Annotated in this window: 421 protein-coding genes, 18 tRNA genes, 1 other RNA gene and 13 pseudogenes (2 of these 453 running past the window's edge); 215 read left to right on the top strand and 238 right to left on the bottom strand. The window is 68.7% G+C overall.

What is annotated here, in order from left to right:
* The 3 genes from OG966_RS21430 to OG966_RS21420 form a co-directional block, all read right to left on the bottom strand.
* Positions 1–714: the 5' portion of a hypothetical protein gene (locus tag OG966_RS21430; protein WP_326651369.1), read on the bottom strand. 93 nt of this gene lie to the left of the window's left edge; the window shows 714 of its 807 coding nt (coding positions 1–714); the start codon lies at positions 712–714; the stop codon falls past the left edge of the window.
* Between the two features lie 743 nt (positions 715–1,457).
* On the bottom strand, positions 1,458–2,768 hold the full coding sequence (locus OG966_RS21425) for a carotenoid oxygenase family protein (RefSeq protein WP_326651368.1): 1,311 nt from the start codon (positions 2,766–2,768) through the stop codon (positions 1,458–1,460).
* Positions 2,765–3,319 (bottom strand): hypothetical protein, encoded by a 555-nt coding sequence (locus OG966_RS21420; RefSeq protein WP_326651367.1) that lies wholly within the window; start codon positions 3,317–3,319, stop codon positions 2,765–2,767. Before OG966_RS21420 ends, OG966_RS21425 begins: the two co-directional genes overlap by 4 nt.
* Before the next feature lie 91 nt (positions 3,320–3,410).
* Between OG966_RS21420 and OG966_RS21415 the strand changes: the two genes are divergently transcribed.
* Positions 3,411–3,923 (top strand): PadR family transcriptional regulator, encoded by a 513-nt coding sequence (locus tag OG966_RS21415; protein WP_326651366.1) that lies wholly within the window; start codon positions 3,411–3,413, stop codon positions 3,921–3,923.
* 27 nt (positions 3,924–3,950) lie between these two features.
* Complete coding sequence (locus OG966_RS21410) at positions 3,951–4,139, top strand: hypothetical protein (protein WP_326651365.1); 189 nt, start codon at positions 3,951–3,953, stop codon at positions 4,137–4,139.
* Positions 4,140–4,465: 326 nt separating this feature from the next.
* On the opposite strand, the gene OG966_RS21405 is transcribed toward OG966_RS21410, so the two are convergent.
* Complete coding sequence (locus OG966_RS21405; protein WP_326651364.1) at positions 4,466–4,708, bottom strand: hypothetical protein; 243 nt, start codon at positions 4,706–4,708, stop codon at positions 4,466–4,468.
* 200 nt (positions 4,709–4,908) lie between these two features.
* Between OG966_RS21405 and OG966_RS21400 the strand changes: the two genes are divergently transcribed.
* A complete protein-coding gene (locus OG966_RS21400; RefSeq protein ID WP_326651363.1) occupies positions 4,909–5,343 on the top strand; it encodes a VOC family protein in 435 nt (144 codons plus the stop codon).
* A gap of 289 nt (positions 5,344–5,632) precedes the next feature.
* Here the strand turns inward: OG966_RS21400 and OG966_RS21395 are convergent, their stop codons facing one another.
* From OG966_RS21395 to OG966_RS21380, 4 genes are all read right to left on the bottom strand, one after another.
* The gene (locus tag OG966_RS21395; protein WP_326651362.1) at positions 5,633–6,025 is read right to left on the bottom strand and encodes a PASTA domain-containing protein; all 393 of its coding nucleotides are present in this window, start codon (positions 6,023–6,025) and stop codon (positions 5,633–5,635) included.
* Between the two features lie 286 nt (positions 6,026–6,311).
* Positions 6,312–6,638: an NIPSNAP family protein gene (locus tag OG966_RS21390; protein WP_326651361.1), complete on the bottom strand. Its 327-nt coding sequence runs from the start codon at positions 6,636–6,638 to the stop codon at positions 6,312–6,314.
* Positions 6,639–7,097: 459 nt separating this feature from the next.
* Entirely contained in the window at positions 7,098–8,468 is a 1,371-nt protein-coding gene (locus OG966_RS21385; protein ID WP_326651359.1) for a HEAT repeat domain-containing protein, read from the bottom strand.
* A 224-nt stretch (positions 8,469–8,692) separates the two neighbouring features.
* On the bottom strand, positions 8,693–9,430 hold the full coding sequence (locus OG966_RS21380; RefSeq protein WP_326651358.1) for an SAM-dependent methyltransferase: 738 nt from the start codon (positions 9,428–9,430) through the stop codon (positions 8,693–8,695).
* A gap of 320 nt (positions 9,431–9,750) precedes the next feature.
* Here OG966_RS21380 and OG966_RS21375 point away from each other — a divergent pair, with 320 nt between their 5' ends.
* Positions 9,751–10,314, top strand: a complete 564-nt coding sequence (locus OG966_RS21375; protein WP_326651357.1) for a DUF421 domain-containing protein — start codon at positions 9,751–9,753, stop codon at positions 10,312–10,314.
* A 217-nt stretch (positions 10,315–10,531) separates the two neighbouring features.
* Here OG966_RS21375 and OG966_RS21370 read toward each other — a convergent pair whose 3' ends face one another.
* The 3 genes from OG966_RS21370 to OG966_RS21360 all read right to left on the bottom strand — a co-directional run bounded on the left by OG966_RS21370 (position 10,532) and on the right by OG966_RS21360 (position 13,051).
* Positions 10,532–11,044 (bottom strand): DUF6584 family protein, encoded by a 513-nt coding sequence (locus tag OG966_RS21370; RefSeq protein ID WP_326651354.1) that lies wholly within the window; start codon positions 11,042–11,044, stop codon positions 10,532–10,534.
* 129 nt (positions 11,045–11,173) lie between these two features.
* Complete coding sequence (locus OG966_RS21365) at positions 11,174–11,782, bottom strand: DJ-1/PfpI family protein (RefSeq protein ID WP_326651353.1); 609 nt, start codon at positions 11,780–11,782, stop codon at positions 11,174–11,176.
* A gap of 429 nt (positions 11,783–12,211) precedes the next feature.
* Positions 12,212–13,051 (bottom strand): enoyl-CoA hydratase/isomerase family protein, encoded by an 840-nt coding sequence (locus OG966_RS21360; protein ID WP_326651352.1) that lies wholly within the window; start codon positions 13,049–13,051, stop codon positions 12,212–12,214.
* Positions 13,052–13,962: 911 nt separating this feature from the next.
* Here OG966_RS21360 and OG966_RS21355 point away from each other — a divergent pair.
* A complete protein-coding gene (locus tag OG966_RS21355) occupies positions 13,963–15,078 on the top strand; it encodes a DUF1152 domain-containing protein (RefSeq protein ID WP_326651351.1) in 1,116 nt (371 codons plus the stop codon).
* A 5-nt stretch (positions 15,079–15,083) separates the two neighbouring features.
* Here OG966_RS21355 and OG966_RS21350 read toward each other — a convergent pair whose 3' ends face one another.
* The 4 genes from OG966_RS21350 to OG966_RS21335 all read right to left on the bottom strand — a co-directional run bounded on the left by OG966_RS21350 (position 15,084) and on the right by OG966_RS21335 (position 17,468).
* On the bottom strand, positions 15,084–15,218 hold the full coding sequence (locus OG966_RS21350; RefSeq protein WP_326651350.1) for a hypothetical protein: 135 nt from the start codon (positions 15,216–15,218) through the stop codon (positions 15,084–15,086).
* A gap of 68 nt (positions 15,219–15,286) precedes the next feature.
* Entirely contained in the window at positions 15,287–16,018 is a 732-nt protein-coding gene (locus tag OG966_RS21345; RefSeq protein WP_326651349.1) for a coenzyme F420-0:L-glutamate ligase, read from the bottom strand.
* Complete coding sequence (locus OG966_RS21340) at positions 16,018–16,605, bottom strand: hypothetical protein (protein WP_326651348.1); 588 nt, start codon at positions 16,603–16,605, stop codon at positions 16,018–16,020. Before OG966_RS21340 ends, OG966_RS21345 begins: the two co-directional genes overlap by 1 nt.
* Positions 16,602–17,468: a sulfatase-like hydrolase/transferase gene (locus OG966_RS21335; RefSeq protein WP_326651347.1), complete on the bottom strand. Its 867-nt coding sequence runs from the start codon at positions 17,466–17,468 to the stop codon at positions 16,602–16,604. Before OG966_RS21335 ends, OG966_RS21340 begins: the two co-directional genes overlap by 4 nt.
* A 794-nt stretch (positions 17,469–18,262) precedes the next feature.
* Here OG966_RS21335 and OG966_RS21330 point away from each other — a divergent pair.
* Positions 18,263–19,060: pseudogene (locus OG966_RS21330) on the top strand (MMPL family transporter); the annotation flags it as partial.
* Between the two features lie 377 nt (positions 19,061–19,437).
* The gene (locus tag OG966_RS21325; RefSeq protein ID WP_326651346.1) at positions 19,438–19,584 is read left to right on the top strand and encodes a hypothetical protein; all 147 of its coding nucleotides are present in this window, start codon (positions 19,438–19,440) and stop codon (positions 19,582–19,584) included.
* 335 nt (positions 19,585–19,919) lie between these two features.
* Here OG966_RS21325 and OG966_RS21320 read toward each other — a convergent pair.
* Positions 19,920–20,237 (bottom strand): annotated as a pseudogene (locus OG966_RS21320) (glycoside hydrolase domain-containing protein); the annotation flags it as partial.
* Positions 20,238–20,786: 549 nt separating this feature from the next.
* On the opposite strand from OG966_RS21320, the gene OG966_RS21315 reads away from it, so the two are divergent.
* Together OG966_RS21315 and OG966_RS21310 are read left to right on the top strand one after the other, a co-directional pair.
* On the top strand, positions 20,787–21,437 hold the full coding sequence (locus OG966_RS21315) for a hypothetical protein (protein WP_326651345.1): 651 nt from the start codon (positions 20,787–20,789) through the stop codon (positions 21,435–21,437).
* 323 nt (positions 21,438–21,760) lie between these two features.
* Positions 21,761–22,150 (top strand): TraR/DksA family transcriptional regulator, encoded by a 390-nt coding sequence (locus tag OG966_RS21310; RefSeq protein WP_326651343.1) that lies wholly within the window; start codon positions 21,761–21,763, stop codon positions 22,148–22,150.
* 226 nt (positions 22,151–22,376) lie between these two features.
* Here the strand turns inward: OG966_RS21310 and OG966_RS21305 are convergent, their stop codons facing one another.
* The 5 genes and pseudogenes from OG966_RS21305 to OG966_RS21290 form a co-directional block, all read right to left on the bottom strand.
* Entirely contained in the window at positions 22,377–22,955 is a 579-nt protein-coding gene (locus tag OG966_RS21305) for an HdeD family acid-resistance protein (protein ID WP_326651342.1), read from the bottom strand.
* Between the two features lie 213 nt (positions 22,956–23,168).
* Positions 23,169–24,014 carry a class I SAM-dependent methyltransferase gene (locus tag OG966_RS21300; RefSeq protein WP_326651341.1) on the bottom strand — a complete coding sequence of 282 codons (846 nt, stop codon included), beginning with the start codon at positions 24,012–24,014 and terminating at the stop codon, positions 23,169–23,171.
* Positions 24,015–24,155 (bottom strand): annotated as a pseudogene (locus OG966_RS40845) (Trm112 family protein); the annotation flags it as partial.
* Positions 24,156–24,559: 404 nt separating this feature from the next.
* The gene (locus OG966_RS21295) at positions 24,560–25,231 is read right to left on the bottom strand and encodes an enoyl-CoA hydratase-related protein (protein ID WP_326651339.1); all 672 of its coding nucleotides are present in this window, start codon (positions 25,229–25,231) and stop codon (positions 24,560–24,562) included.
* Positions 25,232–25,272: 41 nt separating this feature from the next.
* Positions 25,273–25,884: a TetR/AcrR family transcriptional regulator gene (locus OG966_RS21290; protein WP_326651338.1), complete on the bottom strand. Its 612-nt coding sequence runs from the start codon at positions 25,882–25,884 to the stop codon at positions 25,273–25,275.
* Positions 25,885–26,652: 768 nt separating this feature from the next.
* Between OG966_RS21290 and OG966_RS21285 the strand changes: the two genes are divergently transcribed.
* Positions 26,653–27,123 carry a lamin tail domain-containing protein gene (locus OG966_RS21285; protein WP_326651337.1) on the top strand — a complete coding sequence of 157 codons (471 nt, stop codon included), beginning with the start codon at positions 26,653–26,655 and terminating at the stop codon, positions 27,121–27,123.
* A gap of 269 nt (positions 27,124–27,392) precedes the next feature.
* Here the strand turns inward: OG966_RS21285 and OG966_RS21280 are convergent, their stop codons facing one another.
* Positions 27,393–27,707, bottom strand: coding sequence for a hypothetical protein (locus tag OG966_RS21280; protein ID WP_326651336.1), 315 nt, complete (start codon positions 27,705–27,707; stop codon positions 27,393–27,395).
* 118 nt (positions 27,708–27,825) lie between these two features.
* Here OG966_RS21280 and ku point away from each other — a divergent pair, with 118 nt between their 5' ends.
* Both ku and OG966_RS21270 read left to right on the top strand, forming a co-directional pair.
* Complete coding sequence (gene ku / locus OG966_RS21275) at positions 27,826–28,758, top strand: non-homologous end joining protein Ku (protein WP_326651335.1); 933 nt, start codon at positions 27,826–27,828, stop codon at positions 28,756–28,758.
* Between the two features lie 341 nt (positions 28,759–29,099).
* Positions 29,100–29,933, top strand: coding sequence for an SCO2400 family protein (locus OG966_RS21270; RefSeq protein WP_326651334.1), 834 nt, complete (start codon positions 29,100–29,102; stop codon positions 29,931–29,933).
* 174 nt (positions 29,934–30,107) lie between these two features.
* On the opposite strand, the gene OG966_RS21265 is transcribed toward OG966_RS21270, so the two are convergent.
* On the bottom strand, positions 30,108–30,533 hold the full coding sequence (locus tag OG966_RS21265; protein ID WP_326651332.1) for an OsmC family peroxiredoxin: 426 nt from the start codon (positions 30,531–30,533) through the stop codon (positions 30,108–30,110).
* A gap of 316 nt (positions 30,534–30,849) precedes the next feature.
* On the opposite strand from OG966_RS21265, the gene OG966_RS21260 reads away from it, so the two are divergent.
* Positions 30,850–31,344, top strand: coding sequence for an SseB family protein (locus tag OG966_RS21260; RefSeq protein ID WP_326651331.1), 495 nt, complete (start codon positions 30,850–30,852; stop codon positions 31,342–31,344).
* A 70-nt stretch (positions 31,345–31,414) separates the two neighbouring features.
* Here the strand turns inward: OG966_RS21260 and OG966_RS21255 are convergent, their stop codons facing one another.
* The 4 genes from OG966_RS21255 to OG966_RS21240 all read right to left on the bottom strand — a co-directional run bounded on the left by OG966_RS21255 (position 31,415) and on the right by OG966_RS21240 (position 35,492).
* Positions 31,415–32,944 carry an SDR family oxidoreductase gene (locus tag OG966_RS21255; RefSeq protein WP_326651330.1) on the bottom strand — a complete coding sequence of 510 codons (1,530 nt, stop codon included), beginning with the start codon at positions 32,942–32,944 and terminating at the stop codon, positions 31,415–31,417.
* 221 nt (positions 32,945–33,165) lie between these two features.
* Entirely contained in the window at positions 33,166–33,663 is a 498-nt protein-coding gene (locus OG966_RS21250; RefSeq protein WP_326651329.1) for a phospholipase, read from the bottom strand.
* 555 nt (positions 33,664–34,218) lie between these two features.
* Positions 34,219–34,917, bottom strand: a complete 699-nt coding sequence (locus tag OG966_RS21245) for a zf-HC2 domain-containing protein (protein ID WP_326651328.1) — start codon at positions 34,915–34,917, stop codon at positions 34,219–34,221.
* Positions 34,914–35,492 carry an RNA polymerase sigma factor gene (locus tag OG966_RS21240; RefSeq protein WP_326655309.1) on the bottom strand — a complete coding sequence of 193 codons (579 nt, stop codon included), beginning with the start codon at positions 35,490–35,492 and terminating at the stop codon, positions 34,914–34,916. Before OG966_RS21240 ends, OG966_RS21245 begins: the two co-directional genes overlap by 4 nt.
* 171 nt (positions 35,493–35,663) lie before the next feature.
* Here OG966_RS21240 and OG966_RS21235 point away from each other — a divergent pair, with 171 nt between their 5' ends.
* The 6 genes and pseudogenes from OG966_RS21235 to OG966_RS21210 form a co-directional block, all read left to right on the top strand.
* On the top strand, positions 35,664–36,128 hold the full coding sequence (locus OG966_RS21235) for a copper-binding protein (RefSeq protein ID WP_326651327.1): 465 nt from the start codon (positions 35,664–35,666) through the stop codon (positions 36,126–36,128).
* A gap of 323 nt (positions 36,129–36,451) precedes the next feature.
* Positions 36,452–36,808, top strand: a complete 357-nt coding sequence (locus tag OG966_RS21230; protein ID WP_326651326.1) for a YciI family protein — start codon at positions 36,452–36,454, stop codon at positions 36,806–36,808.
* A 985-nt stretch (positions 36,809–37,793) separates the two neighbouring features.
* Positions 37,794–38,777, top strand: coding sequence for a hypothetical protein (locus OG966_RS21225; protein ID WP_326651324.1), 984 nt, complete (start codon positions 37,794–37,796; stop codon positions 38,775–38,777).
* Positions 38,778–38,787: 10 nt separating this feature from the next.
* The gene (locus tag OG966_RS21220; RefSeq protein ID WP_326651323.1) at positions 38,788–40,647 is read left to right on the top strand and encodes a DUF4012 domain-containing protein; all 1,860 of its coding nucleotides are present in this window, start codon (positions 38,788–38,790) and stop codon (positions 40,645–40,647) included.
* A gap of 180 nt (positions 40,648–40,827) precedes the next feature.
* Entirely contained in the window at positions 40,828–41,427 is a 600-nt protein-coding gene (locus OG966_RS21215; RefSeq protein WP_326651322.1) for an arsenate reductase/protein-tyrosine-phosphatase family protein, read from the top strand.
* Positions 41,428–41,450: 23 nt separating this feature from the next.
* A pseudogene (locus OG966_RS21210) lies at positions 41,451–41,569 on the top strand (IS630 family transposase); the annotation flags it as partial.
* A gap of 38 nt (positions 41,570–41,607) precedes the next feature.
* Here the strand turns inward: OG966_RS21210 and OG966_RS21205 are convergent.
* Positions 41,608–42,999, bottom strand: a complete 1,392-nt coding sequence (locus OG966_RS21205; protein WP_326651321.1) for an O-antigen ligase family protein — start codon at positions 42,997–42,999, stop codon at positions 41,608–41,610.
* Positions 43,000–43,518: 519 nt separating this feature from the next.
* On the opposite strand from OG966_RS21205, the gene asnB reads away from it, so the two are divergent.
* From asnB to OG966_RS21190, 3 genes are all read left to right on the top strand, one after another.
* Entirely contained in the window at positions 43,519–45,438 is a 1,920-nt protein-coding gene (gene asnB, locus OG966_RS21200; RefSeq protein WP_326651320.1) for an asparagine synthase (glutamine-hydrolyzing), read from the top strand.
* Positions 45,431–46,747, top strand: coding sequence for a lipopolysaccharide biosynthesis protein (locus OG966_RS21195; RefSeq protein ID WP_326651318.1), 1,317 nt, complete (start codon positions 45,431–45,433; stop codon positions 46,745–46,747). The genes asnB and OG966_RS21195 overlap by 8 nt, the downstream gene beginning before the upstream one ends.
* A gap of 143 nt (positions 46,748–46,890) precedes the next feature.
* Positions 46,891–48,090: a glycosyltransferase gene (locus tag OG966_RS21190; RefSeq protein ID WP_326651317.1), complete on the top strand. Its 1,200-nt coding sequence runs from the start codon at positions 46,891–46,893 to the stop codon at positions 48,088–48,090.
* Between the two features lie 90 nt (positions 48,091–48,180).
* Here OG966_RS21190 and OG966_RS21185 read toward each other — a convergent pair whose 3' ends face one another.
* On the bottom strand, positions 48,181–49,068 hold the full coding sequence (locus OG966_RS21185; protein ID WP_326651316.1) for a class I SAM-dependent methyltransferase: 888 nt from the start codon (positions 49,066–49,068) through the stop codon (positions 48,181–48,183).
* Positions 49,069–49,310: 242 nt separating this feature from the next.
* Here OG966_RS21185 and OG966_RS21180 point away from each other — a divergent pair, with 242 nt between their 5' ends.
* A complete protein-coding gene (locus OG966_RS21180; protein WP_326651315.1) occupies positions 49,311–50,552 on the top strand; it encodes a glycosyltransferase in 1,242 nt (413 codons plus the stop codon).
* Positions 50,549–51,526, top strand: coding sequence for an NAD-dependent epimerase/dehydratase family protein (locus OG966_RS21175; RefSeq protein ID WP_326651314.1), 978 nt, complete (start codon positions 50,549–50,551; stop codon positions 51,524–51,526). Before OG966_RS21180 ends, OG966_RS21175 begins: the two co-directional genes overlap by 4 nt.
* A gap of 43 nt (positions 51,527–51,569) precedes the next feature.
* Here the strand turns inward: OG966_RS21175 and OG966_RS21170 are convergent, their stop codons facing one another.
* Together OG966_RS21170 and OG966_RS21165 are read right to left on the bottom strand one after the other, a co-directional pair.
* Positions 51,570–52,604 carry an MraY family glycosyltransferase gene (locus tag OG966_RS21170; protein ID WP_326651313.1) on the bottom strand — a complete coding sequence of 345 codons (1,035 nt, stop codon included), beginning with the start codon at positions 52,602–52,604 and terminating at the stop codon, positions 51,570–51,572.
* Positions 52,592–53,662 (bottom strand): NAD-dependent epimerase/dehydratase family protein, encoded by a 1,071-nt coding sequence (locus tag OG966_RS21165; RefSeq protein WP_326651312.1) that lies wholly within the window; start codon positions 53,660–53,662, stop codon positions 52,592–52,594. The genes OG966_RS21170 and OG966_RS21165 overlap by 13 nt, the downstream gene beginning before the upstream one ends.
* A 257-nt stretch (positions 53,663–53,919) precedes the next feature.
* Here OG966_RS21165 and OG966_RS21160 point away from each other — a divergent pair, with 257 nt between their 5' ends.
* The 5 genes from OG966_RS21160 (at position 53,920) to OG966_RS21140 (ending at position 59,066) form a co-directional block, all read left to right on the top strand.
* On the top strand, positions 53,920–55,188 hold the full coding sequence (locus OG966_RS21160; protein WP_326651311.1) for a nucleotide sugar dehydrogenase: 1,269 nt from the start codon (positions 53,920–53,922) through the stop codon (positions 55,186–55,188).
* 113 nt (positions 55,189–55,301) lie between these two features.
* Entirely contained in the window at positions 55,302–56,906 is a 1,605-nt protein-coding gene (locus OG966_RS21155) for a polysaccharide biosynthesis tyrosine autokinase (RefSeq protein WP_326651310.1), read from the top strand.
* Positions 56,907–56,960: 54 nt separating this feature from the next.
* Entirely contained in the window at positions 56,961–57,785 is an 825-nt protein-coding gene (locus OG966_RS21150) for a glutaminyl-peptide cyclotransferase (RefSeq protein WP_326651308.1), read from the top strand.
* Between the two features lie 108 nt (positions 57,786–57,893).
* Positions 57,894–58,679, top strand: coding sequence for a DUF72 domain-containing protein (locus tag OG966_RS21145; protein ID WP_326651306.1), 786 nt, complete (start codon positions 57,894–57,896; stop codon positions 58,677–58,679).
* A 90-nt stretch (positions 58,680–58,769) separates the two neighbouring features.
* Positions 58,770–59,066, top strand: a complete 297-nt coding sequence (locus tag OG966_RS21140; protein ID WP_326651305.1) for an antibiotic biosynthesis monooxygenase — start codon at positions 58,770–58,772, stop codon at positions 59,064–59,066.
* A gap of 56 nt (positions 59,067–59,122) precedes the next feature.
* Here the strand turns inward: OG966_RS21140 and OG966_RS21135 are convergent, their stop codons facing one another.
* Entirely contained in the window at positions 59,123–61,075 is a 1,953-nt protein-coding gene (locus tag OG966_RS21135; protein WP_326655307.1) for a sensor histidine kinase, read from the bottom strand.
* A gap of 223 nt (positions 61,076–61,298) precedes the next feature.
* On the opposite strand from OG966_RS21135, the gene OG966_RS21130 reads away from it, so the two are divergent.
* The 5 genes from OG966_RS21130 to OG966_RS21110 all read left to right on the top strand — a co-directional run bounded on the left by OG966_RS21130 (position 61,299) and on the right by OG966_RS21110 (position 64,721).
* Positions 61,299–62,009: a response regulator transcription factor gene (locus OG966_RS21130; protein WP_326651304.1), complete on the top strand. Its 711-nt coding sequence runs from the start codon at positions 61,299–61,301 to the stop codon at positions 62,007–62,009.
* Entirely contained in the window at positions 62,006–63,499 is a 1,494-nt protein-coding gene (locus tag OG966_RS21125; RefSeq protein WP_326651303.1) for a HAMP domain-containing sensor histidine kinase, read from the top strand. The genes OG966_RS21130 and OG966_RS21125 overlap by 4 nt, the downstream gene beginning before the upstream one ends.
* A gap of 55 nt (positions 63,500–63,554) precedes the next feature.
* The gene (locus OG966_RS21120; protein ID WP_326651302.1) at positions 63,555–63,953 is read left to right on the top strand and encodes a hypothetical protein; all 399 of its coding nucleotides are present in this window, start codon (positions 63,555–63,557) and stop codon (positions 63,951–63,953) included.
* On the top strand, positions 63,953–64,204 hold the full coding sequence (locus tag OG966_RS21115) for a hypothetical protein (RefSeq protein ID WP_326651301.1): 252 nt from the start codon (positions 63,953–63,955) through the stop codon (positions 64,202–64,204). The genes OG966_RS21120 and OG966_RS21115 overlap by 1 nt, the downstream gene beginning before the upstream one ends.
* 196 nt (positions 64,205–64,400) lie before the next feature.
* On the top strand, positions 64,401–64,721 hold the full coding sequence (locus tag OG966_RS21110; RefSeq protein ID WP_326651300.1) for a GYD domain-containing protein: 321 nt from the start codon (positions 64,401–64,403) through the stop codon (positions 64,719–64,721).
* Here OG966_RS21110 and OG966_RS21105 read toward each other — a convergent pair.
* Together OG966_RS21105 and OG966_RS21100 are read right to left on the bottom strand one after the other, a co-directional pair.
* The gene (locus OG966_RS21105; RefSeq protein WP_326651299.1) at positions 64,700–65,947 is read right to left on the bottom strand and encodes a PP2C family protein-serine/threonine phosphatase; all 1,248 of its coding nucleotides are present in this window, start codon (positions 65,945–65,947) and stop codon (positions 64,700–64,702) included. The two genes, OG966_RS21110 and OG966_RS21105, sit on opposite strands and share 22 nt — an antisense overlap.
* A 97-nt stretch (positions 65,948–66,044) precedes the next feature.
* Positions 66,045–66,803 (bottom strand): IclR family transcriptional regulator, encoded by a 759-nt coding sequence (locus OG966_RS21100; protein ID WP_326651298.1) that lies wholly within the window; start codon positions 66,801–66,803, stop codon positions 66,045–66,047.
* Between the two features lie 200 nt (positions 66,804–67,003).
* Here OG966_RS21100 and OG966_RS21095 point away from each other — a divergent pair, with 200 nt between their 5' ends.
* Both OG966_RS21095 and OG966_RS21090 read left to right on the top strand, forming a co-directional pair.
* Entirely contained in the window at positions 67,004–67,816 is an 813-nt protein-coding gene (locus OG966_RS21095) for a maleylpyruvate isomerase family mycothiol-dependent enzyme (RefSeq protein WP_442806733.1), read from the top strand.
* A 133-nt stretch (positions 67,817–67,949) separates the two neighbouring features.
* Positions 67,950–68,690, top strand: coding sequence for a PP2C family protein-serine/threonine phosphatase (locus OG966_RS21090; protein WP_326655306.1), 741 nt, complete (start codon positions 67,950–67,952; stop codon positions 68,688–68,690).
* A gap of 222 nt (positions 68,691–68,912) precedes the next feature.
* Here the strand turns inward: OG966_RS21090 and OG966_RS21085 are convergent, their stop codons facing one another.
* Positions 68,913–69,119, bottom strand: a complete 207-nt coding sequence (locus OG966_RS21085) for a hypothetical protein (RefSeq protein ID WP_326651296.1) — start codon at positions 69,117–69,119, stop codon at positions 68,913–68,915.
* 266 nt (positions 69,120–69,385) lie between these two features.
* On the opposite strand from OG966_RS21085, the gene corA reads away from it, so the two are divergent.
* The 3 genes from corA (at position 69,386) to OG966_RS21070 (ending at position 73,270) form a co-directional block, all read left to right on the top strand.
* Positions 69,386–70,468: a magnesium/cobalt transporter CorA gene (gene corA, locus OG966_RS21080; protein ID WP_406733807.1), complete on the top strand. Its 1,083-nt coding sequence runs from the start codon at positions 69,386–69,388 to the stop codon at positions 70,466–70,468.
* Positions 70,469–70,686: 218 nt separating this feature from the next.
* On the top strand, positions 70,687–72,429 hold the full coding sequence (locus tag OG966_RS21075; RefSeq protein ID WP_442806732.1) for an NPCBM/NEW2 domain-containing protein: 1,743 nt from the start codon (positions 70,687–70,689) through the stop codon (positions 72,427–72,429).
* A gap of 169 nt (positions 72,430–72,598) precedes the next feature.
* Positions 72,599–73,270, top strand: a complete 672-nt coding sequence (locus OG966_RS21070) for a histone deacetylase (protein ID WP_442806731.1) — start codon at positions 72,599–72,601, stop codon at positions 73,268–73,270.
* A 16-nt stretch (positions 73,271–73,286) separates the two neighbouring features.
* Here OG966_RS21070 and OG966_RS21065 read toward each other — a convergent pair whose 3' ends face one another.
* Positions 73,287–74,072 (bottom strand): HAD-IIA family hydrolase, encoded by a 786-nt coding sequence (locus OG966_RS21065; RefSeq protein WP_326651294.1) that lies wholly within the window; start codon positions 74,070–74,072, stop codon positions 73,287–73,289.
* Positions 74,073–74,204: 132 nt separating this feature from the next.
* Between OG966_RS21065 and OG966_RS21060 the strand changes: the two genes are divergently transcribed.
* Positions 74,205–75,518, top strand: a complete 1,314-nt coding sequence (locus tag OG966_RS21060; protein ID WP_326651293.1) for a phosphoribosyltransferase family protein — start codon at positions 74,205–74,207, stop codon at positions 75,516–75,518.
* Between the two features lie 92 nt (positions 75,519–75,610).
* Here the strand turns inward: OG966_RS21060 and OG966_RS21055 are convergent, their stop codons facing one another.
* The 5 genes from OG966_RS21055 to OG966_RS21035 all read right to left on the bottom strand — a co-directional run bounded on the left by OG966_RS21055 (position 75,611) and on the right by OG966_RS21035 (position 80,075).
* Positions 75,611–76,267, bottom strand: a complete 657-nt coding sequence (locus OG966_RS21055; RefSeq protein ID WP_326651292.1) for a class I SAM-dependent methyltransferase — start codon at positions 76,265–76,267, stop codon at positions 75,611–75,613.
* Positions 76,268–76,344: 77 nt separating this feature from the next.
* Positions 76,345–76,527, bottom strand: a complete 183-nt coding sequence (locus OG966_RS21050) for a hypothetical protein (RefSeq protein ID WP_326651291.1) — start codon at positions 76,525–76,527, stop codon at positions 76,345–76,347.
* 116 nt (positions 76,528–76,643) lie between these two features.
* Complete coding sequence (locus OG966_RS21045; protein ID WP_326651290.1) at positions 76,644–77,183, bottom strand: PadR family transcriptional regulator; 540 nt, start codon at positions 77,181–77,183, stop codon at positions 76,644–76,646.
* A 31-nt stretch (positions 77,184–77,214) separates the two neighbouring features.
* Positions 77,215–79,242 (bottom strand): NADPH-dependent 2,4-dienoyl-CoA reductase, encoded by a 2,028-nt coding sequence (locus tag OG966_RS21040; protein ID WP_326651289.1) that lies wholly within the window; start codon positions 79,240–79,242, stop codon positions 77,215–77,217.
* 455 nt (positions 79,243–79,697) lie between these two features.
* Complete coding sequence (locus OG966_RS21035) at positions 79,698–80,075, bottom strand: hypothetical protein (protein ID WP_326651288.1); 378 nt, start codon at positions 80,073–80,075, stop codon at positions 79,698–79,700.
* Positions 80,076–80,196: 121 nt separating this feature from the next.
* Between OG966_RS21035 and OG966_RS21030 the strand changes: the two genes are divergently transcribed.
* Positions 80,197–80,982 carry a bestrophin-like domain gene (locus tag OG966_RS21030; protein WP_326651287.1) on the top strand — a complete coding sequence of 262 codons (786 nt, stop codon included), beginning with the start codon at positions 80,197–80,199 and terminating at the stop codon, positions 80,980–80,982.
* A 21-nt stretch (positions 80,983–81,003) separates the two neighbouring features.
* Here the strand turns inward: OG966_RS21030 and OG966_RS21025 are convergent, their stop codons facing one another.
* Entirely contained in the window at positions 81,004–81,132 is a 129-nt protein-coding gene (locus OG966_RS21025; protein WP_326651286.1) for a DUF6126 family protein, read from the bottom strand.
* Between the two features lie 144 nt (positions 81,133–81,276).
* Between OG966_RS21025 and OG966_RS21020 the strand changes: the two genes are divergently transcribed.
* From OG966_RS21020 to OG966_RS21010, 3 genes are read left to right on the top strand one after another with little or no spacing between them, the layout of a single operon-like run.
* Positions 81,277–82,353, top strand: coding sequence for an LLM class flavin-dependent oxidoreductase (locus OG966_RS21020; protein ID WP_326651285.1), 1,077 nt, complete (start codon positions 81,277–81,279; stop codon positions 82,351–82,353).
* Positions 82,354–82,355: 2 nt separating this feature from the next.
* Positions 82,356–82,982 (top strand): FMN reductase, encoded by a 627-nt coding sequence (locus OG966_RS21015; RefSeq protein WP_326651284.1) that lies wholly within the window; start codon positions 82,356–82,358, stop codon positions 82,980–82,982.
* 45 nt (positions 82,983–83,027) lie between these two features.
* Positions 83,028–83,480, top strand: coding sequence for a universal stress protein (locus OG966_RS21010; RefSeq protein WP_326651283.1), 453 nt, complete (start codon positions 83,028–83,030; stop codon positions 83,478–83,480).
* Positions 83,481–83,646: 166 nt separating this feature from the next.
* Here the strand turns inward: OG966_RS21010 and OG966_RS21005 are convergent, their stop codons facing one another.
* Complete coding sequence (locus OG966_RS21005; RefSeq protein WP_326651282.1) at positions 83,647–84,021, bottom strand: hypothetical protein; 375 nt, start codon at positions 84,019–84,021, stop codon at positions 83,647–83,649.
* Positions 84,022–84,247: 226 nt separating this feature from the next.
* Between OG966_RS21005 and OG966_RS21000 the strand changes: the two genes are divergently transcribed.
* A complete protein-coding gene (locus OG966_RS21000; protein WP_326651281.1) occupies positions 84,248–85,075 on the top strand; it encodes a hypothetical protein in 828 nt (275 codons plus the stop codon).
* A gap of 241 nt (positions 85,076–85,316) precedes the next feature.
* Positions 85,317–86,672, top strand: coding sequence for a flavin monoamine oxidase family protein (locus OG966_RS20995; RefSeq protein WP_326651280.1), 1,356 nt, complete (start codon positions 85,317–85,319; stop codon positions 86,670–86,672).
* 227 nt (positions 86,673–86,899) lie between these two features.
* Here the strand turns inward: OG966_RS20995 and OG966_RS20990 are convergent, their stop codons facing one another.
* The 5 genes from OG966_RS20990 to OG966_RS20970 form a co-directional block, all read right to left on the bottom strand.
* The gene (locus OG966_RS20990) at positions 86,900–88,870 is read right to left on the bottom strand and encodes an FUSC family protein (protein WP_326651279.1); all 1,971 of its coding nucleotides are present in this window, start codon (positions 88,868–88,870) and stop codon (positions 86,900–86,902) included.
* A 60-nt stretch (positions 88,871–88,930) separates the two neighbouring features.
* On the bottom strand, positions 88,931–89,176 hold the full coding sequence (locus OG966_RS20985) for a DUF2630 family protein (RefSeq protein ID WP_326651278.1): 246 nt from the start codon (positions 89,174–89,176) through the stop codon (positions 88,931–88,933).
* Between the two features lie 26 nt (positions 89,177–89,202).
* A complete protein-coding gene (locus tag OG966_RS20980; protein ID WP_326651277.1) occupies positions 89,203–90,147 on the bottom strand; it encodes an NADP-dependent oxidoreductase in 945 nt (314 codons plus the stop codon).
* 66 nt (positions 90,148–90,213) lie between these two features.
* Complete coding sequence (locus OG966_RS20975; RefSeq protein WP_406731403.1) at positions 90,214–91,233, bottom strand: endonuclease/exonuclease/phosphatase family protein; 1,020 nt, start codon at positions 91,231–91,233, stop codon at positions 90,214–90,216.
* 114 nt (positions 91,234–91,347) lie between these two features.
* Positions 91,348–92,070, bottom strand: coding sequence for a TetR/AcrR family transcriptional regulator C-terminal domain-containing protein (locus OG966_RS20970; protein WP_326651276.1), 723 nt, complete (start codon positions 92,068–92,070; stop codon positions 91,348–91,350).
* Between the two features lie 127 nt (positions 92,071–92,197).
* On the opposite strand from OG966_RS20970, the gene OG966_RS20965 reads away from it, so the two are divergent.
* Both OG966_RS20965 and OG966_RS20960 read left to right on the top strand, forming a co-directional pair.
* Complete coding sequence (locus OG966_RS20965) at positions 92,198–92,380, top strand: hypothetical protein (RefSeq protein WP_326651275.1); 183 nt, start codon at positions 92,198–92,200, stop codon at positions 92,378–92,380.
* 12 nt (positions 92,381–92,392) lie between these two features.
* Complete coding sequence (locus OG966_RS20960) at positions 92,393–93,202, top strand: MBL fold metallo-hydrolase (RefSeq protein WP_326651274.1); 810 nt, start codon at positions 92,393–92,395, stop codon at positions 93,200–93,202.
* Positions 93,203–93,276: 74 nt separating this feature from the next.
* Here OG966_RS20960 and OG966_RS20955 read toward each other — a convergent pair whose 3' ends face one another.
* Complete coding sequence (locus OG966_RS20955; RefSeq protein ID WP_326651273.1) at positions 93,277–93,672, bottom strand: RNA-binding S4 domain-containing protein; 396 nt, start codon at positions 93,670–93,672, stop codon at positions 93,277–93,279.
* Between the two features lie 258 nt (positions 93,673–93,930).
* On the opposite strand from OG966_RS20955, the gene OG966_RS20950 reads away from it, so the two are divergent.
* Together OG966_RS20950 and OG966_RS20945 are read left to right on the top strand one after the other, a co-directional pair.
* On the top strand, positions 93,931–95,406 hold the full coding sequence (locus OG966_RS20950) for an APC family permease (protein WP_326651272.1): 1,476 nt from the start codon (positions 93,931–93,933) through the stop codon (positions 95,404–95,406).
* Positions 95,407–95,426: 20 nt separating this feature from the next.
* Positions 95,427–96,386, top strand: a complete 960-nt coding sequence (locus tag OG966_RS20945) for a hypothetical protein (protein WP_326651271.1) — start codon at positions 95,427–95,429, stop codon at positions 96,384–96,386.
* Positions 96,387–96,509: 123 nt separating this feature from the next.
* On the opposite strand, the gene OG966_RS20940 is transcribed toward OG966_RS20945, so the two are convergent.
* Positions 96,510–98,585 carry a PhoX family protein gene (locus tag OG966_RS20940; protein WP_326655301.1) on the bottom strand — a complete coding sequence of 692 codons (2,076 nt, stop codon included), beginning with the start codon at positions 98,583–98,585 and terminating at the stop codon, positions 96,510–96,512.
* 362 nt (positions 98,586–98,947) lie between these two features.
* On the opposite strand from OG966_RS20940, the gene OG966_RS20935 reads away from it, so the two are divergent.
* Positions 98,948–100,753: a VWA domain-containing protein gene (locus tag OG966_RS20935; RefSeq protein WP_326651270.1), complete on the top strand. Its 1,806-nt coding sequence runs from the start codon at positions 98,948–98,950 to the stop codon at positions 100,751–100,753.
* On the opposite strand, the gene OG966_RS20930 is transcribed toward OG966_RS20935, so the two are convergent.
* Both OG966_RS20930 and OG966_RS20925 read right to left on the bottom strand, forming a co-directional pair.
* Positions 100,750–101,907, bottom strand: coding sequence for a sensor histidine kinase (locus tag OG966_RS20930; RefSeq protein ID WP_326655300.1), 1,158 nt, complete (start codon positions 101,905–101,907; stop codon positions 100,750–100,752). The genes OG966_RS20935 and OG966_RS20930 overlap by 4 nt on opposite strands.
* A gap of 152 nt (positions 101,908–102,059) precedes the next feature.
* The gene (locus OG966_RS20925; protein ID WP_326651269.1) at positions 102,060–102,713 is read right to left on the bottom strand and encodes a response regulator transcription factor; all 654 of its coding nucleotides are present in this window, start codon (positions 102,711–102,713) and stop codon (positions 102,060–102,062) included.
* Between the two features lie 160 nt (positions 102,714–102,873).
* Here OG966_RS20925 and metG point away from each other — a divergent pair, with 160 nt between their 5' ends.
* The gene (gene metG, locus OG966_RS20920) at positions 102,874–104,490 is read left to right on the top strand and encodes a methionine--tRNA ligase (RefSeq protein WP_326651268.1); all 1,617 of its coding nucleotides are present in this window, start codon (positions 102,874–102,876) and stop codon (positions 104,488–104,490) included.
* A 173-nt stretch (positions 104,491–104,663) separates the two neighbouring features.
* On the opposite strand, the gene OG966_RS20915 is transcribed toward metG, so the two are convergent.
* From OG966_RS20915 to OG966_RS20895, 5 genes are all read right to left on the bottom strand, one after another.
* On the bottom strand, positions 104,664–105,434 hold the full coding sequence (locus OG966_RS20915) for a L,D-transpeptidase family protein (protein WP_326651267.1): 771 nt from the start codon (positions 105,432–105,434) through the stop codon (positions 104,664–104,666).
* A 411-nt stretch (positions 105,435–105,845) separates the two neighbouring features.
* Positions 105,846–107,618, bottom strand: coding sequence for an aspartate--tRNA ligase (aspS, locus tag OG966_RS20910; protein ID WP_326651266.1), 1,773 nt, complete (start codon positions 107,616–107,618; stop codon positions 105,846–105,848).
* Between the two features lie 134 nt (positions 107,619–107,752).
* Positions 107,753–108,826, bottom strand: a complete 1,074-nt coding sequence (locus tag OG966_RS20905; protein WP_326651265.1) for an AI-2E family transporter — start codon at positions 108,824–108,826, stop codon at positions 107,753–107,755.
* 171 nt (positions 108,827–108,997) lie between these two features.
* A complete protein-coding gene (locus OG966_RS20900; RefSeq protein WP_326651264.1) occupies positions 108,998–109,951 on the bottom strand; it encodes a pirin family protein in 954 nt (317 codons plus the stop codon).
* A gap of 129 nt (positions 109,952–110,080) precedes the next feature.
* Positions 110,081–110,530 (bottom strand): SseB family protein, encoded by a 450-nt coding sequence (locus tag OG966_RS20895; RefSeq protein ID WP_326651263.1) that lies wholly within the window; start codon positions 110,528–110,530, stop codon positions 110,081–110,083.
* Positions 110,531–110,862: 332 nt separating this feature from the next.
* Between OG966_RS20895 and OG966_RS20890 the strand changes: the two genes are divergently transcribed.
* From OG966_RS20890 to OG966_RS20875, 4 genes are all read left to right on the top strand, one after another.
* Positions 110,863–112,689: an acyl-CoA dehydrogenase gene (locus OG966_RS20890; RefSeq protein ID WP_326655299.1), complete on the top strand. Its 1,827-nt coding sequence runs from the start codon at positions 110,863–110,865 to the stop codon at positions 112,687–112,689.
* 166 nt (positions 112,690–112,855) lie between these two features.
* Entirely contained in the window at positions 112,856–114,148 is a 1,293-nt protein-coding gene (locus OG966_RS20885; RefSeq protein ID WP_326651262.1) for a M18 family aminopeptidase, read from the top strand.
* A gap of 120 nt (positions 114,149–114,268) precedes the next feature.
* Positions 114,269–115,843, top strand: a complete 1,575-nt coding sequence (locus tag OG966_RS20880; RefSeq protein ID WP_326651261.1) for a hypothetical protein — start codon at positions 114,269–114,271, stop codon at positions 115,841–115,843.
* Positions 115,844–115,915: 72 nt separating this feature from the next.
* On the top strand, positions 115,916–116,287 hold the full coding sequence (locus OG966_RS20875) for a hypothetical protein (protein ID WP_326651260.1): 372 nt from the start codon (positions 115,916–115,918) through the stop codon (positions 116,285–116,287).
* 41 nt (positions 116,288–116,328) lie between these two features.
* Here the strand turns inward: OG966_RS20875 and OG966_RS20870 are convergent, their stop codons facing one another.
* On the bottom strand, positions 116,329–118,122 hold the full coding sequence (locus OG966_RS20870) for an NHL domain-containing thioredoxin family protein (RefSeq protein WP_326651259.1): 1,794 nt from the start codon (positions 118,120–118,122) through the stop codon (positions 116,329–116,331).
* A 41-nt stretch (positions 118,123–118,163) separates the two neighbouring features.
* Between OG966_RS20870 and OG966_RS20865 the strand changes: the two genes are divergently transcribed.
* Positions 118,164–118,664 carry an LURP-one-related/scramblase family protein gene (locus tag OG966_RS20865; protein ID WP_326651258.1) on the top strand — a complete coding sequence of 167 codons (501 nt, stop codon included), beginning with the start codon at positions 118,164–118,166 and terminating at the stop codon, positions 118,662–118,664.
* Positions 118,665–118,701: 37 nt separating this feature from the next.
* On the opposite strand, the gene OG966_RS20860 is transcribed toward OG966_RS20865, so the two are convergent.
* Entirely contained in the window at positions 118,702–119,520 is an 819-nt protein-coding gene (locus OG966_RS20860) for a carbon-nitrogen family hydrolase (protein ID WP_326651257.1), read from the bottom strand.
* 163 nt (positions 119,521–119,683) lie between these two features.
* Here OG966_RS20860 and OG966_RS20855 point away from each other — a divergent pair, with 163 nt between their 5' ends.
* On the top strand, positions 119,684–120,508 hold the full coding sequence (locus tag OG966_RS20855) for a maleylpyruvate isomerase family mycothiol-dependent enzyme (protein ID WP_326651256.1): 825 nt from the start codon (positions 119,684–119,686) through the stop codon (positions 120,506–120,508).
* Between the two features lie 75 nt (positions 120,509–120,583).
* Here OG966_RS20855 and OG966_RS20850 read toward each other — a convergent pair whose 3' ends face one another.
* Positions 120,584–121,885 carry an MFS transporter gene (locus tag OG966_RS20850; RefSeq protein ID WP_326651255.1) on the bottom strand — a complete coding sequence of 434 codons (1,302 nt, stop codon included), beginning with the start codon at positions 121,883–121,885 and terminating at the stop codon, positions 120,584–120,586.
* Positions 121,882–122,523, bottom strand: coding sequence for a GntR family transcriptional regulator (locus OG966_RS20845; protein ID WP_326651254.1), 642 nt, complete (start codon positions 122,521–122,523; stop codon positions 121,882–121,884). Before OG966_RS20845 ends, OG966_RS20850 begins: the two co-directional genes overlap by 4 nt.
* Positions 122,524–122,713: 190 nt before the next feature.
* Between OG966_RS20845 and OG966_RS20840 the strand changes: the two genes are divergently transcribed.
* The gene (locus OG966_RS20840) at positions 122,714–123,649 is read left to right on the top strand and encodes a D-alanyl-D-alanine carboxypeptidase family protein (protein ID WP_326651253.1); all 936 of its coding nucleotides are present in this window, start codon (positions 122,714–122,716) and stop codon (positions 123,647–123,649) included.
* Between the two features lie 75 nt (positions 123,650–123,724).
* Here the strand turns inward: OG966_RS20840 and OG966_RS20835 are convergent, their stop codons facing one another.
* Positions 123,725–124,633 carry a LysR family transcriptional regulator gene (locus OG966_RS20835; protein ID WP_326651252.1) on the bottom strand — a complete coding sequence of 303 codons (909 nt, stop codon included), beginning with the start codon at positions 124,631–124,633 and terminating at the stop codon, positions 123,725–123,727.
* A 101-nt stretch (positions 124,634–124,734) separates the two neighbouring features.
* On the opposite strand from OG966_RS20835, the gene OG966_RS20830 reads away from it, so the two are divergent.
* Positions 124,735–125,436, top strand: coding sequence for an NAD(P)-binding oxidoreductase (locus tag OG966_RS20830; protein ID WP_326651251.1), 702 nt, complete (start codon positions 124,735–124,737; stop codon positions 125,434–125,436).
* Positions 125,433–126,494: a DUF7405 family protein gene (locus OG966_RS20825; RefSeq protein WP_326651250.1), complete on the top strand. Its 1,062-nt coding sequence runs from the start codon at positions 125,433–125,435 to the stop codon at positions 126,492–126,494. The genes OG966_RS20830 and OG966_RS20825 overlap by 4 nt, the downstream gene beginning before the upstream one ends.
* Before the next feature lie 34 nt (positions 126,495–126,528).
* Here the strand turns inward: OG966_RS20825 and OG966_RS20820 are convergent, their stop codons facing one another.
* Genes OG966_RS20820 through OG966_RS20790 form a run of 7 tightly spaced genes read right to left on the bottom strand, consistent with a single transcriptional unit; the run spans position 126,529 to position 131,952 of the window.
* Entirely contained in the window at positions 126,529–127,356 is an 828-nt protein-coding gene (locus OG966_RS20820; protein ID WP_326651249.1) for a carboxymuconolactone decarboxylase family protein, read from the bottom strand.
* A 43-nt stretch (positions 127,357–127,399) separates the two neighbouring features.
* A complete protein-coding gene (locus OG966_RS20815) occupies positions 127,400–127,615 on the bottom strand; it encodes a tautomerase family protein (protein ID WP_326651247.1) in 216 nt (71 codons plus the stop codon).
* Positions 127,616–127,631: 16 nt separating this feature from the next.
* Positions 127,632–128,477 (bottom strand): hypothetical protein, encoded by an 846-nt coding sequence (locus tag OG966_RS20810; RefSeq protein WP_326651246.1) that lies wholly within the window; start codon positions 128,475–128,477, stop codon positions 127,632–127,634.
* Complete coding sequence (locus OG966_RS20805; RefSeq protein ID WP_326651245.1) at positions 128,474–129,706, bottom strand: MFS transporter; 1,233 nt, start codon at positions 129,704–129,706, stop codon at positions 128,474–128,476. Before OG966_RS20805 ends, OG966_RS20810 begins: the two co-directional genes overlap by 4 nt.
* A 15-nt stretch (positions 129,707–129,721) precedes the next feature.
* Positions 129,722–130,534, bottom strand: coding sequence for an SDR family NAD(P)-dependent oxidoreductase (locus tag OG966_RS20800; RefSeq protein WP_326651243.1), 813 nt, complete (start codon positions 130,532–130,534; stop codon positions 129,722–129,724).
* A gap of 12 nt (positions 130,535–130,546) precedes the next feature.
* A complete protein-coding gene (locus OG966_RS20795; RefSeq protein WP_326651242.1) occupies positions 130,547–131,164 on the bottom strand; it encodes a hypothetical protein in 618 nt (205 codons plus the stop codon).
* Between the two features lie 41 nt (positions 131,165–131,205).
* The gene (locus OG966_RS20790; RefSeq protein WP_326651241.1) at positions 131,206–131,952 is read right to left on the bottom strand and encodes an AfsA-related hotdog domain-containing protein; all 747 of its coding nucleotides are present in this window, start codon (positions 131,950–131,952) and stop codon (positions 131,206–131,208) included.
* A 266-nt stretch (positions 131,953–132,218) separates the two neighbouring features.
* Here OG966_RS20790 and OG966_RS20785 point away from each other — a divergent pair, with 266 nt between their 5' ends.
* Together OG966_RS20785 and OG966_RS20780 are read left to right on the top strand one after the other, a co-directional pair.
* The gene (locus tag OG966_RS20785) at positions 132,219–133,250 is read left to right on the top strand and encodes a beta-ketoacyl-ACP synthase III (RefSeq protein ID WP_326651240.1); all 1,032 of its coding nucleotides are present in this window, start codon (positions 132,219–132,221) and stop codon (positions 133,248–133,250) included.
* A gap of 29 nt (positions 133,251–133,279) precedes the next feature.
* On the top strand, positions 133,280–133,534 hold the full coding sequence (locus OG966_RS20780; protein WP_326651239.1) for an acyl carrier protein: 255 nt from the start codon (positions 133,280–133,282) through the stop codon (positions 133,532–133,534).
* 97 nt (positions 133,535–133,631) lie between these two features.
* Here the strand turns inward: OG966_RS20780 and rfbA are convergent, their stop codons facing one another.
* On the bottom strand, positions 133,632–134,498 hold the full coding sequence (gene rfbA, locus OG966_RS20775) for a glucose-1-phosphate thymidylyltransferase RfbA (protein WP_326651238.1): 867 nt from the start codon (positions 134,496–134,498) through the stop codon (positions 133,632–133,634).
* Between the two features lie 7 nt (positions 134,499–134,505).
* Entirely contained in the window at positions 134,506–135,480 is a 975-nt protein-coding gene (rfbB, locus tag OG966_RS20770; RefSeq protein ID WP_326651237.1) for a dTDP-glucose 4,6-dehydratase, read from the bottom strand.
* 175 nt (positions 135,481–135,655) lie between these two features.
* Between rfbB and OG966_RS20765 the strand changes: the two genes are divergently transcribed.
* The 3 genes from OG966_RS20765 to OG966_RS20755 all read left to right on the top strand — a co-directional run bounded on the left by OG966_RS20765 (position 135,656) and on the right by OG966_RS20755 (position 139,298).
* Complete coding sequence (locus OG966_RS20765) at positions 135,656–136,798, top strand: nucleotide disphospho-sugar-binding domain-containing protein (RefSeq protein WP_326651235.1); 1,143 nt, start codon at positions 135,656–135,658, stop codon at positions 136,796–136,798.
* 107 nt (positions 136,799–136,905) lie between these two features.
* Positions 136,906–138,258 (top strand): lipopolysaccharide biosynthesis protein RfbH, encoded by a 1,353-nt coding sequence (rfbH, locus tag OG966_RS20760; RefSeq protein WP_326651233.1) that lies wholly within the window; start codon positions 136,906–136,908, stop codon positions 138,256–138,258.
* Positions 138,259–138,353: 95 nt separating this feature from the next.
* A complete protein-coding gene (locus OG966_RS20755) occupies positions 138,354–139,298 on the top strand; it encodes a Vgb family protein (protein ID WP_326651232.1) in 945 nt (314 codons plus the stop codon).
* A 9-nt stretch (positions 139,299–139,307) separates the two neighbouring features.
* Here the strand turns inward: OG966_RS20755 and OG966_RS20750 are convergent, their stop codons facing one another.
* The 5 genes from OG966_RS20750 to pdhA (OG966_RS20730) all read right to left on the bottom strand — a co-directional run bounded on the left by OG966_RS20750 (position 139,308) and on the right by pdhA (OG966_RS20730) (position 144,765).
* The gene (locus OG966_RS20750) at positions 139,308–140,036 is read right to left on the bottom strand and encodes a helix-turn-helix transcriptional regulator (protein ID WP_326651231.1); all 729 of its coding nucleotides are present in this window, start codon (positions 140,034–140,036) and stop codon (positions 139,308–139,310) included.
* A gap of 252 nt (positions 140,037–140,288) precedes the next feature.
* Positions 140,289–140,981, bottom strand: a complete 693-nt coding sequence (locus OG966_RS20745; RefSeq protein WP_326651230.1) for an HAD family hydrolase — start codon at positions 140,979–140,981, stop codon at positions 140,289–140,291.
* Between the two features lie 198 nt (positions 140,982–141,179).
* Positions 141,180–142,619 (bottom strand): dihydrolipoamide acetyltransferase family protein, encoded by a 1,440-nt coding sequence (locus OG966_RS20740; RefSeq protein ID WP_326651229.1) that lies wholly within the window; start codon positions 142,617–142,619, stop codon positions 141,180–141,182.
* Between the two features lie 14 nt (positions 142,620–142,633).
* Complete coding sequence (locus OG966_RS20735) at positions 142,634–143,614, bottom strand: alpha-ketoacid dehydrogenase subunit beta (RefSeq protein ID WP_326651228.1); 981 nt, start codon at positions 143,612–143,614, stop codon at positions 142,634–142,636.
* Between the two features lie 2 nt (positions 143,615–143,616).
* Positions 143,617–144,765, bottom strand: a complete 1,149-nt coding sequence (pdhA, locus tag OG966_RS20730) for a pyruvate dehydrogenase (acetyl-transferring) E1 component subunit alpha (protein WP_326651227.1) — start codon at positions 144,763–144,765, stop codon at positions 143,617–143,619.
* A 547-nt stretch (positions 144,766–145,312) separates the two neighbouring features.
* Here pdhA (OG966_RS20730) and OG966_RS20725 point away from each other — a divergent pair.
* Entirely contained in the window at positions 145,313–146,320 is a 1,008-nt protein-coding gene (locus OG966_RS20725) for a phosphotransferase (protein WP_326651226.1), read from the top strand.
* Between the two features lie 80 nt (positions 146,321–146,400).
* Here OG966_RS20725 and OG966_RS20720 read toward each other — a convergent pair whose 3' ends face one another.
* The gene (locus OG966_RS20720; protein WP_326651225.1) at positions 146,401–147,954 is read right to left on the bottom strand and encodes a protein kinase domain-containing protein; all 1,554 of its coding nucleotides are present in this window, start codon (positions 147,952–147,954) and stop codon (positions 146,401–146,403) included.
* A gap of 395 nt (positions 147,955–148,349) precedes the next feature.
* Here OG966_RS20720 and OG966_RS20715 point away from each other — a divergent pair, with 395 nt between their 5' ends.
* The 5 genes from OG966_RS20715 to OG966_RS20695 all read left to right on the top strand — a co-directional run bounded on the left by OG966_RS20715 (position 148,350) and on the right by OG966_RS20695 (position 155,911).
* Positions 148,350–149,975, top strand: a complete 1,626-nt coding sequence (locus tag OG966_RS20715) for a protein kinase domain-containing protein (protein WP_326651224.1) — start codon at positions 148,350–148,352, stop codon at positions 149,973–149,975.
* An 848-nt stretch (positions 149,976–150,823) separates the two neighbouring features.
* On the top strand, positions 150,824–151,522 hold the full coding sequence (locus tag OG966_RS20710) for a PadR family transcriptional regulator (protein WP_326651223.1): 699 nt from the start codon (positions 150,824–150,826) through the stop codon (positions 151,520–151,522).
* A gap of 131 nt (positions 151,523–151,653) precedes the next feature.
* Positions 151,654–152,406 carry an ABC transporter ATP-binding protein gene (locus OG966_RS20705; protein ID WP_326651222.1) on the top strand — a complete coding sequence of 251 codons (753 nt, stop codon included), beginning with the start codon at positions 151,654–151,656 and terminating at the stop codon, positions 152,404–152,406.
* Positions 152,403–155,270, top strand: a complete 2,868-nt coding sequence (locus tag OG966_RS20700; RefSeq protein ID WP_326651221.1) for an ABC transporter permease — start codon at positions 152,403–152,405, stop codon at positions 155,268–155,270. The genes OG966_RS20705 and OG966_RS20700 overlap by 4 nt, the downstream gene beginning before the upstream one ends.
* A gap of 98 nt (positions 155,271–155,368) precedes the next feature.
* Entirely contained in the window at positions 155,369–155,911 is a 543-nt protein-coding gene (locus OG966_RS20695) for a bacterial proteasome activator family protein (protein ID WP_326651220.1), read from the top strand.
* A 522-nt stretch (positions 155,912–156,433) separates the two neighbouring features.
* Here OG966_RS20695 and OG966_RS20690 read toward each other — a convergent pair.
* Positions 156,434–157,423, bottom strand: coding sequence for an NAD(P)H-quinone oxidoreductase (locus OG966_RS20690; RefSeq protein WP_326651219.1), 990 nt, complete (start codon positions 157,421–157,423; stop codon positions 156,434–156,436).
* Between the two features lie 26 nt (positions 157,424–157,449).
* A pseudogene (locus tag OG966_RS20685) lies at positions 157,450–158,127 on the bottom strand (potassium channel family protein); the annotation flags it as partial.
* A gap of 250 nt (positions 158,128–158,377) precedes the next feature.
* Here OG966_RS20685 and OG966_RS20680 point away from each other — a divergent pair.
* The gene (locus OG966_RS20680) at positions 158,378–158,791 is read left to right on the top strand and encodes a hypothetical protein (RefSeq protein WP_326651218.1); all 414 of its coding nucleotides are present in this window, start codon (positions 158,378–158,380) and stop codon (positions 158,789–158,791) included.
* Between the two features lie 359 nt (positions 158,792–159,150).
* On the opposite strand, the gene OG966_RS20675 is transcribed toward OG966_RS20680, so the two are convergent.
* Complete coding sequence (locus OG966_RS20675; protein ID WP_326651217.1) at positions 159,151–159,942, bottom strand: hypothetical protein; 792 nt, start codon at positions 159,940–159,942, stop codon at positions 159,151–159,153.
* A 296-nt stretch (positions 159,943–160,238) separates the two neighbouring features.
* Between OG966_RS20675 and OG966_RS20670 the strand changes: the two genes are divergently transcribed.
* On the top strand, positions 160,239–160,553 hold the full coding sequence (locus OG966_RS20670; RefSeq protein ID WP_326651216.1) for a hypothetical protein: 315 nt from the start codon (positions 160,239–160,241) through the stop codon (positions 160,551–160,553).
* 88 nt (positions 160,554–160,641) lie between these two features.
* Here the strand turns inward: OG966_RS20670 and OG966_RS20665 are convergent, their stop codons facing one another.
* Positions 160,642–161,184: a DUF4262 domain-containing protein gene (locus OG966_RS20665; protein WP_326651215.1), complete on the bottom strand. Its 543-nt coding sequence runs from the start codon at positions 161,182–161,184 to the stop codon at positions 160,642–160,644.
* 1,098 nt (positions 161,185–162,282) lie between these two features.
* Positions 162,283–162,489, bottom strand: a complete 207-nt coding sequence (locus OG966_RS20660) for a hypothetical protein (RefSeq protein WP_326651214.1) — start codon at positions 162,487–162,489, stop codon at positions 162,283–162,285.
* Positions 162,490–163,451: 962 nt separating this feature from the next.
* Between OG966_RS20660 and OG966_RS20655 the strand changes: the two genes are divergently transcribed.
* Complete coding sequence (locus OG966_RS20655; RefSeq protein WP_442806730.1) at positions 163,452–164,426, top strand: potassium channel family protein; 975 nt, start codon at positions 163,452–163,454, stop codon at positions 164,424–164,426.
* 39 nt (positions 164,427–164,465) lie between these two features.
* On the opposite strand, the pseudogene OG966_RS20650 reads toward OG966_RS20655, so the two are convergent.
* The 6 genes and pseudogenes from OG966_RS20650 to pdhA (OG966_RS20625) all read right to left on the bottom strand — a co-directional run.
* A pseudogene (locus tag OG966_RS20650) lies at positions 164,466–164,852 on the bottom strand (potassium channel family protein); the annotation flags it as partial.
* Between the two features lie 20 nt (positions 164,853–164,872).
* On the bottom strand, positions 164,873–166,246 hold the full coding sequence (locus OG966_RS20645; RefSeq protein WP_442806729.1) for a molybdopterin molybdotransferase MoeA: 1,374 nt from the start codon (positions 166,244–166,246) through the stop codon (positions 164,873–164,875).
* Positions 166,243–167,157, bottom strand: coding sequence for an NTP transferase domain-containing protein (locus OG966_RS20640; RefSeq protein WP_326651212.1), 915 nt, complete (start codon positions 167,155–167,157; stop codon positions 166,243–166,245). Before OG966_RS20640 ends, OG966_RS20645 begins: the two co-directional genes overlap by 4 nt.
* 87 nt (positions 167,158–167,244) lie before the next feature.
* Complete coding sequence (locus OG966_RS20635; protein ID WP_326651211.1) at positions 167,245–168,630, bottom strand: dihydrolipoamide acetyltransferase family protein; 1,386 nt, start codon at positions 168,628–168,630, stop codon at positions 167,245–167,247.
* Complete coding sequence (locus OG966_RS20630) at positions 168,630–169,634, bottom strand: alpha-ketoacid dehydrogenase subunit beta (protein WP_326651210.1); 1,005 nt, start codon at positions 169,632–169,634, stop codon at positions 168,630–168,632. The genes OG966_RS20635 and OG966_RS20630 overlap by 1 nt, the downstream gene beginning before the upstream one ends.
* Complete coding sequence (gene pdhA, locus OG966_RS20625) at positions 169,631–170,770, bottom strand: pyruvate dehydrogenase (acetyl-transferring) E1 component subunit alpha (protein WP_326655298.1); 1,140 nt, start codon at positions 170,768–170,770, stop codon at positions 169,631–169,633. Before pdhA (OG966_RS20625) ends, OG966_RS20630 begins: the two co-directional genes overlap by 4 nt.
* 227 nt (positions 170,771–170,997) lie before the next feature.
* Here pdhA (OG966_RS20625) and OG966_RS20620 point away from each other — a divergent pair, with 227 nt between their 5' ends.
* Complete coding sequence (locus OG966_RS20620; RefSeq protein ID WP_406733811.1) at positions 170,998–171,525, top strand: Lrp/AsnC family transcriptional regulator; 528 nt, start codon at positions 170,998–171,000, stop codon at positions 171,523–171,525.
* Positions 171,526–171,608: 83 nt separating this feature from the next.
* Here OG966_RS20620 and OG966_RS20615 read toward each other — a convergent pair whose 3' ends face one another.
* Together OG966_RS20615 and OG966_RS20610 are read right to left on the bottom strand one after the other, a co-directional pair.
* The gene (locus tag OG966_RS20615; protein ID WP_326651208.1) at positions 171,609–172,202 is read right to left on the bottom strand and encodes a TetR/AcrR family transcriptional regulator; all 594 of its coding nucleotides are present in this window, start codon (positions 172,200–172,202) and stop codon (positions 171,609–171,611) included.
* A complete protein-coding gene (locus OG966_RS20610; protein WP_326655297.1) occupies positions 172,199–173,710 on the bottom strand; it encodes a 3-hydroxyacyl-CoA dehydrogenase in 1,512 nt (503 codons plus the stop codon). The genes OG966_RS20615 and OG966_RS20610 overlap by 4 nt, the downstream gene beginning before the upstream one ends.
* A gap of 141 nt (positions 173,711–173,851) precedes the next feature.
* Between OG966_RS20610 and paaN the strand changes: the two genes are divergently transcribed.
* The gene (gene paaN / locus OG966_RS20605) at positions 173,852–175,513 is read left to right on the top strand and encodes a phenylacetic acid degradation protein PaaN (protein WP_326651207.1); all 1,662 of its coding nucleotides are present in this window, start codon (positions 173,852–173,854) and stop codon (positions 175,511–175,513) included.
* 80 nt (positions 175,514–175,593) lie between these two features.
* Here paaN and OG966_RS20600 read toward each other — a convergent pair whose 3' ends face one another.
* The 3 genes from OG966_RS20600 to OG966_RS20590 are packed head-to-tail and all read right to left on the bottom strand — an operon-like array spanning position 175,594 to position 178,114.
* Positions 175,594–176,271: a TrmH family RNA methyltransferase gene (locus tag OG966_RS20600; protein ID WP_442806728.1), complete on the bottom strand. Its 678-nt coding sequence runs from the start codon at positions 176,269–176,271 to the stop codon at positions 175,594–175,596.
* A complete protein-coding gene (locus OG966_RS20595) occupies positions 176,268–177,464 on the bottom strand; it encodes an HTTM domain-containing protein (protein WP_326651206.1) in 1,197 nt (398 codons plus the stop codon). The genes OG966_RS20600 and OG966_RS20595 overlap by 4 nt, the downstream gene beginning before the upstream one ends.
* Positions 177,461–178,114, bottom strand: coding sequence for a DUF5819 family protein (locus OG966_RS20590; protein ID WP_406731421.1), 654 nt, complete (start codon positions 178,112–178,114; stop codon positions 177,461–177,463). The genes OG966_RS20595 and OG966_RS20590 overlap by 4 nt, the downstream gene beginning before the upstream one ends.
* A gap of 329 nt (positions 178,115–178,443) precedes the next feature.
* On the opposite strand from OG966_RS20590, the gene paaA reads away from it, so the two are divergent.
* From paaA to OG966_RS20560, 6 genes are all read left to right on the top strand, one after another.
* Positions 178,444–179,409, top strand: a complete 966-nt coding sequence (paaA, locus tag OG966_RS20585; RefSeq protein WP_326651203.1) for a 1,2-phenylacetyl-CoA epoxidase subunit PaaA — start codon at positions 178,444–178,446, stop codon at positions 179,407–179,409.
* Positions 179,406–179,696, top strand: coding sequence for a 1,2-phenylacetyl-CoA epoxidase subunit PaaB (paaB, locus tag OG966_RS20580; protein ID WP_326651202.1), 291 nt, complete (start codon positions 179,406–179,408; stop codon positions 179,694–179,696). Before paaA ends, paaB begins: the two co-directional genes overlap by 4 nt.
* The gene (gene paaC / locus OG966_RS20575; RefSeq protein ID WP_326651201.1) at positions 179,693–180,409 is read left to right on the top strand and encodes a 1,2-phenylacetyl-CoA epoxidase subunit PaaC; all 717 of its coding nucleotides are present in this window, start codon (positions 179,693–179,695) and stop codon (positions 180,407–180,409) included. The genes paaB and paaC overlap by 4 nt, the downstream gene beginning before the upstream one ends.
* Before the next feature lie 8 nt (positions 180,410–180,417).
* A complete protein-coding gene (paaD, locus tag OG966_RS20570; protein WP_326655295.1) occupies positions 180,418–180,966 on the top strand; it encodes a 1,2-phenylacetyl-CoA epoxidase subunit PaaD in 549 nt (182 codons plus the stop codon).
* A complete protein-coding gene (locus OG966_RS20565) occupies positions 180,967–182,022 on the top strand; it encodes a 2Fe-2S iron-sulfur cluster-binding protein (protein ID WP_326651200.1) in 1,056 nt (351 codons plus the stop codon).
* A gap of 152 nt (positions 182,023–182,174) precedes the next feature.
* Positions 182,175–183,332: an acyl-CoA dehydrogenase family protein gene (locus OG966_RS20560; RefSeq protein WP_326651199.1), complete on the top strand. Its 1,158-nt coding sequence runs from the start codon at positions 182,175–182,177 to the stop codon at positions 183,330–183,332.
* A 29-nt stretch (positions 183,333–183,361) separates the two neighbouring features.
* Here OG966_RS20560 and OG966_RS20555 read toward each other — a convergent pair whose 3' ends face one another.
* The 4 genes and pseudogenes from OG966_RS20555 to OG966_RS20540 all read right to left on the bottom strand — a co-directional run.
* The gene (locus OG966_RS20555; RefSeq protein WP_326651198.1) at positions 183,362–183,706 is read right to left on the bottom strand and encodes a rhodanese-like domain-containing protein; all 345 of its coding nucleotides are present in this window, start codon (positions 183,704–183,706) and stop codon (positions 183,362–183,364) included.
* Positions 183,707–183,771: 65 nt separating this feature from the next.
* Positions 183,772–184,605 (bottom strand): J domain-containing protein, encoded by an 834-nt coding sequence (locus OG966_RS20550; protein WP_326651197.1) that lies wholly within the window; start codon positions 184,603–184,605, stop codon positions 183,772–183,774.
* A gap of 33 nt (positions 184,606–184,638) precedes the next feature.
* Complete coding sequence (locus OG966_RS20545) at positions 184,639–186,120, bottom strand: DUF2252 domain-containing protein (protein WP_326651196.1); 1,482 nt, start codon at positions 186,118–186,120, stop codon at positions 184,639–184,641.
* A gap of 117 nt (positions 186,121–186,237) precedes the next feature.
* A pseudogene (locus OG966_RS20540) lies at positions 186,238–186,519 on the bottom strand (winged helix-turn-helix transcriptional regulator); the annotation flags it as partial.
* Positions 186,520–186,579: 60 nt separating this feature from the next.
* Between OG966_RS20540 and OG966_RS20535 the strand changes: the two are divergent.
* Positions 186,580–187,194, top strand: a complete 615-nt coding sequence (locus OG966_RS20535) for an FMN-dependent NADH-azoreductase (RefSeq protein ID WP_326651195.1) — start codon at positions 186,580–186,582, stop codon at positions 187,192–187,194.
* Between the two features lie 176 nt (positions 187,195–187,370).
* Here OG966_RS20535 and OG966_RS20530 read toward each other — a convergent pair whose 3' ends face one another.
* The 6 genes from OG966_RS20530 to OG966_RS20505 form a co-directional block, all read right to left on the bottom strand.
* Positions 187,371–188,030: a response regulator transcription factor gene (locus OG966_RS20530; protein ID WP_326655293.1), complete on the bottom strand. Its 660-nt coding sequence runs from the start codon at positions 188,028–188,030 to the stop codon at positions 187,371–187,373.
* A 35-nt stretch (positions 188,031–188,065) separates the two neighbouring features.
* Positions 188,066–189,754: a sensor histidine kinase gene (locus tag OG966_RS20525; protein WP_326651194.1), complete on the bottom strand. Its 1,689-nt coding sequence runs from the start codon at positions 189,752–189,754 to the stop codon at positions 188,066–188,068.
* Positions 189,755–189,845: 91 nt separating this feature from the next.
* Complete coding sequence (locus OG966_RS20520) at positions 189,846–191,882, bottom strand: APC family permease (protein WP_326651193.1); 2,037 nt, start codon at positions 191,880–191,882, stop codon at positions 189,846–189,848.
* 165 nt (positions 191,883–192,047) lie between these two features.
* Complete coding sequence (locus OG966_RS20515) at positions 192,048–193,034, bottom strand: D-cysteine desulfhydrase family protein (RefSeq protein WP_326651192.1); 987 nt, start codon at positions 193,032–193,034, stop codon at positions 192,048–192,050.
* Positions 193,035–193,208: 174 nt separating this feature from the next.
* Entirely contained in the window at positions 193,209–193,514 is a 306-nt protein-coding gene (locus OG966_RS20510; protein WP_326651191.1) for a hypothetical protein, read from the bottom strand.
* Between the two features lie 348 nt (positions 193,515–193,862).
* Entirely contained in the window at positions 193,863–196,679 is a 2,817-nt protein-coding gene (locus tag OG966_RS20505; protein ID WP_326651190.1) for a Pls/PosA family non-ribosomal peptide synthetase, read from the bottom strand.
* A gap of 1,347 nt (positions 196,680–198,026) precedes the next feature.
* Between OG966_RS20505 and OG966_RS20500 the strand changes: the two genes are divergently transcribed.
* The 3 genes from OG966_RS20500 (at position 198,027) to OG966_RS20490 (ending at position 199,448) form a co-directional block, all read left to right on the top strand.
* Entirely contained in the window at positions 198,027–198,464 is a 438-nt protein-coding gene (locus OG966_RS20500; RefSeq protein WP_326651189.1) for a hypothetical protein, read from the top strand.
* 405 nt (positions 198,465–198,869) lie between these two features.
* Complete coding sequence (locus OG966_RS20495; RefSeq protein WP_326651188.1) at positions 198,870–199,022, top strand: hypothetical protein; 153 nt, start codon at positions 198,870–198,872, stop codon at positions 199,020–199,022.
* A 54-nt stretch (positions 199,023–199,076) separates the two neighbouring features.
* Entirely contained in the window at positions 199,077–199,448 is a 372-nt protein-coding gene (locus OG966_RS20490) for an ArsR/SmtB family transcription factor (RefSeq protein ID WP_326651187.1), read from the top strand.
* Positions 199,449–199,544: 96 nt separating this feature from the next.
* Here OG966_RS20490 and OG966_RS20485 read toward each other — a convergent pair.
* From OG966_RS20485 to OG966_RS20475, 3 genes and pseudogenes are all read right to left on the bottom strand, one after another.
* Positions 199,545–199,715 (bottom strand): annotated as a pseudogene (locus OG966_RS20485) (thioredoxin-disulfide reductase); the annotation flags it as partial.
* A 65-nt stretch (positions 199,716–199,780) separates the two neighbouring features.
* Positions 199,781–200,203 (bottom strand): arsenate reductase ArsC, encoded by a 423-nt coding sequence (locus OG966_RS20480; protein ID WP_326651186.1) that lies wholly within the window; start codon positions 200,201–200,203, stop codon positions 199,781–199,783.
* Positions 200,204–200,252: 49 nt separating this feature from the next.
* Complete coding sequence (locus OG966_RS20475; RefSeq protein ID WP_326651185.1) at positions 200,253–200,414, bottom strand: hypothetical protein; 162 nt, start codon at positions 200,412–200,414, stop codon at positions 200,253–200,255.
* Between the two features lie 74 nt (positions 200,415–200,488).
* On the opposite strand from OG966_RS20475, the gene OG966_RS20470 reads away from it, so the two are divergent.
* The 3 genes and pseudogenes from OG966_RS20470 to OG966_RS20460 all read left to right on the top strand — a co-directional run.
* Positions 200,489–200,803: an ArsR/SmtB family transcription factor gene (locus tag OG966_RS20470; RefSeq protein ID WP_326651184.1), complete on the top strand. Its 315-nt coding sequence runs from the start codon at positions 200,489–200,491 to the stop codon at positions 200,801–200,803.
* 48 nt (positions 200,804–200,851) lie between these two features.
* Positions 200,852–201,640 carry an MIP/aquaporin family protein gene (locus OG966_RS20465; protein WP_326651183.1) on the top strand — a complete coding sequence of 263 codons (789 nt, stop codon included), beginning with the start codon at positions 200,852–200,854 and terminating at the stop codon, positions 201,638–201,640.
* Positions 201,637–201,827: pseudogene (locus OG966_RS20460) on the top strand (NAD(P)-binding protein); the annotation flags it as partial. The gene OG966_RS20465 and the pseudogene OG966_RS20460, both read left to right, overlap by 4 nt.
* A gap of 51 nt (positions 201,828–201,878) precedes the next feature.
* On the opposite strand, the gene pstS reads toward OG966_RS20460, so the two are convergent.
* Complete coding sequence (gene pstS / locus OG966_RS20455; RefSeq protein WP_326651182.1) at positions 201,879–203,000, bottom strand: phosphate ABC transporter substrate-binding protein PstS; 1,122 nt, start codon at positions 202,998–203,000, stop codon at positions 201,879–201,881.
* Positions 203,001–203,217: 217 nt separating this feature from the next.
* Between pstS and OG966_RS20450 the strand changes: the two genes are divergently transcribed.
* Entirely contained in the window at positions 203,218–204,771 is a 1,554-nt protein-coding gene (locus tag OG966_RS20450; RefSeq protein ID WP_326651181.1) for an FAD-dependent monooxygenase, read from the top strand.
* Between the two features lie 23 nt (positions 204,772–204,794).
* Here OG966_RS20450 and OG966_RS20445 read toward each other — a convergent pair whose 3' ends face one another.
* Positions 204,795–204,944, bottom strand: coding sequence for a hypothetical protein (locus tag OG966_RS20445; RefSeq protein ID WP_326651180.1), 150 nt, complete (start codon positions 204,942–204,944; stop codon positions 204,795–204,797).
* 63 nt (positions 204,945–205,007) lie between these two features.
* On the opposite strand from OG966_RS20445, the gene OG966_RS20440 reads away from it, so the two are divergent.
* Positions 205,008–205,526, top strand: coding sequence for a hypothetical protein (locus tag OG966_RS20440; protein ID WP_326651179.1), 519 nt, complete (start codon positions 205,008–205,010; stop codon positions 205,524–205,526).
* Positions 205,527–205,669: 143 nt separating this feature from the next.
* Here OG966_RS20440 and OG966_RS20435 read toward each other — a convergent pair.
* A tRNA-Leu gene (locus tag OG966_RS20435) sits at positions 205,670–205,753 on the bottom strand.
* 317 nt (positions 205,754–206,070) lie between these two features.
* Here OG966_RS20435 and OG966_RS20430 point away from each other — a divergent pair.
* The 7 genes from OG966_RS20430 (at position 206,071) to OG966_RS20400 (ending at position 215,364) form a co-directional block, all read left to right on the top strand.
* Positions 206,071–206,919 carry a DUF3662 and FHA domain-containing protein gene (locus OG966_RS20430; RefSeq protein WP_326651178.1) on the top strand — a complete coding sequence of 283 codons (849 nt, stop codon included), beginning with the start codon at positions 206,071–206,073 and terminating at the stop codon, positions 206,917–206,919.
* A gap of 10 nt (positions 206,920–206,929) precedes the next feature.
* Positions 206,930–207,448 carry an FHA domain-containing protein FhaB/FipA gene (locus OG966_RS20425; RefSeq protein WP_326651177.1) on the top strand — a complete coding sequence of 173 codons (519 nt, stop codon included), beginning with the start codon at positions 206,930–206,932 and terminating at the stop codon, positions 207,446–207,448.
* A gap of 129 nt (positions 207,449–207,577) precedes the next feature.
* Positions 207,578–209,074, top strand: a complete 1,497-nt coding sequence (locus OG966_RS20420; protein ID WP_326651176.1) for a PP2C family protein-serine/threonine phosphatase — start codon at positions 207,578–207,580, stop codon at positions 209,072–209,074.
* 25 nt (positions 209,075–209,099) lie between these two features.
* Complete coding sequence (locus tag OG966_RS20415) at positions 209,100–210,509, top strand: FtsW/RodA/SpoVE family cell cycle protein (protein WP_326651175.1); 1,410 nt, start codon at positions 209,100–209,102, stop codon at positions 210,507–210,509.
* Complete coding sequence (locus OG966_RS20410) at positions 210,506–211,975, top strand: peptidoglycan D,D-transpeptidase FtsI family protein (RefSeq protein ID WP_326651174.1); 1,470 nt, start codon at positions 210,506–210,508, stop codon at positions 211,973–211,975. The genes OG966_RS20415 and OG966_RS20410 overlap by 4 nt, the downstream gene beginning before the upstream one ends.
* A 168-nt stretch (positions 211,976–212,143) precedes the next feature.
* Complete coding sequence (gene pknB, locus OG966_RS20405) at positions 212,144–214,108, top strand: Stk1 family PASTA domain-containing Ser/Thr kinase (RefSeq protein WP_326651173.1); 1,965 nt, start codon at positions 212,144–212,146, stop codon at positions 214,106–214,108.
* 320 nt (positions 214,109–214,428) lie between these two features.
* Positions 214,429–215,364: a restriction endonuclease gene (locus OG966_RS20400; RefSeq protein ID WP_326651172.1), complete on the top strand. Its 936-nt coding sequence runs from the start codon at positions 214,429–214,431 to the stop codon at positions 215,362–215,364.
* Between the two features lie 95 nt (positions 215,365–215,459).
* On the opposite strand, the gene OG966_RS20395 is transcribed toward OG966_RS20400, so the two are convergent.
* Genes OG966_RS20395 through OG966_RS20370 form a run of 6 tightly spaced genes read right to left on the bottom strand, consistent with a single transcriptional unit; the run spans position 215,460 to position 219,681 of the window.
* Positions 215,460–216,134 carry a class E sortase gene (locus OG966_RS20395; protein WP_326651171.1) on the bottom strand — a complete coding sequence of 225 codons (675 nt, stop codon included), beginning with the start codon at positions 216,132–216,134 and terminating at the stop codon, positions 215,460–215,462.
* 33 nt (positions 216,135–216,167) lie between these two features.
* On the bottom strand, positions 216,168–217,355 hold the full coding sequence (locus OG966_RS20390) for a class E sortase (protein WP_326651170.1): 1,188 nt from the start codon (positions 217,353–217,355) through the stop codon (positions 216,168–216,170).
* A complete protein-coding gene (locus tag OG966_RS20385) occupies positions 217,352–217,990 on the bottom strand; it encodes an aminodeoxychorismate/anthranilate synthase component II (RefSeq protein ID WP_326651169.1) in 639 nt (212 codons plus the stop codon). Before OG966_RS20385 ends, OG966_RS20390 begins: the two co-directional genes overlap by 4 nt.
* Complete coding sequence (locus tag OG966_RS20380; RefSeq protein ID WP_307662312.1) at positions 217,987–218,160, bottom strand: hypothetical protein; 174 nt, start codon at positions 218,158–218,160, stop codon at positions 217,987–217,989. Before OG966_RS20380 ends, OG966_RS20385 begins: the two co-directional genes overlap by 4 nt.
* 56 nt (positions 218,161–218,216) lie before the next feature.
* Positions 218,217–218,903 (bottom strand): class E sortase, encoded by a 687-nt coding sequence (locus OG966_RS20375; protein ID WP_326651168.1) that lies wholly within the window; start codon positions 218,901–218,903, stop codon positions 218,217–218,219.
* A gap of 34 nt (positions 218,904–218,937) precedes the next feature.
* Positions 218,938–219,681: a DUF881 domain-containing protein gene (locus OG966_RS20370; protein ID WP_406731500.1), complete on the bottom strand. Its 744-nt coding sequence runs from the start codon at positions 219,679–219,681 to the stop codon at positions 218,938–218,940.
* A 211-nt stretch (positions 219,682–219,892) separates the two neighbouring features.
* On the opposite strand from OG966_RS20370, the gene crgA reads away from it, so the two are divergent.
* Positions 219,893–220,150 (top strand): cell division protein CrgA, encoded by a 258-nt coding sequence (crgA, locus tag OG966_RS20365; RefSeq protein ID WP_326651166.1) that lies wholly within the window; start codon positions 219,893–219,895, stop codon positions 220,148–220,150.
* Between the two features lie 257 nt (positions 220,151–220,407).
* On the opposite strand, the gene OG966_RS20360 is transcribed toward crgA, so the two are convergent.
* Together OG966_RS20360 and OG966_RS20355 are read right to left on the bottom strand one after the other, a co-directional pair.
* Entirely contained in the window at positions 220,408–221,304 is an 897-nt protein-coding gene (locus OG966_RS20360; protein WP_326651165.1) for a rhomboid family intramembrane serine protease, read from the bottom strand.
* A 167-nt stretch (positions 221,305–221,471) separates the two neighbouring features.
* Complete coding sequence (locus OG966_RS20355; protein WP_326651164.1) at positions 221,472–222,005, bottom strand: peptidylprolyl isomerase; 534 nt, start codon at positions 222,003–222,005, stop codon at positions 221,472–221,474.
* 273 nt (positions 222,006–222,278) lie between these two features.
* Between OG966_RS20355 and OG966_RS20350 the strand changes: the two genes are divergently transcribed.
* A complete protein-coding gene (locus tag OG966_RS20350) occupies positions 222,279–222,959 on the top strand; it encodes a DUF5324 family protein (protein WP_326651163.1) in 681 nt (226 codons plus the stop codon).
* Positions 222,960–223,014: 55 nt separating this feature from the next.
* Here the strand turns inward: OG966_RS20350 and OG966_RS20345 are convergent, their stop codons facing one another.
* Positions 223,015–223,431, bottom strand: a complete 417-nt coding sequence (locus tag OG966_RS20345; protein WP_326651162.1) for a DUF6344 domain-containing protein — start codon at positions 223,429–223,431, stop codon at positions 223,015–223,017.
* 215 nt (positions 223,432–223,646) lie between these two features.
* A tRNA-Ala gene (locus OG966_RS20340) sits at positions 223,647–223,719 on the bottom strand.
* 181 nt (positions 223,720–223,900) lie between these two features.
* Here OG966_RS20340 and OG966_RS20335 point away from each other — a divergent pair.
* Both OG966_RS20335 and OG966_RS20330 read left to right on the top strand, forming a co-directional pair.
* Positions 223,901–224,449, top strand: a complete 549-nt coding sequence (locus OG966_RS20335) for a helix-turn-helix domain-containing protein (protein ID WP_326651161.1) — start codon at positions 223,901–223,903, stop codon at positions 224,447–224,449.
* Between the two features lie 45 nt (positions 224,450–224,494).
* Positions 224,495–225,862 carry a serine/threonine-protein kinase gene (locus OG966_RS20330; RefSeq protein ID WP_326651160.1) on the top strand — a complete coding sequence of 456 codons (1,368 nt, stop codon included), beginning with the start codon at positions 224,495–224,497 and terminating at the stop codon, positions 225,860–225,862.
* 29 nt (positions 225,863–225,891) lie between these two features.
* On the opposite strand, the gene OG966_RS20325 is transcribed toward OG966_RS20330, so the two are convergent.
* The 13 genes from OG966_RS20325 to dnaA form a co-directional block, all read right to left on the bottom strand.
* Positions 225,892–227,322: a hypothetical protein gene (locus tag OG966_RS20325; protein ID WP_326651159.1), complete on the bottom strand. Its 1,431-nt coding sequence runs from the start codon at positions 227,320–227,322 to the stop codon at positions 225,892–225,894.
* Positions 227,319–229,313, bottom strand: coding sequence for a vWA domain-containing protein (locus OG966_RS20320; protein ID WP_326651158.1), 1,995 nt, complete (start codon positions 229,311–229,313; stop codon positions 227,319–227,321). The genes OG966_RS20325 and OG966_RS20320 overlap by 4 nt, the downstream gene beginning before the upstream one ends.
* Positions 229,314–229,487: 174 nt before the next feature.
* Positions 229,488–229,622, bottom strand: a complete 135-nt coding sequence (locus tag OG966_RS20315; RefSeq protein WP_003958712.1) for a DLW-39 family protein — start codon at positions 229,620–229,622, stop codon at positions 229,488–229,490.
* A gap of 500 nt (positions 229,623–230,122) precedes the next feature.
* Positions 230,123–230,593: a hypothetical protein gene (locus tag OG966_RS20310; RefSeq protein ID WP_326651157.1), complete on the bottom strand. Its 471-nt coding sequence runs from the start codon at positions 230,591–230,593 to the stop codon at positions 230,123–230,125.
* Between the two features lie 334 nt (positions 230,594–230,927).
* Positions 230,928–231,004: transfer RNA gene (locus OG966_RS20305), tRNA-Ile, on the bottom strand.
* Positions 231,005–231,063: 59 nt separating this feature from the next.
* Positions 231,064–231,696 (bottom strand): DUF3566 domain-containing protein, encoded by a 633-nt coding sequence (locus tag OG966_RS20300; RefSeq protein WP_326651156.1) that lies wholly within the window; start codon positions 231,694–231,696, stop codon positions 231,064–231,066.
* A 3-nt stretch (positions 231,697–231,699) separates the two neighbouring features.
* On the bottom strand, positions 231,700–234,291 hold the full coding sequence (gyrA, locus tag OG966_RS20295; RefSeq protein WP_326651155.1) for a DNA gyrase subunit A: 2,592 nt from the start codon (positions 234,289–234,291) through the stop codon (positions 231,700–231,702).
* A 41-nt stretch (positions 234,292–234,332) separates the two neighbouring features.
* Positions 234,333–236,399: a DNA topoisomerase (ATP-hydrolyzing) subunit B gene (gene gyrB, locus OG966_RS20290; protein ID WP_326651154.1), complete on the bottom strand. Its 2,067-nt coding sequence runs from the start codon at positions 236,397–236,399 to the stop codon at positions 234,333–234,335.
* Positions 236,400–237,196: 797 nt separating this feature from the next.
* The gene (locus OG966_RS20285; protein ID WP_326651153.1) at positions 237,197–237,751 is read right to left on the bottom strand and encodes a DUF721 domain-containing protein; all 555 of its coding nucleotides are present in this window, start codon (positions 237,749–237,751) and stop codon (positions 237,197–237,199) included.
* The gene (gene recF, locus OG966_RS20280; protein WP_326651152.1) at positions 237,748–238,881 is read right to left on the bottom strand and encodes a DNA replication/repair protein RecF; all 1,134 of its coding nucleotides are present in this window, start codon (positions 238,879–238,881) and stop codon (positions 237,748–237,750) included. Before recF ends, OG966_RS20285 begins: the two co-directional genes overlap by 4 nt.
* Positions 238,882–238,911: 30 nt before the next feature.
* Positions 238,912–239,787, bottom strand: a complete 876-nt coding sequence (gnd, locus tag OG966_RS20275; protein WP_326651151.1) for a phosphogluconate dehydrogenase (NAD(+)-dependent, decarboxylating) — start codon at positions 239,785–239,787, stop codon at positions 238,912–238,914.
* A 137-nt stretch (positions 239,788–239,924) separates the two neighbouring features.
* Positions 239,925–241,055 carry a DNA polymerase III subunit beta gene (dnaN, locus tag OG966_RS20270; protein WP_326651150.1) on the bottom strand — a complete coding sequence of 377 codons (1,131 nt, stop codon included), beginning with the start codon at positions 241,053–241,055 and terminating at the stop codon, positions 239,925–239,927.
* Between the two features lie 838 nt (positions 241,056–241,893).
* Positions 241,894–243,693, bottom strand: coding sequence for a chromosomal replication initiator protein DnaA (dnaA, locus tag OG966_RS20265; protein ID WP_326651149.1), 1,800 nt, complete (start codon positions 243,691–243,693; stop codon positions 241,894–241,896).
* 365 nt (positions 243,694–244,058) lie between these two features.
* Between dnaA and rpmH the strand changes: the two genes are divergently transcribed.
* The 9 genes from rpmH (at position 244,059) to OG966_RS20220 (ending at position 250,931) form a co-directional block, all read left to right on the top strand.
* Complete coding sequence (gene rpmH / locus OG966_RS20260) at positions 244,059–244,196, top strand: 50S ribosomal protein L34 (RefSeq protein WP_006381191.1); 138 nt, start codon at positions 244,059–244,061, stop codon at positions 244,194–244,196.
* Between the two features lie 18 nt (positions 244,197–244,214).
* Positions 244,215–244,586 carry a ribonuclease P protein component gene (rnpA, locus tag OG966_RS20255; RefSeq protein ID WP_326651147.1) on the top strand — a complete coding sequence of 124 codons (372 nt, stop codon included), beginning with the start codon at positions 244,215–244,217 and terminating at the stop codon, positions 244,584–244,586.
* Complete coding sequence (gene yidD / locus OG966_RS20250) at positions 244,583–244,942, top strand: membrane protein insertion efficiency factor YidD (protein ID WP_326651146.1); 360 nt, start codon at positions 244,583–244,585, stop codon at positions 244,940–244,942. The genes rnpA and yidD overlap by 4 nt, the downstream gene beginning before the upstream one ends.
* Positions 244,943–244,945: 3 nt before the next feature.
* Complete coding sequence (gene yidC / locus OG966_RS20245; RefSeq protein WP_326651145.1) at positions 244,946–246,211, top strand: membrane protein insertase YidC; 1,266 nt, start codon at positions 244,946–244,948, stop codon at positions 246,209–246,211.
* An 18-nt stretch (positions 246,212–246,229) separates the two neighbouring features.
* Positions 246,230–246,742: a Jag family protein gene (locus OG966_RS20240; protein WP_326651144.1), complete on the top strand. Its 513-nt coding sequence runs from the start codon at positions 246,230–246,232 to the stop codon at positions 246,740–246,742.
* Between the two features lie 113 nt (positions 246,743–246,855).
* Positions 246,856–247,572, top strand: coding sequence for a 16S rRNA (guanine(527)-N(7))-methyltransferase RsmG (gene rsmG / locus OG966_RS20235; RefSeq protein WP_326651143.1), 717 nt, complete (start codon positions 246,856–246,858; stop codon positions 247,570–247,572).
* Between the two features lie 265 nt (positions 247,573–247,837).
* A complete protein-coding gene (locus tag OG966_RS20230; RefSeq protein ID WP_326651142.1) occupies positions 247,838–248,914 on the top strand; it encodes a ParA family protein in 1,077 nt (358 codons plus the stop codon).
* Complete coding sequence (locus OG966_RS20225) at positions 248,911–250,008, top strand: ParB/RepB/Spo0J family partition protein (RefSeq protein WP_326651141.1); 1,098 nt, start codon at positions 248,911–248,913, stop codon at positions 250,006–250,008. Before OG966_RS20230 ends, OG966_RS20225 begins: the two co-directional genes overlap by 4 nt.
* A gap of 305 nt (positions 250,009–250,313) precedes the next feature.
* Positions 250,314–250,931 carry a GNAT family N-acetyltransferase gene (locus tag OG966_RS20220; protein WP_326651139.1) on the top strand — a complete coding sequence of 206 codons (618 nt, stop codon included), beginning with the start codon at positions 250,314–250,316 and terminating at the stop codon, positions 250,929–250,931.
* Between the two features lie 75 nt (positions 250,932–251,006).
* Here OG966_RS20220 and trxA read toward each other — a convergent pair whose 3' ends face one another.
* From trxA to OG966_RS20185, 7 genes are all read right to left on the bottom strand, one after another.
* Positions 251,007–251,339, bottom strand: coding sequence for a thioredoxin (gene trxA / locus OG966_RS20215; RefSeq protein ID WP_326651138.1), 333 nt, complete (start codon positions 251,337–251,339; stop codon positions 251,007–251,009).
* 55 nt (positions 251,340–251,394) lie between these two features.
* On the bottom strand, positions 251,395–252,369 hold the full coding sequence (gene trxB, locus OG966_RS20210) for a thioredoxin-disulfide reductase (RefSeq protein WP_326651137.1): 975 nt from the start codon (positions 252,367–252,369) through the stop codon (positions 251,395–251,397).
* Positions 252,370–252,495: 126 nt separating this feature from the next.
* The gene (locus OG966_RS20205; RefSeq protein WP_326651136.1) at positions 252,496–253,401 is read right to left on the bottom strand and encodes an anti-sigma factor; all 906 of its coding nucleotides are present in this window, start codon (positions 253,399–253,401) and stop codon (positions 252,496–252,498) included.
* The gene (gene sigM, locus OG966_RS20200) at positions 253,398–254,102 is read right to left on the bottom strand and encodes an RNA polymerase sigma factor SigM (protein ID WP_326651135.1); all 705 of its coding nucleotides are present in this window, start codon (positions 254,100–254,102) and stop codon (positions 253,398–253,400) included. Before sigM ends, OG966_RS20205 begins: the two co-directional genes overlap by 4 nt.
* Positions 254,103–254,127: 25 nt before the next feature.
* Entirely contained in the window at positions 254,128–255,828 is a 1,701-nt protein-coding gene (locus tag OG966_RS20195) for a protein kinase family protein (protein ID WP_326651134.1), read from the bottom strand.
* 118 nt (positions 255,829–255,946) lie between these two features.
* Positions 255,947–258,100: a murein biosynthesis integral membrane protein MurJ gene (gene murJ / locus OG966_RS20190; protein WP_326651133.1), complete on the bottom strand. Its 2,154-nt coding sequence runs from the start codon at positions 258,098–258,100 to the stop codon at positions 255,947–255,949.
* Between the two features lie 45 nt (positions 258,101–258,145).
* Complete coding sequence (locus OG966_RS20185) at positions 258,146–260,482, bottom strand: DUF6049 family protein (protein ID WP_326651132.1); 2,337 nt, start codon at positions 260,480–260,482, stop codon at positions 258,146–258,148.
* A gap of 181 nt (positions 260,483–260,663) precedes the next feature.
* Between OG966_RS20185 and OG966_RS20180 the strand changes: the two genes are divergently transcribed.
* Positions 260,664–262,121 carry a CCA tRNA nucleotidyltransferase gene (locus tag OG966_RS20180; protein ID WP_326651130.1) on the top strand — a complete coding sequence of 486 codons (1,458 nt, stop codon included), beginning with the start codon at positions 260,664–260,666 and terminating at the stop codon, positions 262,119–262,121.
* A 91-nt stretch (positions 262,122–262,212) separates the two neighbouring features.
* Here OG966_RS20180 and OG966_RS20175 read toward each other — a convergent pair whose 3' ends face one another.
* The 5 genes from OG966_RS20175 to OG966_RS20155 form a co-directional block, all read right to left on the bottom strand.
* Complete coding sequence (locus OG966_RS20175) at positions 262,213–262,782, bottom strand: LppU/SCO3897 family protein (protein WP_326651129.1); 570 nt, start codon at positions 262,780–262,782, stop codon at positions 262,213–262,215.
* Positions 262,783–262,832: 50 nt separating this feature from the next.
* Entirely contained in the window at positions 262,833–264,101 is a 1,269-nt protein-coding gene (locus OG966_RS20170; protein WP_326651128.1) for an MFS transporter, read from the bottom strand.
* Positions 264,102–264,178: 77 nt separating this feature from the next.
* Complete coding sequence (locus tag OG966_RS20165; protein WP_326651126.1) at positions 264,179–265,261, bottom strand: inositol-3-phosphate synthase; 1,083 nt, start codon at positions 265,259–265,261, stop codon at positions 264,179–264,181.
* 58 nt (positions 265,262–265,319) lie between these two features.
* Positions 265,320–266,036: a PadR family transcriptional regulator gene (locus tag OG966_RS20160; protein WP_326651125.1), complete on the bottom strand. Its 717-nt coding sequence runs from the start codon at positions 266,034–266,036 to the stop codon at positions 265,320–265,322.
* A gap of 474 nt (positions 266,037–266,510) precedes the next feature.
* Complete coding sequence (locus tag OG966_RS20155) at positions 266,511–266,693, bottom strand: hypothetical protein (protein WP_326651124.1); 183 nt, start codon at positions 266,691–266,693, stop codon at positions 266,511–266,513.
* Positions 266,694–266,732: 39 nt separating this feature from the next.
* On the opposite strand from OG966_RS20155, the gene OG966_RS20150 reads away from it, so the two are divergent.
* Positions 266,733–269,102, top strand: coding sequence for a transglycosylase domain-containing protein (locus OG966_RS20150; protein ID WP_326651123.1), 2,370 nt, complete (start codon positions 266,733–266,735; stop codon positions 269,100–269,102).
* 123 nt (positions 269,103–269,225) lie between these two features.
* Positions 269,226–270,740 carry a glycosyltransferase family 87 protein gene (locus tag OG966_RS20145; protein WP_326651121.1) on the top strand — a complete coding sequence of 505 codons (1,515 nt, stop codon included), beginning with the start codon at positions 269,226–269,228 and terminating at the stop codon, positions 270,738–270,740.
* Between the two features lie 36 nt (positions 270,741–270,776).
* Here the strand turns inward: OG966_RS20145 and OG966_RS20140 are convergent, their stop codons facing one another.
* The 3 genes from OG966_RS20140 to OG966_RS20130 all read right to left on the bottom strand — a co-directional run bounded on the left by OG966_RS20140 (position 270,777) and on the right by OG966_RS20130 (position 273,495).
* Positions 270,777–271,808, bottom strand: a complete 1,032-nt coding sequence (locus OG966_RS20140) for an alanine racemase (protein ID WP_326651119.1) — start codon at positions 271,806–271,808, stop codon at positions 270,777–270,779.
* A 109-nt stretch (positions 271,809–271,917) separates the two neighbouring features.
* Positions 271,918–273,036 (bottom strand): lipid II:glycine glycyltransferase FemX, encoded by a 1,119-nt coding sequence (locus OG966_RS20135; protein ID WP_326651118.1) that lies wholly within the window; start codon positions 273,034–273,036, stop codon positions 271,918–271,920.
* 147 nt (positions 273,037–273,183) lie between these two features.
* On the bottom strand, positions 273,184–273,495 hold the full coding sequence (locus OG966_RS20130) for a hypothetical protein (RefSeq protein WP_326651117.1): 312 nt from the start codon (positions 273,493–273,495) through the stop codon (positions 273,184–273,186).
* A gap of 260 nt (positions 273,496–273,755) precedes the next feature.
* Between OG966_RS20130 and rpsF the strand changes: the two genes are divergently transcribed.
* The 4 genes from rpsF (at position 273,756) to rplI (ending at position 275,464) form a co-directional block, all read left to right on the top strand.
* On the top strand, positions 273,756–274,046 hold the full coding sequence (gene rpsF / locus OG966_RS20125) for a 30S ribosomal protein S6 (protein ID WP_004950685.1): 291 nt from the start codon (positions 273,756–273,758) through the stop codon (positions 274,044–274,046).
* Positions 274,047–274,120: 74 nt separating this feature from the next.
* A complete protein-coding gene (locus tag OG966_RS20120; protein ID WP_326651116.1) occupies positions 274,121–274,720 on the top strand; it encodes a single-stranded DNA-binding protein in 600 nt (199 codons plus the stop codon).
* Positions 274,721–274,762: 42 nt separating this feature from the next.
* Positions 274,763–274,999, top strand: coding sequence for a 30S ribosomal protein S18 (gene rpsR, locus OG966_RS20115; RefSeq protein ID WP_003956534.1), 237 nt, complete (start codon positions 274,763–274,765; stop codon positions 274,997–274,999).
* A gap of 18 nt (positions 275,000–275,017) precedes the next feature.
* On the top strand, positions 275,018–275,464 hold the full coding sequence (gene rplI / locus OG966_RS20110; RefSeq protein WP_326651115.1) for a 50S ribosomal protein L9: 447 nt from the start codon (positions 275,018–275,020) through the stop codon (positions 275,462–275,464).
* 148 nt (positions 275,465–275,612) lie between these two features.
* Here rplI and OG966_RS20105 read toward each other — a convergent pair whose 3' ends face one another.
* Complete coding sequence (locus tag OG966_RS20105) at positions 275,613–276,950, bottom strand: MATE family efflux transporter (RefSeq protein ID WP_326651114.1); 1,338 nt, start codon at positions 276,948–276,950, stop codon at positions 275,613–275,615.
* A 441-nt stretch (positions 276,951–277,391) separates the two neighbouring features.
* On the opposite strand from OG966_RS20105, the gene dnaB reads away from it, so the two are divergent.
* Both dnaB and OG966_RS20095 read left to right on the top strand, forming a co-directional pair.
* On the top strand, positions 277,392–278,855 hold the full coding sequence (dnaB, locus tag OG966_RS20100) for a replicative DNA helicase (protein WP_326655292.1): 1,464 nt from the start codon (positions 277,392–277,394) through the stop codon (positions 278,853–278,855).
* Between the two features lie 525 nt (positions 278,856–279,380).
* Positions 279,381–280,763: a serine hydrolase domain-containing protein gene (locus OG966_RS20095; RefSeq protein WP_326651113.1), complete on the top strand. Its 1,383-nt coding sequence runs from the start codon at positions 279,381–279,383 to the stop codon at positions 280,761–280,763.
* A 70-nt stretch (positions 280,764–280,833) separates the two neighbouring features.
* On the opposite strand, the gene OG966_RS20090 is transcribed toward OG966_RS20095, so the two are convergent.
* From OG966_RS20090 to OG966_RS20080, 3 genes are read right to left on the bottom strand one after another with little or no spacing between them, the layout of a single operon-like run.
* Positions 280,834–281,994, bottom strand: coding sequence for a winged helix DNA-binding domain-containing protein (locus OG966_RS20090; protein ID WP_326651112.1), 1,161 nt, complete (start codon positions 281,992–281,994; stop codon positions 280,834–280,836).
* 15 nt (positions 281,995–282,009) lie between these two features.
* Positions 282,010–282,462 (bottom strand): GNAT family N-acetyltransferase, encoded by a 453-nt coding sequence (locus OG966_RS20085; protein WP_326651111.1) that lies wholly within the window; start codon positions 282,460–282,462, stop codon positions 282,010–282,012.
* A gap of 10 nt (positions 282,463–282,472) precedes the next feature.
* Positions 282,473–282,931 (bottom strand): MarR family winged helix-turn-helix transcriptional regulator, encoded by a 459-nt coding sequence (locus OG966_RS20080; RefSeq protein ID WP_326651110.1) that lies wholly within the window; start codon positions 282,929–282,931, stop codon positions 282,473–282,475.
* Positions 282,932–283,073: 142 nt separating this feature from the next.
* Between OG966_RS20080 and OG966_RS20075 the strand changes: the two genes are divergently transcribed.
* Positions 283,074–284,306 (top strand): MFS transporter, encoded by a 1,233-nt coding sequence (locus tag OG966_RS20075; RefSeq protein ID WP_326651109.1) that lies wholly within the window; start codon positions 283,074–283,076, stop codon positions 284,304–284,306.
* Positions 284,307–284,326: 20 nt separating this feature from the next.
* On the opposite strand, the gene OG966_RS20070 is transcribed toward OG966_RS20075, so the two are convergent.
* Together OG966_RS20070 and OG966_RS20065 are read right to left on the bottom strand one after the other, a co-directional pair.
* The gene (locus tag OG966_RS20070; protein ID WP_326651108.1) at positions 284,327–285,181 is read right to left on the bottom strand and encodes a GNAT family N-acetyltransferase; all 855 of its coding nucleotides are present in this window, start codon (positions 285,179–285,181) and stop codon (positions 284,327–284,329) included.
* A gap of 5 nt (positions 285,182–285,186) precedes the next feature.
* Positions 285,187–285,732: a DUF2269 domain-containing protein gene (locus OG966_RS20065; RefSeq protein ID WP_326651107.1), complete on the bottom strand. Its 546-nt coding sequence runs from the start codon at positions 285,730–285,732 to the stop codon at positions 285,187–285,189.
* Between the two features lie 76 nt (positions 285,733–285,808).
* Here OG966_RS20065 and OG966_RS20060 point away from each other — a divergent pair, with 76 nt between their 5' ends.
* Complete coding sequence (locus OG966_RS20060) at positions 285,809–286,450, top strand: HAD family hydrolase (RefSeq protein WP_326651106.1); 642 nt, start codon at positions 285,809–285,811, stop codon at positions 286,448–286,450.
* Positions 286,451–286,755: 305 nt separating this feature from the next.
* Entirely contained in the window at positions 286,756–288,342 is a 1,587-nt protein-coding gene (locus OG966_RS20055) for a globin domain-containing protein (protein WP_326651105.1), read from the top strand.
* Between the two features lie 32 nt (positions 288,343–288,374).
* On the opposite strand, the gene OG966_RS20050 is transcribed toward OG966_RS20055, so the two are convergent.
* The 5 genes from OG966_RS20050 to OG966_RS20030 form a co-directional block, all read right to left on the bottom strand.
* Entirely contained in the window at positions 288,375–288,854 is a 480-nt protein-coding gene (locus tag OG966_RS20050) for an NUDIX hydrolase (protein ID WP_326651104.1), read from the bottom strand.
* A 52-nt stretch (positions 288,855–288,906) separates the two neighbouring features.
* On the bottom strand, positions 288,907–289,797 hold the full coding sequence (locus OG966_RS20045) for a LysR family transcriptional regulator (RefSeq protein ID WP_326651103.1): 891 nt from the start codon (positions 289,795–289,797) through the stop codon (positions 288,907–288,909).
* 278 nt (positions 289,798–290,075) lie between these two features.
* Positions 290,076–291,233: a cystathionine gamma-lyase gene (locus OG966_RS20040; protein ID WP_326651102.1), complete on the bottom strand. Its 1,158-nt coding sequence runs from the start codon at positions 291,231–291,233 to the stop codon at positions 290,076–290,078.
* Positions 291,230–291,670: a low molecular weight protein-tyrosine-phosphatase gene (locus OG966_RS20035; RefSeq protein WP_406733825.1), complete on the bottom strand. Its 441-nt coding sequence runs from the start codon at positions 291,668–291,670 to the stop codon at positions 291,230–291,232. Before OG966_RS20035 ends, OG966_RS20040 begins: the two co-directional genes overlap by 4 nt.
* Positions 291,671–291,734: 64 nt before the next feature.
* Positions 291,735–292,112, bottom strand: a complete 378-nt coding sequence (locus OG966_RS20030; protein WP_326651098.1) for a phage holin family protein — start codon at positions 292,110–292,112, stop codon at positions 291,735–291,737.
* A 50-nt stretch (positions 292,113–292,162) separates the two neighbouring features.
* Between OG966_RS20030 and OG966_RS20025 the strand changes: the two genes are divergently transcribed.
* The 3 genes from OG966_RS20025 to OG966_RS20010 all read left to right on the top strand — a co-directional run bounded on the left by OG966_RS20025 (position 292,163) and on the right by OG966_RS20010 (position 293,761).
* Positions 292,163–292,480 (top strand): cupin domain-containing protein, encoded by a 318-nt coding sequence (locus tag OG966_RS20025; RefSeq protein WP_326651097.1) that lies wholly within the window; start codon positions 292,163–292,165, stop codon positions 292,478–292,480.
* 127 nt (positions 292,481–292,607) lie between these two features.
* Entirely contained in the window at positions 292,608–292,820 is a 213-nt protein-coding gene (locus OG966_RS20020) for a DUF5326 family protein (protein ID WP_326655291.1), read from the top strand.
* A gap of 506 nt (positions 292,821–293,326) precedes the next feature.
* On the top strand, positions 293,327–293,761 hold the full coding sequence (locus OG966_RS20010; protein WP_326651096.1) for an SsgA family sporulation/cell division regulator: 435 nt from the start codon (positions 293,327–293,329) through the stop codon (positions 293,759–293,761).
* A gap of 24 nt (positions 293,762–293,785) precedes the next feature.
* On the opposite strand, the gene OG966_RS20005 is transcribed toward OG966_RS20010, so the two are convergent.
* On the bottom strand, positions 293,786–295,129 hold the full coding sequence (locus OG966_RS20005; protein ID WP_326651095.1) for a YibE/F family protein: 1,344 nt from the start codon (positions 295,127–295,129) through the stop codon (positions 293,786–293,788).
* A 208-nt stretch (positions 295,130–295,337) separates the two neighbouring features.
* Here OG966_RS20005 and thiC point away from each other — a divergent pair, with 208 nt between their 5' ends.
* The gene (thiC, locus tag OG966_RS20000) at positions 295,338–297,104 is read left to right on the top strand and encodes a phosphomethylpyrimidine synthase ThiC (protein ID WP_326651093.1); all 1,767 of its coding nucleotides are present in this window, start codon (positions 295,338–295,340) and stop codon (positions 297,102–297,104) included.
* A 27-nt stretch (positions 297,105–297,131) separates the two neighbouring features.
* On the opposite strand, the gene OG966_RS19995 is transcribed toward thiC, so the two are convergent.
* The 3 genes from OG966_RS19995 to OG966_RS19985 all read right to left on the bottom strand — a co-directional run bounded on the left by OG966_RS19995 (position 297,132) and on the right by OG966_RS19985 (position 300,663).
* The gene (locus OG966_RS19995; RefSeq protein WP_326651092.1) at positions 297,132–297,956 is read right to left on the bottom strand and encodes a hypothetical protein; all 825 of its coding nucleotides are present in this window, start codon (positions 297,954–297,956) and stop codon (positions 297,132–297,134) included.
* Between the two features lie 148 nt (positions 297,957–298,104).
* Positions 298,105–299,376: a metallophosphoesterase gene (locus tag OG966_RS19990; protein WP_326651090.1), complete on the bottom strand. Its 1,272-nt coding sequence runs from the start codon at positions 299,374–299,376 to the stop codon at positions 298,105–298,107.
* 174 nt (positions 299,377–299,550) lie between these two features.
* A complete protein-coding gene (locus OG966_RS19985; protein WP_326651088.1) occupies positions 299,551–300,663 on the bottom strand; it encodes a LacI family DNA-binding transcriptional regulator in 1,113 nt (370 codons plus the stop codon).
* Between the two features lie 380 nt (positions 300,664–301,043).
* Between OG966_RS19985 and hisC the strand changes: the two genes are divergently transcribed.
* From hisC to OG966_RS19960, 5 genes are all read left to right on the top strand, one after another.
* A complete protein-coding gene (gene hisC / locus OG966_RS19980) occupies positions 301,044–302,129 on the top strand; it encodes a histidinol-phosphate transaminase (protein ID WP_326651086.1) in 1,086 nt (361 codons plus the stop codon).
* Positions 302,130–302,562: 433 nt separating this feature from the next.
* Positions 302,563–304,071, top strand: a complete 1,509-nt coding sequence (locus OG966_RS19975; protein ID WP_326651084.1) for a cytochrome ubiquinol oxidase subunit I — start codon at positions 302,563–302,565, stop codon at positions 304,069–304,071.
* A gap of 22 nt (positions 304,072–304,093) precedes the next feature.
* A complete protein-coding gene (gene cydB / locus OG966_RS19970) occupies positions 304,094–305,095 on the top strand; it encodes a cytochrome d ubiquinol oxidase subunit II (RefSeq protein ID WP_326651082.1) in 1,002 nt (333 codons plus the stop codon).
* Between the two features lie 15 nt (positions 305,096–305,110).
* Positions 305,111–308,677, top strand: a complete 3,567-nt coding sequence (cydD, locus tag OG966_RS19965) for a thiol reductant ABC exporter subunit CydD (protein ID WP_326651081.1) — start codon at positions 305,111–305,113, stop codon at positions 308,675–308,677.
* Between the two features lie 192 nt (positions 308,678–308,869).
* Positions 308,870–309,916 carry a M23 family metallopeptidase gene (locus tag OG966_RS19960; protein ID WP_326651080.1) on the top strand — a complete coding sequence of 349 codons (1,047 nt, stop codon included), beginning with the start codon at positions 308,870–308,872 and terminating at the stop codon, positions 309,914–309,916.
* A gap of 53 nt (positions 309,917–309,969) precedes the next feature.
* On the opposite strand, the gene OG966_RS19955 is transcribed toward OG966_RS19960, so the two are convergent.
* Positions 309,970–310,839: a Cof-type HAD-IIB family hydrolase gene (locus tag OG966_RS19955; protein WP_326651079.1), complete on the bottom strand. Its 870-nt coding sequence runs from the start codon at positions 310,837–310,839 to the stop codon at positions 309,970–309,972.
* Between the two features lie 94 nt (positions 310,840–310,933).
* Here OG966_RS19955 and OG966_RS19950 point away from each other — a divergent pair, with 94 nt between their 5' ends.
* A complete protein-coding gene (locus OG966_RS19950) occupies positions 310,934–311,833 on the top strand; it encodes an LLM class flavin-dependent oxidoreductase (protein ID WP_326651078.1) in 900 nt (299 codons plus the stop codon).
* 36 nt (positions 311,834–311,869) lie between these two features.
* Here OG966_RS19950 and OG966_RS19945 read toward each other — a convergent pair whose 3' ends face one another.
* From OG966_RS19945 to OG966_RS19920, 6 genes are all read right to left on the bottom strand, one after another.
* The gene (locus OG966_RS19945; RefSeq protein WP_326651077.1) at positions 311,870–312,445 is read right to left on the bottom strand and encodes an RNA 2'-phosphotransferase; all 576 of its coding nucleotides are present in this window, start codon (positions 312,443–312,445) and stop codon (positions 311,870–311,872) included.
* Positions 312,446–312,590: 145 nt separating this feature from the next.
* Positions 312,591–313,544, bottom strand: a complete 954-nt coding sequence (locus tag OG966_RS19940; protein ID WP_326651076.1) for a MerR family transcriptional regulator — start codon at positions 313,542–313,544, stop codon at positions 312,591–312,593.
* Between the two features lie 25 nt (positions 313,545–313,569).
* Positions 313,570–314,487: a metal-dependent hydrolase gene (locus tag OG966_RS19935; protein WP_326651075.1), complete on the bottom strand. Its 918-nt coding sequence runs from the start codon at positions 314,485–314,487 to the stop codon at positions 313,570–313,572.
* Complete coding sequence (locus OG966_RS19930) at positions 314,484–316,265, bottom strand: SDR family oxidoreductase (protein WP_326651074.1); 1,782 nt, start codon at positions 316,263–316,265, stop codon at positions 314,484–314,486. Before OG966_RS19930 ends, OG966_RS19935 begins: the two co-directional genes overlap by 4 nt.
* Entirely contained in the window at positions 316,262–316,387 is a 126-nt protein-coding gene (locus tag OG966_RS19925) for a hypothetical protein (protein WP_326651073.1), read from the bottom strand. The genes OG966_RS19930 and OG966_RS19925 overlap by 4 nt, the downstream gene beginning before the upstream one ends.
* A complete protein-coding gene (locus tag OG966_RS19920; protein ID WP_326651072.1) occupies positions 316,384–317,232 on the bottom strand; it encodes a M24 family metallopeptidase in 849 nt (282 codons plus the stop codon). Before OG966_RS19920 ends, OG966_RS19925 begins: the two co-directional genes overlap by 4 nt.
* 251 nt (positions 317,233–317,483) lie before the next feature.
* Here OG966_RS19920 and OG966_RS19915 point away from each other — a divergent pair, with 251 nt between their 5' ends.
* The 7 genes from OG966_RS19915 to OG966_RS19885 all read left to right on the top strand — a co-directional run bounded on the left by OG966_RS19915 (position 317,484) and on the right by OG966_RS19885 (position 322,359).
* Entirely contained in the window at positions 317,484–318,461 is a 978-nt protein-coding gene (locus tag OG966_RS19915; RefSeq protein ID WP_326655290.1) for an ABC transporter ATP-binding protein, read from the top strand.
* Positions 318,458–319,363 carry an ABC transporter permease gene (locus OG966_RS19910; protein WP_326651070.1) on the top strand — a complete coding sequence of 302 codons (906 nt, stop codon included), beginning with the start codon at positions 318,458–318,460 and terminating at the stop codon, positions 319,361–319,363. Before OG966_RS19915 ends, OG966_RS19910 begins: the two co-directional genes overlap by 4 nt.
* Positions 319,360–320,271 carry an ABC transporter ATP-binding protein gene (locus OG966_RS19905; RefSeq protein WP_326651068.1) on the top strand — a complete coding sequence of 304 codons (912 nt, stop codon included), beginning with the start codon at positions 319,360–319,362 and terminating at the stop codon, positions 320,269–320,271. Before OG966_RS19910 ends, OG966_RS19905 begins: the two co-directional genes overlap by 4 nt.
* A 17-nt stretch (positions 320,272–320,288) precedes the next feature.
* Positions 320,289–321,008, top strand: coding sequence for an ABC transporter permease (locus OG966_RS19900; RefSeq protein WP_326651067.1), 720 nt, complete (start codon positions 320,289–320,291; stop codon positions 321,006–321,008).
* 196 nt (positions 321,009–321,204) lie between these two features.
* Complete coding sequence (locus OG966_RS19895; RefSeq protein ID WP_326651066.1) at positions 321,205–321,867, top strand: rhomboid-like protein; 663 nt, start codon at positions 321,205–321,207, stop codon at positions 321,865–321,867.
* 246 nt (positions 321,868–322,113) lie between these two features.
* Positions 322,114–322,201, top strand: a tRNA-Ser gene (locus OG966_RS19890).
* 66 nt (positions 322,202–322,267) lie between these two features.
* Positions 322,268–322,359: transfer RNA gene (locus OG966_RS19885), tRNA-Ser, on the top strand.
* A gap of 2 nt (positions 322,360–322,361) precedes the next feature.
* Here the strand turns inward: OG966_RS19885 and OG966_RS19880 are convergent.
* From OG966_RS19880 to OG966_RS19840, 9 genes are all read right to left on the bottom strand, one after another.
* Positions 322,362–323,171, bottom strand: a complete 810-nt coding sequence (locus OG966_RS19880) for an HAD family hydrolase (protein ID WP_326651065.1) — start codon at positions 323,169–323,171, stop codon at positions 322,362–322,364.
* The gene (serS, locus tag OG966_RS19875; RefSeq protein ID WP_326651064.1) at positions 323,168–324,445 is read right to left on the bottom strand and encodes a serine--tRNA ligase; all 1,278 of its coding nucleotides are present in this window, start codon (positions 324,443–324,445) and stop codon (positions 323,168–323,170) included. The genes OG966_RS19880 and serS overlap by 4 nt, the downstream gene beginning before the upstream one ends.
* Before the next feature lie 656 nt (positions 324,446–325,101).
* Positions 325,102–326,037 carry a prephenate dehydratase gene (gene pheA / locus OG966_RS19870; RefSeq protein ID WP_326651063.1) on the bottom strand — a complete coding sequence of 312 codons (936 nt, stop codon included), beginning with the start codon at positions 326,035–326,037 and terminating at the stop codon, positions 325,102–325,104.
* A 43-nt stretch (positions 326,038–326,080) separates the two neighbouring features.
* Positions 326,081–327,334: an iron uptake transporter deferrochelatase/peroxidase subunit gene (gene efeB / locus OG966_RS19865; RefSeq protein WP_406731510.1), complete on the bottom strand. Its 1,254-nt coding sequence runs from the start codon at positions 327,332–327,334 to the stop codon at positions 326,081–326,083.
* A gap of 7 nt (positions 327,335–327,341) precedes the next feature.
* Positions 327,342–329,312, bottom strand: a complete 1,971-nt coding sequence (locus tag OG966_RS19860; protein ID WP_326651062.1) for a copper resistance CopC/CopD family protein — start codon at positions 329,310–329,312, stop codon at positions 327,342–327,344.
* 15 nt (positions 329,313–329,327) lie between these two features.
* A complete protein-coding gene (locus OG966_RS19855; RefSeq protein ID WP_326651061.1) occupies positions 329,328–329,783 on the bottom strand; it encodes a copper chaperone PCu(A)C in 456 nt (151 codons plus the stop codon).
* On the bottom strand, positions 329,780–330,433 hold the full coding sequence (locus OG966_RS19850) for an SCO family protein (protein WP_326651060.1): 654 nt from the start codon (positions 330,431–330,433) through the stop codon (positions 329,780–329,782). The genes OG966_RS19855 and OG966_RS19850 overlap by 4 nt, the downstream gene beginning before the upstream one ends.
* A 44-nt stretch (positions 330,434–330,477) precedes the next feature.
* Positions 330,478–331,215: a YcnI family copper-binding membrane protein gene (locus OG966_RS19845; RefSeq protein WP_326651059.1), complete on the bottom strand. Its 738-nt coding sequence runs from the start codon at positions 331,213–331,215 to the stop codon at positions 330,478–330,480.
* Positions 331,216–331,307: 92 nt separating this feature from the next.
* The gene (locus OG966_RS19840; protein WP_326651058.1) at positions 331,308–332,096 is read right to left on the bottom strand and encodes a hypothetical protein; all 789 of its coding nucleotides are present in this window, start codon (positions 332,094–332,096) and stop codon (positions 331,308–331,310) included.
* Between the two features lie 192 nt (positions 332,097–332,288).
* On the opposite strand from OG966_RS19840, the gene OG966_RS19835 reads away from it, so the two are divergent.
* The gene (locus OG966_RS19835) at positions 332,289–332,750 is read left to right on the top strand and encodes an ATP-binding protein (RefSeq protein WP_326651057.1); all 462 of its coding nucleotides are present in this window, start codon (positions 332,289–332,291) and stop codon (positions 332,748–332,750) included.
* Between the two features lie 31 nt (positions 332,751–332,781).
* On the opposite strand, the gene OG966_RS19830 is transcribed toward OG966_RS19835, so the two are convergent.
* Both OG966_RS19830 and OG966_RS19825 read right to left on the bottom strand, forming a co-directional pair.
* On the bottom strand, positions 332,782–334,239 hold the full coding sequence (locus OG966_RS19830; protein ID WP_326651056.1) for an aminopeptidase P family protein: 1,458 nt from the start codon (positions 334,237–334,239) through the stop codon (positions 332,782–332,784).
* 89 nt (positions 334,240–334,328) lie between these two features.
* The gene (locus tag OG966_RS19825; protein WP_326651054.1) at positions 334,329–335,879 is read right to left on the bottom strand and encodes a PP2C family protein-serine/threonine phosphatase; all 1,551 of its coding nucleotides are present in this window, start codon (positions 335,877–335,879) and stop codon (positions 334,329–334,331) included.
* A gap of 455 nt (positions 335,880–336,334) precedes the next feature.
* Between OG966_RS19825 and OG966_RS19820 the strand changes: the two genes are divergently transcribed.
* A complete protein-coding gene (locus OG966_RS19820; protein WP_326651053.1) occupies positions 336,335–337,018 on the top strand; it encodes a bifunctional DNA primase/polymerase in 684 nt (227 codons plus the stop codon).
* A gap of 967 nt (positions 337,019–337,985) precedes the next feature.
* On the opposite strand, the gene OG966_RS19815 is transcribed toward OG966_RS19820, so the two are convergent.
* The 3 genes from OG966_RS19815 to OG966_RS19805 form a co-directional block, all read right to left on the bottom strand.
* Positions 337,986–338,954 carry a DUF5926 family protein gene (locus OG966_RS19815; RefSeq protein WP_326651052.1) on the bottom strand — a complete coding sequence of 323 codons (969 nt, stop codon included), beginning with the start codon at positions 338,952–338,954 and terminating at the stop codon, positions 337,986–337,988.
* A 102-nt stretch (positions 338,955–339,056) separates the two neighbouring features.
* Positions 339,057–339,656, bottom strand: a complete 600-nt coding sequence (locus OG966_RS19810; RefSeq protein ID WP_326651050.1) for an ATP-binding protein — start codon at positions 339,654–339,656, stop codon at positions 339,057–339,059.
* A 53-nt stretch (positions 339,657–339,709) separates the two neighbouring features.
* Complete coding sequence (locus OG966_RS19805; protein WP_326651049.1) at positions 339,710–340,519, bottom strand: glycerophosphodiester phosphodiesterase; 810 nt, start codon at positions 340,517–340,519, stop codon at positions 339,710–339,712.
* A 272-nt stretch (positions 340,520–340,791) separates the two neighbouring features.
* Here OG966_RS19805 and OG966_RS19800 point away from each other — a divergent pair, with 272 nt between their 5' ends.
* From OG966_RS19800 to OG966_RS19790, 3 genes are all read left to right on the top strand, one after another.
* Complete coding sequence (locus OG966_RS19800) at positions 340,792–342,336, top strand: S1C family serine protease (RefSeq protein ID WP_326651048.1); 1,545 nt, start codon at positions 340,792–340,794, stop codon at positions 342,334–342,336.
* 126 nt (positions 342,337–342,462) lie between these two features.
* Positions 342,463–342,549, top strand: a tRNA-Ser gene (locus tag OG966_RS19795).
* A gap of 190 nt (positions 342,550–342,739) precedes the next feature.
* The gene (locus tag OG966_RS19790; protein ID WP_326651047.1) at positions 342,740–343,135 is read left to right on the top strand and encodes a DUF5958 family protein; all 396 of its coding nucleotides are present in this window, start codon (positions 342,740–342,742) and stop codon (positions 343,133–343,135) included.
* 398 nt (positions 343,136–343,533) lie between these two features.
* Here the strand turns inward: OG966_RS19790 and OG966_RS19785 are convergent, their stop codons facing one another.
* Positions 343,534–343,914 carry a winged helix-turn-helix transcriptional regulator gene (locus OG966_RS19785; protein WP_326651045.1) on the bottom strand — a complete coding sequence of 127 codons (381 nt, stop codon included), beginning with the start codon at positions 343,912–343,914 and terminating at the stop codon, positions 343,534–343,536.
* Positions 343,915–344,023: 109 nt separating this feature from the next.
* Between OG966_RS19785 and OG966_RS19780 the strand changes: the two genes are divergently transcribed.
* Entirely contained in the window at positions 344,024–344,431 is a 408-nt protein-coding gene (locus OG966_RS19780; protein WP_326651044.1) for a RidA family protein, read from the top strand.
* A gap of 42 nt (positions 344,432–344,473) precedes the next feature.
* On the opposite strand, the gene OG966_RS19775 is transcribed toward OG966_RS19780, so the two are convergent.
* Both OG966_RS19775 and OG966_RS19770 read right to left on the bottom strand, forming a co-directional pair.
* Complete coding sequence (locus tag OG966_RS19775) at positions 344,474–344,662, bottom strand: bleomycin resistance protein (protein WP_326651043.1); 189 nt, start codon at positions 344,660–344,662, stop codon at positions 344,474–344,476.
* A gap of 27 nt (positions 344,663–344,689) precedes the next feature.
* Positions 344,690–345,178 (bottom strand): VOC family protein, encoded by a 489-nt coding sequence (locus OG966_RS19770; RefSeq protein ID WP_326651042.1) that lies wholly within the window; start codon positions 345,176–345,178, stop codon positions 344,690–344,692.
* 307 nt (positions 345,179–345,485) lie between these two features.
* Here OG966_RS19770 and OG966_RS19765 point away from each other — a divergent pair.
* Positions 345,486–345,563 (top strand) — tRNA-Ser (locus tag OG966_RS19765).
* Between the two features lie 113 nt (positions 345,564–345,676).
* Here OG966_RS19765 and OG966_RS19760 read toward each other — a convergent pair.
* Together OG966_RS19760 and OG966_RS19755 are read right to left on the bottom strand one after the other, a co-directional pair.
* A complete protein-coding gene (locus OG966_RS19760) occupies positions 345,677–346,486 on the bottom strand; it encodes an MBL fold metallo-hydrolase (protein ID WP_326651041.1) in 810 nt (269 codons plus the stop codon).
* A gap of 161 nt (positions 346,487–346,647) precedes the next feature.
* Positions 346,648–347,532: a bifunctional DNA primase/polymerase gene (locus tag OG966_RS19755; protein WP_326651040.1), complete on the bottom strand. Its 885-nt coding sequence runs from the start codon at positions 347,530–347,532 to the stop codon at positions 346,648–346,650.
* Positions 347,533–347,899: 367 nt separating this feature from the next.
* Here OG966_RS19755 and OG966_RS19750 point away from each other — a divergent pair, with 367 nt between their 5' ends.
* The 8 genes from OG966_RS19750 to OG966_RS19715 all read left to right on the top strand — a co-directional run bounded on the left by OG966_RS19750 (position 347,900) and on the right by OG966_RS19715 (position 355,632).
* Complete coding sequence (locus tag OG966_RS19750; RefSeq protein WP_326651039.1) at positions 347,900–348,205, top strand: hypothetical protein; 306 nt, start codon at positions 347,900–347,902, stop codon at positions 348,203–348,205.
* A 184-nt stretch (positions 348,206–348,389) separates the two neighbouring features.
* Positions 348,390–349,580: an acyl-CoA dehydrogenase family protein gene (locus OG966_RS19745; protein WP_326651038.1), complete on the top strand. Its 1,191-nt coding sequence runs from the start codon at positions 348,390–348,392 to the stop codon at positions 349,578–349,580.
* Positions 349,577–350,500, top strand: a complete 924-nt coding sequence (locus OG966_RS19740; RefSeq protein WP_326651037.1) for a bifunctional MaoC family dehydratase N-terminal/OB-fold nucleic acid binding domain-containing protein — start codon at positions 349,577–349,579, stop codon at positions 350,498–350,500. Before OG966_RS19745 ends, OG966_RS19740 begins: the two co-directional genes overlap by 4 nt.
* Complete coding sequence (locus OG966_RS19735) at positions 350,500–351,525, top strand: acyl-CoA dehydrogenase family protein (RefSeq protein ID WP_326651036.1); 1,026 nt, start codon at positions 350,500–350,502, stop codon at positions 351,523–351,525. The genes OG966_RS19740 and OG966_RS19735 overlap by 1 nt, the downstream gene beginning before the upstream one ends.
* Positions 351,522–351,926 carry a MaoC family dehydratase gene (locus tag OG966_RS19730; RefSeq protein ID WP_326651034.1) on the top strand — a complete coding sequence of 135 codons (405 nt, stop codon included), beginning with the start codon at positions 351,522–351,524 and terminating at the stop codon, positions 351,924–351,926. The genes OG966_RS19735 and OG966_RS19730 overlap by 4 nt, the downstream gene beginning before the upstream one ends.
* Entirely contained in the window at positions 351,923–353,089 is a 1,167-nt protein-coding gene (locus OG966_RS19725) for a lipid-transfer protein (protein WP_326651033.1), read from the top strand. The genes OG966_RS19730 and OG966_RS19725 overlap by 4 nt, the downstream gene beginning before the upstream one ends.
* Before the next feature lie 166 nt (positions 353,090–353,255).
* Positions 353,256–353,810, top strand: coding sequence for a SigE family RNA polymerase sigma factor (locus OG966_RS19720; protein ID WP_326651031.1), 555 nt, complete (start codon positions 353,256–353,258; stop codon positions 353,808–353,810).
* 175 nt (positions 353,811–353,985) lie between these two features.
* Complete coding sequence (locus tag OG966_RS19715; protein WP_326651029.1) at positions 353,986–355,632, top strand: long-chain fatty acid--CoA ligase; 1,647 nt, start codon at positions 353,986–353,988, stop codon at positions 355,630–355,632.
* Positions 355,633–355,712: 80 nt separating this feature from the next.
* Here OG966_RS19715 and OG966_RS19710 read toward each other — a convergent pair whose 3' ends face one another.
* Positions 355,713–359,567 carry a PAS domain-containing protein gene (locus tag OG966_RS19710; RefSeq protein WP_326651027.1) on the bottom strand — a complete coding sequence of 1,285 codons (3,855 nt, stop codon included), beginning with the start codon at positions 359,565–359,567 and terminating at the stop codon, positions 355,713–355,715.
* 170 nt (positions 359,568–359,737) lie between these two features.
* Positions 359,738–360,166: an SSI family serine proteinase inhibitor gene (locus tag OG966_RS19705; protein WP_326651025.1), complete on the bottom strand. Its 429-nt coding sequence runs from the start codon at positions 360,164–360,166 to the stop codon at positions 359,738–359,740.
* Between the two features lie 281 nt (positions 360,167–360,447).
* Between OG966_RS19705 and OG966_RS19700 the strand changes: the two genes are divergently transcribed.
* Positions 360,448–360,538, top strand: a tRNA-Ser gene (locus tag OG966_RS19700).
* A 184-nt stretch (positions 360,539–360,722) separates the two neighbouring features.
* Positions 360,723–360,795, top strand: a tRNA-Arg gene (locus OG966_RS19695).
* A 405-nt stretch (positions 360,796–361,200) separates the two neighbouring features.
* Here the strand turns inward: OG966_RS19695 and OG966_RS19690 are convergent.
* Positions 361,201–361,833: a MerR family transcriptional regulator gene (locus tag OG966_RS19690; RefSeq protein WP_326651023.1), complete on the bottom strand. Its 633-nt coding sequence runs from the start codon at positions 361,831–361,833 to the stop codon at positions 361,201–361,203.
* A gap of 86 nt (positions 361,834–361,919) precedes the next feature.
* Here OG966_RS19690 and OG966_RS19685 point away from each other — a divergent pair, with 86 nt between their 5' ends.
* The 10 genes from OG966_RS19685 to OG966_RS19640 all read left to right on the top strand — a co-directional run bounded on the left by OG966_RS19685 (position 361,920) and on the right by OG966_RS19640 (position 373,364).
* Positions 361,920–362,327, top strand: coding sequence for a DUF3291 domain-containing protein (locus OG966_RS19685; protein WP_326651020.1), 408 nt, complete (start codon positions 361,920–361,922; stop codon positions 362,325–362,327).
* Between the two features lie 174 nt (positions 362,328–362,501).
* Positions 362,502–363,371 (top strand): DUF2797 domain-containing protein, encoded by an 870-nt coding sequence (locus OG966_RS19680; protein WP_326651018.1) that lies wholly within the window; start codon positions 362,502–362,504, stop codon positions 363,369–363,371.
* Positions 363,372–363,479: 108 nt separating this feature from the next.
* Positions 363,480–363,815, top strand: a complete 336-nt coding sequence (locus OG966_RS19675; RefSeq protein ID WP_326651017.1) for an antibiotic biosynthesis monooxygenase family protein — start codon at positions 363,480–363,482, stop codon at positions 363,813–363,815.
* 28 nt (positions 363,816–363,843) lie between these two features.
* On the top strand, positions 363,844–364,767 hold the full coding sequence (locus OG966_RS19670) for an amidohydrolase family protein (RefSeq protein ID WP_406731518.1): 924 nt from the start codon (positions 363,844–363,846) through the stop codon (positions 364,765–364,767).
* A 66-nt stretch (positions 364,768–364,833) separates the two neighbouring features.
* Positions 364,834–365,571 carry a response regulator transcription factor gene (locus OG966_RS19665; protein WP_326651015.1) on the top strand — a complete coding sequence of 246 codons (738 nt, stop codon included), beginning with the start codon at positions 364,834–364,836 and terminating at the stop codon, positions 365,569–365,571.
* The gene (locus OG966_RS19660; RefSeq protein ID WP_406731519.1) at positions 365,564–367,081 is read left to right on the top strand and encodes a sensor histidine kinase; all 1,518 of its coding nucleotides are present in this window, start codon (positions 365,564–365,566) and stop codon (positions 367,079–367,081) included. Before OG966_RS19665 ends, OG966_RS19660 begins: the two co-directional genes overlap by 8 nt.
* A 25-nt stretch (positions 367,082–367,106) precedes the next feature.
* Positions 367,107–368,588, top strand: a complete 1,482-nt coding sequence (locus OG966_RS19655; RefSeq protein WP_326651014.1) for a bifunctional glycosyltransferase family 2/GtrA family protein — start codon at positions 367,107–367,109, stop codon at positions 368,586–368,588.
* The gene (locus OG966_RS19650; protein WP_326651013.1) at positions 368,585–370,900 is read left to right on the top strand and encodes an ArnT family glycosyltransferase; all 2,316 of its coding nucleotides are present in this window, start codon (positions 368,585–368,587) and stop codon (positions 370,898–370,900) included. Before OG966_RS19655 ends, OG966_RS19650 begins: the two co-directional genes overlap by 4 nt.
* Before the next feature lie 120 nt (positions 370,901–371,020).
* Positions 371,021–372,526, top strand: a complete 1,506-nt coding sequence (locus tag OG966_RS19645; RefSeq protein WP_326651012.1) for an MFS transporter — start codon at positions 371,021–371,023, stop codon at positions 372,524–372,526.
* Positions 372,527–372,596: 70 nt separating this feature from the next.
* Complete coding sequence (locus OG966_RS19640; RefSeq protein ID WP_326651010.1) at positions 372,597–373,364, top strand: TetR/AcrR family transcriptional regulator; 768 nt, start codon at positions 372,597–372,599, stop codon at positions 373,362–373,364.
* A 174-nt stretch (positions 373,365–373,538) separates the two neighbouring features.
* Here the strand turns inward: OG966_RS19640 and OG966_RS19635 are convergent, their stop codons facing one another.
* The 4 genes from OG966_RS19635 to OG966_RS19620 all read right to left on the bottom strand — a co-directional run bounded on the left by OG966_RS19635 (position 373,539) and on the right by OG966_RS19620 (position 377,992).
* Positions 373,539–374,009 (bottom strand): PPOX class F420-dependent oxidoreductase, encoded by a 471-nt coding sequence (locus OG966_RS19635; protein WP_326651009.1) that lies wholly within the window; start codon positions 374,007–374,009, stop codon positions 373,539–373,541.
* A gap of 17 nt (positions 374,010–374,026) precedes the next feature.
* Positions 374,027–374,845, bottom strand: coding sequence for a YceI family protein (locus OG966_RS19630; RefSeq protein WP_326651008.1), 819 nt, complete (start codon positions 374,843–374,845; stop codon positions 374,027–374,029).
* 164 nt (positions 374,846–375,009) lie between these two features.
* Positions 375,010–377,472, bottom strand: coding sequence for an MFS transporter (locus OG966_RS19625; RefSeq protein WP_326651007.1), 2,463 nt, complete (start codon positions 377,470–377,472; stop codon positions 375,010–375,012).
* A 31-nt stretch (positions 377,473–377,503) separates the two neighbouring features.
* Complete coding sequence (locus tag OG966_RS19620) at positions 377,504–377,992, bottom strand: MarR family winged helix-turn-helix transcriptional regulator (protein ID WP_326651006.1); 489 nt, start codon at positions 377,990–377,992, stop codon at positions 377,504–377,506.
* A 199-nt stretch (positions 377,993–378,191) separates the two neighbouring features.
* On the opposite strand from OG966_RS19620, the gene OG966_RS19615 reads away from it, so the two are divergent.
* Positions 378,192–378,410, top strand: a complete 219-nt coding sequence (locus tag OG966_RS19615; RefSeq protein WP_326651005.1) for a hypothetical protein — start codon at positions 378,192–378,194, stop codon at positions 378,408–378,410.
* Positions 378,411–378,438: 28 nt separating this feature from the next.
* On the opposite strand, the gene OG966_RS19610 is transcribed toward OG966_RS19615, so the two are convergent.
* The 9 genes from OG966_RS19610 to OG966_RS19570 form a co-directional block, all read right to left on the bottom strand.
* Positions 378,439–379,218, bottom strand: coding sequence for a hypothetical protein (locus OG966_RS19610; protein WP_326651004.1), 780 nt, complete (start codon positions 379,216–379,218; stop codon positions 378,439–378,441).
* Positions 379,219–379,279: 61 nt separating this feature from the next.
* Positions 379,280–380,134, bottom strand: a complete 855-nt coding sequence (locus OG966_RS19605) for an RNA polymerase sigma factor SigF (RefSeq protein WP_326651003.1) — start codon at positions 380,132–380,134, stop codon at positions 379,280–379,282.
* A 234-nt stretch (positions 380,135–380,368) separates the two neighbouring features.
* Positions 380,369–381,211, bottom strand: coding sequence for an RNA polymerase sigma factor SigF (locus OG966_RS19600; protein ID WP_326651002.1), 843 nt, complete (start codon positions 381,209–381,211; stop codon positions 380,369–380,371).
* 178 nt (positions 381,212–381,389) lie between these two features.
* Entirely contained in the window at positions 381,390–381,683 is a 294-nt protein-coding gene (locus OG966_RS19595) for a Dabb family protein (protein ID WP_326651001.1), read from the bottom strand.
* Between the two features lie 9 nt (positions 381,684–381,692).
* A complete protein-coding gene (locus OG966_RS19590) occupies positions 381,693–381,857 on the bottom strand; it encodes a hypothetical protein (RefSeq protein ID WP_326651000.1) in 165 nt (54 codons plus the stop codon).
* A 339-nt stretch (positions 381,858–382,196) separates the two neighbouring features.
* Positions 382,197–382,281, bottom strand: a tRNA-Ser gene (locus tag OG966_RS19585).
* Between the two features lie 58 nt (positions 382,282–382,339).
* Entirely contained in the window at positions 382,340–382,822 is a 483-nt protein-coding gene (locus OG966_RS19580; RefSeq protein WP_326655286.1) for a nucleoside deaminase, read from the bottom strand.
* A gap of 62 nt (positions 382,823–382,884) precedes the next feature.
* On the bottom strand, positions 382,885–383,424 hold the full coding sequence (locus tag OG966_RS19575; RefSeq protein WP_326650999.1) for a tRNA adenosine deaminase-associated protein: 540 nt from the start codon (positions 383,422–383,424) through the stop codon (positions 382,885–382,887).
* Between the two features lie 139 nt (positions 383,425–383,563).
* Positions 383,564–383,749 carry a hypothetical protein gene (locus tag OG966_RS19570; RefSeq protein ID WP_326650998.1) on the bottom strand — a complete coding sequence of 62 codons (186 nt, stop codon included), beginning with the start codon at positions 383,747–383,749 and terminating at the stop codon, positions 383,564–383,566.
* A gap of 116 nt (positions 383,750–383,865) precedes the next feature.
* Between OG966_RS19570 and upp the strand changes: the two genes are divergently transcribed.
* A complete protein-coding gene (gene upp, locus OG966_RS19565) occupies positions 383,866–384,501 on the top strand; it encodes a uracil phosphoribosyltransferase (RefSeq protein WP_326650997.1) in 636 nt (211 codons plus the stop codon).
* A gap of 7 nt (positions 384,502–384,508) precedes the next feature.
* On the opposite strand, the gene OG966_RS19560 is transcribed toward upp, so the two are convergent.
* Both OG966_RS19560 and OG966_RS19555 read right to left on the bottom strand, forming a co-directional pair.
* Positions 384,509–385,129 carry a LytR C-terminal domain-containing protein gene (locus OG966_RS19560; RefSeq protein WP_326650996.1) on the bottom strand — a complete coding sequence of 207 codons (621 nt, stop codon included), beginning with the start codon at positions 385,127–385,129 and terminating at the stop codon, positions 384,509–384,511.
* A 119-nt stretch (positions 385,130–385,248) separates the two neighbouring features.
* Positions 385,249–385,545: a type II toxin-antitoxin system VapB family antitoxin gene (locus tag OG966_RS19555; RefSeq protein ID WP_003955420.1), complete on the bottom strand. Its 297-nt coding sequence runs from the start codon at positions 385,543–385,545 to the stop codon at positions 385,249–385,251.
* 95 nt (positions 385,546–385,640) lie between these two features.
* On the opposite strand from OG966_RS19555, the pseudogene OG966_RS19550 reads away from it, so the two are divergent.
* A pseudogene (locus OG966_RS19550) lies at positions 385,641–387,294 on the top strand (helicase HerA-like domain-containing protein).
* 122 nt (positions 387,295–387,416) lie between these two features.
* Here the strand turns inward: OG966_RS19550 and OG966_RS19545 are convergent.
* Both OG966_RS19545 and OG966_RS19540 read right to left on the bottom strand, forming a co-directional pair.
* Positions 387,417–388,988: a M28 family metallopeptidase gene (locus OG966_RS19545; protein ID WP_326650995.1), complete on the bottom strand. Its 1,572-nt coding sequence runs from the start codon at positions 388,986–388,988 to the stop codon at positions 387,417–387,419.
* 124 nt (positions 388,989–389,112) lie between these two features.
* Entirely contained in the window at positions 389,113–389,697 is a 585-nt protein-coding gene (locus tag OG966_RS19540; protein WP_326650994.1) for an HhH-GPD-type base excision DNA repair protein, read from the bottom strand.
* A 254-nt stretch (positions 389,698–389,951) separates the two neighbouring features.
* Here OG966_RS19540 and OG966_RS19535 point away from each other — a divergent pair, with 254 nt between their 5' ends.
* The gene (locus tag OG966_RS19535; RefSeq protein ID WP_326650993.1) at positions 389,952–391,589 is read left to right on the top strand and encodes a helix-turn-helix transcriptional regulator; all 1,638 of its coding nucleotides are present in this window, start codon (positions 389,952–389,954) and stop codon (positions 391,587–391,589) included.
* Positions 391,590–391,784: 195 nt separating this feature from the next.
* Positions 391,785–393,002: an NAD(P)/FAD-dependent oxidoreductase gene (locus OG966_RS19530; protein ID WP_326650992.1), complete on the top strand. Its 1,218-nt coding sequence runs from the start codon at positions 391,785–391,787 to the stop codon at positions 393,000–393,002.
* 8 nt (positions 393,003–393,010) lie between these two features.
* Here the strand turns inward: OG966_RS19530 and OG966_RS19525 are convergent, their stop codons facing one another.
* Entirely contained in the window at positions 393,011–393,115 is a 105-nt protein-coding gene (locus OG966_RS19525; protein WP_442806810.1) for a CGNR zinc finger domain-containing protein, read from the bottom strand.
* On the opposite strand from OG966_RS19525, the gene OG966_RS19520 reads away from it, so the two are divergent.
* Positions 393,101–393,400: a zinc-binding dehydrogenase gene (locus OG966_RS19520; RefSeq protein WP_326650991.1), complete on the top strand. Its 300-nt coding sequence runs from the start codon at positions 393,101–393,103 to the stop codon at positions 393,398–393,400. The genes OG966_RS19525 and OG966_RS19520 overlap by 15 nt on opposite strands.
* 120 nt (positions 393,401–393,520) lie before the next feature.
* Here the strand turns inward: OG966_RS19520 and OG966_RS19515 are convergent, their stop codons facing one another.
* The 8 genes from OG966_RS19515 to OG966_RS19480 form a co-directional block, all read right to left on the bottom strand.
* Positions 393,521–393,997 carry a DUF5994 family protein gene (locus OG966_RS19515; protein WP_326650990.1) on the bottom strand — a complete coding sequence of 159 codons (477 nt, stop codon included), beginning with the start codon at positions 393,995–393,997 and terminating at the stop codon, positions 393,521–393,523.
* Positions 393,998–394,050: 53 nt separating this feature from the next.
* On the bottom strand, positions 394,051–394,311 hold the full coding sequence (locus OG966_RS19510) for a hypothetical protein (RefSeq protein ID WP_326650989.1): 261 nt from the start codon (positions 394,309–394,311) through the stop codon (positions 394,051–394,053).
* A gap of 5 nt (positions 394,312–394,316) precedes the next feature.
* Positions 394,317–394,910, bottom strand: coding sequence for a DUF5994 family protein (locus tag OG966_RS19505; protein ID WP_326650987.1), 594 nt, complete (start codon positions 394,908–394,910; stop codon positions 394,317–394,319).
* Positions 394,911–395,066: 156 nt separating this feature from the next.
* Positions 395,067–395,237 carry a hypothetical protein gene (locus OG966_RS19500; protein WP_326650986.1) on the bottom strand — a complete coding sequence of 57 codons (171 nt, stop codon included), beginning with the start codon at positions 395,235–395,237 and terminating at the stop codon, positions 395,067–395,069.
* Between the two features lie 71 nt (positions 395,238–395,308).
* On the bottom strand, positions 395,309–395,665 hold the full coding sequence (locus OG966_RS19495; RefSeq protein ID WP_326650985.1) for a PRC-barrel domain-containing protein: 357 nt from the start codon (positions 395,663–395,665) through the stop codon (positions 395,309–395,311).
* A 399-nt stretch (positions 395,666–396,064) separates the two neighbouring features.
* Complete coding sequence (locus OG966_RS19490) at positions 396,065–396,337, bottom strand: hypothetical protein (RefSeq protein WP_326650984.1); 273 nt, start codon at positions 396,335–396,337, stop codon at positions 396,065–396,067.
* Positions 396,338–396,453: 116 nt separating this feature from the next.
* Positions 396,454–396,723 (bottom strand): hypothetical protein, encoded by a 270-nt coding sequence (locus OG966_RS19485; RefSeq protein WP_326650982.1) that lies wholly within the window; start codon positions 396,721–396,723, stop codon positions 396,454–396,456.
* Between the two features lie 382 nt (positions 396,724–397,105).
* Entirely contained in the window at positions 397,106–398,344 is a 1,239-nt protein-coding gene (locus OG966_RS19480) for a PP2C family protein-serine/threonine phosphatase (RefSeq protein WP_326650981.1), read from the bottom strand.
* A gap of 776 nt (positions 398,345–399,120) precedes the next feature.
* On the opposite strand from OG966_RS19480, the gene OG966_RS19475 reads away from it, so the two are divergent.
* The 4 genes from OG966_RS19475 to OG966_RS19460 all read left to right on the top strand — a co-directional run bounded on the left by OG966_RS19475 (position 399,121) and on the right by OG966_RS19460 (position 402,814).
* Complete coding sequence (locus OG966_RS19475) at positions 399,121–399,339, top strand: hypothetical protein (RefSeq protein WP_326650979.1); 219 nt, start codon at positions 399,121–399,123, stop codon at positions 399,337–399,339.
* A gap of 75 nt (positions 399,340–399,414) precedes the next feature.
* A complete protein-coding gene (locus OG966_RS19470; protein ID WP_326650978.1) occupies positions 399,415–399,726 on the top strand; it encodes a hypothetical protein in 312 nt (103 codons plus the stop codon).
* A gap of 1,351 nt (positions 399,727–401,077) precedes the next feature.
* Positions 401,078–401,200: a hypothetical protein gene (locus OG966_RS19465; RefSeq protein WP_326650977.1), complete on the top strand. Its 123-nt coding sequence runs from the start codon at positions 401,078–401,080 to the stop codon at positions 401,198–401,200.
* A 318-nt stretch (positions 401,201–401,518) separates the two neighbouring features.
* Positions 401,519–402,814, top strand: coding sequence for a helix-turn-helix transcriptional regulator (locus OG966_RS19460; protein ID WP_326650975.1), 1,296 nt, complete (start codon positions 401,519–401,521; stop codon positions 402,812–402,814).
* A 532-nt stretch (positions 402,815–403,346) separates the two neighbouring features.
* Here OG966_RS19460 and OG966_RS19455 read toward each other — a convergent pair.
* On the bottom strand, positions 403,347–404,834 hold the full coding sequence (locus tag OG966_RS19455) for a hypothetical protein (protein WP_326650973.1): 1,488 nt from the start codon (positions 404,832–404,834) through the stop codon (positions 403,347–403,349).
* A gap of 362 nt (positions 404,835–405,196) precedes the next feature.
* Here OG966_RS19455 and OG966_RS19450 point away from each other — a divergent pair, with 362 nt between their 5' ends.
* Positions 405,197–406,192 carry a DUF6414 family protein gene (locus OG966_RS19450; protein WP_326650972.1) on the top strand — a complete coding sequence of 332 codons (996 nt, stop codon included), beginning with the start codon at positions 405,197–405,199 and terminating at the stop codon, positions 406,190–406,192.
* A 235-nt stretch (positions 406,193–406,427) separates the two neighbouring features.
* On the opposite strand, the gene OG966_RS19445 is transcribed toward OG966_RS19450, so the two are convergent.
* Together OG966_RS19445 and OG966_RS19440 are read right to left on the bottom strand one after the other, a co-directional pair.
* The gene (locus tag OG966_RS19445; RefSeq protein ID WP_326650971.1) at positions 406,428–406,601 is read right to left on the bottom strand and encodes a hypothetical protein; all 174 of its coding nucleotides are present in this window, start codon (positions 406,599–406,601) and stop codon (positions 406,428–406,430) included.
* A gap of 429 nt (positions 406,602–407,030) precedes the next feature.
* Entirely contained in the window at positions 407,031–407,528 is a 498-nt protein-coding gene (locus OG966_RS19440) for an NUDIX hydrolase (RefSeq protein ID WP_326650970.1), read from the bottom strand.
* 17 nt (positions 407,529–407,545) lie between these two features.
* On the opposite strand from OG966_RS19440, the gene OG966_RS19435 reads away from it, so the two are divergent.
* The 15 genes from OG966_RS19435 to OG966_RS19365 all read left to right on the top strand — a co-directional run bounded on the left by OG966_RS19435 (position 407,546) and on the right by OG966_RS19365 (position 419,738).
* Positions 407,546–408,325 carry a GntR family transcriptional regulator gene (locus tag OG966_RS19435; RefSeq protein WP_326650969.1) on the top strand — a complete coding sequence of 260 codons (780 nt, stop codon included), beginning with the start codon at positions 407,546–407,548 and terminating at the stop codon, positions 408,323–408,325.
* 484 nt (positions 408,326–408,809) lie between these two features.
* Positions 408,810–409,106, top strand: a complete 297-nt coding sequence (locus OG966_RS19430; RefSeq protein WP_326650968.1) for a hypothetical protein — start codon at positions 408,810–408,812, stop codon at positions 409,104–409,106.
* A complete protein-coding gene (locus OG966_RS19425) occupies positions 409,103–409,465 on the top strand; it encodes a hypothetical protein (RefSeq protein WP_326650967.1) in 363 nt (120 codons plus the stop codon). Before OG966_RS19430 ends, OG966_RS19425 begins: the two co-directional genes overlap by 4 nt.
* On the top strand, positions 409,462–410,316 hold the full coding sequence (locus tag OG966_RS19420) for a hypothetical protein (RefSeq protein WP_326650966.1): 855 nt from the start codon (positions 409,462–409,464) through the stop codon (positions 410,314–410,316). Before OG966_RS19425 ends, OG966_RS19420 begins: the two co-directional genes overlap by 4 nt.
* The gene (locus OG966_RS19415; protein WP_326650965.1) at positions 410,316–410,702 is read left to right on the top strand and encodes an RRQRL motif-containing zinc-binding protein; all 387 of its coding nucleotides are present in this window, start codon (positions 410,316–410,318) and stop codon (positions 410,700–410,702) included. Before OG966_RS19420 ends, OG966_RS19415 begins: the two co-directional genes overlap by 1 nt.
* 28 nt (positions 410,703–410,730) lie before the next feature.
* Complete coding sequence (locus tag OG966_RS19410; protein WP_326650964.1) at positions 410,731–410,958, top strand: hypothetical protein; 228 nt, start codon at positions 410,731–410,733, stop codon at positions 410,956–410,958.
* A gap of 114 nt (positions 410,959–411,072) precedes the next feature.
* The gene (locus OG966_RS19405; protein ID WP_326650963.1) at positions 411,073–412,632 is read left to right on the top strand and encodes a hypothetical protein; all 1,560 of its coding nucleotides are present in this window, start codon (positions 411,073–411,075) and stop codon (positions 412,630–412,632) included.
* Between the two features lie 2 nt (positions 412,633–412,634).
* Positions 412,635–414,722, top strand: a complete 2,088-nt coding sequence (locus OG966_RS19400) for a hypothetical protein (RefSeq protein ID WP_326650962.1) — start codon at positions 412,635–412,637, stop codon at positions 414,720–414,722.
* A gap of 246 nt (positions 414,723–414,968) precedes the next feature.
* Positions 414,969–415,286 carry a hypothetical protein gene (locus tag OG966_RS19395; protein ID WP_326650961.1) on the top strand — a complete coding sequence of 106 codons (318 nt, stop codon included), beginning with the start codon at positions 414,969–414,971 and terminating at the stop codon, positions 415,284–415,286.
* A 14-nt stretch (positions 415,287–415,300) separates the two neighbouring features.
* A complete protein-coding gene (locus OG966_RS19390) occupies positions 415,301–415,435 on the top strand; it encodes a hypothetical protein (protein WP_326650960.1) in 135 nt (44 codons plus the stop codon).
* 87 nt (positions 415,436–415,522) lie between these two features.
* Entirely contained in the window at positions 415,523–416,428 is a 906-nt protein-coding gene (locus OG966_RS19385; RefSeq protein WP_326650958.1) for a bifunctional DNA primase/polymerase, read from the top strand.
* Entirely contained in the window at positions 416,425–416,781 is a 357-nt protein-coding gene (locus OG966_RS19380) for a hypothetical protein (protein ID WP_326650957.1), read from the top strand. Before OG966_RS19385 ends, OG966_RS19380 begins: the two co-directional genes overlap by 4 nt.
* A complete protein-coding gene (locus OG966_RS19375) occupies positions 416,778–418,025 on the top strand; it encodes a DUF3631 domain-containing protein (protein WP_326650956.1) in 1,248 nt (415 codons plus the stop codon). The genes OG966_RS19380 and OG966_RS19375 overlap by 4 nt, the downstream gene beginning before the upstream one ends.
* Positions 418,026–418,202: 177 nt before the next feature.
* Positions 418,203–418,469: a helix-turn-helix domain-containing protein gene (locus tag OG966_RS19370; RefSeq protein WP_326650954.1), complete on the top strand. Its 267-nt coding sequence runs from the start codon at positions 418,203–418,205 to the stop codon at positions 418,467–418,469.
* Between the two features lie 9 nt (positions 418,470–418,478).
* Positions 418,479–419,738, top strand: coding sequence for a tyrosine-type recombinase/integrase (locus OG966_RS19365; RefSeq protein ID WP_326650952.1), 1,260 nt, complete (start codon positions 418,479–418,481; stop codon positions 419,736–419,738).
* 80 nt (positions 419,739–419,818) lie between these two features.
* Here OG966_RS19365 and OG966_RS19360 read toward each other — a convergent pair.
* Positions 419,819–419,906: transfer RNA gene (locus OG966_RS19360), tRNA-Ser, on the bottom strand.
* A gap of 72 nt (positions 419,907–419,978) precedes the next feature.
* Between OG966_RS19360 and ffs the strand changes: the two genes are divergently transcribed.
* The 6 genes from ffs (at position 419,979) to OG966_RS19330 (ending at position 428,157) form a co-directional block, all read left to right on the top strand.
* An RNA gene (gene ffs / locus OG966_RS19355) (signal recognition particle sRNA small type) lies at positions 419,979–420,077 on the top strand.
* Between the two features lie 91 nt (positions 420,078–420,168).
* The gene (locus OG966_RS19350) at positions 420,169–422,325 is read left to right on the top strand and encodes a DNA polymerase III subunit gamma and tau (RefSeq protein WP_326650951.1); all 2,157 of its coding nucleotides are present in this window, start codon (positions 420,169–420,171) and stop codon (positions 422,323–422,325) included.
* Positions 422,326–422,385: 60 nt separating this feature from the next.
* Positions 422,386–423,636 (top strand): phosphoribosylamine--glycine ligase, encoded by a 1,251-nt coding sequence (gene purD / locus OG966_RS19345; RefSeq protein WP_326650950.1) that lies wholly within the window; start codon positions 422,386–422,388, stop codon positions 423,634–423,636.
* A 211-nt stretch (positions 423,637–423,847) separates the two neighbouring features.
* Positions 423,848–425,479: a hypothetical protein gene (locus OG966_RS19340; RefSeq protein WP_326650949.1), complete on the top strand. Its 1,632-nt coding sequence runs from the start codon at positions 423,848–423,850 to the stop codon at positions 425,477–425,479.
* 180 nt (positions 425,480–425,659) lie between these two features.
* Positions 425,660–427,120 carry a N,N-dimethylformamidase beta subunit family domain-containing protein gene (locus tag OG966_RS19335; RefSeq protein ID WP_326650948.1) on the top strand — a complete coding sequence of 487 codons (1,461 nt, stop codon included), beginning with the start codon at positions 425,660–425,662 and terminating at the stop codon, positions 427,118–427,120.
* Between the two features lie 137 nt (positions 427,121–427,257).
* Complete coding sequence (locus OG966_RS19330) at positions 427,258–428,157, top strand: phosphoribosylaminoimidazolesuccinocarboxamide synthase (protein WP_326650947.1); 900 nt, start codon at positions 427,258–427,260, stop codon at positions 428,155–428,157.
* 48 nt (positions 428,158–428,205) lie between these two features.
* Here OG966_RS19330 and OG966_RS19325 read toward each other — a convergent pair.
* From OG966_RS19325 to OG966_RS19290, 8 genes and pseudogenes are all read right to left on the bottom strand, one after another.
* Positions 428,206–428,278: transfer RNA gene (locus tag OG966_RS19325), tRNA-Gly, on the bottom strand.
* Positions 428,279–428,300: 22 nt separating this feature from the next.
* Positions 428,301–428,898, bottom strand: a pseudogene (locus tag OG966_RS19320) (response regulator).
* Positions 428,899–428,914: 16 nt separating this feature from the next.
* Positions 428,915–429,256 (bottom strand): ATP-binding protein, encoded by a 342-nt coding sequence (locus OG966_RS19315; protein WP_326650946.1) that lies wholly within the window; start codon positions 429,254–429,256, stop codon positions 428,915–428,917.
* 32 nt (positions 429,257–429,288) lie between these two features.
* Positions 429,289–429,681 carry a hypothetical protein gene (locus OG966_RS19310; protein WP_326655575.1) on the bottom strand — a complete coding sequence of 131 codons (393 nt, stop codon included), beginning with the start codon at positions 429,679–429,681 and terminating at the stop codon, positions 429,289–429,291.
* Positions 429,675–430,087: pseudogene (locus OG966_RS19305) on the bottom strand (ATP-binding cassette domain-containing protein); the annotation flags it as partial. The gene OG966_RS19310 and the pseudogene OG966_RS19305, both read right to left, overlap by 7 nt.
* A gap of 260 nt (positions 430,088–430,347) precedes the next feature.
* Positions 430,348–430,420 (bottom strand) — tRNA-Gly (locus OG966_RS19300).
* 80 nt (positions 430,421–430,500) lie between these two features.
* Positions 430,501–430,572, bottom strand: a tRNA-Gly gene (locus tag OG966_RS19295).
* A gap of 100 nt (positions 430,573–430,672) precedes the next feature.
* Positions 430,673–431,008, bottom strand: coding sequence for a histone-like nucleoid-structuring protein Lsr2 (locus OG966_RS19290; RefSeq protein ID WP_326650945.1), 336 nt, complete (start codon positions 431,006–431,008; stop codon positions 430,673–430,675).
* A 278-nt stretch (positions 431,009–431,286) separates the two neighbouring features.
* Here OG966_RS19290 and purS point away from each other — a divergent pair, with 278 nt between their 5' ends.
* From purS to purM, 8 genes are all read left to right on the top strand, one after another.
* Positions 431,287–431,532 (top strand): phosphoribosylformylglycinamidine synthase subunit PurS, encoded by a 246-nt coding sequence (gene purS, locus OG966_RS19285; protein ID WP_266379892.1) that lies wholly within the window; start codon positions 431,287–431,289, stop codon positions 431,530–431,532.
* Positions 431,529–432,209, top strand: a complete 681-nt coding sequence (purQ, locus tag OG966_RS19280) for a phosphoribosylformylglycinamidine synthase subunit PurQ (protein WP_326650943.1) — start codon at positions 431,529–431,531, stop codon at positions 432,207–432,209. The genes purS and purQ overlap by 4 nt, the downstream gene beginning before the upstream one ends.
* Positions 432,206–434,455: a phosphoribosylformylglycinamidine synthase subunit PurL gene (gene purL / locus OG966_RS19275; protein ID WP_326650942.1), complete on the top strand. Its 2,250-nt coding sequence runs from the start codon at positions 432,206–432,208 to the stop codon at positions 434,453–434,455. The genes purQ and purL overlap by 4 nt, the downstream gene beginning before the upstream one ends.
* 265 nt (positions 434,456–434,720) lie before the next feature.
* Positions 434,721–436,064 carry a hypothetical protein gene (locus OG966_RS19270; RefSeq protein ID WP_326650941.1) on the top strand — a complete coding sequence of 448 codons (1,344 nt, stop codon included), beginning with the start codon at positions 434,721–434,723 and terminating at the stop codon, positions 436,062–436,064.
* A 42-nt stretch (positions 436,065–436,106) separates the two neighbouring features.
* Positions 436,107–436,898, top strand: coding sequence for a maleylpyruvate isomerase family mycothiol-dependent enzyme (locus tag OG966_RS19265; RefSeq protein WP_326650940.1), 792 nt, complete (start codon positions 436,107–436,109; stop codon positions 436,896–436,898).
* 136 nt (positions 436,899–437,034) lie between these two features.
* Complete coding sequence (locus tag OG966_RS19260) at positions 437,035–437,835, top strand: META domain-containing protein (protein ID WP_326650939.1); 801 nt, start codon at positions 437,035–437,037, stop codon at positions 437,833–437,835.
* A 203-nt stretch (positions 437,836–438,038) separates the two neighbouring features.
* Positions 438,039–439,556 (top strand): amidophosphoribosyltransferase, encoded by a 1,518-nt coding sequence (purF, locus tag OG966_RS19255; RefSeq protein ID WP_326650938.1) that lies wholly within the window; start codon positions 438,039–438,041, stop codon positions 439,554–439,556.
* A gap of 33 nt (positions 439,557–439,589) precedes the next feature.
* Complete coding sequence (purM, locus tag OG966_RS19250) at positions 439,590–440,684, top strand: phosphoribosylformylglycinamidine cyclo-ligase (RefSeq protein ID WP_326650937.1); 1,095 nt, start codon at positions 439,590–439,592, stop codon at positions 440,682–440,684.
* Between the two features lie 83 nt (positions 440,685–440,767).
* On the opposite strand, the gene OG966_RS19245 is transcribed toward purM, so the two are convergent.
* Together OG966_RS19245 and OG966_RS19240 are read right to left on the bottom strand one after the other, a co-directional pair.
* The gene (locus OG966_RS19245; RefSeq protein ID WP_307662491.1) at positions 440,768–441,019 is read right to left on the bottom strand and encodes a DUF3073 domain-containing protein; all 252 of its coding nucleotides are present in this window, start codon (positions 441,017–441,019) and stop codon (positions 440,768–440,770) included.
* A gap of 277 nt (positions 441,020–441,296) precedes the next feature.
* The gene (locus OG966_RS19240) at positions 441,297–442,391 is read right to left on the bottom strand and encodes a Leu/Phe/Val dehydrogenase (RefSeq protein WP_326650936.1); all 1,095 of its coding nucleotides are present in this window, start codon (positions 442,389–442,391) and stop codon (positions 441,297–441,299) included.
* A 155-nt stretch (positions 442,392–442,546) separates the two neighbouring features.
* On the opposite strand from OG966_RS19240, the gene OG966_RS19235 reads away from it, so the two are divergent.
* Positions 442,547–443,386, top strand: a complete 840-nt coding sequence (locus OG966_RS19235) for a hypothetical protein (protein ID WP_326650935.1) — start codon at positions 442,547–442,549, stop codon at positions 443,384–443,386.
* Between the two features lie 476 nt (positions 443,387–443,862).
* Positions 443,863–444,069 carry a developmental transcriptional regulator BldC gene (gene bldC / locus OG966_RS19230; protein WP_003949541.1) on the top strand — a complete coding sequence of 69 codons (207 nt, stop codon included), beginning with the start codon at positions 443,863–443,865 and terminating at the stop codon, positions 444,067–444,069.
* A 367-nt stretch (positions 444,070–444,436) separates the two neighbouring features.
* Here the strand turns inward: bldC and OG966_RS19225 are convergent, their stop codons facing one another.
* The 7 genes from OG966_RS19225 to OG966_RS19195 all read right to left on the bottom strand — a co-directional run bounded on the left by OG966_RS19225 (position 444,437) and on the right by OG966_RS19195 (position 451,106).
* Positions 444,437–444,631: a DUF6274 family protein gene (locus tag OG966_RS19225; protein WP_406731530.1), complete on the bottom strand. Its 195-nt coding sequence runs from the start codon at positions 444,629–444,631 to the stop codon at positions 444,437–444,439.
* 145 nt (positions 444,632–444,776) lie between these two features.
* Positions 444,777–444,851 (bottom strand) — tRNA-Asp (locus OG966_RS19220).
* A 92-nt stretch (positions 444,852–444,943) separates the two neighbouring features.
* Positions 444,944–448,879 (bottom strand): ATP-dependent RNA helicase HrpA, encoded by a 3,936-nt coding sequence (gene hrpA / locus OG966_RS19215; protein ID WP_326650934.1) that lies wholly within the window; start codon positions 448,877–448,879, stop codon positions 444,944–444,946.
* Between the two features lie 230 nt (positions 448,880–449,109).
* A tRNA-Phe gene (locus OG966_RS19210) sits at positions 449,110–449,183 on the bottom strand.
* Between the two features lie 22 nt (positions 449,184–449,205).
* Positions 449,206–449,280 (bottom strand) — tRNA-Asp (locus tag OG966_RS19205).
* 39 nt (positions 449,281–449,319) lie between these two features.
* Positions 449,320–449,392 (bottom strand) — tRNA-Glu (locus OG966_RS19200).
* A 64-nt stretch (positions 449,393–449,456) separates the two neighbouring features.
* Positions 449,457–451,106 (bottom strand): metallophosphoesterase family protein, encoded by a 1,650-nt coding sequence (locus OG966_RS19195; protein ID WP_326650933.1) that lies wholly within the window; start codon positions 451,104–451,106, stop codon positions 449,457–449,459.
* 79 nt (positions 451,107–451,185) lie between these two features.
* Between OG966_RS19195 and OG966_RS19190 the strand changes: the two genes are divergently transcribed.
* The 5 genes and pseudogenes from OG966_RS19190 to OG966_RS19170 all read left to right on the top strand — a co-directional run.
* Positions 451,186–451,536, top strand: a complete 351-nt coding sequence (locus tag OG966_RS19190; RefSeq protein ID WP_326655284.1) for a metallopeptidase family protein — start codon at positions 451,186–451,188, stop codon at positions 451,534–451,536.
* Positions 451,533–452,048 (top strand): annotated as a pseudogene (locus OG966_RS19185) (fluoride efflux transporter FluC); the annotation flags it as partial. The gene OG966_RS19190 and the pseudogene OG966_RS19185, both read left to right, overlap by 4 nt.
* Positions 452,049–452,061: 13 nt before the next feature.
* Positions 452,062–452,424 carry a fluoride efflux transporter FluC gene (locus tag OG966_RS19180; RefSeq protein ID WP_326650932.1) on the top strand — a complete coding sequence of 121 codons (363 nt, stop codon included), beginning with the start codon at positions 452,062–452,064 and terminating at the stop codon, positions 452,422–452,424.
* 82 nt (positions 452,425–452,506) lie between these two features.
* Entirely contained in the window at positions 452,507–453,061 is a 555-nt protein-coding gene (locus OG966_RS19175) for a hypothetical protein (protein WP_326650931.1), read from the top strand.
* A 207-nt stretch (positions 453,062–453,268) separates the two neighbouring features.
* A protein-coding gene (locus tag OG966_RS19170) for a DEAD/DEAH box helicase (RefSeq protein ID WP_326650930.1) crosses the window boundary here: on the top strand, positions 453,269–454,446 show its 5' portion. 1,087 nt of this gene lie beyond the right edge of the window; only the first 1,178 of its 2,265 coding nucleotides appear in the window; its start codon is at positions 453,269–453,271; the stop codon falls past the right edge of the window.

Genomic DNA, 454,446 nt, shown 5'->3' with positions numbered 1-454,446 from the left:
GGCCGGCACTGCCGCGTCCCTCTCCACGCTGCGCAGCATGTCCAGGACGGCGGGGACGCCGAGATTATCGGCGAGCGCGGCATGAGCCTGTCGCAGCAGGTCGGCAGGGATCGGCCTGGATGGCTCCTGCGCCCAGTCGGCCACCAGTTGCCGCCAGTGCCGCAGTGTCCGCCGGGCCTCGACGAGCGCGGCACCGGTGACCATGACGGGCGTGCGGTAGGCATGGCCGAGCATCAGCATCCTGACAGCCAGCGGATCGGTTCCTTCTGCGGCGGCTGCGACCGGGGAGCCTGGGCCACCCTCGCCCGGGGGTGCAGTGCCGACCTGGCCCACGTCGATCCGTACCCCGTCGACGCTGTCTTGCTGGTCGGTGCCGCGCGCGAGCACGTGCACGTCGGCAAGAGCGCTCGGTGTCTGACTCGGATCGTGAGCACGGACGGTGGCGGGCGGGTGGATGCCGAGTACGGCCATGACCCGGTCGAGCGCCTGAACTTGCTCCTGCGGCAGGTCCGGTGCGGTGAGCACCGTCAGGGTCTGCAGGCCGTGCAGCTCAGCGGTGCGCGCGAGTACGTCGCCGAGCAGCAGCACGCGCAGGTGCACCGCGCCGATCCCGTTGTCGATGACCGGTAGATGGACGCAGATGCGCAGGAGGTGGCGGTGCGCGGAGGGAATCTCCACGAGGTGGCCGGTGCGGGCGTCGGCGATACGCAGCATGCTGCGGAGGCTAGTCGTGGAAACCTCCGGTACGGAGGAAGCTGGCAGATGAAGCCTCGGCCCATAGAAACCCGAGTTCGGTCGGTGCGGCCTCATCGCAGCCGCTCGCGGCCGGCCCTGCAGCCGAACCCGACGCACCCCACGTGCCACTACGTGCCATTCGTAGCGGTAAACAGGGGTCACTACGGGCACCGTCCGGCCGCTACCCAGCCGTACACCTGTGCAGCGTTTCCGCTGGTCAGGAACATGTCTGGCGATCAAGTGCTGGTTGATTCCCAAGCTCAGAGCGCGGGTTCGATTCTCGTCACCCGCTCCACAACGAAGGCCCAGGTCGCAGACCCGGGTCCTGTTTGTTGTCTGGACCAATTTCTGACCCTCCAGACCTCCACCAGCGGTCGGCGCCACCAGTGATGGACGACAAGGGATGCGCGGAGCGCGCCCCATACGAGCTGGGCGTGCCGGCTGCGCTCCGGGAAGCGGTGCAGTGCGGCTGGTTGACTCAAGAGGCCCCGAAAGTAGAGGTCAGGACGTCTCCGATTCCTCCTGCAGCGGCGGTCCGCGCGCCCGGCCGGGGATCGAACCGCTCCCCGGCATTGCGGCTGAACTTGCGGCGGTCGAGCGGATCCTGACGGTGGCTCATGAGGTCTTCCTGCGGCTCAAGACCACGTCCAGCCCGGTGCTTGTCCTTGCCTGTCGGATATCCGGGCCCAGCTGAGCAGCCTGGCCCGTCCGGGCTTGGTTGCTCAATCCGCAAGCCAGTTGCCGTGGAAGCCGTACGGCACGCGGGTCGGCAGGTGAATGATTGCGACCGGGTCGGCGGCGAGGTCGCCCGCGTCCAGGATGACCAGGTCGCTGCGGTCGGTGCCGGCGTCGTAGACATACGTCATGAGCCAGCCGGGGCCGCCCGCCGCGTCACCGGCCGGGGCGAAGGCAGCCTCGCCGGGCGTGCGGCGGGGCCCGAAGTCGTGCTCCGTCGCCGCGCCGCTGCCCAGCTCGTACCGCACCAATGCATTGCCACAGGTCACGTGCCCGTAGGTGGCGTCGAGCCCGGTCAGCCGGTCATCGACCCGAGGGAACTCGCCGGGACGGTCGTCGCACTGCTCCTCGCGGACCGTCCCGGTGGCGGGGTCGATCGTCCACTTCCAGAGCACGGCCTCCTGCCTGCGGTCGATGACGTCGCCGGTCCGCCGCCACAACTCCGGGTAGCGCATGACGTGCAGCACGATGGTGCCGTCCGGCGCGTCGTAAGCGTTGAGCGAGTGGAACACGTAGCACGGGTCGATGCCGAACCAGCGCACCTCGCCATACGGGTCGTTGCGGCGCAGCACCCCCAGCCGGGCGCCGTAGCCGTCGTCCCAGCGGTAGGGCATGGTCCCGGCCATGGCCAAGTCCCGGTCGAAGACGACGGGCAGGTCCATGAAGACGACGTGCTCCGCGGTGAGGTTGAAGTCGTGCATCATCGTCGGCCCGGGCACCTCGACAGACCTGCTGATCACCAGCTCGCCCGAGGCATCCGCCCGGTGGTAGGTGAGGTAGGGGGCCTCCAGCATCCCGTAGCCGAAGAAGTGCAGCTCCCCGGTGACCGGGCACGCCTTCGTGTGCGCGGTCACCGCGGTGCCCAGCTTCCCGCCGAAGTCGTACGCGCCGACCGTGTCCAGGCCGCAGGTGAGCTCGTACGGCAGGGCCGTCTCGACCAGGGCGAGGGTCCGGCCCGCGTGCCGGATGACGTGAGTGTTGGCCTGGCCCGCGGTGAGGTCGCGGTGGCCTTGGTCGTCGTAGGTCCGGGCCCCGTCGGTGAAGCTGCGGGTACGCACCCAGCGGTTGCGGTACGAGGTGGCCCGGCCGCCCTCCAGCCGGACGCCGTGGATCATGCCGTCGCCGAAGAACCGGTGTCCGGAGGCGGCGTCGGCCGGGTTCGGCCCGTTGTGGAGGTACCAGCCGGCCAGTTCGGCCGGGATCCGCCCGGTCACCGGCAGGTCGTACGCGGTGAGTTCTTCGCCGACCGGGGCGTAGTTGCCCGCCAGGTGGGGCCGGGCCCGGTGCGCGGAGATCATCGGACACCGGCCTTGGCCTGGACGTGAGCGATGTAGCGGACGGTGAACATCATCGGGATCACGAAACCGGCGACCTGGATGAGCGTGGCGAGGGTCGAGTGGGCGTTCCCTTCGTGCGCCACGAAGGCGAGCACGACAGCAGTCAGGGCAAAGGCCGCGGTCCAGACGGCGGTGATGATGACGTTGGTCTGGATGAACGGCTTGAGCCCCCAGACCTCGCGCGGGGTGGTGCGCTTGGCGATGCCCGACGTGAAGGGCTTGCCGATGGCCAGCGAGACCCCGGCGATGACCGCCAGTGTGCCCGACGACAGCGCCGCCGAGTAGTCGTGCACGCCCGAGTCCGGGTTGGCGAAAGCGATGACGGCCAGCACGGCGAAGAAGACCGCGGAGCCGAGCTCGATGATCAGCGCGTCGAATCCGGCACCCGCCCGTACCTGCTGGACGATCACCGCCACCGCGACCACCAGGGCTGCCAGCGACGCCCACTGCCAGTTCCCCGAGGGCAGCACGGCGAAGACGATCCACGGGAGGAAGGTGCGCAGGTAGGACATGAGGTCTCCGCTTCAGTGTTTCCGTTTCTGACATGTCAAAACTAGAAGGTCTAATATGGACATGTCAATAGTGGAATGTAGACTGCGGAACATGAGCCTTCGACACGCACTGCTCGGGCTCCTCTCCGAGCGCCCCGCCAGCGGCTATGACCTGCTGAAACTGTTCGAGACGTCGCTGGCCACCGCCTGGCCGGCAACTCAGAGCCAGATCTACACCGAGCTGACCAAGCTGGCGGACACAGGGCTGATCATGGTGGCGGCCGAGGGGCCGCGAGGCCGCAAGGAGTACGCCCTCACCGACGAGGGACTGGCCGAGCTGCGGCACTGGCTGACCGAGACCAAACCGCAGCGGAACACCCGCAGCGACATTCTCCTACGGGTGTTCTTTCTCGGGGTGCTGACGCCCGAGCAGGCGCGCGGCTACCTCACCGAGCTCATCGAGCTGTCCGATCAGGGGTACCAGAGTCTGCGCCGACTGGAGAAGTCCGTCGACTGGGATGACGACAATCTTTCGGTCTACGGCCGGATCGCCCTGGAGTACGGCCTGCGGTTCAACACCATGCGCCGCGAGTGGGCCGAGTGGGCAGCCAGCCAGATCACCTGACGGCTGGTGGACCGACGGGAGCGCCGCGTGGACCAGGACTTCCCCGTGGAACCGCCCCCCGATGACGGCGTCGAGCGCATCGGTCATGGACCACTAACTGAGCTTGTAGTCCACTTCGACGGGAGTGAGTTCCTGGAGGCCGCGTGTGAGTTCACGGGCTTCGTAGAGGTGGACACGAGCGGTGGGGCCCAGGGTGATCGCGTGCGGGCCGAGTGATCGCCATCGTTCAGCGATCGCTCCCGCTTCTTCGCGAGTTCACGGCGTGCGCGCAGCCGAGACCGCGCAGAGCGACCGTCGCACGCACCCACACGCGCTCCGGGGTCCCATCCCTCCGTGCCCACAGCGTGCCCTTCAGAGCGGACAACCACGGTCAACAGCGGTGCGATCCGACCCGCAAGGCCCCCGGGGAGAGGGTATCTACGCAGGTCAGAAGCCGCGTCACCGCACAAGCCTCGTTACTTCCCAAGCTCAGAGCGCGGGTTCGATTCCCGTCACCCGCTCCATGGAAAAGCCCCAGGCCAGCAGCCCGGGGCTTTCTCCTGTCACGCAGAGTGGCGTTCCTCTGGTGAATTTCCCCCACCCGTCATGGGACTCATTTCGTCGATTTCTTGCGGGGTCTCTTCTCCCGGGGGGTGGTCAAGCCCCGCTTGAAGCGCGCGCCGTACTTCGTGCCAAGCACGGATAATCGCCGGAAGCTTGGACAGCACCTCGGCGATCTGCGTGAGCAGCAACGTTGCGCAGCCGAAACTTGCCAGGATGATCAGCGTCGCATTGTCCCAGCTCATGAGGACCGCCCTCGCGTCCGCTGGAGAGTTGCTCGTCGTCCATGCATGGCGCGGTGCAGTCACAGAGGATGGCCCCTTACGCCGGTCCGCGAATCGGGCTGGCTCCTCGCCTGCCCGCCAAGAGTCGGCCGCATGCGCCACAACCTAGCCAGGGGCGGGCCCGTGGAGACGACGAAAGACCCCGCCTCTATGGTGGACCGATGGCGTCGATCAAGAAGTTCCAAGTCACCTTCGACTGCGCAGAACCTGAGCGCGTCGCTCGTTTCTGGTGCGAGGTGTTGGGGTACGTCGTACCGCCGCCACCGGAGGGGTTTGCTACTTGGGACGATTTCGATCGCGCACTGCCGCCTGAGCGTCAGGGTTCGGCGTTCGCATGCATTGATCCCTCAGGTGTGGGCCCGCGACTGTTCTTCCAGCGCGTTCCCGAAGGCAAGGTCGTCAAGAATCGGCTGCATCTTGACGTGCGGGTCGGCACAGGGCTCGTGGGTGAAGAGCGCCTGGCCGCACTTGAGGCCGAGTGCACACGACTGGTCGCGCTCGGCGCCGTACGCGTGCGACTACTGCTTGCTGATGGAGTCAACGAGTCGTGCCTCGTGATGCAGGACATCGAGGGCAACGAGTTCTGTCTCGACTGAGTGGCCGCGAACGTGGCACCTTCGCGAGTCGACTGGTGCAGTTCGCCATCACGAGGGTCGCCGTCCCGCGGCGCGCCAACGGTCCTGATCCAGAACAACCTCAGCCACGGATCGCGACCGCTCTCGGCCGCCAGAGGCCCTAACGCGGCCGTAATAGCCGTAGACGACCGATCTCTTGGATCAGGAGTTCCCCGTTCCACAACCGCGCCGGATCGAGCGGGGAGCCACGGGGAACCGCGGCTGCCGGCAGATGCCCCGCCTCCGAGGCGGGGCGTCCTGCACCCAGGCGCTACGGGCAGGTCTCGCTCAGCTTCACCGTGCCGAAGTCGAGTTCGGTGCTGGCCGGGATGGTCTTGCCTGCCGCGTAATTCTGGTCGCAGACCTTCCAGTTACGGTCGAAGACCTGCATGCGCCCGGCCCCAGTGTTGTCGTGGGACGTGAGCAGGAAGAAGCCCTCTACCTGCGCCGCGTCTTGAGCCTCTTGCAGCCCCATGCCGACGAAGTCCGGAACAGCAACGGTTTCCTCGGCCGGCGCATCGGCCTTGTCGTCGGCGCCGTCGGCCGCCGGGGCCTGCGTAACCGTCTTCGTGGCGGCCGGGGTGGACGTGGCGGTGTCCTGGCATGCAGTGAGCGTCAGGCAGGCGGCTGCCAAGAGGAGCGGAGCGAAGCAGCGAGTGTTCATGGTGCCCCCAAGGTGTGCGAAGAGGGAGTGACCATAGCGCCGGATGTGGGGCAAGGCAGGCAGAGTTGCAGAACCTCGACAAACGGGCTGTTGGAGACTGTCCGCGAACGATCGCGATCAACACAGCTAGGGCGCACCTGCACCACGACGTTGAACACGACAAGGCCTGGTCACGAGCGATGTACGCACCGAGAGCGATGGGCCACCGCTTATGGGCAGGAACGCGGCCGTCTACTTAGGTGTGCGGCCCGGTGCAGCAACTGGGGCCCTGCAGGCAACGAAGCATCTACCGCGAGGCCTGCGGATCCGAGGGGAGGAGCGGCCGCATGAAGGTGCGTTCGTAACGCAGGACGCACGAACTGTCGTCGCGCACGGTATCGGCGGCGATGAATTCCGGGTCCTGGCCAAATAGCATCCTGTATCGCTCGTAGGATGCGAGGTCAGGGAAGCTGAACAGGGCGAGTGCCTTGTCGCTGGCGCCTTCGGCAGGCAGATAGTAACCGTGGTGTGTTCCGCCGTGCCGGTTCACCAGATTGATCCAGCGGTGCGCGAACTCTTCGAACGCGCTGATCTTCGAGGGGTCGATGGTGTAGTCGATGACGCAGGTGATCATCGGGTTCCTTCCTGGGTCTGGCCGGAGATCGTCCAGCCCGCACTCGACCAGCTGGCGTGGATGCCCATTCTCGCGCTTGGGCAGGTCGGAGTCCCGGCGCGGTAGTCGGGTTCTCCGGGGGCCTTCGGGTCGTGGGCGGACAGGGGGCTGCCGGTCAGCTGGCGGGTCGGGGCCAGTGCGGCGAGGCGGTGGAAGGGCTTGGGCGCGGGCCGAGCGAGATCGAGCGCAAGGCAGAGGCCTCCGAAACGCCTGCGATCGAACTGTTCTTTGGCCTGCTCGACCAGTACCGAGCTGAGCGTCGCCGAGCAGCGCGGTAGAACTTTCTCTCAAGTGCTCGCTGCACACCCGGCTTGGCGCCGGGCGACGCTCCTGTCTCCGCCCCGCTCCGCCCGGCCGCCGGACGCGCGCGGCGCGAGAAGCGCGGCGAAGTCGTCAGAGTCCATGACCAGGGCGGCGCGGTTATGGTTCGGCAGGGGCCGAAGAGTGTGCCCGCCGGCGCTGTTCGTAGTGCCAGACGGACAAGGGCCGGTGGTCGATGTCGAACGCCGGATCGAGCGGGCCGATCCGCGCCAGCCCCTCCACACAGCGGGGGTCGTCCCGTTGGGCAAGCCCGTACACGGCCTCCAGGCGGATCAGCAGATCCTCGTCGTCGAGGAGTCCGGCCAAGGCCTCCGTCACGGCGGGGGACCGGTCCGGGCATGCGGCAAGTGCGGTCGCGGCACTGCCCCGTACTTCCGGGTCCTGAAGCAGGGCGAGCAGCGTCCCGGTGACCCCGGGGCCGAGGTCGTGCCACTGGCCGAGCACGGCGCACGCCGCGGCGCGCACCCCGGGGTGGGGGTCCCGCGCGAGGGTGAGCAGCGCGACCCTGGCCGTCGGTGTGAGCGGGACGTCGTAGGCGCAGAGCAGGTAGGGCACTTCCTGGCGTACGCGCGGCTCCGGATGGCAGGTGTACCGATGCCCGACGGCCTCCTGGCCGGGGTGGGTGTATCCGGCGAAGAGTTCGAGGATCTTCACGAGGACGTCGGTGTCGGTCTCTTCGGGCGCCCATGTGGCGAGCAGCCGGCACGTGTCCTGATCGTTCGCGTCGCTGCTTTCGTGCGGGAGGATCCCACGGCTCCAGAGGAACCCGAGGGCGAACCGGCGGTGGAGGGGGTCGGGGTGGTGGCGGTACGCCGTCACCGCCTGCCAGGTCTCCCTGCTGGGCCGCTGACTGAGGACGTGACAGGCCGACCACCAGTCCGCATGGTCCTCGTCGCGATGTCGGACGCCACGCGCCACCAGCTCGTCGACGGGCGTCAGGACGCGGAAGGCCCACTCCAGATCGGTGAGGATGGAGCCGTGCCCGGCCCGGACGGTGAGTCCGCCGAGCGTGATCTGCTCGACGTGGTGGTACTCACCGTCAGGCACTCGGACCGTCTCGGCCGGGCCCCGCGCTCCCGTCCGGCGCCGCAGCTCTTCGGCCGCGCCCCTCTCGTACCAGCCACGGGCCAGGCCGAGAAGCCGCTCCCGGTCGGGCTCCGGGAGCCGCAGCCGCGGTTCCCTGCCCAGCACGGCCATGAAGACCGCCGGGGAGCCGAGATCGACGGCACGCAGCAGCGGTGTGGTCTCGTCGGGGAGCCGCAGATCCGGGTCGGCGCCGCCGTCTTCCAGAGCCTCGGCGACCGGCACGTCGAACGCCGCCACGGCCGCGCAGAGCACCGGGAGGCCGTCCTTGCCGCGCGTGTCCGGATCGGCCCCCTCCGCGAGCAGCGCCCGCACAACCTCGGCGTCGCCCGACCGGACCGCCGCCATCAGCCGTCCGCCGAGTCCTTCGGGTTCTTCGCAGCCCATGACTCCCCCACCCCCGTCCCGTAGCGCAGCTCGTCCTGCACCGCCGGCCCGTCCCGTAGCGCAGCTCGTCCTGCACCGCCGGCCCGTCCAGCAGTGCCCGCTTCGAACGCGGCCACCTCGTCGAACGCCCCGAGTCCCTCGCTGCCTGAGGGGCCGAACCCACGAGACACCGGCCGAGGAGTGCTGCGATCTGCCTGGGCAGGGCTTGGGCTGCCCCGGGTCCGTCAGCCGGACGTCTGACGCAGGACCAGGGAGACGAACCCCCAAGTGTCCCGGTAGACGCGCAGCCATTCGGAGCGCCGGGTGTTGGCTGTCGAGAGCACTTGCGAGCTGTCCGGATCGGCAGGGTGGTCCAGGGCCCATGAGGCCAGTGACCCCCAGCAGGCCCATTCATAGTCGTCCAGTTCGCGGCGCGTGCTGACGTGCCCGTCGACAGGAGTCCAACCGTCAGCGACGACACGGTCCACGGTGGTCGCCAGGTCGGTGAAGTCTCCGAGCATCTCGACGGCCTCCTGGGAAGGGTCGCGGTCCCAGAACCCCTCACCGATCAGGACGCGGCCGCCGGGAGCCAGGTGCTTGCGTGCCGCTGCGAGGGTGGGGAGCAGACCGCCGAAGGCATGCGTGGCCCCGACACTGAGCACCAGGTCGAACGACTGCGAGGAGACGAAATCCGCGGCCTCATGATGGTGGAGGACAAGGCGCTCCCGGACCCCGAGGTGGCTCGCTGCCTGGCTGGCCTGCGCCAAGGCGTCCTCGGAGATGTCGACGCCCTCGGCGTGCAGTTGCGGGCGCGTGGCCAGGGCGCGCAGTAGCCATTCCCCACCGCCGCAACCAAGGTCGAGCACACGCTCGTCGCCACGCGGGACGCCGCGTTCCAGAAGCCGGCGCACCGAGTCGTCGTCGAGCGGAGACTTTATCGGGTGATCAGCATGGGCGATCCCGGAGATCTGTTCACGGTTCACCGGCGCAGCTTGTCAGCGCCAGAGGCCGCCCGCACCTCGTTTTCGGTCGCGGGCTGGAGTCCTCCGGGGCAGCCGTCGATCCACAGGTCTTGACAATTACTCAAGCGACGCTGAAGGCGTGGCGAAGCGATGCCATACGGGGCGGCACCCTGATGCTGATACAGGCTCCGGCGCAGCCTGCCGGTCCGCCACCGCGGCGGCGGTTCCGGCTCCACGACCGACTCCCGGACCGACCCGTGGGCCGCCCGTGCGCGCCGCGAGGGCACGAAACCCTGCCCGCCGGCCACCCCAGCCGACCGACCGAACCACCTGGAGCCTCCATGTGGCACGACATGCTGGCGCTTCCGGTGCCGATCCTGGAGAAGGTCCTACGGACTGCGTTCGTCTATGCCCTGGTGATCCTGATCTTCCGATTCACCGGCAAACGCGGCATGGCAGCCATGAACACCTTCGACTTCGTGGTGCTTTTCCTACTGTCGAACGTCGTGCAGAACGCCGTCATCGGCCCCGACGACAGCGTCACGGGCGGCGCAATCGGGGCCATCACGCTCATCGCGATGAACGCCGCCCTCACGCGCTGGCTCGCCACCGACGACCGCGCCGCCCGCCTGCTGGAAGGCACCAGTAGTCCGATCGTCGAAGACGGCCGCCTCATCCCAGGAACCTTGCGACGTCTGTCGATCCGGCGCGAGGAGATGGCGAACGCGGTCCGCCTGCACGACGGCGACAGCATCGACGAGGTGCAGACGGCCCGGCTGGAACCGAGCGGACAGCTCCTCATCGTGCTCAAACCCGCAGCCCGCGGCGCCACCAAAGGCGAACTGGATCAGATCGGGGAACGCCTGGCTGCCATCGAACAACTACTCAGCCGGCGTCCGTCGTAGCGGGGCGATGCAGTGACCTCGACGGCACGTCGGCTTGACTCCGAACATCAGGAGGCATCAAGCGTGGGCACGACGACGGCCGCTGCCGGGGCACCAGCGAAAAGACCCCAGTCGATCAAGGCTGGGGGTCATTGACATCCGGATCTGACCGTGAGGATGTCGATGGCGGTCACTCACGGCCGGGTCGCCTCTTGAGCAGCCAGTCACCCGGCGGTGTTCACAACCAGCTGATCACGGTGCTGATGCCGATGCCCATGAGCGCGAGGCAGACGATCAAGCCCACCATGCATCCCAGTCCGAAGAGCACGTCATGGACGGATCCCGGCTCGGTGGGTTCGTCAGCCCCGGAGCCCACCTGGTCCCAGTCCATCGATTTCCCCGCTGACTGCGATGCGGCGAGGCGCATCGCAGCCAGTTGCGCACGAGCGAAGGGAGTCTCCGCTGCCGCATCCGAGCCACGCCAAGCCAGTGCCCGCATACGGTCGACCGGGTGTCGGTAACGGGCTTCGAAGGCCGCCACCTCCTCGGGAGAGCGCCCGGCGTCGAGGTAGCTCCAGCGGCCGGCTTGCACCGACTCCCCGAACAGGCCATAGACGTCCGCGAGCCTGACGCGAAGGGAGAGGTCTGCGGGGAAAGAGGACACCAGCCCACGCAAACGCTGCCGCGCCAGAGGAAGGCGACCCGCCGCGAGGTCGGTGTCCACCTTGGCCAAGGTGTTCTCGACAGTCACGATTGGCCATGATCGCTTCCGGCCATGGCGCGCGCCAGCGGTTTCCCGTGCAGGTCTCGCGATGGCGGTACAGCAGCGGAGTACAGCAACCACGGTGACCGTAGTCGAAAAAAGGCTGATCGCGGGGGGTCAGTGCAGTGCAACCTCACCCGCGTGGACGGCACGCATGGCGCGCTCGACAGTCTCCTGGTTTTCGCCGACCGGAGCCACGTAGCCGATGACGTCGCGCGCGGGATCCTCCCCGAGCATCCGGGTGATCACCCACGTGGCAAGGTACTGGGACGCCAGGCAACCGCCCGCCGTAGCGATGTTCCCCTCGGCGTGGAACGGCGCGTCCAGCACGGTGACGCCGCAGGCTTCTGCAAAGGGCCGGGTCTTCATGTCCGTGCAAGCCGGCATGCCGTCCAGCAACCCCAGCCGGGCGAGCACCAGCGCGCCGGAGCACTGGGCACCGATCAGCTGTCGCGAAGGGTCGAGCCGCAGCCTGGAAATCAGCCGGTCGTCGGCGACCACTTCTCGCGCCTTCACGCCACTACCGATCAGCACGACCTCGGCTTCGGCAACGAACTCCATCGGGCGCTGCCCTGTCACCTCGACGCCGTTCATCGACGTGACCACCGGCGTCGGCGTCGTAATGAAGGCTTCCAAGCCGTCCTTACGGCATCGGTTGATCAGCGCGGAAGCGATGAAGCTGTCGAGCTCGTTGAACCCGTCGAAGGTGACCACTGCTACCTGCATCACAACTCCTTCAAGTACGGCGCCAGCTCTGCAGTCTCCCTGGCGCGCCGTTCCGGGGCGAGGGCCAATCAGCGGCCGGTGGCATGCCTACCAGCGCCTTGCATTCCGAGCTCCGAGCTCCGAACTCCGAGCTCCGAGCTCCGAGCTCCGAGCCGGAGCATCGACTCACTGGCTGCTTCTCTGGACTACTCGGGTCCCGGACCCTGCCTGGCGGGACTGTCGAGCCGTGCCGTTCCCAAGAGCGGCAGTTGGGTGTCCAGCTGCGTGACAACGCCGCCGTACAGCGGCGGACAACCGCTCACATGCGGGCCATCGCAGCAGGTGAGACGCATAGCAGCCCAGGTCGAACGCCCAGCCAAGTCGCTTCGGGACAATGTGGCGGCATGGCGCGCTGCCGCCCGGCGTCGATGGACGCAGCGTTCTTCTTCATCAGTCGACGGCCTTCAAGTCGCCCAAGACGGCTCCGAGGCCCAGTTCGGTGGCACCACGGGTCTGGAAGCCCTGCTTGAACAGCTCAGCCGTGCGCTGCTGTACTCCCTCGCCTCGGACGAGTTGCTGGAACAGCGCGGCGTCCGCGCGTACTTCGGCAGGAGTCGGCAGGCTGATGGCGTTGACGGCCGACTTGGCTGCGATCAGCGCATCGCGGGGGAAGCCGCTCATGCGCGCGGCGATGCCTGCTACGAACTCGTCCAGTTCGGCGTCAGGGACCGCACGGTTGACCCATCCGTAGCGTTCGGCGAGGTCTGCGTCGAAGTCCGACGACGTCAGTACGGCTTCGAGTGCTCGGCCCCGGCCCAGCAGACGGGTGAGATGCTGAATCGCGCCCGCGCCGGGGGGAGCTCCGATTCCCACTTCGGGCTGGCCCAGGATGGCGTTCTGCCGGGAGGCGAAGCGCATGTCGCAGGCAAGGAGAAACTCACTGCCCGCTCCCCGGGCGCGGCCGCGCAGCTTGGCGATGGTGACGGCAGGGAGCCGGCTCAGCTTGCGAAACAGCATTCCCAGGGAGGCATCGCCGGGGCCTCCGGCCTTCGCGGCCTCAGCGGTGTACTCGGGGACTTTCGTCATGTCGACGTGCGGGAAGAAGAAGTCGGCGTCCGCGCTGTCGAAGATCACCACGCGTGGGGCGGTCCGTTGTGACAGTTCCTCGAGCAATGCGACCAGGTCCCGCACGACCTCGGGACCGATGAGATTCATCGGCGGCGCGTTGAACGTGGCGGACAGGACGTTGCCGTCCAGCCTGGTCTTGATGGTTTCGTACGAGGCGGTCATCCCGGTCTTCCTTTCGTCGCACAGCCCCGTACTTGGCGTGGACGCGGTGCAGGGTGATGTCGTGGGATTCGGCGGCTGCGACGACCTGGCACGGGGATGGTGACCAGGCCGGAGCTGATGGCGTCGCGCCAGATCGCTCGGGGCATGACAGTGACCCTTTCATGCAGGTTTGCCATGTTATGCCGTCCCTGGCCAAGGGGTCCCCTGTGTGGTTCCGACCCACCTGGAATCGAACACGGGCCCGAACGGACGTCAGGGCAGACTGATCGAACTCCTCAAGCAGTGGCCACCGGCCGTGCTCGATGCGTGCCCGCCGAGGCGGAGAACCACGGCCAATGGCTGGTGCTGGGCCACGCAGCCAGGTTGGATCCAGTGCCCATTGAGCCTGGCCAGGAGCCATACCCGGTCACAGAAGCACGGTAACTCCCAAGCTCAGAGAAAACGGGTTCGATCCCGTCACCCGCTCCACAGGAAAGCCCCAGGCCGGCGGCCGGGGGCTTCTTTGCTGTCCAGACCGGTTCAGGCGTCGCGCACCAGATCTGTGCCAGATGCCTCATCGCCAAGGGCGGACGAGCGCATTCGCAGGCTTGACAGCGCATCCCGACCCTCAGATTGATGGACGGCTCCGAAACGCCTGACAACAATGCGACGGATTGGGAACGGGTGGGTTCCGCGGTCACAGGCATCATCGGCATCGTAGGCGTGATCTTCACGTGGCCAGCCGGAGCCCAGGGCCGGAAGCACGCTGAGCACATGGTCGCCCGAGCCCATGCGGCCGAAAATCAGGAGGCTTGTCGGCGAGAACGCCGTGAGGCATATTTCTGCGCACTACGGGCACAAACTGGGTTACCGCCTGCGGTGCGGACATTGTGGGCGAGATGGGTCGGCCCTGCAGCCCGTACGGTGGGAAGGTGACGCGCCTGATCGTGGCAGCAGGAGGAGGAGGCGACGCAGTCGCCGCCGCAATGCTCGATGCCGTCCTCTACGGCGGCCGGAGTCCGGCGGTGATCCTCACGTACGCGTGGGACCGCCTCTTGATCGATCCTGTACCGGGCCCACGGGGGCCGGCCAACTTCACCGGTCTCCGCCCACTCACCAGAAGCGTTCAGGCTGTCCCCGCCGACGCGAAGCCGGTAGCCCCCGCAGGGTCCACACTCCCCCGGCTCGCTGCCGAGCTCCCGCACACCTTCGCGCTGATCGACCCGCACCACGGTGCCGAGGGCATCATCCGCCAGCTCGAAGAACTCACCGAGCACCTGGCCCCCGAGTCCATCGATCTCCTGGACGTCGGAGGCGACATCCTCGCCAAGGGGGACGAACCAACCCTTCTCAGCCCGCTCGCCGACGCCCTCACGCTCGCAGCATGCTGCCAAGTCAACGCCCCCGTAAGGCTCCTGGTCGCCGGTCCCGGCCTGGACGGAGAGCTATCGGCCGACGACCTGCGCGACCGCATGGGACCATCCGTCCAGACACTCACGGCCGAGCACGTCGAGCCGGTCAGTTCTGTTCTGGAATGGCACCCGTCCGAAGCCACGGCCATGCTCGCGGCCACCGCCCGAGGAGTCCGCGGCCTGTGCGAAGTCAGGGACGCCGGCCTGCCGGTCCCGCTCACCGACGAGGGCCCCACCGTTCACGAAGCCGACCTGGACGACGCCCTCAACCGCAACCAGCTCGCCCGAGCCATCCGCGAGACCGAAACCCTCGACGAAGCCGAGCAGCACAGCCGCGAAATCTGCGGCTACTCGGAGATCGACTACGAGCGCAACAAAGCCACTTGGCTCGGAACCCAGCAAGAACAGAAGCTCGACCCTGACGCCGCGCTCAGCCAACTCGACCGGTTTGAGGCCGAAGCACGCACCCGCGGCATCACCCACACCACATTCCGCCGCATCACCGAGGCCCTCGGCCTCAACGGCAAACAGCGCCAGGACCTGAGAGCTCTCCTGATCAACAGCCGTCCAGAGCAGTACGCATCCCCGCTCTGGCGCATCTCATCTCAGGGACCGCCGACTCGGGTCGGGACCTGAGCCGGTCATCCGAGCGCGTGCGTTGCCGCGCGAATGGCGCTGGGGTGGTGGTTGAGGAGGTCGGTGCCATCGGCCCACTGGTCCACGCCTCCCACCAGGAGATCCTGCTCGAGCAGCGAGCTCTTCTCGCCGCGACCCACACGCAGTCTGAGCAGGCGCAGCAACTTCTGACCTGCAGAAGCCCTTTCAGTCCGGCCTGCCCCGTTCATCATCCGTCGAGAAGAAACCGGCTCTCCCGCGCGGCATCGAGGAATCCCCCGTACCGGAATTCACCGATGCGCGCCCTGCGACGGCTTCTCAGCGACTCCGGTCGGACGATCGTGAAAGGGTGTCGGGGGCGAGCGTTGCGAACGATCTCCGCCCCGGACGCACAGCGTTGGGCATGCAACAAGGAAAGACCGGCTGTGGCTCCGATGGGTGTGGCAAGGAATGTCGGGCAGCCTATGAGTGCCTCCCCCTTGGAGACACCTGCCGCGCTGTCACTGATCACCACATCGACACGGATGCCGACCCTCTCGGACAGCCTCGCGGCGAGCTCGCTTGCGGCACGGTTGGGATCGGTCGGCCCGAGGATGTACTCAGAATCCGCCGCTCCGCGATCCAGCATGACGACGTCCCGCACACCGGCGTCAGGAAACTCCGCGCACAAGGTCGCACGGAGTTCTTCGCGCCGTGCTGCGGTCCCGATATCGGGCGCCGCAGCCAACCGCACAACCCGCCGCTGCTCCAGGGAGACGACCTTTGACGCCACCACGACGATGTCACCATCCTCGCCGGCCGCCACCTCGGCTACGACGTCCGGCGCGAGGATGTCGTCCCCGGAACGGATGGGCGGAGATTCGACCGGCACCATGACGTGAGTGACGCCGCTGCCTGACCCCAAAGCCGCGGCCAGGCCTTTCAGGCACTGCCCGATCATCTCGAGATCGCTACGCTCCACTAGGTCAGCCCCCGGCTTTGTATGTCGACACTGTCACTCGAAAACGGCCGGTCCGTGATGGATCGCGTCGTGTAGTCCTGTGAGGTGAAGTGACACCGGGTACCGGATTTCTCGTCGTACGCCGAAAGATGCAGCACGAGATGGGCACCTGGAAATCGGGCCAGCAGTTGCTCGAGAGGGATCGGCGGATCCTGGTTCAGACACTCGCGGACAGCGTCGGGCAGGCCGCGCACCTGGAGCGGATCGATACCATCGGTTTTGATGGTGATCACGCGAGATCTTCCGGGAGCCAGTCTCGGCAGTGGAACATCCAGCGTTCTGAGGGTGGCCAGTTTGGTATTCCCGTTGGAACCCGCATCGGGCAATTTCAACATGCATACCGCACTGAAATCCACGGCAGCGCGACGGCCCGTATTCATGATCTTCACCCGGTATTTAACCGGCCCTCCAGGGAGCCGCGCTTTACTTATGGCCGAGGACCAGACAACCTTCGGCGCCAGGCCCTTGGTGAGCCAGATCCAGAACAGGTACGACGATGCAATGCCGGTGACGACAGCAAGGAGCGAGGAGATGGCAATTTCGCTCATTTCGTCCCACTGTATCGGCCCTGCCACAAAGGAACACTGAATACTTCGGGAGCAGAGTGCACGTGTCCCCAGAGCCCCTGCTCCCCGAAGGACTCTCCGTGGTCGGCGGTGACTATGAAGTCGAACGGACCCGGAAGCAGCCCGAACAGAACGCGCAGCTTGGCATCCACGAGGGCTACAGCGTCCACCTGACACTCCGACAGTTGGGCCATGAGCCGCTCGAACCGAGTGTCCTGCCGAATCGGTTCCTTGGCGTTTCTGGCATGCGCATAGAGGCGCTGCTGCCGCAGAATCGAATCAGGAGCCGAGTATGGGGCGTGCGTCTCCGCCGCATTGACAAAGAGAAGCCATGGCTCCGGCTGTCCGGGCAGGACCGCCGCGATTTCCTGCGGATGAGAGAGAGCAAAATGCGGCGCTTCCCAGGCCGGCAGGTCGACATCATCCGGACAATAGGTGGGCCCCCAGTAGAGGAACTCATCAAATCCCTCACGTAACTGAGGGCCTGTGAACCAGCGCACGCCGCCCGCGCCAACCGTACGATAGCCACGCCGGCGGAGGCCGTCGATCATGTTCACGCCCGCCGAGAAGCCACGTCCGCGGCTCTTCAACAGACCAGGTCTCCGAGCCGTTGGTAATTTCCGTAGCGCGATGGGTGACTCAAGACCGCGCACACGGTCCGCCAGCGGAAAGTAACCCGAGAACATAGCCGTATGCGCGGGCAGGGTGAAGGTTGCATGCGCAAGTGCCGGTTCGAGGACGGCCAGGGCATCAAGAAATGGAGTATCGGCATGCAATGCACTGTCGTACCTGCAACTGTCCAGCGTGACAATCAGAAGCGAATGGGCCCCGTCGTACTCCGACATTTGCCCCCCTTGGCAGCGATCCACCCCTGTCCGGGACAGCTGGCCAGGCTGAGCGTAGCGGCTGCTCGTGAGCGTGTCCGCCCATCGGTCAGAGTAAACGTGCGCGCGCCATCCCTCGAGAACATGCAGGGAATGGATCTGCGATCCTTGTCTCGCAATGAGTGCAAGCGCTCACCGGGCTTGCGAGCGAAGGCGAAGCATTCGGCGGCCTCGGGAGAGCCGGTCCGAACACTACGGACTTTCAGGGGCCATCGCCGCAGCTCAGAGGGCGCCGACCGGTCTCCGAACCTCATTCCAATTACTTGGGTACGAAGAGGCCGGCCTGCGTCGGTCCAGACAGCGGCAGCTTGATCACACAACCGTTCCGTTCACACCCGGGCCGCCGCCTGGATGCGTCCTGCACGACACCTCTGGCACGGGCCACCTGGCAAGCGCACCCATGAGGGCCAGACCAACCATTCACGCACCTCAGACCTCAAGTGACGCCAAAACGCCGGTGATTCCCAAGCTCGGAGCGCGGGTTCGATTCCCGTCACCCGCTCCGCGCAAAAGCCCCGGGCCGGCGGCCCGGGGCTTCTTTGTCGTACAGGCCGACTCACCGCCCAGCGAATGGCCGTTCGCACCCTCCCGGCCCTGTGACGGAGCACTGGCAGGGCACAACCTCGCCGCCCTGCCTGAGTACGGAGTTCAAAGCGATTCGAGCAGTCCGAGCCGGTCCGCAACGTATCGGTGGAACTGCCACAGCGGGCGCTCGCGGCCATCGCTGGGCCCGTCTGGTCACCCGTCGACCGCTCACCGTCCTGCTGACCGTGATCCCCAGCAGCGCCCCGGACAGCACGGCCACCGGCAGGCTCGTCTCCGCCATCCGCGACCTGTCGCCCCCTGCGGGGGCCACGGTCTCCGTCACCGGCCGTACGGCCATCAACCTCGACATGTCGACCAAGCTCGGCAAGGCGCTCGTCCCCTATCTCGCGCTGATCGTCGGCCTCGCGTTTCTCCTGCTCGTTCTCGCTTTCCGCTCGATCCTGGTCCCCCTCAAAGCGGCCCTGGGCTTTCTGCTCACCCGCGGGGCCACCTTCGGATCCGTCGTCGCGGTCTTCCAGTGGGGCTGGCTGAGCGCTGCGCTCGGGGTTCAGACGACTGGACCCATCGTCAGCGTGATGCCGGTCTTCCTGGTCGGGGTCCTCTTCGGTCTCGCCATGGACTACCAGGTCTTCCTCGCGACCCGGGTCCGCGAGGAGTTCGTCCACGGGGCCCCGCCCACTCAGGCCGTCGTCGCCGGCGTCGGCCATGGCGCCCGGGTCGTGACCGCCGCCGCGATCATCATGATCAGCGTGTTCGCGGGGTTCGTCCCGTCGACCGACCCCATGATCAAGATGATGGGCTTCGCCCTGGCGGTCGGAGTGGCCCTGGACGCGTTCGTCGTCCGGATGGCCGTCATACCCGCTCTGCTCGCCCTGCTCGGCCGCAGCGCCTGGCGGCTGCCCCGGTGGATCGACCGGGTGCTGCCCGATGTGGACATCGAGGGTGCACGGCTCGTCACTCATGCACCGGCCACCGACGCTCCACCGGCCGAACTCGTCCGCAACTGACCGCACCGGGGTCCCGGCCGCATCGGCCGGGACCCACGGCGCGCTGTCGGCCCCGGGAACGGCATAGCGCCTGCCAGCGGTGGTTTGTTAGGCCACGAGACGCGCCGGTGCAGTCGGAGTACGGCCGGGTGCTCTCACTCGAGGACGCCGTCGGCACCAAGGTTCGCGCGCCGGCCGACCGGGGCCCGGCGCGCGATCCGGCCGACGACAGGGACTCCGTGGCGCGGCCATTTGCTCTGTGAACGTCGGGGCATCCAGGTTAGGAGGACACTGGGCGTATGGCCCTACCCAAATCGCATCTTTGCTCGGCGTGCTCTGACGGCACCGCGCGGGACACAGTCCTTCATCAAGACCTCGTCGTCGGAGCACCTCTGTCCATGGAAGATCTCACCGACGCACAGCGCCTTGACCGGTTCGCCCGCAAGTACGCCCACGACGGTTGCCAGGTCACAGAGGTCCTGCGGGTCCCGCACGACAGCTTGAGCGGCTACGCCTGGTCCGTCCGCTTCACCGAGAGTCCGTGACGAGTTGATCATCGGACAGAGGCTCAACGGTGGCGCAACACCAAGGCCCGCCACCCCGACCTGGCCGCCCAACACCGAGAACGTGCCCGCATCCGGAGCCAGTGGGCATCCACTGCGGCGGACACCCGCTCAAAGCCGTGCGACCGGCCGCCGGCAATCGGCGCCAGTTCCCGGATGACCGATCACCGCCAAGAACTCCGGGCGAGCCGGCACCGGACGCGAACTCACCTTGCTTCCGCTCAGTCCTGCTTGGCGGACGAGCACACCCTGGGCCGTGCCGCGGTCCAGGAGTACCTGGACCACAACGAGAAGGGGGCTCGCCATTCGGGTGTCTACAGCGGGATGAGCCTCCAGCCCATGCTGCTGACCGACTTCACCCAGGAGGCCGTGAGGTTGGGCTGGCTGCAGCCGCGGTTCTTGCCGCCGACGTAGACGGCGGCCGCGCCGTAGGAACCGGTGTTCCATGCCTTCATCGCGGACAGCGAAGGCGCGGTGCAGGTGTCGAAGGCGTTGCCGGTGAACGTCTTCTGGGCGGGCCACGTCGTGGCCGCCATGGAGGTCTGCGCCGCGATCCCGCCTCCGGCGACCACGGCGGCGCCTGCTACGGCCCAGGCGATGTAACGGCGCCTCTTAGACATCCGATGTCTGGACATCCCACCCCATTCATGACACACAAGCACGCCTCGGGACGTGCTGACCAAAGATGAATCGGACCCCGTAGTAGCCCTTGATTCGGCGCACGTCCGGCACAGCGACGAACGCGTGCTCGGCCCCCGGCGCCGGGAGCGGATCGCACCGTAACCGACGCCGGCACTGCACTCGGGAAACCCCTTACCTCAATCGCCACAAGATTCCCTCAAGGCACAGCAAAGACTCCTGCCGACCGGCGAACGACCCATGAGAGGACCGAAATTGTGCGATCCCCGGACCTGTGGGTCAGCTGTGCGCTAAGGGCGCGTCCCGGCCGCTGCGCCTGCGTCGGAGTGCAGGACCACAAGGTCGCCGTCCGCCTCGGGGTGCTCTGATCATGACCACATGACGTTCTGTTCCTATCCGATCTAGGCTTCAACCATGGGTGTGAAGGGGTGGCCAACACCGCGGGAGTGATGGAGATGTTCGACCTGTCTTCCAAGTTGTCGGACGTCCCGGCGATACCGGGTCGGCCACCTTGGCCCCATCATGAATACGTCAAGGGTTGGGGTGTGTTCGGGCTTCCCTTCGACTCCGGACACGTACTCGCGCTGCGCGTCTTCCCGGAGAACTCCTTCGGCCCTTACCGCACTCTGTGGCATCGCGACCCGAGCGGCAGCTGGTCGATCCACGTCGACGGTGCGCGGCTCGACACAGCGTGCCCCAGGTACTACGGCGCGGCCTGCGACCGCACGGGATACGCCCACATCGGGCTCACCTGGACGGGCCCGGCCTCCCTGCGAGTCACGATGGATTCTCCGCCTCTGGACTGGACCCTCACCGCCTCCTCGACCCGGCTCCTCACCATCCTCAACAGCATCAGCGCGGCACTACCGCTCGCCACCTGGCGCCCTCGATCTCTGGTTCGGACTCGGGAGCGATTGGCCCGCGCGCTGGGGATGGGGCATCTGCAGCTGTACGGCGTGATGCCGAGCGGCCACACCGGAACGCTCATGCCACAGCAGATGTACTTCGTCGACGACTCACGAGCCACGCTCGACGGCGTCGATCTCGGACTCCCCGTCCAGCTGCAGGACAATCCGCGGATCGGTGAGGTGCCCTTGCCGGCCCGCGGCGTCCTCGCCATCGGCCAGGCAGCCTGGCAGATCCTGGACCAGGCCGAATACGAACGCACCCGGTCCGAGACCGCCCGGCAGACCTAGAAAGCGTCCAGGATGCGTCGGCAGGCGGTGCCGCCGCGGTGGGCTGTACGGCCGGCGCACCTCCGTCCGGGGAGACCTCGGCGACGTTGCGGCGAGTGCCCCAGCCGGTCTTGACGCAGGTGACGATGCCGTACCAGCACAGTCGGCGGAACCAGGTCCACGCCATGGTGATCGCCAGTGGCATCAGCAGCCAGGCCAGGGCCCGGCCCGGGGGCGGCCCCGCTCATCGGTGCGGATGATGCCGAGGCCCGTGGGACAGGGGTTCTGTACCCAAGGCGCGGGTCGCGCGGAATGCGAACCCGAGTGCTGAGGTTGTCGTGTTGGTGAGCGATTCGTCCTCTGATGCCGTTTTCCACCCGCTCGATCGGGAGTCCGTCCGCGAGCGGCTGGCGGCCGAACGTGCCGGCACGAACGCGCAGATCGCGGCGTTGAGCCGTGACTTCGACGGGATCGTCGAGGCGAATGCCCTGGTGGCGGTCGACGACGAGCACGACCCGGAGGGGTCGAGCACCGCCTTCGAGCGGGCCCATGTCGCCTCATTGCTGGCACAGGCACGCGGCCACCTGGCCGATCTGGATCGAGCGCTGGAACGGCTGGAGCGAGGCGCATACGGACGGTGCGAGGGGTGCGGCGAGTGGATCCCGGCGGAACGCCTGGAGGTGCGCCCGGCGGCGAGCACCTGCGTGCGCTGTGCCGCGGCCCGCCCCCGCTGACCTCTGTCACCGAACCGGATCGAGGACCGCTCGGACGAACTCAGCCGGCGGCAGGTGGCGTTGCGCGTGGACGTAGGTGCCCCGCCTTCCAGGAGCTGCACGGCGTGCCGCGGCTCGCCGACCTCAGGCACCAGCGACGGGCTCGAGCCGATTCGGGCAGCTGATACGCGGCGGGTGCAAGGTCATACACCCGATCGGTACCGGCTCTGCCGACGCCGCGTCCACGTCAGGCGGTCTGGTCCGCCAGGGATCTCACGCGGAAGGCGTGGACCACCTCAACCACACCGAGGATGATCAGCCACAGGCCGGCGACCAGGGTGAGGGCGGCGAGCGAGCCGAACGGGGAGACGATCAGCACGATGCCCGCCAAGATGGTGATGACGCCGAAGAACAGCTGCCAGCCTCTGGCGGGCAGCCCTTCGGTGGAAGCCGCCACGGCCACCAGCATGATCCCGCGCAGCAGCCAGCCGAATCCGATCCACAGGGCCAGCAGAAACAACGACTGCGTCGCTCCGCGGAAGCAGATCAGCCCGAGCAGCACGCTCAGCGCTCCGGTGACGAAATGCAGCACTCTCATGCCGCCGGGCACGTGCGAGCCGAAGGCGCCCGCCAACTGAAAGACGCCGTTGGCCAGCAGGTAGATACCGAACAGGACGCCGACCACCGCCAGCGTCGCGCCCGGCCAGACGAGTACGCAGACGCCCAGAGCGATCGCGGCAATTCCGGCGGTGAGAAGGACCTGCCAGGCGGCCTTGGCGAGGGCGCCGAGGGCGCCTCCTGACGCTTCACCGAAGGGGTCGGTCATGGCACCCGCCTTTCGCGGACAGGCATGGAGACGTGTGACGCAACCATCTTCTGTCGCTTCGGACACCCCCGCACGGCAGGAGCCGCTGGCCGAGTGCGACCGTCCGGTACCGATCGGACCCGCCGCTACCGGTCGGACGGTGGCCCCGCAGGCAGCCGCCGGTCATTGCGGAGACCAGCAAATCCCAGGTGGGCCGATGCCCTGCCCGGCGTTCTATTTGGTTCCGCGGACGACATAGAGCCCGCGAATGCGCTCGACCGTGAATTCGCTCAGGCCGAGGTCCCTGCACCAGCGCTCGAGCCGGCGCCGCGGCTGTGGTCGCTCGAATTGAGGCGAGAGCCAGTCGAAGGTGTCCAGTACCGACCAGGTCCGCAAGGTTTCGGTGTCGGTCAGCCCGATGTGGCGGTGATTGGCGACCGGGACCAGCCGGGTCAGGTAGTTGCCCACCCGCGGCACTGAGCCGAGGAGCATGGAAACCGGCAGCAATCGCGGCGTGATGGATTGGACAACGCTATAGAGCCTGTTGGGAGGAATGCGCTTGGTGACGGGCCGCAGGACTTGCCGGAGATGCGGATAGGCGACGATCGCCGCGTACACGTCGATGCAGAATTTTCCACCGGGCCGCAGGTAACGGAAGATCGTCTTGAAGGTCCGCTCAACGTCAGGCGTGTGCTGGATGACCCCGAGGCAGACGAGGTAGTCGAACGACTCATCCACCAGGGGAAGGTCGTAAATGCTGGCCTGAAGCAGCCTCAGGTCGGCGAATCGGCCATTGGATGCGGCGTTGGCGTCCACCGCGCTGGAGATGTCGAAGGAGGTTACGGCAGCGCCGGTCTGGCACAGGACCTCGGTGAAGCGTCCGGCGCCGCTTCCGCACTCAAGAACCTCGCGGCCCTGAAGTTCGTCGGCGGTCCAGCCGCTCTCCCGGAGCAGGCGGTCCCTGGACACGGGGAGCCCCACGTACGAGTCGAGCTGGGTAAGCCGATGCAAATTCCATTGATACCCGAACGAATTCCCGTAATTGTCCTCGGGAACGAACCGCGGGATCCCGTCACGCACCGGATAGGTCCGTCTGCACCTTTCACAGGTCAGCGTGCTCTTTCCGTGAAGCCGCGCACGGCAGTTCGGACAACGAAGCGTCTCGAACCAGCAACAGTCTCGGTTCTTCTCCGCGAGGCCGTCAGCCAATCTCCTGTGCATGCAGGACACGCTAACTGATCGTTCGCTTTTAGCGGGCAAGGATCCGCGTGTCGTTTTCTTGGCCGCTTATTGCGCGACGAGTCAGGCATGCAGCCGACTTGGCCAAGGCAGGTCGCAACTCAGGAAGAAGTGGGCGCCGGTGCCCGCTCGTTGGAAATCCGAATTGCACGTCCATCGGCGTGCGCAGGACGAACTCACCGGAGCCGGCGATGGTGTGAACGCCGGTCAGATGGGCGTCGACCCAGCCCTCGCCGGTCTTTTCCTCCTCAAGGCAGCCCTGCGCCTACCGGTTGGGGTCCGCTCCGGCGCGCGGCACCCGCCGAGCACCGGAGCGTGCGGGGCTCGCCCGACCGCGGTGGCGCAGGTCCGCTGCGCAGGACCGGCGGCCGGGCACACCGTCGACGTCAGCCGAGGGGGTTGGTCTTGTCGCGCAGGGCGTCCAGAGCGGGCGCGTACATGCGGGCCTTGATGGTGCCGAGGGTGGGGCCGGCCTTGCCCACCTGGGCCTGGGCGATCTCCACCGCGGTCCGGCGCACGGCGTCCTCCTCCACCGCACGGTCGACGACGGCGGCGGCCAGGGCGTCGTTGCCGCCGAAGCGGCGGGCGGTGGTCATGGCCTCGTGTGCTGTCTGCGGGGTCAGTCGGCCCTGGATCAGGGCGGACATGCCCGGGGTGAAGGGGATGTTGATGTCGGCTTCGGGCAGGCACCAGTAGCCGCGGTCGGCGCGCATCACCCGGAAGTCGTGGGTCAGGGAGAGCATGGCGCCCGCGGCGAAGGTGTGGCCCTGCAGGGCGGCCACGGTGACCACCGGCAGGGACAGCATCCGTGCCAGGAGCTCGTGGACGGTTATGACGTAGTCCTGGTGCTGGTCGGCGTGGGCGAACAGCCAGTCGAGGTCAAGGCCGTTGGAGAAGAACTTCCCCGTCGCGGCGGTCACCAGGGCGCGGGGCCCCTCCGCCTTCTCCACCTCGTCCAGGGCTGCGTTGACGGAGGCGATCCAGTCGGGGTGGAAGCGGTTCTCGTCGTCCCCGAGGTCGAGGATGAAGACATTGTCCTGGCGGTCGAGTATCGGCACGGTGGCTCCCTCAAGCTGGGCGTGGTCGGGGTGGTGACAGGTCAAGGCCCTGGCTCGTGACCGGTATCGGGCCGGTCGCGCAGGGCGTGGACCAGCAGGTCGTGGATTTCGCCGGCGGCCGCTTCCAGCGGAGCGGCGCTCCGCTCTGCCCGGCACATGATCACCGCGCCTTCGACCGCGGCGATGATGAAGGCGGCCAGCCTCATGCTCCGCTCCTCAGGCAGGCCGTGCCGGATGAACAGGGCAGCGAGCGCTTCCTTCCAGCGGGCGAAGACGGCGGCTACTGAGCGGGCGAGCTGCGGGGCGTCGTCGTTGGTCTCCACGGCCACCGCCACGATGGGGCAGCCGGCCCGGAAGTCGCTGTCGACGAGCCGGTCGCGCCACAGCGCGAAGAAGGCGTCGGTCGCCTTCAGGGGGTCATCGGCCTGGGCGGCGTTCTCGATCAGACCGGCGATGAAGTCACCGGCGTGCGCCACCGCCTCGTCGATCAGCTGCGACCGCCCGCCAGGAAAGTGGTGGTAGACCGAGCCACGGGGGGCACCGCTGTGCGCGAGCACGCGGTCGATGCTCGTGGCGCCGGCCCCGTGCTGGCGCAGCAGCTCGGCGGCACTGAGAACCATCCGCTCACGACTGTCGCTCTTCCGCGGGCTCACGCGCCCGCCGCCTCGGAGGCTGCCGGGCGTATAGCTGCGCCAGCGGCGATTGAGCCGTCGACCATGCCGGTGTGCCTCCTCATGTCGGTGAGCGGAGTTCGGACCTGGGCTACCGGTCGGTAACTTATGGTGCATGACATAGAACATGCAAGAGGTCGGGCATACCGGCTGTCCGCTGAAGGCACGGTCGACTTCTCACCCCGGGTATCGGGTTCCGTGCCCGGGGTGCCGTCATCGATCGCGCGGAGTTCAGCGGGGGCGTACCACCTGGACGGGTGAACGCCGTGTCCGCCGGCTGCGTGCGGAGGTTGACGGCCGCGGCGGTGGCCGGTGGGCCGGCGCAGGTCCCGCCGTGCGTCCCCGGTCCTGGCGGGGCCCCTTCTCCGCCCGGCCGCCTGTACGGCACTGCGTCGCGTGTGCGAAGAAACGTGCAGAACGGCCGTTACCGAAATCCTGTCCGCCGTCCGGATGATGCGCCGGGCGGCGCGACCGGTGGTGCGCCGGAGCACGCAAGGGCTTGCTGTTGATCATTGAACGGATCGGTGTAGCAGTCAGTGAATGTCAGGGCCACGCTCGCCGCACATGCGTGACCGATACAGACGCCTGTTACGGAAATGTCCGTAAACGGTAACGCACACCGATTGGGCTGCCGCCGGCCCCGGCAGCGCCCCAGAGTGTGGGTCCTCGGCCCAGCACGGACCGGGAACCCACACCGCACCACCAGCTCTTATCGGCCGGTGGAGCACCGTTCTTGAGGAGACGTCACCCATGTCCGCATCCCGCACCGCCCGCCGTATCGCCGCCACCGCCCTCGCAGCCGGCGCCGTCCTCTCCGCCGTCGCCCTCCCCGCCTCGGCCCACGACCGCGACCACCACCAGCAGCAGTCCCGGGTCGAGATCAGCGACGTACAGGCCGACAGCCCCGGACGCGACAACGGCACCAACCGGTCCCTCAACGCCGAATGGGTCGAGATCACCAACAACAGCCGCCGCGGCGTGGACCTGGACGGCTGGACCCTGCGCGACTCGGACGGCAACCGCTACCGCTTCGACGACGTCCGCCTCGCCGGCCGCGCCACCGTCCGCATCCACACCGGCTTCGGCCGCGACACCCGCACCGACCTCTACCAGGGCCGCCGCGACTACGTGTGGGGCAACCGCTCCGACACCGCAACCCTGCGCGACGCCCGCGGCCACGTCATCGACACCGAGTCCTGGGGCCGCGGCCACCGCCACTGACCCAGCCGGCCAGGGCCGTCCACCCGCCGGCACCGGACGACCCACCCCCTCATGAACCGTGTGCCCCGGGCAGCCTGACCTGCCCGGGGCACACACAACGCCCAGCCGCCGAAGTGGCGGGAGCGCCGGCCTCGGCCGGTCCGGGTGATGACACTCCCGCCTGTTCCATTCGGCGGAGCCGGCACGCCACCGACGAGATGCTCGACAGGCCGGCGCGCCAACCGGTCCCGCGGATCGTGGGCCCCTCCCCGCACCCCTCCCGTACTCGGCTATCCGGTCGCTGACGCACCGCGGGAGTGCCCGGCTGCCGCTCGGTGAGGTGATCGACCATGAATCTCCCCTTCCTCCCGTGAGCGCACCTGTTCCTCCCGTGAGCGCACCTGGCGGCGCAGCTCCACCCGGGCCGCCGGCGATCCGCCCCGCCCGGTGTCCCAGTACGGGTGCCAGAAGAGCACGGAGGACAACCGCAGCAGTCGGCGGCGCAGCTCCGTGTATGGGCCCTGGCCTTCGGCAAGCTCCGCATAGGTGCGGTACCAGTCGCGCTGTGCCTGCACCAGGTCGGACGGGAAAGAGGTGTGGGCCATGCCCGCAATTCAATCATGTGTTCGATTTAGTGCGCAGGGGAGATGACCGGCCCCCTTGGACATGCTGAAGCTTTTGGGGCGTTCTAGGCTGGCACTCCGGCGGTGGAGGAGGTGCCTCATGCCGAGGCCCGTGTGGAGTGGTGCGATCTCGTTCGGCCTGGTCACGATCCCTGTCAAGGTGCTGCCGGCCACCGAGAACCGCTCGATCAGCTTCCACCAGTACCACCTGGAGGACGAGGGCCGGATCCGCACCCGCAAGGTGTGCGAGATCGACGGCAAGCAGCTGCGGAGCGACGAGATCGGCAAGGGCTACGAGGTCTCCAAGGACACCATCGTCCAGGTCACCGACGAAGACCTCGACAGCATCCCGCTGCCCACCGCGAAGGCCATCGAGATCGTCGCGTTCGTGCCCGCCGACAGCATCGACCCGGTGCGCATCGGCGACTCCTACTACCTCGCTGCCGACGGGGCCGTCGCCGCCAAGCCCTACGTGCTGCTGCGCAAGGCCCTGGAGCGCAGCGCGAAGGTCGCCGTCGCCAAGTTCGCATGGCACAACCGGGAGCGCCTCGGACTCCTGCGCATCAAGGAGAACGCGATCGTCCTGCACTCCATGAGGTGGCCCGACGAGATCCGCGACCCGGCCGAGCTCACACCCAAGCCGGTCGAACTGGACGACTCCGAGATCGACGCCGCGATCCAGCTCATGGAAACCATGGCTGCCGACGACATCTCCGGCTACACGGACCACTACCGCGAAGCCCTCGAAGAAGTCATCGTCGCCAAGGCCGCGGGCAGGACCCCGCCCCAGGCGGAGAGCGGGCAGGAGCCCGCGGGGCAGGTCGTCGACCTGATGTCCGCCCTGAACGCCTCCGTCGCGGCAGCAAAGGAATCCCGCGGCGAGAGTGGCGGACACGCCACCGTCCACGACATGCCCAAGAAGGGCGCCGCGAAGAAGACAGCGGCCAAGAAGAGCACGGCGGCCGCCAAGAAGACCGCGTCCAAGAAGGCGCCCGCCAAGAAGGCCACCGGCAGGAAACCGAAGAGCGCCTAGAGGCCCATGGACTGCGCAGGCTGCACACCGGACCCCTTGCGCCCCTTGCGCCCTTCGCGCCGCGGGGCGGTGGCACGCGGACCGCACGAGCCTTGTGGTGACCCCGCCGGAGGACCGCACGAAAGACACGCCGCGAAGTCCAGGCTCGCATCCCCGCATTCATGACGACATGTCCGTGAGTGCGAGGTGCCACCGCCAGCAGATCTTTGCAGCAGCGTCACAAGGGCTGCGCATCACCTTCGGCGGGTGCCAGTAGCGTTAGAGCCCACTCGATCCCGCGTGCGAACTCGAAGCAGGTCGCCGGCGTCCCTGGCGGCGCAGTCAGCACAGAAAGATCGCAGATGGACTACTGCTCCTCGTGCCGCCGGAATCTCAATGGGGCGCTCGTGTGTCCGGGGTGCGGCGCATACGCTCCCGACATCGCCCCGCCGCCGGCCCATCGCCACCACGGCACGGTCGCCTCCACACCGGCGAGGCAGGCATGGCGCGAGGATGTCCCGGCCCCTGGGTCCTACCCCGGCACCCATCACTCCGATGCCGCACCGGTCGGCAGCGGAGCATCCGAGGGCGCGACGACGGATGCGGCGGGCACGGGCCGGGCCGCTCGGCGCCGGCAGCTGGCACGTTGGAAGAAGAACCGCCGTCGGGCCGTGGCCGCGACGGCCGTTGCCCTTGTCGGCGGCGGCCTGACTGTTGCCGCGCTGCCGACCACCAAGTCTTCCACCAGCCAGGCAGCCTCACCGCCGGAGCCGGTGACCGCGGCCACGCCCCGGACAGCGACCACCGAGTCGGCAACCGACTCGGCATCGGAGCAGCCCGACACCGTGGCTCCCCGGCATCCCAGCACCCGCCCACCGGCAACCAGCCGGCAGCGGAGCGCCACCGTCGCCCTGCCTCCCACCGCGACGACGGGCGGACAGCCGAAGACCGCCGCCACGGCCCGGCCCACCGCCGCCCCGAGCGCAAGGCTGCACACCACACCGGAGCCGGCCAAGGGGACGCACGTCGGCAGCGCCGACGCCCCGGCCCCACCCGCCGCGACCACCGCGCCCGCCGCTGCTTCCACCGAACGCCCCAGTGCGGGCACATCGACTGTGAACGTTCTGCCGACAACGTCGGCGGGAGATCCGGCCTCACCGACGCAGCTGTGCCTGGTCGTCGTGTGCATCGGCTGATCCCTGCGCCGGAGTCAGGGACGGTCACTTCGACGTTTCGTGCGGCCCGGGCAACCTGTACCGCACCGTGCCGCAACCACGACGACCGCGGCTGACCGACACGGGCGCGTTCGATGCCCTCGGCGATGTCGCCGCCGCCCGGACCGGCGGCTGACGGCGCCACGCGCCCGTGGGTCAGGACAGGGCGGCGGTGAGCCCGATCGTCGTGCCCGTGAGGGCTTTGCTCACCGGACAGTTGATCTTCGCGTCCTCGGCCGCCGCCTTGAAGGCAGCCTCGTCGACACCCGGCACCTGGCCCTGCACCGTGAGGTGGATTCCGGTGATGCCGGTGCCCGGCTCGAAGGTGACCGCGACCTTGGTCGTGAGCTGCGTCGGTGGTGTTCCGGCCTTGGTGAGCGTGTTCGACAGAGCCATGGAGAAGCAGCTGGAGTGGGCGGCGGCGATCAGCTCCTCGGGGCTGGTCTTCCCTTGAGGTTCCTCGGCGCGAGAAGCCCAGGTCACCGGGAAGTGGCCGACTCCCGAGGAGTCGAGCGTGACCTCTCCCAAGCCCTTGAGCAGGTCGCCTTCCCACTCGGTGTGTGCGTTGCGCGTGGTGGCCACGACAGATCCCTCCTGCTGTACGGATGACATCTCGACGATCGTCGCCCTACGACGGGCCGAACCCGGCTCCGACGCGCCGTACCGCACGACTCGCCGGTCCCTCCGCCCGCGAGGGGCGTACGAGAGGACCGGCCTCGATCACCACCCATGCCGTGATCGAGAAGGTGGCACAGAACGCCGGGCGGCATAGCCTTGATGGGATTGCCACGCTTGCCCCGGCCCCGTGCCGCTGGGCGGCATCCGGCGGCGACTGCGGCAACCCGTGCCCACCCGTTCGAGCGGGTGGCCAGTAGCAACGCCGACGAGAGGACACGTCATGGGCACCTCGAGCCCCGACGAACACGCGCCCCCGACCGAGGCACCGTCCACCGGCGGAGCCCAGTCCGCAGCGGAGGCCGCGGACACCCGGGCCGCCCTGGTCGATCTGGCGAACAGCGTGGCCCTGTTGCCACAGGCACCGCCGGCCGAGGGCGAGGACGAGCGTCCCGAGGGCTCCATCGCCCTGCCGGTGATCGAACAGGACGGCACTCGGTACATCCCGGTCTTCACGACCGAGGACGCGCTGCTCGCGGCCGGGGTGGACCCCGGTACCGCGCTCCGCATCCCCGTCGTCGAGCTGGCCGCGAATTGGCCGGCGGACGACCTGTGGCTGGCGGTCAACCCGTCCACCGAGGAGGGGCTCGCCCTTCCCCCCGACCTGGTGCGGGCGCTGCCCGTCGTCAGCCGGGGCAATGAACAGGCCGCCCGGGTGGACGAGGCCGGTGCGGAGGGAGGTGGCGCCGGAGAGCCGGGTGAGACCCCGGCCGGATGACCTGCCCCCGTCCACCGTGCACCCCGTCCCCTCCAAGCTGCCGGAACCCGCCGGGTCATGACGGACGGCGTCAGCCCGGAGTCGCCGCTCCCTGGCCGTCATGGGAGGCGTCCGCCTGGAGTGCGGCCTTCGCGATGTTGCGGGCCATGCCGCCGAACACGACCGCATGGAACGGCGACACGCTCCACCAGTAGACATGCCCGAGCAGACCGTGCGGGTGGAACAGCGCCCGCTGCCGATAGCGGGTCCGGCCCTGCCCGTCCCGGTCGGAGCGCATCTCCAGCCAGGCGAGCCCCGGCAGGCGCATCTCGGCACGCAACCGCAGCAGCCGGCCCTGTTCGATCTCCTCCACGCGCCAGAAGTCCAGCGAGTCGCCCACCCGCAGCCGCGCGGCGTCCCGGCGGCCGCGGCGGAGTCCGGTGCCTCCGACCAGCCGGTCGAGCCAGCCCCGTACGGCCCAGGCGAGCGGGAAGGAGTACCAGCCGTTGTCACCGCCGATCCCCTCGATGACCTGCCACAGTGCCTTCGGTGACGCGTCGACGGCGAGCACGCGCCGGTCGGTGTAGAGGCTGCCCCCGGCCCAGTCCGGGTCCGAGGGCAGGGGATCGCTCGGAGCGCCGGGCAGCGAGGCGGAGGACCAGCGGGTGGTGACCTGAGCGTCACGTACGCGCCGAAGGGCCAGGGTCAGGGCCTGGTCGAAGCCGATCGGTGCACCGGGCGGGTCCGGTACGTACTCGGCGATGTCGTGCTCGCGGCAGACGACCTCGTGACGCAGCGACTCGGCCAGCGGCCGGGCGAGGGAGGCGGGAACGGGAGTGATCAGGCCGATCCACAGGCCGGAGAGACGGGGTGTGAGCATCGGTACGCGCAGGATGAGGCGGTGGGGCAGGCGGGCCACCACCGCGTACCGCCGCATCATCTTCTCGTATGTCACGACGTCGGGCCCGCCGATGTCGAACGCGCGGTTCACCTCGTCGGGCATCCCCGCGCTGCCCACCAGATACCGCAGCACGTCCCGGACGGCGATCGGCTGGATGCGGGTGCCGACCCATCTCGGGGTGACCATGGCCGGTAGCCGTTCGGTGAGGTAGCGCAGCATCTCGAAGGACGCCGAACCCGATCCGATGATGACCGCGGCGCGGAGCACGGTCGCCGGCACAGCCGCGCGGAGGAAGGTCTCGCCGACCTCGGCCCGGGACCGCAGATGGGGTGACAGTTCGCGTTCCGGCACACCGGCCGGGGTCAGCCCGCCCAGGTAGACGATGCGGCGTACGCCCGCGGCCTGGGCCCGCTCGGCGAACAGCCGGGCTGCCTTCCGGTCGGCTTCCTCGAAGTCGTCCCCGGCCCGCAGGGCGTGCACGAGGTAGTAGGCGACGTCGATACCGCGCAGAGCGTCACCGACCGAATCCGGATCGCTCACATCCCCGCGTACCACCTCGGCTCGTCCTGCCCAGGGGTGGTCGCGCAGCTTGTCGGGAGACCGGGCCATGCACCGTACGCGGTATCCGGCGTCCAGCAATTCGGGCACCAGCCGGCCTCCGATGTACCCCGTGGCGCCTGTCACCAGACACTGCGGGCTCTGTGTGTCCCGGCCGCTCATGGAAGCCTCCGATCCGCGGGAGTACGCCAATGCCACTCTCGCCCCTGTCGACGGATCCCGCTCATGGGGCGTCCGTGCGGTGAGCACGGTCGGGGTGGCAACGGTGGTCGCCGGATGATCGGTGCGAGCCGGGTCCGGCCACCGGCACACCGAGTCCGGGCGCACCGGCGCCCGGACTCGGTGACGCGGCATCAGTTGTCAGGCTGGGGAGAGGGTGCCCATCAGGCGGCCTGCTTCAGCTTGTCGGCGCCTGCCTCGGCCGCCGAGTAACCGAAGATGTCGACCGCGTGGTAGTACGTCCAGGCAGTGCCGTTGCACGCCGAGCGGGTGGCGCCCGAGTAGTTGGCGCAGACGCGCTTGAGGTCCTCGTAGAACGCGGAGTCGACACGGGCCTTGTTGGCGGAGAAGGTGCCGGCCGCCTTGTAGTTGCGGTAGCCGAAGTCGTGGCGGGCGCAGGCCGTTTGGAAGGGGAAGCCGAACGGGTTGTCGGGCGAGGAGCTGCAGTAGTCCGTCGACCAGTCGAAGCCGTATGCGGCCCAGGCGCCCTGGTTCTGGCGGGCGGCGTTCCAGGCGTTGTAGCTCGAGGCGCTCGTCTGGGTCCAGGAGCTGAGGACTTGGGGCTTGTCCGCGGGGGCCGCCGAGGCGGACGCGGCCGGGATCAGGGCGATGGGCACCGTCAGAACGGCGGCACCGACGGGTAAGACGAAACGACGACGCATGCGTGACCTCCGTGGGTGGGGGGCCGTGCACCCCGTGGGCTCTCACGAGGCGGCTCAAGCGTGCCGTCATGTCCCTGTCATGCATAGCCCAAAAAGGACACGCATAAGTGGATTCTTCAAACATTCGACCCTCGTTCACGCCGGAAGGGCGCGCCGGTAAAGCGGCCTCCGAAGGCGCCGTGAACAAAACTGACTGATCGTCAGGCGGGCTCCCTGATGGCGCCTTTCAGATCCCGCCCATGGCGAATGCGGACGGTGGCGTCAACTCCGGCCGTGGTGGGCTGTTCCGGGTAATCGATGACGCGGTTCACCTCGCTGCGCCGCCCCGCGCGTGGGGTGCCGGGCTCCGGGTGGCAGCCGTGGATCTGGTGTCGAAGCGCCTTACGGTATGACCGAGTTGCTCACACACTCCGCCGCCGCCGCCGGTGCGTACACCCCGCGTGAGGTGGAGCTTTCCCATCAGGTGCTGAACCGCTTCGGGACGGCTGAGCCCGTCTCCGGCTCCGGCACAGGAACGCCGGGGCCCGGGGGCCGACCGTCGTCGTTCCCCGTTACCTAGCGGTTCTGCGGCGGGAAGTGCGCGATGGCGAGGACGGAACCGTCGGAGGCCAGCAGCCGGGCGCCGGACGCCGTCGCGGGGTCCACGGCGACCGGGGCGCCCCAGTAGCCGTAGCCGCCCTTGAGGGAGAACGAGCCGATGGGAACCGTGGTGCCGTCGGAGCGTACGAGCCGGCAGTGGACCGTTCCATCGGCCCCCTCGAGGTCGACGGACATGTACACCCAGCCCGGCGAACCCGGATAGGCGAATATCCGGCCCACTTCGTGGTGGCCGGCGAGGAGGGGTGCCCGCAGGAGAGCGTGGTTCTCCTGGGCCGCTTTCGCGGAGATGGCGGGAGCCTGGTCGACGGCCGTGCCGACGGCCCAGCCGCCGAAGCCGGAGCCGAAGGCGATCGCCAGGGCGCCGGCGGCGGCCGCGATGCGCGGACGCAACCGCAGGCGCCGGCGCCGGCGCGGCGCCGCCCAGGATGGGCTCAGCCGGCTCGCGACGCGGGTCTCGAAGCCGACCGGCGGCTCGGAGCCCGGAAGGAGACCGAGCAGGCCGTCTCCCACCAGGGTCAGCTGCTCGACGTGTTCCCGGCAGCCGGGACAGCGGTCCAGGTGGGCGACCGCCTGGGCGCGCTCCTGGGCCGGGAGAACGCCCAGCGCCAGCTCGGCGGCGAGCTCCTTCAGCCGATCACAGGTCAGGTAGCTCATGGCCGACGCTCCTCGGCCTCCAGGGCCGCCCGCAGTTTGCCCATCGCAGACCTGATCCGGCTCTTCGCCGTGCCCAGCGGAATCCGCTCGAATACGGCAATCTGCTGGCCGGTCATCCCATAGATTCCCGCCATCACCAGGGCGCGGGCCTGGTCCCGTGGCAGATCCGCCACGGCGGTCCGTATCCGGACCGCCGTCTCGTCGGCGATCGCCCGCTGCTCGGGGGTGTCGGTCACGATGTCGAGAAGCGCGTCCAGATCCTCCGGCGCGACAGGACGGCTTCTGCGCGCCCGCACCGCGTCGATCGCCAGGTTGTGCGCGATGGTCGTCAGCCAGGTCTTCACGGACCCGCGGCGGGAATCGTAGATCTGGGCGTGCCGCCACGCCCGCTCGAAAGTCTGCTGCGCGATGTCCTCGGCGAGCTGGGAATCGCCGATGACCGCGATGGCGACGCCGAAAACCACACGCTGAAAGCGGCGCACGAACGCAACGGCGATCTCCGGATCGCCTGTAGCCAGCCCGGACAGCAGTGCCTCGTCCGATGCGCGTCCGAGAGGGAGGCCCATTCTCTGCATATCAGTGAATACGGTCGGCCTCCCCGAAGGGATTGCTCCGTCTCCACGGGAAGTCACTCTCCTATTTTCCACCCGCCGCCCGCCGAAGGCGCCCACAGCCAAACCGGCCAATCCCTCGGCGCGGTTCATCCGTAAGAACTGCACAACGGAGCTTCTACCGAGGGCTGAGCCATGACAAGGACACTCACCCGAAACCGCGTGGTGCTGGGGCTGGCAGCCGGAGCGCTGGCGGGCGTGCTCGCGGGCTGCGGAGGTGGGAACGGAGGCGGCTCGACCACTTCCACGCCCCCGAAGAAGAGCGTCGAACCGGGAGTGACGCAGGTGAACGCCGACCTGACCGACTTCCACATCGCACTGTCGCAGAAAACGTTCAAGCCGGGCTCCTACACCTTCGTCGCCAGGAACAGCGGCCACCACGACCACGCCCTGGAAATCGAAGGCCCCGCCGGGGAGCACCGCACCAAGACCCTCGCCCCCGGGGCCTCCGGGACGCTCGAGGTGACCTTGAAGTCCGGCACCTACGAGATCTACTGCCCCGTGGACGGGCACAAGGACCTGGGCATGAAGACGAAGATCACCGTGGGTGGAAGCAGTGCGCCTGTGAACAGGACCCCGCAGAACAGCAACGGCTACTGAGCGTGCGGGCCCGAAACCCGCTCCTGAGCGCGGCAGGGACGCCCGGGACAGGCGACGGCCCCGAGGTGGGCTTCACCGCGGTTTCACTGCGGCTTCAGGCGGTACGAGGGCCGCGAACCGGACCGGCAAGGCCGTCCGCCCCGCTCCTCCGCGGCCGGACGGCCTTGCTCCGCGATCACCGGCGGCCGGGACCGGACCACTGCGGTGGCCGTGCCGGAAAGTTCTCAGAAGAATTCCTGGAGAGCTGTCGATCCCGCCGATTCCCGTTCGACACAGGGGCGAGAGCCAGGGAAAGCCCCTGTCCTCCCGACCGAGGAGTCACCATGCCGCGTTTCCTGACGATGATCCGTATCGACGAGGAGAATGCTCCCGCCGGCGACCCCGGCCCCGAGTTCGCGGAGCGCATGGGCGCGCTGTTCGAGGAGATCACCAAGGCTGGGGTCATGCTGGACACGGCCGGGCTCACCCCGACCTCCGAGGGCACCAGGGTCACCTGGTCCGGCGGCAAGTTCCGCTACACCGACGGCCCCTTCACCGAGAGCAAGGAAGTCATCGGCGGGTACGCCATCCTGCAGGCCAAGGACAAGGCCGAGGCCATCGAGTGGACCAAGCGGTTCCTGCAGATCCACCCGGAGCACTGGACGGTCACCTCCGAGGTCCGCGAGATCGCCGAGGGCTGATCCCGGCGGCATCCGGTAGCCGCGCGGGAGCAGTGGCCCGAGCCAGGCGTCCCGGACAAGCCGGGCGCCTGGCTCGCGCATGACGCCGGTCTGTTGCCTGTCCGGCGACCGGGAGGTGCCGCTTCCGGCGGCCGGGAGGGGTGCCGCTTCCGGCGGCCGATACGACCGCCCGCGGGTCGGCGTACGCACGAGGAAAGCAGTGCGGGCATGTTGAGCGGTGGTCAGCAGCCGCAGCGGGGCGATGGACAGCCTGCCGAGCGCGTCGTCGAGGTGGCCGTCCACCGCTGGAATCCGGTCACGGGCACCCGCGAACCGTGGACAGGGATTCGGGTGCGACGCGGCGCAGGTAATTCTGCCGCCCGTCCGAGGTCTCTCGCTTCGCGACAGTGCCTCACCAGAATCAGGCCGCGGCCGCGAACGCTGAGGGCCACATGAGTGCAACCACTGCGCCGTCCTGTGGAGCACATGGTGAGCCTGTTTTGCCGGAGCCACCCACGTCTATGGATCCTGTTGCTTGATTTCGGTCAATGGCCTTGCCGGCCGATGAGTCCTGGCCCGGAAGTCGTCCGAGTCCTGCATTCGGCGGTGGCAGAGACCGGTGGCAGTGCCGATTGAGGCAAGGGAGTGATCAGCGCGATGCTGGAAGAGGTGGTGAAGAAGGCGGAACTGTTCACCCACGCCATTGTGCGCCCTTGGAGTGCGCGAACACGGACCGATTCGATTTCGCACCGGGGCCGCCATAAAGCGCCGAAGACCGGCGGGAGTTGCCGCCAGGCACTTTCAGAGGCGGCCGCCACCAACAAGATCGCGGCGAGTACGGCGCGGTCGTCGGGCCGCCGCACCTCACGCTGTGGCCGTATAGCCGGCCACGGAGCCACGGCCTGAAACACCCCCCACGGCCTCTCCGGCACCGATCGCTCGAATCTCCCGTCCCGACAACAACGAACGATCACTCATCAAGCGCCTTCCGAAGGAGCCCGAACCGATGCCCAGACGTTCTGGACGGCGTGTCGCCATGGCCGTCGCCACCGCATGCCTGATTGCCGCTGCTCCGCTGGTGGCCGCCGAACCGGCGTTCGCGCAGTACCCACCAGCTCCCGGTCTTGTTATCGACGACAACACCGTGTCCTCCGGTGATGCGATCAACCACACGGGGACCGGCTTCCAGCCGGGCGAGCAGGTTGTCGCCCGCCTCGTCCCCAACGCCGGTGCTGCCGCCGCCGGTGGGGCCGCGGCTACCACCGCGCTGAGGGCAATGCCCAAGTATCCAAAGCCCACTGGGTCCGCGTCAGCGTCCGCGTCAGCGTCCGCGACCTCGACCACGACTGCCACACCCAAGGGCCACCATGACGGGGGAGACTGCGAAGGTGAGGGAAGCGGGGGCATCGTGGTGCTCGGCACCTTCACCGCCGACGCCAACGGGACTGTGACGGGACGGATCACCATCCCCGCAGGCGTCCGAGCGGGCAGCTACCAGTACCAACTCGTCGGCCAGACATCCGGACTTACGCTGTCCGCTCAGGTGACCGTTTCCTGTGACCCCGGTGACGGTAACGGGACCCAACCGCCCAGCGACGATCCCGGACGACCCGGCGACGGAAACGGAGGCCGACCCGGCGACGGAAACGGCGACGGCCACGGTGACGGTGACGGCAACGGCAACGGCAACGGCAACGGCAACGGTGACGGCCACGGCGACGGTGACGGTGACGGCCACGGCGACGGTGACGGCCACGGGAACGGCGACGGGAACGGACGACCCGGGCACGGGGGCGAGAACGGACACTCCTCCGACTCGGGTTATGGCAACGGTTCCTCCGGTCACGACAACGAGTCCTCGGGCCTCGCGGACACCGGTTCCAGGGATGCAACGGTGGCGCTGCTCAGCGCGGCGGGTGGCCTGGTGCTTCTCGGTGGAGGGTCGCTGGTGATCGCCAGGCGTCGGCGTACTGACGCTGAGCGCGGCTGAGAGACCAACGATGCCGTGGATCATCCACAAACTCTCGGACAGCTCCGTTCTGTCCCGCTTCACCGGCCTGGTGCGACGGAGCCACCGTCGCACCAGGCCGGTGATGTGGGTGGCGGCAGGTTTCCTCCTCGCCGGTTCGTGCTGGGTGCTCGTCACGGGCCTGTACGCCCGTAGCGAGCTGCTCGCGGCCCGGATCGACCTGGAGACACTGCGGAACACCGTGACGGCTCCCCCCTCGCCGGCCTCGGCGGCGAGGGGCGCCACGGACCGCAGGGCACGCACCGACGCAGCGGCTCGATCCGCTGCGGCGCACGCTGCTCGGGCGCACCGGCTCACCGGCGGACCCGCATGGTCCGTGGCCGCGCATGTGCCCCTCGCCGGAGGCCCTCTCGAGACCGTCCGGGGCACGGCCAAGGCCGTCGACCGGCTGACCGGCCAGGTACTGCCTGCCCTTGTAAGCGCCGCCGGCAACCTCGCCAACATCGCGGGCGCCGGTGGCGGCCACCTGAACCTCGCCGAACTGAGCAAAGCCGCCCCGGCTCTCGAACAGGCCTCACGGCAGATGGCCACGGCTCGTACGGAGACCCGCGGCTTGCCCAGCCGCACCTGGCTGCCCGCCGTGGACCGGGTCCGAGACCAACTCCTCAGCCGGCTGGACCGGATTGGGCCCGCCGTGGAGGACGCCGCCACCGGCGCCCGACTCCTGCCGCTGATGCTGGGTGCGGACGGTCCGCGGCGTTACTTCGTGGTGTTCCAGAACCCCGCGGAGGCGCGTGGCACCGGTGGAATGCCCGGTGCCTACGCCACGATGACCGCCGACAGGGGCAAGCTCACGCTGACGGAGTTCGGACACGACGGCGCGATGGTGAGCGCTCGCCCCAAGGTGGACCTCGGTGCCGAGTTCACCACCATGTACGGACACAACGACGCGGTGAACACGTGGCCCAACTCCAATCTGAGCCCGCACTTCCCCTACGCCGCGCGCATCTGGTCGGCCGCCTGGCTCGACAAGAGCGGCGAGCATGTCGATGGCGTACTCGCACTGGATCCGGGCGCGCTGGCCCGGCTGCTCGCAGCTTCCGGGCAGGCACGCACGACCGACGGCACAGTCGTCTCCGCGGACAACGTGGTGGATATCAGTGAGCGCACCAACTACATGTCGTACGCGGACCCGCTCAAACGCAAGGCCTTCCTGCTGGACGTGGCCCGCGCCGCCGCCGGGCGCCTGCTGACCGCCGCCGACGATCCCCAGCTGCGGCCCGCGCTGCTCCTCGGCCTCTACGACGTGCTGGGCAACGGGCAGATGACCGTCTGGAGCGCCCACCCGAATGAACAGCGGGAGCTCGAATCCCGTCCGGTCGGCGGCTCCTTGCCGCAGAGTCCGGAGCCCTACGCCGGGCTGGTGGTCAACAACGGCGCCGGCACGAAGCTGGACTACTACCTCGACCGCACTCTGGAGTGGTATCCCGGCCGCTGTACCGCCGCGGGCCGCGAGGTCACCGTCAAAGCGGTCCTCGCCAACCACGCACCGCCCTCCGGACTTCCCACATACGTCACCACCCGCATGGACAAGCCCGCCTACGCGACGCGTGCGGGTGACAATCGCCTGCTGGTCTCCTACTACGCGACCGCCGGGGCGAGTCTGAACAGGGCGACCATTGACGGGCAGACGGCTCGTATGTCGCCGGGCGTCGAGCGCGGACATCCGGTGTACACGTTCGACGTCGAGCTACCCGCGGGCAGCAGCCGCACGGTGGTGCTGCACCTGCTGGAGCCCCCCGCCGACCGGGCGCCCACCGTGCTGCACCAACGACTGCCGCGCCCGCTGCGGGCCACGGTGCGCCCGTCCTCGGGCTGCCGGGGAGACTGAGCGGGGATCCCGCCGGTCAACATCCCTCACGGCCTCAGCCGTACACCACGTCCGTGGGCGTGACCGCAGGGGCCCCGCCGCACACAGCGGTGACGATCACCGCGACGGTTACGGCCGGCGCGCAGATGCCCTCGCCGCGTTCCGGCCGTCAAGCGGGTGTTCTGAGGTGATACTGGCGTCATGCCCGATTCCGGCTCCTTCTCCGCCGCCTCGCGCCTGGCCCGATTTCGGGTACTCACGGTGTGTACCGGCAACCTCTATCGGTCACCCATCGCCGAGTGCCTTCTGAGACAGCGGCTGGCCACACCACCGGAGAGCATTCATGTGAGCAGCGCAGGCACGGAGGCCGTCCCGGGTACACCGGTGGCAGCCACGGCTGCGTCGCTGGTCGTCGGACGCGGCGTGGACCCGTCCGGGATGGTCACTCGCCGATTGACGGCCAGGCTGGTCGAGAGCGCGGATCTGGTGCTCGGCGCCGCGACGGAGCATCGCGAGGCAGCCGTACGGCTCTCCCCGGTGCGGGCACTGTCCCGAGCCTTCACCCTGCGCGAGTTCGCCCGGCTGGTGAGGGCCGAGGACGCGGCGGGTCTGGTGGACCCGGCCGCCCGGTTCGCCGCGCTCGTGGAAGGTGCCGCGACTCGACGCGGTGCGGTCGGGGCGGCCGGGGCTGATGACGACGTGTCCGATCCCCTCGGTGCGAGTCCCGCGGAGGCTCGGGAGTGCGTGACGCGTATCGAAGAGTCGGTGAAACGGATCGCCGCCGCGATGCGGGTGCACTGAGGCGTACGGCCCGACTCATTTGATGGCGGCGGGCGCAGACGGTGCTGCTGTCCGCGCAAGGCATGGCCGCGGCGGAGATCGCCGAGGTCACTCTCACAAGCGGGACCGAGTCCTGGACGTGATCCACAACCTCAGAGCCGACTCAGCGGCTCCTGGCGGTGGATATGCATTCCTCGTTGATCAGCTGTCCCCATCGTTGCCAGTTCCAGCCGAAGGCGACACGCCGGCCCTGACTGATCTCGGCCTCACAGTCCGGCATTGAGCTTCCCCCAATGCGGGGGAGGTGACGAACGAAGACGTCGGCCGGCTACGAGTGGAATGCGCGAGGAGGCAGCCCAGGGAAACCCAGAAAGGAGCAGTCACGAGCAGGGTGCTCAGGGTGTTGGCGAACAGCAACCCCACCGAGTAGGCCACTCCGAGCGATCGGAGAATCGCTTGGTCTGCAGTGCACCGTCGGCCGAGGCCGAGCCACAGCAAAGCCACGAAGAGCGCGAGCGTGCCCAATCCGGCCTCAGCCGCCAGGCGCAGGTAGTCGTTGTGGGTGTTGATGTAGATGCCGAGGGCAGACGGGGACTGGGCGTACCCAGGGAACACCCCGTACCCGATGCCGCGGACCGGGTGGTCGAGCGCCACCCGCGCCGCCAACAGGGCAACCTGCTTCCGCACGTCGCTGTTCGTGGACAGTTCGGTTGATGTCCGATGTCCCGTCAAGTTGCCTTCCACCGCGTCGAGCGTGCCCGGGAGAGCCGTAGCCACGGCAAGGATCGTCAGCGCGATGACTACCTTGTGCCGCAGCGGACGGCCGACGAGCAGAACGCAGGCCAGCCCTGCCGCGACCATCAGAAAGGCGCCCCGCGATCGGGTCTCCAGGATCGCGGCAGCGCACGGCAGCGCGGGCAGCAGCCACACCCAGGAGCGATTGAGCCGCGCCAGACCGACTGCCGCGACCAGTGCGAGTGCCAGCATGGCGCCCAGATAGTTGGGGTTCAGGCCCAGGCCCGTCAGACGGTCGTCGACGTACTCTCCCCCGACGAGGAGATACCCGGCGACACCGGCGCCCGAGCCGGCGACGAGACGCCCGACGGACCGAGGGTCCGGAGGCGCAACTGCGGACGCTGCAAGCAAGCCAAGGCCCACCAGCAGGGAAGCCATCTCGCTCCACGACCGATCCATCAGCAGCGTCACCTGAGGCAGCAGGAAACTCCAGGTGACCGCGAAGGCGGTGACCGCAATCAGAGCAAGATGGACGCGCAGACGGAAGCCTCTCAGCGTGACACGGAAGAGGACGAGACCGACTCCCGCAGCAACCAGCGGCAGTGCCACACCACCTGAATCGACGACGGCGGCTACTGGGACGATCCCAAGCAGTAGAAGCAACGCCAGGTCGGGGCGCGGCACGGCCAACAGGGCGAGGCACACCACAACACCGGCGGCGGCGATCGCCGTGCCGTGATTCAGCAGCATGTACGTCGCGACTGGAACCGCGGCCACAAGGCATCCCCAGCCGATGACGGTGGCAGCGAGAGGTCTCATTGCCCGCCCACCAGATTGACCATCACTCACTTCTTTCATGGAGTCACGGAGAACTCCGCGAATCAAGTAGCCCATCATTACCGGAGAAACAACTTGAGGAAGCCTGACCTGGCCGGGCGCGCTGATCCGAACGACCCGATGAGGCGCACTGCTTGTGGAACCAATCAGCATCCCGACGGAGGGGAGATGGTCGGGCCGCTGTGGCGCGGGTTGTTGGCGGATTTCAAGCACCGATGCCGGTGGCTGCGGGCCCCACCGGCGACCCAGGTGGCCGCCCACGTGCAGACCCCAGTCAGGGCTCGGCGACCATAACGCGCCGGTCGGGCCTGACCGCGACGCTGACGGTGCCGAACGGAAGAGATCACCGGATCACAGAACCAGTGATATCTACCGAAAAAGAAAGAATGGTCGTCACGCCGGCAGGACCGGCGAAATGTCCACATCTGTGTGGTATGTATCAGGCTTTGGCGGTCAGCCCGGGAAGCGGTGCACCGGCAAGCAGGGGCCGGCGATGTCGACCGACCAGTCATCTGACGGTGCATCACGTTGGGAGCGTTTATGTGCGGTGTAGCCGGAATCGTGTCCACCAGCCCTCCCGACCCCGGCCACGTAAGGGAGATGTGCCGCCTCATCGCCCATCGGGGACCCGACGGAGAGGGTTACCACGTCGACGCCCACGCCGCGCTGGGAATGCGCCGGCTCGCCATCATCGATGTGGCCGGCGGCGACCAGCCGGTCTACAACGAGGAAGGCACCGTCGCGGCGGTCTTCAACGGCGAGATCTACAACTTCGTTGAGCTGCGTGACCGGTTGATCGCGCGCGGACACCGCTTCACCACCGGCAGCGACACCGAAGTGCTGGTCCACCTCTACGAGGACCACGGCGAGGACCTGGTCGAGCACCTGCGCGGCATGTTCGCCTTCGCCATCTGGGACGCGGCACGACGACGGCTGCTCCTCGCACGGGACCGGGTGGGCAAGAAGCCTCTGTACTACCGGCAGGCCGGGGCCTCACTGGCGTTCGCCTCGGAGCTGAAAGCTCTGGTGGCCGATCCGTCGGTGTCCCGGGAGCTGGATCCGGTGGCCCTGCATCACTATCTGACCTACCAGTACGTGCCGGCTCCGTGGTCGATCTACCGCGGCATCCGCAAGCTGCCACCGGGTCACCTGCTGGTGTGGCAGGACGGCGAGGCCCGCCTGCGGCGCTACTGGAAGCTGGACTTCACTCCGCGACCGGTGGGCAGCGAGCGGGAGGCGGCCGAGCGAGCACGGCAGTTGCTGCTGGATGCCACACGGGTCCGCATGGTCAGTGAGCGTCCGCTGGGGGCATTCCTGTCCGGCGGCATCGACTCCTCCGCGGTCGTGGCCGCGATGGCCCGGCTCAGTGACCGGCCCGTGAAGACCTTCTGCATCGGATTCGACGATCAGCGGTACGACGAGCGGTCCTACGCGGCGTCCGTGGCCCGGCGCTACGGAACCGACCACCACGAGTTCGTGGTCGTCGGGTCGTCCGCCCTGGAAGTACTGCCCACCGTGGCCCGGCATTTCGACGAGCCGTTCGCGGACTCATCCGCCATTCCCTCCTTCTTCGTGGCCGAGCTGAGCCGTCGGCACGTGACGGTCGTGCTCAACGGCGACGGAGGGGACGAATGCTTCGGGGGCTACCGGCGCTACGCGTTCATGAAAAGAGTGGGGCGGATGCAGCCCCCGAAACGGCTGCGCGGCCTGCTGGACCGTATCGGTTCCGCCCTGGCGCAGGCGGATACCACCCCCCGGCTGCGCAGGGTCGGCCGAGGGATCCGGCTGCTGGGTGAGACACCTCAGCACCGCTACGCCAGCCTCATGTCCCACTTCTCCGGCGAGGGCAAGAACGCTCTGTACACCGAGGCGCAGCACGAGCAGGTCGCCGGCATCGACAGCAACGACCTGATCAGGCACGCGTTCGACACTTCCGCTGCCGACGAGGACGTCAACCGGTTGATGGACGTCGACGTCAACACGTACTTGCCGGGGGACCTGCTCGTGAAGGTGGACATCACCACCATGGCTCACTCGCTGGAGGCCCGTTCCCCGTTCCTGGACCATCATCTGATGGAGTGGGCCGCGGGCCTGCCGGGCGGGTGGAAGGTCGACGGCCAGGTGACCAAGGCGCTGCTGAAGAAGGCCATGGTGCCGTGGCTGCCGTCCGAGCTCCTCCACCGGCCCAAAGCCGGCTTCGGGGTGCCGCTGGCGGACTGGCTTCGCTGCGAACTGCGGCCGCTGGCCTACGATCTGCTGACCGACCACACCGCTCGCGCCCGCGGACTGTTCCGGCCCGATGTCGTCCGAGGACTGCTGCAGGACCATTCCGAGGGACGCGACCGTTCCAATCTGCTGTGGTCCCTGCTCCAGTTCGAGCTGTGGCAACGTACGTGCGCCGAACAGTCCTGGGACACCGCGTGCGCTGTTTCCCAACCCGCCCAGGGGCACTGTGGCTGACACCGCGCGGCAGGTGCTCGGCATACTGGGCAGCCGGGCCGCGTGCCTGGTGATGTCCGTGCTCACCAGTGCTGTCATCGCCCGGTCGCTGCAGCCGGAGGGCCGCGGGATCTACTACATGGCGGTCACCGTGGCCACCACAGCCACCATGCTGGGGCACCTGTCGGGCGAGCAGGCGCAGAGCGCGCTGTGGACGGATGCCGGGCGGCGGGATGCGCTCGCCGGTAACTGCGTGCCGCTCGGGCTCGCGCTCGGGACGCTCAGCGGGCTTGCGGGGGTGACCGTGGTGGCCGTGATCGGCCCCGAAACCCTGCACCTGCCGGGGCTCTACCTGGTCATCGTGGCCTGCCTGAGCGTTCCGCTCGGCATCGCGTCGAACTACGCGGGCAACGTGGCGCTGCTGCGGGGGCGCGTGCAGGTGGCGAACTGGTCGATGCTGACCGCCGCGGTCGTCCAATGCGCCGCTGTGGTCGCCCTGGTGGCCGTTGAGCGGTTCAGCGTCGTGGCGGCGCTGGCCGTCTGGATCGCCGCCGGGAGTGTCCCGCTGGTGGTGTTCAGCGCGGCGGGCGCGATCGCGGGCCGCCGCCGGGATGTGGAACTGGCGCGTACGACGGTGGCCACCGGTGCCCGGTATCACCTGGGACCTGCCTCGGTGTTCCTTCTGATGAACGCGGACATCTACTTGCTCGGCGCCTTCGCGGGCGCACGCGAGGTGGGCATCTATTCGCTGGCGGTCGGCCTCGCCGGGTACAGCCGCATGCTGGCGGATGTCGTGTCCCAGGTGATGCTGAAACGCCAGTTCAACTCCAGCGACACCGAGTCGGCCGACATCACGGTGCGGATCACCCGGTACGCGGTCCTGCTGGGGCTGGCCGCGGCGCTGGTGCTGACGCTGGCCGCGCCGGTGCTGGTTCTCGCCGTGTACGGCGCGGCGTACACGGATGCGGTGCCGCTCGTGATGCTGCTGGCTCCCGGCGTCATGGCTCTGGGGGCGAGTCGTCTGCCGAGCACCTACTTGCTGCGGTTGCGCCGCGCGAAGCTGGTTGTCGTCCCGTCCGTGATCGCCCTGTCGGTCAACATCGCACTGAACCTGATGCTGATTCCCGTGTGGGGGGCGGCCGGCTGTGCCGTGGCCTCCTCGCTGGCATACGTACTGTTGGGTGCTCTTCAGACGCGGCTGTTCACCGGGGTGACGGGCATCCGCGCCAGAAGTCTGCTCCCCGCGGCCGCGGATCTGCTCGTGCTCCTCGCCGCCGTGCGTCGGTGCGTGCCCGGCAAGCAGGCTGCGGCCTCCGTGCCGCCCGGATAGCCGCCCTCGGCCTGGTTGCCGTGCCATCACCCGTCCGACGCGCGTCGCGGTTGATAGCGACGCAAATAGTGCTGAGAGCCTGGACAAGAAAGAAGGCACGCTCGTGTCGTGCCTGAACCGCCGGCTGGATGGAGCTGATATCAGTGACTGGATGCCGCGACGCCAGAGCCGTACCGGACGCCGGCGATACCGCCGCCGATACCAAGCTTTCCCGAGTCTGTCTGATGATCGGGCAATTGGGGCTGGGTGGTGCGGAAAAACAGATCGTGATGCTGGCACGGGGTCTGGCTGACCGAGGCATCGAGACCTCACTGCTGCTGCTGTCCGAACGTGGCCCGCGGATGGCAGAGCTGTCCGGTTCCGGGGTGAATGTGATCGGCCTGGGATGCCGCGGAATCGCCCGGCCATGGGTCGATCTCCGGGGTGCCGTGGAAGGGACCGTGGCGGACGTGAAGGCGTACGCCAGGCTCGTGGCACACCTGCGACGCACGCGGCCGCAGGTCCTGCACGCCTACTTGTTCCACTGCTACATCGCGGCGGCTCCCGCAGCTCGCATCGCACGGGTCCCGGTGTGCGTGGCGGGGCGGCGCAGTCTGGGCACGTTCAAGGAGGGACGCCGTGGAATGCTGGCCGTGGAGCGGGTCGCCACCGGGATGACCGACTTCGTCGTGGCCAATGCACACGCCGTGGCCGAGGACGCCCGGCGGCAGGAGGGCCTGTCACAGGACCGGATCGGCGTCATTCACAACGGGATGGAAGCGCGGGATTTTCGGACGGTCGCCCCGGCTGACCTGACATCGGACCTGCCGGTCGTGCTGTGCGTGGCCAACCTGCGCAAGTACAAGGGCCACCAGTATCTGCTCGATGCCGTAGGCCGGCTGCGGCAGCGGGGGCAGCTCTGCACCCTCGTGCTGATCGGTGAAGGACCCGAGCGGATCCCTCTGCAACAGCAGGCCGACCGGCTGGGCATCGACGTGCGTTTTCTGAGCCATCGCACGGATGTGCCCGCCTTCCTCGCCCGGGCGGACGTCGTCGTGCTGCCCTCTCTGGAGGAGGGCCTGAGCAACGCGGTCATGGAGGCCATGGCGGTCGGCCGACCCGTAGTTGCCACCGCCGTCGGCGGAACACCGGAGTTGCTGCGGGACCGAGGTGTGCTGGTGCCCCCCGCAGACACCGAAGCCCTGGCGCAGGGTCTGCACTGGATGCTCACCGACGGCGCTGCCGCCACACGACTCGGGAACGCTGCCCGGCAGTGGGCCCTTGAGCACTTGAGCGCGGACACCATGGTGGAGCGGCACATCAGCCTGTACCGCAAACTGCTGGAGCGCAGATCCGCGAGGTGAGGGCGGGGGAACAGCCGTCCCGGCACCAACGGCGGTGCCGGGACGGACGGCCGCAGGCCTTCCGCGAAGGCCGGCGGTCCGGACGTACGGTCAGGCCACCGCCGTCGCACTGCGGACCGCCGACGACGTCTGCGCCGGGTCCAGGTCGGCACACGAGGCGAAGACGTACTCGTTGCAGCCCAGGCCCCCTCCGCAGGTCTTGAGATGACGCAGTTCCATCCCATGGCGCCGGCCCACACGGAACACCTCTTCCGGAGCGGCGACTTCGAAGGGATAGCCCCCGACCCAGTCGATGAGGTCGTATCGGGCGGACATGCCGCGAGCGCGCCGGGCCTGGCCGCCGGCGGGACGCCGTCCCGACCTGGCCAGCTTCAGCAGGGCGACCGCGCGTCCAGGTGCCGTCAGATACATCCGGCTGCCGGCCACCAGCAAGCGCCGCGTCGCCGGGCCGGAGGCGTTGTACGTGCGCTTGACATGTGTCCACGCGCGGCTGCGCAGACCCTGGTCGTTGTAGATCGACACATACAGCAGCCCACCGGGGGCAACCAGTCGGCAGGCGGCGTCCAGGGCATCCCAGAGAGCACCCGTGTGGTGCAGCACTCCCCAGGAGTAGACGATGTCGAACTGTCCGAGGCGGGAAATCAGGGAGGAGTCCAGCACCGAACCCTGTTCCACCCGCCAGTCACTGTCGAGCGCGTAACGGTCGCGCAGCCGCCCGGTGGTCGCCACCGCGTCGGGATCGTAGTCGAAGGAGTGCACCCTCGCGCCGAGTTGGAGTGCGGCCAGCGAGAACAGCCCGCTGCCGCAGCCGATGTCCAGGAACGAGCGGCCTGCGAGATCGCTGGTCCCCAAGGCCGCCACGATGGACTCCCGGGCGCCGGCGATACGGTCCTCGTCGACCAGCTGGCTGAACTCCTGCCAGTTGCGGCCGAAGGCGAAACGCTTGCCCTGCTCTACCTCGCTGGAGCAGTCGATCACCTCATGGTCTCCTTCCTCCTGGGAGCATTCACTGCAGAAGCCGGCACCCCGTGCTCAACCCGGCAGAAAACATACGTACTGACGCGGTATATCAGAACCCGGCCGAGAACAGCTTCGACGCTACGGCGAGGGATACGAGAATCGACCCAATACCGGGCTGACGGTGGCCATTGCGCGACCGCTCGCAATATTTCCGGGCTGGTTGCCCAAAGCAGCGGGCACATACTTCGCGCCCTTGCCGGATGCCGGAGTGTGTTCGGCTTAATATCTGGCACATGTCGACCGCTACGTACCAAAGCACGGGTTTCGGCATCCCACGCCTGCGCGTGATGAGAGTCATCACGCGAATGAATATCGGTGGTCCGGCCGTCCAGGTCTCGGCCCTCATGCGAGGTCTGGACAGCGAGCGATTCGACCATCGTCTGATTGCCGGACTTGTGGGTGCGGGTGAGGCGGACTATCTGGATCAGCGGGCACCCGACCTGCCGGTCCAGCGTCTCGACGGCCTGGGAAGGGCTGTGCGGCCCACGGATGATGTGCGCTGCCTGCTCGAACTGGCGGCAGCCATGCGCCGGTTCCGGCCCCATATCGTCCACACGCACACGGCGAAAGCCGGCGCACTGGGGCGGGCGGCCGCCGTGCTGGCGCGTGTCCCCTCAAGAGTGCACACCTTTCACGGCCATCTCCTGCACGGCTATTTCTCCCCGGCGAAGACTCGCGTCGTCGTGCAGGCCGAGCGCAGACTGGCAGCCCTCTCCGACAAGTTGGTTGCCGTGGGCAGCCGGGTGCGGGACGACCTCGTCGCCGCCGGCATCGGAAAGGCGAACCAATTCACGGTCGTGCCGCCCGGAACCAGGCTTGCGAGCGCACCGGAGCCCGCGGAAGCCCGGCGACTGCTCGGACTCCCACAGGGCTGTCCCGTGGTCGCCTATGTGGGGCGAATTACCGGAATCAAGCGGCCCGACCGCTTTCTCGCCGTGGCCCGCGAAGTGCGCCATGCAGTGCCCGGGGTGCATTTCGTCGTGTGTGGATCGGGCGACTTCCAGCCGGATCCGGAAGTAATCACCGACCTCGGCGACTCGCTCCATCTGCTGGGCTGGCGCGCAGACGTGGAGACTGTGTACGCGGCGGCCGACCTGGTGTTGCTGACCTCGGACAACGAAGGCATGCCGGTCAGTCTGATCGAGGCCGGCCTGGCTGGACTGCCGGCGGTGGCCACGAACGTCGGCAGCGTCGCGGAGGTCGTACAGGACGGAACGACGGGGCTCCTGGCAGGACTGTCGTCCGGCGAACTCGCCCGCCACACCGTGACCCTTCTGCGCGACGGTGAACTGCGCCGCGAGATGGGAACACAGGCGCGGATGTTCACCACCCAGCGCTTCGGCGAGGAACGTCTGGTGGCCGACACGCAGGCTCTCTACACCTCCATCGCCGTCGCCCGCGGCTGGTGGCCCGCACCCCGTTCGAAAGGTGAGCACTGTTGAACGTCCTAGTTACCGGAGGCGCAGGCTTCATCGGCGCCAACCTTTGCCGAGAGCTCGCGTCGCGTCCGGATGCGGGCAAGGTCATCGCTCTGGACGACCTGAGCACAGGTTCCGCAGCCAACCTGGCGGGAGTCGACGCGAAACTGATCGAGGGCAGCATTCTCGATCCTGACATCCTCGAGAGCGTCGTTGCCGGCATGGACGCCGTCGTCCACCTCGCGGCCCGCCCGTCCGTGCCGCGCTCCCTGGCGGACCCGGTCGCCAGTCATCACGTCAACGCGACCGGGACGGTGTACGTCCTCGAGGCCTGCCGACGCGCACGCATCCCGGTGGTCGCCGCCTCGTCCTCCTCGGTCTACGGTGCCGTTCCCGTGCTTCCGAAACACGAGGCGCTGCCTACCCGGCCGATGAGCCCCTACGCCGCGAGCAAGCTCGCCACCGAGGCCTATGTCCTCGCCTACGGCGCCTCGTTCGACCTCCGGGCCCTGGCGTTCCGGTTCTTCAACGTCTACGGGCCGCTGCAGTCGGCCGGCCATGCCTATGCCGCCGTGATCCCGGCTTTCATCGACGCCTTGCTGCGCGGCACGCCCATGAGGGTCTTCGGCGACGGACTGCAGACGCGAGACTTCACCTATGTCGGAACCGTCGTCCGGGTGCTGGCCGACGCGGTCCTGCGCAAGGTCGCGTACCCCGATCCTGTGAACCTGGCCTTCGGTACGCGGGTGCCCCTCATCGATCTCGCCCAGCAGCTCGCGGAAATCGTCGGGTCGCCGGCCGACATCCGGCACGAGGCTGCGAGGGTGGGAGACGTCCGCCATTCCCAGGCGGCCGATGGTCTGCTGCGCGGGCTCTTCCCCGATGTCGACCAAGTGCCGCTGCCCCGCGGACTGGCCGAGACCGTGCGCTGGTTCCGTACCCTGCCCGAGTACGCGGCGCTGCCACCGGCCAAGTCGCTCACGGTGGAAGTGGGCTGACGACAGAGTTGAGGGGAGCCACGGCGCGTCGCCGTGGCTCCCCTCAGCTCTGCCCTTCCCCTCTTACCGCGTAAACAGGGACTCTCAGAAGCAGGCCCCAGGCCACGAGGGTCACCGTGACAACCGTGAACAGCACGGTGTTCTGCGGGAGGACCTTGAACATGACGAGTACTGCTGTCAGGCACGTCATGGCCGCGAAACTCCCGATGACAACGGCAACTTGACGAACAGTCAGCCCGAGGCGCCGGAGCCGGTGGGCGATGTGATCCCTGCCGCCCTGCAGCACGGGCCTGCCCTCCCTGCGCCGCGCGACCATGACCAGGCCGGTGTCCGCGGTGACGACCAAGGTGATGAGGAACAGACTGGTGTACCCGGAAAGAGCGGCGTTGTCCCTGTGCAGGGTCACTGTGGCGGACGACACCAGAAAACCCACGAAAAGCGAGCCGGCGTCACCGAGAAAGATCCGCGCCGGATGCCAGTTGTGGAAGAGGAATCCTGCGCAGGCCCCTGCCAGGGCGGCCATGACCGAGGCGGTGCCCACCAGACCGCCGGAGAGAGCGGCGCAGCAGAGGAATCCCGCGGTGACCACGGTCACCGTGGACACCACCCCGTCCATGTTGTCCAGCAGGTTGAACGCGTTGGTGGTGAAGAGGATCCAGGCGACCGAGATCACCACGTCGAGCCATGTACCGAAGAGCACCGGATGGCCGCACCACACCACCACCACCAGGGCTGCCGCCGCCTCGACACAGACACGAGAACGGATGCTGAGCTGACGCAGGTCGTCGGTGAGGCCCAGAACGGCGATGAGCGCGGCGCAGGTGAGCACGACGCCAACCGTGGCGTCATGCTCATTCGCGGCGAGTGTCGCCGCACCCGCGGAGCCCACGGTGGCGAACGCAACCGCGATGCCGCCGAGATAAGGCGTGGGCCGGACATGGACTCTGCGTGCGTCCGGCTGGTCGGTGTATCCGCGTCGCATGGCCAGGCGCCGCAGTGGCTCGGTCAGCAGGGCAGCGATGAAGAGAGCTCCCAGCCCCGCGATTGCCGACACCAGCCACGGGCTCAGACCGGACATGGACCCGCCAACACGGCCTGACCGGTGGAATTGCCCGTGTCCCCCCTGGACTGACCGTCGGCGACAAGCCCGAGCACCTGTCGCTTCACCTCACTTCGGGCATCCTCGACGGCGTCCGCGAGCACGTCGTCGAGGTTGCGTTGCGGCTGCCAGCGGGTGAAGGCCCGCAGCTTCGTGGTGTCGGGGACGCGACGCTCCATGTCCTCGAACTCCGGTCCGTAGGCCTCGCTGTACGAGAGACGCCGCACGGACGAAGTGCTCTTGGCGCGGGCGATGATCCGCTCCGCCAGATCCAGGATGCTGGTCTCCTCGTCGCTACCGATGTTGAAGGTCTCACCCACGGAATCCGGCAGGTCGATCAGCGACAGGAGCGCCTCGACCACATCCGCGACATGGAGGAAGCAGCGGCTCTGCTGCCCGGTGCCGTAGACGGTGAGGGGTTCTCCGCGGACTGCCTGACGGGCGAATCTCGGGATGACCATGCCGTAGGCGGGGCTCTGCCGAGGACCGACGGTGTTGAAGAACCGCACGATGGTGGAACGCAGTCCGTACTCCCGGCGGTACAGCTCGGCGAGGATCTCGTCCACCGCCTTGGCGGTGCTGTAGGACCACCGTGGAATAGAGGGACTGCCCAGGATGCGGTCGGAGGTCTCGCTCAGTGGTCCGGAGGAGTTCTTGCCGTAGATCTCCGAGGTACTGGCAAGGATTACTCTCCGGTCATAGCGGTGAGCGGAACCGATGACCGTCTCGGTGCCTTTGGTGTTGATGGTGAAGGAATTCAGCGGCTGTTCGACGATGAGTTTCACACCTACGGCCGCTGCCAGGTGCACTACACAATCACAGTCCCGCACCAAATCGTCGACGAGTGACGCATCCAGTACGGAGCCCTGGACGAATTGGAAGTTGTCCTGCCCGCGCGCACGCGCAAGGTTCTCCAGGCGTCCTGTGCTGAGGTCATCGAGTACGACGACCGGCTCACCACGTGCCAGCAGTGCATCGACGAGATGGGAGCCGATGAAGCCGGCTCCTCCGGTGACCAGGTACTTCGGATGTTCCATCACGCCGTCACTCCATGTTTGCGGGTGGGGCATTGCCGGAGGCATGTGCACCGGCGACGCATGGCCACGATAACCGGGGATAACGCAAATAGAATGAATGGAATCCCGAATTAGCCCATTCGTGCCCCCTTGACGGCCGACATGACTCCATTCGCCTGACGAGTGTCACTCAAGAGATGGACGGGAAGCCGCGTCGAGCGAGTGTCAGGCATATTCCTCCGAAACATTCTGCTTGGCAAGCAGAGAGGAGTCTCACCGTGTCGGTGGCAACAAAGAAGGTAGTGGTGGTCGGCCAGGGGTACGTCGGCCTTCCACTCGCCATTCGTGTGGCGGAAGCCGGGCACAATGTCGTGGGTCTCGATGTGGACGAGATGCGCGTCAAGCGACTCGCCGCCGGCGAGTCGTTCGCCGAGGACGTGACGTCCCTTCGCCTACTGGCAGCCCTGAACTCGGGCCGCTATTCCCTGAGCACCGATTACGCCGATGCAGTGGACTTCGATGTCTGCGTCATCACGGTGCCCACTCCCCTGAAGGACGGCGTCCCCGACCTGAGTTTCGTGGAGAACGCCGCACAGGCAGTCGCCCAGCACCTGAGGCCGAACGCCACGGTGATCCTCGAGTCCACCACGTATCCATGCACGACCGAGCACGTGGTATCCCCGATCCTGGAGGCGGGCAGCGGGCTCCGGGCGGGCGAGGACTTCTTCCTCGGATACAGTCCGGAACGAATTGACCCGGGAAATCCGACCTGGCGGCTGGAGAACACCCCCAAAGTGATCTCCGGCATGAACGACGTCTCCCTGCGGCATGTCGAGCAGTTCTACGCCGACATCGTGGAACGTACTGTCCCGGTGAGCTCGCCACGCACGGCCGAACTGACCAAGCTCCTGGAGAACACGTTCCGCCATGTCAACATCGCCCTCGTCAACGAGCTCGCGATGTTCTGCAAACCACTCGGCATCGACATCTGGGAAGTAATCGACGCGGCGGCGACCAAGCCCTTCGGCTTCATGCGCTTTCTGCCCGGGCCCGGCGTCGGAGGACACTGCCTGCCCATTGATCCCTCCTATCTGTCGTGGCAGGTCAAGCAGACGCTTCGGCACGACTTCCGCTTCGTGACACTGGCCAACGACATCAACAGCCATATGCCCGACCATGTGGTGCTGCGCGTTGCCAGAGGGCTCAACGCCCGCCGCAAGCCGGTCAATGGCAGCCAGGTCCTGGTCCTCGGGCTCGCCTACAAGCGGAATACCGGTGACATCCGGGAGTCCCCTTCCGTGGCCGTCGCTCTCGGACTCCGGCAACTGGGCGCGCATGTCCTCGCGGTGGAACCGCATGTGGACTCACTTCGGCTGCCCCAGGACATCCTGTGCGTCGAACTCACGGAGGAACAAGTCGCGGCAGCCGATGCCGTGGTCATCGCCACCGACCATGACGTCTTCGATTACGCAATGGTGGAACGCACGGCCGACTACGTGTTCGACGCCTGCAATCGCTGCCGTTCGGAGACCGTTGAGCGCCTCTGAAGGGTGCCACTGCACTCCGTTGGGGGTAAGAAAAGGCGGGCGTGCATGCCATGTGCCGCAATTCCCTCAGCGTGGTCCTAGCGTAACTGTTCACTCACTCGCTCCGATCGGGGATGGCCTTGGATTTGCGCGACTACCTACGAGTCCTTTCCCGCCGTTGGCGTGTCATCGCCGTTGTGGCTCTGCTGGGGACGGGGACAGGCATTCTGACAAGTGCCGTCGCCACTCCTGAGTACCGGGCGACGACCACGCTGTTCGCTTCCCTCCAGGCAGATACCGATACAAACCAGCTCAATCAGGGGAACGCGTTCACTCAGGCGAGAGTCCAGTCCTACACCGACGTGGCGGGCAGCCCGAAGGTGACCGGACCGGTCGTGAAATCCCTGCGGCTCGATATGACGCCGACCCAGCTGGCTGAACGGATCACGGCCGAGGCGCCCCTCAACACGGTGCTGGTCCGTCTGACCGTCACCGACACCCAGGCGCTACGAGCTGCCCGGATGAGCAACGCGGTCGCTGCTCGCTTCGCGCAGGTGATCAGGGCGCTGGAGCGTCCGGAGAAAAGCAAGTCCCCGTCCCCGGTGCGACTCACCGTCACCCAGCCCGCCACCGTGCCGTCCGCGCCCTCGTCCCCGAACACCGCTCTCAATGTCGCGCTCGGTCTGGCGCTGGGCCTGGTTCTCGGGCTGGGGCTGGGTGTCGCACTGGAGACAGTGGACACCTCGATGCGCGATCCCAAAGCCCTCGCCGAGTGCCTCGCAGCGGCTGGGGGGCCTCCCGTGCTCTCCAGCATCGTGCAGGACCCGCGAGCGGTACGGGCGCCGATCTCCCTGCGCGACGACAAACACGGTCCTCGCGCGGAGGGATTCCGGAAGCTTCGCGTCAATCTGCAGTTCGCGGAGGTGCTCCAGCGGCCGAAGGTGATCGCCGTCACCAGCCCGCTGCCCCGTGAGGGCAAGAGCAGCGTGTCGGTCAACCTGGCTGCCACGCTGGCCGAAGAAGGGGCAAGGGTATGCCTGATCGACTGCGACCTGCGCCGGCCTTCGATCGCTCCAGCCCTTGGCCTGGTCAGGGACGCGGGGCTCACCACAGCTCTGGTGGGCCAGGCCGAAGTGCATCAGGTACTGCAGTCGGCCGGGTCCTTCTCCGTGCTCACCAGTGGGACGATCCCTCCCAACCCGACCCAGCTGCTCGGAAGCAGCCACTTCGCCTCCCTGCTGCGCACCCTTGCCGAGCAGTTCGACCATGTCGTGGTGGACACCCCTCCGGTGCTCCCCTTTGCCGACACCGCGGCGATGGCACCCGCCATTGACGGCTACCTGCTCGTGGCGCGCGCCGGCCGGACGAGCCGGAGCCAGGTCGTCGACGCCCTGCGCATCCTCGAACGCGTCAATGTCCCTGTGCTGGGGGCGGTCATGAATGGCGCTCCGGCACGAGGAGAGGCCGACGCATACGGCTACTCGTACAAGTACCGGCCGAAGCAGAAAGCGACAGCCCGGCTCGCCGAGCTCGTGTCGTCGCGCCTGGCCGCGGTTCTTCCCAGCCGACGGCCGGCTGCCAGGGGGCACGGGGCGCATATTCCGGCCAGGCCGCGACCGTACAGCCAGGCGGCCCGGCCGGTGTTCGTGGACGGGTTGTCCCATGCGGTCAGCACCTCGCCCCCGGGCGGCGGCGAGCCGGCGCCGGGACAACTCCGCCTGGGGAGCGAGCGTCTGTGAACCGGTCGGGCGGGACGAAGGCGCTCTTGTCGGCCACTGTGCCGGTGTGACCTCATGCGTCTCTCGCTGGTGGTACCCGTCGCGGCAGCGGCCCTGGTCAGTGGGACGCTCCTCCACTCGTGCGGGACAGACGCCGGAGCCGGGGACCGCGGCCCGGCCACGCAGGGGCGGGCCGCGGCAGCGGTCGAGCAGCTGAGGGTCGAGGTCGTCGAGGTCCTGCCCCATGACCCGAAGGCCTTCACCCAGGGCCTGGAGATGGCCGGCGGCAAGCTGTACGAGAGCACGGGAGTGTCCGGACAGTCATCGGTCCGGGCAGGGCCGCCCGGCAGGTCTCCCGCGGTCCGCGCCGATCTGCCCGCGCCGCTGTTCGGCGAGGGAATCACCGTCATGGGGCCCACTCTGTGGCAGCTCACCTGGCAGAACGGCATCGCGGTCGAACGGGACGCGAGGACGCTGGCCGAGTTGCGCCGGGTCCCTTACGGGGACGAAGGCTGGGGAGTGTGCCACCAGCGGCAGCGCGACCGGCTGGTGACGAGCAACGGCTCCTCCCGGCTCGTTTTCCGGGACCCCAGAACGCTGGCGAAGACAGGGGAGGTTACGGTCTCCGACCGTGGGCGGCCCGTGAAGCTGCTGAATGAGCTGGAGTGTGTGGGCGACACCGTGTACGCCAACGTCTGGGCCGCCGACCGGATTGTGCGTATCGACGCCGACACCGGCACGGTGACTGCGGACATCGACGCTCCGGCCCTGCTGAGCGCGGCCGAGAAACGACGCGCGGACGTCCTCAACGGTATTGCGGCCGTTCCCGGGACCGGCCAGTTCCTGCTCACCGGCAAGTGGTGGCCCAAGATGTTCCGGGTCGCCTTCGTTCCCAAGTGACTCGGCACGATCCGCCCGAGGCCCGGGCGGGACGGCATCGGACTGTCTGAGGCCGGGAGAGGCACGTGTGTCGCGATATTTCTCGGCCACATGGACAGGGATCTGATCATGCCCATGCTCGTGGGAACCTCGGGATGGCAGTACAAGGACTGGCGCGGCGTTCTCTATCCGCCGGGGCAACCGCAGCGGCTGTGGCTTCAGGAGTACGCCCGGCACTTCGCCACCGTGGAGAACAACAACGCCTTCTACCGGCTTCCCAGTACGGAGGTCTTCGCCTCCTGGCGGGAGCGGACCCCGGAGGGCTTCGTCATGGCGGTCAAGGCCAGTCGCTATCTGACGCATCTGAAGCGGCTGCGCGACCCCGAGGAGCCGGTGCGCCGGCTGATGGAGCGGACCGAGGGCCTGGGCGACCGGCTGGGGCCCGTACTGCTGCAGCTGCCGCCCAACTTCGCGGCGGACATCGGGGCCCTGGACGCCTGCCTGAGCTGCTTTCCCGGCACGGTCCGGGTGGCCGTCGAATTCCGCCACACCTCGTGGTGGGAGGCGGAAAGGGAGCTCCGGGCGGTTCTGGAGCGGCATGGCAGCGCACTGTGCTGGGCGGATCGGGGGTCCCGCCCGATGACGCCGCTGTGGCGTACAGCCTCCTGGGGGTACGTGCGGTTTCACGGCGGCATCGCCGAGCCGGCGCCGCGTTACGGCCGCCAAGCGCTGAAGTCCTGGGCCCGGCGCATCTGCGACGCCTGGCCGGACGAGGACGATGTGTATGTGTACTTCAACAACGACCTGGGCGGTGCGGCCGTCGTGGACGCCGCCAAGTTCGCCCGGGCGGCGACCGCTTCGGGCCGGACGGTGAGCCGTACGCCGGTGGCCCCGGCGCCGGGTTCCACGTCCTGAGCGGGCCACAGCCCGAGCGGGCGCGAGCGGTGCCACGGACCTACGATGAGAGCACCGTCGAGTCGAACCGGCGTTCCAGAGGAGGCTGCGATGGAGGAGCATTTCGTCTGGGTGACGACGCGCCGCATCAAGCCGGGCGCGTTGGAGGAGTTCGAGAGGGCCTGGCGCCCGGCCCCTTCCCCGCAAGGCCTGCGCCGCGCCTACGCGTACTGGTCCGAGGACGGCCAGGAGATCACCGGGGTGTCGTTCTGGGACACCGGAGCAGCGTGCGACGCCTGGCGGGCCTCCGATGCGGAGTCGCGGCGGCGTGAGGCCATGGCGCCTTACGTCGTAGAGGAGCGGGAAGGCTTCTACCGCGGCCGCGAACTCGGCGTCGGCTCCGCCTGAGACCACCGGCGCTCTGCCGCCGCGACGTCTGTCTGCCTCCCGCTCTCCCACCGGGCTCAGCCGGCCGCCGCCGGCTGCGTCTCCTGCACGTCGACGAGAGTGGTCGGCAGGGCAAGGTACGCCGTGACTCCACAGGCACCGTCCTGCCCCTGGGTGGGACGCAGTTCGACCTGCGCGCCGAGCCGGGCCGCGAGGGTCCCGACGACGTAGTGGCCGAGGAAGCGGGTGGGGGCGACCAGGAAGGACTCCCGCCCGGCGAGCCGGGCGTTGGAGCGGACCAGGTCCTCGGCGGTCATGCCGGAGCCCCGGTCGACGACTGCGAGGCAGTACTCGCCGCCGTCGCGCCAGCCGTAGATCTCGACGGGGAGCGTGGGCGGTGAGAAGAGCAGGGCGTTCTCGATGAGTTCGGCCAGCAGATGGGAGAGCTCGGCGACGGCCCGGCCACGGACGCGGCCGTGCTGTACGTCGACCACGACCACGCGCTGGTACTGCTCGACCTCGGAGATCGCCGACTGCACCACCTCGGCCGCCGAGACCAGTCCGGACCAGGTACGCGGCGGCAGCTCCTCCCCCGCGAGTACAAGCAGCGACTCGGCATTACGGCGCATGCGGGTGGCCAGGTGGTCGAGTTCGAAGAGCTCGCCGAGTGCGTCCGGATCGATCTCCTGACTCTCCAGCGTGGTGATCAGGCCGAGCTGGCGGGAGAGCAGTGCCTGATTGCGGCGGCCGAGCGAGGCAAGCGACTCGGCGCTGTTGCGGCGCAGCACGGTCTGCTCGGTCGCAAGACCTATCGCGGTGTGCTCGACGTTGTGCAGGGCGGTGGCGAGCCGGGTGATCTCGCGGGCGCTGTCGGGCACCCGGCGGGACGGCCCGGAGACGAGTTCGTCGCCCGCCTCGGCCTCCTGGATCCGGGCGACCGCGGCGGGCAGCCCGGTACGGGCGACCGAGTCGGCCTCATCGGCGAGTGCGACGAGCGGCCGGGTGATCGAGCGGGCGGAGAGCACGGCGAGTGCGGCGGCGACCGCGAGGATCAGCACACCGAGGCCGATGAAACCGCCCAGCTGGCCGGTGGCGTCCTCCCCAATCCGGTCCGCGCGGCGCCGTACCTCGGCGCCGATCTGCCGCTGAACGCCGTGAAGCTGGTCGACGAGCGCGGTCATCGACGACCACCAGCGGCCGGGGTCCACGGCGAGCCGGCCGCCATCGGCTCCGTCCTCGGCCCGCTTCTCGTAGCCGATGGCGCGCCGGGCGTCCGTGGTGGCGAAGGCGGCGTCGAGCGCGGACTGCTGGGCGGGTGTGGCGAGTTCGGCGTACTGGGTCAGGAAGGCCAGCCGGGCCGCCCGTACCTCGGTGAAGTCGAGGAACTCGCTGCCCTTGAAACGCCCTTCCGCGAACACTCCGTTGAGGGAGCCGCGCTCGAGGGCGACCGCCTCGGTGGCTCGGACGAGGGCCTGCCAGGCGCCCATCGCCTCGGCGAGGGCTCGGTCACCTCGAGCCGGTTCCGCGGCTGCGGCGTCGATCAGTTTGTCGATCGCCCCGGTGTACGCGGCCAGGGTCGGGGCGCGCTGCACCGTGCCGTCGTCGACCCGGCGGCGCACGGTGTCCAGGGCCGAGACCCGGGCGAGCGCCTCACGTAAGGCGTCGGCGGTGTCGGCTCCCGCGCTGCCCGCCCCGAGCAGGGTCTCGAATCCGGCACGGGCGGTTTCGGTGCTTGCGCGCTGGACCCCGACGTCGTCGCGGTACTCCTTGGCGCCGCCCAGCAGGCCATTGGTGAGGCCGCGTTCACGCTGCAGCTCGCGCACCAGTTCCTGGGCCTTGAGGAGGAGCTCGACCCGGCCTGCGGTCTCCCGCGCCGCGGACCAGTCGGCGGCCCGGTCGGCGACGCCGAGGCCGGTCACGACCAGCAGCAGACAGGTGGGAACGGCGAGCACGATGGCTACACGGCCGCGGATCGTTCCCCAGCCGGGCAGAGCGGGCAGTTGCGACAGCAGGCGTCGTTGGGTGCGCATCACATCGGACGACGCTACGAACCGGCGTGCCCGGCGCGGTTTCCCGACGGTAAGGGACTGGTTGCCACGGGTTCACAGGCAGCCGGACAGCGGCATGCACCGTACGTCACCTTCCCGTAACGCAACGTCCGGCCTCTCGGGACGGGCGCGGACCCTGCCGTTGCTGGTACACGATGGGGTGGGCGCCGGCGTGGTGCGGGGAGCGGAAAGGCGGGGTGGTCTGATGGGCGGTGACGTCGGCCGGGGACGGGTGCTGGTAGTGGACGACGATCCGGCGATCCGGCGGTCGCTGGAGCGGGGACTGCGGCTGGCCGGTTTCGCGGTGGCGCTGGCCGAGGGCGGGCGGCCCGCCCTGGTCCATGTGCGCCGGGAGCCGACCGATGTGGTCGTGCTCGACATCTCCATGCCCGGTCTCGACGGAATCCAGGTGTGCCGGGCCCTGCGCGACGACGGCAACGACGTTCCCGTACTGATGCTGTCGGCACTGGACGAGACGGCGGACCGCATCGCGGGGCTACAGGCGGGTGGCGACGACTACCTGGTCAAGCCGTTCGCGTTGCAGGAGCTGGTGCTGCGGCTCGAGGCGCTGCTGCGCCGGCGGCCGCCGAGGGACACGGACACGGTCCGCATCGGGCCTCTGGTGCTGGATCCGGCGGCCCGCGAGGCGAGGCTCGACGGCGAGTTGCTGGTGCTGACCCGGCGGGAGTTCGAGCTGTTGGAGGTCCTGGCGCGCAATGTGGGGATCGTGCTCACCCGGGACCAGTTGCTGGAGCGGGTCTGGGGGTACGACTTCGAGGTGCGCACGGATGCCGTCGACACCTTCGTCAGCTATCTGCGGCGCAAGCTGGAGAGCGGTGGCCGGGCACGGATCATCCATACCGTGCGGGGCGTCGGTTTCGTCCTGCGCCCGGACAACGGGAGCCAGAGCGCGTGAAACTGTCGACGCGGATCGCACTCGCCATTGGCGTCACCGTGCCGGTGCTGGTGCTGGCGGCGGGATGGTTGCTGCTCCAGCTGGTCGCCCGTGATCTGCACGCCGAGCAGGACGCGCATCTGCGCGAGCGCGCGGCGGTGGCCGCGGGGGACGCCCGCCGGCTGCTGCGGGCCACCGCCGCCGACCGTCCCGCAGCGGTCGAGCAAGCTCGTGAGCGGCAGTTGTACGCCTCCGGTCTGGATGTCGGCATCCGGCTGACCGGGCCGAAGGGCACCGTTTCCGGCGGCCCCCAGCCCGATGCCTCCGTACCCCTTCCGCAGAGCGCACGGATGCCGGTCACCGTCGAGGAGGGGTCCAGGAGCTGGCGGGTGCTGGCAGTACGTGTGCAGGGCTCGCGCTCCGGTGTCGACGGCACACTGTGGCTGTTCTCCCCGGATACCGCGAGCGAGGACCAACTGGCTCTCGTACGCCGCCGCGTGGTGATGGTGGCGCTGCTGGCCGCCCCGTTGGCCGGTCTGCTGGCTCTGGCCGTCGCCTCGCGGGCCGGCCGCCCGCTGCGCCGGCTGCAACAGCGCACCAGCGGCCTCGACCCGAGGGTGGATGCGGCAAGACTCGACCACAGCCGGACCGGGGTCACCGAGGTCGACGACCTCGCCCGGACGCTGCAGACCGTACTGGCCCGCTATGACGAACAGGCCGCGCGGACCACGGGTGCCCTGACCACCGCTCGGTCGTTCGCCTCCGCCGCGGCGCATGAACTGCGCACCCCGCTGATGAGCATGCAGACGAATCTGGAGATCCTGTCCCAGCATCCCGGCCTCGCACCGGTGGACCGGGATGAGGTCCTGAGGGATCTCCGGACCGAACACGCCCGGCTGCTGAGCCTGCTGGTGATGCTCAGGGAACTCGGCCGTGGCGACCTGATCGAGGCCGATGCCTTCGGTCCGGTGGACCTCACCGAAGTAATCGACGCCTCCGTCGCCGACGCCGGGCGCAGGCATCCCACGGCGCAGATCAATCTGCCGGTGATGCCGCGCCTCAGCGTGCACGCATGGGAGCCCGGGGTACGAACAATCGTCGACAACCTCCTGGCCAATGCGCTGATTCACGGTAGGGGCAGCGACGGACGGGCCCGGATCGAGCTGGGCCTGAGAGCGGGCGGACACCCCAGAGGCTCAGTCGCCGTACTGACGGTGGACGACCACGGTCCCGGCATCCCGCCCCCACGCCGTGCCGCGGTCTTCCATCGCTTCGAGCGCGGACCGGACAGCCCCGGATCGGGGCTCGGATTGACCCTCGTCGCGCAGCAGACCGCCCTGCACGGCGGCCGAGTCGAGGTCCAGGACCGTCCTGGAGCCGGTGGCACGCGGATCGAGGTACGACTCCCGGTGCGAGAGAGCAGGCAGACCGAGATCCTCTTGCCGGCCGAGCGGGACTGGCTGACCGGAACTGCCGAGCACCCACAAGGTTTCCACAAGGACGGCTCCTAACTTCTGGGCAGGCGCAGGCATATGGGCCTCGCCCCGTTCCGAAGGAGAAACCGTCATGAGGACTGTCAAGACCGCCGCCCTCGCTCTCACCGCCGCCGCCGCGCTGCTCGCCGCGGCGGGCACGGCCTCGGCCGGCGGAGGGACACCGTCGCCGGACACCGCGCCCACCGGCGACGGTGCCCAGGCTCTCTGCAAGCGGGTACCGAAGATCGAGAAGCGCCTCGGCCGAGCCCTTGACCGCCTCGACGGGGACGCGACGCGGCACGGTTCCATCGCCCGGCTGGCGAAGCGGGTCGAAAACGCCAAGGCAGCCGGTCACACCGAGATCGAGACGTACCTCAACGACAAGCTCACCTTCCGCCGCTCCCTTGTTCCCACCCTCGAGAAGCGCCGGAAGGACCTGACCGCGGTCAAGACCTGGTGCGAGGCGAACAACAACGGGAGCGAGAAGTGATGTCCCGCCGGCCGGAGTCCCGCCGGCGCACCGCCACCGCCGTCGCGGCCGCCCTCCTGTTCCTCGCGGCCCTCACCGGCTGCGGGCAGGACAACGGCGGGAAAGCCGGCGGAACGGCCGACAGCCCGGTCACCACCGGCCCCGGGACCACCGGCCCCGCGGAGGTCACCGACATGAAGAGCCTCGTGGATGCCGCCGAATCGGCCGCTGCCGCAGCGGAGTCCGCGGCGGCGGAAGACGGGCAGGACTGATCCGGCAAGGGGGCGCCGGGGACGGCCCCGGCGGCCCGTCCGGATGCAGTCGCGCCGGGCCAGGGCGACGATGGACGTACCCGGGATCATTGTCTTCGACCTTCAGGAGCCGTTCCGGATCCCGTCAATGGCCGGTAACCGAAGGACGATTCGAGCAAAGGGCCAGCACCAGGACGGATGTGAAAGGCGGAGGCCGATGTCGAAATACCTCGTCAGAGCCAAGTTGACCACGGAGGGACTGAAAGGTCTGCTCAGGGAAGGCGGCACAGCGCGCCGTGAGGTCGTCGAACGCATGGTCCAGAGCGTGGGGGGCCAGCTCGAATCAATGCACTGGGCATTCGGTGACGAGGACGTCTATGTCACGGCGGACCTGCCGAACAACGCCTCCGCCGCGGCCCTGGGTCTCGTTGTGTCCGCGGCCGGCGGCGTGCGCACGAGCATCGTCGTACTGCTGACGCCCGAGGAGATCGACGAGGCGGTCCGCCAGAAGGTGGACTACCGCGCGCCCGGCGCCTGAGGCGCCATGGCGGCTGTGGACGCACCCCTCGTGGACGCCGCCGAGCCGGCAACGGCCGGTTTCCGGAGCAGAAGCAGTGCCGCGTCGTCGTGGAGGCGGCCGCCCACGTGCTCCAGCAGCTCGTTGTGCAGCGCGGCGACGGTACGGGACGGCTCGTCCGACAGGTGCCGTGCCACCCCCTCGATGAGCGGGTAGAACTCACGACTGTGGTTGCGGGCCTCGGTCACCCCGTCGGTGTAGAGGAGCAACTGGTCGCCGTCGGTGAAAGACAGCACCTGAAGGTTCGGGGCCTCGCCGGTGAGGGCACTCAGCCCGAGAGGCGGAGTCGGATGCGTCGGTTCGACAGCCCTGACGTCGCTGCCCCGCACCAGCAGCGGAGGGGCGTGTCCACAGTTGACTATCTCCATGCGCTCGCCCCCGGCGTACCCGGCGACGACGGCGGTGACGAAGTCGTCGGGACCCAGGTTCCGCGCGAGGCTCCGCTCGATCCTGCCGACGACATCCAGAAGGTCCGGCTCGTCATAGGCGGCTTCACGGAAGACACCGAGCACCAGAGCGGCGGTGCTCACCGCGGGCAGCCCCTTGCCCCGCACATCACCGACGATCAGCCTGATCCCGTACGGGGTGGGAACGAGGGCGTAGAGGTCCCCGCCGATACGGGCCTCCGCCGCGGCGGCGCTGTAGCGGACAGCCACCTGGAACTGACCGACAGTGGCAGGCACGGGCCTGAGAAGGGCGTGCTGGGCGGCTTCGGCGACCGAGCGGACGGCCTCCAGCACCCTTTCGCGACGCCCGCGCAGCGCGCTGGCCAGGCTGCTCGCGAGGGTGACGGCGACCAGTGCGGACAGCACGATTGCCTGCTCACGCCCCGGCGCACCGCCACGGACGCCGAACACCGCGCCCAGCGCCACGGCGATGAAGCCGATACGGAGGACTCCCCCCGGCCTGCTGGTGGCGGCGGCCAGCGTGGGTCCGACGGCGAGCAGCGGCAACCAGGTCGCCCCGGTTCCGCTGAGGAGGGCGAGGAGCGCCACCGCAAAGACGATCAGTGCGGGCGCGCCGGCGAGGAGTGCGGCGGTGCGCGGCTGGTCCAGCTGTGTCGCCCCGGCGGCCAGGGCCGCTCCCGGCCCCTCGTCCGGCCTGGCCGGCGTGCCGGAGCCGGCCGTCCGCTTCTTGAGCTTCCAGATCCGTGGGCGGTCGCGCTGATCGTCTCGGGTCTGAATCATGTTCGCGTCCGCAACTCCCTGGTCCGTCAATGAGGGCCGAAGTGCCCGTTTTGTCCAGGAAACAGGGAGGAGCGGGTGAGCCACAAGGACAGGATTTTCAGATAGTGAGCGAAAGGCCCCTGGTCACGCGATTCGCTGCCGGGATCAGCTGCGCGAGGACTTGATCGATTCGGGAGAGCCGGTCCGCCCCGACGGAGACACCGAGCGAGCCGAGCGTCTGACCGCTGTATACGGGCACGGCGACGCAGACCGTACCGAGGGAGTACTCCTCCACGTCCATGACGGCCGGGGTGGCGGGTGACGATTCGAGTCGTCGGAGCAGTTCGGGACGGTGGGTAATGGTCCGCGGCGTGAGATCGGCGAGCTGGTGCCGGGAGAGGTAGTCGCTTCGGGAGTCTTGGTCCAGCTCACGCAGAACGCACTTACCCAGCGCCGTGGCGTGCCCGGCGTCCTCGAATCCCACCCAGAGGTCGACCCGTGGCGCCCGCGGGCTGTCGACGATCTCGGCGACCCGGATCTCGCCGTCCTCGTAGAAGGTCAGGTAGGCGGCGGCCGACGTTTCGTCCCGCAGGGCGGCGAGCGTGGGACGGATACGGGTGAGCAGCGCCTGCCCACTGCTTCCGACGTGCAGCATGTGCAGCTTGTCCCCGATGACGAACCCGCCGTCGTCCAGCTTCCGCAGGTACCCGTCGTGGACCAGGGTTCGCAGCAGGTGGTACGCGGTGGCCAGCGGCAGCCCGGCCTCGCGTGCCAGCTGCTTCGCCGGTACGCCGCCCTCGTGTGCCCCCACAGCTTCCATCAAGCGGAAGGCTCGCTGCACGGAAGTGATGAGCGTTGGGCCGTCCTGGGCACCCATACCACCAGATTGCGCCCGGTGTGTCGCGTTAGCAAGGTCGCGAGCCGGGACGCCGATGTCCAGGCCGACCGCCAATGCCCAGGCCGACCGCGCAGCCTCTTGTCGCAGCTCCCTTTGCCTGATTGTCTACCGCGGGCGATCCCGGACAGATTTGCACGCGCTCCGGGTACGCAGCAGATGATGGGAGAAACGTGGCACCAGTGGCTGGGCAGGAAGTACGAGGCACTCTGCCCGAGGGGCTCGGTGACGCGATACGCGACACCGCCGAGGACATCGCCGCGCTGCTGCGCGGAGTTGCCGACACGGGTGTTCCGGTACCCGGGTCCGAGTGGAGCGTCGGGGCGGCGGCAGCGCATCTGGCGCAGGCCAATGAGCTGATGGCCGATATCGCGGCAGGGCAGGAGCGCGGCTACGGGGACGGCACCCCGCAGAGCCTGGCCGCGGCCAATGAGCGCGCGCTGGCCGAGTTCGACGAGCGCGGGGCCGATCCGCTGGCCGAGATGATCGTGGCGCAGGCCGCCGCATTCCTCAAGGCGGTGGACCAGCACGCGATCGAGGGGACTGTGGTCACCCCCCTCGGCCCGATGAGCCGGGCCGAACTGGGCTCGTACCTGCTGGCGCACATGCTCGGGCACGGCTACGACCTCGCCCGCGCGCTCGGCCGTCCGCACATGATCGACCGCGGCCGGGTCGAACTGACCCTGCCCTTCCTGATCACGGCCATGCCACGGGTGGTCGACACCGCCGCCGCCGCTGGGCTGACCGCCCGCTACACGATCCGTCTGTGGGGCGGCGCCCGCTTCGGCGTCACGCTCACGGACGGCGCCGTCGCCGTGAGCGCGCAGCCATCGAGCCGCCCGGACTGCACCATCCTCACCGAGCCGGTCACCTTCCTGCTCATGGCGCTCGGCCGCTGCGACCCGTGGGGAGCAATCGCCCGGGGCCGCGTGCTCACCTGGGGCCGCAAGCCCTGGCTCGCTCCCCGCTTCCCGACACTTTTCACGGCGCCCTGAAGTCCGGCCGGCGGTGCGGGGTGAGCGTCCCGCACCATTTCCGCGAGGACCCGGCACGCCGGCCACCCCTCTCGCGGCGTCACAATGGTGGTGAGGGACACGCCTGCCGTTTACGGAAGGGCGGAAAATGCCAGTGCCGTACATAGCGGTGACCGCCTTGAGCCATGACGGGCTGATCCGGGATCACAACGAGGACAGCCTCGTGGTCGGACCGTGGACGCTGTGCGGCACCGTGACCGAGAATCCTCAGACGCTCCTGTTCCCCTTCGGCACACCGCTCGTCGTCGCGGTCGCCGACGGGCTCGGCGGGCAGCCGGCCGGCGAAGTGGCGAGTGCACTGGTCGTCCGGCAACTCGCCGCTCTGGGGCCTACGTTGGACGGCGAGGAGGCCGTCCGTGACGTGCTGGACCTCTGCAATCACGCGGTGTATGCGGCGACCGGCGGGTTTCCCGAGCGGGTCACCATGGGAACCACGGTCGCGGGTGCCGTCGTGCTGGCGGATTCGCTGCTGGCGTTCAATGTCGGCGACAGCAAGGTGTTCGAGGTGACTGACGACGGACTTCGCCAGGTGAGCGTGGACGACAGCCCGCCGCCGGCACCCGGGCGGCGCACCACGTCAGCCGTCACGCAGACGCTCGGCGGCAGCCCCACATTCACCGCCATCACGGCGCACACGGCCGCCGCCCCGGTGTCCGCGGGCCTTCGCTACCTGATCTGCACCGACGGGCTGACCGACCCGGTGCCGGACGATGTGATCGACGGCCTGCTACGGGTGCACGACGACGGCCGGGCCGCCTACGAGTTGTGGAAGGCCGCCATCGAGGCCGGAGGGCCTGACAACATCACGCTCGCTCTGGTGCGTATCGGCGAGTAGGGCCTCTCACTGCCGCAGCCCGGAGCCCCGGGCAGGCGGCCCGGGGCTTTGGCTTGATGGGCCGGGATCAGGGCGTCTTCACGCAGGTGCCGACCACGTAGCCGGTGACACCGTGCCGGGTGACCTTGATGCAGCGCGTACTGGTGATTCCGCACTTCGTGTACGACCCGCCGCAGTGGGCCTGACACGGCGAAAGGGCGCTCTCTCGCTGCAGCCCGCGCTTCACCGGGAGGACTGGATCCACAAGGGAGCAAAATCGGCGATGCGTTCGGCGTCGGCGAGGACGTCGATCGCGGTGATCTCTCCGTGCGTGATCGTGAAGCCGAAGACGACGCGCGGCCGTCCGCCCGGGGCCCGGACCAGTCCTGCGGCACCGTTGACGATCGCCGGCTGTGCGGCCTTGGCACGGCCCGCGAAGGTGCCGGCCACGGGGGCCGCGCCGCGCCCGCGCCCGGCAGCGCGGCCGCGGTGTCCGTACGGCGTACGACGTCCGGGGCGAGCAGCGCGAGCAGCGCGTCGAAGTCGCCGCCGCGTGAGGCGGCGGGGACGCCGGGTGCCTCGCCGAACCGGACGGCCCCGGCGAAGGGTGCACCCACCAGAGCGGCGCCGATGCCTGCCCGGGCAAGGGCCGCGGCCGGCCCTGGGGCGGCCGGTGGCACACTGTCGGTTGTTGTCCGAAGGAGTCAGCCGTGCCCGTGATCAGCAATCTCCGCCGTGCGGTGCGCCGCGCCGCCCGCAGGACAGTGGACCTGAGCCATCCGGCCCGCTCCCCGCTCGGCAGCACGGTCGTCAACTGCGTGATCTACGAGGACGGCGTGCGGCAGCCCGAGACCTGTCCGGTCGACGAGGCCGTACGGCGGGTCCGCAAGACCGGGCGCGGCTTTGTGTGGATCGGGCTGCACGAACCCTCCGAGACGGAGTTCGCCGGGGTCGCCGAGCTGTTCGGTCTGCATCCGCTGGCCGTCGAGGACGCGGTGAACGCGCATCAGCGGCCCAAGGTGGAACGGTACGAGGAGACGCTGTTCGCCGTCTTCAAGACGTGCCGCTACGTCGAGCACGAGGAACTCACCGCCACCAGCGAAGTGGTGGACACCGGGGAGCTCATGATCTTCACCGGTACCGACTTCGTGATCACCGTCCGGCACGGCAGGCACGGTTCACTCGGCCCGCTCCGGGAGGCCCTGGAGGCCATGCCCGAGCAGCTGGCCAAGGGCCCTGCCGCCGTGCTCCACGCCATAGCCGACCATGTGGTCGACGACTATCTCGCCGTGGCGGACGCCGTGCAGAGCGACATCGACGCTGCCGAGTCCGCCGTCTTCAGCGAGCGGGCGGGCAGTGGCGACGCCGGCCGGATCTATCAGCTCAAGCGCGAGCTGCTGGAGCTCAAGCGCGCGGTGGCGCCGCTGGACCGGCCGCTGCACGCCCTGGCCACCCAGCCGCTGCCGCCGGTCGGCCAGGACATCCAGCCGTACTTCCGTGATGTCGCCGACCATCTGGCCCGCGTCACGGAGCAGATCACGTCGTTCGACGCGCTGCTCGACTCGGTCCTCCAGGCCCATCTCGCGCAGGTGACCGTCGCCCAGAACGAGGACATGCGCAAGATCACCGCGTGGGCGGCGATCATCGCCGTACCGACCATGGTCTGCGGGGTGTACGGCATGAACTTCGACCACATGCCGGAGCTGCACTGGACCTACGGCTACCCGCTCGTCCTCGTCGTCATGGTCGCCGTCTGCTTCGTCGTCCACCGCAGCTTCCGCCGTAACGGCTGGCTCTGACGGCTTCCGCCGTAACGGCCGGCTCTGACCCGTCGGCGGGATCCGGTCTGCGGGTTTCACCTCCAGCGCGCCTACGGCTGCGCGCCGGCGTCCCGTGGCTCCCTGCCGGGCAGTTGGCGCCCGATCTATTGACATGTGCCTGACTCGGCGCTGAGATGTGGTCGCTTTCGTTCGTCCCCGTTTGTTTGTGCGCCATTCACCCCCCTCCGGAGCCGAATATGCACACCGAACGACACATCTTCAGAGAGCGTCTGGCCGCCGTCGCCGCCGCGCTCGCGTTGCTCACCGGCGGCGGGGTGCTCATCGCCGTCCCGGCCGCCGCAGCCGGCACGACCGCCATCGCCGGCAAGGCCGCCACGGCTGTCGCGACACCCACGACTCCCACGACTGCCACGACACCGGCCGTCGACAACGGCCTGGCGCGTACGCCTCAGATGGGCTTCAACAACTGGAACTCCACCCACTGCCGGGCCGAGTTCAACGAGGCGATGGTCAAGGGCATCGCGGACACCTTCGTCTCGCAGGGCCTCAAGAACGCCGGGTACACCTACGTCAATATCGACGACTGCTGGGCGCTCCCCTCGCGCGACGCCGCCGGGAATCTCGTCCCCGACCCGGTGCGCTTCCCGGGCGGCATCAAGGCAGTCGCCGACTATGTGCATTCCAAGGGACTGAAGTTCGGAATCTACTCGAGTGCCGGCACCAAGACCTGTGACGTACAGGGGTTTCCCGGCGGTCTCGGCCACGAGCAGCAGGATGCCGACCTGTGGGCGTCCTGGGGCGTGGACTACCTCAAGTACGACAACTGCAACAACACGGGTGCCGACGCCAGGCAGCGCTACACGGCGATGGCCAACGCGCTGAAGGCGACCGGCCGGCCCATCCTCTACAGCATCTGCGAGTGGGGAGAGAACCAGCCCTGGAACTGGGCGCCGGACATCGGCAACTCCTGGCGCACCACCGGGGACATCAGCGATTCCTGGTCCAGCATGATCGGCATCGCGCACCGGAACCAGGGGCTGGCGCCGTATGCCAAGCCCGGCGCCTGGAACGACCCGGACATGCTCGAGGTCGGCAACGGCGGGATGAGCGACACCGAGTACCGCACCCACTTCAGTCTCTGGGCGCAGATGGCCGCACCGCTGCTGATCGGCAGTGATCTGCGCAGCGCCTCCGCCGCCACCCTCGCGATCCTGAAGAACACCGACGTCATCGCGGTCGACCAGGACAGCCTGGGCAAGCAGGCCACCGTGGTGGCAAGCTCCGGCGGCCTGGTGGTGATGTCCAAACCCCTGGCGGACGGCGGCCGTTCGGTGACTCTCACGAATGAGACCACGTCCACGAAGACGGTCTCGACGACCGTCGGGGCGATCGGGATCGGTGGCGCGTCCTCGTACGCCCTCAAGGATCTCTGGTCCCGGCAGACCAGCACCACCACGGGCACCATCAGCGCTTCGGTGCCCGCCCACGGCACGGTCATGTACCGCGTGACGCCGGGCGCCCCGGTGCCGCCGCCGGCCGGGGTCAACCAGCTCAGCGACCTGTCATGGACGTCGGCGGTCAACGGCTGGGGCCCCGTCGAACGCGACCGCAGCAACGGCGAACAGGCCGCCGGAGACGGCAGGACCCTCACCGTCAACGGCACCACCTACGCCAAGGGCCTGGGCACCCACGCGGGGTCCACGGTCACGTACTACCTCGGCGGCAGCTGCACGACACTCACCACCGGCGTCGGTGTCGACGACGAGTCGGGCGGTGCGAACGGGTCGGTGGTCTTCCAGATCTACCGGGACGGCACCAAGGTCGCCGACAGCGGCCGGCTCACCGGAGCCGACGCGTCCGGAGAGCTCACCGCGGATCTCACCGGCGGCCTGGAACTCAGGCTGGTGATCACCGACAGCGGCGACGGCATCAACTACGACCACGCGGATTGGGCGGCACCCAGGCTCACCTGCATCTGAGTGGCCGCAGCTGCGCGGCATCCGCCGCCCTCCTGCGACGTGGTGGCGCCGGGCCCGTTGAAGAGCCCGGCGCCGGGCGGCCTCGCGCACGCCCGGGCAACGTCCCGCAGTCGCGGTACCCGTGGATAGTGGAGGGGCACGGCATGCAACGTCCCTGCGGAGTGAGCACGTGATCAGAGCCCGACGGCCCGAAACAGTCACCGGGGCCCGCGACGGATACCGCGCAGACGTCCCTCTCGTCTGGTACGCGGCGTACGGCTCCAATATGGATCTTGAACGGCTGAACCGCTACCTCGCCGGCTGCCGGGACTCCCGCCCGCCCGCGCGTTCGGTGGCGGTCATGCTGCCGGGGATGCTGTACTTCGCCACCGAGTCGCAGGTGTGGACCGGCGGCCGAGCGTTCTACGACCCTGACGGCGGCGGCGAACTGCCGGCCCGTGCCCACTTGCTGACGGCCACGCAGTTCTCCGACATCGCCGCGCAGGAGATGTACCGCGAGCCGGGCCCGGACCTCGATCTGACGGAGGTTCTCAGCCGTGGGCGCGCGGAGACGGGCCCCGGGCGGTACGAGACGCTGGTGTGCGCCGGCCTGCTGGACGGTCGTCCCGTGCTGACGTTCACGGCCCCCTGGCGCGTCTCGGACGTCGCGGTGAAACCGCCCGCCGCGGCCTACCTGCGGCATCTGGTGGCGGGGGTCGTCGCGGCACACGGCTGGAGTGCGCTGCGGGCTGCCGAGTATCTGGCGGGCTGCCCGGGGGCCGAGGGGCGGTGGACGGCCGCGGAGATCGCGGCACTGATCCCCGACGGGAACGGGAGCGGGAACGGGAGCGCTTCGGAGTGATCGCGGGCCGAGCGTTTCAGAGTTCCAGCAGGTCAGGCAGGTCGGCGAAAGAGTCGAGAACATGCTCCGGTGTGCCGTCGGCCGCCTCGTGCGTCTCGGGCAGGTACTTGCCGGTCTTCACCAGCACGCCGGTGATCGCGCTGCGCTGAGCCGCCAGTACATCGGATTCGATGTCGTCGCCCACCATCACCGTTTCCGACGCGTCCGCGCCGAGATGCGCCAGGGCGGTGGCGAAGAACGCCTCGGCCGGCTTGCCGGTGATCTCCGCCTCGACCCGGGCGGCCCGCTCCAGCCCCAGAAGGAACGCCCCGGTGTCGAGCTCGAGCCCGTCCGAGGTACGCCAGTACAGATTCCGGTGCATCGCGACGAGCGGCGCACCGCGCTGCAGCTCACGGAAAGCACGGTTGAGGACCGGATACGTGAAGTCGTCGCCCGCACCGCCGAAGACCACCACGTCAGGGGCTGTGTCATCACCTTCGTCGAGGAGTGACACGCCCGCGAGATCGTCCCGTACGTCACCGGTGTTGATCAGCAGGCAGCGGGCGTCCGGATAGTGCTCGCGCAGGTACGCGGCGGTGACGGCGGGTGCCGTGAGGATGTCCTCCACGCCGACCGGAAAGCCCACAGCCGACAGCTTCGCCGCGATCGCGGCGCGGGTCCGTGAGGTGTTGTTGGTGACCAGCGCCAGTGGGAGCCCCGCGGCGCGCAGGCGTTCCATGGCGGCTACGGCGCCGGGCAGCGGCTTCCAGGACACCGTGAGCACGCCGTCGATATCGATCAGGACCGCGCGGATTCGCTCCATACTCACGACCGTAGCCCCACGCGCGACCGTAGCCCCCGGACCTCGCCAACCTCCTCAGCGGCGGCAAATGGGGTTATTTTGAAAGAGGTGCGGGAGTGGTTCCTGTCTCCCCTGGGTTGGGGGTGAACCACTGTGCTGTTCACCGATCGCACGGACGCGGGACGGCGCCTGGCGGAAGCGCTACGGCACCTCCAGGAGGAGAAGCCCGTCGTCCTGGGCCTGCCCCGGGGCGGAGTCCCGGTGGCCTATCAAGTGGCGCGGGCGCTCGGCGCCCCGCTCGATGTGATCGTGGTCCGCAAGCTCGGTGTCCCGTACCACCGTGAGCTGGCGTTCGGTGCCATCGGCGAAGGCGGAGTGCGGGTCATCAGCGACGACATCGTCCGCCGAGGCAGGATCCGGCGCGAGGAACTCACATCGGTCGAGCACGCCGAGGAGGCGGAACTCGCACGGCAGGCCCGGCGGTTCCGCGAGGACCGGCCGCGCGTGGCACTCGAGGGCCGGACGGCGATCATCGTGGACGACGGGATCGCCACCGGTGCCACGGCGGCGGCTGCCTGCGAGGTCGTACGGGCGCAGGGAGCGGGCCGTGTGGTGCTGGCCGTTCCGGTGGCGCCGCCGGATGCTGCCGCCTGGCTGCGCACCAAGGCGGACGAGGTGGTCTGCCTCTCCACGCCGGCCATGTTCTCCGCCGTCGGCGAGTGGTACCAGGACTTCTCCCAGACCCCCGACGAAGAAGTCGTCTCGCTGCTCGCACAGGCCGCGGACGTCGGGTCCACGAAGGCCGAGGTCACCGCGGTCGAGGTGGACGCCGGCGGGGTCCCGCTGACCGGGGACCTCACCCTCCCCGACGGTGCCGGAGCGATCGTGATGTTCGCCCACGGCTCCGGCAGCAGCCGCCACAGCCCGCGCAACCGGCACGTGGCGACGACCCTGAACCGTGCGGGTCTGGGGACCTTGCTCTTCGACCTGCTCACACCGGCGGAGGAAGCCGACCGGGCGAACGTCTTCGACATCGAAACCCTGGCCCGGCGGCTGGCGGACGCCACCCGCTGGCTGCGGAGCCGCGAGTCCTTCCCGATCGGCTACTTCGGAGCGAGCACCGGAGCCGCGGCGGCGCTGCGGGCCGCGGCGCCCGCCGACTCCTCGGCCGGCCCGGCCATCGGTGCCGTGGTCTCCCGCGGCGGCCGGCCCGACCTCGCCGGACCGCGGCTCGGCGAGGTACGGGCGCCCACACTGCTCATCGTGGGCGGCCACGACACATTGGTGCTCGATCTCAACCGGCACGCGCAGGCGGAGCTGCGCTGCGAGAACCGGCTCGAGATCGTCCCCGGCGCCACGCATCTCTTCGAGGAACCCGGGGCCCTGGACCAGGTCGCGGACCTCGCCCGCTCCTGGTTCGTCAGGCACTTGAGCGGTTCCCGGCCGATCCCTGACCCACCGTCATAGGGGGCAGTACTCCCGCTGATGGAGCACGCCCCCGGCGTGACGGCGTGCGGCTCGGCTACCAGGATGCGCCCTCGAGCTGCATGCCGTGCCCGTCAGATCTCGGCGATCAGCGCGTACCGTTCGTCGGTCACCGGGCCGCCCCACAAGTACGGGTCGCCGCTGAGCGGTTCGACGCGCAGGTCCGCCACGAGCGGGCGTACGGCGGCGGCCAGTTCCGCCGCGCCGATTCCGCCGTTCCACGGCAGGGACGCTGCTTCCGGCACATAGGGCACTCCCTTCTGTCCGGCCTCGCGCCACCGGCCCTCGACCAGCACCAGACGGCCGCCCGGTCGCAGACGGGTGACCCACTCGTGCAACGCGGCCTCGGGGTCGGGCAGCGTCCACACCAGGTGCCGGGAGAGGAGGACGTCGAAGCGCCGGTCGCCCGTCGGCGGTATCGCCGCGTCCCCGACCAGGAAACGGGCCGCATGGCCGACGGCCGCGAGCTTCGTACGCGCCTGTTCGACCATGCGCGGCGCCAGGTCGACGCCGGTCACCCGGTGTCCGGCCTCGGCGAGCAGCAGGGAGAGGGATCCGGTGCCGCAGCCGGCATCCAGAACGTCCACCGGGTGCGACGGCAGCCAGGAGCCCAGCAGCCGGGCCCATGCGGCACGTGTCGGTCCGGCGCGGAGTCCGTGGTCCGGCTCGTCGTCGAAGGCGGACGCGGCGGCGTCCCAGTAGTCGGTGATCGAAGCGGCGGGGTCGGTCATGACACCGAGCCTCTCAGCAGCCACTGACAACGGCCGCCGGCACCGGCCGCCGGGGGGTGCACACGTCTGCCGTGACCTCACGCCAGGATGATGAGCAGGCCGAGTGTCACCACGGCGACCACAGCGCCGTACACCGCGAGCGTCACGGAACGCGCCTCGGCCGACGGGTCGCTGCCACCGGCGCGGGCGAGACCGAGAACAGAGGTCAGGAGCAGCGCGAACACGGCCGCGCAGCAGGCGGCGATCAGGGAATCAGTCATCTGGCGACAATCTCACGGGTCGTCAGGTACCGCATGTCGGCGATCGGCCGGTCCGGTGAGGCGGCACCTGTCACGGCGACAGTCGCGGCGCCCGGCGGCCTCCGCCATCGCGACCGTCACGGCGTCCGCCCGAACTCCTCCAGCGCGTCGGTCAGCCACTTCGTCCAGAACGTCTCCAGCTCGATACCCCCGCGCAGCACCATGTGCCGCAGCCTGTCCTGCTCACTCGACAGCCGCTCCGGCGGAAAGTCGCGCGCCTCGATCTCCGAGTACTCGGCCAACTGCCTCCGGTGCATCGCGAGGTGACGCTCCAGCTCCTCCTCGAGCCCCCCGCTGCCGACCACACCCGCCGCACGCAGCCGCAGCAGCAGCGGGTCGCGGACGGGCTTCGGGTCCTCGGACCTGGCGACCCACGCCGTCAGCTCCTCACGGCCCGCGGGCAGGACCTCGTACTCCTTCTTCTGCCCGCGGGTCGGCTGCGCCGACGGCAGTGCGCGGATATGGCCCGCCTGCTCCAGTTTTCCCAGCTCGCGGTAGATCTGCTGATGCGTGGCCGACCAGAAGTAGCCGATCGACTTGTCGAAGCGGCGGGTCAGCTCCAGCCCCGACGAGGGCTTTTCGAGCAGGGCCGTGAGGATCGCGTGCGGGAGGGACATGGCTCGATCCTAGGTATCCGGCGCCGGCGTCTCAGAGCGTCGCCGCCAGCCGTGTGCCCTGGTCGATGGCGCGCTTCGCGTCGAGCTCGGCCGCCACGTCCGCCCCGCCGATGAGGTGCACGGAGTGGCCCGCGCCGCTCAGCTCCTCGTACAGCGCGCGCTGCGGCTCCTGTCCCGCGCACAGCACGACCGTGTCGACGGGGACGACCCTGGCCGCGCCGTCGACGCTGACATGCAGGCCCTCGTCGTCGATCCGCTCGTACGTCGCCCCGGCGGTCATCTGGACCCCCCGGTGCTTGAGCTCCGTGCGGTGGATCCAGCCCGTCGTCTTGCCGAGACCCGCGCCGACCTTGCCGGCCTTGCGCTGGAGGAGGTGGACCGAGCGCGGCGGCGCCGACCGCTCGGGAGCGGTCAGCCCGCCCGGCGCGCTGTAGTCGGTGTCCACACCCCACTGGCGGAAGTACGTCGCGGCGTCCAGGCTCGCGCCCTCGCCGCCGTCGGTGAGGAACTCCGCCACGTCGAAGCCGATTCCGCCGGCGCCGATGACCGCGACGCGCTCGCCGACGGGCGCGCCGTCGCGCAGGACGTCGAGGTAGCTGAGGACGCTCGGGTGGTCGACGCCCGGGATCTCGGGGGTCCTCGGCGTGACTCCGGTGGCGACGACGATCTCGTCGTACGCGGCCGGCGCGAGGTCGTCCGCGGTGACGCGGGTGCCCAGCCGGACCTCCACGCCGTGGAGTTCGAGCTGCGTACGGAAGTACCGCAGCGTCTCGTTGAACTCTTCCTTGCCCGGGATCCGCTTGGCGATGTTCAGCTGTCCGCCGATCTCGTCCGCCGCGTCGAAGAGGGTCACCTCGTGTCCGCGCTCGGCCGTCGAGACGGCGCAGGCGAGCCCGGCCGGGCCGGCGCCGATCACGGCGACGCGCTTGCGCAGCCGGGTCGGCGAGAGGACGAGTTCGGTCTCGTGGCAGGCACGCGGGTTGACCAGGCAGGATGTGATCTTCCCGCTGAAGGTGTGGTCCAGACAGGCCTGGTTGCAGCCGATGCAGGTGTTGATGGCCTCCGCGCGGTCCGCCTTCGCCTTGGCGACGAATTCGGGGTCGGCGAGGAACGGCCGGGCCAGCGACACCATGTCCGCACGCCCCTCGGCGAGCAACTGCTCGGCGATCTCCGGGGTGTTGATGCGGTTGCTGGTGATCAGCGGGACGGAGACGGACCCCATCAGCTTCTTGGTCACCCAGGTGTAGGCGCCGCGCGGCACCGAGGTCGCGATGGTCGGGATACGGGCCTCGTGCCAGCCGATCCCCGTGTTGATGATCGTCACTCCGGCCGCCTCGATCTCCTTGGCGAGCGTGATCACCTCCTGCAGCGAGGAGCCGCCGGGCACCAGGTCCAGCATGGAGAGCCGGTAGATCAGGATGAAGTCCGGGCCGACGCGCTCACGGGTGCGGCGGACGATCTCCAGCGGAAGCCGTATCCGGTTCTCGTACGAGCCGCCCCAGCGGTCGGTGCGGTGGTTGGTGGCGCTCGCGATGAACTCGTTGATGAAGTAGCCCTCGGAGCCCATGATCTCGACGCCGTCGTACCCGGCGGACTTCGCCAGCTCTGCCGCCCGTGCGAAGTCCTCGATGGTCTCCTCGACCTCGGCGTCGGTCAGGGCGTGCGGGACGAACGGGCTGATGGGGGCCTGGATAGCGCTCGGCGCGACCAGGTCGGCGTGGTACGCGTACCGGCCGAAGTGCAGGATCTGCATCGCGATCCGGCCGCCCTCGGCATGCACGGCGGCTGTGACGGCCCGGTGCTGCTCCGCCTCGGCCTCGGTGGTGAGCTTGGCGCCGCCCTCGTACGGACGGCCCCGGTCGTTCGGGGCGATGCCGCCCGTGACGATGAGGCCGACGCCGCCGCGGGCGCGGGCGGCGTAGAAGGCGGCCATCCGCTCGAAGCCGCGCTCGGCCTCCTCGAGGCCGATGTGCATCGAGCCCATGAGCACCCGGTTGGGCAGGGTCGTGAACCCCAGGTCGAGGGGGCTCAGCAGATGCGGGTACGGGGTCGGGCTCATCGGGGCGCCTCCTCGCGCAGGGGTCGTCCATCCCAGTTCTAGCTGGCCGAGAGCGATTGTGCAACAAAGTGCAAAAGAATCTTCCGGCGATGCCGCGGAGGGCCGCCGCGCCGCCCGTACCGCGTCGGCGGGGCACTGGAGGAGGGCAGGCCCGGCGTAGGCGTCCGAGCGTTCCGTCGCCTCACGCACCGAGCGGCCGACGGGCCGTCGATTGCCTGACGGTCCGACAAATGTGCTGATCAGTCGTACGAGTGAAACGGGATGCCGGTCCGGTCCGAACGGACATAACGTGCCCGTGTGGCGGGATATGGGCAGTTGAGCGCACTGGGGATCGCGGCGATTCTCGGCTCGCAGGGGGTCGGGGCCGGTGTCGCCGACGTTGTGTCAGGTGTTGCCGATGTGTCGGTGTGCCTGTCGGTATCGGTGTCCTCATCGGTTTCCTTATCGGCATCGATCTACTTGGGCGACTGCACGCCGCCCCCGACACCGGCCCCCACCGTGCCGCCGACGCCCGTACCGTCCGGAACTCCACCGACCAGCGCCCCACCGACCAGCACGCCGCCGCCCGAACCGGAGCCGCCCACGCCCGGCCCGACCGCGACGCCTCCGGTCGTGCCCCCGCCGCCCGTGGCGCCAGCAGTGGCACCGCCACCGCCACCGACGCCGCGGCCCACGGAGCCCGCGCCCAGGACGTCTTCCGCGCCCCCGCGCGCTCCCGTCGCCCGTACAGGTCCCGAGCGGCCCCGCGTCCTCGCCGTACGCAACCACCGCCGGGCGGCCGGGAAGCCGTTCGTCGCCGGGACGCCCCTGGTGATCATGATGCTGGTGATCACCACACCGGCCGTGCTCGCGGCAGCGGTGCTACGGCCCCGCTCACGGTCCGCCGCATCCCGGCGCGGCGGCGCCTGACACACGCACCGCCTCACCCCCCACACCCCGATACGGAGAACCCTCATGTCGGAATGGCTGGCCCTGACCGGCGCGATGGCCGCCGCCTGCGCCGTCGTCCTTGTCATCACGGTGCTCAGGCAGCGCAGGCTCAGCAAAGCCGGGGCCACGGGGGAGGACGACCCCACCGAAACCCCCGACGTCCTCGAGTACATGACGATGATGGTCGGCGTCGTGTACGCGATCGTGCTCGGTCTGGCCATCGCGGGCGTCTGGGAGGCGCGTGGCGCCGCGCAGGACGATGTACGCCGCGAGGCACAGGCGCTGCACGAGATCACCCAGCGGGCCCAGGTCTATCCGGCCGCCGTACAGGACAAGCTCCGCAATGACATCGACCGCTACGTCTCCCATGTCGTAGACGAGGAGTGGCCGCGGATGATCGACAACGACGAGCTCTCCGGCCGGGGCGCGGAGCTGCTCGGCGTCGTACGCGCGGACATCACCGAGCGGAAACCGGCCGACGAGCTCGAGGCGCAGGCGTACCAGCCGCTCGTCGACCAGATCGCCGTCGCCGACGACGCGCGCAACGCCCGCGTGCAGAACGCCGGAGAGACACTGCCGGGCGTCGTGTGGTTCGGCCTGATCACGGGCGCGCTGGTGACGGTCGGCCTGATCTTCACGCTGCAGATCGGCCGCACACCCCGGGAGCTGCTGCTGGCCGGGCTGTTCAGCGCCCTGATCGCCTTCCTTCTCTTCCTGGTCTGGGACTTCGACGCCCCGTTCGGGAGGTCGGGCCAGGACTCCGCGGGCGCCTTCCAGCAGCTGTTCACGAGCGCCGCGGGGCCGGGCTGACAGCTTCCGCACTGCCGCCGATCACTTCTGCGCGTGCCCTCCCACGTAGAAGAGGATCCACACGAAGCCGGCGAAGAGGTGAGTGGCGAAGACATAGACGAAGACACGCAGGGCGACGCCCCGCTCCTTCCAGCTCTCGCTCTCGCTCACCGCAGTCCTCCAGCCGGTCCGGCACGTCGAGTGTCCCCGCACCAGGGTACGAGCAGGAATAGGGGGACGGGGGTCACCGTTACAGGGTTTGGTTCGATATTCAACCAACGGTCGCGGAGACCGAGAACCCGAAAGGTGACCTCCATGCAGTTCGGCATCTTCACGGTCGGCGATGTCACGACCGACCCGACCACCGGCCGTACGCCGAGCGAGCACGAGCGGATCAAGGCGACGGTCGCCATCGCGCGCAAGGCCGAGGAGGTCGGCCTGGACGTCTTCGCGACCGGCGAGCACCACAACCCGCCGTTCGTGCCGTCCTCGCCGACGACGCTCCTCGGGCACATCGCGGCGCAGACCGAGCGGATCATCCTCTCCACCTCGACCACGCTGATCACCACCAACGACCCGGTCAAGATCGCCGAGGACTACGCGGTGCTCCAGCACCTGGCCGAGGGCCGCGTCGACCTGATGATGGGGCGCGGCAACACCGGCCCCGTCTACCCGTGGTTCGGACAGGACATCCGGCAGGGCATCCCGCTCGCCGTCGAGAACTACGCGCTGCTGCACCGGCTGTGGCGCGAGGACGTCGTGGACTGGGAGGGCAGGTTCCGTACGCCGCTGCAGAGCTTCACCTCGACGCCGCGGCCACTGGACGGAGTCCCGCCGTTCGTCTGGCACGGCTCGATCCGCTCTCCGGAGATCGCCGAGCAGGCCGCGTACTACGGCGACGGATTCTTCGCCAACAACATCTTCTGGCCCAAGGAGCACTTCCAGAAGCTGGTGAACCTCTACCGCGACCGCTACGCGCACTACGGGCACGGGACGCCGGAACAGGCGATCGTCGGGCTCGGCGGACAGGTCTTCATGCGGAAGAACTCGCAGGAAGCGATTGCGGAGTTCCGGCCGTACTTCGACAACGCGCCGGTGTACGGACACGGGCCTTCGCTGGAGGACTTCACCGAGCAGACCCCGCTGACCGTGGGCTCGCCGCAGGAGGTCGTCGAGAAGACGCTGACCTTCCGCGAGACCTTCGGCGACTACCAGCGCCAGCTCTTCCTGATGGACCACGCGGGGCTGCCGCTGAAAACGGTGCTGGAGCAGCTCGACCTGCTGGGCGAGGAGGTCGTACCCGTACTGCGCAAGGAGTTCGCGAACCTGCGGCCGGCCGGCGTGCCCCGGACCGCGCCGCTGCACCCGGCACTGCTCACGAAGGAGGCGTAACCGTGGAGACGTTGAAGCTGGTCGCGGTGTCGGCCGGGCTGAGCGTGCCGTCCTCGACCCGGCTGCTGGCCGACCGGCTGACGGAGTCCGTACGAAGCGGGCTCGGCGAGCGCGACGTGGACGTGGAGGTGCGCGTCGTCGAACTGCGCGAGCTGGCCGTCGCCATCGCCAACAACCTGGTCACCGGGTTTCCGGCACCGGCGCTCGCCGATGCGGTCGAGGCGGTGACGGGGGCGGACGGCCTGATCGCCGTGACGCCCGTCTTCACCGCCTCGTACAGCGGCCTGTTCAAGTCGTTCTTCGATCTGATCGACCCCGACGCGCTGAGCGGGAAGCCGGTACTGATCGCCGCGACGGGCGGCACCGCCCGGCACTCGCTGGTGCTGGAGCACGCGCTGCGGCCGCTCTTCGCCCATCTGCGGGCACTGGTCACGCCGACGGCGGTGTACGCGGCGTCGGAGGACTGGGGCGGCACGGGGGACGCCCTGACGGACACGCTGCCGGAACGGATCGCGCGCGCGGGCCGCGAGCTCGCCGGGCTGATGACCGCGGGTTCACCTGCGCGCGCGGCTGTCGGCGTGCCCGCCGGTGCGCCGGCCGGCTCCTCACCGGTGACCCAGTTTGTCTGATTTTGCGTAGGCTTTGCATAGGGCTACGCACCGGAGGTGGCAGGTATGGCAGACGCAGGCAGGATCGTCGTGGGCGTGGACGGCTCCGCGCCGTCGATCAGGGCGCTGCGCTGGGCCGTACGGCAGTCCGAACTGACCGGCGACCCGGTCGAGGCCGTGATCAGCTGGGAGTACCCGGCGGCGGGCTGGGCGTCGATGGTGCCGGGCGTGCCCCCGGACTTCGACCCGGAGGCCCTGGCGGCCCAGATCCTCGCCGACTCCCTGAAGGAGACCCTCGGCGCGGAGGGGGCCGCCGCGATCACCCGGACGGTCATGATCGGGAACGTCGCACAGGCCCTGATCGACCGGGCCGACGGCGCCTCGCTGCTGGTGGTCGGCAACCGCGGCTACAGCGGCTTCAAGTCGACGCTGCTCGGCTCGGTCGGCCTGCACGTCACCCAGCACGCGCCGTGCCCGGTGGTCGTGGTGCGGGGCAAGCCGGACTCCGGGACGGATTGAGGCCGGGAGCCGTCGCAAGGGCCGGGGTCCCGGCTTCGCGCAGCGCCGCCGCGCCTCCCTCTTCGTGTCTCCGGTCCCCACCCACAGAGCGTGGGACGGCGCCGCGCGGCCGCCGGATCCGGTCCGGCGGCCGCGCGGCGCATGAAGGAACGGGTCGCGCCCGGCCCTACTCCCGCTCGTAGAAGATGTAGAAGGTGGCGAGGCCCATCCCCGCACCGGTCGCCAGCGCGATGGCCGCCGACCTGAGCACACTCCCCCCGGCCAGGCTGATCAGGTAGCCCATCGATGCGGCGCACAGCGCCCCGTACGCTGCCGCGCGCAGCTCGCGCGGCATTGACTGCTGGAACCGGCCCAGCGTGTACGCGAGTGCCGCGAAAACCACGCCGGCGACCACGCCGAGCAGGACGTCACCACCCGTGATGGCCCCGCCGTCGCGCTCGACGAACGCCGCGTAGAAGCCGTAGACCACGCCCAGGGCGGCGGGCATCGCCCAGCCGAGAGAACCGTGGTGCCGTGCAGGCACCGCTGCATGTGCGGCCATGGCGGACTCCTTCCCTCTCGTCCCCCGCGTCCTCCTCTCAGGGCACACCCGCGCCCGTCGCCCGGCAAGTCAGAGGACAGCCCCGGATTCGGCGGGCCGATTCGGCGAACCGTTTCGACGGCCGGCCCGGAAGGCGCCCGATCTCCGGCCCCCGGTCGGCGGCGCACCGCTCGCGCCCGCGGCTCCGCCCGCGTTCCCTTGAGGAGTGCGGAGCTTCCTCTCAACGGTGTCAGCGCTGCTGATCGTCCTGGTGGCCGTCCTGACTCCGCTGAGCGCGCTCGCCGTCTGGGTCGACCAGGAGATCGGCGACACCGACAACTATGTCGCCACGATGGAGCCGCTCGCCTCGGACTCCCGCGTGCAGAACGCCGTCGCCGTCCGGATCTCCGACGAGGTCAGGAAGAGGACGGACGCAGGCCCGTTCCAGGAGGGCGTCCAGAGCCTGGTGCGGGAAGCCGTGCTTTCCTTCGCCGGCACCGCCGCCTTCAAAGGCGTCTGGAACACCGTCAACCGCGCCGCCCACACCGCCGTCGAAGACGCTCTGGCCGAGGGCGGCGACAGTGCGGTCAGCATCGATCTGGCGCCCGTCACCCAGCGGGTGAAGCAGCAACTCTCCGACGAAGGCGTGCCGTTCGTGGACCAGATCCCCGTCGAGCACACCCGGATCACGATCCTGGAGTCCGGCAAGCTCGGCACGGTCCGCGACGTCTTCCACGGGCTGGGGATCGCCGGACTGTGGCTGCCGGTGGCGACGGCACTGATCGCGGCGGCCGGGGTTCTTCTCGCCGTACGCAGAGTGCGGGCGCTGGTCGGACTCGGCCTCGCGCTCGCGGTGGGCGCGGTGCTGCTGGGCGTCGCGGTCGCGGTCTGGCGCGGGGTCTGTCTCGACGATCTGCCGCCGGACGTGGACCGGCCGGCGGCGGGCGCGGTGTACGACGCGCTGACGGCGACGCTCCGCACGACGGCGTGGTGGGTCCTGGCGGCCGGGCTCGCGCTGGCGCTGGCCGCCTGGCTGGTGGACCGCCGCCGCGGCCGAGTGGCGCGAGCGGGCTGAGCGGCCTGAACGGCCTGAGTGAACCGGGCTCATCGGGCCTCGCCGGGCCCGAGCCCGCCCGGTCCCGGGGCCGGCCACACGCTCGAAGTGGCCGATGAAGCGTCGTTTCCGGTCACAGCATTCGGGGCGGGGCCACCTGGATCCGATGGACCGTCGGACGGGTCCCGAATCCTCCTCGGATGGGTGTCCCCGCCGGGCGCTACAGGCGGCGGGCGGGAAAACTGCACCGTGGAGGTGAGCCATGGAACGCCTGGAAGCGGACGTCTGCGTGGTAGGTGCGGGTTTCGCGGGTCTGGCCGCCGCGCGGGAGCTGACACAGGCCGGCCGCGACGTGGTGGTGCTCGAGGCCAGGGACCGGGTCGGTGGGCGCGTGTGGAACCGGGAGATGCCGGACGGCACGGTCGTCTCGGCGGGCGGCACCTGGCTGGGCAAGGGCCAGGACCGGATGTTCCAGCTCTGCCGGGAGCTGGGCATGGACGTGTACCCCCAGTACGAGCAGGGAGACCAGGTCCTGCTCCTGGACGGCGTCAGCCAACGCTACCGGGGGTTGATCCCCAGGATCGGACCGGTGGCGGTCGCCTCCCTGGGCCTCGCGTTCATGCGCCTGAACCGGATGGCGCGGCGGCTTCCGGCCGACGCCCCCTGGCAGGCCCGGGGCGCCCGCACGCTGGACGCCCGCACGCTCGGGGAGTGGATCTCCCAGCCGCACAACGTGCCGTCGGAGAAGGCCCGCACCCTTCTCACGTCAGCGATGACCCTGCTGTTCTGCGCCGATCCGGCGGAAGTTTCGCTGCTGGGGGCGCTGGTCCTGGCCCGCGGCGGCGGCAGCTTCAACTACTACACCGACACCCGGAAGACCGAGACCCACCTGGTGGACGGCGGGGCGCCGGAGCTGGCCCGGCGGATCGCCGAGCGGCTGGGTGAGGCGGTGCACCTGTCGTCCCCGGTCCGGCAGATCACGTACAACGGCACCGATGTGCAGGTCCACTCCGACGCGCTCACCGTACGGGCGCGGCGGGTGATCGTGGCGACCCCGCCCGTGCTGGCCGGCCGGATCGCCTTCGACCCGCCGCTGCCCCCCGACCACAGCCATCTGCGGCAGCGGCTGGTGCCCGGCGCGATCCTCCGGGTGCTCACGACATACCCGGAGCCGTTCTGGCGGGAGCAGCACCTGTCGGGACAGACGCTGGCACCCCAGTCACCGGTCGGGATCACCATCGACCAGACACCGCGCTCGGGTCGGCCGGGAGTGCTCAGCAGCTACGCGTTCGGACCCGGCGCCGTGCAGTTGGGCCGCCTGGAGCCCAAGGAGCGGCGGGACGTGTGGCTGAACGCGCTCGCCGAGCGGTTCGGCCCGCAGGCTCACACCCCCAGTGGCTACTTGGAAACCGACTGGTCCGCCGAGCCGTGGTCGCTGGGCGGGATGGTGGGCCACTTCCCCACGGGCGTGCTCACCAACTACGGCCCGGCGCTACGCCGGCCGGTGGGCCGGATCCACTGGGCGGGCACGGAGACGGCAACGGTGATGCACGGGCTGATGGAGGGGGCAGTGCGCTCGGGCGAGCGGGCGGCCGGCGAGGTGCTGGCGGCCCTCTGATCGCGCGCCCGGCGCCGGGCTTGTCGGCGCCGGTGCCGGGACTGCCGAGCGGGATGATGTCGTCCCACCGGTGATACCGCCGTCGTGTCGGGCCGCCACGCTCCACGAGGACCGGGCACGGGCCGGCCGCGGTGTCGGACGACCGGGTCCGCTGCACCGGCCGGACCCGGCAGGAGGGTGCCGGTGACGCTCAAGGTGCCGGCCTCAGGCCCGGCCCCGGCCTCGGGTCAGGCGGGCCGCTCGGGTGAGGCGATCGCCCTCGCCGCCTTCACCTCCTGACGCAGCGGCGCCAGCACCCCCTGCTCGTCGCCCTCCAGTTCCGTCCGCACCTTCACCAGGACCACGTTCGACCGCAGCCCCTCCGCCAGCTCCCGCAGCTGACGCTCGATGTCCGTCACCTCGGCCGGCGCCGGCGGCTCGGCCCCATGGTCCACCCGGACCCGCGCCGCCGTCGTCGCGTCCACGATCCGTTCGACCGCGACGACCAGCGGCCACCACGCTGCCGCCCGCGCCCCCACCGGCGGCGGTTCGGTCAGGGCCCGCTGGAACTCCGACCGCACGGACGAGAGATCACGGTAGATATGGCGGCGCCTGCGCACCCTCTCCCCCTGGTCCTCATCCGCCCCGAGCGCGTGCCCCACATAGCCCGCCGTCTCCGCCACCGCCGCCGCCAGCCGGTCGCCGATACGGGTGTGCCAGCTCTCCGGCCAGAGCAGATAGCCCGCCACCAGCGCGATCGCGCAGCCGATGAGGCTGTCCACCAGACGCGGCACGACCAGGTTGAAGCCCTGGTGGTTGAGGACGTCGGAGAGCAGCAGGATCACGGGTGTGACGGCCGCCGTCTGAAAGGCGTACCCCTTCGCGGAGAAGGCGGGGATGAGCGCCGCGAGCACCATCATCACCGGTACGTCCCACCAGCCGCGCGGCACCTGCGAGAGCACCGCCGCCGCGACGAGCAGGCCCGCCGCCGTGCCGAGCGCGCGCAGCACCGCGCGGGAGAAGACCGAGCCGAAGTCCGGCTTCATGACGAAGGTGACGGTGAGCGCCACCCAGTACGAGCGGGTCACGGGCACCAAGGACACCAGGGACTGGGCCAGACCTATGCAGAGCGCGAGCCGGAGCCCGTACCGCCAGGACCCCTCGGAAAGCATCACGTCGCGGGACACGCGCCGGACTCGCACGCGCAGCGCCGCGGGCCGGCCGAGCCGGTCGTCCACGTTGTACGGGTCGGGGTCGGTCTTGTGCACGACGGTGGCCGCGTACCGCAGAGCGGTGTCGACGGCGCGGTCGGCCGGGCCCTCCGGCTCGGGGAGCGCCAGCTCGGGCGGCTCGCTGCGGCCCTCTGCGACCGCGTCCGCCAAGTCCCGTACGGCAGCGGCGATTTCGGGGCGGCGGGAGGCCCGGCCGTAGCGATGCGCCGCCGCGGCGCCCTCGACGAGCGGGATGAGCACATTGAGCTGGGCGAGCAGCCGGACCATCGGGCTGCTGCGCCCGTGGTCGTGGGCCCGGCGGGCGAGGATCAGGTCGTAGGAGGTGTTGAGGGACTGGGTGACGGCCTGGCGCTTTTCGTCGTACGCCGCGGTGCCCGCCGACGCGAAGAGTTCGGCGACGCTTGCGTAGGCCGCGGCAACCGCTGCCCGTTCCGGCTCCCGGCCGCGCAACGGCCAGGCCAGCAGCGACAGTACGAGAACGAAGAGCCCGCCGAGGCTGAGCAGCAGCGGGGGCTTCCACCATGGCTCCGGCATCGGCAGCCCGGCGCCCACCACCGTGTTGAGCAGAAGCAGCAGCCCGGACACGGACGCCACCGCGCCGATCGACGAGATCATCCCGGAGACCAGCGCGACGACGGTCACCGCGACGACCGCCTGCCAGCCCTCCCCGTACACGAGGGTTCCGAGGGTGACGCCGACCGCGCCGAAGAGCTGCGGGACGGCGATGTTGAAGATGCGCATCCGGTAGGAGTCGGCGGTGTCGCCGATGACGCCCGAGAGCGCGCCCATCGACACCAGTGCGCCATACATGGGCTTCCCGGCGGCGAGCCCGATCGCGAGAGGCGCGGACAGCGCGACGGCGGCGCGGGCGACGGCGGCCCAGGGGATGGGGGCGGTCTGCGGAAGCAGGCCTTTCACCAGCCAGTCCGGCGGCGTCAGCCGTCCCGCCCGCGTCCCTGTCCCGCCCTTGTCTTCGCCCATGGTCATCAAAAGACCCCGAAGAAGCCGTCCGGCGCAACTCCTGCGCACGGGGCCCGGGCCGGACGGTCAGCCGCGGTAGTCCTCCACCTCGTCGGCGGGCCGGACCTCGGCCGTGTCCGGGTCGTCGCCGAACTCCGATTTGGCGCGGCGCCGGCGCAACAGGTCCCAGCACTGGTCGAGCTGTACCTCGACGGAGTGCAGCCGGGCCTGTTCGTCGGCGTCGAGACCGAGCTGCCGGCCGGAGCGCTCGCGCAGGGAGCGTTCCTCCGCGACGAGTGCGGTGATGTTGCCGAGTATCTGGTCGTTGTCCATGACACCTGCTCTCGGAGGGACGAGTCTCAGAGGACGAGGACGGTCTTGCCGCGCGCGCCGCCCGCACGGCTCTGCGCGAGCGCGTCCGGAGCCTTCTCGAGCGGGAATTCGGCGTCGACCGGTGCCTTCAGTGAACCGTCGGCGGCCGCGGCGGCGAGGATGTCGAGCAGCGCCGGCGAGGCGTTCAGCCGGAAGTCGACACCCTCGACGCCGGCCGGGAGCCACGCGGTTCCGGCGGCGAAACGAGTGGTGAGCGCCCGGCCTCCTGGACGTACGAGCGCGGCGTTCGCGGAGAAGGAGGCCGGGTCCACGGAGACCAGATCGACCAGGGCGTCGACGCCGTCCGGGCCCGCGTCCCGTACGGCGGCCGCCAGATCGTGCGCGGTGGTGTCGACGGTGACGGTGGCACCGAGCGCGGTCATCCGCCGCTGTTCGTCGCCGCGCACAGCCGCGAGCACCCGTACGCCGCGCGCGGCGGCCAGTTGCGTCAGAAAGCTGCCGACGCCGCCCGCCGCGCCGATGACCAGCAGGCTCTGCCCGGCCCGTACGCCCGCCGCCTCAAGGATCTGCGCGGCGGTCATCCCGGAGGTGGGCAGCAGTGCCGAGGTCTTCAGCGGCAGCCCGTCCGGTACGAAGGCGATGGGGCCGTCCTGCGGCATGGTCACGTAGTCCGCGTACGTCCCGGTCCCGACCGGCGGGCGCGCGGCCTGCCCGAAGACGGCGTCGCCCACCCGGAAGCGGCTGTCGCCCGGACCCACGACATCCACCCTGCCGGCGAAGTCCACGCCCATGACCAGCGGGAACACATGCGGTGCCAGGCCCTCGAGTATTCCGTCTGCCCAGTCCCGGTCGGACGGATTGAGCGCCGCGTACTCGACCTTCACCAGCACCTCGCCCACGCCGGGCTCCGGTTTCGGCACCTGGATCAGTTCGGGTTCGGCCTTGAACGCCTTGACGGCGACAGCGCGCATCCGGAACGCCTCCTGATGTACGGCCCCCCGGTCTCACCACGTCCCCACTCTTACCCGGGCGGCCGGTCAGCGCACGTCGTGCAGTTCGAGCTGGACGAGCAACGCCCGGTGGTCGGTGTTCGCCAGGTCCAGAAAGCGGGCTTTGCGTACCGAGAAGTCCTCGCTGACCAGCACATGGTCGATCTGGGCGCCGAGCGGTCTGCGGACGGCGGACGGCCAGGACGGGATGCGGGCCGCGCCCACCAGGGTGGCGCTGTCGCGAAGATCTCCGGCGTCGAGGATCCGGCGGAAGGCATCGTGGTCCTGGGTGGCGTTGAAGTCGCCGGCGACGAGGGCCGGCCGTCCCTCCACCCCGGCGGCGTACGTACGCAGCATGCCGAGCTCACGCCGCCAGTCGGCGACGGCGCCGGGGATGGGCGGCAGCGGGTGGGCGAGCTGGAGGTTCACGGTCCGGCCGCCGACGACGGCGACCGAGCCCGGCATGGCGAGCGTGCCGTCGATGCCCGCGGCGGCGCGCAGCGGGAGTTTGCTGAGGATGGCCGAGCCGCTGGCCGCACGGCCCTCGACGACGGTGCGGTGCGGATAGTCGCCGCGGGAGACCTGTGCCGCGAGCGCGTCCGCGCATCTGGGGTCGCATTCCTGGACGAACACCAGGTCGGGCTGTTCGCGGCGGATGGCGGCCAGCAGTCCCTCGGTGGCGTTGCCGAACTCGACGTTGGACGTGAGCACTTCGAGCCGGGCGACGACGGGCCCCGGCGGATCGTCGGTCAGCCCGGTGTCGTACGGCCTGACGAACCAGCCGATGACGGCGAGCACCGCGACCGCCCAGACCATGCCGGTGCGCCACCGCGCGAGGAGGGCCAGCAGCAGGGCGGCCCCGGCCGGCAGCAGCAGCCAGGGCAGGAAGGCGAGCAGCTGCGGCACCGGGGTGACGCCGTCGGTGTCCGCGACGCGGCAGCCGGCCACCACACTCGCGGCGATCAGCAGCAGGGTCGCCGACCAGGCGGCGGCGCTGCGCACGCGCGAGGGGTGGAAGGGGGCATCCGGCCCGGCGGCAGGGGCCGCCGTCGAGAGGGCGCTGTCCAATCCGGCCTCCGGGCGCGGGATGCTGAGACGGTCGAGTCACTCCACAGTAAGGACGTCGGTAGCAAGGACGTCAGTCTCGGCGACTTCGTTGCGGCTGTCGCGATGCGCCGCAACTCACCGGGAGGGCCCGGCGTCCTCGGACTGCCCGGGGGCGTACCGGCGCAGCGCGTTGATCAGCAGCTCGAGCCCGAAGGTGAACTCCGCCTCGTGGTCGATCACCGCCAGCTTCGACGCGAGCTTCGCCACCGCCGGGAATCCCGAGTCCTCGAGATGCGCCGCGCGCTCCCGTACGGCCGACTCCTCCTCCCCCTTGAAGCAGGGCGAATGGAACTCCCGCAGCAGTGAGCCGACCTGGAAGGCGATGAGCAGCCGCAGGGCATGCACGGCGGCTGCCTCGTCGAAACCGTGGTCGAGCAGGACGGAGAGAGAGCAGTTGATGGTCGGGAGTGCTCCGGGGGAGGAGAGCTGGCGGGTGAGAACCAGCTCGCAGGCGCGCGGGTGACGCAGTGACGAGCGCCTGAATGCGTACGCGACCGAGCGGATGCCGTCCTCCCAGCCACCGCCGGACCGCCGGGACAGCTGCATGTCCGTGGTGATGTACTCCGTGACCCCGTCGAGAACGTCCTCCTTGCCGCCCACGTGGTTGTAGAGCGACATCGCCTGGACGCCGAGGGTGGCGGCGATCCGGCGCATGGAGAGCGCGTCCACGCCCTCGTTGTCGATGATCTGGAGCGCGGCGCCGACGATCCGCTCACGGCACAACGGCTCGCGGGCCGGCGGCCGGTGAGCCGATGTGCCGCGCTCCGTGGGTGGTTGACGGGGTCTTCCGTCAGACATCGGGTGGCTCCTGGGGGGGTTTCGCGGACTCTTGCTGTCCTCCTTGACGGCTTACAGCGTAAGTGCTTCTCTCGGTCCCGTACTTACGGCGTAAGTACGGGAGCAACCGGCCTGGAGGGCCCGCAAAATGACGAAGGAAACGCGTGAGGCTCTCGTCCTCGTCCCACCCGCCGGACGCGCCTCCCGCTGCCTGACGCCGGCGGTGTTCCTCTTCGAGGACGAGCAACCGGTCTGCGAGCGCGTCTACTTCGACACCGCGACGATCCTCACCCAGCTCGGCCTCGCGTCGTCCCTTCCCTTCCCCGCGTAGCCGGAGCCTCGCATGTCTCTGCCCGTCGTCCACCACCTCGACTGCGCCCCGATGCACCCGGTCGGCGGCGCCCCACTGGTCGCCCACTGCCTGCTGGTGGTGACGGGCAGCGGCCTCGTCCTGGTCGACACGGGTCTGGGCGCCGCTGATATCTCGGACCCGCGGCGGCTCGGGCCGTTCTTCCGGCGGACCATGCGGCCGACACTGGATCTCTCCCGTACGGCGGTCCATCAGATCCGGGCGCTGGGTTACGACCCGTACGACGTACAGGACATCATCGTCACCCATCTCGACCAGGACCACGCCGGCGGTCTCGCGGACTTCCCCGACGCGCGGGTCCATGTGATGGCCGACGAGTACCGGGCGGCGATGCGACGCGAGTCGCGTCAGGACTCCAGTCGCTATGTCCCGGCCCAGTGGGCGCACGGTCCGCGGTGGGTCGTCCACGACACGGCGGACTCCAGCTGGCACGGCTTCGCGGCGGCACGGGTGCTGCGCTCACCGGACATCCTGATGGTGCCACTGCCGGGGCACTCCCGGGGGCACTGCGGGGTGGCCGTGCAGGAGCCGGAGCGGTGGTTGCTGCACGCCGGCGACGCGTACTTCTTCCACGGCGAGATCGACACCCGCCGACCGCGCTGCCCGCGCCCGGTGGCACTGCACCAGCGGCTGGTCGCGGAGAACCACGGTGAGCGGCTGACGCAGCTGGAGCGGCTGCGGGAGCTGCGGCGTGCGGACCCGAGGCTGATCCGGATCTTCTCGTCGCACGACGCGCACGAGTTCGCGCTGTTCGGCGCGGAAAGGCTCGGTCGCGTGCACTGACGCGGGCCCGGGTCCGGAGCCCACGCACGGGATCCCGCACCACGGGGCGGGGCACAGGCGCCCGCCCGGGTCTCCTATGCCTTCGGGAGCCCGCCCTGGAGGCGTTCCATTTCGCGGCGGTCGCGCTTTGTCGGGCGGCCCGCTCCCCTCTCCCGTACCGCCACGGGTGCCACGAATTCCCTCGGCGGTGGCGGCGGGCTGTTGTCCACGTAGCACTGGGCCGCCACCGGCGGGCCCACGCGCTTCCGGACGATCTTCGAGACGACCACCAGCCGCTCCCGCCCCGCGTGGAAGAGGCGCACCTTGTCCCCCGACCGCACGGTATGCGCCGGCTTCACCCGTTCATCGTTCACCCGGACATGGCCTGCCCGGCAGGCGGACGCCGCCTGGGAGCGGGTCTTCGTGAGCCGGACCGACCAGATCCACGCGTCGATCCTTACGGTGCCCTCGTCCGAAACCTCTGCAGCCATGTACCGACTCTACGATTTTGCCCCCGCCGGCCGCACGGGCAATGACTACGGAGCACGAGGGAACCGGCCCATGACGTCATCCAGCCTGTTGTGGGCGGGGGAAGCCCCACCCCCTCACCTCACCGCGCACATCCGACTACGATGCGCACGTTCTCCCTTTACGGAGGCCTTCACTCCGGAGCGGGCGTTCGTTTCTTACATGCCGACATATGTCGTGCGGCACAAGGGCATTCGTCCCATGGGCATTCGGAGAATTCCATGCGCAGCAGCTCCGGCAGAGGGCTTCAGCCCAACGTCCTCAACACGTTCGACACCATCGTGATGGCCGTCGCGGGCAGCGCCCCCGCCTACTCGATCGCCGCCACCAGCGCCGTACTCTTCGCCTCCGTCGGTCTCGCCGGACCGGCCGCACTGCTGTACTGCGCCATACCGATGCTCGGCATCGTCCTGGCCTTCCGCAGGCTCGGCCGGATCGACATCAACGCGGGCGCCAGCTACTCCTGGGTGGGCCGCACCCTCCATCCCTTCCTCGGGTTCCTGTCCGGCTGGGCGCTCGTCGTCTCCGCGACGATATTCATGGTGGCCGGTTCGCTGCCGGCCGGCGCGATGACGCTCGCGCTCTTCGATCCGTCCCTCGCCGAGAGCACCGTCCTCGCGACAGCGGTCGGCGCGGCCTGGTTCCTGGCGATGCTGCTGGTCGTCCTGGGCGGCGCCCGGCTGACCGTACGTGCGCAGCTGCTGATGTCCGGTGTCGAGCTGGCGATCCTGCTGTTCTTCATCCTCGCCGCGCTGCTGCACCACGGGGCCGCGGCCGCCTTCGACTGGTCCTGGCTCGGCTTCTCGCACTTCGACGGAGCCTCCGGCTTCGCGTCGGGCGCGCTGATCGCGACCTTCTACTACTGGGGCTGGGACGTCACCAGCAACCTCAGCGAGGAGACCCGCAACAGCCGCCGCACGGCCGGTCTCGCGGCGCTTGTCGGCGTCGGTGTCGTCTTCCTTCTCTTCGAGGCGTTCACGATCGCGGTGAATGTGATCCTGACCGCCGAGGACATCAAGGCCGGCGGCGCCAATGTGCTGGGCGCACTCGGCGAGGCGATCTGGCCGGGCGTCGGCGGAAAACTCCTGGTCGTGGCGGTGCTGTTGTCCACCGTCGCCACGCTCGAGACGACTTTGATCCAGGTCACGCGCTCGCTGTTCGCGATGGGCAGGGACCGTTCCATGCCGGCCGCGCTCGGCACGGTGCACCGCCGGTGGAACACTCCGTGGGTGGCGGTCGCCGTCGTCGGCGCGGTGGCGCTCGCGATGTTCGTGGCCTCCACCACGCTCGGCTCGGTCGGCGATGTGCTGGCCGCGGCCGTCGCGGCGATCGGCCTGCAGATCGCGTTCTACTACGGTCTGGCGGGAATCGCGGCGGTCGTCGCGTACCGCAGAACCCTTCTGGGGTCGGTACGGGACTTCGTCCTCGGCGGCGCCTGGCCGCTGCTCGGAGCGCTGTTCATGCTCTGGATCTTCTTCGAGGCGCTGGGCGAGCTGAGTGCGGCGTCGACAGGGATCGGCCTCGGTGGTCTCGCCATCGGTGTGGTGCCGATGATCCGGTACTGGCGGCAGGGCAGTGCGTACTACCGTCCCGCCCGGCTGGACGCGTCGCTGGCCAGGGAGACACAGGAGAGTTACGCCAACTCCGCCTCCCGGCACCCCGACTACGCCGACAAGTCGCTGGCCACGGACTTCTGAGAAGCAGGGAAGTGCCGCAGATGGCCGCACGCCGCCGCTTCGTCCCCGAATTCGACCCCGCGTTCGGGGACCGCCCGCTCACCGAGGCTCTGCACGACATCGTCATCGGCCGCTGGCAGGGCGTACGTGACCTGCTGAGCGCCACCGGCGACGACTGGCCGCTGCGTACACACCGGCTGCGGCTGCTGGCACACGCGGCGGCCGGCTCCTCCGCCGTGGAGAACTGGCGGGCGGCGGAGCCCGGCAACCCGGACGTGGCGGTGCTGCGGGCGGCGACGGAGGTCGTACGGGTCTTCAACCACGCGATCGAGGTGGGCCGCGGCGTCGGTCTCGACCACGCACGGCTCGATGTGGCGGTGATGGCCTGCCTGGGCGCGGCCGACGCCCGCCCGGCCGACCCCATGCCGTGGGTGTCGCTGCTGACGGTGGCGCGCCTGTACGAGCAGGGCATCCAGCGGCGTGAACTGCGTCGCTGGTGGGACGAGTTGCGCCGCCGCGACCCGTACAACATTGAGGGCCATGTGCAGCTGCTGCGCTACTACTCGGCCCGCTGGCACGGCACGCACGGCACGATGTACGACTTCGCCAGGGACGCTGCGGGCGCGGCGCCACCCGGTTCGCCGCTGCCGGTGCTGGTGCAGGTCGCGCGGGTGGAGGAGTACCGCTATGTCGCCGAGGGCGCGCGGGGCCGGGCACCGGTACGGGATTTCGGCCGGCACTGGCACCACGAGCTGGCGGTGACCGAGGTACGGCGCACCTGGGACCGCTGGATCGGCGGTCGGACAGGCGGCCCGGCGGCGCCGGAGGAGATCGGTGAGCTGAACTACCTGGCGCACGCCGCCTGTTACGCGGGGCTCAACGACGAGGCCGCGCAGCTGTTCGAGCTACTGGGGAGGCAGGCGGCGCGGGTGCCGTGGTCGTACACGGGGGACGCGGAGGAACAGTTCACCCGGTTCCGGCTCGGGGCGGGCCTGCGCTGACGGCCGCCCGTGGGGAGAGGACCGGGCGTCCGGGAATGCGTCCGGGGTTGACTCCGGCGAGAGACAGCACGGGGTGGCGCGCACAGGTACGCGCCACCCAGTGATCACGTTCCGGGTCTGCGGTCAGACGCCGATGTCCCGGCCGTCCTTGCGCCAGACCGCGACGACCGACGGGCGGACGATCTTGCCCGGTCCGTCGGGCCAGACACTCGCGGGCTTCTCGACGGACGCGCCGTCGATCTCGCCCGGATGCTGGACCGCGACCAGGACACGACGGTCCTGGACGAGCGGGCCACAGGTCTCGGCGCCGCTCGGAACGGTCAGGAACTGCTTGAGCTCACCGCGCCGCTCGCCGTGTGTGGCGACACCGAACAGGCCGTCGTGGGAGCCCAGTTGGTTACCGTCCGTGGAGATCCACAGATTGCCGTGCGGGTCGAAGGCGACATTGTCCGGGCACGAGATGGGGCTCACCTTCTCCTTCGGGAAGCCCGAGAAGTAGGTGGCGGGGTCGTTCGGGTCGCCCGCGACCAGGAAGAGCCGCCAGGCGAAGCCGTCGCCGGCCGGGTCGTCCCAGTGCTCGGCGAGCTCCAGGATCTGGCCGTGCTTGTTGAGGTTGCGCGGGTTGGCCTCGTCGGCGGCGGCCTTGCCGGGCTTGCCGCGGTCGGTGTTGTTGGTCAGCGCGATGTAGACACGGCCGGTGCGCGGCGACGGCTCGACGTCCTCGGGGCGATCCATCTTGGTCGCGCCCACCTTGTCGGCGGCGAGGCGGGTGAAGACGTACACCTCCTCGGCGGTCATCCCGGGAACGTGGGACCTGTCTCCGGTGGCCAGCGGAATCCACTGCCCGCTGCCGTCGAACTCGCCGTCGTCCGGGAGCTTGCCGGTGCCGTCGATCTCCGCGGCCGGGCTGTCGCCGGTCAGCTTGGCCACGTAGAGCGTGCCCTCGTCGAGCAGGGTGAGGTTGTGCTCGCGCGCGGCCCGGCTCGAACCCTTCTTCATCCGCTTGCTCGACACGAACTTGTAGAAGTAGTCGAAGCGCTCGTCGTCACCCATGTAGACCACGGGGCGCCCGTCGGCGGTCAGCCGCGGCTGCGCGGCCTCGTGCTTGAAGCGTCCCAGCGCGGTGCGCTTGCGGGGTGTGAAGTCGGGGTCGCACGGATCGAGCTCGACGACCCACCCGAAGCGGTGCGGCTCGTTGGGCTCCTGCGCCACGTCGAAGCGCTTGTCGAAACGCTCCCACTTCCGCTCGGTGGCGCCGGTGCCGATGCCGTACCGCTTGTCCGTGGCGCTCGACCCGCCCGCGAAGTACTGGTTGAAGTTCTCCTCGCCGTGCAGCGTGGTGCCCCACGGGGTGGTGCCGCCCGCGCAGTTGTTGAGCGTGCCGAGCACCTTGGTACCGGTCCCGTCGGCGCTCGTACGCAGCAGGGGGCTGCCCGCGGCCGGGCCGGTGACCTTGAACTCGCTGGTCGCGGTGAGACGGCGGTTGAGCGGGTGGCGGGTGACCGGGGTGAGCCTGCCGCTGCGGTGCTCCTCCTGGACCACGACGACGGACAGGCCGTGCGCGGCCCAGGCGATCTCGACCTGCTCGCGCGTCGGGTTCTGCGGGTCGTAGCCGCGGAACATCAGGATCTCGTCGGTGTACTCGTGGTTGGCGACGAGGACCTGGCGACCGTGCTCGCCGCGGAGGGGGAGCAGGCTCAGGAAGTCGTTGTTGTAGCCGAACTGGCCCGCCTGCGCCGTGGCGGTCTGCTTGTCGGAGTCGAAGGCGGGGGCGCCGCGGAGGATCGGCTCGCCCCAGCGGATGACGACGTTCTGGGAGTAGCCCTCGGGAACGGTGACCTGGTCGTCCTTGTTGGGCGGGACGGCGGCGAAGCGCAGGCCGCGGGCGCCGTCGGTCCTGCCGCCGTGGCCGGTCCCGTGGCGGTCCTCGGAGCCGACGGGCGCGGCGGTGGCCCGCGCCCCGCCGCCCGTCCCGATGACGGTCGCGCTGCCGGCGGCAGCGGCGACGGTCACGACGGCGGCGGCGCGCATCATAGAACGTCTGGAGAGCACGCTCGCGATGACATCGCCGACATATGCGTTGTCGCTGGTGTTCGGCACCTCGTGGAAGCAGGCGTCGCCGCAGCGGTACCGGCAGGTGAGAGCGGAACGTCCGCCCCCGTGGGGGTTGGTGTTCAACAGCGGCAGCAGTTTGCGCACTTCGTCCTCCTCCGGCGCACCCTGCGCCGACATGGTGTCGGAATATGTCCGGCCGCGACGTTAGGTGCGCATGTGTGCAATGCGGCAGCCATGAAGTGAACGAGGGATGAATCCGGCGCGGCCGAGGCGCGGTTGGGCGCGCGGCCGGGGCGCGGTGGGCGGGCGGCCGGGGCGCGGTGGGCGGGCGGCCGGGGCCGGTCGGGCGGCGTTGGCGGTGGGACTCGTGACGCTGGGCCGCCCCTGCCGGAGATCGCCGCGGGCGGCGGCTAACCTTACGTGTCCGCCCTGGCCAGGACACCCCATAGACCCCCGGCCCAAGCGCGGACAATCACCGCACTCAACTCATGCGAAAGGCCTCGCCCATGGGCATTCGGAGCTTGCTGCGCAAGGTGTTTGGAAGCGACCGTTCGGAGAGTAACGGGTCGACGACAGCCTCCGTCCCGCCCCAGACCGAGCGCACAGAACCGGCCACCGCGACGGTGCCGGCCCCGTCGCCGGCGGAGCGCGCGGCGGACCTGGTCTCGGCGGCCTTCGACAAGCAGCCCCGCCGGGGCCGTAAGTCGGTCCCGGCCCAGTCCTCGCCGGATCCGGCGCCGGTACCGGCGGCTGCCGAGCCGGTCACCCCCGTCGAGCCGGAGCCGGCGGCTGCCGAGCCTGCCGCGGCCGAGCCCGTGGCCGCTGAGACGGAGACCGCTCCGGCCGAGTCGGAGCCGGAGACCGCCGCGGCGGGGTCCGACGGCGAGCCGGCCACGACCGCCGAGCCCGTGACCGAGCCGCAGGCCGACGACGAGCCCGCAACCGCGGAGACCGTCGCCCCGGCGGACGACACCTCGGCTTCCGCCCAGCCGGAAGCCGTGACCGAGCCCGAGGCGGCCGAGCCCGTGGCCGCGACCGACGCCGAGACCAAGACCGAGCCCGAGGCGGCCGAGCCCGTGGCCGCTGAGACGGAGACCGCTCCGGCCGAGACCGCAGCCGCTGAGACGGAGACCGCTCCGGCCGAGTCGGAGCCGGAGACCGCCGCGGCGGGGTCCGACGGCGAGCCGGCCACGACCGCCGAGCCCGTGACCGAGCCGCAGGCCGACGACGAGCCCGCAACCGCGGAGACCGTCGCCCCGGCGGACGACACCTCGGCTTCCGCCCAGCCGGAAGCCGTGACCGAGCCCGAGGCGGCCGAGCCCGTGGCCGCGACCGACGCCGAGACCAAGACCGAGCCCGAGGCGGCCGAGCCCGTGACGTCCCCGGCAGACGACGAGGCCCCGGCCGCGCCGGAGCCGGTGGCCGAGCCCGCCGACGCCGCGGACGAGGGCCCCACCGAGCCGGTAACGGCGACCGAGCCCGTACCCGGGACCGTCGCAGACGCAGACGCTCCGGCCGAGCCCGGGGTGGCAGCGGCCGCCCAGGCCGACCCCGAGCCCGAGCCCGAGCCGAAGGCGCAGGACGCCGCACCGCAGACCGGCACCGTGCCCGAGCCGGTGGCCGCCGCGGCCGACGCCACCCCCACGAAGGCACCCGCCTCCGCCCACTCCCTCGCCCAGGTCGAGGCCCGCGCCCCCCAGCTCGTCGAGGCGTACACGGCCGCCGGTGCCGAGCTCGAGAAGCAGGGGCTCGCCGGGGCCCGGGCGCGGGTGTATCTGGTGCTGGACCGGTCCGGGTCCATGCGTCCGTACTACAAGGACGGCAGCGCACAGCGGCTCGGGGAGCAGGCTCTCGCACTCGCCGCGCACCTCGACGGCGCCGCAGCCGTCAGCGTCGTCTTCTTCTCGACCGAGATCGACGGCACCGGTGAGCTCACGCTCGACACGTACGAAGGAAGGGTCGACGAGCTCCACAACTCTCTCGGCCGGTTGGGGCGTACGAACTACCACCTCGCCGTGGCAGAGGTCCTCGCCCTGCACGCCAAGGCGGACACCGACGCACCCGCGTTCGTGATCTTCCAGACCGACGGCGCGCCCGAGTCCAGGACCGCCGCCAGCGCCGCCCTCGCCGAGGCCGCCGACAGGCCGGTCTTCTGGCAGTTCGTCGCGTTCGGCGAGCACGACGCGAAGGCCTTCGACTACCTCCGCAAGCTCCAGTTGGAGAACGCCTCGTTCTTCCACGCCGGGCCCGCGCCGCGCGAGCTCCCGGACGCCGACCTCTACCAGGGGCTCCTCGCCACCTGGCGCAACTAGGTCGTCGGCAGCGTCACGGTGACGGCCAGGCCGCCCTCTGGGCCCGGCCAGGCCGTCACCGTGCCGCCGTGGGCCTGCGCTATCGACCGTACGATCGACAGGCCCAGCCCCGCCCCCGGCCCCATCCGGTCGCGGCCCTCGCCCCGCCGGAAGGGCTCGAAGAGCGCCGGGACGTCCGCCTCCGCGATGACGGGACCGGTGTTCCGCACCCTCAGCACCCCGGCCTCGACGGACACGTCGACCGTCCCGCCGGGCACGTTGTACGCGACGGCATTGGCCAGCAGGTTGCCCGCCAGCTGCGCCAGCAGCATCCGGTTCCCCCGTACGACCCCGCCAGCCCCGCGCGCCCCGCCAGCCCCGCCCGAGGACACCGCCGCCTTCACCTCGTGCCGCGCCGCCTCCTCGGCCACGACCTCCCCCAGGTCGACGTCCTCCCGCTCCGCCAGCCCCCGCTCGCTCCGCGCCAGTACGAGCAGCCCCTCGATGAGCCGCTCGCTGCGCCGGTTGTTGTCGAGCAACACCGCTTTGGTACGGGCCAGCTCCTCCGCCGAGGCGGACTCGTCGAGCCCCACCTGGATCGCGGTGCGCTGCGTCGCCAGCGGCGTCCGCAGCTCGTGCGAGGCGTTCGCGATGAACCTCCGCCGGCTGTCGAACGCCTTCTCCAGCCGTGCCAGCAGCGCGTCCAGCGTGTCGCCGAGCTCCTTCAGCTCGTCGTCGGGACCGCTCGCCCCGATCCTCCCCCAGACTCCGTCCGGGGGGAGGATCGGCAGCGTCCGCTCCGACAGCCACCGCGCCTTCGCCGTCATCGCGTGCACGGGCCGCAGCACCCGCCCCGCCGTCCACCACCCCACCACGACCGCGCACAGCGCCGTCCCCAGCAGCGCGAACACCGACCAGACAAGCATCTGCTGCCCCGCCGCGTCCCGGACACTGTCGGTCAGCTGATGGACCGTTACCCCGCGCACGTCCGTCACCGGAAGCGCGGGGGCGGCGCGCTGCCTGATCGCCGCGACCTCGTCCTCCGTACCGGCACGGGAGAGCAGATTCACGATCCCCAGCAGCAGGCCGCCGAGGACCAGGAAGACAGCGCCGTAGACGAGGGCGATCCGTGTACGGATCGTCGAGCCGGGACCGATCGCCGAGCCGGGACCGATCGCCGCGCTGTTCCGCTCCCCCGTGGAGCTGACGTCCGGGCGGCGCCGGTGCCCCCTTCTCCGCCCGCCCGGCAAACCGCCCGGCGAACCGCTGGGCGGAACAGCGGCAAGCGTCCTCGTCCGCGGCGGCCCGGCCGCCTCGCGTGCGCCGTTCACAGCCCGTACCCCACTCCCTGCACCGTACGGATCAGGGCCGGCTCCCCCAGCTTGGCCCGCAGCTTGCTCATACAGACCCGGACCGCACCCGTGAACGGATCCGCGTGCGCGTCCCAGGCGCGCTCCAGCAGCTCCTCCGCCGAGACCGTCGCCCCGTCCGCCTCCAGCAGGATCTGCAGTACGGAGAACTCCTTCGGCGACAGGTCGAGATCCCGCCCGTCCCGCTCGGCCGTCCTGCGCACGGTGTCCACCCGCACCCCGTGCCGCTCCAGCAGCGGCGGCACCGGCCGGGCGCTGCGCCGCCGCAGCGCGCGCACCCGCGAGACCAGCTCGGGGAACTCGAAGGGCTTGCCCAGGTAGTCGTCCGCGCCCAGGTCCAGGCCCTCCACCCGGTCCTCCGTGGACGCGGACGCGGTCAGCATCAGGATCCGGGTGCGCGAGGCGGTGGCGACGAGTTCGCGCGCCACCTCGTCCCCGTGCACCCGCGGCAGATCGCGGTCGAGGACCACGACGTCGTAGTCGTGCAGTCCGAGACAAGCGAGGGCGGCGTCGCCGCTGAACACGGTGTCGACGGCGAATCCGGCCCGTCGCAGCCCGGTGGCGACCAGCTCGGCCAGGACTTCCTCGTCCTCGGCGACCAGTACCCGCATAGTGCCGTCCCCCCCGCTCTTCCCCTTGCACCCCGCCGCGCCGCTTCTCCTCCAGGATGCGTCTTTTTACGGGACAAGATGTTTCGCGGACGTCTCCGCCCGTCGGCCCGCCCGCTTATCGAGGTGAGTGGACCATCCGCGGGCCGTTAGGATTTTGCCCATGGCGGCCACTGGATCCGAGAAGCAGGGGGCGAAGGCGTTCTACGTCTCGACCCCCATTTACTACGTCAACGACGCTCCTCACCTGGGCCACGCCTACACGACCGTCGCAGGCGACGTGCTCACACGCTGGCACCGTCAGCGTGGCGAGAAGGTGTGGTACCTCACCGGCACGGACGAGCACGGTCAGAAGATCATGCGCACTGCCGAGGCGAACAACGTCACGCCCCAGGAGTGGTGCGACAAGCTCGTGGAGGAGGCCTGGAAGCCCCTCTGGGAGCACCTGAACATCGCGAACGACGACTTCATCCGCACGACGGAGAAGCGGCACACCGACCGTGTGCAGGAGTTCGTGCAGGACCTGTACGACAAGGACGAGATCTACAAGGGCGGGTACGAAGGCCCGTACTGCGTGGGTTGCGAGGAGTACAAGCTCCCCGGCGACCTGATCGACGGCGAGGGCGACTTCGCCGGGCAGAAGCTCTGCCCGATCCACAAGAAGCCGGTGGAGATCCTCAAGGAGGAGAACTACTTCTTCAAGCTCAGCGAGTACGGACCGAGGCTGCTGGAGCTCTACGAGGCCAACCCGGGCTTCATCCAGCCCGAGTCCGCGCGCAACGAGGTCGTGAACTTCATCAAGCAGGGCCTGCAGGACCTCTCCATCTCGCGCTCGACGTTCGACTGGGGCGTCCCGGTGCCGTGGGACGAGAAGCACGTCATCTACGTGTGGATCGACGCTCTTCTCAACTACGCCACGGCCGTCGGCTACAACGAGAACCCTGCGAAGTTCGAGGAGACCTTCCCGGCCGATGTCCATCTGGTCGGCAAGGACATCCTCCGTTTCCACGCGATCATCTGGCCCGCGATGCTGATGGCGAACGGCCTGCCGGTGCCGGGCCGCATCGCCGCGAACGGCTGGCTGATGGTCGGCGGCGAGAAGATGTCGAAGTCGAACCTCACGGGCATCAAGCCGCAGGACCTGACCGCGCACTTCGGCGTGGACGCGTACCGCTGGTACTTCCTGCGCGCGATCGCGTTCGGCCAGGACGGCTCGTTCTCCTGGGAGGACTTCACCGCCCGGTACACCTCGGAGCTGGCCAACGACTACGGCAACCTCGCCTCGCGCGTCGCGGCCATGGTCGGCAAGTACTTCGGCGGCGTACTGCCCGAGGCCACCGCGGCCGGCGATGCGGAGAAGCCTGTCCAGGAGGGCCTGGCCAAGGCTGTCGCCGAGGCCGACCGGAAGATCGGCGAGGAGCTGGACTTCCAGGGCGGCATCCTGGCCGTCTTCGACTTCGTGAAGCAGGTCAACGGCTACATCACGGAGCAGGAGCCGTGGAAGGTCGCCAAGGACGAGTCCGAGGAGGGCCGGGCCCGCCTCGCGACGATCCTCTACACGGCCGCCGAATCGCTGCGCGCGGTCGCGGTGCTGCTCAACCCGGTCATGCCGGAGACCTCGCAGAGCCTGTGGGACTCGCTCGGCGCCGAGGCCGTGCTGGGCGCCCTCGCGGACCAGCGGGTCCAGCACGCGGGTGAGTGGGGCAGGCTCCCGGCGGGCGTGACGGTGACGAAGGGCGCGGTGCTGTTCCCGCGTCTGGAGGAGCCGAAGAAGGCGTAGTGCGTGAGGGGCGGGCCCGGGGGATCCTCCCCGGGCCCGCCCTTTCCCGTTTCCGGCCTCGGCCGCCCGCCTTTCCCGTGTCCCACGGCCGCCGGGAGGCCGCGCTTCGAACCGCCCGACGACCCGGCCGACGACCCGGCCGGCGGCGGAACCCCCGGTGGACGTACCTTGGCTCAGCGGCCCAGCCCTGTCAGGTCACCCATCACCACCACCGGCTGCTTCGCCGGATCCAGCCACCTCAGCAGCTCCTTCATCCGGGCCCTCGGCAGCGCGACACAGCCCTGTGTGGGCCCGCCGTGATCGACGTGGATCCAGATACCGCCGCCCTTCTCCATGCCCAGCGGCCGGGTCCAGTCCAGCGGGGAGTTCCCCGGCTCGCGGTTGTAGTTGATGGCAACGACATAGTCGAAGGACCCCTCGAGCGGCTCCCCCTCGAAACCGGTGCCGGGTGCGTCGAAGGCGGGTCCCTCGTCGTACGGGAGCTTTGTGCCCGGGTTGGGCAGCATGCCGCCCGCGTCCGTGAGGCCGAAGACCCCGATCGGCGAGCGATGGTCGGCCGTGTGGTGGTCTTCGGTCCAGCCGAGAAGCGCGTTGTGCGCCGGCCATGGCTCCGAAACCGGCTTCCAGCCCAGCACGGGATCGCGCTCGTAGAGCGTGGCGACGGACTTGTTGGAATCGGGGTCGTCACCGACCACCACGACCGCCTGCTTGTTCGCTGCGGTGATCTTGGCGCTGGTCCCCGGTCCGAGGGCGGGGATGACCTGCGCCCGGACCAGCTGCCCCTCGGCGCCGGAGCGCGCGTTGGGGCCCGACTTCGCCGCTTCGCGCGTGGATCTGTTCGCGGCCGCGGGCGCTGTGTCACCGGGATCGCCCGCGCAGCCGGTGAGCAGCAGACCGGCGACGGTAAGTGCGACCGCCGGAAACGGTCCTGTGCGGAGGGGCATGTGCGGGCCTTTCAGTTCGAGAGCCTGATGTGCTGCTTCGGAGTCGGGGTGGGATCGGCCTCCGCTCCGACAACATTGAAACCGGACATATAGGATCATCTGCTGTGTTTCGGCCGGAGCGTGGGAGGCGTCGCCGGAGACACAAAGGCTGAAGAAGAGAGGTCCTCGGCGAGCTGCGCGTCGCCGGTCGGCGGCCGGGCCGTCCGCAGCAGCGGTTGCCCGCGGGCAGCCACGCATGCCTGGAAGCCGCCGTCGCTGCCGCCCGGGCCCACCGTGCCGCCGTCGCTGCCCCGTTCGGCCTCCCACAGCGCCGGAACGCGGTGAGTGCCGCACGGGGTGCCCGCGGCACGCAAGAAGGCCCCGGAACCTTTCGGTTCCGGGGCCTTCTCAGCGTGCGACGTGCTCCGTCGACTACTCGCCGGACTTGGCGACCGGCTTGCGCAGCGCGATGTTCAGCTCCCGCAGACGCGACTCGTCCAGCTCGGTCGGCGCGCCCATCATCAGGTCCTGCGCGTTGCCGTTGAGCGGGAAGGCGATCGTCTCGCGGATGTTCGGCTCGTCCGCCAGCAGCATCACGATGCGGTCGACGCCCGGCGCGATGCCGCCGTGCGGCGGGGCGCCGAACTGGAAGGCGCGGAGCATGCCGGAGAACTCGTGCTCGACGGTCTCTTTGGAGTAGCCGGCGATCTCGAAGGCCTTGAACATGATCTCGGGCTCGTGGTTACGGATCGCGCCCGAGGACAGCTCGACGCCGTTGCAGACGATGTCGTACTGCCAGCCCAGAACGTCCAGCGGGTCCTGGGTCTCCAGGGCCTCGAGGCCGCCCTGCGGCATCGAGAACGGGTTGTGCGAGAAGTCGATCCTGCCGGTCTCCTCGTCCTTCTCGTACATCGGGAAGTCGACGATCCAGCAGAACCGGAACACGCCCTCCTCGAAGTGGCCGGCGCGCTTGGCGGCCTCGACGCGGACCGCGCCCATGATCTTGGAGACCTCGTCGAACTCACCCGCGCCGAAGAAGATCGCGTGGCCCGGCGCCAGCGAGAGACGCTCGGTGAGGACCTTGATGTTCTCCTCGGTGAGGAACTTGGCGATCGGGCCGGTCAGCGAGCCGTCCTCGCCGACGCGCACCCAGGCCAGGCCCTTCGCGCCGTGCTGGACGGCGAAGTCGCCGAGGCCGTCGAAGAACTTCCGCGACTGGCCGGCCGTGTCCGGCACCGGCAGGGCACGCACATGCTTGCCCGCGAAGGCCTTGAACTCCGAGCCCTCGAAGACGTCCGAGATGTCGACGAGCTCCAGCTGGGCGCGCAGGTCCGGCTTGTCGTTGCCGTACTTCACCATCGCCTCGCGGAACGGGATCCGCGGGAACGGCGAGGTGACGTGGCGGCCGTTGCCGAACTCCTCGAAGAGCTCGGTCATCAGCTTCTCGATCGGCTGGAAGACGTCCTCCTGCTCGACGAAGCTCATCTCGACGTCGAGCTGGTAGAACTCGCCCGGCGAGCGGTCGGCCCGGGCGTCCTCGTCGCGGAAGCAGGGCGCGATCTGGAAGTAGCGGTCGAAGCCGGAGATCATGAGCAGCTGCTTGAACTGCTGCGGGGCCTGCGGCAGCGCGTAGAACTTGCCCGGGTTCAGCCGGGACGGCACCACGAAGTCGCGCGCGCCCTCGGGGGAGGTCGCGGTCAGGATCGGGGTCGCCATCTCGTTGAAGCCGAGGGCGGTCATCTTGTGCCGGATCGCGGAGATGACGGCCGTGCGCAGCATGATGTTGCGGTGCATCCGCTCGCGGCGCAGGTCGAGGAAGCGGTACTCCAGGCGCCGCTCCTCGCCGACCCCGTCGTCGGTGTTGATCTGGAACGGCAGCTGCTGAGCCGCGCCGAGCAGTTCGACCGAGGAGACCTCGACCTCGATCTCGCCGGTGGGCAGCTCGGGGTTGATGTTCTCGGCCCCGCGCGAGACGACCTTGCCGTCGACGCGGACGACCGACTCCTTGTTGATCTTGTCGAGAGCCTCGTAGGCGGGGGTGCCGGGGCGGGCGACAAGCTGCGTGATGCCGTAGTGATCGCGCAGATCGATGAAGAGGATGCCGCCCAGGTCTCGGCGATTGTGCAGCCAGCCGCTCAGCCGGACGTCGGCGGAGACGTCAGAGGCGCGGAGCTCGCCGCAGGTGTGGGACCTGTACCGATGCATCGTCGTTTCATCCAGTCTTAGCGATTCGAGAGGAGTGGGCCGCGTCAAGGTTACCGCCCGGGCCCCGTTCGCCTCATTGACATACGCATGCCATGGCCCGGCAGGCCGCCATGAAGATCGGAATACCCGGGGCCCTACGAGTCGGCGGCGCCGGGACCGGTCCCCGACCCGGCCGCGTAACGCCTCCGCAGCTCGCCGATCACGCCGAACGCGGCGGCGGTGACCGGTACGGAGAGCAGCATCCCGAGAATGCCGGCGACGGACGCCCCCGCGGTGATCGCCAGCATCACGACGGCCGGGTGCATCCGCACCATACGGCTCTGGATCACCGGCTGGAGCACATGCCCCTCCAGCAGCTGCACCGCCAGGACCACCCCCAGCGCCCAGAGCGCGATCACGAACCCACGGTCGGCGAGTGCCACGAGGATGGCGACGGCGCCGGAGATGAAGGCGCCGAGGTAGGGGATGTACGCCCCGACGAAAACGAGCGCGCCGAGCCCGACAGCGCCGGGGACGCGCAGGATCAGCAGCCCGACGGTGATGCAGATCGCGTCGATGAGCGCGATGAACGTCGTCCCGCGCATGAACCCCTCGACGGCCTCGAAGGCCCGCCGCCCCATGGCCTCAAGGACCTCCCCGCTCGTACCGGGCACCAGGGACCGCAGGACGCCCGCGGCCCTGTACGAGTCCCGCAGAAAGAAGAAGCTGAACAGCAGCGCCAGCACGGCGGTGGCGATCAGTTCACCCACCACACTCAGCCCACTGATCACCTCGGACGCGGCGGTCCCGCCGAACTTCCCCAGCAGCTCCTTCGAGTTGGCGGCGATGTCGTCGAGCGAGGTCCCGGCGGCCCCGAAGTACTTGGTGAGATCCTTGGCGGCACGCCGCAGCGCGGAGATGATCTGGTCGCCGGTCCCGACCAGTGCGTTGACGATGATGTACATGGCCCCGCCGACGACGGCGACGACGGCGGCACAGGTCAGCGCGGCGGCGAGCGAGCGATTCATCCGCATCCTGACGAGCCGCTCGTGCAGGGGCCCGAGAAGGGCCGTCCCGAGCAGCGCGAGGAGCACGGGCGTGACGGCGGCCTTGAAGGTGGCACAAAGCCAGATCCCGACGGCGACCACGCCGCTGACGAGCAGCACGACAGCGCACCATGCGGCGACCCGCCGGGCGACGTCGGGCAGAAGCGGCTTCGGAGTCTGCACGCTCCCACGTGACCACGGGCCACGACGACGGGCCCGCCGGGGGACCCCACCCGGGTCAGTCACCCGGTCGTCACCCCGTCACGGAGGCCGGGGGGTTGGTAGTTGCTCCGGTTGGTGTTCCACCGGAGAACCGCCACACCCCCGGGTGATCACCCCGTCATGCGCAAGGTCTCAGCCCCGCTCCACCGGGACCGTGCCCAGGCGGCCCGCCTGGAAGTCGTCCATGGCCTGCTGCAGCTCCGCGCGGCTGTTCATCACGAACGGACCGTAGTGCGCCATCGGCTCCCGGATCGGGCGCCCGCCCAGCAGTACGACCTCCAGGTCCGGGCTGTTCGAGTCCTGGGACTCGTCCGCGCGGACCGTGAGAGACCCGCCCGCCCCGAACACCGCCGTCTGGCCCTTGTGCACCGGGCGCCGGTCCGTACCCACCGCACCGCGGCCCGCCAGCACATACGCCAGACCGTTGAATTCCTCCCGCCACGGCAGCGTGATCTCCGCACCCGGCCGCAGCGTCGCGTGGATCATCGTGATCGGCGTGTGCGTGATGCCCGGGCCCTCATGCCCGTCGAGCTCACCCGCGATGACCCGCAGCAGCGCGCCCCCGTCCGGCGAGGTCAGAAGCTGGACCTGGCCGCCGCGGATGTCCTGGTACCTGGGGTCCATCATCTTGTCGCTCGCCGGCAGGTTCACCCAGAGCTGGAGCCCGTGGAACAGCCCGCCCGACACGACCAGCGACTCCGGCGGCGCCTCGATATGAAGCAGACCCGAGCCCGCTGTCATCCACTGGGTGTCGCCGTTCTGGATGGTTCCGCCGCCGCCGTGGCTGTCCTGGTGGACGAAGGTTCCGTCGATCAGGTACGTGACCGTCTCGAAGCCGCGGTGCGGATGCCACGGCGTGCCCTTCGGCTCGCCCGGCGCGTACTCCACCTCGCCCATCTGGTCCATCATGATGAATGGGTCGAGGTACTGGTAGTTGATCCCGGCAAAGGCGCGTCGCACCGGGAAGCCCTCCCCCTCGAAACCCCCCGGCGCCGTTGTCACGGCGAGCACGGGGCGCGGCACGGCCCCGGCCGACGCGGAGACGCGCGGCAGGGTGAGCGGGTTCTCGACAGTCACTGCGGGCATGACGGGACCTCCTTGTGCGGCCAGTATAGTTGAAGACTGAACTTCTTGTCACCTGGAACGCACGACGCCCGGGAGGAATTCCTCCCGGGCGCCCAGAGATCCAGACCCGTCCAGCCGCACCCCCGGCCGTCAGCCGTACATCCGCCGCATCGCGAAGTCCACCATCTGCTCCACGGCCTTCGCGTCGAAGACCATCCGGTGATCACCCTCCATGTCGAGAACGAAGCCGTACCCGGTCGGCAGAAGGTCGATCACCTCCGCGCCCGTGATCACGAAGTACTTGGACTCCTTGCCCGCGTATCGGCGCAGCTCCTTGAGCGAAGTGAACATCGGGATGACAGGTTGCTGGGTGTTGTGCAGCGCCAGGAACCCAGGGTTGTCACCACGCGGGCAGTAGACCTTCGAGGTCGCGAAGATCTGCTGGAAGTCCTCCGCGGACAGCGACGCGGTGGTGAAGGCCCGCACCGCGTCGGCGAGCGAGGGCGGCGACGGCTCGGGGTACAGCGGCTGCTCCCCGTAGGAGGGCTGCTGGGGCACATACTGCTGCTGGGCACCCGGGTTCTGGTCGTAGCCGTACATGACCGCAAGAGTACCGAGGCGGCCGGGTCCGGTGGGCAGGGCCGGGTCACCCGGTCGGCAACCCGACGCCGGCTACGCGCAGAACAGCCCCGGTCGGCTTCGGGCCATGAACGCCACCGCCCCCTTGACCACCCGCTGTTGCCCGCCAATCCCCCGCGAACCGGGGACAGGGACCGCCGTCGCCCGGCATGCTCGGACACGGCCCGGCAGCGAGCCATGTCACAGATAGCCCAATAGGGGTTGCTTCTTATTACCGACGGGTAGCATCATCGTAGCTACTTACTGGTACGTGGATGATCCATCCGCCTCCCGATCTTTACGGAGCCGTCGCCATGGGGCACTACAAGTCGAATCTCCGCGACATCGAGTTCAACCTCTTCGAGGTCCTCGGGCGCGACAAGCTGTACGGCACCGGCCCGTTCGCGGAGATGGATGTCGACACCGCCAAGTCGATCCTCGAAGAGATCGCCCGCCTCGCCGAGAACGAGCTGGCTGAATCCTTCGCGGACTCCGACCGCAACCCGCCGGTCTTCGACCCCGCCACCAACACCGCGCCCGTCCCGGCGTCCTTCAAGAAGAGCTACCAGGCCTTCATGGACTCCGAGTACTGGCGCCTCGGCCTGCCCGAGGAGATCGGCGGCACCACCTCCCCGCGCTCCCTGATCTGGTCGTACGCGGAGCTGCTGCTCGGCTCGAACCCGGCCATCTGGATGTACTCCTCGGGCCCGGCCTTCGCCGGCATCCTCTTCGAGGAGGGCAACGAGGCGCAGAAGAAGGTCGCCGAGATAGCCGTCGAGAAGCGCTGGGGCTCCACCATGGTGCTCACCGAGCCGGACGCCGGCTCGGACGTCGGCGCCGGCCGCACCAAGGCCGTCGAGCAGCCGGACGGCTCCTGGCACATCGAGGGCGTGAAGCGCTTCATCACCTCCGGTGAGCACGACATGGAGGAGAACATCCTTCACTACGTGCTGGCCCGCCCCGAGGGCCACGGCCCCGGCACCAAGGGCCTGTCGCTCTTCCTCGTGCCGAAGTTCCACTTCGACTGGGAGACCGGCGAGCTGGGCGAGCGCAACGGCGTCTACGCCACGAACGTCGAGCACAAGATGGGTCTCAAGGCCTCCAACACCTGCGAGATGACATTCGGCGACCAGCACCCGGCCAAGGGCTGGCTGATCGGCGACAAGCACGACGGCATCCGCCAGATGTTCATGATCATCGAGTTCGCCCGGATGATGGTCGGCACGAAGGCCATCGCGACCCTGTCGACCGGCTACCTCAACGCACTGGAGTACGCCAAGGAGCGCGTCCAGGGCCAGGACCTGGTGAACTTCGCGGACAAGACCGCGCCCAAGGTCACCATCACTCACCACCCCGACGTGCGCCGTTCGCTGATGACGCAGAAGGCCTACGCCGAGGGCATGCGCGCCCTGGTGCTGTACACCGCGTCGGTCCAGGACGAGATCGCCCTCAAGGAAGCCGCGGGCGAGGACGCCAAGTCGCTCGTCGCCCTCAACGACCTGCTGCTGCCGATCGTGAAGGGCTACGGCTCCGAGAAGTCGTACGAGCAGCTGGCCCAGTCGCTGCAGACCTTCGGCGGCTCCGGCTACCTCCAGGAGTACCCGGTCGAGCAGTACATCCGGGACGCCAAGATCGACACCCTCTACGAGGGCACCACGGCCATCCAGGGCCAGGACTACTTCTTCCGGAAGATCGTCCGCGACCAGGGCCAGGCACTGAACACCCTCTCCGAGGAGATCAAGAAGTTCCTGGCGGTCGGCACCGGCGGCGAGGAGCTGGCCCCGGCCCGCGACGCGCTCGCCAAGGCCGCCGTCGACCTCGAGGCGATCGTCGGCACGATGACGAACGACCTCATCGCCACCGGCGAGGACGTCAAGAACATCTACAAGGTGGGCCTCAACACCACCCGCCTGCTGATGGCCTCCGGCGATGTGGTCGTCGGCTACCTGCTGCTGCGCGGCGCGGCCGTCGCCGCGGAGAAGCTCGAGACCGCGGCCGCCAAGGATGTCCCGTTCTACCAGGGCAAGATCGCGGCCGCGAAGTTCTTCGCCGCCAACGTCCTGCCGGGCGTCTCGGCCGAGCGGGCGCTCGCCGAGACCGTCGACAACTCCCTGATGGAGCTGGACGAGGCCGCGTTCTGATCCGCGGCGCAGTCCCTGTTCCAGACCGCGCGGCGCGTCCACAGCCTGTGCATTGAAGCGGCCCGCCCCCTCTCCGGGGGCGGGCCGTCTCCATGCCCGGCTCCGGCTGCCGACCCATGATTCGGCGGCCGCCGCCCCGCGCACCCCCCTCGTTAAGGTGAACCCCATGAGCACACCCGCCCGCTTCGACCGCGGCCACACCGACGACATGATGACCTTCCTCGCGGCGAGCCCTTCGCCGTACCACGCGGTGGCCAACGCGGCCGCGCGGCTGGAGAAGGCCGGCTTCCGCCAGGTGCTGGAGACGGATGCCTGGGACGGCACCACCGGCGGCAAGTACGTGCTGCGCGGCGGGGCGATCATCGCCTGGTACGTGCCCGAGGGCGCTCAGGCCCACACCCCGTTCCGGATCGTCGGCGCCCACACCGACTCCCCGAATCTGCGGGTGAAGCCGGAGCCGGACACCGGGGCGTACGGCTGGCGCCAGATCGCCGTCGAGGTGTACGGCGGGACGCTGCTCAACACCTGGCTGGACCGGGATCTGGGTCTCGCGGGCCGGCTCACCCTGCGCGACGGAAGCCCCCGCCTGGTCAACATCGACCGGGCGCTGCTGCGCGTACCGCAGCTCGCCGTCCACCTGGACCGCTCCGTCAACACCGACGGGCTCAAGCTCGACCGGCAGAAGCACCTCCAGCCGATCTGGGGCCTCGGCCACGTCGAGGAGGGCGACCTGATCCGGTTCCTGGAGCAGGAGACGGGGCTCGCGCAGGGCGAGGTGGCCGGCTGGGACCTGATGGTGCACTCCATCGAGCCGCCGGCCTATCTGGGCCGTGACCAGGAGCTGGTGGCCGGGCCGCGGATGGACAACCTGCTGTCGGTGCACGCGGGCACGGCCGCGCTCGCCGCGGTCGCCGAGTCCGGGGACCTGCCGTACATCCCGGTACTCGCCGCCTTCGACCACGAGGAGAACGGCTCACAGGCCGACACCGGCGCCGACGGCCCGCTGCTCGGCAATGTGCTGGAGCGCTCGGTGTTCGCGCGCGGCGGTGCGTACGAGGACAAGGCGCGCGCCTTCGCGGGCACGGTGTGCCTGTCCTCCGACACCGGCCACGCCGTCCACCCCAACTACGCGGAGCGCCACGACCCGACGCACCACCCGCGCGCCAACGGCGGCCCGATCCTCAAGGTCAACGTGAACCAGCGGTACGCCACCGACGGCAGCGGCCGGGCCGTCTTCGCCGCGGCCTGCGAGCGGGCCGACGTGCCGTGGCAGACGTTCGTGTCGAACAACGCGATGCCCTGCGGCACGACCATCGGCCCGATCACCGCCGCCCGGCACGGCATCCAGACCGTCGACATCGGCGTCGCGATCCTGTCGATGCACAGTGCGCGTGAGCTGTGCGGCGCGAAGGATCCGTATCTGCTGGCCAACGCGCTTGTGTCATTCCTGACGGGCTGACAAATCCGTTGTCCGACACGCCCCGGGCCCGCTTAGCATGGGGGTTCGGGGCGCGTCTCATTGACCACTTTGTTGTCTCTTCTCTCACGCGCCCCTCGAATCGTCCGGGGGGACGCACACGTGAAGCGCAGCATTTCCTTTGCCCTGTCCACCTCTGTGGTACTGGGTGTACTCGCGGTGCCCGCCACCGCCGTCGCCGCCGCGGGGCCGACCGCCCTCAAGGTCTCCGGCCACGACAAGCAGTTCGGCCGCCTCTTCGTCGACGACCTGAAGACCGACAGCGACGTGACCGGCATCAGCGCCGTCGTCCACAAGCCGGGCGAGAACGTTGCCGTCGAGTGGGTCCACGACTTCGAGCTCGCGTCGGGCAACAGGAGGACGGGCGACTGGATCACCAAGAAGGCCGTCAAGCTCGAGATCACCGGCGTATTCGCCGTCGACCTGATCGTCAGGGAGTCCGACGGTGACGAGACGACCCTCAAGGACGTCGGCACATACGACTACACGGCCAGGAAGTACTTCCAGGAATTCGGCGTCGACCGGCCCCACCCGACCGTCGACGACCAGAAGGTCACCGCGAGCGGCCGGCTCGCCGAGTGGCAGCCCATCACGCACGAGAGCAAGCCCGTCGCCGATTCGAGCGTGCGCATCCAGAACGGGTCCTACGTCGAGACGGTGAGGACGGACGCGGACGGCAGGTTCTCCGACTGGTTCATCGCGGACTCCGGGCCCAGGCCGGTCCGTGCGTACTACGGGAACCTGTCGAGCGAGCTGCTGCAGGTCGCGCCCAAGGGCCTGCCCGCCCGCGTCACGCTCGACAAGTCCGACTTCAGCGGCACGTTCGGCGCGCCGGTCAAGGTCACCGGCAAGGTCGAGTACGAGCTCAACGGCGTCTGGAAGACGACGAATTACGCGGACGTGGAGGTCGTGAACGCGGCGGGGACGTGGGAGGGGAGCGCCGTCACCGCCGAGGACGGGCGTTTCAGCCTCGAGACAAAGATCCCCTTCGCGGGCGACAAGAGGCAGCTGAAGGTCGGCTACGGCGACTGGTTCTCCAACAAGCCGACCGCCCCGCTCACCTTCCGCACCACCGGCTACAGCTCCATCGACCAGTTCGAGATCAAGCTCGGCTTCGACTCGAAGCTGACCGTCTCCGGTCTGCTGGACGTCCAGGGCGCTCCGCGACCGCACAACAAGCTCGACATCCAGGTATCCAGGAACGGCAAGGACGGCTGGACGAAGCTCAAGACGCTGACGCTCACCAAGGACAGGTACTTCCGGGCGGACATCCCCGCACCGGCGTCCGGCCACTACCGCGCGGTCTACTCCGGCTCCGCGAACGTGCGGGGGTCGGTGAGCCCGGTCCTCAAGGCGAGCCTCATCCAGACCCGTATCAAGGACTACAAGGTCACGCCGAAGGTCAAGAAGCGCGGCACGATCGCCGTCTCCGGCACGCTGCAGCACGCCGCGCCGGCCTGGAAGGCGTACGGCGGCAGGAAGGTGACGATCTTCTTCTCGCCCAAGGGCAAGCCGAGGGAGTCGTACCTGCTGGGCGAGGTGACGACCGCGGCCAACGGCACGTTCAAGAAGAGCTTCAAGGAGCGGGGCGACGGCACGGTCTTCGCGCTGCACATCGACACGGACTCGAATCACCTGATGAACCCGAAGGTCTCGGGCTACGTCGACGTGAAGTAACCCTGCCTGGTCCGGTGTTGGCGCCCATTCGCGAAACATCCGGGAAAGGCCCGGCCGGGCACGGTGGTGCACATGGTTCTGCTCGGTCATCCGACGGTCGATGTGCGCCCCCACGGCCCGTCGCGCCGCACCCTGCTCCTCGTGCTCGCCTCGGCGGGCGCGGTCCTGCTCGCCGGCTGCTGGCTGGTGATCCAGCGGCACAACGAACGGCCGCCCTGGGCCCAGGACATCGCGTACGAAGCGGGCTTCATCCAGGGCAACCGCATCAGGCAGTACGACCCGACCGGCCGGGAGGCGAAGAACCTCCTGGCCGGCGGCTGCGAACGGCTGCGGGCGGCCGGCCGGGGCGGGCGCAAGGCCACCTACGACGCCGGTCTGTGGGTGACCGGCTGTCTGGACGGCGCGGCGGGCCGGCCGCCCGAGAAGCAGGGCATGTTCCACTAGGGCCCACCGGCCCGGCTCGTCGGCCGCCGTCCCCCGGACTGCTATCCCTGGTCCATCCCGGCCAGTACGAGCCCCAGCCGCGTGGTCCCTTCGGCGCTCACCCGAACCGGGACACCCCAGTCCTGCTGGTGCATATGGCAGGCCGGGTACTCGTTCTCCGGGTCGTCGTCGCAGGATGCCGCCATCGCCGAGACATGCAGTACGCCCTCGGCCACCGACGGGTCGATCTCCAGCTCGCGCGAGAGATCGGTGCCCGTGCCCTCGCCGCCCCTCAGCAGCCCGGGCGGGGTCGAGGAGACGAGCAGCCGGGTCGAGGGGCCGTACCGGGTGTCGAGCTTCTGTCCGGCCGGGGCCTGGAAGACCACGTCCAGCCGGAGCCTGCCCGGGGCGACTTCGGTGGCGGCGCGCCGGGTGCGGTGGGCGACGGCCTCGACGCGCACCGCCTCCTCCGGCAGCCGCAGCCGGGTCAGCCGGTGCCTGGCGGACTCCACCACCACGATGTCGTCGCCGGCCAGCACGGCGCCGCTCGGCTCCCGCAGATCGGTGGCGAGCGTGGTCACTTCGCCGCTCGCGGGGTCGAAGCGGCGCAGCGCATGGTTGTAGGTGTCGCTGATGGCGACCGACCCGTCGGGCAGCGCGGTGACACCCAGCGGATGCTGCAGCAGCGCCTGCCCGGCGGCACCGTCCCGGTGCCCGAAGTCGAAGAGGCCGGTGCCGACTGCCGTGTGCACCACCAGATCGCGGTCGATCCAGCGCACCGCGGAGGTCTCCGAGTCGGCGATCCACAGCCGGTCCTCGGTCGCCGCGAGCCCGGACGGCTGCGCGAACCACGCCTCGGCCGCCGGCCCGTCCACGAGCCCTTCGTTGGTGGTACCGGCCCCGACCTGCACGGTCCCGGCCGCCGGGTCGTAGGTCCACAACTGGTGGACGCCCGCCATCGCGATCCACAGCTTCCCACCCCACCAGGCCACGTCCCACGGCGAGGAGAGCGACACATCGAGGGCCGGTCCGCTCGTCGGCGAGCCTTGCCACCACTGCTTGCCGGTGCCTGCGAGGGTCTCGACCGCCCCGGTTTCCGGATCGTAGGCGCGGATGGTGTGGTTCACGGTGTCCGCGACCGCGACCCGGCCGTCGGGCAGCAGCGCGAGGCCCTGCGGCTCGTTGAACTCGCCGCCGCCGCTGCCGCTGCCGCTGCCACTGATGCGCCGGACGACGCTCTCACCATCCGGCTCCAGCTCGACCAGCTGATTCCGGGTCGAGTCGGAGACAAGGAAGTTCCCGGAGGGCAGCAGCAGGGCCTTGCCGGGGAAGCGCAGATCGGTGGCGACCGGCTCGGGCGCGACATACGGCCCGTCACCGCGCCGCAGTGTCCCCTTCGCGGCGTGCTCGGCCTCGAGCTCCTCGACCAGCTTCTCGATGGCGTGGGCATGCCCCTCGCCGGCGTGCTGAGCGACGATGTAGCCCTCGGGGTCGATGACGACGAGGGTCGGCCAGGCCCGGACGGCGTACTGCTTCCAGGTGGCCAGCTCGGGGTCGTCCAGCACCGGGTGGTGCACCTGGTAGCGCTCGACGGCGTCGACCACGGCCTGGTGCTCGGCCTCGTGCACGAACTTGGGCGAATGGACCCCGATGATCACCAGGGTGTCGCGGTGCTTCTCCTCGAGCTCACGCAGCTCGTCCAGGACATGCAGACAGTTGATGCAACAAAATGTCCAGAAATCCAGAACGACGATACGACCTCGCAGGTCAGCAAGGGTGTACTGCTTCTCGCCGGTATTGAGCCAGCCGCCCTTGCCGGTCAGCTCGGGAGCCCGAACGCGTGCACGTGTAGCCATACCCCCATCCAACAACACGGAGCGGGGTAGTCATTCCAGGCATGAAATACCTCGTGCGCGACAAGATCTTCGCCATCGGCGACGACTACTGGATCGAGGACGACTCCGGCAACCAGGCCTTCCTCGTCGACGGCAAGGCACTGAGCCTGCGCGACACCCTGGAGCTCAAGGATCCGACCGGACTCGTCCTGATCACGCTGCGCAAAAAGCTGCTGAGCCTGCGGGACACGATGACCATCGAGCGCGACGACGCGCCGCTCGCCACCATCCGCAGGAAGCGGCTGTCACTGCTGCGCAATCACTACCGCGTGACGCTCGTCGAGGGCACCGAGCTCGATGTCAGCGGACGGATCCTGGACCGGGAGTTCGCGGTCGAGTACGACGGCGAGCTGCTGGCGCACATCTCCCGGCAGTGGTTCCGGGTACGGGAGACGTACGCCGTGAATGTCGTACGGGAGGACGCGGACGCGGCGCTCATGATCGCGGTCGCGGTCTGTGTGATCCACATGGCGGAGAAAGAGCGAGCGGGCGACGACGACTGAACCTCGCCGACCCGGGCTCCGCCCTCGACCCCGCTCCTCAATCGAGCCGGCGGTCCTTGAGTACGGGGAACTGCTCCCGTGTCGTCGCCACCCTGGCCGGGTCCAGCTCGACGCTCAGGACCTCCTCGTCCGGGCCCGCCTCGGCGAGGATCTCGCCCCAGGGGTCGACCACGATGCTGTGCCCCGCCTGCTCGACACCGGCGTGGGTACCTGCGGTGCCGCAGGCCAGGACGTACGCCTGGTTCTCCACGGCGCGGGCGCGGGCCAGCAGCGTCCAGTGCTCCCGGCGCCGGGCCGGCCAGCCCGCCGGGACGACAAACGCCTGCGCACCCGCGTCCACCAGCCCCCGGAACAGCTCGGGGAAGCGCAGGTCGTAGCAGGTCGCGAGGCCGAGGGTGAGACCCGGCGACGACTCGGTCCCGGGCAGCGGGACGGTCACGAGTTCGTCGCCCGCGCCCATCATCACCGCCTCGCCCTTGTCGAAGCCGAAGCGGTGGATCTTCCGGTAGGAGCGGACCAGTTCGCCGGTGGGGGAGAGGACGAGGGAGGTGTTGTAGAGGGTGCCGGAGCCCGCGGCGGCGCCACCGCCGGATGCCGCCTTCTCGACGATGGAACCCGCGTGCAGCCACACTCCGGCGTCGCTCGCGGCCTTGGCCATCACCTCGTACGTGGCGCCGTCCAGCGATTCGGCTTCGTCGGCGAACGACTCATAGGCGAATGCTCCGACGGCCCACAACTCGGGAAGCACCACCAGGTCGGCGCCCCGCTGCTCCCGGACGAGCGCGGCGACGCGCCGCCTGCGCGAATTGACCGATTCGTCCGGGTCTACTGCGATCTGGATGAGGGAGGCGCGCACACTACCACCGTCCTGGCATTCGAGCCGTCATCACGGGCCTACGATCGTCACACGAAAGCACTGCCGGGGTGCCGTCCGGCAGCGTAACTTAACTGCCGAGCCTCCCACGCAGCCCAGCAGTCAGCAGCCCAGCCCGCGTACCGCAGAACCGCCGAGGGGTCCCGTGACCGTCCATCCCAGCCTCCAGACCTACGCCGACGCCTGGACCCACTCCATTGAATCGATAGCCGAGCTGGTGCAGCCGCTCGTGGAGGGCGAGTGGAACCGGCCCACCCCGTGCCCCGGCTGGTCCGTGCGCGACCTGGTCTCGCATGTCATCGGCATGGAGTGCGAGATGCTCGGTGATCCGCGGCCCATCCACACACTGCCGCGTGATCTTTACCATGTGCAGAGCGAGTTCGCGCGCTACATGGAGATGCAGGTGGATGTGCGCCGGCACCACACGGCGCCGGAGATGACCTCCGAGCTGGAGTACACGATCATCCGCCGGGCCCGTCAGCTGCGCAATGAAAGCCGCGGCCCCGACACCATGGTCCGCGCCCCGCTGGGCACCGAGCAGACTCTCGAAGTGGCCATGCGGATGCGCGCGTTCGACACCTGGGTGCATGAGCAGGATCTGCGCTCGACGCTGGGCAACCCGGGCAACCTCGACTCCCCCGGCGCCTACATCGCCCGTGACTGCCTTCTGGAGGCCCTGCCCAAGGTGGTGGCCAAGGACGCGGGCGCCCCGGCGAACTCGGCCGTCGTCTTCGATGTGCACGGCCCGGTCGAGTTCCTCCGTACGGTGCGGGTGGACGCGGACGGCCGCGGCACGGTCGACGGCGCGCCCTCGCTCGGCCCCGTGGTGACCCTCGCGCTGGACTGGGAGACCTTCTACCGGCTGGCCTGCGGCCGGGTGCGGGCGACCGCGGTCTCGGACCGGGTCAAGGTGGACGGTGACGCGGAACTGGCGGCGGCGATCCTGCGGGAGTTCGCGGTCACGCCGTAGGGCCGCCGGGCGAGGCGGCCGGGACGACCTCGAGCGGTCGGCGGCCTGCGGGCACCGTCGTCCGCCGGGGACCACTCACGCCGGTACGTGCACGGCCTCCACCCGGCTGGCCACCAGCCGCTCCCGCTCGCGCCGTGCCGTGCGTGCCCGCAGCCGCAGGATCTGCGTGATGCCCAGCGTCTCCAGCACGAACACCGACGAGAACGCGATCCGGTAGTTGTCGCCGGTCACGTCCAGCAGCACTCCGACCGCCAGCAGGGTCGTCATCGAGGCCACAAAACCACCCATGTTGACGATTCCCGACGCCGTCCCCTGCCGCTGCGGCGGATTGGCCGGCCGGGCGAAGTCGAACCCGATCATCGACGCGGGCCCGCACGCCCCGAGCACCGTGCACAGGGTGATCAGCAGCCACATCGGGGCATGGTCACCCGGGTACGCGATGGTGGTCGCCCACAGCAGTGCGGTCGCGCCGACCGTGCCGAGGGCCAGCGGGGCCCGTGCCGCGTGGTGCCGCGCGATGACCTGCCCGTACACCAGCCCGACCATCATGTTGGAGAGCACCACCAGCGTCAGCAGCTCGCCGGCGGTCTCCCGGGAGAGACCCTGTGCCTCGACCAGGAACGGCATCCCCCACAGCAGCAGGAACACCATGGCGGGGAACTGGGTGGTGAAGTGCACCCACATACCGAGCCGGGTGCCGGGCTCACGCCAGGACTCGGCGATCTGCTTCCGTACGAACGCGGATCCCGCGTGCTGGGCGGGCGGTGGCTCGTGGCCCTCCGGGTGGTCCTTGAGGAAGAGCGACAGCAGCACCAGCACGACCAGTCCGGCCACCGAGCTGCCCGCGAACGTGGCGGTCCAGCCGAGCCCGTGCAGCATCCGCGCGATGAGGACCGTCGAGACGAGATTGCCCGCCATCCCGAAGAGCGCGGCGACCTGCCCGATCAGCGGTCCGCGCCGGGCCGGGAACCAGCGCGAGCCGAGCCGCAGCACGCTGATGAAGGTCATGGCGTCGCCGCAGCCGAGCAGTGCGCGCGAGGCGAGTGCCGTTCCGTACGAGGGTGAGAGCGCGAAGCCCAGCTGACCGACGGTGAACAGCACCACCCCGAGGGTGAGGACCTTCTTGGTGCCCAGGCGGTCGACCATCAGGCCGACGGGTATCTGCATCCCGGCGTAGACCAGCAGCTGGAGGATGGAGAAGGTGGAGAGTGCGGAGGCGTTGACGTCGAAGCGGTCGGCGGCGTCGAGGCCGGCGACGCCCAGCGACGTACGGAAGATGACGGCGACGAAGTAGACGGCGACTCCGATGCCCCACACCGCGGCGGCCCGCCGGCCGCCGGGTGGATCGCCGGGCAGCGTGACGGCGGAGGCGCTCATCGGACCTCGCCCCGTGCCAGATTGCTGAACCAGCCGACGTGCCGGTGCACGAGCGCGGCTGCCGCGTCCGGGTCGCCGGCGCGCAGTGCCTCGAGGATCTCGCTGTGTTCGGCGACGTTCTTGGTGATCCGGTCGGGGTGGGAGTGCATCACGGCGACGCCCATCCGCAGCTGGCGGTCGCGGAGTTGGTCATAGAGGCGGGAGAGGATCTCGTTGCCGCCGCTGCGCACGATCTCGGCGTGGAAACAGCGGTCGGTGACGGCGACGGCCGCCAGGTCGCCCGCCTCACCCTGCCGCTTCTGCTGCTCAAGAAGCTCTTCGAGCCGGGCGAGCAGCCGCGGTGACGCCGGTACGGCCTTGCGGGCCGCGTGCTCCTCGACCAGCAGCCGGGTCTCCACCACATCCGCGATCTCCTGCGCGGAGACGGCGAGCACGAGTGCGCCCTTCTTCGGATAGAGCTTGATCAGGCCCTCGACCTCGAGCTTGAGCAGCGCCTCGCGGACGGGGGTGCGCGAGACGCCGACCGCGTCGGCCAGCTCGCCCTCGGTGAGGAGGGTGCCGCCCTCGTAACGGCGGTCGAGGACTGCTTGCTTGATGTGGGTGTAGACACGTTCTGCGGCGGGAGCGGCGGCGGGCATGCGCACAGCTTAGATACAACACAGGTGCATCAGGAAGCCGCGTCCAGGATGCAGGACGAAGACCGGGCACAACTGGCGCGCCGTCACGTACATCCTTTTGGCGCGCTCATGGGTCTCGTAACGGGACCCTCCTGTGCCTCGGGTCCTATCGGTCCTTTTTCAACGCATTTGCGAACTCGGAGCGTTTCCCTTGACACTCAGCCACACCGGCCTGCGCAGAGCCGCCACGGTCGTCCTTGCAGGTGGCCTGCTGGTGACGGCCTCGCCGCTGGCCGCGCCCGCCCAGGCGGCGCAGCCGATACCGACCATCAGCGGCAAGGGCGGCTTCCTGCTCGACCAGACGACGGGCAAGGCGGTCTACGGCAAGGCCAACGACCTCCGCCGCCAGATGGCCAGCACGACGAAGGTCACGACGGCGATAGTGGTCCTCACCACCCCCGGTGTCGATCTCAACCGCAAGGTGACCATCAAGCAGGCGTACCGCGACTACGTCGTCCGGGAGGGCGCGAGCACCGCGGACCTGAAGACGGGCGACAAGGTGACCGTCCGTCAGCTGCTGTCCGCGCTGATGCTGCCCTCCGGCTGCGACGCCGCGTACGCGCTGGCCGACACCTTCGGCACCGGCACGACGACCGCCGCGCGCACCAAGTCGTTCATCGGGAAGATGAACGCGAAGGCCACCCAGCTCGGTCTGAAGAACACCAAGTACGACTCGTTCGACGGCATCTCCTCGGCCGGCAGCAACTACACGACCCCGGCCGACCTCGCGAAGATGGCCCGGCACGCCTTCAGCAGCGCCGCCTTCCGCGATGTCGTCAAGGCGACGCAGTACAAGACGACCGCCACCACGAGCACCGGCGGCACCCGCACGTACACCTGGTACAACACCAACAAGCTGCTCGGCTCCTACAGCGGCGCCGTCGGCATAAAGACCGGCACCGGCACGACGGCCGGCCCCTGCCTGGTCTTCGCGGCCACCCGCGGCACGAAGACCTACGTCGGAGTCGTCCTCAACGGCACCGACCGTTACAACGACGCGGCCAAGCTGCTGGACTTCGGTTTCGGTTCCAGCACCGCGCAGACCATGGAGCTGCGGACCCTGCCGAGGGGCGCCCAGCGCGACTGACCCGGCTGCCCAGCGACCGAGACGCCGACGCGATACGCGTCGGCGTCTCGTTGTGACGGCGGCCGGTGGACCGGGTCAGCCGGGCAGCCAGCCGGCCTCCGCCGCCGCCTCGAGCGCCACTCGCTCGAAGCGCTCGGCCGACGGGGGCGCGGGGTCCGGCAGCACGAGCGCGACCAGCAGCCGGTCATGGGGCTCGGCCAGCGGCAGCCACCGCAGCCACGGAGAGAGTCCGTCCGCGGAGGCCTCGCCGACCAGGGCGACGGTTTCCGCGTCGCGCAGGACCCGCTGGGTGGGGTCGAAGGCCACCGGCCGTTCGACCAGCCGGGGCCGTACGCCGGCCCGGCGGAACAGTTCCACCAGCTCGTCGTAGTGGGCCGGGTTGGCCTCGCGCGGATGCGCCAGCACGGGGAACGCGGCGATCGCAGCCGGGTGGACGCCTGGTGCCGCGGCCGCGAGCGGATGGCCCGCGGCGACCAGGATCCCCCGGCGCTCCCAGCGCAGTGGCCGCACGCGCACACCCCCGGCCGGCTCCGGAGTACGCGCGATACCGACGTCGGCACGGCCCTCCAGCACAGCCGGACCGATATCGGGCGTGCGAAGCATCTCGGCGCTCACCTCGATGTCGGGATGATGCCGGTGCAGCGACTCCACCAGGTGGGGGACGGTGCCGTACCCGGTACTCGCGCTGTAGACGATACGGATCCGGCCGAGCTCGCCGCGGCCCGCGCGGCGCGCGGCGTCCCAGACCTCGAAGAGCGCCGCCAGCGCGGCCGGGCCACGCTCCTGGACCGCACGGCCCGCTTCGGTCAGCCGCACCACACGGGTGGTCCGCTCCAGAAGCCGTACACCCAGCTGGGACTCCAGCCTGCGGATCTGTGCGCTCAACGACGGCTGTGCGATGTGCAGTCGCTCGGCGGCGCGGGTGAAGTTCCGTTCCTCGGCGACGGCGAGGAAATAGCGCAGCAGCCTCGCCTCCGGAATCATGGAGCCAGGATACGGATCGCAGCGAATTCATCACCGTGGCCTATGAGTTGAGATCGGTTCGGTCTTTCCCCTCCGCCGTTTCCCGCTCCTACCGTGCTGCCATGAGACTTGCCATCGCCGGGACCATGTCGCCCGGCACCACCGCGGTGCACTTCGCGGAACTCGCCGGCGCCGGGGGGCACGACGTACGCCGGCTCAGCACCTACGACGAGGTCGGGCCCGTCCGCCGGGCGCTCGCCGGCACCGACGCCGCCGTCCTCGTCCCCAAGCGCGGGGATGCCCGCCTGCACGCCCAGCAGGCCATGCGTACCCTGCTCGCCGCTGCCGCCGAACTGCCCACGCCCCCGCGCATCCTGCTGGTGAGCTCCTTCGTCGTCGGCCACGGGAATGCCCACCCGCTGAGCCGGGTCGATGCCACCCAACTGCCGGCCAGGATCGCCTCCGAAGAGGATCTGCGCGCCGGCGGTCTGCCGTACACGATCGTCCGCCCCACCTGGCTCACCGACGATCCGCCCGGTGCGCACGCCATCACCCTCACCCAGGATCCGCAGGCCGACGGCATGGTCTCCCGTGCGGACATCGCGGTGGCGCTGGTCGCGGCCATCGAGAGCGGGAGAGCCGTCCGTACGACCTTCGGGCTGTTCAGCGAGCCGGGCACGCCACCTGCCGACTGGGCCGCCGCATACGCCCGCCTTCAGCCCGACGTCCAGTCCGGTCCGCAGTCCGGTCCTCGGCCCGACACCCAGCCCGATCCGCAGTCCGTACCTCGGCCCGACGCCGCGCCCGACAAGGAACCCGTATGAAACTGCCCGAGGCCCAGCACGCATGGGAATCGACCTTTCTCACCGACGAGGTGGGGCGCCCGCTCGCGCCGCGCTTCCACCGGCTGCTCATGCTCGATGTCGTGGACCGCCCCACCGCCGCGGACGCCGAGCGCCTGGAGGATGCGCTCGCTGCCCTGGAGGAGCGATTCCCGCACGGACCCCACGGGCTGCTCAGCTGCCTGGGCTGGGGCTTCGGGTGGTATGCGCGGCACACCGCCGTCCGTTCCCCCGTACCCCGAGCGATCCCCATGGCGCGCTGGGAGAACCCGGTGCTGGAGGACATCGACGCCTGTCTGCATCTCGCGTCCGACGACGAGGACCGCCTCGCCGAGATCACCGAGGCGCTCTTCGGACCCGGCCCGCTCGACCAGCGCACCCGGCTGCGGATTCGTGAGGTACGCACCGGTTTCGTCGGGAGCGGGCTGCCCGCCGAGCGACTGCCCGAACGCGGGCTCTCCCCAAAGGCGCCGCTGCTGCTCGGCTTCCACTCGGGTCTGCGCGGCAACCAGGCCACCGAGGAGAGCATCACCATCATCGAGGGCCCGCTGGCCGGCGGCACCACCATGCATGTGAGCCATATCGAGCTCGACCTCGACAGCTGGTACGAGCAGGACCGCGACACCCGCAGCGCGCAGATGTACGCGCCCGGCATCGGCGCCGACGAGGCCGAGAAGCTGGTGGACGACGCGAAGAGCGACGCGGACCGGATGCCGGCGCTGGCCGCCGCGCACGGACAGGTCGGCCATGCGCAGGCCACCGGACGCGCCCGGCTGTACGGGCGTCCCCGGATCAACCGGCGCGACTTCGCGACGCTCGACCATGGCGCGCCCGGGACACATTTCGTGTCCCTGCAGCGCACCATGGAGGACTTCAACGCCACCCGCGCGGTGATGAACGCGGCCGACGCGGGCGGGCACCACGGCGGTATCGGCGTCCGCAGGAACAACGGCATCAACTCCGTGATGGATGTCCGGAGCCGGGCCACCTTCGCCGTGCCGCCGCGCGCCGCCCGCGCGTTCCCGAACCTGAGGGACTAGTCGGTGACCGGCCCGTCCGGAAAACGCGGCGTACTCAGTCGCCGGACGGGCCCGAACGCTCCGCCCGCTCCGCGAAGACCTCACGGGCGGCCGTGATGCCGTTGATCGCGGCGGGGAAGCCGGCGTAGACAGCCATCTGCAGGATGGTCTCGACGACTTCGTCCTGGGTGCCGCCGACGTTGAGCAGCCCGTTCACATGAACCTTGAGCTGGGGGCGGGCCGTACCCAGCGCTGTGCAGGCGGCGATCGTCACCACTTCGCGGGCATGCAGGTCGAGACCACCCCGCGTATAGATGTCCCCGAAGGAGAACTCCACGATGTAGCGGGCGAGATCGGGAGCGATGTCCTTGAGACTCTCGATCACGGCCTCGCCCGCGTCGCCGTCGATCTCGGCGAGCGCGTCCCAGCCACGGTCGTAGCGCGGCGCCTCGTCATGCTCGCTGACGGCGTGCGGGGCCTCGTCGCTGTCGTCCGTACGCTCCGCGAACACCGCCTTGGCGACATTCAGGCCATTGATGGCCGCCGGGAATCCCGCGTACACCACGACATGAAGGATCGCCTCGACGATCTCACGCCGGGTCACACCGATATTGAGCGCTCCCGAGATATGGAACTTCAGCTGCGGTGCGGCATGTCCGAGAGCCGTCAGGGCACCCACTGTCGCCAGTTGCCTCTGACGCAGCGTGAGTGATGAGCGCGCATAGATGTCGCCGTAGGGGAACTCCACCGTGAACCGGCCGAGATCCGGTGCGATGTCGGAGAAGCTGTCGAGCACCGAAGGACGTTCCTCAGCGGCCAGTTGCTGAAGGATGGCCAACCCCCTGGTGTAGCGGTCCTTTTCGCTGTGGGACTCAACTGCCATGCCTGGAAGACTCCTTGTTCCATGGTTCAGGACCTGCGCCGGCTCAGTTCCGGCGTCGGCTCAACTCCGGAAATTCCGGGTTCGTAGCCATGATCCCACCCTCGCCCCAACGATTCTGGGGAATCTCCTGAATGACCACCGCTATCTTGTCGAGCGGCGCTCCGGTGACCTTGTGCGTGGCCTTGGTTATCTCCTCGATCAGCTCCTGACTCTTCTCATCCGTCTGATTCGGCCACGTGGTCACAGTGATGAACGGCACAGCCACCAACCTCAATTCATTCCGTCGTTACGAATTCGTGAAATTCCGGCTTCTGAAGTTTCAACTGAGCATGAATGTCGCCACCCAGGCCGAACCAGCCGATGGCACCGCCGTAGTTCTGCTGATAACTCATCCACAGCACCACGACATTGATGATGCGGTTCCCTCCCGGCGTGCCGGGCGCCGGGAAGGGGTGCGGCATGGTCGCGCGGTAACGCGCGCTGCCGTCCTCGTCGGTGACGAAGACATTGGGCACGCCCAGCGGCCCCGGCCGGGTGGGCCCCGCCGGGTCCAGGTCGTGCTGCCGCAGGGACATCACCGTGTAGAGGCTGTTGGGGACCAGCCCGCCGAACTCCATCCGGAAAACGGCGCTCCGGCCGTCCGGAGTGAGCTCCACCTCCAGCACCCCCTCCGCCTGGACCCACCGGCCGAGTGTGATCGGCTCGGTCACCTTCGGCCCGTCCTCGGGCCGCAGATCGGGGATCGGCGCCTGATGCAGCGGATAGCTCGGCCGTACGATCTCGTTCGCGTCCGGCCGCTGCTCGGGGGCGAAGACCATCGGGTAGTTGTTGCACGGCAGCGGAAGCGGCAGCGTGTACAGCACCATGTCCTGGTCCGCCGGACCGAGTTCGCTGCCCAGCTCACGTACGACGGTGTACGGGAGCTGCTCGCCGAACGGCGGCAGATCGCTCTTGGGGCTCACGATCGCGGATCCCCAGGACCGTTCGACACCGCCCGAAGGCCCCTCCCGGTTGATCATCCCGATCACCACGAAGTCTCCGTCGGCGTCGACGATCTCACTGGGCGGATACGACGGCCCCTGGGTGGTGGGGCTGAGCCGGTAGCTCTGCGAACGGCTCATCGCGAGCCACTCCCTTCCGCTGTGCTGTCCCGGAAACCGAGCGCCGCGAGTGCGGCCGCGAGTCCCACGGAGCCCGCGCCGGTGGCCACCACGGCACCCCAGCCGCCACCGGTCCACACCGGACCGAGCGCGGCGCTGGCGGCGCTGCCCGCGAGCAGGCAGACGAGCATGTACATGGACGAGGCGGCGCCGCGCTGTTCCTGGGGCACGGCCCGGGCCAGCAGCACCAGCACGGCCGGCTGGCACGAGAAGACGCCCAGGAAGAGCAGCAGCATCCCGACCACCAGCAGCGCGGTGCCCGACGCCGCCCCGAGCGCGGCGACACCGGCCATCACCAGGCCGAGGCCCAGCAGCACCACCTGGCGCGGCGCGATCCGGCTGCTCAGCCGGCCGGCCAGCGGTGCGCCCAGCACACCGGTCAGACCGATCAGGCTCACCGTGCCGATCGCACCGGCGGTGTAGTGGAACGGAGCGCCCTGCAGCCGGTACGTCAGAAACGTGACGAGTCCGAGATAGCCGAAGAACAGCAGCGCGCCGACGCCGAACAACCGCACCACGGGCCCCTGTCCGAACATCCGCAGTGCCGCCAGATACGCCTGCCCCACCGGCTTGCGGGCCCGGAGGTGGTCCGCGCGCGGTGTCGGCAGCAGCCGCAGCAGCACCGCGGTCAGCACATTGAGCGCCGCGAGCAGCAGCACCGCCTTGTGCCAGTCGGCCCATCCGGCGACGACGCCGGTGAAGGAGCGTCCAAGGGTGATGCCGGCGACCGTGGCCCCGATGATCAGTCCGAAGAAGACCCCGACCAGACCGTCGGGAGCGATTCTCGGCATCAGCGCGATCATCGCGGCCGGTACCGCGGCGGCCGCGATCCCGGCCACCGCGAGCAGCAGCGCGAACACCGTGAAGTCGGGCACCACCGCGGCGACGCCGATCAGCGCGGCGACCGTCACCGCTCCGCTGCCGCCCAGCGCCCTGCTGCTGAACCGGTCGGAGAGCGGCCCGAAGAGAAAGAACGACAGGGCGTACGCGAAGGTCGCCACGGTGAAGACGAACCGGGCGTCCTCCGGGCCGACCTTCAAGGACGCGGCGATCTCGGGGAAGACCGGCTGCGTCATGTAGATGGTGGAGACCGCGCAGCAGGTCGCGGCCGCGGCGACGACGGCCGCGCGCCAGGCCGCCGCCGTGGAACGCTCGGCGGCGGAGGAGGATGTCTGTGCCGTGGTGACCATCTCGGCTTCCTCCACCTACAGCGCCACCGAGGCGCCACCGTCGACGGTGATCGAGGCGCCGTTGATCTGCGCGGCGCCGGGCGAAACGAGATAGGCCACCGCCTCGGCGACATCGGCGGGCGTCGGCAGCGATCCGTACGGCGTCTTGCCGAGGAAGTCCTCGCCCACCTGCTCGGGGCTGATGCCGAAGCGCCGGCCGAGGTCCGCGAGGGTCTGCGTCCACAGATCGGTGTCGGTCGCACCCGGGTCCACGGTGTTGACCCGCAGTCCGCTCCGGCCCAGGTCGCGGGAGATCGCCTTGGCGAATCCGCCGAGTCCGGCGTTGGCGACCGCGTTGATCACGAAGAGTGGATCGGGCTCGCGGCGGAACGAACCGTTGATGAAGACGATCCGGCCCGTTCCGCGCTCCGCCATCGCCCGGGCGACCGCCCGGGTGAGCCGTATCGCGCCGAACAGCTTGCTGTTGACCGTGGTGTTCCACTGCTCGTCGGTGGATTCGAGCAGGGGAGCCACCGGGCCGTCGCCCGCGGCGTTCACCAGCACGTCGATCCGGCCGAAATGCTGGACCACCCAGGCGATGCCTTCCTCGACCGACGCGGTCGAGTTGATGTCGAGAACCACGGCGGTGAGCTCGTGCCCACCGTCGCCCTCCTTGTCGAGCACGCCGGCGATACGCTTCCTCGCCGCCTCCAGCCGGGCCGCGTCACGGCCGAGCAGCACCACGTGGGCCCCGTCCGCGGCCAGCCGCTCCACGACCGCGCCGCCGATTCCGCCGGTGGCGCCGCTGACGACGGCCACTTCGCGGTCCGTCTGCTTCAGCTCAGTCATCGTCCGGGCCCCTCAGTTCTCGACGCGGGCGTAGATCCGGGTGTAGAGACCCCGGTCGGTGATGTACGTGTCGCCGGCCTGCTTGACGATGTCCTGGTACCGGGGGGAGGTGAACACCGCCTGGTATACATCGGGTTCGACGGAGAATCCGGAGACGAACAGCACGCCGGGCTCGGTGCTCAGCAGGGAGTGGTAGGCCAGGAAGACCTCGACCTCGTCGTGTGTGCGTACGACGTCGAAGATCGTGCGGTCCCGCCACTCCCGGTACGCGTCGTGCACCGGGGGCTTCACCTCGACATGCCTCAGCTGGATGTACGCAGTCGCCGGCAGCGGCTCGTCCGTGTCCTTCGGCGCCTCGACGAACTCGACGACCTGGCGGCGGAAGTCACCGGCGAGGGCGGGCGCGATGGTGGCAGCGAGCTCTCGGTGGGCCGCGTCGCGCTCGGCGATCTCGGCGAGGCCGGTGACCGGCGTCAGCTCCACCAGCAGGTCCGCGTCGTCGATCGAGCGGTAGAGCACGGAGCCGCCGTGCTCGGAGGCGGCGTTGTGCGCGGTCCAGGCCGCGATGGTCTTGTCGATCTCTTCGCTCTGCACCGGCACTTCGGTCACGAGCAACAGGCGTGCGGACACGAGGATTTCCTCCTGGAAAGTGAACTGGAGAAGTGAAGAGGTCAGGCGCTGGTCTCAAGGAGACCCTTGAGCGCTTTGTGGGCCTTTCGACGCTCGAGTACGGCGATCTTCTGGCGGGGAAATCCGGAGAAGCCGACCCGGCCCGAAGCCGTCAGCTTTCCGCTCTGCTGCAGCTCCACATCGAGGGCGAAGTCCAGCTGCCTTTCGGGCTTTTCGACCGAAAGTTCGTTCACTGTGCAGTGAATTTCCGCGGGAAGCGGGAAGAGGAAGTTTTCGAACGTCAGGTTCACGGAGTTCCAGACTATGTAGAAATCGCTGAGGGGCCAGCGGTTGCGGTACCCGCACTCGAAGACTCCGACAAAGAGCTGACGCACCGCCTCGACGATGACCATGCCCTGGACATGCTCTCCGGTCTGGTGGTCCAGCAGCAGTTCATTGTCGCCGTGCACCCGGATGTCAGCGGTGTAGCGTGCGCCGTCCACCCGGTGGAGGTTGGCCAGCAGAACGTTGTTCTCGCTGTGTTTGTGCACCACATCGCGGCCCTCCGGCTCCACCTGCTCGCCGGTGAAGCGGATCCGGTCGGTCAGTTTGCGCCGGTCGATGGCCTGCTGGAGGTACCCGCGCTCGAAGCTGCCGACGCCCTGGCCGCCGTGCAGCAGGACCTCGCCGTGTCCGTCGTCGAACACGCCCTTGTTGATCTCCGCGGTGAGCCCGGAGACGGTGCGGACGTCGTCCGACTGAACAAATCCGGTGAAGCGGTCCGCGACCACCATGACGTTGGTGCTCATCTACTGTTCCTCTCCCGGTAATTGCGGCGTAACAACCGCACAGGAAGTACGTCATGGACATTAGTTTCCTGAATTGCCGCGGCACAACTGCCAGACCGGGGTGGCCGATCGGCTACGCCGCCCGATGTGACCTGCAAGCATCGCCTAGATACTCGTTGACGCTCGCCGAATTCAATGAATACTTTCGAAGCAGGCTTCCATGAAATTCCCTATACCTGGCATCACTTGGAAGACTTCAACGAGGCTTCGACAAGGGGATGAATGACATGGTTTCAGAAGCGCACAGTCACCACAGGGCCGCGGTCATCACCGGTATCGGTTCCTGGCTGCCGGCCCGAGTGGTCACCAACCATGACCTCTCCGCCGAACTGGACACCAGCGACGAATGGATCCGCAGCCGTACGGGCATCGCCCAGCGGCATGTGATCGACGAGGGAATGGCCACCTCGGACCTCGCCGTCGAAGCGGGCCTGCGCGCCCTGAAGTCGTCCGGTGCCTCGGACGTGGACGCGGTGGTGGTGGCCACCACCACGCCGGACCGGCCCTGCCCGGCCACCGCACCCGATGTGGCAGGACGGCTCGGTCTCGGCCCCGTACCCGCCTTCGATGTGGCGGCCGTGTGCAGCGGATTCGTCTACAGCCTCGCCGTCGCCTCGGGATTCATAGCCGCCGGCATCGCCGAGCGGGTGCTGGTGATCGGCGCGGACGCCTACTCGACCATCCTGGACCCGCAGGACCGCACCACCCGTGCGGTGTTCGGGGACGGGGCGGGCGCTGTGGTGGTCCGTGCGGGCAGAGCGGACGAGGAGGGCGCGCTCGGACCGTACGACCTGGGCAGCGACGGCGCACTCGCCGATCTGATCACGGTGCCCGCGGGCGGTTCCCGGCAGCGTTCGGCCCCGGGGCGGAGCGTCGAACGGGCCGACCACTACTTCCAGATGCAGGGCAAAAGGGTCTACCGCAATGCCGTGGCCCATATGTCGCAGTCCGCGCGGCGGGTGCTGGCGAGCGCGGGCTGGACCACCGACACCCTCGACCATGTCGTCGCCCACCAGGCGAACCAGCGCATCCTCGACGCCGTCGCCGCCGATCTGGAGATCCCGAGCGAGCGGCTCGTCTCCCACATCGAGCGGGTGGGCAACACCTCCGCCGCCTCGATCCCGCTCGCGCTCGCCGACGCCGCCGCCTCCGGCACTCTGCGACAGGGCCAGGGCGTCCTGCTCACGGCCTTCGGCGGCGGGCTGACCTGGGCATCGACCGTGCTGCGCTGGCCGGATGTCACCGCAGTCACCGCTTGACGTCAACCACCGATGAGGAGAAGCGACCCATGAGCGACCTGAAGAGCCGGGTGACCGGAATCCTGGTTTCCACGTTCGGCCTCGAGCCCGCCGCGCTGGCGGGCAGCCCGACGCTGGAGTCCCTGGAGTTCGACTCGCTGGCCCTGGTGGAGTTCGCCACGGCCCTGGAGGCCGAGTTCTCCACCCCCGTCGACGAGGAGGAGATCACCGTCGAGCACACCCTCGACGATGTGCTGAACCTGCTGGCGCAGAAGCTCACCACGGCTGGCGCCACCACCTCCTGACGCCACCGGCTCCCGGACCGACCGACAACAGATGGCCGTCCCCGCACCCGGGGACGGCCATCCATCTGTTCAGCTGCCCTGCCGCCCTGCTGCCCGCTCAGGCCAGCAGCCGCGCCAGATGGCGCCCGTAGTCCGACGAAGGCCCGTAGGTGTCAATGCTGTTGGCCACATCGGCGGCGCCGATGAACCCCATCTGGAAGGCGACCTCCTCGATGCAGGCGATCTGCACTCCCTGCCGCGTCTGCACGGCATGCACATAGCCCGCCGCCTCGAAGAGGCTGTCGTGGGTGCCGGTGTCCAGCCATGCCGTGCCGGATCCCAGATTCACCAGCCGCGCCCTGCCCTGCTCCACATAGCGCCGGTTGATGTCGGTGATTTCCAGTTCGCCGCGCGCGGAGGGCGACAGCTCCGCCGCGTACGACACCACATCGTTGTCATAGAGGTAGAGACCGGTGACCGCCAGGTCCGACTTCGGCTCGGTGGGCTTCTCCTCGATGTCGAGCAGCCGCCCTTCCTCGTCCAGTACCGCGATGCCGTACCGCCGGGGATCGTCGACCTGGTAGCCGAAGAGGGTCGCCCCTTCGAGCTGCGCGACCTCCTTGCGGACGGTGGTCGGCAGGTCCTGGCCGTGGAAGATGTTGTCGCCCAGCACCAGGCAGACCTGGTCGTCACCGATGAAGCGGCGGCCGAGCAGAAAGGCGTCGGCCAGGCCCCGCGGCTCGTCCTGCTGGGCGTACTCGATCCGGATACCGAGCCGCTCGCCGTCCCCGAGGAGCCGGTGGAAGTCCTGATGGCTCTCCGGGGTGGTGATGATCAGGATCTCGCGGATCCCCGCCAGCAGCAGGACCGAGAGCGGGTAGTAGATCATTGGCTTGTCGTAGACCGGGAGCAGCTGTTTCGATGTCACCGAGGTCAGCGGCCGAAGCCGGGTGCCGGCGCCTCCCGCCAGGATGATTCCACGCATCAGCGATTCACCTTTTCTTCAGAGCTGTCCACCAGTCGCGGTTTTCCCGGTACCAGGCGATGGTGTCGGCGAGTCCGGATGAGAAGTCGTGCCTGGGCTCATAGCCGATTTCCGCGCGCGCTTTCGACCAGTCCACGGAGTAGCGGCGGTCGTGTCCTTTGCGGTCCTCGACGTACTCGATCATTTCCCGGCCGTGACCCAGGGCATCGAGGAGCAGATCGGCCAGTTCAATATTGGCCAGTTCCTGTCCGCCGCCGATGTTGTAGATCTCACCCGGCTGCCCCTTCTCCACCACCAGCCGGATTCCGCTGCAGTGGTCGTCGACATGCAGCCAGTCGCGCACGTTCGTTCCGTCGCCGTAGAGCGGTACCTTCTTCCCTTCGAGCAGATTGGTCACGAACAAAGGAATGACCTTCTCGGGGAATTGATACGGGCCGTAGTTGTTGGAGCAGCGCGTGATCCGTACGTCCATTCCATACGTGCGGTGGTAGGCGAGGGCCAGCAGATCCGAGGAAGCCTTGCTGGCCGCGTAGGGCGAGTTGGGGTCGACCGGGTCGGTCTCGGGCCATGAGCCCCGCTCCAGGGAGCCGTAGACCTCGTCGGTGGAGACATGCACAAAGGTGCCGACGTCATGCCGTCGGGCCGCGCTGAGCAGCACTTCTGTGCCGAGCACGTTCGTACGGACGAAGACCGACGCTTCGGCGATGGACCGGTCGACGTGCGATTCGGCGGCGAAGTGCACCACGACGTCCTGGCCGGCCATGACCTCGTCGACCAGCTCCGGATCAACGATGTCGCCGTGCACGAATGTCAGGCGAGGGTCGGCCAGATGTGGCGCGATATTGCTCTTGTCTCCGGCGTAGGTCAGCTTGTCGAGCACGGTGAGCCGTTCCACCGCGCCGCCGTTCGGATCGGTGCCGAGGAGGCTGCGCACATAGTGCGAACCAATGAAACCTGCCCCGCCGGTAACCAGAATGCGCATGGAATTCACCTGTCCAGCATTCGAGGACGATTGCCGACGACCCTGCCAGCGCCACCGTCCGCCCGACAAGGCGCTTCTGGGCTGCCCGTGAGGGCATGCACCAGACGGCTACACCCAAAGGGCTGATAATTGGCGGGCATTGACCGATGGAATATGGATTCCTTATGTTCGAGCAATGCGAATTCTGGCGACCAGTGCTCCCAACCAGGGGCATCTCTATCCAATGATTTCGACGCTGTGGGCATTGCGGAACGCCGGTCACGAGGTACTGGCCGCGCTGCCCGACAGGTTCGCGCGGCTCACCGCCGAGGCGGGAATCTCGTCCGTGGCGGTCGCCGAGGACTTCCGGCTGGGCGACCTCGGCACTCGGAGGGCCCAGCAGGGCTCGTCGATCGAGGAGCTGACCGACCACATCATCGACTACTACGTGCCGGCCACCGAGCGCACCGTGGACCGGACCGTGGCGCTGGCGAAGTCCTGGCGGCCGGATCTGATCGTGTGCACCGACTGGGAGTACGCGGCCCCCCTGGCGGCCGACCTGATCGGCGTGCCGACGGTTCTGCACGGCTGGGGACTGCTGGCGGACACCGCGGTCGACGAGCCGATCGCCGAGGCGCTGCGGCCCGTGCGCCGCAAGTGGGGCCTCGGCGAGGACGCGCACACCCATTGGAAGATCATCGACAACTGCCCGCCCGAACTGCAGTGGCGGACCCCGCCGGCCAACGCCGTCCCCAGCCGGTACGTCCCCTTCAACGGGGCCGGCCTGATGCCGGACTGGTTGTTCGAGGAGCCCGAGGCGCCGCGGGTGCTCGTCACCCTCGGCAATGCGCCGATCGGTGGCGACCACGCCAATGTGCTCCAGCGCACCGTCCAGGCGCTGACCGCCTTCGACATCGATGTGATCATCGCGGTCGGCGACCACATCAAGCTGGACCAGCTGCGCGACCGCCCGGCACGCACCCGGCTGATCCACACCCTGCCGCTCTCACAGGTGCTGCCGTCCTGCACCGCCGTCATCCACCACGGCGGCGCGGGCAGCGCGATGGCCGCGACCGTAGCCGGAATTCCTCAGCTCGGGCTGCCGCAGATGTGCGTCCAGTACCAGCACGCGGACCGGATCGCGGCGGTCGGCGCCGCGCACGTACTGCACCCGGAGGAGGCCTCGGCGGAGGCCATCAGGGCATCCATGCGCAGCGTGCTGGAGGACCCCGGCCTGCAGGAGGTCGCGTGGCGGCTGCGACACGCGAACGCCGCGCGCACCGGTCTCGAGGAGACGGTCCGCCTGCTCGAGACGGCCTTCGAAACCGAGACACGCTGACCAGCCCAGCCCAGCCCAGCCCGGCCCAGCCCAGCCCCGCACCGCACCGCCGATCGCGATCAGCCCTGCTTTCTCTCTCCCGACGAAGACAAGACAAGGGGTCCAGTGTGACCAGCGCACCCGTACAGAGCCAGGCGCCTGGCTCGGACAGCCGCGAAGAGGCCAAAGCCCAACTCCTCGACGCAGTACGCAAGTTCCACCAGTCCGAAGAGTCGGACCGGCCGTTCGTGCCCGGTGTCACTCCGCTGTACTCCTCCGGCCCGGTCTTCGACGACGAGGACCGTGTCGCGCTCGTCGAGGCCGCACTCGAGATGCGGATCGTCGCGGCCAGGTCCGCGCAGGAATTCGAGAGCCGCTTCTCCAAGACCATCGGCGTACGCAAGTCGCACCTGGTGAACTCCGGCTCGTCAGCCAATCTGCTGGCGATCAGCGCACTCACGTCACCGCAGCTCACCGACCGGCGGCTGGTTCCGGGCGACGAGGTGATCGCGGTCGCCGCGGGCTTCCCGACCACCGTCAACCCGGTGCTGCAGAACGGCCTGGTGCCGGTGTTCGTGGACACCGAACTCGGCACCTACAACGCGAGCGTCGACACGATCGCCGCGGCGATCGGCCCGAAGACCAAGGCGATCTCCCTCGCCCACACGCTGGGAAATCCATACGCGGCACGCGAGATCGCGGAGCTGGCCCAGGAACACGAGCTGTGGCTCGTCGAGGACAACTGCGATGCGCTGGGCGCTCGTTACGACGGCCAACTGACCGGAACGTTCGGTGATCTGTCGACGCTCAGCTGCTATCCCGCGCACCACATCACCATGGGCGAGGGCGGGGTGGTCTCCACCAGTGACCTGCATCTGGCGCGCATCGTCGAGTCACTGCGCGACTGGGGCCGGGACTGCTGGTGCGCGCCCGGCGAGGACAACAAGTGCGCCAAGCGGTTCCGTTGGCAGCTCGGCACCTTGCCCGAGGGTTACGACCACAAGTACATCTACTCGCACGTGGGTTACAACCTCAAGGCGACCGACAGCCAGGCCGCGCTGGGCCTCACCCAGCTGGCCAAGCTGCCCGTCTTCGTCGAGGCCCGCCGGCGCAACTGGCAGCGGCTGCACGATGCGCTGGCGGATGTGCCCGGTCTGCTGCTGCCGAGCGCCACGCCGAACAGTGAGCCGAGCTGGTTCGGCTTTGTGCTCACCGTGCTGCCGGACGCGCCCTTCACCCGCCGTGAGCTGGTGGCCTTCCTCGAGGCGAGGAGCATCGGCACGCGTCAGGTCTTCGCGGGCAATCTGACCCGGCACCCGGCGTACCAGGGCACCAATTACCGCGTGGCCGGCGATCTGACCAACAGCGACATCATCACGGAGCACAGCTTCTGGATCGGCGTGCACCCCGGCCTCAGCGACGAGAAGATCGACTACATGGCCCAGTCAGTGACCGATTTCGTACGCAGCAAGGGGCGTTGAGCCGTCCCGCACTCCGGTCGGCACTTGCGATGAAGTGCGCTCCAACTCGTACGTTGTCTGTCGGCGCACTCATCCACTCCCCCCAAGAGGTGGTCATGCGTTCCTCACTCCTTCCGCAGCTTCTCGTGGGCGGCCTGCTGATGTCCTCCGTGGCGGCCTGTGGAAGCGACGACGACGCGGCTCGCGGCGGCGCGTCGCGGACACCGGGTTCCTCGGTGTCCTCCGGCCCTCCGAACGGGTCCGGCGGCACGGGCAGCAGCGGTGCCACCGCCGGCAGCGGCGCCGGTGGCAAGGGCAGGCCTGCCGGGAAGCCGGTGAAGGCCGGCAGGGCGAAGTACACCGGATTCTCGTCGCCGACCGGTCTCGCCTACGGCCGGGACGGCTCAGTGTTCGTGTCCAACTGGTCCGCCGGCACGGTGGAGCGGATCACCCGCGACGGAAAGCGCTCCGTCTACGCCGCCGGGCTGGAGGCCCCCGCCGGTCTGGCCGTGGACGGGCAGGGCGCGCTCTACATCGCCGACTACGACGCCGATGTCGTCTACCGCGCCACGGCCGCGGGGAAGAAGGAGAGATTCGCCTCCGGCTTCCACACACCGACCGGCATCAGCTTCGACTCCCGGCAGAACCTGCTGGTCACCAACCGGGCGACCGATGAGCTCATGAGCGTCTCCCCGGACGGGAAGAGCAGCAAGGTGGCCGATGGGCTGCGCACGCCGGTGGGTGTGGTCGAGACCGCCGACGGAACGATCTATGTATCGAATTACGAGGGTGGTGTGCTGTCCCGCGTCAAACGTGACGGGACGGTGGAAACCCACTCCGACGACTTCGAGGGACTGGGCGTGGGAATCGTGGCCGACAAGGCGGGTTCCGTTTATGTCACCGATCGCGCGGCCGGTGAGATCAAGCGGGTGGAGACGGATGGTTCGGTCACGTCCATCATGACCGGGCTGAGTTCGCCAGTGGCCCTCGGCATCGATACCGAGGGCCACCTTGCGACAGCGACCTGGGGTGATTCAGCCTTCTACGATATTCCCTCGTAGAGTGTCTTGTCAGTTCATTCCCAGGGATTTCACATAGCGCTCGTAGAGGCCTTCGCGGAGCGCCCTCGAAACAGCGAGTGTGCGATTGTTGCAGTCCATCTTTGCCAAAATATTGGCAACCAGACGCTTGGCACCGTGCTCAGATATCTGAAGCCGGCGGGCAATTTGCCTGTTGCTCAGCCCCTCAACCATGAGAACAAGCGCCTCCTGCTCCCGCGGGGTCAGCCTCAGCTGACCCCGCGGAGCGTCGTTGCGCCGGGTCGCGAGCAGAAGCAGATCCTGAGCGAGCTCGGGAGGGATGGGCACGTTACCCCTGGCAACAGCATCCAGAGCCTTGTTCAGAGTGTCCTCGTTGATCCCGTTGATCTTCACGAAACCGGCCCTGATACCGGTCACCTTGGGCAGATCTACGAGATCGTCGTCCTCGATGAGGAGCATGATGCGTACACCGCGCTCCTCGTTCCTGCGTAATTTCGCAGCCACCGTATCGTCGACCTCGCCCAGCAGGGCGATGAGTATGTCGCCCTCGTCGAGACCGTCAGAAAGCGCATCGACGATCCCGGGCAGGGAACGCACCTCGACTTCCGATGGCAGTTGAAGCATCCTCTCGACGCCGTAACGCAGCAGACCATTCCCGATTGCCACGACGACGCGTCGTACACAGATCTCTCTTTCCCTGATTTCCGAGACGCCCAGCAAGACTACCCCCCTGTTGCTTTGATGCGCGCCGGCGGTCATCCGACTCCGCGCACAAGTCAAGGATACCGACGAGATTCAGCCATCTCATGTGATATAGCTCACCATGGACAATTTGAAAGGGGTACTAAAAAGTTTACCGCATAACCATTGGACCGAATGCATATACCCGAATGACTCGTCCGGTGATTCCGTTAATAAATTGGCAACACGGCAGGAAAGAGAACGAAAGAACCCCCGGCGCAAAAATTCCGGGGGTTAATTCAGAATGAATTGCCGCGGTACGGGCGGGGGTCAGTCGCGCTGTCGCAGAGCCGCGGGAGCGGCCGGCAGCACCGGCCAGCCCCGCTCCTTCGCGAGGGCCACCAGCGCCGGGTCGACATCGACGACATGCGGGTTACCGACCTGTTCCAGCAGCCCCAGGTCGGACAAATGGTCGCCGTATCCATAGCAATCCGCAGGTGAGAGGCGGTGGGCGGCGATCACGCCGGCTACCGCGGCGGTCTTCGCCGCGCCGATCATCGGCTGGTGCACCTCACCGGTGAGGAGCCCGTCCTCGCCGACCACGGGCTCGGTGCACAGGATGGTTTCCGCCGCGATCTCCTCGGCAAGCGGCTCGAGAACGGCACGGAACGAGCCGGAGACAAGGCAGATCAGATCGCCGGCCGCGCGATGCCTGTCCAGGGCGTCGAGCGTGGCCCCGACGAATGCGCCGGGCCCGTTCCGGTACCTGTCGTACCAATCGCGGCCCGCCGCCACCAGCTCCCGCTGAGGCACGCCCTTGAAAAGCCGGTAGTAGGTGCGATTGATCTCGATGCGGTCGACGTTGTCGGCGGCCAGCGATCTGATGTCCGCCATGACCCTGTCGTACCCGGAACCGGAATCTCCGTTCTGACCCATCCAGTGGCGCAGAAAGGCGAACATGCTCTTGGCAGTGATCACCGTCTCGTCGGCATCGAAGAACGCCGAACGGCGCGCAGAAGTCATGGTGCTCCCCCATTCCCCGTCATCGTGTGCGGCCCCGCCCGAGCCTGCCCAGTCATGGGCTGACGGACAAGGGCAGTTCGGGCTGCTCCTTCGAGCACACCGAACGATCACGCCACAAGGCCCGGGCGTCGCGCGCCCGGGCCTTGTGACCTGCGGTTCAAACCTGTCGCATCAGACCTGTGGATCGTGCCTGATGCATCAGGCCCAGGTGATCAGCCGCTTCGGGTTCTCCAGGATCGCGGCAACGTCCGCCAGCACCCTGGAGCCCAGCTCGCCGTCGACCAGACGGTGGTCGAAGGAGAGCGCGAGCGTGGTGACCTGACGCGGCTTGACCTTGCCCTTGTGGACCCACGGCTGGAGCTTGATGGCACCGACCGCGAGGATCGCGGACTCGCCGGGGTTCAGGATCGGCGTACCGGTGTCGACGCCGAAGACGCCGACGTTGGTGATGGTCACCGTGCCGCCCTGCATCGCCGCCGGAGTCGTCTTGCCCTCGCGGGCGGTGGAGACCAACTCGCCCAGCGCGGCGGCCAGTTCCGGCAGCGTCTTGGCGTGCGCGTCCTTGATGTTCGGGACGATCAGGCCACGCGGTGTGGCCGCCGCGATGCCCAGGTTGACGTACTCCTTGAGCACGATCTCCTGGTTGGCCTCGTCCCAGGCGGCGTTGACCTGCGGGTTGCGCTTGATGGCGACCAGCAGCGCCTTGGCGATCAGCAGCAGCGGGTTGACCCGCAGCCCCGCCATGTCCTTGTCGGCCTTGAGCTCCTCGACGAGCTTCATCGTCCGCGTCACGTCGAGCGTGATGAACTCCGTGACATGCGGCGCGGTGAAAGCGCTGCCGACCATCGCCTGAGCGATGGCCTTCCGTACGCCCTTGATCGGGATACGTGTCTCCCGCGCACCGCCCGCCGAAGGCGCGAACGGCTCGGACTGAACCGGCTCCGGCTGTGCCTGTACGGGCACGGGCGCCGGAGCGGCAGCCGGAGCGGCCGCCGCGTGGACGTCCTCCCGTGTGATGACGCCGTCGGGACCGGTCGGAGTGACCGTCGCCAGATCGATGCCCAGGTCCTTGGCGAGCTTACGGACCGGGGGCTTGGCGAGTGGGCGGGCCGCGGTGGCGGTGCCGCCGTGGCCGTTCAGCTCGCCCTGCACCGCCGCGGCGGCGGGCGCCTGCTGGTGGTACGTGCTCGCGGCCTCGGGAGCCGGCTGGTCGGGAACAGCCTGCCCGGCAGCCGGCTTGCGCGGCCGGCGCTTGGTGGACGTCTCCGCGACGCCATAGCCGACGAGAACCGGCTGGCGGCCCTTGGGCGCTGCCTCCTCGGCGGCGGGCGCGACAGGCGTCTCCACCACTGCCTCGGCAGGTGCGTCGGCGCTGCCCGGCGCCACATCGATCGTGATGATCGAGGTGCCGACGTCGACGGTGGTGCCCTCCTCGAAGCGCAGCTCGTGCACCACACCGTCGTACGGGATCGGCAGCTCCACGGCCGCCTTCGCCGTCTCGACCTCGCAGACGACCTGGCCGTCCGTCACCGTGTCACCGGGCTGGACGTACCACTTGAGGATCTCGGCCTCGGTGAGTCCCTCGCCCACGTCGGGCATCTTGAACTCGCGGAAGCGAAGTGAAGTGTCTTGAGTCATGGTCACGGCACTCCTCAGTACGCGAGCGAGCGGTCGACGGCGTCCAGCACCCGGTCAAGTCCCGGGAGGTACTCCTCCTCGAGGCGCGCCGGCGGGTACGGGGCGTGGTAGCCGCCGACCCTCAGCACCGGGGCCTCCAGGTGGTAGAAGCATCGCTCGGTGATACGAGCGGCGATCTCCGCACCGGAGCCGTAGAAGACGGGGGCCTCGTGGACCACGACGAGCCGGCCCGTCTTCTCCACCGACTTCTGGATGGTGTCGAAGTCGATCGGGGACATCGAGCGCAGGTCCAGGACCTCCACCGACTTGCCTTCCTCGGCAGCGGCGGCCGCCGCCTCGACGCAGACCTTCACCATCGGCCCGTACGCGGCGAGCGTGATGTCGGAGCCGCTCCGGTCGATCCGGGCCTTGTGCAGCGGACCAGGGATGGCTTCGACATCGACCTCGCCCTTGTCCCAGTAGCGCCGCTTCGGCTCGAAGAAGATGACCGGGTCGTCGCTCTGGATGGCCTGCTGGAGCATCCAGTACGCGTCGGAGGAGTTGGACGGCGAGACGACCTTGAGTCCCGCGACATGCGCGAAGAGCGCCTCCGGGGACTCGCTGTGGTGCTCGACCGCGCCGATGCCGCCGCCGTACGGAATACGGATGACGACCGGCATCTTGATCTTGCCGAGCGCGCGGGCGTGCATCTTCGCGAGCTGCGTGACGATCTGGTCGTACGCGGGGAAGACGAAGCCGTCGAACTGGATCTCCACGACGGGCCGGTAGCCGCGCAGGGCCAGACCGATCGCCGTGCCGACGATGCCCGACTCGGCGAGCGGGGTGTCGATGACCCGGTCCTCGCCGAAGTCCTTCTGCAGTCCGTCGGTGACCCGGAAGACGCCGCCGAGCTTGCCGACGTCCTCACCCATGATGAGGACCTTGGGGTCGGTGTCGAGAGCCTTGCGCAGCGACTCGTTGAGCGCCTTCGCGAGCGGGAGCTTCTGTACGGCCATGACTAGTTGCCCTCCTCGGCGAAGGACGCCTGGTACGCGAGGAACTGGGCGCGCTCCTCGTCGACGAGGGCGTGCCCGTCTGCGTAGACATTCTCGAAGATCGCCAAGTGGTCGGGGTCGGGCATGGCCCGCACCGCCTCTCGCACCCGCTTGCCGAGTGTCTCGCTCTCCTCGTCCAGGGACGTGAAGAACGCCTCGTCGGCATGGCCGGCGTTCTCCAGATACGTACGCAGCCGCAGGATCGGGTCCTTGGCCTCCCAGGCCTGACGCTCCTCGTCCGCCCGGTACTTCGTGGGGTCGTCCGAGGTGGTGTGCGCGCCCATCCGGTAGGTGAACGCCTCGACCAGGGTCGGGCCCTCGCCCCGGCGGGCCCGCTCCAGCGCGGAGCGGGTCACGGCCAGGCAGGCGAGTACGTCATTGCCGTCGACCCGGACGCCGGGGAAGCCGAAGCCCTGCGCGCGCTGGTAGAGCGGCACGCGGGTCTGCTTCTCGGTCGGCTCGGAGATCGCCCACTGGTTGTTCTGGCAGAAGAACACGACCGGGGCGTTGTAGACCGCGGAGAAGGTGAACGATTCGGCTACATCGCCCTGGCTGGACGCGCCGTCGCCGAAGTAGGCGATGACGGCGGAGTCGGCGCCGTCCTTGGCCACGCCCATCGCGTAGCCGGTGGCGTGCAGCGTCTGCGAGCCGATCACGATCGTGTACAGGTGGAAGTTGTTGGTGCTGGGGTCCCAGCCACCGTGGTTCACACCGCGGAACATGCCGAGCAGATTGGTCGGGTCGACCCCACGGCACCAGGCGACGCCGTGCTCGCGGTAGGTCGGAAAGACATAGTCGTCATCGCGCAGCGCCCGGCCGGAGCCGATCTGTGCGGCTTCCTGGCCCAGCAGCGACGCCCACAGTCCGAGCTCGCCCTGCCGCTGCAGAGAGGTGGCCTCGGCGTCGAAGCGGCGGGTCAGGACCATGTCCCGGTACAGCCCGCGCAGCTCGTCCGGGGTCAGGTCGATCTCGTACTCGGGGTGCTCGACGCGCTCACCCTCGGGCGTCAGCAGCTGTACGAGCTGGGGCTCGGAATTCTGCGGCTCTTTCGCGGCGCTGACGCGCTTGGTGCTGCGTCGCGGTTTGCGCGCGGCAGTGCTCTCCACGGTCACGTGCGTGCTCCTCCGTCGGTCCGGCCCCCGGGGTCCGCCGGGAGCCAGTGCGGCTCGCCTGGTATCCGTACCCGTGCACGGGGTGGGTGCCGCTCGGCCGGGATCAGGCGTGACAGGTGCCCCGGCGAGCGCCCTGCCAAAGGCACGTTACCCAGTGTGTCGCATTACTGCGAAACCCCATTTGACCTGCGATTTTGCTTGGATTTCCAAGTAAATCGAGAAATACGGGAACAACCACTGGTCACAGCCTTGCAGGCCGCCGGAACACCGGCACGTTATCCCGCAGACCCCGGGCACGGGAAGAGTAGATGGGTGAGACCGCTTTCTCGCGTGAAGCTGGAAAAATCAGTCTATTTACGCTGGATAGCCACGAAGCTGTCCGCTGCGGCGCCACTGAGCCGCCTCGGTCGAGGATGGCGCCGATGTGGTCGGCGAGGGCTTCGATCCGGTCTCCATACGCGTCGAGCCGCACTTCGTGACCGCGCACAGGCTGGATTATCCCGAAGAGCCGTCACCCGGCCACGCTCCGTGATCTAACATCTGGCGAGTGCCGCGCTCATCTGCAACTGCCCCACCCGTCGGTGCACTCCTGCGCCGCTACCAGGACACGGGCGTACCGCTCTCCTGCGAGCCCGTCACCCAGGGCCTGCTCAACCGCGGCTACCGGCTCGCCACCACCCGTGGCTCCTACTTCCTCAAGCACCACCTCGACGGCGACCGCGAGTCCATCACCCGCCAGCACCGCGCCACCCAGCGGCTCGGGGCCCTCGGCGTACCGGTCGCACCGCCCGTCGAGGACACGCACGGCGACACGGTCGCGGTGATCGGCGGACGGTGTTACGCCCTGCACCCCTGGATCGACGGACGACACCGCGACGGGACGCAGCTGACGGCCGTCCAGTCGACGCGGCTCGGCTCGCTCCTCGGACTCGTCCACACCTGTCTGGAACAGGTCATGCCGGTGGACGCCACGGAGCGGCGGGAGTACGAGAGCGCCGATCCCAAGGAGACCTTCGCACTGATCGACGAGCTGTTGGCGCTGGCGCGGGCGGCCCGGCCCCGGGACACCTTCGACACGCTCGCCGAGCACCGGCTGCTCGAGCGCCGGGCGCTGCTGGAGCTCCACTCCGACCGCAGGCCCTCGCCGGCGTCCGCCGGGGGCTGGGTGCACGGCGACTTCCACCCGCTGAATCTGCTCTACCGGGGCGGCGAGCCGGCCGCGATCGTCGACTGGGACCGGCTGGGGGTGCAGCCGCGCGCCGAGGAGGCGGTGCGGGCCGCGGCGATCTTCTTCGTCCAACCGGCGGGGGAGCTGGAACTGACGAAGGTACGGGCGTATGCACAGGCCTACCGGCGAGCGGCCGGGGCAGACGCGGCGGAGCTCGCGGCCGCCGTGCACCGTGTGTGGTGGGAGCGGCTCAACGACTTCTGGATACTGCGCTGGCGCTACCAGTTGCACGACCGAAGGGCCGACCCGCAGTTTCCTGCGGCGTCGGCCCTGGCGGTGTGGTGGACGAGAGAGTACGAGGCGGTGTGCGAAGCCTTCGCGGGATGAGCGGCGCGAACGAGGTCGGGGACGAGATCTGCAGGGCGAGCGGGGGCAACGGGGCGTACGGCATGGCGGCTTGGGCCGTGTCAGCCGCCGAGGCCGCCCGGGGTGCCTGCCTGACCGCCCGGCGTCCCACCCGGGTCGCCGCCGCTGCCCGTTGTGCCGCCGGGCGAGCTCGGCTCGTCCGTCGGCTCGGTCGGGTTGTCGGTCGGACCGTCGGTCGGATCGGTCGGATCGGCCGTCGTCGGATCGTCGGTCGGTGTCCCCGGATCGGTGGGCGTGTACGAATCGCTGAAGGAGGGCTGCTCGCTCGGCTCCTGATTGCCGCCCGTGGAGGTGTCCGGCTCCTCGCTCTGCTCGGTCTGCTCCTGGGACGGGGACGGCGAGTCCTCCGGCGTCGACGGGGTCTGAGTGACCGTCGTGCCGTCCTTCTGGTTGCTGCTGCTGTGGTTCGCCTTGTCCACCGCGAAGGCGACGCCCCCCGCGATCGCCAGCACCGCGAGCACGGCGAACAGCCACATCTTTCCGCGGCCGCCCTTGCCACCCCGACCGTCGCGGTGACCGCCGTCGTATCCGCCGTCGTTCGGGTTCATCGGCGGCAGGATCGGGCTCTGCGACGTCTCGCCGTGCACGGGATGACCCATCGCGGTCGGCCCCGTCATCCCCATCGCCGGGGTGATGGCGCCATCGTGCATCCCGACCGGACCTGTGTTCCAGGTGCCCGTGTGGCTGCCCTGCTGCTGCAGCATCTGCAGTCCGTACTGCACCGTGCCGCGCATCTCTTCCGCGCTCTGGAACCGGTCGTCCGGGTCCTTCGCGAGCGAGCGCATGACCAGTCCGTCGAGCTCCGGCGGCACCACGTCCGAGACCTCGGACGGCGGCAACGGGATGTCCTGGACGTGCTGGTAGACCACCGAGAGCGGGGTCTCGCCGGTGAACGGGGGCCGCAGCGCGAGCAGTTCGTACAGCAGACAGCCCGTGGCGTACAGGTCGGAGCGGTGGTCGACGGCCTTGCCCAGCGCCTGCTCGGGGGAGAGGTACTGCGGCGTACCCATGACCATGCCGGTCTGGGTCATCGTCGACTGAGCGCCGTGCAGGGCCCGCGCGATGCCGAAGTCCATCACCTTCACCGCACCGGAGTTGGTGATGATGACGTTGGCCGGCTTGATGTCGCGGTGCACGATGCCGTGCTGGTGCGAGTACGCGAGCGCCTCGAGTACTCCGGAGACTATGATCAATGCCTGCTCGGGCGGCGGGGCCTCGGCGTTGAGGAGCAGATCGCGGATGGTACGCCCCTCGACCAGCTCCATCACGATGTACGGGACGGTCTGACCGCCCACCACATCCTCGCCGGAGTCGTACACCGCCACCACCGCATGGTGGTTGAGGCCGGCGACCGACTGTGCCTCGCGCGTGAAGCGGGCCTTGGAGACCGGGTCCTCTGCGAGATCGGAGCGGAGCAGCTTGACCGCGACGGTGCGACCGAGCCTTACGTCCTCAGCCGCGAACACCTCGGCCATACCGCCGCGTCCGAGACGGTGCGTCAGGCGGTAGCGGCCGTCGCCGACCACTCCGCCGATGCCCCAGGAGTCCGCCGCATCCGGCGATCCGCCGCCGCCTGCTTCGGGTTCGGGTGCCATCAGTCCTCGCCGTCGTTTCTGTCCGCGTGCGTACTGTGCGTGCGGGTGTTCGCTGTATTCCTCGGGGTGCTGTGCCACGTCACGCTACAGCCTCCGCGCGACAGGCCCGATTCGAGATGGACCGGCCATCAAACCTGCTGCCGGTACGGGCAGGCAAATTCCATGCTCTTCCTGTAACGCTTCCGAGACGCTTCTTGTGCGTACGGTCACGGAACGGGCACCTGGCTTGACGTGCAGGGCCCCTCGGGCAGACTTGCCCCGTAATACGGATCACGGAATACCGGTCCGGGGCACAGAGTCACGCGGCACACATCACACAGCACAGCGCACAGATCAGCGGGCAACGCGGACCATTGCGGGCCACCGAGCCGTCGCGCCGAGGGGGATGCACAGTCATGAGCCAGGACGGCGCACAGGGCCGCTACGCGGGTGGTTCCGTAGCGAGCGGCCGGTATCAGCTACGCGACCTGCTCGGCGAAGGCGGCATGGCCTCCGTGTATCTGGCGTACGACTCCGCGCTGGACCGCCAGGTCGCCATCAAGACGCTGCACACGGAGCTGGGACGCGAGCAGTCCTTCCGCGAGCGCTTCCGGCGCGAGGCGCAGGCCGTCGCCAAGCTGTCGCACACCAATATCGTGTCGGTCTTCGACACCGGTGAGGACGAGCTCGACGGCTCGCTGATGCCGTACATCGTCATGGAGTACGTCGAGGGCCAGCCGCTGGGATCCGTACTGCAGGCGGACATCCAGCAGTACGGCGCGATGCCGGCGGACAAGGCACTGAAGGTGACGGCCGATGTGCTGGCCGCACTGGAGACCAGCCATGAAATGGGCCTGGTCCATCGCGACATCAAGCCCGGCAACGTGATGATGACCAAGCGCGGCATCGTCAAGGTGATGGACTTCGGCATCGCGCGCGCCATGCAGTCGGGCGTCACCTCGATGACGCAGACCGGCATGGTGGTCGGAACGCCGCAGTATCTGTCTCCCGAGCAGGCGCTGGGACGCGGCGTCGACGCGCGGTCCGACCTCTACTCGGTCGGCATCATGCTGTTCCAGCTGCTGACCGGGCGGATCCCCTTCGACGCGGACTCGCCGCTGGCGATCGCGTACGCGCATGTGCAGGAGGAACCGGTCGCTCCGTCCACGATCAACCGTTCCGTCACTCCGGCGATGGACGCGCTGGTGGCACGGGCGCTGAAGAAGAACCCGAACGAGCGTTTCCCCAGCGCAGCGGCGATGCGCGACGAGTGCGCGCGGGTGGCGGGCGCCGGACAGACGGGCGCGCCGGTGATCATCGGCGGCGCGCCGCCGAGCAGTGGCGCGGGCGTCGGTTCCGCGGTCTTCCCGCCGCTGGATCAGTCGACTCCGGCTCCGGCTCCGCAGAGCGTGCAGACGCCGTACCAGCCGGGTCCCTACGGCGCGCCGACCCCGGCCCCCACGCCGCATTACGGGTACCCGCAGACGCCCGCACCGGTATCGGCGTACCAGACGCCCGGCCCGGTGTCCTCGACGCCGCCTCCGTACACCATCTCGCCGCAGCCGCAGCCGCAGCCGGTTTCGGGCGGCAGCGGCGGCGGCAGGAACATGCCGGTCATCGTGGGGGCCATTGTGGTGGCCCTGCTGGCGATCGGCGGTCTGATCGCGGCGATCGCGCTGAACAAGGACCCGGGTGGCGGGAGCGGGGACAACGCGGGCGGTGACCCGAGCTCGAGCGAGTCGGCGCAGGCCGGGGTCCTGGGCCCGGACCGTACGCGGACCATCGACGCGACAAAGTGCTCGGAAGCGTCGGAGGACGGCACTGACCCGGCAAAGGTCCAGGCCCCCCAACTGCTCTATAAGGACCTCCTCTCGGTCAAGGACTGCCTGCGGGCCGCCGGCTGGACCTGGAAGGTGACCGAGGAGAACAACCCTCAGTACCCCAAGGACGCCGTCATCATGCAGTACCCGAGTTCCGGCGAGGCTGTCGTACCGAAGAGCCAGGAGTTCGAGCTCACGATCTCCACGGGCAAGGCCGGCTAGCCCGACCCGCACGGCATTCACGGCATTCACGGGGAACGGCCCGGCACGCGCTTCGCGTGCCGGGCCGTTCCCCGTTCCCTTGCCTCGAGATGCCGGAAACGTCACGACATGTGACGCTGAGTCCGATATCTCGGCGACTCGGCACGGGAGGGGGTCACCCGGTGACTCCAAGGCTCCGCACACAGTGCGCGATCACGGTCGCGTCGCTCGTGCTGCTGGCAACGCCCTGCGCGTACGCCGACGAGGAGTCCGAGACCCCCGACCGCACTCCCACGGCCGCGCCGAGCGGCTCGGAGTCCCTCGCGGGGCGGCACGCCGGGGAGGGACGTCCGCGGCCTGGGCGGTCACCCAGAAGCACGAGCCCGAGTGATTCCGAGAGCCGGGAGCACCCGGACCGACCGGAACATCCGGACCAACCGGAACGTCAGGAACATCCGGTACATCCGGACCGACCGCACCGTACGCCGTCTGCCGCAGCGCCCTCCTCACCATCCGCATCTGCCGACCCGTCCGATGCAGGGCTGTCCGCCTCCGAGCCCCCTCCCGCGGAGGATGAGGAACTCGAGACGGACAAGCAGGAGGATCTTCAGGAGGATCCGCTGCCCACTCCGACGCCTTCCCTCCCCGCGGCCGCACGTCAGCAGGCCCCGCAGGCAGTCCCCGAGGTCGTCGGGCGCCAGATCTCGCCGCTGTCGCTGGGGGCGGGGATGACGCTCATGGGGCTCGGAATCGGCTTCCTGGGCGTGCGGCTGAGGCGCCGTTGATCATCATGTCCCCCTCAAGACGGACCCACAGGCTCCGCCTTTCGGTGGTTGCCGGGTCGGCCATACTCGGTATACATACTGAGTATGTCCATCCGCCACGGGCTTCTCGCCCTCCTCGAGCCCGGCCCTCGCTACGGCTCCCAGCTCCGTACGGAGTTCGAGTCGCGCACCGGTGCCACCTGGCCGCTCAACGTCGGGCAGGTCTACACGACCCTCAACCGCCTGGAGCGCGACGGCATGGTCGCCCAGGGCGGCGAGGACGACGCCGGGCATGCGCTGTACGTCATCACTGATGCCGGGCGCGCCGAGCTGAGGAGCTGGTTCGAGACGCCGGTGGACCGCAGCAGTCCGCCGCGTGACGAGCTGGCCATCAAGCTCGCGATGGCGGTCGGTGCGCCGGGCGTGGACATCCGTGCCGTCATCCAGGCCCAGCGCCACCACACCGTGAAGGCGATGCAGGACTACACCCGGCTCAAGGCACAGGCGCTCGCCGCTCTCGAGGGCGCGGGCTCGCAGGAGCGTGACGACGTGGCCTGGCTGCTCGTCCTGGAGCAGCTGATCTTCCAGACCGAGGCCGAGGCCCGCTGGCTCGACCACTGCGAGGTGCGGTTGATCCGTCTCTCCGCAGCGGCCGAGCGGGCAGCCGGACACTCGACGGCAGCTTCCCCGACCTCGCCCCCGCCGCAGACCACATCGCCGCCGCAATCCGTATCTCCGCCGCACCCCGCGTCCTCGACGCAGCCCACGTCTCCGGCGCACGCACGGCCGGCACCGCCGACGTAGTCCCACCGGGCTTCCCGCGCTTCCTGCGGCTCCCCGCTCATCTCGAGCCACCGAGCCGCCCAGTCACCCGACCATCGAGTCTCTGTACGTCCGCTCGTACGTGCGCCATCCGTCCAAGGGGGACCCTTCCCATGTCCGACCACCAGTCACAGTCATCGCAGCAGCCCGTGCTGCAACTCCAGCAACTGACCCGTGTCCACGGCAGCGGCGCCACCGAGGTGCATGCCCTGCGCGGCATCAACCTCGATGTCTTTCCCGGCGAACTCGTCGCGGTCATGGGCCCGTCGGGCTCCGGCAAGTCCACGCTGCTCACCATCGCGGGCGGCCTCGACGCGCCCACCTCGGGACGGGTGATCGTCGAAAACACCGACATCACCACAGCCGGGCGCAAGACGCTCGCCGCCCTGCGCCGGCGCAGCATCGGCTACGTCTTCCAGGACTACAACCTCATCCCGGCCCTCACCGCCGCCGAGAACGTCTCCCTGCCGCGCGAACTCGACGGAGTCTCCGCACGCAAGGCCCGTACCGAGGCCGTCGCCGCTCTGGAGGAGATGGACCTCGGCCATCTCGCCGACCGCTTCCCTGACGAGATGTCGGGCGGTCAGCAGCAGCGGGTGGCCATCGCTCGGGCCCTGGTCGGCGAGCGGCGTCTCGTCCTCGCCGACGAGCCGACCGGCGCGCTGGACTCCGAGACCGGCGAGTCCGTTCTCGCCCTGTTGCGCTCACGCTGCGACAGCGGCGCGGCCGGCATTCTCGTCACTCACGAACCGCGCTTCGCGGCCTGGGCGGACCGCGTGGTCTTCCTGCGCGACGGCGCCGTCGTCGACCAGACCATCCGCAGCCAGGCCGACTCGCTGCTCTCCGGCCAGGCGGCAGAACTGTGATGACCTGGTACCACTCCTGGCGGGCCGCGATCCGTATCGCCCGCCGCGACGCCTGGCGCTCCAAGGGACGCAGCTTTCTCGTCCTGGCCATGATCGCCCTTCCCATCCTCGGCGTGAGCGCCGCGGATCTGACCCTGCGCAGCGCCGAACTCTCCACCGAGCAGAGCCTTGGGCGTTCGCTGGGGGCGGCCGACGCACGGCTGGCGGACCCCGGCTACGGCACTCTGCCCATCATGCAGACACCGGACGCCAACAGCTCCACCCCGGTGGGGGACTTCGAGAACAAGCCGTGGCCCGAAGGCAGGACCGATATCAACAAGGCGCTGCCCGCCGGCGCCAAGTCCCTGACGGACTCCATGGGTTCGGGCAAGCTGCGTACTACGCACGGTCTGCTGAACACCGAGATCCGCGAGTTGAAGTCCTCGGACCCGATAGCCAAGGGCATCATGGCCGTCGACCACGGTCGGCTCCCGCGGACGGCCGACGAGGTCGCCGCGACCACGCACTTCCTGGAGTCCAGCGGTCTGAAGGTGGGCTCCACGCTCACAGCGCGCGGACTCGACCGCGAATACAAGATCGTCGGTGCGTACGAGCTCCCCGACGCGCTGAAGACCGACCAGGTCAACGCGCTGCCCGGCGCGCTGCTCGCCCCGCTCGACAAGGCTCTGGAAAAGTCCGGACTGCCCGGCACCGAAACGACCACCACACAGCTGGTGAGCCTCTCCGGTGGTTTCACGTGGAACATGGTCAAGCAGGCCAACGCCAAGGGCGTGAAGGTCAACTCGCGCGCCGTCGCCCTCGACCCGCCGGCCAAGTCCGAGATCCCGATCTACCAGCAAGAGGGCTGGGGCGACTACGAGGAGAGCACGGCCGCCAAGGCCGCGGCCCTCGCGGCCGTCGGCACCGTCGTCGGGCTCGCGATGCTGGAGATCTGCCTGCTGGCAGGGCCCGCCTTCGCGGTCGGCGCCCGGCGCTCGCGACGCCAGCTCGGCCTGGTCGGCGCCAACGGCGGTGACCGGCGCCATATCCGAGCCATCGTCCTCGCCGGCGGCCTGGTGATCGGGTTCGCCGCGGCCGTGGTCGGCACCATCCTCGGCCTGCTCCTCACCTTCGTGCTGCAGCCGCTGCTCGAGGACTACATGGGCAAGCGCTTCGGCAGTTTCGACGTACGGCCGCTGGAGCTGCTCGGCATCGGGCTGCTCGCCGTGTTCACCGGCCTGATGGCCGCGATCGTCCCGGCCATCACCTCCTCCCGGCAGAGCGTGCTCGCATCGCTCACCGGCCGTCGCGGTGTACGCAAGAGCAGCCGGGTACTCCCGGTGATCGGGCTGATCGCGGTCGGTCTGGGCGCTGCGATCGCGCTCTACGGGTCGACGATGACCGACCAGTCCGCGGTCGTCGCGGGCGGCAGCGCCATCGCCGAGCTGGGCGTGGTCGCGCTGACCCCCGCCCTGGTGGGCCTCTTCGGCCGGACCGGACGCATCCTTCCGCTCTCGCCGCGCCTCGCGCTGCGTGACGCGGTACGCAACCGGGGCCGTACGGCTCCCGCGGTGGCCGCGGTACTGGCCGCCGTCGCGGGCACGGTGGCCGTGGCGACCTACGCCGCGAGCAACGACGCCCAGGGCAGGGCCCAGTACGAGGCACGCCTGCCGCACGGCGCGGTCTCCGTGATGCTCGACGAGGCCGGCGGACGGGACATGCCCGCGGTGCGCGGCACCGTGCAGAAACTGCTGCCGATCGACGTACGGGCCGACGTGGACCGAATCTCCGTCGGGAAGGCCAACTGCTCGATGTACGGCGGTGAAGAGGGCTGCGGCCGCTACGAGGTCGTCGTGCCCAAGGCCAACCAGTGCCCACTGTGGATGACCGACCCGGCCAAGCCGGATGAGGACCCTGCGTCGAAATTCAGCAAGGCCGAACGCCGCAAGCTCAGCGATGACTGGCGTTGCAAGGAGAGCTCGGGCTCGGGCTCCATCTACGCCGACAGCGGTGTGCTGGTCGGCGACGCGAAGCTGCTGAAGGTGCTCGGAATCGAGGACACGACGGCCGAGAAGGCACTTGCTGCCGGGCAGATCGTCTCGTTCGACAAGCGCAACCTCGACACCAAGGGAAAGATCAGCATCCGTCTGGTCACCGATACCAAGAAAGCCGACGAGGCCGCGTCGAAGGGCAAGGAGACCCCCGGCGAGATCAAGACGTTCTCCACGCACCAGGTCACCGGTGAGCCCAAGTCGTACGGCATCTCGATGATCGTGCCGGCCGGCGCGGCCAAGGCCGCCGGTGTGACCACCGTCCCGCTCGGCGCGTACTACTCCACCGACAAGATGCCGAGCAGCGAGCAGCGCCAGCGGCTGGACGGAGAGCTCGACAAGACCGGCTCCAACATCGAGCTCCATATCGAGGAGGGCTACACCAGCGAGAACAGCATCATCCTGCTGGCGTTGACCGTCTTCGCCGGACTGATCACGATCGGTGCGGCCGGTATCGCGACGGGACTCGCCCAGGCCGATGCGGAGGCCGATCTGAAGACGCTCGCCGCGGTCGGCGCGCCGCCGCGGGTCCGCAGGACGCTCAGCGGGTTCCAGTGCGGTGTGGTGGCCACGATGGGTGTGCTGCTCGGCTCGGCGGCGGGTGTGCTCCCGGCGGTCGGGCTGCTGCTCGCCGAGAAGCGCCAGCAGCTGAAGTTCTACCAGGAGGCGCTGGACCAGGGCTTCGGCTCGGTCCACTCGGCACCGTACGTACCGATCATCGTGCCCTGGGGAACCCTGGCCGCGCTGCTCATAGCCGTTCCGTTGGGCGCCGCGCTCCTGGCGGCAGTGGTCACCCGCTCCCGTGGGGCGCTGTCCCGCCGCGAGGCGACCTGACCGGCGCAACCAGGCGCTTTGTGCCCCCGTACGAGGGTAGATCACCCTCGTACGGGGGCACACCGTGTGGTGAGGCACCGATGCGAGAGAATGGCGGCATGGAGATGCCGAGGAATGAACGGTCGCAGGAGAGCCCCCACGTCTTTGTCGTGGGACAGGACGGCATGGCTCTCGGCGGCGGTGACAGTGACGACGAGTCGCGCGAGGTCCCGGTGACAGAGATGGTCGAACAGCCTGCGAAGGTCATGCGCATCGGAAGCATGATCAAGCAGCTGCTGGAGGAAGTCAGGGCAGCTCCTCTGGACGAGGCGAGCCGGGTCCGGCTCAAAGAAATCCACCACAGCTCCGTGAAGGAGCTGGAAGACGGCCTCGCCCCGGAGCTTGTCGAGGAACTCGAACGCCTCAGCCTCCCCTTCACCGACGAGGCGATCCCCTCCGAGGCTGAACTGCGCATTGCGCAGGCACAGTTGGTGGGCTGGCTCGAGGGTCTCTTCCACGGAATCCAGACGGCGCTGTTCGCCCAGCAAATGGCCGCCCGCGCCCAACTCGAACAGATGCGCCGCGCCCTCCCGCCCGGCGCCCTCCACGAGTCGGAGGAAGAGGGCCCCCACGGCGCGATCCGCTCGGGACCCTACCTGTAGGGCCGCCGGCCCTACAGGCCGCGACGCTGCTGTTGCATGACTCAGGTGTGGGGGGTGCTTCGGCACCCCCCACACATCTGTGTGCCCGCGTCGGTGGAAGGGGCACGGCGCCGGCCGGGGCGGCCGGGTGCGACGCGGCACCCCGAAGCCGCCGTGCCCGCACGAACCACCGCGCCCGCACCGTGCGGCGAAGCCGCACCTTCTCGGCCCGCGCCCGAGACAGCGCCACCGCCGGTCGCGGTCGCCCGAGACTCTTACCGCCACCGCCACCGCCACCGCCACCGCCACCGCCACCGCCGGTCGACGCCGGCCGGGGTCTACGCCACACCCACACCCGTGCCTGGTACACCGGGCAGCCGACCGACGCCTTGCCCGCCCCAGGGCGGGACTGATCGGACGCGACCGCCCCACCCGCGGCGACCTATCGCCACCGCCCGTGCGGTGAAGCCGCCGCGGCGGCTTTCAGACCCCGCCGGGGGCGTGGGGGTACCTCGTACCCCCACAAGGGCGGGGCGGGTCGGGTCAGCCCGCCGCAGGCGCCACCAGCAGCACCTTGCCGACATTCGCGCCCGACTCGAGCACCCTGTGCGCCTCCGCCGCGTCCGGCATCGGAACCGTGCGGTCCACCACCGGACGGACCCGGCCGCCCTCGATCAGGGGCCATACATGCTCCCGTACGGCCGCCACGATCGACGCCTTCTCGCCGAGCGGGCGGGCCCGCAACGACGTCGCCGTGATGGCGGCCCTCTTGCCGAGCAGCGTCGCCAGGTTCAGCTCGCCCTTGACGCCACCCTGCAGGCCGATCACGGCAAGGCGGCCGTTGACCGCCAGCGCCTTCACATTCCGGTCCAGATACTTCGCGCCGACGATGTCGAGGATGACGTCCGCGCCCGCCCCGTCAGTCGCCTTCCGCAGTTCCTCAACGAAGTCCTGCTCGCGGTAGTCGATCAGGATGTCCGCGCCCAGCTCCGCACAGCGCGCCAGCTTCTCGGGCCCACCCGCGGTGACGGCCACCCGCGCACCCACCGCCTTCGCGAGCTGGATCGCCATCGTGCCGATACCGCTCGCACCACCCTGGACCAGCAGCGTCTCACCCGGCCGCAAGTGCGCGATCATGAAGACGTTCGACCACACCGTGCACGTCACCTCGGGCAACGCCGCGGCCGTGACAAGATCGAGCCCCTTCGGCACCGGCAGCAGCTGCCCCGCCGGCACGGCGACCTTCTCCGCGTAACCGCCACCCGCCAGCAGCGCGCACACCTCGTCGCCCACGGCCCACCCCGAGACGCCTGGCCCGAGCTCCGTGATCCGGCCCGAGCACTCGAGGCCGGGGTACGGGGACGAGCCGGGGGGCGGATCGTAGAAGCCCTGGCGCTGCAACAGATCGGCACGGTTGACGGCGCTCGCGACGACCTCGACGAGGACTTCTCCCTCGCCGGGTACGGGATCGGGCACCTCGGCCCACACAAGCGCTTCGGGGCCACCAGGTTCGGGAATCGTGATCGAATGCATGGCCGCGAGGCTACTCCGGAGTGGGCCTACTCAGAGGTGGTGAGGGGCTGGACGTTCGACGCACGCACGATCGTGATCAGGCGATCCGTCAGCTGCAGCGGACTCGCCGCCGGGTCGTCGTATCCGATCAGGCGGTGCCCGCGCAGCACGCTCACCACCAGATCGTCGGTCTCCCGCACACTGCGGCCCACCTCGGCCTTTGTCACCGGCCGTTCGATGAGGTCAAGGCCGCTGCCCTGCTGGATCAGGTCCTCCATCACCGTTCCCGCGCTGGGGCTGAGCACGGACAGTCCCAGCAGCCGGCCGGCCGCGCTCGCGCTGGTGATCACCGCATCCGCGCCTGACTGACGCAACAGCGGCGCGTTCTCCTCCTCGCGCACCGCGGCGACGATCTTCGCACCCCGGTTGAGCTGGCGCGCGGTCAGCGAGACCAGAACCGCGGTGTCGTCCCGCTGCGTCGCGATGACGATCTGACGTGCCTTCTGCACCTCGGCGCGGATCAGCACATCGCTGCGGGTCGCATCGCCGATCACCCCCACATAGCCCTCGGCATTGGCGGCCTCGATCACCTTGGTGCTGGGGTCGACGACGATGACCTGTTCCTTCTTCAGACCCGTGGCGGTCAGCGTCTGAATCGCGGACCGGCCCTTGGTGCCGAAGCCGACGATGACCGTGTGCTCACGCAAGCGAAGCCTCCAGCGCTTTCCCGAAAGTAACCTAAGAACACGAGCGACGATCTCGTGAAGCGGGCACGCTGGGGCGATCTTGAAGGCCAGAACTGGGCCGGTCTCGTCCGGCTTTCCTTCGAGCCCGACGATGGCCCCGGTACCGATGGGCACGACGCTACCGACACCACAGGGACCAAGAAGGGATTCCGCCCCTTAACCGGGCGGGACATCACCCAGGCAAAGAACTCGGTTGCCCGTCCTGCCCAACCGCTGGCGATACTCCCTCATGAGCAGATTTGCCGAAGTCATCGTGCTGGCCAGTAACGAAGAAGAGACCATGGAGCCGCTGACCCAGCCAGACGACAGTCGAAAGTGGTCAGGATGTTTCAACGATATCGGACATGGCATGTTCGGCGGCTGGGCCATTGAGTTCGTGCGGCGGTCCAGATGGCTCGGATTGCTGGAACACCTTGAGTCGTTGCCCTGGAAATCACCACACTCAGTACAGGTGCTGGTTCACGACGAGGAGGACGAGTGCTTTGGCCTGTGGATGATCCACGACGGCCGACTCGTGGAGATACCTCTGCCGCGCACCCGCCGGGCGTTCTGGCCGAGCCACTTCACGGGTGAGGTTGATCCGGACGACCCCGGGATCCTCATCCGCACAGACGGACCCGGCGGCTGGCCCGACGGGGGCTGAGTGTGACCTGGCGGGGTGCCCGTAGGCTGGTCGACCTCTGGTCGTTGTGCAGCAGGCCGGTACCGCAACCCCAGCATCCGCGCCCCCGTCCGCTCCCGTCCCTCCGGGGCCTCGTAGTGGCCGGAATGACCGTCGCTGACCTATCCGGCTAGAGCTACGGATCAGATGTTCCCCGTGCCACAACCGCGCCAGATCAGGCGGGGACTCACGGGGAACTGCAGTGGCTGACAGGGGCAACGGGCAGGATTCGCCGACGTTGGCATACCGCAGGTCAGGGCACGACTCGCCCCACCACGCTCCTAAAGCGGGGGTACGCGAGGCCGATGTCGTCTGTGCTGCCGAAACATCGACCGGTCTGGTCATGGGGCCAGCCTGAGGAACTTCCTGCCGTACGGGTACAACCATGGGCTATGGTCACCGGCTTGGATGCGGTCGATCGCGATCAGCGCGTCCGCCGCGGTCTTGCAGCGCGGGTGCTGTGTGGCGAAGGTGGCGATGCGGGCGCGCTGGGTGGGCAGCCAGGCAGCGATCACCTGGGGGTCGCCGTCGTACCACCACGTGAACTGAAGCTCGTCCCAGAGAAGGTCGGTGGCCCAGTCGAAGGCGAGGCGGACGAGGCCGGCGTCCGCCTTGGAGCCTGAGAGCCCGGCGATGTGCTCCAACCACGGCTCCAGATCACCCGTTGCGTGGGCGATTCCTTCCACGAGTTCGGCGATGTCCCCGGGAGTGCCATCAACCAGGGCGAGGGCCAGCAGCGCTCGGAAGGCCTGCTCTACCACGGCACGTTCGGGGGCGGGCCAGTCAACGAACTTGGCCCCGTGTTGGCCGAGATGACCGATTTCCCCGGATGGATCAATGTCATGACCCTCGGGCCCCCAATAGCGCAGCGCACGGGGCATGAGACGACGCCATAGGACGGGGTATTGGTCCGCGTCCCAGTGGCTGACGACTTCGCGCATGAAATGCCCGAGGAGATCATCTGGTACGGCGGCGGGATCGCCACCGAGAATTTGCAGCTCGGACTCCGGGGTGCAATAGGTGCAGCCGTCCACCGGTCGGTCGAGTTCGGGAGGCGATGCGAAGACCCGGTCAGCTTCGGCGATCGCGTGCCGCCACACCGTGTACGGATCGAGGTTAAGAGGATCGGACATGGCACGACCAACCGCAGGGACTCCGCACAGGGGAAGCCTGGCGAAGAGCGTGACTCTACCACTTGGTAATACGGGGGATCGAACGTAGTTACGTGCCAGATGCGTGCCAGATCGTGCGGTCATTCACGGTCAGTTGGGGCGCGGGAAGGTGCAAACACCAGCTGGCAGGTTCAGCTCAGCTGCGGGCCTGCTGACCTGGCATGACCGCTTTGAGATCGATGCCAGGCTTACAAAGCGGTGGTCCACAGCCGGGGGCCACAGCGGCAGGGTGGCCAGCTCCTTCTAGGGTGGCGCGGATGAAGAACAGGCTTCCAGTTCAGAACGCAGGTGCGGATCTCGTCAGCCTCTTCATCGAGCCGTATGGCGAAGACTTCTGGCTGCAGCCTGGGGAAGTCTTCACCGTCGCACCCGCTGCCGACGGAATCGATGTTCAGTTCTCCGTCGTCCTCGCGGCTGACCACATCACCGTCTGGCTCTATGAGGACGGTGACCCCTGCAAGGTGATCGTCGGCTATGAGGTGGTTGACGAAGGTGGCACCGCGTTGGAGTGTGGGTACCAACGGCCGACCGGAGAAGAGCCGCAGGTCAGAGCGCTTCCTTCGACGGAATGAGCGGCTCGCCAGACTTGCGTACTACGGGCAGGACACTCCAGGGGGAGTTGCTCCACTCAGCATGCTGCCGTGCCCCGGCCCACCGAACTCACGCGACTTCGGTCCATGGACCGGTGGTCTCGTCTTTTGGAATCCAGAGCAGCGGTTGGCCCGTGCGGCAGCGCTCGTCTGCTCCCTCATCCCAGGGGAACCGCCCGGCCTTGTCCGGCCAGAACAGCTGCGTGATTGGCAGTGGCGGGGTCTGGTAGAAGTCGATGCCTGCGCCGAAGAAGTCGTGGTACCAGCTGGGATGCACGGGCCGGACGGCCACGTCGTAGCCGTTGAGGACGTCTCCCCGGCGCTGGTCGGGCTCGAGTGGGTTGCCATCCCGTATCGCTGCCCCAGCGGCGTTCGCCACGCGCATCGCGGTTTGCGATGGCAGGCCGAACACGCTTACCTCGGGACTACGCAGTGTGTGCCAGAGACCGATGGAGTAGCCCCAATCGCCGGGGGCATCACCGCCGGCCACGCCCATGACGTGCCAGCCGAAGTCCGCGACACTCTTGGCTATGCGGTTGTCGCGTTCCTCCGACACGGGGCCGCCCCATTCCGTCGGGGCGCAGAGGAGGCAGAAGCAAGTGGCGTCGTCCATCCGAGGAGAGTAGGCCTGCTCGCACACGGGGCCGTCTCCCGGGGTAGGCGTACAGCGCGAAGTACCGCAACCCCAGCAGCCGCCCCGACCGGTAGCGTCCCTCCGGGGACGTGGAGCGACCGGAATGACCGTCGCTGACCGCTCCGGCTAGAGCTACGGATCAAAAGGTGGCCGTGCCCCTCCCGTGCCCGTTCGGTCGGGAAACAGCGGGGAACATCGGTCGCTCGCGGACAACTCTCACGAGAACGGCCCCTGACCGAATTACCTGGTCAGGGGCCGTTCACCTGCGGTGGGTGTGGGGTTTGAACCCACGGTGACATCGCTGCCACGACGGTTTTCAAGATCGTGTGGCGCAGGCCAAATCCTGTCGACGCAACCCCCAAGCTCTGAACTTGCCGCTCACGAAGACGCCGACACCGACGGACAGAGCGATCAGCAGGGCCGAGGGCCCGGTCCCGAGCACCACAGGCCGCCTGGCAGCCACCAACACTGTGAACATGATCATCGTGAGGGTCATTGCTGATCCGGCGAGGAAGACCGCAATCTCGGCCCACCACATCGCCCGTGTTGGTTGAGTCGCCACGGCGTCGTTGTACACCCCTCAAGCTGGTGCTGTACAGCAGTGCAGTACCGCAACTACCGCAACCGCTACCGGCTGACAGCGCCCTCCAGAGACCTCGAATGGTCTGAATGACCGCAGGCCACGATCCGGCTGGAGCTCAGGCCACGATCCGGCTGGAGCTACGGATCAGATGTTCGCCGTGCTACAGCCGCGCCAGATCAGGCGGGGAGCCACGAGGAACAGGGGGCGCCGACGATGCGTGGAGCCCGTGTCTGTCGAAGTCGACATGCCCCAGGTCAGGCCCCAACTCGCCCCACCACGCTCCTAAAGCCGGGGTCATCGCACAGCGGAGCGCCCTTCCGGGGCCGTGGAAGGGCGCTCAACGATGACCAAGGCTGACAACTGCCGACAGCTCAGCAGCAGGTCAAGGCCCGCACGAACCACTTAAGGCTGCTGCCGGCCACTTCTCCGCCGATGGTCGCGGAAGCGGGAGAAGATCGCGGCCAGGGGCCTGCGGAAGACCGCCGCCAGCGCTGTCAGCACGGTGAGGGAGGCTCCCAAGCCGATGAGCCCTGGGCCGACGTGATGCGGTAGCCCCAGGTGGCGCGGGCGGTCAGGATGATGTCGATGGGTGGGGAGAAACGGGCGAGGAGGACGTCCGACTCACCTCGGTACGTCTCGACCATCAACTTGAGGGTGTACCTGCCGGGCTTGCGCGGGGTGAGGTACCGGTGCCACTCCACCTCGTCACCGGGCGCGGCGATCGTGCCGATCGGAGAGCCGAGTACCTCATGTCCACGTTCTTCCCGGCCTCGGAGAGGTACGCCTTCTGCACCCCGCCAACGCGCAAGGCGCGTTGAGCCACCACTCTGCCGGGCGGCCACGCGGGCGGGGTCTCACCGCGGATCGCCGTGAGCCACGCCGAGAACTCCAGGGTGTCGCCCACGTCCACCACCTTCGGAGGCTGGTAATAAAGAACCCCATTGAAAAGGGATCTGCGGTCCTCGGCCACTCCCTTCTGGAAGATGACCTGGTCAGTACCGTGCCCGCCGTCGCTCGAGACGGGAGTTCGCAGGACCAGTCGGTCCACCGTGGAGAGCGTAAGCAAAGCGAGCAGTCCGATCGTCCCGGCGGTCACCAGCAGGATCCACCGCCAGGTCCGTTGTGTTCCGCGTACAGGCCGACCATACCGCGACGTTTCGTCAAAGATCGATCACTCTGCGTCACAAGGCGCCGATGTCCACCGCCACCGGGTACGGCACAAACGATCCGAAACACGCCCCCCCACCCGGCGCAGCCCATCAGCGTGCCATTGCCGTGCCAGAACGACCGGGTAATGGCGATCAGCCGAGGCCAGGAGCGGGGTCGGCGTGCGTTCTCGTCATGCGCCGTGACCTCGGCGTGGCCGAGTCGATCACGAGACTTTGACGCCGTGGTGGCCGTTCGAGATGAGGCGGTCAGCCATCCCAATGCCTGCGGCACTGATGAAGATCCACAGCACGGCGAGTTTCGCCGGTCCGGTACGGAACCATGGTCGGCATGCTGACTGAGTGGATCACTGCACGCGAGGGCCGGTCATGAAAGACGATACGCAGTCCGCTGAGACGGGAGGAACCTCGGTTCTCCGGTCCCTCTGGTTCGGTACTCGTTCAGGGAGCAAGGTCGACGCCGAGGCTGCCCGAACCGTCGTCATGCCGGTTCTGGGGTGCCTCCGCTGCAGCAAGTCCTACGACGCCTCACGATGGCCCTGGGCGTGCTGCTGGCCACAGTGGCTATCGTCTACGCCGATCGCGACGGCTACCACGACAATGCCAACGACTCGGTCGATCTTCTCGACGCCTTTTACTACGCCACGGTCACCCTCTCCACCACCGGATACGGCGACATCGTTCCGCACAGCGACACCGCACGTCTGACCAACATCCTGCTCATCACCCCGTTGCGTGTGCTCTTCCTGATCATCTTGGTTGGCACCACACTCGAAGTGCTCACCGAACGAACGCGCCAGCAGGCTCGCGTTCATCGTTGGAGGGGCCGCACCCAAGACCATGTGGTCGTCGTCGGCTATGGCACCAAGGGCCGTCACGCCATCGCAACGCTGCTCTGCCAGGGAACTCCCAAAGAGAAGATCGTCGTCATCGACCCTCAGAGGAAGGCAGTCGACGCCGCCAGCAGTGACGGCTTCGTAGCCGTCCATGGGGACGCGACCCGCTCCGAAACACTGCTCCGAGCGGAATTGCCACGCGCCTCCAAAGTGATCATCGCTCCGCAGCGGGACGACACGGCCACCTTGGTCACTCTCACGGCGAGACAGCTCAACAGGCGAGCCGCCATTGTCGCGGCGGCCCGGGAAGAGGAGAACGTACCGCTGATCAAGCAGAGTGGAGCTGATGCCGTAGTAACCAGCTCCGGTTCGGCCGGACGGTTGCTCGGGCTTTCGACTGTCAAGCCATACGTGGGCACGGTGCTGGAAGAGCTGATGACTTCTGGCAAGGGGCTTGATTTGTCTGAGCGGCCTGCGACGGAGGAAGAGGCGGGCCGATCTCCGCGCGAGTGCAGCGACCTCGTCGTCGCTGTCGTGCGCAGGAACGAGATTCTGGGCTACGACCACCCAGAAGCCGCGACGCTCCGGCCCGGCGATCGGGTGGTCACGGTGACCCGGACGAGTTCACACGGCTGACCAGGGGCAGCTTGTGGCACATCAGGCGAACCGTTGACTCCAGCGGTTCAGCCGCCACTCCTCCCGGGTCCGCTCTGTGAGGACCTCGAGAGTGGTACCGACCAGGATGATCAGAAAGAGCACACGAAGCGGCGTCACCAGCAGCACATTGGTGAGCCTGGCTCCGGCGCTGTACGGGACGATGTCGCCGTATCCCGTCGTGGAGAGCGTCACCGTCGCGTAGTAGACGGAGTCGAGGAAGTCGACGGAGTTGTCGGAGTTGTCGTGGTATCCCGTCCGGTCGGACCAGACGATCAGCACCGTCAGCGCCAGCACGCCCAGCGCCATCATCACCCGCTTGGCGACCTGGCGGAGCGGGCGCTCGACAATACGGCGGGGGAGTTTCACCCGGCTGGTGACCAGGTGCTCGTCGGCACCGCGGGCCATGGCGTCATGACCGGGAAGTTTCACGTGAAACACCCACCCTGGGCGTTCGACGGCGCCCAGGGCAGATCGAGGACCTCCAGCTCGTCGTCGGCACGCGCGCCGCCCGGGGGCACGACGGCAAGACCATCGGCGGCGGCGATACCGCGCAGCATGGCCGGTCCGTTGTAGTGCAGCGGGACCAGCTCGTCGGCGCGGTGGACGAAGGGCACAAGGCGGGTGTCGTACGGGTGCCCGTGCACCTCGTCACGTACGGGGGCGCGATAGGAGGAAGGGGTGGGCCGGGCAGCGAGTGCGCACAACAGCGGCTCGGCGAGGGTGAGAAGCCCGGCGACCGCAGCGAGTGGATTACCGGGCAGGCCCACCAGATATCTGTCCGGGGAACCGTCCGGCCGGTTCGAGTCCGGTGCGAGCCGGGCCAGCAACATCGGATGGCCCGGGCGTACGGCTACTCCGTCGACCAGCAGCTCCGCGCCCGCCTTACGAAGCACCGGATGAACATGGTCGACCGGACCCGAGGCCGTGCCACCGGTGGTCAGGAGGAGGTCGGCATCGGATGTGGTGATGGCCCGGTGGAGGGCTTCGGCGTCGTCACCCAGACGGCGCGTGGCGATGACCCCGACGCCGAGAGCGCGCAGCCAGGGGCCGATCATCGGCCCCAGGGCGTCGCGGATGAGGTCGTCGCGGGGGAGTCCGGCGGTGAGGAGTTCATCGCCGAGTACGAGGATTTCAACGCGGGGCAGGGGGACCGTGAGCAGTTCGTCGTAGCCGGCGGCCGCGGCGAGGCCGAGTACCGCGGGGGTCACCAGGGACGCGGCGGGCAACAGTTGGTCGCCGGAGCGGCACTCCTGTCCGCGCGTCCGGATGTCCTGGCCGGGGACCACCTCGCGCTCGGCGTACAGCTGGCTCTTGTCCATGTCGGTGCGGGAGTGCTCGGTGCGGATCACCGCGGTGGCCTCGGGCGGAATACGGGCGCCGGTGGCGATCCGTACGGCCGTTCCATCGGGCAGCGCCGGGGCATCGGCGTGCCCGGCGAGGATCGGGCCGTCACCCTGAACGGCCCATGGGCCGGGCCCCGCGACGACCCAGCCGTCCATCGCGGAGGTGTCGAAGGAGGGCAGATCACAGAGCGCGGTCAACGGCTCGGCGAGAATCCGGCCGAGGGCCTGCTCGAGAGGCACACGCCGGGTGCGGGGCGGAGCGGAGCGCCCGAGGCGTGCGGCGAGAGCGCGGGCTTCGGGCCAGGGGGTGGCGCGGTGCCGGGCCGCGCCGGGGACGGGGGGCGACGGCCGCCGGGTCTGGCTGCCGACCAGCGCGAGGGCCTCCTCGACGCCGTCCGCATCGGGCTCGTCCATGGCTCCGTCAGCAGCGTCGACCTCGTGGCCCCGACCAGTCATCCGGCGTCGACCTCGTCGGTGTCGTCGGTGGGCTTCTCGCCGGTTGCGGCCGGACCGGCCTCGGTGCCGGCGGCGGCCTGATCAGTCTCGTCGGCCCAGCGCGCGGCCAGCGCGGCGGCCTTGCGGGCGGCCTCGGCGACCGCCTCCGGCCCACCGCCCGCCTTGGCGGCTGCGTAGCCCACCAGGAAGGTGGTGAGTGGTGCGGCGGGGCGCGCGACGCCATGCGCGGCGTCCCGGGCGAGGTCGAGCAGGGCGCCGGTGTCGACTTCGAGATCGATGCCGAGTTCGTCCTTGACTGCGGTAATCCATTCGTCCAGCACGTTCCCATGCTCCCTGATACGGGCCCGGGCTGCGGAGATGTCCTCCCAGGTGTCGCAGTCGAAAGAGGCGAGCGGCTCCGCGGCGATCCGGGCGAGGTCCAATTCCTGGGTCAGCAGACGCAACGGCAGCCCGGTCAGACTCCCGTGCTCGGTGGCGAGGAGCGCGAGTTCACGGCGCAGCGGTTCGGTGCGGTACGCCGCGACGAGGGGCTGGTCACGGCCGCCGGCATCGGTGAGCAGGACCGCCTCCTGCCTGCTCGTGTCGAGGGCGCCGATCAGCTGCCGCACCGTCCGCTCCCCCAGGAACGGCAGATCGGCGGAGAGCACCAGGACGGCCGGTGCCCCGATCTGCCGCACGCCGGCGTCCAGCGCGGCGAGCGGCCCACCGCCCGGGGGGTCCTCGCGCGCCCAGACGACGGGGCGCGCGGTGGCCCGGCGCCCCCCGACGACAACGGTGCACCCCGCGTCACGGCACACGCCGAGCACACGGTCGAGCAGGGCCCGCCCGCCCACGCTCACCGCAGGCTTGTCGGCGCCGCCCAGCCGCTTCGCGGCACCTCCGGCGAGCACGATGGCGTCATACGCGGTCATCCCTGCAGTATGGGCCGCGATCGCGCGGGTCGGGAGCCCCGATTGGATCTCTCTTGACATGTGGACGCAGTGGACCGTCCAGTAGATCTACAGGCTGCGCAGCAGCACTGCCGGATGCTCCACGCAGTCGGCCACGTACCGCAGGAAACCGCCCGCCGTGCCGCCGTCGCAAACCCGGTGGTCGAAGGTCAGCGACAACTGGACGACCTGGCGGACGGCCAGCTCGCCCTGGTGCACCCATGGCTTGGGCACGATCCGGCCGATGCCGAGCATGGCCGCCTCCGGGTGATTGATGATCGGCGTGGAGCCGTCGACGCCGAACACCCCGTAGTTGTTCAGCGTGAACGTCCCGCCGGTCAGATCCGCCGGAGTCAGCGTTCCGTCCCTGGCCGCATCCGTCAGCCGCCCGAACTCCGCGGTCAGCGACTCGGCCGAGCGGCTGTGCGCATCCCGTACGACGGGGACGACCAGTCCTCGCTCGGTCTGCGCCGCGAACCCGAGATGCACCTCGGGCAGGCGCACGATCTCCCGGGCCTCCAGGTCCACCGTGGAGTTCAGCTCCGGGTGGCGGGCGAGTGCGGCCGTACAGATCCGGGCGAGCAGCGCCAGAAGCGAGATCTTCGGACCGCCTGCGGCGTTCATCGAGGCCCGCGCGGCCATCAGCTCGGTCGCGTCCGCGTCGACCCAGCAGGTGGCGTCGGGAATCTCGCGCCGGCTGCGGGACAGCTTGTCGGCCACGGCCCCGCGGATGCCACGCAGCGGTACGCGCTCACCGCGCGTGCCGGAGGCTGCTGCGGTGGTGGCCACGGCGGGCTCCGGCGCGGCAGTGGCGTCGGCGGCGCACATGGCACGCTCGACATCGGCACGCAGGATCAGACCGTCCGGCCCGGACCCGGTCAACCGGCGCAGATCGAGGCCATGTTCACGGGCGAGCCTGCGGACGAGCGGCGAGATGACAGGCACGGGCCCGTCCTGCGTCACGTGCTCAGCGGGCGCCGGAGCCTCGACGCGCGCCCCAACAGGCGCCGGAGCCGGGGCAGGCGCCGGAGCTGCGGCAGGCCTGGGTGCAGCAGGCGCGGCGGCAACAGGCGCGGCAGGCCGGATACGGCGCCTGCGGGCAGCCGGCGCCCCCGTCCCGTAACCGACCAGCACATTGCCCGACGATTCTCCGCCGGATCCCGCGGAGTCGGGCGAACCCGAGGATCCCGCGGAACCGACCGGTTCCACAGCACCGACCGCGACCGTCAACAGGGGCGCCCCGACCGGCAGTTCCGTGCCCTCCTCGCCGAAGCGCGCGGTCACCACGCCCCCGTACGGGCACGGCACCTCCACCATCGCCTTGGCCGTCTCGACCTCGACGACCGGCTGGTCGATCGCGACGACATCGCCCACGGCCACCAGCCAACGGACGATCTCCGCCTCGGTCAGCCCCTCCCCGAGGTCCGGGAGCTTGAATTCGAGCACCTGGGCCATCAGCTCCCCGCCTCCCACTGCAGTCGCGCCACCGCGTCCAGCACTCGGTCCACTCCCGGCAGATGATGCCGCTCCAGCATCGGCGGCGGATACGGAATGTCGAACCCCGCGACCCGCAGCACCGGCGCCTCCAGATGGTGGAAGCAGCGCTCCGTCACCCGCGCGGCGATCTCTCCTCCGGGACCGGCGAAGCCGGTGGACTCATGGACGACGACCGCCCGGCCCGTGCGCCGCACGGACGCACAGACAGTCTCGTCGTCGAAGGGCACCAGCGAGCGCAGATCGACGACTTCCAGGTCCCAGCCCTCGGCCGCGGCGGCCTCCGCCGCCTCCATGCAGACGGGTACCGACGGCCCGTACGTGATGAGGGTGGCGCTGCGCCCGGGACGCCGGACGACGGCCCGGCCTATCGGCTCGACCACGGACGGCGTATCCGGCGACCACTGCGCCTTCGACCAGTACAGCCGCTTCGGCTCCAGGAAGACCACAGGGTCGTCGGAGGCGATCGCGGCACGCAGCAGTCCGTACGCGTCGTCGACCGTCGACGGCGTGACGACATGGAGCCCCGGAGTCGCCATGTAGTACGCCTCGGACGAGTCGCTGTGGTGCTCCACACCGCCGATTCCGCCGCCGTACGGCACGCGCACAGTGATCGGCAGCGGCATACCGCCCCGTGTGCGGTTCCGCATCCGCGCCACATGGCTGATCAGCTGCTCGAACGCTGGATAGGCGAAGGCGTCGAACTGCATCTCGACGACCGGCCGCAGCCCGTACATCGCCATACCGACGGCGGCGCCGAGGATGCCCGCCTCAGCAAGCGGTGTGTCCGTACAGCGGTCCTCGCCGAACTCTTTGGCGAGCCCGTCCGTCACCCGGAAGACTCCGCCGAGCGTGCCGACGTCCTCCCCCAGCACATGAACGGACGGATCCTCGGCCATCGCGTCGCGCATCGCGCGCTGCAAGGCCTGAGCCATGGAAGCGGGCTTCACCGCGGCCGTGGTCATCGCGCCTCTCCCTCCGCGTCCAGCTCGGCCCGCAGTAGTGCCGCCTGCTCCCGCAGCTGGCTCGTCTGCTCGGCGTAGACATGCTCGAAAAGGTCCATCGGGTCGAGCACCGGGTCTGCGTTCATCCCGTCGCGCAGCTCCGCGGCCATCGTCTCGGCCGCCTCGGCAGCCGCCCGTATGCCGTCCTCGTCGAGCAGCCCTCGCTCCGTCAACTCCCGCTCCAGCAGCCGGATCGGATCGTGTGCACGCCAGGTCTCGACCTCGCTCTCGCCCCGGTAGCGGGTCGCGTCGTCGGCGTTCGTATGCGCGTCGATGCGGTACGTCACGGCCTCGATGAGCGTAGGACCGCCACCGCGCCTGGCCCGCGCCACGGCCTCGCCGAGCACCTCGTGCACCGCGGCCGCGTCGTTGCCGTCGACGAGCCGACCGGGCATGCCGTACCCCACGGCCTTGTGGGCCAGCGAAGGGGCTGCGGTCTGCTTGGCCAGCGGCACCGAAATGGCGAAGCCGTTGTTCTGGACGAGGAAGACCACGGGGGCCCGCCACACGGCGGCGAAGTTCAACGCCTCGTGGAAGTCGCCCTCGCTGGTGCCGCCGTCGCCGACCATGGCGAGCGCGACAACGTCATCGCCCTTGAGCCGCGCGGCGTGCGCCAGGCCCACGGCGTGCGGCAGCTGCGTGGCCAGCGGCGTGCACAGGGGCGCTATGCGGTGCTCACGCGGGTCGTAGCCGGTGTGCCAGTCGCCGCGCAGCAGCGTCAGCGCCTGTACGGGGTCGAGACCGCGCGCCACGGCCGCGAGGGTGTCGCGGTAGCTGGGGAAGAGCCAGTCCCGCTCCTCCAGCGCTAGTGCGGCCGCCACCTCGCACGCCTCCTGCCCGGTGCTCGACGGGTAGACGGCCAGCCTGCCCTGCTTTGTCAGGGCTGTCGCCTGGACGTTGTACCTGCGGCCGCGCACCAGCTCCGCGTACAGCCGCAGCAGCAGCTCGGGGTCGGCGCCGGCCGCGGCGTCAGTGCCGAGCACGCGGTACGGCTCCGGGTCCGGGAGCAGTGGCGCGGGGTCGGTACGGGGCTTCCACGCCGGGGGCGGGGTGGGCCGGTAGGCGGCAGCGGCACCGGGCAGCTCCTGGACCGTCATGCTGCTCTTTCTCAACGCGAGCACCTCCTCGTGGGAGCGACGACGAAAGCAATGACAAAGCAATGACGAAGTGGCGCGAGTGTGTCGCGCCTCACCTACCGATTGTTCGGTCGTGGACGCATTTTGGCTACAGGCGCCTTCAGCCTGTGGACAAACGGTTCTCCACAGCCTGAGATGGAGACAGGTCGTCCATGCCAGGGAGGCGGGGGGATATGGCAGCTGAACAAATGGCCGAGAGCGGTGACCGCGCGGAGCAGGCACCTCCGCCGCGACCGCTCGACGCCATCGACCGAGACATCCTGCGCATCCTGCAGTCGGACGGCCGCGCCTCGATACGCTCCGTGGCCGAACGGGTCCACGTCTCCCGCGCGAACGCCTACGCCCGTATCAACAGGCTCATCGACGACGGTGTGATCCGCGGCTTCAGCGCGCGTGTGAACCATGAACGGGCAGGTCAGGGGGCTTCCGCCTATATCACGCTCAAGATCGTGCAGAACTCCTGGCGCACGGTGCGCGAGCAGCTGCAGGCGTTGCCCGGCGCCACCCACATCGCGCTGGTCAGCGGAGACTTCGACGTACTCCTGCTGGTGCACACCCCGGACAACCGCACGCTGCGCGAGCTCGTCCTGACCAGGCTCCAGTCCATCCCGGAAGTGCTGTCCACGCGCACGCTGCTGGTCTTCGAGGAGACGGATCTCGATCCGGGCCCGGGGCAGATCGCGGAGCCGCCCCCGGACACCGAGCCGCTGCTGTAGACCCGGTGGACCCGGCGGGTTCAGTGGGCCGGCCGGCACAATGAGCCACGGCCACAGGTCGGCGCACTGGGCACCGGCCGGCTCTAGGAGTCCGTCCGCAGCCCGTCGAAGGCCAGTCGTACGACCGCCTCGGCGACCTGGTCGCCGTCGTAGCCGCCACCCGCATGCGGCCGGTACCACTCCACCAGGGAGTTCACCATGCCGAAGAGCAGTCGGGTCGCCAGCCGGATGTCCATGTCCGTGCGGAGGTCGCCGTCCGCCGCGGCCGCCTTGAGCAAGTCGGCGACCCGCTGGTCGAACTCGCGGCGCCGCTCCATCGCCCACCGCTCGGTCTTGGTGTTGCCCCGTACGCGCAGCAGCAGCGTCACATAGGGCAGCTCGGCCATCAGCACCTCCACGGTGCGCCGGGTCACATACTCGACCCGCTCGATGGCCCGTCCCCGTACGGCGCCCGGCTCGTCGAGGATCGCGAAGAGCGAGTCGAGCGCCCGGCTGACCGCACGGCGCAGGAGCTCCTCCTTGCCCGCGACATGGTGATAGATCGAGGACTTCGAGATGCCGGCCGCCTTGGAGAGATGCTCCATGGACGTGCCGTCGTACCCGCGCTCATTGAAGATCCGGACGGCGACGGTCAGCAGCGTCTCGGGGGTGTAGGTGTCGCGCTTGGCGGTGGTCATGAGGCGTCCTCCTGTGAGGTCTCGTACGACCACTGATGGAGGGCGAGAGACCGGGCGTAGCGTCCGGTCGGCACGCTCGCATGAAGGTTGCCGAGCAGTTCCCACGCCCAGTCCGGTCCGAGCTTTGCATTCCATTCGACCGGTCCCAGGGGGTAGTTGACCCCGAGGCGCATCGCCGTGTCGATGTCCTCCGCGGTCGCGACCCCCTTGGCGACCGCGTCCAGTGCCAGGTCGCCGAGCATCGCGACGGTACGGGCGACGATCATGCCCGGTACGTCACCGATGACGCTGACCTGCTTGCCGAGCGCCTGGAAGAGGCCGGTCGCCTGTTTGAGCGTCTGCTCCTGGACGCTGTCGGCGGCGGACAGGGCGATCCGGGTCGCGGACCGGTAGTCGAGTGCCAGATCGAAGTAGACGACATCCCGGAATTCGGCGGATGTCTGGCCGTCGGCGAGGACCAGCTGGCCTCCGCTGGGCAGCAACAGCCGCGTTCCCTTGTCCTCGTCCTCGTGCCGCACCACGATGCCCGCGTCGCTGATCATCGCTATCAGCTCACCGGCGGCCCCCAGATCGCCCTCGACCACGACGGACTCGGGGGCGTCCGCCGGCTCCGCGGTGTGCGGCGCGGGCTTCGTCGCCCCTTCCGCGTACGAGAACCAGCCGTGGCCGGACTTCCGGCCCAGACGGCGCGCCTCGACGAGACGGCGCTGCGTGAGGGAAGGGAGGAACTTGGGGCTGTGGAAGAAGGACTCCCAGACCGAACGTGTGACGGCCTCGTTGACGTCCTGGCCGATCAGATCGGTGAGCTCGAAGGGGCCCATTCTGAAGCCACCGGACTCTCTGAGCACCGCGTCGATGGTGGCGGGATCGGCGCCCTGCTCCTCGTACACCGCGAAGGCTTCCGCGTAGAAGGGGCGGGCGACGCGGTTGACGATGAAACCAGGGGTGTCGGCACAGCGCACCGGGGTCTTGCCCCAGGCCGCCGCCGTCGCCCACGCGCGCGTGGCCGTCTCCTCGTCGGTCGCATGGCCGCTGACGACCTCGACGAGGGGGAGCAGGGGTGCCGGATTGAAGAAGTGCAGTCCGACGAAGCGGCCGGGGCGCTCCAGGGCGCCGGCGACGGCCGTGACGGAGAGTGAGGAGGTGTTGGTGGCGAGCAGGCAGTCGTCCGCGACGATCTTCTCCAGCGCCGTGAACAGCTCCTGCTTGACCGCCAGTTGCTCGAGAACCGCCTCGACGACGAGCGCCGCGTCGGCGAGCTCGGCAAGATCGGCGGCCGGATGCAGCCGCGCGCGAGCCGCGTCGCGCTGGGCGGCGTCCATCCGGCCCTTCTCGACCAGCCGGTCGAGGCGCGCGCCGATGGCTTCCGCGGCCTGGGCCGCCCGTCCGGGAACGGCGTCGTAGAGACGTACGGGATGTCCGGCAACGAGGGCGACCTGGGCGATGCCCTGCCCCATGGTGCCGGCGCCGACGACGGCGACGGTACGGCTCTCGTCGATGGCGTCGATGGGCTCGATGGCGGTCATGGGAGTGATCCTCCCCGATGAGTTGTCCACAGGTTTGACAGGCCCCCTTGTACCGACCGATCGTTCGGTTACTCTAACTCTGTCAATCCTTCCCTGCCCAGCTCGACGAGGAGTTGGTCCTTCATGCAGCTGACCGAGACCCACCGGCCCACGCTCGACCAGGCCCTCGAGGCGATCCGCACCCGCGCGTACTGGTCCCCGCATCCCGAGCACCCCAAGGCCTACGGCGACACCGCGCCGGCCGACGGACTCGCGGCCTTCGAGGCCCTTCGCGACTCCCGCTTCGAGCTGGACCAGCCAGGCACGGACGGCTGGACGGGCGGCGAAGTCTCGCCGTACGGCCCGGTGTTGGGCATCGAGTATCCGCACCCGGACCTGGATGTTCTGCTGCCCGCGATGCGCGCGGGCATGGGCGCCTGGCGCGAGGCCGGCCCCGAGACGCGGGCGCTGGTCTGCGTGGAGATCCTGTCCCGCATCAGCGCCCGCACCCATGAATTCGCGCACGCGGTGATGCACACCAGCGGCCAGGCCTTCATGATGGCGTTCCAGGCGGGCGGCCCGCACGCCCAGGACCGCGGCCTGGAGGCCGTCGCATACGCCTACGCGGAGCAGACCCGCACGCCGGCCGCCGCCGAGTGGTCCAAGCCGCAGGGCAAGCGCGACCCGCTGGAGCTGCGGAAGACCTTCACCACGGCGGGGCGCGGCATCTCCCTGCTGATCGGCTGCAACACCTTCCCCACGTGGAACGGCTACCCGGGGCTGTTCGCCTCGCTGGCCACCGGCAACCCTGTCCTGGTCAAGCCGCACCCCCGCGCGATTCTGCCGCTCGCGCTCACGGTGCGCGTGGCCCGCGAGGTGCTCTCCGAGGCGGGCTTCGATCCGAACCTGGTCTGTCTGGCCGCCGAGCTTCCGGGCGAAGGGATCGCCAAGACCCTCGCGGTACGCCCCGAGATCAAGATCATCGACTACACGGGGTCGACCGGCTTCGGCGACTGGCTGGAGGCCAATGCCCGCCAGGCCCAGGTCTACACCGAGAAGGCCGGCGTCAACACCGTCGTCATCGACTCCACCGACAACTACAAGGGGATGCTCTCCAACCTGGCCTTCTCGCTGTCGCTGTACAGCGGCCAGATGTGCACCACCCCGCAGAACCTCCTCATCCCGAGGGACGGCATCACGACGGACGCCGGGCCCAAGTCGTACGACGAGGTGGTCGCCGATGTCGCGGCCTCGGTGGGCGGTCTGCTCGGCGACGACGCGCGGGCTAACGCCCTGCTGGGTGCGCTGGTCAACCCCGATGTGAAGGGGCGCCTGGAGGCGGCCTCCGGACTGGGTGAAGTGGCTCTTCCGTCACGGAAGATCGCCAACCCCGATTTCCCGGACGCTGTCGTCCGTACGCCGGTCGTCGTCAAGCTCGACGGCGCCAAGCCCGACGCCGAAGCGGTGTACATGTCGGAGTGCTTCGGCCCGGTGTCGTTCGCGGTGGGCGTGGACTCGACGGCGGACGCGCTGGAGCTGCTTCGGCGCACGATCCGCGAAAAGGGCGCGATGACGGTCGGCGCGTACACCACCTCGGCGGAGACGGAGCGCGCGATCGAGGACATCTGCCTGGACGAGTCGGCGCAGCTGTCGCTGAATCTGACGGGCGGGGTGTACGTCAACCAGACTGCGGCGTTCTCCGACTTCCACGGCTCGGGCGGCAACCCGGCGGCGAACGCGGCACTGTGCGACGGTGCGTTCGTCTCGAACCGATTCCGTGTGGTGGAGGTCCGCCGCCAGGCGTGACGGCGGATGTGGCGGTAGAACAGGCCGTGCCCCATAGGACGGGGTACGGGGCACGGCCTCGCCGCCGCTCACACATGCCCCTACGGGGACGGGACCTCCGCGTACCGCTGCACCCACGCATGCATCGCGATTGCCGCCGCCGCACCCGCGTTGATCGAGCGGGTCGAGCCGAACTGCGCGATCGAGCACACCATCGCCGCGTGCTTGCGCGCCTCCTCCGTCAGTCCGGGGCCCTCCTGCCCGAAGAGCAGCACGCACCGCCGTGGCAGCTCGGTCCGCTCCAGCGGCACCGATCCCGGCAGATTGTCGATCCCGATGATCGGCAGACCCTTGGCCGCAGCCCAGGTGGTCAGTGACTCGGTGTCCGGGTGGTGCCGCACATGCTGGTACCGGTCGGTGACCATGGCCCCGCGCCGGTTCCAGCGCCGGCGGCCGACGATGTGGATCTCCTTCGCCAGGAAGGCGTTGGCGGTACGCACCACGGAACCGATGTTGAAGTCGTGACCCCAGTTCTCCACGGCCACATGGAAGTCGTGTCGCCGTGTGTCCAGGTCGGCGACGATCGCCTCGCGCGTCCAGTACCGGTACTCGTCGACCACATTGCGCCGGTCGCCCTCGGCCAGCAGCTCCGGGTCGTACCGCGCCTCCTGCGGCCACGGCCTCGGGTGCGACCCGACGCCGACCTCGGCCGGGACGCTCTGCTTGCCCTGGAAGAAGGCGGCCTCGTCGTACTGAATCGGTTCCTCGGTGCTACTCACCCGACGAGCGTACGGGGCTGCTCCTGGCTTCCCCGCCGCTGCCGCGGCGCCGGATCCACCCGCGAGAACATCCGGTCCCGCCCCCGCACGGCCCGGCCGCCGAGCCAGACCAGGAAGGCGGTCGGCAGGAAGACCGCGTCGGCAGCGATCATCGCGAGCGAGAAGAACGGCAGCCCGAGCAGCACGGCGATCGCTGCGTGCTCCATCATCATGGCCGCCAGCAGGACGTTCTTGACGCGCCGGTTGAAGAGAGTGAAGGGGAAGGCGACCTGCACGATGACCGTGCCGTACGTCAGGACCATCACCATCACGCCGCCTGAGGCCAGCAGGTCGGAGAGGGCAGGCCACGGCGTGAAGTAATCGAGCTTGAGCGGGTAGTAGAGCGCAGTGCCGTCCTGCCAGCGCGAACCCTGGATCTTGTACCAGCCGGCCGTCGCATAGATCAGACAGACCTCGGCCATGATCACGACGAGCGCGGCGTTGTGCGCGAGGTTGGCGAGAACATCCAGCAGGCTGCGCGGCTCGCTGTACTGGGCGTACCGGCTCACCATCCACCACAGCCCCTGTGCCACCCACAGTCCCCAGAGAAGCAGCAGTATCAAGGAGCCGGTCTGGTTCAGAAAAGTGGCGCTGACCAGGCCGAATCCCAGCACCACCCAGAGCACGGGCCCGACCCGGTCGCGAGGTGGCAGGCCGGGGACAGCGACGGCCGCGGCCCGCGCCGCCCGGCGCGCGTCCAGGGACCAGACTTGTCCGCAACGCGTCAGGACCAGATAGATCGCCATCAGATGGATGACGTTGTCGCCGCCGTCGCCCATGAAGATGGAGCGGTTCTGCAGTGACAGAACGCCGATCATGAAGAGTACGGACATGGTGCGGGTACGCCAGCCCAGTATGAGCAGCAGGCTGGACAGCACGGCGACGCCGTACACGATCTCGAACCAGAGGGTGCTGTCCGACCACATGAGCGCGGTGAAAGAGTCATTGCCCGCGATGAGCTGCCGCGACATCTCCCAGCTCCACGGACTGTCGGGCCCGTACATCTCGTGCCGGTTGGGCAGCTCGCGCAGGAGGAAGAGCAGCCAGCCGGCGGCGAAGCCGATCCGTATCGTCGCGCTCTGGTACGGGCCGAGTGCGGTGGAGGTGACGCGCTGGACGGTGCGGGCGACCCTGCCGTCGACTGTGTGATTCACGTCCCCGCCTCCGTACGACCGTTACGGACTCCCCCGGGCAGATCCACGGCGGTCACCGTCCACCAGGGGAGGACCCGGTGGACGGGGCGGGTGTCTATCTTCTCGTCACTCCACTGCGGGGCCTTGACCGAGCGGGTCGAAGACCTGAGCTGGATGCGCTCGACGGGACCGCCCATATCGTGCGTCTCCAGTCGCTGCATCACGATGCGGCGGACATAGCTCTCGGAGAGCTGGCCTCGCAGGCCGTTGGGGCGGTTGTCGTTGTCGTGTGAATTGACGTAGAAGTCCCAGCCCCGGCGCAGCTCGTTCTGCTGGACATGGCTGGGGAGGAGGTTGCCGCGGATCGCTCCGGCGTCCTCGGCGGTGAGGTCGATCCAGTCGCTGCTCCTGCGGCTGCCGTCGGAGACGGTGTACTCGGCCCTGACCTGCACGGCGACGTTCTGCTGGAGCGGGTTGGGGGCGAAGAGCTTCCAGTTCTGCTCGAACTCGGGATAGACCCAGCCGTCGACCGCCTCGCCGTACTGCTTGGTCACGGTGTTGGAAGGGGCGACATGCAGAAACACCATGGCCAGGTGGACGCAGGCGAGGGCGCCGACGATCGCGAGGGAGACGGCGGCGGCCACCTGGTAGGGGAGGGAAAGCGCCGCCATGCCAGTGGCAGGCGCGGGCTCGGACCGGGATTCGGACCGGGGCTGTTGATCGGACCGGGACTCGGACTCGCCCAGGGACTCGGACTCGGACTCGGACCGATAATCGGTCTCGGGCTGGGATTCGGGCTGGTCAGCAGGCTGGGGAGGGTCGCCGGGCCGAGGCCGGGAGCTCAGACTCCTGGCGCGTTCGACGTCCTCGTCCTCGTAGGAGTCCATCCCGCCCCGATCCCCATCGGTCCACCTCAGTTATCCACAGGGTTGACACCCTACGGGCCGTCGACTCACCATTGAAGTCAATGAACCGAACGATCGGTCGGTAAGGGGCCCGGATGACGGCAGTGACTGCGGATACGTACGAGGCGGTTTTTGACGCCGCCGTGGCCGCCGACGAGCGCATCGAGCCACGCGACTGGATGCCGGACGCGTACCGGGCCACGCTGGTGCGCCAGATGGCGCAGCACGCCCACTCCGAGATCATCGGAATGCAGCCCGAGGCGAACTGGATCACGCGGGCGCCCTCGCTCCGCCGCAAGGCGATCCTGATGGCCAAGGTGCAGGACGAAGCCGGCCACGGGCTGTACCTGTACAGCGCCGCCGAGACTTTGGGCACGAGCCGCGAGGAACTGCTCGACAAGCTCCACGCCGGCCGCCAGAGGTACTCCTCGATCTTCAACTACCCCACGCTGACCTGGGCCGATGTCGGCGCTATCGGCTGGCTGGTGGACGGCGCGGCAATCACCAACCAGGTGCCGCTCTGTCGCTGCTCCTACGGCCCGTACGCCCGCGCCATGGTCCGGATCTGCAAGGAGGAGTCCTTCCACCAGCGGCAGGGGTACGAGCTGCTGCTCAGCCTCTCCCGCGGGACGCCCGCGCAGCACGAGATGGCGCAGGACGCGGTGGACCGCTGGTGGTGGCCGTCGCTGATGATGTTCGGCCCGCCGGACGACGAGTCGGCGCATTCGACGCAGTCCATGGCATGGAAGATCAAGCGGCACTCCAATGACGAGCTGCGCCAGCGCTTCGTCGACATCTGCGTCCCGCAGGCCGAAGCCCTGGGCCTCACCCTCCCCGACCCCGATCTCCGGTGGAACGAGGAACGGGGGCACCACGACTTCGGCGCGATCGACTGGTCCGAGTTCCAGGAAGTCCTCAAAGGCAACGGCCCCTGCAACGAGCAGCGGATCACCCAGCGCCGTCAGGCGCACGAAGAGGGCGCCTGGGTCCGGGACGCGGCCGCTGCGTACGCCACGAAGCACCAAGCACAGCACGTGAAGCCCGGGGAGGCGACAGCATGAGCAGCTCGACCGACTGGCCGCTGTGGGAGGTCTTTGTGCGCTCGCGCCGAGGGCTGTCCCACACCCACGCGGGAAGCCTGCACGCCCCGGACGCCGAGATGGCCCTGCGCAACGCCCGCGACCTCTACACCCGGCGGAACGAAGGCGTCTCGATCTGGGTGGTGCCCTCCACGGAGATCACCGCCTCTTCGCCGGACGAGAAGGACTCCTTCTTCGAGCCTGCCGGCGACAAGCCCTACCGGCATCCGACCTTCTACGAGATTCCGGAAGGGGTGAAGCACCTGTGACCACGACGGTGAATGCCGCGGCACTCGCTCTCGGCGACGATGCGCTGGTGCTTTCGCACCGGCTGGGGGAGTGGGCGGGCCATGCGCCCGTGCTGGAGGAGGAGGTCGCCCTCGCCAATATCGCGCTGGACCTGCTGGGCCAGGCACGGGTGCTGCTCTCTCTCGTCGGTGACGAGGACGAGCTGGCGTATCTGCGCGAGGAGCGGGCCTTCCGCAATCTCGAGCTGGTCGAGCAGCCGAACGGCGACTTCGCGCACACGATCGCCCGCCAGCTCTACTTCTCCGTCTACCAGCGCTTGCTGTACGGACGGCTGGCGGCCGGGGACAGTGAGTTCGCCGGGCTCGCGGCGAAGGCGGTCAAGGAAGTCGCGTACCACCAGGACCACGCCGAGCACTGGACCGAGCGGCTCGGTGACGGCACGGACGAGAGCCATGAGCGGATGCAGCGGGCGTGCGACGCGCTGTGGCGGTTCACCGGCGAGATGTTCCAGCCGGTCGACGGGCTGGACATCGACTGGCAGTCGTTGCAGGACAACTGGCTCGAGACCGTCACCGCGGTCCTGGAGCGGGCGACACTGACCGTGCCCGGCGGGCCGCGGTCCGGCGGATGGGCGGCGGGCGCCGGACGACAGGGTCTGCACACCGAGTCCTTCGGGCGGATGCTTGCCGAGATGCAGCATCTGCACCGAAGCCATCCGGGGGCGTCATGGTGACCGAGATGATGACAGCTGAGTCCGTGGCAGGAGCCTCGACCGGGACGACAAGCAGGACCCCGACCGGGACCGATACGCGACTCGAGGCCGAACTGCGCAGGCTCGCGGGTTCCGTGCCCGACCCGGAGCTGCCGGTGCTGACGCTGGAGGAGCTCGGTGTGCTCCGCGGAGTCCAGATCCTCGGACCCGGCAGGGTAGAGGTCGAGCTGACCCCCACGTACACCGGCTGCCCGGCGATCGAGGCCATGACCTCGGACATCGAGCAGGTTCTGCACGATCACGGGATACCGGACGTCTCGGTGATCAAGGTCCTCTCCCCGGCCTGGTCGACGGACGACATCAGCGAGGAAGGACGGCGCAAGCTCGCCGAGTTCGGAATAGCCCCGCCCCGCTCACACGCGGCGGAGGGACCGGTGCCGCTCACCCTCTCCGTGCGCTGCCCGCAATGCGGATCGACCGACACCGAGCTGCTCAGCAGGTTCTCCTCCACCGCCTGCAAGGCACTGCGCCGCTGCGTCGCCTGCCGCGAACCCTTCGACCACTTCAAGGAGTTGTAGATGTTCCATTCGCTCCGGGTCAGCGAGGTCGAACAGCTCACGGACGACTCGGTCGCCGTCACCCTCCAGGTGCCGCCCCAGCTGCGGGAGGCCTTCCGCCACACCCCCGGTCAGCATCTCGCCCTGCGCCGACTCGTGCAGGGCCAGGAGATCCGTCGTACGTACTCCATCTGCGCTCCGGCCGCCCCGGCCGGCAGTGACCCGGTACTGCGCGTGGGCATCCGGCTGGTCGACGGTGGCGAGTTCTCGACATATGCGCTGAAGGAGCTCGCCGTGGGCGACACCGTCGAGGTGATGCCTCCGATGGGCCGGTTCCTCCTCGCGCCGCGTCCCGGGCACTTCGCAGCGGTCGTCGGCGGCAGCGGCATCACCCCCGTGCTGTCGATGGCGGCGACCGTGCTGGCGCGGGAACCTGAGGCCCGGTTCTGTCTGATACGCAGCGACCGTACCGCGGCGTCGACGATGTTCCTGGATGAGGTCGCCGATCTGAAGGACCGCTTCCCGGACCGCTTCCAGCTGGTCACTGTGCTCTCCCGGGAGGAACAGCAGTCAGGTCTGCCGTCCGGACGGCTCGACCAGGAGCGGCTGACCGGACTGCTGCCGGCTCTGCTTCCGGTGGCGGACGTGGACGGCTGGTTCCTGTGCGGCCCCTTCGGCCTGGTCCAGGGCGCCGAGCGCGCGCTGCGCGGGCTCGGCGTGGACCGCAGCCGTATCCACGAGGAGATCTTCCATGTCGACGACGGCTCCGCGCGCGCTTCGGCGTCGGTGACCGCCCCGGCCCACGCCTCACTCACCGCGACCCTCGACGGCCGGTCCGGCAAGTGGCCGGTACAGGAAGGCGAATCGCTGCTGGAGACAGTGCTGCGCAGCCGCTCGGACGCTCCGTACGCGTGCAAGGGCGGGGTCTGCGGCACTTGCAGGGCCTTCCTGGTTTCGGGCGAGGTACGCATGGACCGCAACTTCGCGCTGGAGCCGGAGGAGACCGACGCGGGCTATGTACTGGCCTGCCAGTCCCATCCGGCCACGCCGGAGGTGGAGTTGGACTTCGACCGCTGACGACGACCGACCGCCACTGAGCCTCCGACCTCGCTGTCGTTCCTTTCGGGCCATGTTCCTTACAGGGCTGTGTTCTTTTTCAAGAACGTGTTCTATCTTGACGGTCCGTCAGGCAGTGATTCGGGCAGCGCCGGTGCGTGGGAGGACAGGCAGTGGACTTCACCTTCACCGAGGAGCAGCAGGCGGCCGTCGAGGCAGCGAAGGCGGTCTTCTCAGGCGTCGCGCCGGACGGAGTGCCGAGCCCCGCGCTCACTCCGGGCGCGGTGGCCGAGGAGTTCGACAGGCCTCTGTGGGCCAAGCTCGCGGACACCGATCTGCTGAGTCTGGTTCTGTCGCCGGACCACGGCGGGGCCGGGCTCAACCCCATAGCGCTCTGCCTGGTACTGCGCGAGTCCGCGAAGGTGCTGGCACGGGTGCCGTTGCTGGAGACGAGCGCGGTCGCCATGGCCGTTGAGCGTTACGGCAGGCCGGAGTTGAGCGACGAAATCCTTCCCCGGATCGGCCGCGGCGAGCTGGTGCTGACCGTCGGCGCCAACGGCCGCACCGGCCATGACCCCGCCGAGCTCGCCGTCACCGCACGCCCGGACAGCGAGCACAGGGACGGCTGGGTACTCGAAGGCGTGCAGACAGGCGTGCCCTGGGCGCAGTGCGCGGACCGGATCGCCGTGCCGGCACACACCGATGATGGGCGTGCCGTGTTCGCCCTGGTCCCCCGGAACCGGGAAGGTATCGCTCTCGCCGAGCAGATCTCCACCAGCGGCGAGCGCTTCGCCGAGGTCAGCCTGGACTCCGTGCGGATCGACAGCAGCGAACTGATCGACGCCGAGGGCGCCTGGGACTGGCTGCGCCAGCTCCTCGCCATCGGGACCTGCGCACTCGCGCTCGGACTCGGCGAGGGCGTGCTCTCCATGACGAGTGCATACACCGGCAAACGCGAGCAGTTCGGCTTCCCGGTCGCGACGTTCCAGGCCGTCGCGGTCCAGGCAGCCGACCGCTATATCGATCTCCGCGCGATGGAAGCGACCCTCTGGCAGGCGGCCTGGAGACTGGCGCCGTCGCCCCGTGACCCTGGGGTCGGCGGTCCGCTGCCTGTGGCCGGCGATGTCGCGGTGGCGAAGATCTGGGCCTCGGAGGGTGTACGCCGCGTCGTCCAGACCGCACAGCATCTACACGGAGGCTTCGGCGCGGACACCGACTATCCGCTGCACCGCTACCACGCGTGGGCCAAGCAGCTCGAGCTCTCACTCGGTCCGGCCGCGGCCCATGAGGAGGCCCTCGGCGATCTGCTGGCCGCCCATCCCCTCGGCTAGCAGATCGCCCGCGCACGGCCGGCAAAGCCTCAGAGGACGGAGGCCGGGCCGCCGTTGTCAGTGACCATCGGACGCCCGGCGCCCTCCCAGGCGAGCATGCCGCCGTCGATGTTCACGGCGTCGATGCCCTGCTGCACCAGATACTGCGTGACCTGCGCGGACCGGCCGCCGACGCGGCACATCACGTACGCCCGGCCGCCATCGGCCACTGCCTCGGTCACTTCACCGAAGCGGGCCACGAAGTCGCTCATCGGGACGTGCAGCGCGCCCTCGACATGCCCGGACGCCCATTCGTCGTTCTCCCGGACATCCAGCACCAGGCCGCCGGAAGGTACCGCCGCGACGTCCACCGAGGGCAGTGGGGCGAAATTCATGGGTCATGCCTTCTCTCGTGCGTTCGCAGCAGGGTTCTGAGGCTTTCTGAAAAGCCTCAGGCAACCTACTGCACCATTCCGGACAGTTCCGCCTCACGCTCGGCGACCTGGGCAAGCAACTGCTCGGCGATCTCCTCCAGCAGCCGGTCCGGGTCGTCGGGCGCCATCCGCAGCATCGCGCCGATCGCACTCTCCTCCAGCTCCCGGGCCACCACGGTCAGCAGCTCCTTGCGCTGCGACAGCCACTCGAGCCGGGCATAGAGCTCCTCGCTCTCACTGAGCTGCTGCTCAGGAGGCACGGGCCCGGCCGCCCACTCCTCGGCCAGCTCCCGCAGCATGGCCGCGTCCCCGAGCGCGTACGCGGCGTTCACCCGCGTGATGAACTCATCACGCCGCGCCCGCTCCGTCTCGTCCTGGGCCAGGTCCGGATGCGCCTTGCGCGCCAGCTCACGGTAGAGCTTGCGGGCCTCCTCGCTCGGCCGCACCCGCTTCGGCGCCCGTACGGGCTGGTCGTTCAGCATCGCGGCTGCCTCGGGGGACAGGCCGTCGGAGTCCATCCAGTCGTGGAAGAGCTCGTCGACCCCGGGCATGGGCATCACCATGGCCCGCGCTTCCTGTGCCTTGCGCAGATCCTCCGGGTCGCCGGTGGCTGCGGCCCGGGCCTCCGCGATCTGGGCTTCCAGCTCGTCCAGGCGCGCATACATCGGACCGAGCTTCTGGTGATGCAGTCGGGAGAAGTTCTCCACTTCGACCCGGAACGTCTCCAGTGCGATCTCGAACTCGATCAACGCCTGCTCGGCCGCGCGCACCGCCTTGTCCAGCCGGGCCTCGGGCCGCGTCTGCGCGTCCTGCTCTTCGTCATTCCGGGTCGTCGGCCCCCCGGATGCATCCTCGGTCACCCGTCCAGCCTACGGGCGCGGCGGAGCCCCCCGTCACACCCCCAGCTCAGCGGCTATCCGACCGTTCTTGACCGCTGCCAGAAGCTCCTCGTGGTCCGCTTCCGTACGGTCCGCGTAGGTTATGGCGAAGCCGGCGACCGCCTCGTCGAGCTCCTCGTTCTTGCCGCAGTACCCGGCGATCAGCCGCGGGTCGGCGCTGTGCGCATGCGCTCTGGCCAGCAGCGCGCCTGTCATCCGTCCGTAGTCGTCGACCTGGTCCGGCGCGAGCGCCGCCGGGTCCACACTGCCCTTGCGGTTCCTGAACTGCCGCACCTGGAACGGCCGTCCGTCCACCGTCGTCCAGCCCAGCAGGATGTCGCTGACCACCTGCATCCGCTTCTGCCCGAGCACCACCCGGCGCCCCTCGTGCTCCGCATCCGCGACCGCGAACCCGGCGGCCGGCAGATGGGGCACCAGCGCCGAGGCCCGCGCCTCCTTCACCTGGAGCACCAGCGCTTCGCCCCGGTGGTCGAGCAGCAGCACCACGTACGACCTGGTGCCGACGCTCCCGGTCCCCACCACCCGGAACGCCACGTCATGGATCGCGTAGCGCGCGAGCAGCGGCAGCCGGTCCTCCGACACGGTGGCCAGGTACTCCGCGAGTGCGGAGGCAACGGCTGCCGCCTCCGCGTCCGGTACCCGCCGCAGCACCGGCGGCGCATCCACGAAGCGCCGTCCGCCGTCGCCGCACTCCTCCGTCGCCTTGGCGGCGAAGCGCGCACTCGTGTTGTTCCGAGCCTTCGCCGAGACCCGCTCCAGGGTGCCGAGCAGATCCCGCGCGTCCGTGTGGGAGACCAGCTCCTCGTCGGCGATGGCATTCCACGCGTCCAGCGACGGCAGCTTCGCCAGCAGCCGCATGGTGCGCCGGTACGCCCCAACGGTGTCGAACGCGGCCGCCCGGCAGACGGTTTCGTCCGCGCCTGCCACACGCCCTGCCAGCACGAGTGAGACCGCGAGCCGCTTGAGGTCCCACTCCCACGGGCCGACGACGGTCTCGTCGAAGTCGTTCAGATCCATCACGAGGCGGCCGCGCGCGTCGCCGTACAGCCCGAAGTTCGCCGCGTGCGCATCACCGCAGATCTGCGCGCCCACCCCAGTGACCGGAGTGCCCACCAGGTCGTGGGCCATCAGCCCGGCCGAACCGCGCAGAAAGGCGAAGGGGGTGGCGGTCATCCGGCCCACCCGTATCGGTGTGAGCTCCGGCACCCGGCCCCGGCTCGACTCCTCGACGGCCTGGACCGCACCGGGCCGCTCCACGGCGAGCACCAGCGAGTCGTGCGAGGACCGCGGGATCCTGTCCCGAAGGGCCTTGCCCTCCGCCTTCGGTGACCGCGCGGTACCGGGGGCGCCGGCCGTCCCGTCCGCCGTGCGCCGCGCAAAGCCGGCCACCACAGGAATGCGCCCGTGGCTGGAATCTGCCCCGCCACCGCCCGACTCCGGTCGCTGCACCGGCGTCACCGTCCCAGCCTCGCTCATGACGCGGTGCCTCCCCGTTGTAAGACTTCAACATCAACTACCAGAGACCGTACCGCTGCCGGTCACAACCGTCTCCCCCTGTGGATAACGTGGATAACGGAGCGGCCCCGATCGGGCTCAGCAGCCGTTCGCGTCGCTGTGTCCCAGATACGTCTCCGCCCACAGCGCCAGCTCTTTGAGCGCGGGCTCCATCGCGGCCCCGGCCTCGGTCAGCCGGTAGGCGACCCTCAGCGGCGGCCCTTCGTCGACCTCTCGCACCACCAGCCCCGCCGCGCCCAGCTCGGCCAGCCGGTCAGAGAGCATGCGCTCGCTGATGCCCGGAATGGCTCGCCTCAACTCGGCGAAATGCACCGCGTGCTGCATCAGCACCGAGACGATCGGCCCGGTCCAGCGCTTGCCGAGCTATCCATAGCTGCATACGGATTTTTAGCACCCCCGCAACTCTCCCTGGAGCACCTCATGGCCACGCTGCTGCATCTCGACTCTGCCGTCTTCCCCCAGGGCTCGGCCTCCCGCGACATCACCACGGCGTTCGTCCAGGCCTGGCAGGAGCAGCACCCCGAAGGCACGGTCGTCTACCGCGACCTCGCCGCCGCCCCCCTGCCCCATCTGGACATCGCCGCCGTCTCCGCAGGCATCGACAACCCCCTGCGCGCCGAGCTCGCCGCCGAGCTCGAAGCGGCAGACGCCGTGCTGATCGGCGCACCGATGTACAACTTCACGATCCCCTCGACCCTCAAGGCATGGCTGGACCAGGTGATCGTCGTCGGTCACAACGCGAGCGTCCCCGACGGCCCGGTGGCCGGCACCCCGGTGACCGTCGTCGCCAGCCGCGGCGGCTCCTACGCCCCCGGCACCCCGCGCGAGGACTTCGAGTTCGTCCAGAACTACCTGGAGAAGGTGTTCACCGGCATGCTCGGCGCCGAGGTCGACTTCATCGTCCCCGAGCTGACGATGGCTCACTCCAGGCCGGAAATGGCCGAGCTCATCCCGCTCGCCGACGCCTCCCGCACCAAGGCACTGGACGAGGCCACCCAGAAGGGCAAGGAGCTGGCCGCGCGCCTCGCCGCCTGATCGCGCGCACCGGACACGAGCGCCCGCGGGGGACGAACCGAGACACCTCGCGGGCGTTTCACGTGAAGCAGCCAGCACGGATGTTCCACGTGAAACGTCGCTCACGGACCGCCCGATCAGCGTCCGGCGATCAGCATCCGTGGGTCACCGCCCCGTAGCGCGTCGCGACCCAGCGCTCACAGCCCCGCGTCGCGCGCCAGCAGCGCCGCCTGCACCCGGTTCTCACACTCGAGCTTCGCCAGGATCCGGCTCACATACGTCTTCACCGTCGCCTCGCTCATATGCAGCCGCCGACCGGCGTCCGCGTTGGACAGCCCCTCCCCAAGCAGCGCCAGCACCTCCCGCTCGCGCCCACTCAGCCCTGCGACCCGTGCCCGTGCCTCCTCACCGCGCGCCGCCGCCCGCCCCGAGGACAGCTGGTCCACCACATGCCGGGTCGCGCCGGGAGAGAGATACGCATCGCCCGCGGCGGCCGCCCGCACCGCTCGGATCAGTTCCGCGGGCGCCGTGTCCTTCAGCAGAAACCCCGCGCCCCCGCCCTCCAGCGCTCGCAGTACGTTCTCCCGCTCGCCGAAGGTCGTCAGTACGATGGCCCGCGCCGCTGGGAGAGACCTGCGCAGCTCCCCCAAGGCGGTGAGCCCGTCCATCACCGGCATCTGGATGTCGAGCAGCACCACATCGGCGCTGTGCGAAAGGGCCAGGTCAATCGCCTCACGGCCGTTCGCCGCCTCGGCAACGACCTCGATCTCGCGGTCCGAGGTGAGGATCATCCGGATCCCGGCCCTTATCAGCGGCTCGTCATCGGCGATGACGACCCGGATCAGCGACCCCGTCACAGCCACCCCCACTTCCACCCCGCACCTCGCTGCGCCTACCGGCTGGCCTCATAGGCCTTCTTCTCGATCAGCTTGCCGCCCTTGAAGCAGAACCGGAACACCGGCTCGGTGTCGATGTTGTGCCCCACCTCGGAGGACATCAGCACCAGGCACTCAGAACCCTCGGGCTCCCTCGGACCCGTTCCGGCCAGCCCGGTCGTCGTGATCGTGTCCCCGCTCGGCAGCCGGTCGCGGACCTCGTCCTCGTCCGCCCCGATCTGCACTCGCTCGTACTCTCCCGGGTCGATCATCCCCTTGTTCACGGAGCTCACCAGGAAGAACAGCCCGAAGACACCCGCCGCCGCCAGCACCAGCACAGCCGCCAGCGCGATTCCGCAGCCCAGTGCCCACCCGCCGCTCCGGTCGCGGCCGCCCATCGCCTGCTCCCGCTCGGAGACGGTCCAGTCCATGACCGGAGCACCGTTCCCGAGCGCGGCCTTCGGCGACTGCTGACGGAAGTCGTCCTCCGCGGCGACGAACGGCGCCGCCTCCACCACCCCGTAGGGCAGCACCCCCGCCACCCGGAAGCCCCCGCCGTCCGCCGGCGCCGTATGCACCATGCCGCCGACCAGCCGCGCCCGCTCACGAAGTCCGGTCAGCCCCTGTCCGCCGCTCACCACCTCGCCCTGCGTCACGCCCCCAGAAGCCCCATTGACGATCTCGACGACGAACGAGTCGGGCTCGTACCGCAGCTCCACACCGATCGGCGCGCCGGGAGCGTGCTTGTACGCATTGGTCAGCGCCTCCTGCACGATGCGGTACGCCGCATGATCGGCCGCCGCGGCAAGCGGCCGCACCTCGCCAGTACGCCGCAGCTTCACGGTGTTCCCCGCCACCCGCGCCGCCCCGACGAGCCCCTCGATCCCGGCTGTTCCGCGCGCGGACCGCCCCGGCTCGTCCACCGGCGCGGGCCCCTCGACCCCGTCCCGCAGAATTCCGACCACCTCACGCAGCTCGTGCATCGCGGTCACCGAGGCGCCCCGCAGCACCCCGACCGCCTCCCGCTGCCTGGGCGTCAGCTCGCGGTCCACCTCGAGCGCCCCTGTGTGCACGGATATCAGCGCCAGTTGGTGGCCGAGGCTGTCGTGCATGTCCTGCGCGATCCGCTGCCGCTCACGAAGCCGCGCCTGCCCCGCCACCATCGCGTGTTCACGCAGCAGTTGGGCATTGCGCTCCTGCAGCGCATGCAGCAGGGTCCTGCGCTGCGTCCAGTACCGGCTGGCCAGACCCGGCACAACCGTCGTCGCCAGAAAGTACAGAGTGGTGAACAGGACGAAGCTCATGGGTGCCTGCTGCGACCAGACGTCCAGGAGCGTGGAGGCGACACAGAAGACGTACGCGACGGTGAACGCCGCCAGCGTCCGCCCGGCGCCCACGATCCTGCGACCGGCCGACCACCCCACGACCATCAGCAGCGCGGCGAAACCGCTCAGAATCGGCCCCAGCGCAGCCGCCACCAGCAGCACCGGCGCGGGCATCCGCCGTCGCAGCAGCGACAGCACCGCGGCCGCCGCCCCCACGGCGAGCAGCTGCAGCCCTTCGCCGCCCAGCAGTTCCTCGGTCCCTGCCGCCATGAGGCCGAGCACCAGCGCGAGCACCGCCTCGCCGGCGGTCCGTCGCCGCGACCACAACTCGGGCGCCGCCAGCCACTGCCAGCCCGCCCGGAACTTCGATGACGCATCCACGCCCGAACCCTAAGCAGCCAACCCCGCTGTGCACGGCCCACTTTCGTCGTACGCGGCAGCGACGAAGGTCGCGCAGCTGAAGCCTGACCGGCTACTGATGCGTGCTGACGTCTTCGCTCTGGTCGGGCGTGGTGGGTTCACCGCGGCGGACGGAGCCGGGGGCACGGGCGGCGGGGTGGTCGGCTCGGGCGGAGGAGGTGAGCTGCCAGGGGACGCTGGTCACCATGACCCCAGGGGTGAAGAGCAGGCGGCTCTTGAGCCACAGCGCGGACTGGTTGTGCAGCAGGTTCTCCCACCAGTGACCCACGACGTACTCGGGGATGAAGACCGCGACGACGTCCCGCGGACTGTCGCGCCGGATCGAGCGCACGTACTCCAGGACGGATCTGGTGATCTCGCGGTACGGGGAGTCGAGGACCTTGAGCGGCACCGGGATCTCGTAGTTCTCCCACTGCCGTTGGAGCTCGAGAGCCGCGTCGCGGTCGACCGCGACGGTGAGTGCTTCCAGATGGTCGGGCCTGAAGGCGCGGGCGTAGGCCAGTGCTCGCAGGGTGGGCTTGTGGATGGTGGAAACCAGCACGATGGCCAGTACGCGGGAAGGCGGCATCATCTCGCTTCGCGGGTCGGTGACCGCCATTTCCGCCGCGACGGCGTCGTAGTGACGGCGGATGCCCCGCATCATCACCCAGAGCACGATCGCGGCGAGCACTGCCAGCCAGGCCCCCTGAGTGAACTTGGTGGCCAGCACGATGACCAGGACCAGGAAGGTCGTGACCGCGCCGGTGGCGTTGATGACACGGGCGACGTGGTGGCGGCGGCGTAGCACCGGGTCGATCTCGGTGCGCAGCTCACGGTTCCAGTGCCGGACCATGCCCGTCTGGGAGAGTGTGAAGGAGGTGAACACGCCCAGGATGTAGAGGTGGATGAGGCTGGTGACATTCGCCTTGTACGCCCACAGCAGCACACCGGCCACGACGGCCAGGGCGAGGATGCCGTTGGAGAAGGCGAGCCGGTCGCCGCGGTTGTGGAGCTGGCGCGGCAGATAGCGGTGCTGGGCAAGGATCGAGGCGAGCAGCGGGAAGCCGTTGAAGGCGGTGTTCGCGGCGAGGATCAGGACCAGGGCAGTGGCGGCCTGGAGGAAGTAGAAGCCGACGCTGTTCTCGCCGCCGAAGACGGCGGCGGCGAGCTGGGCGATGACGGTGCGCTGGGTGTACGAGGAGCAGTCGCCGGTCAGACCGGTGAGCCGGCAGGCGTCGTCGGTGATGTGCACCTTGGCGACGATGGCGAGCGTGGTGACGCCAACGAACATGGTGATGGCGATGATGCCCATCGCGGCCAGGGTGGCCGCCGCGTTCTTCGACTTGGGCTTGCGGAACGCCGGCACACCGTTGGAGATCGCCTCCACACCGGTCAGTGCGGTACAGCCACTGGAGAAGGCACGCAGGACCAGCATCGTCAGGGCCAGCCCGGTCAGGCTCGCGTCCCCGGGCTGCGGCTTGATGCCGTACGCGGCGCTCTCGGCCACCGGTGCGTCGCCGAGCAGGTAGCGGAACAGGCCCGTGCCGACCATGATCAGCACCCCGCCGATGAACAGATACGTCGGGGTGGCGAATGCCTGGCCGGATTCGCGCACCCCGCGCAGGTTCATCGCGGTCAGGACGGCCACGAAGACCAGCGCCATCACAACCCGGTAGTCGACCAGGGCGGGCACGGCCGAAATGACGTTGTCGACTCCGGAGGCGACCGAGACGGCCACGGTCATCACATAGTCGACGAGCAGCGAGGCGGCGACCACCAGACCGGCGGAGGGGCCCAGGTTCGTCGAGGCGACTTCGTACGATCCGCCGCCGCTCGGGTAGGCGTACACGACCTGGCGGTAGGAGAGCACCACCACCGTCATCAGCGCGACGACCGCGGCCGCGATCCACGGCGTGAAATGCAGATAGGCCAGCCCGCCAAGGGTGAGCACCAGCAGGATCTCCTGGGTGGCGTAGGCCACCGAGGACAGCGGGTCGGAAGCGAAGATCGGCAGGGCGAGACGCTTGGGCAGCAGCGTCCCGCCCAGCTCCTCACTGCGCATGGCGCGGCCGATGACCAGCCGTTTGAGAACTGCTGTCACGTTGAACACGGCGCGAGCGTAAGCCGCGGCACCTGCGCAGCAGCACGACTCCGATAGGGGGACAGGCACATCGAACTCGTTAGGATTCCCCACCGCTGCGTACATATGGAGCAATTGATCCCACAGCGGCCGCCCGGAGCAGGTAATCGCGGCCGACGGGCCCGGGCGGACGCACTAACCTCCGGCGGTGAGCGCGGCTGCTGCCCGCGCGAGCGTGGCCGGGTGGCCGAAGAGCCCGGGAAGACCGCCCGAGTGCAGAAGGATCGTGCGCTGTCCTGGGACGATGTCGCCGGCTTCGGTTGCGGCGATCAGGCCGGCCATCGCGCGTCCGGTGTAGACCGGGTCGAGCACGATGCCTTCGGTGTGTGCGGCCAGCGTCATGGCGGCCATGACCCGCTCGGTCAAAGCACCGTAACCGTCGCCGACCTGGTCGAGCCGGAGCCTGAGCGCCTCCGGCGCGCAGTGCGTGCCGGACAGGCCGGAGGCCAGTTCGGACACGGTCCGGGCAGGGTCGCCGACGGCACCGCAGTGAACGCCGAGGACGCGCGCGGGACCCAGCACGTCGACCAGGCCTGCCATGGTGCCACCGGAGCCGACCGCGACGACGACAGTCGCCAAGTCAGGGGCCTGAGCGAGGAGTTCGCGACCGCATTCGACATACCCACGCGCACCGAGCACGCTCGAACCACCGAAGGGGATGAGCGCCGGGACAGCGCCGCGATGTCGCAGCTGCTCCGCCACCTGCTCGGCGGCGGAGCGGAGAGCCTCGCCTCCGACGTCACCGGCCCACACAACCGTCGCACCGAAGAGCCCGTTGAGGGCGAGGTTCCCGGACGCCGACGACCCGGGTGAGCCGGCGAGCACGAGTACGACGTCGAGCCCCAGCCGGGCGCCGGCGGCGGCGGTCAGCCGCGCGTGGTTGCTCTGCGGCGCACCGCTGGTCACCAGGGTCGTCGCGCCGTCGGCCAGTGCGGCGCCGCAGATCCACTCAAGTTTGCGGATCTTGTTGCCGCCGCCGCCCAGGCCGGTGAGGTCGTCGCGTTTGACCGACAGGTCGTCGGGGTTGAGGCCGAGTGCACCGGCCAGCCGCGGCATGGGCTCGAGCGGGGTCGGCCACGTGCCGAGCGTGGCCCGTTGCGGGGTTCGGTCGTCGGAAGTCACGTCACCAACCTTTCCGCGGTGCAGCCGTACATCGAGCCAACGCCGACCCGATCCGCGCGCCGGCTCGCACCGGTGGACGGTCCGCGCGCTACCAGGTGTGTGGCACCGAGATATACCCGTAGTTTCCCGCGTCCCATGATGCCGACTTTACGGATGAGAGCCGCATCGACGGCGTCACGCATCGAGGCGGTCTCCCCTGCCGGGCCGGGTGATGAGGTACGCGCCGATGCCGTCGGGAAGGGCACGCCTGGAACCGCTCCAGGTCGGGCGCGGGGGTCTGCACGCCGTACTCAGGGCCCAGTCGCGCTCAAGAGCCTCGCTCTGCGCACGGTCTCGGGATGGGGTGGCCGTGACGACGAACGCCGAGACACCCGTGAGCAGAGCGACCAGGCCGTTGAGCGCCGCCCTGCCGAGCCACTTCGGGCCCTGCTCCGCGTACCAGTGAATGACGATGCCGGTCCGGGTGAGCTTCAGCAGCATGGCCAGAACGGCCGGTCACGGTATGCCGCCGGCGCAGCGTCACCGGCGCCCCGCGGAGGGCGCCGGGCACTGGCAGGCCCTCGAGTACGGCGACCAGGAATGGCAGACACCACAGGCGGAGAACCAGCCGCCGGGTCGGACCCCCACCGGCCACCTCGCACCGGCCGACTGGCGATCAGCTCCAGTCGCCCCGCGTCGGTTTCTCTTCGTTTTGTGGGGAACCGACGAAATGCGCTGGCCAGACGCGACGGGTGGCGCCGCGCAGGTATTTCCCGCGAACAGCAAGATCGTTTCCCGTGGGCTGCTCAGCAACGGTGACGTGAAGCGCGCCCGCCGACCGCAGGAAGCTCAAAGAACGCGGGCCACGGAGGTGCCTTCTCGGGCCGGGTTTCCGCCCCACCGCGCTTGAGAGGGAACTTCCTCGCCCTTCATCAGGAAGGAGTCGGCGGCCAGCTGTGCCTGGTCGCCGATCGTGGTGCCGTAGTGGACCAACGCGTTCACGCCGAGGGTCACGCCCGCGCCGATCGTGGCGTGGTCGGACTTGAAGGCGCCGTCCTCCTGCGAGTGGCATTGGATGATCGTCCCGGCGTTGAGGGTGCAGCCGTCCCCGATGCTGACGAGGGTCCGCTCGGTGATCGAGCAGCCGTCGTCGAAGACCCGGCGGCCGATCCGCACGCCCAGCAGCCGCCAGACCATGGTCTTGAACGGGGTGCCGTTGAAGGCCTGCATGTACTGGTGCGACGTCAGCTTCCAGAAGCGTTCGTGCCCCCAGAAGTCGGCCTGGTAGATCGAGCAGTACAGCGGCTTCACCGGGCGGATTCGTATAACGGCCCGTTCGACCAGCGTGAAGTAGACGATGGTGAACACCAGGGTGAGCAGACCGGCCAGCACGAAGGCCGGCACACCGATGGTCTGGTAGAGCTCGACGGCGGCCATGGTGATGAGGGCGAATACGAAGAAGTGGAACCATCGCACCAGCAGGTGCAGGCTCGCGGTGAGCGCGTTGTGCTTGTTCTTGACAGCGAGTCGGCGGCGCAGCTCATCACCGTGGGCCAGGTGGTCGAACTGGGTGTCGCGCAGCACCGTGCGCGGGATCTCGAAGCTGGGTGAGCCAAGCAGTCCCACGCCTTCGCGCACCGGCCCGTCGATGGGGACCATGACCTTCGTCGCGAGCAGGCAGTTGTCGCCGGTCCGGCCGCGTGAAGGGTAGAGGATGCGGTTGCCGAGGAAGTTGCCCGGCCCTATCGAGGTCGGGGAGCAGCAAAAGGACGAGCTGGAGAAGTCGGCGTTGATGATCGACAAGCCGTCGGCGACCATCGTTCCACTCCCGACCGTGCTGAGGTAAGGGGTGTCGTGCTTGACCAGCGTGCCGAAGTTCGACCCGGTCTGCGCGATGTGGCACAGGTCGTATCCGAGGCACCGCAGGTAGTGCACGATCGCGGAGCTGTCGCCGAAGAGCGTGGTGAAGAATCTGATGTTGGTCAGCCGCGTGATCGCCCGCTGGATGCCGTGGTGGAAGCCGTACAGCGGGTAGACCGTGCCCGGTTTGATCGCCAGGCTGAGCAACCGTGGCACCGTGCTCACCACCAGCAGGCCCACCAATATGCCGCCGAAGAAGGCCACCAGGGAAGCGACGAGCGCCTCGAGGTAGAACGCGGGGCTGGTGAAGGCCGGCGGCCCCAAGGTGAACACCGCGTTCAGCTGCGGCACCACGGTGAACACAAGGCTCACCCCCGCCAGCGTCAGCGGCAGGTACACCAGCAGCATGGCAAGCAGCTGCGACAGGCTGTAGAAAGCCCTGCGAAGGGGGCCGCAAGCGGCAGGCTCGACAGCCCGGAAATCGGTCGTCGTCGACTGCGCCGGAGTGCCGTGCCACGACTCTCCGACCGGCACCACCTGCCCGGAATGCAGGGAGGAGGCGTGGCCCAGCTGGGTGTCGTCGCCCATCGACGTCCCGATGTCGACGACGGCCTGCTCGCTGACAGTCACATCAGCGCCAAGGGTGACGGGGCCCATCTCGATCCAGCCGTCGTGCGCCCGGTAGCAGGACATCAGCACGTCCTTGCGGACGACCGTGCCGTCACCGATGGACAGGAGGTCGGTGCAGACAGGGACGGTGCGGGAAAGGATGGTGACGCCCTTTCCGATGCGTGCGCCGAGGGCCCTGAGGTAGAGCACGTACAGCGGTGAACCGGTGAACAGACGCACCGGGCTGGTTCGGATGAGGGTCTTGACGCACCAGAATCGCAGGTAGGCGAAACTCCACACGGGGAACCGGCGCGGGGTGAAACGGCCGACGAGTATCCACTTGGCCGCAATGGGCAGCGCGCAGACGCCGAAGAAGAGCGCTGTACTGAACAACACCGCCCGCAGGTAGACGCCGGCCGTCCCCGAGCCTTCCAGGGTCCACTCGTAACCGAGGACGGCAATCGTGGCGCCGAGGGAGGAGAAAACAAGGAACATCAGCAGCTGGGCCGTCCCGCACAGCACATACCGCCAGGGGCCGGACTGCGGCGCACCCGATGCCTCGGACGGGGCATCGCCACGCCCCGGGGCCGGCTGGGAGGGCTGTGACGGCGCGCGCCCGGGTGCCGTGGGCTGGACAGCGGCGGGAGCGTCCGCGAACGCGGCGGCCAGGCTCTGGATCGTCGAATGCTCGTAGATGTCCTTCATCGACACCGTCGGCAGATCGTCCCGCTTGCGCACCCGCGCACAGAACTGAGCCATCACCAGCGAATCAGCACCCAGATCCGTGAAGAAATCAGCGTCCACCCGCACCCGCTCGGTACGCAGAACACCACCCAGAACCTCCACCAGCAGGCTCTCGGTGCCGGCGACTGGCACATCCGTCGGGGACTCAACCACCCCAACGGACAGTGCGTCCTCCTGCGCCGGGGAGAAGGTGCTGTCCGTGAACGCAGCAGCCAGGCTCCGAACCGTCGAGTGCTGGTAGATGTCCTTCATCGACACCGTCGGCAGATCGTCCCGCTTGCGCACCCGCGCACAGAACTGAGCCATCACCAGCGAATCAGCACCCAGATCCGTGAAGAAATCAGCGTCCACCGGCACCCGCTCGGTACGCAGAACACCACCCAGAACCTCCACCAGCAGGCTCTCGGTGCCAACCGCTGCACCATCCGTGCCCGCCGTGGTCTCGGAAGACATGTGCCGTCGCCTCCAGTCAGGCCGTCCACTGTCAGATCACCGCCGAAACCGTCACGCCCCTGCTGCGCACATCGGGACGTAACACCAACAGCGGCGCCCAGCGCCTTCCGATCGCCGGTTGACCGGCCAGGGGCAGCGGCAGGCACCCGGTGCGGAGATCGGATCGAGACCGATCAATCGCCGTTTGCCGACGCACAGAAGGGCGCACACAAGGAAGAGTCGTCCGAGGCCGGCGACACGGACGGCCTGGCCCGGTGCTGAAAAGCTGTATCCATGCTTTCAGGCTCCGAAAAAATATTGACTTCTACCATCCGGCACGTGTCCGAACCACCCCCCGCCGACCGGCGGGGAGCCTCCGGCCATGTGGCTGCGCTTCTCCAGGAGGAGGCGGTACGTAGGCTTCCGGGCTGCCGACCTGCTTCAATTCCCCTCGGGGCGCTGTCACCGCAGCTGAGAGCCCCTGTCGGAGAAGTCCGACAGAGGCTTTTCGGCGTCGCATAGCAGTGAAGTGCAGCAACTGCGTCTGATCCAATCCACCCAGGTGCTTCCCAGCTTCCGAAGAGCCTTCCGTGCCCCCATTCCTGCGCGTACCACCATGACTCGCTGCTGTCCGAAGCCCCTGCCCGGGCTGAGGGCCAACAGGCTTGCGTCGCTGTCTACTTCGTGCCACAACCCGATGCATGGCGGGGCGCCGGCCGCGGCCGGCGCTCTGGTGACCCCGAAGGCGTGAGCCGGAGCGTGAGCGTCGATCCGGACCTGCTCGGAGCGGTGCCCGCTCGGCCGCGCGCCCCGAGTGCGGGTCAGCGGAGGATAAGCACCCCACCTGGGATCTGCCGATTACTCCGAGTTATTGATAATCAGCGTGTGCCGACCGGGTGTGACGATCGATCGGCTGCGCGGGGGGGGCAAGCTCGCCCTTGGGATCGGACGTGGAGTCCCCAACCGGTCGAAACGAGGAGCGAGTACATGAGTCCTGCCAGGACAGGGTCCCGACTGGGTCTGCTGACTCGTCGAGCCAACTGGACCGCGGGCGGCGCGGTCGCCGCACTCGCGCTGGTCCTGGCGGCCGGGCTCGTCAGTCCGGTCGCGGGCGCGGCTCAGAGCGTGGGCGGACGCGTGAGCGTGTCGAGCGGCCCGGGCGGCGGAGACGACAAGTGCAGGGACGGGTCGGACCGCCGCGGCAAGGACAAGTGCGAGGGCCCGATGGGACCGACGGGACCGACGGGGGCTACGGGACCGACCGGGGCTACGGGGCCTGCCGGGCCCGCGGGATCGACCGGGCCTGCCGGACCTGCCGGGCCTGCCGGGCCTGCCGGGCCTGCCGGGCCTGCCGGGCCCACGGTCAATGTGGGTGCGAGCATCTTCGCCGCCGAATCTCAGACCATCCCGGCCAACGCCGAGACCCAGATCATTTTCAGTGGCGCCGCCTACGACACGGACACGATGTTCGACGCGACGAACTCGACGCTGGAAGTCAACACCGCCGGGCGCTACCTCCTCAAGGGAAGGATTCTCTGGAACTTCACTGCGAATAACGAGGGGCAGCGTCAACTTCGTATCTCCGTCAACGGCAGTGTCGTCGCCTTTGACGGGCAGGACACCTCGGACGCCCCGGTAGGCATGGGCACCTCGCAGGACGTGTCAACGATTGTTCAGCTGAATGTCGGTGACGTGATCTCCCTCAGGGCCTTCCAGACCACCGGAAGTGTCGCCACCTCGGCCTGGCTGTTCACAGGAGAGACCAACGTGGCTCCCCAGCTCCAGGCGGAGTGGCTCGCGCCGTAGGCCACGCCCTCGTCCGACCACATCCCCACACGTCCCTCGCAGCCGAGAACCCCTGTCGAGAAGTCGGGGAGGGGCTCTTCGGTGTCGCGGCGCGGAACTGGACCCGGGGCGGCGGGTTCTTCGCGTCGCGAGGCGAAGGTCAGCCGTCACCACCCGGTTCGACCGCCGGGGAAAGGCCCAGCCTGTCCAGCAGCAGATCGAACGGGTCCTCCATGACATGCAAGCCACTGCGGAATGCGGACGCCCTCCAACCCCTCACACCAGCGAGACCTCGCCGTCGGGCAGCCGGCCCTCCCAGTAGCCGTCGACGAGATCGAGCATCTGCGCGGGCGCGACCGCGACCTGCTCCGACCTGAGTGCGGCGACCGCCACCAGCGGGCATCCGGCCCCAGCATCCGGCCGGGCTTGTCCTTCCCGCTGGTCTCAGCTGCCCGCGGCGGGCAGGACGAGTACGACGTATCCGAGCTCTCGACCGCCAGGTTCTCGATCCTCGTGTACGTGCTGGGCCCGGTCATCGGCGGCGTCAGCGAGAAGGGTGAACCCCAAGTGAACAGGTGACACGGGGAGCCTACGACCAGCCATTCGGGCGAAGTCGATTCGTATGCTGCCTAGATGACCGTCCCTGCATCGGGCCAGACGTGCGAGGAGCCAACTGGGGCATGCGCGCCCACCTTGACCGCCCCCCTCCCGGGGCGGGAGCAGATCGAGCGCACCGCTCGCGTGCTGAAGGCGATCGCTGACCCCACCCGGCTGCAGCTACTGCACCTGATCCAGACCGCTCCCGGCGGTGAGGCCTGCGTCTGCAATCTGACGGAGAAGCTCGGGCTGCGGCAGCCCACCATCAGCCATCACCTCAAGACCATGGCCGCTGCGGGCCTCCTGTCGCGGGAGAAGCGCGGCACCTGGGTCTGGTACACGGTGGACCGCGAGGGGATGGAAGCGGTACAGGACATGCTGCGGTCATCGGTCGGCGCCCTGACCTGACAGTTTTGCCCATGAGAGCCTCGGGGGGGGAGTCGATAGGCCTCCGTTGCCACCGGTGATCGCTCCTCGCCTGCGCGGCCACCTTCCCAGCCGGTGTCAGACGGTCGCGGCGACCGGCGCCGCTGTCTTGTCGCTGAGGGCGGCAAGGTACCGCTCCGCGTCCAGGGCCGCCGCGCAGCCGGAGCCCGCAGCGGTGACGGCCTGGCGGTAGGTGTGGTCGCCGACGTCGCCCGCGGCGAACACACCGGGGAGGTTCGTACGCGTGGAGGAGAGAGCGGCGGTGTAGCCGGCGGGGCCGGAGCCTATGACGATGACGCTCCGGGTCTCGCCGCTCACTTGGCGGTCTCCGCGTCGATCTCGGCGATCAGGCCCTCGACGAGCTTCTTGATCTCATCGCGGATGGGGCGGACGGCCTCGACGCCCTGCCCGGCCGGGTCGTCCAGCTTCCAGTCCAAGTACCGCTTGCCGGGGAAGACCGGGCACGTGTCGCCGCAGCCCATGGTGATGCAGACGTCCGACTCGCGGACAGCGTCGACCGTGAGGATCTTCGGGGTCTCGGCGGAGATGTCGATGCCGACCTCGCGCATCGCCTCTACCGCGGCCGGGTTCACGGCGTCGCCGGGGTTGGATCCCGCAGAGCGGACCTCGATACGGTCCCCGGCCAGGTGGGTCAGCCAAGCGGCGGCCATCTGCGAACGCCCGGCGTTGTGGACGCAGACGAACAGCACGGACGCGGCGGGGGTGGTGGAGGACATCGGTTCTTCCTTCGTGTATCGGTTCAACAGGTCTGCGGACAGGCGTGGTTCATCGGTACACCCGCGCGTGCTCGGCGAGGAGCTGGTGGGAGTCGGCGAGCAGCTGCTGCACGGTCTCCACGGAGAAGTGGCCCTGGTGCCGGGCGGCCAGGCGGGCCGCTCCGGCGGCAAGACGTGCATCGGGCAGGGCGGGGAGTGGCGAGGCGGACATGGGAACCCCTTCGACGGGCCCTACGACTCAGTCCGGACTGGTGTCAGCTCCGGCTGATGTGAGAGTATCAGCCCATGATGACGTCAGTCGACACTGACCTGATGCGGGTGCTGGCCGACCCGCTCAGGCTCCAGATCGTGACCCTGCTCGCCCACGAGACGCTCTGCACCACGCACCTGGTCGAGGAGACCGGTGCCAAGCAGACCAACCTCTCCAACCACCTGAAGGTGCTGCGCGAGGCCGGTGTCGTCGAGACGGAGCCGTGCGGCCGCTTCACCTACTACAAGCTGCGGCCCGAGGTCATCGTCCAGCTCGCCGGTCAGTTCTCCGACCTGGCCGAGACCGCGCGTGCCACAGCCGAGGCGAACCTCAAGCGCTCCTGCCCCTGATCGCGCCCTGATCACGTCGTCCTGTCGTATCTGCACGAAGGAGTCCTGTTGAGCGCCACGTCGGCCGTCGGTCCCGAGACCACGGTGGAGTCACCCGCTGCCGAGCCCCAGCCCGCGCCGGGCGCCACCCCGCCCCGCACGCCGCTGGTGGCCCGGGCCGCAGCCGAGCTGGTCGGCACCGCCGCGCTGGTCGCGGTGGTGGTCGGGTCCGGCATCCAGGCCACCGAGCTGAGCCAGGACGTCGGCCTCCAGCTGCTGGCCAACTCCATCGCCACCGTCTTCGGACTCGGTGTCCTGATCGCCCTTCTCGGTCCGGTGTCCGGCGCGCACTTCAACCCCGCGGTCACCCTCGCCGAGTGGTGGACCGCCCGCCGCGGCGGTGCCGGCGTCACCGCCCGCGAGGCGGCCGTGTACGTCCCCACCCAGATCGCGGGAGCGATCGCGGGCGCCGTACTGGCCGACGCGATGTTCGGCGAGCCGCTGGTGAAGTGGTCCACTCATGACCGCTCAGCCGGGAATCTGCTGCTCGGTGAGGTCGTGGCCACGGCGGGTCTGATCCTGCTGATCTTCGGCCTGGCCCGCACCGACCGCCTGCGCTTCGCGCCGGTCGCCGTCGCCTCCTACATCGGCGCCGCGTACTGGTTCACGTCATCCACCTCGTTCGCCAATCCGGCGGTGACGATCGGCCGCGCGTTCACCGACACGTTCGCGGGTATCGCGCCCGGCTCGGTCCCGGGCTTCATCGGCGCCCAACTGGCGGGTGCCGTGGTCGGACTGGCCCTGGTGGCGCTCATCTTCATGCAGGGGCGGGCCGGCTCCCGGCAGCCGGCGGCATGACCAAGGCGGCCCAGGTCGTGGTGATCGGCGGGGCCAGTCAGGGCTCGCCGCCGGCTACCACCTGCGCCACCTCGACCTGGACTCTGTCATCCTCGACGCCCAGGCCGGGGCGGGCGGCACCTGGCAGCACACCTGGGAATCGCTGCACTTGTTCTCCCCGGCCGCGTACTCCTCCCTGCCGGGACGCTGCCCGGGGAATCGCCGAATTGCTCGCCGCCGAAAAGTGACTCCGCCCCTGTCAGGACAGAGTGCGGACGATTTCGCGGACCCGGCCGGCCACCTCTTCCGGCAGGGGGGCGTAGTGAATCCGGGAGAGGTCCTTCTGTCCCTCCGCGCCCGCGGTATGGGTCAGGAAGGACTTGAGGGCGGGCAGGACGTCGGCGGGGGTGCCCTTGTCGCAGACGATCTCGTACGTGACGAGGACGATGGGGTAGGCCCCGGCGGCCTTGGTCTTGTAGTCGAACTTCACCGTCATGTCCTTGCCGGTTCCGGCCACATGGCCTGCGGCGATACCGGCCGATGCGGTCTCGGCGGAGACGGCGACAGGCTCGGGCGCACCCGTGTCGAGTCGGACCGTGGGGATTTTGCCGGACTTGGCGAAGGAGAGCTCGAAGTAGCCGATCGCACCGTCGGTACTTGCTACCTGGGATGCCACCCCGTCGGAACCTGACGCGGAGTTGCCTCCCTTGGCCCGCCAGGTTTTCTCCTTGGGGTAGGGCCACTCGTCCGGCGCGGCCCCGGAGAGGTAGGCGTTGAAGTTCTGGGTTGTGCCCGACCCGTCGGAGCGGTGCAGCGCGCTGATGCGGGTTGGAGGCAGCCGCAGGCCGGGGTTCAGGCGCTGGATGGCCGGAGCGTTCCACCGGGTGATCTCCGAGTCGAAGATCTTCGCGAGAGTGGGGGCGTCGAGTACCAGGTTCTCCACGCCTGAGAGGTTGTAGCCAAGAGCGATGGGACCACCGACCATCGGCAGATCGATAGCTCTGCCCCCTGGGCACACCTCACGGGAATCCTCGATCTCGTCCGGCTTCAGCGGGCTGTCGGTCCCGCCGAGCACCGTCGCCCCGCGCAGAAACTGGGCGACACCGGCGCCCGACCCGACGGGCACGTATCGGATCTGCACCCCAGGGCACGCCTTTTGGTACTCATTCATCCAGTGCGTCATCGCGTTCTGCTGGGCGGTGGAACCGGACGCGGGCAGCTGTCCCCTCTTGGCGCACGCGATCTGGCTTGTCGTCTCCCTGGCAGTCGGCCGCGCGTCGTCCGCGGCGCCGAGTCCGCAGGCGGAGAGGAGGACGGCGCCCGCCACCGCCGGCACACCCGCCCCGAGCAGATGTCTGCGCCTCGTCGGTCGATGCTGCATCCGTGTTCCCTTCCAGAAGCCAGGAAAATAGATGGTCGGCTATATGTGAGCGCCTGTGGTGACACATCGATGAACACCTGCCGTCACTCTCCCGCCCTTTCAGAGGCGTGTACGTTTCGCCGGCGGAGTCGGGCGCACCCGGCTCTGCTGCCACCGCGCCGTCCACGTAGTCGATTGATGGCAGGCACGGCGCACCGTTCGGAGGCACACTGCTGCCATGGCTGCGAGCGAGTCGCTTGATGTCCTGGTCGTGGGGGCGGGGCCGACCGGGTTGGCGCTCGCGGCCCAGCTGCATGCGTACGGCGCGCGGTTCCGGATCGTCGACCGGCACCTCGACAGGGCCCGGGAGTCACGTGCGCTGGCCATCCAGGCCCGCACTCTGGAAGCTCTCGCCCCGTACGGCGTGACGGACGAACTGGTCGCGCGCGGCAATCGGGCCGTACAGCTGCGGATGCATTTCGCGGGCCGCACCGTGCGGCTGCCGGCGTTCGACATCGGCGTCGCCGACACCCCGTACCCCTTCCTGCTGTTTCTGTCCCAGGCCGAGACGGAGCGCGTGCTCGGCAGCCACCTCGCCGAGGCCGGCACAACGATCGAGCGGGGCACCGAGCTGGTGGAGCTGACAGCCGAAGGCGACCACGCTGCCTGCCGGTTGAGGCATCGTGACGGGGTGGAGGAGAGCGTGAAGGCCCGCTACGTAGTCGGCTGCGACGGGGCGCACAGCACGGTACGCAACCAGGCCGGAATCGGCTTCGAAGGCCACGTCTATCCGCAGACGTTCCTGCTCGCAGACCTGGAGGTCGACGAACTGGAGAAGGGAGCCGCGCACGCCTACCTGACCAAAGCCGGGATGCTGTTCTTCTTCCCGCTCGGCTCACCGGCGAGCTGGCGGATGCTCGCCATGCGACCGCCCGGAACCCCGGACACGGAAAGGCCGGTGGACGTCCGGCAGTTGCAGGCGGTCGTCGACCGATACGTCAGCGACCGGCTGCATCTGCGGGACCCGGTGTGGATGACCGACTTCCGGCTCCACAACCGCGGCGCGAAGAGCTACCGGGCCGGCCGAGCCTTCCTGGCCGGCGACGCCGCCCACATCCACAGCCCCGCCGGGGGCCAGGGCATGAACACCGGCATCCAGGACGCGCTCAATCTCGGCTGGAAACTCGCCCTTGTCTGCCAGGACGCGGCACCGGACGCCTTGTTGGACACGTACGAGAGCGAACGCGCCCCGGTCGGCCGCAACGTACTGCACTTCACCGACCGGGCGTTCACCATCGCCACCAGCCCCAACCCGCTGCTCCGGCTGGCTCGTACTCGAGTCGCGCCCCGCCTCGCGCCGCTGGTTATGCGGCTTCCGGCCCTGCGCGCTGCCGCCTTCCGTACGATCTCCGAGCTGGCCATCCACTACCGGCGCAGCCCCGCAACGGCCGAAGGCCCGCATCCCCACAGGCGCGGCCCGCGGGCAGGAGACCGGCTCCCCGACACCCCGGGCAACCTGCACGCGATAACGGCCGCACCCGGATACCACCTGCTCCTCGGCGGCCCCCGCGAGGTCTGGGACACCGCCCGGATCGTGGCCGCGACCCGCGGCCGCAATCATCTGCTCCACATCCACACACTGGGTATGAGCGGGCCCTGGCGCGGCACCACGCACTGCCTGGTCCGGCCCGATGGCTACCTCGCCTACCGAGCCGGAGGCGCGGACCTGACCGGTCTCCTCAGCTACCTCGACCGGTGGCTGCCGCTTCCCGAAGCCGAGGAGCCGCACTGATCGGCCTCGTCATGCCGGTCACTTCAGTGCCCACGGCGTCGTGCGGCAACGAGCAGGCCGACCGGGGCAAGCAGCATCCAGGCCGTGAGGTAAGTGAATGCAGCCGTCGGGGAGAGCGCCGTCCACAGCACCCCTGCGACAGTTGAGACGGCGAGGTCGCCGAGGGACTGCACGGTGGCAAGCATGCCGGACGCGGACCCGCGCAGGTCCTTGGGTGCAAGGGCGGCTACAGCAGAGTGCTGGGCCGTTTCCACCGCCCCGATGCCGACTCCGGCCGGCGGGAACGGGACCGCGAGCAAGGCGAAAGCGGGGCTGTTGACCGAGAAGAGGCCGTAGGCGAGGGCGACCGTCGCCCCGCGGAGGGCGCCAAGCACTGGCAGGCCCTCGAGTACGGCGACCAGGAATGGCAGAAGGTCTACTTCCGGCTCCGGAACAGCGTCGAGGGGTACAACTACGCGAAGAACCCGCTCGCCGAGGCCATCGAGGCCTCGGGCTCGCGCCGCATCGGGGGCATCGCCGCCCAGACGATCCTCCTTGTCTTCCAGCTCGCCCACGCCAACCGCCGGAAGATCAAAAACTGGGTCGAGACGCTCGCCCTCAACGGAGAGCGCCCCCGCAGGCGCACGCACCACCGGCACTGCACCAAGCCGCTGGGCAACTGGACCCCCCCACCGGCTACCTCGCACCCGCCGGCCGGCGATCAGCTCCAGTCGCCCTGGACAAGAGTCATCCGAAGATCAGGGCACGCATCGTGAGGTATGCCACGATGTGGGCTCTTTCACGTAAAAACGCCCCGAACCGCTCCGCACTCGGGCAGCCACGCGCACCGAACAACGAGAAACGGGCCCCACCAGGACTTTCGTCACTGGTAGAGACCCGTTTCGTCGGTTTCTCTTTGTGCGCGAGGGGGGAGTTGAACCCCCACGCCCTTTCGGGCACTGGAACCTGAATCCAGCGCGTCTGCCTATTCCGCCACCCGCGCATTGGGTGTTGCCGCCCGTCCCCCACCTGTCCGGTGTGAGCGCCTGGCGACTTCGAGAAGATTAGCACGCGGCACAGTGTGGATTCACATCCGATTGTTTGGCAGACCCGGTCGGCGAACAGAGGGAACGGAGGCGGCAACCCCCCGCTCCTCATGGGTGCACCCTGGGTGCGGGACACTGGCAGGAGGCCGCCTCTACGATCCGTGTGAGAGGTGACACTCATCGATGGGGCAGACAAGGGGAACCAGCCGATTTCCCGACGCGTGGATACGATCAGTAAGCAGTACCAGGACGGCAACGACGGAGGAGGTGCCTCATGGGAGTCCTGAAGAAGTTCGAGCAGCGACTCGAAGGTCTGGTCAACGGCACCTTCGCCAAGGTGTTCAAGTCCGAGGTCCAGCCCGTCGAGATCGCCGGCGCACTCCAGCGCGAGTGCGACAACAACGCGACGATCTGGAACCGCGAGCGGACCGTCGTACCCAATGATTTCATCGTCGAGCTCAGCGCGCCCGACTTCGAGCGCCTGAGCCCGTACTCCGGCCAGCTCGGCGACGAACTCTCCGGACTGGTCCGCGACTACGCCAAGCAGCAGCGCTACACCTTCATGGGCCCCATCAAGGTCCACCTGGAGAAGGCGGACGACCTCGACACCGGTCTGTACCGCGTGCGCAGCCGCACTCTCGCGTCGAGTACGTCACAGTCGCCGGAGCGGGCTCCGGCGGCCCCCGGTCCCGCCGCCCCCCAGGGCGGCGCCCGCGGCGGCTACGGCTATCCGCCCACTGCCGCACCTCCCATGCCGGCCGCGCCCCCTCCGGGCGCCGGCCGCCCCGCGCCCGTCGCGGACCGACGCCCGGCACCCGGTCCAGGACCGATGCCGAGCACCCAAGTACGACGTTGGATCGAGATCAACGGCACCCGCCATCAGATCTCCCGCCCGACGCTGGTGCTGGGTCGCAGCACCGACGCCGATGTGCGGATCGACGACCCCGGCGTTTCGCGCCGGCACTGTGAGATCCGGACCGGAACGCCCTCGACGATCCAGGATCTCGGGTCTACCAACGGCATCGTGGTAGACGGGCAGCACACCACCCGCGCTACGCTCCGCGACGGCTCGCGGATCGTCGTGGGCAGCACCACCATCGTTTACCGGCAAGCCGAAGGGTGAAGCGGGGGCAATGTCAGAGCTGACCCTGACGGTCATGCGGCTAGGTTTCCTGGCCGTTCTGTGGCTGTTCGTTATCGTGGCCGTTCAGGTCATTCGCAGCGACCTGTTCGGTACGCGCGTCACGCAACGCGGCTCACGCCGCAATGCCGACGCCCGTCCGCAGCAGGCGCGCCAGGCTGCTGCGCCACCGCAGCAGCGCCAGCAGGCCGGCGGCGGAGGCCGCCAGCGCCGTGGTTCGCCCAGCAAACTCGTCGTCTCCGAAGGCACCCTCACGGGCACCACGGTGGCACTGCAGGGCCAGACCATCAGCCTGGGCCGGGCACACGACTCCACAATCGTGCTGGACGACGACTACGCGTCCAGCCGCCATGCCAGGATCTACCCGGACCGTGACGGCCAGTGGATCGTCGAGGATCTCGGGTCCACCAACGGCACATATCTCGACCGGACCCGACTCACCACCCCGACACCGATTCCGCTGGGCGCGCCGATCCGCATCGGCAAGACCGTCATCGAGCTGCGGAAGTAGTACGACAATGAGCGAGCGGAGCGAGCGAGCCGCAGCGGTCCCGACAGCGGACCGGGACGGGCTCCCGACCGGAGGGTGGGCAGTGTGGCTCGAGACCGGCTGTACCCCGAGCCGACGGGCGAGGTGCGCATGAGTCTGTCTCTGCGCTTCGCCGCCGGGTCGCACAAGGGCATGATCCGGGAGGGCAACGAGGACTCCGGCTACGCCGGCCCCCGCCTTCTGGCCATCGCCGACGGCATGGGCGGCCAGGCCGCCGGCGAGGTCGCCTCCTCGGAGGTCATCTCCACACTCGTCACGCTCGACGACGACGTGCCCGGCTCGGACATCCTCACCTCGCTCGGCACGGCCGTACAGCGTGCCAATGACCAGCTGCGGCTGATGGTCGAGGAGGATCCCCAGCTCGAGGGCATGGGCACCACGCTCACCGCCCTGCTGTGGACCGGCCAGCGGCTCGGCCTCGTCCACGTCGGCGACTCCCGCGCCTATCTGCTCCGCGACGGCGTGCTGACGCAGATCACCCAGGACCACACCTGGGTGCAGCGGCTGGTCGACGAGGGCCGGATCACCGAAGAGGAAGCCACCACCCACCCGCAGCGCTCCCTGCTGATGCGCGCGCTGGGCAGCGGCGACCATGTCGAGCCCGATCTCTCCATCCGTGAGGTCCGCGCCGGCGACCGGTACCTGATCTGCTCCGACGGACTGTCCGGCGTGGTCTCCCACCAGACGATGGAAGACACCCTCGCCGACTACCAGGGCCCGCAGGAGACCGTGCAGGCGCTGATCCAGCTCGCACTGCGCGGCGGCGGCCCCGACAACATCACCTGCATCGTCGCGGACGTCCTCGACACCGACTCCAACGACACCCTGGCCGGACAGCTCAACGACACCCCGGTCGTCGTCGGCGCGGTCGCCGAGAACCAGCTCCAGCTGAACGACGGCGGCGCCATGCAGACCCCGGCCGGCCGCGCGGCCGGCCTCGGCCGCCCCCTCCCGCCGCAGGCCTCCGGCGGCTTCGGCCCGCCCGGCAGCGGCGACGGCATGGGTTACGGCGGAATGCCGCCCGAGGGCAGCTTCGGCGCATACACCGACGAGGACTTCATCAAGCCCCGCGGCCGCCGCAGGTGGCTGAAGAGATCTCTGTACACCGTGCTCGCCCTGGCGGTCCTCGGCGGCGGTCTGTACGGCGGCTACAGCTGGACCCAGACCCAGTACTTCGTCGGCTCCAAGAACGAGCACGTCGCCCTCTACCAGGGCATCAGCCAGGACCTCGCCTGGGTCTCACTCTCGAAGGTCCAGAAGGACCACCCCGAGATCGAACTCAAGTACCTCCCGCCCTACCAGCGCAAGCAGGTCGAGGCGACGATCACCGAGGACAGCCTCGACAAGGCGCGCACCAAGGTCCAGGAACTCGCCGACCAGGCCACCGCCTGCAAGAAGGACGAGCAGCGCCGCGACGCCGCCGACCGCGCGAGCACTCCACCGCCCGGTGAGGGCGAGGCCGGTGGCACCACCGGCAAGCCCACCACCCAGAACGCCAAGACCAAGCCGACCGCAGCCACTCCCTCTCCGGGTCCCACCCTCTCGGAGGAGGAGCAGAAGCTGGCCTCGAACTGCGGAAAGCAGTAATCGGCCGTAAGGGGCCTTCTCCACCATGAGCGTTGTCACCAACACCACCACGATCGGCGCGATCGACGCACCGAGCCGCCGCAACACCGAACTGATGCTGCTCGGTTTCGCAGTCGTCATTCCGGTGTTCGCGTACATCAACGTGGGTCTCGCACTCGACGGCAAACTGCCTGCCGGAGTGTTCGGATACGGCATCGGGCTCGGCCTGCTCGCCGGTGTGGCCCATCTCGCGGTGCGCAAGTTCGCCAAGTACGCCGACCCGCTGCTGCTTCCGCTGGCCACGCTGCTCAACGGCCTCGGACTGGTGATGATCTGGCGACTGGACCAGTCGCCCCGCCTGATCCAGCGCGCCCAGAAGCTCTTCGGAGGCTTCAGCCCGGACGCCCCCAAGCAGCTGATGTACTCCGCGATCGGCATCGCCCTCTTCGTCGGCGTACTGATCCTGCTCAAGGACCACCGCATCCTGCAGCGCTACACGTACATCTCGATGGCGGCAGCCCTCATCCTGCTGATCCTGCCGGTGTTCTTCCCGGCGGTGAACGGCGCCAAGATCTGGATCAGCCTCGGTCCGTTCACCATCCAGCCCGGTGAGTTCGCGAAGATCATCATTGCGATCTTCTTCTCCGGCTATCTGATGGTGAAGCGGGACGCCCTCGCGCTGGCCAGTCGCCGCTTCATGGGCCTGTATCTGCCTCGCGGCCGTGACCTCGGACCGATCCTGATGGTCTGGGCGATGTCGATCCTCATCCTGGTCTTCGAGACCGACCTCGGCACGTCGCTGCTGTTCTTCGGCCTCTTCGTGATCATGCTGTACGTCGCCACCGAGCGCACCAGCTGGATCGTCTTCGGTCTGCTGATGTCCGCGGTCGGCGCGGTCGGCGTCGCCTCCTTCGAGCCGCACGTCCAGCAGCGCGTGGACTTCTGGCTCAACCCGTTCGCCGAGAAGACCTGGGCGCAGAGCGAACAGATCGGCCAGGCGCTGATGTCCTTCGGCTCGGGCGGCACCCTCGGCACCGGCCTCGGCCAGGGCGACTCCGACCTCATCGGCTTCGCCGCAAACTCCGACTTCATCCTCTCCACCTTCGGTGAAGAGATGGGCCTGGCCGGAATGATGGCGTTCCTGCTGGTCTACGGCCTGATCGTGGAGCGCGGCGTACGCACCGCCCTCGCCGCTCGCGACCCCTTCGGCAAGCTCCTGGCGATCGGCCTCTCCGGTGCCTTCGCCATCCAGGTCTTCGTCGTCGCCGGCGGTGTCATGGGCCTCATCCCGCTCACCGGAATGACCATGCCGTTCGTGGCGTACGGCGGTTCGTCCGTGATCGCCAACTGGGCGCTGATCGGCATCCTGATCCGTATCAGCGACACCGCGCGCCGTCCCGCGCCGGCTCCCGCTCCGTCCCCCGACGCCGAGATGACCCAGGTGGTCCGACCGTGAACAAGCCCCTGCGCCGGATCGCGATCTTCTGCGGACTCCTCGTCCTTGCCCTGCTGGTGCGCACCAACTGGCTCCAGTACGTCCAGGCCGACGACCTCAACACGAACTCGAAGAACCGCCGCGTCCTGATCGAGCGGTACGCCGCCGAGCGCGGCAACATCATCGTCGACGGCAAGCCCATCACCGGCTCCGTCGAGACCAACGACACCGACTTCAAGTTCAAGCGCACCTACGTCAACGGCCCCATGTGGGCCCCTGTCACCGGGTACGCCTCCCAGGCATTCGACGCCAACCAGATCGAGAAGCTCGAGGACGGCATCCTCACCGGCAACTCCGACCAGCTCTTCTTCGACCGCACGATGGCGATGTTCACCGGCGACGAGAAGAAGGGCGGCAACGTCGTCACGACCCTCAGCGGCGCCGCGCAGAAGGCCGCATACAAGGGCCTCGGCTCCAAGAAGGGCGCCGTCGCAGCGATCGACCCCAAGACGGGCAAGATCCTCGCACTGGCCTCCACTCCCTCCTACGACCCCTCCACCTTCGCCGGCTACTCCGGCAAGGACGAGAAGGCGTGGAACGCGCTCGAGAAGGACAAGGAAAAGCCGAAGCTCAACCGCGCGCTGCGCGAGGTCTACCCGCCCGGCTCCACCTTCAAGGTGGTCACCGCGGCCGCCGCGCTGGAGCACGGCGAGATCGACGACATCAACGCGGCGACGGACACCCCGGAGCCGTACATCCTGCCCAACACGCGCACGCCGATGATCAACCACGCCAACGGCTGCGAGAACGCCAGCCTGATGAAGGCGCTCGAGGTTTCCTGCAACTCCGTCTTCGCCAAGCTCGGTGACAAGGTCGGCCGGGACAAGATGCTGGAGACGGCGCAGAAGTTCGGCTTCAACAACCCCGAGATCGACACCCCGGTCCGTGCGGCCGCCTCCGTCTACAACAAGACGATGGACCGCTCCAGCAATGCGCTGTCCTCCATCGGCCAGTTCGACACCGCCACCACTCCCCTCCAGATGGCCATGGTCTCCGCGGCGATCGCCAACGACGGCAAGCTGATGAAGCCGTACATGATCGACCGGCTGGAAGCACCCAACCTGGAGGTCATCAAGCGGAACGAGCCGCAGGAGATGAGCCGCCCGCTCTCCCCGAAGAACGCGCAGCTTCTCCAGCAGATGATGGAGAACGTCGTCGAGAGCCCGAGCGGCACCGGCGGCAAGGCCAAAATCGACGGCGTGAAGGTCGGCGGCAAGACCGGTACCGCCCAGCACGGCGAAAACAACAGCAAGCGGCCGTACGCCTGGTTCATCTCGTACGCGAAGACCGACAGCGGATCGCCGGTCGCCGTGGCCGTCGTCGTCGAGGACTCCAGCGGCACCTCTCGCGACGACATCACCGGCGGCGGTCTCGCCGGTCCCATCGCCCGTGACGTGATGCAGGCGGTATTGGATAGCAAGAAGTGACGCGGATCACGTCCGGCGTCCATACCTGCACATTGCGATACCGGTCGGGTATCAGGTGACCGTCACGGGCGGATCAGGTACGGCGTGCCCGGTAGCGTATGCGCGAACAGCACACCGCCGGACCACACACGGGTGCGGTCGGGACTGACGGAGAGGGCTGGAACAGCTATGGAAGAGCCGCGTCGCCTGGGCGGCCGGTACGAACTGGGCTCGGTGCTCGGCCGTGGTGGCATGGCGGAGGTCTACCTCGCCCACGACACCCGGCTCGGCCGCACCGTCGCCGTGAAGACGCTGCGGGCCGATCTTGCCCGTGACCCGTCCTTCCAGGCCCGGTTCCGCCGTGAGGCCCAGTCGGCCGCCTCGCTCAACCACCCGGCGATCGTCGCGGTCTACGACACGGGCGAGGACTACGTCGACGGGGTCTCGATCCCGTACATCGTGATGGAGTACGTCGACGGGTCCACGCTCAGAGAGCTGCTGCACTCCGGGCGCAGACTTCTGCCCGAGCGCACGCTCGAGATGACCATCGGCATCCTCCAGGCACTGGAGTACTCGCACCGCGCCGGCATCGTCCACCGCGACATCAAGCCGGCGAACGTCATGCTGACGCGCACCGGCCAGGTCAAGGTCATGGACTTCGGCATCGCCCGCGCGATGGGCGACTCCGGAATGACGATGACGCAGACCGCGGCCGTGATCGGCACCGCCCAGTACCTCTCCCCGGAACAGGCCAAGGGCGAGCAGGTCGACGCCCGCTCCGACCTCTACTCCACCGGCTGTCTGCTCTACGAGCTGCTGACGGTCCGGCCGCCGTTCGTCGGGGACTCCCCGGTTGCGGTCGCCTATCAGCACGTACGGGAAGAGCCGCAGCCGCCCAGCAACTTCGACCCCGAGATCACGCCCGAGATGGACGCGATCGTGCTGAAGGCGCTGGTCAAGGACCCCGACTACCGCTACCAGTCGGCCGACGAGATGCGCGCCGACATCGAGGCCTGCCTCGACGGCCAGCCGGTCGCGGCGACGGCGGCGATGGGCGCGGCCGGCTACGGCGGCTACAGCCCGGACGACCAGCCGACCACGGCACTGCGCCAGACCGACCCGGCCGGCCAGACCTCGATGCTCCCGCCGGTGAACCCGGACGACGGCGGCTACGGCGGTTACGACGACCGCCCGGACCGTCGCCGCCAGAAGAAGTCGAACACCTCCACGATCCTGCTCGTACTCGCGGGCATCCTGGTGCTGGTCGGAGCGGTACTGATCGGCAAATCCGTCTTCGGCGGCACCGACGGCAGCAGCAAGGTGCCGGTGCCGCTGCTCGTGGGCAAGCCGTACCCGGAAGCCGAACAGCTGGTGATCAACGCGGGCGTCAAGATCGCCAAATCCGGCACTCAGCGGTGCGACCAGCCGAAGAACAGCATCTGCAGCCAGACCCCCAAAGACGGCAAGATGAATCAAGGAGAGACGATCCAGGTCGTCGTCTCCGAGGGCGCCCCCAAGATCGAGGTCCCCGACGTCACCGACAAGCCTGTCGACAAGGCGACGGACATCCTGGTGAGCAAGGTCTTCAAGGTCGAGACCAAGGAGGTCGAGTCCGACCGGGAGCCGGGCACAGTGATCAGCCAGGACCCACAGGGCGGCTCTCAGGCCGAAAAGAACTCGACGGTCACCCTCACCGTGGCCAAGCAGACCAAGATCAACGTCCCTCCGGTCGTGGGCCAGCAGTTCGACGCCGCCAAGAACCAGCTGGAGACCCTCGGCTTCACGGTTGTCCGGAACGACATCGACGCGGAGCAGCCCGCGGGTCAGGTCACCGAGCAGGACCCGCCGGGCAACTCGAAGGCCGCCAAGGGAGCCACGGTCACGCTGAAGGTCTCCAAGGGACCGCCGCAGCAGACCGCCCAGGTGCCCCAGCTGTTCAACCAGACGCTCGGCCAGGCCAAGCAGCTCCTCGCCCAGGCGGGACTGCAGCTCGGCACCGTCGACGGCCCGAACGACGACAACGCCAAGGTCATCATCCAGGACCCGCAGGCCGGTCAGCCTGCGACGCCGAATCAGCAGGTCAATGTGAGGACCATCGCCGGTGACGGCGGGGGTGGCCGGAACGGCGGCGGCAACGGGGGAATCTTCGGCTAGCGGCCCCTCCGCGCCCCGTATTCCGTACGGCAGAAGCCCCGGCACCCGACCAAGGGTGCCGGGGCTCTTCCTGTGCCGTCGACCACGTCGCGCACGTTCTCGACCATCGGTCGTGTCTTCATATGTCCCGACTCGTTGTGCTGGATGGGGCGGGACTCAGGCTCCACCGCCGCAGCGTCAGTTACACGAGTAGACAGGGGCGGGCACGTGCTCAACGAAGCTGTACTGCTGGAGTCGAGGTCGCTGCGCGAGGGTGTGGTCGCGCGAACAGAAGTGCTTGAGAGGGTCAAGGCGCTGTCCTACTGCCGGATGGCATACATGTGACGACGGCGATGGTCGCCGTCTACTTCGAGGTCGCCGAGACCGTGATCAACAACCTTCTCAGCCGACACCGTGAAGAGCTCGAGGCAAACGGTCTACGGGTCCTGCGCGGCGCTGAGCTGCAGAAATTTAAGGAACTCACGCTGAGTTCCTGTCGTGAAAGTTATCCACAGCCCCGTTCAGGGATGGCCCTCTGGCCACGTCGAGCCGTCCTCAACGTCGCCATGCTCCTCCGCGACAGCGAAGTCGCACGTCAGGTGCGTACGTACCTCCTCGACATGGAGTACATGGCACGCACCGCACCTGTGGACAACTCCGCCTACAGTCCCGCCGACTCCCTCGACGGCCACATCGACCGGCGCATCACCCACATCCTCGGCACAGCCGTCGTCCCCATGTTCAACGCCCTCATCGAGAATTCGGGCGAGCACCGAAAGGAACTGATCGCCCTGCGCCAGGACATCCAACGCGTCGAGCGCAGACTCTGCCACCACCACACCCGGCTACGGCGGCTCGAAGGCCCACGGAAAGACCGGCCACTCGCCGGAGTCATGGCCGCCATCGACGCCATGAACGGCTCCGAGTTCGAGGAGCACATCGCCGGCCTGCTGCGCCGGGACGGCTGCACCGACGTCGTCGTACGAGGCGGTCATGGTGACCGGGGCGTGGATATCACCGGGCGTACCCCTGACGGACGACCGGTCGTCGTCCAGTGCAAGAGGTTCGCGCCCCACAACTCCGTGACGAGCCCCGACGTCCAGAAGTTCCTCGGGGCCGCCAAGGTGCTGCACAAGGCCGACGTCGCGCTCTATGTAGCGACGTGCCCGTTCACCCGGGACGCCCTCAACATCTCAGCCGAGGGCGGTGTCACCGCGGTACACCGAGGGCTGCTGGAGGCCTGGAGCGCGGGCACGGCGCTGAACGCGCTCGGATAGCCGACGCGGCACAGAAAGGACCCGAAGCCGCAAAGGCAAGTGCGACATCGGGCCCCGGCCGGCCTGGAACGACTGGTGTCCTTCAAGGAGGTCTGTCAGCGCAGCTCCACCGGCGGCGTACGGTCCTTGTCGACCTTCTCCGTACGCGCCAGCTCGCCCCACACGATGTAGCGGTAGTCCGAGGTGTAGACGGGCGTGCACGTCGTCAGCGTGATGTAGCGGCCCGGCTTCGACTTCCCCGACTCCTTCGGGACCGGCCTCAGCACATCCACGTTGTACTTGGAGGTCTCCTTGAGCTCGTTGTAGACCTTGTAGACGTACCAGGTGTCCCGGGTCTCGAAGACGATCGGATCGCCGTTCTTCAGCTTGTGGATGTTGTGGAACTTCGCCCCGTGCCCGTCCCGGTGCGCGGCCAGCGTGAAGTTGCCCTTGCTGTCCCAGGGGAGCGCCGACTTGATCGGGTCCGCGTAGTAGCCCGCGATGCCGTTGTTGAGGCTCTTGGTGTCGGTGCCCTCCCTCACGAGCACCTCGCCGTTGTTCATGGCGGGCACGTGGAGGAAGCCGATGCCGCCCTTGGTGTCGAGCGCGCCAGGAGCGCCGTTCCAGCCGTCGCGCATCCGGTCGGCCTGCTTGGAGGCCTCACGGTCGGCGAGAACGTTCGTCCACCACAGTGAGTAGACGACAAAGAGCCCCAGCACCAGGCCCGCGGTGATCAGCAGTTCGCCGAAGACACTGATGGCGCCGGCGATCCGGCTACGCGCACGTGACACTGCACCTGTTCCCGTCTTGAAGTCCCACAGCGTTCAGCCGACAAGCGCATCGGGTTTGCCCTTGCTGCGCGGCCGTTCCTCGACCATCTTGCCCCACACGATCAATCGATACGTACTCGTGAATTCCGGTGTACACGTCGTCAACGTGATGTACCTGCCCGGCTCGGTGAATCCGGAGCCGGCCGGCACCGGACCGATCACTCCTACGTTCGACGGCGAGGTCTGGGGGAGGGTACGCGCCATCTTGTACGTGTAGTACGCGTCCTGAGTCTCAACGACGACCAGGTCCCCCGGGTTGAGACGATTGATGTAACGGAACGGTTCGCCGTGAGTGTTGCGGTGCCCCGCGACCGCGAAGTTGCCCGACTTGTCCGCGGGCATCGCGGTCGTGAGCTTGCCCTCGCCGTAGTGACCGACCATGCCGCGGTCGAGGACGTTGTGCTTGCTGATGCCCTCGGCGATCGGGACGACCACATCCAGCTTGGGGATGTGCATGATGGCGAAGCCCTGGCCGGGCTCGAACGCGCCGGGCTTACGGCCCTTCGCCCAGTCGTCCTGGATCTTGTTCGTCTCCTGGCCGGCCTCCTGCCCCGCGCGTATGTTCGTCCACCAGAGCTGGTACGTGACGAACAGCAGCATCAGCACGCCGAAGGAGATGAAGAGCTCGCCGATGGCGCGGCTGGCGATGACGGCGGGGCTGTCCTTGAGCGCACGCGCGGCACGGCGGGCCTCGACACGCGAAAGAGGCCTGGCGGACCCGGAGTCGGCCGAGGCGGTGACAGCGGCGGCAGCGGGCTGAGACCGCCTACGGCCCCGGCCGCCCTTGGCCGCCTTGCGGCGCTCGGCCCGCCCTGGACCGGCAGGGGTCTCTGCCGCGCGACGCGTGTCCGACGTACGCAGCGCGACGGTCTCGTCGTCCGGTACGGGCATCGGGTCGGCCATCTGCATCGGCGCTGGCTCTGGTGACGGCGCTGACATTGGTTGCGGCGCGGACAGTCGTTGCGGTGCGGGAATCGGCTCCGGCTGTACGTACCAGTCCCGCTGATAGCCCTGAGGATCGCCCGCGTCGTACTGACCGTATCCGGACCACTCCTGAGGCTGCGGTTGCGGCTCCTCCGGCTCCGGAACGCCCGGCGCCCGGAACCACGGCGAGCCGTGCTCCCCCGGCGGCAGCGGGTCCGTCAGCGGGTCGTACCCGTCCTCAGGGCCTGCGGCGCTCACGCCAAGGCCTTGCCCACCACCGGTGCGAGCCCCGCCGAACGGCCGATCGCCCCGGTGTCGCCGCACTGCTCCAGCCAGTTGGCGAGCATCAGATGGCCGTGCTCGGTGAGGACCGACTCGGGGTGGAACTGCACTCCCTCGACGGCCAGTTCACGGTGGCGCAGCCCCATGATGATGCCGTCCGCCGTCCGCGCCGTGACCTCCAGCTCGTCCGGCAGATCCGCCGGCTCGGCGGCCAGCGAGTGGTAGCGGGTCGCGGTGAACGGCGAGGGCAGCCCGGCGAAGACGCCCTTGCCCTCGTGTGTGACCAGCGATGTCTTGCCGTGCAGCAGCTCGGGGGCGCGGTCCACCACACCGCCGTACGCCACCGCCATCGACTGCATCCCCAGACAGACGCCGAAAACCGGAACACCGGTATCCGCGCAGTGCCGCACCATGTCGATGCACACACCGGCCTGCTCGGGCGCTCCGGGACCGGGGGACAGCAGTACGCCGTCGAAACCGTCCTGCGCGTGCGCGAGTTCGACCTCGTCGTTGCGCCTGACCTCGCACTCGGCACCGAGCTGGTACAGGTACTGGACGAGGTTGAAGACGAAGCTGTCGTAGTTGTCGACGACGAGGATGCGTGCGCTCATCGGGCCGCCCCCGCCCCGTCGACCGTCACATCGTTGAACGGGAGCAGCGGCTCCGCCCACGGGAAGACGTACTGGAACAGCACGTAGACGACCGCGAGAGCGAGCACGAGCGAGATGAACGCCCGCACCCATGCGTTGCCCGGCAGATGCCGCCAGATCCAGCCGTACATGCTGTCCCTTTCCGTTCGGTACCGCACCAGACTAAAGGGCTGCAGAGGTACATGGGTCAGCTGCGCAAAGCTTCCGGTTTGCCGTCGGTCACAGGCTGGGTGGCGTCCAGATGCGCCCAGGCGACCAGCCGGTGGCTGCTGCCCCATTCCGGATCGCAGGTGGTCAGCGTCAGATAGCGTCCCGGGCCGTCGAATCCGGACTTGCCAGGGACGGGGTCGATGACGCCGACATCGCTCGGCACGGTCCGGTAGGGCCTCTTGTCGATGCGGTACGTGAACCAGGTCGTACCGTCCGTCAGCACGACCGCGTCCCCCGGACGCAGCTTCGGGAAGTCCTTGAACGGGTCGCCGTACGTGCGGCGGTGGCCGGCGACCGAGAAGTTGCCGCTGCCGCCGAGCGCGGCGGTGGAGGTGTAGTGGCCGAGGCCCTTGTGGAGGGTACGCACCTCGGTGCCCTCCAGAACCGGCCAGTCCCAGCTCGTGCCGAAGCGGGGGATGTACATGACCGCGAAAGGCTTTCCGTCTTCGTAGGCCTTCGGGCCGGGAGTCACTGTGCGATCGGGCGCGGGAGCCGCGACCGGACCCTGCGACCACCTGTCCTGGAGCTGGTCGATCTGGCCGTCCGTGGCACTGCCGGCCTTGATACCGGTCCAGAACAGCACGTACACCACAAAGAGCATGATCAAGGTGCCGACGGTGATGCAGAGTTCACTGAAGGTCCTGACGATCAGACGCACCGACACCGGCTCCCCCAAGCACTGCCCAGCCCCGCCCGAACTACCCCACGGGCTTCGCGTAGTGGAGATCCACTGTGCCCGAGTAGCCGGGGAGAGTCACCGCCTCATGCTCGCCGACTTTCCAGCCGAGGCCGTACGCCTTCACATACAGCTGGTAGTTCTGGATCGCCGGGGAGGCGGTGAGCGCCTTTTTGAGGGCACTCTGGTCACCTACAGCGGTGATCTTGTACGGCGGGGAGTAGACGCGGCCCTGGAGGATCAGCGTGTTTCCCACACACCGCACGGCGCTGGTGGAGATCAGCCGCTGGTCCATGACCTGGATGCCCTTGGCGCCGCCCTTCCACAGGGCGTTGACGACGGCCTGCAGGTCCTGCTGGTGGATCACCAGGTCATTGGCCTGCGGCTCGGGGTAGCCGGGGGCGGCCTGTGCGTTCGGCGGGGCGTCGTTGAGAGTGACGGTGACGACCGGCCCGCTGATCTTCTTGGTGCCCGCGGCCTGCTCCAGGGCGTTCAGCCTCACGTCCTCGGCCTTGGTGGAGCCGTCGTCGCGCCGGGCGAGGGCGTCGACATCGTCGCGTACCGCCGCGGTGGACTCGTCGAGAGCACCGTTCTTGGTGCTGCGCTGCTCGATCAGGTCGGAGAGCTTCAGCAGCGAGGCGTCCGTGCGGATGTTGGTGCCCTTGGCAGTGTTGAAGCTAGTGACGAAGATGAGCCCGGCAAGAGCGAATACGGCAGCCGTCAGCAGCCGGACCGTTCCGCCCGTCACCCAGCCACCACCCCTCATCGGACTTCGCACCTCTCCCTCTCCGTCGAAGCGCTGAACCGGCCCTTGGGGAAGTCGGCAGAATTGCTCAACGTACCCTTATCTCCTCAGGCGCCGCGGAAGCACTACGCTAACGGACGCCCGGGGGCGGCAGCGTTCCCCCTCGCTCCAGCCCCGGCGCCAGCCACAGTTCCCTGCGCGGTCACGCAGCGCATCGACAGGAGAGTCCCTCGTGCCGAAGTCACGTATCCGCAAGAAGGCCGACTTCACGCCGCCGCCGGCATCGAAGCAGGCGACGAGCATAAAGCTGACAAGCCGCAGCTGGGTCGCACCGGTGATGCTCGCGATGTTTCTCATCGGGCTCGCCTGGATCGTTCTCTTCTATGTGACCGAGGGCGATCTGCCGATCAAGAGCTTCGGCAACTGGAACATCGTCGCCGGCTTCGGTTTCATCGCCGCCGGCTTCGGCGTCTCCACCCAGTGGAAGTAGCTGTTTCGCAGCCCGCCCGTCAAGCTCTGCCCTGAGGTTATCCACAGCGTTGTCCACAGCAGGGGAAAAGGTCTGACGATCTGTGGATAACTCTCGGAACGTTGACGCCGGTGTGACTGCATCGGCCATGTTGGTGAAGCGACCCGCCCCTTGTCTCTACTGGGAAAGCCCAGCTCAGCGACAAGGGGCACGCTTGTTCCCCACAGCATGCACAAGATCCGACACACGCTGTGGACAACTTTGGGGAAAGGTCACGCTCAGGTGAGCGAAGCGGTTCTGGCCAGCGCCATACCCACGGTCGCCAGAAGGACAAGTGCACAGGTCCCGACCTGAACGAGGGTGCGGCGCTCAGCCGGAGCGTGCACCATGGCGTACCCGATCACGACACCGGCAACGAGCCCGCCTACGTGGGCCTGCCACGCGATGCTGGGCCACCCGAAGGTGAAGATCAGGTTGATCACCAGCAGCGCGATGACCGGCCGCATGTCGTAGTTCAGCCGGCGCATGAGAACGGCGGTCGCGCCGAACAGTCCGAAGATGGCACCCGAGGCGCCCAGCGACGGCTCGTTCGAGCCGGCGATCAGATACGTGAGCGCACTGCCCGCCAGGCCGGAGAGCAGATAGAGGGCGAGGTAGCGGACGCGGCCCAGGGCAGCTTCCAGCGGGCCACCGATCCACCACAGGCTGAGCATGTTGAAGGCGATGTGGACGTAGCCGCCGTGCAGGAACATCGCCGTCACCAGGCGATACCACTGTCCTTCGGCGACGCCCTCGACCGATCCGAGCTCCGGGACGAAGGCCCGCCCGATCAAGTCGAACTGGTCGGTGAATCGGTCCCCGACCGACAGCTGCACCAGGAAGGCGGCCAGGTTGAGCCCGATCAGGATCTTGGTCAACAGTCGCGGGTCAGCGGCGACAGAACCCCCGGCGACCGTCCGTGGCTGGTTCGCGGACGGTGCGTGCCCCGTACCCGAACCGGTACGCACGCACTCCGGGCACTGGAATCCGACCGATGCGCTGACCATGCAGTCCGTGCAGATCGGCCGCTCACAGCGGGTGCAGCGGATGCCCGTCTCGCGACCCGGATGCCGGTAGCAGCTCGGCAGGCCGTGCGCGTCCTGCGGCTCCTGTGGACTGCCTGACGCCTGGTCCATGAGGTCCCCTCAATCTCCCTAACTCAACACACCGCCCGTCCATCCTTACGGACGGGCGGCGCGAAATGGTTCCCCTGGGGACCAGGCCCGGGCTCACACTCAGAATCGGCGCAGGGCCGAGCCCGGAATCACGTCTGGGACCACACCCGGGGACCAAGCCCCGGGGATCAGCCTTCGCGGGTCTCGACGACGACCGACTGGATCACGACGTCGTTGAGCGGGCGGTCGGTGCGCGGGTTGGTCTGGGCGCCCGCGATGGCGTCCACGACCTTCTTGCCCGCGTCGTTGCTGACCTCACCGAAGATGGTGTGCTTGCGGGTGAGCCAGGCGGTGGGCGACACGGTGATGAAGAACTGCGAGCCGTTGGTGGCCGGGCCGGCGTTGGCCATGGCGAGCAGGTACGGCTTGTCGAAGGCGAGGTCCGGGTGGAACTCGTCCTGGAACTCGTAGCCCGGGCCGCCGGTGCCGTTGCCGAGCGGGTCGCCGCCCTGGATCATGAAGCCGCCGATCACACGGTGGAAGACCGTACCGTCGTACAGCCTGTCCGTGGATTTCTTGCCGGTCGCCGGGTGGGTCCACTCACGCTCGCCCTGGGCGAGCTCGACAAAGTTCTTGACCGTCTTGGGCGCGTGGTTCGGCAGAAGCCGGATTTCGATGTCGCCTTGGTTGGTCTTCAAGGTGGCGTAAAGCTGCTCGGCCACGATCTGCCTTCCGTAAGTCTTCTCTGAGGTCCGTCGATCCTCGCACGGGGGAGACGCCTACGGATAAAAGCCGCCGAGTCATCGCCGGAGCGGCGCGTTATGAGGCGAACCGTGGCATCGTCGTCCGCAAGCTCCCTACATGACCCGGATGCCCGCCCCACATGCCGAGGCGGCACTCAACAGGCATGATTTTCAAACGGGTGGAAAGGCGAAACTGTGCCCAACTGGGGATAAACCCCAGACCCCCAGAACGCCACCGATGAGGAGGATCCCGTGACCCGCATGGACAGCGTGCGCGCCGCGACCGGTACGGCGAAGGAGAGCGTCCTGCACGCCGCGGAAGTGGTGGCGCCCTACGCCGGGACGGCCAAGGAGCAGGCCGCGCATTATGCGCAGGAGGCCCGCGAACGGCTGGCGCCCACAGTCTCGAAGGCCGCTGGTCAGGCCCGTGTTCAGTACGACGTATTTGTCGCGCCGCATGTGCCGCCGAAAGTGGACAAGGCCGCACACCGAGCCGCGCACAAGGCTCGGAAGGCCGCTCGTCAGGCGGCGGACTACACCGTTCCGCGTGTCGAGCACGCGATGGCGGTCGCTCAGCCTGTACGGGAGGAGGCCGTGGCCCGCTCGGCTGCCGCGCTGGCCGCACTGCGCGGACAGGTGACGGCCAAGGAGATTCAGAAGTTGGTGAGGAAGCACGAACGGCGGTCCAAGGCCGCACGGCTCGCCAAGGGTCTTGCCGTCATCGGCGTGCTGGCCGGTGGAGCTGTCGCCGCTTGGAAGTGGTGGGACAAGCAGGCCAACCCCGATTGGCTGGTGGAACCGCCTGCTGCCACGGAGGTCTCCGACCGCGCCCCGCTGTCGTCCGTCGACGGCAGTGGACAGGATGATCTCGACCCTGAGGTGCAGGCTAAGCAGAACGAGGCGGAGGCTGGGGATCGCGACGATCTCCGCTGACCGGATACCGCCCCTGTGGCCGGTGGCGCCGGGAGATGTGAGTGCTCCCGGCGCCTCATGCCGCGGCGAGCGCCGGTTCCGGGGGAGACGCGGAGGCGGGCCCGGACCCGGCGGTGGGCGCGGCCCCGGAGGCGCAGCCCGGTGAGTCGTCGGCATCGGCGTCGATCGCGTGGAGGTGCCGGGTGGCGGGCGAGGAGCCGTGGGCTTCGGCGCGAATACGCTGCTTGATCGTGGGTGGCAGTGACCTGTCGCGTGCCGTTGGGCTCCATCGGGTACCCGGCGCGGGCAACGTCGTCCGTAGGGCTTGCGCACGCATCTGCTTGGGCAGGCTCGGCAGAGCCGGCTGATCCGGTGTCTGCGGGGCGGGCTGCTGCGCGGCGGTGGCCGCGGTGGTCAGTCCCATCGAGGCAAGCAGCGCAAAGAACGCGGCAATGAATGCGGTCCACAGATTCTTGACCTTGCAGGCGGTCATGACCCCTCGCTTTCGGGTTGAGCGATCTACATACCTTTCTCATGATGTGTACGCATCTCGAGAAGTGGGGGAGCGACGCCGCCGCTGGGCAGTTCTTCGGATGAACACCACCCGGATGGTCCAGTGATGGCCTGATCCGCCGCGTGAGCGGGCCGCAAGCCAGCAAAAAAGGCGCTCCGATCTGTCCTGGACAGGTCGGAGCGCCTTCGGTGCTGTGGAGCCTAGGGGAGTCGAACCCCTGACATCTGCCATGCAAAGACAGCGCTCTACCAACTGAGCTAAGGCCCCGGAAGGGTTGGGTAGGACCGAGCAGATACCTGCCTCGGCCACCGCCGCAGACCAGAGTACCGGGTCACCCCCCGGATCCTGCAAAAGGATTGGGACTCCCGGTGGGCGACCACTCTCCGTAAGATGCTCGACGTGGTTCGCAGCAGCGAAGCCCGCTTTGGGGAAGCGATGGGGAGACGCAATGGACGCAGCTCAGCAGGAAACGACCGCCAGAGCCAGAGAGCTGCAGCGCAGCTGGTACGGAGAGCCGCTGGGGGCGCTCTTCCGCCGGCTCATCGATGATCTTGGTCTGAACCAGGCCCGGCTCGCGTCGGTACTCGGGTTGTCGGCCCCCATGCTCTCCCAGCTGATGAGCGGCCAGCGCGCCAAGATCGGTAACCCCGCGGTGGTCCAACGGGTCCAGGCGCTGCAGGATTTGGCGAGTCAGGTCGCCGACGGCAGTGTCAGCGCGGCCGAGGCCACCGACCGGATGGAAGAGGTCAAGAAGTCCCAGGGCGGCTCCGTTCTGACCGGCACCAGCCAGAGCACCAGCAGCTCGGGTGCGCCGACGGTGCGCCGTGTCGTACGCGAGATCCAGTCGCTGCTGCGGTCGGTGGCGGCCGCGGGCGACATCATCGATGCGGCGGACTCCCTCGCACCGAGCCACCCCGAGCTGGCAGAGTTCCTCCGGGTGTACGGCGCGGGGCGCACCGCCGACGCGGTCGCCCACTACGAGTCGCACCAGAGCTGACCGAGGCAGACGCCTCACTAGGGAACGGGGAGCGGGCGCAGCGCAATGGGTGAGGTTTTCGCTGGTCGGTACGAACTGATCGACCCGATCGGACGCGGTGGTGTCGGCGCGGTCTGGCGTGCCTGGGACCACCGGCGCCGTCGCTATGTGGCAGCCAAGGTCCTCCAGCAGAGCGATGCGCACACGCTGCTGCGCTTCGTCCGCGAGCAGGCCCTTCGGATCGATCATCCTCATGTACTCGCCCCGGCCAGCTGGGCCGCGGACGACGACAAGGTGCTGTTCACCATGGATCTGGTGAGCGGCGGGTCGCTGGCGCACGTCATCGGCGACTACGGTCCACTGCCGCCCCGCTTTGTCTGCACCCTGCTCGATCAGCTGCTGTCCGGACTGGCCGCGGTGCACGCGGAGGGGGTCGTGCACCGCGACATCAAGCCGGCCAACATCCTGCTCGAGGCCACTGGAGCCGGGCGGCCGCATCTGCGGCTGTCCGACTTCGGGATCTCCATGCGCAAGGGCGAACCGCGGCTGACCGAGACCAACTATGTGGTGGGCACGCCCGGTTACTTCGCGCCCGAGCAGATGCTCGGCGCGGAGCCGGACTTCACGGCGGATCTCTTCGCGGTCGGTCTCGTCGCGCTCTATCTCCTCCAGGGCCAGAAGCCCGACTCCAGGGCTCTTGTCGAGCATTTCGCCAACCACGGCACTCCGGGCGCACCCCAAGGCATCCCGGAACCGCTGTGGCAGGTGCTTGCCGGTCTGTTGCAGCCCGATCCGCAGGTGAGGTTCCGTACCGCCACGGGGGCGCGCAAGGCGCTCACGGCTGCCGTCGAGCTGCTTCCGGACACAGGCGCCGATGACGAGCCGGTCGAGGTCTTCGACCAGATCGGGCCGCTTCCCGCCGGATTCGGCCCCACCGGTCCTGTAGCCGACCCCCAGGCAGCTCAGCGGCCCCAGCCCCCCGTGCAACAGTCCGTCCAGGCTCCCGCGCAGCAGCAGCCTCCGCCGTCGGAGACGGGCAGCTTCCATCTGGCCCCGCCACCTCAGCAGCCGCCCGCACAACTCCCGTACACGGCGGCGCAGCCGTCCACTCCTCCCCCCATGCCTGCGGCCACGGAACCAACACCGACCCCCACCCCCGTACCGGTGCACAGCGTCTCCCCCCTTTACGCCCCGGCGCCCGAACAGCCCGCGCAGTCCCCGACCGGCCAGACCGCCCCTACTGCCCCGGTGCAGTACGAACAAGCTCTTACTCGTGCTTACACCGCTCAGAGCCCGCAGGTTCCGCTCCCACACGCGCCGGTTCCGCAGGCGGCCCACAAGCGACCGGGACCGCCCCCGAAGGTTGCGGTCCCGGTGCTGATCATTGCGCTGCTCTGTTTCGCGGTCGGCATCTGGGCGCTGACCCAGGCCTGAACCAACAGGCCTGAACCACCAGGCCCGAACTACCAGGCGGGGGGCGAGCCGTACTGCCCCGGCGCCTGGCCCTGGCCCTGCCCCGGCATCTGGCCCTGCCCCGGCGTCTGCCCGTGCGTCGGCACCTGCCCGGGCACCTGCCCATGAGCCGGGAACTGAGCTGGCGCCGCCGGCAGCGCAGCCGTCCGCCGCCGCGCGAGCAGCATCCACGCCCCGAGCCCCAGCCCCAGCACGGCCCCCGCGCCGATCCCGGCGGCGGCGACCAGCTTCATCGTGTCGCTCTTCGCCGCCTCAGGAGCGCTCTTCCCGCTGTCCGCCGCCTCTTCGTCTTCCTGGGTGACCTGGAAGTCCCCGGCCGGCCCCGCGTACGCCGGAGCGCCCGTCGCCGTGCCCTCGATGTTCACCCGAAGGGTCAGCGGAATCGGCTTCGTGCCGTACTCCTGGGCGATTTCCGGGTTGAGAGTGACCGACAGGTAGTACCAGCCGGCGAAGCGCATGGCGCTGGCGGAACTGTCGGAGTCGTACCGGTTCTCGTACGCCACCGGAGGCAGCGGGTCGAGCGCGACCGACTTCTGCTTGCCGTCGTAGTAGACGTTCCCGTTGTTCTGCACGTACCCGCGGGCGGGGTTGTGCAAGGCCAGCACGAGGGCCTGACTGACGCTCTGGGCACTGTCGGGCGCCGTGCTCGTACCGAGGTCGGCGCTGGCGAAGATCTGCTGTCCCCAGTCCACCGGCACCCGGTAGAAGAGCGTCTGGCCCGGGGTGATCTCGTCCTGCCACTCGCCCTCCTTCAGACCGGTGGCGTCGGAAAAACTCGTTCCGCCCGTGCGCTTCTTCGGGCCGCCCGCGGGGGCCGCCGGAGATGCGGAGGGCCAGTTCTCGGCCGGTGCGGTAGGAGCGGCCTCCTTCAGCCCGGGCTCGGAGGCGAAACGCATCTCGACGTCCCATGCCTCGGGCGTGGAGGTCACATCGCTGGTCCGCTCCAGGAGAACGTAGTACGTGCCGGCCTCCTGGCAGTTGCTGCTCTCCTTGTCGATCGTCCGGTACGCGTACGCGGCGACCGGCCTGGCGTACTCGGCGGAGCCGAACTGGGCGTACTTGTCACTGCACTTGACGCCCGAGCGGTCCTCGATGCTCACCGTGAGCTTGTCCGAGTACGCGACCTTGGTGGCCAGCTTCGGGACGGCCGTCGCGGAGATGTACGCGTTGGTCCTGTCGTCCAGATCGACGCGGTAGTAACGCTTCTCGCCGCGCTTGATCGAATCCTTGTAGGTCGATCCGGCTCTGAGGGGCGGCCCGGCGGTGTTGGACGCCGTGCCCTGGACGGGCTTCGCCGCGCTGTCGAAGGAGTACGGATTGGGTTCGCCGGCCGCCCATGACGGCCCGGACAGCGCCGCCACCGCGCACATCGCCGCCATGCAGGCCAGCGTCACCCGGCCTCTGCCGCGCTGCCTCTTCACGCGCTTCTCCTTGTTGTGTCGGTGCCCGTGTCCGTGGCCGTCTGGGTGACCGCATCGGCGGCCGTACCCGTGGCTGACCTGCGCCGCACCAGTACGAGTACGAGGATCGCGATCAGGATGACCGCGCCGCCTGCGGCCGTCGCGGCCTCAGTGCCGGTCCATCCTGCCCCGGCGGCCGCTTCGCTGTCTTCGCGGGCGGCCGAATCACCCTGCTTGTCCGCCTTCTTCGCCAGGGCGGGAGCGTCGTGCTGCGGACCTGCCAGTTCGTCGCCCAGCACCGCCACCCTTACCACCACACCGATGTGCGGGTTCTCGGCGATTTCGGCCGCCTTCGCACCCAGCGTGACGGCGATGTAGAAACCGCCTCGGGTGTGCACCGGGACGACGTTGGGGCTGGACTCATGGCGGTTGGTCCAGGCAACCGGCACAGTGCCCATCTCCAGCGCCATGGGCCGCCCGTTGTAGATGTTCTGCGGGCTGAACTCCCCGGTGCCGCCGCCGACCGGCGCCCGGTCCGGCGTGAAGACCTGCGTGGCTCCGTAGGACCAGACGGAGGAAGAGCCTTCCACGCTCGGCTCGTTGGCGAACTCCACGTCGTACCGGAGCTGCTGCCCCCAGCCGACCGGGACCTTGTACCAGAGCGTCTGCGACGGCAGGATCTTGTCCCGCCACACGCCTTGCCCGAGTTCCTTGGCGTCGTTGAAGCCGGTGCCGCCCGTCACGTCCCGAGGGTCTCCGGTCGGCAGCAGGGCGTCCTTGTCGCCCTGCCCGTACTCCGGCTGCGACTGAGCGGGCGTCACATCCTTGGCCAGGGGCTTCTCGTTCCCGTACGTCAGTTCCAGCGGCCAGCGCGCGGCGTCCGAGTTCTTCTTGCTCTCCCGCTCGACGACCAGCCAGTACCGTCCGGCCCTGTCACAGCCGCCTGTGCCCTTCTCGCTCGGGATCCGGGCGACTGCGGAGGTCAGCGGGGTCGCGCCCTCCTTCTGGAAGAAGCGCTCGGTGCTGCTCCCGCAGGAACTGTCGGTGCCGTACGCGATGCTGGTGCGCAGGACGTCGAAGGTGTCGACCGCCGCCCCGGGCTGAGGCACCGCCGTCGCCGAGAAGTCCACAGTCGATTCGGCGTCCAGGTCGACCGCGTAGTAGCGCTGCTCGCCGGGTCCGATGGTGTCCAGATACTGCCCCGGTACGAGAGCGGGGGCCGCGTTCCGCTTCAGGGCGCCCTCGACCGGCTTGCCGCGGAAGCGGTAACCGGCCGCGGACAGCTGTGCGGAGCGCTGCAGCTGGCGGGCGAGCGCCTTGGCGTCGGGCGCGTCGTAGTAGCGGCCGTTGCCCGCCTTCGCGATGCACTCCAGCTGCTGCCGTGCCGCGCCCCGCACCTGGAAGCCGACGGTGTCGATACGCAGCCCGACACCGTCCTTGGAGAGCTGCTCGGCAACCTCGCAGGGCTGGGGGGAGCCGCAGTTGTCCTCGCCGTCGGAGATCAGCAGGATCGTGCGTGTCCCGATCGCGCCGTCCGCGGACTTCGGCAGGTCCTGGGCGGCCTTCCGCAGCGACAGCCCGATGGGAGTGTCGCCCTTGGGTCGTACGGCGCCCACAGCCTGTTTCATGGCCGCCCGGTCCAGTGGCCGCACGGGCCGGGCCAGTCGGGTGTCGGTGCAGCCCTTGGGCCGATCGGCGCCGTAGACCCGCAGGCCGGTGGGAAAGCCGTCCGGAAGGGCGTCCACGACGGTTCCGACGGCCGTGCGGGCGGATTCCATCCGGGTCCGGCCCGTGCCGTCGTCTTCGGCCATGGAGCCGGAGGAGTCGAGCACCATCACCAGGCCGCTCTTTCCGTCCGGCATCTCCGCCTGCCCTGCCTGCCGGGGCTGCGCCGCCCGCCCCGCCTCTGCCCGCCCCGCCGCGCTCGCCGCAGACAGCGGCCCGACCGCCAGGGCGAGCAGCGCCACGCCGATCGTTGCCACCGTCGACCGGCAGCCCAGTCGTGCCTTCACCCGTGTCCCCTCCCAAAACCCCAAAGTTTGCTCTTGCAACCTAGTGATTTGCGGAGGTGAACTCAAGAGGGGCGTTGTCACGGTCCCGCAACAGCACCGGCCACCCTTGCCCGGGCAACACGAAGCCCCGGCCGCTTCTGCGACCGGGGCTCAGTGATCCAAGACTGCTGCGTCTCACACACCCGAACCTGCGGGCACGGAGTCGGTCGCCTCCGTCCACAGATCCTGCTCGGCGCGATCCGCCTGGATCTGGCGGTACACGAGGAGCCCGCCGATGGCGGCCAGTGCGACCAGGAGAAGCTTCTTCACCGCGCGACCTCGTCTTTCCTTGACGTATGAGGACTTCTGGCGCCCGACTATACACACCGACCGATACCGATCGGTGACCTGCGTGCGCCCCAACTACGGCTTCGGAGAAAGCGATCGGCCCGGACGGAGAATCTCCGTCCGGGCCGAAACACAACTGTGGGACTAACAGGGTTTGAACCTGTGGCCTCATCCCTATCAGGTCGGTCTCACCCCTGCTACGCCAAGGGATGCAGCCGTTTCACCTGGGTAGGTGGCCGCTTGGGTCCGGCCGTAACCGTCGCCGTTCGTGCCTGTTGGTGTCAGGCGCTGATGTCGGTAAAAACACCGGGCTTGACACGGTGCGTGCGCCCGACGAGCACCGTGGGGGACGGCATCTCTGTACCGCACTGATGCCGCCCGGGACGATGCTCCGATGACAGCCGGACGCACCGTATCCACCCCTGCCCCCGAACCCCGGGTCGCGCGGCGAGCCTTGAATTGAGGTAGAGAAACCCGGGGTCCTATTGCTGCCAGGGGCTGCGGGGGATGCCCAAATCGATCCGGGCCCGCTCGTGGTAGTCGTTCATCAGGGCCACGAGATCCCCCTGCACCGGCGTCCCGTTGTTGTTGCGAGTCGCGATCACCTCCTGCCACAGGACAAGGTTGACCTCGTGGGCAGCCTTGATCGCCGCCGGCGAGGCCAGAAGGACCAAGGTCTCGAAGAGCACCGAGCGCCTCAGCTCGGCCGCCTCCATGGCTGCGGAATACTCTGCGTGCGTCTCCGTTCCCGCCTCCGCCTGCCGGGCTCGTTTCGCGGTACTGGATATCTCTTTCACGCACGAGGCGTACTCGATGTACGTGTCGAGCTTGCGTTCGTCCCAGCGGGTCGTCATGGCCCGTTGGTAGCGGGCACGCTCAGCCATCGTCGTGGCCAGAAATGAGGTCAAGGCACCGATCAGGACGCCAACCAGCGTCACTATCTGAGTGATCATGGCGCTGAACCTAGCCTCTGGCCCCGCGCCACCACGGCAAACTCAGTCGGCACGAGTGAGTGCGGTCAAGTGATCCGGACACTCAGCGCGATGACGACGGCCTGGTGCTGACAGACCTCGAGACCGAGTCGTCTCAGGCCGTGCTGCCCTGCCCAAGTTGAGAGTCGGCGCGCCGGAGGAACGGCGGTTCCTGCAAGAGCTCGAGCGGAAGACAGCGGGCGAAGATCGGCGTGAGGCGGCTCTGCTCGCTGACCACTGGAAGATCCGCTCATCGGCTGATGTCAGCTACTGATGCAAAAGACCCCCAGGCTTGATCACCTGGGGGTCTTTCGGCTGGTGGGGCTAACAGGATTTGAACCTGTGGCCTCATCCTTATCAGGGATGCGCTCTAACCAACTGAGCTATAGCCCCGCCGCGCTCTGCGCTGACCTCTGAAGATTAGCGCACGTGCCTGGCAGCGCCAAAATCGGTTACTCGTCCTCCGCCAGCGTGAGCTCGACACCGCCGACGAAACCTGCGGACAGGTTGTAGATGAACGCCCCGAGCGTCGCCAGCGCTGTGGCCAGCACCACATCGATCACCGCGATGACCGAGGTGAAGACCAGCACCCTCGGCAGCGACAGGAACGACTGAAGATCGAAACCATTGCTCTCGTTCGAGCCGGTGGCCTCGCTGATCGTCCCGCCAACCGTGGAGAAGACGCCCATGGCGTCCATGACCATCCACAGCACCGCGGCCGCGATCACCGTGCAGATGCCCAGCGCGATGGAGAGCAGGAAACTGACCTTCATCACCGACCACGGGTCGGCCTTGGCCACCCGCAGCCGCGCCTTGCGGGTGCGCGGCGTCGTACGCGCCCCGGTCCGCGGCCGCCGCACGGCGGTGCCCGCCTGCTGTCCGCCCTGCGCCTGGTCCACGCCCGGCGGCGAGGGATACGCCTGGGGCGGGTGGTACGGCTGCGCCGGCTGCTCGCCGCCGTATGTCTCGTACGGGGGCTGGGGCCCCCGGGTGCCCGCCACCGTAACCCCCTGGGAGTCCGCGGCAGGGCCACGGGCACCGCTCGCTCCGGAAGCGGCCGATCCGGCGCCCGTGGCTCCACTCACGCTTTACTCCTCGTGCTCCCCGGCCGAGGGCTCAGTGCCCTCGACTGCCGCCTCGACCGTCTCAACGTCGGCCTCTACGGTCCCTTCGACCTCTTCGGCCTCACGACCGGCCTCGGCGTTACGAGCGATACCGACCACGGCATCGCGCTTGCCCAGGTTGATCAGTTGGACGCCCATGGTGTCACGGCCCGTCTCCCTGACTTCATTGACTCGCGTACGAATCACACCGCCGCCGAGCGTGATGGCGAGGATCTCATCCGTCTCCTCGACCACCAGCGCACCCACGAGCGAACCGCGGTCCTCCACGATCTTGGCGGCCTTGATACCGAGGCCGCCACGACCCTGGACGCGATAGTCGTCGACAGCGGTCCGCTTCGCGTACCCGCCATCGGTGGCAGTGAACACGAACGTACCCGGCCGGACAACATTCATCGAGAGGAGCTCGTCGCCCTCACGGAAACTCATCCCCTTCACACCCGATGTCGCCCGCCCCATCGGACGCAGCGCATCGTCCGTGGCGGTGAACCGGATCGACTGCGCCTTCCTGCTGATGAGCAGCAGATCATCCTCTGCCGACACCAGCTCCGCGCCGATCAGCTCGTCGTCGCTGCCGTCCTCCGTCTCCCGGAGGTTGATCGCGATGACACCGCCCGACCGGGGCGAGTCGTAGTCCTTGAGCGGCGTCTTCTTCACCAGACCGCCCTTGGTGGCGAGCACCAGATAGGGCGCGGCGTCGTAGTCGCGGATCGCCAGGATCTCGGCGATCTGCTCGTCCGGCTGGAAGGCCAGCAGGTTGGCGACGTGCTGGCCGCGCGCGTCCCGGCCGGCGTCGGGAAGCTCGTACGCCTTGGCGCGGTAGACCCGACCCTTGTTGGTGAAGAACAGCAGCCAGTGGTGCGTCGTCGAGACGAAGAAGTGGTCGACGATGTCGTCTTCCTTCAGCTTCGTACCGCGGACGCCCTTGCCGCCGCGCTTCTGCGAGCGGTAGTCGTCCGTCTTCGTACGCTTCACATAGCCGCCACGCGAGATGGTGACGACGATGTCCTCCTCGGCGATCAGGTCCTCGATGGACATGTCACCGTCGAAGGGCACCAGCTTGGAACGCCGGTCATCGCCGAACTTCTCGACGATGACGTTCAGTTCCTCGCTGACGATCTGACGCTGCTTCCCGGGCGAGGCCAGGATCGCGTTGTACTCATTGATCTTGGCCTGCAGCTCGTCGTGCTCGGCGACGATCTTCTGCCGCTCCAGGGCTGCCAGTCGGCGCAGCTGCATCTCGAGGATGGCGTTGGCCTGGATCTCGTCGATCGAGAGCAGACCCATCAGGCCCTCGCGCGCGATCTCGACCGTGTCACTGCGCCGGATCAGCGCGATGACCTCGTCGATCGCGTCCAGCGCCTTGAGCAGACCGCGCAGGATGTGCGCCCGCTCCTCCGCCTTGCGCAGACGGAACTTCGTGCGCCGGACGATGACCTCGATCTGGTGGTGCACCCAGTGGCGGATGAAGGCGTCCAGCGACAGCGTGCGCGGCACGCCGTCGACCAGAGCCAGCATGTTCGCGCCGAAGTTCGTCTGGAGATCGGTGTGCTTGTAGAGGTTGTTCAGCACGACCTTGGCGACGGCGTCCCGCTTGAGCACGATGACCAGGCGCTGGCCGGTGCGGGACGAGGTCTCGTCCCGCACATCCGCGATGCCGCCGATCTTGGCGTCCTTCACCAGGTCGGCGATCTTCTGCGCGAGATTGTCCGGGTTGGTCTGGTACGGAAGCTCCGTGACCACCAGACACTGGCGGTTCTGGATCTCCTCGACCTCGACGACCGCGCGCATCGTGATGGAGCCACGACCGGTGCGGTACGCCTCCTCGATGCCCTTGCGGCCCACGACCAGGGCACCGGACGGGAAGTCCGGACCCTTGATCCGCTCGATGAGCGCGTCGAGCAGCTCCTCGTGCGTAGCGTCCGGGTGCTCCAGCGCCCACTGCGCGCCGGCCGCGACCTCGCGCAGATTGTGCGGCGGGATGTTGGTCGCCATACCGACCGCGATGCCGGCCGAGCCGTTGACCAGGAGGTTCGGGAAGCGCGCCGGCAGGACCGTCGGCTCCTGGTTGCGGCCGTCGTAGTTGTCCTGGAAGTCGACGGTCTCCTCGTCGATGTCCCGGAGCATCTCCATCGACTGCGGCATCAGCTTGCACTCGGTGTACCGCATGGCTGCGGCCGGGTCGTTGCCCGGGGAACCGAAGTTGCCGTTGGAGTCCACCAGCGGCATACGCATCGACCACGGCTGAGCCAGCCGGACCAGGGCGTCGTAGATCGAGGAGTCGCCGTGCGGGTGGTACGTACCCATGACGTCGCCGACGACGCGGGCGCACTTGTAGAAGCCCTTCTCGGGCCGGTAGCCGCCGTCGTACATCGCGTAGAGCACACGGCGGTGGACGGGCTTGAGACCGTCCCGTACGTCGGGCAGCGCACGCGAGACGATGACGGACATCGCGTAGTCGAGATACGAGCGCTGCATCTCCGTCTCGAGCCCGACGGGCTCGATCCGCAGAGTCTGCTCTTCTTCTTCAGTGATGGCGGGAGTGTTCTCGTCGGCCATTGCTGGTCAAGATCCTTTCGAAGCGGTCAGCTGAGACCGACTCAGATGTCGAGGAAGCGGACGTCCTTGGCGTTGCGCTGGATGAACGAGCGCCTCGCCTCGACGTCCTCGCCCATCAGCACGGAGAACAGGTCGTCGGCCTGTGCCGCGTCGTCCAGCGTGACCTGGCCGAGCACACGGTGGTCCACGTCCATCGTGGTGATGCGCAGCTCCTCGGCGTTCATCTCGCCGAGACCCTTGAAGCGCTGGATCGAGTCTTCCTTGATCCGCTTGCCGTTCTGCTTGCCGAGCTCGACGAGCGCGTCGCGCTCACGGTCCGAGTAGGCGTACTCGAAGTCGTCCCGGCCCCACTTGATCTTGTAGAGCGGCGGGCGCGAGAGATAGACGTGCCCGGCCTCGACCAGCGGCCGCATGAAGCGGAACAGGAAGGTCAGCAGCAGGGTGTTGATGTGCTGGCCGTCGACGTCGGCGTCCGCCATCAGAATGATCTTGTGATAGCGGAGCTTCTCGATGTCGAAGTCCTCGTGGACTCCGGTGCCGAAAGCCGAGATCAGCGCCTGGACCTCGGTGTTCTGCAGGATCTTGTCGATCCGTGCCTTCTCGACGTTCAGGATCTTGCCTCGGATGGGCAGGATCGCCTGGTACATCGGGTTACGGCCGGACTTCGCCGAACCACCGGCGGAGTCACCCTCGACGATGAAGATCTCGCACTTCGTCGGGTCGTTCGACTGGCAGTCGCTCAGCTTGCCCGGCAGCGACGCCGACTCCAGCAGGCCCTTGCGGCGGGTCAGGTCACGCGCCTTGCGGGCCGCGACACGCGCCGTCTGCGCCTGGATGGCCTTGCGGATGATGTCCGCGGCCTCGTTGGGGTTGCGGTCGAACCAGTCGGTGAGGTGCTCGTGCACGACCTTCTGGACGAAGGTCTTCGCCTCGGTGTTGCCCAGCTTGGTCTTGGTCTGGCCCTCGAACTGCGGCTCTCCCAGCTTGACCGAGATGATCGCGGTGAGACCCTCGCGGATGTCCTCGCCCGCCAGGTTGTCGTCCTTCTCCCGCAGGAACTTCTTCTCGCGCGCGTACCGGTTGACCAGACCTGTCATGGCCGCACGGAAGCCCTCCTCGTGCGTACCGCCTTCATGCGTGTGGATCGTGTTCGCGAAGGAGTACACACCCTCGGTGTACTGCGAGTTCCACTGCATGGCGATCTCGGCCGAGAGCAGACGCTCCTTGTCCTCGGCCTCGATGTCGATGACGGTCGGGTGGATCAGCTCGCCCTTGCGCGAGTTGAGGTACTTGACGAAGTCGACGATGCCGCCTTCGTAGTAGTACGCCACCGTGCGGGCGGGCGGCTCCTCGTCCGGCTCCTCGGGGGCGTCGGCACCAACGGTGGCCTTCGCCGACTCGCGCTCGTCCGTCAGCTTCAGGGTCAGGCCCTTGTTGAGGAAGGCCATCTCCTGGAAACGGCGGGAGAGCGTCTCGAAGGAGTAATCGGTCGTCTCGAAGATGTCCGCATCAGACCAGAAGGTGACCGTGGTGCCGGTCTCGTCGGTGGGCTCGTTCCGCGACAGCGGCGCGGTGGGCACACCGAGCTTGTAGTCCTGCGTCCAGCGGTAGCCGTCGCGCTTGACCTCTACGGAAACCCTGGACGACAGGGCGTTGACGACCGATACACCGACGCCGTGCAGTCCGCCGGAGACGGCGTAGCCGCCGCCGCCGAACTTGCCGCCCGCGTGCAGAACGGTCAGCACGACCTCGACGGCCGGCTTGCCCTCGGACGGGACGATGTCCACCGGGATACCGCGACCGTTGTCGATCACGCGCACGCCACCGTCGGCAAGGATCGTGACGTCGATGGTGTTCGCGTGCCCGGCGAGGGCCTCGTCGACGGAGTTGTCGACGACCTCGTACACAAGGTGGTGGAGTCCACGCTCACCGGTCGAGCCGATGTACATGCCGGGGCGCTTGCGGACCGCGTCCAGACCCTCGAGGACGGTGATCGCGCTGGCGTCGTACGAGGCTGTGACCTCGCCGTTGCCGCCGGCAGGAGTGGACGGAATGTTCTCGTTGGGGTTGCCGGAATCGGCCACGAAGCGCCCTTTCTGGCACAGCACAAGCCGTTCTCCGGGCAAGCGGGAGCGGCTGCGTCGTTCGACATGTTCCGCGAGTAGGCGGGATTACCCATCAGTCTACCGGTACCGCCGACCCGAATGGGGGTTTGCCGGTAGCTGAGTCCGCATGTGCCGCCCTGAACCACGTCGGTCCGACTCCCCATATCCGGGAAGGGGCTTCAGGAGGCTCACGCAGGCGTTGAGCGCTTCGGCCTGTCAACCACTGGCTACCGTGAGGGACACCTCACATGTCTCGTCCGGTTTCTCCCGCCTCGTCCTGCCCAGGGAAGCGGCGGGTTTGGCGGGGCGACGGCTGGGGGGAGAGCTCCGGGAACGAGCTCGGCGCTCAGGGGGGCGCACCGGGGCTGCTGCGGCGCGAAGCTGTCGCGACGGGCGCGGGGTGGGCCCCGGACACCGGGCGCGGCACGGGCCTGGCGGAAAGCGGGCACGTCGGGGCCACTGCCGCGGCGGTCCTGAGGGAGACCCCCGCCATCGGGCCGGGGAGCCTGGCCACACGCGGTACGGAGGACTGCTCACGGCACGAAGCCGCCGCGAAGGGCCCGAGCGACCACGAGCCCAGTGTCGGCGGGTGGGGCACGGAGCCCCCGGCACACAGGGGTACGGCGGGGCTGTCGCGGCGGGAAGCCGCCGCGACGGGTATGAAGGGCGACCCGCGGCATCCGGCGTTACCACGGCACGAAGCCGCCGCAGCAACGCGCAGCCCCGTGTTCTGGGACCCCAGCAGCCCCCGTTCGGGAAGGGGCGGGCAAAAGGGGCGGGCACGGGGGAGACGGATCCCCTCAGCCGTACGTGTCGCCCGGCCCCACACTCCCCGGCGCCCTCAACGGCCCATACCGCCGCGGCGGCCCACCCGGCCCCAGCACCTTGATCAGCTTTACGGTCCCCTGCCCCAGGTCCTCGTTCAGCCGCGCCACCAGCCGCGGCGCCAGCAACCGCAGCTGCGTCGCCCACGCCGTCGAGTCGCACTGCACGGTCAGCACACGCTCGTCCTCGTCGTACTTCTGCGGTACGCAGTGGTTCGCCAGGTCCGGGCCCACGATCTGCGGCCAGCGCCCCATCACGCCGCCCACCGCGGCCGGCGTCTCCCAGCCCCGCTCGGTGATCAGCCGGTTGATCGCCGCCCCGAGCGGCAGCGGATCACGCCCGTCCGCCCGCGCCCCCGACCTCAGCCCGCCGCCCCGCCTGGCCTGCTTCTTCTGCTGAGCCGCCGCCCCCTGCGCCTTCGCCTGTTCCTTCGCCGCGCGCAGCGCGACCCGCGCCAGGTCAACGCCCGACGACTCGGGCACCTTCGGCGACTCCGCAGGCTCCCCGGACCCCACCGGCCCTTCGCTCATACGCGCTCCACCTCCCCGTCGGCCACCGTGAACCGCGCCCCGGCCAGCACCCCCGGCACATCGTCGTCGACCGCCGCCGTCACCAGCACCTGCTCACCCGGAGCCACCAGTTCCGCGAGCCGCTCCCGACGCCGCGTGTCCAGCTCCGCGAAAACGTCATCCAGGACGAGCACCGGCTCATTGCCTTCGGCCCGCAGCAGCTCGTACGAAGCCAGCCGCAGCGCCAGCGCGTAGGACCAGGACTCGCCATGACTGGCGTACCCCTTCGCCGGCAGCGGCCCCAGCTTGAGCACCAGCTCATCGCGGTGCGGACCGACCAGCGTCACACCCCGCTCGATCTCCTGCTTGCGCACCTCCGCAAGCGCGCCGATCAACTGTGCGTACAGCTCGTCGCGACCGTGCGCACAGACCCCGCCGCCGGCAGAAGAGGAGGAACGGTACTCCAGCGCAACCGGCCCGCCCCCCGGTGCCAGCGCCTCGTACGCCTTGTCCGCCAGCGGCTGCATCGCGGCGATCAGATCGATCCGCTGTGCCAGCAGCTCCGCCCCCACCCGCGCCAGATGCTGGTCCCACACATCCAGCGTGGACAGATCCATCCCGCGTCCGCCGTGCCGTCGCGCCATCGCTGCCGACTTCAGCAGCGTGTTGCGCTGCTTGAGCACCCGCTCGTAGTCGGACCGCACCCCGGCCATCCGCGGCGACCGCGCCGTGACCAGCTCGTCGAGGAACCGTCGCCGCTCGCCCGGATCGCCCTTCACCAAAGACAGATCCTCCGGCGCGAACAGCACCGTCCGTACTATCCCCAGCACATCACGAGGTCTGACCTGTGAAGACCTGTTGATACGGGCTCGGTTCGCCTTCCCTGGGTTGAGCTCCAGCTCGATCAGCTGGGAACGCTCGCCCTGTGTGACGGCGGCCCGGATGACGGCGCGGTCGGCCCCCATCCGTACCAGAGGAGCGTCCGACGAGACCCGATGGCTGGCCAGCGTCGCGAGATAGCCGACCGCCTCGACGAGATTCGTCTTGCCCTGCCCGTTCGGCCCCACGAACGCGGTGACGCCCGGGTCGAGTGGGACCTCGACCCGGGCGTACGAGCGGAAGTCGGCCAGCGACAAATGCGTGACGTGCATGGATGTACGCCGACCTCCCCCGGCTCAGGGTTACTTGCTCTCCACCGCGTGGCCGCCAAACTGGTTGCGCAGCGCCGCGATCATCTTCATCTGCGGGGAGTCGTCCTGACGGGACGCGAACCGAGCGAACAGCGCCGCGGTGATCGCGGGCAGCGGCACGGCGTTGTCGATCGCGGCTTCCACAGTCCACCGGCCCTCGCCGGAGTCCTGTGCATAACCGCGCAGCTTCTCCAGGTGCTCGTCCTCGTCCAGCGCGTTGACCGCCAGGTCGAGCAGCCAGGAACGGATGACCGTGCCCGCCTGCCAGGAGCGGAATACCTCGCGTACGTCGGTGACGGAGTGGACCTTCTCCAGGAGCTCCCAGCCCTCGGCGTAGGCCTGCATCATGGCGTACTCGATGCCGTTGTGAACCATCTTGGCGAAGTGACCGGCGCCGACCTTGCCCGCGTGAACCGCGCCGAAGTCGCCCTCGGGCTTGAGCGCATCGAAGATCGGCTGAACCTTCGCGACGTGCTCGGCCTCGCCGCCGTACATCAGCGCATAGCCGTTCTCCAGGCCCCAGACCCCGCCGGAGACACCGCAGTCGACGAAGCCGATGCGCTTGATGCCCAGCTCGACCGCGTGCTTCTCGTCGTCCGTCCAGCGGGAGTTGCCGCCGTCCACCACCACGTCGCCCGGCTCGAGCAGATCGGCGAGCTCGTCGACGGTGGACTGGGTCGCGGCGCCGGCCGGGACCATCACCCACACGACCCGCGGGGCCTTCAGCTTGCCCACAAGCTCCTCGAGGCTGTGGACATCGGCGAGGTCCGGGTTGCGGTCGTAGCCGATGACAGTGTGGCCTGCGCGGCGGATGCGCTCGCGCATATTGCCGCCCATCTTGCCAAGGCCGACGAGACCGAGCTCCATCACAGATTCCTTAAGCGTTGTATGCCGATTCGTACCCGGCTTTGAGCCTACGCCCGGCCGGTACGCACGGCCCGACGGGCCTGCTCGGGTGGAAGCAGGCCCGTCGGGATCACACCGTCTCAGCCCGATCGGGAGGCTCAGCCGGACAGCCGGACGGGCATGATCAGGTACTTGTACGCCTCGTCGGCCTCGGCATCCACAGCCGGCTTGCCGCTCAGCAGCGCGGGCTTGGTCGAGGTGGTGAAGGACAGCTGGGCGGCCGGCGAGTCGATGGCGCTCAGACCGTCGAGCAGGAAGGTCGGGTTGAAGGCGATCGAGATGTCGTCGCCGTCGAGGTTCGCGTCGACACGCTCCACAGCCTGTGCATCGTCGCTGGAACCGGCTTCGAGGATCAGCACGCCCTGCTCGAAGCTGAGCCGCACCGGGGTGTTCCGCTCGGCGACGAGCGCCACACGCTTGACGGCCTCCACGAAGGGCGCGGTCTCGATGACAGCGATCGAGTTGAACTCAGTGGGGAAGAGGGTGCGGTACTTCGGCAGATCGCCTTCGAGCAGTCGGGTCGTGGTCCGTCGCCCGGCACCCTCGAAACCGATCAGCCCCTCGCCCGCACCCGAGCCGGAGAGCGCCAGAGTGACCGTGTCACCGCTGGTCAGCGCCTTGGCGGTGTCCAGCAGCGTCTTGGCGGGCACCAGCGCCACGGCGGACGCATCCGGGTTCTCCGGCTTCCACAGGAACTCGCGGACGGCGAAGCGGTAACGGTCGGTGGAGGCCAGCGTGACGCTGTCGCCCTCGATCTCGATACGCACGCCGGTGAGGACGGGAAGCGTGTCGTCGCGACCGGCCGCGATGGCCACCTGGGCGGCGGCGGAGGCGAAGACCTCACCGGGCACGGTGCCCGTCGCGGTCGGCATCTGCGGCAGCGCCGGGTACTCCTCCACCGGCAGCGTGTGGAGTGTGAATCGCGAGGAGCCGCAGACCACGGTCGCTCGTACACCGTCTGTGGAAATCTCCACCGGGCGGTTGGGGAGAGCGCGGCAGATGTCGGCAAGCAGTCGGCCGGAGACCAGAACGGTGCCGTCCTCATCCACCTCCGCCTCCACCGAGACACGGGCCGAGACCTCGTAGTCGAAGCTCGAGAAGCTGAGGGCACCGTCCTCCGCCTTCAGAAGAAGGCCCGCGAGTACGGGCGCCGGCGGACGGGCCGGAAGGCTGCGGGCCACCCAGGCCACCGCCTCCGCGAGTACATCGCGCTCCACCCGGATCTTCACCGGAACCGCCTCCTGCTGTTGCTCGCTCGCCCTGCTGGCCTTCGTCGTCGGCTGTGTCGCCGGGGACCAGTCTGACGTACGGCACCGACAGTCGGTGCGGGTCGGGGTCAAGTCGTCGCAAGAGGTGCTCGACGTTCCGGGCTGCAGTTGTGCACAGGGCCTTCTTCGAAGCGAATTTCCCGGTAACTCTAGGTGGGAGTAGTAGTAGGGCCTGTGGAAACCGTGGATAACGTCATCTGCGCAGGTCAGACCCGTTTTTTTGTCCACCGGTCCTGTGGGCGGAGCCGGTGGACAACCCGGCTCTTCTGTGGACGCCCGAAAGTTCTGCACATCCGATGCACAGCCTGAGGGGACTTCTCCCCAGCGCTGTCCCCAGCTTTACCCACGTTCCCCACAGCCCAACCGACCTCGTTGGTGTGACGCCTTTCACTCGACACGGTGAGACCTGCTGGTTCGTTGCCGAACAGTGGACAGGGGTGTGGAGAAGCTGTGGGCAACGCGGCATAGCCTGTGGGTCGCCGGTGGACAACATCGATCACGTCCTGTGGACGGTTTCTGCGTCCACAGCCTGTGGAACAGAGTTGGCCACAAATCCACAGCCGTCTGACCTGCCGTGATGAAGTCCCGGCAGTCGCCCCTGTGGATGCAATCTGGACAACTTCCCAGTCCCCAGGCTGTGGAGGGAAGATCCTCCCCAGATCTGTGGAGAACCCGCCCCGTGGCGGTGTATTCGAACACCGGACATCCGCGGAGCGGCTGCGGAACGCCGAAAGGGCGCCCCGGGATTTCGTCCCGGAGCGCCCTCGAAGGCCTCTTCAGCGATTGCTGTGCCGGCTCGTCAGCCGTTCTTGATGCGGTTGGTGAGCTCGGTGACCTGGTTGTAGATGGAGCGTCGCTCGGCCATCAGCGCACGGATCTTGCGGTCCGCGTGCATCACGGTCGTGTGGTCGCGGCCGCCGAACTGCGCACCGATCTTCGGCAGCGACAGGTCGGTGAGCTCACGGCAGAGGTACATGGCGATCTGGCGTGCCGTCACCAGCACCCGGCTGCGCGAGGATCCGCAGAGATCCTCCACCGTCAGACCGAAGTAGTCGGCGGTCGCCGCCATGATCGCACTCGCGGTGATCTCGGGGGCCGAGTCCTCCCCACCCGGGATCAAGTCCTTGAGGACGATCTCGGTGAGCCCGAGGTCCACCGGCTGCCGGTTGAGTGACGCGAACGCAGTCACCCGGATCAGCGCACCCTCCAGCTCGCGGATGTTGCGAGAGATCCGCGAGGCGATGAACTCCAGCACCTCCGGCGGAGCGTTGAGCTGCTCCTGTACCGCCTTCTTACGGAGGATGGCAATCCGCGTCTCCAGCTCCGGCGGTTGTACGTCGGTGGTCAGACCCCACTCGAAGCGGTTCCGAAGCCGGTCCTCCAGCGTCACCAGCTGCTTGGGCGGCCGGTCGGAGGAGAGCACGATCTGCTTGTTGGCGTTGTGGAGCGTATTGAACGTGTGGAAGAACTCCTCCTGCGTCGACTCCTTGCTCGCCAGGAACTGGATGTCGTCGACCAGCAGGATGTCCACATCGCGGTAGCGCTTGCGGAAGGTGTCACCCTTGCCGTCGCGGATCGAGTTGATGAACTCGTTCGTGAACTCCTCGGAGCTGACATACCGCACCCGCGTGCCGGGGTAGAGGCTGCGCGCGTAGTGCCCGATGGCATGCAGCAGGTGGGTCTTGCCGAGTCCCGACTCCCCATAGATGAAGAGGGGGTTGTACGCCTTGGCCGGCGCCTCGGCGACCGCGACGGCCGCGGCGTGCGCGAACCGGTTGGACGCACCGATGACGAAGGTGTCGAAGAGGTACTTCGGGTTGAGGCGGGCATGCGGCTCGCCGGGACGGGGCGCCGGCGACGGCTGCGCGCCCAGCGGTCCGGGCGCTCCTCCAGGAGCGCCGCGGTGCGGGGCCCGGCGCTCAGGCAGCTCGTGCCGCTCCGGTCGCTGCTGCTGGTGCTGCTCGTACTGCTGGCGGTCGGGCGGTTGCGGCTGCCGGTAGTCGTGCTGCGGCTGGCGCGGCCGGGCGGTCGCGTACGGCTCGCGCCATTGCTCCGCGGACGGCTCGCGGTCCTGGAAGCCGCCGAGACGCGGCTGCTGCCAGGACAGGTCCTCCTGGGTACGCGGCCAGGCGCCGGGTTCCGGTCGCTGCTGCTGGTGCTGCTGGTATTCGGGGTAGGCAGGGCGGACGGTGGGCAGTCCGTCGTCACCGGTCCGGTGCCCGTACCCCTCGTAAGGGTCGTTCTGGCGGGGTTCGTCGTGCTGCGGTCCCTGGTAGCGGGGCGCCTGCTGCTGTTGCGCCGGCGTCTGGGGGGCCGGGGGCTCGCCCACCGAGTCGTCGACGGTGATGGCGATTCGGATCGGACGGCCGCACTCACGGCTGAGGGTCTCGCTGATCAATGGGGCGAGCCGGCCTTCGAGGACGCGCTTGCCCCATTCATTGGGAACGGCGAGAAGAGCGGTGTCGGCCACCAGCGCGAGGGGCTGGCAGCGCTCGATCCACTGCTTGTCCTTGGGCTCGATGCCCTGCTGGCCCTCCGCGAGGAGCTGCTCCAGCACTCGTGGCCACACTGCGGCAAGATCGGCAGGTACGTCAGCCACAAGGCACGCTCTCTCACAGGTCCCTTCCCACGAATGTGTGGTTCTCGGGACGGGATGGGAAGACAGGCAGGAAAGGAATCGGAGTTCAGCCACGGTAGTCAGGCCGAGCCGCGCGGTACAAGTTGTTGTCCACAGCCTGTGCATAGTGGACCCCGTCACGGGGCTGGTTTGACCGGATGGCGTAGCCGCGCGTACCGTGACCAGGTCGAGTTGTCGATGGCTGCTGCCGCCTGCCTCCGATGGGCAAAGATCACGGTCTGTGATCGTGAAGCGGTGCACTCGGGCGTATACGCGAGCTACTCGTGGGCGCACGGTGACAGCCAGGCGATGTCCCGCCATCTACGAATCATTTCTGGAGCCCCCGAGTGAGCAAGCGCACCTTCCAGCCGAACAACCGTCGTCGTGCCAAGACCCACGGCTTCCGTCTGCGCATGCGTACCCGTGCCGGCCGCGCGATTCTTGCGAACCGCCGTGGCAAGGGTCGCGCCAGCCTGTCCGCCTGATCGCTTACAGGTCATGACGTGCTGCCTACCGAGAATCGGCTGAGGCGGCGCGAGGACTTCGCGACCGCGGTACGCCGGGGACGCAGGGCCGGTCGCCCGCTCCTCGTCGTCCATCTACACAGCGGTGCAACGGACCCGCACGCGCCTGGGGAGAGCGCTCCCCCGACGTGTGCGGGTTTCGTCGTGAGCAAGGCCGTGGGCGGCGCAGTCGTACGCAACAAGGTCAAGCGGAGACTGCGCCACCTGATACGGGAACGGCTCCCCGAGCTGCCCCCCGGTAGCCTGGTGGTCGTACGGGCGCTGCCCGGTGCGGGCGACGCCGCTTATGAACAGCTGGCCCGAGACCTGGATGCCGCCCTCCAGCGGCTGCTGGGAGGGGGCGCGCGATGAAGTACCCGCTGCTGGCTCTGATCAAGTTGTACCAGTGGACGATCAGCCCGCTGCTGGGCCCTGTCTGCAGGTACTACCCGTCGTGTTCTCACTACGGATATACAGCCATCGACCGGCATGGCGCGATCAAGGGCACAGTGCTGACCGCCTGGCGCATCCTGCGATGCAATCCATGGTCGCCGGGTGGCGTGGACCATGTGCCGCCGCGCAAGCATCCGCGTTGGCACGAACTGCTGCGTGATGCCTTGCGTGGCAGCAAGGGCGGGCACTCCGCCGCCGATGTGCCTCCCCGGGAGTCGGCCCCCGAACCCCCGAGTCCGGCAGCAGAGACCTCGCCAAATGCTCAAGGAGCCTGATTAGTGGACACGATTGCCAGTCTCTTCAGCTTTATCACCACACCTGTTTCGTGGGTCATCGTCCAGTTCCACACCGTCTACGGGGCGATCTTCGGCCCTAACACGGGCTGGGCCTGGGGACTGTCCATCGTGTCGCTGGTGATCCTCATCCGGATCTGTCTGATCCCGCTCTTTGTGAAGCAGATCAAGTCGACCCGGAACATGCAGGCGCTCCAGCCGAAGATGAAGGCGATCCAGGAGCGCTACAAGAGCGACAAGCAGCGTCAGTCCGAAGAGATGATGAAGCTGTACAAGGAGACGGGCACCAACCCGCTCTCCTCGTGTCTTCCGATCCTCGCGCAGTCGCCGTTCTTCTTCGCTCTGTACCACGTGCTCTCCAGCATCGCCTCGGGCAAGACCATCGGCGTCATCAATGAGTCGCTGCTGGACAGTGCGCGCCAGGCACACATCTTCGGTGCCCCGCTTGCGTCGAAGTTCACGGACAGTACGTCGGAGGTTGCTGCCCTCGGTGCCTCGCTGACCGATGTGCGCATTGTCACCGCGGTCATGATCATCATGATGTCGGCGTCGCAGTTCTACACGCAGCGCCAGCTGATGCAGAAGAACGTCGACCTGACGGTCAAGACGCCGTACATGCAGCAGCAGAAGATGCTGATGTACATCTTCCCGGTCATCTTTGCCGTGATGGGTATCAACTTCCCCGTCGGTGTCCTCATCTACTGGCTGACCACCAACGTGTGGACCATGGGCCAGCAGATGTTCGTGATCAACCAGAACCCGACGCCGGGCAGCAAGGCTCAGGACCACTACCTGCAGCGTCTGCTGAAGGGCGTGACCGTTCACAGCGAGGTCAAGTCGCGGCGGAAGCGGAACGTGATCCAGGCGATCGTGGCCAAGGGCCCGGACCGCAACGAGAACGAGCGCCGGTTCATCTCTGGGCTTGCCAAGGCGGGCTTCGCCGCTCAGGCGGACGGCACGGTGACCAAGAGCGACGTCGCAGTGGCCGAGGCCGAGGGCGGCGCCGCTCAGAGGCGGCAGCAGCCCAAGCGCCAGACCAAGGCGAAGCGTCAGTCCGCCGCTGCCCAGCCGGGCGCGGCGAAGGACACTGATGCTGATGCCGCCGAATCGGCTTCGAAGCCTTCGCTGCAGAAGGACACCCCGCAGGACGCCAAGCCGGGCAAGCCCGCCTCAGGCTCCGCACGCCAGCAGCCCAAGTCCGGACAGCGCAAGGGCCAGCAGCGGCCCAAGCACCCGTCGTCCAAGAAGTAAGCAAGAAGGAGTCCATCCGTGACGGAAGGCACCATCTCCGCCCCCGCCGAGAGTGGCGACACCCTGACCCGCCTCGAGCAGGAAGGGGAGATCGCGGCCGACTACCTCGAGGGTCTGCTCGACATCGCCGATCTTGACGGCGACATCGACATGGACGTCGAGGCGGACCGGGCAGCGGTCTCGATCATCAGCGACCGGGGCAGCCGGGATCTGCAGAAGCTCGTGGGCCGCGACGGCGAGGTCCTGGAGGCTCTCCAGGAGCTGACGCGGCTCGCTGTGCACCGGGAGACCGGGGACCGGAGCCGGCTGATGCTGGATATCGCGGGCTTCCGGGCCCAGAAGCGCACGGAGCTCGCCGAGCTGGGCGCGAAGGCGGCCGACGAGGTGAAGAGCACCGGTGAGCCGGTGAAGCTGAACCCGATGACGCCGTTCGAGCGCAAGGTTGTGCATGACGCGGTCGCCGCCGCGGGTCTGCGCAGTGAGTCCGAGGGCGAGGAGCCGCAGCGCTTCGTCGTCGTACTCCCGGCCTGACCTCGATCGTTTCCTCGGCCCCGTCTGTTCGCAGGCGGGGCCGATCTTTGTCAGCCTGATAGTCAGCCATCACAGTCCACATCGCGACAGTGCGGTACGGAAGGACGGTTCCCGTGACGGAGGAAGTAGAGCTTCCCCAGGCGCCCGAAGAGGCGCGGACGGTATTCGGAGAAGTCTTCCCGGAGGCCGTGCGGTACGCGGAGCTGCTCGCTGACGCGGGAGTGAGGCGCGGCCTGATCGGTCCCCGTGAGGTGCCGCGACTGTGGGAGCGACATCTGCTGAACTGTGCGGTGCTCTCGGAGGTAGTGCCCGCGGGCGTCACGGTCTGCGATGTCGGTTCGGGGGCGGGCCTCCCGGGCATTCCGCTGGCGCTGGTACGGCCGGACTTGAAGATCACGCTCCTCGAACCGCTGCTGCGGCGGACGAACTTCCTCCAGGAAGTGGTCGAACTGCTCGGTTTGGACCATGTGACCGTCGTCCGGGGCCGAGCCGAGGAGGTGCTCGGCAAGCTGCCTCCCGTGCATGTGGTGACGGCGCGCGCTGTGGCGCCGCTGGACCGGCTGGCGGGTTGGGGAGTGCCTTTGCTGCGCCCGTACGGAGAGATGCTGGCACTTAAGGGCGACACCGCAGAGGCGGAACTCCAGGGGGCCCGTGCTGCACTGAGCAAGCTCGGTGTGGTGGAGACCTCAGTGCTGCATGTCGGCGAGGGGATCGTCGACCCGCTCTCCACCGTGGTGCGTGTGGAAGTTGGAGAGAGTCCCGGCGGAGTGCGCTTCGCGGCGAAGCGGGCCAAGGCTGCCCGGACCAGTCGTACCCGGCGGCGTCGCTGATCCGTACAGTCCGTACTGTCTATCAGCGATGCTCCATACAAGCTGCCATACGTACGCATTTCGGAGTGTCGTGCGGCTGTAGTCCCGCGGCGAGTGCATCGTGTTTCACGTGAAACGTCGCTCACTGCTGCAGGGAATCATCAGCCGCGGCCGTGCTGCCGCCCCGATGCGGGACCGGAAGCCCCTCTTGAGGGCTACGGAATTGTCCACAGAGGTGGATTCCTCCACAGAACCAGGGGCCTCGCTGGTTCACGACCCCGAAAGCATGGCAGGCTCTGCTCATTGCGAGCCTGAAGTCGAGGAGAGTGAATCCTTGCGGTCCGACGCCAACATCGCGGGACCGATGACCGATCCGGTCCCCGGTCCCCGTACCGAGTCATCGGGGGAGGATGTTTCACGTGAAACACCGCCCCCGATGGACGACACCCCCATCGGCCGTGCTGCCCAGCTGGCCGTGGAGGCGCTGGGGCGTGCCGGTGAGGGTCTGCCCCGACCTGAGCACACACGCGTCATGGTGGTCGCCAATCAGAAGGGCGGCGTGGGCAAGACCACTACTACGGTCAACCTCGCCGCCTCGCTGGCGCTGCATGGCGCGCGCGTTCTGGTAGTGGATCTGGATCCACAGGGCAACGCCTCCACGGCGCTGGGGATCGATCACCACGCCGAAGTCCCCTCGATCTATGACGTCCTGGTGGAGAGCAGACCGCTCTCCGAGGTGGTCCAACCGGTCCCGGACGTCGAAGGTCTCTTCTGCGCCCCCGCCACCATCGATCTCGCCGGTGCGGAGATCGAGCTGGTGTCGCTGGTGGCGCGGGAGAGCCGACTGCAGCGGGCGATCCAGGCCTATGAGCAGCCCTTGGACTACATCCTCATCGACTGCCCGCCGTCGCTCGGTCTGCTGACCGTCAATGCCCTGGTTGCCGGCGCTGAGGTCCTGATCCCCATCCAGTGCGAGTACTACGCACTGGAGGGTCTGGGTCAGCTGCTGCGGAACGTGGATCTGGTGCGCGGTCATCTCAACCCGGACCTGCATGTCTCGACGATCCTTCTCACCATGTACGACGGCAGGACCCGGCTCGCTTCCCAGGTGGCCGACGAAGTGCGCAGCCACTTCGGCAACGAGGTGCTGCGGACGAGCATCCCGCGCTCGGTGCGGATCTCGGAGGCGCCTAGCTATGGACAGACGGTGCTGACCTACGATCCGGGTTCCAGTGGATCCCTGTCGTATCTTGAGGCGGCCCGTGAGATCGCGCTGCGGGGGGTCGGGATCCACTACGACCCGCAGCATGCCCAGGTGGGCAGCCAGAACAGCCAGCAGAACATGTCGGAGGGGATCCAGTGAGCGAGCGACGTAGAGGATTGGGGCGTGGGCTGGGTGCGCTGATCCCTGCCGCTCCCCAGGAGAAGACGGTGCCCCCTTCCGGGGCCTCGAATCCTCCGGGAGCGGCTCCGGTGCTGACCGCGGAACGTGGTGTGGCGGCGGCGAAGGTGACCACACTGCCCAACGCTTCCCCTCCGCCGGAGGCGATCACGCCTGCGCCCGAACCGGAGGCTGTACCGCAGCCAGTGGAGCCGGCCGGCGCACACTTCGCCGAGTTGCCGATCGACACCATCACGCCCAACCCGCGCCAGCCGCGTGAAGTGTTCGACGAGGACGCTCTTGCGGAGCTGGTCACCTCCATCAAGGAAGTGGGGCTTCTCCAGCCCGTTGTCGTGAGGCAGTCGGGGCCCGAGCGCTATGAGCTCATCATGGGCGAGCGCCGGTGGCGGGCCTGCCGCGAGGCGGGTCTCGAGAGAATTCCTGCGATCGTCCGGCACACGGACGACGAGAAGCTCCTTCTGGACGCACTGCTCGAGAACCTGCACCGTGCCCAACTGAACCCGCTGGAGGAGGCTGCCGCCTACGACCAGCTCCTCAAGGACTTCAACTGCACGCACGATCAGCTGGCCGACCGGATCGGACGCTCACGTCCGCAGGTGTCCAACACGCTGCGTCTGTTGCGCCTCTCGCCTCCCGTTCAGCGCAGGGTCGCCGCGGGAGTGCTGTCGGCCGGTCATGCGCGGGCGCTGCTCTCGGTGGAGGACTCCGAGGAGCAGGACCGGCTTGCGCACCGGATCGTCGCCGAGGGGCTCTCGGTGCGTGCGGTCGAAGAGATCGTGACCCTGATCAACTCGAACCCCAAGAGCACGTCCAAGCCGAAGAGTCCGCGGGCCGGTGCCCGTCTGTCGCCGGCGCTCACCGACCTGGCTTCACGGCTCTCGGACCGGTTCGAGACCCGAGTGAAGGTCGACCTCGGCCAGAAGAAGGGCAAGATCGTTGTCGAGTTCGCGTCGATAGACGATCTGGAGCGGATCCTCGGCACCCTTGCCCCAGGCGAGGGACGAGTCCTGGAGCAGGGACTCGACGAGGAGCCCGCTGAGGACGACGAGGGCTGAGGCCTTCCGCAGTACCGCCAGGGGCGGGCCGTGTCCGATGGTTGGAGAACACGGTCTGCCCTTTGCCGTCGCGCGGTACCCGTGCCGGGGCTGGGTGGATACGATGCGTTCTGGTATAGCGCATCCACCTTGATCCACCTCAGAGGGAGGGCGGGGGCTATGCGATCGGTGAGCCGCAGCCAGTTGGTGACAGCCGGCTTGGGCCTGGGGGCAGTGGGCGGGTTTGTCAGCAGCCTGCTCTGCGAGAGGAGCGCGCTGGCAGCCGCTCGTAGCGCGGCAGGCGAGGGAAGTGAGGAATGGCCTTCATGGGGCGTCGGCTCGCACCACTCACGCTGGACAACCTTTCGGACCTTCCCAAGCGGTGTCGTGCGTGTGTCTTCTGGGAGCTTGATCCAGTCAGTGGAGAAGCCGCGGTAAAGGCGGGAACTCCAGGCCTGGAGAAAGAGGCCTGGATCTCGGCTGTGCTGCTCGAGTGGGGATCCTGCGGCAGGGTCGTCTACGTTGACGAGGTACCTGTCGGCTTCGTTCTCTACGCGCCTCCGGCGTATGTGCCGCGCTCCACCGCGTTTCCGACGAGCCCTGTTTCACCGGACGCCGTGCAGCTGATGACTGCCTGGATCATGCCGGGGTATCAGGGGCAGGGGCTGGGGCGGGTGATGGTGCAGACCGTCGCCAAGGATCTACTGCGGCGTGGCTTCCGGGCGATCGAGGCGTTCGGTGATGCCCGCTGGAAGGAGCCAGCCTGTGTGCTGCCCGCCGACCATCTGCTGGCCGTGGGCTTCAAGACCGTGCGTCCCCATCCCACCTACCCCCGGTTGAGGCTGGAACTGCGGACCACGCTCTCCTGGAAGGAAGACGTGGAGTTGGCGTTGGACCGGCTGCTCGGCGCTGTTCAGAAGGAGCCGGTGCTCCGGCCGTTGTGAGTATGAACGCGAGAATGGGCTCATCCCTCACGGGGATGAGCCCATTCGTGTTTCACGTGAAACAGCGGCGCGGCACTACTCGCCGATGAAGCCCTCGAGGTCGCGGACGATCGCGGCTTTCGGCTTCGCACCGACGATCGTCTTGGCAACCTCGCCGTTCTGGTAGACGTTCAGCGTAGGGATGGACATGACCCCGTACTTGGCAGCGGTGGCCGGGTTCTCGTCGATGTTGAGCTTCACGATCTCGATCTTGTCGCCGTGCTCGGCTGCGATGGCCTCGAGGGACGGCGCAATCTGGCGGCAGGGGCCGCACCAGGCAGCCCAGAAGTCGACCAGTACGGGCTTGTCGCTCTTGAGGACATCCTCTTCGAAGGTCTCATCGGTCACGTTCTTCAGGGCGCCGGCCACGGCGGCCTCCTTACATCATTGCGGGAGTGTGAGGGGGATGGTGCAGGGGGCGGGGTCAGACCGCGGAAGTCTTCTCCGGCTCGGCGGCGTTCTCGCCGTCGGAGAGCGCAGAGAGGAAGCGCTCAGCGTCGAGGGCGGCGGAACAGCCTGTGCCGGCTGCGGTGATGGCCTGACGGTAGGTGTGGTCGACGACATCACCCGCTCCGAAGACACCGGTCAGGTTGGTACGCGTCGACGGCGCCTCGACCTGCAGGTAGCCCTCGTCATCCAGCTCGAGCTGGCCCTTGAAGAGCTCGGTGCGCGGGTCGTGGCCCACGGCGATGAACAGTCCTGTCACAGGAAGTTCAGAGGTCTCGGCGGTCTTGGTGTTGCGCAGGGTCAGACCGGAGAGCTTCTGCTCGCCGTGGATCGTAGCGACCTCGCTGTCCCAGGCGAAGGAGATCTTCGGGTCGGCGAAGGCGCGGTCCTGCATGGCCTTGGAGGCGCGCAGGGTGTCGCGGCGGTGGACGATGGTGACGGACTTGGCGAAGCGGGAGAGGAAGGTGGCCTCCTCCATCGCGGTGTCACCGCCGCCGATCACGGCGATGTCCTGGTCCTTGAAGAAGAAGCCGTCACAGGTCGCGCACCACGAGACGCCGCGTCCGGAGAGCGCGTCCTCGTTCGGCAGACCGAGCTTGCGGTGCTGCGAACCTGTGGTGACGATCACGGACTTGGCACGGTGAACGGTGCCTGCCGTGTCAGTGACGGTCTTGATCTCGCCCGTGAGGTCGACGGAGATGACATCGTCCGGGACCAGCTCGGCACCGAAGCGCTCAGCCTGTGCGCGCATGTTGTCCATCAGGTCCGGGCCCACGATGCCGTCGCGGAAGCCGGGGAAGTTCTCCACCTCCGTCGTGTTCATCAGTGCACCGCCGGCGGTGACGGCCCCCTCGAACACCAGCGGCTGCAGCGATGCGCGCGCGGTGTACAGCGCGGCCGTGTAGCCGGCGGGCCCGGAGCCAATGATGATCACGTTACGGACGTCGCTCACGGGTTGTTTCCTCGTTTCTGCGGACTGCCTGCTGCCTACGGGGGCCGGTTCAATGACTCTCACCCCACCCAACGGATCCTACGGGGCTTGCATTCCCGGTACGTCCGAGTGGCGCAGAGGGGTGTGTCAGCGGCGAGGGTAGGTGTTCGTCAGCAGCAGCTTGCCAGTCGGCGCGGGGGCGGTGTCGACGCAGGCGGCGTCGATCACATATGCCTGGACCCGACCGCTGTCCGTGGGGTGCGGCAGCACCACGAGGTAGGCATTACTGCCCCTGTACCGACCCCGCTCGAAGGCGATCGGAGTGTCAGTCCGGCCGGTGCCCTTCTGGATGCAGGGCGGCACACCCACTCCCGGCTTGCGCTTGGGCGAGACGGGGGTGGACTCGGTGTCGAGAGACGGCCCTTTCTCTATTCTGGGCTCCCCCTGACGGGGGCTGGTGGCGACCAGAGCCTTCACGCGGCCCTGGAGTCCGGACTCGGAGAAGTCGTGGGTGCCACCGGCAGCGGAGCTGACGCTTGCCTCCTTCTTCGCGGAGTCTGCGCTGTTGTCGCCGGTGGACTGCAGGGACTGGAAGAGCAGGACGCTGACGCCTACTGCGGCCGCGCTGAAGACGGCACCGAGGACGGCTGTGCGGCGCCGCCGCCTTGTCTGGCGGCTGCGGCCGGGACCGGTGGCAGCGCGAGGGCGGCCCGCCGGCCGGTCGGCCGACGTGATGTCCGTCTGCTGAGCGACGGGTGCTGTTTCACGTGAAACATCTGCGGACTCTTCGGGCGCTGTGGCGTCCAGAAGAGCCTCGGCGGCCAGAGCGGCGTCGATACGGCCGGCGATGTCGGCGGGCATCCGTTGCGCTCCGGGGAGCGTGCCGAGCAGCCCACGGATCTCCTCGAGCGATGTACGTACATCCGCGCATAGGGGACACCCGTCAAGATGCTGTCGCACATCGGCCGTACGCTCCGGCGAGAGAAGACCTTCGGTGAGGTCGGAGATCTCCGAGACGTCAGGGTGCTGAGCCGTGTCGGCTGTGGATGTCACGCGCGCCCACCTCCGCCCTTCACAGCTGCAGGGTCATTCGGCCCTGCGTCCCTTTGTCCCGACGCCGGTGGGACGGATGTCCCCGGCGTCCGGTTCCTTCCCATGCTGACCTCGGTGTTATCCCCGGTATCGCTCCGCAGATGAGTGAGCATGGGCAACAGCCGCGCCCGCCCACGCGCGCAGCGGCTCTTGACGGTCCCGGTGGGCACATCGAGGACGCGGGCCGCCTCCGCGACGGGGTAGCCCTGCATATCGACCAGTACCAGCGCGGCCCGCTGATCGACGGGAAGCTTCGCCAGCGCGGCCACTAGTTCGCGGTGGACATCCTTACGCTCGACCGGAGCCTCGGCGGATTCATGAGGCTCAAGTAGCTGCTCCAGCCTTTCGGTGTCGTCGACGGGGGAGGTCTTCCGCGAGGCAGCCTTGCGGGCCCGGTCGAGACAGGCGTTCACGGTGATGCGATGGAGCCAGGTAGTGACGGCGGACTGGCCGCGGAAGGTATGGGCGGCCCGGAAGGCGGAGACAAGAGCGTCCTGGACCGCGTCCGCAGCCTCTTCACGATCGCCCAGGGTGCGCAGGGCGACGGCCCAGAGCCTGTCACGGTGGCGCCGTACCAGCTCACCGAAGGCATCCGGGTCCCCCGCGACGTGGCGTGCCAGAAGGTCCTGGTCGCTTGTGTCGCCGAGTGTCGCGTCGTCCAACGGTGAGCCCCCTCCCCTGATGCCGTCAGCTGGTGATCTTGATCTCCGAGACCTTGCCCCGGAAGTTGCCCTCGCCGCTCTGCGGCAGTTTGGTCAGCCAGACCAGAACGTACCGTGCCCGCACCGGCTCGCCGGGCTTGAGGGACACATTCGAACCGGATCCGTTGGCGACCTTCTTGAAGCCGTCGAGGGTTGTCGGTTCGGACGAGGCATCTTCGGACGCTGCCCGCAGCTCCACGGAGGTGTCTCCGCCGAGGAACGAGACGTCCACGGTGCCGACCTGCTGGACCTTGCCGAGATCGAGAATGATGCCGACGCCCGGCTTCAGCCGTCCGAAGTCCCCGCTCTGGAAGTAGCCGTCGGTGGTCCAGTACGTCGCAGGGTTGCCGTCGTAGCTGTCTTTTATCCCGGCCGGTTTCTCGGAATGGTCCCCGAACGGGTCGAAGTCACGGGCACCGGCGATGGCGACCGGCTTGCCGGAAGCGGGCGCCGCGTTCTTTTCGCCGCTGTCCGTCTGCGAGTTGCCCGGATCGCCGCGGTCCTTGTCGCGGTCGATCAGCTTGTCCGCCACCTGCCAGCTGCCCAGCCCCAGCGCGGCGATGAGAAGCGCGGCCACGGTCCACTTGAGGACCTTGCCGGTGCGGCTCTGGAGCGGTGCCGGAGGGGCGGGAACCGGCTGGGCAGTGTTTGTGCCCGGGCGGGACGCAGGACGGGCGTAGTTGCCCTGCTGGTAGGTCGTGCGCTGGTACTCCGGTGGTGAGGCGAACGCGGGCTCCGGCGGGCGGATGCGTGGCATCGCCGCCACGGCCTTGGCCAGCTCGTCGGGCGTGGTGCACGGCGGCTCCTGGCGGGAGGCGGTGGCACCGTCGTTGACCAGGGCCCGCATGGCGAGTTCCGAGAGACCGCGGTGAACGCCGGCCCGCACCTGGTCGGGGGCGAGCAGCCCCACGCCCTTGGGCAGCCCGGAGAGGCCGTACGCGTCGTTCTCGTACGGCCACCGATGCGTCAGTGCCGCGTAGAGAAGCGCACCGATCGCCTCGGTGTCGGCGCGCTGTGGCCCCTCGGCGGTGATTCCGCGCAGAGCGGCGTTCACCGCGAGGCCGCGGATCCGGTACTGCCCGGTGGAGCTCCGCAGCACCGCGCCCGGGGTGAGCCTGAGGTGGGCAAGGCCCTCACGGTGCGCCGCGGCCATGGCCTGGGAGAGCTGGTCGACCAGCTGGTACGCGTCGTGAGGCTCCATGGGGCCCATGGCGAGCAGAGCCGTCAGCTCGGTCGCGTCCGGAATCCACTCGTGGACGACGTAGACGAGGTCGTTCTCTTCGACGGCGTCCAGGACCTGTACGAAACGAGGGTCGCCGAGGAGCGCGGAGGAGCGGGCCGCCGCGAGCACGGAGCGCGCCCTCGGGTGATCGGCCGGGAGTAGATGCACCCCTACCGCACGACGCAACTTCTCGTCGACAGCACGCCAGCTGCTGAATCCGTCCAGACGGGTGACGCACTCCTCGAGGCGGTAGCGTCTGGCGAGCTTGTGGCCACTGTGCAGTTCGGGTGCCGCGATGGCGGGTTCGGTGTCCTGCCGTTCGCTGCCCGTGTCCGGTGCGGTCTTCTCCGCCGAGTTCTGGGATTCCGCCGCCCCGTCGGTCGTGGCCTTGTCCGCCTGCGCGGTCAGCGGTTCGTCTCCGCTGTTCTCGGCCACGTCGACGGCAGCCGTGCTACGTTCCGCCACCGTCGCTCCTGCCTCCCCATCCGTTGCGCCCTATCCAACAGCCATGCCAATTGTGCCCACAGTCGGCCGCTATGCACGACACACGGCGGCCGACGATGGTTGTGCGGTACTCGCTGCCCTAGCGTCCGAGGCGTCCACGGACCATGCCTACCAGGGCGTTGAGCTCGTCGATGCGCATCCGCTTCGCGGCGACGAAGAAGACGCCAAGCAGCATGATCCCGCCGGCGACCAGCGCGACGAGTGAGCCTCCGGCGCCGTTGCCGAGGGCCTTCATGATGAAGAAGGCGACCGCGCCGCCGGTGATCGCCGCCGGGACGGAGGCCATGCCGAGCCGGGTGTACGTACGCATGATGCGGGAGCCGTCCAGGTCGCCGCCCAGCCGGTTCTTCAGCCGACGCCAGGCAACGCCCACGCCCACGGCGTAGGCGAGCCCGTACGAGGCGCCCATACCCACAACCGCCCACTGGGGCGCCAGGACCACGTAACAGAGCGCGGAGGCGGCTGCATTGACCCCGGCGACGATGACGGTGTTGTAGAAGGGCGTGCGGGTGTCCTCGTACGCGTAGAAGCCGCGCAGTACGACGTACTGCACGGAGAACGGGATGAGGCCGAGACCGAACGCCATGAGGATGAAGCCCATCCCCCGGGCAGACTCCAGGCCGCTGGAGGCGAACAGAAGCGTGGACATCGGGACGCCGAGGGCGAGGAATGCGAACGCGACCGGGACGATGGCGACCGCAGAGTTCCGCAGGCCCTGCGAGATGTCGTCGCGCACGGCCCCCGGGTCGTTGTCGTGGGCGGCGCGGGAGATGCGGGGCAGCAGGGCGGCCATCACCGAAACGGTGATGATGGCCTGCGGCATGCCCCAGATCAGCTGGGCGTTGGTGTAGGCGAGGATACCGGCGCCCGACCTTCCGGAAGCCTCACCGGCGGCGGTGGCGAGCTGGGTAACGACCAGCACACCCGCCTGGTTGGCAAGAACGAACAGCACGGTCCACTTGGCCAGCTTGACCGTCTTGCCGAGCCCGTGGCCCTTCCAGTCGAAGCGGGGACGGAAGCGGAACCCTGTCTCGCGCAGATACGGGATCATCGACAGGGCCTGGACGACGAGACCGAGCAGGGTCCCGATGCCCAGCAGCCGGACACCCTCCGGCGGGATCGTCTGGACACCCATCTGGGATTCGGCAGAGGTGCCGTAGACCCAGATGAACAGGCCAAATGTGGCGATCATGACGATGTTGTTGAGGACCGGAGTCCACATCATCGCGCCGAACTTCCCACGTGCGTTGAGGATCTGGCCCATCACCACGTGCACGCCCATGAAGAATATCGTGGGCAGGCAGTACCGGGCGAAGGTCACAGCGACGCTGTTGGCCGCCGGTCTGCTGGCGATGGTGTCCGACATCAGATGGATGAGCAGCGGTGCCGCGAATACCGCGATGGCGACGATGATTCCGAGCGCCACCATGACGAGGGTGAGCAGACGGTTGGCATAAGCCTCGCCGCCGTCCTCGTCGTTCTTCATCGAGCGCACCAGCTGCGGCACGAAGACGGAGTTGAGGCCGCCTCCAACGGTGAGGATGTAGATCATCGTCGGCAGGGTGTACGCCACGGTGTAGGTGTCACCGAGCAGTGAGGCGCCCAGCGCAGCGGTGATAACCAGGCTGCGTACGAAGCCGGTGAGTCGGGAGACCAGGGTGCCCGCCGCCATCACCGCGCTGGACTTCATCAGGCCGGAGACCCGGCCGCTCGCCTTCTTGGGGGCGGGCGTCGCCGGGATCGGCTCGGAATCGGGCGAGGGCTGACCCGAGGCCTGCTGGTCCCGGAAAAGGTGCGCGAACGCGTCAGGCTCCGGTTCCTCCTCGACTGCCCGGGTGACCAAATCGTCCACGCCCGTGAACTGGGTGGTGCCGGCGTTCTCCCCGTACGGCAGATGACGCGACGGTCCGGCGGGCTCGGGCGGCGGGGTCTGCGCCCAGACACGGGGGTCCGGGGCATGCTGCGGAGTCGGCGGCTGCTGGTACAGCGCCTGCGGCTCCGGATACGTGCCCGGAGCCGGCGGCGGGTGCGAGGCGCGGTCGTAGAGCGCCTCCGCCACCGGGTCCTGGGCGGACAGATCCTGCGCCTGGTACGGATCACGGGCGTAGGCGTCCTGGACGTACGGGTCCTGTGTGTACGGGTCCGGGGCAGGCTGCGGCGGCGGAGCAGGAACCTGGTCTACCGGGTCTCCGCCCGCGCCCTGACCGCGGTCACCGTCGTACGGCGCGTTCATTGCTACCCCACCTCATCGTCCCCGGCCGGCCGGCCAAGACATCGCTCAACGGTCCACTTTCTCACCCGTGTCCAACGGGTCGCCGCTTTCCGGTCCGGTGTCCGGTGTCGGGTCACTCGCCTGCCCGGGATCGGGGCTGTCGATGTCACCTTCCGAGCCCTCAGTGCCCTCAGCAGCCTCTGCGTCCTCCGTGGCCGCCTCGCGGGCAGCCGCGCGCTTGCGCTGGCTGTACATCCTGACGCCTGCGAGGACGAGCAGCAGGACACCTCCCGCGATGACGAGCATCACAGTCGGTGTGATCTCGGATACCTTCACCGTGAACTCCATGGGCAGGCCGTACGGCTTGCCGTCCTCGGTGTAGAGCTGGGCCGTCATCTGCACAGGGCCGTTGGCGTTGGCCGAAGCGGCGAATTTCACCGACTGACTGTGGCCGCCCTCGACCTTGATCGGCTGCTCGGCGATGCCCTTGTCGTCGTCGAGGCTGAGGCGGGTGGGGTTGTCCGACTTCAGCCGGAGCACCAGATGGTCGATGCCCTGGACCAGCTTGTTCTGCACGGTGACCGGGATGGTCGCACTGCGCCCCGACAGGGTCACCTGCGACTTCTCGATCAGCTGCACCTCTTCGGTGAGGCTCTGCAGGTAGGTCCGCACACGGTCGCGGTACTGCTGGGCCGCCGCTGGGCTGCCGCGCCAGGACGTGGACATCTCCCGGTCGATCGCCCGTCCGAAGGGCGTCACCACCCGGTCCTGTGCGGTGAGGATGACCTTGAAGTTGTCCAGGGTGCTCTGTGTGGTCCGGATGTCCTGGAAGGCCTGGACCGGCAGCTCCTGCTTCCGCAGCTGACCGGGGTAGCGGGAGGAGGGCGGCACTCTGGTCGTGGCATCGGCGTCAGGCTTGGCGCCCGCGGCTGCGACCAGGTCGAGTGGCCGGGTCCAGCGCTGAGCATTGAGGGCCTTCAGGGCGCGGGCCATGGACTGCGCCTGGGACGCCGTCGGCATCCGCTGCGGGGCGACGACGATGCTCCGCTCCTTGGCCGGGGCCTGCAGCGTCAGAGCGAGCGTCTGAGCGAGGAACTCCTGCACCGCGAGAGTGGAAGATCCGGTCGTGAGCATGTCGCCCTGGAAAGCGGTGGAGAGCCGGTCGTCGGCGACCACGGCCGTCGTCCCGCCGCCGATCGGCCGCGCCGAGCTGGGCGTGTACGACAGGTCGTCCCGCAGGCTGTCGCTGCGGGCGATCACCTTGTGGGCGCCGGCGGAAGTGGCGACATCGATGATCGAGGAGTCGATCGCTCCGTCCACCGGCCAGGCGAAGTCGACGGTCGGCTTCACATGGACGATCGTCTCCACCGTCGTCTCCGCGACTTCGGTGGCCGGCTGCAGATGGCTGAGCGAGCCGGAGACGTCCTTGCCGCGGTGTGCCAGGGACGCCAGATCAGGGTCGGCGAACGGCAGGGCGACGACCTTGCGCCCCTGCACTGCGGCTTCGACGGAGCGCAGCCACCGCTTGGCAAGGGCCTGGTTCTTCCCCGCGACTGTGGTGGTCCCGTTCTTGACCCGGTAGTTCCTTGTCATCGCATCGACGGTGGCCAGCAGATCCGGGTCGATGACCCAGGTCACGGGCAGATCGCTGCCGAGCGAGACGAGCTGCTCGAGCCGCCCGCCGGGGGCAAGTTCCCTGGCCAGAGTCTCGTCCTCGAAGACCGGGGTCTGCTGCTCGTCGGACCCTGTTTCCGCGGTGAGGTGCGTGGAGGAGATCAGCGGCCAAAGATAGGTGAACTGGGTTTTCTTCGCTGTGGCCTCGGGCTGCCAGGGCAGGAAGGTGCGCTCGATGCCCAGCACATGGTCGAAGGGCTCGGCCGGGGTCTGACCGGACAGGGACACACCGAGCTGGTAGACGCCGTCGTCGTCGAGCCCGAGATCACTCACCGGGACCGACAGTGTGAAGTCGCGGCTGATGTGTGAGGGGAGCTTCGGGATCTTGACCGTGTACTTGCCGTCGACCGGCGCACCATCGATACCCGAGGCATAGCCGGTCCGCGCGCCGACACGGTCGATGGCGGTCCTGCTGGACAGTGTCGGCCCCACCCGAAGATCGACTTGAGCGTCGGTGACGGTCTGCTTGCCCTTGTTGTACACCGAGCCGGAGATGGTGAGTGTGTCGCTCTTACCGGGGGCGACCGGTGTAAGAGTGTCGAGAGACACATCGACCGTGCGGGAGTTTGTGGCGGCTTCGGCGGTCTCGGCGGCATACGGAGAAGGGGCGGCAGGACCGCACAGCAGTCCGGCCACGAGCAGGGCGCCGGTGATCACGGAGGCTGTGCGTCGCAGCCACCGGCGGGCAGGAGAAGGACTCATCCCCTTGAAGTCTGCCGCCTTGGCCACGCGCTCGCCCGTCCCTCGTCGTCTGGTGCCTCTGGTGCTTCTCGGTTCCTGCGTCCACGCATGGTAACGAGGTGCGCGGCTCCGAAGTGCCGCGGAGTGCCCCACATGATCGCAAGGGTGCTTCCGGTGCCTCCGAAAACAGGGGCGCTCCGGTCGGCCCGGGCACGTACCCTTTTCTGTTGTGCCGAACGCCAATGAAGACAACCCCACTGACCCCACTGCACTGAGCCAGGTGCAACGCCGCGCGGTGAGTGAACTGCTGCGGGTGTCCCCTGTCGCCGACGACCTGGCCCGCCGCTTCCAGGAGGCCGGGTTCAGCCTTGCCCTGGTCGGCGGCTCGGTCCGGGACGCACTGCTCGGCCGGCTCGGCAATGACCTGGACTTCACGACGGACGCCCGTCCCGAGGACGTACTGAAGATCGTCCGTCCGTGGGCGGACTCGGTCTGGGAGGTCGGGATCGCCTTCGGTACGGTCGGCTGCCAGAAGGACGGCTACCAGATCGAGGTCACCACTTACCGCTCGGAGGCGTACGACAGGACCTCGCGGAAGCCTGAGGTTTCCTACGGCGATTCGATCGAGGAAGACCTCGTACGCCGCGATTTCACTGTGAACGCGATGGCCGTGGCGCTGCCGGAGAAGGAGTTCATCGATCCGCACGGCGGTCTGGAGGATCTCGCCGCGCGTGTCCTGCGAACCCCCGGTACGCCCGAGGAGTCATTCTCCGACGACCCGCTGCGCATGATGCGGGCTGCGCGTTTCGCCGCGCAGTTGGACTTCGAGGTGGCGCCCGAGGTCGTGGCCGCGATGAAGGCGATGTCGGAGCGCATTGAGATCGTCTCCGCCGAACGGGTGCGCGAAGAGCTGAACAAGCTGATCCTTTGCGCGTATCCGCGCGAAGGGCTGGCGCTGCTCGTCGACACCGGCCTCGCGGACCATGTGCTGCCCGAACTGCCTTCGTTGCGTCTGGAGAGCGACGAGCACCATCGGCACAAGGATGTGTACGAGCACTCCCTGATCGTCCTGGAACAGGCCATCGAACTGGAGGAGGACGGCCCGGACCTCGTGCTGAGGTTGGCAGCGCTCTTCCATGACATCGGAAAGCCGCGGACGCGGCGCTTCGAGCAGGACGGCCGGGTCTCCTTCCATCACCACGAGGTGGTGGGCGCGAAGATGACCAAGAAGCGGATGACTGCGCTCAAGTACTCCAACGACATGGTCAAGGACGTCTCGCGGCTGGTCGAGCTGCATCTGCGCTTCCATGGGTACGGGGCCGGCGAGTGGACCGACTCGGCGGTGCGGCGGTACGTACGTGATGCGGGGCCGCTGCTGACCCGGTTGCACAAGCTGACCCGTTCGGATTGCACCACGCGCAACAAGCGCAAGGCGAGCGCTCTCTCCCGGGCCTACGACGGGCTGGAGCAGCGCATCGCGCAGCTTCAGGAGCAGGAGGAGCTGGATGCCATCAGGCCCGATCTGGACGGCAATCAGATCCAGGAGATCCTGGGCGTGGGTCCCGGGCCGGTGATCGGCAAGGCGTATGCGTTCCTGCTGGAGCTGAGGCTGGAGAACGGGCCCATGGGGCATGATGCTGCGGTCGCGGCGCTGAAGGAATGGTGGGCGGCCCAGGACGGAGCGTGAAACGGCGCCATGTTTCACGTGAAACATGGCGCCGTTTCGATACGCCGAGGGGCGGTGTTTCACGTGAAACACCGCCCCTCGGCGTATGTGGTTACTTCTTGATCTCGTTCAGGCAGAGCACGAATCGGGTGCCCGAGCTGCGCCTTCCCCCGCGTGTCTGCTCGACATAGCTGGAGTCGGACTTGCCCTTGCAGCGGGTCGTGTCCGTCGTGTTGGGGAGGACCTCGACGACCTTGTAGGCGGCCTTGGAGTCGCCGCAGTCCACGACCTCAAGATCGGCGCTGGCCGTGGATCCGCTGTTCTTCATGCAGTCGCCGGCTTCCGCCTTGTCGGCGTCGTCCTGGCTCATGAAGTAGACGACCGCAAAGACGATCAGGGCTATGACGGCCACGATGATCTTCAGGATGGTCTTGGCGCCGAGACCGCCGCCACTGGACGAGGGCGCCGGGGGCGGCGGGGCGCCCCACTGCTGCTGCGGAGGGTAAGGCTGTCCCTGCTGCTGAGGGTGGCCGTAGCCCGGCTGAGGCTGCTGCGGGTAGGGCTGCTGTTGCTGCTGCGGATATCCGTAGCCGGGCTGCGGCGGGTATGGCTGCTGAGGTTGCTGTGCGTGCGGGGCAGGGTGTCCATACGCGCCTGAGCCCTGCTGCGGCGGATAAGTCATGCGGGTAGTCCCCCGTGAACGCTTGTGATCGTTTGTTTGACGCGGGCACGCTATATCACCGCGCCAACACGGCTCCAACGGGCCATGGCTACCGCGACAACCGCGTAAATGAACGCGACCACGACGACCAGGGGAACCGACCGGCCGTCAGGGGGCAGCATCAGCGCGGCGACTCCCGCGGCGCCCACGAAGGCGACGTTGAACAGCACGTCATAGAGGGAGAAGATCCTGCCGCGATAGGCGTCGTCCACGGATGTCTGCACCACGGTGTCCGTCGAAATCTTTGCGCCTTGAGTGATGAGCCCCAGGACGAACGCGGCGATCAGTATCGGTACAGGGGCGAACGGCAGCCCCAGCGCCGGTTCGAGAACGGCAGCCGCCCCCGCGCACCACACCATCCATCCGCACTGACCGACCCGGCCGACCGCCCACGGAGTCAGCACCGCCGCCGCGAAGAATCCCGCCCCCGAGATGCCGATGGCCAGACCGAGCAGCGCAAGTCCGTCAGACTCCGTGTCGGACCAGGCGTACCGGCAGAGCATCAGCACCATCACCGTCAGCGCGCCGTAGCAGAAGCGCATCAGCGTCATCGCGGCCAGCACACGGGCTGCCCTGCGCCGCTCGGAGAGATGCCGCAGTCCGGCTACGAGACCATGAGCCGTTGACGCCAGCACGGCAGCCAGCCGCGGCTGTACCAACTCTTGCTCAGGGCCCAGCAGTTCACGTGCCATCCGGAGCGAGGCCAGTGCCGAGCAGAGGTATAGGGCAGAGCCGAGCAGCACCACCGCGGCATCGGAGTCCTCGGACACCAGCCGTACCGCGAAGGCGAGTCCGCCACCCGCGGTCGCGGCGAGGGTGCCGGCCGTGGGCGAGAGAGAGTTCGCCATGACGAGCCGGTCGGCGTCGACCACACGGGGCAGCGCGGCAGAGAGGCCGGCCAGCACAAAGCGGTTGACCGCTGTGACGGACAGGGCCGAGGCGTAGAAGAGCCAGTCGGGCGCCGGGGCCAGAATCAACAGTGCGGTGCTGCTGGCCAGCAGGGCCCGCAGCAGATTCCCGTACAGGAGGATCTGACGGCGCTGCCAGCGGTCGAGCAGGACGCCGGCGAAGGGGCCGATCAGGGAGTACGGCAGGAGCAGCACGGCCATGGCGGAGGCGATCGCGGCCGGGGAGGTCTGTCTCTCCGGGGAGAAGACCACATACGCGGTGAGCGCCACCTGGTAGACGCCGTCGGCCGACTGGGAGAGCAGCCGGACCGTCAGCAGCCGGCGGAAGTCATTCAGGCGCAGGAGTACGCGCAGATCACGTACGACAGGCATGCGAGCAAGCGTCACATACGCGGAGGGTCCCCGGGCGGATTACCCGGGGACCCTCCGCGGTTGAGCAGGACGGACGCTTAGCGCTCGACCTCGCCCTTGATGAACTTCTCGACGTTCTCGCGAGCCTCGTCGTCGAAGTACTGGACCGGCGGGGACTTCATGAAGTACGAGGACGCGGAGAGGATCGGGCCGCCGATGCCGCGGTCCATGGCGATCTTCGCGGCGCGGACGGCGTCGATGATGATGCCCGCGGAGTTCGGGGAGTCCCAGACCTCAAGCTTGTACTCGAGGTTCAGCGGGACCTCGCCGAAGGCACGGCCCTCGAGTCGGACGTAGGCCCACTTGCGGTCGTCCAGCCAGGCCACGTAGTCCGAAGGACCGATGTGGACGTTGTCCGCGCCCATATCGCGGTCGCGGATCTGCGAGGTGACGGCCTGCGTCTTGGAGATCTTCTTGGACTCCAGGCGCTCACGCTCGAGCATGTTCTTGAAGTCCATGTTGCCGCCGACGTTCAGCTGCATCGTGCGGTCCAGGACAACGCCCCGGTCCTCGAAGAGCTTCGCCATGACGCGGTGCGTGATGGTGGCACCGACCTGCGACTTGATGTCGTCGCCGACGATCGGTACGCCGGCCTCGGTGAACTTGTCCGCCCACTCCTTGGTGCCGGCGATGAAGACCGGGAGAGCGTTGACGAAGCCGACCTTGGCGTCGATGGCGCACTGCGCGTAGTACTTCGCAGCGTCCTCGGAACCGACGGGCAGGTAGCAGACCAGGACGTCGACCTGCTTGTCCTTGAGGGTCTGGACGATGTCCACCGGAGCCTCGGCCGACTCCTCGATGGTCTGGCGGTAGTACTTGCCCAGGCCGTCGTAGGTGTGACCACGCTGCACGGTGACGCCCGAGTTCGGCACGTCGCAGATCTTGATGGTGTTGTTCTCACTGGCGCCGATGGCGTCCGCCAGGTCGAGGCCGACCTTCTTGGCGTCCACGTCGAAGGCGGCAACGAACTCGACGTCAGAGACGTGATAGTCGCCGAACTGGACGTGCATCAGACCCGGCACCTTGCCGGCCGGGTCGGCGTCCTTGTAGAACTCGACGCCCTGCACCAGCGAGGCGGCGCAGTTGCCCACGCCGACGATGGCTACACGAACCGAACCCATTCCGGTTGCTCCCTGTGTGATCTCGGTATTCCGATGAAACCCTGCGGATCGCAGAGCTTCACTTGGCGGTGTCGTCGGACGGATCCGGCGGGGTGGAGGATCCTGGGGACATGCCCCCGGACGACTCGGCACCCCTGTGCCGGGGCAGGCCGCCCGTCGCTCCAGGTGTGTTGTCCTGCTGAGCAGAGTTCTCGGGTGAGGGCTGTCGCCGTTCCCGCCCCGATCGCTCGCTCTCGATGAGCTCGTTCAGCCAGCGCACTTCGCGCTCCACGGACTCCATTCCATGGCGCTGCAGCTCAAGCGTGTAGTCGTCGAGGCGCTCGCGGGTACGAGCCAGGGAGGCGCTCATCTTCTCCAGACGCTCCTCCAGCCGGCTGCGACGGCCCTCGAGCACCCGCATCCGCACCTCGCGCTCCGTCTGCCCGAAGAAGGCGAAGCGAGCTGCGAAGTGCTCGTCCTCCCAGGTGTCCGGGCCGGTGTGCGAGAGCAGCTCCTCGAAGTGCTCCTTACCTTCCGCGGTCAACCGATAGACGATCTTGGCGCGACGCCCTGCGAGTGATGCGGCGAGGGCGTCCTCAGGAGCGCTTCCCGGCTCCTCGATCAACCAGCCGTTGGCGACCAGCGTCTTGAGGCAGGGGTAGAGGGTCCCGTAGCTGAAGGCCCGGAAGATCCCCAGTGAGGTATTGAGCCGTTTCCGCAGCTCATATCCGTGCATCGGGGCCTCACGGAGAAGACCGAGCACGGCGAACTCGAGGATGCCGGAGCGCCTGCTCATCGTCGCCTCCCTCGCCATGTCGGTCCTCTTATGTCGTGCTGATGTATCGAGTCGATACATCAGCACGATAGAACGACGTTGCTGTTGCGACAAGAGGGGTCATGGTGAACGGCGTCACATCGTCAATTCACAGGAGTCGATTTGCCTGATTTGGAGTGAATTTTGGCGCTAGGTGGGTTTCGACCGTGCGTAGTCTGTGCGGCATGCAGACCGCCGGGAACCATGTGACGCCTGTGAGCGTCCTTGGCGTGGATGCACAGCGGATGAGTTCCTTGCGGAACTGGTCCGTATCCATTTCGGGGGGACCGGAACTCAACTGCCGCTTCCAGGCGTCTCGCCTGCCCGAGGAGTAGTCGTTCGATGAGCGAGCACCGTCGCAAACCGCCGCAGCAGCCGGGTGGCGGACGAGCCGGGGCCCGGCGCGCCGCCCAGCCGCCCGCTGGCCGCCGCGCAGCCCCGAACCGGGGTACCACGTCAGGCTCCCCTTCCGCCTCGTATGGCGAGGAGCGTCCGTACACCGGCCGCGCCGAAGCCCGCCGAGCCGCCCAGCGCAACGGCGGTGGTCGCCGGCGCGTGGAAGAAGGCGTGGGCGCCGGCCACGGAGGTCGCGGTGGCGGCCGACGCGGCGGCGGTGGCGGTGGCGGTGGCGGGGGCCATGACGGTCCCGGCCGCGGTGGGCGGCCGTCCAAGAAGCGGTTGATCGACTACCCGCGCCACAACAAGTACGGATGGCGGCGGTGGATGCCGTCGTGGAAGCTCGTCACCGGGCTGTGCCTGGGCTTCGTCGGCAGTCTGATGGCCGCCGCCACCATCGCGTACGCGATGGTGGGGGTTCCGGACCCGAACAAGACGGCCGAGGCGCAGAACAACGTCTACTACTGGGCGGACGACACTCAGATGGCCGCCACCGGCGGTGAGATCAACCGGCAGATCGTCCCGATCGCGCAGATCCCCGAGGACATGCAGAACGCGGTGATCTCGGCGGAGAACAAGACGTTCAAGACCGACTCCGGCATCGACCCGATGGGTATCGGCCGAGCCCTGGTGAACATGGCCAAGGGCGGGCAGACCCAGGGTGGTTCCACCATCACCCAGCAGTATGTGAAGAACGCACGGCTCGGCGACCAGTCCCAGACCTTGAACCGTAAGTTCAAGGAGCTGTTCATCTCCATAAAGGTCGGAACCGAACTGGACAAGCCGGAGATCATGGCCGGCTATCTGAACACCTCGTACTACGGACGCGGCGCCTACGGTATCCAGGCCGCCGCCCGCACGTACTACGGCACGAATGCCAAGGATCTGAACGCCGGGCAGTGCGCGTTCCTGGCCTCGCTCCTCAAGGGCGCCACCTACTACGACCCGGCCGGCGCTGTGGACATCGACCCTGCGGCGACGCCCCAGGCCAACACGGCCCGCGCCACCGAGCGCTGGAACTGGATCCTCGACGAGATGGTCAAGGACGGCCATCTCCCTGCCGCCAAGCGGGCCACGTTCACAAAGCTCCCGAAGACCGATCCGATCAAGAAGAACGCCCAGCTGAGCGGGCAGGTCGGCTACCTGGTGGACCTTGCCAAGTCCAACTTCCTCAACAACAACGACCGGGGCATCGACGCCGACGACCTCGCGAAGGGCGGCTACGAGATTCACACGACCTTCGAGAAGGACAAGGTCGAAAAGCTGAAGGCCGCGGTCAAGAAGGTCCAGGACGCCAACATCAAGCCCAAGAAGCGCCCGGACACGGACACTTTTGTGCAGTTCGGCGGCGCCTCGGTCAACCCGAAGACCGGCGCGATCGCTGCCATCTACGGCGGCGACGACGCGACCAGGCACTTCACCAACAACGCCAACGAGACCGGTGCCCAGGTCGGATCGACCTTCAAGCCGTTCGTCCTGGCGGCCGCGATGGAAACCGGCGTGCGTGATCCCAGGGAGCCCGAGGACCAGACGCCGGAGTACCGCAAGAAAGTCGATCCCGACAAGAGCGTCTACAACGGCAAGAACAAGCTCAAGATCAAGAAATACGACGGTTCCATCTGGACGAACGAGAAGGGAGAGGAGTGGCTGCAGACCAACGACGGCGGTGAGTCGTACAAGAACATCACCTTGCGTGAAGCCATGGTCCACTCCGCCAACTCGCCCTTCGTGCAGCTGGGCATGGACATCGGTATCCCGGAGGTCAGAGAGGCGGCGGTGAAGGCCGGCCTGCTCGAGTCCTCCTTGTCCAAGTCGAACGTCCCGTCGTTCTCGATCGGTATTTCCTCCCCCAGCGCCATCCGCATGGCCGGCGCCTACTCGACGTTCGCGGCCAACGGCAAGCAGCGTGAGCCGTTCTCCGTCAGAAAGGTCGAGCATGAGGCCACGACGGTCTACGAGCACGAGGACAGGACCAAGCAGGCCTTCTCCACGGCCGTCGCGAGCAATGTGACCGACGTGCTCAGGTCTGTCGTCGACGAGCCCGAGGGCACCGGCAAGAACGCCCGGCTCCCCGGCCGGCAGGTCGCCGGCAAGACCGGTACGACCGACGGCAACAAGTCGGCCTGGTTCGTCGGCTACACGCCGCAGCTGTCGACCGCCATCGACATGTACCGGCTCGACGACAACGAGAAGAACAAGAAGCGAAAGTTCCTGGAGATGTACGGCACCGGGGGCCAGGACAAGATCCACGGAGCGTCCTTCCCCTCCGAGATCTGGCAGACGTACATGAAGGACGCGCTCAAGAACACGAACCCCGAGGGCTTCCCCGACCCCGAGCCCATCGGTGAGGCCGTCTGGGGCGGGGGCGCCTCCAGCCCGGCTCCGACGCCGTCGACCACGCCGTCCAGCACCCCGTCCTCGACGCCGTCGAGCTCGCCGTCGAGCTCGCCGTCCGGCTCTCCCGACCCGAGCCAGTCGTGTGATCCCTGGCAGGACTGGACGTGTGGCGCCGCGGGTGGCGCCAATGGCGGCGGCAACGGCAAGGGCGGAGCCAACGGCGGACCCACCGGGACGCCTTCGACAAGTCCGTCGACGACACCACCAGGAACCAACGGCAACGGAGGCTTCATCGGAGGCGGATCCGGGAATTAGCAGCCGGTCCAGGGCCGGCTTCCGCAACGCCACGAGGGCCGCCGCCCGGTACGCACACCAGCCTGTGCCTCCGGTGTGGCGGCCCTCGCCCTGTCCCAAGCCCCGTACGGCAGGATGTGCAGCATGCCCAGCGCAGATGAGATGAGCGTGTACCAGGACCGGCCGGACGTACGGCCCACGTGGCGGGACTCCGTCGCCACCGCCGGCAGCGAGCTGATCGGCGGTCCGGCCGGCCGCTGGGCCTGGCGCGGCGGCAACGGCTGGCTCACTCCCGTGCGTGTCGTCGCACTCGTGGCGATCGGGATGTTTGCGCTCGGCATGGTGCAGAAGATGCCGTGTTACGACTGGGCCTGGTTCAGGGGCGCCAGCTCGCAGTACACGCACGCCTGCTACTCGGACATTCCGCACCTGTACCTGGGACGCGGCTTCTCCGAAGGCCGCATTCCGTACTTCGACCGGTTGCCCGGGGACATGGAGTACCTGGAGTACCCCGTCCTGACGGGGCTGTTCATGCAGGTCGCGTCGTGGCTCGACGTGGCCGGTGGCTCCATGCAGAACCAGGAGCAGATGTACTGGATGGTCAATGCGGGCATGCTGATGATCTGTACCGCGGTCATCGCCGTCTGTGTGACCCGCACACATCGCCACCGCCCCTGGGACGCTCTGCTGGTGGCCCTGGCGCCCGCCTTCGCGCTCACCGCGACCATCAACTGGGATCTGCTGGCCGTGGCGCTCACGGCCGCCGCGATGCTGATGTGGTCGCGTGGCCGGGCGCTGGCATTCGGCATCCTCATCGGGCTCGCGACCGCCGCCAAGCTCTATCCCGTGCTGCTGCTCGGTCCGCTGCTGCTGTTGTGCTGGCGGGCGGGTAAATGGCGGGAGTTCGTCACTGCGGCGCTCGGCGCGGCAGCCGCCTGGCTGGTGGTGAACCTGCCCGTGATGCTGCTCGCGCCGGAGGGGTGGAAGAAGTTCTACACCTTCAGCCAGGAGCGGCAGGTCGACTTCGGCTCCTTCTGGCTGATCATCACGCAGCGTACGGGCGAGCCGCTGGAAGTCGAGTCGGTGAACACCTACGCGACGCTTCTGATGATCCTGGCGTGCGCGGGTGTCGGCGCGCTGACTCTGAGCGCGCCGCGGCGGCCGCGTTTCGCACAGCTCGCCTTCCTGGTTGTCGCCGCTTTCATCATCACCAACAAGGTCTATTCACCGCAGTACGTACTGTGGCTGATTCCGCTCGCCGCGCTGGCCAGGCCGCGTTGGCGGGACTTCTTGATCTGGCAGTCCTGCGAGGTCATGTACTTCCTGGGGATCTGGATGTACCTCGCGTACACGACCAGCCCCAAGCACAAGGGCCTGCCGCCCGAGGGCTATCAAGTAGCGATCGCCCTGCATCTGCTGGGGACGCTGTACCTGTGCGCGGTGGTGGTGCGGGACATCCTGAAGCCGGAGCGGGACGGCGTACGGACGGACGGATCCGATGACCCGTCGGGCGGCGTTCTCGACGGGGCGGACGACGTCTTCGTACTGGGGCGTGCGGCGCATCCTCCGCGGCATGCGGCGCACGCGGTGGAGGGTCCGCGGGTGGACTGGGGGAAGCAGCCCCAGGCGTCCGGTACGGGGCCTCAGCCGTCGGCCTAGGGCATTGGGGCCAGGGGCCGCGCGGGGAAGAGGGGCTCAGCGGTCGACGAGACGGTCGAACTGCGTCGTCGTGTGGCGCAGGTGAGCCACCAGTTCGTCGCCGACCTTCGGCTCCTGCGAGTCCGACGGTACGAACAGGATCGAGACCTGCATGTGCGGCGGCTCGGCGAACCAGCGCTGCTTGCCCGCCCAGACGAACGGCGAGAGGTTGCGGTTGACCGTCGCCAGGCCCGCGCGGGCGACACCCTTGGCGCGTGGCATCACACCGTGCAGAGCCTTCGGTGCCTCCAGGCCGACGCCGTGGGACGTACCGCCGGCGACGACGACCAGCCAGCCGTCGGATGCGGCCTTCTGCTGGCGGTAGCCGAAGCGGTCGCCCTTGGCGACACGGGTGACGTCGAGGACGGCGCCGCGGTACTCCGTGGCGTCGTGGTCGCCGAGCCACAGCCGCGTGCCGATGCGGGCGCGGAATCGGGTCTGCGGGAACTGCTGCTGAAGACGGGCCAGTTCCTCGGCGCGCAGATGGCTGACGAACATGGTGTGCAACGGCAGCCGGGCCGCGCGCAGCCGGTCCATCCAGCTGATGACCTCCTCGACCGCGTCGGAGCCGTCCGTACGGTCGAGGGGGAGGTGGAGCGCGAAGCCTTCGAGGCGTACGTCCTCGATCGCGGCGTGCAGCAGGCCGAGCTCCTGCTCACTCACGCCGTGGCGCTTCATGGAGCTCATGCACTCGATGACGACCCGCGCTCCCACCAGTGCGTGCACACCGTCGACGGATGAGACGGAGCGGATGACACGGTCGGGGAGCGGGACCGGCTCCTCGCCCCTCCGGAAGGGCGTGAGGACGAGGAGATCGCCGCTGAACCAGTCCTTGATCCGGGCCGCCTCGTAGGTGGTGCCGACGGCCAGCATCTCCGAGCCGAAGCGGGATGCCTCATCCGCGAGCCGCTCATGACCGAAGCCGTAACCGTTGCCCTTGCAGACCGGCACGAGGCCGGGGAACTGGTCGATAACGGACTTCTGGTGCGCCCGCCAGCGCGCGGTGTCGACGTAGAGGGAGAGCGCCATGGCCGGCCCGGAACCTTTCTGGTGGCTGCGGTGTATCAGGGGTATGTACGAGATTTACGAGACTACGGCGTTGTGCGCGGCGTCGTCAGCGGCGTCGGCCGTGGCGACTTCAGCGGCGGGACATGTAGATGTCGAGTGCCTTGTGGAGCAGCTTGTTGAGCGGGAAGTCCCACTCGCCGACGTACTCGACGGCCTCGCCGCCGGTGCCGACCTTGAACTGGATCAGGCCGAAGAGGTGGTCGGTCTCGTCGAGGGAGTCGCTGATGCCGCGCAGGTCGTAGACGGTCGCGCCCATCGCGTACGCGTCCCGCAGCATTCGCCACTGCATCGCGTTCGAGGGCCGGACCTCGCGCTTGTGGTTGGCGGAGGCACCGTAGGAGTACCAGACGTGGCCGCCGACGATCAGCATGGTCGCGGCCGCGACGTTCTCGCCCTCGTGGCGGGCGAAGTACAGCCGCATCCGGTTGGGGTCCTCGCTGTTCAGGACGGACCACATCCGCTGGAAGTACGACAGCGGGCGGGGCCTGAAGTGGTCGCGCTCTGCGGTGACTTCGTACAGGCGCTGCCACTCGGCGAGGTCGTCGTAGCCGCCCTGGACGACCTCGACGCCGGCCTTCTCGGCCTTCTTGATGTTGCGCCGCCACAGCTGGTTGAAACCCTTGAGGACATCGTCCAGCGAGCGGTTGGCGAGAGGTACCTGGAACACATAGCGGGGCTGCACGTCGCCGAATCCGGCGCCGCCGTCCTCGCCCTGCTGCCAGCCCATCTTGCGCAGCCGGTCGGAGACCTCGAAGGCACGCGGCTCGATGTGGCTGGCCTCGACGTCACGCAGCCGCTTGACGTCCGGGTCCTGGATGCCGGACTTGATGGCGGCCGCGTCCCAGCGGCGGATGACCACCGGCGGGCCCATCTTCACGGAGAAGGCGCCCTGCTGCTTGAGGTGGGCGAGCATCGGCTGCAGCCAGTCGTCCAGGTTCGGCGCGTACCAGTTGATCACCGGGCCCTCGGGCAGGTACGCGAGATAGCGCTTGATCTTGGGCAGCTGGCGGTACAACACCAGGCCGGCGCCGACCAGTTCACCGCTCTTGTCGAACCAGCCAAGGTTCTCGGAGCGCCATTCTGTCTTCACATCAGCCCACGCCGGGACCTGGCAGTGACTTGCCGCGGGCAGGCTCTGGATGTAAGCCAGATGCTGCTCTCGGCTGATGGTCCTCAGGGTCAGGCTCATGCGGGGCGCTCCTCGGCAGGTGTGTCCCCATGGGTACAGGGGCTCCGGCTCTCGCGCCGAAGCCTACTGCGCTGGGGGAGCGCCCCGGATGGCCTGTAGGGAAGAGCGTCCTCTGTGGCCCCGTCCCCTCCTGTTTGCTGTTCTGCCTTAGAAGAGTCCGCCGAAGAGTCCGCCGTGTGCCATGCCGAGGTAGAAGCCGACCGCGGAAGCGCCGAGACCGATGATCAAGGCGAAGCGTTCGCGGGTCGTCGCCGAGATGAACTGTCCGTACGCGCCCGTAATGATCCCCACGAGCCCGGCCCACGAGCTGAGCAGATGGAGGTTGTAGAACATCGCCGACACGAAGGCGAGAACGCCGAGCACCAGCGTCACCGCCATCAGCGTGTCCTGAAGGGGATGGGGCTTGCCGTCGGTGGCGAAGAGGGAGACCTGGGACTGACGTCGCATTGCCTGTGCCATGAGGCACCTCCTGGCGTTGCCGGAAGGCGGCGCATCGTAGCGCCGCGCACACCCGATGTGTACAGATTGCGTCCCCTGGCCACCGGATTTCAACCGGAAGCCTGTCTCCAGGTACTCTGTACGGTCTGCACCGGTGTCTGCCCAGGCCAGTACGCGATCCTCCCGGATTGTCAGTGGCGGCCGATACCGTTGCTTACGCATCACGACCCTCCTGCCACGGAACGACCGTGGCCGCTGAGTCCAAAGGAGGTGGGTTTTACATGCGTCACTACGAAGTGATGGTCATCCTCGACCCCGATCTCGAGGAGCGCGCTGTCTCCCCGCTGATCGAGAACTTCCTCTCCGTCGTCCGTGAGGGCAACGGAAAGGTTGAGAAGGTCGACACCTGGGGCCGTCGTCGTCTCGCTTACGAGATCAAGAAGAAGCCCGAGGGCATCTACTCGGTCATCGACCTGCAGGCCGAGCCTGCGGTCGTCAAGGAGCTCGACCGCCAGATGAACCTGAACGAGTCGGTCCTCCGGACCAAGGTCCTCCGTCCCGAGACCCACTGAGCACCTAGCTCAGAGGTCATCGGGTTCGAGTAGCAGCAAGCAGCCAGAAGCAATCCCCGCCGAGAGGTTCACCCATGGCAGGCGAGACCGTCATCACGGTCGTCGGCAATCTCGTCGACGACCCCGAGCTGCGCTTCACCCCCTCCGGTGCGGCGGTCGCGAAGTTCCGTGTCGCGTCCACTCCCCGCATCTTCGACAAGCAGACCAATGAGTGGAAGGACGGCGAAGGCCTGTTCCTCACCTGCTCGGTCTGGCGTCAGGCGGCGGAGAACGTCGCGGAGTCGCTTACGCGAGGCATGCGCGTCGTCGTGCAGGGCCGGCTGAAGCAGCGGTCCTACGAAGACCGCGAGGGCGTCAAGCGCACGGTCTACGAGCTGGACGTCGAGGAAGTCGGCCCCAGCCTGAAGAACGCCACGGCCAAGGTCACCAAGACCACCGGTCGCGGTGGCCAGGGTGGCTACGGCGGCGGCCAGCAGCAGGGTGGCGGCAACTGGGGCGGCGGTCCCAGTGGTGGTCCGCAGCAGGGCGGCGGCGGTGCACCCGCCGACGACCCCTGGGCCACCAGCGCGCCGGCCGGCGGCGGCCAGCAGCAGGGCGGCGGGGGCAGCTGGGGCGGAAGCTCCGGAAGCTCCGGCGGTTCCGGCGGCGGCTACTCGGACGAGCCTCCCTTCTAAGGGCAGCTCGTACCCCACTTCTTGATCACACAGGAGATACACATGGCGAAGCCGCCTGTGCGCAAGCCGAAGAAGAAGGTCTGCGCATTCTGCAAGGACAAGACCGTCTACGTGGACTACAAGGACACGAACATGCTGCGGAAGTTCATTTCCGACCGCGGCAAGATCCGTGCCCGCCGCGTTACCGGCAACTGCACGCAGCACCAGCGTGACGTCGCCACGGCCGTGAAGAACAGCCGTGAGATGGCGCTGCTGCCCTACACGTCCACCGCGCGATAAGGGAAGGGTGACCGACCAATGAAGATCATCCTCACCCACGAGGTCTCTGGCCTCGGTGCCGCCGGCGATGTCGTTGACGTCAAGGACGGTTACGCTCGCAACTACCTGGTCCCGCGTGGTTTCGCGATCCGCTGGACCAAGGGTGGCGAGAAGGACGTGGCGCAGATCCGCCGCGCCCGCAAGATCCACGAGATCGCGACGATCGAGCAGGCCAATGAGATCAAGGCCCGGCTCGAGGCCGTGAAGGTGCGTCTGGCTGTTCGCTCCGGCGACGCCGGCCGCCTCTTCGGCTCCGTCACCCCGGCCGACATCGCCTCGGCGATCAAGGCTGCCGGTGGTCCGGACGTCGACAAGCGCCGCGTTGAGCTCGGTTCGCCGATCAAGACCCTGGGCTCGCACCAGGTGTCTGTGCGTCTGCACCCCGAGGTTGCCGCGAAGCTCGGCGTCGAGGTCGTCGCCGCGTAACGCTGCGCTCTGCGGAGCACGCGCTGCATGGCACAAGAGGGCCGCACCCCAAGGGTGCGGCCCTCTCGCTGTTTGTCCCAGTCGCCCGTTTCACGTGAAACAACGACCCTGTGACTCGGACAGGTTGCCTCGGCCAGGCAGCCGTCGTTCAGCGGGTCGCACCGGTGACGAGCCAGCGGCCGGAGCGCATTCGCAGCCAGAGAGTCAGCATGCGCACCGTCATCATCAGGGTCATGGCCCACCACAAGGCAGTAAGTCCGCCTCCGAAAGTCGGGATGAGCAGGGCGACAGGGGCGAAGACCGCGAGCGTCACCAGCATGGCTCCGGCCAGGTAGGAGCCGTCACCGGCCCCCATGAGTACGCCGTCGAGGACGAAGACCACGCCTGCGATCGGCTGAGATACGGCGACCACCAGCAATGCCGGGAGCAGAGTGTCGTGCACCGCATGGTCGCTGGTGAACACGGGGAGCAGGAGTGGCCGTGAGGCCACGACCAAGATGCCGAGCACCACACCGGAAGCGACGCCCCACTGCACCATGCGGCGGCAGGCCTGCCGGGCGCCCTCGGCGTCGTCGGCTCCCAGATAGCGGCCGATGATCGCCTGCCCGGCGATGGCGATCGCGTCGAGTGCGAAGGCCATCAGGCTCCACAGGGACAGGACGATCTGATGGGCGGCGATCTCGGTGTCACCGAGGCGGGCCGCGACGGCAGTGGCGATCATCAGGACGGCCCGCAGCGAGAGCGTCCGGATCAGGAGGGGGACACCGGCCTGAGCACTGGCCCGTATCCCGGCGGCATCGGGGCGCAGGGAGGCACCGTGCCGACGCGCTCCCCGTACCACCACGACCAGATAGGCGGCGGCCATCGCGCACTGGGCGATGACGGTGCCCCAGGCGGAGCCGGCGATGCCGAGACCGGCGCCGTAGACGAGGCCAGCGTTGAGTGCCGCGTTGGCGGCGAAGCCACCGATGGCCACATACAGAGGGGTCCTGGTGTCCTGCAGACCGCGCAGTACGCCTGTGGCGGCCAGCACGATGAGCATCGCGGGGATGCCAAGGCTGGAGATCCGCAGATATGTGGTGGCGTACGGGGCGGCGGTGTCGGAGGCGCCGAAGATCTGGACGAGCCAGGGGGCTGTGGGCAAGGTGGCAGCGATGACTGCGATACCGAGCAGCAGAGCGAGCCAGATGCCGTCCATGCCCTGCCGGATGGCGGCCGCGAGATCGCCCGCGCCGACGCGGCGTGCGACGGCGGCTGTGGTGGCGTAGGCGAGGAAAACGAAGATGCTGACGGCGGTCATCAGGAGCGCCGAGGCGACCGCCAGTCCGGCAAGTTGCGGGGTGCCGAGATGGCCGACGACGGCGCTGTCCACCATCACGAAGAGGGGCTCGGCGACAAGGGCGCCGAAGGCGGGGACGGCGAGTGCGATGATCTCTCGGTCGTGCCGTCGCCGACGAGCCTTGGGTGCCGCGGGAGCCTCTGTCATGGCCTCAATCTAATCTTCCACAGGTAAGAGATGCAATTGCCTTGCACTCCTTACCGATCCTCCTGGTGCACCTTCTTCTGTGCGCCGTTTGTTCTGATCTTGGTCCAGTCGGGAAAGTTTTTCTCCCCCACAGCCAGTGGACGGAAAAATAGCAGGTCAGATTGGGTGTGGCGGGGTGGCCATGAACTTGTCCACAGTACTGTCCCCCGGTCCGTGCACAGGTTCCGCAGGGTTCTCCACAGCATCTGGTCCGTCGTCCACATGGCCTGTGGATAACCAGATTGGCTGACGGTGCCGACAGGCCTACGGTGGACCGTCGCCTGACGCGCCGGAAGCGGAGTCTGGCCATTCGTTTTGTCAGTGCCGTGCCGTAGAAAGAGCGGCACGGCGAGGTCCGCGGAGCGGACGGGAGGAGGTGGCCCGGTGAGCATTTCCGAGCCCTTGGACGACCCATGGGCCGCGGAGGGTCCCGGTGATCGTCTGCCCGTCTCCCGCCAGCGCCGCGGCGACGGCCGCAGCGGCCGAGAAGACCAGCACGAGCGCGGCAGGGACAACGGCGGCTGGGACGGAAGCTCCCCCGGCTTCGAACGTGTGCCTCCCCAGGACCTGGACGCCGAGCAGTCCGTCCTCGGCGGCATGCTGCTCTCCAAGGACGCGATCGCCGACGTCGTGGAGATCATCAAGGGCCACGACTTCTACCGGCCCGCCCACGAGACGGTCTACACAGCGATCCTCGACCTCTACGCCAAGGGCGAGCCGGCCGACCCCATCACGGTTGCCGCCGAACTCGTCAAGCGAGGCGAGATCACCAAGGTCGGCGGAGCGCCGTATCTCCACACGCTGGTCCAGTCGGTGCCGACTGCGGCCAACGCCTCGTACTACGCGGAAATCGTCCATGAGCGCGCCGTGCTGCGCAGACTCGTGGAGGCCGGCACCAAGATCACGCAGATGGGATACGCGGCCGACGGCGACGTCGACGAGATCGTCAACTCCGCCCAGGCCGAGATCTACGCCGTCACCGAGCAGCGCACCAGCGAGGACTATCTGCCACTCGGCGACATCATGGAAGGTGCGCTCGACGAGATCGAGGCGATCGGCTCGCGCAGCGGTGAGATGACGGGTGTGCCTACCGGTTTCACCGACTTCGACTCGCTGACCAACGGTCTGCACCCCGGCCAGATGATCGTCATCGCGGCCCGACCCGCCATGGGTAAGTCCACGCTGGCGCTGGACTTTGCCCGGGCCTGTTCGATCAAGAACAACCTGCCCAGCGTGATCTTCTCCCTCGAAATGGGGCGCAACGAGATCGCGATGCGCCTGTTGTCGGCAGAGGCGCGGGTGGCGCTGCACCACATGCGCTCCGGGACGATGACGGACGAGGACTGGACCCGGCTGGCGCGCCGCATGCCCGATGTGTCCCAGGCCCCGCTGTATATCGACGACTCTCCGAACCTCTCGATGATGGAGATCCGCGCGAAGTGCCGACGGCTGAAGCAGCGCAATGGTCTGAAGCTGGTCGTCATCGACTATCTGCAGTTGATGCAGTCCGGTGGCTCGAAGCGTGCCGAGAGCCGTCAGCAGGAGGTCTCGGACATGTCCCGAAACCTCAAGCTGCTGGCCAAGGAGCTCGAGCTCCCGGTGATCGCGCTGTCCCAGCTGAACCGTGGCCCCGAGCAGCGTACAGACAAGAAGCCGATGGTCTCCGACCTGCGTGAATCGGGCTCCATCGAGCAGGACGCCGACATGGTCATCCTGTTGCACCGCGAGGATGCGTACGAGAAGGAGTCACCGCGCGCGGGCGAGGCGGACCTGATCGTGGCCAAGCACCGTAACGGTCCGACGGCGACGATCACCGTCGCCTTCCAGGGGCACTACTCGCGCTTCGTGGACATGGCGCAGACCTGATCGAGCCGATGCGGGAACCCGGTCCTGACACCCGGAGTATGGTGCGCGCCCGTGACCGAACCGGATTTCCTGAGCACCACACGGGCGTCCTATGACGACCTGCGCTTCTACGAGGGTTCGATGACGACGCTGCATCTGCCGGACACCGGGCCAACGCGACCATCTGCGGCGACAGGTCGACCCCGAACACGCAGAGTTTCATCGGGTGCTGGCTCCGGGCGGGCATCTGCTGCTTGTGTTCCAGGTCGTCGACGAGCGGTTCACCGGACTGAAGCGTTCGGTCACGCGATCTCGCTCGACTACTACTGGCAGCAGCCGGACCGTGTCGCCGAGCTGCTGAGCCAGGCCGGTTGGTCATGCACGCCCGACTGTTGCGCGAGCCCGACGAGGCGGAGAAGGTGCCGCGGGCTCACCTGACGGCCCGCAAACCGGCCGATGCAGGCGACCGCCGATCGCGGTGCTGACCGTTCCTCGTACCGCGTATTCAAGTCGACGCGGCCGGACCGGCAACGATAGACCTGCCCCATGACCTCACCCTTTGAAGAGCTGCTCCCCGGTACGCAACGAGCCCTTCTGCATCGCATCGCCGTCGCCCAGTCCGAAGGGCGCGCCCCCTCGTTCGTCGCCGCCGTGGCGCGCGAGGGAGACCTGGTCTGGGCGGGTTCGCGCAGCTCGGTCGACGGACATGCCCCGGACGCCGACACCCAGTACCGCATCGGCTCGATCACCAAGACCTTCACGGCCGTCCTGGTGCTGATACTGCGCGACGCGGGGCTGCTGGATCTGAACGACCCTCTGGAGAAGCACCTCCCCGGCACGGGTGTGGGGGAGGTGACTGTCGCTCAGCTCCTCGGCCACAGCGCCGGCCTGGGCGCGGAGTCCCCGGCGCCGTGGTGGGAGCGGACCCCGGGCTCGCTCCGCCCCGAACTCTCCGATGTCCTTGGTCAACAGCCGCGGATGCATCCCGTCGGCCGGCGCCACCATTACTCCAACCCTGGCTTTACGCTGCTCGGTTCGCTGATCGAGGCGGTACGCGGGGCGTCCTGGGAAGAGGTCCTGCGGCGCGAGATCCTGGAACCGCTCGCCATGGACCGTACAAGCGCACGGCCCGTGGCTCCGCATGCCGGCGGCTGGGCGGTGCACCCTTGGGCCGATGTGATGCTTCCCGAGCCCTCCGAGGATCTTGGTCTGATGGCTCCGTCCGGACAGCTCTGGTCGACCGCTGCCGACCTCTGCAGGTTCGCCGTATTCCTTGCCGAGGGCGACGATCGCGTGTTGAGCGCCGCCTCCGTGCGAGAGATGCGGACACCGTCCGTGCCACCGGAGGCGGGCGAGTGGGACAGCGCCTACGGGCTGGGGATGCAGGTACAGCGGAAGGACGGGCGCACTCTTGTCGGGCACACGGGCTCGTTGCCCGGCTTCGTCGCCGGACTCTGGGTGAGCGTGGACGACGGGGTGGCTGCCGTCGCGCTCGCCAATGCCACCTCGGGACCGCTCACCGCGGTGGTAGCCGCTGATCTCGTACGGATCGTGGCCGAGGCCGAGCCGCGTATCCCTGAGCCCTGGCGGCCGCTGCCCGAGGTGGATCAGTCGCTCCTCGAGCTGACCGGGCCCTGGTACTGGGGGACGTACTCCTTCGGCCTGCGTCTTGGCGCCGACCGTGGCGTGGAACTGCAGCCGCTCCGCAGCACCGGCCGTGGTTCGCGCTTCGTCGCCGAGGCAGACGGGACCTGGACCGGCCTCGACGGGTACTACGCGGGGGAGACACTGCGCGTGGTGCGGCGGGACGACGGCTCGGTGAGCCATCTCGACCTGGGGTCATTCGTCTTCACACGTGAGCCTTACGAGCCGGGCGAGGCGGTGCCCGGCGGAGTGGACAAGGAGGGCTGGCGCGGACTGCGGATCTGAAACGGACGTTCACGTGAAACAGAGGTGATGTTTCACGTGAAACGGGCGCGAGGCCGACCCCAGGCAGCCGTCAGGCCGTCAACTCCCGCTCCAGCGGTGTACGGAAGCGGGGCGTGATCCGCGTCTCTCCCACCCATGCCGACAGTCGTGAGGCCTCCGCTTCGATCGCTGCGGCGGCCTCACGGCCAGGGTCGGTCAGCAGTCGCCAGACGATCTCGCCGTCAGCGCGCTGGGTCCAGCCGCCGATGATCTCTCCGTTCCACCACACGGTGGGGCCGATATTGCCCGACCGGTCGAAGAGCGCGGCGCGATGGTCGACGCTGAGATGGAAGTCGCGGTCGGCCCAGGCCATGGCACTCGGATCGAGCGCGGGGAGCAGTGCGGCCCAGGACTCCACGGCCGGTTCGGGCGCGGTGTCGCCGGGCGCCACATAGCCCGTGCCCGCATCGAGGCTGACCTTCTCGGCGCCGGCGGCGGCCAGCGCTTTGCGTACGTCGCCGAGGGACCACCCCGTCCACCATTTGAGGTCGGCCTCGGTGGCCGGTCCGTAGGAGAGCAGCCAGCGCCTGGCCAGTTCGGCCCGTGCCTCGGCAGCCGGCAACGGAGGCCATGGCTCGCTCGCCGTCCACCGGAACTGGCTGGAGGTCCAGGAGCCGCGCGGCCGGTCTCGCCGGATGCGGCCGTCGGCGGCGAGCACGCGGATGACCCGGCTGGCCACGCCCTGCACCGTCTCGTACTTCTTGCCGGGGAAGATGGTGATCTTCGTCCGAAGGGCAGGGACATCGGCGGCGAGCTGGCTGCCGGTGGCGGAGCCGCGTGCGGCGAGAGCGGCCATGACCGCCTCCTCGGCTTCGGCGAGCCACCGTTCGTCCAGCCCGTTCCCGTCCTCCGCCAGATGACTGACGAGTGTTCTGCGCTCCTTGGCGGCAATGGCACGCGCGGTGGACGCATCGACATACGGTGCGAGTTCGGCGGAGACGGCGAAGAGCGTGCGCCGCATGGAGAGCAGCCGGACCAGCGTCACGTCCTCGTACAGAGACTGCTCCACGGCTTGGACGCCCGGGTCGGTGAGGCGTGCGCAGGCGGAGAGGAAGACGGTCGAGGCGTCGGTGGCGTGCAGTGCGACGATCGCGTCGGCGACCGCCACCGGTGTATCACCGCGCACGGACGGGGCCAGCAGATGGCGGCGGCCGAGCCGGATGCGGCGCTGTTCGTCACTGATCCGGTGCACGGTGAATTCCCTTGATCAGAGCTGGAGTTTGAAGCCCACGTGGGAGGCGGTGAAGCCGAGCCGCTCATAGAAGCGGCGGGCGTCGGTGCGGTTGATGTCCGAGGTCAGCTGAACCAACTGGCAATTCTGGCGACGTGATTCGTCAATGGCCCATTCGATGAGCCGGGTGCCGAGACCGCTGCCTCGCTCGTCGGCGTGGATCCGGACGCCCTCAATGATTGAGCGGGTGGAGCCTCGGCGGGACAGTCCGGGGATGATCGTGAGCTGGAGCGTGCCGACGACCCGGCCCTCGCGTACGGCGACAGCCTGGTACTGATTCGGGTCCTGGGCCAGCCGCTCGAAGGCGGCGGTGTACGGGGCGAGGTCCTCCGGCGATTCGCGCTGAGCTCCCAGCGGGTCGTCGGCGAGCATCGCCACGATCGCCGGGATGTCGTCGACTGCCGCCGGCCGTATGTCCAGATCGTTCATGATCGGCAGACTACGCGGGGACCCTCAGTTCCTCGACAGTCTTGACCAGGGAAGCCAGCTCGGGGTTCTTGGAGGCCTCGTCGAGTGCCTCGCGCAGAGCCGTGTCGTTGGTGGGCCGCGCCTCGGCGAGCAGCTGCAGGCCTGCCTCGGTGACGTCGGTGTAGATGCCGCGCCGGTCGGTGTCGCAGAGATAGCGGGTCAGCAGGCCGCGGTTCTCGAGACGGGTGACCAGGCGGGTGGTGGCGCTCTGGCTGAGGACGACGGCATCGGCGACCTGCTTCATCTGCAGATGGCCGCCGGGGCCGCTGTGCTGGCGGCTCAGGACGTCGAGCAGTGAGTACTCCCGCATGCTCAGGCCGTGCCGGGACTCGAGGGCGCGCTCGATATGGGCCTCGATCTTCCCGTGGAGCAGGGAGAGAGAGCACCAGCTCTGAGAGAGAGCGGTGAGTGCGGGGTCGGTCGCGGTCATGTGTCTTCCTCCTCCGGCCGGAGCGGCTGCTCACCAGAATAGACGACGATTGCAATAGCCCGCGCTTGCAATTAAGCGGCGTCTGCAATTATTGTGAACGCTTGTAAGGCGCAGATGCAACCGTCTCGGAAGGTGCTGTTCCATGCCACTCGCGCTCCTCGCCCTCGCCATTGGGGCCTTTGGTATCGGCACCACCGAGTTCGTGATCATGGGGTTGCTGCCCGAGGTTGCCACGGACTTCGGGGTGTCGATCCCCATGGCCGGGTTCCTGGTCACCGGCTATGCGCTCGGTGTCGTACTCGGCGCCCCGCTGATGACCGTCCTCGGCACCCGGATCTCCCGCAAGCGCATGCTGCTGCTGCTGATGGGCCTCTTCATCGCCGGCAACCTGCTCTCTGCGGCCGCCCCGGTGTTCGGCGTGATGCTCGCAGGACGGGTGGTCGCCTCGCTGGCACACGGCGCGTTCTTCGGCATCGGTTCGGTCGTCGCGGCGGATCTCGTCGCTCCCGAAAAGAAGGCCGGAGCCATCGCGATGATGTTCACGGGTCTGACCGTGGCCAATGTCGTGGGCGTCCCGCTGGGCACCTTCGTCGGGCAGAGCATCGGTTGGCGGGTGACCTTCGCCATCGTCGCCGGGCTCGGTGTCATCGGCCTCGCCGGCGTCGCGAAGCTCGTACCCGACATGCCGAAGGTCGAGGGCGTACGGCTGCGGCACGAGCTGGCCGCCTTCCGTAATGCTCAGGTGCTGCTCGCCATGGCGATCACGGTCCTCGGCTTCGGCGGAGTCTTCGCCGCCATCACCTACATCACGCCGATGATGACCGAGGTCACCGGCTTCGCCGACGGCTCCGTCACCTGGCTGCTCGTCCTCTTCGGCCTCGGCATGGTCGGCGGCAACCTCGTCGGCGGCAAGTTCGCGGACCGCGCCCTGATGCCCATCCTGTATGTGTCGCTGGGTGCCCTTGCGGTCGTGCTCGCCCTGTTCACGTTGACTGCCCACAACAAGATCGCGGCGGCCGTGACCATCGTGCTGATCGGCGCGCTGGGCTTCGCGACTGTCCCGCCGCTGCAGAAGCGGGTCCTGGACCAGGCTGCAGGCGCCCCCACGCTGGCATCTGCCGTCAACATAGGTGCCTTCAACCTCGGCAACGCGCTCTCGGCCTGGCTGGGCGGCATCGTCATCGCGGCCGGCCTCGGCTACACCGCCCCCAACTGGGTCGGCGCGGCCCTCGCCACCTCGGCCCTCGCCCTCGCCGTCCTCTCACGCCGCCTCGAGAGCCGCACCGAGAGCCGCACCGGGAATCGCACCGACACCAGCCGCGTCATCGCCACCTCGAGCCCCGACACTGTTCAGGCCACCGCAGCCCACCACTGAGGGTGGATCTGCCCGACCGGCTAGCCGGCCGCGACCGTCAAAGGCGCGAAGCGGCGGGTCCAGTCGCCCGGGAGGACGGGGATGCCGTAGGTCATCACCGCGTTGAAGGCGACCGGCTCAAGGCCGTGCTCCTTCACCCAGGTGAGCAGCTCCTCATGGCGTACGTCGATGTCCGTGCGGAGCGGCCGGTCCGTACCCGCCGCCAGCGAGGCGATCAGCGCCTGCGCCGTCTCCGTGTCCCGCGCGATCAGCGGGCCGACGACCTGGGTCTCCATGTTCGGCCAGGCCGCCGCGTAGCCCGTCAGGATGCCGTCCTCCTCCGCCACGCGGAGCTGGTCCGCGAAGGCGGGCAGGCGCGTGATCATATGGGTGCGGTCCAGGCCGAAGACCTCGGTATCGAGCCGCAGGACGGCTTGGAGGTCCTCCGCGGTCGCCGGGCGCGTGGATACCTCAGCGGCCGGGCCCGAGGCATGGAAGTGACCGCGGACCATTTCGGCGCGGCCAGTGTTCATGAAGCCCAGCTCCTCGTAGAGCGGCTGCCCGTTCGGGGTGGCGTGCAGAGCGACCGGGGCCTCCCCGGCCACCTCGAGCACATGCTTCATCAGGCGCCGTCCGACGCCCTGCCGGGCGAACCGCTCGGCGACGAGCACCATCCCGATCGTGGTGAGTCCGGAGCCGTACGAGGTCAGTACGCACGCGGTCATCAGCCCCTTGCCCGCGGGGTCGTCGATGCCGTACCCCGTCCCTGCCGTCAGCAGCAGGCCCCACTTGTGCTCCTCACGAGGCCAGCCGCGGTCCTCGGACAGATCGGCGCAGGAAATGAGGTCGTCCATGGTCAGACGGCGAATGGGCAGCTCGGAGAGCGGTGTTGGCATACGGGTCAGGCTGTCCGACGGAGTGATCGTTCGTCCAGCGCTTTCGGTGAAGTGGCCGAGACGCGCGACCGCCGGCCGCGCCGCGTGAGGCCCCACGGCTTGAGGACGGAGATGACGGTCATGAAGATGTACGTGGTCAGGGAGACGGCCGGGCCCATCACCAGGTCGCGCGGCTCGGTCAATGGCGTACCTGACGAGATGGTGTCGACCGCGTTGTTGACCGCCGGGCGCAGAGCGAAGAGTGACGCGGTGATGGTGATGAGGGTCAGCCAGAACTTCGTATAGACCCAGCGGTGCCTGGCAAGGCCCCATTTGGTGCGGAGCGACAACAACAGACCGCTGATCAGGGTCAGCAGCGCGACCGGAATCACCAGCCAGTCCGTGAAGACCTTCATCGAGCGGCACGTGGCCTCGATCATCGGCCCCGACTCGGTGGTGGCGGCGGTGACGGCAAGCGCGAGCAGGCCGAGCGTGAGCCCGAGCCAGCCGGCGGATGCGGCGACATGGACGACGAGGAGGGCCCGGCGAGCGGGGCGCCTGAGTGGTTTCACGTGAAACACGGTGCCGGGTCGGCCAGATCGCCGCGTCTGACAGCGGGAGTAATCGCGGCTACTAGCCTCGGCGTACATGGAGAGAACTCGCAGGCTGCACATCTTCGATCTCGACGGCACACTGATCCGCGGATCGGCGGCCCCCGTGGAGATATCCCGGCAGCTGGGGCTGCTGGAAGAGATCGGCGAGCTGGAACGGGACATCATCGCCCGCAGGATCGGCCCGCCGGAGTATGCGGTGCGTGTGCACGCCCTGTGGACCGATCTCACCGATGCGCATGTGGCGGCCGCTTTCGAGACGGCGCCCTGGCTCGACGGCATCCAGGAGGTGTGGCGGGAGATCCGTGAAGGCGGCGACTATTGCGCCGTCATTTCGCTCTCGCCCTCCTTCTTCGTGGAGCGGCTGCTGGGCTGGGGAGCTCATGCGGCGCACGGCTCACTCTTTCCCGAGCTGCCCTTCACCCGGCCCGTGGACCCCGCGGGCATTCTCAACGCGGCTGCGAAAGTGAAGATCGCTGACCGGCTTTGTGCAGACTTCGGGGTTGGTCTGGACGCATGTGTTGCATACGGTGATTCCATGTCCGACGCGGAGATCTTCGCGTCGGTGCCCACAACGGTGGCGGTGAATGCCGATCACCATCTGTCGGGTCTGGCCACACACACCTATATGGGGGGCGATCTGCGCGAAGCCTATGAACTGGTGCGATTCCGCGGATAGTTCAGCAGCTCCGGGAGTCGGGGGGAACCCGGCACATGGGCATGGGGGCAATGGAGCCTAACGGGAAAGCGGGTTCGGACGCCCGGACTTTCTGCTCTTTGTCCATGCGGTCTCGCCACCTGGCATGCTGCGACGACGGGTGCTGCGGGCAATGTCACATTCCGGGCTTACTTCTCCCTGATCGGCGCGTGGCCGAGGTTAGTGTGGGCCGGCAGCAGTCCTGAGGCAGAACGGGGAATTGAGGCACATTCCGGATCAGCGGATGTGCATGGACCGACCGAAAGATGTTCGAGGCGAGGCAGACAATGGACGCTCCGACCACCACGTCGGCCGACAACGGCACTGCAGGCGACAGCGGCGGAGGCGGATGGTTCACCCCTCGTAAGCAGTCGGCCCAGGGCCGGGCCGCCCCCCCTCCCGCCCCCGATGAGGGGGCGTCCACGGGTGATGCCGGGCAGCAGCGAATAGCCACGCCGCGGCGCCCCGTCGCCTCCATACGCCCGGTGGGCTCCGGCCCGCGTACCGCCCCGGCGCCCGCGGCTGAAGCTCAGGCAGCCCATGTGGCCGCTGCCGCCGCCCCCGTGGCCGACTCCCCGCTCGATGAGGCTGCCTTCGACGAGGTCCTTGTCGACGACCTCCCGATCGAGCACGACCCCCTGAGACACTCCCCGATCGGTCGCGCCCCGGACGAGCGCCCGCCGCTCGACAACGCCCACGGGGCCCGCGCGGTCCACGAGGCCCCCACCCCTTATGAGCCACCACCCGCCGCGCCCGCGGCCCCCGGCTCTCCCGACGCCATCCTCATCCGGCGCACGATGGCGGAGATCGAGCCCGTCGCCGACAAGGTGACCTCGTACTTCTACGCCCTGCTCTTCGTCCGCCATCCCGACCTGCGCGGCCTCTTCCCCGCGGCCATGGACGCCCAGCGCGACCGGCTCCTCAAGGCCCTGCTCACCGCCGCCGAGCACATGGACAACCCGTCCGTGCTGACCGACTACCTCAAGCACCTGGGCCATGGACACCGCAAGTACGGCACGCAGGCCGCGCACTACCCCGCCGTCGGCGAGGCGCTGATCGGCGCGCTGACCCGGTACGCCACGGCCACCTGGGACGAGGAGACCGAGGCCGCCTGGGTCCGTACGTACACCAAGATCTCCCAGATCATGATCGACGCGGCCTCCGAGAATGAGCGGCACGCGCCCGCCTGGTGGCATGGCGAGGTGGTGTCGCACGACCTCAGAACTCCTGACATCGCGATCATCACCGTCCGCCCCGACCAGCCGTACGCGTTCCTGGCCGGCCAGTACACAAGCTTGGAGACGCCCTGGTGGCCGCGGATCTGGCGGCACTACTCCTTCGCGGGAGCGCCCCGCGCCGACGGTCTGCTCTCGTTCCATGTCAAGGCGGTCCCGGCCGGCTGGGTCTCCAACGCCCTGGTCCACCACGCCCGCCCCGGCGACGTCGTGCGCCTCGGGGCTCCCGCCGGTTCGATGACCGTCGACCACACCACCGACAACGGTCTGCTCTGTCTGGGCGGCGGCACCGGTATAGCCCCCATCAAGGCGCTGGTCGAGGATGTCGCCGAGCACGGAGAACGGCGCCCGGTAAAGGTCTTCTACGGAGCGCGCACCGATTTCGACCTCTACGACATCGACACGATGCTGCGGCTCCAGCAGACGCACCCCTGGCTCTCGGTCCGCCCGGTGGTCGATGGCCGGTCGCAGTTCCCGGACGCTGTACGGGAGTACGGCCCGTGGTACGAGTACGACGCCTATCTCTCCGGACCGCCCGGCATGATCCGCAGCGGTGTCGACGCACTGCGCGGAATTGGCATCCCGTTCGACCGGATCCGCCACGACTCCCTCGAAGAACTCGTGGCGGCCGGCGACTAGCGGGGCAGGGCCGGCGGAGCAGTGGTGGCGTACTAGCCCAGGTCGGGTGCGTGCATCGCGCGTACGCCCTCGATATTGCCGTCCAGGTAGTGCCGCAGTGACAGCGGTACGAGATGGACGGCCGCGATCCCGACGCGGCTGAACGGCACCCGTACGATCTCGTATTCCCCACAGGGCTCCTCGATCTCCGGGCCGTGCCGGCGCGACGGGTCCATGGATTCGAGTCGGCAGACGAAGAAGTGCTGGACCTTCACCCCCGTCACACCGCCGTCCGCGATGTGTTCGACGGTGTCGACGAAGCAGGGCACCACATCGATGATCTTGGCGCCGAGCTCTTCGTCCACCTCCCGGTGGAGCGCGTCGACGACGGTGGCGTCCTCCGGCTCGACCCCGCCACCGGGGGTGACCCAGTACGGATCCACTCCGGGCTTGGTGCGCTTGATCAGGACGAGGTCGTTGCCGTCCAGCAGAATGGCGCGTGCGGTGCGCTTGACCACCGGTCGTTCGGTCATGGCAAGAGAGTGGCCCGCGCCGAGCGTTCTGAAACTCCTGCCCGCCCGGCGGTCACCAGTCGACGGCAGCGCGCAGCAGCCACTCGTGCGCCCGCGCGATGTGCGGAAGGGCGAGTGTGCCGGTGCGCACGACCAGAAAGTATGTACGCAGCGGGGGCACCGGAGGATCGAGCAGCGCCACCACCCGGCCGCGCTGCAAGGCGTCCTCGCACAGATAGCGCGGCAGCACAGCGAGCCCGGCACCCGAGGCCGCGGCCTCCAGGACCGCCCGCAGATCGGGCGCGATGACGGCGCCGGCGGCGGCCGGCCGGGAGTCGAAGACGGCGGACCAGTAGCGCGAGACCAGCGGCAGGGACTCGTGCACCTCCACGACCGGCAGCTGCTCGAGCACCACATGCCCCTTGCGCAGGACGCCGGGCCCCAGCCGCGCCGCCCAGCGCGGCGAGGCGATCAGTACGTGCTCCTCGTCGCAGAGCGGAGTCGCGGTGAGCAGCCCGCCGCGCGGACGGGCCGTGGTGATGGCCAGATCGTGATGTCCGGCGGCCAGTCCCTCCAGTGCTTCCTCGGAATTCCCGAACGAGGCCCGCAGCGCCAGCCCCTGGGAGATCAGCGGGGTGAGGGCGGGCAGGGCGCGCAGGGAGGTGAACTCCGGGAGGCCGGCGAGATGCAGGGTCCGTACACCCGCCTCTTCGTCGAGCCCGGTCTCGGCGATCTCCACCAGGGCGTCCAGATGCGGCGCGGCGCGGTGCGCGAGCTCGTCGCCGATCGTCGTGGGGGTCACTCCGCGCGCCTGGCGCAGGAACAGGGGGCGGCCCAGCTGCCGCTCCAACGTGCGGATCTGGCCGGTCACCGCGGGCTGGGAGAGGCCGAGCAGCGCGGCGGCACGGGTGAATGAGCCGGCCCGGTGCACCGTGACGAATGTGCGTAACAGGGCCAGATCCATGCCATGCCCTCCCGACCCGACGATACGTGCCCGACGATGCAGCCTGTCGGCGTCCACCGGGCAATTCCGGCGGACCCGGCCAACTATAAATAAGTCGATAGGTCGCTGTCGCTACTGTGATTGGACACTGACACAGAGTCAACTAGCCTTGGTCACGCGGTTCTTCGCACCTGGAACCGGGGGCGGTCCGAGCCATGAGGGGGGAGGCTCGGACCGCCCGTTGTACGTACAGCCGCTCAGCGCGCCGACGTACACCGGCGTACGCCCCCCGGCCCGGGCTACGAAGTTGAGTCCGCCGCCTCGTCCAGCGCCCGCAGCACATCTGCCACGAGGTCCTCGGCGTCCTCTGCGCCCGCCGAGAACCGGATGAAGCCATCCGGCACGGCGTCGCCGCCCCAGCGTCCGCGCCGTTCCGCGGTGGACCGCACTCCACCGAAGCTCGTCGCGTCGTCCACCAGCCGCAGACTGTCCATGAAGCGTTCCGCCTGGCCGCGGTCCGGCAGGACGAACGAGACCACACAGCCGAAGCGCCGCATCTGCAGCGAGGCTGTCTTGTGCGAAGGGTCTGTCGCCAGGCCCGGATAGCGCAGACCTGTCACCTCGCCGCGCGCGCTCAGCGCCTCCGCGAGCGCCAGCGCGTTCGCGCACTGCCGCTCGATCCGCAGCTGCAGCGTGGCCAGTGAGCGGTGCGCGAGCCACGCTTCCATCGGGCCGGGGATCGCTCCTACGACCTTGCGCCACTTCCGCACACCGGCGGCCAAATCCGTATCGCGGCAGGTCACATGTCCGAGCAAGATGTCGCCGTGGCCTGTCATTCCCTTGGTGTCGCTCGCCACCGAGAAGTCGGCGCCCAGCTCCAGCGGGCGCTGGCCGAGCGGTGTCGCCAGGGTGTTGTCGACCGCGACCAGAGCGCCGGCCGCGTGCGCCGCCTCCGCGAGCCGCCGTACATCGCAGACATCGAGCCCCGGATTGGACGGTGTCTCGATCCACAGCAGCCGGGCCCCGTCCAGGACGGAGAGCTGCGCGTCGTCGCCGGTCGGCGCGGTGCGCACCTCGACGCCGTACGCCTCGAGCCGCTCGCGCACCAGCGGCAGCGCCTGATAGCCGTCGACCGGAAGCACCACCGCGTCACCGGCCTTCAGCTGCGAGAAGAGCACGGCCGAGACTGCCGCCATGCCCGAGGCGAAGGCCACGGTCTCGACGGACTCCCCCGGCGCCTCCAGCTCGCCGATCGCCCGCTCGAGATGTGTCCAGGTCGGGTTTGAGTCACGGCCGTAGGTGTACGGCCCGGTGGCCTCGCCCGGCAGATGGAAGTGGGCCGCGAAGACCGGACCCGGCAGGGTCGGTTCGTACTTCACCGGCTCGGGCAGCCCCGCCCGTACCGCCCTGGTGCCATCCCCGGTCGTCAGGGGAAAGGTCCCGTGTCCCGCGCTCATGCAGCTCGCTCCTCGACAGCCGTCCGTACCGCGTCGAGCAGGCCCTCGCTCGCCGCCTCCACCATTTCCAGGCACTCCTCGAAACCGTCCATGCCGCCGTAGTACGGATCCGGAACATCCAGATCCGCGACGGCCGACGGATCGTACGTCCGCAGCAGTCGCACCTTCGCGGCGTCAGCGGCCGTCGGCGCCAGCCGCCGCAGCTCCCGCAGGTGCCCCTCGTCCAGCGCGATCACCAGATCGATGAGCGGGAACCAGGCGGCGCGGAACCGGCGCGCGCTGTGGCCGAACTCGTAGCCGTTCGCCTCCAGTACTGCTGCCGTGCGCCGGTCGGCGCCGTCGCCCTCGTGCCAGCCGGCCGTGCCCGCACTGTCCACCTCCACCACCCCGTCGAGTCCGGCGTCCGCCACTCGCGCGCGGAAGACGGACTCGGCCATGGGTGAGCGGCAGATGTTGCCGGTGCAGACAAAGCAGATGCGATACGCGGAATTCACGCGGTACTCAGTCCTTGTCGGGCAGGGCGACGTTCATCGCCCATGAAACGACGGAGATGATCAGGCCGCCGAGAACGGCCGTCCAGAAGCCCTCGACATGGAAGTTCAGATCGAACTGGTCGGCCAGCCAAGAGGTCAGCAGCAGCATCAGGGCATTGATCACCAGCGTGATCAGTCCCAGGGTGACTATGAACAGTGGCAGTGTGAGCAGCTTCACCACCGGCTTGACGAGGAAATTGACCAGCCCGAAGAGCAGGGCCACCAGAACCAGCGTCCATGCCTTCCTGCCGGTGCTGTCACCGGTCAGCGTGATGTCCTGCAGCAGCCAGATGGCGACCAGCAGGGCTGCCGCGTTGGCGATCGTCTTGACTACGAAATTCTTCATGTGTCTGATCGTGGCAGACGTGATCGGACCAAGGCAGGGGCGGGCGGACGATGAAGGCATTCCGACTGGACGAGCTGGAGGCGGAGCGCGCCGCCAATGACGGTGCGTATCTGCAGTTCCTGCGCGAACGGAACATGTCGGTCGGCCTGTACGCACTGGACGCAGGCGAGCTCGACCCGCAGTTGCCTCACCGCCAGGACGAGGTCTACTTCGTCGTCAGCGGCCGGGCCGCCATCACTGTCGGGACGGAAACCACGCAGGTCGGACGAGGCAGCGTGGTCTACGTCCCGGCCGGAGCGGCCCACAAGTTCCACCACATCACCGAGGATCTGCGGGTCATGGTGGTTTTCTCTCCGCCTGAGAGCTGAGCCCGACCCTGCCCGCTCCCTAAGGGTTCGGTCAGGGGAGTCCAAGGGCTCGCGGGCCCCCGTTGACCCCTTCTCCCGCCTAGCATCGAAGCCAGGAACTCAGAGAAACGAGGTAAGGACGATGGCTGTGCGAGAGATGTTCGCGGGGATGCCGTGGTGGGTGAAGTGGGTTGCGGTGCCTGTCATCGCCCTTGTCGTGTTCGGTGGGCTGATCGCCAGCCTCGTCGGCTTTGTGATCGCGCTGCTCTTCAAGGTTCTGGTCTTCGTCGCCCTCGTCGGCGGGCTCATCTTTGTCGTACGGAAGTTCATGGCGTCTTCGAGTTCGAAGAGCGACTGGTAGAGCGACTGGCAGCCCCCGGCTGTACAGGGGCCGGCCCGGCCGGGGAAACGCCTGGGCCCCCGCGAATCCGCTCGCGCGCGAGGCGGGGTTTCCTCTCCCCACCACGTACCGCCCGCTGCGCACTCTGACGCCCGTCCTGTCCGCCGAATCGGTTGACGGAGCCGCTCGCCTCGATGGAGCGAATGCAGCCTGTCGTGGAGCGACGGGAATATGCGGTCGGCACGGTCAGTGCCGCCATCCCGATCACGGCCGGATCCAGTGCCGTCGCGATGGCTATTTCCCTCCCCCTTCGCCAGAACGAGCGATTACTGCCTGCGGTCGTACGGATACGCAGCGGAATGGCAGCGGCTTGCCGGTTCGCTAACCTTCTCTATCAGTATCTGAAAAATCACTCCTTGTGATCTTCCCGCGCTTACAGCACCATTACGTCAAGAGGGCCATGGGGTACCAATCCTGGCCGTTTTCAGCAGGTTTCCTTCACTGCTTCAGCCACTGCGGGGTACACGATGCGTCAGTCGGTCCATGCCGAGGTCCTCATGAGTTTCCTTGTCTCGGAGGAGCTCTCGTTCCGGATCCAGGTGGAGCTGCGATACGAGACAGGGGACCCCTACGCGGTACGGATGACCTTCCATCTGCCTGGAGACGCCCCCGTGACCTGGGCCTTCGGCCGTGAACTGCTGCTCGACGGCATCAACGGGCCGAGTGGCGACGGTGATGTACACATCGCGCCGATCGGGCAAGAAGGGCCGGCCGACGTCGGCATCAGGCTCCAGGTCGGCTGCGACCGGGCCCTGTTCCGGTCGAGCGCGGCGCCGCTCGTGGGCTTCCTCGACCGCACCGACAAACTGGTGCCGCTGGGGCAGGAGCGCACACTGGGTGAATTCGAGGGCAGCCTGGAAGAGGCCCTCGGGCGCATCCTCGCCGAGGAGAACGCCGGTTGAGCGGTGGCCGGAGCGCCCACTGAGCTACCTCTTGCGGCGGCGGCCCTTCCCGCTCCGTACCGGCGACACCGGCGGTCCCGGCGGAGCGCTCACCGCTTCTGATGCTCCCGGCGATCTCGGCCGGTCCGCGGAAACCACCATCGCAGCGAGCGCGGTGGTCACCGGAACCGAAGCGACCAGACCGATCGACCCGACCAGGGTGCGTACGATCTCCACCGCCACCAGCTCGCTGTTGGCCACCGTCCCCACACTGCTCTGCGCGATCGAGAAGAGCAGCAGCAGCGGCAACGCCGCGCCCGCGTAGGCGAGTACCAGCGTGTTCACGACCGACGCGATATGGTCCCGGCCGATCCGGATGGCGGCCCGGTAGAGCCCGCGCGGCCCCATGTCCGGATCCGCCTGGTGCAGCTCCCAGACTGCCGAGGTCTGGGTCACTGTCACATCGTCGAGCACACCGAGCGAACCGATGATGACGCCGGCCAGCAGCAGGCCGCTCAGGTCGATGTTCGGAAACAGGCCGTGGATCAGGCCGGTGCTGTCGTCTGTGTTGCCGGTCAGGCTCGCCCAGCCGATGAAGAGCGAACCGAGCAGTCCGATCAGCAGCAGCGAGATCAGTGTGCCGAGGACCGCGACCGACGTACGTGCGGTGAGGCCGTGGCACAGATAGAGCGCGATCAGCATGATGGCGCTCGCCCCGATGACCGCGACGACCAGCGGATTCGAGCCCTGCAGGATCGCGGGCAGGATGAACAGGGTCAGTACGGCGAACGAGGCGGCGAGCGCGATCAGCGCCATCACACCGCGCATCCGTCCCACCACCACCACAGCGAGCGCGAAGATCAAGGCCAGCAGCGCCATCGGGAGCTTTCGGTCCACATCGGTCACGGAGTACTGAAGATCGCGGGGCGCGTCGGGCGCGTACGCCACCACCACCCCCTGGCCTTTGCTCAACTGCCGTGGAGAGTCCGGCTGGACGATCTCGGTGAAGGTACGGCCCTTGTCCTTGCCGCTGGTGACCTTGATCGTCGCCTTCGAGCAGCTGCCCTTCTGGGAGTTGACCGCCTCGCGCCCCTCGGGAGTGGAGGTGTCGCCGGTCGGCGGTACCTGCGCCGCGTTCACGTCCTTGCAGTTGACCTTCTCGACCGCCACCACGCTGCCCTGCTCGGTCTGCCGGTCGAAGCCGACACCGCTGCGCTGATGGTCGGGAGCGCCGCCGGGCCAGAGCACGAACAGACCGACCACGACCGCGGTGGAGAAAGGAATCAGCACCGCGGCGATGACCTTGCGGAGGTGCTTGGAGACGGGTGCGGCGGGCCCATGGTTGTGCGAATGGCTGTGTGCTTCGGGCGTCTGCTGCGAGGAGGTCACCGACCGATCATCGCAAGAACGGAAGGGGCCCACTGTTCAGCACGCCAGAAATGACGCTAGCGTGGTGGCACCTTTGCACACGCGGGAGCTCGGAGCACCGGGCTGAGAGGGCGCTGACCTCCGTACAAGTCGTCATGAATCGTACGGAAGCCGCTGCGTCGACCGCCGAACCTGTTACCGGGTAATGCCGGCGTAGGGAGTAGGTCTCATGACCGTTCAGGATGCACACACGCCTGCCGCCGACCAGGCGGAGCGCAAGCCCGGCTGGCACAAGGGGTACATCGAGGGTTCGCGCCCCGACCTCCGGGTGCCTGTCCGCCAAGTGCACCTCACCAATGGCAAGGACGTGACGCTGTACGACACGTCCGGCCCGTATACCGATCCCACCGTCGAGACCGACGTCCGCCGCGGCCTGCCGCCGCTGCGGGAGAACTGGATCATCGGCCGTGGCGACACCGAGGAGTACGCGGGCCGCCCGGTCCGCCCCGAGGACGACGGGATCAAGCACACCTCGCCGCGCGGGGGACTGCGCAATCTCGACGCGGTCTTCCCCGGCCGCCCGCGTCAGCCCCGCCGGGGCCGCGACGGCCAGGCGGTGACACAACTCGCGTACGCCCGCCGCGGTGAGATCACCCCGGAGATGGAGTACGTCGCGATCCGCGAGAACGTTCCCGCCGAGGTCGTACGCGAAGAGATCGCGGCGGGCAGGGCCGTCCTGCCCGCCAACGTCAACCACCCCGAGATCGAGCCGATGATCATCGGCAAGCGGTTCCTGGTGAAGGTCAACGCCAACATCGGCAACTCCGCGGTCACCTCCTCCATCGAGGAGGAGGTGGACAAGATGACCTGGGCCACGAAGTGGGGCGCGGACACGGTCATGGACCTCTCCACAGGCCGCAACATCCACACCACCCGCGAGTGGGTGCTGCGCAACTCCCCCGTCCCGATCGGCACGGTGCCGCTCTACCAGGCGCTCGAGAAGGTAGACGGCAAGGCCGAGGAGCTGACCTGGGAGGTCTACAAGGACACCGTCATCGAGCAGGCCGAGCAGGGCGTCGACTACATGACCGTCCACGCGGGCGTGCTGCTGCGGTACGTGCCGCTCACCGCCCGCCGCAAGACCGGCATCGTTTCCCGCGGCGGCTCGATCATGGCGGCCTGGTGTCTGGCGCACCACAAGGAATCGTTCCTGTACGAGAACTTCGAGGAGCTCTGCGAGATCCTCGCCTCGTACGACGTGACGTACTCCCTCGGCGACGGACTGCGCCCCGGCTCGATCGCGGACGCCAATGACGAGGCGCAGTTCGCGGAGCTGCGGACGCTCGGCGAGCTCAACACCATCGCCAAGCGCCACCATGTGCAGACCATGATCGAGGGCCCGGGCCATGTCCCGATGCACAAGATCAAGGAGAACATCGACCTTCAGCAGGAGATCTGCGAGGAGGCCCCGTTCTACACGCTCGGCCCGCTGACGACGGACGTCGCGCCCGCGTACGACCACATCACCTCCGGTATCGGCGCCGCGATGATCGCCTGGTGGGGCACGGCGATGCTCTGCTACGTCACGCCCAAGGAGCACTTGGGCCTGCCGAACCGCGACGATGTGAAGACCGGCGTCATCACCTACAAGATCGCGGCTCATGCGGCAGACCTCGCAAAGGGCCACCCGGGAGCGCAGGAGTGGGACGACGCGCTCTCCGACGCGCGATTCGAGTTCCGGTGGGAGGACCAGTTCAATCTGGCCCTCGACCCCGACACGGCACGGGAGTTCCACGACGAGACGCTGCCGGCCGAGCCCGCGAAGACCGCGCACTTCTGCTCGATGTGCGGTCCGAAGTTCTGCTCGATGAAGATCTCCCAGGACATCCGGCGGCAGCACGGCGGCTCGCAGCAGGAGATCGAGGCTGGCATGGAGGAGAAGTCCAAGGAGTTCGCCGCGGCCGGCAACCGGGTTTATCTGCCGATCGCCGAGTGAACCCCCGGCCACCGGGCGCCGGAGGGGTCACTCCGGCTGGTGCTCGGGGCCGCCGAAGTCCGGGCTGGTGAAGTCCGGGCTGGTGAAGGTGGGTCTCTGGCCCGTCGTCGAGCCCTCGCTCGGGCTGGAGTAGTCCGGGCCGCTGTAGCCGATCTTGGGGATACGGCTCACATTGCGCGGCGGGTCGGCCGACGACGGGTCGGCGCTGGGATCGGCCAGCGCTGCCCGCAGAAACGGCAGCAGACCGCGTTCCAGCACCGCATGACGCCAGGCCTCCTTGGCCCGGGCCACCTCGTCCGGCTCGCCCGCCGACTCCTCGGCCGGGACCTGGGTCGCGCCGTTGCGCAGAGCGGTGAGCAGCAGCGCGACCGCGGCGGCGAGGATTCCGGCCGCCGTGACCGCGCCGAAGAACCACCCGGCGGTGAGCAGGGTGTCCGCGAAGGACGGCGTGGGACTGAGCATTTTCAGGATGTAGCCGACCAGCAGGAAGATCGCCGCGGCCGTCCCCGCGAGCACCGGCGCCAGTACGGCGATGACGGCGGCGAATCCGGCGCCGCTCTCGGCTGCCTCGCCCTCGGCCGGGGCCAGCACGGAATTACGTACCGACGCGGCGGCCGCGGGCGCGCGCAGATCCTCGCGGACCTTCACATAGTGCTCGTACTCGGCCGCGGCGGCGGTGGTGATGAGCGCTGTCGCGTTCAGGGCCATGGTGCGGAGTTGTTCGGTGTTCAGGCGCTGCCCCACGGCAGCGAGATCCGGACGGTCATGGGCGTTGCGCAGCGCGTCGTCGAGGATTCGCTCGTACTCGGCGCGATCCTCGGTCAGCAGGTGCGGAGCGCTGTTCATGTGCATCCCCCGATGCTCCGTAGGGCCGGATTGCCCGCATCGACCGGGCGGTTGGGCAGAAACGGAGGAGAGCCTGCTACGGATAAGCCGATGGTATTGCGGTTACGGCACGGGGTGACAGGGGGTTTCGCTAAATCGCCAGTTCTGAGTCGGCTCAGTTATGCAGCGGGAGTTCGACCACAAGCAGTTTTCCGGCCATGGTCACGCCGCCGTCCATGGCGATTGCGAGCTCGTCCGCATACACATGCGGGCCTTCTACAACCGGACGCGCGCCGTCCTCACCGTCCTCGGTACCCACCTCTCCGAGCAGATACGGAATGGGGCTGTGGCCGTGCACAACACGTCGGCCGCCGTAGGCCGAGAGCAGTTTGCGTACGGCCTGCGGGCCGCCGTCGTCGCGGAAGGCGAACCGCTTGGTGAACTTGCGGAACAGGTCCCAGCACTCGTCGGCGTCATTGCGGGTCAGGGTCTCGCGGACGGTGTCATTGACCGCTTCGATCGAGTCGCCGTAGTCGAGATAGGCCGTGGTGTCGGAGTGCATCAGCAGATGCTCGTCCTCCAGCTCGATGGCGTCGAGACGCGCCATCCACTGCAGATGGACTTCCTGCAGACGGTCCATATCGGACTTCTGGCCGCCGTTGAGCAACCATGCGGCCTGGAAGGTGGCGGTGCCGGCCCCGGAGTTGACGGGGGTGTCGCCGAACCGCTTGGCGCCGAGCAGCAGCAGTTCGTGATTGCCCATCAAGGCCTTGCAGTAGCCGCCGGCGGCGGCGGCCTCGGCGGAGAGCCGCATGACGAGGTCGATGACGCCGATGCCGTCGGGGCCCCGGTCGGTGAAGTCGCCGAGGAACCAGAGCCGGGCGTTGCCCGCGGCCCACTGGCCTTCGGCGTCGATGAGGCCCTGTTCGGTGAGGGCCGCGAGGAGTTCGTCGAGGTAGCCGTGGACATCGCCGACGACGAAGAGCGGGCCGGGCCCGTCGGCGGCGGGCGTCTCCGACGGGTTGATCTGCACCTGGACGGTGTCGCCGGGGCCGCCGCGGCCGATTACCGGGAGGTCGCGCGCGGTGGGGGTGTAGCCGTCAGGGGCCTCGCCCTCCGGGACGGCGTTGCCGGGATGCCCGGACTCCGTGGACTGCTGCACTTGAGGCTGCTGTGGCTGTGGTTGCTGAGCCTCCGGCTGGGTTTGCTGTGCCCGTGCCTGAGGTTGCGGTGCCTGGTGCTGCGGTGCGTGCTGCTGTGGCGCCGCGGGCTGCGGTGCCTGCCGCTGTTGCGCTTGCGCCTGAGGTTGCGGCTGCGGTGCGTGCTGCTGTGGCGCCGCGGGCTGCGGTTCCTCCGACTGCACGGGAACCTGCGCATAGGGCGGCACACGGAAATCGCGCAACGTCGCCGTCCGCACCACGGGTCCTTGACCGGCCCCCTGAGTCATCGACCCCTCCACCACCGTCGCGCCGCCGTTCACCTCTCGGCCCAGCCTGGTCGGGGTGGTCCGCGGTGTCGTGCGCCCATCATAGGAATGAGCTCCGCGCTGTGTGACGCACCAGGGGTGGTGAATCCGTTCGCACCCCTGGTTCGCCGACTGTTTCGTGCCGATTAGGGAGGTCTAGTCCGGAGAAGGGGATCGCGGGGCGCTCACAGTCGTTCGCTGAGGGCGGCGCTGTGATGACGTCCGGATGATCAGTTCGGTCGGTATCACCTGCTCGACCGGCCGGTCCTCGTCGACTCCTTCGATGGCGTCGATGAGGAGCTGGACGACCGCCGTGCCGATCCGGCGCGGTTTGAGCGAGAGCGTGGTGATGGGCGGTTCGGTGGTGGCGTACACGGTCGACTCGCTGCAGCAGACGAGCAGCAGATCGTCGGGGACGCGCAGGCCGTACCGCCGGGCGGCGGCGAGGAGATCGGTGCCGTTGGGGTCGAAGAGCCCGTAGACGGCGTCGGGCCGGTCGGGGCGGGCGAGCAGCCGGTCGGCTGCGACGGCTCCGGCGCACGGGTCGTGGGCCGGATAGGACTCGTAGACCGGGTCCTGGCCGACGCGCTCGCACCATTCGAGATACGCGGTGGTGGACAGGCGTGTGTAGGTGTCGGTGGTGGTGCCGGTGAGCAGGCCGATACGGCGGGCGCCGGCGGCGGCGAGATGGTCGAGCAGGTTGAGTACGGCGGCTTCGTGGTCGTTGTCGACCCAGGCTGTGACCGGGAGTGTGCCGGCCGGACGGCCGTCGGAGACGACGGGCAGGCCCTGGCGGACGAGTTCGGTGACGACCGGGTCCTGGTCGGACGGATCGATGACGACAGTGCCGTCGAGGGCGACGTTCGACCAGACGTCATGGCGTGAGGTGGCGGGCAGGATGACGAGGGCGTAGCCGCGGGCGAGCGCGGCGGAGGTCGCGGCTCTCGCCATTTCGGCGAAGTACGCGAACTCGGTGAAGGTGAAAGGTTCATCCCCGTACGTCGTCACCGTCAGGCCGATGAGGCCGGACTTTCCGGTACGGAGCGTGCGGGCCGCGGCGGACGGGCGGTAGCCCAGTCGGTCGGCGACCTCGCGGACATGTCGGCGGGTGGCGTCCGGGAGCCGGCCCTTGCCGTTGAGCGCGTCGGAGACTGTCGTGATGGAGACGCCGGCTGCGGCGGCCACGTCTCTGATGCCCGCCCGACTCTGCCGGCCGCCCCGGCGTGATGTCTCCGCCCGGCTCACCTGGTGCTTCCCTGCTGCTGTCATGGCGAGCCGATAGTAGGGCTCGCGCGGGCGGTTGGGCCGGTCGCATATTCACTCGTTGACAGGCACGTTTCTGCATGGCCGTTCCTCGTCAATCGCCTTGGAAATCAAGGGAGTTGGGTGGTATGCCCACGGCGTCTCGGGCGTCCAGCCGCATGGGCCTGTCGAATGGTCGATGTTTCGAAGAGGTCTCAACTCACCACTACGGGGGATGCGCGCCACGGAGTGAGCTACCGGCGCGCGTGACAAGGAGGGGCGCTCCCCCCTCTCCGGGCCCACCCATTCGCATTCCCCGGGGCCACCCATTCGCAGCGGACGCGAATCCTCATAAGGTGAGCAGTATTGGAGTACTGCTGTGTACGGATGGTCGAGGAGGACCTGCGGTGAGCGAGACGAGCCCCAAGCTGCGCGCCGAGCTGGACGGCATCCCCACATACAAGCCCGGCAAGCCGGCTGCTTCGGGCGGCCAGGTCGCGTACAAGCTGTCGTCCAACGAGAACCCGTATCCGCCGCTGCCCGGTGTCGTGGAGAGCGCGATCGCCGCTGCCCACAACTTCAACCGTTACCCGGACATGGCCTGCACCGGCCTGATGAACGAGCTCGCGGACCGTTTCGGCGTGCCCGTGACGCATCTGGCCACCGGCACTGGCTCGGTCGGCGTCGCCCAGTCGTTGCTGCAGTCCACCTCGGGCCCTGGCGACGAGGTCATGTTTGCCTGGCGGTCCTTCGAGGCGTACCCGATCATCACGCGGATCAGTGGGGCGACGCCGGTGCAGGTGCCGCTGACCCCGGGTGATGTGCACGATCTGGACGCGATGGCCGATGCGATCACCGACCGGACCCGGCTGATCTTCATCTGCAACCCCAACAACCCGACCGGCACGGTGGTGCGCCGGGCCGAGCTGGAGCGCTTCCTGGACCGGGTGCCCACCGACATCCTGGTGGTGCTGGACGAGGCGTACATCGAGTTCGTCCGCGACGTCGACGTCCCGAACGGCATCGGGATCTACCGCGACCGCCCCAATGTGGCGGTGCTGCGTACGTTCTCGAAGGCCTACGGACTTGCCGGGCTGCGGGTCGGTTTTGCCATCGCCCATGAGCCGGTGGCTGCCGCGCTGCGCAAGACCGCGGTCCCCTTCGGTGTCTCGCAGCTCGCGCAGGACGCGGCGGTCGCCTCGCTGCGGGCCGAGGATGAACTGATCGGCCGGGTCGGCTCGCTGGTCGCCGAGCGGGTGCGGGTGCACCAGAGCCTGATCAAGCAGGGCTGGACGGTGCCCGAGACCCAGGCGAACTTCGTCTGGGTGCGGCTCGGCGACCGCACGCTCGACTTTGCGGCGGCGTGCGAGGAGGCCGGTGTCGTGGTCAGGCCCTTTGCGGGTGAGGGTGTACGGGTCACCATCGGGGAGACCGAGGCCAACGACCTGTTCCTGCATGTCACCGACGCGTTCCACAAGGGGCTCCAGGCCTAGATAGTCTCCACGCGCATCGGGTCGGCGGCGCGAGCGCGTCACCCTCGAACCGGAAGAGACCGTGCCCGCCTGCCGGGCGGCTGCCTCCACCGGCGGGGGAGACGTCCGTGTCGGAGTCGACCTCCTCGCCCCACGTGTGGGCGGCGGAGGCGAGCGGCAGAGCCCTCACGAGTGCCGTGCTCGTGGGGGCTTCTTGGTAGGTCGAAGTCGGCTGTCGGGCGGGCCGGGGGATCGGTGGCTTCACCCGCCGGATTCAACGAGATGTTGAAGCTCTGGGAAGAGCTACCCCCCCGGCCGAAGGCGCGGATTTCGTATGAGCAATAATGCTTGTGAATGTGAACGCGTTCACAAGCTTGTCTCGTTTCTCCCGTGATCGGCGGGATTAAGGGGGCAGACTGCGGCAGTGACCACGGCGATGTAAGGAGAAGACGACGTGGACGTAGCTCTGGCGCCGGAGACCTTGGCGCGATGGCAGTTCGGCATCACCACTGTCTACCACTTCCTTTTCGTCCCTCTGACGATCTCGCTCGCCGCGCTCACCGCCGGCCTGCAGACCGCCTGGGTGCGCACCGAGAAGGAGAAGTACCTCAAGGCCACCAAGTTCTGGGGCAAGCTCTTCCTGATCAACATCGCCATGGGTGTCGTCACCGGCATCGTCCAGGAGTTCCAGTTCGGCATGAACTGGTCCGACTACTCGCGCTTCGTCGGTGACATCTTCGGTGCCCCGCTCGCCTTCGAGGCGTTGATCGCGTTCTTCTTCGAGTCCACCTTCATCGGGCTGTGGATCTTCGGCTGGGACAAGCTGCCGAAGAAGATCCATCTCGCCTGCATCTGGATGGTCTCGATGGGCACCGTCCTCTCCGCGTACTTCATCCTGGCGGCCAACTCCTGGATGCAGCACCCGGTCGGCTACCGGATCAACAAGGAGCGAGGCCGAGCGGAGCTCACTGACTTCTGGCACGTACTCACACAGAACACCGCGCTCACCCAGTTCTTCCACACCATCACTGCCGCCTTCCTCGTCGGCGGCGCCTTCATGGTCGGCATCGCTGCCTTCCACCTGGCGCGCAAGAAGCACATTCCGGTGATGCGCACCTCGCTGCGACTCGGGCTGGTCACCGTGGCGATCGCCGGACTGCTCACCGCTGTCAGCGGTGACCTGCTCGGCAAGGTCATGTTCAAGCAGCAGCCGATGAAGATGGCCGCAGCCGAGGCGCTGTGGGACGGCGAGGCGCCCGCGCCCTTCTCGGTGTTCGCGTACGGCGACGTCGAAAAAGGCCACAACAAGGTCGCGATAGAGGTCCCTGGACTGCTGTCCTTCCTGGCCAACGACGACTTCTCCTCGTACGTCCCCGGCATCAACGACGTCAACAAGTCCGAACAGGAGAAGTTCGGGCCCGGCGACTACCGGCCCAATATCCCCGTCGCCTACTGGGGCTTCCGCTGGATGATCGGCTTTGGCATGACGTCCCTCGCCATCGGCCTGCTCGGGCTCTGGATGACCCGCAAGAAGTTCATGCTTCCGCTGGGCCTGCGGACAGGTGAGGACGAAGTGCCGCATCTGGTCCTCTTCAAGGAGAAGGCACTGAACCCCAGGCTGACCAAGTGGTACTGGGTCGTCGCCCTCTGGACGATGCTCTTCCCGCTGATCGCCAACTCCTGGGGCTGGATCTTCACAGAGATGGGGCGTCAGCCGTGGGTTGTGTACGGCGTGCTGCGTACCCGCGACGCCGTCTCCCCCGGTGTCTCGCAGGGCGAGGTGCTCACCTCGATGATCGTCTTCACGCTGCTCTACGCGGTCCTCGCCGTCATCGAGGTCAAGCTGCTTCTGAAGTACGTCAAGGCCGGACCGCCCGAGCTCACGGAGGCCGACCTCAACCCGCCCACCAAGATCGGCGGCGACGACCGTGACGCCGACCGGCCGATGGCCTTCTCGTACTGAGGCCCTGAGGAGCTGCTGAGGCATGGAACTTCACGACGTCTGGTTCGTACTCATCGCCGTCCTGTGGATCGGCTACTTCTTCCTCGAGGGCTTCGACTTCGGGGTCGGCGTCCTGACCAAGCTGCTGGCCCGGGACCGGGCCGAGCGGCGGGTCCTGATCAACACCATCGGGCCCGTCTGGGACGGCAACGAGGTCTGGCTGCTGACGGCCGGCGGAGCGACCTTCGCCGCCTTCCCCGACTGGTACGCCACCCTCTTCTCCGGCTTCTATCTGCCGCTGCTGCTGATCCTGGTCTGCCTGATCGTGCGCGGGGTCGCCTTCGAGTACCGGCACAAGCGGGATGAGGAAAGGTGGCAGACCAACTGGGAACACGCGATCTTCTGGACCTCACTGCTGCCCGCCCTGCTGTGGGGCGTCGCGTTCGGCAACATTGTGCGCGGCGTGAAGATCGACGGGCAGAAGGAGTACGTCGGCACCTTCCTCGATCTGCTCAACCCGTACGCGATCCTGGGCGGCCTGGTGACGCTGACCCTGTTCACCTTCCACGGCGCGGTCTTCGCCGCGCTGAAGACGGTCGGGGACATCAGGGTCCGGGCCCGGGGGCTGGCGCTGAAGCTGGGGCTTCTCACGACCGTACTGGCGCTCGGCTTCCTGCTCTGGACCCAGGTCTCGCGCGGTGACGGCAAGAGCCTGGTTGCGATGATTGTCGCGGTGGTGGCACTGGCCGGAGCGGTCGGGGCCATCAAGGTGGGACGCGAGGGCTGGTCGTTCGCGCTGTCGGGCCTGACGATCGCTGCCGCGGTCGCGATGCTGTTCCTGACGCTCTTCCCGAACGTCATGCCGTCCTCGCTCAATGAGGAGTGGAACCTTACGGTTACCAACGCCTCGTCGAGTCCGTACACCCTGAAGATCATGACCTGGTGCGCGGGCATCGCGGCGCCGCTGGTGATGCTCTACCAGGGGTGGACGTACTGGGTATTCCGCAAGCGGATCGGCACCCAGCACATCGCCGATGCTCATTAGTGGGGGATGTTTCACGTGAAACCGATCGACCCGCGTCTGCTCCGGTATGCCCGGGCCACCCGCCACTTCCTGATCGTGGTGGTGCTCCTCGGACTTGTCGGGGCGGCGCTGGTCATCGCCCAGGCGATGCTTATCGCCGACGTGGTGGTGGGGGCATTCGAGCGGGGGCTCTCCGCGCCCGGTCTGGCGACGCCGCTGGCACTCCTGGCGGCGGTCGCGGTCGGACGGGCGGTCGTCTCCTGGCTGACCGAACTGGCCGCGCACCGGGCGAGTGCGGCGGTCAAGTCGGAGCTGCGCGGGCGGCTGCTGGAGAGGGCCACCCAGCTGGGGCCCGAGTGGCTGAGTGGGCAGCGGACCGGTTCGCTGCTTGCGCAGGCCACCCGCGGTGTCGACGCCCTGGACGACTACTTCTCACGCTATCTGCCGCAGTTGGGGCTCGCCGTCGTGGTGCCCGTGGCGGTGCTGGCGCGGATCGTGACCGAGGACTGGGTCTCGGCGGCGGTCATTGTTGTGACTCTGCCGCTGATTCCGCTGTTCATGGTGCTCATCGGCTGGGCCACACAGGCCCGCATGGACCGCCAGTGGCGACTACTGTCCCGGCTGTCGGGGCACTTCCTGGATGTGGTCGCCGGTCTGCCGACCCTGAAGGTCTTCGGGCGGGCGAAGGCCCAGGCCGAGTCGATCCGGTCGATCACCTCGGAGTACCGGAAGGCGACGCTGCGGACGCTGCGGATCGCGTTTCTCTCGTCGTTCGCGCTGGAGCTTCTGTCGACCCTCTCGGTGGCGCTCGTAGCCGTCGGTATCGGTATGCGGCTGGTGCACGGGGAGCTGGATCTGTATACGGGCCTGGTGATTCTGATCCTCGCGCCCGAGGCGTACCTGCCGATCCGGCAGGTGGGGGCGCAGTACCACGCGGCGGCGGAGGGGCTTTCGGCCGCGGAGGGAATCTTCCAGGTACTGGAGACCGAGCCGCGGTCGGGCGGCAAGGGGAAGGTGCCCGACACCCTCCTGGTGGAGCTTGACGGGGTGACCGTTCGTCACGCGGGGCGCAGCGAGGCGTCATTGGATGCGGTCTCACTGGTGGTGGAGCCCGGCGAGACGGTCGCGCTGGTCGGACCGAGCGGGGTCGGGAAGTCGACGCTGCTGGGTGTACTGCTCGGCTTCGTGGAGCCGGCCGAGGGGCAGGTGCTCGTAAGCGGTACGGATCTGGCGTCGCTCGACATGGACCGGTGGCGTGAGCAGATCGCTTGGGTGCCGCAGCGGCCGTACCTTTTCGCGGGGACGGTCGCGGAGAATGTACGGCTGGCGCGGCCGGGCGCCGACGACGCGGCAGTGCGGGCAGCGCTGCGGGATGCCAACGCGTTCGACTTTGTGGCCGGGCTCCCCCAGGGTGCCGACACCCTGCTCGGCGAGGACGGCGCCGGGCTCTCGGCCGGCCAGCGGCAACGCCTCGCGCTGGCCCGGGCGTTCCTCGCGGACCGGCCGCTACTGCTGCTCGACGAGCCGACGGCCGCGCTGGACGGCGAGACGGAAGCGGGCATCGTCGACGCGGTGCGACGGCTGGCAGAGGGGCGGACGGTACTGCTCGTCGTCCATCGGCCGGCACTGCTGGCGGTGGCGGACCGCGTGGTCACGCTCTCCCGTCGCGCATCGCTGGTTCCTGGGCCTGCGAGGCCGGGAGTCGGAGCGTACGCACGTGCTCAGCCGTCGGCTTCGGCCGCGGCTCCGGAAGCAGTGCGCTCGGAGATGGACGCAGGTATGCGCGCCAAGACGGTTGACGCCGCCGGGCCGGCGCAGTCGACGCGCGCACGGTCGCCGCTGGCACGAGTGCGGAGCGCCGCCGGGGAGCTTCGGGGCCGGCTGGGGCTGTCGTTGCTGCTGGGCAGCCTTGCTGTGGGCTCCGCCGTAGGGCTCATGGCCGTCTCCGGATGGCTCATTTCACGTGCGTCCGAGCAGCCGCCCGTGCTCTATCTGATGGTGGCTGTGACGGCGACCCGCGCCTTCGGTCTCGGGCGGCCCGTCTTCCGGTACGCCGAGCGGCTGGTGTCGCACGATGCCGTGCTGCGCATGCTCGCCGAGATGCGGGTCGCGGTCTACCGCGGGCTGGAGCGGATCGCGCCCGCCGGGCTGCGGCAGACCCGGCGCGGAGATCTGCTGTCGCGGCTCGTCGCCGACGTGGACGCCTTGCAGGACTACTGGCTGCGCTGGCTGCTGCCTGCCGGAGTGGCCGTCGTCGCCGGCGCGGGGGCCGTGGGCTTCACGACGTGGCTGCTGCCCGAGGCCGGGGCCGTGCTCGCCGTCGGTCTGCTCCTCGCCGGGGTGGCCGTACCGCTGATCAGCGGTGCCGTCGCACGGCGGGCCGAGCGTCAACTCGCGCCCGCACGCGGGGCGCTGGCCACCCACGTCGTCGATCTGCTCTGCGGGACCGCCGAACTGACCGTCGCCGGGGCCCTGAAGGGACGGGGGGCCAGGACACGGGAAGCCGACCGGCAGCTGACAAGCATCGCCTCCCGGGGCGCCGCCGCCACCGCACTCGGCGGTGGCCTCTCCGCGCTGGTCTGCGGGCTGACCGTCGTGTGCGCCGCCTTCGCCGGAGTGCAGGCAGTGCGTGACGGGCGGCTGGACGGTGTGTCTTTGGCGGTCGTGGTGCTCACTCCGCTCGCCGCTTTCGAGGCGGTCACCGGACTTCCGTCGGCCGTGCAGTACCGGCAGCGGGTCAGGCGGAGCGCCGAGCGGGTGTACGAGGTGCTGGACGCGCCCGTCCCCGTACACGAGCCGGACCGGGCGGCGGCTCCGCCGGCGACGGCGTTCCCGCTCGCCGTGCGAGGGCTTGGTGCCCGGTACGCCGGACAGGAGCGGGACGCGCTCGGCGGATTCGATCTGACGCTCACGGCGGGGAAGCGCATCGCCGTCGTCGGCACCTCGGGTTCGGGAAAGACCACCCTCGCGCAGGTGCTGCTCCGCTTCCTGGACGTGCGGGAAGGGAAGTACACCATCGGCGGCGTGGACGCGTCCGCGCTCGACGGGGACGCGGTCCGGCGGTTCGTCGGGCTGTGCGCGCAGGACGCCCACCTCTTCGACAGTTCCGTACGGGAGAACCTCCGGCTCGCGCGTACGGAGGCGACGGAGGACGAGCTTCGGCAGGCGCTCGCCAAGGCCCGGCTGCTGGAGTGGGTCGACACGCTCCCCGACGGTCTCGACACTCTCGTCGGTGAGCACGGCGCGCAGCTGTCGGGCGGTCAGCGGCAGCGGCTCGCGCTGGCCCGCGCGCTCCTCGCCGACTTCTCCGTACTCGTACTCGACGAACCGGCCGAGCACCTCGACCTGGCGACAGCCGATGCGCTGACGGCAGATCTGCTGGTGGCGACGGAAGGCCGGACGACAGTGCTGATCACGCACCGGCTGCAAGGGCTTGAGGCTGTCGACGAGATCGTCGTCCTGGAGGCCGGGCGGACCGTGCAGCGCGGCTCGTACGCCGAACTCGCCACCATCGAGGGGCCGTTGCGCCGGATGGTCGAGCGCGAGCGGGCCGCGGATCTGCTCGGTGTCCCGCTCTCCACAGCCGAGTACCCGGCCTGGTGACCGCCCTCCTCGCCGAACAGGACTGACTGCTCAGCAGGGTGTGACAGTGCCTGAATCGAGGAGCCCGCCGGAAGCCGCGAGAGGACGACGAGGGGCACGACGGTGTACTGGGAGGCGTCCCTGTAGGCCAGGTGGAGGCACGACACCTCGCCGGTACCCGAAATCGAGGCGATACCGGGCGACGATCCGTGGATGTGCTTGAGACACCGCGACCGGCTGTTGCTCGTCCTGGCGGTGCTGTGCGCGCTCCTGGGTACGGCGGTACCCGCCGCCACGGCGTCCGACGGGCCCATCATCGGCACCGGCGCCGAGGTGGTGCGATTGTTCGACGACGCGGCGAAGGCCACCGCGAAGTACGAACAAGGCAGGCGCGCCGCTGACGCGCAGCGCACCTCGGCGGCCCGGCTCCAGGAGCAGCTGACGCTGCAGCGGGACGAACTCGCCACGGTCCACGAGGCCATCGGCAGTGTCGCCCGCGCCCAGTACCGCACCGGCGGCCCGCTCGCCCTCACCGCCGGGCTGCTGTTCGCCGACAACCCCGAGGAGCTGATGCGCGCGCAGCGGCTCACCTGGCAGGCGGAGACGGCAGTGAACCAGCTGCTCGACCGGGCCAGGCAGGCCGAGCGGCGGCTCTCCGTGACCGAGGGGAATGCCCGGGCGGCCCGGCACGAGCTCGAGGTACGCCAGGAACAGCTGGCAACCATCAAGCAGGGCATCAGGGCGCAGCTGGAATCCGCGCAGTGGGAGCTGCAGGGGGAGGCGGACCGCAGCGTGGCGGCGGGCAAGTGTGCGGGAGTCGTCCGGCTACAGAAGCGCGGAGGCGCGCCGCCGGGCACGAAATGGGTGACGCCGGTGGAGAATTACGAGCTGTCCGCCGGATTCGACAGCGCGGGTGAGCACTGGGCGCACCGGCACACCGGGCAGGACTTCGCGGTGGAGATCGGCACTCCGGTGCGGTCGGTCGGGGCGGGCCGGGTGGTGTCGGTCTCGTGCGGCGGTGCCTTCGGCATTGAGATCGTCATCCAGCACCCGGGTGGCTACTACTCGCAGTACGCGCATATGGCGGCGGTCACCGTCGACCAGGGGGAGCAGGTGCGCACCGGGCAGTGGATCGGGCAGTCCGGCACCACGGGAAACTCGACAGGGCCGCACCTGCACTTCGAGGTGCGGCTCACGCCGTATCTGGGCTCCGGGGTGGATCCGTTGCCCTGGCTCCGCGAACACGGGGTCCGGGTCTAGCGGCTCTCGCTCCTCGGAGCTCTTCTCGTTCTTTCTTCAGAGCGCTCCTTCCTTCAGAGCGCTTCGCTGCTCTCCGCGCGCCGGGCGAGGATCTGCTCGATGACGACCGCTACCCCGTCCTCGTTGTTGGCCACAGTCCGGCCGGAGGCCGCGGCGATCACGTCCGGATGGGCGTTGCCCATCGCGTACGAGGTGCCTGCCCAGCTCAGCATCTCCACGTCGTTGGGCATGTCGCCGAAGGCGACGACCTCGTCGGAGGAGATCCCGCGCTGGGCGCAGCACAGCGCCAGGGTGCTGGCCTTGCTCACGCCGAGGCCGCTGACCTCGAGGAGCGCGGTCGGGCTGGAGCGGGTGAAGGACGCCAGGTCCCCGGCGGCCGTACGGGCCAGGGTGAGAAAGCCGTCGGGTGTCAGCTCGGGGTGGTGGGCGAGCAGCTTGATCACCGGGGCGCCTTCGCCCAGCCGCTCCTCATGAAGCAGCTTCTCCGCGGTGGCGACGGTCGCGCCGGGGTCGACGTGGAACGGCGGATAGTCCGGCTCGTAGTGGATCCCGGTGGTCGTCTCGACCGCGAAAGAGGTGCCGGGGGCGGCGTCGCGCAGGATCCTCACGACATCGAGAGCGGTGTCCCGCTCCAGGGCGCGGACCTCCAGCAGCTTCCCGCCGGCGTGCAGATCCACGACCGCCGCGCCGTTGGCGCAGATCGCGAGCCCATGGCCGTGGACGTGGTGTCTGACGACGTCCATCCAGCGAGCCGGGCGTCCTGTGACGAAGAAGACCTCGACTCCGGCCTCCTCGGCAGCGGCCAGAGCGGCGATCGTACGGTCGGAGACGGACTTGTCGTCGCGCAGCAGGGTGCCGTCCAGATCGGTGGCGATCAGCCTGGGGGTGGCGGGCAGCGGGCTGGGATCGGTAGCTGAGGTCACAGATCCATTCTCCCGTACGCGGGCGCACGTGCGTGCGACAGGGCGCACATTTGAGTGTGCTCGGGCCGCAGCGGGGCCACGTACTCTCGAAGGCATGCGTTTGAGTACCGTGATCCTCCCTGTCCGCCGCTGGCACGAAGGTGGCCGCGACGAGTGGCTCCGAGCCGAGCAGCTCGGTTTCCACACCGCGTACACATACGACCACCTGTCGTGGCGTACCTTCCGCGACGGTCCCTGGTACGGCGCGGTCCCGACGCTGACCGCCGCGGCCGCCGCCACCGAGCGGCTGCGCCTCGGCACGCTGGTCACCTCACCGAACTTCCGCCACCCTGTGACCCTCGCCAAGGACCTGATCTCGCTGGACGACATCTCCGGCGGGCGGTTCACTCTCGGCATCGGCGCGGGAGGCAATGGCTTCGACGCGACGGCGCTGGGCCAGCAGGCCTGGACGCCACGTGAGCGTGCCGACCGGTTCGGGGAGTTCGTGCCGCTGCTCGACCGGCTGCTCAGCGAGGACTCGGTGACGTACGACGGGAGCTTCTACTCGGCGGTCGAGGCCCGCAACATCCCCGGCTGCGTCCAGCGGCCCCGGCTGCCCTTCGCGGTTGCCGCCACCGGGCCGCGCGGGCTGAAGCTCGCGGCGAAGCACGGGCAGGCATGGGTGACGACAGGCGACCCGAAGCTCTTCGAGACGGGCACGCCCGAGCAGTCCGTCGAGGCCATCCGCGGGCAGATGGACAAGCTCGGCAAGGCATGCGCGGACATCGGCCGTGACGTGGCCGAGCTGGACAAGATCCTGCTCACCGGCTTCACACCGGAGCCCGGCCGGCCGATGGAGTCCCTCGACGCCTTTGTGGACTTCGCCGGCAAGCACTTCGAGCTCGGCTTCACCGAGCTCGTGATCCATGCCCCGATCCCGGACTCGGACTTCGCAGCGGACCAGGCCGTCTTCGAGCAGATCGCGACCGAGGGGCTTGCCCAGCTGAGCCGCTGACCCGCAGGAGGTCCCGCACAGGAGGCACAGGAGGACCTAGCGGCCGGGGAAGCGCAGAAACTCCGGCGGTACGGCGTCGGTGAGCCAGACGCCGTTGGCGCTGACGTGGAAAAGGTGGCCCGCTTCATGCATCGCTCCGGCATGCACGGTGAGGACGACGGGGCGGCCGCGGCGGGCGCCGACGCGGGTCGCGGTCTCGCGGTCGGGCGAGAGATGGACATGGTGGCGGTTCATGGCGCGCAGTCCCTCGTCGCGGATCGCGTCCAGGCTGCGGGCGACGGTGCCGTGGTAGAGATACGCGGGCGGCTCGGCCGGAGGCAGGTCCAGGTCGACCTCGACGGAGTGGCCCTGGTTGGCGCGGATGCGGGTGCCGTCGATCGTGAAGCGCTGTTTGTCGTTGACGGCGACGACATGGTCGAGCTCGGCGCGGGTGATCCGGAAGCCGTGCTCGGCCGCCGCCCGCATCAGTTCGTCGACGGGCACCCAGCCGTTCTCGTCGAGGACGATGCCGATCCGCTCCGGCTGGTGGCGCAGATGTTTCGAGAGGTACTTCGACACCTTCACGGTGCGGCGCTCATCGGGCGCATCGTTTCCTGCGGGTCTTGCGTTCATCCCGTCAGGGTGCCCGTCCGCTCGCCGACGGCGCCACCGAAAATTTCGCTCCTCTGTCGAAAATCTCACTCCACAGGTTTGATCCACAGCCAACTGTAGTTATCCACAGGGGAATTGACGATTCTGTGGACAACTCCTGCGTCATCTAGGGGCTTTGGTCAAGTTGCCCGGAATCGCCATTGATTGGCACAAGGGCGTCCAATGTCCTGGCGTGCAGCTCGCGTTCGGTTGCTGCCGCGATGAAGGCAGCCGCATTCTCCTGGCCAACGAGGGCCTGCACCGAGCGAATTGTCTCCGGCGGCAAAGACACCGCGGGAAGCTCGCTCTCCACCGACGGCGGTCCTTCCGCACTCAGGTGCTGCTGAAGATGACGGGTGGCGAACGTCCGCATGGCCCGCGCCAGTTCGGCGTCGATCGTCTGTTGCGCAAGTGGGCGCAACCGTCGCACCAGGGCCGCCGCCTCGGCCACATCGGCGTCGGTAGGCGGTCGGTGCCCCAGATAGCGGGCGAAGACATGCTCGGTGGTGAACTCCAGGAAGCGGGAGGCGATGTGCTCCACCTGCCCGCGAAGTTCCCGAAGATGACAGGAGATTGCCGGGAGTGGCACTCCGGCGGCGTACAACTCCGCGGCCACCGCCAGCTCCTGGGGGCTGGGCACCAGGAATTCGTCGTCACGGCCGGGGATGCGCTCCAGCACCCCAAGGTCCACCGCCTCCGCGACAGCAGCCTCGTCCGGCCTCCCGCCGAACTTTCCGTCCAGCTCCGCGCGGGAGATGCGGGCCACCTCCTCGTCCGTCCACGGCCCCTGCACCTCGGCGACCAGCCCCAGCACTCCGCCGAGCCCGCGCCCGGCGTCCCAGGCCTCGAGCAACTCCTTGATCGAGGCCAGGGTGTAGCCGCGGTCGAGCAGATCTGCGATCTGCCGCAGCCGGGCGAGGTGGGCGGACCCGTACACATTGGCCCGCCCGCGCCGTTCCGGTTTCGGCAGCAGTCCGCGGTCCTGGTAGGCGCGGATCGTACGGACGGTGGCGCCACTGTGGTGCGCCAGATCCTCGATCCGGTACTTGGCGACTGACTGGGCGACTGACTGCTCGGACAAGCCCGCTCCCTCGATGACAAGCCGCCTACGACAAGGCGGCGCGGCCCACCGCCCCCGCCGCGGCCCGGGCCGCGGGCGAGGTCGCGAGATAGTCGACGGCCTTGCGCAGCGAGCCCTCCTGCGAGGGATGGTACGACCGCCGGAGGTAACGAGGTATCGCCGCGCCCAGCTCACGCCATGTGGGCAGCAGCCCTTTGCCGACGGCGCGGTTGTGCTCGCGCAGGGAGTAGCGCAGCCGGCCCGCGAGCCGGGGGTCATGCCGGATCAGGTAGGCGGTGCCCCACACCCAGAGCCAGGCCAGCACGGGAGCGGTGACGGCCATGCCTCCGATGCGGCGGGCATAGCGCGCCGGTCCCTCGCCACAGCAGTGCTGGTACATGTCGAAGGCAACGGCCCGGTGCTCCACCTCCTCCGCCCCGTGCCAGCGCAGCAGATCGAGCATGATCTTGTCGGCGTCCGCCCGGTCGAGTCCTTCGGCGTGCAGTACCCAGTCGCCCAGAACCGCCGTGAACTGTTCGATCGCTGCGATGACCGAAAGGCGGAAGCGCAGCCACTCCTCGGACGGTATCGGCACACCGAACGGCGGCTGCTCGCCGAGGAGTTTCTCGAACAGGAAGTCGACGTACTTGGTGAACGCCTCGGTGTCGAGCCGCTGCCTGGCCAGGTGGTTCAGCACATATGCGTGCTGCACGCTGTGCGTGGCTTCCTGGCCCATGAAGCCCTTGACGTCCTTCAGCAGCTGCGGGTCGTCGACCAGTGGCAGCGCTTCCTTGAAGACCTTGACGAACCAACGCTCGCCGGCCGGCAGCAGGAGATGCAGCACATTGATGACATGTGTGGCGGTGGGCTCGTCCGGTATCCAGTGCAGTGGCGTCCCGTCCCAGTCGAACGAGACCCGGCGCGGCGCGATGGCGTAGTGGCCGGTGTGCTCCTCGGCGCTCACAGCGGCGGTTCCAACCGGGCGATCGCACGCAGCGCCCTGGGCGCGAAGCGGGATATGAACAGGGCGCCACGGGCCTCGGGCGTCACCGGCACCACCGCCTGGTTCTTCACGACGGCGCGAAGGATCGCGTCGGCGACCTTCTCCGGCGGGTAGTTGCGCAGCCCGTACAGCCGGGCGGTTTTCTTCTGGCGCCGCTTCTCCTCCGCCGTGTCGACGCCCGCGAAGCGCGCCGTGGACGTGATGTTGGTGTTGACGATGCCGGGACAGATCGCCGAGACCCCGATCCCCTGGCCGGCCAGTTCCGCCCGCAGACACTCGCTGAGCATGAGCACCGCGGCCTTGGAGGTGCTGTACGCAGGCAGTGCCTTCGAAGGCTGATAGGCGGCAGCGGACGCGGTGTTGACGATATGGCCGCCCTGGCCGCGCTCGGCCATCTGCCTGCCGAAGAGCCGGCAGCCGTGTATGACGCCCCACAGATTGACGTCGAGGACCTTCCTCCAGTCCTCGGCGCTGGTCTGGAGGAAGGAGCCCGCGAGACCTATGCCGGCGTTGTTGACCAGGACGTCCACCACGCCGTACTCGGTGGCGACCCTCTCGGCGAGCTTCTCCATCGCCTGCTCGTCGCTGACGTCCACCGTCTCGCCCCAGGCTTCCGGGGAGCCGATCAGCCGCGACATCTCGGCGGTCCTGGCCGCCCCCTCCGCGTCCCGGTCCACGGCCACGATCCGCGCCCCCGCCTCGGCGAACGCGAAGGCCGTGGCCCGCCCGATGCCGCTGGCCGCACCCGTCACCAGGACGAGCTGCCCGGCGAACCGCTCGGCGTACGGACCCCGGGCCACGGTGTCCAGCGCGGCCACTCCGGCCACTCCGGCCGTGTCCTCGTTGGCCGTGACGAACTCACTGATCCAGGCCGAGAGCTGGTCCGGCCGGGTACGGGGGACCCAGTGCTTGGCCGGCAGTGAGCGCCGTGTCAACTGCGTCGCCCAGCTGCCCAGTTCGTCGTAGAGGCGCTCGGAGAGGAACATGTCGCCGGTCGGCGTGATCAGCTGGACAGGTGTGTGCGCGTACGCGTCGGAGCGCGGGCGGCGCAGCCGGGCACGGACGTTGTCGCGGTAGAGCCAGGCGCCGTGCGCAGCGTCCTGTGGCAGCGAGGCCGTCGGGTAGTCGCCGCCGGGCACCTTCTCCACCCGCTGCAGGATCTTCGGCCACAGCCTGCCCAGCGGGCCGCGCCAGGCGAGCTCCGGCAGTACCGGCGTATGCAGCATGTACACGTACCAGGACTTGGCCCCCTGTCCGAGCAGCTGGCCGATCCTGCGGGGTGTGGGCCGGCTCATCCGCTTCTTGATCCAGTGACCGAAGTGGTCCAGGGACGGTCCTGACATCGAGGTGAAGGAGGCGATCCGGCCTTCGGTGCGCTTGACCGTGACGAACTCCCAGGACTGCACAGAACCCCAGTCGTGTCCGACCAGATGCACCGGCTTGTCCGGGCTCACCGCGTCGGCGACCGCCAGGAAGTCGTCGGTCAGCTTCTCCAGCGTGAAGCCGCCGCGCAGCGGGGCCGGCGCTGTCGAGCGGCCGTGCCCCCGGACGTCGTACAGCACTACATGCAACCGGTAGTGGTCCGCCAGCCGCTCCGCGACCTGGGACCAGACCTCCTTGCTGTCCGGATAGCCGTGCACCAGCACCACGGTCGGCTGCGAGGCGTCCCCCAGCTCGGCGACGCACAGCTCGATTCCGCCCGTACGGACCCAGCGCTCCCGCGCGCCCCTGAGACTCACGCTTCCTCCTTGACGTTCGCCTCTGCTCCCGCTCGGCGCAGAGGCACGGCCGTCGCGGCGACCGCCGCCGGCGTGGCCGTCGCGGTCTGCCGCGGCCGGGCTGCTCCCCCTGTGCCGTTCACGCGACTCTCTCCTCCGCCCAGCGCCGCACATGCGGCAGATCGTCGTCCAGCCAGAACGCGCTCGCTTGAGGGTCCCTGGAGTCGGTGACCACCAGGATCTCCTCGAACTTCGCGCCCGTACCCCTGAATCCGAGATGGGGCTCGACCGCCCACAGCCCCGGCCGGGGCGGGTGGTCGGAGAACGTGTACGGGCTCCACAGCGGCGACCAGCCGTCCCGGTGACCGTGCACCGCATCGCTGACAAGCCCCTTCAGCGACTGTGTGCCGAACCCGAAGAGGTGCGGCGAGAAGCGGCGCTCCTTCACCCGGCCGATCTTGTGGGCGATGACCCCGAAGGGATACGCGCGGTGCCGGTTGGCGTACCCCTGCCGGACCATCAGCCGGTCCACGTCCTCGTAGATCTCGCGCAGCGAACGCCGCTCCCGCACCTCGCGCAGGATCAGCTCGCGGTGCGCCTCCAGATCGGCGAGGAGTCTGTTGTGCACGGGGCTGGGGCCGAGGCAGCCGGAGTAACCGATGTCCGCGGTGTAGCCCTTGTGGACCGGGGCCATGTCGAGGATGAAGGGCATGCCCGCCTCGAGCACGCGGTTGGTCGGGAAGAACTGGAGCGGTATCCGGAAGTCGGTGAAGGCCGTACGGTCCCCGAACCAGGCGAAGGGCAGGTGGAACCAGTCGCGCACGCCCCGCTCACGCAGCCACTCACGCTGCATCCGCGCCGCCCCGCGCTCTGTCACACCGGGCTTGAGCTGCGCCGCGACCGCCTCCGCGCATGCGTACGCGAGGCGCTGCACTTCCTTGAACCCCCGCAGTTCCGCGGTCAGTTCGCCTGCCACTGCTAAGGCCATGCCACCCGTCCGTCCCGTGTGCGGTACGCGTCCGTAACTTGACACTGATGAATGTGACAATGCTCGGCGGCTGCGTCAAGGGTCGTGCGTCAGCCTGTGGAAAACCCTTCCGAAGGCCATGGGCCCCCGGAGACCGGCCGTCCACTTTTGTCGTAGCCCCCTACGGGTCCGTACCTCTCGAGTCGGACGTCGATCCAGCCGCCAGGGCTGACGTCCGATGTGTCGTGCGCCACTACCTTCGAAATGTGACTGTGATCGCGACCGAAAGCCTGAGCAAGCGGTTCCCCAGGGTGACCGCTCTTGACCGGCTCTCCTTGGACATCGGACCCGGTGTGACCGGCCTGGTGGGCGCCAACGGAGCCGGCAAGTCCACGTTGATCAAGATCCTGCTGGGTCTGTCCCCCGCCACGGAAGGCCGGGCCGCGGTGCTCGGACTCGACGTCGCCACCAGCGGCGGCGCCATCCGCGAGCAGGTGGGGTACATGCCCGAGCACGACTGCCTGCCGCCCGATGTCTCGGCCACCGAGTTCGTCGTCCACATGGCGCGCATGTCCGGGCTGCCACCCACGGCCGCCCGCGAGCGCACCGCAGACACCCTGCGCCATGTCGGCCTGTACGAGGAGCGGTACCGCCCCATCGGTGGCTACTCGACCGGTATGAAACAGCGCGTCAAGCTTGCGCAGGCCCTGGTCCACGACCCGAAGCTGGTCCTCCTGGACGAGCCGACCAACGGTCTCGACCCGGTCGGCCGCGACGAGATGCTGGGCCTGATCCGCCGCGTCCACACCGACTTCGGCATCTCGGTCCTGGTCACCTCTCATCTCCTCGGTGAGCTCGAGCGCACCTGTGATCATGTTGTCGTCATCGACGGCGGCTCGCTGCTGCGCTCCAGTTCCACCAGCGACTTCACCCAGATCACCACGACCCTCGCGGTCGAGGTCACCGACACGGACACACATCCCGACGGCACCGCGGTGCTCCGTGAGGCGCTCTCCGCCGCCGGAATCACGCTCCACGCGCGCGTGGAGGACGGTCTGCCGGGCGCGGGCCACATCCTGCTCCTCGAGGCGACGGGAGAGGAGACGTACGACGTGGTGCGCGACACCGTCGCCGGGCTCGGCCTCGGTCTCGTACGGATGGAACAGCGCCGCCACCACATCGCGGAGGTCTTCCGCCCCGAGGCACAGGGCGCACAGGGCGCACAGGAGCAGGAGGTGCAGGTTCGATGAGCGCCGAGACCAACATGGCGACCGGGGCCGAGACGACCCGGATCCACAACATCGGCTACCGGAACTACGACGGGCCGCGGCTCGGCCGCGCCTACGCCCGCCTCTCCCTCTACTCGCAGTCCCTGCGCGGGGCTTACGGACTCGGCCGCTCGGCCAAGTCCAAGGTGCTGCCGATGATCCTCCTCGCGGTGATGTGCCTGCCCGCGGCGATCATCGTCGCGGTCGCCGTCGCCACCAAACTCAAGGATCTCCCTCTCGACTACACGCGCTACGCGATCGTCACCCAGGCGGTCATCGGCCTCTTCCTGGCCGCCCAGGCCCCGCAGTCGGTCTCCCGTGATCTGCGCTTCAAGACGGTGCCGCTGTACTTCTCGCGCCCGGTCGAGCGCATCGACTACGTCCTCGCCAAGTACGGGGCAATGGCCTCGGCCCTCTTCGTACTCACCGCGGCACCGCTGGTCATCCTCTACATCGGCTCGCTGCTCGCCAAGATGGACTTCGCGGACCAGACGAAGGGATTCGCGCAGGGCATGCTTTCCGTCGCGCTTCTCTCCGTCCTCTTCGGCGGCCTCGGCCTGGTGATGGCCGCGCTCACGCCGCGCCGCGGCTTCGGTGTCGCCGCCGTGATCGCCACGCTGACCATCACGTACGGCGCCGTCTCCACCGTCCAGGCCATCGCCTGGGAGACCGGCTCGCCCGATGTGATCAAGTGGCTCGGCCTCTTCTCGCCGGTCACGCTCATCGACGGCGTACAGACCGCCTTCCTCGGCGCCACCTCCGCCTTCCCCGGTGAAGCGGGACCGGGAACCGGCGTGGGCATGGTCTATCTGCTCGTCGTCCTCGCGCTCGTCTTCGGCTCGTACGCCGTCCTGATGCGCCGCTACCGAAAGGTCGGGCTGTGACCACCATCAACATCGAGCACACCTCGCGGTGGTTCGGCAATGTCGTGGCCGTCAACGACGTGACCATGACGATCGGCCCCGGCGTCACCGGTCTGCTCGGTCCCAACGGCGCGGGCAAGTCCACGCTCATCAACATGATGGGCGGTTTCCTCAACCCGTCCACGGGAAGCGTCACGCTCGACGGTCGGACGATCTGGCGCAACGAGTCCGTCTACCGGCAGATCGGCGTCGTACCGGAGCGGGAAGCGATGTACGACTTCCTCACCGGCCGCGAATTCGTCGTCGCCAACGCCGAATTGCACGGACTGGGCAAGAAGGAGGCCCAACGCGCCCTGGCCACCGTGGAGATGGAGTACGCCCAGGACCGCAGGATCGCGACGTACAGCAAGGGCATGCGGCAGCGCGTGAAGATGGCCTCGGCCCTCGTCCACGAGCCGTCCGTACTCCTCCTCGACGAGCCCTTCAACGGCATGGATCCGCGACAGCGCATGCAGCTGATGGACCTGCTGCGGCGAATGGGCACGGAAGGCCGCACCGTGCTTTTTTCCTCCCATATCCTCGAGGAGGTCGAGCAACTCGCCTCTCATATCGAGGTGATCGTGGCCGGCCGGCATGCGGCGTCCGGCGACTTCCGCAAGATCCGCCGGCTGATGACCGACCGGCCGCACCGCTATCTCGTACGGTCCAGCGACGACCGGGCGCTCGCCGCGGCCCTGATCGCCGACCCGTCGACTGCCGGCATCGAGGTCGACCTGACCGAGGGTGCGCTGCGCATCCAGGCCGTCGACTTCGGCCGGTTCACCCAACTGCTGCCGCGGGTCGCCCGTGAGCACTCCATCCGGCTGCTCACGGTCTCGCCGTCGGACGAGTCCCTCGAGTCGGTCTTCTCCTACCTCGTAGCGGCCTGAAAGGAGCTGTGACGTCCATGTACAACCCCACAGTCGCCCGGCTCACCTATCGGGCCGTGCTCGGCAAGCGGCGGGCAGCGATTCTGTTCGTACTGCCCGGTCTGCTGCTGCTCATCGCCGCGGCGGTACGCAGCTTCAACGGCGTGGACGACCAGGTCGCCGCCGACGTCCTGGGCGGTTTCGCCATCGCGACGATGGTGCCGCTGATCGGGGTGATCGCGGGCACCGGGGCGATCGGGCCCGAGATCGACGACGGCTCGATCGTCTATCTGCTGGCCAAGCCGGTGAAGCGGTCGACGATCGTCTTCACCAAGCTGATCGTCGCGATCGCGATCACGATGGCCTTCTCGGCGGTTCCCACCTTCATCGCGGGATTCATCCTCAACGGCAACGGCCAGCAGGTCGCCGTGGCGTACACAGTGGCGGCGCTGGTCGCCTCGATCGCCTACAGCGCGCTGTTCCTGCTGCTCGGGACCGTCAGCCGGCACGCGGTGGTCATCGGGCTCGTCTACGCCCTGGTCTGGGAGACGCTGTTCGGCAGCCTGGTCCCGGGCGCGCGCACGCTGAGTGTGCAGCAGTGGTCTCTCTCGCTCGCCGAGAAGATCGGTGGCGAGGGCCTGATCGGTTCGGACGTGGGCCTGCCGCTGGCGGTGGCTCTGCTGGCGGGGGTCACGGTGGTGGCGACCTGGTACGCGGGGCAGAAGCTGCGGGTGCTGAAGCTCGCCGGCGAGGAGTGACCGTAGAGCAACGCGCTTGTAGGTCAACCCCCGTCCGGTGGACGGGGGTTGACGCATATCCGCGTAACTGTGCGTATATCGGTTCGCTGTCCACTGCGCGTGGAGGCATCTGGAGTTCGTACCCGTAGGGCACTTTGTCCTACGGGAGCCAATGTCGTGCGGCGTGCCGACGAGTCGCACGCGCGATGATCGAGGGGTGACCGCAGCGACAGAACGCACCGGCCGGGGAGAAGCTTCCCGGCCACTACGGAGCTGGGTCCGATCCGCGCCCGGCACCCACATCTGGTTACTGATCACCGCCATCACCAGCGTCGTCATCGCCTTCTCCACCGAAGGTCTTGAGCGTTTCCTGCTTCACCGCACCAGCAGCAATATCCACGAACTGGCCGCTCATCCTCTCCAGTCCCTCGTGACCAGCTCGTTCTGGATCGAGAACCCCTCGTCCTTCCTCCTCTACGCGGTCCTTTTCGAGGTATTTCACGCGCCGGTCGAGCGCTGGCTCGGCACTCCGCGCTGGCTGTTCACCGTGGCCACGGCGCATATCTGCGCCACCCTCATCAGCCAGAAGGTCGTTCTGGTGAGCATCGAGAACCACGAGGTGCCGCGCCGCATGGCGCATGTCGTGGACATCGGGGTGAGTTACGGGCTCGCTGCCTCGGTCGGCATCCTCACCTACCGCATTCCGCGGCCGTGGCGCTGGCTCTATCTCGCCGGCGCGCTCGCCTTCTTCGGTCTGCCGCTCGCCACAGTCGGCAGTTACACCGACCTCGGCCATGCGATCGCCCTCGCCATCGGCCTGGCCTGCTGGCCGCTGACGCGCGTCGGTGACGACGGACCGAGGCGTACGCCCGGACCGTAATTCGGTGGCATCGAACCGCTGTCCGAGGCACAGTAGTTGAGCCGGGGCACGCCAGTGCGGCCGGCGCCACCGACCGGGAGAGGAGCGCGGCGATGACCGAGAGTACGAGTGCGAGTCCGTCGAGCTCCCGTCAGGGCAGAGCCGGGCAGGCAGCGGAGTAGCCACCGACCACTCCGCTGGGCCGCCCAGGGGCTCTGCCCGGGGGCGGCCGCTTCGAGCGCGCATCCGCGCGGGCCGCCCCCTCCCGGAGGATTGGCCGAGTGGTAAGGCAGCGGCTTGCTAAGCCGTCGTCGGGGCCCTGAACCCCGCGCGCGTTCGATCCGCGCATCCTCCGCACAGTCACACAGTCATACAGCCGCGCGGCACGCAGAGCCGCCCGGTCCGGCAGTTACGCCCTCAGGGAAGAGCCAGCCGACAGCAGGCGCCGGCCGCACTCTCGAAAAGTGTTGGGGCATGTGAATGCCCGTGTGGGTTCGACCCCCACCTCTTCCGCCTCAGCCGAGCAAGCGCTCCAGCACCACCGCGATGCCGTCGTGCTCGTTCGACGCAGTGATCTCGTGCGCCACGGCCTTCAGTTCATCGTGCGCGTTGGCCATCGCCACGCCGTGCGCGGCCCAGCCGAACATCGGGATGTCATTGGGCATATCACCGAAGGCGATCGTGTCCGCGGCCCGCAGCCCCAGCCGCCGGGCCGCCAGCGAGAGCCCTGTCGCCTTGCTCAGCCCCAGCGGCAGGATCTCGACGACGCCGGGCCCAGCCATCACCACATCCACCAGACTGCCGACCGTCCCCCTGGCAGCCTGTGCCAGCGCGTCGTCATCGAGCTCCGGATGCTGGATGAACAACTTGCTCAGCGGCGCGTACCACAGCTCCGACGGGTCCTCGAACGCCACCACCGGCAGCGGGCCTTCCTGCACCCGGTATCCGGGGCCGACCAGCACCTCGCCGTCGAGGCCGTCGCGGCTCGCGGCCACCGCAAGCGGCCCGACCTCCGCCTCGATCTTGGAGAGCGCGAGGCCGGCCAGCTGCCGGTCGAGCGTCACCGAGGTCAGCAGCCGGTGCTCACCCGCGTGGTAGACCTGCCCGCCCTGGCCGCAGACCGCGAGGCCGTCGTACCCCAGGTCGTCCAGGATGTGCCGGGTCCAGGGCACAGCACGCCCGGTGACGATGATGTGCGCGGCGCCCGCCGCGGTGGCCGCGGCGAGCGCGTCGCGTGTGCGCTCCGAAACCGTGTCGTCGCCACGCAGCAGCGTGCCGTCGAGATCGGTCGCGACAAGCCTGTACGGAAAGTGGGCGGGGCTCACCTGGAGATCGGCTCCAGGATCTCTCGTCCTCCCAGGTACGGACGGAGCACCTCGGGCACCCGCACCGAACCGTCGGCCAGCTGGTGGTTCTCCAGGATCGCCACGATCGTGCGCGGTACGGCGCAGAGCGTGCCGTTCAGCGTCGCCAGCGGCTGCACCTTCTTGCCGTCACGCATCCGGACCGAGAGCCGCCGGGCCTGGAAACTGTCGCAGTTCGACGCGGAGGTGAGCTCGCGGTACTTGCCCTGGGTCGGGATCCACGCCTCGCAGTCGTACTTGCGCGAGGCCGAGGCGCCGAGGTCGCCGGTGGCCACATCGATCACCTGGAAGGGCAGCTCGAGGCCGGTCAGCCACTGCTTCTCCCAGTCCAGCAGACGCTTGTGCTCGGCCTCTGCTTCCTCGGGAGCGACGTACGAGAACATCTCGACCTTGTCGAACTGGTGCACCCGGAAGATGCCCCGGGTGTCCTTGCCGTACGTGCCGGCCTCGCGGCGGAAGCACGGAGAGAACCCCGCGTACCGCAGCGGCAGCTTGTCGGCCTCGATGATCTCGTCCATGTGGTACGCGGCGAGGGGGACCTCGGAGGTGCCGACCAGGTAGTAGTCGTCCTTCTCCAGGTGGTACACGTTCTCCGAGGCCTGGCCGAGGAAACCCGTGCCCTCCATGGCGCGCGGGCGGACCAGCGCCGGGGTCAGCATCGGGATGAACCCGGCCTCGGTGGCCTGCGCGATCGCGGCGTTGACCAGCGCGAGCTCGAGCAGCGCGCCGACACCCGTCAGATAGTAGAAGCGCGAGCCCGACACCTTCGCGCCGCGCTCGACGTCGATGGCGCCCAGTGCCTCGCCGAGCTCCAGGTGATCCTTGGGCGCGAAGCCCTCGGCGCCGAAGTCGCGGATCGTGCCGTGCGTCTCGAGGACGACAAAGTCCTCCTCGCCGCCGACCGGGACGTCCTCCTGGACGATGTTCCCGAGCCGGAGCAGCAGTTGCTTGGTCTCTTCGTCGGCCTCGTTCTGTGCGGCGTCGGCCGCCTTCACGTCGGCCTTCAGCTGCTCGGCCTTCTTCAGCAGCTCGGCGCGCTCTTCCGGACTGGCCTTGGGGATGAGCTTGCCGAGCGACTTCTGCTCGGAGCGCAGCTCGTCGAAGCGGAGGCCGGACGACCTGCGCCGCTCATCGGCGGCGAGCAGGGCGTCGACGAGGGCGACGTCCTCTCCACGGGCGCGCTGGGAGGCGCGAACACGGTCGGGGTCCTCACGGAGCAGGCGAAGGTCAATCACCCCACCAGGCTACCGGTGCGGACTCTCGCCGCCGCACTCGATATAGCCTTGCGTGTCACTTTGTCCGAATTGCCACAATTTGGACAGGTGGCGGCAAATTACCGGCGCAAGCGTCAATAAACAGGATGCTATTCGCCGAAATGGGGCACCGGGTGAGTGCCCGCATTGACCCGCTTTCCTTGCCCTGTCCGGGATTTTGGACATCCCTTGTCCACAGGGATGCGGGTCTTCGCAAAGTTATCCACAGCCTGTGCGGGAGATCTGTGGACTACGGAAGTGATCGTTCCGAAAGCCGCGCGCGGACCGAAGGATTCCCCGCCCAAACCCACCTCACGCACTCATTCGGGTGGGAATTCCTCGCTCTAAAGGGTTGATCAATGGAATTGGAGTGACACAGGCCAACCTGCCGCGCTGTGGAGGGAAGTGCGGCGAGTGAGCCGATATGTCGACCATGTCGCCCTCCGTTGTCGACTTGTCCCCAGGTCGAGAAGCGAGCCTGTGGATAACTTCTGTGGATAACGAAAATCTGCAGGTAGGACCGGCCCAGAAGCCGCCCACCAGCCGCCCGGTACCGCAATCGGCACCGACAGCCGATCCTTCAGCGCCGACCGCGCCCGTATTGCGCCGACCGGCCGATGCGCCGATGCGCCGACCGCTCAGGACCGGCCGTCCTGGCAGCGCGCCAGCCAGTCCGACGCGGCCGTGAACTCGGCGTCCGACGTCCCCGCGCGCAGCGCCGACACGTCCTCCACCGCCACACCCGCCCGCGGATACGAACCGAGGAACCGCACCTTCGGGCAGATCCGCTTCAGCCCCATCAGCGCTTCGCCCACCCGGCGGTCCGAAATATGGCCCTCGGCGTCCACGGCAAAGCAGTAGTTCCCGATGCCCGCTCCGGTCGGCCGGGACTGGATCAGCATCAGGTTGACCCCGCGCACGGCGAATTCCTGGAGCAGTTCCAGCAGTGCACCCGGGTGGTCGTCGCCCAGCCAGATGACCACCGAGGTCTTGTCCGCGCCGGTCGGCGACGCGGGCCTGGCCGGCCGGCCCACCAGCACGAAACGCGTCTCAGCGTTCTCCGCGTCATGAATCTCTGTGACCAGCGGCTCGAGCCCGTACGTCGCGGCCGCGAACTCGCCCGCGAAGGCTGCGTCGTACCGTCCCTCCTGCACCAGCCGTGCCCCGTCCGCGTTCGACGCGGCCGACTCCCACAGTGCGCCCGGCAGATTCGCCCGCAGCCAGTTGCGCACCTGCGGCTGGGCGACCGGATGGCCGGTCACCGTCTTCACATCGGAGAGCTTGGTGCCCGGCCGCACCAGCAGCGCGAAGGCGATCGGTAGCAGCACCTCGCGGTAGATCATCAGCGGCTGCCCGGAGGCCAGCTCGTCGAGGGTCGCGGTGACGCCGCCCTCCACGGAGTTCTCGATCGGTACGAGGGCGGCCGCGGCATCCCCGTTCCGTACGGCATCCAGCGCCGCGGGCACGGACAGCATCGGGACGAGCTCGCGGGTGGCTGCCTCGGGAAGCGTGCGCAGGGCGGCTTCGGTGAAGGTGCCCTCGGGACCGAGATACGTGTAGCGCATGGCCGACATACCGTCACCCTAATGGGCTTGCGATCCGAAGGGCCCGCGATCCTTACGACTCCAGAAGCCGCTGGCCCACGTACTCGCCGGCCCGTGCACCGCCGGGCACCGCGAACAGCCCGCTCGCCTCGTGCCGGATGAACGCCGACAGCGCGTCGCCCCGGTCGAGCTTGCGCTGCACCGGTACGAAGCCGCGCAGCGGATCGGCCTGCCAGCAGATGAAGAGCAGCCCCGCGTCCGGCGTTCCGTCCGCGCCGATGCCGTCGTGGAAGGAGAAGGGCCGACGCAGCATCGCCGCACCGCCGTTCTGCTCCGGAGCCGAGATCCGGGCGTGGGCGTTGTCCGGAATGACCAGCTTCCCGTCGGGCCGCGTCTCCTCCAGCGCGAGCTCGGTCGTCTCGGTTCCGCCGGTCAGAGGGGCGCCATCGGACTTGCGCCGTCCGATGACCAGCTCCTGCTTCTTCAGCGAGAGCTGCTCCCAGTCATCCAAAAGCATCCGGATGCGTCGTACGACGGCGTACGAGCCCCCTGCCAGCCAGTTGAACTTCGTCCCGGACGTCTCGGACGGCACGAAGATCCGCTTGTCGAAGTCGGCCTCGGAGGGTTTCGGATTGCGCGTTCCGTCGAGCTGGCCCATCAGATTGCGTGCGGTCATCGGCTTCCCGGTCGCGCCCGGCGAGCGGTTGAAGCCGTTCATCTGCCAGCGCACCCGGACCGCGTCCCCGGCCGCCTTCTGGATCGCGCGCAGTGCGTGGAAGGCGACCAGCGCGTCGTTCGCGCCGATCTGCACCCACAGATCGCCGTTGGACCGCTTGGCGTCCAACTGGTCGGAGGAGAAGGCGGGCAGCGGATCCAGCTCCGGCGGCCGCTGCGCCACCAGCGCCGCACGGTCGAAGAAGGTGCGGCCGAAGCCGAACGTGACGGTCAGCGAAGAGGGCCCCGCGTCCAGCGCGACGCCGGTGTCGCCGTCGCCGGCCGCCCTGCCCGCCATCAGCTCGCTCGCGAGCGCGGACCAGCGGCGCATCAGCGCCGCCGCCTCCTTGCGGCCCGCGCCCGGCGCCAGGTCGAAGGCGATCAGATGGCCGCACGCCTGCAGGGGCGTGGTGATACCCGCCTGATGCTCGCCGTGGAAGGCGATACCGGTCGCGCCGACGCTGGTCAGCGCGGTCGGGGTCTCGCCGGACGCGCCGGCGTACGTGGCGGCGCCACCCGCAGCGCCCAGCACAAGACCGGTGGCACCGGCCGCGCCAACGGTGCCGAGCAGCCGCCGCCTGGAGATGTCGTTGTCGTGCACTGGGTCACTCACGGGTGTGTCAGCCGATCTTGATGTTCTTGTCGATGGTCGTCTGGTCGATGTCGGAGGTCCGTACGGTCACCTGGACCTGCCAGTCGCCGGGCATCGGGATCTGGACCGCGGCCGCGCTCCAGTGTCCGGCAGTGATGCGGTCGGGGGTGATCGGCAGTGGACCGATCCGCTTGGCCTTGAGGTTGAAGGCGACCTTCACCTCGGGCACGTCCAGCGGCTTTCCGTCCGGCCGGGCGATCCAGACATGCATCTCGTTGGCGCCGGAGGTGGCCGGATCGAAGGTGAGCCGTACCGTGCCCTTGCCGTTCTGGCCACCGGTGTCGAATGGCATCTTGATCTCGGTCGGCTCCTGGGGCGTGGTGGCGGCCGCCTGAGCGCTGCCGCCCTTGGCCGCCTCCTCTTCCGTACGGCCCGGTTCGGTGCTCGTCAGCACGGTCGTCACGGCCAGCAGGATCACCGCGATGCCTGCCTCGGCCAGCACGGAACGGCGCAGTCCGGAGCGCTCGTGATCGGCGTCCCTGTTCCGCTTCTTCTCCGCCGTCGCCACCGCCGCCTTCTGACGGGCGAGTTGAGCCGCCCGCTCAGGGTCGGCGGAGACCTTCGAGGTTTCCGAGACCACCGAGACGTCCGAGCCCATGGCTCTCTCTGCCTCCTCGGCGTCCGCGCCCTCGGGGACGGTCGCCGGCTCCGGCTCGGCCTCGTCGGTCTCCGCTTCGGCCATCGGCGCCTCACCGAGCTGCGCCGTCCACCGCCGTGAGATCCACGCGACGGCGACCATGACAACGACCAGCGCCACCTTGGCCAGCAGCAGTTGCCCGTACGCCGTCCCGGTCAGCGCCGACCAGGAGCCGACCTGCCGCCAGGACTGGTAGATCCCGGTGGCGGCGAGCACCATGACGCTGCCGAACGCGACTTTCGAGAAGTTCCGTACCGCCGCGCGCTCGATCGACGGCGCCCGGTAGAGCGCGGTCAGCAGCGCCGCGAGCCCGCCGAGCCAGGTCGCCACGGCCAGCAGATGCAGTACGTCCACGGGCATCGCGAGCCCCGGCTGGATACCGGTCGACGCATGCTCCGACAGCGCCCAGGTCCCGGCGATCCCGGCCGCCACGACCGTGCCGCCGATGGCGAGACCGAAGCTCAGATCCTTCTTCTCGGTCTCGTCCTCCCGCTTCGCGTACGCCCCGAAGAGCACGGCGATGAACAGCGCGGCGGCCCCGAGCAGCATCAGCCGGGAGCTGAGCGCGGCCCCGGTCTTGGTCTGAAGGACGTCCCGCAGCCCGCCGAGGTCGAAGGTGTCCGCCAGTTTGCCGGAGCTCGTGTAGGGGTTGCGCAGCAGGAGCAGCGCGAGGGTGGCCGCGGTGAGCGTCACCCATCCCTGGACGACCAGGCGCTGCAGCGGCCTTGCGGAAGCACCGCGCCGCCAGCAGATGAGGACGAAGGCCGCGCCGCCGGTGAGCAGCACGAAACCGGCGTACGAGGCGTAGCGCGCGATGTCGTAGAGGACTCCGACGACACCTCCGCCGGCCTCCTGGTCGGGCACGGCGGCGGTGGTCTCGGAGGGCGCTCCGATGGAGAAGGTGAAGGCACCGGAGACCGGATGGCTGTCGGCGGAGACGGCCTGCCAGGCCACGGTGTAGGTGCCGTTGGGCAGTCCGGGCAGCAGATCGACGCCGTACATGACCTTGCCGCCGGTGCCCAGGTCGCGGATTTTGGCCTTGTCTGCGCGTTTGCCGCTGGGTTCGAGGACCCGGATCGAGTCGTTCCCCATGGCGATCTGCTCGGAGAAGGTGAGCGTGACGTTGCTGGGGGCGGTGGCGACCACCGCCCCGTCCTTCGGGTTGCTCCCGGTCAGCGCGGCGTGGGCCGACGCGGGGTTCGCGCCGGCCAGGAGCGCGCCGATGAGCGTGCCGATGAGCACGGTCGCGGCGAGCAGCAGCCGGACCGGTGAAGGGCCGAAGCGCGGGGCGGTGGCTGTCATGGCGTGATCAGTCCCTCAGTGCTCAGTGCTCGTCGGGTTGTAGGTGGGCTCCTTCACGGGAAGTTCGACCTCGATCGGGCCGGACTTTTCGAAGCGCAGTTCCACGGTGACCTTCTCGCCTTGTTTCGGCTTCTGCTTGAGCTTCATGAACATGATGTGGTTCCCACCGCGTTCGAGATCGAGTTCGCCGTCCGCCGGTATGTCGAAGGCCTTCACCTCCTGCATCCTCTGGTTCTTCGACTCATGGATCGTGATGTCGTCGGAGAGGTCGCTGGTGACGGAGGTGAGCTTGTCGGCCGTGCCCCCGCTGTTGCGCACGGTCAGAAACCCGGCCGCCATGTCGTCGTCGACGGGCTGCGGCATGAAGGCGCCCTTGACCTTCAACTCGGGCTCGCTGCCGGACGAGCAGCCCGCGAGTGCCAGCCCCGCGCTCAGGGCTATGGCAGCGGCGAGGGCCGAACGGCGGCTCACGGGTTCTCTCCACGGATGATCTTCGGCAGATCCTTGGCGTATTCGTCCGCCGTGGTGTCCTGGCTGTACAGGACGTAGCCCGCGTCGGTCTTCGGGGAGAACGCGATGACCTGCGCGCCGTGCATGGAGACGACCGTGCCGTCCTTCTCCTTCTTCGGCGGGTCGATGCCGATGCCGATCTGGCGCGCGCCCGCCTGGATGGTCGGGAAGTCGCCGGTGAGACCGGTGAAGGACGGATCGCCTGCGCTCGGCAGCCACTTGGCGAGCTCGGCCGCGGTGTCGCGCTCCGGATCGGTGGTGACAAAGACGACCTGGAGCTTTTCCTGGTCGGCCTTGGGCAGCTTCTTCCTGGCGATGGCGATATTGCTCATCGTCAGGGGGCAGACGTCGGGGCAGTGTGTGTAGCCGAAGTAGATCAGCGTCGGCTTGCCCTTGGTCTGCTCGCGCAGGTCGTATTTCCTGCCGTGGGTGTCCGTCAGGACGAGGTTCGGCTTGGTGTAGGGCTGGTCGAGCAGGGTCGCGGGCCGGTTCGCCTCGGCGGAGACATCGGCGACGGGGCTCTTGGCGGAGCCGTCTCCGCCTCCGCAGGCGGACAGGGTGAGCCCGGCGGCCACGACGAGCGTGGCCGCGAGCACAGTCTTCTTACGCATGGAGAAGTGTCCCAAATGTGATGGACGAAGCGTCGGGCGGCGCATCAGGAAGTGCGGCGGCGTCCGGCCAGGACGCCGAACGCAACACCCGCGACACCGACGAGGATGCCGACGATGCCCAGGATGCGGGCAGTGGTGTCGCTGCTGCTGTCCGACGCCTCCTCGGACTTCGCGTCCTCGTCATGACCGGCGTTCTTGCCGTCCTTCGCGGACGCGTCCTTCGCCCCGCCGCCGTGCTCGTCCCCGGTGGCGGCCGACAGCTTCAGGACGGGCGCGGGCGACTCGGGCTCCGCGGCACCCTCCTTCGTCTCCTCGATCCACCGCACGACCTCCTTGTTGTCGTACGTCTGGAGGGCCTTGAACACCAACTGGTCGGCGTCCTCGGGAAGCTTGCCGAGAGAGAGCGGGAACTGCTGGAACTGGCCGGGTGCGATCTTGGAGCCGTCCGCGGTCCAGGTGACCTTGGAGACAGCCTCGGTGATCTGCTTGCCGTGCACCTGGAGCGGCTTGGCCAGCTTGGACTTGGTGACCTCGACCTTCCAGCCGGGCACGGGCTGCGGCATCACGGACGACAGCGGGTGCTCGATGGGGAGGTTGACCTCGAGCTTGACGGTCGAGGCGTTGTCGCGCTCGTTGGGGACCTTGAAGTTGACCGTCGCGTAGCCGCCCTTGGCGGCCTCGCCCTGCGGCTGCACGCTGACGTGGGCGAAGGCCGTGCCGGAGAGCAGCAGGACGGAGGAGGCGGCGACGCCGGTCGCGAGCGCGATACGGGAAACGTTCATGGCAGAAAACACTCCGGATCAGGAGAGGCGAGTGAGTGAGGCGCAAACGGGTGCGCGGGCACCGCGACACCACTCGCGTCGAGTGGGGCGCGTCAGGCTGCGAGAGCGAGGCGGGCGGGAGGCCCGCGCCTGATCACCGTGTGCTGGAGCGCCTCATCGGCGGGACGCGGAGGCGGACCTGACGACGGCCGGGGAGCACGCGGATCCGCCGCGGGCGTCTCCTGGAGGCCGGCACGCAGCGCCCGTACGAGAACGAGCGCGGCACGCAGTGAACGGAGCCACGCCGCCTGAGCGAGCTCATGCGCCGAGTCGGCAGAGAGTTTGATCAGCCGGAGCAGCGCCAGATCTCCGCGCCGCAGCAGCCAGCCGGTCGCGAGCGCGGCCAGCAGATGCCCCAGGACCATGGGGAGGGTCGGCAGCAACTCGGGCGATGCGGCGGTGGTCTGCGCCATGTGGACGTGGGCGCTGTGCCCCGCCGGGGCGATGCCCGCATTGGTGACGATCCGGCGTGCGTCGGTGGGGCTCAGGGACGATGCGCCCGCCCCGCACACCAGCTTCGCGGCCATCCTGATCAGCGAGTCGTCGGCCGTCGGTGCCAGCCGCAGCCGATGCTGCTGCCCGAGACCGAACAGGGTGTGCAGAGCGAGCTGTCCGACGGTCAGTGCCACGGCGATGGACGGCAGTGCGCGCGTCCGTCCGGCGAACGGCGCGACCAGCGCGAACACCGCCATGAAGCCGAGCGCCAGTGTCCACCAGGGGAGAGCCGTGCAGGAGGCCAGCGCATGTCCCGTCGCGGACAGCACAACACAGACCGCGGTGAACACCGCGGCCCTCAGCAGCCGTAGACCGGCTCCGGCGCGTGCAACGGGGATGGGCGACATGGCCGGGCCATCATCGCACTGCGGTGGGACGGCCCATACGGCAGGTCCGGAAGATCCCCTTTGCTGACATACACCGGCGCGCTCGGAGGGCGCATCCGCCGAATGAGCGGAATCACATCAACTGTGTGCTTACGGACCGCTTCTCGCGGCAATACGTATCGGTATGTCGAGGCACAGCCAGGAGGCTGGAGCATGAGCATCTGGTGGTCTCTCCACTTGAGGCGTGAAGCTGCGAGCGTTCCGCTCGCCCGTCGCCTGCTGCTCGGCACGATGGAGACCGCGGGGGTTGATCCTGACATTTCGTACGATCTATCAGTTGCGCTGAGCGAAGCCTGTGCGAATGCCGTCGAGCACGGCGGTGGGCAGGGGGCCGGCGAGGCCTCGGCTGCGTACCGGGTGACCGCCTATCTGGACGGCGAGACGTGCCGTATCGAAGTGGCCGATTCGGGTCCGGGCTTTCCGACGCGGCGCGGAGGGCAGTGCACATACGCCGTGTCGCCGGCCTCGCCGACCGCCGAGAGCGGCCGCGGGCTCTGTCTGATCGAGCAGCTCGCCGACCATGTCCACTTCCGCAACCGCCCGGGCCGGGGCGCGGTGGTCAGCTTCGACAAGATCCTCAAATGGCGGGAGGACGCGCTGCTCAAGGTGTCCTGAGCCGCGCGCCCTCCGCCGTATCCGCCGTCGGTCAGCCCTTGAGTGAGGCCATCCAGGCCTCGACTTCGTCGGCCTGCCGCGGGAGCGCCGCCGACAGGTTCCGGTTGCCGTCCTCGGTGACCAGGATGTCGTCCTCGATCCGGACGCCGATGCCGCGGTACTCCTCCGGCACCGTCAGATCGTCCGCCTGGAAGTAGAGACCGGGCTCCACCGTGAGGCACATGCCGGGCTCCAGTGTCCCGTCGACGTACGCCTCGGTGCGCGCGGCGGCGCAGTCGTGGACGTCCATGCCGAGCATGTGGCCGGTGCCGTGCAGCGTCCAGCGGCGCTGCAGACCCAGCTCGAGCACACGCTCCACCGGGCCCTCGACCAGACCCCACTCGACGAGCTTCTCGGCGAGCACACGCTGGGAGGCGTCGTGGAAGTCGCGGTACTTGGCGCCCGGCTTCACCGCCGCGATGCCGGCCTCCTGCGACTCGTACACCGCGTCGTAGATCTTGCGCTGCAGTTCGTCGAAGCGGCCGTTGATCGGCAGGGTGCGCGTGATGTCGGCGGTGTAGAGGGTGTGGGTCTCCACGCCGGCGTCCAGCAGCAGCAGCTCGCCGGAGCGGACCGGGCCGTCGTTGCGCACCCAGTGCAGGGTGGTGGCGTGCGGGCCCGCCGCGCAGATCGAGCCGTAGCCGATGTCGTTGCCCTCGACGCGGGCGCGCAGGAAGAAGGTGCCCTCTATATAGCGCTCGCTGGTCGCCTCGGCCCTGTCCAGGACCTTGACGACGTCCTCGAATCCGCGAGCGGTGGAGTCGCACGCCTTCTGCAGCTCGCCGATCTCGAACTCGTCCTTCACGGCACGCGCCTCGGAGAGACAGACGCGCAGCTCCTCGTCGCGCTCCGCGGTGACCTTGTCGGTCAGCGCCTCCTCGATGCCGGCGTCGTGCCCGCGTACGGCGCGGACCGGGCCGGTGGCCTGGCGCAACTGCTCGGGGAGCTCGCGCACATCCTTGGCGGGGATGCCCAGCAGCTGCTCGGCCTCGCCGAGGGAGTGGCGGCGGCCGACCCACAGCTCACCCTGGCCGGAGAGCCAGAACTCGCCGTTCTCGCGATTGGAGCGGGGCAGTAGATAAATGGTCGCCCGGTGCCCGCCGGCCTTGGGCTCGAGCACCAGGACGCCGTCCTCGGACTGGTCGCCGGTGAGGTAGGCGTACTCCGTGGAGGCGCGGAAGGCGTACTCGGTGTCATTGGAGCGGGTCTTCAGATTGCCCGCGGGGATCACCAGGCGCTCGCCGGGGAAGCGCGCCGATAGCGCGGCACGGCGGGCGGCGGTGTGCGAGGCCTGCGCGATGGGTTCCAGATCGCGCAGCTCGGTGTCGGCCCAGCCGGTCGTCATGTTCTCGGCGAGCTCGTCGGACACGCCCGGGTACAGGCCGTTCTTGCGCTGCTTGATCGGCTGCTCTTCTTCTTCCGGGGTCTCCGGGATGAGCTCCTCGGCCACGTCTGCCTCCTCGATACGACACTGGACCGCCCTCCATCGTATGTGCGACGGGAAGACGGCCCTGAGCCCTGTGGAAAACGTGCGAGAAATCAGTCAAAACGGGCGGCGAGCAATACCACGTCCTCACCGATCTCGGCCTCGCCGAGCCCGTCGGGCAGCACCGTGCGCAGCACATGATCGGCGATCGCCCCCGGATCGTCGCGGGCGGACTTCGGCACGCTCACGGCGGCCGCGTGTAGCCGCGCGAACGCCCGGTCCATGGGATCTCCGGTATGCCGCAGCAGCCCGTCCGTGTACAGCAGCACCGTTTCTCCGGGCTCGGGCGCGAGTTCCACGCTCGGAGCCTCCCAGCAGGCGAGCATCCCCAGTGGCGCCGACAGGGATGTCTCGACGAACTCGGTGCGCCGCTCGCCGACCACCAGGGGCGGGGTGTGGCCGGCCCCGGCCAGCACGATCTTTCCGCGGGCAGGCTCGGCGTAGGCGAAGAGTGCGGTGGCGGTTCGCGCAGGTTCGGTCAGCCGCAGCAGCAGTTCCAGATCGGAGAGCACGGCGACGGGATCCTCGCCCTCCATCACGGCGTACGCCCGCAGGGAGGCGCGCAGCCGCCCCATCGCCGCCAGCGCGCTCGGCCCCGAGCCGCTGACCGATCCGACGGCCAGCCCCAGCGCGCCCTCGGGCAGCGGCAGCGCGTCGTACCAGTCGCCGCCGCCGTGCGGTCCTGTGCGGTGCCGGGCGGCGAGCTGGACGCCGGGCACCCGGGGCAGCCGGCTGGGAAGCAGCTCCTCGGCAACGGTCGCCACCGTGGCGCGGGCGTGCTCCAGCTCGAGGAGACGGTCCAGATGCTCCGTGGCGTACCGCATGTAGAGGCCGACGAGATGGCACTGGCGCTCCACCGGGGCGGCCGGCTCGTCGTACATCCAGACGGCCGCGCCGAGCGTCCCGGCCGCCCGGGAGGCGAGCGGCACGGTGTAGCTGGCGGCATATCCGAGGCGGATGGCGACCTCACGGTGCCGGGGGTCGAGCGTCTCGTCGCCGAGGAGGTCGGCGTTGGCGACGGCCTCCGGCGGCCCGGCGGGCCCTGGATGCCCGCCTGGGGGTCTGCCGTCCAGGATCCGGCCGTATGCGGTGACGCCGCGCGGCACTGTCTCGAGATGGCCGAGCTCGGCATGGGTGAACCCGAGGCCCTTGGTGAGGGCGGGGCCGCTGTCCGACTCGAAACATTCGGCCCGTGAGGCGGCGTGCGACGGTTCCAGGACGATCAAGCCGCGGCGGGCGCCGACCAGGGCGGCCCCGGCGCGCAGCAGTTCATGGAGGGCATCGTCGAGCGAACCGGTCCTGGCCAGGCGCTCGGTCAGTTCGTGGAGGGTGGTCAGATCGGAGACCCAGCCGGCCAGCCGGTCCTGAATCACCGCTCCGGGAGGGGCCGGTGCCGCCGGGAGGGCGGGCAGCGGCGAGGCAGTGTGCGCCGGTGCGGGAACCGCTGAATCGATTCCAGCCACTTTCGGCAGGTGAGGGGCGCTCATGACAGCCGGCTTTCCGACTGGTGCGTTTCGCTCAATAGCATCGCAAACCCCCATGTCATTCTGCGCCGCTATCAATGCATCCACATGTACACGCACAAGTAAGGGGATGTCCAGCATTGCACCAGTGGGATTGGTGGTGTCTACGAGACCGTTAACTTGGCTGAAAAATGCACCCGATGGCGGCCTATTGGGGTCGACTGAGGTCGTTCGGCAGAGCGTCATTCCAAGCGTGATGGGTACGTAAACGGTGATGGCCAGGGGCAGTTGGGACCGCCCCGGAACCTGGCGGCGGGCCCGGGCGTCCTAACGCCCGTAGGCCGCGCCCCATCCCCGAGCGGCGGGGAAAAGTTACAGCGGGACTACAAGCGCCAGGCGCGCGCCACCCCTCGCCACGCGTTTAATGGACTACAGCCCACGTTCGGCCCCCGGGCGGCGATCCTGCCGCAGGCGAAGCGGGGGGTCGCCCATGCCACCGGCAAGGGGCGGTGATGCGCCGTCTTATACGCACAGTGAAGAGCTGCACACATGGTGTGGTGTGGACCTCGGCGTTCAACGGAAAGGAACGAGCGCTCATGCGCGAGATCCTCGGAAGGCGACGCAGGCTCCGGTTCCGGCGCAAGAGGGGGCCTGTACAGCTCGAAGCGGCGCTCACCTGCGCCGCCGACTGGCAATGGCCCGTACTCCCTGGTGTGGGACTGAAAGCGGGCGGTATCCGCGGTGACCGCGGGCGCGGCTGCGCCTGCCCCGACCCCGAGTGCGTCGTACCCGGCGCGCACCCCTTCGACCCAGGAATCCTGGCCGCGACGACCGACGAGCGGATGGTGCGCTGGTGGTGGACCAACCGGCCCACCGCCCCGATCATGCTGGCCACGGGCGGCCTCGCGCCGTGCGCGGTGAGTCTGCCGGCAGTCGCCGGGGCGCTCGCGCTCTCGGCGCTCGACCGGATGGGCATGCGGCTGGGACCAGTTGTCGCGACGCCGACCCGCTGGTCGCTGCTGGTCGCCCCGTACACCCTTGAACAGCTCGGCGAACTGCTCTTCGTCAAGGACTGCGTGCCCAGTTCGCTGCGCTTCCACGGCGAGGGCGGCTATCTGGTGCTGCCGCCCTCGGTGACGGGGACGGGGCAGGTGCGCTGGGAGCGGGCGCCGCTGCCGGGATCCGCGGCTCCCTGGCTGCCGGATGTGGAGGCGGTGGTGGACGCGCTGGTCGAGGCGAGCACCAGTGCACCGGACGGCGGCAGCCGGCTCGCCTACTGAGCCCGAGCGAGGGCTCGAGTGCTCACGGTCCAGCTCTGCCACGCGCACGGGTAAGAGCCGGACCGAGTTGTACCGGAATTGGGCGCGCGGCTACCCGCGCGCCCGTATTCCGTCGATGTTTTCGGCCCGGTGTCGGGAATTCCCGCGCAATCGGCGGGAATCTCCGCATGACCGGGCTCGCCCCGTCCCGGTGTTCATTGCGTTGCGCCGTCGGCCGCGTCCGCGGGACAGACCGACGGCCGCCGGCCGGGAATCGGCACCTCGCTCGCGGACGGTGCGAAGCGACGGACGAGACCGAAGAGGGGACCGGAGACGGGACCAGGACCGGGCCGCGGACGGGGCCGAAAACAGCGCCCGGGCCGACGCTGCTGTCCATTGCCGAGGTGTCCGGTGCGACCGGGGCCACTCCGCCGGGCAGGGCCCGGGGGATATGGGCCGGAACTCGCCTCCCCGGACGTGGCCGAGGCGCCGACCTGCGTGCCGGCAGAGGGGCGCGACACCTGGGCACACATACCCACTACCGCAATGCGCCGGACCTGGAATTGAGTTCCGTACTCACCCTGACGGGCCCCGGCGGGCGCACGCAGCAGACCGGACTGTGCGGTCGGGGCGGATCACGCGACCGATGCTTGCGAGGTGTCTCGTGAGGCCTCTCGCGGCCCTGTCGAGGGCTATTTCCGCAGTCGCGGAGTTCGCAACTGCGGACGGTACGGGAGAAGGGCCCTCGCTGCCGCGGTCCGGAAGCAACTCCGGTGTTCCCGCGAGTCGTTGACGGAACGAACCGTTCCGCGGAAATGGAAGCGCCCGATCGCTGGCGACGGGGGATGCACCAGCGACCGGGCTTCTAGAACCGTAACAAGAGATCGGCAGTTAGCAAATTCGATCTCGGGTATTCGGACAGGGATTTACCTGCCCATAGGGCGAGTTGTGACTGGAGTCACCTATCGGTCGACAGAAACCGTCACTCTCAGCTCAGGGTGACCTGGCGGTTGGTGAGCCCGCCACGCGACCGGCGCTCCTCCGCCGTCAGCGGAGCGTCGGTCGCGAGAGCCTTTGTGAGCCGCTCCGCGAACTCCGCCGCGGGCTTCTCGCACTCCTCGGCGCTCATCCCGCTCGGCAGGTCCCAGACCGGGACCATCAGCCCGTGTGCGCGGAAGGAGCCGACCAGCCGGGTGTCGTCGCCGAGCGAGGACGTACCGGCGGTGTGCAGGCGCGCGAGCGCGTCGAGGAGCTGCTCCTCCGGGTGCGGCATGACCCAGCGGAGGTGGTTCTTCTCCGGGGTCTCGCACCAGTACGCCGCGTCCACACCGGTGAGCTTCACGGTCGGGATCGCCGCGGCGTTGGCGCGCTCCAGGGAGGCAGTCACCTCCGGGGACGCGCTCTCCGTGGAGTCCGGGACCCAGAACTCGAAGCCGGAGTGGACGGTCGGTTCGAAGCCGGCGCTCTCGTCGAGGAGATCCTGCAGCCGCGGTCCTTCGGCGGCCACGCGCTGCGCGGCGACCGGCGTGCCGGGCTCGGCGGTCAGCGCCCGCTGCAGGGTGTCGGCGAGATGGCGGCTGAGGTCGCCGGACGAGGTGTCGTTCTGCAGGCCGAGCAGTACGGAGCCGTCGTCGCGGCGCAGTGCCGGCCACGCCATCGGCAGTACGGTCGCCAGGGTCACCGAGGGCACGCCCTCGGGCAGTCCGCCCTTGAGGGTCAGTGTGGCGGTCGCGGCGGGCACCAGCTCCCGCAGAGCCACCCAGTCGCACTCTCCGGCCAGACCGCCGAAGGGGCGCTGGACCAGCTCGGTCACGGCGTGCGCGGCGGCCCGGCCGTGACAGGCCTTGTAGCGGCGACCCGATCCGCATGGGCAGGGCTCACGGGCCCCGACGACCGGAACCTCGCCGTTGGTCACCTGGGGCCTGGCGGCCTTGGTCTGGGGGCGCTTCTTGGCCATGGTGTGGCTCTCTCCCGACTGCGGTGGTGCTGTCTCGGGCGCGAGCCTAGCCGTCCGTCGCCTTCCCGGGGGTGCAGCGGCCCCATGGCGGTCGGTCCCGTTTCAGTCGAGATCGTCGTACGACTCCCCGAAGTCGAAGCTCGGGACTGCGACGCGCGTAGCGAAATCCTCGCGCCGGTGCCCTTCAGTGACAATCACCCACACGGTGACCTCACCGGTCGTGCTGTCGCGGACACCCCAGTCCTGGGCCAGCGCACTGATGATGTTGAGCCCACGGCCGCCGCGGGCGGTGACCGAGGGCGTGGCCGGAACCGGTCGGGTCGGACCGCCTCCGTCCGTCACTTCGACCGTCAGCCGGCCTGCTCTGTCCATGCGCCAGGCGGCGCGGACATCACCGTCGCCCACCTCCGCGTGCCCCAGCGGCCTGCCGTGCCGGCAGGCATTGCTGAGCAATTCGGAAAGGATCAATACCGCATCGTCGAGGACCGTCTCCGACACCCCGCTGCGGCTCAACTGCTCGCGCATCCGGTGTCGCGCCTCACCCACGCCCGCAGGACCATGGGGTACGGCCATGCTCGACGACGTGGGCACCTCCTGTGCCACCACAAACGCCACCCCCGAGACCTCCTTTGCCCCACGCCACGGTGTGAATGCCCCAATGGACTGGACCGGAAACCGGCCAGGACGGGACCAGTGACGCACTCGTAACGATCGAATGCGGAACGAACGCGCCGGTGCACTCCCTGTAATCGCAGCTACAGGCGGCCCAGCTGGGACAGCACCTGTTTGGGGCGATTGGTGATGATTGCCTCCACGCCGAGGCGGGCACATAGCTCTACGTCCTCCGGCTCGTTGACCGTCCAGACGTGGACGCGATGCCCCGCCCGGTGCAGTCGGGCGATGTAGCCGGGATGGCTGCGGACGATCCGGATGCCGGGCCCCGCGATCCGCGCGCCGGCGGGCAGCCGTCCGTCGCGCAGCCGCGGTGACACGAACTGCATCAGATAGACGGTGGGGATGTTCGGCGAGGCCGCGGCGACCCGGTGCAGGGAGCGGGCCGAGAAGCTCATGATCCGTACGGGCGAATCGTCCGCCGTCGATGGCTCCGCCAGGCCGAACCGCCCGAGCAGGTGGAGCAGCCGCTCCTCCACCTGGCCCGCCCAGCGGGTCGGGTGTTTGGTCTCGATGGCCAGTTCGATACGGCGGCCGGAATCGGCCACCAGCTCGAGCAGCCGCTCGAGGGTGAGTACGGAGGTGAGTGAGGGGTCTCCCCAGTCGGGGCTCTCCGCGGCGTCCTCGTGGCCCTTCCATGTACCGAAGTCGAGGGCGGCGAGATCCGCGAGTTCCAGGGCGGATACGGCCCCGCGGCCGTTCGAGGTGCGGTTGACGCGGCGGTCGTGGACGCAGACGAGGTGGCCGTCGGCGGTGAGGCGTACATCGCACTCGAGGGCGTCGGCGCCGTCCTCGATCGCCTTTCTGTACGCGGCCAGCGTGTGCTCGGGGGCGTCTTCGGAGGCGCCTCGGTGGGCGACGACCTGGATGTTGTGCTGTCGTGCTTGAGTCACCGCGTCATGGTGTCACCGTGGCGGGGTAGACGCGTGCGGGGAGCCGATGTCCGGTCGGCAGTTGCCGTCCGGTGGGCCGGTCGCGGCCCCCGCTCGACGAGCGCGTCCGGCGAACCTGAAGATGCGTCCGTTTTGTCGGACGTAAAGGATTGCGGGCATACGCACAGGTCCTGCTTACAGTGGCCTGACGCGCTCTGGGAAAAGCTGACTGCAGACACCTGCACAGCGGAATGCATGCCCAAGACTGACGTGGAACCTGAGGAGAAAGAGCTGTGAGCACCGAGAACGAGGGCAACGAGGGCACTGGGGTTCCGGCCGCCCCGTCCGTACCTCCTGTGCCGGCCGTCGCTCCCGAGGGCACGCCTGCGTCCGCTCCGGGAACCGAGACACATGGTGCATACGGCGAGCGCGCCGCCCACGCCTCACACGGTGAGGCCCATGAGCGGGCAGCGGCAGCGGCAGAGCGGCCCGGGCACTCCCCCCAGCCCGAGCCTGCCACCGCGCCGCTGCCCGGACCCGTACCTGCTGCCGCGTCGGCGGGGGCGCCCGGAGATGCGCCTGCCGGTGCGCGGCAGCCGGGAGCCGCATGGCCGCCCCCGCCCGCTCTCCCCTCCTACGGGGGCGGCGGCCACGGTGGGCCCGTCTGGGGAGCGCCGGCCCAGGCGCCGGAGCCTGGGCGCAAACGTTCCGGCGGACTGTTCGCCGCGGTGCTCGTCGCCGCACTCGTCGCGGGCGGGGTCGGTGGCGGCATCGGCTACTGGGCCGCCGAGCACAACGACGACACGACAGGCTCGACCACGGTCGCCGCGGCCGAGGCCCCCAAGGACTTCAAGCGGGAGCCCGGCACGGTCGCCGCGGTCGCGGGCAAGGCGCTGCCGAGCGTGGTCACGATCGAGGCGAAGTCCGGCGGCGGCGGCACGGGTGCGAGTGGCGAGAGCGAAGGCGGTACGGGTACCGGCTTCGTCTACGACAAGGAGGGCCACATCCTCACCAACAACCACGTGGTGGCCTCCGCGGCCGACGGCGGCACGCTGTCCGCGATCTTCTCCAACGGCAAGAAGTACGACGCCGAGGTGGTGGGCCGGGCCCAGGGTTACGACGTCGCCGTACTGAAACTGAAGAACGCCCCCTCCGGCCTGGCCCCGCTGGCCCTCGGCAACTCCGAGAAGGTCGCGGTCGGCGACTCGACCATCGCGATCGGAGCGCCCTTCGGGCTGTCGAACACCGTCACCACCGGCATCATCAGCGCGAAGAACCGGCCTGTCGCCTCGGGTGACGGCTCCAGCGGCAAGAACTCGTACATGAGCGCGCTGCAGACCGACGCGTCGATCAACCCCGGCAACTCCGGCGGACCGCTGCTGGACGCGGGCGGCGCGGTGATCGGCATCAACTCCGCGATCCAGTCGGCGGGAAGCGGCCCAGGCCAGACGCAGGCCGGTTCGATCGGCCTCGGCTTCGCCATCCCGATCAATCAGGCGAAGAACGTCGCCGAGCAGCTGATCAGGACGGGCAAGCCGGTGTACCCGGTGATCGGCGCCACGGTCGACATGACGGTCAAGGACTCGGGCGCCAAGATCGCCGCCGAGGGTGCGGGCGGCACGGCTGCGGTGATCTCGAACGGCCCTGCCGCGAAGGCCGGCCTCAAGGCGGGCGACATCATCACCAAGTTCAACGGCAAGCCGATCGACAGTGGCCCGACCCTGATCAGCGAGATCTGGAACCACAAGCCGGGCGACAAGGTGACGCTCACGTTCCAGCGCGACGGCAAGGAGAGGACGGCGGACCTCGTTCTGGGCGAACGCAAGGGCGACAGCTGACGCCGGCCCGCCGGCTCCGGGTGCCAGTACTGCTGTCCGCTCTGCCCGTGCCGAAGAACGATGCTGCGACGCGTGACGCGGGCCCGGTAGTCTGTAGCCCGCTCCGCCGCAGGCGGCCGGGGCGTGGGTGGGTTGCCCGAGCGGCCTAAGGGAACGGTCTTGAAAACCGTCGTGGCAGCGATGTCACCGTGGGTTCAAATCCCACACCCACCGCAGATGAACGGCCCCTGACCAGTATCGATGGTCAGGGGCCGTCGGCCTGTCGGGTCGCCGTGATAGCCCGGTGCTCCCCGTTGTTCCTGCTCGATCGGGCACGGAAGGGGCACGCAGAACACCCGAAACTGTGCTGCTCGCGGGAGGCTGCGGGCATACCATCGGCCTGATCACATGGGGGTGGGGGGCTGTGCTGTACGCACACGAGGTGATCCTGAACGAACTCGCACAAGGGCTCAGACCTGCGCCTGAGGGTGTCGAGTGGTTTGAGGGCCTCTCGGAGGATGACCAACGCAAGGCTTTGCACACGCTGGTGCTGTTCTGCGGGCAGGCCCGGGCGCGCGAGGACGATGTGCCAGAGAGCATCGCGCGCTCTGGCATTCGACCCACGCACACGCCTGCGGTGATGCTCACGAAATGGCGCTTCGGGATGGACCGACTTCCGGCCTATGAACTCACGAAGTCATTTCGCCTGCTCGTCGCCCTCTTCAGCATCGCCGATACCCGCAGGAGGGCGCTGCACTGCGCCAACGGGTGCGGTCACGAGTGGCACGACTTGTCAGCTCAGCCACAGGATCCAACCTAGGGCTACTTCTTGCCCTGGTTGTTGATCCGGCCTGCGGCTTCACCCACTACCCCGCCTTTGACCTGCCGTTGAGCCGTCGGCGATTGTCATTGCTGGTCTCCGTTGGCCACCGTCCCGCGGCCTACAGACGGCTCGGCCGGCCGTTCTGAAATCATGCGGCGTGCGGAATCGCCTACGCCGCAACCGTCCACAGCAGCGTCCCCACTGCCCGCACCGACACCGCCCGCCGCCATCTGACGGCGCTGCTGGAAGGCTTGTGCATCCAGTACTCCAGTGCCGACTCTCCGTCGAACGGGCCATCGCCCGGGTGAAGCAGCACCGGGCCGTCACCACCCCGCTACGACAAACGCGGATACATCTACCTCGGCACCGTCACCCCCGCAGCCCTCACCGACCCGTCAGGCTTCGAAGCGATGGCGGGAGGCCTCGATGTGACCGAGGTACCGGTGGGTCCAGTCGCACAGTCCGTCGATCGTCACCCGCAGGGCCTGGCCCGGCTCGGTGAGGGTGTACTCGACCCGCGGCGGCACGACGGGGTGAACCGTCCGCTCGATCAGACCGTTGCGCTCCAGCATGCGCAGGTTCTGGGTGAGCATCTTGTGGCTGACGCCCCCGATCTCGTTCCGCAGCTCGCTGAAGCGCAGGGTGCGTTCACCGAGAGACTCGATGATCAGGAGCGCCCACTTGTTGGCGACGTCCGAGAAGATCTCCCGCGCCAGAGAGTCCGCACGCCTCAGGTCCGCATCCTCGGGCGAGCCGCTGAACTGCTTGGTCACCATCAGGTTCCCCAGTCACCGAAAAGTGCGTTCTTCCATGTCAGCGGCCACTCTCCTACGGTTTCTGAGTAACCACAAGAGAGCGGCTCTCATGGCAATGGAGGCGGACAGCATGGCCATCACCCTGGTAAACCCCAACGGATTGCCGGAAATAGACGCATACCGGCAGGTGTCGATCGCGACCGGCTCGAAGCTGGTCTTCATCGCCGGGCAGGTCGCCTGGGACGTCGACGGTGTCACGGTCGGCGAAGGCGACCTCGCCGCTCAGGTCGAGCAGTGCTACCTCAACATCGGCACCGCCCTGGCCGAGGTCGGCGGCTCCTTCGACGACGTGGCGAAACTGACCGTCTACGTCGTCGACTGGACCCCCGACAAGATGCCCCTGCTCATGGAGGGGCTCGGTCGGGCGGCCGTGAAGCTGGGGGTCACCGCGGCACCCCCTGCCTCGCTGCTGGGCATTGCGGCACTGGACGTACCCGACCATCTGGTCGAGATCGAAGCCACCGCCGTCATCGACTGAACAGGCGCTCTTCGCCCCGGGGCTGAACGTCGCAGTCGGCCTTCACCGGAGCACCGGTTCCATGTGGAGCGCGGCGTCGCCGGCCGCCTCGTCGGGAGTCCGGCCGTTCTCACGGGCGACCATGTACGCGGCGTACCAGTCCCACCAGTTGTGCTCCGGGGCCGTCGCCTCGTACGGACCGTGGTGCTCCGCGGTCTCACGCAAGAGTTCTGCCGACGCGGTGACATTCATGGCGAAACCTCCTCCGTCGTGCCGGAGTCACCGTCCGGGCAGTCGCACCTGGACCTCTTGCAGCAACCACCCATTGCCGTCCGGGTCACTGAACGAGGCGTATGAGGCGTAGCTGCGACGCTCTGGATCGGGGCCGTCCACCGACTCCTGGACGCCGCTGTCGTAGACATTGTGGAAGACCTCGCTCACGTCAACGCCCCTGCCGACCAGGTCAGCGCGGGCGCGGTCGATGTCGAAGACCACGAGATAGAGACCCTGGGCGGAGCCCGGTGCCACGGGGGTGACCCCGCGGCCGAAGATAACCGAGCCCACCGACCCCGGGGGCGTCACCTGCACGATCCGGAACTCCGGGCCGGCTTCGTAGTCCGCGTCGAGCCGCCACCCCAGGCTCCTGTAGAAGCGCAGGGCACGGTCGACGTCAGCCACCGGGATGACGATGACTTCGAGGCTCATATTGATGGTCGGATCCTTGACGACGTCCGTTGCGCCGTCCTGATGCGCTTGCAGGGTGCTCATATCGACCTCTCCCGATGGATGGCCGGTTTGGATATGACCCCTGATAAGCCGCCAGCGGCGGGAACCCGAGCGCCGACTCTGGGTCATCCGTGGACCGGCTAATATCACAATTATCGCTTACTGGACAAAGTCTGGCGCGACCATGAACAGCTCAGCCTCGACACGTTCCGCGGCCCGCGCCGCGCACGTCGAACCCTGCACGATCTGCCGCCCCGACCGGGACCTGGGAGTGCTGTGAGCGGCCACCGGTCGCAGCCTGGAGGCATGAGAGCGCAGTCCTTCGAAGCTCGTCTGCCCAGGCCACGTGCCCGGAGGATTGGTATATGGGGCGGTCTTGAAAACCGTCGTGGCAGCGATGTCACCGTGGGTTCAAATCCCACACCCACCGCGCAGGTCAGCGTAAGAGCTGGTCAGAGGGGTTGGTCGGAGGGGGTGTCTCCGAGTCGGAGACACCCCCTCGGCGTTCACCGTGTGGCGTGCCGGTGTGCGCACGTGCCGTCAGGTGCCGCCGCCCGGTTCGAAGCCGGCGAGCATCTTCTCGAGTGCCCGCTGGTCCGGCCCGACGAACGGATCCGCGTCGGGCGCCGCGGCGAGCGTGTCGGTCATCTGTGGAGCGAGGCCGACCGCGGGCGGCAGGTGGGTGCAGAGGACGACCTCGGGGTCCATGATCCGCAGCTGCTGGAGAGTGGCGAGGTACTTACCGATGTCGACGGTGTGGACCCAGGGGCTGTCGACCGTGGCCCACAGCAGTTGCGCGTCGCGCAGCTGCTCGGCGGGGAAGGAGCCGACGTTGTCGGTGAGGGCGAGTTCGGCGCTGGGCATGGGCGCGCCGAAGCAGTCGGAGCTGAAGCAGGCCGCCGATCGCTCGTCATAGAAGCCGACGGTGGCGGGGTTGTCGAACAGCGGAGGCCGGAAGGCCATGAGTGCGCGGTCGCCGGCCTCCAGGGTCTGGCCGGGGTTGACCAGGCAGATGCGGTCGAGCGGCAGCGGCCGCTCGGTGGACATGAGCCCGGCGCCGATGAACGTGGTCACCACGCGCGCGTGGGGCGCGGCGGCGAGTAGATCGAACAGTCCGCCGGTGTGGTCCCGGTCGGGGTGGGTGAGCCAGATCCACCGCACGTCGGCGGGGTCGATGGCCGAGCTGAGCGTTTCGAGGAAGTTCCGGTCGGGGAGCCCGAGGCCGGTGTCGACGACGACGGGCTGGGTGGCGTGCAGGACGAAGGCGTTGACCGGGAGGAAGCCGATCCCGGGCACTTCCAGGCAGTCGCTGAGTACGGTGATGTCTTTTCCGACCTTATGAACGCTCATGGCGGGTCTCCGTGAGTCCCCCGTGGGCGGGATCGTGCCCCTGCATCCAGGGTGGGCCCGTCCGGGCGGGTGAGCCAGTGCGGGAGCGGGAGCCGACCGCGGCACGAACCGGCCGAACCGGGAGCAGGGGCCGGTACGGGTGCCCCCGCCGGGGCGCCCCGTCAGTGGCGGTGACCCGAGGTCAGTCGGTCGGCCGAGGCGATCGTCGCCCGGGCTTCGCGTTCGGTGAGGCCCGCGCGGACCGCCGCATCGGTGAGGGCGTCCGCGAGCTCCTCGCCGAAGCCGTTCTCGTACGCGCGGCAAGCCGCCCAGAACAGCCGGGTGTTGCGCTGGCCCTCGTGCGCCGAGAGCACGAAGTGGACCAGGCCCTGGCCCCGGGGCGGCCGGGACGCTGCGGCGTGGGTGAAGTGGCCGGAGCGTGCGGGGGGTGTGACAAGGCGGAGGAGTGCGCGGGGGCAGGGCGCGGGTGACAGCTCGGCGGTACCGGGAGCGAGGCGGTACGCGCCGTGGGCGGAGACCGAGCCGGGGCCCACGAGATAGCCGCCGGCGCCGCGGACGTCGATGCCGGGGGCGAGCCGGCTCGCGGAGTTCGGGACGATGACGTCCGGCGGTCCGGTCAGCCAGAGGTGGCGGCCGCCGCTGGGGGTGAGGACCGTGACCGTCTCCGGGATCGTGAACAGATGCCGCAGGGCCAGGTGCTGGAGCGCGGACACGGAGTCGGCCGAGGACGTGGCGGACTTGGTGTCGAGGTCGATGCCGATCAGATGGTGCGGGGGCCGGCCGCAGGCGATTCCGTAACCGGTGGCCCAGGGAGCGGCGGCGAAGAGGGCGCGTACGCCCGCGGGGTCGCTGGTGGCGTCATGGACGCCATGGCCCGGGAGTCCGCATTCGCCACGGCACAGGACCGGCTCGGGGTCGCCACGGTGGGGAGAGCGCAGGGCGGGGAGCTTGGTGGGGGACAGGGGTATGACGGGGAGCCCACGCTCGGCGGCGGAGAGAGCGTGGGCGAGGGCCAGTGTGGCGGACTGCCGGGCGGTGGTGGCCATACATCCATGTTCGTACGAGTGTTCGAATAAGGGAAGAGGGGAAGGTTGCCCGAAAACGTGCCGGAACGGTTCATCTGTTGCGGCGCCCGGGTCTGGCGGTCCGTAGCGGTCCCTCCCGGCTCCGTTCCTGGTTCACTCCGGCTCCACTCCGGGTCGCGTTCTGCCCTGAGTAGGGGTTCTGCGGGCGCGAAGGGGGTTTATCGACATGTCATCACGCTTGAGGGGGAATTGGGGCCTGCGGGGTGGTTCGCCTGAGATTCGGTGGGCAATTCTGATCTCGCGACGTCGTGACCATGATCCGGGGCGGTAGGCCAACTGCCTTGGAAAAAGCCGTACTTCTGCAGTTCCGGTTCCTGGAGGAAAAGACATGGCAAGCATCCGTACCGCCCGCGTCCTCGCCGCTGTCGCCGCGCTGCCCCTCACGGCCGCCCTCTTCTCGGGCATCGCCCAGGCCGACAACGGCGCCTTCGCGGACGACGGATCGAATGCGACGGTGGCCTCGATCGTCGGCAGCGGTGTCGGCGGAAACAACAATGGCAACTCGACCACCACCCAACAGGTGGCGAGTGGCGCAGGCGCGTCCAACCAGAACAACACCGCGAGTGTGAACGGCTCAGGCTTCACATTCATCGATCAGTCGAACGCCGTAGTGCACTTCACGAATCTCTGGTGACGGCCGGCCCGATGGGGGGTTGCAGCAAGGGGTGAACGACTGCCTGCGCGACGGTACTTCGGTGCCGTCGCGCAGGCGGTTGTGCGGGTGGGGGTGGTGGTCCTGGCGGCGGTGACCTTGACAGCGGACACGGATCTGACGGACAGTCAGAAAACCTGATCCGTACGCCCGGGAGGCGGCCGCCGTGCACCTCGCCCCGACAGAGCGGCAGCAGCAGCTGCGCGCCGAACTTCGTTCCTACTTCCGCGAAGTGATGCCGGACGGACCGCCGCCCGCCCACGACGGAGCGGAGCAGCGCCGACTGCTGCGGCGGATCGGGGCGGACGCCATGCTCGGGCTCGGCTGGCCCGTCGAGTACGGGGGGCAGGGGCGCGGCCCCGACGAGCAGTTCGTCTTCTTCGACGAGGCGTACCGGGCCGGCGCGCCCGTCTCCATGGTGACTCTGAACACCGTCGGGCCGACCCTGATGAAGTACGGCACCGCCGAGCAGAAGTCGTTCTTCCTGCCGCGCATCCTCAGCGGCGACCTCGTCTTCGCGATCGGCTACAGCGAGCCGGATGCCGGGACCGACCTCGCCTCGCTGCGTACACGCGCCGTGCGGGAGTGCACCCCTGACGCCGATTCCTGGGTTGTCGACGGACAGAAGATCTTCACGAGCAACGGCCAGAACGCGGACTGGATCTGGCTCGCATGCCGTACGGACCCTCAGGCTCCCAAACACAAGGGCATCTCGATCATCCTGGTACCGACCGACGCACCGGGTTTCGCCTGGACACCGATCGAGACGGTGGGCGGCCTCACCACGACCTCGACGTACTACGACGGGATTCGCGTGCCCGCCGCGAATCTGGTCGGCGAGGAGAACGGCGGCTGGGGACTGATCACCAACCAGCTCAACCATGAGCGGGTGGCGCTGGCGGCGATCGGGATGCAGGCCGAGGACTTCTACGAGGCGGCACTGCAGCGCGCGCGTACACCTGATCCAGTGACGGGTGAGCGCCGGATTGACGAGTCATGGGTGCAATTCCGGGCGGCCGAGGTGCACGCCAGGCTGTCGGCAACGCGCCTGCTCAACTGGCGTTTGGTGGGGGATGTGGGGGCGGGTCGGCCGGCACCCGGCGAGGCGAGCGGCGTGAAATTCGCGGGAACCGAATCCGCCGTGGAGGTGTATCGAATGTGCCAGGAAATCACGGGGGAGGCGGGACTGATCCGGGCCGGTTCACCGGGCTCGCTCGACATCGGCTCGCTGGGGGACGGGGAGCTGGAACGGATGAACAGAGCGGCGCAGATCAACACCTTCGGGGGCGGGGTGAGCGAGGTGCAGCGGGAGATCGTCGCGACGATGCGGCTCGGCATGAAGAGGGGGAAGAGGTGACCACGGGGGACGAGGTGACCGACAGGTTGTACGCACGGCTGAAGGCGTACGAGGGGCGGGCGGCCGCTATCTCGGGCGTGGGCAAGGACCTGGTCAACGAGCCGATGATCAGGCACTGGTGCGAGGCGATGGGGGACGCCAACCCCGCGTACACCGGGCCGGACGCCACAGCGCCGCCGACGATGCTGCAGGTGTGGACGATGGGAGGTCTGTCGGGGCACACGGACCGGTCCGCGGCGCAGGACGAGCTGTTCGCTCTGCTGGACGGGGCGGGATACACCTCGGTGGTCGCGACCGACTGTGAGCAGGAGTATCTGCGAACGCTGCGACCGGGGGACCGGATCACGTTCGATGCGGTGATCGAGTCGGTTTCGGAGCTCAAGACGACGAAGCTGGGAGCGGGTCACTTCGTCACTACGCGGATGGACGTCCGGGCGGACGGGGAGCCGGCGGGTACGCACCGTTTCCGGATCCTCAAGTACGCGCCGGCGCGGCGGAAACCGAAGGCGGTGGACGAGCGGCCGCGGCCGGTGATCAACCGGGACAACGCCGGATTCTGGGAAGGGGTGGCGGAGCACCGGCTGCTGATCCAGCGCTGCGAGGGGTGCGGCACGCTGCGGTTCCCGTGGCTGCCCGGATGCGGTGCCTGTGGGTCGCCCGCGTGGGACACGGTCGATGCGAGCGGCGCGGGGACCGTCTACTCGTACGTGGTGATCCACCATCCGCCGTTCCCGGCCTTCGATCCGCCGTACGCCGTGGGGCTGATCGAGCTCGTGGAAGGCGTCCGCATGGTCAGCAATGTGGTTGGCGCACCGCATGACGAGGTCCGGATCGGGATGCCTGTGCAGCTCGAATTCCTGCGGGTGGACCACCGGTTGGAGCTGCCGGTCTTCCGGGTCCAGGACGGGAGTGCGGGCTGATGGACTTCACGCCCACGGAGGAGCAGTCCGCCGCGCAGGAGCTGGCGGCGCAGATATTCGGCGATCTCTCCACACATGAGCGGCTGGCCGCCGGGACAGGGACGGACACGGAGTTGTGGAAGGCGCTGTGTGCGGCGGGGCTGCCAGGGGCCGTCGAGGACATAGGCCTGCTCGGGCTGGTGCTGGTGCTGGAGGAGCAGGGGCGGACCACCGCACAGGTGCCCTTCGCGGCGACCTGCGTGTACGGAGTGCTGGCGGTGTCCGCGCACGGCACGGACGAGCAGCGGGCCCGGCTGCTGCCCGCTCTCCGCGACGGTACGGCGGTGGCGACCGGGGCGTTCCCGGCCGGCGGTGATGTACGGGCCGTGGCACCGGGGCGGTTGAGCGGATCGCTGCCGTTCGTGCCGTGGCTGCGGGACGCCTCCCATGTCCTGGTCCCCGACGCAGACCGGGGGCTGTGGATCGTACCGACCGCCGAAGCGGAGGTCACGGAGGTGGAGACCACCGCACCCTGGGCTGCCGGGCGGCTCGTCCTGTCCGGGACGGCGGCCGAGCGGCTGGGCGGGCCGGATGCGTACGAGTCCGTACTGGCCCTGGGACGTACTGCCTTCGCGGGGCTGCAGGCCGGAGTGTGCGCGGGCTCCCTCGCCCGGGCCGTCGCATACACCTCGACCCGTGAGCAGTTCGGACGCGCCCTCTCCACCAACCAAGGGGTGCTGCTGCGCGCTGCCGACGCGTACATGGACACCGAAGCGATACGGGTCACGGCCTACGAAGCCGCCTGGCGGCAGGACGAAGGTCTGGACGCGGCCGCCGAGGCGCTGACCGCCGCATGGTGGGCATCCGAGGCCGGCAAGCGGGTCGTCCACGCCGGGCAGCATCTGCACGGTGGGACGGGTGCCGACCTGGACCACCCCGTCCACCGGCACTTCCTGTGGGGGCGCCAGCTGGACGCCTACCTCGGATGCGGTTCACAACTCCTCGCCGAACTGGGCGAGTTGATCGCAAAGGAGTCATCGCAGTGAAAGCCGGTGACGAACTTCCGCCGCTCACCATCCCCATCACCCGCACTCTGATCGTCGCAGGAGCTGTCGCCTCCCGCGACTACCAGGATGTGCACCACGATGCGGAGCTCGCGAAGGAGAAGGGCTCCCCGGACATCTTCATGAACATCCTGACCACCAACGGACTCGTCGGCCGGTACATCACCGACTGCTTCGGCGAGCATGCGGTGCTCCGCAAGGTCGCCATCCGGCTGGGGGCACCCAACTACCCCGGAGACACGATGGTGTTGAGCGGATCCGTCACCTCCGTCGACGGCGGTACGGCGCTTGTGCGGGTCATAGGGGCCAACGGCATCGGCAACCACGTCACCGGCACCGTGACAGTGACTGTGCCTGCGACCCTTCCGGAGGGTGACGCATGAGCATCAGCAGCCGGGACGCGCTCGGCGGCCGGGCGGCCATCGCCGGAATCGGGGCGACCGAGTTCTCGAAGGACTCGGGCCGCAGCGAGCTCAAGCTGGTCGTCGAATCGGTGCACGCCGCCCTCGACGACGCGGGCCTCTCCCCCGCCGATGTCGACGGCCTGGTCACTTTCACCATGGACACCAGCCCCGAGATCACCGTCGCGCAGGCGGCCGGCATCGGCGAGCTGTCCTTCTTCTCCCGCATCCACTACGGCGGCGGTGCGGCCTGCGCCACCGTGCAGCAGGCCGCACTCGCCGTCGCCGCCGGCGTCGCCGAAGTCGTGGTCTGCTACCGGGCGTTCAATGAGCGTTCCGGTCGGCGCTTCGGCTCCGGCGTGCAGCGCCGGGAGCCGTCCGCCGAGGGCGCGGCGCTCGGCTGGAACCTGCCCTTCGGGCTCCTCACACCCGCCTCCTGGGTCGCCATGGCCGCCCAGCGATATCTCCATACGTACGGGCTCACGCCCGAGGCGTTCGGCCATGTCGCCGTCACCGACCGCCGCCATGCCGCGAACAACCCCGCCGCGTACTTCTACGAGAAGCCGATCACCCTCGCCGACCATGCCGACTCGCGCTGGATCGTCGAGCCGCTGCGTCTCCTTGACTGCTGCCAGGAGACCGACGGCGGCCAGGCGATCGTCGTCACCAGCGCCGAGCGTGCGCGGGATCTGCCGCAGCCGCCCGCGGTGGTCGTCGCCGCCGCGCAGGGCGCCGCCCGGGCGCAGGAGCAGATGACCAGTTTCTACCGCGACGACCTCACCGGCCTGCCGGAGACGGGCGTGGTCGCCCGTCAGCTCTGGCAGACCTCCGGGCTGGCCCCCGGCGACATGGACGTGGGCATCATCTACGACCACTTCACCCCATTCGTCCTGATGCAGTTGGAGGAGTTCGGGTTCTGCAAGCCGGGCGAGGCAGCGGAGTTCGTGGCCGCGGACGTCCTGCCGCTGAACACACACGGCGGTCAGCTCGGCGAGGCGTACCTGCACGGGATGAACGGCATCGCGGAGGCGGTCAGGCAACTGCGCGGCACCTCGGTGAACCAGATACCGGGCGCGGCCAGGACCTTGGTCACGGCGGGCACCGGCGTTCCTACATCCGGGTTGATCCTGGGCGCGGACGGCTGAGGCCGACCGGAATATGGCGGAAGCTCCCCTAGCCCGAATGCCATCCCTGAGGGTCCCCTCCACCTTCAGGAGGTGAGGGCACCACCAGCAGTACAACCTGAGGCGGACACCGCTTCGGGACCTGCGGCCGATCCGCGACGGTAGTGCCCGCTCCTAGCGTGGACCTATGACCACGCCAGTCTGCACAAGCGCTTCGAGGGCCGCCGCGCCGGTGCCGTCGTATGCGCCCTACTCATCGTTTTCGTCGTACGTACGGGCGCGGGGGCCCGTACTGCTGCGTACCGCCCGCTCGCTCACCGCGAATCCGAGCGACGCCGAGGACCTGCTGCAGACCGCGCTCGCCAAGACGTATGTCGCGTGGGAGCGGATCGAGGACCACCGGGCGCTCGACGGCTATGTCCGCCGTGCCCTGGTCAACACCCGAACTTCGCAGTGGCGCAAGCGCAAGATCGACGAGTTCGCCTGCGACGAGCTGCCCGAGCCGGAGACCGTACCCACGCCCGATCCCGCCGAGCAGCAGGCGCTGCACGACGCGATGTGGCGTGCCGTGATGAAGCTGCCGGACCGGCAGCGCGCGATGGTTGTGCTGCGGTACTACGAGGATCTCAGTGAGGCCCAGACGGCCGAGGTGCTCGGAGTGTCGGTCGGCACGGTCAAGAGCGCGGTGTCGCGGGCGCTCGGCAAGCTCCGCGAGGACCCGGAGCTGCTGCCCGTCCGCTGACGCCACCCCGCCCCCACCCTGCCTCCACGCCGGTCGTGCGCTGCCCGCGTGCCGACGTGAGCTGGTCATGTGTCGCGATTCCTTACCCCTGGGTAGTGACATACCGCGCGGTATGTGAGCAGAATCTGCACAGCCCTTACTGCCACGTAGCGCAAGCGCCCATCGGGAGGACGCCGTGCTGAGCACCATGCAGGACGTACCGCTGACTGTGACCCGCATCCTTCAGCATGGGATGACGATCCATGGAAAGTCGCAGGTCACCACCTGGACGGGGGAGGCCGAGCCGCAGCGCCGCAGTTTCGCGGAGATTGGCGAGCGGGCGACCCGACTGGCCAATGCCCTGCGTGACGGACTCGGAATCGTAGGCGACCAGCGCGTCGCGACGCTCATGTGGAACAACGCCGAGCACGTCGAGGCGTACTTCGCGATTCCCTCCATGGGCGCCGTGCTGCACACCCTCAACCTCCGCCTGCCCGCGGAGCAGCTGGTGTGGGTCGTCAATCACGCCGCCGACCGCGCGGTCATCGTCAACGGCTCGCTGCTGCCGCTGCTCGCGCCGCTGCTGCCGCAGATGCCGACGATCGAGCACATCGTTGTAACCGGACCCGGCGACCGCGCCCTGCTCGCCGGCACATCGGCGCAGGTGCACGAGTACGAGGAACTGATCGCCGGCCGGCCGACCACCTTCGACTGGCCGGAGCTGGACGAGCGCGCCGCGGCCGCCATGTGTTACACCTCGGGCACCACCGGCGACCCCAAGGGCGTCGTCTACTCCCACCGCTCCCTGTATCTGCACTCCATGCAGGTCAACATGACCGAGTCGATGGGGCTGACCGATCGTGACACGACGCTCGTGGTGGTCCCGCAGTTCCATGTCAACGCATGGGGCCTGCCGCACGCCACGTTCATGACCGGCATCAACATGCTGATGCCCGACCGCTTCCTGCAGCCCGCGCCGCTCGCCGAGATGATCGAGCGCGAGAAGCCCTCGCACGCCGCGGCCGTCCCCACCATCTGGCAGGGCCTGCTGGCCGAAGTCACCGCGAACCCCCGGGACCTGAGCTCCATGAAGCAGGTCACCATCGGCGGCTCGGCCTGCCCGCCGGCGCTGATGGAGGCGTACGACAAGCTCGGTGTGCGGGTCTGCCACGCCTGGGGCATGACGGAGACCTCCCCGCTCGGCACGATGGCCCACCCGCCGGCGGGTCTGAGCGCGGAGGAGGAGTGGCCGTACCGCATCACCCAGGGCCGATTCCCGGCGGGCGTCGAGGCCAGGCTGGTCGGCCCCGGCGGCGAGTTCCTGCCATGGGACGGGCAGTCGGCCGGTGAGCTGGAGGTGCGCGGGACCTGGATCGCGGGCGCGTACTACGGCGGCGCGGGCGGTGACGACTTCAAGCCCGAGGACAAGTTCAGCGAGGACGGCTGGCTGAAGACCGGCGATGTCGGCGTCATCAGCCCCGACGGCTTCCTGACACTGACCGACCGTGCGAAGGACGTCATCAAGTCCGGCGGCGAGTGGATCTCGAGCGTCGAGCTCGAGAACGCGCTGATGGCACACCCGGAGGTCGCGGAGGCCGCGGTTGTCGCGGTCCCGGACGACAAGTGGGGTGAGCGGCCGCTGGCGACGGTGGTGCTGAAGGAGGGCTCGAGCGCCGACTACGGGACGCTGAAGGCCTTCCTTGCCGAGAAGCTTGCCAAGTGGCAGCTGCCGGAGCGCTGGGCGACCGTGCCCGCGGTGCCGAAGACGAGCGTCGGCAAGTTCGACAAGAAGGTGATCCGCAGGCAGTACGCGGACGGCGAGCTGGACGTCACCCAGCTCTAGCCGATCGAAGAGCGCAAAAGGGGCGGCAGTCATGACTGCCGCCCTTTCGCTTCACTTGATGCCTGCTGGCGGGATTTCTTTCAGTTCGTGCCGATTTTTGCCAGCAGATCCACGATGCGGGCCTGGACCTCGCTGCTCGTGGAGCGTTCCGCGAGGAAGAGCACTGTCTCGCCCGACGAGAGTCGTGGCAGTTCCGCCTGGTCGAGGCCCGCCGAGGTGTAGACGACCAGCGGGGTGCGGTTCAGCCGGCCGTTCGCGCGCAGCCAGTCGATGATCCCCGCACGCCGACGGCGTACCTGCATCAGGTCCATCACCACCAGGTTCGGCCGCATCTGGGATGCGAGCGTGACCGCGTCCGTGTCCGCGCCCGCCCGGGCGACCTGCATGCCGCGCCGCTCCAGCGTGGCCGTCAGCGCGAGCGCGATCTCCTCGTGCTCCTCGATCAACAGCACGCGCGAGGGGTGCTGTTCGCTGTCGCGCGGAGCCAGCGCCTTGAGCAGTACGGCAGGATCCGCGCCGTACGCGGCCTCCCGCGTCGCCTGCCCGAGGCCCGCCGTCACGAGCACCGGCACCTCCGCGGCCACCGCGGCCTGGCGCAGGGACTGGAGCGCGGTCCGCGTGATCGGTCCGGTCAGCGGGTCGACGAAGAGCGCCGCCGGGAAGGCCGCGATCTGCGCGTCGACCTCCTCGCGCGAATGCACGACCACCGGGCGGTAGCCGCGGTCGCTCAACGCCTGCTGCGTGGAGACGTCGGGCGCGGGCCAGACCAGCAGCCGGCGCGGGTTGTCCAGCGGCTCCGGGGGCAGTTCGTCGTCGACGGGCTGCGGCTGGGGCCGGTTGGCCACCTCGATCGCGCCACCCGGGCCGTCCAGCGGCTCGGGGCCCTCCGCGCCCTCGTCGGGCGCGCCGATCGCGTATGCCCGGCCTTCGGCCTGCGCGGTGGGCAGCCGCGACCCGTTCTGCGCGGGAGCCTGCGGATGCGGACGCGCGGCGGGTTCGGGCCGCTCACCGTCCGGCGGCGTGGCCAGCTTGCGGCGGCGGCCGGCGCCGAGCGTCTGGTTCTGCTGCTGAGCGATCTGCTGCGAGAACGGCACGCCCTGACCGAGCGTGCGCACGCTGAACGCACGGCCCTGCGTCGAGTCGGCCGAGACCGGGGCCTCGGCGGGCAGGGGCTGCGCGGCGCGCGCGGGAACCGGCGGCGCAGGCGCTTCGGCAGGCAGTGGCAGCGGCAGGGATACGGAACCGGTGTCCTGGACGGTCTCCTTCACGCTCTCCACAGCGGCTTCGTCGTCCGCGGCCGAGTGCTGACCGATCGAGTCGGCGGCGGCGGTCGTCTGCCGACCGCCCGAGGTGATCGCGGCGAGGCCGGTGCCCGATGAGCCGTTCTCCGCCCATTCCGGCTGCGCGGCGGCGGGCATCTGCCCGGCCGGTCCGGGGGCCTGAAGGCCTTCGGACGCCCGGGCCGGCAGCTGCTGAGCCTCCTCCGTGCGGGCCCGACGGCGGCCGGTCGGTTCGGGGTGCTGCTGCGGCGGTGTGTGGTGGTCGGTGCCCGGCTCGGTGCGCACGGCATCGTGCCGGCCCGGCAGCGAGGCATCCGCCTCACCGGCCGTCGGCTGAACCGGCTGGACCCGGTCCGCCTCGGCCGGCGGGAGAGCGAACGCGCTGCGGCCGTTCTCCACCTCGGCCGGAGCGGCCGCCAGTGCCCGCCTGGCCCGCCGCCCGGCCGGCCGTGCTTCGGCCGGAGCGGCGGAAGCGGCAGCCGGTGCGGCAGACAGCTCGGGCAGCCCGCTCTCGCCACCACGCCGCGCGCGCCGCCCCGACGGGCCCGAACCCTGTGCGTCGACGGGCACGCCCTGCGGCGGCACCGTCTGGCCGAGCGCCGCGCGTCCGGTCGACGCCGCGCCCTCCGCGGCCGTCACCACCGAACCCGCGGCCGGCTCAAGGGTCCCCGCGGCAACCGCGGCAGGCGTCGCGGTCTGTTCGGCCGGGCTCGGCCGCCCACGCCGCCGCCCGGTTCCACCACTGCCCGAGCCGTTCCCTGAGCCACTCCCGGGACCGGGACTCGAACGCGAACCCGAATCCTGGGCCGGGATCAGTTCCTGCTGAGGCTCCTCCGCATGGCCCCGGCGACGCCCGGTCGGCTGCGCCGCCACGGGGTCCTCCATGGCCACGGGGCTCTCCAGGAACGCGTCCGTAGAGGCTCGCCGCGCTCGCCGTCGCCCGCCCCCGCCGGACGTACCCGGCGCGGATCCCGTCGGCTGCTCCGGCAGCGCGAGCGCACCGGCCTCCGGACCCGCCTCCTGCGGCGCCGTCACGGTCCCCGCGCCCTCGCCGAGCGGCACCTCCAGGACGTACGCGCTGCCGCTCATGCCCGGCACCTCGTGCGTCTGCAGCACGCCTCCGTGCGCCCGTACGATCCCGCGCACGATCGGCTCGTGCACCGGGTCTCCCCCGGCGAACGGCCCCCGCACCTCGATCCGTACGACCTCACCGCGCTGCGCCGCCGCCACCACGACCGTCGAGTCCACGTACCCGCCGCCCGGAACCACCCGGGCCTTGCCGGTCGAGTCGACCCCGGCCACGTCCGCGACCAGATGCGCGAGGGCTGTCGCCAGCCGGGCTCCGTCCACCTCGGCCTCTATCCGCGGCGCGTGCACCGCGAACTGCGCCCGTCCGGGCCCGATCAGATCGATCGCGCCCTCCACCCCGGCCGCGACCACCGCGTCGAGCAGCACGTTCGCCTTGTTCAGCTCTTCCGCGCCCGTGTCGAGCCGCTGATAGCCGAGCACATTGTCGACAAGCGTCGTCATCCGGGCATAACCGGCAGCAAGATGGTGCAGGATCTGGTTCGCCTCGGGCCACAGCTGCCCGGCCGGGTCGGCGGCCAGCGTGCCCAGTTCGGCGCGCAGTTCCTCCAGCGGCCCGCGCAGCGACTCGCCGAGCACGGCGGTCAGCTGGGCATGCCGGGCGGCCAGCTCCTCGTACCGCTCGGCGCGCCCCTCGATCTCGGCGGCGTACCGCTCCGACTTGTCCGCCAGCTCGGCCGTGAGCCGCTCGGTGGTCTCCGCGATCTCGTCCGTGAACCGTTCGGTTGTCTCCGCGAGTTCCGCCGCGTGCTGCTGTTCCAGCTCCTCGTACGGACGCCGGTCGGTGAAGGTCATCACCGCGCCGACGAGCTGGTCCCCGTCCCGTACCGGCGCGGTCGTCAGATCGACAGCCACCTTCGAGCCGTTCTTCGCCCACAGCACCTGCCCGCGCACCCGATGCTTGCGGCCGGACTTGAGCGTGTCCGCGAGCGGCGATTCCTCGTAGGTGAACGGCTCGCCGTCCGCGCGCGAGTGCAGGATCAGCGGGTGAAGCTCCTGGCCGCCTAGGTCGCTCGCCCGGAACCCGAGGATCTGCGCGGCGGCCGGATTGACCAGGACGACCCGCCCGTCGGTGTCCGTACCGACGACGCCCTCGGACGCCGCCCGCAGGATCATCTCGGTCTGGCGCTGCGAACGCGCCAGCTCCGCTTCGGTGTCCACGGTGCCCGACAGGTCCCGCACGACGAGCATCAGCAGCTCGTCGCCGGTGTATCCGGCGGACGAGGCATAGGCATCCTGCCCGTCCTCAAGGCTCGCGCTGGTCACCTCGACCGGGAACTCACTGCCGTCCGTGCGCCGCGCGACCATCCGGGCCGGCTTGGTGCGGCCCCGCTCGTCCGCGGCCTCGGGCCGGCGCATGGAGCCGGGAATCAGCCGGGAGTCGAAGGAGGGCAGCAGATCGAGCAGGCCGCGTCCGACGAGGGCGGTGCCGGGGGTCTCGAAGAGTTCGAGGGCGATGGTGTTGGCATTGACGACGGTGCCATTGCAGTTGACGAGCACGAGCCCATCAGGAAGGGCGTCGAGTATGGCTGCGAGGCGAGCAGCGCCTCGGGATGGCCTGCTGCTCACGACGACGCTTCCTCCCTGACTTACTGCATATTGCGGACGGGCCTGTCCCATCTTGCTCCTCGGACTTCAGCCTGTCACTGGAGGGAGTCTAAAGGCAGAGGATGCGGGCGCGACGGCGGATGAGGGGGAGCTCTCACCAAGGTTATGTGCACAGGGCGCACGCCTCGGGTCTATGACCTGGTGTTCGGCAGTACTGGTTCCATCGTCTGCCAGCGCGAGATTTCGCAGCCGTTGGCCCGGCTGAAGGTGGCGTCGACGGACCGCCCCTGCCAGGTTCCGGTAATGCGTGCCGTGGCCGGCCCGCCCATCTGCTCGGTGCACATCTGGTCCGCGGGCACCGGCGCGAAGGGATCCTGCCCCTCCCGCCCCAGCTGGTCCAGCCGGTCGCAGGCGGCCTGAGCCGAGGGGTGTGTCCCGCCGGCGGGCCCGCACTCCAGCTCGTACCGTCCGTCGGTCCGCGTGTTCCCGGTCTCGGAGACGATCACGGTGAGCTGGTCCGGAGCCGTCAGCAGGGGAAGGGGCGCCGCGCCGGCGGCGGGGATGGCGGCGCCAAGCACGGCGAGTGACGCGGTTGCGGTGAGGACGAGGTGGCGCAGCATGGGAGCTCCTGGAGCTGGAGAGGCACGGTTCCGGCCGGGGCCGAGAGGCCCCGCACTCTCTAACGCTCGCTGCGTCCGGGCGTTGCGCAACCGGACTGCGCTGTTCGGGCGACGTCTCCCGGACCGGCCGCACCGGCCGCACCGGCGGACCCGCCGCGCTGTCGGGCCGGCCGGACTTTGCCCTGTGGCCCGCGTCCCTAGTACCGTGGGCAGCGATTGGTGACACCCCACCGGGCTGTGTCATCATCTGCACGCACCACTCGCGCCCGCGCGGGTGTGCTGGAGGCGTCGCCTAGTCCGGTCTATGGCGCCGCACTGCTAATGCGGTTTGGGTCTTAAAGCCCATCGAGGGTTCAAATCCCTCCGCCTCCGCAGTTGATCACCGAAGCCCCGTCCTATGGCCGGGGCTTCGGTCGTTCCAGCAGCTGTTCCCTAGCCGTTTCTGCGGTGTTTTCGCAGGTCAGCATGGGTGCGGTTAACGGATTTCACCTGACGGCGCGGGTCATGTAATGTTGTTCCCGCAACGCCGACCAGGCAGAAAAGCCCGGGACGCCGAGCACTCGTAGCTTAACGGATAGAGCATCTGACTACGGATCAGAAGGTTGCAGGTTCGAATCCTGCCGAGTGCACACAGTTCAGAAGCCCCTCGGGATCATCCCGAGGGGCTTCTGCCATGAGCGGGTGACATTGACGTCCCCGCGGCGGGACCTGACCCGGCGTCCCCAAGGGGCGGCAACTGAGCAGTGCGGAGTCCGCCTATGTGGTGGACGTGGTCTGCCGCTGGATCGAACGTGCGGTGGCGGGCTCCTCGGGAGCCGGGGGCACCCGCTCGCCTGGTGATCAGGACCCGGTGATCAGACCCGGCCGGCCCGGATTCCCCCTGGTGAGCGGAGAGTCACCGGTTCGCCCGGTCGGACCGGCCGGCATCAAGCCCTGACATCGGCGTCCCGTCGGGAAATCGACGGGGCCTACGGTCTTTGGTCATCGCTCCGACGGCGCCGGCGGACCGGCAACAGCCGCCGCGGGGCCCGTCGTCAGCCGCCGTACCTTTTGGCCGACTCGTCCTCCTGTGCGAGGCGTCGCAGCGCCAGGAGGGCGGGCTCCAGCAACACGGTCAGCAGCAGGGCTCGTTCGGCCCGTTCCAGGGGGTCGGTGGTGTCGTCCAGTTGGTCGAGATCGTGGGCGGCGGTGCGCTCGGCGAGAGTCGCGTAGGGCACAAGGGACCGCCAGTCGTAGTCGACCCCGAGTGATCGCAAGGTTTCCAGGGTGTCGGCGATGACGCCCTTGGCCGGGGCGTGTGCCGAGACCTGCCAGCCCATTTCCGTCAGCAGCGCATCCGCGTCCGCGCTGCCGGGCCGGTCGTCCTCCTTCCCGGTCCCGGGCTCCGTCCCGGTGACCGGCCTGGCGCCGAGGACGAGGCCGAGCACCTGGTGGGTGTCGGCTTCATGCTCGGACACGGCGGTCAGCAGCTCCCTGGTGGCGTTGACCGACAGCCCTCGTACTCCGATGAGGGCGCGGATCAGCCGGAGGCGGCGAATGTGCGACTCCTCGTACTCGGCCTGGGTCGCGGCTGTCGCCCGTCCGGGAGGCAGCAGTCCCTCCCGGAGGTAGTGCTTGATCGTCGTGATCGGCACCCCGCTGCGGCGGCTCAGCTCGGAAATTCGCATCTGTTCTCACTCTCGTCTGGCCATTGGAGAGTGTCACTCTCTAATATGGATAGTGTCACTGCCTATCCATGAAGGCGAGAAGTGCGATGCCCACGCTCCCCTGGGTCACCCCGAACCCCGTTCCGCCAGGCGCTCAGGCGTTTGTCATGGCCTCCCGCTTCGAGGTGCGCTCCTTCGCGGACGTACCGCGTTTCTTCTGGAAGTCGCTCGCCGCCTGGCGGCAGGTGCGGTCCGCGCCGGGAGCCTTTGGCGCATCCCTCATCGCCCAGCCGGCGAAGCGCGTCTTCTTCACGCTGTCCGCGTGGGAGAGCCGGGACGCCCTCTATGCGTACGCGAGGACCGAACCGCATCGCGGGATCATGACCGGGTTGCGCGCGACCATGCGCGACTCGACCTTCACATTCTGGGAAGTCCCGGTGGAGCAGCTGCCGATCGGTTGGGACGAGGCCAAGCGGCGTATCGCGGAGCAGGCGCGGACCGACGGCGGAGCCTGACGACGGGTGCCCGTTCCGGCTTGTTCGGGCTCGTCCTGGTTCGTCATGACCCCGGCGGCGCGTTCCAGCCACAACTGAACAGTTGTTCAGCCCATTGCGGGTGGTGGTCGAGGTAACCACGGCCGCGGTCCGTACGCTCCGGTAGCGTCCGCGTAATTGTCCGGAGGTGTGCGTATGGCGTGGCGGTGTGCGGGGCTCGGCTGGCCGCGCGGGACGCGGATGCCCGTGCTCGAGTGGGAGGGCGGGCGGATCAGTCCGCTGACCGCCGGGAAAGAGCTGGGCTTCCGGGCCGAGGGGCAGCGGCGGTGTGTCGGAGCGCGGGGGAATCCCTGTCCCACGCGGACCGTTGTCTCCGGGCGGGCGACGCAGGCGCGGTGTGCGGAGTGCGCGCGGCTGGACCGGGCGCACTCGGTGGCCGCCGACACGATCGCCGACGACCCGCGGACGTACCGCGTGTATCTCGCGTGGTTCGGACCCGGCATGGTCAAGGTCGGGATCACCGCCGAGGAGCGCGGCGCGGCGCGGCTGCTGGAGCAGGGGGCCGTGGTCTTCAGCTGGCTGGGGCGCGGACCGCTGATGGCGGCCCGGCGGACCGAGGAGCTGCTGCGCACGGCGCTCGGCGTGCCGGACCGGATTCCGTACGCGGCCAAGCGGGCGGTACGGGCCGCGCTGCCGGCCGCGGTCGAGCGGGCGGCGGAGATCGAAGAGCTGCACCGGCGCGCGGTCGGCCTTGAGGGGTGGGCGGAGTCGCTGGAGCGGATGGACTTCGAGGCGGTCGATCACGCCGAGGTGTTCGGGCTCGATGGGCTGTCGGCCGCGACCGGGGTGGTGCGCGAGCTGGTGGACGGCGGGGTGGTCGCGGGGTTGCTGGTGGCGGCCGCCGGGCCTGATCTGCATCTGCGGACGGCGGGGGAGGGGCTGGTGGTGGTCGATACGCGGCTGATGACCGGATGGGGCTTGATCGGTGCCGACAGCGATGCCGGGGTGACGGTGCCCCTCGTCGACATGGCCGGTCCCGGCGCCGTGCAGGACGGGCTCTTCTGACGGCTCCGCCGGTTCGTCCGACCCGAAGGTCAAAAGTTGGATCCCTCAGGGATCCCTTCGGGCAATGGCTCTGGACACCTCCCCGACCGGGAACGGAAGGTGAGTGTCATGAGCATCAAACCTGTCGCGGCACATGATCCGCCGTACTACACCGTGGTTTTCACCTCCGTTCAGACGGAGCGGCCCGAGGGGTACGGCGAGACCGCCGAGCGCATGAAGAAACTGGTGGAAGGGGTACCTGGGTTCCTCGGGTACGAGTCGGCGCGGACGCCCGGTGGGCTCGGGATCACCGTCGGGTACTTCAGGGACGAGGAAGCCATCGCCACCTGGCAGCGGAATCTGGAGCACCAGGCCGCGCAGAAGCGCGGACGGGCCGAGTGGTACGAGAGCTACAGCGTCCATGTGGGCAAGGTGGAGCGGAGTTACTGCTTTGAGCGGGACTGAGCGCCGGATCGACGGTCGGACGGATGGCTTGACCGAGGGCCGGATCGAGAGCCTGGCCGAGGGGCCGAACGACCATGAGACGGCGGATGTGCGGAAGTTCTGGGAGCGGCTCCGGCTGCCCGGGCTCGTCGACGTGCACACGCACTTCATGCCGGAGCAGGTCCTCAAGAAGGTGTGGGCCTACTTCGACGCCGCCGGGCCGCTGACCGGCCTGGAGTGGCCGATCACCTACCGGCACGAGGAAGAGCGACGGGTCGCTCTGCTGCGGGAGTTCGGGGTGCGGTCCTTCACCTCGATGCTCTATCCGCACAAAGCCGGAATGGCCGCCTGGCTCAACGGCTGGGCGGCGGAGTTCGCGGCGCGCACACCGGACTGTGTGCATACGGCGACCCTCTTCCCGGAGGACGGCGTCGAGCGCTACGTACGAGAGGCGGTCGAGACCGGCGCGCGGATCTTCAAGTCGCATCTCCAAGTCGGCGCGTACGACCCCAATGACGAGCTGCTCGATCCCGTCTGGGGGCTGCTCGCCGAGGCCGGGGTCCCGGTGGTGATGCACTGCGGTTCCGGTCCGGCGCCCGGAAAGCACACCGGGCCCGAGCCGGTGGGCCGGCTGCTCGCGCGGCATCCGCGGCTGCGGCTGGTGGTCGCGCACATGGGGATGCCGGAATACACGGACTTCCTGGATCTCGCCGAGCGGTACGGCGAGGTGCGACTGGACACGACGATGGCCTTCACGGATTTCAGCGAGCGGTTCGCGCCCTTCCCGGAGCGGGAGAAGGCGCGCCTCGCGGACCTCGGCGACAAGATCGTGCTGGGTACGGACTTCCCCAACATCCCGTATCCGTACGTCCATCAGCTCCGCGCGCTCGAAGGCCTCGGGCTCGGGGACGACTGGCTGCGAGCGGTCTGCTACGAGAACGGCGCCGGGCTTTTCGGCCTTCAGCACTCCTAGCGCATTCTCAGGAAATTCACAGGAAGCGGAAAGGACCCTCTCAGGGCGGGGTCGCAGGGTACGAGCATGACCGCGACCTCGCCCCACGGGCGTACCGAAATGCTCAGGCCGGACGGCAGCCCCGTCCGCGTACTCGTCGTGGACGACGAGGCGGCGTTGAGCGAGCTGCTGTCGATGGCTCTGCGCTACGAAGGGTGGGAGGTGCGCAGTGCGGGCGACGGCGCGGGCGCGGTGCGTACGGCGCGCGACTTCCGGCCCGACGCGGTGGTGCTGGATGTGATGCTGCCCGATATGGACGGACTGGCCGTGCTGGGGCGGCTGCGCCGCGATCTGCCCGAGGTACCGGTGCTCTTTCTTACCGCCAGGGACGCGGTCGAGGACCGGATCGCGGGTCTCACGGCAGGCGGCGACGACTATGTCACCAAGCCGTTCTCGCTGGAGGAGGTCGTGGCCAGGCTGCGCGGGCTGATCCGGCGGTCGGGCACGGCGACCGCACGGAGCGAGTCGATGCTGGCGGTCGGCGACCTGACGCTCGACGAGGACAGCCACGAGGTCAGCCGCGGCGGGGACTCGATCCATCTGACGGCGACCGAGTTCGAGCTGCTGCGCTTTCTGATGCGCAATCCGCGGCGCGTGCTGAGCAAGGCGCAGATCCTCGACCGGGTGTGGTCCTACGACTTCGGCGGCCAGGCCAATGTGGTCGAGCTGTATGTCTCGTATCTGCGGAAGAAGATCGATGCGGGGCGGGCGCCGATGATCCACACCCGGCGCGGTGCCGGATATCTGATCAAGCCCGGTGAGTAGCCTGACGGGCCGCAGATGGTCGCTGCGGACTCGGCTGGTGGTCTCCGCGGTGGTGCTGATCGCGGTGGTGGCGGCGGTGATCGGCACGGTCACGACAATCGCGTACCGCACCTATCTGTACGGCCAGTTGGACATCCAGCTGCGCAACGTCGCGATCCGGGCCGCGGGCCCGCCGGACATGGACGGCGGGCGGCCGCCCATCGATACGCTCTCCAAGGATCCGCTGGGTTTCGTCAACGGCGGCGGTATGCCGGTGGGCACCGTCGGCGCCCTGGTCGCCGACGACGGCAGCATCGGCCGGGGCGTGGCCAGCACCAAGCCGGCGTCGGATGGGCTCGCGCCGCAGGTGAGCCTGCTCACCGTGGCGCAGGCCGAGTCCTTGGCGGAGGTCCCGCGCGACCGCAGTTCGCACACCGTGGAGCTGGCGGGCCGGGGCGACTACCGGGTCAGGTACATCACCGGGAGCCGGGGTTCCTTCCTCGTAGGGCTTCCCACGAGCGATGTTCAGGACCAGCTCGGCACCCTCGTGGTGGTCGAGGTCTGTGTCACCGGCGCCGGACTGATCGCCGCCGGGATCGCCGGGGCCGCCCTCGTCGGGGTCGCGCTGCGGCCGCTCCGGCGGGTCGCCGCCACCGCCACCCGGGTCTCCGAACTGCCGCTGCACAGCGGTGAGGTGGCCCTGCACGAGCGGGTCCCGGCCGCCGAGGCCGATCCTCGGACCGAGGTCGGGCAGGTGGGCGCCGCGCTCAACCGGATGCTGGGGCATGTCGGTTCGGCGCTCGCGGTGCGGCAGGAGAGCGAGACGCGGGTGCGGCAGTTCGTCGCGGACGCCAGCCACGAGCTGCGTACGCCGCTGGCGTCGATCCGTGGCTACGCCGAGCTGACCCGGCGCGGACGGGAGGAGGTCGGCGCGGACACCCGGCACGCACTGGGGCGGATCGAGGCCGAGGCGACCCGGATGACGGGCCTGGTGGAGGACCTGCTGCTGCTCGCACGGCTCGATGCCGGACGCCCGCTCTCGTACCAGAGCACTGATCTCTCCCCGCTGGTCGTGGACGCCCTCAGCGATGCGCGGGCGGCGGGCCAGGACCACAAGTGGCGGCTCGAGTTGCCGGTCGAGCCCGCGACCGTACGCGGCGACGGTGCCCGGCTCCATCAGGTGCTGGTCAATCTGCTGGCGAACGCCCGGACCCACACGCCACCCGGCACCACTGTCACCGCGCGGGTGCGCGTCGGCGGGCCGAAGGTCGTGCTGGAGATCGAGGACGACGGGCCCGGCATCCCGTCCGAGCTGCAACCGCACATCTTCGAAAGGTTCGCGCGCGGTGACGCGTCCAGGTCCCGGCACGCCGGAAGCACCGGTCTCGGACTGGCGATCGTGCAGGCCGTCGTCACCGCGCACGGCGGCAACGTGACGGTGTGGTCCCGGCCCGGGCACACCGTCTTCGCGGTGGAACTGCCCGCCGTGTACGACTCACAGACGGGGCACAGGCGCATCACACAGATGTGACAGCGCGCCCGCCGAGTGTCGTTCCATGCGAACCGACACCCCAAGGGGGACTCTGCCGGCCCGGGAGCATCTGCTCGCCGCCGCGGCCGATCTGCCCGTACTCGATGTGGTGATACCGGTCTACAACGAGGAGGCCGACCTCGAGCGGTGCGTGCTGAGGCTGCACGACCACCTCGCGCGGACCTTCCCGTACGGCTTCCGGATCACCATCGCCGACAACGCGAGCACCGACCGCACGCCAGAGGTGGCGGCGTGGCTCGACTCCGCGATCGCCGAGGTGCGGTCGTACCGGCTGGAGGAGAAGGGGCGGGGCCGCGCGCTGCGCACCGTGTGGTCGCACTCCGACGCTCCCGTACTCGCCTATATGGATGTGGATCTGTCGACCGACCTCAACGCACTGCTGCCGCTGGTCGCGCCGCTGATCTCGGGGCACTCGGACCTGGCGATCGGATCGCGTCTCGCGAGGTCGTCGCGGGTGGTGCGCGGCCCGAAGCGGGAGTTCATCTCGCGCGCCTACAACCTGATCCTGAAGTCGTCCCTCGCGGCCCGGTTCTCCGACGCCCAGTGCGGATTCAAGGCGATACGGCGAGAGGTCGCCGAGCGTCTGCTGCCGATGGTCGAGGACACCGGATGGTTCTTCGACACGGAGCTGCTGGTGCTGGCGGAGCGCGCCGGCCTGCGTATTCATGAAGTGCCGGTGGACTGGGTCGACGACCCGGACTCCACGGTGCACATCGTCAGCACGGCGACGGAAGACCTCAGGGGCGTGTGGCGGGTGGGGCGGGCGCTCGCGGTAGGCGCGCTGCCGCTCGACCGGCTGGCGCGGCCCTTCGGCGACGACCCCCGGGACCGGCAACTCAGCGGAGTACCGGGCGGTCTGGCCCGGCAACTGGTCGGTTTCTGTGTGGTGGGCGCGCTCTCCACGCTCCTCTACCTGCTGCTGTATTCGCTCTTCCGGGCGGGCGTTGGGCCCCAAGTCGCCAATGCGGGCGCGCTGTTGGTCTCGGCCGTCGCGAACACGGCCGCGAACCGCCGGCTCACCTTCGGCGTGCGCGGCCGGGACCGCGCCGTACGCCACCAGGCGCAGGGCCTGGTCGTGTTCGGCATCGGGCTCGCGCTGACCAGCGGCTCGCTGGCGGCCCTGGACGCGGCCGCCACAGGCCCCTCCCACGGCACCGAACTCGCGGTCCTGATCGCCGCGAACCTGGCGGCGACGGTGCTGCGGTTCCTGCTCTTCAGGGCGTGGGTCTTCCCGGACCGGCGCGACGCGGCCGCGGCGGGCGAATCCGCGACGACCTGGCCCGTGACCGACCGGTCCCCATACCCGTACCCGGCGCAGCACGCGTACCCGTCGCAACACGCGTACCCGGAGCATCACCCGTACCCGTCGCAACACGTGTACGACGCAGCCGACTTCCGTGCCGGCGAAGCCGCGGACCGCACTTCGGACGTGACGACGCAGTTGCGCGTCGTCCCGCAGGACAACGACCAGAGGAACGCACGATGACCACGTCGCACGACAGCCACGCGTACCCGCCACCGGGGAGCCCGCCGGGGCTCTTGCCGCAGGCGGCCGGGCTCGCGCCCGGCGCCGCCCGGCCCGCGTCCGACGCCGTCCAGGCCCCGCCCGGCGCCGGCCGGCAGGGGCTCGGCGGGCACCGCCGGGTGGGCGGGCGCGTGGCCCGGATCTGGCAGGGGCGGGCCGAGGACGCCCCATGGGTGCGCCCCGCCTTCCTCGCGATCCTCCTCGCCACCGCGCTGCTCTACCTCTACAACCTGAGCGCGTCCGGCTACGCCAACTCCTTCTACTCCGCGGCCGTGCAGGCCGGCAGCGAAAGCTGGAAGGCCTTCTTCTTCGGATCGTCCGATGCCGCGAACTCCATCACCGTCGACAAGCCTCCGGCGGCGCTGTGGCCGATGGCCCTGTCCGTACGGCTCTTCGGACTCGGCTCCTGGCAGATCCTGCTGCCCGAGGTGCTGATGGGCGTCGCGACGGTGGGCGTCGTGTACGGCGCCGTACGACGTCGTTTCACGCCGGCCGCCGGGCTGATCGCGGGCGCGGTGCTGGCGCTCACGCCCATCGCCGCGCTGATGTTCCGCTTCAACAACCCGGACGCTCTGCTCGCGCTGCTGATGACGGTGACCGTGTACTGCGTGCTGCGCGCGCTGGAGGACGCGCGGACCAGCTGGCTGGTCTGGGCGGGCGTCGCGGTCGGCCTCGCGTTCCTGACGAAGACGCTGCAGGCGTTCCTGATCCTGCCGCCGCTGGCGCTGGTGTACGTCGTGTGCGCGCCGACGACTGTACGGCGACGGCTGGGCCAACTCGCCCTGGCCGGGCTGGCGACGGTCGTCGCGGGCGGCTGGTGGGTGGCGATCGTCGAACTGTGGCCGGCGGCGTCGCGTCCGTACATCGGCGGCTCCCAGAACAACAGCTTCCTGGAGCTGACCTTCGGCTACAACGGCCTCGGCCGGATCAACGGCGACGAGACCGGCAGCGTCGGAGGTGGCGGCGGAGGCGGTGCCGGCCCTGGCGGCGGTGGCTGGGGCGAAACCGGGATCGACCGGATGTTCGGCTCCAGCATCGGCGGCCAGATCTCCTGGCTGCTGCCCGCGGCGCTGCTGCTGCTCGTCGCGGGGATCGTCGTCACCTGGCGGGCCGGGCGCACGGACACGGCGCGCGCGGCCTTCCTGGTCTGGGGCAGCTCGCTGCTGATGACCGCGGGAATCTTCAGCTTCATGGCCGGGATCTTCCACGAGTACTACACGGTGGCGCTGGCGCCGTACATCGCCGCGCTCGTCGGCATGGGCGCCACGGTGCTGTGGGAGGAGCGGACGAAACTGCTCGGCTCGGCGGCGCTGGGCGGCACGGTCGCGGTGACGGCGTACTGGTCGTACACACTGCTGGGGCGCAGCACGGACTACCTGCCGTGGCTGCGCTGGACGGTACTGATCGGCGGTCTGGCGGCGGCCACGGGGCTGCTTCTCGCGGGGCGGACGGGGCGTCGGCCGGCCCTCGTTGCGGCCGGACTGGGGCTCGTTCTCTCGCTGGCGGGCCCGCTCGCGTACTCCCTCACCACGGTGAGCGAGGGCCACGCGGGCTCGATCGTGACGGCGGGGCCGGCGGTCGCGGGTGGCCGGGGTGGTCCCGGAGGCGGTGGCGGGCCTCGGGGCGGCGGTGTCGGGGGCGGATTCGGCGGCCGGATGCAGCCGCCGGGGCAGCAGGGGCAGGCTCAGGGCGGGCCTCAGCAGGGTGGTCCGGGTGGCGGTACGGGGGCTCAGCCCCCGACCGGGGGTCAGCTGGGCCAAGGCCAGGCTCAGGGCCAGGGCCAGGGCCAGGGCCAGGGCCAGGGCCAGGGCCCAGCTCAGGGCCAGGGCGGGCTGCCCGGCGGCTTCCCCGGGCAGGGCGATCGCGGCGCCGGCGGCGGAGGCGGCGGGATGGGTGGCCTCCTCAACGGCGCGAACGTCAACTCGGCCGTCGAGGCCAAGCTGAAGCAGAACGCCGACGACTACACATGGACCGCCGCGGCCATCGGCTCGCAGAACGCCGCCAGCTACCAGCTCGCCACCGAGAAGCCGGTCATGGCGATCGGCGGCTTCAATGGAAGCGACCCCTCCCCGAGCCTCGCCCAGTTCAAGCAGTACGTGGCCGACGGGAAGATCCACTACTTCATCTCGAGCGGCAGCGGCAGCGGCGGTCGCATGGGCGGCGGCCCCGGCGGCAACTCCAGCTCCGGGATCACCTCCTGGATCGAGTCCACCTTCACCAAGGTCACCGTGGGCGGCGCGACCCTCTACGACCTGACCGACAGGAAGGCATAACTGACGGGACGGGACAGCCGTCAGGACGACCTGACGCACAGAAAACACTCCTATACGACGTACAGGCATCCCTTGTACGGTGTACGAGAACTTAACTCGTACACCGTACAAGGAGCGTGTATGACGGCAACGACTGCCGAGACCCGACCGGCCCCCACGGGCCACCCGCAGCGCTGGCTCATCCTCGGCGTCATCTGCCTCGCCCAGCTCACCGTGCTGCTCGACAACACCGTCCTCAGCGTCGCGATCCCCTCTCTCACCCGGGAACTCGACGCCTCCACCGCCGACATCCAGTGGATGATCAACGCCTATTCGCTGGTCCAGTCCGGCCTGCTGCTCACCGCGGGCAATGCCGCCGACCGCTACGGCCGGAAGAGGATGCTGGTCGCGGGCCTCGCGCTGTTCGGCCTCGGCTCGCTCGCGGCGGGGCTGGCCCAGTCCGCGACGCAGCTGATCGCCGCCCGCGCGGGCATGGGCGTCGGCGGTGCGCTGCTGATGACCACGACCCTTGCCGTCGTCGTCCGCATCTTCGACGACGCCGAGCGGGTCAGGGCCATCGGCCTCTGGTCCACCGTCAATTCCCTGGGCTTCGCGGCCGGTCCACTGATCGGCGGGGTCATGCTCGACCACTTCTGGTGGGGCGCGATCTTCCTGGTCAACATCCCGGTCGCGGCGATCGGCCTGTTCGCGGTCGTCGCACTCGTACCGGAATCCAAGAACCCGCACGGCGACCGCCCCGATCTGCTCGGCGCGCTGCTGTCCACGATCGGCATGACCGCGGTGGTGTACGCGATCATTTCCGGCCCCGAGCACGGCTGGACCTCCGCACCGGTCATGGGCTCGGCCGCGGTCGGCGTACTGGTCATCGGAGCATTCGTGCTCTGGGAGCTCCGGATCCCGTATCCGATGCTTGACATGCACTTCTTCCGCAACCGGCGTTTCATCGGCGCGGTCGCCGGCGCGATCCTCGTGGCCTTCGGCATGGGCGGTTCGCTCTTTCTGCTTACCCAGCATCTGCAGTTCGTCCTTGGTTACGGGCCGCTGGACGCAGGTCTGCGTACGGCTCCACTCGCGCTGACCGTCATCGCCCTCAATCTCACGGGCGTCGGGGCACGGCTGCTGCCGAAGGCCGGCACTCCGGGAACCATCGCCGCCGGGATGACCCTGGTGGCAGCCGGTCTCGCCACGATCGCGGTGCTCGGCGCCGACGGCTACGGCGGGATGCTGCTCGGGCTGATCGTGATGGGTGCGGGTGTCGCTCTCTCCATGCCGGCGATGGCAAACGCGATCATGAGCGCGATTCCGCCGGAGAAGGCGGGGGTGGGGGCGGGTGTGAACGGCACTCTCGCCGAGTTCGGCAACGGCCTCGGCGTCGCCGTCCTGGGCGCCGTACTGAATTCCCGCTTCACCGCTCTCGTGCCGACGGCAGTGGGGGCGGCATCGCTGCCCGCGGCGCTCGCCGCGGCGGACAGTCCCGCGGAACGTGGTCGCATGTCCGACGCGTTCGCCTCCGGCCTGGAGACGAGCCAGCTGGTCGGCGCGGTGGCGGTGCTGGCCGGCGGTCTGCTGGCTGCGATGCTGCTGAGGCGGGCGGAGCGGGCAGACTCACCCAAGACGGCGGCATAGCATCGGGGCCGGGCGGACCGGCCCGTTCCGGCTCGTCCGCCCGGCTGGGAAGAACCGAGGAGGATGCGCGATGGTGAGTGCGGCCGACCGCGCGAAGGGTCCCGCGCGGACCAGTGTGTGGCTCGACGGCAAGGCGACCCCCAAACGGAGGACCGAGCAGCCCGCCGGCCTCGACCGCGACAAGATCACCGCGGCCACGGTCCGGCTCCTCGACTCGGAGGGCCTCGCGAAGTTCTCGATGCGGCGGCTGGCCGCGGAGCTGAACGTCACCGCGATGTCGGTCTACTGGTACGTGGACACCAAGGACGACCTTCTGGAGCTGGCGCTCGACCGGGTGATGGGAGAGCTCCCGCTTCCGCCGGCGGACGACCCGGACGCGGACTGGCGCGACCAGCTGCGCCGGCTTGCCTGCGGATACCGCTCACTGCTGGTCGCCCACCCCTGGGTGTCGCCGCTCATCGGGGAGTACCTCAACATCGGCCCGCGCTCGATGGCCTTCTCCAGGACGGTCCAGCGGGTGATGCGCAACACGGGCCTGCCGCTGCACGGCCAGACCGGTGCTCTCTCGGCGGTGTTCCAGTTCGTGTACGGCTTCGGCACGGTCGAGGGCCGCTTCGGGCAGCGCTGCGCGGCGGCGGGGATCAGCCAGGACGACTACTTCCACCAGGTCATGGGCGCGATCGGGCAGCAGCCGGATCTGCAGGAGGCTTTCGAGGAGTCGGCCGAACTGATGAAGGCGAGGGGCGGAGGCACGGTGGAGGAGATGAGGGAGCGGGACTTCGGGTTCGCGCTGGACCTGCTGGTAGCCGGCATCGAAGCGATGGTTGCTCGCGCGTAGGGGCACGGGCGCGGGATCTCGCTGCCCGGCGCCCGGGTGGCCCGGGCCCGGGGTCGTCCGGTCTTGTGCGGTGCGTGCGGCTCGGGCCCGGGCGTCACCCCACGCGGCGGAGGGGCGGGGGTCGTCACCCCATGGCGGAGGCCGGGGGCACCGCCCCCATTCCTCGCCCCGGACTCAGTTCCCGCTGAGCCTCGCCGGGAAGCCGCCCTTCGCGATCGGCCCCCACCGCTCAGGCGTCACCCGGATGATCGACTTGCCCTGCTTCACCATCGCGGCCCGGTACTCGTCCCAGTCCGGGTGCTCGCCCGAGATGTTCCGGAAGTACTCCACCAGCGGCTCCACCGACTCCGGGGAGTCGATCACCTCCGCCCTGCCGTCGATCTGGACCCACGGCCCGTCCCAGTCGTCCGACAGGATGATCACGCTCACCCGCGGGTTCCGCTTCGCGTTCCGTGTCTTCGCGCGTTCCGGGTAGGTCGAGACCACGATCCGGCCCGAGTCGTCCACCCCGCAGGTCAGCGGGGATCCCTGTGGGGTGCCGTCCGAGGCGCGGCTGGTCAGCAGGATCGCCCGGTGCCTGGGGCGTACGAACTCCAGCAACTGGTCGAGCTCCACCTGGGTGTTGGTGGCGATGTTGGGTGCCATGCGCCGCAGCCTAATCCTCAGGCCGCCGGAAGCGACTCGCCCTGGACCGCCTGGATCGCGAGTTCCACCTTCAGCGTGGTTCCGATCGCCGAGATGCCCGCCTGCACCACCTGGTTGTAGTTCATCGCGAAGTCCTCACGGTGCAGCTCCGTGGTCGCGCGGAAAGCCGCCCGCACCCCGCCCCACGGGTCCGGTCCTGTGCCCAAGTACGTCAGGTCCAGGTCGACTTCGCGTGCGACGCCGTGCAGCGAGAGTGCGCCGTGCACCGTCCAGCGGTCCGTCCCTGCCGGGGTCAGGCCATGGCCGCGGTACGTGATCTCGGGGTACCGCTCGACGTCGAGGAAGTCCGCGGAGCACAGGTGCTTGTCGCGCAGACCGCTGCCCGTGTCGATGGACGCCGCCCGGATGACCGCGTCCACGCGGGACCGCGACAGATCGGACCCGATGGTGATGCGGCCACCGAACTCCAGGAAGCGGCCGTTCACGCTGGAGATCCCCAGATGCTGCGCCGCCGCGCCCACCGACGAGTGCGCCGGGTCCACCGACCAGGCGCCCGGCGGCGGGAGTTCCACGCCTCCCTGGCGGGCCAGTACCACCGTGCCGACCTCGGCCCGGCCGCTCGCCGTCACCAGCGCCGTCGAGGCGGCCGGGGCATACCCGAGCGCCGTCACGATCACCGTGTACGGGCCCGGGGCCAGGGGATCCGCGGAAGTCACCGCACCGTCCCCGTCCGCCGTCGCCCGCAGTACCTGCGCGCCGGTCATATCGGTCACGGTCACGATCGCGTGCTGGACCGCCCAGCCGTCCCGCGTCCTTACCTGTGCGCGAAGTCCCATGACGCCCATCCCGTTTTCTCTCCTTGCCGCGCTTGCGCAAAAATGATCGGGCCCCGGGCGGGGCGGCAGGCCGTCCCCTGCCCACCGTCCCCGCCTTCGGGGCCCGTTTCCACCGGCCGGCTGCTCGCCTCCGCTACAGAGCGAGCACGCGGCCGGGGGCTCGGTTACTCGCCGGGGTGGGCGAGTTCGATGTCGTGGCCGTCGACCCCGCGACCGGCCACCGTCAGTGCGCCGGCCACCGGCGGGTACCCGGTGGCGATGACCGTGTACTCCCCCGCGTTCAGGTCGGCGAAGGCGTACGCCCCGTCGTCCCCGGTCGTCGCGGTGGCGACCACATTCCCCGCGGCGTCCAGCAGGGTCACCCGGGCGTCGGCCAGCGGCCGCCGGTCGGCTCCGCCGCGGACGGCGCCCTGGACCAGGGCTCCGGCCTGCAGGGCCGCCTCGATACGGGTCACGCCCTGGCCCCCGATCTCCACCGGCAGCGCCAGCGGCCGGTAGCCGGCGGCGTTCACCGCGACGGTCACCGGACCGGGCACCAGCTCGCCGAAGGCGAACTCGCCCTGCTCGGCGCTCTTCCCGGTGGCCAGTACATCGCCACGCACATCGGTGACGATCACCATCGCGCCCTCGATCGGCGCACCGCCCTCGGCGGCCCGCACGGTCCCGGTCAGACCGCTCGTGCCGGAGAGGAGGATGTCGTACGCCAGCGTCTCGACGCCGACGACCACCGTGGACGCCTGCGGCTGGAAGCCGTCGGCGGAGGCGATCAGTACGTACGAGCCGGCGCCGGGAGCGTCCAGCGCATAACTTCCGTCCGCCTGGGCGACCGCTCGGCCGAGCTGCCGTCCGGTCGGCGAGATCAGCGTGACCGCTGCCTGAGGCACCGGCGCGCCCTCGTTTCCGCGCACCACACCACGTACCGCCGTGCCGCCCGCAGCGGGGGCGGGAAGGGTCTCGAGGGCGTGGACGGGAGCGGCCTCAGCCTCGGAAGCCGCGACGGTCTCCGCCGTGTCCGCGGTGACCACCGTGTCCGCCGTCTCGGGCGCCGCGTGGCTCTTCAGCGCGACCTCCTTGATGAACAGCGTCACCAGGAAGGCGAGCAGCGCGAACGGAGCCGAGTAGAGGAAGACATCGGCGACGCCGTGCCCGTACGCGGTCTCCATCACCGTACGGATCGGGACAGGCAGCTTGTCCAGGTCGGGGATGCCGCCGCCGCCCGTGCCGCCGTGGCCCAGCGCCGCGCCCTGCGGGCCGAGTTCGGTGAGCCCGTCCTTGACGTAGTGCGTGACCCGGTTGGCCATGACCGCGCCCAGCGCCGAGACGCCGATCGCACCGCCCAGGGACCGGAAGAAGGTGACGACCGAACTGGCCGAGCCGAGGTCCTCCGGGGCCACCTGGTTCTGCGTGCAGAGCACCAGGTTCTGCATCATCATGCCGAGGCCTAGACCCAGGACTGCCATGAAGATCGCGATGTGCCAGTACTCGGTGTCGTACCGCATGGTGCCGAGCAGTCCGAGGCCGGCCGTCACCAGCACACCACCGATGACCAGCCACGCCTTCCAGCGGCCCGTCTTGGTGATGACCTGGCCCGAGACGGTCGAGGAGATGAACAGGCCGCCGATCATCGGGATCGTCATGACGCCGGACATCGTCGGCGACTTGTCGCGCGCCAGCTGGAAGTACTGGCTGAAGAAGACGGTGCCCGCGAACATCGCGACACCGACGAAGAGCGAAGCCAGCGACGCCAGCGTGATGGTGCGGTTGCGGAACAGCCGCAGCGGGATGATCGGGTCGCTCGCTTTCGACTCCACCAGGAGGAAGAGCGCGCCGAGCGCGATCGAGCCGCCGACCATGGCGTACGTCTGCCAGGAGATCCAGTCGTACTTGTCGCCGGCGAAGGTGACCCAGACCAGCAGCAGCGAGACCGCCGCGCTGATGAAGAAGGCGCCCGACCAGTCGACCTTGACCTGGCGCTTCACGACCGGGAGCTTCAGGGTCTTCTGCAGGACGATCAGCGCGATGATCGCGAACGGCACGCCGACGTAGAAGCACCAGCGCCAGCCGAGCCACTCGGTGTCGGTGATGACGCCGCCGAGCAGCGGGCCGCCGACGGTGGCGACGGCGAAGGTCGCGCCGAGGTAGCCGCTGTAGCGGCCACGCTCACGCGGGGAGATCATCGCGGCCATCACGATCTGCGCGAGGGCGGAGAGACCGCCGACGCCGATGCCCTGGACCACACGGCAGGCGATCAGCATGCCCGCGCTCTGCGAGAGTCCGGCGACGACCGACCCCAGGACATAGATGAGGAGGGCTATCTGGACCAGCAGCTTCTTGGAGAAGAGGTCCGAGAGCTTGCCCCAGAGCGGCGTGGTCGCGGTCATCGCCAACAGCGAGGCCGTCACCACCCAGGTGTACGCGCTCTGGCCGCCGTCGAGGTCGGTGATGATCTCCGGCAGGGCGTTGGAGACGATCGTGGACGACAGGATGGCGACGAACATGCCGAGCAGCAGCCCGGACAACGCCTCCATGATCTGCCGGTGTGTCATCGGCGTGCCGCTGTCGGAGGCGTGGCCGCCTCCGTGCCTGGCGTGGCCGCCCCGCACACCGGTTGGTGTGGTCGTAGCCATCTTCATCCTTTTCTTGCGTCGTTACGTCGTGTCACGCGGGTGTACGGGTCGTCGTGCTGTGCTGTTGTTGTCGTTCGTCCGGATGGCGCACCCGGCAGTCCCCGAAGGAGTCGCGCAGGCGGGCGAGCATCTCGATGAGCAGTCCGACGTCGTCGTCGGACCAGTCCTTGAGGTTGCGGGCGAACATGTCCGTGGTCCGCTCGGCGAGCTCGCCGAGCATGTCCAGGCCCGCGGGGGTGAGCCGCAGGATGCGGGAGCGTCTGTCGCCCGGATCGGGGAGCCGTTCGATCCAGCCGCGCTCGGCGGCGTGAGCGACATGGCGGCTGGTCACGGACATGTCGACGGCGAGGAGCTCGGCGAGCCGGCTCATCCGCATCTCGCCATGGCGCTCGAGCAGGGTCAGGACGGCAGCGGAGCCGGACGGGCACTCGGCGGGCAGTATCCGCGTGAGACCGCGTTTCACGGCACCGATGGCGCTGAGCTGGCGGGCCAGTTCCGCGTACTGACTCTGTGCGGCCATGGCAGCCCGCCCCTCCCACATCTTGTTGCTTAGGGCAACCATAGAAGCTGTTGGTTGCTGCAGGCAAACGAAAAGCGGGATTGTGCCAGTAAAGGAACCTCAAAGGCTTCGCATGGGTCCGGTCATGGCTCGACGGGGGAGGTAAGTGCTGCCCGCCCGGGGTTGGGCACGGCAGGCGGGTTCGCTAGGGTCCTGCCCCATGGCACACAACCCCCACGCTCCCCAAGGTCAGGGCCCCGAGGGCAACTACGACCCCGCGGGCAGCACCCAGATGTTCCGCGCCTTTGTCGACGACGGCGCTCCGCAGGGCCGGCAGGCCGCGCCCGCCGCACAGTCCTCCTCGCGGGTCGGGCTGATCGTCGGCGTCATCGCGGCCGTCGTGATCCTCGGAGCGGTGGCCTGGCTCGCCCTGGGCTAGCCCGCCATCGGCCGGCTCGCGGGCCGGCTCACTTCCATACTGCGGTGACGTCCTGGGTCTCGATATGCATGCCCAGCGGCACCCGCCAGGCGTCCACGCACACGGTGTACTCCTGCTTTCTCACCGCTCCCGCGGCGATCGGCGCGGGCAGCGGCTGAGCCGACTCGATGGTCGCCCAGTCGATCCCGAGCGCGCCGATGATGTGCGTCGCGAAGGTGACGGTGCCCGAGGTAACCGGTGAGCCGCCGGTGTTGCGGAACTCCACGGTCACTTTCTCGCACCAGCGCGCCCCCAGTGCCGCGCGGACCGGGGCGCCGAGGCTGAGCACGGCGGGTCCTGGGGGTGTGGGAGTGGGCTTCGGCGGGGTGGTGCCGGGCGTGGTCGGGGTGGCGGGTCCACCGCCGCTCGTACCGCCGGAACTCGCCGGATCGCCGGTGCTGCTGCCGCCGGCATTGCCGCCAGTGCCGCTCGTACCGCCGTCCGCACCGCCGGTGCCGCCGCTCGTACTCCCCGTACCGCCGCTGTCCGGCACGTCGGGCAGCCCCTGCCCGCCCGGCGCCGTCCCGGATTCGCCCGGCTTCCCGGGCCTGCCCGGTGTTTCCACGTCACCCGACGGCGTGGCACCGTCCAGCGGCACCAGCACGACCTTGCCCTTCGGCGGCACGGCGGCCGTGGGCGCCTCATCGGACCCGGAGCCCGCGGCGCCGACCGCCGCATAGCCGGTGCCGCCGCCGCTCCCGCACGCGGTCAGCGCCCCGCCGAGGCAGAGCGCGACCGCTGCGAGAGCTGCTCCATGACGTCGTCGCATCGCGTCAGTGTGTCTGACGCACCGTCAATAAGGAAGCCCGCGACTGGGCCTCGGCCCGGGATCAGTCGGCGATCAGGCCCTCCCGCAGCTGCGCGAGCGTACGGGTCAGCAGCCGCGAGACATGCATCTGCGAGATGCCGACCTCCTCGCCGATCTGCGACTGGGTCATATTGGCGAAGAACCGCAGCATGATGATCTGCCGCTCGCGGGGCGGGAGTTTGGCCAGCAGGGGCTTGAGCGACTCGCGGTACTCGACGCCCTCCAGCGCCGTGTCCTCGTACCCCAGCCGGTCGGCGAGCGAGCCCTCGCCGCCGTCGTCCTCGGGCGAGGGCGAATCCAGCGAGGAGGCGGTGTAGGCGTTGCCGACGGCGAGACCGTCGACCACGTCCTCCTCCGACACCCCGAGCACCGCGGCGAGTTCGGGAACGGTCGGGGAGCGGTCAAGCTTCTGGGCCAGCTCGTCGCTGGCCTTGGTGAGCGCGAGCCGCAGCTCCTGGAGCCGGCGCGGCACCCGCACCGACCACGAGGTGTCGCGGAAGAAGCGCTTGATCTCGCCTACGACCGTCGGCATCGCGAACGTCGGGAATTCCACGCCCCGTTCGCAGTCGAACCGGTCGATCGCCTTGATCAGGCCGATCGTGCCGACCTGGACGATGTCCTCCATCGGCTCGTTGCGGGACCGGAACCGCGCCGCGGCGTACCGCACGAGGGGCAGATTGAGCTCGATGAGAGTGTCGCGCACATAGGTGCGCTCCGGGGTGTCGCCCGTTCCCTCGGAGTCCAGCGCGCGGAGCCGCAGGAACAGGGAGCGGGACAGAGTGCGGGTGTCGATGGCTTCCGAGCTGTCAGGCACGGCAGGTGCGGGTGCGCTCTTTGTGAGCGTGAGCACCTTCGAGCTGCCCTGTTCTACGGACATGCCACCCCCTTGAGGTCGCGGACGGTCGCGGCGGCCGCGACCATCGGAGGAACGCAGCCTCCACCTGAATACCGGAGGCGGGGCTGCGGCAAACGCGGTTCCCGCAGAATGTCACATGTCGGCAACACGCTGTAGTGACATGTCGACATGTATCGGGTGAATTTGCGCGGGAAGCAGGGGGTGTGCGGCATTTGGGCAGCTCGAAGCGGCCCCAAAACGGTCTACCCGTTTCAGCTACGCCTCGATCCTGTTTGCGGACCTGAGTCGGGCAAAGCTTCGGGCAAGCAGCCTTGACACATGCATCTGCGAAACGCCCAGTTCCTGGCTGATCTGTGACTGCGTCAGATTGTTGTAGTAGCGGAGCATGAGGATCCGCTGTTCCCGCTCGGGCAGTTGTACGAGCAGATGGCGTACGAGGTCGCGGTGTTCGACCCCGGCCAGCGCCGGGTCCTCGTAACCGAGCCGGTCGAGCAGCCCCGGCAGCCCGTCGCCCTCCTGGGCCGCCTCCAGGGAGGTCGCGTGGTACGAGCGTCCGGCCTCGATACAGGCCAGCACCTCGTCCTCGCCGATCTTCAGTCGCTCGGCGATCTCGGCCGTCGTCGGGGTGCGCCCATGAGCCGTCGTCAGATCCTCGGTGGCGCCGTTGACCTGCACCCAGAGCTCATGGAGCCGCCGCGGCACATGGACGGTCCGTACGTTGTCGCGGAAGTACCGCTTGATCTCACCGACCACGGTGGGCATGGCGAACGTCGGGAACTGCACGCCGCGGTCCGGGTCGAAGCGGTCGATCGCGTTGATGAGCCCGATCGTGCCGACCTGGACGACGTCCTCCATCGGCTCGTTGCGGGAGCGGAACCGGGCGGCGGCGTACCGCACGAGGGGCAGATTCGCCTCGATCAGCGCCCCACGCACCCGGGAGTGTTCCGAAGTGCCCGGCTCCAGCCCTTTGAGCTGGCCGAAGAGCACCTGGGTCAGTGCCCGGGTGTCCGCGCCCCGGCTCTGTGGTTTTCCGGGGGCCGGGGTGTCGTCGGGCCGCTCGTTCTGGGGCGGCACCTGAGGCGCAGTACTGGCCGGCACGGTCACGCCACCCCTTTGCGGTCAACTACGGTCAACTCATCCGTCAAAAGCGGTCATAGCATCACAAGACATGTCCACTGTGTGCAAGCACCTGATAACGCCGTGTTGAAGGCAAGTTGAGGGCTAAACCTCAAAAGGCCCCCCGCCACAGTGGCGAGGGGCTGGGAAAGCCGGGGGTTCAGAACTCGTAGTCGGCGATCACCCAGGTGGCGAACTCGCGCCACTGACCGGCGGCTGCCTGATGGGCCGGATGCCCGATGTACCGCTCCAGCGCCTCGCGGTCGGACACCGCGGAGTTGATGGCGAAGTCATAGGCGATCGGCCGGTCGGTGATGTTCCAGGCGCACTCCCAGAACTCCAGCTCGGGCACGACCCCGTCGAGTGCCTGGAAGGCCTTCACGCCGGCGGCCACCCGCGGCTCGTCGCGTTCGACCCCCTCATTGAGCTTGAAGAGGACCAGATGGCGGATCAAGGGGCACTCCTAATTGACGAGCTCGGTCATGAACCGGCCGACGCCCTGCGCGGCGCTCGATATGCCCTCGAACCCTATCTGGACCAGGTCGGCAGCCTTGTCCGGGGAGGTGATGATCGTGTAAAGCACGAAGACAACGACGACGTAGAGAGCGATCTTCTTCGTTTGCACCATCAGCCCCTGCCTCCCCTGCAATGCCTGTGGTCCCTGCAGCCTCTGCGGTCCCTGCTGTCCCCTGGTCGCGCAGTCGGTGAGTCTAACCGAGCTCTTCAGGACCAAGAGCCCGGGTATCGAGGCCCCCTTGCCGGTCCTCGCGACCTGGGACGGACCGGTGGGCCGGACGGTGAGTCCGGCGCGGATCCGGCGGCACCCCGACGGGCCGGGGAACGGCCCGCGCCGCGGGCTCGCGCCGTACGCTTCCCCCGACTGCGGCCGGGCTCGTACGCCGCCCTCCATACCTCCGAGGAAAAGCGAAGGGGCCCGACGCATTGCGTCGGGCCCCTTCGACAAGAGCGGTAGCGGAGGGATTTGAACCCTCGGTGAGTTTCCCCACACTCGCTTTCGAGGCGAGCTCCTTCGGCCGCTCGGACACGCTACCGGGAGAGAGCTTAGCCCAAGGTGGGCCGTGCTCTGAAATCCGCCCGGCATCCCGTCGTTCAGCGGTCCCTGAAGAAGTCCGTCAGCTGTTCGGCGCACTCGGCCTCCAGGACGCCGAGGATGACTTCGGGCCGGTGGTTGAGCCTCCGGTCCCGTACGACGTCCCACAGTGAACCCGCCGCGCCCGCCTTCTCGTCCCGTGCGCCGTAGACCACCCGGTCCACCCGGGACTGCACGATCGCGCCCGCGCACATCGTGCATGGCTCCAGCGTGACGACGAGCGTGCAGCCGGTCAGCCGCCACTCGCCCGCCCGTCTCCCAGTACCGCCCTTGCCGGATGCGCTGCCCGCCGCCGAATCGCTCAACTGCGCGGCCGCACGGCGGATCGCCAGCACCTCCGCGTGCGCCGTCGGGTCGCCCGTCGCCTCACGCTCGTTGTGACCGGTGGAGAGGACCGTGCCGTCCGCGGCCAGCACGACAGCGCCGACCGGCACATCGCCGGACAGCGCCGCGCGTTCCGCCTCTTCCAGGGCAAGGCGCATCGGCGCCTCCCACGGATCGCGTACGGGATCGGGCGGTACGCGACCGGACGACGGTCCTGTCACTAGCGGACGGTCTCCAGTACCTCGGCGGCGCCCAGTGCGTCCGCGATCTCCAGAAGTGCGTCAGTGTCCAGCGCCAGCAGCTCCTTCTCCGACAGTCCCAGGTCCATGAGGATGTCGCGGTCGCCGACCGGTCCGGCCGGCACAAACTCGCCGACCGGGCCGGACTCGCCGTCCGCCTCGTCCTCGTCGTCCTCGTCGGGCTCTCCGTCTTCCGTGCCGTCGAGGTCCAGCGCGTCGAGATCGTCGGCCGGGTCGTCATCGTCCCCGCCGAGCAGTTCCTTGGTCAGGATCTCCCCGTACGAGGAGCGTGCGGCCGCGGCCGCGTCCGAGACGTAGATACGAGGGTCTTCCTCGCCCTCGACGCGGACGAGACCGAACCAAGCGTCCTCCTGCTCGATGAAGACGAGCACCGTGTCCTCGTCCACCGAGGCATCACGGGCCAGGTCGGTCAGATCCGACAGGGTCTCCACATCGTCGAGCTCTGTGTCGCTCGCTAGCCACCCGTCTTGAGTGCGCGCGAGCAGTGCGGCGAAGTACACCGTGACTCTCCCACTGATCAGAGGTGTGACGACCGGCGGTGCTGGCTTTGAGCCCCGCCCACTCGGAATCGTGGCAGAAACGAGCCCGATGCGAGAGGTCTTCCGTCGTTGCGTCGGCCATCAGTTCTTACGAGGAGGGCTACCAGCGGAACGTCCGCATACGCATTTGCTGGCGCATCCGGGCCGCTCGGGCCCGTCGGGGCTGGACTCGGTCGCGCAGTGCCTTGGCCTCGCCCAATTCGCGAAGGAACTGGGCGCGTCGCTGCCTGCGCTCCGCATCGCTCTCGGGTCCGATGTCGTGCTGTTCCCGTTCAGGCTCCTGCATCGGCCACACCACCCCACGGTTGGTCCGTATTCCCCCTCTGCCCTGCGGCCTGGGAGGGACCTCTTCCACCTTCCCTCCGGACCGTGGCTCAAAGCGAGCGGGATACTGTTGTGCGCATGCGGATCCATGTCGTCGACCACCCGCTGGTGGCGCACAAACTCACCACGCTGCGCGACAAGCGCACCGACTCCCCGACCTTCCGGCGCCTCGCCGATGAGCTGGTCACCCTGCTCGCGTACGAGGCCACCAGGGACGTGCGCACCGAGCAGGTCGACATCGAGACCCCGGTGACCGGGACGACGGGCGTGAAGCTCTCGCACCCGCGCCCGCTGGTGGTGCCGATCCTGCGGGCCGGCCTGGGAATGCTCGAGGGCATGGTCCGGCTGCTGCCGACCGCCGAAGTGGGCTTCCTCGGGATGATCCGTAACGAGGAGACCCTGGAGGCGTCGACGTACGCGACGCGGATGCCCGAGGACCTTTCGGGCCGCCAGGTGTACGTGCTCGACCCGATGCTGGCCACCGGCGGCACGCTGGTCGCGGCGATCCGGGAGCTGATCAAGCGCGGCGCTGACGATGTGACCGCGGTCGTGCTGCTCGCGGCGCCGGAGGGCGTCGAGGTGATGGAGCGCGAGCTGGCGGGCACGCCGGTCACCGTGGTCACCGCCTCGGTCGATGAGCGGCTCAACGAACACGGCTACATCGTGCCGGGCCTGGGCGACGCGGGCGACCGCATGTACGGGACCGTGGACTAGGGATTCCTCAGCACTTCCTGGAGGGCGCCGGAGCGGGATTGGCCAGGGTGGCCAGAGCCGCGTCGGCGTCCTTCTTCGCATCCAGGGTCTTGAACGCCGTGCCGATGATCAGGTCGACATCCGCCGTCTCGCGGGTGTCGGTCTTCAGCAGGCTGCCCCGGAGCTGGGTGCCGAGCACGCGGAAGGCGCCCTCGTACGCGTTGGGAGCGCCCAGCAGTATGGCCGTGCCCGGGACCTTCTTGTCGTACGCCGCCGGGGCGTTGCCCACCTTGCCGATGGCGAAGCCGCGTCTTTTCAGCTCGTCGGCCGCCGCCTTGGCGAGGCCGCCGCGCGGGGTCGCGTTGTAGACGTTCACCGTGATCTGGCCCGGCTTGGGCGCCGGGGGCGCGGCCGACAGCCCCGGCGCGGGCTTGCAGTCCGTCTTGCGGCTGCCCGCGGATGTCTTGGAGTCGCCCGCGAAGACGTCGATGAGCTGCAGCGTTCCCCAGCCGGCCAGGCCGAGGGCGACTGCCCCGGCGATGACCGCGGTGACGATCCTGCGGCGGTTGCGAGGGCGACGCATACGCGGGTAAGTGTCGCCCGTGATGCGGTACTTTCCGCCCATGCCGGGGGGAGTGAGCATGCTCATGAGCGCAGCGTAATGCGGGCCGGTGCCAATGCCTACTAGATGATCAATCGATTGCGTCCGTAGGGTCCCGAAAGGGCCCGAAAGGCTCAGTCGGGCCGGCCGTCAGACCGGTCCCGGGCTCAGCCCAGTTCGAGAACGCGGGCGTGCAGTACCTGGCGCTGCTGCAGCGCCGCACGCACGGCGCGGTGCAGGCCGTCCTCCAGATAGAGGTCGCCCTGCCACTTCACGACATGGGCGAAGAGGTCGCCGTAAAACGTGGAGTCCTCGGCGAGCAGCGTTTCCAGGTCCAGCTGGCCCTTGGTGGTCACGAGCTGATCGAGGCGGACCGGGCGCGGCGCGACATCCGCCCACTGCCGGGTGCTTTCCCGGCCATGGTCGGGATACGGCCGCCCGTTACCGATGCGCTTGAAGATCACACGGAAAGCCTACCGGGCAAGCGGCCGTCGGCGCAGCCACGCGACGCCAGTGCAATGCTGGGCAAAATGATGCATACCGGAAATTGGGGGCTGCCATGAGCGCCGGCGAACAGCGGCCGAAGGCGCCGGAAGCGGAAACGCCCGCAGATATGTCCGGGACGGATGAGGCCGCGTCCGCCGCGGCGGACGCGGGGTCCGCGCTGCCGCAGCCCGCGCAGGAGATCGCCGCCGGATATGCCCTCACCCGGGCCGCACTGGACCTCGGAGCCCTGCTCTGGGACGACCGGTGCCGACCCGAGGCCCAGATCCGTATCCCGCTGTCGATGCTCAACCGGCACGGTCTGGTCGCCGGCGCCACCGGCACCGGAAAGACCAAGACCCTCCAGCTGATCGCCGAGCAGCTCTCCGCGAACGGCGTGCCCGTCTTCCTCGCCGACATCAAGGGTGATGTCTCCGGCATCTCGGCCTCGGGCGAGTCGGGCGCGAAGGTCCAGGAGCGCGCCGGGCAGGTCGGGCAGGCGTGGGAGGCCAAGGGATTCCCCTGCGAGTTCTACGGCCTCGGCGGCATCGGCCCAGGTATTCCGCTGCGCGCGACGGTCACCAGCTTCGGCCCCGTACTGCTCTCCAAGGTGCTCCAGCTCAACCGGACGCAGGAGCAGTCACTCGGGCTGATCTTCCACTACGCCGATTCCAAGGGTCTGGAGCTGGTGGATCTCAAGGATCTGCGGGCCGTGGTCGCCTTCCTCGTGTCGGACACCGGGAAGGCGGAGCTCAAGAACATCGGCGGACTCTCCACGGTCACCGCCGGGGTCATCCTGCGCGCGCTCACCGCCTTCGAGCAGCAGGGCGCGGGTGGCTTCTTCGCCGAGCCGGAGTTCGACACGAGTGAGCTGCTGCGGACGGGCGCGGGCTCGTGTCCGTACTGGAGCTGGCCGCCGTGCAGGACAAGCCGCAGCTGTTCTCGACGTTTCTGATGTGGCTGCTCGCGACCTCTTCCACGACCTTCCCGAGATCGGTGATGTCGAGAAACCGAAGCTGGTGTTCTTCTTCGACGAGGCGCATCTGCTCTTCAACGGGGCGTCGAAGGCGTTCCTCGAGTCGATCACGCAGACGGTGCGGCTGATTCGCTCGAAAGGGGTTGGCGTCTTCTTTGTCACGCAGACGCCGAAAGATGTACCGGGGGATGTGCTGGCGCAGCTCGGCAGCCGGGTGCAGCACGCGGTGCGCGCCTTCACCCCGGACGACGCGAAGGCGCTGAAGGCGACGGTGAAGACCTTCCCGGACTCGCCGTACGACCTGGAGGAGGTGCTGACGGGGCTCGGCACGGGCGAGGCGGTAATCACCGTGCTCAGCGACAAGGGCGCTCCGACGCCGGTCGCGGCGACCCGTCTGCGCGCCCCGCAGTCGCTGATGGGCCCGATCGACGTGGCGGCCCTGGACGAGGCGGTGAAGTCCTCGCCGCTGTACTCGCGCTATGCGGAGGCGGTCGACCGGGAGTCGGCGTACGAGAAGCTGACTGCCGAGCAGCAGGCGGCGGAAGCGGCGGAGGCGGCGGCGGTGCGGGCGGGGGAGGAGGCGAAAGAGACCGAGGCGGCCAGGGCGCCCAAGGCCCCGCAGAAGCAGGAGGAGTCGCTCGCCCAGCAGGTGGTGGGCAGCGGGATCTTCCGGTCGCTGGCGCGATCGGTGGGGACGCAGCTGGGACGCGAGATCTCACGGTCCCTGTTCGGCACGGCGCGCCGCAGGCGGTAGCCCTTGAGGGGCGCGGTGGCTGTATAGGCGGCCCCGTCTCCTCCGGTCCGGCAGCAGGTTCGTCCTCGGTCGCCGGACGGGCTTGATTCCAGGCCCGTCCGGCGACCGAGGACAGCGCGAACCTACTCGGTCACGTCGTGGTCGTGACCGTCGTGCAGGCCGCCGCCGCTGCCTGCTTCACCACCCGTCGGGACCGTGACGACCGGCTTGCGCAGCGAGCTCAGGTCGTGGGCGTACGTGCCCACCGCATGGGCGATGACGCCGATGTTGACGGCGAACGCCTTCATGTCGATGTTGCTGATGTTGTCGCACTTGGCGTGGTAGCAGGAGTCGTACGCCACCCCGGCCGTGCCGCCGAACTTCGCTGCCTGGGCCGCCGTCTTGATGCCCTCGGCGCCCGTGAACGTACCTCCGGACGGGATGCCGACCTCGATGAACGGGCCGTAGTCCGAGCGGCCCGTGAAGTCGGTGCCCTCGTGCGGCTTGCCCTGCTTGTCGAGGAACTCGTTGATGTCACGCTCGAGTTGGGCCGAGCCGGCCGGGCCGGGGCCCGAGCCCACGCCGTCGGAGTCGTCGCCGTCGTAGACGAAGAGCCCGTAGTTCGGCGAGGCGATCATGTCGAAGTTCAGGTAGAGCTTGATCTCCTTCTTGCCCAGCGAGCTCAGCTGGGCGACGTACGCCTCCGAGCCGAGCAGGCCGTTCTCCTCCGCCGACCACCATGCGAAGCGGACCTTGTTGGCCGGCTTTGCCTTGGACTTGGCCAGTTCCTGGGCGACTTCGAGGAGTCCGGCAGAGCCGGAGCCGTTGTCGTTGATGCCGGGGCCCGCAGTGACCGAGTCGAGGTGCGCGCCGAGCATCACGGTGTTGGCGGCGTTGCCGCCACGGGTCTCCGCGATGACGTTGTTGGTGGAGCGCTTCTGCTGCAGCTGGCGGATCTCGAAGGAGATGTCCACCGGGCCCTTGGCGACGTCGGTGGCGAGCTGCTCGCCCTCGGCCCTGGTGATTCCGCCGGTCGGTATCCGGCCGGTGGCCGGGTCGCCGAGGGTGCCCGACAGCGCGCCGTCGGTGTTGTTGTAAATGACCGCGCCGACCGCGCCGGCACCGGCCGCGGCGGCCTGCTTCTCGCCGAAGGTGCAGCCGCCGCGCTTGATCAGCGCGATCTTTCCGGTGAAGGTCCCCGAGGCGTAGTCGGCCGGCTCGCAGCCGGTGGTCGCATCCACCGGCACGGCGGCCAGAGAGGCCTTGATGCCGCCCACCGGAGTGGACTTGGTGTACGTCATCGCCTTGATCTCGACGGCGCGCGGCGCGGGCGAGATCACGGAGAACTTCTCGACCTGCGTCTCGGTGTAGATGAAGTCGAACTGCTGGTACGAGACGTCGTAGCCGTACTTCTTCAGCTGCTGATAGACGTACGCGGCGGAGGCGTCGTGCCCGAGCGTCCCGGCGGCGCGGTTGCCGTCGGTGGTGTCGGCTATCTGCTGGAACTTCTTCAGGTGCTGGAACGCGTCCTCGGCGGACGACTTCTCGACCAGTTTCCTGGCGAGCTTCGCTGCGTCCTTGGCCGCCTGTTCGCCGGGGTTCTGGCGGGCTGCGGAGGGGGAGGCGGATGCCAGCAGGAGCGGGGTCGCGAGTGCGGCTGCGGCCAGAGTGGCCACGGCTCTGCGATGGGTTGCCTTCACAGAGGTCCTTCCCATGTTTACGAGGTTGAGGGGAAGTTAGCGATCTCTGCGAGTTCTGTGAACAGTTGTGCCCCAACTCACGGCGCATTTGTCTGCATTGACACCAGGAGGTGATCAATCCACTTCAACACGCCGTGTTTCAGGCCTTCTTCGCCGCCTTGGCGGCGCGTTTCATCTCCTGCTTGTGCTCGCGCACCTTGGCGAGTGACTCGGGACCGGTGATGTCGGCCGCCGAGCGGTAGCCCTTCTCGCCGTACGCTCCGGCCGCCTCGCGCCATCCCCTGGGCTGTACCCCGAACTGCTTGCCCAGCAGCGCCAGGAAGATCTTCGCCTTCTGCTCGCCGTAGCCGGGCAGCGCCTTCAGCCGCGCCAGCAGTTCCTCCCCGGTCTCCACATCACGCCAGACGGCGCTCGCGTCGCCGTCGTACTCGTCGGCCAGGTACTGGCACAGCTGCTGCACCCGCTTGGCCATGCTTCCCGGATAGCGGTGGACGGCGGGCTTCTCCTTCAGCAGCTCGGCGAAGGCATCCGGGTCGTACGCGGCGATCCGGGCTGCATCGAGATCGTCGGCGCCCATGCGCTGCGCGATGGTGTAAGGGCCGGAGAACGCCCACTCCATCGGGACCTGCTGGTCGAGCAGCATGCCGATCAGCGCGGCGAGCGGACTGCGGCTGAGCAGCTCGTCGGCCTCGGGCTGCTGGGCGAGATGAATCGTGGGGCTCATGTCACGATGATCACCCGGTCGCTGACGTGCCGCCAGTCCCACGCGGGCGATCGGGTCGATCGGGTGGGCTGTGCGACGGGCTCGGGCTCCGGCTCCGGCCGGGCTGTGTGCCGGGGCCTCCCGGTTCGAGCCCTTCGTCCATGGTCCGCGACGCGAGGTACGGCGGCAGCGTCGGGTAAGCCTGCCGGGAGCTGCCGAGATCTGTTGGATGAGGATGCTTTCCCTCGTTCCGCGGATGCTGGGACAGTGGATACATGCACTCAGTCGCAGCGCGGCAGTCTGCCGGCGAAGCACTGTCGCGGCACGCGTGGGGGGATGCGTACACGGTCCTGTCGGCGGCCGACGGGCAGCATCCGCTCGATCCCGACGACCTCGAGCGGCTCGCGCTTGCCGCCCACATGACCGGTAGAGATACCGAGAGCGACGAGGTGTGGGCGAGGGCCCACCATGCCTGGCTGAGCCGCGGCGAGGTGCCGCGGGCCGTCCGGTGCGTGTTCTGGCTGGGCCTCGACCTGGTGTTGAGCGGTGAGTGGTCCCGCAGTACGGGCTGGATGGCAAGGGGACGCCGGCTGCTCGATGCCGAGCGGCCTGGCTGCGTGGAGGAGGGATATCTGCTGGCCCTGGAAGGCCTGCAGAGTCACTTCTCCGGGGATACGGCCAACGCCAAGGCCGTCGCCGAGCGGGCTCTGGCGTGTGCGACGCGGTTCGGGGACCGCGACCTGCTGGCCTTCGCCATGGTCACCGTCGGCGAGAGCCTGATCCGGCTCGGTGAGGTGGGAGAAGGGGTCGAGCTCCTGGACGAGGCTATGGTCGCGGTGACGGCCGGCGAGGTGTCCCCGGTCGTCTCCGGACTCGCGTACTGCGCGGTGATCGCGGCCTGTCATGAGATCTTCGACCTGCGCCGGGCCCGCGAGTGGACGGCCGAGCTGTCCCGATGGTGTGCGTCGCAGCAGAGGGTGGTGCCGTACCGCGGTGTGTGCCTGGCGCACCGTATCGAGATCATGCGGTTGCACGGCGACTGGGCGGACGCTCTGGACGAGGCCGGCCACGCGTGCCGCTGGCTGCGCTCCATGCCGACCGCACGGTCCGCCGACGCCGCCTACTACCAGCTCGGTGAGCTCCACCGGCTGCTCGGCGAGCACGGGAAGGCGGACCAGGCCTACCGTGAGGCCAGCAGACTCGGACACACCGCCCAGCCGGGACTGGCGCTGGTGCTCCTTGCCGCGGGAGATGTACGAGCCGCCGTACACGCGATCCGTACGGCGCTCGACGGCGCCGGCGACCAGGCGTCGCGGTGCCGGATCCTGCCGGCCTACATCGAGATCATGCTGGCCGCGGGCAGGACTGAGGACGCACGGACCGCCGAAGAGGAACTGGCCGCGGTGGCCGAGACCCTGGACGCTCCCCTGCTGAACGCGATCAGCGCGCAGGCGAAGGGGTCGGTGCTGCTGGCCGCCGGTGAGGCGCGCGGCGCGCAGGCGGTGCTCGGCCGTGCCGTGGCGACCTTCCGCGAACTCGACGCACCGTACGACGCCGCGCGGGCCCGGCTGCTGATCGGGCTGTCCTGCAGGGAGACCGGCGACGAGATCACCGCCCGGCTGGAGATCGAGGCCGCCAAATCCGTCTTCCGGGAGCTGGGCGCCGCTCCGGACCTGCTTCGTGCCGAGCAGCTTGCCCTCAAGGCGGAGACCAGAGCGGCGAGTCTGCTCACGGCGCGCGAGCGGGAAGTACTGCGTCATCTGGCGGTGGGGAAGTCGAACCGGGCCATCGCGGACGACCTGTTCCTGAGCGAGAAGACGGTCGCCCGTCACCTCAGCAACATCTTCGTCAAGCTCGGCGTCTCATCGCGCTCGGCGGCCACGGCGTACGCCCATCAGCACGGTCTGGTCTGACGGCAAGGTCCGGTCCGGTCTGGTCTGACGGCACGGTCCGGTCCGATGGCAATGCCTCGTCCGGCGGGCAGCCTCATCCGGCGCCTACGAAGAAATACCCATGCCCGGGAGTGGACGTTCGCGGGAAGCACCGCACCCTGCCTGCCCGCTAGCGTTTTCGTCGATGAATCCCTCCTCGCCGTGAGAGGTGACGTCATGTCGAAACACGTTTACGACGCCGTGGTCGTCGGGGCCCGCTGCGCCGGCGCACCCACAGCGATGCTCCTGGCCCGCCGGGGCTACCGGGTGCTTGTGGTCGACAGGGCGACGTTCCCGAGCGACACGGTCTCCACTCACCTCGTCCATCCGCCAGGACTCGCCGCACTGGACAGCTGGGGACTTCTGCCCCAGGTGATCGCGAGCGGCTGCCCGGCGATCGACACCTACTCCTTCGACTTCGGGCACTTCACCATCGAGGGATCGCCGGCCGGCAATGGGTTCCGGGCCGCGTACGCACCGCGCCGTACGGTCCTGGACAAGATCCTGATCGATGCAGCGGCCGAGTCGGGCGCGGAGGTGCGCGAAGGCTTCACCGTCGAGAACCTCGTGATCGAGGGGGACACCGTCACGGGGATCAGGGGCCACAGCGCGGGCGGGAGGAGCGTCACGGAGTACGCCCGGGTCGTCGTCGGGGCCGACGGCATCAACTCACTGGTCGCGAAGGCCGTCGGCGCCGTCCGGTACGCCGAGAAGCCGAAGCTCCAGTGCAGCTACTACTCCTACTGGACGGGGCTGCCGATGGAAGGGCGGTTCGAGACCTACGTACGGCCCGACCGGGCATTCGCCGCATGGCCCACCAATGACGACCGGACCGTCGTCATCTGCGGGCTGCCGATCCGCGACTTCGAGGCCAACCGTGCGGACATCGAGGCCGGTTACCTGGCCACCATGGCGCTGGTCCCGTCGTTCGCCGAACGGGCCGGCTCGGCCGCTCGTGTGGAACGACTTGTCGGAATGGCGGTGCCCAATTTCTTCCGGCAGCCGTACGGACCCGGCTGGGCACTGGTCGGCGACGCCGGCTACCTCAAGGACTTCATCACCGCCCAGGGCATTCAGGACGCGTTCAGGGACGCGGAACTGTGTGCGCGGGCGCTCGACGAGACCTTCACCGGCAGCCGGACGTTCGACGCGGCCATGCATGACTACCAGGAGAGCAGGGACACCCAGGTCATGCCGATGTACGAGTTCACCGCCGAGCTCGCTGCGCTGGATCCGCCACCGCCCGAGCTGCAGCAACTGCTCGGTGCGGTGTCGCAGAGCCGTCCGGCGATGGACGCCTTCGCCAGAGTGGCGGCCGGTGTCACGTCGCCGGCGGACTTCTTCTCGGACGAAAGCGTGGACCGGATCATGGGCGCGGCGATGTTGAGCGGGTGACCGCGGCGTCAGGATCTGTTGCGTGTACGGGAGCGGTATTCGGCGACTTTCGCGAGGTTGCCGCAGCGTTCCATGGAGCACCAGCGGCGTCGGCGGGCTTGCGAGTCGTCCAGGAGGAGCAGGGCGCACTCGGGGTTCGCGCACTCCTTGACCCGGACCAGCAGAGGGCCGCTGACCAGCAGCACCGCATCGCGGGCCACCGTCGCGAGGGCCCGAGCGTGGCGACGAAGTCCAGGCAGGGGGGCCGCCGATGCCTGCGGCGGATAGCCGACCGGGTCGCCGCCGGTACCTACCGCGTTCCGGTGGAGGCGGCGTTCCCGCTGGAGCGGGCGAGTGAGGCCCATGAGCGCCTGCACCGGCGCAGCACGCGGGACAAGATCGTGCTCACGGTCGCGTAGGACACAGCAGAACCGGGTGGATCACTGTGCCGGGATCCCGTGGAGGAGCGCGCCTCGCGTGCCGTCGTTCAGGCCCAGTTCGAGCAACGACTGCTTGTCGGCCGGCAGCGGAGAGTCGAACTAGGCGGGCGTGACGCCGGTGACGGTGAGGATCTGTTCTGCCGATCTGCAGTTGCTGTCCTGTACGGCCATGGCCATCGCGGCGCGTGCGGCCGATGCGGCGGCCTGTGTCGGGATCACCAGGAAGGAGAAGTGGTCCTGAGGCCCGCGAGTGATGATCATTGTGTTGTCGTCGACGGCGGACCAGTCGATATGGATCGTGCGGTCATCGATGGTCAGGTGGCCCGGAGCGTGGTTCCAGGCGCTCGCGTCCAGGCCGACGCTTGCGATGGGGCCCAGTCGGGCAGTCAGGGCGGTGATCAGGCCGGGCAGTTGGGTTTCGATGTCACGGGAACTCGGCCACCATGCGCCGTCGAACAACCCCACCCGGCTGGAGGTCGTCTCCATCCTCAGCACAGCCGCGCCGGGAACTATCGGCTGATCGCTGGTGTCCTCGAGAAGCAGGAGTGGAGTCGGGATGCTGGAATCGCCAGTCATGGGACGCCGCCAATGTGAGGACTCTCCTGCACGGGCCGACTGTGCATGGTGTCTCACTTCCGCACGTGGCGGCGCTGCCAGAAGCGCCCGAAGTCTCCGACGTGATGGCCGCGGCGAACACCAGTGGCACTCGAAGCTGCGTGTCCCCGGAACTTGGGTGGAACTGCCGTGGGACGAGTGCGCAGGTTCCACTTGGAACGGCCGTAGGGGAAGGCCGCGATGCGTTCGTCGTGCTGTGTGTTGAGCATGTGAATCGCGAGCGCGCCCAGAGCGATCATCGCCATGAGCACGAGCACGGTGACGAAGGTCCCCACGGTCCTCACATCCCTTCCGCCGGATCCGTTACCTGAGCAATGACTTCTTGGACAGGTGAACCTGCCGGGCGGCCTGCTCCATGGCCGCCTTCGGAGTCCCAGACCATCTCCCGGGTCGAATCCCAGTCGGCCTCCGCTGCGACGCGGAAGAACTCCGCCTCCTGGATCAAGGCGCTCGCTGTGAGACTGCGCGTTGGGTCAGTGGCCGCGGCCATCAGCCGGGCGGCTGTGCCAGGACCGACCTCAGGTGGGATCACCAGCAGGTCCCAACGGCCGGTGGTGTAGGAGAGCAGCAGCAGTTTGTGGGGGTCTTGCTCGGCCTTGAACCAACCCACATGCACCACATGCCCGGCGACGGGCACCTTCCGTGGGATGACCGACCAGAACGTGGGGTTCACCGTGACGCGGGTGATCCGCCCCCACAGCGGGTCGAGTGCAGCCGTCAGCGCGGGAAGTTCCGCCGTCAGATCGCGGGAGCGGGGCCACCACGCACCGTCGAGCAGTGCCGCAGTGTTGGCGGCCGGCGCCAGCATGAGTCGGAGGGGCAGCGAAGAGGTCCGGTCTTCGACCGCAGGCGTATGCAAAATGGTCCCTGTCATGACGCGGACCCTGCCCCGGGCCGGTCGAAACCGGACCGGTGTCGTGAATCGCCGAAAACGACACGAGCAGTGGAAGCTCGTGCACGAAGTGTCCTCGGTATTTCGAGGGTACTCCCGGCCGACGACCGCCGGTGTGGTTCGAGTCCGCTGCCGCGGTCAGCGGATGGGACGCCGCCGAGCACCCCGGGACCAGCGCACGGCGACAAAGGCCACGTCGGCAACGAGGAGCACGATGCCGATGATCAGCAGATAGCCCAGGCCCTCTGCTGCCACGCCGATGATTCCGAGTGCGACGGCCATGAGGACGAGGAGCAGGAAGAGCACCATGACCCGTAATCCTTCTTTGTGTGAGTTGTACCGAGCGTCCTTTGTGCTGGGCTGTACTGAGCGTCGGGGGGTCAGCGGCGCGCGAGTTGCCGTTCGCCGTTGGCGCCTGGCTGGTAGGTCATGCCGTAGTGCTGGAAGATCGCTTCCTCCTGCTCGGCGGGCAGGACGTCGTCCGTGCCGATCGAAGGCGCCTTCCTCACCAGTCCCTTGGCGTAGGAGACCTTGAGGTAGCCCGGGCCGAGGATGGCCTCGTTGAGGGGGACGAAGACCAGGCGCTGGCGGCTGAGCAGTCCGGTCCGGACGGTGGCCACGGCCGGTTCGTCGGTGGTGGTGTCCACGTAGACCGCTTCGAGCACGCCGATCTTGTGCTGCTTCTCGTCGACGACATCGTGGTTGCGCCACTCGCGGATGTCGGCTGCCTGGATCATGCCCTCTCCCTCCTGAGCGGGACACCGGTCGCTGCGAGCCGTCCCAGCGGATCACCAGCCGGTGCGAGCCGTCCCACGGAATGCGACGGCCGAGCACCTGGATCGGTAGCCCCTCCACTTTTCCAGCCTGCCCCCGCCGACCCCTGATGCCACGCTCACACACCCCCCAGTCGGATCCGCGCCTGCCCCGCAGGCGCGCCCTGGGATCTTCCGCGCTGTCGCACGTCGGTGGGACAACGACCCCGGCGTATACACGCCGGGGCCGCCCTTCCGGGTGGTTGCACGTGAGATGCACCAACCCACACTCAACTTTACTGCCCGTTTGTCCGTTATTTCTGGCACAGCGGAAACAGGGACAGTGTGGCCATCGAAGGGCTGGAGCGCGGCCCGAGCGCTGCGTCAACCGTGCTCTTCTTCCTTGGCCTCCATGAGCCGAATGCCTTGGTGTGTCAGCGTGACCATGGCGGGCGTATTGCCCGTGGTCCAGTCGACCGCGATCAGGTCCTCACCCACCAGATAGGTGCAGGCGGCAGCCAGATCCTCTTCGTGGATCCCGAGACTGTGAAGCAGTCGCGCTCCGGTGACCCCCAGAAGGCGGTTGCCTTCACTGGCCTCGTACAGAGCCTGCATGATCTTCTCGCGGTACGCCTTCCGCTCGGCTAGAGATGCCATGACTGCCACCTTTTGGGGGAGAATTGCGCCTTGCGCAACGCGGCAGGTGCCGGGGCGTCGCACGGGAGCCGAAGGGGGCGGACTCTGCCGCAGCCGCGCATCTGAGGCACGGTTCCTCAGACCTCGTCCGCGTGCGGGCGGTCACCCGCTGACGTGCTGGTCACCAGCCAAGGCGGATCCGACTCGGCGGGCCCGGGGGAGTGCGTGGTGTCCACAGTGATGTGGAGCCGGGTTCCGCCCTCGGGGCCGGTGGGGTAGCTACGCTGTTCGGTCGAGGCGAAGCTGCGCCGGAGAACTTCTGCGACCCGGCGGGCGGATTCGGGGGAGTCGGCGACGATACGGACCTCGGCGAACGCTGCCCCGGGCACTGGTACCGCAGATTTCATGATGGCCTCGCTGTCCGGCGAATGATCTGCCCAAAGGTGTGAGGCGAAGGCGTCACACCCACCGCCGCCACTGTGGAACGCGCAGCTCCGTCCGCGGCCCTTCATCGCTCCGGTTGCCGAGCTTCAGCAGGAATTCGCTGCCGTCGAAGGTCGCGATCCTTTCGTTCTCACTGAGAACGGCATGGGCAGGCGCGCTCGAAATGGTCCCGGTGCTTTCACACTACTCCGGCGCGAAAAGGCGGCCGGTGCTCGCATCCGCTGCGCGCTCTGCCCAGCGGGCTCCGGAACGTGAGCCGCGCGGGGCGACTGCGGTCATTCCATGAGAAGTCCTCAGTGGGAGCTTCTGCGCCGTCGGCAACCTCAAGGGTTGGTTGCCTTCGGCTCAGTCGAGGGTGGCGAGATGATCGGCGTCGCCACCGCGCCACTCGATGAGGAGGAGGGTCGCGTCGTCGCTGGTGACGCCGCCTCGTTCCAGTTTCAGCGCGTGGGACAGCGCGCGCGCCACCGCCCGCACCGCCGTGTGGTCACGGACGACGAGGTTGGTGATCTCGATGAGTTGTTCCTCACCGAACTGTTCCCCGCCGGCTTGGCGCTCCTCGATCAGGCCGTCGGTGAAGCACAGGAACCGGTCCCCGGGCTCCAGCATCCGCTCGCTGACTTGCGGCTGCTCACCGCCGAAGCCGACCGGCAGCGTGGTCGGGCTCTCCAGCCGATCAGCAACGGCGCGGTCGCGGATCAGCAGTGGTGCCGGGTGGCCGGCGTTGACCCATTGCATATGGCCCGTGGCAATGTTCAGACTCATCATCTGCGCGGTGACGAAGTGGTCGGGCCCGAACTGCTCGTGGATGGCCCTGTCCATGAACTCGTACACCTGGGACAGGTCGGTATTGGCGCGTCGGGTGTGGCGGTAGGCGCCAATGGCCACCGTCGCCATGGTCGCGGCGTCCAGACCGTGGCCCATCGCATCAATCATGGCCACGTGCAGGATGTCGCCGTTGAGGGCGTAGTCGAAGCTGTCGCCGGCGACGTCGTAGGCGGGCTCCAGGATTCCGGCCAACTCAACCTGCGGGACGCTCATCGACAGCGGGGGCAGCAGCGACCACTGGATCTCGGCGGCCACGTTCATCGGGGCGCGGCGGCGCGCCTGGAAGAACATGTCGGTGTACGCGTCCTTGGTGACGATCACGTCGGCCACCAGACCGGCGAGTCTGCGCAGCAGTCGACGGTCGTCGTCATCGACACTCTCCAGAGTGACGGCCATTACCCCGATCTGGTCACTGCCGTCCAGCAGCGGCAGATACATCCGCACACTGCCGTCATGTGGCACTTCCACGGTTTTGCGGTTCAAGAACGCCGTGCCGGCGGGGGAGTCCTCGACCGGTTGGAGGTCACCTACGGTCAGCCGCCGGCCCGGCAGCGGCACCAGGAACATTTGCTCGTAGTCCTGCAGGAGGATGGAGAGGTTCCGGCCACCGATCCTGGACACCACTTCCGCGACGAGCGGGGCAATGAGCTCTGGCGGCATCTCGTGAGCCCGGTCCAGCAGCGCGCCCAGCAACCGCTCACCGAATCCCTCCGATCGGTCCACTCCGATCGTGCACGGCTTTTGCTCGCCTTCCATCGTCTCTGCCTGTATCCCTTCGTCCCGTTGATACGGGAGGCCCTACTGAGGCCCTACTGGCGGCTGTCTCCGGGGCTTTGACCCGGGCGGCCGGATGTTCGGCCGGGGGCCTGGAGGCGGTAGGAGCCAGTCCCGGTATCGACTCGAAGAGCCATTCATGCGATCACGTGCGCGCGTTTATTGCGCGACCGTTCGTCTCCGCGCAGCCTGACACCGTCAACTGGCCCAACGCGCCCATTGCGCCAACGGCGGCATGTCAAACCTGGTGAGGAGAGGTGGCTCTCGAAGGCGCAGCCATTTCAACTGCGCTGTTCACCCGGAGGGGACGACATGCCATGTGCGCCGACGGGACCTCGCCGCTAAATGCCGTTTTCGGTTCACCTGTACATCGATAAGCAGTAGATGTAGACATCTCATGCCATCATGACTCACTGGGTGGCCGTAGAACCGTAAATGCAGATATACACCGCCGAGGTCATGTGCGGGACTTTTACGTGAGAGTTGACCGGTAGATTCCATGCATGGGTCCGTCACCGTCTGGCGGCCAAAACTGCACTTCAGAGTAGGTTGTGATGACGAAGTGTGTGCACCGAAAAGAACCGGACAGTCAGTTGCCGGGCGGTCCGTCGGCATGATTGCATCCTGCGAGTGCGGGAGTCGTAATGAGTGGTGCCTGGTTTTGGGCAGCAGGCGACCGCAGAACCGGTCGAATTTACTTTGCGGTAACCGGCCGGCCCCAGTTCAGGAACCCAGAGTATTGAAAGGAAGGGAAAGTCATGCGTAACGACTTCACCCCTCAGGTCGAGACCGGCGAGATTTCCGACAGCGAGCTGGACAACATTTCCGGTGGCATGGCCGGCGCCGGCGCCCATGTCGCCGGTAACGGTGCCTCCCTGAGCATCGGCGACGTCGTCGGGACTGCTCAGTCCCTCGCGCCCGCCGTGCCTGTTTCGCAGGTCGCCGGCCTCGTGTCGGTGCGGACCACCGGAATCTGACACCGGCATTCCGCGGCAATGTGTTATGGCCGGGAGTAATTACTCGACCCACCGGTGCATCTGAATACCAGTAGGTTGGCCAGGACCCTGGAACTCCCCGGTTCCGGGGTTCATGCATGTTCCGGACGAGGCACCCCGAGCTCGGGCTGTCCCAGCAGCCTGCCGCCTGCGTCGCCTTCGCGGCATCAGAAACCGCGACGGACCGCCGTACCGAGCAACCGCCCGCAGTTCGGCGAGGACGCCCTGGCCGCCGCGTTCGCCGGCTGCCACGACCTGGACGCTTCGGGCATCATCACCCGACTCGGCGAGATTCTGGCCGAGCACCGCGGCGCCTGGGCCGGCGACGACACCGCTCTGCTCGCCCTGCGGGTCCCGCCACGTCCCTGACCAGGGCAAGGTGAAAGGGGACTGGAGTGGCAGCTGCGGCCGCAGACCGGCCGTCTGCAGGGCCACCGGATGCGTCACGGAAAGCCCCCGCGTCTACCACGTGGGGAAGCGGCTGCTGCGGGACGCGGGGGGTCCGAGACGCTGACTGTATGACGCTCGTCACACCGCGGCGACCGTGCTTCTCCTCTTGAGCGTGTCCCTTCCCTGACGTCGTCGCTGACTCGGTCACGGGCTGGGAGCATGGAGGGGCGGCCAGGATGCGCGCCCGGTACATGCACATCAGCGGTCCCATACCGCGGAAGGTCGCCCCGCACGCAGGCCGGCGACATGCTCTGGGAGTCGCCCGAGGGCAACTGAGACGTAAGCCGGGACGGACAACGCCGAAGGGCCCCACCGCGAACGGTGGGGCCCTTCAACGTATTGCCCGGTGAGAGCAATGGCGGAGGATACGAGATTCGAACTCGTGAGGGGTTGCCCCCAACACGCTTTCCAACTCTGCTGGTCCCCGTTCCTGGTAGTTCAGACCCGTTCAGATCATGCGTGTCGTCTTCCGCCGGCAAGGCCATGAACGAGCGCGAACTTCCACGGATGAGACTGCGGTTGAGACTGAGCGACAGTGCCAGGGGCTCCCTAGGAACGTATCGGGGAGTTGTTCAAGGCGTTCGCCGACAAGGCCGAGTTCAAGCGGCTGACTCTGATTTGGCAGGGGGCGATCCGCGGCGTGCTGCGTGATGACCTTCTGATCCGTAGCTCTAGCCGGAACGGTCAGCGGCGGTCATACGGGTCGCTTCGAGTCCGCGGAGGGGCGCTACCGGACGCCAGCAGTTGCCGTGGTTGCGGTATTGCGCTCCGTACGTCGTTTCTTGCTGTTCGGCTTGCGCCTGCGCGGTGATGCACCTGCGCTGCCATCGTGTTCCGCCGACGCCACAGCTGTTGGGGGTGCCACTAGAGACGCGTCACCTACCCAGACCGGGCCGAACGGCGAGTGACGGACGCCACAGGGGCAAGAATCAACGATCACGCCATAGGCCGCGCGTGCGTCAGATGTCGTAGACGCTCTCCCCACCCCCGACCCGGCATGGTGCGACTGCCCGCGAATCGGCGCCCTCCAACAGGGCTTACTCGACAGCCCGTTCGCAGCTCACGGTCTCGGGATGCGGATCGGGCCAAATTGACCATTCGTCAAAAGACGACTCAGAACGGGAGTTGACATGGAGCAGGCGGCTCATTGACCAGTGTTGTATGCGGAACCCGGTAAGCTCTTCCCAACATCTTCTTCGCGGCGTAATCCGTCGATCGGTTGACCCGATCGGGGCCGATCGGCTCCGCGACCGAGGGGAAGGTGCCGCGTATGGAAAACCCGCCGCAGGGCGGGGAGCGCAACAACCGGAAGATCGTCAAGAAGGTGTGCGGCTGGCTGACGCTTCAGGCACTGAGTGCCTGGCTGCGCCACCTGTTCGCGAGCTACCTCTAGGCGCGTAAGGCCCCCTGCTGCAACAGAGGGCCTTCCGGGAGTTTGTTCCCAGACGCTGGCCCTGTGCCCCCGCCAACGGCGACATGAACCGTGGAGGTACAGGGCCTCTTTCATAACCGACACACCTGGACCGCAATCCCTAAACCGTGCGGCCAACGGTCCCTAACATCGCGCGTTTCCACGAGAGCATCTACCAGTTCTGGCGCTAAAAAACGCAGCAGTCCAGGTCAAGCCCTGGGAGAAGTTGACGATGTGACACGGCCGTGGCGTTCGCATGGTACCTCTAAACTGGTCCCTACGACGAGAAAGAGCACACGGATGGCACGGGGCCTGGCTGATTTCAGCCCCTCTGCGCTGCGCGCATATCGGATGAAAGCCTACGGGCGCCCGACGGGGATAGCGATGACCGCGGAGGAGCTGGCACGCGCCGTCGGGGCGACGAAAGCACAGATCCTCGCCTATGAGAACGGGCACCGAGTGCCGGACCCGCCGCGGGTGCGGGCCCTAGCCTGGGCGCTGAAGGTCCACCCGTGGCAACTCATGAACTTTGAAGAGCGCAACTCGTGGGCGCTTGCGGACTACCGGCGTGGTGCCGGGCTGCGGGCGCGGGACGTGGTGAGCCTTCTCGGGGTTTCCCCCAAGAACTACCGCAGGTTCGAGAACGAGGGCATCGTGCCGAGTCGTCGTCCCCGGTTCGTGGACGAGGTCGCCGCTGCTCTGGGCATGTCTCTGGGGATGGTGGAGCGGGCTATCGACCAGGCGCCGGCGGTGCAGCGCCGTCAGGCTCGAGCATCCGAACTGGTCGTGGCTATGGCCGAACGCTATGTGCCCAGGCCTGGCCCGTGGCGGGGGCCCGCCCTCGATGACCCGAACCTGATCGAACTGGCTGCGGCGTACGGCCGCCCCGTGCAGCGGATACGTCGCGTCCTCACCTATGAACTGGGCGAACTGCGGCAGAAGCAGGTGCGCGCCCGACGCGAGCGCATCATCGCGGACTACGACACCGACCGTCACCGGCAGGCGGGTGCACAACTAGCCCTGAACCGCTGGAACGAGATTTTCTACAGAAACCTGGGCAGGATGCCACGGCGCCTGGAGCAGTTCCACCGAACCGCTCAGCCGTCAGACGTCTGGCAGCTTCTGGTCGACCTCTACAACGTCGACGCCACGGTGCGCTCCGATGCGGGTATTTGGGCGACCACTACGCTCCTATGCACGGACCCCGACGTGCTGCCGCCAAATATGGTCGAGCGTCACACCGTTGAGGACATCGCGGTCTGTCGCCTCTCTGCCCGGGGGACGAATCACGTCAGCGCCTTCGCTGGGCTGTACGCGGCGCTCTACCCGGGCGTCCGCCGGCCCCTCCGCACGGTGGCCCGCGCCAGTGCGAAGACGCGCGGACCCGGCAGCGGACCGGAGACGTTCACGCTGCCGAGTCGTGCCGAGCGCCTGGTGGTGCCCCAGCCGCTTCTTGAATCCGCGCGCATGGTGGCGGCGGATACCAAGAGCATCATCCCCTTGAAGCTGAGTCCCCGGTTCGACCTCATGGTGGGCACGAACTCTCTGTCGCTGGTCGCCACCGACGAGCTGTTCTCCATCGATGCCCAGGACTGAGCGGCTAGGCCAGCAACCGCCGGGGCGAGCACCGCGCACAGCTGGTTTGATAGGGCTGGGTTGGTGTCTGCCGACCAGCGACATGCTGACTTCAACTGCTACCGCAGTTCAGGAGGTCGGGCATGCAGACGCTCGATGCGTCCAGCGTGGTGTTCTCCCGAGCATCCGCCGCGGCCCCCTGCCTTGAGACGACAGGCAGGGGCCGCGGATTTCAAGACCAGTGCGATCGCCATCCGAGCGAAACCCTGACCTGCGTATACGGACTCCCCGGCATTCCTCGCTGTACTGATTAGCCGGAGGTTGGCCGCGCGATCTGGCACAGCTACGGCAGGTGACCTCTTCGTCCAGAAGTAACTTGGGTGGCGGCTCGACCAGGGGCCGCCGTGCCTTCACCTGCTGCGATACTCCGCAGACGTGCGTGGGTGTCCGCCGCTGTCTGTCGGCGTCGTCACGCAGTTAGACACTCGCCGCTGTCGCTCTCTCCTCCCGGCGCCAGCTGGTTCAGCCTGATCACGCTGGGTGTTGCCAGAGATCAACTTACGAGCTTGCGGAACCGCTCGAAGAGTAGCCGGAACTCTCCTGGGTAAGGCCGCTCTTGCTCCTCGTTGTCGAGCTCGTTCGGATCGACTGGGGTGTTCGCTGTTACGACCTCATCAACAAGGGTTGAAAGATCGTCGTCGTCCAGCAGGAGTACAAATTCGTGTCGACTGAGCGCTGCGTCTCGGCAACGCTGCAGAAATCTCTCCTTTTCGGCGAGAGACCTACACAGTAATAGCCCGACCTTTCCGCGCAGTGGTGAGAATCTTCCGCACAGCTGATCCAACTCTGGATTTCCGAGCTCAGAGTGATAGTTCTTGCACTCGACGAATATGTGGGAACTTGGGTGCCCCTGTCGCATCACCCACCCGAAGAATCCGTCTGTCGCATTGTTCGTGTAGGTGATGTCGACGCGTTTCCGGGCTTGATCCAAGGGATGCTCGACAATAGGGTAGGTCAGCCACGGATAGAAGATTGCACTTAGGACTCCATGGACTCTGTGATGATATTCCGTGGCGTTTTCTGTGCCTGGTGGGGTGTCGAGGACAGCCTTGAGTAGATTCCGGTAATTAACGGGCTTAGTGCCGGTCGCCTGACTTAGCTCATCATGATCCAGAGGGTGCGACGGCTTCTTCCGTTTCTGCTCCTTATAGGCGTGGAATACCTGAGGTCGGGTCACGCTCAGGTCGACCATCTTTTCTTTTCCTCCGCCATACTCCAATTCAACGTCAATTTTGGTTACGAATTTTCGCCCGCTCTTGGCTGTTTGCACGAGTTTGCTGCTCGGATTGTCGAGCTCTTCATCTTGAAGTGTGGGCGCCAGATGGTTTCTGAAGTAATCTTCTTTGGTTAGATGGAGATCGTGGCGGACGATCACCTTGGGTACCAGCAGGAGCGGGTTGCTTAACGGTACGAGCATCCTCGTATTGCCCTCTTCCCACTCGCAGGCCGAAGGATTCCAGACGAGTCCGCTGTTAATTCCCTCGCGTAGCTCCATTCCGTACATTGATGCCATGGATTGGGTGTAGGAGATCAGCATTCCGCGAATTATATTCGTGGTGACATCGGAAATGATGTCCTTGCCAATCCCTTCGATAAATAGTGCAGTGTCTTCCAGGTCCTCAAGTAGTCCGGTTTCTGCAGCTTTGCTGACGGTGAGGTTCTTGGAAATGCGTTGCACAAGATACGGTCCCAGGCCGCGGCCGCGCGACTTTCCCTTGGACAATCCGAAGTGAGTTTCGTTAGGCTCTTGGAGGCGGACAAGGAGTTCACGTAGCCGATGAGGGTCGCCGTGGGTAATTGCATCGACGACACTGTGAAAGAACGTCGAAAGCATTGTGTGGCACTGGCTTGACCACTCGTCCGGAAGGTTCTTTAGCGTGCTGGGGTCTATGTAGACTGGAGTGTCTGTTTCTACGTCCACATCGACAAAGTCGAGAGTTGGCTGAGTTCGACCCAGTTTGTAGTACTCGGAAACACGCATGACGCCCCCCAGGCTCGCCGAACGACCTTCCATGGAACGGCATCACTACCCACGCTTAGAATTCTCTACGCTCTATGGCGTCGAGTTGGCCGAAAGAGGCTCAGCGTTTCGGCTCTGGGCTGTGTTGGATGCCCTTCCCCCTTCGAGGTGGAGCCCCTCGTGGCTTCGGGAGCATCGCACCCCTGAGCCAGCAGGGCCCAAGCGGCTCGTGGACATCTGTGCGAACGATTTCGGGTCCGGACCAGTTGCGCACGCCACCACTCGCGTCGGAAATTCGGCACGCAGTGCCATTTTTTCGAACAACCTGCAGCGCTGGCCGTACTACGAATACCATAGCCCTCCGATCGAGTGAGGGGCATCCTTTGATCCTGCGTGAATTTTTGTATGTAGACACCGACAAAGTCAGGGCGATGCTAGCTCAGCTTGATGGCGGAGTAGCAGAAGAGGAACGGGAAACCAGTCGCGACGAGAAGAAGAACACTATTGGGCCGAGGAGCGTTGCCCAGCACTTGCAGGTGACTGGCAGTGAAAGATATACGCAGAAATCCCTAGGTGATGCCATCTTCCCCATGCTTGAGGACGCACTGGAAACCGAGTCCCTACTCCGGGACATATCGGTAGAAGCCGCCGACATCACTCAATGGACGTCGGGGAATCTAAAGGAGATCGCCCCTCCGGGGTCACTCGTTCGGATCACTGCTCCGGGATCACTCTTCGACACGCGATATGCCGCTGGCGTTTTCTCGGGGTTTGCTTCAGTTGCTACCGGATTGCAGGGCATTGGAGCCCTGCCATCATCTGCGCCCACTGGCTCATCGCCCCGCACGGGAAAGCAGGGGCAACAGCGACCGCCGAAGTCCGGACAAATGCAACCGGAGCGCCAGCTGGAAGATGCCATCGTGGACTTTTATGGGATGGAAGGAGTCGACGGCGCATCTCTCCGTTCCATCATTCGCATGGCTAGGGGGATCTTCGCCCCAGGACTGCATATCAATCTCTCGCCTGTTGATTCGGGAGAGGTGTTGATCGGCTCCCGACTGCAAGAGGGTCGCCAGTACCTGGACACCGAGGCCGATATCCTCTTCGCGCGATACGGAACATCGAGGCAAGAATGGACGCTCGTGGGTAGCGTTGGTAGCTACGGCCCCGAAGACACAGAACTACCCGATCTGGCATTCACTAATCCGGATGGAACTGTAAACAGGGGGCAATTCGCGGACTCGATTAATGGGCTCATGAAGTATTTGGGTGGGATGGGATTCATTGACCTTCCCCAGCATCCCGGATTCTCCTTGATTCCATTTGCGGTGTATCGCTCGATCCCTCGACTTTCTAGCAGCATTGTTCGACAGCAGTGACAGGTCCGCGTAGCCGACCGCCCAACCACAGCGGGTTTTCCCAACCCCCGTGCCGGCGGTTTCTCTAGGGCTGGTGTCGCGCTCGGTGCGCCGCCGCCCGGCCGGGGGCAGCCGGGCGAAGACAGAGGCAAGCCCGCGGCCGGGGGCAGCGGCGCGCGCCGCGCTTGCGCGGCGCCTTGACCCGGCCCGGCTCGGCACTGCCACGCGACCACGGTGACCCAATGTCATGACATTGTCAGCGCTTGAAGGAGTCCTTGGTCCTCTCTTTCTCGCCCCGCATCTTGCCCCGTGCTTCGAGGGCGGCGCCCTTTGCTGCGAGGGTCTCTTTGTGCACCGCGTGGGCCGCCTTCCGCACGGTCTTTCCGACGACCTGTTCGGCCTTCGCCTTGGCTTTCTCTCCGGCACTCATCTCAGTACCTCCGCGCAGTCTCACTGGCCGAGTGCCCTTGAGGAGCAGGGACAAAACCACCTTGCGGGGCGCCCCGATCCGGGATGCACGAGGTCCCATGGATCTGGAGGAACACGAGGGCCGGAACCGCGGCGGCTGGCCGCCATGGCGAAGGAGCGCCGAACGCCTTCGCCGTTTCGATGGGCTCTCGGTGGTAGGTGTCTCTGCTGTCTCACTGTCCCCTAGGTGGGTTGATCTGCGAGAACGGGTTGGGGGCAGTGTTCAGCAGGCGGTGTCCCACTGTCCCGCCACGCCTGCTTGAGGTGGCCAGCGGCAGCAGCGGCACTCTCATGGCACGTCACTTACGCGCACCTTCACACCGAGCACGCATGACGGGAACCACTTCGCCTGTTCCTTGCCGGGTGGCCGACGTGCAGCGGGAGTGCGGACTCAAGCGGGGGGGTGGGTAGCCGCTGGTGAATCGGCGGTGTCAATCAGCTGGCGCCCATCATGGGCACGCACCTGCGCCGCGTCGCTGTCGAGAGCATCGAGCACGCGCACCGAGTACGCCTCAAGCATGTGGCTCTCTACCTCTTGGCGAGTGAACCACTGTACGTCGACCGACTCGCTAGAGGTGCGCTCTTCCCCTCCGACCGGCCGGCACAGAAACACGAGGGCCACGATGCCGCGCGCCATGTTCTTGTAGACCCCGGTCAGGCGCACAGCGTCAACCTTGATGCCAGTCTCTTCCAAGACTTCCCGGCAGGCGCCGTCCTCCGGCCGCTCGTCAAGCTCCAGAACGCCGCCCGGCGCCTCCCATGCGTCGTTGTCGGCCCGCCGGATCACGAGAACACGTCCATCCTGACGGACCACGATGCCCGCTACAGAGACCGAGTGCAGCGACATTGACGCGCCTTCCTGGGTAGCGTTACTCATGTATATGAGCATAGGAGGAGCAGAAGGACATGGGGACCACAGCCTCTAGGGACTCTGGCAAGCCACGGTACCTACAGATCGCCGAAGACCTCGCTCAGCAGATCAGGGCTGGAGTGCTTGCACCCGGAGAGAAGGTGCCCAGTGAGTCGGAGCTGATGGCTCGCTACTCGGTGTCGCAGGGCACGGCGCGCAAGGCCGTCGCAGAGCTGCGCCCGACGGGCCTGATCGACACCCACCACGGCAAGGGCTCATTCGTAAAGAGCCAGCCCCCCGTACGCCGCAAGTCCTCGGACCGGTTCCGGCGGTCGCACCGCAGGGCGGGGAAGGCCGCCTACATCGCGGAGACGGAGCAGGCGGGCAAGAAGCCCGGCGTAACGGTCCTCTACATCGGCCCGGCCGAAGCACCGAGCGATATCGCGGAACGGCTGGGCGTGCCCGCTGGCACACAGGTGCTCGCACGTCGCCGGCTGTACTTCAGCGACGGCACACCGACGGAAGAGGCAACGTCCTACCTGCCATGGGACATCGCGAAGGACATTCCGGAACTGTTCGCTGAGAATCCAGGAGGCGGCGGCATCTACGCACGCCTGGAGGACAACGGACACACGTTCTCCGAGTTCACCGAGACAGTCCGCGCGAGGCTTGCCACCAAACAGGAGACGGTCGCCCTGAGCCTCAGCCCCGGCTCTCCGATCATCCACCTCACCCGCAGTGCGGAGACAGACACGGGCCGCGTCGTGGAGGTATGCGACACCATCATGGCCGCTGACCAGTTCGTTCTCGACTACCGCATTCCCGCCGGGGACTGACGGAAGCTCAGCCCCGGCAGCCCGTCGTGAAGATTCTTCTCGCGGCGGGTTGACTCATGTACATGAGTTGGGCACTCTGATGAAGCGAACTCCTACACATGAGTACAGGAGTACAGGAGCTCTCAAGCTCCGTGCATTGCGTGCCCGAAAGGGCGCGTTGCTCCACAACTCCACAGTGTGATCCACCGCAGCGAGACGGCCGTGACAGCGCCAGCCGAGGGCGAGTGGAGACCAGTCGGCCGAGACCGGACCCGCGTCACAACCGGGTCCCACACCCCGAAGGGGGACACGCCACCGACTCGAAAGAACCGCACGGCACACCGCTGCCATGACTTCCGGGACCTCGGGACTCCCCGGGCCGAGCAGCGCCGTGCGAACAGGAGATCCACGTACAGACCTGACAGACCCACCAATGGCGTGCGGCCCCGGTGCGGGAACACCGGGGCCGCTGTTCGGGCCGTCCACCTGAAAGGAACTACGACCCATGAGGACCATCGTTGCTGGTCATGTGGCTGTTACCGCCACAGAGTTCGTTGAGCTCGCGCTCGGTACCCCGCTGGATCTGTGGCTGGGTGTCGAGGGTGAGAGCGAGCTGGAGCGGGCGGCTCGCGAAGATGCGGCCCGGGACATCCTCGCGGACAGTCCGGAGCTTGCGGACCGGGTGAGCGCGGTTGCCGCGGAGGCGATCGAGGCGTTCGCCCCGGAGCTGTTCAACGTCGTCCCTCTGACGCGTCCCGCGGGCCGCCGTCAGTCGCGTGCGGGCAAGAGGGCCGCGGCATGAACGACCTGACACTGAACAACCTGACTGCCCCGCTGCGCGTGCTGCGCATGCTGGCGGTCGACTTCCCGGATCTGCCGGCCGTGCACGTGCATGTGTCGCCGCTCTACCCGGACCGGCTGGAACTCTCGCTCCACCACGACATTGCCGGGTTCGAGGCTTGGCGTGCGGCGCTTGCGATCAGCCCGGATGCCGTGACCGGGCACGTGCAGGGCGACGGTACGACCTTGTGCCTGGAAGCGGCGATCGAGTACGCGGGCGCCACGGTCCAGCTCGTGGGCTACGCACCGGTGACGCCGCCCTCGTCCGCGACGGACCGTCCGGGCGTCGCGCGACCGGTCACGGTCGGGGTGTCGCCATGAAGCGGCCCGCATCCCCGGGCGAGCAGATCGCCGCGCTGCTCCTGCTCCAGTCGCGCCTCACGCGGGTGCTGATTGCTATCGCGGTCGTAGCGCTCGCGTTCACCGCGACGAACGTGACCTTGTTCGCGATCACTCACCACATCTCAGTGTGGATCGCGTGGCTGCTCGATCCGATGGTCGCGGTCGCCCTCGGCACCGTACTGATCGTTGACGGACTGCTGTCGCAGCACGGTGTGCACCCCTCGGGATGGGCCACCGCGCTGCGCTGGTTCGCCGGTCTGGGCACGTGGTTGATGAACTGCTGGGCCTCTCTGTGGCCGGACGGCTCCCCGTTCGGGGTGCCGCGGGAGGTGGACCCGGCGGGGCTGGTTTTGCACTCGATTCCCCCGGTGCTGTTGATCGTTCTGGCCGAGGCGATCACGCATTACCGGCGGGCGATCCTCGCGAGGATCGCGGAACTGCGTCCCCTGGTGAATGAGGGGGACGGCGTCCCTGTTCACCCCGCGTCCACTCCGGCATTCACCCCGGTCCCAGACGCGCAGCCGGTCGCGCCGCAGGAGTCGGATCCGGCGGTAGAGCGGCTGGTCATCTGTGGTGGACAGCAGGTGTATCCCCTCGCTGTCCCCCCGTCGTCCACCCGGGACGAGGAAGGGGCCACTGCGGGGGAGAAGCTGCCCGCAGACGAGGCGCTGAATGTCATCCGGACGTGCTGGGTCATGGGCGACACGATCGCTCAGGCCGCGGTGAAGTCCACCCGGTCCACCACCTACGTCCACAAGGTCTATAAGCGACTTGAGGGCGAGCAGGACACGGGCCGTCCGCACCTGACGGCCGTGGGCGGTGAGGGCTGATGTCCGCTGCTTTCGGCAAGTGCTACGACCCCACCGGCAGCACGTATGGGGTCCCTACGTTTCCGTGGCGGTTCGCGCCGGACGGATACGCGACGCGCCGGCAGTTACGGGCCCTCGGGCTGCGGCCCGGCGGGCAGCCCGTTGCCGCGCAGGTGATGCGCCGGGCCCGCCGCCGTTGCGGCGGAGTGCAGGTCGCCTACCTCTACCGGCTCGACCGTGCCAAACCGGTGCGGCCGATGACGAAAGCGATGTGGGCCGCGCACGCCAAAGCGATGGCGGCCCGCCGGGCCTGCCCCAACTGCCGCAGGGATGCCGGCTACTGCATCCCCACCTCGCTTGGCATGTGCGTGGCCTGCGCCTATCCCGCCGCACAGCAAGCCGCCTGAACTCGACTACTCGTCAAGGAGATCCGCCGTGAGCACCGCTGCCACGACCACGACCTTCCACTACGTCATGACCGTCCACGCGAGCGAAGGCCGCTTCGCCACCTTCAGCGGCACGGCCAACCTGCCCACCGGCCCGCAGGGCGGCACCCGGGCCAAGGCGTTCGAGCAGATCCGCGCCGTCGTCGCGCGGGACATGGGCCTGTGCATCGACCAGCTCGCGGTGCAGTTCTTTTCGATCGAGCCCAACCAGCTCTGACCTCGTACGGCTCCCGACGTACAGCGCGCCGCTTGCTTCCCCTGTCGGCAGGGTCCGGCCCTCACCTTCCACAGATCCGGCCGGACCGCTACTCCACCGAGGAGTGATCGCAGCATGACCGACGTCAGTACCGAGCCGGTAGCGGCAGAACCGGCCACCCCGCCACCCACACCCGAGACCACCCCCCGCCCCCATAAGGCGCCCGAGGCCGCGGAGTTGGGTCACACGCCGGGCGGCTGGCCCGTCGTGCCGCTGGCAACGACCGGAGCCAACAGCACCATTGGCCTGGTCGCCACCGCAGCCCTGGCCGGTGGGCCGGTGGCCGCGGCGATCGCCATGACCGGTGCAGTTGTCCTCGGCACGGCAGCCGCCGCCCGCGCGAAGCGCCGTGACGAACGGCGCACAGGACGCAAGGCCGCGGCCCCTACAGGGTCGCGCTCTGCGTCGACCGCGGGCGGAACGCGATCGCAGCGCCGTGGCGGGGTGCCGTCGCAGTCCCGTAACGGGAACGCCGGCACCACTAAGCACCGGGGGAGCAAGCCCCGTACCGGGACGGGCGCGCACGCCAGATCTCCCGCCGGCAGCAGCAAGCATCGCCAGGCCACGCGCGCCGCACGCACTGCGAACCGGCACGGGACTGCCCGCCCCGGCAGCACGGGCCGGGTGGGTCAGGTGCGTGCGCTGCGCGCTGACAAGCGCCAGGCCGCGCCGACGCGGGCCGCGAATCGTGCGCAGACCACCGCGGCACGCCGCGGTGTCGCAGACTCCCACCGAGCCGCCAAAGCCGCCGCCCGCAGCACCCACGCACCAGCAAGAGGCCGTATGGGTCGGGCCCTTGCCAAAGGTGTGGGCAAGGTCGCATCGGGCCGCAATGCGCTAGTCAACAAGGCGCGTGCGGCCAAGGATCTGCGCACCGGGCAGGACGTTGCGGGTAGGCGTTCCGCGGTGCGCAAGGCGCCCGCTCGCAAGCGGGCCCGTGGGGCGCTGTGGCGCTCGGCAGTCCGGATGCAGGGCCGCAGGCTGGTGGCGGCGCTGCTGGGCGGGGCGCTGGGCATCGTCGGCCTGTTCACCACGCCGCTGGGCCGCAAGTTGGGCATTCGCTGGCTCCAGTACCCCGGGCGTCGCCTGTACCGCAGGTTGCTGGGTCAGGCCCGGCTGGAGCGAGCCGAGCGGGACGCGGCGATCCGGCAGACCCAGGATGCCGAAGAGGCTGCCGCGGACGCGGATGCCGAGAGCGACTCCAACGAGATCAAGGGCCAGGTGGAGCGTCCGACGCACCTGGTCCCCGCTACTCCTGCTTCACCCGCGTTCGCTGAGGAGGCGATGCACGTGTCTGGGTTCAACTTCGAAGAGACCGCAGCCGAGATGGAGTCCGCGGCCCACTCCTACGAGCCCGATGGCTGCATGGAGATCCTGGCCATGGTCGAGGGCCTGCCCGCCGCCCTGCTGAGCGTCGCCCGCACGATGCAGATCCTCGCGGAGCGCTCCGACTCGGAGTTCCCGATGGAGAAGGAAGTCGCTGGCGGTCTGACCGACATCTACAACGCCCTGATGTACGCCGTGTCCGCCGCCGAAGACCTGGGCCCGCTGTTTAGGCAGGTGCACGAGCAGGACATCGCACGGCACGAAGACCCCCGCAACGGTCCCGAAGCAGAGAAGGGCTGGAACGTCTGATCATGGCCACCAACACCAAGACCGCCACCAGCGGCCCGGTGTGGGACTGGAGCGCCGGTCACGGACCCGTGACCGGCGCCCTGTCCGCCACCACCGGAGCCTTCGCCCTGGCCACCACCGGAGCAGCCACCTCCATGCCCCCGGGCTGGGCCCTCGCCGCCGGCACCGCCGGCGCGCTCGGCCATGCCATCGCCGGACTGCGCGCCCGCAACGCCGGCCGCACCATCGCCACCCGCGCCGCCTCCTGGCTCATCGGCGCGGGCTGGACCACCTGGGCCATGAACACCGGGCCGCTGACCTGGGCCGCGCTCGGCTCCCTCGCCACCATCGGCATCGGCATCGGCGCAGCCGCACACTCCATGAGCCTGTACGAGGAGGCGCGCGAGGAGGAGGCCATCGCCGCAGCCCAACGCCACGTCGCCGCCGAACTCTCCGCGGAACGGCGGGCGATCGCTGCGGAGTGGGTCGACCGCGTCCAGCGGGTGTGCGGCATCACGCTGCGCGTCCTCGCGGTCGAGATGTGGCCCACCGGCACCGGCTTCACCATCGACGCCGAACTCCCACCCGGCGGAGCCACCTACGACAGGATCGCGAAAGAGTCCGGACGGCTGTCCGCAGACGCCCGCCTGCCGCACGGCTGCACCGCCGCGGCCGGCCCCGGCATCGACCAGGGCCGCGTGATCATCGACGTGACCACCGCCAACGTCCTGGTCACCGAGACGCCCTATCCGAACGACTACGGGCCGCTCTCCATCCACACCGGGCTCCCGTGGGGGTATCGCACCAACGCGGAAGAGATCCTGACCTACCTGCGGGAACAGTGCGCGCTGGTCGTCGGCCCGACCGGCTCGGGCAAGACCAACATGATCCATGTCATCCTCGCCGGATTCGCCCGCGCCGAGGACGTCCTCACGTGGGTCATCGACCTGAACGCCGGATCAGCCGGCCTCCCCTGGGTCCTGCCCGCCCTCAACCACCAGCGTGAAGAAGGGCAGGCCCCCTTGCGTCCGGGGGTGGACTGGCTGGCCGCCTCCTACGAGGAAGCCCTCCTGATGCTCGATACGGCAGTCAGGGTCGCGAAGCACCGGAAGATGGCCTACCAGGACCTGATGTCCCGCGCGAACACCGACCTGCTGCCGGTGAGCCCGAAGATTCCGCAGATCATGCTCGTCATCGACGAGGGCGCGGAGATCCTGACCAGCAACGACAAAAACATGCGGGAGCTGGCCCGGAAAATCCTCGAAGTCATCCGCATCGCCCGCGCCATGGGCGTACGCACCGTCCTGACCGCGCTCGGAGCGACAGGCTCCGTACTCGGGAACCTGATGATCCGACGTGAGGCCAAGGTGCGCGTCGCGCTGACCGGTGGTGAGACCGAGGGCATGGACCTGAGCAAGATGTTCCCCGGCAGCCGCGGACTCAAGGCCGACCAAGCCCCCTACAAAGGTGCTGGGTTCATGGGCACCCCGGAATCGCCGGTGGCGCTGTTCAAGAACTGGCGGATCCTGCCCAACCAGATCCGCGACATCGTCGCCGCCACCTCCGACCGACACCCCGCACTCGACGCTCCGTCCGCGAGTGCGGCCGGACCCGGCTACGCCCGACGCTGGTACAGCGACCGCATCGCCTGGATGAACGACACCCCCAGCAACGACACCGGGCCCGAGACGACGACGCGCGCGGAGAGTGGTGGGTTGAACCTGTCGGCTCTCCGCAGCGAGAGTGCCGAGCCGGACGCGGACGTCCTGGCAGCGAAGTTCATGGCAGAGATCGACGAACAGTTCGGCACCACCCTCGAGCCCACAGCGGCGACCGAAGAGGAACCGACAGCCGCACCGCCGCGGGGCCTGAACCTGTCCGCGCTGCGCGGGGACAAGGACAGCGACGCGGGCCCGGTATGGCTCGCGGAAGCGATCGACGCCATCAAGTCCGCAGGCCCCATGGGCATGAAGCCCTCCGCCGTCGCCGACCTCGTGGGCCGCAGCCGACAGGCTGTCCGTGACGCCCTCAAAGCCGCTGCAGAGCGCGGTGAGTTGATCTACCGGGACAACGGACCGCACTCCGTCTACGTCCATCCCGACCACTTCTGAGAGCTCACACAGGGCTACTGACTACTGGCTAGTGACAACTTGCCACTAGCCGGTAGAACGCCCCGCTACTGGCCACCAGGGCCCCCTCAACAGGCCCTTTTGCTTGCCAGTAGCCACTAGGCACTAGCCACTACGGTCACCTTGCGTGACCACGGTGGGCAGTGCTCCGGGCCGGTTTCCACACCTGTGGAGACCGGCCCGCCCCGTTCCGGCACCACCCACCGCGAGATGAACGGAGGCACCACCATGACCCACCGACCGCCCGGACCCGAGCCGGGAAGCATCGCCCCGCACATACCCGCCCACCTCTACCGGCAGGCCGAACGCGAGGGACGCCCGATCATCGTCGTCGTCCAGGCCGCCCCGGCTGCCCGGACCGCGCACACCTACCTGGTGCCGCTCGGCCTCGGACTCGCTACCGCCATCGGGGTAACGGGCACGGTCGCCGCGATACTCGCGCTCTTCGAGTTCGCCATCCACACAGCAACCCTCATCGCCAGCACCGCCGGACCCATCGGCATCGGCGGCCTCACGTTCAAACTCACCCGACCCAAGTCCCAGTAAAGGAGCACCCAGCCATGTACGAGGACGACGACTTCATCGACTGCGAGCTGTGCGCTCCGTCCGACGACTCCGAGCCCTACCCGTACGCGCACTGCTGCGGATGCGGCGCGGATGGCAGCTCCGCCGCCCCGGACTGCACCTGCGAGTAGCAACGCCCGGGGCGACCCCTTCTCACGCCAATGACACGGGGCCGCCCCGGCTATCCAGCACCAATCACAGAACTGGAGACATCCAGCATGACCCATGACGCCCGAACCGCGCTGCTCCGCGCAGCGCTGGACGCAGCCGAACACGGCTGGCACGTCATCCCGCTCCGCCCCGGTGACAAGCCGCCGGCCTTGCACGGTGAGAAGTTGTGCACCGGCCGCGGCGACTGCGCCGACGGGCACCTGAAGTGGGAGCAGCGCGCCACCACCGACCCCTCCCGAATCGAACGCTGCTGGTCCGCCGGCGCGTTCAACGTCGGCATCGCCACCGGGCCGTCCGGGCTGGTCGTGGTAGATCTCGACCTGCCCAAGGACAAAGGCAGTGCGGACACGCCTTCCGGCGTGACGACCTTCCAGGCGCTCTGCGAGCGCGCCGACCAGGACGTGCCCTCCACTCGTACGGTGCGGACTGCGAGTGGTGGGGGGCGGCACCTTTACTTCACCGCCCCTGCTGGCATCCGGCTCGGCAACACGCAAGACAGGCTCGGGCCGAAGATCGACACCCGAGCCTGCGGTGGATACGTCGTTGCCCCTGGCAGCACCACCCCCGCCGGAGCGTATGAGGTCATCACAGACGCTCCGGTCGCCCCGCTGCCCGCATGGCTGCTCGAAGCCCTCAAGCCGACGCCAAAGCTCAGCTGTCCGACCGCCATTGCTCCGGTCCGCAACGCGAACCGCGTTGCCAAGGTTGCGCTGGAGCGTGAGTGCGCCAAGGTCGCCGCCACGCCGGAAGGCGGGCGGGAAGCCGTGCTCTTCAAGTCCGCACGGTCACTGGGGCGCTTCGTCGCGTGGGGCGATATCCCCCGTCACGAGGTAGAGCAGGCTTTTCAGTGCGCTGCGGAGTCGGCCGGCCTCAAGTCGTACGAGTGCCGCTCGACCCTGCGCAGCGCCCTGAACTGGTCGATTCGTAATGCGCGGCCTCGGGAGTCTGCATGAGCACCAGGCCGCGCCCCTCGTCACTGAAAAGCCTTCCTGCCGCGCCCACCGGCCCCAGCCTCGCCGGACCGGCCTCTGCTGCGTCCGACGGTGGTGCGCCGAAGGTCGTCGGCCGAACGGCCGTCCTTTCATCTGTTCGCCCTGACCCGCAGCAGGGCGACGGCAGGTATCCGATCGCGTGGCTGCACATCGTCACGCCGCAGCACGCGATTCCCACCGCGACGTCCGTCTGCGCCTGCGGCCGCAACCGCAGCGCGGTCGGCCACAAGCAGGTCATCGCCCTGGTCGAAGGGCACACCGCTCACCGGACCCTCTGCGCGCTGCGTACCACTCAGGAAGGAATCGCCGCATGAACGCGACACCGACCGGGCCGCCTGTCGACGGCGCGGCCCTGCTCGAAGAGGTGGAAGCCTTCCACCGCCGGTTCAACGTCTTCCCCCGCGAGGCCGCATACGTCGCTGTCGCCCTGTGGGACGCGCACGCCCATCTGATTGACGCGTTCGACGGCACTGCCCGTATCGCGTTCCTGTCCCCCGAGCCAGGGTCGGGCAAGTCCCGCGCGCTGGAGATCATCGAAACTCTCACCCCCCGCGCCGCGACCACGGTCAACGCATCGCCCAACGCCCTGTTCCGGCTGGTCGAAGCGCCCGAGGGGACCCCGACTCTCCTCTTTGACGAGATCGACACCGTGTTCGGGCCCAAGGCCGGCGGGGACGAACTCGTACGCGGCTTCCTCAACTCCGGATACCGCCGCGGCGGCAAGTCGCTGCGCTGTGTAGGGGACGGCTCCAGCCAGACGGCAGCTTGGTTCTCGTCCTTCTGTGCTGTTGCCATGGCCGGGCTCGGCTCCCTGCCGGACACGATCCTCACTCGCTCGGTCATCATCCGCATGCGCAAGCGCGCCCCCAACGAGAAGGTCGAGCCCTACCGCCGACGCATCCACGAGAAGCAGGGCCACGCCCTACGTGACCAGCTCGCCAAGTGGGCCGACACCGTTCGCGATCAGGTCGCCGACGCCTGGCCGGTCATGCCGGACGGGGTGTCCGACCGCCCGGCGGATGTGTGGGAACCCCTCCTCGCCGTCGCCGACGCGGCCGGCGGCTACTGGCCCGAGCGGGCCCGCGCCGCCTGCCTCGAACTCGTCAACGCGGCCACCGACAACGACGAAGCCTCACTCGGCATCCGCCTGCTCACCGACCTCCGCGACACCGTGTTCTGCGGGGCCGACCGTATGCCCACCGCCGTCATCCTCGAATGCCTCCTGCGCATGGACGAGGCGCCGTGGGCCGACCTGGATGACAAGCCGCTGAACTCCCGCACCCTGGCCAAGCTGCTCGGTCAGTACGTCACATCCGGCAACAAGCCGATCAAGCCGCGTGGCATCCGCACGCCGTCCGGCTTCCCGAAGGGCTACTACGCGGAAGACCTCACGGACGCCTGGACGCGCTACTGCCCCCCACCCCCTCTCAGGTCCGCCACGTCCGCCACGTCCGCCACACCGCAGGTCAACGGGGGTGAATCTGTGGCGGATAGCCCCTCTGAGACCCGCCACATGTCTCCGGAAACCGCCACACCGCTGTTCCCCGTCGCTGGCTGACCAGCCCGACCACCAGGTGCCGCCGCACGTCACGTGTGGCGGCACCTATCCGCCACACCACCGGCATCCGCCACGGAACCAGGCCGCTGACCTGCGATGTGGCGGCGTGGCGGACGTGGCGGATCCCTCAGAAGGGGACCAGAGGGTCCCTTCGTCGCGCCGCGAAGGAGCGAAGCAGTGACAGGCGACCAGACACACACACTCTCCGTAGTCCGTACCGAGGTCGGCCTCCCGGAAGTCGACTTCGATGCCACTCTCCTCGCCGTGAGGGTGGAGGAAGCCGCCCGCTTGCTGAGCGTCGGCCGGACGACCATGTACGCCCTTATCCGCGACGGAGCCGTCCAGACCGTGCCCATCGGTCGCTCCCGCCGCGTTCCCGTGCAAGCGCTCAGCGACTACCTCGCCCAGCGCATGCAGTCACGATCCCCGCACGCAGCCGCGTAAGGAGTCTCAATGACGAAGCGCGCCAAGCGCCCCGACGGCGCATCGTCCATCTACTTCGGTACAGACGGTTACTGGCACGGCCGAGTCACGGTCGGTGTCTGCGATGACGGGAAGCCCGACCGGCGCCACGTCAGTAGCAAGACCAGCGAAGCGGAGGTCATCAAGAAAGTCCGCGCGCTGGAGAAGCAGCGCGATGAGGGAAGGGTCCGGAAACCTGGCAGGCCGTGGACCGTTAAGGCGTGGCTCCTGCACTGGGTCGAGGAGATCGCCAAGCCGTCAGTCCGGGAGAACACCTACGCCGGGTACGAGGTAGCCGTTCGGGTGCACCTGATTCCCGGCGTAGGCGCTCACCGACTGGACAAGTTGGAGCCTGAGCACCTGGACCGCTTCTACACAAAGATGCAGGCCAACGGGAGCAAAGCCGCCACGGCTCACCAGGCCCACCGCACGATGCGCACGGCCCTCAACCACGCGCTTCGCCGCGGCCACGTCACCCGGAACGTCGCCACTCTCGCCGTACCTCCGAGAATCGAGGAAGAGGAGGTGGAGCCGTACGACATCGAGGAAGTGCAGCGTCTCCTCTCCGAGGCGGCCAAGCTGCGCAACAGCGCCCGCTGGTCCATCGCTCTCGCCCTAGGGCTACGGCAGGGGGAAGCTCTCGGACTGCGTTGGTCGGATGTCGACCTCCGGAACGGCATTCTCCGCGTGAGGAAGAACCGGCTGCGGCCGAAGTACCTTCACGGCTGCGGGGGAGCCTGCGGCCGAAAGCCTGGGTACTGCAAGCAGCGAGTCCGGAAGAACGAGGACACGGCCAACACCAAATCGCGTGCCGGCCGCCGGGTCATCGGGGTGCCCGGCGAGTTGGTCAGGCTGCTGGAGCTGCATCGAAAGGAGCAGGAACGTGAGCGCCTGCTTGCCGCGCAGGAGTGGCGTGAGACCGGATTCGTCTTCACGTCCCCTGTGGGTGAGCCGTTGGCGCCCAGCACGGACTACGACGCGTGGAAGCAGCTGCTCGCTGATGCCAAGGTGCGGGATGGCCGTCTGCACGATGCCCGGCACACCGCCGCCACGGTCCTGCTCATCCTGGGCGTCCCGGAACGGGTTGTGATGCAGATCATGGGGTGGTCGTCTACGGCGATGGCGGCCCGCTATCAGCATGTGACGGGCGGCATCCTGGCTGACGTGGCGCAGCGGGTCGGGGGCCTCATCTGGGAGGTGGCCAAGGCGACCGAAGAGGATGGTCCGGCGGGCTCCGAGGAAGCGCGTTGAGACTGTAGATGAGACTACGGACGCCGAAGGGCCCCACCGTGAACGGTGGGGCCCTTCAACGTATTGCCCGGTGAGAGCAATGGCGGAGGATACGAGATTCGAACTCGTGAGGGGTTGCCCCCAACACGCTTTCCAAGCGTGCGCCCTAGGCCACTAGGCGAATCCTCCGCGGCAAACAATACAAGACGTTGAGGAGTGCTAGCGAACTCGTTCCCACCCCCTGCCATCGGGTACCCTGTGCGGAGCCCCTCACGTGGCGCTATCTGACTGAACTCCCCCAGGGCCGGAAGGCAGCAAGGGTAGGTCGGCTCTGGCGGGTGCGTGAGGGGCGCTTGCGTTCGCGGGCGTCGATGCGGATGCCGAGGCGGGCCGGCAGCCGAGCGCCGTCGGGCGGCGCCGCTTGTCAGTGGGCCCCGATAACCTCGTAGGCGTGTCGTCCCTTGCGCTGTACCGCCGCTACCGCCCCGAGTCGTTCGCCGAGGTCATCGGGCAGGAGCATGTCACTGACCCGCTGCAGCAGGCCCTGCGGAACAACCGGGTCAATCACGCGTACCTGTTCAGCGGGCCGCGCGGATGCGGAAAGACGACCAGTGCGCGCATCCTCGCCCGCTGTCTGAACTGCGAACAGGGGCCCACGCCGACACCGTGCGGCGAGTGCCAGTCCTGCCAGGACCTCGCCAGGAACGGGCCGGGGTCGATCGACGTCATCGAGATCGACGCCGCGTCGCACGGTGGTGTCGACGATGCGCGTGATCTTCGGGAGAAGGCCTTCTTCGGGCCGGCGAGCAGCCGGTACAAGATCTACATCATCGACGAGGCGCACATGGTCACCCCGCAGGGCTTCAACGCTCTGCTGAAGGTGGTCGAGGAGCCGCCGGAGCACCTCAAGTTCATCTTCGCGACCACCGAGCCCGAGAAGGTCATCGGGACGATCCGGTCGCGTACGCACCACTATCCGTTCCGGCTGGTGCCTCCTGGCACGCTGCGGGAGTACCTCGGCGAGGTGTGCGGCAAGGAGGACATCCCGGTCGCTGACGGCGTGCTGCCACTCGTCGTGCGGGCCGGCGGCGGGTCCGTGCGTGACTCGATGTCCGTGATGGACCAGTTGCTGGCGGGCGCGGCCGAGGAAGGTGTGACCTATGCCATGGCCACCGCCCTTCTCGGGTACACGGACGGGTCGTTGCTCGACTCGGTCGTGGACGCCTTCGCGGCGGGCGACGGGGCCGCGGCCTTCGAGATCGTGGACCGGGTCATCGAGGGCGGCAACGACCCGCGGCGCTTTGTTGCCGATCTGCTGGAGCGGCTGCGGGATCTGGTGATCCTGGCGGCCGTGCCGGACGCGGGGGACAAGGGCCTGATCGACGCACCGGCCGACGTGGTCGAGCGTATGCAGGCGCAGGCATCCGTCTTCGGTGCGGCCGAGCTGAGCCGCGCAGCCGATCTGGTCAACACCGGGCTCACGGAGATGCGCGGCGCCACCTCGCCGCGGTTGCAGCTCGAGCTGATCTGCGCGCGGGTGCTGCTGCCCGCCGCCTTCGACGACGAACGGTCGATGCAGGCGCGCCTGGACCGGCTGGAGCGGGGTGCGACGTTCTCCACCGGTGGCTCCGGGCCCGCGATGGGGTACGTGCCAGGACCGGAGGCCCAGGCTCATGCTCCGGTGCCGCAGGGAGGCGGGCCCGCGGCGGCCCGGGCGGCGGCTCGGGGCGGAGATGCGCCCGCGCCGGTTCCTGCCGAACCCGCGCCCACTCCGGCTCCTGCGCCCGTGCCCGCTGCCGAGCCGGTGGCTCCCCCGGTAGAGCAGCCGCAGCCGGCCGGTTCGCGCCCCGGGGCCTGGCCCGCGGCGGCCGCGGCGGAGCCGGGGCGGCGTCCCGGTGGCTGGCCCACCGCATCGAGCCCCGGGCAGGGCGGCCGGCCCGCATCGCCCCAGCCCGCAGCGCCGAGCCCCGCTCCCGCATCGGCCGCACCCGCCACCGCCGCGCCGAGCGCCGGCATGGTGCAGGGCGCCGTACAGGTACGGAACATGTGGCCGGACATCCTGGAGGCCGTGAAGAACCGTCGCCGCTTCACCTGGATCCTGCTCAGTCAGAACGCCCAGGTCGCAGGCTTCGACGGCACCACCCTCCAGCTCGGCTTCATCAACGCCGGCGCCCGGGACAACTTCGCCACCAGCGGCAGCGAGGAGGTGCTGAAGCAGGCGCTCTCCGAGCAGTTCAATGTGCAGTGGAAGGTCGAGGCCATCATCGATCCCTCCGGCGGTGCGGGCGGCCCGGGCGGCGGTGCCCAGCCACCGTCCGGCGGCGGCTTCGGCGGCGGCCGCGCCCCCGCGGCCCCGGCCCCGCAGGCCCCCGCGCCCCGCCCCGCCCCGGCATCCCCTCACTCCGCAGCCGATTCCGCATCCGGCCGCCGGACCTCCGCTCCCGAGCCCCCGCGCGCAGCCCCGGTACACACTCCGCCGCCCGTCGCCCCCGAGGACGACGTACCGGAAGAGGACGATCCCGACCTCGTCGACTCCGCGCTCTCCGGCCACGACCTGATCGTGCGCGAGCTCGGTGCCACGGTCGTGGAGGAATATACGAACGAGTAGAGGGCGGGTCCTCGGAGGCCCGTACAGGACCAGCCGCCCCCGGCGGTTAGGCTGACTGCCGTGAAGGTCCTCGTCATCGGCGGCGGCGCCCGCGAACACGCCCTGTGCCGCTCTCTCTCCCTCGACCCCGACGTCACCGCTCTGCACTGCGCGCCCGGAAACGCAGGCATCGGCGAGGTCGCCGAGCTGCACCCGGTCGACGCGCTGGACGGCGCGGCCGTGGCGCGGCTCGCCACCGATCTGGCGGCCGACCTCGTCGTCGTCGGCCCCGAGGCGCCGCTCGTCGCCGGGGTCGCCGACGCAGTACGGTCCGCGGGCATCCCCTGCTTCGGCCCCTCCCGGGAGGCCGCCGAGCTGGAGGGCTCCAAGGCCTTCGCCAAGGACGTGATGGCGTCGGCCGGAGTGCCCACGGCCCGCAGCTATCTCTGTACGACCCCCGAGGAGATCGACGAGGCCCTCGACGCCTTCGGCGCTCCCTACGTCGTCAAGGACGACGGCCTCGCCGCAGGTAAGGGCGTCGTCGTCACCGATGACCTCGCCGCCGCGCGTGAGCACGCGCTGGCCTGCGACCGCGTGGTCATCGAGGAGTTCCTCGACGGCCCCGAGGTATCCCTCTTCGCCATCACCGACGGCGAGACCGTCGTCCCGCTGACGCCCGCGCAGGACTTCAAGCGTGCCCTCGACGGCGACGAAGGCCCCAACACCGGCGGCATGGGTGCGTACTCCCCGCTGCCGTGGGCCGACCCCAAGCTGGTCGACGAGGTCATGGCCACCGTCCTCCAGCCGACCGTCGACGAGCTGCGCCGCCGTGGCACGCCCTTCTCCGGGCTGCTGTACGCGGGTCTGGCGATCACGTCGCGCGGCGTCCGGGTCATCGAGTTCAACGCCCGGTTCGGCGACCCGGAGACCCAGGTGGTCCTGGCCCGCCTCATCACGCCGCTCGCGAGCGTCCTGCTCAACGCCGCCCAGGGCACCCTCGACCTCCAGCCGCCGCTGCGGTGGCGCGAGGACGCGGCCGTGACCGTGGTCGTCGCCTCCCACAACTACCCGGACACCCCGCGTACCGGCGACCCGATCCAGGGCCTGGACGAGGTCGCGGCAGAGGATGCGCCCCATGCGTACGTCCTGCACGCCGGGACCAAGCACGACGGCGACGCGGTCGTGAGCGCCGGCGGCCGGGTACTTTCGGTAACCGCGACCGGCAAGGACCTGGCGCAGGCGCGTGAGCGTGCGTACAAGGCGGTGGCCCGGATCCGCCTGGACGGTTCGCAGCACCGGACGGACATCGCACGCAAAGCCGCCGGGGAGTGAACCTCTAAGGCCCGGAGGCCGTCATCACCTTTACCCAAAGCCATTCCATCGAGTGACGGATGCCCCATCCGGATGACGCCTGCCGAAGCCCCAACTAGGGTGCGGCGCAGGCGTTCCGGCACTTGGCCCACCGGCATTGCGATGTCAGTGGTGGGTGCCACAGTGGGGGAGTGAGCAGCACCGTCGCAGGGCAGAGGGGGTGAGTCCGGCCGTGTCAGTTACCGGTATCGGTGAGTCGATGGGCGCGCAGGCCGCGCGGTCCCGGGCTCTCGCCGTGCTGCGGATACGCAGCCGGGCGCTGGCCGTGGCCCTGCTGCCCGCGGCGGTCGCCGTCGTGCTGCTGGCAGGCATTGCCACAGGCCACACGGACGGCAATAACTGGGATGCGGCGCGCTGGGTTGTGACGGTCTGCGCGGTGGTCGTGCTGCTGCTCGCCGTGGCCGTCGCGGCCGTGATCGTACGGGCCAGTCCGGCGCTCAGCCCGACCGTGGAGCTCTCGGAGCGGGCCGCCCCCGATCTGTACCGGCTGGTGCGGGACGTGGCAGAGCGCCTCGGGGTGCCCGCGCCGTCCGCGCTCGCGCTCACACCTGACTGCGACAGCTGGCTCGAGGACCGTTCGCACCCGGCCCATGCGATCCGGGGCGGGCGCAGACGCCGGACGACCGAGGCGCCCGTCCTGGTGATCGGCTCGCCTTTCCTGTGGTGGATGCGGGTCGCGGAACTGCGGGCGGTGCTGGCGCCGGTCGTGGCCGGGACCGCTCCGTCCGCGCACCCGGACATAGCCGCGGCGCGCCGTTTCGTACGGGGACTGGACGCGGCGGTCGCCGTCGCCGCCGGCCCCGGGCGGGGGGCGATACCGAGGCTCGCGCTCGGTTTCGTCGGCTGGATCGCCCGGCTGCTGCTGCGCGCCTGCCAGCTGCATGTCGGTGAGATGGAGCGCGGCGTCGCGGCCGATGCCTCCGAGCGTGCACAGGCTGTGGACTACGGGCTGCGGATCGTCGCACAGGAGCAGGTCGGCCTCGCCTACGCAGGCTGGGACCGGCTGCTGACCCGGGTCGCGCTGCCCGCCTGGCGTATGGGCCGCTGGCCCTCCCGCCTCGACGCGGGCGTCGTCTCGGCCCTCACCGAGCTCTCCCGCCGCGACCGCCTCGCCGAGGGCTTCACCTCCCGGCTGGGCGAGCGCCCCGCCTGCGACCTGCTCGAGGAGCCGGGCGCGGTCGACGAGGCGGCTTCGCTGCTTGCGGCCCGCCTCTTCCACGGCGGCCCGGCCGAGGCGGGCCCCGACTGGTCCCCGGTGGACTGGCAGCAGTATCCGGAAGAAGTCGTCGACCGGAAGTGGCGTACGGAGGCGGCCCGACTTCACCGGGTGCTCGACGGCCTCGGGGTGCCTCCGTCGGCCGGCCCCGACGGCCCGACCCTGTCGCGGGTGATGAACCACCTGTCGGCGCGGGGCACCGACATCGGCGACACCCTGGCGGCGGGGATCAGCGCGGAGGTCGCCCGCGAGGAGGAGGCGGCGCCGGTCCCGCAGAGCCCGGCGGACGCCGTCAACGGCTGGGGTGCGGACCCGCTTCCCCTGTTCCCCCTGCAGCCGCCGCGGACCGGCCGCGAGCTGCTCGCCGAGCACGTCACTGCGATGGTCTGCTGCGCGGCGGTCGACACCGCGGGCGCCGCCCCCGGCCTCGACTGGCTCGACGGCCCGGCTCTCCTGATCAACGGCAAACGCCGCGCAGACCTGGGCAGCCGGGTCCTGAGTCTGATCGAGGACGGCGACGCGGGCCCGCTGCGCGGCTGGCTGACCACGCTGGGCATCCGCCCGGAGAAGCCGGTCCGCCTGGTGTAGACGGGCGTCTGACCGCCCTCCGGCCACTCGGGACCGCTCCCCCGGACGGAACGGCACGTTCCGTTCACGCCAATTCGCGACGAACGGTGACGGAGTGCGTGCGTTATGTGATGTGCTGGAGACCGGCGCTGAACATTCGGCGCATCACAGTTGTCCCGGGGCATCGAGGGAGGGCGCGGCATGGGGGCGGAGCAGATCCGGCGATGGGAATCGGGCGCCCTGGCCCACGCGGTTACGGACCCCTTCGGTCAGGGCCCGCTCCCGTGGCTGCGCGGCAGCGAGAACTACCTCGACGACACCGGTCAGGTCGTCCCCTGGTACGCCGACCCCACTCTCGCCAGGGGCCGCTCCGGCGGGCCCCGTACCGCCGACGACGTACGCCGCCAGATCAAGGGCTTCGCCTCCACAGGCGCAGCCGCCCCCGGTGCGGCGATCGACTTCCACATCACCGTGGACCCGCCTCAGCAGTTCTCCGTCGACATCTACCGCATCGGGCACTACGCCGGCGACGGTGCCTCCAAGATCACCACCAGTCCGCGCCTCTCCGGGATCGTCCAGCCGCCCCCGCTCAGTGCCGACCGCACCGTCTCCTGTCACCACTGGTGGCTCTCCTGGCGGTTGCAGATCCCCTCCTACTGGTCGACGGGCGCCTATGTCGCCGTCCTCACCACCGCCGACGGCTACCGCTCCCACATTCCCTTCACGGTCCGCGACGACCGCCCCGCCGACCTGCTGCTCCTCCTCCCGGACATCACCTGGCAGGCGTACAACCTCTATCCGGAGGACGGCCGTACCGGCGCCAGCCTCTACCACGCCTGGGACGGGACGGGCCGGCTCCTCGGCGAAGAGGACGCCGCCACCACGGTCTCCTTCGACCGCCCGTACGCAGGTGCCGGGCTCCCCCTCCACGTGGGCCACGCCTACGACTTCATCCGCTGGGCCGAGCGTTACGGCTACGACCTCGCCTACGCCGACACCCGCGATCTGCATGCCGGCCGCGTGGACCCCTCCCGCTACCGCGGACTGGTCTTCCCCGGCCACGACGAGTACTGGTCGGCGCCGATGCGCCGCACCGTCGAGCTCGCCCGCGACGGCGGCACCTCGCTCGTCTTCCTCTCCGCCAACACCATGTACTGGCAGGTCGAGCTCGGGCCCGCACCTTCCGGCGTACCCGACCGTCTCCTCACCTGCCGCAAGCGCCGCTGTCCCGGCAAACCCGCACTCTGGCGGGAGATCGACCGGGCCGAGCAGCAGCTGCTGGGCATCCAGTACGCGGGACGGGTTCCCGAGCCGTATCCCCTGGTCGTACGGAACGCGGACCACTGGCTCTGGGAGGCGACCGGCGCCGGCGAGGGCGACGAGCTCGCCGGGCTGGTCGCGGGTGAGGCCGACCGCTACTTCCCGCGCACCGCGCTCCCCGAGCACCAGGGCCGTATCCTGCTCGCCCACTCCCCGTACCAGGACAGCGAAGGCGCCGCCCGCCACCAGGAGACGTCTCTCTACCGGGCCTCTTCCGGCGCCCTGGTCTTCGCGTCCGGCACCTTCGCCTGGTCCCCGGCGCTGGACCGGCCCGGCCATGTCGACACCCGCGTCCAGCGGGCGACCGCCAATCTGCTCGACCGCATCTGCAAACGCGATTAGGGCCGATCGGCACCCCTGACCAGGCCCACGCTGCCGGCGTACGGGAGAATCGGAGCCGTCGTCCCGCCCGTCTCCCACCATCGCCCTGCTCGTTGCCCCTTCGGGCGCCCCTTTTTGTTCAACCACGGGGAGGAACCGTGTCCGGATTCGTCGAAAAGCCCGAGCCGCTTCAGGTGCCGGGCCTGGTGCACCTGCACACCGGCAAGGTGCGCGATCTGTACCAGAACGAGGCGGGCGACCTCGTGATGGTCGCCAGCGACCGCATGTCCGCGTACGACTGGGTGCTGCCCACCGAGATCCCCGACAAGGGACGGGTGCTCACCCGGCTCTCACTCTGGTGGTTCGAGCGTCTCGAGAGCCTCGTACCGAACCACGTCATCTCCACCGAGCTGCCCGCCGGCGCCCCTGCCGACTGGGCCGGCCGCACCCTTGTCTGCAAGTCCCTGCGGATGGTCCCGGTCGAATGTGTCGCCCGCGGCTATCTCACCGGGTCCGGTCTCGTCGAGTACGAGGAGTCCCGCACCGTCTGCGGTCTGGCGCTGCCCGAGGGCCTCAGCGACGGCTCCGAGCTCCCGGCCCCGATCTTCACCCCCGCCACCAAGGCGGCCGTCGGTGACCACGACGAGAACGTCAGCTACGAGGAAGTCGCCCGCCAGGTCGGCGCGGACACGGCGGCCCAGCTGCGCCGGACGACCCTCGCCGTCTACGGCCGGGCCCGTGACATCGCCCGCGAGCGCGGCATCATCCTCGCGGACACCAAGTTCGAGTTCGGATTCGAGGGCGACGAGCTCGTCATCGCCGACGAGGTGCTGACCCCGGACTCCTCGCGCTTCTGGCCGGTCGCCGGCTGGGAGCCGGGCCGCGCCCAGCCCTCGTACGACAAGCAGTACGTCCGCGACTGGCTGACTTCGCCCGCCTCCGGCTGGGACAGGAAGAGCGAACAGCCGCCGCCGGCCCTCCCGCAGGAGATCGTCGACGCGACCCGCGGCAAGTACATCGAGGCGTACGAACTGCTGACCGGCACCCCCTGGCAGTAGCGGCGCACGAAGAAGGCCCCGGTCACCAGGACCGGGGCCTTCAATCTGAGCGGACGACCAGGTTCGAACTGGCGACCTCAACCTTGGCAAGGTTGCGCTCTACCAACTGAGCTACGTCCGCATGCGCTGTAGCGCGGGGACCACTATACCCAACCTCGCGCGCGTGCGAGACGTACCGCCGTGTGTCGGTTCTCGGCCCCCAGCTGGACGCGGCCGACGAGAGGTGGTTCCGTACCGTCCCCTGCGACAGCGAGGCCTTCTCCGCGATCTCCGCGATGGGCTCCCGTCCGCCGCCGGCTCCAGCACCTGCGCCTCCCGCACGGTCGGCGGAGAGTCCCCGGCAGAGATCGCGTCGGCCGCCAACTCCGGGTCCACATAGCGGTTTCCGGCATGCACGGTACGGATGATCTCGGCCGGCCGCTGGGCGCTGACGGTCTTCGGGGCAAACCCGCGCACTCCCGCCACCAGCGCCCGTTTCAGATGGCCCGGCAACCCGTTACCTGTCACGATCACGGTCCGGCACTCGGGCAGCTCAGCCCGTAGAGATGTGGCCACACTCACACCGTCCGGGCCGGGCATCTGAAGATCGAGGACCGCGACGTCGGGCCGGTGTGCCCGCGCCATCGCGAGAGCCTCGGTGCCCGACGCCGCCGCCTCGGCGACGACCACGAGACCGTCCTCGAGCGCGAGCAGCGCGGCCGGCGCACCCCGGATCAGGTGCTCGTCATCGGCGAGCAGCACGCGTACGGGGGTGTGGTCATCGTTCCTCCTGAGGGAGCGGCACCTTCGCCGTGAGCTGGAAAAGGCCCTTGGCGGCCAAGCCCGCGTCCAGTGAGCCGTCCAGCGCGGCCAGTCGTTCACGCAGGCCGGCCGGCCCCGAGCCGATGGGCCTGCCATTCCTGCCCGGCCCGTCGGAACCGTCCGGCGCACCAGCACCACCTGACTCACCAGCACCACTCGTCCTGGTCGTCCCCTCGTCGGGCTCGAGCACCCCGTCGTTCTCGACGACCAGGACCACGTGATCCGCCGTTCCCGTCAGCCGGATCGCGCAGCGTGCCGCGTCCGAGTGCCGCAGCACATTGGCCGTCGCCTCCCGCACCGCCCGGCCGAGCGCCGAGTGGACCCGGTTCGTCAGCTCACTGCCGTCACCGTCCTCGATCCCGCAGTCGATACCGGCCGCCCCAACAGTGCGCCCGCCACGAGCAGTTCGGGTCGCTGTGGCACCTTCAGGTGCAGCAGCGCCGCCCCGGCCGCCACCATCAACCCACACTGCGCGAGCGCCAGTACGACCGCCGGCAGCGCTATCCCCGCGAGGATCTCCGGATCCGAAACCTCGCCCGTACGCAGTCGCTTGAGCGACAGGGCCTCGCGCCACGCGGTGTACGCCGAGGCGAGGTTGGAGTAGTCGACGATGATCAGCGTCATACCGATTCCGCCGGTCATCGCGGCCTCGGCGACGCTGATCCCCGTCCCGTCGAGATCGATCGGCGTGGTCGCCGACTTGATCGCACCGACCATCGCCACCCAGGTTTCGCGACGTCCTTCCGCGTCGAGCCCGGTGGTCCGCTCGTCGAGGAAGAGCGCCTCGGGCCGGCCGAGGAGCGCCAGTGCCAGGTCCAGCCGCCCGCCGCTCGCCGCCGGACAGCTGCTTCACCCGTACGCCGGAACGCCGCCCGAGCCCCACCAGCCCCAGCGCCTCACCGGTCGTCCGCGCCCCGGTCGTACAGCCCGCCCACATCCGGACGGTCTCGGCGACCGTCAGGTCGGAGGGAAAGCCGCCCTCCTGGAGCATCACGCCGATCCGGGGCCGGACGGCGGCGCGCTCGCGGTACGGGTCGTGGCCGAGCACCCGCACCGTCCCGCTGTCAGGGCGGGACAGGCCCTCCAGGAGCTCGACGGTGGAGGTCCTGCCCCCGCTGTTCGTCCCCAGCGTCCACCTTGATCACGTGCTCGTCCACGTGCTGCCTCACGTCTTCGTCCACGTGCTCGCCCACAGGCCGATCCATGTACTCGTGGCTGGTCATGCCTCAAGGCTTCCGCCGGACGAGGCGCGCGAGCAGTGCGTGCTGTCACCACCCCCCATGACGAATGTCATCGGGCTCGGTCGTCGATGCCGGAGGGAGGCCCGAAGAACGCAACTGCGCATACGACGAAGGCCCCGGTCGATTCGACCGGGGCCTTCGTACTCTGAGCGGACGACGAGATTCGAACTCGCGACCCTCACCTTGGCAAGGTGATGCTCTACCAACTGAGCCACGTCCGCATTGCTTCCGCTCAGCTCTCACTGAACGGCGCGATCACCACTCTACCTGATCCATCTGGATGGCCGGTAAAGCGATGCAGAGCGGGTGACAGGAATTGCACACTGCGCCTTCCCCCTGGAAGGGGGATGTTCTACTACTGAACTACACCCGCACGCTGCGCGAGGTAAGACCTTGCGGCCTCGCCCCTCGGCGTGCTCCAGACTCTAGCCGAACAGCAGGGGTGCAGTGCAACTCAGATCGGCGCGCGCCTCTCAACTGGCTTCGCGGAAGGCCTCGTAGACCCTCTTGGGGATCCGGCCGCGAGCGGGCACGTCCATCTTGTTGGACTGCGCCCAGGCCCGCACGGCCGCCGGCGCGGGCGCGAGTGCGGTGTGCCGGTAGGAGATGCGGGACTTGTCACGCTTCCCGGCGTTTGTCTGCTTTCGGCCGGCCGCCATGTACGGAGCCAGGGCCTTGCGCAGTTTCTTTGCATTGGAGGGATTGAGGTCGATCTCGTACGACTTCCCGTCCAGCGCGAACGCGACCGTTTCCGCCGCTTCTCCGCCGTCCATGTCGTCGGAGAGCGTGACCACTACTCGCTGAGCCACGGATATCGGTCCTTTCCTGCGGTATCGCCGGTTCTGGCATGCGGTGATACCGGCTTTCCGGCTGGTGAGGGGCAATGCTGCTTTCCTCTGTATTCCTTTGTACAGCGGAAGGCGCCGCATTGTGAAGCCCCGGCAATTACTTGCGCGTGTCCAACGTCAATGGGAGCGGGATTTTTCTCTGGATTTTCCCTGGGCGTTCTCCCGATATCTACCCGCGTAGAATTTTCAGGCGGGTACGCTGAGGGAACCGCCCTCGCAACACACCACCGGGAGTGCCCGTGGCACGCGTCGTAGTCGACGTCATGCTCAAGCCCGAGATCCTCGACCCCCAGGGCCAAGCGGTGCAGCGCGCACTGCCCCGCCTCGGATTCGAGGGGATCGCGGACGTCCGTCAGGGAAAGCGCTTCGAGCTGGAGGTGGAGGGGCCGGTCGATGACGCCGCCCTCGCCCGCATCCACGAGATGGCCGAAACGTTCCTCGCCAACACCGTCATCGAGGACTTCGTCGTGAAGGTGGAGTCGTGACCGCTCGTATCGGCGTCGTCACGTTCCCCGGCACGCTCGACGACAAGGACAGTCTGCGCGCTGTCCGGCTCGCGGGCGCCGAACCCGTATCGCTCTGGCATCGCGACAAGGACCTCAAGCAGGTCGACGCCGTGGTCCTGGCCGGAGGCTTCTCCTACGGCGACTATCTGCGGGCCGGAGCCATCGCCCGCTTCTCGCCGGTGATGGAGACGATCATCGAGCAGGCCAAGGCCGGTCTGCCGGTCCTCGGTATCTGCAACGGCTTCCAGATCCTCACCGAGTCGCATCTGCTGCCGGGCGCGATGCTCCAGAACAACCACCTCCATTTCATCTGCCGCGAGCAGAAGCTGCGGGTGGAGACGAGCGAGACGGCCTGGACGGCGGACTACACCGCCGGTCAGGAGATCCAGATCCCGCTCAAGAACATGGACGGGCGGTACGTCGCCGACGAGCACACGCTCGACGAGCTCGAGGCCGAGGGCCGGGTCGCCTTCCGTTATCTCGACTTCAATCCGAACGGCTCGCTCCGTGACATCGCCGGCATCACCAACGCCGCGGGCAATGTCGTCGGTCTGATGCCGCACCCCGAGCACGCCGTCGAGCCGCTGATCGGTACGGGCCGCACCGACGGCCTCGGATTCTTCACCTCGATCCTGAAGAAGCTGGTCTCCGCATGACTCTCGACACCGTCAAGCACGCCACCGGGACGCCCGACGTCGAGCAGCCCTGGAAGGAACTCGGCCTCAAGCAGGACGAGTACGCGCGCATCCGCGAGATCCTCGAGCGCCGCCCGACCGGCGCCGAGCTCGCCATGTACTCCGTCATGTGGTCCGAGCACTGCTCGTACAAGAGCAGCAAGGTCCACCTGAAGCAGTTCGGCGAGAAGGTTCCCGAGAACGACGCCATGCTCGTCGGCATCGGCGAGAACGCGGGCGTCGTCGACGTCGGCCAGGGTTATGCGGTCACCTTCAAGGTCGAGTCGCACAACCACCCGAGCTACATCGAGCCCTACCAGGGCGCGGCCACCGGCGTCGGCGGCATCGTCCGCGACATCCTCGCCATGGGCGCCCGTCCGGTCGCGGTCGTGGACCCGCTGCGCTTCGGCGCGGCCGACCACCCCGACACCAAGCGGGTGCTGCCCGGAGTCGTCGCGGGCATCGGCGGCTACGGCAACTGTCTCGGCCTGCCGAACATCGGCGGCGAGGTCGTCTTCGACGAGTGCTACCAGGGCAACCCGCTGGTCAACGCCGGCTGTATCGGCGTGATGAAGCACGAGGACATCCACCTCGCGAAGGCGTCCGGCCCCGGCAACAAGGTCATCCTCTACGGCGCCCGCACCGGCGGCGACGGTATCGGCGGGGTCTCCGTGCTGGCCTCCGAGACCTTCGAGTCGACCGGCCCGGCCAAGCGCCCGGCCGTCCAGGTCGGCGACCCGTTCCAGGAGAAGCTCCTCATCGAGTGCACTCTCGAGATCTTCAAGGAGAAGCTGGTCGCGGGCATCCAGGACCTCGGCGGTGCCGGGCTGTCCTGCGCGACGAGCGAGCTGGCGAGCGCCGGCTCCGGCGGTATGCGGGTCGAGCTCGACACCGTGCCGCTGCGCGATGCGACCCTCTCGCCCGAGGAGATCCTCATGAGCGAGTCGCAGGAGCGCATGTGCGCGATCGTGGAGCCGGAGAAGGTCGGGCGCTTCCTCGAGATCTGCGAGAAGTGGGACGTCATCGCCACCGTCATCGGTGAGGTGACCGAGGGCGAGCGGCTCGAGATCTTCTGGCACGGCGAGCAGATCGTGGACGTACCCCCGCGGTCGGTGGCCCATGAGGGCCCGACGTACCACCGGCCGTACGCCCGTCCGGAGTGGCAGGACGCGCTCCAGGCCGACGACGCGAACAAGCTTCCCCGGCCGGCCACGTCCGAGGAGCTGCGCGGGCAGGTGCTCAAGCTGGTCGCTTCGCCGAACCAGGCCTCGAAGTCCTGGATCACCGACCAGTACGACCGTTTCGTGCAGGGCAACACCGTGCTGGCCCAGCCCGAGGACGCGGGCATGATCCGGATCGACGCGGAGTCGAACCTGGGCGTGGCCATGGCGACCGACGGCAATGGCCGGTACGCGAAGCTCGACCCGTACACGGGTGCGCAGCTTGCGCTGGCCGAGGCCTACCGCAATGTCGCCGCCTCCGGTGCCAAGCCGCTCGCCATCTCGGACTGCCTGAACTTCGGTTCGCCCGAGGACCCGGCCGTCATGTGGCAGTTCGCCGAGGCCACGCGCGGTCTCGCCGACGGCTGCCTGCAGCTCGGCACCCCGGTGACCGGCGGCAATGTCTCCCTCTACAACCAGACCGGCGACGTCGCCATCCACCCGACGCCCGTGGTCGCGGTGCTCGGCGTGATCGACGACGTGAACCGCCGTACGCCGATCGCCTTCAAGGAAGAGGGCCAGCTCCTCTACCTGCTGGGCGACACGCGTGAGGAGTTCGGCGGCTCGGCCTGGTCCCAGGTCGTCCACGACCATCTCGGCGGGCTGCCGCCGGCCGTGGACCTGGACCGAGAGAAGCTGCTCGGCGACATCCTGATCTCGGCCTCCCGTGACGGCATGATCGACGCGGCGCACGACCTGTCGGACGGCGGTCTGATCCAGGCCGTCGTCGAGTCGTGCCTGCGCGGCGGTACGGGCGCGCGGCTGGTCGTCCCGGACGGGCTCGACGCCTTCACCTTGCTGTTCAGCGAGTCGGCGGGGCGTGCGGTGGTGGCCGTGCCGCGCAGCGAGGAGCTCCGCTTCAACGACATGTGCGGGGCGCGGGGTCTGCCCGTGACGCGTATCGGTGTCGTGGACGGCGAGGACGTTGAGGTGCAGGGCGAGTTCAGCATCCCGCTGAGCGAGCTCCGTACGGCGCACGAGGAGACCATCCCCGGTCTGCTGGTCTGACGCATCACCGATCGATCGAGCCCCTGTCCGGGTCCACCCGGGCAGGGGCTCAGTCGTTCGGCGACCGGACGGGCCGGGCTCGAAGGCAACGAGATCAGTGAAATCGGCATGGGCGGGCCGGGCCTGAATACGGCGCGGGGAATTCCGTTTCCGTCGGCGCGGTATCGGTGTTCCGGGGAACGGCGAATCGCTCACCGCCGGGAAGCCGTACGTCCACGCCTGATAGCTTCGGCGGCCGTGCCGTCCTACGGGGAGTCGGAAGTCCATGAACCACCCGCACTTGTCGCGCTGGCCGGACGATCCGGGCTCGCACATAGCGTTTCCCCACCGCGCGCCGCGGCGATTTCCGGACCGCGGAAGCCGTCGGCGCAACGCGTTCAACCGGCTGCTGTGCGCTGTCGCGGTGGCCGGGACCGGTGCCGCCTGCTGGGGGTTCTGGCTGGAATACGACGAGCACCGCGACCGGGCGGCCAGCGAGAAGGCGATCTCGGAGGCCTGTGGGGACGTGGTCGATCCGGCTGCGGTCATGGACCTGGGCGGCGGGATCGTCCGTGCGAAGGCGGGCAGTTCCGACGACGACCGCTTCGACCTGGATCCGCCGACGGCGCCCGGGGCGTGCGAGATATACCGGGTCGGCAAAGCCGGTACCAGCTACGGGTACTTCGCCCTGGCGTTCACTCCGCGGCCGAACGAGGAGTACGGGAACATCGTGGGCGCGCACGAGGAGGAGCCGTTCGGCGATCGCTACGACCGCCGGCGGCCGGACGACATCACGAGCGCCGCGGACTACGTACCGGACCAGCCCCTCGGCGATGACGGCAGCCTCGGCTCGTTCGACGACGACTCGGTCTCGGTCACCGCGGTCTGCTCGAAGCCGACTTCGAAGGCCGGCCTGACGTCCCTGACCGTCGATGCCAAGGCGATGTACGAAGAGACGCAGACGTCGAAGGCCGACCGGGCACGCCTTGCCGACATCGCCGTGCGCGCGGCGCGCAAGGCCGCCGACAGGCTCGGCTGCGCGGCCGAGGTGCCCGACGCGCCCGACACCACCCTCGACGTACCGAGCAGCCGTCTCGTCCCGGCCCAGCGGGCGGACGGAACCTGCGCCTGGTACCCAAGGCTGCTGCGCAACTCGGCCCGCGGGAATCTCCCGGACCGGGCTCTCGCCACACCGGCCGCCGGGCAGGCCATGAGCGAGCGGTGCCTGCTGGCGCTCAGCCCGTCCGCTGCCGGGCGCGCCGCGCGCGCGAGCGGCGTGGAGGCCGACGACGGGATCCATGGCTACGACCCCTGGTGGCTCGCCCTGGACTCGTGGTTCGGGGACGAGGCGAAGATCGTCTACTCGGACGCCGGAATCACCCGCAGGTCCGAGCAGCGCCACCTGGCGCCCGGCACCGCGGGCGGCCATCCGGAGGCCAGTGTGTGGTGGGCCTCGTCCGTCTGCCGTGGCGTACCGGCTGTGCACACCCTGACCGTGGCGGACGACTACGACAAGGTCGCCCGGAAGCGGCTCGGCGCCCTGTTCCGTGCGTACGTCGACGACGTCGCCGCCCGCCGCGGCTGCGTGGACGTGAAGTTCCCCAAGCCCGCGGACTTCGTCAAGGAGTGAACGCCCCGCCCGCTGTCGTACCCACCCCTTAATGTCGGTCTCATGCCACCGGCCAAGAAGCGCACGCGCAGCTACGACCCCGCAAAGATCCGCGCCGCCGCCCTCGCCCAGTTCGAGAACGTACGGCAGGCGGTGGGCACGCTCACGCCCGAGCAGCTCGCTCTGCCCACCCGCCTCGGCGACTGGACCGTGCGCGATCTGGCCGGGCACATCACCATGGCCGTCGGAGCGGTCGGCCGGGGTCTCGAGCAGCGCGAGCCCGCCAGGCAGGAAGTCGACCTGCTGGACTGGCCGTTCGCGACTGTCGCATTCGCCGGGAAGGTCTCCGACGACACCAAGGAGATCGCGGCGAGCGCCGAGCCCGAAGAGCTCTATGTGCGAACTGCCGCCCGGCTCGCCGAGTTGCTGCCCGCCGCGTCCGACAGCCGACTGCTCGCCACCCGCGTCGGCGCGATGCGCCTCGGCGACTTCCTCGTCACCCGCACCGTCGAACTCATCGTTCACACAGACGACTTGAACGACGCGACAGGCCTCGGTATCCCGTACGACCGACAGGCGCTCGCCGCCTGCACCCGGCTCCTCGCCGACGCTCTCGCGGTGAAGGCCCCCGGGGCATCCACCGAGGTGCGCGTGCCGCCGTTCGCGGTCGTGCAGTGCGTCGAAGGCCCGCGGCACACGCGCGGCACCCCGTCCAATGTCGTCGAGACCGACCCGCTGACCTGGATCCGGCTCGCCACGGGGCGCACGGAATGGGCCGAGGCGCTCGAGGCGGCGAAGGTCAGCGCGAGCGGCGAGCGCGCCGACCTCTCGGCGCTGCTGCCGATCCTCGGCTGAACGCAGTGGTTGAACGCAGCGGCCGAAAGGTTCGGCTGAACACAGCGACTGAACCGTTCGGCTGAACGCCGCGGCTCAACCCGGTGGAAAGAACCAGTGGTGGGAACCAGAGCCACACGTCCCCCGTCCCAACGGTATGCGGAACCAGCTGAGCATCCCTGTCACCGTCCTGGCACTCCTCGCCCTTGCCGCCTGCGGCACGGAGCCGGGTTCCGGCTCCGGCGACGGCTCGGTCAGGACCGATCTGCCCCTCACCGGCGTCCACTGGTCCGTCGACAGCGTGACCGTCGGTGGCAAGAAGACCGCGGCGCCGGCCGGCGCGCAGGTCGAGATCACGGACAAGGGCAGGGCCCAGGGCAACTACGGCTGCAACCACTTCGGGGCGGACGTCAAGGTCGAGGGCGACACGGTCACCGTGAGCCCGGGTGAGATGACCGAGATGGCCTGCGCCAAGGACATCCAGGGCTTCGAGGACACACTGCGTGCCGCCTTCTCCGGCAAGCTCAAGGCGAAGATCACCGACGAGAAGCTCACCCTGACCACCGAGAAGGGCGACTCCATCGCCCTCACCTCGGAGCGACCGGCCCCGCTGGTGGGCACCAAATGGTCGGTGAACTCACTCCTCTCCGCCGGGACCGCGTCGTCCCTGCCCGCCGGGACCGACAAGAAGGCGTATCTGACCTTCGGCAAGGACGGGTCCGTACAGGGCAGCCTCGGCTGCAACACCTTCCACAGCACCGCGAAGATCAGCGGCGCCGACATCACCTTCGGCCGCCTCGCAACCACCAGGAAGATGTGCCCGGGCCCCGAGATGAATCTGGAGCGCGAACTGCTCAAGGTCCTCCATGGCACGGTGACGTACCAACTGCAGCACCGCGGCCTGACCCTCACCGCGCCGAACGGCAAGGGACTGGCCGCGAGCGCCGCCCAGAAGTGATCGGCCCGGCTACGGGAGCCGGGTAGCCGGGGGCCACCCTGAAACCTCGTGTACATGCCAACGAAGTCCCGCGATGTGGACCCCCCGATGGACGCCCGTAAAGCCGCCGTGCGCCGGTCGGAACCGCCCCGGACGACCCCCACGCGTGGCCCCGCCGCATCCCCAATTCGGACCAGTGGTCGATCTCGCCTACACTCGGTGCCGTGCCACGTGGTGACGGACGACTCAACCACGACCTGCTCCCCGGTGAGAAGGGCCCCCAAGACGCTTGTGGCGTCTTCGGTGTCTGGGCCCCCGGCGAAGAGGTCGCGAAGCTCACTTACTTCGGGCTCTACGCCCTCCAACATCGAGGTCAGGAGTCCGCGGGAATCGCGGTGAGCAACGGCTCACAGATCCTCGTATTCAAGGACATGGGCCTGGTCTCGCAGGTCTTCGACGAAACCTCCCTCGGTTCCCTCCGGGGTCATATCGCGGTCGGTCACGCCCGCTACTCGACCACGGGCGCTTCCGTGTGGGAGAACGCGCAGCCGACCTTCCGGGCAACCGCCAACGGCTCCATCGCGCTCGGCCACAACGGAAATCTGGTCAATACCGCCCAGCTCGCCGAGATGGTCGCCGAGCTCCCCAAGGAGAACGGCCGGGCCACCCAGGTCGCGGCGACCAATGACACCGATCTGGTCACCGCACTCCTCGCGGGCCAGGTCGACGACGACGGCAAGCCGCTGACCGTAGAGGCGGCCGCAGCCAAGGTGCTGCCGGACGTCAGGGGAGCCTTCTCGCTCGTCTTCATGGACGAGGGCACCCTGTACGCGGCCCGCGACCCGCAGGGCATCCGCCCGCTCGTACTCGGCCGCCTCGACCGCGGCTGGGTCGTTGCGAGCGAGTCCGCCGCCCTCGACATCTGCGGAGCAACCTACGTTCGCGAGATCGAGCCGGGCGAGCTCATCGCCATCGACGAGAACGGCCTCCGCACTTCCCGATTCGCAGACGCGAAGCCGAAGGGCTGTGTCTTCGAGTACGTCTATCTGGCCCGCCCCGACACCGACATCGCGGGCCGCAACGTCTATCTCTCCCGTGTGGAGATGGGCCGCAGGCTCGCCAAGGAAGCCCCGGTCGACGCGGATCTGGTCATAGCGACGCCGGAGTCCGGCACCCCCGCCGCGATCGGCTACGCCGAGGCGAGCGGAATCCCCTACGGCTCCGGCCTGGTGAAGAACGCCTACGTCGGCCGCACCTTCATCCAGCCGTCCCAGACCATCCGCCAGCTGGGCATCCGCCTCAAGCTGAACCCGCTCAAGGAAGTCATCCGGGGCAAGCGCCTGGTGGTCGTCGACGACTCGATCGTCCGCGGCAACACCCAGCGCGCGCTGGTGAAGATGCTCCGCGAGGCCGGCGCGGCCGAGGTCCACATCCGGATCTCGTCCCCGCCGGTGAAGTGGCCCTGCTTCTTCGGCATCGACTTCGCGACCCGCGCCGAGCTCATCGCCAACGGCATGACGATCGAGGAGATCGGCGCTTCGCTGGGCGCGGACTCGCTCTCGTACATCTCACTCGACGGGATGATCGAGGCGACCACCATCGCGAAGCCGAATCTCTGCCGTGCCTGCTTCGACGGCGAGTACCCGATGGACCTTCCCGACCCCGAGCTGCTCGGCAAGCAGCTTCTGGAGACGGAGCTGGCGGGCGGCGCCGATGCCGCCGACGCGCTCCGTCGCCCGTAAGCCCTGCAGTACGACACGAAAGTTCTCTCCGCCATGACAGCTGAGTCTTTTGAGCGTGCTCCGCACGCGGGCGCCGGTGCCAGTTACGCAGCCGCGGGCGTCGACATCGAAGCCGGCGACCGCGCCGTCGAGCTGATGAAGGAGTGGGTGAAGAAGACGCAGCGCCCCGAGGTCCTCGGCGGCCTCGGCGGTTTCGCCGGCCTCTTCGACGCCTCCGCCCTCAAGCGCTACGAGCGTCCGCTGCTCGCCTCGGCCACCGACGGCGTCGGCACGAAGGTCGATCTCGCCCGCAAGATGGGCGTGTACGACACGATCGGCCACGACCTCGTCGGCATGGTCGTCGACGACCTGGTCGTCTGCGGCGCCGAGCCGCTCTTCATGACCGACTACATCTGCGTCGGCAAGGTCCACCCCGAGCGTGTCGCCGCCATCGTCAAGGGCATCGCCGAGGGCTGTGTGCTGGCCGGCTGCGCGCTGGTCGGCGGCGAGACCGCCGAGCACCCCGGACTGCTGGGCGAGGACGACTTCGACGTCGCGGGCGCCGGTACGGGCGTGGTGGAGGCCGACCGGCTGCTGGGCGCGGATCGTATCCGTACGGGTGACGCGGTCATCGCCATGGCGTCCTCCGGCCTTCACTCCAACGGGTACTCGCTGGTCCGCCATGTCGTCTTCGACCGCGCCAGGATGTCCCTGGACCAGCAGATCGAGGAGTTCGGGCGGACGCTGGGCGAGGAGCTTCTCGAGCCCACCAAGATCTACTCGCTGGACTGCCTGGCGCTCACCCGGACCACCGAGGTGCACGCTTTCAGCCACATCACCGGCGGCGGCCTTGCCAACAACCTGGCCCGGGTCATCCCGGACAGCCTGCACGCGGTCGTCGACCGTTCGACCTGGACCCCCGGCGCGGTCTTCGACCTCGTCGGCAAGGCCGGTCAGGTCGAGCGGCTCGAGCTGGAGAAGACCCTCAACATGGGCGTCGGCATGATCGCCGTTGTCCCCGAGGAGTCGGTGGACGTGGCGCTGACCACGCTCGCGGACCGCGGCGTCGACGCCTGGGTCGCGGGAGAGATCACCGAGCGCGGCGAGCACACCACGGGCGCGACGCTCACGGGCGACTACGCGGGCTGAGCCCGAACGGGCAGTGCGAAACCCGGTCCGTGGCGTGGGCCTCGGACCGGGTCACGTGGCAATGCTTTTGAGGTGTTCGTACGTCAAGCGCCGCGGCGCTGCGACGACGGACCGGACTCGTCGTCCTCGTCATCGTCGTCGTTGTACAGATCCGCGTACTGTGCGTACGGGTCATCTTCCTCGTCGTCGTCCTCGAACGGCTCAGCGTTCGGTGGTTGACTCGAAGGCGATGCGCCCAGCTCATTGGCCAGACGCGACAGGTCAGTCCCGCCGCTGTTGTACTTCAGCTGGCGGGCGACCTTCGTCTGCTTGGCCTTGGCCCGGCCGCGCCCCATGGCTCGACCCCCTCGGTGACGGGGCTCGACGGCCCCAGAGTCTTGACACGCGTTCATAATTCGGAACGGACTCTCCTTGGAGAGACCGGTCCGTAGGACTTCAACGGTACCTGCTTCCGCGGCCATACGGTACGCCGCCCGCATGACGTGCCACTTCGCAGACCCTCGAGGAGCCCCGTCCTCGCTGGTCAACTGCGATTTTAACCTCTTCTTGGCAGTCGACCCGCCGACCGGGGTGAGTCTTGTCTCCCGGGTCGGCGGGCCGGCCCCGCGAGGATCAGCGCCGGCGGGCCTCCGCCATGCGCTGCTCGGCGATCCGGTCGGCCGCCGCGGCCGGCGGAATCCCGTCTTCCTTCGCGCGTGCGAATATGGCCAGCGTGGTGTCGAAGATCTTCGACGCCTTCGCCTTGCACCGGTCGAAGTCGAAGCCGTGCAGCTCGTCGGCAACCTGGATCACGCCGCCGGCGTTCACGACGTAGTCGGGGGCGTAGAGGATCCCGCGGTCCGCGAGGTCCTTCTCCACGCCCGGGTGCTCGAGCTGGTTGTTGGCAGCGCCGCAGACCACCTTCGCGGTGAGCGCGGGCACGGAGTCGTCGTTCAGTGCGCCGCCGAGCGCGCACGGAGCGTAGACGTCCAGGCCCTCGGTGCGGATGAGGGTGTCCGTGTCGGTGACCGCGGTCACCCTGCCCGGGTGCTTGTCGAGGATCCGGCGTACGGACTCCTCCCGTACATCCGTGATCACGACTTCGGCGCCGTCCGACAGCAGATGCTCGACCAGGTGGTGACCGACCTTGCCGACGCCCGCGATGCCGACCTTGCGGCCGCGCAGCGTCGGGTCGCCCCACAGGTGCTGGGCCGAGGCCCGCATGCCCTGGAAGACGCCGTACGCGGTCAGCACGGACGAGTCGCCGGCGCCGCCGTTCTCCGGGGAGCGGCCGGTGGCCCACCGGGTCTCCCGGGCCACGACGTCCATGTCGGCGACGTATGTGCCGACGTCGCAGGCTGTCACATAGCGGCCACCGAGCGAGTCCACGAACCGGCCATAGGCGAGCAGAAGCTCTGTTCGCTGCCCGGCGTCCATCGCCGCGGAGTCACCGATGATCACGGCCTTGCCGCCGCCGTGGTCCAGCCCGGCCATGGCGTTCTTGTACGACATCCCACGGGAGAGGTTCAGCGCGTCCGCGACGGCCTCTGCCTCGGTGGCGTACGGGTAGAAACGGGTGCCGCCCAGGGCAGGGCCCAGAGCGGTCGAGTGGATGGCGATGACGGCCTTCAGGCCGGAGGCGCGGTCCTGGCACAGCACGACTTGCTCGTGGCCGCCCTGATCCGACTGGAACAGGGTGTGCAGGACGCCGTCGGTCACATCGGTCACGGTGGTGACTCCCAAGTACGAAGCGGCGGAGGAAGGCCCTCCTGTGGGTGGGGAAGGCCCAGTTGGGGACGAGGGTAAGTCCTACGCGTGCGTAGATCCGACGCAGTGCTGAGGATCACCCCCTTGCGGAGTACCGGCGTGGAAGGATTTGCGGCATGCCAGCGCTGTCCTCGGTCCTCGTTCCTTACGCGGCCTACCTGCGGGTGTACGAGCCGCTGGCGGCCTTTCCCGAGCCCGAGCGGAGCCACTGGGCCCGCTACGCCCGCCGGGAGACCACACCCACCGCCCAGGACGAACTGCGGCGCTCGCTGGCCGACTTGCTGCCCACCCCGCCGGTCCCGGTGCCGGTCCACGAGAGCGGTGACGCCTTTGTGACGGAGGTGGACGGGGTGGTGTGCGTCTGCCCGTGGCGGACCCGCCTGCGCGGCTGGCTGGCCCTGGAGGAGCTGGCGGAGCAGCTTCCCGCGGTTCTCCTCGACGCGGTGCTGCCGCCGGTGGTGCGCGGGCAGGCGGCCGCGGACTACGACCAGTGGCGTGAGCGCAACCCGGACGCGCGGCCGTGGATCAGGACGTCGGTCTGGCAGATCCCGGTGCGCTGGTTCGCGCTCTTCTCGGACGAGGAGCGCGAGTACGGGCCCGCCGGGCCCGCCGGGCCGGTGCTGCGCTATCGGACGCCGATGGTGCAGGCCCGGCGGCGGGTGGCCCGCGCGCTGAAGACGCTGAGAGAGACGATCGACGAGGGACAGCTGACAGAAGGCCTGGTAGATGTGGGGCGGTGGCTGGAGGAATTCCATCCGCGCTCCCTGGTCGAGCTGGACTACGGCGGCCTGGTGCACGCCCTTCCCGGCCCGCAGCTCGCCGAGGACCGCTCGGCTGCGGACGTGGCCGAGGGGATCGCGGCGCTGCGGGCCGGAGACGGTGCCGGAGCGGGCGAGGCGTATGCGCGTCTTGTGGAGCGCTGGCGGGCTGTCAGAGACCGTCAGTTCGCAAATTGAGTGCTTCTGAGGATCATTGAGCCCATCGGTCCAGGACGTAGGTCCCTATCCGGGCCTTTGTCTCAAGCGTGACGGACGGCACTTACTGGCCCCTTGCGTCCATCACCCACCCTCGTGTCAAAATAGGACAAGGAGCCCCGGGAGGGCTCCTTCCGTCCAAGTAAGGGCGGAATTCTCGGCATTGCACTCTATGGGGGGTCTGATGACTCCTGATCATCCTGTGACTGATCGTCACTGTGGCGTGACTGTCCGTTATGGCATGGTCCATCGGCTTCCGCCGCTGATGAACACCTCAGAGGGCAATTCCATCGGTTTGGCCGACGTGGCTGGACAGATGGTGTAGTTGTAGTGCCGAGGACAAGCCGTTCGTCCTATAACCGACTCGACCCGCGTCCGCCATTTCGGGCAACGCGGGTCAAGGTGCAGAATTTAGAGGAAAGAACCGAGATGGTTCGGTTCTCCCGAGGAGGCCGCTCATGACCGCTCGCACCCCTGATGCCGAGCCGCTGCTGACCCCGGCTGAGGTTGCCACGATGTTCCGCGTGGACCCGAAGACGGTCACCCGTTGGGCCAAGGCTGGCAAGCTCACGTCCATCCGCACGCTCGGTGGACATCGTCGGTACCGCGAGGCAGAGGTCCGCGCACTGCTTGCGGGTATTCCGCAGCAGCGTAGCGAGGCCTGAACACCCCATTGATCGGGCATTTCCGGGACCCCCATCCCGGACAAGCCCACCTATAGCGCCACATGGCGGCCGTCTGCCCCAACAGACTTCGTCATTGATCGCGCTGGACTCCGCCGGGTCCAGCGCGATCTTTTTTATGCCCGTGCGCGGGCCTGGGGCGATCCGTGACGACTGTTGCGGGTGGGGGCGGCCGGCGGGCGGGAAGATGCTCCAGGGGTGGTGCAATTGCACATATTAAATTGGTTGCTTGTAAGAAGGGGGTAAGTTCCCCACTTTCGAAAACCCACCCGGTGACACCCGTCACACCGCACAACTCTTGCCAAAGACAGGCCTGTCGCCGAAGAACCGGCGGGGAACGAGTCGTAGGTCACCCAGTGGCGGGACCTTCGTCGTCGGCTGCGGGAGCGAGCGCGGGGGCGGAAGCCGGCAGTTCCATGGCGAGCCGTTGGAGGCGATGGCAGATCGGACAGTGCCTTGTGAGATGCCGGTAGCCGGACGCGGCCTTCAGATGGGCGCGTAGAAGCGCCCTTGTCTCGTGCTGCCTCGCTGCGGACGCCGCCATGCACGTCACCTCCGGGTGTGTGCCGTCCCCTAGTGATTGGGTACCCGTGGCAGATGACGCCGTCAAGATGCCCGTACCGACACGGCGTCCGGCATGGCACGACAAAGACCCGCATCCCTGGGGGATACGGGCCTTCGATCTACTGCGGTCCTGACGGGATTTGAACCCGCGGCCTCCACCTTGACAGGGTGGCGAGCACTCCAAGCTGCTCCACAGGACCAGGTTTCGCAGCCTCTGTTGTGCGTTGGCTGCGAGAGAGACTGTACAGCAGGTCAGGGGGTGCGGTCGAACTCGATGCAAGCAGCCCGCCGGTCATGGCGCCGCCGCGTCGATCGCCTTGACGATGCGCTTGTCGGAGACCGGTTGGGCCGTGCCCAGCGCGTGCGCGAAGTAGCTCACACGCAGCTCCTCGATCATCCAGCGGATGTCCAGGACCTCCTGCGGGACCGGGCGGCCCTGCGGCATCTGTTCCAGCAGCCAGGCGTACTCGTCCTGCATCTCGTGGACCTTCTCCATGCGTGTCGTGTCGCGCTGCACGCCCGTCGGCATCTGCTGCAGCCGGCGGTCCACCGCGACCAGGTAGCGCATCAGGTCCGGGAGCCGCCGCAGGCCCGTCCCCGTGACGAAGCCGGCCGGCACGAGGGCCGCGAGCTGCTCCCGTACGTCCTGGACGTTGCTGACGAGCGTCAGGCTGTTCGTGGCCTTCAGGCGGCGCTCGCAGGCCTGCCAGGCGGCCAGGATCTGCTGGACCTGGTCCACGGTCCGTACCGTCGCGTCGACCAGGTCGGCACGCACCTTGTCGTACAGCTTGCGGAAGGACTCCTCGTCCCAGGCCGGACCGCCGTGGTCGGCGATCAGCTTGTCCGCCGCAGCCATCGCGCAGTCGTCGAAGAGCGCCTGGATCGAGCCGTGAGGGTTACGGGACAGCGCCAGCTTCTGCTGGTTGTTGAGCTTGTCCGAGGCGAACTTGGCCGGGTTCACCGGGATGTTGAGCAGGATCAGCCGCCGTGTGCCCCGCCACATCGCCTGCTGCTGCTCGGCCTCGGTGTCGAAGAGGCGTACGGAGACGGTCGCACCGTCGTCGACCAGGGCCGGGTACGCCCTGACCGGCTGGCCGGCCCTGCGGGTCTCGAAGACACGGATCAGCGTGCCGAGCGTCCAGTCCGTCAGACCCGTGCGCTCCAGGGACTCCCCCGAGGGGCCGGACGTGGCGGCCGCCGCGGCCTGGGAGAGGGCCTGGCGCGCCTTCGGCTTCAGCTGGAGCTTCAGGGCCTCCAGGTCCTTGTTCTCCGCGAGCTTCTTGCGGCGCTCATCGACGATCCGGAACGTGATCTTCAGGTGATCGGGGATCCGGGTCAGGTCGAAGTCGTCGGCCGTGACCGGGACGCCGACCATGCGCTGCAGCTCGCGCGCGAGCGTCACGGGGAGCGCCTCCTGGAGGGGAACGGCCCTCTCGAGGAAGGCTCTCGCGTAGTTCGGGGCGGGGACGTAGTGCCGGCGGATCGGCTTGGGGAGGGAGCGGATCAGCTCCATCACCACATCCTCGCGCAGACCCGGGATCTGCCAGTCGAAGCCCTCGGAGGTGACCTGGTTCAGCACCTGGAGAGGGACGTGAACGGTCACGCCGTCCGCGTCCGAGCCCGGCTCGAACTGGTACGTCACCCGGAACTTCAGCGCACCCTGGCGCCAGGAGTCCGGATAGTCGTCCTTGGTGACCGATCCGGCCTTCTCGTTGATGAGCATCTCGCGCTCGAAATCGAGAAGTTCGGGCTCGTCCCGGCGCTTGTGCTTCCACCAGGAGTCGAAGTGCGCGCCCGACACGACATGATCGGGCACCCGCTGGTCGTAGAAGTCGAAGAGGGTCTCGTCGTCCACCAGGATGTCGCGGCGGCGGGCGCGGTGCTCCAACTCCTCGACCTCGGTCAGGAGCTTGCGGTTGTCGGCGAAGAACTTGTGGTGCGTACGCCAGTCGCCCTCGACCAGAGCGTTGCGGATGAACAGATCGCGGGACGTCTCCGGGTCGATCCGTCCGTAGTTCACCTTGCGCTGCGCGACGATCGGCACGCCGTACAGCGTGACCCGCTCGTACGCCATCACCGCTGCCGCGTCCTTCTCCCAGTGCGGCTCGCTGTAGGTGCGCTTGACCAGATGCTGGGCGAGCGGCTCGATCCACTCCGGCTCGACCCTGGCGTTGACGCGGGCCCACAGCCGGGAGGTCTCGACGAGCTCCGCCGACATGATGAAGCGCGGGGGCTTCTTGAAGAGCGCCGAGCCGGGGAAGACCGCGAACTTGGCGCTGCGGGCGCCCAGATACTCGTTCTTGTCGGTGTCCTTGAGGCCGATGTGCGAGAGCAGGCCCGCCAGCAGCGAGGTGTGGACGGACTGCTCGGGCGCAGCCGCCTCCGTCGAGGGCTCCTCCAGATGCATGCCCATCTGCTTGGCGACCGTACGCAGCTGCGCATAGATGTCCTGCCACTCGCGGATGCGCAGGAAGTTCAGATACTCCTGCTTGCACATCCGGCGGAAGCTGGAGGAGCCGCGCTCCTTCTGCTGCTCGCGGATGTAGCGCCAGAGGTTGAGGAAGGCGAGGAAGTCGGAGGTCTCGTCCTTGAAGCGGGCGTGCTGCTGGTCGGCCTGCGTCTGCTTGTCGGCGGGCCGCTCGCGTGGGTCCTGGATGGAGAGCGCGGCCGCGATCACCATGACCTCGCGTACACAGCCGTTCTTGTCGGCCTCTATGACCATGCGGGCCAGTCGCGGGTCGACGGGCAGCTGGCTCAGCTTGCGGCCGAGCTGCGTCAGCTTCTTCTTCGGATCCTTCTGGACCGGGTCGAACGCGCCCAGTTCCTGCAGGAGCTGGACGCCGTCGCGGATGTTGCGGTGGTCCGGCGGGTCGAGGAAGGGGAACTTCTCGATGTCGCCGAGGCCGGCCGCGGTCATCTGAAGGATGACGGAGGCCAGATTCGTACGGAGGATCTCGGCGTCCGTGAACTCGGGACGGGAGACGAAGTCGTCCTCGGAGTAGAGACGGATGCAGATGCCGTCGGACGTACGGCCGCAGCGCCCCTTGCGCTGGTTGGCGCTGGCCTGGCTGATCCGCTCGATGGGCAGTCGCTGGACCTTGGTGCGGTGGCTGTAGCGGGAGATACGTGCGGTGCCCGGGTCGATCACGTACTTGATGCCGGGGACGGTCAGAGAGGTCTCGGCGACGTTCGTGGCGAGGACGATGCGGCGGCCGGTGTGCGGCTGGAAGACGCGGTGCTGCTCGGCGTGCGAGAGCCGTGCGTACAGGGGGAGCACCTCGGTGAATCTGTACTGCTTCTTGTTGAGCGCGTCCGCGGTGTCGCGGATCTCGCGCTCGCCGGAGAGGAAGACGAGGATGTCGCCCTTCCCCTCGGACTGGAGCTCCTCGACGGCGTCGCAGATCGCGGTGATCTGGTCGCGGTCGGACTCTTCGCTGTCGTCCTCGAGGAGCGGGCGGTAGCGGACCTCGACGGGGTACGTACGGCCGCTGACCTCGACGATCGGAGCCTCGCCGAAGTGGCGCGAGAAGCGCTCCGGGTCGATCGTCGCGGAGGTGATGATCACCTTGAGGTCGGGGCGCTTCGGCAGCAGCTGGGCGAGGTAACCGAGCAGGAAGTCGATGTTGAGGGACCGCTCATGGGCCTCGTCGATGATGATCGTGTCGTACGCGCGCAGCTCGCGGTCCGTCTGGATCTCGGCGAGGAGGATGCCGTCCGTCATCAGCTTGACGAAGGTGGCGTCCTGGTTGACCTGGTCGGTGAAGCGGACCTTCCAGCCGACCGCCTCACCGAGCGGGGTACGGAGCTCCTCCGCGACGCGCTCGGCCACGGTACGGGCGGCGAGCCTGCGCGGCTGGGTATGTCCGATCATGCCGCGCACGCCCCGGCCCAGCTCCAGACAGATCTTCGGGATCTGGGTCGTCTTGCCCGAACCGGTCTCGCCCGCGACGATCACGACCTGGTGGTCCCGTATCGCCTCGAGAATCAGGTCCTTCTTCTGGCTGACCGGCAGCTGCTCGGGGTACGTGACCTCGGGCACGCGGCCGGCGCGCCGCGTGACGCGGGCGGCGGAGCGCTCGGCCTCGGTGGCGATCTCGTCCAGCACGGCCTGCCGCGCCTCGGGCTCATGGATACGGCGGGCGCCCTCGAGACGACGGCCGAGCCGCTGGGCGTCGCGCAGCGACACCCCGGCCAGCAGGGTCTGAAGATCGGCGAAGGAAGTAGACATACGGATCCCAGGATCGCACCCCCGGGAAAGCACTGGCGAACGCATTTCGCCCAGGAGCTGATGCAGTGTGGAGCAGATCCGTCCAGTTTCGTTCGGGGCGGAGGGAACGGACCCGGGTGGACGTCCCCGGTCCCGCCCTGCCGGCGTCACTGACGCAACAGAGCGGGTATCCGCCGCTCCCTGAATACGACGAAAGCCCCGGTCCGCGAAGGACCGGGGCTTTCGGGCTGTGGCTGGGGCCGGGGTCGAACCGGCGACCTATCGCTTTTCAGGCGATCGCTCGTACCAACTGAGCTACCCAGCCACGCAGCTCTTGCGAGCTGCAGCGGTCCTGACGGGATTTGAACCCGCGGCCTCCACCTTGACAGGGTGGCGAGCACTCCAAGCTGCTCCACAGGACCAAGCAATGTGCGAGCACAAGTCTCGCACATGGTTTTGCGTGCCCCCAACGGGATTCGAACCCGTGCTACCGCCTTGAAAGGGCGGCGTCCTGGGCCACTAGACGATGAGGGCTAAGGGCCCACCTGGGCGCCTTTCGGCGCGTCGGGGACGTGAGAAGCATATGGGATGTGGGGAGCTATCGCCAAAACGGTTTACGGGGGTCCGGGGGCTGCCCCCAGGACAGCGCCGTCGGAGGGCCGGAGGGGGAGCCGGAAGGACCGGTGGAGGCGGCCCCGGAGGGACCGGTGGAGGGGCTGCTCGGTGACGGGGTCGCCCCGGGCTGGTTCTCCCCCGGGAGATGGCGGCTGACCTCGGCCGTCGTCAGGCCCAGACCTCCCAGTGTGATCTCGTCCCATGCTTGCAGCCGTCTGGTCGTACGGTCCATATAGAGCACCGACGCCCGCACCTTCTCCGGCTTGTCGTTCTGCACCGCGCGCAGGCCTCCGCCGCCCGTCGAGCCCTCGATCCTGAGGCGGGTGCCGTGGGGGAGTACCTCCGTCTCGCGGTGGTGGACATGGCCGGCCAGCGCCAGTGGGACCTCGCCGTCGGTCTCGCGCGCGGCCACCGGGTTGTGGGCGACCGCGATGTCGACCGGGGTGCCGGCGCGCTGCTGGTCGCGCAGGGCCGAGGCGAGGCGGATGCCCGTCATGCGTTCGGCCGGGTCGCCCTGGGCGACGATCGAGCGGTCGGGGGTGAACTGGGGGTCGCCGCTGCCCGCGATGCGCAGGCCTCCGAGGGTGACGGCCTTGCCGTCGTCGAGGACGTGCACGTTCTTGAGGCGGGAGATATAGGCCTGCGTGATGCGGGAGTCATGGTTGCCGCGGACCCAGACGTAGGGCGCGCCGAGGTCGGGAATCGGGTCGAGGAACCCGTTCTCGGCGGCGGTGCCGTGGTCCATCGTGTCGCCGGAGTCGATGATCACGTCGATTCCGTACTGCTCGACGAGTGAGCCGATGATGTGCCAGGCCGCCGGGTTGAGATGAATGTCGGAGACGTGCAGTACCCGCATCGTGCCGGGGTCCGGCTGGTAGGCGGGGAGTGTCGAGGTCGCGTCGTACAGCTTGGTGACATTGGTGACCAGGCGCGCCAACTCCCGCTGGTACACGTCGAATTCGGTGACGATGGAGCGGGCGTTGCCGACGACCGAAGGGGCGCTGGACAGCAGTCCGGAGAACTTCGGCTCAAGGACGGACTTCGGGTTCCAGGTGGCGTACGCGGAGATGCCCGAGGCGGCCAGCAGCGCGAGCGCGAGGCCGCCCGCCGCGAGTGCCCGGCGCGGGCGGCGGTAGACGGCGAGGCCCAGCGCGGTCGCGCCGGAGACGACGGCGACGCAGGAGCGTACGGCCAGCTCGGTGGTGCCGTCCGCCACGTCGCGGGCGACCTCGTCCTGGAGTCCGGAGATCCGTTCGGGGTGTTCGACCAGGGCCTGGGAGCGCGCCGGGTCGAGCTGGTCGACGTCGACGTCGAGGCGGATGGGTGCGACATGGGAGTCGAGCTCCAGGGCGCCGAGCGGCGAGACGTTGATCTTCGTGCCGCCGGACAGGGACGGGCGCAGGGTCATGCTCGTGTCCATCGGGCCCACCGGCGTACGGACGCTGCCGACGATCAGCAGGCCGAGCCAGGCGCCGAGCAGGACCACGGCGGTCAGGCCGAGGGCGCGGGTCCATGGGTGCGGGGTGTGGACCAGGGTGCTGGTGGGGGCGGTGTGGCGCGAGCGGTAGTGGCGCTGGAGCCGGGTGAGCGCGGCGTGCATCGAGCGGATCGGTTCCGGGGCGTCGCGGGCCATTGGTCCCGTATGCCCAGGATGGTGGGCGGGCATGCCGGGTCGCACGGTGCGCTCGCACGGCGTACGTGACAATGGCCACGTGCTGGAGATGACGCGCGAGGAGTTCGAGGAACTGGTCGCCGAGGCGCTGGACAGGATCCCGCCGGAGCTGACGCGGCTGATGGACAACGTCGCGGTGTTCGTCGAGGACGAACCGGCCGTCGACGATCCCGAGCTGCTCGGGCTCTACGAGGGGACTCCGCTCACCGATCGCGGTGAGTGGTACGCGGGCGTGCTGCCGGACCGGATCACCATCTACCGCGGGCCGGCGCTGCGGATGTGCGAGACCCGCGAGGACGTCGTCGCGGAGACCGAGATCACCGTGGTGCACGAGATCGCCCATCACTTCGGGATCGACGACGAGCGGCTGCATGCGCTGGGGTACGGATGAGTCCGCCCGGCCTTCCGGAGGTCCCCGAGGTGCCCGATCCCCCGGAAGCTCCGGACGTCCCGGAGGCGATCGATCCGGATGTCGACCTGCATGTGCCGGCCCAGCGCGCGGAGACCGCGGGCGGGCACAAGTGGCCGGTGCTCGCGGCGATCTCGGCCGGCGGCGTGGCGGGGACCCTGGCGCGGTACGCGGCCACGGTGCTGTGGCCCGCCGCCGAGGGGTCGTTCCCGTGGGCGGTCTTCTGGGTCAATGTGCTGGGCTGCTCGCTGATCGGCGTGTTCATGGTGCTGGTCAGCGAGGGCGGCCGGGGGGCGCATCCGCTGGTGCGGCCGTTCCTCGGGGTGGGGGTGCTCGGCGGGTTCACGACCTTCTCCACGTACGCACTGGACTTCTCGAACCTGCTGGAGCGTGAGGAGGCGGACACGGCGCTGGGGTACGCGGCCGGGACGCTGATCGGGGCGCTCGGCGCGGTGTGGCTGGCGGCCTCGGTGACCCGGTGGGCAGTGACCGGCGGGTGGTCACGCCGTGAACTGGCTGCTGGTGGCGGTGGGCGCGGCAATCGGCGCGCCGCTGCGGTATCTGACGGACCGTGCGGTGCAGGCGCGGCACGACTCGGTGTTCCCGTGGGGGACTTTCGTGGTCAACGCGGCCGGGAGTCTGGTGCTGGGGGCGGTCTCGGGGGCGGCCGTGTCCTCGGGGACGTACGCGCTCCTGGGAACGGGGCTGTGCGGCGCGCTGACGACGTACTCGACGTTTTCGTACGAGACGCTCCGGCTCGCCGAACGTGGCTGGAAATTCCTGGCGGCGGCGAATGTGGTCGCGTCACTGCTGGTCGGGCTCGGATCGGTGTTCCTGGGCGTGGAGTTGGCGCGCGGGCTGGTGGCGTAAGGGGCGTGCGGGGGCGTGTCCTTGTGGGGCAGAGGGAGTTGGGCAGGGAAACGCATGTCCCGTGCCCCGGAGGTGCTCCCCCGTGCGTCATTCGTCCGTCCACTTGTCCTTCCCCGGCCGGCTGGCAGTCTGGATCGCCGCCTCGCTGGCCGTCGCGGCCTCGTCAGGCTGTATGAGCGTGAGCGACGACGAAGGCCGGAAGCCGGCGCCCCATTCGTCGACCGGCCGGCATGGGGCGGTGGCCGAGCCGGACGGCGGGAGTGGGGCGCCGGGCGGCCGGCAGGTCCGCGGTACGCACGGCGGGCCGGGCGCGAAGGGCGGGGAGGGGGCCAAGACCTCGGCGAGTCCGAACGGCTCCGTGGCGCCCACGGCTCGGCCGCCGCGGGGCGGGCAGGGGCCGCAGCCGCCGCGGGATCCCAAGCCGACCGGCGGCGGACCGGTTCCGTCCGAACAGCCGCCGCCGCAGCCGACCCCGTCGGAACCGCCGCCGGAGAGTCCCACGCCGCAGCCGACCGAGCCGACCGATCCCCCGCCGCCCTCCTCCGCGCCAGAGGTGCGTGCCGGGGCGATGAGGCTGGTGGACGAGCGGGGAATGTGCGCGGAGCCGGCGGCATCGCCGCAGGTCGGACCAATGTAACGGGGGTCACAGGAGGCCAAGTTTGCCATTCCTGGGGGAGGGTGCGTATGGTGGTAGATCGTTTGATCCCATTGCCCGGCGCCGACAAAGAAGAGCGCCGCGTGGCGCGTACTCTCCCTAGCCGTGGCTGACCGCATTGAGGCGGTCGAATTGCGAAATCACGGAGTTTGGGCGCGTGCCGAGACTCCGGAAGGTTTCGCATTTCGCATGTCCACTTTCAGTACTGATCACGCCGTCATGCCCGAGAACGACGAGACCGCGGAGGCCGTAGCGGCCGCCGCCGTCCCCACCGAGACCGAGATCACCGAGATCGCAACCGAGATCGAGGTCGAGCTCGAGGTCGTCTCGGAGACGGTTGAGGCTCCCGAGGAGCCGCAGACCACGTTCGCCGACCTGGGACTGCCCGAGGGCATCGTCCGCAAGCTCGCGCAGAACGGCGTCACCGCCCCCTTCCCGATCCAGGCCGCGACCATCCCGGACGCCCTGGCCGGCAAGGACATCCTGGGCCGCGGCCGCACCGGCTCCGGCAAGACCCTCTCCTTCGGTCTGCCGACCCTGGCCACGCTGGCCGGCGGCCACACCGAGAAGAAGAAGCCCCGCGCGGTCATCCTCACCCCGACCCGTGAGCTCGCGATGCAGGTCGCGGACGCGCTGCAGCCGTACGGCGACGTACTCGGCCTGAAGATGAAGGTCGTCTGCGGCGGTACGTCGATGGGCAACCAGATCTACGCGCTCGAGCGCGGCGTCGACGTCCTCGTCGCCACCCCGGGCCGACTGCGCGACATCATCAACCGTGGCGCCTGCTCGCTCGAGAACGTCCAGGTCGCCGTCCTCGACGAGGCCGACCAGATGTCCGACCTGGGCTTCCTGCCCGAGGTCACCGAGCTGTTCGACCAGATCCCGGCCGGCGGCCAGCGGATGCTCTTCTCCGCCACCATGGAGAACGAGATCGGCACGCTCGTCCGCCGCTACCTCGTCGACCCGGTCAGCCACGAGGTCGACAGCGCCCAGGGCAACGTCACGACCATGACGCACCACGTGCTCGTCGTGAAGCCCAAGGACAAGGCGCCGGTCACCGCGGCGATCGCCGCCCGCAAGGGCCGCACCATCATCTTCGTACGCACCCAGCTGGGCGCCGACCGTATCGCCGAGCAGCTCGTCGAGTCGGGTGTGAAGGCGGACGCGCTGCACGGCGGCATGACCCAGGGCGCGCGTACCCGCGTCCTCGAGGACTTCAAGAAGGGCTACGTCAACGCGCTCGTCGCCACCGACGTCGCCGCCCGCGGTATCCACGTCGACGGCATCGACTTGGTCCTGAACGTGGACCCGGCCGGCGACCACAAGGACTACCTGCACCGCTCGGGCCGTACCGCCCGAGCCGGCAA

Origin of the sequence: Streptomyces sp. NBC_01750 (assembly GCF_035918095.1) — a bacterium.
Taxonomy (GTDB): domain Bacteria; phylum Actinomycetota; class Actinomycetes; order Streptomycetales; family Streptomycetaceae; genus Streptomyces.
The sequence above is the reverse complement of the archived record's forward strand: the minus strand, read 5'-3'. Positions and strand labels throughout refer to the sequence as shown.

Coding starts and splice junctions, on each gene's coding strand:
- OG966_RS21425 (WP_326651368.1), bottom strand. CDS start 2,768: ATGATCTCCGCGCACCGGGCCCGGCCCCACCTGGCGGGCAACTACGCC.
- OG966_RS21420 (WP_326651367.1), bottom strand. CDS start 3,319: ATGTCCTACCTGCGCACCTTCCTCCCGTGGATCGTCTTCGCCGTGCTG.
- OG966_RS21415 (WP_326651366.1), top strand. CDS start 3,411: ATGAGCCTTCGACACGCACTGCTCGGGCTCCTCTCCGAGCGCCCCGCC.
- OG966_RS21405 (WP_326651364.1), bottom strand. CDS start 4,708: ATGAGCTGGGACAATGCGACGCTGATCATCCTGGCAAGTTTCGGCTGC.
- OG966_RS21400 (WP_326651363.1), top strand. CDS start 4,909: ATGGCGTCGATCAAGAAGTTCCAAGTCACCTTCGACTGCGCAGAACCT.
- OG966_RS21395 (WP_326651362.1), bottom strand. CDS start 6,025: ATGAACACTCGCTGCTTCGCTCCGCTCCTCTTGGCAGCCGCCTGCCTG.
- OG966_RS21390 (WP_326651361.1), bottom strand. CDS start 6,638: ATGATCACCTGCGTCATCGACTACACCATCGACCCCTCGAAGATCAGC.
- OG966_RS21385 (WP_326651359.1), bottom strand. CDS start 8,468: ATGGGCTGCGAAGAACCCGAAGGACTCGGCGGACGGCTGATGGCGGCG.
- OG966_RS21375 (WP_326651357.1), top strand. CDS start 9,751: ATGTGGCACGACATGCTGGCGCTTCCGGTGCCGATCCTGGAGAAGGTC.
- OG966_RS21365 (WP_326651353.1), bottom strand. CDS start 11,782: ATGCAGGTAGCAGTGGTCACCTTCGACGGGTTCAACGAGCTCGACAGC.
- OG966_RS21360 (WP_326651352.1), bottom strand. CDS start 13,051: ATGACCGCCTCGTACGAAACCATCAAGACCAGGCTGGACGGCAACGTC.
- OG966_RS21340 (WP_326651348.1), bottom strand. CDS start 16,605: ATGAGCGAAATTGCCATCTCCTCGCTCCTTGCTGTCGTCACCGGCATT.
- OG966_RS21335 (WP_326651347.1), bottom strand. CDS start 17,468: ATGTCGGAGTACGACGGGGCCCATTCGCTTCTGATTGTCACGCTGGAC.
- OG966_RS21325 (WP_326651346.1), top strand. CDS start 19,438: ATGGAAGATCTCACCGACGCACAGCGCCTTGACCGGTTCGCCCGCAAG.
- OG966_RS21305 (WP_326651342.1), bottom strand. CDS start 22,955: ATGACCGACCCCTTCGGTGAAGCGTCAGGAGGCGCCCTCGGCGCCCTC.
- OG966_RS21285 (WP_326651337.1), top strand. CDS start 26,653: ATGTCCGCATCCCGCACCGCCCGCCGTATCGCCGCCACCGCCCTCGCA.
- OG966_RS21280 (WP_326651336.1), bottom strand. CDS start 27,707: ATGGCCCACACCTCTTTCCCGTCCGACCTGGTGCAGGCACAGCGCGAC.
- ku (WP_326651335.1), top strand. CDS start 27,826: ATGCCGAGGCCCGTGTGGAGTGGTGCGATCTCGTTCGGCCTGGTCACG.
- OG966_RS21270 (WP_326651334.1), top strand. CDS start 29,100: ATGGACTACTGCTCCTCGTGCCGCCGGAATCTCAATGGGGCGCTCGTG.
- OG966_RS21260 (WP_326651331.1), top strand. CDS start 30,850: ATGGGCACCTCGAGCCCCGACGAACACGCGCCCCCGACCGAGGCACCG.
- OG966_RS21255 (WP_326651330.1), bottom strand. CDS start 32,944: ATGAGCGGCCGGGACACACAGAGCCCGCAGTGTCTGGTGACAGGCGCC.
- OG966_RS21250 (WP_326651329.1), bottom strand. CDS start 33,663: ATGCGTCGTCGTTTCGTCTTACCCGTCGGTGCCGCCGTTCTGACGGTG.
- OG966_RS21245 (WP_326651328.1), bottom strand. CDS start 34,917: ATGAGCTACCTGACCTGTGATCGGCTGAAGGAGCTCGCCGCCGAGCTG.
- OG966_RS21240 (WP_326655309.1), bottom strand. CDS start 35,492: ATGCAGAGAATGGGCCTCCCTCTCGGACGCGCATCGGACGAGGCACTG.
- OG966_RS21235 (WP_326651327.1), top strand. CDS start 35,664: ATGACAAGGACACTCACCCGAAACCGCGTGGTGCTGGGGCTGGCAGCC.
- OG966_RS21230 (WP_326651326.1), top strand. CDS start 36,452: ATGCCGCGTTTCCTGACGATGATCCGTATCGACGAGGAGAATGCTCCC.
- OG966_RS21225 (WP_326651324.1), top strand. CDS start 37,794: ATGCCCAGACGTTCTGGACGGCGTGTCGCCATGGCCGTCGCCACCGCA.
- OG966_RS21220 (WP_326651323.1), top strand. CDS start 38,788: ATGCCGTGGATCATCCACAAACTCTCGGACAGCTCCGTTCTGTCCCGC.
- OG966_RS21215 (WP_326651322.1), top strand. CDS start 40,828: ATGCCCGATTCCGGCTCCTTCTCCGCCGCCTCGCGCCTGGCCCGATTT.
- OG966_RS21205 (WP_326651321.1), bottom strand. CDS start 42,999: ATGAAAGAAGTGAGTGATGGTCAATCTGGTGGGCGGGCAATGAGACCT.
- asnB (WP_326651320.1), top strand. CDS start 43,519: ATGTGCGGTGTAGCCGGAATCGTGTCCACCAGCCCTCCCGACCCCGGC.
- OG966_RS21180 (WP_326651315.1), top strand. CDS start 49,311: ATGCCGGAGTGTGTTCGGCTTAATATCTGGCACATGTCGACCGCTACG.
- OG966_RS21170 (WP_326651313.1), bottom strand. CDS start 52,604: ATGTCCGGTCTGAGCCCGTGGCTGGTGTCGGCAATCGCGGGGCTGGGA.
- OG966_RS21165 (WP_326651312.1), bottom strand. CDS start 53,662: ATGGAACATCCGAAGTACCTGGTCACCGGAGGAGCCGGCTTCATCGGC.
- OG966_RS21155 (WP_326651310.1), top strand. CDS start 55,302: ATGGCCTTGGATTTGCGCGACTACCTACGAGTCCTTTCCCGCCGTTGG.
- OG966_RS21150 (WP_326651308.1), top strand. CDS start 56,961: ATGCGTCTCTCGCTGGTGGTACCCGTCGCGGCAGCGGCCCTGGTCAGT.
- OG966_RS21145 (WP_326651306.1), top strand. CDS start 57,894: ATGCCCATGCTCGTGGGAACCTCGGGATGGCAGTACAAGGACTGGCGC.
- OG966_RS21140 (WP_326651305.1), top strand. CDS start 58,770: ATGGAGGAGCATTTCGTCTGGGTGACGACGCGCCGCATCAAGCCGGGC.
- OG966_RS21135 (WP_326655307.1), bottom strand. CDS start 61,075: ATGCGCACCCAACGACGCCTGCTGTCGCAACTGCCCGCTCTGCCCGGC.
- OG966_RS21130 (WP_326651304.1), top strand. CDS start 61,299: ATGGGCGGTGACGTCGGCCGGGGACGGGTGCTGGTAGTGGACGACGAT.
- OG966_RS21120 (WP_326651302.1), top strand. CDS start 63,555: ATGAGGACTGTCAAGACCGCCGCCCTCGCTCTCACCGCCGCCGCCGCG.
- OG966_RS21115 (WP_326651301.1), top strand. CDS start 63,953: ATGTCCCGCCGGCCGGAGTCCCGCCGGCGCACCGCCACCGCCGTCGCG.
- OG966_RS21110 (WP_326651300.1), top strand. CDS start 64,401: ATGTCGAAATACCTCGTCAGAGCCAAGTTGACCACGGAGGGACTGAAA.
- OG966_RS21105 (WP_326651299.1), bottom strand. CDS start 65,947: ATGATTCAGACCCGAGACGATCAGCGCGACCGCCCACGGATCTGGAAG.
- OG966_RS21100 (WP_326651298.1), bottom strand. CDS start 66,803: ATGGGTGCCCAGGACGGCCCAACGCTCATCACTTCCGTGCAGCGAGCC.
- OG966_RS21075 (WP_442806732.1), top strand. CDS start 70,687: ATGCACACCGAACGACACATCTTCAGAGAGCGTCTGGCCGCCGTCGCC.
- OG966_RS21065 (WP_326651294.1), bottom strand. CDS start 74,072: ATGGAGCGAATCCGCGCGGTCCTGATCGATATCGACGGCGTGCTCACG.
- OG966_RS21055 (WP_326651292.1), bottom strand. CDS start 76,267: ATGACCGACCCCGCCGCTTCGATCACCGACTACTGGGACGCCGCCGCG.
- OG966_RS21050 (WP_326651291.1), bottom strand. CDS start 76,527: ATGACTGATTCCCTGATCGCCGCCTGCTGCGCGGCCGTGTTCGCGCTG.
- OG966_RS21045 (WP_326651290.1), bottom strand. CDS start 77,183: ATGTCCCTCCCGCACGCGATCCTCACGGCCCTGCTCGAAAAGCCCTCG.
- OG966_RS21040 (WP_326651289.1), bottom strand. CDS start 79,242: ATGAGCCCGACCCCGTACCCGCATCTGCTGAGCCCCCTCGACCTGGGG.
- OG966_RS21030 (WP_326651287.1), top strand. CDS start 80,197: ATGTCGGAATGGCTGGCCCTGACCGGCGCGATGGCCGCCGCCTGCGCC.
- OG966_RS21020 (WP_326651285.1), top strand. CDS start 81,277: ATGCAGTTCGGCATCTTCACGGTCGGCGATGTCACGACCGACCCGACC.
- OG966_RS21010 (WP_326651283.1), top strand. CDS start 83,028: ATGGCAGACGCAGGCAGGATCGTCGTGGGCGTGGACGGCTCCGCGCCG.
- OG966_RS21005 (WP_326651282.1), bottom strand. CDS start 84,021: ATGGCCGCACATGCAGCGGTGCCTGCACGGCACCACGGTTCTCTCGGC.
- OG966_RS20995 (WP_326651280.1), top strand. CDS start 85,317: ATGGAACGCCTGGAAGCGGACGTCTGCGTGGTAGGTGCGGGTTTCGCG.
- OG966_RS20990 (WP_326651279.1), bottom strand. CDS start 88,870: ATGACCATGGGCGAAGACAAGGGCGGGACAGGGACGCGGGCGGGACGG.
- OG966_RS20985 (WP_326651278.1), bottom strand. CDS start 89,176: ATGGACAACGACCAGATACTCGGCAACATCACCGCACTCGTCGCGGAG.
- OG966_RS20980 (WP_326651277.1), bottom strand. CDS start 90,147: ATGCGCGCTGTCGCCGTCAAGGCGTTCAAGGCCGAACCCGAACTGATC.
- OG966_RS20970 (WP_326651276.1), bottom strand. CDS start 92,070: ATGTCTGACGGAAGACCCCGTCAACCACCCACGGAGCGCGGCACATCG.
- OG966_RS20965 (WP_326651275.1), top strand. CDS start 92,198: ATGACGAAGGAAACGCGTGAGGCTCTCGTCCTCGTCCCACCCGCCGGA.
- OG966_RS20960 (WP_326651274.1), top strand. CDS start 92,393: ATGTCTCTGCCCGTCGTCCACCACCTCGACTGCGCCCCGATGCACCCG.
- OG966_RS20955 (WP_326651273.1), bottom strand. CDS start 93,672: ATGGCTGCAGAGGTTTCGGACGAGGGCACCGTAAGGATCGACGCGTGG.
- OG966_RS20950 (WP_326651272.1), top strand. CDS start 93,931: ATGCGCAGCAGCTCCGGCAGAGGGCTTCAGCCCAACGTCCTCAACACG.
- OG966_RS20945 (WP_326651271.1), top strand. CDS start 95,427: ATGGCCGCACGCCGCCGCTTCGTCCCCGAATTCGACCCCGCGTTCGGG.
- OG966_RS20935 (WP_326651270.1), top strand. CDS start 98,948: ATGGGCATTCGGAGCTTGCTGCGCAAGGTGTTTGGAAGCGACCGTTCG.
- OG966_RS20925 (WP_326651269.1), bottom strand. CDS start 102,713: ATGCGGGTACTGGTCGCCGAGGACGAGGAAGTCCTGGCCGAGCTGGTC.
- metG (WP_326651268.1), top strand. CDS start 102,874: ATGGCGGCCACTGGATCCGAGAAGCAGGGGGCGAAGGCGTTCTACGTC.
- OG966_RS20915 (WP_326651267.1), bottom strand. CDS start 105,434: ATGCCCCTCCGCACAGGACCGTTTCCGGCGGTCGCACTTACCGTCGCC.
- aspS (WP_326651266.1), bottom strand. CDS start 107,618: ATGCATCGGTACAGGTCCCACACCTGCGGCGAGCTCCGCGCCTCTGAC.
- OG966_RS20900 (WP_326651264.1), bottom strand. CDS start 109,951: ATGCCCGCAGTGACTGTCGAGAACCCGCTCACCCTGCCGCGCGTCTCC.
- OG966_RS20895 (WP_326651263.1), bottom strand. CDS start 110,530: ATGTACGGCTACGACCAGAACCCGGGTGCCCAGCAGCAGTATGTGCCC.
- OG966_RS20890 (WP_326655299.1), top strand. CDS start 110,863: ATGGGGCACTACAAGTCGAATCTCCGCGACATCGAGTTCAACCTCTTC.
- OG966_RS20885 (WP_326651262.1), top strand. CDS start 112,856: ATGAGCACACCCGCCCGCTTCGACCGCGGCCACACCGACGACATGATG.
- OG966_RS20875 (WP_326651260.1), top strand. CDS start 115,916: ATGGTTCTGCTCGGTCATCCGACGGTCGATGTGCGCCCCCACGGCCCG.
- OG966_RS20870 (WP_326651259.1), bottom strand. CDS start 118,122: ATGGCTACACGTGCACGCGTTCGGGCTCCCGAGCTGACCGGCAAGGGC.
- OG966_RS20865 (WP_326651258.1), top strand. CDS start 118,164: ATGAAATACCTCGTGCGCGACAAGATCTTCGCCATCGGCGACGACTAC.
- OG966_RS20850 (WP_326651255.1), bottom strand. CDS start 121,885: ATGAGCGCCTCCGCCGTCACGCTGCCCGGCGATCCACCCGGCGGCCGG.
- OG966_RS20845 (WP_326651254.1), bottom strand. CDS start 122,523: ATGCCCGCCGCCGCTCCCGCCGCAGAACGTGTCTACACCCACATCAAG.
- OG966_RS20835 (WP_326651252.1), bottom strand. CDS start 124,633: ATGATTCCGGAGGCGAGGCTGCTGCGCTATTTCCTCGCCGTCGCCGAG.
- OG966_RS20830 (WP_326651251.1), top strand. CDS start 124,735: ATGAGACTTGCCATCGCCGGGACCATGTCGCCCGGCACCACCGCGGTG.
- OG966_RS20825 (WP_326651250.1), top strand. CDS start 125,433: ATGAAACTGCCCGAGGCCCAGCACGCATGGGAATCGACCTTTCTCACC.
- OG966_RS20820 (WP_326651249.1), bottom strand. CDS start 127,356: ATGGCAGTTGAGTCCCACAGCGAAAAGGACCGCTACACCAGGGGGTTG.
- OG966_RS20810 (WP_326651246.1), bottom strand. CDS start 128,477: ATGAGCCGTTCGCAGAGCTACCGGCTCAGCCCCACCACCCAGGGGCCG.
- OG966_RS20805 (WP_326651245.1), bottom strand. CDS start 129,706: ATGGTCACCACGGCACAGACATCCTCCTCCGCCGCCGAGCGTTCCACG.
- OG966_RS20800 (WP_326651243.1), bottom strand. CDS start 130,534: ATGACTGAGCTGAAGCAGACGGACCGCGAAGTGGCCGTCGTCAGCGGC.
- OG966_RS20790 (WP_326651241.1), bottom strand. CDS start 131,952: ATGAGCACCAACGTCATGGTGGTCGCGGACCGCTTCACCGGATTTGTT.
- OG966_RS20785 (WP_326651240.1), top strand. CDS start 132,219: ATGGTTTCAGAAGCGCACAGTCACCACAGGGCCGCGGTCATCACCGGT.
- OG966_RS20780 (WP_326651239.1), top strand. CDS start 133,280: ATGAGCGACCTGAAGAGCCGGGTGACCGGAATCCTGGTTTCCACGTTC.
- rfbA (WP_326651238.1), bottom strand. CDS start 134,498: ATGCGTGGAATCATCCTGGCGGGAGGCGCCGGCACCCGGCTTCGGCCG.
- rfbB (WP_326651237.1), bottom strand. CDS start 135,480: ATGCGCATTCTGGTTACCGGCGGGGCAGGTTTCATTGGTTCGCACTAT.
- OG966_RS20765 (WP_326651235.1), top strand. CDS start 135,656: ATGCGAATTCTGGCGACCAGTGCTCCCAACCAGGGGCATCTCTATCCA.
- OG966_RS20755 (WP_326651232.1), top strand. CDS start 138,354: ATGCGTTCCTCACTCCTTCCGCAGCTTCTCGTGGGCGGCCTGCTGATG.
- OG966_RS20750 (WP_326651231.1), bottom strand. CDS start 140,036: ATGACCGCCGGCGCGCATCAAAGCAACAGGGGGGTAGTCTTGCTGGGC.
- OG966_RS20745 (WP_326651230.1), bottom strand. CDS start 140,981: ATGACTTCTGCGCGCCGTTCGGCGTTCTTCGATGCCGACGAGACGGTG.
- OG966_RS20740 (WP_326651229.1), bottom strand. CDS start 142,619: ATGACTCAAGACACTTCACTTCGCTTCCGCGAGTTCAAGATGCCCGAC.
- OG966_RS20735 (WP_326651228.1), bottom strand. CDS start 143,614: ATGGCCGTACAGAAGCTCCCGCTCGCGAAGGCGCTCAACGAGTCGCTG.
- OG966_RS20720 (WP_326651225.1), bottom strand. CDS start 147,954: ATGGCACCCGAACCCGAAGCAGGCGGCGGCGGATCGCCGGATGCGGCG.
- OG966_RS20715 (WP_326651224.1), top strand. CDS start 148,350: ATGAGCCAGGACGGCGCACAGGGCCGCTACGCGGGTGGTTCCGTAGCG.
- OG966_RS20710 (WP_326651223.1), top strand. CDS start 150,824: ATGTCCATCCGCCACGGGCTTCTCGCCCTCCTCGAGCCCGGCCCTCGC.
- OG966_RS20705 (WP_326651222.1), top strand. CDS start 151,654: ATGTCCGACCACCAGTCACAGTCATCGCAGCAGCCCGTGCTGCAACTC.
- OG966_RS20695 (WP_326651220.1), top strand. CDS start 155,369: ATGGAGATGCCGAGGAATGAACGGTCGCAGGAGAGCCCCCACGTCTTT.
- OG966_RS20690 (WP_326651219.1), bottom strand. CDS start 157,423: ATGCATTCGATCACGATTCCCGAACCTGGTGGCCCCGAAGCGCTTGTG.
- OG966_RS20680 (WP_326651218.1), top strand. CDS start 158,378: ATGAGCAGATTTGCCGAAGTCATCGTGCTGGCCAGTAACGAAGAAGAG.
- OG966_RS20675 (WP_326651217.1), bottom strand. CDS start 159,942: ATGTCCGATCCTCTTAACCTCGATCCGTACACGGTGTGGCGGCACGCG.
- OG966_RS20670 (WP_326651216.1), top strand. CDS start 160,239: ATGAAGAACAGGCTTCCAGTTCAGAACGCAGGTGCGGATCTCGTCAGC.
- OG966_RS20665 (WP_326651215.1), bottom strand. CDS start 161,184: ATGGACGACGCCACTTGCTTCTGCCTCCTCTGCGCCCCGACGGAATGG.
- OG966_RS20645 (WP_442806729.1), bottom strand. CDS start 166,246: ATGACTGGTCGGGGCCACGAGGTCGACGCTGCTGACGGAGCCATGGAC.
- OG966_RS20640 (WP_326651212.1), bottom strand. CDS start 167,157: ATGACCGCGTATGACGCCATCGTGCTCGCCGGAGGTGCCGCGAAGCGG.
- OG966_RS20635 (WP_326651211.1), bottom strand. CDS start 168,630: ATGGCCCAGGTGCTCGAATTCAAGCTCCCGGACCTCGGGGAGGGGCTG.
- OG966_RS20630 (WP_326651210.1), bottom strand. CDS start 169,634: ATGACCACGGCCGCGGTGAAGCCCGCTTCCATGGCTCAGGCCTTGCAG.
- pdhA (WP_326655298.1), bottom strand. CDS start 170,770: ATGACGGTCCAGGAGCTGCCCGGTGCCGCTGCCGCCTACCGGCCCACC.
- OG966_RS20620 (WP_406733811.1), top strand. CDS start 170,998: ATGGCCGAGAGCGGTGACCGCGCGGAGCAGGCACCTCCGCCGCGACCG.
- OG966_RS20615 (WP_326651208.1), bottom strand. CDS start 172,202: ATGACCACCGCCAAGCGCGACACCTACACCCCCGAGACGCTGCTGACC.
- paaN (WP_326651207.1), top strand. CDS start 173,852: ATGCAGCTGACCGAGACCCACCGGCCCACGCTCGACCAGGCCCTCGAG.
- OG966_RS20590 (WP_406731421.1), bottom strand. CDS start 178,114: ATGGCGGCGCTTTCCCTCCCCTACCAGGTGGCCGCCGCCGTCTCCCTC.
- paaA (WP_326651203.1), top strand. CDS start 178,444: ATGACGGCAGTGACTGCGGATACGTACGAGGCGGTTTTTGACGCCGCC.
- paaB (WP_326651202.1), top strand. CDS start 179,406: ATGAGCAGCTCGACCGACTGGCCGCTGTGGGAGGTCTTTGTGCGCTCG.
- paaD (WP_326655295.1), top strand. CDS start 180,418: ATGACAGCTGAGTCCGTGGCAGGAGCCTCGACCGGGACGACAAGCAGG.
- OG966_RS20565 (WP_326651200.1), top strand. CDS start 180,967: ATGTTCCATTCGCTCCGGGTCAGCGAGGTCGAACAGCTCACGGACGAC.
- OG966_RS20555 (WP_326651198.1), bottom strand. CDS start 183,706: ATGAATTTCGCCCCACTGCCCTCGGTGGACGTCGCGGCGGTACCTTCC.
- OG966_RS20545 (WP_326651196.1), bottom strand. CDS start 186,120: ATGAGCGAGGCTGGGACGGTGACGCCGGTGCAGCGACCGGAGTCGGGC.
- OG966_RS20535 (WP_326651195.1), top strand. CDS start 186,580: ATGGCCACGCTGCTGCATCTCGACTCTGCCGTCTTCCCCCAGGGCTCG.
- OG966_RS20510 (WP_326651191.1), bottom strand. CDS start 193,514: ATGCTGCTGAAGCTCACCCGGACCGGCATCGTCATTCACTGGTACGCG.
- OG966_RS20505 (WP_326651190.1), bottom strand. CDS start 196,679: ATGTCTTCCGAGACCACGGCGGGCACGGATGGTGCAGCGGTTGGCACC.
- OG966_RS20490 (WP_326651187.1), top strand. CDS start 199,077: ATGACCGTCCCTGCATCGGGCCAGACGTGCGAGGAGCCAACTGGGGCA.
- OG966_RS20480 (WP_326651186.1), bottom strand. CDS start 200,203: ATGTCCTCCACCACCCCCGCCGCGTCCGTGCTGTTCGTCTGCGTCCAC.
- OG966_RS20475 (WP_326651185.1), bottom strand. CDS start 200,414: ATGTCCGCCTCGCCACTCCCCGCCCTGCCCGATGCACGTCTTGCCGCC.
- OG966_RS20470 (WP_326651184.1), top strand. CDS start 200,489: ATGATGACGTCAGTCGACACTGACCTGATGCGGGTGCTGGCCGACCCG.
- pstS (WP_326651182.1), bottom strand. CDS start 203,000: ATGCAGCATCGACCGACGAGGCGCAGACATCTGCTCGGGGCGGGTGTG.
- OG966_RS20450 (WP_326651181.1), top strand. CDS start 203,218: ATGGCTGCGAGCGAGTCGCTTGATGTCCTGGTCGTGGGGGCGGGGCCG.
- OG966_RS20430 (WP_326651178.1), top strand. CDS start 206,071: ATGGGAGTCCTGAAGAAGTTCGAGCAGCGACTCGAAGGTCTGGTCAAC.
- OG966_RS20425 (WP_326651177.1), top strand. CDS start 206,930: ATGTCAGAGCTGACCCTGACGGTCATGCGGCTAGGTTTCCTGGCCGTT.
- OG966_RS20420 (WP_326651176.1), top strand. CDS start 207,578: ATGAGTCTGTCTCTGCGCTTCGCCGCCGGGTCGCACAAGGGCATGATC.
- OG966_RS20415 (WP_326651175.1), top strand. CDS start 209,100: ATGAGCGTTGTCACCAACACCACCACGATCGGCGCGATCGACGCACCG.
- pknB (WP_326651173.1), top strand. CDS start 212,144: ATGGAAGAGCCGCGTCGCCTGGGCGGCCGGTACGAACTGGGCTCGGTG.
- OG966_RS20385 (WP_326651169.1), bottom strand. CDS start 217,990: ATGAGCGCACGCATCCTCGTCGTCGACAACTACGACAGCTTCGTCTTC.
- OG966_RS20380 (WP_307662312.1), bottom strand. CDS start 218,160: ATGTACGGCTGGATCTGGCGGCATCTGCCGGGCAACGCATGGGTGCGG.
- OG966_RS20370 (WP_406731500.1), bottom strand. CDS start 219,681: ATGAGGGGTGGTGGCTGGGTGACGGGCGGAACGGTCCGGCTGCTGACG.
- OG966_RS20360 (WP_326651165.1), bottom strand. CDS start 221,304: ATGGACCAGGCGTCAGGCAGTCCACAGGAGCCGCAGGACGCGCACGGC.
- OG966_RS20345 (WP_326651162.1), bottom strand. CDS start 223,431: ATGACCGCCTGCAAGGTCAAGAATCTGTGGACCGCATTCATTGCCGCG.
- OG966_RS20335 (WP_326651161.1), top strand. CDS start 223,901: ATGGACGCAGCTCAGCAGGAAACGACCGCCAGAGCCAGAGAGCTGCAG.
- OG966_RS20330 (WP_326651160.1), top strand. CDS start 224,495: ATGGGTGAGGTTTTCGCTGGTCGGTACGAACTGATCGACCCGATCGGA.
- OG966_RS20310 (WP_326651157.1), bottom strand. CDS start 230,593: ATGATCACTCAGATAGTGACGCTGGTTGGCGTCCTGATCGGTGCCTTG.
- gyrA (WP_326651155.1), bottom strand. CDS start 234,291: ATGGCCGACGAGAACACTCCCGCCATCACTGAAGAAGAAGAGCAGACT.
- OG966_RS20285 (WP_326651153.1), bottom strand. CDS start 237,751: ATGAGCGAAGGGCCGGTGGGGTCCGGGGAGCCTGCGGAGTCGCCGAAG.
- recF (WP_326651152.1), bottom strand. CDS start 238,881: ATGCACGTCACGCATTTGTCGCTGGCCGACTTCCGCTCGTACGCCCGG.
- gnd (WP_326651151.1), bottom strand. CDS start 239,787: ATGGAGCTCGGTCTCGTCGGCCTTGGCAAGATGGGCGGCAATATGCGC.
- yidD (WP_326651146.1), top strand. CDS start 244,583: ATGAAGTACCCGCTGCTGGCTCTGATCAAGTTGTACCAGTGGACGATC.
- OG966_RS20230 (WP_326651142.1), top strand. CDS start 247,838: ATGGCAGGCTCTGCTCATTGCGAGCCTGAAGTCGAGGAGAGTGAATCC.
- OG966_RS20220 (WP_326651139.1), top strand. CDS start 250,314: ATGGGGCGTCGGCTCGCACCACTCACGCTGGACAACCTTTCGGACCTT.
- murJ (WP_326651133.1), bottom strand. CDS start 258,100: ATGAACGCGCCGTACGACGGTGACCGCGGTCAGGGCGCGGGCGGAGAC.
- OG966_RS20175 (WP_326651129.1), bottom strand. CDS start 262,782: ATGACTTATCCGCCGCAGCAGGGCTCAGGCGCGTATGGACACCCTGCC.
- OG966_RS20170 (WP_326651128.1), bottom strand. CDS start 264,101: ATGCCTGTCGTACGTGATCTGCGCGTACTCCTGCGCCTGAATGACTTC.
- OG966_RS20165 (WP_326651126.1), bottom strand. CDS start 265,261: ATGGGTTCGGTTCGTGTAGCCATCGTCGGCGTGGGCAACTGCGCCGCC.
- OG966_RS20160 (WP_326651125.1), bottom strand. CDS start 266,036: ATGAGCAGGCGCTCCGGCATCCTCGAGTTCGCCGTGCTCGGTCTTCTC.
- OG966_RS20155 (WP_326651124.1), bottom strand. CDS start 266,693: ATGGCCCCCGCCACCGCCACCGCCACCGCCGCCGCGTCGGCCGCCACC.
- OG966_RS20145 (WP_326651121.1), top strand. CDS start 269,226: ATGCCCAGCGCAGATGAGATGAGCGTGTACCAGGACCGGCCGGACGTA.
- OG966_RS20140 (WP_326651119.1), bottom strand. CDS start 271,808: ATGGCGCTCTCCCTCTACGTCGACACCGCGCGCTGGCGGGCGCACCAG.
- OG966_RS20135 (WP_326651118.1), bottom strand. CDS start 273,036: ATGAGCCTGACCCTGAGGACCATCAGCCGAGAGCAGCATCTGGCTTAC.
- OG966_RS20130 (WP_326651117.1), bottom strand. CDS start 273,495: ATGGCACAGGCAATGCGACGTCAGTCCCAGGTCTCCCTCTTCGCCACC.
- rpsF (WP_004950685.1), top strand. CDS start 273,756: ATGCGTCACTACGAAGTGATGGTCATCCTCGACCCCGATCTCGAGGAG.
- OG966_RS20120 (WP_326651116.1), top strand. CDS start 274,121: ATGGCAGGCGAGACCGTCATCACGGTCGTCGGCAATCTCGTCGACGAC.
- rpsR (WP_003956534.1), top strand. CDS start 274,763: ATGGCGAAGCCGCCTGTGCGCAAGCCGAAGAAGAAGGTCTGCGCATTC.
- rplI (WP_326651115.1), top strand. CDS start 275,018: ATGAAGATCATCCTCACCCACGAGGTCTCTGGCCTCGGTGCCGCCGGC.
- OG966_RS20105 (WP_326651114.1), bottom strand. CDS start 276,950: ATGACAGAGGCTCCCGCGGCACCCAAGGCTCGTCGGCGACGGCACGAC.
- OG966_RS20095 (WP_326651113.1), top strand. CDS start 279,381: ATGACCTCACCCTTTGAAGAGCTGCTCCCCGGTACGCAACGAGCCCTT.
- OG966_RS20085 (WP_326651111.1), bottom strand. CDS start 282,462: ATGAACGATCTGGACATACGGCCGGCGGCAGTCGACGACATCCCGGCG.
- OG966_RS20080 (WP_326651110.1), bottom strand. CDS start 282,931: ATGACCGCGACCGACCCCGCACTCACCGCTCTCTCTCAGAGCTGGTGC.
- OG966_RS20075 (WP_326651109.1), top strand. CDS start 283,074: ATGCCACTCGCGCTCCTCGCCCTCGCCATTGGGGCCTTTGGTATCGGC.
- OG966_RS20070 (WP_326651108.1), bottom strand. CDS start 285,181: ATGCCAACACCGCTCTCCGAGCTGCCCATTCGCCGTCTGACCATGGAC.
- OG966_RS20060 (WP_326651106.1), top strand. CDS start 285,809: ATGGAGAGAACTCGCAGGCTGCACATCTTCGATCTCGACGGCACACTG.
- OG966_RS20055 (WP_326651105.1), top strand. CDS start 286,756: ATGGACGCTCCGACCACCACGTCGGCCGACAACGGCACTGCAGGCGAC.
- OG966_RS20050 (WP_326651104.1), bottom strand. CDS start 288,854: ATGACCGAACGACCGGTGGTCAAGCGCACCGCACGCGCCATTCTGCTG.
- OG966_RS20045 (WP_326651103.1), bottom strand. CDS start 289,797: ATGGATCTGGCCCTGTTACGCACATTCGTCACGGTGCACCGGGCCGGC.
- OG966_RS20040 (WP_326651102.1), bottom strand. CDS start 291,233: ATGAGCGCGGGACACGGGACCTTTCCCCTGACGACCGGGGATGGCACC.
- OG966_RS20035 (WP_406733825.1), bottom strand. CDS start 291,670: ATGGCCGAGTCCGTCTTCCGCGCGCGAGTGGCGGACGCCGGACTCGAC.
- OG966_RS20030 (WP_326651098.1), bottom strand. CDS start 292,112: ATGAAGAATTTCGTAGTCAAGACGATCGCCAACGCGGCAGCCCTGCTG.
- OG966_RS20025 (WP_326651097.1), top strand. CDS start 292,163: ATGAAGGCATTCCGACTGGACGAGCTGGAGGCGGAGCGCGCCGCCAAT.
- OG966_RS20010 (WP_326651096.1), top strand. CDS start 293,327: ATGCGTCAGTCGGTCCATGCCGAGGTCCTCATGAGTTTCCTTGTCTCG.
- thiC (WP_326651093.1), top strand. CDS start 295,338: ATGACCGTTCAGGATGCACACACGCCTGCCGCCGACCAGGCGGAGCGC.
- OG966_RS19995 (WP_326651092.1), bottom strand. CDS start 297,956: ATGCACATGAACAGCGCTCCGCACCTGCTGACCGAGGATCGCGCCGAG.
- OG966_RS19990 (WP_326651090.1), bottom strand. CDS start 299,376: ATGACTCAGGGGGCCGGTCAAGGACCCGTGGTGCGGACGGCGACGTTG.
- OG966_RS19985 (WP_326651088.1), bottom strand. CDS start 300,663: ATGACAGCAGCAGGGAAGCACCAGGTGAGCCGGGCGGAGACATCACGC.
- cydB (WP_326651082.1), top strand. CDS start 304,094: ATGGAACTTCACGACGTCTGGTTCGTACTCATCGCCGTCCTGTGGATC.
- OG966_RS19960 (WP_326651080.1), top strand. CDS start 308,870: ATGTGCTTGAGACACCGCGACCGGCTGTTGCTCGTCCTGGCGGTGCTG.
- OG966_RS19950 (WP_326651078.1), top strand. CDS start 310,934: ATGCGTTTGAGTACCGTGATCCTCCCTGTCCGCCGCTGGCACGAAGGT.
- OG966_RS19945 (WP_326651077.1), bottom strand. CDS start 312,445: ATGAACGCAAGACCCGCAGGAAACGATGCGCCCGATGAGCGCCGCACC.
- OG966_RS19920 (WP_326651072.1), bottom strand. CDS start 317,232: ATGGCCTTAGCAGTGGCAGGCGAACTGACCGCGGAACTGCGGGGGTTC.
- OG966_RS19910 (WP_326651070.1), top strand. CDS start 318,458: ATGAGCGCCGAGACCAACATGGCGACCGGGGCCGAGACGACCCGGATC.
- OG966_RS19900 (WP_326651067.1), top strand. CDS start 320,289: ATGTACAACCCCACAGTCGCCCGGCTCACCTATCGGGCCGTGCTCGGC.
- pheA (WP_326651063.1), bottom strand. CDS start 326,037: ATGTCGGCCATGCGCTACACGTATCTCGGTCCCGAGGGCACCTTCACC.
- OG966_RS19860 (WP_326651062.1), bottom strand. CDS start 329,312: ATGACAGCCACCGCCCCGCGCTTCGGCCCTTCACCGGTCCGGCTGCTG.
- OG966_RS19850 (WP_326651060.1), bottom strand. CDS start 330,433: ATGCGTAAGAAGACTGTGCTCGCGGCCACGCTCGTCGTGGCCGCCGGG.
- OG966_RS19845 (WP_326651059.1), bottom strand. CDS start 331,215: ATGAACGTTTCCCGTATCGCGCTCGCGACCGGCGTCGCCGCCTCCTCC.
- OG966_RS19840 (WP_326651058.1), bottom strand. CDS start 332,096: ATGTCGCCCATCCCCGTTGCACGCGCCGGAGCCGGTCTACGGCTGCTG.
- OG966_RS19835 (WP_326651057.1), top strand. CDS start 332,289: ATGAGCATCTGGTGGTCTCTCCACTTGAGGCGTGAAGCTGCGAGCGTT.
- OG966_RS19825 (WP_326651054.1), bottom strand. CDS start 335,879: ATGCTGGACATCCCCTTACTTGTGCGTGTACATGTGGATGCATTGATA.
- OG966_RS19820 (WP_326651053.1), top strand. CDS start 336,335: ATGCGCGAGATCCTCGGAAGGCGACGCAGGCTCCGGTTCCGGCGCAAG.
- OG966_RS19815 (WP_326651052.1), bottom strand. CDS start 338,954: ATGGCCAAGAAGCGCCCCCAGACCAAGGCCGCCAGGCCCCAGGTGACC.
- OG966_RS19785 (WP_326651045.1), bottom strand. CDS start 343,914: ATGGTGACCAAGCAGTTCAGCGGCTCGCCCGAGGATGCGGACCTGAGG.
- OG966_RS19780 (WP_326651044.1), top strand. CDS start 344,024: ATGGCCATCACCCTGGTAAACCCCAACGGATTGCCGGAAATAGACGCA.
- OG966_RS19775 (WP_326651043.1), bottom strand. CDS start 344,662: ATGAATGTCACCGCGTCGGCAGAACTCTTGCGTGAGACCGCGGAGCAC.
- OG966_RS19770 (WP_326651042.1), bottom strand. CDS start 345,178: ATGAGCACCCTGCAAGCGCATCAGGACGGCGCAACGGACGTCGTCAAG.
- OG966_RS19760 (WP_326651041.1), bottom strand. CDS start 346,486: ATGAGCGTTCATAAGGTCGGAAAAGACATCACCGTACTCAGCGACTGC.
- OG966_RS19755 (WP_326651040.1), bottom strand. CDS start 347,532: ATGGCCACCACCGCCCGGCAGTCCGCCACACTGGCCCTCGCCCACGCT.
- OG966_RS19750 (WP_326651039.1), top strand. CDS start 347,900: ATGGCAAGCATCCGTACCGCCCGCGTCCTCGCCGCTGTCGCCGCGCTG.
- OG966_RS19735 (WP_326651036.1), top strand. CDS start 350,500: ATGGACTTCACGCCCACGGAGGAGCAGTCCGCCGCGCAGGAGCTGGCG.
- OG966_RS19725 (WP_326651033.1), top strand. CDS start 351,923: ATGAGCATCAGCAGCCGGGACGCGCTCGGCGGCCGGGCGGCCATCGCC.
- OG966_RS19720 (WP_326651031.1), top strand. CDS start 353,256: ATGACCACGCCAGTCTGCACAAGCGCTTCGAGGGCCGCCGCGCCGGTG.
- OG966_RS19705 (WP_326651025.1), bottom strand. CDS start 360,166: ATGCTGCGCCACCTCGTCCTCACCGCAACCGCGTCACTCGCCGTGCTT.
- OG966_RS19690 (WP_326651023.1), bottom strand. CDS start 361,833: ATGCGAATTTCCGAGCTGAGCCGCCGCAGCGGGGTGCCGATCACGACG.
- OG966_RS19685 (WP_326651020.1), top strand. CDS start 361,920: ATGCCCACGCTCCCCTGGGTCACCCCGAACCCCGTTCCGCCAGGCGCT.
- OG966_RS19680 (WP_326651018.1), top strand. CDS start 362,502: ATGGCGTGGCGGTGTGCGGGGCTCGGCTGGCCGCGCGGGACGCGGATG.
- OG966_RS19675 (WP_326651017.1), top strand. CDS start 363,480: ATGAGCATCAAACCTGTCGCGGCACATGATCCGCCGTACTACACCGTG.
- OG966_RS19665 (WP_326651015.1), top strand. CDS start 364,834: ATGACCGCGACCTCGCCCCACGGGCGTACCGAAATGCTCAGGCCGGAC.
- OG966_RS19655 (WP_326651014.1), top strand. CDS start 367,107: ATGCGAACCGACACCCCAAGGGGGACTCTGCCGGCCCGGGAGCATCTG.
- OG966_RS19650 (WP_326651013.1), top strand. CDS start 368,585: ATGACCACGTCGCACGACAGCCACGCGTACCCGCCACCGGGGAGCCCG.
- OG966_RS19645 (WP_326651012.1), top strand. CDS start 371,021: ATGACGGCAACGACTGCCGAGACCCGACCGGCCCCCACGGGCCACCCG.
- OG966_RS19640 (WP_326651010.1), top strand. CDS start 372,597: ATGGTGAGTGCGGCCGACCGCGCGAAGGGTCCCGCGCGGACCAGTGTG.
- OG966_RS19635 (WP_326651009.1), bottom strand. CDS start 374,009: ATGGCACCCAACATCGCCACCAACACCCAGGTGGAGCTCGACCAGTTG.
- OG966_RS19630 (WP_326651008.1), bottom strand. CDS start 374,845: ATGGGACTTCGCGCACAGGTAAGGACGCGGGACGGCTGGGCGGTCCAG.
- OG966_RS19625 (WP_326651007.1), bottom strand. CDS start 377,472: ATGGCTACGACCACACCAACCGGTGTGCGGGGCGGCCACGCCAGGCAC.
- OG966_RS19620 (WP_326651006.1), bottom strand. CDS start 377,992: ATGGCCGCACAGAGTCAGTACGCGGAACTGGCCCGCCAGCTCAGCGCC.
- OG966_RS19615 (WP_326651005.1), top strand. CDS start 378,192: ATGGCACACAACCCCCACGCTCCCCAAGGTCAGGGCCCCGAGGGCAAC.
- OG966_RS19610 (WP_326651004.1), bottom strand. CDS start 379,218: ATGCGACGACGTCATGGAGCAGCTCTCGCAGCGGTCGCGCTCTGCCTC.
- OG966_RS19605 (WP_326651003.1), bottom strand. CDS start 380,134: ATGTCCGTAGAACAGGGCAGCTCGAAGGTGCTCACGCTCACAAAGAGC.
- OG966_RS19590 (WP_326651000.1), bottom strand. CDS start 381,857: ATGGTGCAAACGAAGAAGATCGCTCTCTACGTCGTCGTTGTCTTCGTG.
- OG966_RS19580 (WP_326655286.1), bottom strand. CDS start 382,822: ATGCGCCTTGCCCTGGAAGAGGCGGAACGCGCGGCGCTGTCCGGCGAT.
- OG966_RS19570 (WP_326650998.1), bottom strand. CDS start 383,749: ATGCAGGAGCCTGAACGGGAACAGCACGACATCGGACCCGAGAGCGAT.
- upp (WP_326650997.1), top strand. CDS start 383,866: ATGCGGATCCATGTCGTCGACCACCCGCTGGTGGCGCACAAACTCACC.
- OG966_RS19560 (WP_326650996.1), bottom strand. CDS start 385,129: ATGAGCATGCTCACTCCCCCCGGCATGGGCGGAAAGTACCGCATCACG.
- OG966_RS19545 (WP_326650995.1), bottom strand. CDS start 388,988: ATGGGAAGGACCTCTGTGAAGGCAACCCATCGCAGAGCCGTGGCCACT.
- OG966_RS19540 (WP_326650994.1), bottom strand. CDS start 389,697: ATGAGCCCCACGATTCATCTCGCCCAGCAGCCCGAGGCCGACGAGCTG.
- OG966_RS19535 (WP_326650993.1), top strand. CDS start 389,952: ATGCACTCAGTCGCAGCGCGGCAGTCTGCCGGCGAAGCACTGTCGCGG.
- OG966_RS19530 (WP_326650992.1), top strand. CDS start 391,785: ATGTCGAAACACGTTTACGACGCCGTGGTCGTCGGGGCCCGCTGCGCC.
- OG966_RS19515 (WP_326650990.1), bottom strand. CDS start 393,997: ATGACTGGCGATTCCAGCATCCCGACTCCACTCCTGCTTCTCGAGGAC.
- OG966_RS19505 (WP_326650987.1), bottom strand. CDS start 394,910: ATGACAGGGACCATTTTGCATACGCCTGCGGTCGAAGACCGGACCTCT.
- OG966_RS19500 (WP_326650986.1), bottom strand. CDS start 395,237: ATGGTGCTCTTCCTGCTCCTCGTCCTCATGGCCGTCGCACTCGGAATC.
- OG966_RS19495 (WP_326650985.1), bottom strand. CDS start 395,665: ATGATCCAGGCAGCCGACATCCGCGAGTGGCGCAACCACGATGTCGTC.
- OG966_RS19490 (WP_326650984.1), bottom strand. CDS start 396,337: ATGGCATCTCTAGCCGAGCGGAAGGCGTACCGCGAGAAGATCATGCAG.
- OG966_RS19485 (WP_326650982.1), bottom strand. CDS start 396,723: ATGAAATCTGCGGTACCAGTGCCCGGGGCAGCGTTCGCCGAGGTCCGT.
- OG966_RS19480 (WP_326650981.1), bottom strand. CDS start 398,344: ATGGAAGGCGAGCAAAAGCCGTGCACGATCGGAGTGGACCGATCGGAG.
- OG966_RS19475 (WP_326650979.1), top strand. CDS start 399,121: ATGCGTAACGACTTCACCCCTCAGGTCGAGACCGGCGAGATTTCCGAC.
- OG966_RS19465 (WP_326650977.1), top strand. CDS start 401,078: ATGGAAAACCCGCCGCAGGGCGGGGAGCGCAACAACCGGAAGATCGTC.
- OG966_RS19460 (WP_326650975.1), top strand. CDS start 401,519: ATGGCACGGGGCCTGGCTGATTTCAGCCCCTCTGCGCTGCGCGCATAT.
- OG966_RS19455 (WP_326650973.1), bottom strand. CDS start 404,834: ATGCGTGTTTCCGAGTACTACAAACTGGGTCGAACTCAGCCAACTCTC.
- OG966_RS19445 (WP_326650971.1), bottom strand. CDS start 406,601: ATGAGTGCCGGAGAGAAAGCCAAGGCGAAGGCCGAACAGGTCGTCGGA.
- OG966_RS19440 (WP_326650970.1), bottom strand. CDS start 407,528: ATGCTCATATACATGAGTAACGCTACCCAGGAAGGCGCGTCAATGTCG.
- OG966_RS19435 (WP_326650969.1), top strand. CDS start 407,546: ATGGGGACCACAGCCTCTAGGGACTCTGGCAAGCCACGGTACCTACAG.
- OG966_RS19430 (WP_326650968.1), top strand. CDS start 408,810: ATGAGGACCATCGTTGCTGGTCATGTGGCTGTTACCGCCACAGAGTTC.
- OG966_RS19425 (WP_326650967.1), top strand. CDS start 409,103: ATGAACGACCTGACACTGAACAACCTGACTGCCCCGCTGCGCGTGCTG.
- OG966_RS19420 (WP_326650966.1), top strand. CDS start 409,462: ATGAAGCGGCCCGCATCCCCGGGCGAGCAGATCGCCGCGCTGCTCCTG.
- OG966_RS19415 (WP_326650965.1), top strand. CDS start 410,316: ATGTCCGCTGCTTTCGGCAAGTGCTACGACCCCACCGGCAGCACGTAT.
- OG966_RS19405 (WP_326650963.1), top strand. CDS start 411,073: ATGACCGACGTCAGTACCGAGCCGGTAGCGGCAGAACCGGCCACCCCG.
- OG966_RS19400 (WP_326650962.1), top strand. CDS start 412,635: ATGGCCACCAACACCAAGACCGCCACCAGCGGCCCGGTGTGGGACTGG.
- OG966_RS19395 (WP_326650961.1), top strand. CDS start 414,969: ATGACCCACCGACCGCCCGGACCCGAGCCGGGAAGCATCGCCCCGCAC.
- OG966_RS19390 (WP_326650960.1), top strand. CDS start 415,301: ATGTACGAGGACGACGACTTCATCGACTGCGAGCTGTGCGCTCCGTCC.
- OG966_RS19385 (WP_326650958.1), top strand. CDS start 415,523: ATGACCCATGACGCCCGAACCGCGCTGCTCCGCGCAGCGCTGGACGCA.
- OG966_RS19380 (WP_326650957.1), top strand. CDS start 416,425: ATGAGCACCAGGCCGCGCCCCTCGTCACTGAAAAGCCTTCCTGCCGCG.
- OG966_RS19375 (WP_326650956.1), top strand. CDS start 416,778: ATGAACGCGACACCGACCGGGCCGCCTGTCGACGGCGCGGCCCTGCTC.
- OG966_RS19365 (WP_326650952.1), top strand. CDS start 418,479: ATGACGAAGCGCGCCAAGCGCCCCGACGGCGCATCGTCCATCTACTTC.
- OG966_RS19335 (WP_326650948.1), top strand. CDS start 425,660: ATGGGGGCGGAGCAGATCCGGCGATGGGAATCGGGCGCCCTGGCCCAC.
- purL (WP_326650942.1), top strand. CDS start 432,206: ATGACTCTCGACACCGTCAAGCACGCCACCGGGACGCCCGACGTCGAG.
- OG966_RS19270 (WP_326650941.1), top strand. CDS start 434,721: ATGAACCACCCGCACTTGTCGCGCTGGCCGGACGATCCGGGCTCGCAC.
- OG966_RS19265 (WP_326650940.1), top strand. CDS start 436,107: ATGCCACCGGCCAAGAAGCGCACGCGCAGCTACGACCCCGCAAAGATC.
- OG966_RS19260 (WP_326650939.1), top strand. CDS start 437,035: ATGCGGAACCAGCTGAGCATCCCTGTCACCGTCCTGGCACTCCTCGCC.
- purM (WP_326650937.1), top strand. CDS start 439,590: ATGACAGCTGAGTCTTTTGAGCGTGCTCCGCACGCGGGCGCCGGTGCC.
- OG966_RS19245 (WP_307662491.1), bottom strand. CDS start 441,019: ATGGGGCGCGGCCGGGCCAAGGCCAAGCAGACGAAGGTCGCCCGCCAG.
- OG966_RS19235 (WP_326650935.1), top strand. CDS start 442,547: ATGCCAGCGCTGTCCTCGGTCCTCGTTCCTTACGCGGCCTACCTGCGG.
- bldC (WP_003949541.1), top strand. CDS start 443,863: ATGACCGCTCGCACCCCTGATGCCGAGCCGCTGCTGACCCCGGCTGAG.
- OG966_RS19225 (WP_406731530.1), bottom strand. CDS start 444,631: ATGGCGGCGTCCGCAGCGAGGCAGCACGAGACAAGGGCGCTTCTACGC.
- hrpA (WP_326650934.1), bottom strand. CDS start 448,879: ATGTCTACTTCCTTCGCCGATCTTCAGACCCTGCTGGCCGGGGTGTCG.
- OG966_RS19195 (WP_326650933.1), bottom strand. CDS start 451,106: ATGGCCCGCGACGCCCCGGAACCGATCCGCTCGATGCACGCCGCGCTC.